At 36.1% G+C, this 461,373-nt stretch carries 363 protein-coding genes, 17 tRNA genes, 3 rRNA genes and 8 pseudogenes (1 of these 391 only partly in view); 161 read left to right on the forward strand and 230 right to left on the reverse strand.

The window, feature by feature from the left end:
* Window positions 1–267: 267 nt before the first annotated feature.
* From GQS55_RS13185 to GQS55_RS13220, 8 genes are all read left to right on the forward strand, one after another.
* Window positions 268–1,233 (forward strand): AAA family ATPase, encoded by a 966-nt coding sequence (locus GQS55_RS13185; RefSeq protein WP_159820957.1) that lies wholly within the window; start codon window positions 268–270, stop codon window positions 1,231–1,233.
* 27 nt (window positions 1,234–1,260) lie between these two features.
* Window positions 1,261–2,340, forward strand: a complete 1,080-nt coding sequence (locus GQS55_RS13190; protein ID WP_159820958.1) for a DUF58 domain-containing protein — start codon at window positions 1,261–1,263, stop codon at window positions 2,338–2,340.
* Window positions 2,337–2,909, forward strand: a complete 573-nt coding sequence (locus tag GQS55_RS13195; protein ID WP_236559855.1) for a DUF4381 domain-containing protein — start codon at window positions 2,337–2,339, stop codon at window positions 2,907–2,909. The genes GQS55_RS13190 and GQS55_RS13195 overlap by 4 nt, the downstream gene beginning before the upstream one ends.
* Entirely contained in the window at window positions 2,906–3,895 is a 990-nt protein-coding gene (locus GQS55_RS13200; RefSeq protein WP_159820960.1) for a vWA domain-containing protein, read from the forward strand. Before GQS55_RS13195 ends, GQS55_RS13200 begins: the two co-directional genes overlap by 4 nt.
* A 19-nt stretch (window positions 3,896–3,914) precedes the next feature.
* Window positions 3,915–5,930 (forward strand): vWA domain-containing protein, encoded by a 2,016-nt coding sequence (locus GQS55_RS13205; RefSeq protein WP_159820961.1) that lies wholly within the window; start codon window positions 3,915–3,917, stop codon window positions 5,928–5,930.
* Window positions 5,924–7,657 carry a BatD family protein gene (locus tag GQS55_RS13210; RefSeq protein WP_159820962.1) on the forward strand — a complete coding sequence of 578 codons (1,734 nt, stop codon included), beginning with the start codon at window positions 5,924–5,926 and terminating at the stop codon, window positions 7,655–7,657. The genes GQS55_RS13205 and GQS55_RS13210 overlap by 7 nt, the downstream gene beginning before the upstream one ends.
* Before the next feature lie 98 nt (window positions 7,658–7,755).
* On the forward strand, window positions 7,756–8,274 hold the full coding sequence (locus GQS55_RS13215) for a sigma-70 family RNA polymerase sigma factor (RefSeq protein WP_159820963.1): 519 nt from the start codon (window positions 7,756–7,758) through the stop codon (window positions 8,272–8,274).
* Window positions 8,264–9,028 carry a DUF3379 family protein gene (locus GQS55_RS13220; protein ID WP_236559640.1) on the forward strand — a complete coding sequence of 255 codons (765 nt, stop codon included), beginning with the start codon at window positions 8,264–8,266 and terminating at the stop codon, window positions 9,026–9,028. Before GQS55_RS13215 ends, GQS55_RS13220 begins: the two co-directional genes overlap by 11 nt.
* Window positions 9,029–9,049: 21 nt before the next feature.
* On the opposite strand, the gene GQS55_RS13225 is transcribed toward GQS55_RS13220, so the two are convergent.
* Window positions 9,050–10,639 carry a protein adenylyltransferase SelO gene (locus GQS55_RS13225; RefSeq protein ID WP_159820964.1) on the reverse strand — a complete coding sequence of 530 codons (1,590 nt, stop codon included), beginning with the start codon at window positions 10,637–10,639 and terminating at the stop codon, window positions 9,050–9,052.
* Window positions 10,640–10,751: 112 nt separating this feature from the next.
* The gene (putP, locus tag GQS55_RS13230; protein WP_159820965.1) at window positions 10,752–12,239 is read right to left on the reverse strand and encodes a sodium/proline symporter PutP; all 1,488 of its coding nucleotides are present in this window, start codon (window positions 12,237–12,239) and stop codon (window positions 10,752–10,754) included.
* Window positions 12,240–12,465: 226 nt separating this feature from the next.
* On the opposite strand from putP, the gene GQS55_RS13235 reads away from it, so the two are divergent.
* On the forward strand, window positions 12,466–13,686 hold the full coding sequence (locus tag GQS55_RS13235) for an EAL and HDOD domain-containing protein (RefSeq protein ID WP_159820966.1): 1,221 nt from the start codon (window positions 12,466–12,468) through the stop codon (window positions 13,684–13,686).
* A gap of 122 nt (window positions 13,687–13,808) precedes the next feature.
* Here the strand turns inward: GQS55_RS13235 and galE are convergent, their stop codons facing one another.
* The 7 genes from galE to GQS55_RS13270 all read right to left on the reverse strand — a co-directional run bounded on the left by galE (window position 13,809) and on the right by GQS55_RS13270 (window position 21,260).
* Window positions 13,809–14,831 carry a UDP-glucose 4-epimerase GalE gene (gene galE / locus GQS55_RS13240; protein WP_159820967.1) on the reverse strand — a complete coding sequence of 341 codons (1,023 nt, stop codon included), beginning with the start codon at window positions 14,829–14,831 and terminating at the stop codon, window positions 13,809–13,811.
* A gap of 29 nt (window positions 14,832–14,860) precedes the next feature.
* Window positions 14,861–15,844: a DHH family phosphoesterase gene (locus GQS55_RS13245; RefSeq protein ID WP_159820968.1), complete on the reverse strand. Its 984-nt coding sequence runs from the start codon at window positions 15,842–15,844 to the stop codon at window positions 14,861–14,863.
* A gap of 9 nt (window positions 15,845–15,853) precedes the next feature.
* Window positions 15,854–16,492 carry an adenylyl-sulfate kinase gene (gene cysC, locus GQS55_RS13250; RefSeq protein ID WP_159820969.1) on the reverse strand — a complete coding sequence of 213 codons (639 nt, stop codon included), beginning with the start codon at window positions 16,490–16,492 and terminating at the stop codon, window positions 15,854–15,856.
* Window positions 16,493–16,516: 24 nt separating this feature from the next.
* Entirely contained in the window at window positions 16,517–18,244 is a 1,728-nt protein-coding gene (locus GQS55_RS13255; protein WP_159820970.1) for an SLC13 family permease, read from the reverse strand.
* A 108-nt stretch (window positions 18,245–18,352) separates the two neighbouring features.
* On the reverse strand, window positions 18,353–19,753 hold the full coding sequence (cysN, locus tag GQS55_RS13260) for a sulfate adenylyltransferase subunit CysN (RefSeq protein WP_159820971.1): 1,401 nt from the start codon (window positions 19,751–19,753) through the stop codon (window positions 18,353–18,355).
* A 95-nt stretch (window positions 19,754–19,848) separates the two neighbouring features.
* On the reverse strand, window positions 19,849–20,748 hold the full coding sequence (gene cysD, locus GQS55_RS13265) for a sulfate adenylyltransferase subunit CysD (RefSeq protein ID WP_159820972.1): 900 nt from the start codon (window positions 20,746–20,748) through the stop codon (window positions 19,849–19,851).
* Window positions 20,749–20,951: 203 nt separating this feature from the next.
* A complete protein-coding gene (locus GQS55_RS13270; protein WP_159820973.1) occupies window positions 20,952–21,260 on the reverse strand; it encodes a ComEA family DNA-binding protein in 309 nt (102 codons plus the stop codon).
* Between the two features lie 170 nt (window positions 21,261–21,430).
* On the opposite strand from GQS55_RS13270, the gene mfd reads away from it, so the two are divergent.
* From mfd to GQS55_RS20220, 6 genes are all read left to right on the forward strand, one after another.
* The gene (gene mfd, locus GQS55_RS13275; protein ID WP_159820974.1) at window positions 21,431–25,099 is read left to right on the forward strand and encodes a transcription-repair coupling factor; all 3,669 of its coding nucleotides are present in this window, start codon (window positions 21,431–21,433) and stop codon (window positions 25,097–25,099) included.
* 27 nt (window positions 25,100–25,126) lie between these two features.
* A complete protein-coding gene (locus GQS55_RS13280) occupies window positions 25,127–26,548 on the forward strand; it encodes a CsiV family protein (protein WP_159820975.1) in 1,422 nt (473 codons plus the stop codon).
* A gap of 64 nt (window positions 26,549–26,612) precedes the next feature.
* Window positions 26,613–26,891, forward strand: a complete 279-nt coding sequence (locus tag GQS55_RS13285; protein ID WP_159820976.1) for a DUF1244 domain-containing protein — start codon at window positions 26,613–26,615, stop codon at window positions 26,889–26,891.
* Window positions 26,892–27,665: 774 nt separating this feature from the next.
* Window positions 27,666–30,599 (forward strand): TonB-dependent receptor plug domain-containing protein, encoded by a 2,934-nt coding sequence (locus GQS55_RS13290; protein WP_159820977.1) that lies wholly within the window; start codon window positions 27,666–27,668, stop codon window positions 30,597–30,599.
* A 160-nt stretch (window positions 30,600–30,759) separates the two neighbouring features.
* Window positions 30,760–32,427, forward strand: a complete 1,668-nt coding sequence (locus GQS55_RS13295; RefSeq protein ID WP_159820978.1) for a tetratricopeptide repeat-containing sulfotransferase family protein — start codon at window positions 30,760–30,762, stop codon at window positions 32,425–32,427.
* A 537-nt stretch (window positions 32,428–32,964) separates the two neighbouring features.
* On the forward strand, window positions 32,965–36,588 hold the full coding sequence (locus tag GQS55_RS20220; protein ID WP_328698847.1) for an EAL domain-containing protein: 3,624 nt from the start codon (window positions 32,965–32,967) through the stop codon (window positions 36,586–36,588).
* Between the two features lie 163 nt (window positions 36,589–36,751).
* Here the strand turns inward: GQS55_RS20220 and GQS55_RS13310 are convergent, their stop codons facing one another.
* The 4 genes from GQS55_RS13310 to GQS55_RS13325 form a co-directional block, all read right to left on the reverse strand.
* Window positions 36,752–37,471, reverse strand: coding sequence for a substrate-binding periplasmic protein (locus GQS55_RS13310; protein WP_159820979.1), 720 nt, complete (start codon window positions 37,469–37,471; stop codon window positions 36,752–36,754).
* A gap of 375 nt (window positions 37,472–37,846) precedes the next feature.
* Window positions 37,847–40,087: a heparinase II/III domain-containing protein gene (locus GQS55_RS13315; RefSeq protein WP_159820980.1), complete on the reverse strand. Its 2,241-nt coding sequence runs from the start codon at window positions 40,085–40,087 to the stop codon at window positions 37,847–37,849.
* A 300-nt stretch (window positions 40,088–40,387) separates the two neighbouring features.
* Entirely contained in the window at window positions 40,388–41,158 is a 771-nt protein-coding gene (locus GQS55_RS13320) for a pseudouridine synthase (protein WP_159820981.1), read from the reverse strand.
* 52 nt (window positions 41,159–41,210) lie between these two features.
* Window positions 41,211–42,362, reverse strand: a complete 1,152-nt coding sequence (locus GQS55_RS13325) for a ribosomal protein uL16 3-hydroxylase (RefSeq protein ID WP_159820982.1) — start codon at window positions 42,360–42,362, stop codon at window positions 41,211–41,213.
* Window positions 42,363–42,753: 391 nt separating this feature from the next.
* Here GQS55_RS13325 and GQS55_RS13330 point away from each other — a divergent pair, with 391 nt between their 5' ends.
* The 9 genes from GQS55_RS13330 to GQS55_RS13370 all read left to right on the forward strand — a co-directional run bounded on the left by GQS55_RS13330 (window position 42,754) and on the right by GQS55_RS13370 (window position 55,359).
* Window positions 42,754–43,386, forward strand: coding sequence for an ANTAR domain-containing response regulator (locus tag GQS55_RS13330; RefSeq protein WP_236559641.1), 633 nt, complete (start codon window positions 42,754–42,756; stop codon window positions 43,384–43,386).
* 9 nt (window positions 43,387–43,395) lie between these two features.
* Window positions 43,396–44,475, forward strand: a complete 1,080-nt coding sequence (locus tag GQS55_RS13335) for a CmpA/NrtA family ABC transporter substrate-binding protein (RefSeq protein ID WP_159820984.1) — start codon at window positions 43,396–43,398, stop codon at window positions 44,473–44,475.
* Between the two features lie 418 nt (window positions 44,476–44,893).
* Window positions 44,894–46,291 carry a CmpA/NrtA family ABC transporter substrate-binding protein gene (locus tag GQS55_RS13340; RefSeq protein ID WP_159820985.1) on the forward strand — a complete coding sequence of 466 codons (1,398 nt, stop codon included), beginning with the start codon at window positions 44,894–44,896 and terminating at the stop codon, window positions 46,289–46,291.
* Between the two features lie 122 nt (window positions 46,292–46,413).
* The gene (locus GQS55_RS13345) at window positions 46,414–47,349 is read left to right on the forward strand and encodes an ABC transporter permease (protein ID WP_236559858.1); all 936 of its coding nucleotides are present in this window, start codon (window positions 46,414–46,416) and stop codon (window positions 47,347–47,349) included.
* Between the two features lie 22 nt (window positions 47,350–47,371).
* Window positions 47,372–48,214, forward strand: coding sequence for an ABC transporter ATP-binding protein (locus GQS55_RS13350; RefSeq protein ID WP_159820987.1), 843 nt, complete (start codon window positions 47,372–47,374; stop codon window positions 48,212–48,214).
* A gap of 73 nt (window positions 48,215–48,287) precedes the next feature.
* Window positions 48,288–49,472 carry an alginate export family protein gene (locus tag GQS55_RS13355; RefSeq protein ID WP_159820988.1) on the forward strand — a complete coding sequence of 395 codons (1,185 nt, stop codon included), beginning with the start codon at window positions 48,288–48,290 and terminating at the stop codon, window positions 49,470–49,472.
* A gap of 141 nt (window positions 49,473–49,613) precedes the next feature.
* A complete protein-coding gene (gene nirB / locus GQS55_RS13360) occupies window positions 49,614–52,196 on the forward strand; it encodes a nitrite reductase large subunit NirB (protein ID WP_159820989.1) in 2,583 nt (860 codons plus the stop codon).
* 10 nt (window positions 52,197–52,206) lie between these two features.
* Window positions 52,207–52,572, forward strand: a complete 366-nt coding sequence (nirD, locus tag GQS55_RS13365) for a nitrite reductase small subunit NirD (protein WP_159820990.1) — start codon at window positions 52,207–52,209, stop codon at window positions 52,570–52,572.
* A gap of 102 nt (window positions 52,573–52,674) precedes the next feature.
* Entirely contained in the window at window positions 52,675–55,359 is a 2,685-nt protein-coding gene (locus GQS55_RS13370; protein ID WP_159820991.1) for a nitrate reductase, read from the forward strand.
* A 127-nt stretch (window positions 55,360–55,486) separates the two neighbouring features.
* Here the strand turns inward: GQS55_RS13370 and GQS55_RS13375 are convergent, their stop codons facing one another.
* The 4 genes from GQS55_RS13375 to GQS55_RS13390 form a co-directional block, all read right to left on the reverse strand.
* Entirely contained in the window at window positions 55,487–55,693 is a 207-nt protein-coding gene (locus GQS55_RS13375; RefSeq protein ID WP_159820992.1) for a Trm112 family protein, read from the reverse strand.
* Window positions 55,694–55,852: 159 nt separating this feature from the next.
* Window positions 55,853–56,908, reverse strand: coding sequence for a tetraacyldisaccharide 4'-kinase (gene lpxK, locus GQS55_RS13380; RefSeq protein WP_236559642.1), 1,056 nt, complete (start codon window positions 56,906–56,908; stop codon window positions 55,853–55,855).
* A 17-nt stretch (window positions 56,909–56,925) separates the two neighbouring features.
* Window positions 56,926–58,689 (reverse strand): lipid A export permease/ATP-binding protein MsbA, encoded by a 1,764-nt coding sequence (gene msbA, locus GQS55_RS13385; RefSeq protein ID WP_159820993.1) that lies wholly within the window; start codon window positions 58,687–58,689, stop codon window positions 56,926–56,928.
* Window positions 58,690–58,767: 78 nt separating this feature from the next.
* Window positions 58,768–61,182: a DNA internalization-related competence protein ComEC/Rec2 gene (locus tag GQS55_RS13390; RefSeq protein ID WP_159820994.1), complete on the reverse strand. Its 2,415-nt coding sequence runs from the start codon at window positions 61,180–61,182 to the stop codon at window positions 58,768–58,770.
* Window positions 61,183–61,272: 90 nt separating this feature from the next.
* On the opposite strand from GQS55_RS13390, the gene GQS55_RS13395 reads away from it, so the two are divergent.
* Complete coding sequence (locus GQS55_RS13395) at window positions 61,273–61,788, forward strand: DUF2062 domain-containing protein (RefSeq protein WP_159820995.1); 516 nt, start codon at window positions 61,273–61,275, stop codon at window positions 61,786–61,788.
* 83 nt (window positions 61,789–61,871) lie between these two features.
* On the opposite strand, the gene ruvB is transcribed toward GQS55_RS13395, so the two are convergent.
* Together ruvB and ruvA are read right to left on the reverse strand one after the other, a co-directional pair.
* On the reverse strand, window positions 61,872–62,882 hold the full coding sequence (gene ruvB, locus GQS55_RS13400) for a Holliday junction branch migration DNA helicase RuvB (RefSeq protein WP_159820996.1): 1,011 nt from the start codon (window positions 62,880–62,882) through the stop codon (window positions 61,872–61,874).
* 103 nt (window positions 62,883–62,985) lie between these two features.
* Window positions 62,986–63,615, reverse strand: coding sequence for a Holliday junction branch migration protein RuvA (gene ruvA, locus GQS55_RS13405; RefSeq protein ID WP_159820997.1), 630 nt, complete (start codon window positions 63,613–63,615; stop codon window positions 62,986–62,988).
* 255 nt (window positions 63,616–63,870) lie between these two features.
* Here ruvA and GQS55_RS13410 point away from each other — a divergent pair, with 255 nt between their 5' ends.
* Window positions 63,871–64,971 carry a Gfo/Idh/MocA family protein gene (locus tag GQS55_RS13410; protein WP_159822844.1) on the forward strand — a complete coding sequence of 367 codons (1,101 nt, stop codon included), beginning with the start codon at window positions 63,871–63,873 and terminating at the stop codon, window positions 64,969–64,971.
* 82 nt (window positions 64,972–65,053) lie between these two features.
* On the opposite strand, the gene ruvC is transcribed toward GQS55_RS13410, so the two are convergent.
* Both ruvC and aspS read right to left on the reverse strand, forming a co-directional pair.
* Window positions 65,054–65,581 (reverse strand): crossover junction endodeoxyribonuclease RuvC, encoded by a 528-nt coding sequence (gene ruvC / locus GQS55_RS13415; RefSeq protein ID WP_159820998.1) that lies wholly within the window; start codon window positions 65,579–65,581, stop codon window positions 65,054–65,056.
* A gap of 68 nt (window positions 65,582–65,649) precedes the next feature.
* On the reverse strand, window positions 65,650–67,434 hold the full coding sequence (gene aspS / locus GQS55_RS13420) for an aspartate--tRNA ligase (protein ID WP_159820999.1): 1,785 nt from the start codon (window positions 67,432–67,434) through the stop codon (window positions 65,650–65,652).
* 291 nt (window positions 67,435–67,725) lie between these two features.
* On the opposite strand from aspS, the gene cmoA reads away from it, so the two are divergent.
* Both cmoA and cmoB read left to right on the forward strand, forming a co-directional pair.
* Window positions 67,726–68,475 carry a carboxy-S-adenosyl-L-methionine synthase CmoA gene (cmoA, locus tag GQS55_RS13425; RefSeq protein WP_201294513.1) on the forward strand — a complete coding sequence of 250 codons (750 nt, stop codon included), beginning with the start codon at window positions 67,726–67,728 and terminating at the stop codon, window positions 68,473–68,475.
* 64 nt (window positions 68,476–68,539) lie between these two features.
* Window positions 68,540–69,505: a tRNA 5-methoxyuridine(34)/uridine 5-oxyacetic acid(34) synthase CmoB gene (gene cmoB / locus GQS55_RS13430; protein WP_159821001.1), complete on the forward strand. Its 966-nt coding sequence runs from the start codon at window positions 68,540–68,542 to the stop codon at window positions 69,503–69,505.
* A gap of 54 nt (window positions 69,506–69,559) precedes the next feature.
* Here the strand turns inward: cmoB and GQS55_RS13435 are convergent, their stop codons facing one another.
* Window positions 69,560–70,336, reverse strand: a complete 777-nt coding sequence (locus GQS55_RS13435) for a substrate-binding periplasmic protein (protein WP_159821002.1) — start codon at window positions 70,334–70,336, stop codon at window positions 69,560–69,562.
* Between the two features lie 168 nt (window positions 70,337–70,504).
* Between GQS55_RS13435 and GQS55_RS13440 the strand changes: the two are divergent.
* Window positions 70,505–70,831: pseudogene (locus GQS55_RS13440) on the forward strand (HD domain-containing protein); the annotation flags it as partial.
* A 153-nt stretch (window positions 70,832–70,984) separates the two neighbouring features.
* Here GQS55_RS13440 and yfbR read toward each other — a convergent pair.
* Window positions 70,985–71,575, reverse strand: coding sequence for a 5'-deoxynucleotidase (gene yfbR / locus GQS55_RS13445; protein WP_159821003.1), 591 nt, complete (start codon window positions 71,573–71,575; stop codon window positions 70,985–70,987).
* Between the two features lie 211 nt (window positions 71,576–71,786).
* Window positions 71,787–73,472 carry a M61 family metallopeptidase gene (locus GQS55_RS13450; RefSeq protein WP_159821004.1) on the reverse strand — a complete coding sequence of 562 codons (1,686 nt, stop codon included), beginning with the start codon at window positions 73,470–73,472 and terminating at the stop codon, window positions 71,787–71,789.
* 204 nt (window positions 73,473–73,676) lie between these two features.
* Between GQS55_RS13450 and dgt the strand changes: the two genes are divergently transcribed.
* Window positions 73,677–75,152 (forward strand): dGTPase, encoded by a 1,476-nt coding sequence (dgt, locus tag GQS55_RS13455; RefSeq protein WP_159821005.1) that lies wholly within the window; start codon window positions 73,677–73,679, stop codon window positions 75,150–75,152.
* Window positions 75,153–75,237: 85 nt separating this feature from the next.
* Here the strand turns inward: dgt and GQS55_RS13460 are convergent, their stop codons facing one another.
* The 4 genes and pseudogenes from GQS55_RS13460 to GQS55_RS13475 form a co-directional block, all read right to left on the reverse strand.
* The gene (locus GQS55_RS13460; protein ID WP_159818812.1) at window positions 75,238–76,119 is read right to left on the reverse strand and encodes an IS982 family transposase; all 882 of its coding nucleotides are present in this window, start codon (window positions 76,117–76,119) and stop codon (window positions 75,238–75,240) included.
* Between the two features lie 153 nt (window positions 76,120–76,272).
* Window positions 76,273–77,480: pseudogene (locus GQS55_RS13465) on the reverse strand (IS256 family transposase).
* 348 nt (window positions 77,481–77,828) lie between these two features.
* Entirely contained in the window at window positions 77,829–78,068 is a 240-nt protein-coding gene (locus GQS55_RS13470) for a hypothetical protein (protein WP_159821006.1), read from the reverse strand.
* 58 nt (window positions 78,069–78,126) lie between these two features.
* Entirely contained in the window at window positions 78,127–79,260 is a 1,134-nt protein-coding gene (locus tag GQS55_RS13475) for a PepSY-associated TM helix domain-containing protein (protein ID WP_159821007.1), read from the reverse strand.
* A gap of 245 nt (window positions 79,261–79,505) precedes the next feature.
* On the opposite strand from GQS55_RS13475, the gene GQS55_RS13480 reads away from it, so the two are divergent.
* The 3 genes from GQS55_RS13480 to GQS55_RS13490 all read left to right on the forward strand — a co-directional run bounded on the left by GQS55_RS13480 (window position 79,506) and on the right by GQS55_RS13490 (window position 84,588).
* A complete protein-coding gene (locus tag GQS55_RS13480) occupies window positions 79,506–81,614 on the forward strand; it encodes a TonB-dependent siderophore receptor (RefSeq protein ID WP_159821008.1) in 2,109 nt (702 codons plus the stop codon).
* A gap of 342 nt (window positions 81,615–81,956) precedes the next feature.
* Window positions 81,957–83,033, forward strand: a complete 1,077-nt coding sequence (locus GQS55_RS13485) for a patatin-like phospholipase family protein (protein ID WP_159821009.1) — start codon at window positions 81,957–81,959, stop codon at window positions 83,031–83,033.
* 268 nt (window positions 83,034–83,301) lie between these two features.
* Window positions 83,302–84,588, forward strand: a complete 1,287-nt coding sequence (locus tag GQS55_RS13490; RefSeq protein ID WP_159821010.1) for an NAD(P)/FAD-dependent oxidoreductase — start codon at window positions 83,302–83,304, stop codon at window positions 84,586–84,588.
* Window positions 84,589–84,708: 120 nt separating this feature from the next.
* Here the strand turns inward: GQS55_RS13490 and GQS55_RS13495 are convergent, their stop codons facing one another.
* The 8 genes from GQS55_RS13495 to GQS55_RS13530 form a co-directional block, all read right to left on the reverse strand.
* On the reverse strand, window positions 84,709–84,900 hold the full coding sequence (locus tag GQS55_RS13495) for a DUF3185 family protein (protein WP_159821011.1): 192 nt from the start codon (window positions 84,898–84,900) through the stop codon (window positions 84,709–84,711).
* A 49-nt stretch (window positions 84,901–84,949) separates the two neighbouring features.
* Window positions 84,950–85,111: a YqaE/Pmp3 family membrane protein gene (locus GQS55_RS13500; RefSeq protein ID WP_159821012.1), complete on the reverse strand. Its 162-nt coding sequence runs from the start codon at window positions 85,109–85,111 to the stop codon at window positions 84,950–84,952.
* A 116-nt stretch (window positions 85,112–85,227) separates the two neighbouring features.
* Entirely contained in the window at window positions 85,228–85,929 is a 702-nt protein-coding gene (gene aqpZ, locus GQS55_RS13505) for an aquaporin Z (protein WP_159821013.1), read from the reverse strand.
* Window positions 85,930–86,439: 510 nt separating this feature from the next.
* Entirely contained in the window at window positions 86,440–88,320 is a 1,881-nt protein-coding gene (locus tag GQS55_RS13510) for a protein kinase domain-containing protein (RefSeq protein WP_236559643.1), read from the reverse strand.
* A gap of 323 nt (window positions 88,321–88,643) precedes the next feature.
* A complete protein-coding gene (locus GQS55_RS13515) occupies window positions 88,644–89,918 on the reverse strand; it encodes a 2-oxo acid dehydrogenase subunit E2 (RefSeq protein WP_159821014.1) in 1,275 nt (424 codons plus the stop codon).
* 40 nt (window positions 89,919–89,958) lie between these two features.
* A complete protein-coding gene (locus GQS55_RS13520; protein WP_159821015.1) occupies window positions 89,959–90,936 on the reverse strand; it encodes an alpha-ketoacid dehydrogenase subunit beta in 978 nt (325 codons plus the stop codon).
* Window positions 90,937–90,938: 2 nt separating this feature from the next.
* The gene (locus tag GQS55_RS13525) at window positions 90,939–92,120 is read right to left on the reverse strand and encodes a thiamine pyrophosphate-dependent dehydrogenase E1 component subunit alpha (RefSeq protein ID WP_159821016.1); all 1,182 of its coding nucleotides are present in this window, start codon (window positions 92,118–92,120) and stop codon (window positions 90,939–90,941) included.
* Between the two features lie 392 nt (window positions 92,121–92,512).
* Window positions 92,513–93,565 (reverse strand): aldo/keto reductase, encoded by a 1,053-nt coding sequence (locus GQS55_RS13530; RefSeq protein WP_159821017.1) that lies wholly within the window; start codon window positions 93,563–93,565, stop codon window positions 92,513–92,515.
* A 274-nt stretch (window positions 93,566–93,839) separates the two neighbouring features.
* On the opposite strand from GQS55_RS13530, the gene GQS55_RS13535 reads away from it, so the two are divergent.
* A complete protein-coding gene (locus GQS55_RS13535; protein ID WP_159821018.1) occupies window positions 93,840–94,781 on the forward strand; it encodes a 2-hydroxyacid dehydrogenase in 942 nt (313 codons plus the stop codon).
* 213 nt (window positions 94,782–94,994) lie between these two features.
* On the opposite strand, the gene astE is transcribed toward GQS55_RS13535, so the two are convergent.
* The 3 genes from astE to seqA form a co-directional block, all read right to left on the reverse strand.
* Window positions 94,995–96,113, reverse strand: a complete 1,119-nt coding sequence (astE, locus tag GQS55_RS13540) for a succinylglutamate desuccinylase (RefSeq protein WP_159821019.1) — start codon at window positions 96,111–96,113, stop codon at window positions 94,995–94,997.
* 61 nt (window positions 96,114–96,174) lie between these two features.
* On the reverse strand, window positions 96,175–97,839 hold the full coding sequence (pgm, locus tag GQS55_RS13545; protein ID WP_159821020.1) for a phosphoglucomutase (alpha-D-glucose-1,6-bisphosphate-dependent): 1,665 nt from the start codon (window positions 97,837–97,839) through the stop codon (window positions 96,175–96,177).
* Window positions 97,840–97,938: 99 nt separating this feature from the next.
* A complete protein-coding gene (gene seqA / locus GQS55_RS13550) occupies window positions 97,939–98,520 on the reverse strand; it encodes a replication initiation negative regulator SeqA (RefSeq protein ID WP_159821021.1) in 582 nt (193 codons plus the stop codon).
* A 215-nt stretch (window positions 98,521–98,735) separates the two neighbouring features.
* On the opposite strand from seqA, the gene GQS55_RS13555 reads away from it, so the two are divergent.
* From GQS55_RS13555 to fur, 5 genes are all read left to right on the forward strand, one after another.
* Window positions 98,736–99,512 (forward strand): alpha/beta fold hydrolase, encoded by a 777-nt coding sequence (locus GQS55_RS13555; protein ID WP_159822848.1) that lies wholly within the window; start codon window positions 98,736–98,738, stop codon window positions 99,510–99,512.
* Between the two features lie 154 nt (window positions 99,513–99,666).
* Entirely contained in the window at window positions 99,667–99,888 is a 222-nt protein-coding gene (locus tag GQS55_RS13560) for a DUF2788 domain-containing protein (RefSeq protein WP_159821022.1), read from the forward strand.
* The gene (gene ybfE, locus GQS55_RS13565; protein ID WP_159821023.1) at window positions 99,888–100,169 is read left to right on the forward strand and encodes a LexA regulated protein; all 282 of its coding nucleotides are present in this window, start codon (window positions 99,888–99,890) and stop codon (window positions 100,167–100,169) included. Before GQS55_RS13560 ends, ybfE begins: the two co-directional genes overlap by 1 nt.
* 35 nt (window positions 100,170–100,204) lie before the next feature.
* Window positions 100,205–100,729 carry a flavodoxin FldA gene (gene fldA, locus GQS55_RS13570; RefSeq protein ID WP_159821024.1) on the forward strand — a complete coding sequence of 175 codons (525 nt, stop codon included), beginning with the start codon at window positions 100,205–100,207 and terminating at the stop codon, window positions 100,727–100,729.
* A 182-nt stretch (window positions 100,730–100,911) separates the two neighbouring features.
* Entirely contained in the window at window positions 100,912–101,355 is a 444-nt protein-coding gene (fur, locus tag GQS55_RS13575) for a ferric iron uptake transcriptional regulator (RefSeq protein ID WP_159821025.1), read from the forward strand.
* 169 nt (window positions 101,356–101,524) lie between these two features.
* Here fur and GQS55_RS13580 read toward each other — a convergent pair whose 3' ends face one another.
* The 3 genes from GQS55_RS13580 to GQS55_RS13590 form a co-directional block, all read right to left on the reverse strand.
* Window positions 101,525–102,076, reverse strand: coding sequence for a GNAT family N-acetyltransferase (locus GQS55_RS13580; RefSeq protein ID WP_159821026.1), 552 nt, complete (start codon window positions 102,074–102,076; stop codon window positions 101,525–101,527).
* A gap of 91 nt (window positions 102,077–102,167) precedes the next feature.
* A protein-coding gene (locus GQS55_RS13585; protein WP_159821027.1) for an IS3 family transposase occupies window positions 102,168–103,336 on the reverse strand; the annotation gives its coding sequence in 2 pieces (ribosomal slippage) (window positions 102,168–103,093 and window positions 103,093–103,336; 1,170 coding nt in all).
* A gap of 444 nt (window positions 103,337–103,780) precedes the next feature.
* Window positions 103,781–104,350, reverse strand: a complete 570-nt coding sequence (locus tag GQS55_RS13590) for a PhnA domain-containing protein (protein ID WP_159821028.1) — start codon at window positions 104,348–104,350, stop codon at window positions 103,781–103,783.
* Window positions 104,351–104,541: 191 nt separating this feature from the next.
* Here GQS55_RS13590 and sstT point away from each other — a divergent pair, with 191 nt between their 5' ends.
* A complete protein-coding gene (gene sstT, locus GQS55_RS13595) occupies window positions 104,542–105,768 on the forward strand; it encodes a serine/threonine transporter SstT (protein WP_159821029.1) in 1,227 nt (408 codons plus the stop codon).
* A 111-nt stretch (window positions 105,769–105,879) separates the two neighbouring features.
* On the opposite strand, the gene tilS is transcribed toward sstT, so the two are convergent.
* From tilS to rpsB, 18 genes are all read right to left on the reverse strand, one after another.
* On the reverse strand, window positions 105,880–107,268 hold the full coding sequence (gene tilS, locus GQS55_RS13600) for a tRNA lysidine(34) synthetase TilS (RefSeq protein WP_159821030.1): 1,389 nt from the start codon (window positions 107,266–107,268) through the stop codon (window positions 105,880–105,882).
* A gap of 182 nt (window positions 107,269–107,450) precedes the next feature.
* On the reverse strand, window positions 107,451–108,407 hold the full coding sequence (gene accA, locus GQS55_RS13605; RefSeq protein ID WP_159821031.1) for an acetyl-CoA carboxylase carboxyl transferase subunit alpha: 957 nt from the start codon (window positions 108,405–108,407) through the stop codon (window positions 107,451–107,453).
* Between the two features lie 134 nt (window positions 108,408–108,541).
* A complete protein-coding gene (gene dnaE / locus GQS55_RS13610; RefSeq protein ID WP_159821032.1) occupies window positions 108,542–112,114 on the reverse strand; it encodes a DNA polymerase III subunit alpha in 3,573 nt (1,190 codons plus the stop codon).
* Window positions 112,107–112,739, reverse strand: coding sequence for a ribonuclease HII (rnhB, locus tag GQS55_RS13615; RefSeq protein ID WP_159821033.1), 633 nt, complete (start codon window positions 112,737–112,739; stop codon window positions 112,107–112,109). Before rnhB ends, dnaE begins: the two co-directional genes overlap by 8 nt.
* 8 nt (window positions 112,740–112,747) lie before the next feature.
* The gene (gene lpxB, locus GQS55_RS13620; protein WP_159821034.1) at window positions 112,748–113,932 is read right to left on the reverse strand and encodes a lipid-A-disaccharide synthase; all 1,185 of its coding nucleotides are present in this window, start codon (window positions 113,930–113,932) and stop codon (window positions 112,748–112,750) included.
* Between the two features lie 420 nt (window positions 113,933–114,352).
* A complete protein-coding gene (lpxA, locus tag GQS55_RS13625) occupies window positions 114,353–115,123 on the reverse strand; it encodes an acyl-ACP--UDP-N-acetylglucosamine O-acyltransferase (RefSeq protein WP_159821035.1) in 771 nt (256 codons plus the stop codon).
* Between the two features lie 72 nt (window positions 115,124–115,195).
* Entirely contained in the window at window positions 115,196–115,681 is a 486-nt protein-coding gene (fabZ, locus tag GQS55_RS13630) for a 3-hydroxyacyl-ACP dehydratase FabZ (RefSeq protein ID WP_159821036.1), read from the reverse strand.
* A 102-nt stretch (window positions 115,682–115,783) separates the two neighbouring features.
* Window positions 115,784–116,827, reverse strand: a complete 1,044-nt coding sequence (gene lpxD, locus GQS55_RS13635) for a UDP-3-O-(3-hydroxymyristoyl)glucosamine N-acyltransferase (RefSeq protein ID WP_159821037.1) — start codon at window positions 116,825–116,827, stop codon at window positions 115,784–115,786.
* A 3-nt stretch (window positions 116,828–116,830) separates the two neighbouring features.
* Complete coding sequence (locus tag GQS55_RS13640; RefSeq protein WP_159821038.1) at window positions 116,831–117,349, reverse strand: OmpH family outer membrane protein; 519 nt, start codon at window positions 117,347–117,349, stop codon at window positions 116,831–116,833.
* 105 nt (window positions 117,350–117,454) lie between these two features.
* A complete protein-coding gene (gene bamA, locus GQS55_RS13645) occupies window positions 117,455–119,929 on the reverse strand; it encodes an outer membrane protein assembly factor BamA (RefSeq protein ID WP_159821039.1) in 2,475 nt (824 codons plus the stop codon).
* Window positions 119,930–120,248: 319 nt separating this feature from the next.
* Window positions 120,249–121,610: a sigma E protease regulator RseP gene (gene rseP, locus GQS55_RS13650; protein ID WP_159821040.1), complete on the reverse strand. Its 1,362-nt coding sequence runs from the start codon at window positions 121,608–121,610 to the stop codon at window positions 120,249–120,251.
* Between the two features lie 96 nt (window positions 121,611–121,706).
* On the reverse strand, window positions 121,707–122,930 hold the full coding sequence (gene ispC, locus GQS55_RS13655) for a 1-deoxy-D-xylulose-5-phosphate reductoisomerase (protein WP_159822850.1): 1,224 nt from the start codon (window positions 122,928–122,930) through the stop codon (window positions 121,707–121,709).
* A gap of 8 nt (window positions 122,931–122,938) precedes the next feature.
* Entirely contained in the window at window positions 122,939–123,805 is an 867-nt protein-coding gene (locus tag GQS55_RS13660; RefSeq protein ID WP_159821041.1) for a phosphatidate cytidylyltransferase, read from the reverse strand.
* A gap of 68 nt (window positions 123,806–123,873) precedes the next feature.
* Window positions 123,874–124,632, reverse strand: coding sequence for a polyprenyl diphosphate synthase (uppS, locus tag GQS55_RS13665; protein ID WP_159821042.1), 759 nt, complete (start codon window positions 124,630–124,632; stop codon window positions 123,874–123,876).
* Between the two features lie 87 nt (window positions 124,633–124,719).
* Window positions 124,720–125,277 (reverse strand): ribosome recycling factor, encoded by a 558-nt coding sequence (gene frr / locus GQS55_RS13670; RefSeq protein WP_159821043.1) that lies wholly within the window; start codon window positions 125,275–125,277, stop codon window positions 124,720–124,722.
* A gap of 92 nt (window positions 125,278–125,369) precedes the next feature.
* Window positions 125,370–126,104, reverse strand: coding sequence for a UMP kinase (pyrH, locus tag GQS55_RS13675; protein WP_159821044.1), 735 nt, complete (start codon window positions 126,102–126,104; stop codon window positions 125,370–125,372).
* A gap of 246 nt (window positions 126,105–126,350) precedes the next feature.
* Window positions 126,351–127,199: a translation elongation factor Ts gene (gene tsf, locus GQS55_RS13680; protein WP_159821045.1), complete on the reverse strand. Its 849-nt coding sequence runs from the start codon at window positions 127,197–127,199 to the stop codon at window positions 126,351–126,353.
* 213 nt (window positions 127,200–127,412) lie between these two features.
* Complete coding sequence (rpsB, locus tag GQS55_RS13685; protein ID WP_159821046.1) at window positions 127,413–128,141, reverse strand: 30S ribosomal protein S2; 729 nt, start codon at window positions 128,139–128,141, stop codon at window positions 127,413–127,415.
* A gap of 370 nt (window positions 128,142–128,511) precedes the next feature.
* On the opposite strand from rpsB, the gene GQS55_RS13690 reads away from it, so the two are divergent.
* Genes GQS55_RS13690 through dapD form a run of 4 tightly spaced genes read left to right on the forward strand, consistent with a single transcriptional unit; the run spans window position 128,512 to window position 133,536 of the window.
* Complete coding sequence (locus tag GQS55_RS13690) at window positions 128,512–129,150, forward strand: DsbA family protein (RefSeq protein WP_236559644.1); 639 nt, start codon at window positions 128,512–128,514, stop codon at window positions 129,148–129,150.
* Between the two features lie 59 nt (window positions 129,151–129,209).
* Window positions 129,210–129,998: a type I methionyl aminopeptidase gene (gene map, locus GQS55_RS13695; RefSeq protein WP_159821047.1), complete on the forward strand. Its 789-nt coding sequence runs from the start codon at window positions 129,210–129,212 to the stop codon at window positions 129,996–129,998.
* Window positions 129,999–130,034: 36 nt separating this feature from the next.
* On the forward strand, window positions 130,035–132,671 hold the full coding sequence (gene glnD / locus GQS55_RS13700) for a [protein-PII] uridylyltransferase (RefSeq protein ID WP_159821048.1): 2,637 nt from the start codon (window positions 130,035–130,037) through the stop codon (window positions 132,669–132,671).
* 31 nt (window positions 132,672–132,702) lie between these two features.
* On the forward strand, window positions 132,703–133,536 hold the full coding sequence (gene dapD, locus GQS55_RS13705) for a 2,3,4,5-tetrahydropyridine-2,6-dicarboxylate N-succinyltransferase (protein WP_159821049.1): 834 nt from the start codon (window positions 132,703–132,705) through the stop codon (window positions 133,534–133,536).
* 110 nt (window positions 133,537–133,646) lie between these two features.
* On the opposite strand, the gene GQS55_RS13710 is transcribed toward dapD, so the two are convergent.
* Window positions 133,647–135,176, reverse strand: coding sequence for a fumarate hydratase (locus GQS55_RS13710; protein WP_159821050.1), 1,530 nt, complete (start codon window positions 135,174–135,176; stop codon window positions 133,647–133,649).
* Window positions 135,177–135,609: 433 nt separating this feature from the next.
* Here GQS55_RS13710 and pabB point away from each other — a divergent pair, with 433 nt between their 5' ends.
* The 3 genes from pabB (at window position 135,610) to GQS55_RS13725 (ending at window position 139,175) form a co-directional block, all read left to right on the forward strand.
* Window positions 135,610–137,082 (forward strand): aminodeoxychorismate synthase component I, encoded by a 1,473-nt coding sequence (gene pabB / locus GQS55_RS13715; protein ID WP_159821051.1) that lies wholly within the window; start codon window positions 135,610–135,612, stop codon window positions 137,080–137,082.
* A gap of 13 nt (window positions 137,083–137,095) precedes the next feature.
* A complete protein-coding gene (locus GQS55_RS13720; protein ID WP_159821052.1) occupies window positions 137,096–137,704 on the forward strand; it encodes a CoA pyrophosphatase in 609 nt (202 codons plus the stop codon).
* A gap of 94 nt (window positions 137,705–137,798) precedes the next feature.
* Complete coding sequence (locus GQS55_RS13725; protein ID WP_159821053.1) at window positions 137,799–139,175, forward strand: L-serine ammonia-lyase; 1,377 nt, start codon at window positions 137,799–137,801, stop codon at window positions 139,173–139,175.
* A gap of 51 nt (window positions 139,176–139,226) precedes the next feature.
* On the opposite strand, the gene cysB is transcribed toward GQS55_RS13725, so the two are convergent.
* Window positions 139,227–140,201 (reverse strand): HTH-type transcriptional regulator CysB, encoded by a 975-nt coding sequence (gene cysB / locus GQS55_RS13730; RefSeq protein WP_159821054.1) that lies wholly within the window; start codon window positions 140,199–140,201, stop codon window positions 139,227–139,229.
* Between the two features lie 365 nt (window positions 140,202–140,566).
* Here cysB and GQS55_RS13735 point away from each other — a divergent pair, with 365 nt between their 5' ends.
* On the forward strand, window positions 140,567–141,334 hold the full coding sequence (locus GQS55_RS13735; protein WP_159821055.1) for a hypothetical protein: 768 nt from the start codon (window positions 140,567–140,569) through the stop codon (window positions 141,332–141,334).
* An 85-nt stretch (window positions 141,335–141,419) separates the two neighbouring features.
* On the forward strand, window positions 141,420–141,788 hold the full coding sequence (locus GQS55_RS13740) for a ribosome recycling factor family protein (RefSeq protein ID WP_159821056.1): 369 nt from the start codon (window positions 141,420–141,422) through the stop codon (window positions 141,786–141,788).
* A 105-nt stretch (window positions 141,789–141,893) separates the two neighbouring features.
* Here the strand turns inward: GQS55_RS13740 and topA are convergent, their stop codons facing one another.
* Window positions 141,894–144,584 carry a type I DNA topoisomerase gene (topA, locus tag GQS55_RS13745; protein WP_159821057.1) on the reverse strand — a complete coding sequence of 897 codons (2,691 nt, stop codon included), beginning with the start codon at window positions 144,582–144,584 and terminating at the stop codon, window positions 141,894–141,896.
* Window positions 144,585–145,012: 428 nt separating this feature from the next.
* On the opposite strand from topA, the gene GQS55_RS13750 reads away from it, so the two are divergent.
* Window positions 145,013–146,116 carry an arginase family protein gene (locus tag GQS55_RS13750; RefSeq protein ID WP_159821058.1) on the forward strand — a complete coding sequence of 368 codons (1,104 nt, stop codon included), beginning with the start codon at window positions 145,013–145,015 and terminating at the stop codon, window positions 146,114–146,116.
* A 168-nt stretch (window positions 146,117–146,284) separates the two neighbouring features.
* Here GQS55_RS13750 and GQS55_RS13755 read toward each other — a convergent pair whose 3' ends face one another.
* Window positions 146,285–148,261 (reverse strand): Ig-like domain-containing protein, encoded by a 1,977-nt coding sequence (locus GQS55_RS13755; RefSeq protein ID WP_159821059.1) that lies wholly within the window; start codon window positions 148,259–148,261, stop codon window positions 146,285–146,287.
* A 226-nt stretch (window positions 148,262–148,487) separates the two neighbouring features.
* On the opposite strand from GQS55_RS13755, the gene GQS55_RS13760 reads away from it, so the two are divergent.
* Window positions 148,488–149,825, forward strand: a complete 1,338-nt coding sequence (locus GQS55_RS13760) for a dicarboxylate/amino acid:cation symporter (protein ID WP_159821060.1) — start codon at window positions 148,488–148,490, stop codon at window positions 149,823–149,825.
* Window positions 149,826–150,036: 211 nt separating this feature from the next.
* Here the strand turns inward: GQS55_RS13760 and sohB are convergent, their stop codons facing one another.
* From sohB to GQS55_RS13775, 3 genes are all read right to left on the reverse strand, one after another.
* Entirely contained in the window at window positions 150,037–151,101 is a 1,065-nt protein-coding gene (sohB, locus tag GQS55_RS13765; protein ID WP_159821061.1) for a protease SohB, read from the reverse strand.
* A 120-nt stretch (window positions 151,102–151,221) separates the two neighbouring features.
* Window positions 151,222–153,777 (reverse strand): acylase, encoded by a 2,556-nt coding sequence (locus tag GQS55_RS13770; protein ID WP_159821062.1) that lies wholly within the window; start codon window positions 153,775–153,777, stop codon window positions 151,222–151,224.
* Between the two features lie 228 nt (window positions 153,778–154,005).
* On the reverse strand, window positions 154,006–156,456 hold the full coding sequence (locus GQS55_RS13775) for a VolA/Pla-1 family phospholipase (RefSeq protein WP_159821063.1): 2,451 nt from the start codon (window positions 156,454–156,456) through the stop codon (window positions 154,006–154,008).
* 257 nt (window positions 156,457–156,713) lie between these two features.
* Here GQS55_RS13775 and GQS55_RS13780 point away from each other — a divergent pair, with 257 nt between their 5' ends.
* On the forward strand, window positions 156,714–157,451 hold the full coding sequence (locus tag GQS55_RS13780) for a YciK family oxidoreductase (RefSeq protein ID WP_159821064.1): 738 nt from the start codon (window positions 156,714–156,716) through the stop codon (window positions 157,449–157,451).
* Window positions 157,452–157,524: 73 nt separating this feature from the next.
* Here GQS55_RS13780 and fadD read toward each other — a convergent pair whose 3' ends face one another.
* The 8 genes from fadD to GQS55_RS13820 all read right to left on the reverse strand — a co-directional run bounded on the left by fadD (window position 157,525) and on the right by GQS55_RS13820 (window position 165,664).
* Window positions 157,525–159,180 carry a long-chain-fatty-acid--CoA ligase FadD gene (gene fadD, locus GQS55_RS13785; protein WP_159821065.1) on the reverse strand — a complete coding sequence of 552 codons (1,656 nt, stop codon included), beginning with the start codon at window positions 159,178–159,180 and terminating at the stop codon, window positions 157,525–157,527.
* A gap of 167 nt (window positions 159,181–159,347) precedes the next feature.
* On the reverse strand, window positions 159,348–160,247 hold the full coding sequence (locus tag GQS55_RS13790; RefSeq protein ID WP_159821066.1) for an alpha/beta fold hydrolase: 900 nt from the start codon (window positions 160,245–160,247) through the stop codon (window positions 159,348–159,350).
* Between the two features lie 9 nt (window positions 160,248–160,256).
* On the reverse strand, window positions 160,257–160,937 hold the full coding sequence (locus tag GQS55_RS13795) for a M50 family metallopeptidase (protein WP_159821067.1): 681 nt from the start codon (window positions 160,935–160,937) through the stop codon (window positions 160,257–160,259).
* Between the two features lie 85 nt (window positions 160,938–161,022).
* Window positions 161,023–161,397, reverse strand: coding sequence for a hypothetical protein (locus GQS55_RS13800; RefSeq protein ID WP_159821068.1), 375 nt, complete (start codon window positions 161,395–161,397; stop codon window positions 161,023–161,025).
* Window positions 161,398–161,491: 94 nt separating this feature from the next.
* Window positions 161,492–162,202, reverse strand: coding sequence for a tRNA (adenosine(37)-N6)-threonylcarbamoyltransferase complex dimerization subunit type 1 TsaB (gene tsaB / locus GQS55_RS13805; protein ID WP_159821069.1), 711 nt, complete (start codon window positions 162,200–162,202; stop codon window positions 161,492–161,494).
* 22 nt (window positions 162,203–162,224) lie between these two features.
* The gene (locus GQS55_RS13810; protein WP_159821070.1) at window positions 162,225–164,168 is read right to left on the reverse strand and encodes an ATP-dependent DNA helicase; all 1,944 of its coding nucleotides are present in this window, start codon (window positions 164,166–164,168) and stop codon (window positions 162,225–162,227) included.
* Window positions 164,169–164,298: 130 nt separating this feature from the next.
* Complete coding sequence (locus GQS55_RS13815; protein ID WP_159821071.1) at window positions 164,299–164,655, reverse strand: hypothetical protein; 357 nt, start codon at window positions 164,653–164,655, stop codon at window positions 164,299–164,301.
* A 286-nt stretch (window positions 164,656–164,941) separates the two neighbouring features.
* On the reverse strand, window positions 164,942–165,664 hold the full coding sequence (locus GQS55_RS13820) for a sulfite exporter TauE/SafE family protein (protein ID WP_159821072.1): 723 nt from the start codon (window positions 165,662–165,664) through the stop codon (window positions 164,942–164,944).
* Between the two features lie 502 nt (window positions 165,665–166,166).
* Between GQS55_RS13820 and hisG the strand changes: the two genes are divergently transcribed.
* The 8 genes from hisG (at window position 166,167) to hisIE (ending at window position 173,500) form a co-directional block, all read left to right on the forward strand.
* Window positions 166,167–167,069, forward strand: a complete 903-nt coding sequence (gene hisG / locus GQS55_RS13825) for an ATP phosphoribosyltransferase (protein WP_159821073.1) — start codon at window positions 166,167–166,169, stop codon at window positions 167,067–167,069.
* Between the two features lie 147 nt (window positions 167,070–167,216).
* Entirely contained in the window at window positions 167,217–168,533 is a 1,317-nt protein-coding gene (gene hisD, locus GQS55_RS13830) for a histidinol dehydrogenase (RefSeq protein WP_159821074.1), read from the forward strand.
* A 1-nt stretch (window position 168,534) separates the two neighbouring features.
* On the forward strand, window positions 168,535–169,626 hold the full coding sequence (hisC, locus tag GQS55_RS13835) for a histidinol-phosphate transaminase (protein ID WP_159821075.1): 1,092 nt from the start codon (window positions 168,535–168,537) through the stop codon (window positions 169,624–169,626).
* The gene (gene hisB / locus GQS55_RS13840; protein ID WP_159821076.1) at window positions 169,623–170,708 is read left to right on the forward strand and encodes a bifunctional histidinol-phosphatase/imidazoleglycerol-phosphate dehydratase HisB; all 1,086 of its coding nucleotides are present in this window, start codon (window positions 169,623–169,625) and stop codon (window positions 170,706–170,708) included. Before hisC ends, hisB begins: the two co-directional genes overlap by 4 nt.
* Window positions 170,708–171,382: an imidazole glycerol phosphate synthase subunit HisH gene (gene hisH / locus GQS55_RS13845; protein ID WP_159821077.1), complete on the forward strand. Its 675-nt coding sequence runs from the start codon at window positions 170,708–170,710 to the stop codon at window positions 171,380–171,382. The genes hisB and hisH overlap by 1 nt, the downstream gene beginning before the upstream one ends.
* Window positions 171,379–172,116 (forward strand): 1-(5-phosphoribosyl)-5-[(5-phosphoribosylamino)methylideneamino]imidazole-4-carboxamide isomerase, encoded by a 738-nt coding sequence (gene hisA, locus GQS55_RS13850; RefSeq protein WP_159821078.1) that lies wholly within the window; start codon window positions 171,379–171,381, stop codon window positions 172,114–172,116. Before hisH ends, hisA begins: the two co-directional genes overlap by 4 nt.
* On the forward strand, window positions 172,098–172,886 hold the full coding sequence (gene hisF, locus GQS55_RS13855) for an imidazole glycerol phosphate synthase subunit HisF (RefSeq protein WP_159821079.1): 789 nt from the start codon (window positions 172,098–172,100) through the stop codon (window positions 172,884–172,886). The genes hisA and hisF overlap by 19 nt, the downstream gene beginning before the upstream one ends.
* A complete protein-coding gene (gene hisIE / locus GQS55_RS13860) occupies window positions 172,880–173,500 on the forward strand; it encodes a bifunctional phosphoribosyl-AMP cyclohydrolase/phosphoribosyl-ATP diphosphatase HisIE (RefSeq protein ID WP_159821080.1) in 621 nt (206 codons plus the stop codon). Before hisF ends, hisIE begins: the two co-directional genes overlap by 7 nt.
* A gap of 193 nt (window positions 173,501–173,693) precedes the next feature.
* Here hisIE and kdsB read toward each other — a convergent pair whose 3' ends face one another.
* The 3 genes from kdsB to GQS55_RS13875 form a co-directional block, all read right to left on the reverse strand.
* Window positions 173,694–174,476: a 3-deoxy-manno-octulosonate cytidylyltransferase gene (gene kdsB / locus GQS55_RS13865; RefSeq protein WP_201294515.1), complete on the reverse strand. Its 783-nt coding sequence runs from the start codon at window positions 174,474–174,476 to the stop codon at window positions 173,694–173,696.
* Between the two features lie 162 nt (window positions 174,477–174,638).
* A complete protein-coding gene (locus GQS55_RS13870) occupies window positions 174,639–175,631 on the reverse strand; it encodes a KpsF/GutQ family sugar-phosphate isomerase (protein WP_159821081.1) in 993 nt (330 codons plus the stop codon).
* A 231-nt stretch (window positions 175,632–175,862) separates the two neighbouring features.
* Window positions 175,863–177,065, reverse strand: a complete 1,203-nt coding sequence (locus GQS55_RS13875; RefSeq protein ID WP_159821082.1) for a capsule biosynthesis protein — start codon at window positions 177,063–177,065, stop codon at window positions 175,863–175,865.
* Between the two features lie 657 nt (window positions 177,066–177,722).
* Here GQS55_RS13875 and GQS55_RS13880 point away from each other — a divergent pair.
* Window positions 177,723–178,214, forward strand: coding sequence for a GNAT family N-acetyltransferase (locus tag GQS55_RS13880; protein ID WP_159821083.1), 492 nt, complete (start codon window positions 177,723–177,725; stop codon window positions 178,212–178,214).
* 14 nt (window positions 178,215–178,228) lie between these two features.
* Here the strand turns inward: GQS55_RS13880 and GQS55_RS13885 are convergent, their stop codons facing one another.
* The 12 genes from GQS55_RS13885 to GQS55_RS13940 form a co-directional block, all read right to left on the reverse strand.
* The gene (locus GQS55_RS13885) at window positions 178,229–178,624 is read right to left on the reverse strand and encodes an MAPEG family protein (protein WP_159821084.1); all 396 of its coding nucleotides are present in this window, start codon (window positions 178,622–178,624) and stop codon (window positions 178,229–178,231) included.
* A gap of 105 nt (window positions 178,625–178,729) precedes the next feature.
* Window positions 178,730–179,374, reverse strand: a complete 645-nt coding sequence (gene adk / locus GQS55_RS13890; RefSeq protein ID WP_159821085.1) for an adenylate kinase — start codon at window positions 179,372–179,374, stop codon at window positions 178,730–178,732.
* Between the two features lie 282 nt (window positions 179,375–179,656).
* A complete protein-coding gene (htpG, locus tag GQS55_RS13895) occupies window positions 179,657–181,618 on the reverse strand; it encodes a molecular chaperone HtpG (RefSeq protein WP_159821086.1) in 1,962 nt (653 codons plus the stop codon).
* 566 nt (window positions 181,619–182,184) lie between these two features.
* A complete protein-coding gene (gene recR / locus GQS55_RS13900) occupies window positions 182,185–182,790 on the reverse strand; it encodes a recombination mediator RecR (protein WP_159821087.1) in 606 nt (201 codons plus the stop codon).
* Between the two features lie 42 nt (window positions 182,791–182,832).
* On the reverse strand, window positions 182,833–184,035 hold the full coding sequence (locus GQS55_RS13905; protein WP_201294689.1) for an ATP-NAD kinase family protein: 1,203 nt from the start codon (window positions 184,033–184,035) through the stop codon (window positions 182,833–182,835).
* Window positions 184,032–184,574: an elongation factor P hydroxylase gene (locus tag GQS55_RS13910; RefSeq protein ID WP_159821089.1), complete on the reverse strand. Its 543-nt coding sequence runs from the start codon at window positions 184,572–184,574 to the stop codon at window positions 184,032–184,034. The genes GQS55_RS13905 and GQS55_RS13910 overlap by 4 nt, the downstream gene beginning before the upstream one ends.
* A 135-nt stretch (window positions 184,575–184,709) precedes the next feature.
* On the reverse strand, window positions 184,710–185,042 hold the full coding sequence (locus GQS55_RS13915; RefSeq protein WP_159821090.1) for a Na+/H+ antiporter subunit G: 333 nt from the start codon (window positions 185,040–185,042) through the stop codon (window positions 184,710–184,712).
* Window positions 185,043–185,052: 10 nt separating this feature from the next.
* On the reverse strand, window positions 185,053–185,322 hold the full coding sequence (locus GQS55_RS13920) for a K+/H+ antiporter subunit F (protein ID WP_159821091.1): 270 nt from the start codon (window positions 185,320–185,322) through the stop codon (window positions 185,053–185,055).
* Window positions 185,316–185,852, reverse strand: a complete 537-nt coding sequence (locus GQS55_RS13925; protein ID WP_159821092.1) for a Na+/H+ antiporter subunit E — start codon at window positions 185,850–185,852, stop codon at window positions 185,316–185,318. Before GQS55_RS13925 ends, GQS55_RS13920 begins: the two co-directional genes overlap by 7 nt.
* Complete coding sequence (locus GQS55_RS13930) at window positions 185,852–187,384, reverse strand: monovalent cation/H+ antiporter subunit D (RefSeq protein ID WP_159821093.1); 1,533 nt, start codon at window positions 187,382–187,384, stop codon at window positions 185,852–185,854. Before GQS55_RS13930 ends, GQS55_RS13925 begins: the two co-directional genes overlap by 1 nt.
* On the reverse strand, window positions 187,381–187,728 hold the full coding sequence (locus GQS55_RS13935; RefSeq protein WP_159821094.1) for a Na+/H+ antiporter subunit C: 348 nt from the start codon (window positions 187,726–187,728) through the stop codon (window positions 187,381–187,383). The genes GQS55_RS13930 and GQS55_RS13935 overlap by 4 nt, the downstream gene beginning before the upstream one ends.
* Window positions 187,728–190,520, reverse strand: coding sequence for a monovalent cation/H+ antiporter subunit A (locus GQS55_RS13940; protein WP_159821095.1), 2,793 nt, complete (start codon window positions 190,518–190,520; stop codon window positions 187,728–187,730). Before GQS55_RS13940 ends, GQS55_RS13935 begins: the two co-directional genes overlap by 1 nt.
* 464 nt (window positions 190,521–190,984) lie before the next feature.
* Between GQS55_RS13940 and GQS55_RS13945 the strand changes: the two genes are divergently transcribed.
* Window positions 190,985–191,455: an Lrp/AsnC family transcriptional regulator gene (locus tag GQS55_RS13945; protein WP_159821096.1), complete on the forward strand. Its 471-nt coding sequence runs from the start codon at window positions 190,985–190,987 to the stop codon at window positions 191,453–191,455.
* A gap of 71 nt (window positions 191,456–191,526) precedes the next feature.
* On the opposite strand, the gene GQS55_RS13950 is transcribed toward GQS55_RS13945, so the two are convergent.
* The 4 genes from GQS55_RS13950 to GQS55_RS13965 form a co-directional block, all read right to left on the reverse strand.
* A complete protein-coding gene (locus GQS55_RS13950; protein WP_159821097.1) occupies window positions 191,527–192,654 on the reverse strand; it encodes a DUF3300 domain-containing protein in 1,128 nt (375 codons plus the stop codon).
* Between the two features lie 73 nt (window positions 192,655–192,727).
* Entirely contained in the window at window positions 192,728–194,083 is a 1,356-nt protein-coding gene (locus tag GQS55_RS13955; RefSeq protein ID WP_159821098.1) for an ATP-binding protein, read from the reverse strand.
* Window positions 194,080–194,760: a response regulator transcription factor gene (locus GQS55_RS13960; protein WP_159821099.1), complete on the reverse strand. Its 681-nt coding sequence runs from the start codon at window positions 194,758–194,760 to the stop codon at window positions 194,080–194,082. The genes GQS55_RS13955 and GQS55_RS13960 overlap by 4 nt, the downstream gene beginning before the upstream one ends.
* Before the next feature lies 1 nt (window position 194,761).
* Window positions 194,762–195,064 carry a PepSY domain-containing protein gene (locus GQS55_RS13965; protein ID WP_236559645.1) on the reverse strand — a complete coding sequence of 101 codons (303 nt, stop codon included), beginning with the start codon at window positions 195,062–195,064 and terminating at the stop codon, window positions 194,762–194,764.
* 202 nt (window positions 195,065–195,266) lie between these two features.
* Here GQS55_RS13965 and GQS55_RS13970 point away from each other — a divergent pair, with 202 nt between their 5' ends.
* Window positions 195,267–196,097 (forward strand): choice-of-anchor H family protein, encoded by an 831-nt coding sequence (locus GQS55_RS13970; RefSeq protein ID WP_159821100.1) that lies wholly within the window; start codon window positions 195,267–195,269, stop codon window positions 196,095–196,097.
* 159 nt (window positions 196,098–196,256) lie between these two features.
* Here the strand turns inward: GQS55_RS13970 and dnaJ are convergent, their stop codons facing one another.
* The 3 genes from dnaJ to grpE all read right to left on the reverse strand — a co-directional run bounded on the left by dnaJ (window position 196,257) and on the right by grpE (window position 200,543).
* Entirely contained in the window at window positions 196,257–197,399 is a 1,143-nt protein-coding gene (dnaJ, locus tag GQS55_RS13975; protein WP_159821101.1) for a molecular chaperone DnaJ, read from the reverse strand.
* A gap of 105 nt (window positions 197,400–197,504) precedes the next feature.
* Window positions 197,505–199,427 (reverse strand): molecular chaperone DnaK, encoded by a 1,923-nt coding sequence (gene dnaK / locus GQS55_RS13980; protein ID WP_159821102.1) that lies wholly within the window; start codon window positions 199,425–199,427, stop codon window positions 197,505–197,507.
* Between the two features lie 459 nt (window positions 199,428–199,886).
* Window positions 199,887–200,543 (reverse strand): nucleotide exchange factor GrpE, encoded by a 657-nt coding sequence (gene grpE, locus GQS55_RS13985; RefSeq protein WP_159821103.1) that lies wholly within the window; start codon window positions 200,541–200,543, stop codon window positions 199,887–199,889.
* 189 nt (window positions 200,544–200,732) lie between these two features.
* On the opposite strand from grpE, the gene nadK reads away from it, so the two are divergent.
* The 3 genes from nadK to GQS55_RS14000 all read left to right on the forward strand — a co-directional run bounded on the left by nadK (window position 200,733) and on the right by GQS55_RS14000 (window position 204,018).
* Window positions 200,733–201,614, forward strand: a complete 882-nt coding sequence (gene nadK / locus GQS55_RS13990; RefSeq protein ID WP_159821104.1) for an NAD(+) kinase — start codon at window positions 200,733–200,735, stop codon at window positions 201,612–201,614.
* A 174-nt stretch (window positions 201,615–201,788) separates the two neighbouring features.
* The gene (gene recN / locus GQS55_RS13995) at window positions 201,789–203,465 is read left to right on the forward strand and encodes a DNA repair protein RecN (protein ID WP_159821105.1); all 1,677 of its coding nucleotides are present in this window, start codon (window positions 201,789–201,791) and stop codon (window positions 203,463–203,465) included.
* A gap of 154 nt (window positions 203,466–203,619) precedes the next feature.
* A complete protein-coding gene (locus tag GQS55_RS14000) occupies window positions 203,620–204,018 on the forward strand; it encodes an outer membrane protein assembly factor BamE (protein ID WP_159821106.1) in 399 nt (132 codons plus the stop codon).
* A gap of 208 nt (window positions 204,019–204,226) precedes the next feature.
* Here the strand turns inward: GQS55_RS14000 and fabA are convergent, their stop codons facing one another.
* Window positions 204,227–204,742 carry a bifunctional 3-hydroxydecanoyl-ACP dehydratase/trans-2-decenoyl-ACP isomerase gene (gene fabA, locus GQS55_RS14005; RefSeq protein WP_159822858.1) on the reverse strand — a complete coding sequence of 172 codons (516 nt, stop codon included), beginning with the start codon at window positions 204,740–204,742 and terminating at the stop codon, window positions 204,227–204,229.
* Between the two features lie 287 nt (window positions 204,743–205,029).
* Between fabA and GQS55_RS14010 the strand changes: the two genes are divergently transcribed.
* The 11 genes from GQS55_RS14010 to GQS55_RS14060 all read left to right on the forward strand — a co-directional run bounded on the left by GQS55_RS14010 (window position 205,030) and on the right by GQS55_RS14060 (window position 210,399).
* A complete protein-coding gene (locus GQS55_RS14010) occupies window positions 205,030–205,296 on the forward strand; it encodes a hypothetical protein (protein ID WP_159821107.1) in 267 nt (88 codons plus the stop codon).
* A gap of 12 nt (window positions 205,297–205,308) precedes the next feature.
* Window positions 205,309–205,953, forward strand: a complete 645-nt coding sequence (gene uvrY / locus GQS55_RS14015) for a UvrY/SirA/GacA family response regulator transcription factor (RefSeq protein ID WP_159821108.1) — start codon at window positions 205,309–205,311, stop codon at window positions 205,951–205,953.
* A 2-nt stretch (window positions 205,954–205,955) separates the two neighbouring features.
* Window positions 205,956–207,848, forward strand: a complete 1,893-nt coding sequence (gene uvrC, locus GQS55_RS14020) for an excinuclease ABC subunit UvrC (RefSeq protein WP_268892404.1) — start codon at window positions 205,956–205,958, stop codon at window positions 207,846–207,848.
* A 76-nt stretch (window positions 207,849–207,924) separates the two neighbouring features.
* Complete coding sequence (gene pgsA / locus GQS55_RS14025) at window positions 207,925–208,503, forward strand: CDP-diacylglycerol--glycerol-3-phosphate 3-phosphatidyltransferase (RefSeq protein WP_159821109.1); 579 nt, start codon at window positions 207,925–207,927, stop codon at window positions 208,501–208,503.
* A 148-nt stretch (window positions 208,504–208,651) separates the two neighbouring features.
* Window positions 208,652–208,727, forward strand: a tRNA-Gly gene (locus GQS55_RS14030).
* Between the two features lie 61 nt (window positions 208,728–208,788).
* Window positions 208,789–208,862 (forward strand) — tRNA-Cys (locus GQS55_RS14035).
* 4 nt (window positions 208,863–208,866) lie between these two features.
* Window positions 208,867–208,951: transfer RNA gene (locus tag GQS55_RS14040), tRNA-Leu, on the forward strand.
* 124 nt (window positions 208,952–209,075) lie between these two features.
* Window positions 209,076–209,151: transfer RNA gene (locus GQS55_RS14045), tRNA-Gly, on the forward strand.
* Window positions 209,152–209,202: 51 nt separating this feature from the next.
* Window positions 209,203–209,278, forward strand: a tRNA-Gly gene (locus GQS55_RS14050).
* A gap of 107 nt (window positions 209,279–209,385) precedes the next feature.
* Window positions 209,386–209,470: transfer RNA gene (locus GQS55_RS14055), tRNA-Leu, on the forward strand.
* Between the two features lie 455 nt (window positions 209,471–209,925).
* Window positions 209,926–210,399, forward strand: a complete 474-nt coding sequence (locus GQS55_RS14060; protein WP_159821110.1) for a c-type cytochrome — start codon at window positions 209,926–209,928, stop codon at window positions 210,397–210,399.
* A 90-nt stretch (window positions 210,400–210,489) separates the two neighbouring features.
* On the opposite strand, the gene GQS55_RS14065 is transcribed toward GQS55_RS14060, so the two are convergent.
* Together GQS55_RS14065 and GQS55_RS14070 are read right to left on the reverse strand one after the other, a co-directional pair.
* Window positions 210,490–211,182, reverse strand: a complete 693-nt coding sequence (locus GQS55_RS14065) for a cytochrome b/b6 domain-containing protein (RefSeq protein WP_159821111.1) — start codon at window positions 211,180–211,182, stop codon at window positions 210,490–210,492.
* Window positions 211,183–211,301: 119 nt separating this feature from the next.
* Window positions 211,302–211,475 carry a hypothetical protein gene (locus GQS55_RS14070; RefSeq protein WP_159821112.1) on the reverse strand — a complete coding sequence of 58 codons (174 nt, stop codon included), beginning with the start codon at window positions 211,473–211,475 and terminating at the stop codon, window positions 211,302–211,304.
* A gap of 128 nt (window positions 211,476–211,603) precedes the next feature.
* Between GQS55_RS14070 and GQS55_RS14075 the strand changes: the two genes are divergently transcribed.
* Window positions 211,604–212,584, forward strand: coding sequence for a transposase (locus GQS55_RS14075; protein WP_159821113.1), 981 nt, complete (start codon window positions 211,604–211,606; stop codon window positions 212,582–212,584).
* Window positions 212,585–212,856: 272 nt separating this feature from the next.
* On the opposite strand, the gene GQS55_RS14080 is transcribed toward GQS55_RS14075, so the two are convergent.
* The 19 genes and pseudogenes from GQS55_RS14080 to GQS55_RS14170 form a co-directional block, all read right to left on the reverse strand.
* Window positions 212,857–213,879, reverse strand: coding sequence for a Fic family protein (locus tag GQS55_RS14080; RefSeq protein WP_159821114.1), 1,023 nt, complete (start codon window positions 213,877–213,879; stop codon window positions 212,857–212,859).
* 527 nt (window positions 213,880–214,406) lie between these two features.
* Window positions 214,407–214,722: pseudogene (locus tag GQS55_RS14085) on the reverse strand (transposase); the annotation flags it as partial.
* Window positions 214,723–214,985: 263 nt separating this feature from the next.
* Window positions 214,986–215,073: transfer RNA gene (locus GQS55_RS14090), tRNA-Ser, on the reverse strand.
* Window positions 215,074–215,205: 132 nt separating this feature from the next.
* Window positions 215,206–216,264 (reverse strand): quinolinate synthase NadA, encoded by a 1,059-nt coding sequence (nadA, locus tag GQS55_RS14095; RefSeq protein ID WP_159821115.1) that lies wholly within the window; start codon window positions 216,262–216,264, stop codon window positions 215,206–215,208.
* Window positions 216,265–217,202: 938 nt separating this feature from the next.
* Window positions 217,203–217,278, reverse strand: a tRNA-Lys gene (locus tag GQS55_RS14100).
* Between the two features lie 181 nt (window positions 217,279–217,459).
* Window positions 217,460–217,535: transfer RNA gene (locus GQS55_RS14105), tRNA-Lys, on the reverse strand.
* Between the two features lie 88 nt (window positions 217,536–217,623).
* Window positions 217,624–217,699: transfer RNA gene (locus GQS55_RS14110), tRNA-Lys, on the reverse strand.
* Between the two features lie 174 nt (window positions 217,700–217,873).
* Window positions 217,874–217,949, reverse strand: a tRNA-Lys gene (locus GQS55_RS14115).
* A 174-nt stretch (window positions 217,950–218,123) separates the two neighbouring features.
* Window positions 218,124–218,199 (reverse strand) — tRNA-Lys (locus GQS55_RS14120).
* Between the two features lie 172 nt (window positions 218,200–218,371).
* Window positions 218,372–219,163 (reverse strand): tol-pal system protein YbgF, encoded by a 792-nt coding sequence (ybgF, locus tag GQS55_RS14125; protein WP_159821116.1) that lies wholly within the window; start codon window positions 219,161–219,163, stop codon window positions 218,372–218,374.
* A 69-nt stretch (window positions 219,164–219,232) separates the two neighbouring features.
* Complete coding sequence (pal, locus tag GQS55_RS14130; protein WP_159821117.1) at window positions 219,233–219,781, reverse strand: peptidoglycan-associated lipoprotein Pal; 549 nt, start codon at window positions 219,779–219,781, stop codon at window positions 219,233–219,235.
* 92 nt (window positions 219,782–219,873) lie between these two features.
* Window positions 219,874–221,217, reverse strand: a complete 1,344-nt coding sequence (gene tolB / locus GQS55_RS14135) for a Tol-Pal system beta propeller repeat protein TolB (RefSeq protein ID WP_159821118.1) — start codon at window positions 221,215–221,217, stop codon at window positions 219,874–219,876.
* An 85-nt stretch (window positions 221,218–221,302) separates the two neighbouring features.
* Window positions 221,303–222,235, reverse strand: a complete 933-nt coding sequence (gene tolA, locus GQS55_RS14140; RefSeq protein ID WP_159821119.1) for a cell envelope integrity protein TolA — start codon at window positions 222,233–222,235, stop codon at window positions 221,303–221,305.
* A gap of 1 nt (window position 222,236) precedes the next feature.
* Window positions 222,237–222,662, reverse strand: coding sequence for a protein TolR (tolR, locus tag GQS55_RS14145; protein ID WP_159821120.1), 426 nt, complete (start codon window positions 222,660–222,662; stop codon window positions 222,237–222,239).
* A gap of 15 nt (window positions 222,663–222,677) precedes the next feature.
* Window positions 222,678–223,361, reverse strand: a complete 684-nt coding sequence (gene tolQ, locus GQS55_RS14150; protein WP_159821121.1) for a protein TolQ — start codon at window positions 223,359–223,361, stop codon at window positions 222,678–222,680.
* The gene (gene ybgC / locus GQS55_RS14155) at window positions 223,351–223,788 is read right to left on the reverse strand and encodes a tol-pal system-associated acyl-CoA thioesterase (RefSeq protein ID WP_159821122.1); all 438 of its coding nucleotides are present in this window, start codon (window positions 223,786–223,788) and stop codon (window positions 223,351–223,353) included. The genes tolQ and ybgC overlap by 11 nt, the downstream gene beginning before the upstream one ends.
* Window positions 223,789–224,351: 563 nt before the next feature.
* Window positions 224,352–225,713, reverse strand: a complete 1,362-nt coding sequence (lolE, locus tag GQS55_RS14160) for a lipoprotein-releasing ABC transporter permease subunit LolE (RefSeq protein ID WP_236559646.1) — start codon at window positions 225,711–225,713, stop codon at window positions 224,352–224,354.
* Between the two features lie 13 nt (window positions 225,714–225,726).
* The gene (gene lolD, locus GQS55_RS14165; protein WP_159821123.1) at window positions 225,727–226,428 is read right to left on the reverse strand and encodes a lipoprotein-releasing ABC transporter ATP-binding protein LolD; all 702 of its coding nucleotides are present in this window, start codon (window positions 226,426–226,428) and stop codon (window positions 225,727–225,729) included.
* Window positions 226,421–227,683, reverse strand: a complete 1,263-nt coding sequence (locus GQS55_RS14170; RefSeq protein WP_159821124.1) for a lipoprotein-releasing ABC transporter permease subunit — start codon at window positions 227,681–227,683, stop codon at window positions 226,421–226,423. The genes lolD and GQS55_RS14170 overlap by 8 nt, the downstream gene beginning before the upstream one ends.
* 190 nt (window positions 227,684–227,873) lie before the next feature.
* Between GQS55_RS14170 and GQS55_RS14175 the strand changes: the two genes are divergently transcribed.
* The gene (locus GQS55_RS14175) at window positions 227,874–228,479 is read left to right on the forward strand and encodes a PilZ domain-containing protein (RefSeq protein ID WP_159821125.1); all 606 of its coding nucleotides are present in this window, start codon (window positions 227,874–227,876) and stop codon (window positions 228,477–228,479) included.
* A gap of 72 nt (window positions 228,480–228,551) precedes the next feature.
* Here GQS55_RS14175 and GQS55_RS14180 read toward each other — a convergent pair whose 3' ends face one another.
* The 8 genes from GQS55_RS14180 to GQS55_RS14215 all read right to left on the reverse strand — a co-directional run bounded on the left by GQS55_RS14180 (window position 228,552) and on the right by GQS55_RS14215 (window position 237,145).
* Entirely contained in the window at window positions 228,552–228,749 is a 198-nt protein-coding gene (locus GQS55_RS14180; protein ID WP_159821126.1) for a hypothetical protein, read from the reverse strand.
* A gap of 29 nt (window positions 228,750–228,778) precedes the next feature.
* Window positions 228,779–229,465: an SPFH domain-containing protein gene (locus GQS55_RS14185; protein ID WP_236559647.1), complete on the reverse strand. Its 687-nt coding sequence runs from the start codon at window positions 229,463–229,465 to the stop codon at window positions 228,779–228,781.
* A 453-nt stretch (window positions 229,466–229,918) separates the two neighbouring features.
* Window positions 229,919–230,395: a transcription elongation factor GreA gene (gene greA / locus GQS55_RS14190; RefSeq protein ID WP_159821128.1), complete on the reverse strand. Its 477-nt coding sequence runs from the start codon at window positions 230,393–230,395 to the stop codon at window positions 229,919–229,921.
* A 93-nt stretch (window positions 230,396–230,488) separates the two neighbouring features.
* Window positions 230,489–233,707 (reverse strand): carbamoyl-phosphate synthase large subunit, encoded by a 3,219-nt coding sequence (gene carB / locus GQS55_RS14195; RefSeq protein ID WP_159821129.1) that lies wholly within the window; start codon window positions 233,705–233,707, stop codon window positions 230,489–230,491.
* Window positions 233,708–233,742: 35 nt separating this feature from the next.
* Window positions 233,743–234,927 carry a glutamine-hydrolyzing carbamoyl-phosphate synthase small subunit gene (gene carA, locus GQS55_RS14200; RefSeq protein ID WP_159821130.1) on the reverse strand — a complete coding sequence of 395 codons (1,185 nt, stop codon included), beginning with the start codon at window positions 234,925–234,927 and terminating at the stop codon, window positions 233,743–233,745.
* 271 nt (window positions 234,928–235,198) lie between these two features.
* Window positions 235,199–236,002, reverse strand: a complete 804-nt coding sequence (gene dapB / locus GQS55_RS14205; RefSeq protein ID WP_159821131.1) for a 4-hydroxy-tetrahydrodipicolinate reductase — start codon at window positions 236,000–236,002, stop codon at window positions 235,199–235,201.
* Between the two features lie 15 nt (window positions 236,003–236,017).
* Window positions 236,018–236,440, reverse strand: coding sequence for a hypothetical protein (locus tag GQS55_RS14210; RefSeq protein WP_159821132.1), 423 nt, complete (start codon window positions 236,438–236,440; stop codon window positions 236,018–236,020).
* Between the two features lie 81 nt (window positions 236,441–236,521).
* Window positions 236,522–237,145, reverse strand: coding sequence for an FKBP-type peptidyl-prolyl cis-trans isomerase (locus GQS55_RS14215; protein ID WP_159821133.1), 624 nt, complete (start codon window positions 237,143–237,145; stop codon window positions 236,522–236,524).
* Between the two features lie 194 nt (window positions 237,146–237,339).
* On the opposite strand from GQS55_RS14215, the gene GQS55_RS14220 reads away from it, so the two are divergent.
* Window positions 237,340–238,683 carry a Na+/H+ antiporter NhaC family protein gene (locus GQS55_RS14220; protein ID WP_159821134.1) on the forward strand — a complete coding sequence of 448 codons (1,344 nt, stop codon included), beginning with the start codon at window positions 237,340–237,342 and terminating at the stop codon, window positions 238,681–238,683.
* 22 nt (window positions 238,684–238,705) lie between these two features.
* Here GQS55_RS14220 and GQS55_RS14225 read toward each other — a convergent pair whose 3' ends face one another.
* The 3 genes from GQS55_RS14225 to zipA form a co-directional block, all read right to left on the reverse strand.
* Window positions 238,706–239,338 carry a hypothetical protein gene (locus GQS55_RS14225; RefSeq protein ID WP_159821135.1) on the reverse strand — a complete coding sequence of 211 codons (633 nt, stop codon included), beginning with the start codon at window positions 239,336–239,338 and terminating at the stop codon, window positions 238,706–238,708.
* A 305-nt stretch (window positions 239,339–239,643) separates the two neighbouring features.
* Window positions 239,644–241,716: an NAD-dependent DNA ligase LigA gene (gene ligA, locus GQS55_RS14230; protein WP_159821136.1), complete on the reverse strand. Its 2,073-nt coding sequence runs from the start codon at window positions 241,714–241,716 to the stop codon at window positions 239,644–239,646.
* Between the two features lie 88 nt (window positions 241,717–241,804).
* Window positions 241,805–242,914, reverse strand: a complete 1,110-nt coding sequence (gene zipA, locus GQS55_RS14235; protein WP_159821137.1) for a cell division protein ZipA — start codon at window positions 242,912–242,914, stop codon at window positions 241,805–241,807.
* Window positions 242,915–243,154: 240 nt separating this feature from the next.
* Between zipA and cysZ the strand changes: the two genes are divergently transcribed.
* Together cysZ and GQS55_RS14245 are read left to right on the forward strand one after the other, a co-directional pair.
* On the forward strand, window positions 243,155–243,922 hold the full coding sequence (gene cysZ / locus GQS55_RS14240; protein ID WP_159821138.1) for a sulfate transporter CysZ: 768 nt from the start codon (window positions 243,155–243,157) through the stop codon (window positions 243,920–243,922).
* Window positions 243,923–244,034: 112 nt separating this feature from the next.
* Window positions 244,035–244,391 (forward strand): hypothetical protein, encoded by a 357-nt coding sequence (locus GQS55_RS14245; protein ID WP_159821139.1) that lies wholly within the window; start codon window positions 244,035–244,037, stop codon window positions 244,389–244,391.
* Between the two features lie 289 nt (window positions 244,392–244,680).
* Here GQS55_RS14245 and GQS55_RS14250 read toward each other — a convergent pair whose 3' ends face one another.
* Window positions 244,681–244,821 (reverse strand): hypothetical protein, encoded by a 141-nt coding sequence (locus GQS55_RS14250; protein WP_159821140.1) that lies wholly within the window; start codon window positions 244,819–244,821, stop codon window positions 244,681–244,683.
* A 449-nt stretch (window positions 244,822–245,270) separates the two neighbouring features.
* Here GQS55_RS14250 and tkt point away from each other — a divergent pair, with 449 nt between their 5' ends.
* Window positions 245,271–247,259 (forward strand): transketolase, encoded by a 1,989-nt coding sequence (gene tkt / locus GQS55_RS14255; RefSeq protein WP_159821141.1) that lies wholly within the window; start codon window positions 245,271–245,273, stop codon window positions 247,257–247,259.
* A 110-nt stretch (window positions 247,260–247,369) separates the two neighbouring features.
* On the forward strand, window positions 247,370–248,422 hold the full coding sequence (epd, locus tag GQS55_RS14260) for an erythrose-4-phosphate dehydrogenase (protein WP_159821142.1): 1,053 nt from the start codon (window positions 247,370–247,372) through the stop codon (window positions 248,420–248,422).
* A gap of 153 nt (window positions 248,423–248,575) precedes the next feature.
* Here epd and pgi (GQS55_RS14265) read toward each other — a convergent pair whose 3' ends face one another.
* On the reverse strand, window positions 248,576–250,216 hold the full coding sequence (gene pgi, locus GQS55_RS14265; protein ID WP_159821143.1) for a glucose-6-phosphate isomerase: 1,641 nt from the start codon (window positions 250,214–250,216) through the stop codon (window positions 248,576–248,578).
* Between the two features lie 271 nt (window positions 250,217–250,487).
* Between pgi (GQS55_RS14265) and GQS55_RS14270 the strand changes: the two genes are divergently transcribed.
* Window positions 250,488–251,519, forward strand: coding sequence for a LacI family DNA-binding transcriptional regulator (locus GQS55_RS14270; protein WP_159821144.1), 1,032 nt, complete (start codon window positions 250,488–250,490; stop codon window positions 251,517–251,519).
* A gap of 6 nt (window positions 251,520–251,525) precedes the next feature.
* Here the strand turns inward: GQS55_RS14270 and pspC are convergent, their stop codons facing one another.
* From pspC to pspA, 3 genes are all read right to left on the reverse strand, one after another.
* The gene (gene pspC / locus GQS55_RS14275; protein ID WP_159821145.1) at window positions 251,526–251,993 is read right to left on the reverse strand and encodes an envelope stress response membrane protein PspC; all 468 of its coding nucleotides are present in this window, start codon (window positions 251,991–251,993) and stop codon (window positions 251,526–251,528) included.
* Window positions 251,990–252,202: an envelope stress response membrane protein PspB gene (gene pspB / locus GQS55_RS14280; protein WP_159822864.1), complete on the reverse strand. Its 213-nt coding sequence runs from the start codon at window positions 252,200–252,202 to the stop codon at window positions 251,990–251,992. Before pspB ends, pspC begins: the two co-directional genes overlap by 4 nt.
* A gap of 165 nt (window positions 252,203–252,367) precedes the next feature.
* Window positions 252,368–253,033 carry a phage shock protein PspA gene (pspA, locus tag GQS55_RS14285; protein WP_159821146.1) on the reverse strand — a complete coding sequence of 222 codons (666 nt, stop codon included), beginning with the start codon at window positions 253,031–253,033 and terminating at the stop codon, window positions 252,368–252,370.
* Window positions 253,034–253,341: 308 nt separating this feature from the next.
* Between pspA and pspF the strand changes: the two genes are divergently transcribed.
* The 6 genes from pspF to GQS55_RS14315 are packed head-to-tail and all read left to right on the forward strand — an operon-like array spanning window position 253,342 to window position 259,881.
* Complete coding sequence (gene pspF, locus GQS55_RS14290; protein ID WP_159821147.1) at window positions 253,342–254,484, forward strand: phage shock protein operon transcriptional activator; 1,143 nt, start codon at window positions 253,342–253,344, stop codon at window positions 254,482–254,484.
* Window positions 254,477–256,156, forward strand: coding sequence for an ABC transporter substrate-binding protein (locus tag GQS55_RS14295; RefSeq protein ID WP_159821148.1), 1,680 nt, complete (start codon window positions 254,477–254,479; stop codon window positions 256,154–256,156). The genes pspF and GQS55_RS14295 overlap by 8 nt, the downstream gene beginning before the upstream one ends.
* A complete protein-coding gene (locus GQS55_RS14300; RefSeq protein ID WP_268892405.1) occupies window positions 256,146–257,186 on the forward strand; it encodes an ABC transporter permease in 1,041 nt (346 codons plus the stop codon). Before GQS55_RS14295 ends, GQS55_RS14300 begins: the two co-directional genes overlap by 11 nt.
* Window positions 257,176–258,069, forward strand: a complete 894-nt coding sequence (locus GQS55_RS14305; protein WP_159821150.1) for an ABC transporter permease subunit — start codon at window positions 257,176–257,178, stop codon at window positions 258,067–258,069. Before GQS55_RS14300 ends, GQS55_RS14305 begins: the two co-directional genes overlap by 11 nt.
* The gene (locus GQS55_RS14310) at window positions 258,069–259,088 is read left to right on the forward strand and encodes a peptide ABC transporter ATP-binding protein (protein ID WP_159821151.1); all 1,020 of its coding nucleotides are present in this window, start codon (window positions 258,069–258,071) and stop codon (window positions 259,086–259,088) included. Before GQS55_RS14305 ends, GQS55_RS14310 begins: the two co-directional genes overlap by 1 nt.
* A 1-nt stretch (window position 259,089) precedes the next feature.
* Window positions 259,090–259,881, forward strand: a complete 792-nt coding sequence (locus tag GQS55_RS14315) for a peptide ABC transporter ATP-binding protein (RefSeq protein ID WP_159821152.1) — start codon at window positions 259,090–259,092, stop codon at window positions 259,879–259,881.
* Between the two features lie 40 nt (window positions 259,882–259,921).
* Here GQS55_RS14315 and GQS55_RS14320 read toward each other — a convergent pair whose 3' ends face one another.
* From GQS55_RS14320 to GQS55_RS14365, 10 genes and pseudogenes are all read right to left on the reverse strand, one after another.
* A complete protein-coding gene (locus GQS55_RS14320) occupies window positions 259,922–261,841 on the reverse strand; it encodes a SurA N-terminal domain-containing protein (RefSeq protein WP_159821153.1) in 1,920 nt (639 codons plus the stop codon).
* Between the two features lie 270 nt (window positions 261,842–262,111).
* Window positions 262,112–262,387 (reverse strand): nucleoid-associated protein HU-beta, encoded by a 276-nt coding sequence (gene hupB, locus GQS55_RS14325; RefSeq protein WP_159821154.1) that lies wholly within the window; start codon window positions 262,385–262,387, stop codon window positions 262,112–262,114.
* Window positions 262,388–262,737: 350 nt separating this feature from the next.
* Window positions 262,738–265,085: pseudogene (gene lon, locus GQS55_RS14330) on the reverse strand (endopeptidase La).
* Window positions 265,086–265,337: 252 nt separating this feature from the next.
* Window positions 265,338–266,615, reverse strand: coding sequence for an ATP-dependent protease ATP-binding subunit ClpX (gene clpX, locus GQS55_RS14335; RefSeq protein WP_159821155.1), 1,278 nt, complete (start codon window positions 266,613–266,615; stop codon window positions 265,338–265,340).
* 123 nt (window positions 266,616–266,738) lie between these two features.
* A complete protein-coding gene (gene clpP, locus GQS55_RS14340; RefSeq protein ID WP_159821156.1) occupies window positions 266,739–267,386 on the reverse strand; it encodes an ATP-dependent Clp endopeptidase proteolytic subunit ClpP in 648 nt (215 codons plus the stop codon).
* Window positions 267,387–267,567: 181 nt separating this feature from the next.
* Complete coding sequence (tig, locus tag GQS55_RS14345) at window positions 267,568–268,875, reverse strand: trigger factor (protein ID WP_159821157.1); 1,308 nt, start codon at window positions 268,873–268,875, stop codon at window positions 267,568–267,570.
* Window positions 268,876–269,874: 999 nt separating this feature from the next.
* A tRNA-Pro gene (locus tag GQS55_RS14350) sits at window positions 269,875–269,951 on the reverse strand.
* Window positions 269,952–269,991: 40 nt separating this feature from the next.
* Window positions 269,992–270,067: transfer RNA gene (locus tag GQS55_RS14355), tRNA-His, on the reverse strand.
* Window positions 270,068–270,098: 31 nt separating this feature from the next.
* Window positions 270,099–270,175, reverse strand: a tRNA-Arg gene (locus GQS55_RS14360).
* 156 nt (window positions 270,176–270,331) lie between these two features.
* Window positions 270,332–270,408, reverse strand: a tRNA-Pro gene (locus tag GQS55_RS14365).
* A gap of 326 nt (window positions 270,409–270,734) precedes the next feature.
* On the opposite strand from GQS55_RS14365, the gene folD reads away from it, so the two are divergent.
* Window positions 270,735–271,589: a bifunctional methylenetetrahydrofolate dehydrogenase/methenyltetrahydrofolate cyclohydrolase FolD gene (gene folD / locus GQS55_RS14370; RefSeq protein WP_159821158.1), complete on the forward strand. Its 855-nt coding sequence runs from the start codon at window positions 270,735–270,737 to the stop codon at window positions 271,587–271,589.
* 121 nt (window positions 271,590–271,710) lie between these two features.
* Here folD and cysS read toward each other — a convergent pair whose 3' ends face one another.
* Window positions 271,711–273,132: a cysteine--tRNA ligase gene (gene cysS, locus GQS55_RS14375; protein ID WP_159821159.1), complete on the reverse strand. Its 1,422-nt coding sequence runs from the start codon at window positions 273,130–273,132 to the stop codon at window positions 271,711–271,713.
* A gap of 206 nt (window positions 273,133–273,338) precedes the next feature.
* On the opposite strand from cysS, the gene GQS55_RS14380 reads away from it, so the two are divergent.
* Window positions 273,339–273,830, forward strand: coding sequence for a peptidylprolyl isomerase (locus GQS55_RS14380; RefSeq protein WP_159821160.1), 492 nt, complete (start codon window positions 273,339–273,341; stop codon window positions 273,828–273,830).
* A 71-nt stretch (window positions 273,831–273,901) separates the two neighbouring features.
* Window positions 273,902–274,663 (forward strand): UDP-2,3-diacylglucosamine diphosphatase, encoded by a 762-nt coding sequence (lpxH, locus tag GQS55_RS14385; protein WP_159821161.1) that lies wholly within the window; start codon window positions 273,902–273,904, stop codon window positions 274,661–274,663.
* A 57-nt stretch (window positions 274,664–274,720) separates the two neighbouring features.
* Here lpxH and GQS55_RS14390 read toward each other — a convergent pair whose 3' ends face one another.
* From GQS55_RS14390 to miaE, 5 genes are all read right to left on the reverse strand, one after another.
* Complete coding sequence (locus GQS55_RS14390) at window positions 274,721–275,821, reverse strand: hypothetical protein (protein WP_159821162.1); 1,101 nt, start codon at window positions 275,819–275,821, stop codon at window positions 274,721–274,723.
* On the reverse strand, window positions 275,809–277,167 hold the full coding sequence (locus tag GQS55_RS14395; protein WP_236559649.1) for an MbnH family di-heme enzyme: 1,359 nt from the start codon (window positions 277,165–277,167) through the stop codon (window positions 275,809–275,811). Before GQS55_RS14395 ends, GQS55_RS14390 begins: the two co-directional genes overlap by 13 nt.
* Window positions 277,168–277,171: 4 nt before the next feature.
* Window positions 277,172–278,134: an MbnP family copper-binding protein gene (locus GQS55_RS14400; protein ID WP_159821163.1), complete on the reverse strand. Its 963-nt coding sequence runs from the start codon at window positions 278,132–278,134 to the stop codon at window positions 277,172–277,174.
* Between the two features lie 259 nt (window positions 278,135–278,393).
* Window positions 278,394–278,981 carry a CAP domain-containing protein gene (locus GQS55_RS14405; protein WP_236559650.1) on the reverse strand — a complete coding sequence of 196 codons (588 nt, stop codon included), beginning with the start codon at window positions 278,979–278,981 and terminating at the stop codon, window positions 278,394–278,396.
* A 204-nt stretch (window positions 278,982–279,185) separates the two neighbouring features.
* Window positions 279,186–279,941, reverse strand: coding sequence for a tRNA isopentenyl-2-thiomethyl-A-37 hydroxylase MiaE (miaE, locus tag GQS55_RS14410; protein ID WP_159821164.1), 756 nt, complete (start codon window positions 279,939–279,941; stop codon window positions 279,186–279,188).
* A gap of 187 nt (window positions 279,942–280,128) precedes the next feature.
* On the opposite strand from miaE, the gene GQS55_RS14415 reads away from it, so the two are divergent.
* Together GQS55_RS14415 and GQS55_RS14420 are read left to right on the forward strand one after the other, a co-directional pair.
* Window positions 280,129–280,434 (forward strand): hypothetical protein, encoded by a 306-nt coding sequence (locus GQS55_RS14415; RefSeq protein ID WP_159821165.1) that lies wholly within the window; start codon window positions 280,129–280,131, stop codon window positions 280,432–280,434.
* Between the two features lie 280 nt (window positions 280,435–280,714).
* Entirely contained in the window at window positions 280,715–281,314 is a 600-nt protein-coding gene (locus GQS55_RS14420) for a Yip1 family protein (protein WP_159821166.1), read from the forward strand.
* A 148-nt stretch (window positions 281,315–281,462) separates the two neighbouring features.
* On the opposite strand, the gene purF is transcribed toward GQS55_RS14420, so the two are convergent.
* The 10 genes from purF to fabB form a co-directional block, all read right to left on the reverse strand.
* The gene (purF, locus tag GQS55_RS14425; RefSeq protein ID WP_159821167.1) at window positions 281,463–282,980 is read right to left on the reverse strand and encodes an amidophosphoribosyltransferase; all 1,518 of its coding nucleotides are present in this window, start codon (window positions 282,978–282,980) and stop codon (window positions 281,463–281,465) included.
* Between the two features lie 47 nt (window positions 282,981–283,027).
* Window positions 283,028–283,510, reverse strand: coding sequence for a CvpA family protein (locus tag GQS55_RS14430; RefSeq protein ID WP_159821168.1), 483 nt, complete (start codon window positions 283,508–283,510; stop codon window positions 283,028–283,030).
* Between the two features lie 84 nt (window positions 283,511–283,594).
* Entirely contained in the window at window positions 283,595–284,218 is a 624-nt protein-coding gene (locus GQS55_RS14435) for an SPOR domain-containing protein (protein ID WP_159821169.1), read from the reverse strand.
* A gap of 29 nt (window positions 284,219–284,247) precedes the next feature.
* Window positions 284,248–285,732, reverse strand: coding sequence for a bifunctional folylpolyglutamate synthase/dihydrofolate synthase (locus tag GQS55_RS14440; RefSeq protein WP_159821170.1), 1,485 nt, complete (start codon window positions 285,730–285,732; stop codon window positions 284,248–284,250).
* A 33-nt stretch (window positions 285,733–285,765) separates the two neighbouring features.
* Window positions 285,766–286,620: an acetyl-CoA carboxylase, carboxyltransferase subunit beta gene (gene accD / locus GQS55_RS14445; RefSeq protein WP_159821171.1), complete on the reverse strand. Its 855-nt coding sequence runs from the start codon at window positions 286,618–286,620 to the stop codon at window positions 285,766–285,768.
* Window positions 286,621–286,794: 174 nt separating this feature from the next.
* Complete coding sequence (gene truA / locus GQS55_RS14450) at window positions 286,795–287,577, reverse strand: tRNA pseudouridine(38-40) synthase TruA (protein ID WP_159821172.1); 783 nt, start codon at window positions 287,575–287,577, stop codon at window positions 286,795–286,797.
* A 109-nt stretch (window positions 287,578–287,686) separates the two neighbouring features.
* Window positions 287,687–291,571: a FimV/HubP family polar landmark protein gene (locus GQS55_RS14455; RefSeq protein WP_159821173.1), complete on the reverse strand. Its 3,885-nt coding sequence runs from the start codon at window positions 291,569–291,571 to the stop codon at window positions 287,687–287,689.
* 319 nt (window positions 291,572–291,890) lie between these two features.
* Complete coding sequence (locus GQS55_RS14460; protein ID WP_159821174.1) at window positions 291,891–292,910, reverse strand: aspartate-semialdehyde dehydrogenase; 1,020 nt, start codon at window positions 292,908–292,910, stop codon at window positions 291,891–291,893.
* A gap of 45 nt (window positions 292,911–292,955) precedes the next feature.
* Window positions 292,956–294,104: a 4-phosphoerythronate dehydrogenase gene (locus tag GQS55_RS14465; protein WP_159821175.1), complete on the reverse strand. Its 1,149-nt coding sequence runs from the start codon at window positions 294,102–294,104 to the stop codon at window positions 292,956–292,958.
* A 140-nt stretch (window positions 294,105–294,244) separates the two neighbouring features.
* Window positions 294,245–295,456 carry a beta-ketoacyl-ACP synthase I gene (gene fabB / locus GQS55_RS14470; protein WP_159821176.1) on the reverse strand — a complete coding sequence of 404 codons (1,212 nt, stop codon included), beginning with the start codon at window positions 295,454–295,456 and terminating at the stop codon, window positions 294,245–294,247.
* 278 nt (window positions 295,457–295,734) lie between these two features.
* On the opposite strand from fabB, the gene mnmC reads away from it, so the two are divergent.
* On the forward strand, window positions 295,735–297,780 hold the full coding sequence (mnmC, locus tag GQS55_RS14475) for a bifunctional tRNA (5-methylaminomethyl-2-thiouridine)(34)-methyltransferase MnmD/FAD-dependent 5-carboxymethylaminomethyl-2-thiouridine(34) oxidoreductase MnmC (protein ID WP_159821177.1): 2,046 nt from the start codon (window positions 295,735–295,737) through the stop codon (window positions 297,778–297,780).
* A 42-nt stretch (window positions 297,781–297,822) separates the two neighbouring features.
* Here mnmC and GQS55_RS14480 read toward each other — a convergent pair whose 3' ends face one another.
* Window positions 297,823–298,095 (reverse strand): YfcL family protein, encoded by a 273-nt coding sequence (locus GQS55_RS14480; RefSeq protein ID WP_159821178.1) that lies wholly within the window; start codon window positions 298,093–298,095, stop codon window positions 297,823–297,825.
* Window positions 298,096–298,220: 125 nt separating this feature from the next.
* Here GQS55_RS14480 and GQS55_RS14485 point away from each other — a divergent pair, with 125 nt between their 5' ends.
* The gene (locus tag GQS55_RS14485) at window positions 298,221–298,760 is read left to right on the forward strand and encodes an isochorismatase family protein (protein ID WP_159821179.1); all 540 of its coding nucleotides are present in this window, start codon (window positions 298,221–298,223) and stop codon (window positions 298,758–298,760) included.
* A 156-nt stretch (window positions 298,761–298,916) separates the two neighbouring features.
* Here GQS55_RS14485 and GQS55_RS14490 read toward each other — a convergent pair whose 3' ends face one another.
* A complete protein-coding gene (locus tag GQS55_RS14490) occupies window positions 298,917–299,606 on the reverse strand; it encodes a 2OG-Fe(II) oxygenase (RefSeq protein WP_159821180.1) in 690 nt (229 codons plus the stop codon).
* Between the two features lie 324 nt (window positions 299,607–299,930).
* Between GQS55_RS14490 and GQS55_RS14495 the strand changes: the two genes are divergently transcribed.
* Window positions 299,931–300,656 (forward strand): hypothetical protein, encoded by a 726-nt coding sequence (locus tag GQS55_RS14495; RefSeq protein WP_159821181.1) that lies wholly within the window; start codon window positions 299,931–299,933, stop codon window positions 300,654–300,656.
* 20 nt (window positions 300,657–300,676) lie between these two features.
* Here GQS55_RS14495 and GQS55_RS14500 read toward each other — a convergent pair whose 3' ends face one another.
* From GQS55_RS14500 to GQS55_RS14510, 3 genes are read right to left on the reverse strand one after another with little or no spacing between them, the layout of a single operon-like run.
* Entirely contained in the window at window positions 300,677–302,059 is a 1,383-nt protein-coding gene (locus tag GQS55_RS14500; RefSeq protein ID WP_159821182.1) for a sigma 54-interacting transcriptional regulator, read from the reverse strand.
* A 3-nt stretch (window positions 302,060–302,062) separates the two neighbouring features.
* Window positions 302,063–302,698, reverse strand: coding sequence for a hypothetical protein (locus GQS55_RS14505; RefSeq protein WP_159821183.1), 636 nt, complete (start codon window positions 302,696–302,698; stop codon window positions 302,063–302,065).
* The gene (locus GQS55_RS14510; RefSeq protein WP_159821184.1) at window positions 302,695–304,224 is read right to left on the reverse strand and encodes a HAMP domain-containing sensor histidine kinase; all 1,530 of its coding nucleotides are present in this window, start codon (window positions 304,222–304,224) and stop codon (window positions 302,695–302,697) included. The genes GQS55_RS14505 and GQS55_RS14510 overlap by 4 nt, the downstream gene beginning before the upstream one ends.
* Before the next feature lie 406 nt (window positions 304,225–304,630).
* Here GQS55_RS14510 and GQS55_RS14515 point away from each other — a divergent pair, with 406 nt between their 5' ends.
* The 3 genes from GQS55_RS14515 to GQS55_RS14525 all read left to right on the forward strand — a co-directional run bounded on the left by GQS55_RS14515 (window position 304,631) and on the right by GQS55_RS14525 (window position 308,527).
* Window positions 304,631–304,972 (forward strand): hypothetical protein, encoded by a 342-nt coding sequence (locus tag GQS55_RS14515; protein WP_159821185.1) that lies wholly within the window; start codon window positions 304,631–304,633, stop codon window positions 304,970–304,972.
* Window positions 304,973–305,295: 323 nt separating this feature from the next.
* Complete coding sequence (locus tag GQS55_RS14520; protein WP_159821186.1) at window positions 305,296–308,037, forward strand: TonB-dependent receptor; 2,742 nt, start codon at window positions 305,296–305,298, stop codon at window positions 308,035–308,037.
* 190 nt (window positions 308,038–308,227) lie between these two features.
* Window positions 308,228–308,527 carry a hypothetical protein gene (locus tag GQS55_RS14525; RefSeq protein ID WP_159821187.1) on the forward strand — a complete coding sequence of 100 codons (300 nt, stop codon included), beginning with the start codon at window positions 308,228–308,230 and terminating at the stop codon, window positions 308,525–308,527.
* A 177-nt stretch (window positions 308,528–308,704) separates the two neighbouring features.
* Here GQS55_RS14525 and GQS55_RS14530 read toward each other — a convergent pair whose 3' ends face one another.
* The gene (locus GQS55_RS14530; RefSeq protein ID WP_159821188.1) at window positions 308,705–309,205 is read right to left on the reverse strand and encodes a DUF1353 domain-containing protein; all 501 of its coding nucleotides are present in this window, start codon (window positions 309,203–309,205) and stop codon (window positions 308,705–308,707) included.
* Between the two features lie 127 nt (window positions 309,206–309,332).
* Between GQS55_RS14530 and GQS55_RS14535 the strand changes: the two genes are divergently transcribed.
* From GQS55_RS14535 to GQS55_RS14545, 3 genes and pseudogenes are all read left to right on the forward strand, one after another.
* Window positions 309,333–310,679, forward strand: a complete 1,347-nt coding sequence (locus GQS55_RS14535; protein ID WP_159821189.1) for a magnesium transporter — start codon at window positions 309,333–309,335, stop codon at window positions 310,677–310,679.
* 52 nt (window positions 310,680–310,731) lie between these two features.
* Window positions 310,732–311,694: a zinc transporter ZntB gene (locus GQS55_RS14540; RefSeq protein WP_159821190.1), complete on the forward strand. Its 963-nt coding sequence runs from the start codon at window positions 310,732–310,734 to the stop codon at window positions 311,692–311,694.
* A gap of 327 nt (window positions 311,695–312,021) precedes the next feature.
* Window positions 312,022–312,348, forward strand: a pseudogene (locus GQS55_RS14545) (transposase); the annotation flags it as partial.
* Between the two features lie 31 nt (window positions 312,349–312,379).
* On the opposite strand, the gene GQS55_RS14550 reads toward GQS55_RS14545, so the two are convergent.
* A protein-coding gene (locus tag GQS55_RS14550; protein WP_159817992.1) for an IS3 family transposase occupies window positions 312,380–313,548 on the reverse strand; the annotation gives its coding sequence in 2 pieces (ribosomal slippage) (window positions 312,380–313,305 and window positions 313,305–313,548; 1,170 coding nt in all).
* A gap of 291 nt (window positions 313,549–313,839) precedes the next feature.
* On the opposite strand from GQS55_RS14550, the gene add reads away from it, so the two are divergent.
* Window positions 313,840–314,850 (forward strand): adenosine deaminase, encoded by a 1,011-nt coding sequence (gene add, locus GQS55_RS14555; RefSeq protein WP_159821191.1) that lies wholly within the window; start codon window positions 313,840–313,842, stop codon window positions 314,848–314,850.
* A gap of 298 nt (window positions 314,851–315,148) precedes the next feature.
* On the opposite strand, the gene GQS55_RS14560 is transcribed toward add, so the two are convergent.
* Entirely contained in the window at window positions 315,149–318,055 is a 2,907-nt protein-coding gene (locus GQS55_RS14560) for a TonB-dependent receptor (protein ID WP_159821192.1), read from the reverse strand.
* A 714-nt stretch (window positions 318,056–318,769) separates the two neighbouring features.
* Between GQS55_RS14560 and GQS55_RS14565 the strand changes: the two genes are divergently transcribed.
* The 5 genes from GQS55_RS14565 (at window position 318,770) to GQS55_RS14585 (ending at window position 328,146) form a co-directional block, all read left to right on the forward strand.
* Complete coding sequence (locus tag GQS55_RS14565; RefSeq protein ID WP_159821193.1) at window positions 318,770–319,693, forward strand: DMT family transporter; 924 nt, start codon at window positions 318,770–318,772, stop codon at window positions 319,691–319,693.
* Window positions 319,694–320,096: 403 nt separating this feature from the next.
* Entirely contained in the window at window positions 320,097–321,398 is a 1,302-nt protein-coding gene (locus tag GQS55_RS14570) for a D-tagatose-bisphosphate aldolase, class II, non-catalytic subunit (protein WP_159821194.1), read from the forward strand.
* The gene (locus GQS55_RS14575; protein ID WP_159821195.1) at window positions 321,398–322,513 is read left to right on the forward strand and encodes an SIS domain-containing protein; all 1,116 of its coding nucleotides are present in this window, start codon (window positions 321,398–321,400) and stop codon (window positions 322,511–322,513) included. Before GQS55_RS14570 ends, GQS55_RS14575 begins: the two co-directional genes overlap by 1 nt.
* 583 nt (window positions 322,514–323,096) lie before the next feature.
* Complete coding sequence (locus GQS55_RS14580; RefSeq protein WP_201294519.1) at window positions 323,097–324,653, forward strand: hypothetical protein; 1,557 nt, start codon at window positions 323,097–323,099, stop codon at window positions 324,651–324,653.
* Between the two features lie 742 nt (window positions 324,654–325,395).
* Window positions 325,396–328,146: a TonB-dependent receptor gene (locus GQS55_RS14585; protein WP_159821196.1), complete on the forward strand. Its 2,751-nt coding sequence runs from the start codon at window positions 325,396–325,398 to the stop codon at window positions 328,144–328,146.
* Window positions 328,147–329,657: 1,511 nt separating this feature from the next.
* Here GQS55_RS14585 and GQS55_RS14590 read toward each other — a convergent pair.
* From GQS55_RS14590 to GQS55_RS14600, 3 genes are read right to left on the reverse strand one after another with little or no spacing between them, the layout of a single operon-like run.
* Entirely contained in the window at window positions 329,658–330,152 is a 495-nt protein-coding gene (locus tag GQS55_RS14590) for a TlpA family protein disulfide reductase (RefSeq protein ID WP_159821197.1), read from the reverse strand.
* 2 nt (window positions 330,153–330,154) lie between these two features.
* Window positions 330,155–332,254 (reverse strand): glycoside hydrolase family 36 protein, encoded by a 2,100-nt coding sequence (locus GQS55_RS14595; protein WP_159821198.1) that lies wholly within the window; start codon window positions 332,252–332,254, stop codon window positions 330,155–330,157.
* A gap of 41 nt (window positions 332,255–332,295) precedes the next feature.
* Window positions 332,296–333,387, reverse strand: a complete 1,092-nt coding sequence (locus GQS55_RS14600; RefSeq protein ID WP_159821199.1) for an amidohydrolase family protein — start codon at window positions 333,385–333,387, stop codon at window positions 332,296–332,298.
* A 322-nt stretch (window positions 333,388–333,709) separates the two neighbouring features.
* Here GQS55_RS14600 and GQS55_RS14605 point away from each other — a divergent pair, with 322 nt between their 5' ends.
* The gene (locus tag GQS55_RS14605; RefSeq protein WP_201294520.1) at window positions 333,710–334,642 is read left to right on the forward strand and encodes an N-acetylglucosamine kinase; all 933 of its coding nucleotides are present in this window, start codon (window positions 333,710–333,712) and stop codon (window positions 334,640–334,642) included.
* Window positions 334,643–335,350: 708 nt separating this feature from the next.
* On the opposite strand, the gene GQS55_RS14610 is transcribed toward GQS55_RS14605, so the two are convergent.
* The 4 genes from GQS55_RS14610 to GQS55_RS14625 form a co-directional block, all read right to left on the reverse strand.
* Complete coding sequence (locus GQS55_RS14610) at window positions 335,351–336,607, reverse strand: hypothetical protein (RefSeq protein WP_159821200.1); 1,257 nt, start codon at window positions 336,605–336,607, stop codon at window positions 335,351–335,353.
* A 328-nt stretch (window positions 336,608–336,935) separates the two neighbouring features.
* A complete protein-coding gene (gene pgi / locus GQS55_RS14615; protein WP_159821201.1) occupies window positions 336,936–338,582 on the reverse strand; it encodes a glucose-6-phosphate isomerase in 1,647 nt (548 codons plus the stop codon).
* A 141-nt stretch (window positions 338,583–338,723) separates the two neighbouring features.
* Window positions 338,724–340,067 carry a hypothetical protein gene (locus tag GQS55_RS14620; RefSeq protein WP_201294521.1) on the reverse strand — a complete coding sequence of 448 codons (1,344 nt, stop codon included), beginning with the start codon at window positions 340,065–340,067 and terminating at the stop codon, window positions 338,724–338,726.
* A gap of 270 nt (window positions 340,068–340,337) precedes the next feature.
* The gene (locus GQS55_RS14625) at window positions 340,338–341,618 is read right to left on the reverse strand and encodes a glycoside hydrolase family 27 protein (RefSeq protein ID WP_159821202.1); all 1,281 of its coding nucleotides are present in this window, start codon (window positions 341,616–341,618) and stop codon (window positions 340,338–340,340) included.
* A gap of 451 nt (window positions 341,619–342,069) precedes the next feature.
* Between GQS55_RS14625 and agaR the strand changes: the two genes are divergently transcribed.
* From agaR to GQS55_RS14645, 4 genes are all read left to right on the forward strand, one after another.
* Window positions 342,070–342,843, forward strand: coding sequence for a transcriptional repressor AgaR (gene agaR / locus GQS55_RS14630; protein WP_159821203.1), 774 nt, complete (start codon window positions 342,070–342,072; stop codon window positions 342,841–342,843).
* 150 nt (window positions 342,844–342,993) lie between these two features.
* Window positions 342,994–344,162, forward strand: a protein-coding gene (locus GQS55_RS14635; protein ID WP_159821204.1) for an IS3 family transposase whose coding sequence is annotated in 2 segments (ribosomal slippage) — window positions 342,994–343,237 and window positions 343,237–344,162 — 1,170 coding nt in all. Because the reading frame shifts where the segments join, the coding sequence is not laid out codon by codon here.
* A 412-nt stretch (window positions 344,163–344,574) separates the two neighbouring features.
* Window positions 344,575–344,859 (forward strand): hypothetical protein, encoded by a 285-nt coding sequence (locus tag GQS55_RS14640; protein WP_159821205.1) that lies wholly within the window; start codon window positions 344,575–344,577, stop codon window positions 344,857–344,859.
* A gap of 25 nt (window positions 344,860–344,884) precedes the next feature.
* Entirely contained in the window at window positions 344,885–345,133 is a 249-nt protein-coding gene (locus GQS55_RS14645) for a hypothetical protein (RefSeq protein WP_159821206.1), read from the forward strand.
* Window positions 345,134–345,209: 76 nt separating this feature from the next.
* Here the strand turns inward: GQS55_RS14645 and GQS55_RS14650 are convergent, their stop codons facing one another.
* Complete coding sequence (locus tag GQS55_RS14650) at window positions 345,210–346,058, reverse strand: LysR family transcriptional regulator (RefSeq protein ID WP_159821207.1); 849 nt, start codon at window positions 346,056–346,058, stop codon at window positions 345,210–345,212.
* Window positions 346,059–346,205: 147 nt separating this feature from the next.
* On the opposite strand from GQS55_RS14650, the gene rimK reads away from it, so the two are divergent.
* The 4 genes from rimK to GQS55_RS14670 are packed head-to-tail and all read left to right on the forward strand — an operon-like array spanning window position 346,206 to window position 349,503.
* Window positions 346,206–347,111 carry a 30S ribosomal protein S6--L-glutamate ligase gene (rimK, locus tag GQS55_RS14655; RefSeq protein WP_159821208.1) on the forward strand — a complete coding sequence of 302 codons (906 nt, stop codon included), beginning with the start codon at window positions 346,206–346,208 and terminating at the stop codon, window positions 347,109–347,111.
* A gap of 11 nt (window positions 347,112–347,122) precedes the next feature.
* Complete coding sequence (locus tag GQS55_RS14660; RefSeq protein WP_159821209.1) at window positions 347,123–348,148, forward strand: succinylglutamate desuccinylase/aspartoacylase family protein; 1,026 nt, start codon at window positions 347,123–347,125, stop codon at window positions 348,146–348,148.
* Between the two features lie 8 nt (window positions 348,149–348,156).
* Window positions 348,157–348,585: an ATP-dependent zinc protease family protein gene (locus tag GQS55_RS14665; protein ID WP_159821210.1), complete on the forward strand. Its 429-nt coding sequence runs from the start codon at window positions 348,157–348,159 to the stop codon at window positions 348,583–348,585.
* A 48-nt stretch (window positions 348,586–348,633) separates the two neighbouring features.
* Window positions 348,634–349,503 carry a mechanosensitive ion channel family protein gene (locus GQS55_RS14670; protein ID WP_159821211.1) on the forward strand — a complete coding sequence of 290 codons (870 nt, stop codon included), beginning with the start codon at window positions 348,634–348,636 and terminating at the stop codon, window positions 349,501–349,503.
* A gap of 108 nt (window positions 349,504–349,611) precedes the next feature.
* Here GQS55_RS14670 and GQS55_RS14675 read toward each other — a convergent pair whose 3' ends face one another.
* Window positions 349,612–350,301, reverse strand: coding sequence for a mechanosensitive ion channel family protein (locus GQS55_RS14675; RefSeq protein WP_236559651.1), 690 nt, complete (start codon window positions 350,299–350,301; stop codon window positions 349,612–349,614).
* A 577-nt stretch (window positions 350,302–350,878) separates the two neighbouring features.
* Complete coding sequence (gene ffh, locus GQS55_RS14680; RefSeq protein ID WP_159821213.1) at window positions 350,879–352,270, reverse strand: signal recognition particle protein; 1,392 nt, start codon at window positions 352,268–352,270, stop codon at window positions 350,879–350,881.
* A gap of 197 nt (window positions 352,271–352,467) precedes the next feature.
* Here ffh and GQS55_RS14685 point away from each other — a divergent pair, with 197 nt between their 5' ends.
* From GQS55_RS14685 to GQS55_RS14695, 3 genes are all read left to right on the forward strand, one after another.
* Window positions 352,468–353,637 carry an SO_0444 family Cu/Zn efflux transporter gene (locus GQS55_RS14685; protein WP_159821214.1) on the forward strand — a complete coding sequence of 390 codons (1,170 nt, stop codon included), beginning with the start codon at window positions 352,468–352,470 and terminating at the stop codon, window positions 353,635–353,637.
* A 95-nt stretch (window positions 353,638–353,732) separates the two neighbouring features.
* Entirely contained in the window at window positions 353,733–354,533 is an 801-nt protein-coding gene (locus tag GQS55_RS14690) for a cytochrome C assembly family protein (RefSeq protein ID WP_159821215.1), read from the forward strand.
* Window positions 354,534–354,577: 44 nt separating this feature from the next.
* Window positions 354,578–355,882 (forward strand): HlyC/CorC family transporter, encoded by a 1,305-nt coding sequence (locus GQS55_RS14695; protein ID WP_159821216.1) that lies wholly within the window; start codon window positions 354,578–354,580, stop codon window positions 355,880–355,882.
* Between the two features lie 367 nt (window positions 355,883–356,249).
* Here the strand turns inward: GQS55_RS14695 and GQS55_RS14700 are convergent, their stop codons facing one another.
* Both GQS55_RS14700 and GQS55_RS14705 read right to left on the reverse strand, forming a co-directional pair.
* Entirely contained in the window at window positions 356,250–356,870 is a 621-nt protein-coding gene (locus GQS55_RS14700) for a transglycosylase SLT domain-containing protein (RefSeq protein WP_159821217.1), read from the reverse strand.
* 1,398 nt (window positions 356,871–358,268) lie between these two features.
* Window positions 358,269–359,426: pseudogene (locus tag GQS55_RS14705) on the reverse strand (IS3 family transposase).
* Window positions 359,427–359,450: 24 nt separating this feature from the next.
* Here GQS55_RS14705 and GQS55_RS14710 point away from each other — a divergent pair.
* The gene (locus GQS55_RS14710) at window positions 359,451–359,927 is read left to right on the forward strand and encodes an IS66 family transposase (protein ID WP_236559652.1); all 477 of its coding nucleotides are present in this window, start codon (window positions 359,451–359,453) and stop codon (window positions 359,925–359,927) included.
* A gap of 281 nt (window positions 359,928–360,208) precedes the next feature.
* Here GQS55_RS14710 and GQS55_RS14715 read toward each other — a convergent pair whose 3' ends face one another.
* Window positions 360,209–361,501: a type II toxin-antitoxin system HipA family toxin gene (locus GQS55_RS14715; protein ID WP_159821218.1), complete on the reverse strand. Its 1,293-nt coding sequence runs from the start codon at window positions 361,499–361,501 to the stop codon at window positions 360,209–360,211.
* Complete coding sequence (locus GQS55_RS14720; protein WP_159821219.1) at window positions 361,498–361,785, reverse strand: transcriptional regulator; 288 nt, start codon at window positions 361,783–361,785, stop codon at window positions 361,498–361,500. The genes GQS55_RS14715 and GQS55_RS14720 overlap by 4 nt, the downstream gene beginning before the upstream one ends.
* Window positions 361,786–362,380: 595 nt before the next feature.
* On the opposite strand from GQS55_RS14720, the gene GQS55_RS14725 reads away from it, so the two are divergent.
* Window positions 362,381–362,878: a hypothetical protein gene (locus GQS55_RS14725; RefSeq protein WP_159821220.1), complete on the forward strand. Its 498-nt coding sequence runs from the start codon at window positions 362,381–362,383 to the stop codon at window positions 362,876–362,878.
* Between the two features lie 3 nt (window positions 362,879–362,881).
* On the opposite strand, the pseudogene GQS55_RS14730 reads toward GQS55_RS14725, so the two are convergent.
* Both GQS55_RS14730 and GQS55_RS14735 read right to left on the reverse strand, forming a co-directional pair.
* Window positions 362,882–363,329: pseudogene (locus tag GQS55_RS14730) on the reverse strand (IS3 family transposase); the annotation flags it as partial.
* A gap of 383 nt (window positions 363,330–363,712) precedes the next feature.
* A complete protein-coding gene (locus GQS55_RS14735; protein WP_159821221.1) occupies window positions 363,713–364,234 on the reverse strand; it encodes an NADPH-dependent FMN reductase in 522 nt (173 codons plus the stop codon).
* 148 nt (window positions 364,235–364,382) lie between these two features.
* Here GQS55_RS14735 and GQS55_RS14740 point away from each other — a divergent pair, with 148 nt between their 5' ends.
* Window positions 364,383–365,285, forward strand: a complete 903-nt coding sequence (locus GQS55_RS14740) for a LysR family transcriptional regulator (protein WP_159821222.1) — start codon at window positions 364,383–364,385, stop codon at window positions 365,283–365,285.
* A 241-nt stretch (window positions 365,286–365,526) separates the two neighbouring features.
* Window positions 365,527–366,270 carry a DNA/RNA non-specific endonuclease gene (locus tag GQS55_RS14745; protein ID WP_236559653.1) on the forward strand — a complete coding sequence of 248 codons (744 nt, stop codon included), beginning with the start codon at window positions 365,527–365,529 and terminating at the stop codon, window positions 366,268–366,270.
* Between the two features lie 85 nt (window positions 366,271–366,355).
* On the opposite strand, the gene GQS55_RS14750 is transcribed toward GQS55_RS14745, so the two are convergent.
* On the reverse strand, window positions 366,356–366,685 hold the full coding sequence (locus GQS55_RS14750) for a DMT family transporter (protein ID WP_159821223.1): 330 nt from the start codon (window positions 366,683–366,685) through the stop codon (window positions 366,356–366,358).
* Window positions 366,686–367,067: 382 nt separating this feature from the next.
* Here GQS55_RS14750 and GQS55_RS14755 point away from each other — a divergent pair, with 382 nt between their 5' ends.
* Complete coding sequence (locus GQS55_RS14755; RefSeq protein WP_159821224.1) at window positions 367,068–369,410, forward strand: TonB-dependent receptor; 2,343 nt, start codon at window positions 367,068–367,070, stop codon at window positions 369,408–369,410.
* A gap of 192 nt (window positions 369,411–369,602) precedes the next feature.
* Here the strand turns inward: GQS55_RS14755 and GQS55_RS14760 are convergent, their stop codons facing one another.
* The 3 genes from GQS55_RS14760 to GQS55_RS14770 form a co-directional block, all read right to left on the reverse strand.
* Entirely contained in the window at window positions 369,603–370,616 is a 1,014-nt protein-coding gene (locus tag GQS55_RS14760) for an MBL fold metallo-hydrolase (protein ID WP_159821225.1), read from the reverse strand.
* Window positions 370,617–371,611: 995 nt separating this feature from the next.
* Window positions 371,612–373,201 (reverse strand): glutamate--cysteine ligase, encoded by a 1,590-nt coding sequence (gene gshA / locus GQS55_RS14765; protein WP_159821226.1) that lies wholly within the window; start codon window positions 373,199–373,201, stop codon window positions 371,612–371,614.
* A gap of 118 nt (window positions 373,202–373,319) precedes the next feature.
* Window positions 373,320–376,208: a M16 family metallopeptidase gene (locus tag GQS55_RS14770; protein ID WP_236559654.1), complete on the reverse strand. Its 2,889-nt coding sequence runs from the start codon at window positions 376,206–376,208 to the stop codon at window positions 373,320–373,322.
* Window positions 376,209–376,286: 78 nt separating this feature from the next.
* Between GQS55_RS14770 and GQS55_RS14775 the strand changes: the two genes are divergently transcribed.
* Complete coding sequence (locus GQS55_RS14775; protein WP_159821227.1) at window positions 376,287–376,997, forward strand: TIGR01621 family pseudouridine synthase; 711 nt, start codon at window positions 376,287–376,289, stop codon at window positions 376,995–376,997.
* 86 nt (window positions 376,998–377,083) lie between these two features.
* On the opposite strand, the gene GQS55_RS14780 is transcribed toward GQS55_RS14775, so the two are convergent.
* Complete coding sequence (locus GQS55_RS14780) at window positions 377,084–378,430, reverse strand: sodium-dependent transporter (protein ID WP_159821228.1); 1,347 nt, start codon at window positions 378,428–378,430, stop codon at window positions 377,084–377,086.
* Between the two features lie 309 nt (window positions 378,431–378,739).
* On the opposite strand from GQS55_RS14780, the gene GQS55_RS14785 reads away from it, so the two are divergent.
* Window positions 378,740–381,730: a ligand-binding sensor domain-containing protein gene (locus GQS55_RS14785; protein ID WP_159821229.1), complete on the forward strand. Its 2,991-nt coding sequence runs from the start codon at window positions 378,740–378,742 to the stop codon at window positions 381,728–381,730.
* Window positions 381,731–381,789: 59 nt separating this feature from the next.
* Here GQS55_RS14785 and lysS read toward each other — a convergent pair whose 3' ends face one another.
* From lysS to dsbC, 4 genes are all read right to left on the reverse strand, one after another.
* Complete coding sequence (gene lysS / locus GQS55_RS14790; protein ID WP_159821230.1) at window positions 381,790–383,385, reverse strand: lysine--tRNA ligase; 1,596 nt, start codon at window positions 383,383–383,385, stop codon at window positions 381,790–381,792.
* A 62-nt stretch (window positions 383,386–383,447) separates the two neighbouring features.
* A protein-coding gene (gene prfB, locus GQS55_RS14795) for a peptide chain release factor 2 (protein ID WP_201294523.1) occupies window positions 383,448–384,546 on the reverse strand; the annotation gives its coding sequence in 2 pieces (ribosomal slippage) (window positions 383,448–384,470 and window positions 384,472–384,546; 1,098 coding nt in all).
* 163 nt (window positions 384,547–384,709) lie between these two features.
* Window positions 384,710–386,479 (reverse strand): single-stranded-DNA-specific exonuclease RecJ, encoded by a 1,770-nt coding sequence (recJ, locus tag GQS55_RS14800; protein WP_159821232.1) that lies wholly within the window; start codon window positions 386,477–386,479, stop codon window positions 384,710–384,712.
* A 36-nt stretch (window positions 386,480–386,515) separates the two neighbouring features.
* Window positions 386,516–387,319, reverse strand: a complete 804-nt coding sequence (gene dsbC, locus GQS55_RS14805; RefSeq protein ID WP_236559655.1) for a bifunctional protein-disulfide isomerase/oxidoreductase DsbC — start codon at window positions 387,317–387,319, stop codon at window positions 386,516–386,518.
* 252 nt (window positions 387,320–387,571) lie between these two features.
* Here dsbC and fldB point away from each other — a divergent pair, with 252 nt between their 5' ends.
* The 5 genes from fldB to GQS55_RS14830 all read left to right on the forward strand — a co-directional run bounded on the left by fldB (window position 387,572) and on the right by GQS55_RS14830 (window position 394,382).
* Window positions 387,572–388,087, forward strand: a complete 516-nt coding sequence (gene fldB, locus GQS55_RS14810) for a flavodoxin FldB (RefSeq protein WP_159821233.1) — start codon at window positions 387,572–387,574, stop codon at window positions 388,085–388,087.
* 110 nt (window positions 388,088–388,197) lie between these two features.
* Window positions 388,198–389,445, forward strand: coding sequence for an ATP-dependent RNA helicase SrmB (srmB, locus tag GQS55_RS14815; protein WP_159821234.1), 1,248 nt, complete (start codon window positions 388,198–388,200; stop codon window positions 389,443–389,445).
* 142 nt (window positions 389,446–389,587) lie between these two features.
* On the forward strand, window positions 389,588–390,157 hold the full coding sequence (locus GQS55_RS14820; RefSeq protein ID WP_159821235.1) for an RNA polymerase sigma factor: 570 nt from the start codon (window positions 389,588–389,590) through the stop codon (window positions 390,155–390,157).
* A 53-nt stretch (window positions 390,158–390,210) separates the two neighbouring features.
* The gene (locus GQS55_RS14825; RefSeq protein ID WP_159821236.1) at window positions 390,211–391,281 is read left to right on the forward strand and encodes a FecR family protein; all 1,071 of its coding nucleotides are present in this window, start codon (window positions 390,211–390,213) and stop codon (window positions 391,279–391,281) included.
* A 527-nt stretch (window positions 391,282–391,808) separates the two neighbouring features.
* A complete protein-coding gene (locus GQS55_RS14830; protein ID WP_442872198.1) occupies window positions 391,809–394,382 on the forward strand; it encodes a TonB-dependent receptor plug domain-containing protein in 2,574 nt (857 codons plus the stop codon).
* Window positions 394,383–394,630: 248 nt separating this feature from the next.
* On the opposite strand, the gene GQS55_RS14835 is transcribed toward GQS55_RS14830, so the two are convergent.
* Window positions 394,631–395,857 carry a DEAD/DEAH box helicase gene (locus GQS55_RS14835; RefSeq protein ID WP_159821237.1) on the reverse strand — a complete coding sequence of 409 codons (1,227 nt, stop codon included), beginning with the start codon at window positions 395,855–395,857 and terminating at the stop codon, window positions 394,631–394,633.
* Window positions 395,858–396,163: 306 nt separating this feature from the next.
* Between GQS55_RS14835 and GQS55_RS14840 the strand changes: the two genes are divergently transcribed.
* From GQS55_RS14840 to GQS55_RS14850, 3 genes are read left to right on the forward strand one after another with little or no spacing between them, the layout of a single operon-like run.
* Window positions 396,164–396,628 carry a helix-turn-helix domain-containing protein gene (locus GQS55_RS14840; RefSeq protein WP_159821238.1) on the forward strand — a complete coding sequence of 155 codons (465 nt, stop codon included), beginning with the start codon at window positions 396,164–396,166 and terminating at the stop codon, window positions 396,626–396,628.
* A complete protein-coding gene (locus tag GQS55_RS14845) occupies window positions 396,591–397,166 on the forward strand; it encodes an IS630 family transposase (RefSeq protein ID WP_159821239.1) in 576 nt (191 codons plus the stop codon). Before GQS55_RS14840 ends, GQS55_RS14845 begins: the two co-directional genes overlap by 38 nt.
* Window positions 397,167–397,191: 25 nt before the next feature.
* Window positions 397,192–397,656 (forward strand): helix-turn-helix domain-containing protein, encoded by a 465-nt coding sequence (locus GQS55_RS14850; protein WP_159821240.1) that lies wholly within the window; start codon window positions 397,192–397,194, stop codon window positions 397,654–397,656.
* 459 nt (window positions 397,657–398,115) lie between these two features.
* Here the strand turns inward: GQS55_RS14850 and rrf are convergent.
* From rrf to GQS55_RS14875, 4 genes are all read right to left on the reverse strand, one after another.
* Window positions 398,116–398,230 (reverse strand): 5S ribosomal RNA (gene rrf / locus GQS55_RS14860).
* A gap of 142 nt (window positions 398,231–398,372) precedes the next feature.
* Window positions 398,373–401,267: ribosomal RNA gene (locus tag GQS55_RS14865) — 23S ribosomal RNA — on the reverse strand.
* Window positions 401,268–401,805: 538 nt separating this feature from the next.
* Window positions 401,806–401,882, reverse strand: a tRNA-Ile gene (locus tag GQS55_RS14870).
* Between the two features lie 115 nt (window positions 401,883–401,997).
* Window positions 401,998–403,533, reverse strand: a 16S ribosomal RNA gene (locus tag GQS55_RS14875).
* The 16S, 23S and 5S rRNA genes sit together here with 1 tRNA gene alongside, the layout of an rRNA operon.
* A gap of 782 nt (window positions 403,534–404,315) precedes the next feature.
* Between GQS55_RS14875 and GQS55_RS14880 the strand changes: the two genes are divergently transcribed.
* Complete coding sequence (locus tag GQS55_RS14880) at window positions 404,316–405,077, forward strand: hypothetical protein (protein WP_159821242.1); 762 nt, start codon at window positions 404,316–404,318, stop codon at window positions 405,075–405,077.
* 69 nt (window positions 405,078–405,146) lie between these two features.
* On the opposite strand, the gene yaaA is transcribed toward GQS55_RS14880, so the two are convergent.
* The gene (gene yaaA / locus GQS55_RS14885; protein ID WP_159821243.1) at window positions 405,147–405,920 is read right to left on the reverse strand and encodes a peroxide stress protein YaaA; all 774 of its coding nucleotides are present in this window, start codon (window positions 405,918–405,920) and stop codon (window positions 405,147–405,149) included.
* Window positions 405,921–406,151: 231 nt separating this feature from the next.
* On the opposite strand from yaaA, the gene tal reads away from it, so the two are divergent.
* The 4 genes from tal to GQS55_RS14905 all read left to right on the forward strand — a co-directional run bounded on the left by tal (window position 406,152) and on the right by GQS55_RS14905 (window position 409,089).
* Entirely contained in the window at window positions 406,152–407,111 is a 960-nt protein-coding gene (tal, locus tag GQS55_RS14890; protein WP_159822885.1) for a transaldolase, read from the forward strand.
* A 154-nt stretch (window positions 407,112–407,265) separates the two neighbouring features.
* The gene (locus GQS55_RS14895) at window positions 407,266–407,439 is read left to right on the forward strand and encodes a DUF3545 family protein (protein ID WP_159821244.1); all 174 of its coding nucleotides are present in this window, start codon (window positions 407,266–407,268) and stop codon (window positions 407,437–407,439) included.
* 165 nt (window positions 407,440–407,604) lie between these two features.
* Window positions 407,605–408,405: an alpha/beta fold hydrolase gene (locus GQS55_RS14900; RefSeq protein WP_159821245.1), complete on the forward strand. Its 801-nt coding sequence runs from the start codon at window positions 407,605–407,607 to the stop codon at window positions 408,403–408,405.
* Window positions 408,406–408,642: 237 nt separating this feature from the next.
* On the forward strand, window positions 408,643–409,089 hold the full coding sequence (locus GQS55_RS14905) for a hypothetical protein (protein ID WP_159821246.1): 447 nt from the start codon (window positions 408,643–408,645) through the stop codon (window positions 409,087–409,089).
* A gap of 79 nt (window positions 409,090–409,168) precedes the next feature.
* Here the strand turns inward: GQS55_RS14905 and GQS55_RS14910 are convergent, their stop codons facing one another.
* The gene (locus GQS55_RS14910; protein WP_159821247.1) at window positions 409,169–410,008 is read right to left on the reverse strand and encodes a pseudouridine synthase; all 840 of its coding nucleotides are present in this window, start codon (window positions 410,006–410,008) and stop codon (window positions 409,169–409,171) included.
* Between the two features lie 92 nt (window positions 410,009–410,100).
* Here GQS55_RS14910 and GQS55_RS14915 point away from each other — a divergent pair, with 92 nt between their 5' ends.
* The 3 genes from GQS55_RS14915 to GQS55_RS14925 are packed head-to-tail and all read left to right on the forward strand — an operon-like array spanning window position 410,101 to window position 412,690.
* Window positions 410,101–411,153 carry a DUF3549 family protein gene (locus tag GQS55_RS14915; protein WP_159821248.1) on the forward strand — a complete coding sequence of 351 codons (1,053 nt, stop codon included), beginning with the start codon at window positions 410,101–410,103 and terminating at the stop codon, window positions 411,151–411,153.
* 43 nt (window positions 411,154–411,196) lie between these two features.
* Window positions 411,197–411,496, forward strand: coding sequence for a DUF3301 domain-containing protein (locus tag GQS55_RS14920; RefSeq protein ID WP_159821249.1), 300 nt, complete (start codon window positions 411,197–411,199; stop codon window positions 411,494–411,496).
* A gap of 48 nt (window positions 411,497–411,544) precedes the next feature.
* Window positions 411,545–412,690 (forward strand): hypothetical protein, encoded by a 1,146-nt coding sequence (locus GQS55_RS14925; RefSeq protein ID WP_159821250.1) that lies wholly within the window; start codon window positions 411,545–411,547, stop codon window positions 412,688–412,690.
* 60 nt (window positions 412,691–412,750) lie between these two features.
* On the opposite strand, the gene GQS55_RS14930 is transcribed toward GQS55_RS14925, so the two are convergent.
* The 9 genes from GQS55_RS14930 to GQS55_RS14970 form a co-directional block, all read right to left on the reverse strand.
* Entirely contained in the window at window positions 412,751–413,158 is a 408-nt protein-coding gene (locus GQS55_RS14930; protein WP_159821251.1) for a putative zinc-binding protein, read from the reverse strand.
* 617 nt (window positions 413,159–413,775) lie between these two features.
* The gene (locus tag GQS55_RS20225; RefSeq protein WP_159821252.1) at window positions 413,776–414,534 is read right to left on the reverse strand and encodes a DUF1456 family protein; all 759 of its coding nucleotides are present in this window, start codon (window positions 414,532–414,534) and stop codon (window positions 413,776–413,778) included.
* A 204-nt stretch (window positions 414,535–414,738) separates the two neighbouring features.
* Window positions 414,739–416,028: a hypothetical protein gene (locus tag GQS55_RS14940; RefSeq protein ID WP_159821253.1), complete on the reverse strand. Its 1,290-nt coding sequence runs from the start codon at window positions 416,026–416,028 to the stop codon at window positions 414,739–414,741.
* Between the two features lie 2 nt (window positions 416,029–416,030).
* Window positions 416,031–416,648: an energy transducer TonB gene (locus GQS55_RS14945; protein ID WP_159821254.1), complete on the reverse strand. Its 618-nt coding sequence runs from the start codon at window positions 416,646–416,648 to the stop codon at window positions 416,031–416,033.
* 3 nt (window positions 416,649–416,651) lie between these two features.
* Window positions 416,652–417,056 (reverse strand): ExbD/TolR family protein, encoded by a 405-nt coding sequence (locus tag GQS55_RS14950; RefSeq protein ID WP_159821255.1) that lies wholly within the window; start codon window positions 417,054–417,056, stop codon window positions 416,652–416,654.
* Between the two features lie 12 nt (window positions 417,057–417,068).
* Entirely contained in the window at window positions 417,069–417,593 is a 525-nt protein-coding gene (locus tag GQS55_RS14955; protein WP_159821256.1) for a MotA/TolQ/ExbB proton channel family protein, read from the reverse strand.
* The gene (locus GQS55_RS14960; RefSeq protein ID WP_159821257.1) at window positions 417,593–418,942 is read right to left on the reverse strand and encodes a MotA/TolQ/ExbB proton channel family protein; all 1,350 of its coding nucleotides are present in this window, start codon (window positions 418,940–418,942) and stop codon (window positions 417,593–417,595) included. Before GQS55_RS14960 ends, GQS55_RS14955 begins: the two co-directional genes overlap by 1 nt.
* Entirely contained in the window at window positions 418,942–419,721 is a 780-nt protein-coding gene (locus GQS55_RS14965) for a DUF3450 domain-containing protein (RefSeq protein ID WP_159821258.1), read from the reverse strand. The genes GQS55_RS14960 and GQS55_RS14965 overlap by 1 nt, the downstream gene beginning before the upstream one ends.
* Before the next feature lie 462 nt (window positions 419,722–420,183).
* Window positions 420,184–420,552: an MGMT family protein gene (locus GQS55_RS14970; RefSeq protein WP_159822887.1), complete on the reverse strand. Its 369-nt coding sequence runs from the start codon at window positions 420,550–420,552 to the stop codon at window positions 420,184–420,186.
* A gap of 118 nt (window positions 420,553–420,670) precedes the next feature.
* Between GQS55_RS14970 and GQS55_RS14975 the strand changes: the two genes are divergently transcribed.
* Both GQS55_RS14975 and GQS55_RS14980 read left to right on the forward strand, forming a co-directional pair.
* Window positions 420,671–421,126, forward strand: a complete 456-nt coding sequence (locus GQS55_RS14975; protein WP_159821259.1) for a YaiI/YqxD family protein — start codon at window positions 420,671–420,673, stop codon at window positions 421,124–421,126.
* Between the two features lie 203 nt (window positions 421,127–421,329).
* Complete coding sequence (locus tag GQS55_RS14980; protein WP_159821260.1) at window positions 421,330–422,277, forward strand: hypothetical protein; 948 nt, start codon at window positions 421,330–421,332, stop codon at window positions 422,275–422,277.
* Here GQS55_RS14980 and GQS55_RS14985 read toward each other — a convergent pair.
* The gene (locus tag GQS55_RS14985) at window positions 422,274–422,822 is read right to left on the reverse strand and encodes a TrmH family RNA methyltransferase (RefSeq protein ID WP_159821261.1); all 549 of its coding nucleotides are present in this window, start codon (window positions 422,820–422,822) and stop codon (window positions 422,274–422,276) included. The two genes, GQS55_RS14980 and GQS55_RS14985, sit on opposite strands and share 4 nt — an antisense overlap.
* A 164-nt stretch (window positions 422,823–422,986) precedes the next feature.
* Here GQS55_RS14985 and GQS55_RS14990 point away from each other — a divergent pair, with 164 nt between their 5' ends.
* Complete coding sequence (locus tag GQS55_RS14990; RefSeq protein WP_159821262.1) at window positions 422,987–423,862, forward strand: MYG1 family protein; 876 nt, start codon at window positions 422,987–422,989, stop codon at window positions 423,860–423,862.
* Here GQS55_RS14990 and GQS55_RS14995 read toward each other — a convergent pair whose 3' ends face one another.
* Window positions 423,863–424,693 (reverse strand): ion transporter, encoded by an 831-nt coding sequence (locus GQS55_RS14995; RefSeq protein WP_159821263.1) that lies wholly within the window; start codon window positions 424,691–424,693, stop codon window positions 423,863–423,865. It abuts the gene before it with no gap.
* Window position 424,694: 1 nt separating this feature from the next.
* Complete coding sequence (locus tag GQS55_RS15000; RefSeq protein WP_159821264.1) at window positions 424,695–425,351, reverse strand: MBL fold metallo-hydrolase; 657 nt, start codon at window positions 425,349–425,351, stop codon at window positions 424,695–424,697.
* Between the two features lie 168 nt (window positions 425,352–425,519).
* Between GQS55_RS15000 and GQS55_RS15005 the strand changes: the two genes are divergently transcribed.
* Complete coding sequence (locus GQS55_RS15005; RefSeq protein WP_159821265.1) at window positions 425,520–426,860, forward strand: sodium-dependent transporter; 1,341 nt, start codon at window positions 425,520–425,522, stop codon at window positions 426,858–426,860.
* A gap of 71 nt (window positions 426,861–426,931) precedes the next feature.
* Here the strand turns inward: GQS55_RS15005 and GQS55_RS15010 are convergent, their stop codons facing one another.
* Window positions 426,932–428,245, reverse strand: coding sequence for a DNA recombination protein RmuC (locus GQS55_RS15010; protein WP_159821266.1), 1,314 nt, complete (start codon window positions 428,243–428,245; stop codon window positions 426,932–426,934).
* A gap of 305 nt (window positions 428,246–428,550) precedes the next feature.
* Between GQS55_RS15010 and ybeD the strand changes: the two genes are divergently transcribed.
* The 4 genes from ybeD (at window position 428,551) to GQS55_RS15030 (ending at window position 431,869) form a co-directional block, all read left to right on the forward strand.
* On the forward strand, window positions 428,551–428,814 hold the full coding sequence (gene ybeD, locus GQS55_RS15015) for a DUF493 family protein YbeD (RefSeq protein WP_159821267.1): 264 nt from the start codon (window positions 428,551–428,553) through the stop codon (window positions 428,812–428,814).
* 96 nt (window positions 428,815–428,910) lie between these two features.
* Entirely contained in the window at window positions 428,911–429,546 is a 636-nt protein-coding gene (gene lipB, locus GQS55_RS15020) for a lipoyl(octanoyl) transferase LipB (RefSeq protein ID WP_236559866.1), read from the forward strand.
* Window positions 429,547–429,595: 49 nt separating this feature from the next.
* Window positions 429,596–430,543 carry a lipoyl synthase gene (gene lipA / locus GQS55_RS15025; RefSeq protein ID WP_159822889.1) on the forward strand — a complete coding sequence of 316 codons (948 nt, stop codon included), beginning with the start codon at window positions 429,596–429,598 and terminating at the stop codon, window positions 430,541–430,543.
* A gap of 51 nt (window positions 430,544–430,594) precedes the next feature.
* Window positions 430,595–431,869, forward strand: a complete 1,275-nt coding sequence (locus tag GQS55_RS15030) for a cation:proton antiporter (RefSeq protein ID WP_159821269.1) — start codon at window positions 430,595–430,597, stop codon at window positions 431,867–431,869.
* A gap of 421 nt (window positions 431,870–432,290) precedes the next feature.
* Here the strand turns inward: GQS55_RS15030 and GQS55_RS15035 are convergent, their stop codons facing one another.
* Window positions 432,291–433,172, reverse strand: a complete 882-nt coding sequence (locus GQS55_RS15035; protein ID WP_159818812.1) for an IS982 family transposase — start codon at window positions 433,170–433,172, stop codon at window positions 432,291–432,293.
* 100 nt (window positions 433,173–433,272) lie between these two features.
* Window positions 433,273–433,401: a hypothetical protein gene (locus GQS55_RS20185; protein WP_268892407.1), complete on the reverse strand. Its 129-nt coding sequence runs from the start codon at window positions 433,399–433,401 to the stop codon at window positions 433,273–433,275.
* A gap of 100 nt (window positions 433,402–433,501) precedes the next feature.
* Here GQS55_RS20185 and GQS55_RS15045 point away from each other — a divergent pair.
* Window positions 433,502–434,669, forward strand: a pseudogene (locus GQS55_RS15045) (IS3 family transposase).
* A 332-nt stretch (window positions 434,670–435,001) separates the two neighbouring features.
* Here the strand turns inward: GQS55_RS15045 and GQS55_RS15050 are convergent.
* Window positions 435,002–436,441, reverse strand: a complete 1,440-nt coding sequence (locus GQS55_RS15050; protein WP_159821270.1) for an NCS2 family permease — start codon at window positions 436,439–436,441, stop codon at window positions 435,002–435,004.
* 581 nt (window positions 436,442–437,022) lie between these two features.
* Here GQS55_RS15050 and GQS55_RS15055 point away from each other — a divergent pair.
* The 6 genes from GQS55_RS15055 (at window position 437,023) to GQS55_RS15080 (ending at window position 445,920) form a co-directional block, all read left to right on the forward strand.
* Window positions 437,023–438,495 (forward strand): adenosine deaminase family protein, encoded by a 1,473-nt coding sequence (locus GQS55_RS15055; RefSeq protein ID WP_159821271.1) that lies wholly within the window; start codon window positions 437,023–437,025, stop codon window positions 438,493–438,495.
* A 10-nt stretch (window positions 438,496–438,505) separates the two neighbouring features.
* Window positions 438,506–439,477, forward strand: coding sequence for a hypothetical protein (locus GQS55_RS15060; RefSeq protein WP_159821272.1), 972 nt, complete (start codon window positions 438,506–438,508; stop codon window positions 439,475–439,477).
* A 294-nt stretch (window positions 439,478–439,771) separates the two neighbouring features.
* Complete coding sequence (locus tag GQS55_RS15065; RefSeq protein WP_159821273.1) at window positions 439,772–442,186, forward strand: TonB-dependent siderophore receptor; 2,415 nt, start codon at window positions 439,772–439,774, stop codon at window positions 442,184–442,186.
* A gap of 121 nt (window positions 442,187–442,307) precedes the next feature.
* Window positions 442,308–443,438 carry a purine-nucleoside phosphorylase gene (locus GQS55_RS15070; RefSeq protein ID WP_159821274.1) on the forward strand — a complete coding sequence of 377 codons (1,131 nt, stop codon included), beginning with the start codon at window positions 442,308–442,310 and terminating at the stop codon, window positions 443,436–443,438.
* A 252-nt stretch (window positions 443,439–443,690) separates the two neighbouring features.
* The gene (locus tag GQS55_RS15075; RefSeq protein ID WP_159821275.1) at window positions 443,691–444,566 is read left to right on the forward strand and encodes a 5'-methylthioadenosine/S-adenosylhomocysteine nucleosidase; all 876 of its coding nucleotides are present in this window, start codon (window positions 443,691–443,693) and stop codon (window positions 444,564–444,566) included.
* Between the two features lie 52 nt (window positions 444,567–444,618).
* Window positions 444,619–445,920: a nucleobase:cation symporter-2 family protein gene (locus GQS55_RS15080; RefSeq protein WP_159821276.1), complete on the forward strand. Its 1,302-nt coding sequence runs from the start codon at window positions 444,619–444,621 to the stop codon at window positions 445,918–445,920.
* A gap of 270 nt (window positions 445,921–446,190) precedes the next feature.
* Here the strand turns inward: GQS55_RS15080 and GQS55_RS15085 are convergent, their stop codons facing one another.
* From GQS55_RS15085 to GQS55_RS15145, 13 genes are all read right to left on the reverse strand, one after another.
* Window positions 446,191–446,817: a TetR/AcrR family transcriptional regulator gene (locus GQS55_RS15085; protein WP_159821277.1), complete on the reverse strand. Its 627-nt coding sequence runs from the start codon at window positions 446,815–446,817 to the stop codon at window positions 446,191–446,193.
* A gap of 302 nt (window positions 446,818–447,119) precedes the next feature.
* Window positions 447,120–448,307, reverse strand: a complete 1,188-nt coding sequence (locus tag GQS55_RS15090; protein WP_159821278.1) for a urate hydroxylase PuuD — start codon at window positions 448,305–448,307, stop codon at window positions 447,120–447,122.
* A gap of 104 nt (window positions 448,308–448,411) precedes the next feature.
* Window positions 448,412–449,710 (reverse strand): guanine deaminase, encoded by a 1,299-nt coding sequence (guaD, locus tag GQS55_RS15095; RefSeq protein ID WP_159821279.1) that lies wholly within the window; start codon window positions 449,708–449,710, stop codon window positions 448,412–448,414.
* Window positions 449,711–449,776: 66 nt separating this feature from the next.
* Entirely contained in the window at window positions 449,777–450,283 is a 507-nt protein-coding gene (locus GQS55_RS15100; RefSeq protein ID WP_159821280.1) for an ureidoglycolate lyase, read from the reverse strand.
* A 5-nt stretch (window positions 450,284–450,288) separates the two neighbouring features.
* Complete coding sequence (uraH, locus tag GQS55_RS15105) at window positions 450,289–450,630, reverse strand: hydroxyisourate hydrolase (protein ID WP_159821281.1); 342 nt, start codon at window positions 450,628–450,630, stop codon at window positions 450,289–450,291.
* Window positions 450,631–450,640: 10 nt separating this feature from the next.
* Entirely contained in the window at window positions 450,641–451,141 is a 501-nt protein-coding gene (uraD, locus tag GQS55_RS15110) for a 2-oxo-4-hydroxy-4-carboxy-5-ureidoimidazoline decarboxylase (protein ID WP_159821282.1), read from the reverse strand.
* A gap of 19 nt (window positions 451,142–451,160) precedes the next feature.
* A complete protein-coding gene (gene alc / locus GQS55_RS15115) occupies window positions 451,161–452,213 on the reverse strand; it encodes an allantoicase (RefSeq protein WP_236559658.1) in 1,053 nt (350 codons plus the stop codon).
* 85 nt (window positions 452,214–452,298) lie between these two features.
* The gene (gene allB / locus GQS55_RS15120; protein ID WP_159821283.1) at window positions 452,299–453,669 is read right to left on the reverse strand and encodes an allantoinase AllB; all 1,371 of its coding nucleotides are present in this window, start codon (window positions 453,667–453,669) and stop codon (window positions 452,299–452,301) included.
* A 70-nt stretch (window positions 453,670–453,739) separates the two neighbouring features.
* Window positions 453,740–454,630 carry a xanthine dehydrogenase accessory protein XdhC gene (xdhC, locus tag GQS55_RS15125; protein ID WP_159821284.1) on the reverse strand — a complete coding sequence of 297 codons (891 nt, stop codon included), beginning with the start codon at window positions 454,628–454,630 and terminating at the stop codon, window positions 453,740–453,742.
* A gap of 44 nt (window positions 454,631–454,674) precedes the next feature.
* Window positions 454,675–457,071, reverse strand: a complete 2,397-nt coding sequence (gene xdhB, locus GQS55_RS15130) for a xanthine dehydrogenase molybdopterin binding subunit (protein ID WP_159821285.1) — start codon at window positions 457,069–457,071, stop codon at window positions 454,675–454,677.
* Window positions 457,064–458,524, reverse strand: a complete 1,461-nt coding sequence (xdhA, locus tag GQS55_RS15135; protein ID WP_159821286.1) for a xanthine dehydrogenase small subunit — start codon at window positions 458,522–458,524, stop codon at window positions 457,064–457,066. Before xdhA ends, xdhB begins: the two co-directional genes overlap by 8 nt.
* Before the next feature lie 441 nt (window positions 458,525–458,965).
* Window positions 458,966–459,424 carry a TlpA family protein disulfide reductase gene (locus GQS55_RS15140; protein WP_159821287.1) on the reverse strand — a complete coding sequence of 153 codons (459 nt, stop codon included), beginning with the start codon at window positions 459,422–459,424 and terminating at the stop codon, window positions 458,966–458,968.
* A gap of 246 nt (window positions 459,425–459,670) precedes the next feature.
* Window positions 459,671–461,373, reverse strand: partial view of a Lon protease family protein gene (locus GQS55_RS15145; RefSeq protein ID WP_159821288.1) — the 3' portion only. It continues 691 nt past the right edge of the window; only the last 1,703 of its 2,394 coding nucleotides appear in the window; the start codon falls outside the window, past its right edge — the gene reads right to left on this strand; its stop codon occupies window positions 459,671–459,673.

Raw genomic sequence — 461,373 nt, forward strand, 5'->3', positions numbered from 1 at the left:
TCAGACCTCTCAATTGTTACCTTGATTTTAACTCACTATACGAAAATATCAATGCCTGATTTTTCTCTTAGTATAAAAGCATAGTTTATTAAAGCACCACCGTAAGAAAAAAATTGTTACAACTAAGTTAAAGAATGCTTGTTTTCTTTAACAATACCCTTATATATACTGATGTCACTTCAATATTCGGGCATAGTACGCCGAACTATTTAAATACCAGAATGTATTTCAATACATTCTTAAACAATTAATAAAGATAAAATAATTATGGCAATTGAACATTTTTCAGCATTAAAACAGCATTTATCACAACAAATCATTGGTCAACCTGCTTTCGTAGAAAATTTACTTATCGCTTTATTAGCAAATGGTCATTTAATTGTTGAAGGCCCTCCTGGGTTAGCAAAAACGCGTGCTATTAATGCATTAGCTGACGGCCTTGAAGCTGACTTTCACCGCATTCAATTTACGCCTGATTTATTACCTGCCGATTTAACTGGTACTGATATATATCGCCCAGAAGATGGTACTTTTGTTTTTCAAGCCGGTCCTTTGTTTCAAAACTTAGTGCTCGCAGATGAAATTAACCGAGCGCCAGCCAAAGTGCAATCAGCGTTATTAGAAGCAATGGCCGAAGGCCAAGTAACTGTAGGTAGAAAAACATATCAATTGCCTGATCTCTTTTTAGTTATGGCAACACAGAACCCTATTGAACAAGAAGGTACTTATCCATTACCTGAAGCGCAACTTGATCGCTTTTTAATGCATTTAGAAATAGATTATCCTGATGCGGCCAGTGAGTTAGAGATATTAAAACTTAATCGTGGTGAAGCGCGAACGAGTACCAACCAAGAAAAACCCAAATTAAGAGTATTAAGCCAAGCTGAAATATTTAATGCTCGTGAAGAGGTCCTTAATATTCATATGGCGCCTTCTCTAGAAACCTATATGGTTGATTTAATTATGGCGACACGTCAACCAGAAAAATATGATGACAAGCTTAAATCATGGCTAGCTTTTGGTGCTAGTCCACGTGCGACGATTGCCTTAGATAGATGTGCCCGTGCTCGAGCTTGGTTACACAACCGTGACTTTGTTAGCCCAGAAGATATTCAAGCAGTTTTACATAATGTGTTAAGACATAGAATAATACTTAGTTATCAAGCAGAAGCTGAAGGTATCTCGTCTAATCAATTACTTGATCATCTTTTAAGTTTAGTTGCTGTGGCTTAGCATTGAGTAATACGGTCGACAATAACTATGTGGTTTAAACAAAAAACAACCCGCAATAAACAGAATTTAGCAATAAATGACTGTCAAAGTCAGCTGGCAAGCATTTATAGCAATGGTGTTGAACTTGCCATGGCTGAGCTATTAAATTACCAAAATAAAACGGCACTTATTGACTTAGCTGCGCGTAAGAATATTCAAGGACAAATGTCCGGAAATTACTTATCCCGCAGTAAAGGTCGAGGTATGGAGTTTGATGAAGTTCGTCACTACCAAACTGGCGACGATATTAGAGCAATTGACTGGCGTGTTACGGCAAGAACAGGTAAAACTCATACAAAATTATTTCGTGAAGAATTAGAGCGTCCTGTTCTTATCGCCACTGATTTAAGTGCTAGTATGCATTTTGGTAGTCAATTATTATTTAAATCGGTGCAGGCAGCTCATATAGCCGCCTTAGTCGCTTGGCATGCAAAAAATCGTGGTGATCGTTTAGGTGGCATTGTTTTTAACCAACATGATCATCTAGAGCTAAAACCGAGAAGTCGCAAGGAAGGCGTGTTACATTACTTACACTCACTAACGGCTATTCATCTTGCTCAACATAAAGCGCAATACGACAATTCTCCTCAAGAAAACCAAGCTGATATCAATAAAAAACCAGATAGTAGCACTGCTAATAAAAATTATTTTAGTGATAATTGTGCTCGTATTAGACAAGTAGCTAAGCCTGGTTCATTAGTATATTTAATTACCGATGGCCAACAGTTAAAACAAGCGCCTAATCGTGCTCAACAAGATGCTTTACGACATTTAACACAAATAAGTAAGCATTGTGAGTTAGTTGTTTGTTTAATTGACGACCCTTTAGAGCAAGCGCTACCAAGCAGTACTTTAAAACTTAATGTGGTATTAACTGATGGAGAAAATCGTCAACAGTTAACCTTAGGTGATAGTAAAGCTGCTGATACTTATCAGAAGCAAGCCCAGCGTATCAACGAACAATGTTCAGAACTACTAGCTAAAGCGGGTGCTCGAGTAATTAATTTGAGTGCTGGCCAAACACTAGAGCAACAACTGAAAGAGGGAGCAAAATTTTGCAGTCGATGAACGCTCTACCAACTCAAGCCCCAATGCAAGCTAACGCAATAGAATTAAAAGATATTCATGTACCTGAGCAAATATCAAACTTTCCTATTGCTTATGGTTGGTGGCTATTAGCTACATTTCTTCTTATTATTGCTGTTATCAGCATTATTAAAATAAGAAAGAAAGCGCAACGTAATAAAGTGAAAAAACAAGCATTAATTCAGTTGAAGAACAGCCCTAACCTATCAATAAATGACACAGTAGCCCTATTAAAATGGGCAGCGATGCATTATTTTTCTCGAGCTGAATTAGCTAAACTTTTTGGTGATTCATTACAGTCGTTTTTAACCGCTCAATTACCAATAAAGTATCAAGAACGCTTCACTGATTTGAGTAAAGAAGCCTTTATTAACCAGTATCAATCTCAGAAAGATGAAAATTCTGTTCCGTTATCCGATACCAACTTTTATAACGCCGCTATTCTTTGGCTAACGCATGCGCTGCCACCTAAATTGTCAAAAAAGGCAGAGACTAATACTAACGCTAATGTAAGTTCACCTTTAAAGAAAAGCCAAGGAGTTAGCGCATGATAACGTTTGCTTGGCCTTGGTTATTACTATTATTACCACTTCCGCTATTAGTCTATTGGTTACCTAAAAAAAATACCGATCAAGTAAGTGCTGCATTGATCATGCCGCAATTAATTGAGAGTCATTCAGTTAGTGAAACTCGTCAAACAAGTAAAAAAGCACCGTTAATCGTTTTAACATTGTGTTGGCTATTAACGGTATTGGCATTAAGTCAACCGCAATGGCTTGGTGATGCTATTGATATCCCTACTGAAGGGAGAGAGATGATGATTGCCGTTGATCTATCTGGCAGTATGCAAATTGAAGATATGCAATTAAATGGTAATACAGTTAACCGTCTTAACATGCTAAAAGTAGTGTTAGGTGATTTTATACAACGCCGTGTAGGAGACAGGCTGGGTTTAATACTTTTTGCTGATGACGCCTACATGCAAACGCCAATGACGTTTGATAGAAAAACCGTTAAACAAATGCTTGATGAGAGTGTATTAGGTTTGGTTGGTCAAAAAACAGCTATCGGTGATGCTATCGGGCTTGCTGTAAAACGTTTTGATGCCAAGCAAAAGTCTAATAAAGTATTATTGTTATTGACCGATGGACAAAACACCGCAGGAAAAATATCGCCAGAACAAGCACTTGAACTTGCTATTGCTAAAGATATTACTATTTACTCTATTGGTATTGGTGCTGACGTAATGCTACAAAAATCATTATTTGGTACTCGCCGAGTTAATCCTTCAAGCGAATTAGATGAACAAACCTTAACTAAATTAGCCGAAGATACAGGTGGAAAGTATTTTCGTGCCCGAGATGGACAAGATATGAGTGAAATTTATCAATTACTTGACCAACTTGAGCCATTAGAGCAAGAGCAACAACAAATGAGGCCATTAACTGCGTTATTTTATTTTCCTGTGGCATTAGCCTTGTTAATCAGTATGTTCTATTTTTTAGCCACCAATTTTATCCGCTTCAACCGTAAATAACCTAGGTTTTAATATCACAATGACCTCTTTCAATTTATTTATAAGCAACTTTCATTTTGTCAGACCTTATTGGTTATTGGCATTATTTGCTTTATTCCTGGTACTTTGGTTATTAAAAAAGCATCGTTTTCATCAATCACCATGGCAGAAGTTTTTACCTAATCATTTAAGCCAAGTGCTAGTGGAAGGAAGTACAAATACGAGCACCAACAAAAACTCATTTAACAACAAAACTTTTTTGTTAAAACCCTTTATTATCGGTTTATTAAGTATCGTTGCCTTAGCAGGCCCTGTGTGGAAAAAGCTACCACAACCTGTGTATCAAACTGAACGCGGCTCCGTTCTTATTATGGATATGTCTTACTCCATGTATGCCACTGACGTTAAGCCTAATAGACTGACAAGATCTCGCTTTAAGGCTATTGATCTACTTAAGAAAATTAATGAAGGTGATACTGGATTAATTGCTTATGCTGGTGATGCTTTTATCATTAGCCCGTTAACCCAAGACGTAAAAAACATAACCCTATTATTGCCTTCGTTAACACCAGGAATTATGCCAGTACCTGGCTCTAATCCTTTAGCCGCATTAACACTTGCCCATGAAATGCTAATCAATGCTGGGCACCTTAATGGCGATATATATTGGTTTACCGACGATATTGATAATGAAGAAATAAACGATATTTATGACTGGTCGAATGAATTTGGCCATCAATTAAATATTTTAGGCGTTGGCACCGAAAGTGGCGCACCTATAACCTTACCTAGCGGTGAATTATTAAAAGATTCTTCGGGTGCTATTGTTGTGCCAAAGCTGCCAAGCCATAAACTCCAATCGCTGGCATCACGCGGGCAAGGCCATTATCAAACCATAAAAAATGATGATAGTGATATCAATAATTTAATCATAAAAGAAACAATGTCAGAAAAAAATAAAAGTGAAAAGCAGCAAAGCCAACAAACTGGCGACCAATGGCAAGAGCAAGGCGCATGGTTATTATTACTTGTCCTTCCTCTAATGCTAAGTTACTTTCGTCGTGGCAGTACACTACTTATGTTGCCTTTGGCGTGTATGCCTATGTTATTTTTACTGCCTCTTTCATTCCTAAGCTCTACTAGTTTTGCAGCAACGGAGCCAGCAGAAATTGAAACGAATAACGCTTTAGAAAATTCAAAACCGCCTTCATCTTCATTCGTAAGCTCCTCAAAAAAATTGTGGCAAAATTTATGGGAAACAAACGATCAACAAGCACAGAAACAATATAATCAAGAAAATTATCAAGAGGCTGCAGAGCAATTTAAAGATTCACAATGGCAAGGCAGCTCTCATTATAAAGCGGGTAACTACCAGGAAGCTTTAGATGCTTTTAAAAAAGGCGATGAAGCCAATAGTGCTGACTCTTTATATAACCAAGGCAATGCTTTAGCTAAAATGCAGCAATACGAGCAAGCAATTGAAAGCTATGAGGAAGCATTAAGTAAAAATCCTGATCTACAAGATGCTAAAGACAATATAGAAAAAATTAAACAACTACAAAAAGAACAAGAGCAGCAAGAGCAAGACCAACAAGGTGAACAATCAGAAAACGATGACTCACAAGAACAAGAGTCTGAAGAAAGTAAAAACGAAGAGCAACAAGATTCTCAATCAGAAAATGATCAATCTCCAGGTGAACAATCTCAAGATCAAGAAAACAAAGAAAGCCAACAAGACTCCCAAGGCGATGAAAATAGTGGAGAAGAACAAGATAGCAAACCTGAGGAATCTAACCCAGAGCAACAAGAATCTGAAGAAAAAGAACAGCAACCAGAAAGTGCAGAGCCAACTGAAGAGCAAGGTAAAGAAAATGAAGAAAAAACAGCCGCACAAATTGCCGCCGAACAGCAAGCTAAAGAAACAGATCAAAAACATCAACAGTTATTGAATAAAGTAACAGATGATCCCTATTTATTACTGCGCAACAAAATGCAATTAGAATATCAAAAACGCAAACAAGACAGCACTAGCCCAGGAGTTAAAAAACAGTGGTAAAAATTATTTTGAAACTATTAGCCTTATTAACCATTACTATATCCTTAGCAATAAGCCAAACAGCTTTTGCTCTTAGTAACGTTACTGCGAGCATAGATACAAACCCTGTAATGAAAAGTGACTCAATTATTTTAACGGTTACTGCTGATGATAGTGTTGAACGCGACGCACTTGATACCTCAATGCTTTTAAAAGACTTTGTTATTGCTCGTACAGAAGTCAGCTCACAAACGAGTATGATTAACTTTGAAACGACCAGAACCACGCGTTGGCAAATTATAATAATTCCAAAAGCAGTCGGTAATTTAACAATTCCCCCTTTAACAATTGATGGGCATAGCTCTGAAGCAATTAATGTAAGAGTGCTAGAACAAAGTAACGCAACGTCGACTCAACAAAAAGATGTGTTTATTTCAACAGAATTATCTTCAAAAGATGTTTATGTTCAACAATTACTCACACTTACGGTTAAATTACACGTTGGCGTGCAATTACAGCGAGGTAGTTTGACTGAGCCAAGTTTACAAGGGGCAACAATTGAACAAGTAGGTAAAGATCAAGAAAGCGATGGTATTGTTAATGGTAAGCGCTATAGAATTATAGAGCGCACTTATGCTGTTACACCAGAGCAAAGCGGTGATTTAATACTCGATACGCCGATGTTTTCTGGTGATGTTATGGTTCAATCACAACGTCGCTCTGGATTTTTAAGTTTTGGCGATACTAAACCTATTAATATTATAGGTGAAAAAATCCCCCTTAACGTTCGCCCTATTCCTGATAGTTTCCCGTTAGACAAGAATACTAGCTGGTTACCGAGTGAATTACTTACATTACATCAAGAATGGCAGCCTGATCCTCAAGAATTTAAAGTAGGCGAACCTATTACTCGTACTATTACGTTAACTGCTGCGGGCTTAGGTAAAGCTCAACTTCCTAATATCATGATGGCAGCACCAAAAGGGTTAAAGATATACCCAGATCAGCCAGAATTGCATTCAAATTTAACAAAAGATCGTTTAATCAGTCAAAAAAGACAGAATTTTGCCTTAGTTGCTAGCCAACCAGGTGATTATACTCTACCTAAAATAACAATTGCTTGGTGGAATACGATAACAAACAAATATCAACAAGCAACATTACCAGAACAAAAAATTAGTGTTAAGGCTAATCCTGATGCTCCTACACCAGTAATAAACAACGTAGTAAACGCACCTTTAGCACAAGCTGGCCAAACGTCTGCTCACCCAGTAACAGTGATGCAACCCAACATAGTTGAAAAAGCGAGCCCATTACAGTGGCTATTTTTAGGTTTATGGCTTTTCACTGCTTTTGCCTGGGCTTTACATGTTTGGTATTTGAAACGTGCTACCAATGAAAATGTGACGTCTAACAAGGTAAAAACCGTAAATAATCATTATCTAGCTTTAATGGCTGCTTGCAAAAAAAATAACGCCGAACAAGCTCTTAATTTAGTTTTACCTTGGTTAAATACCTTACCTTTAAATCAGGGAGGAAATGAAATATCGACCTTATCAGAGGCTTTGATAAAAATAGATAATGCAGAATTTACTTCTGCTATTGATGAAATTCAGCTATACCTATATGGTAAAGACGTAACTGAACAAGCATGGGTTGGTGATAAATTATTAAAAGCAATTCAACAAATTAATGCCTCTGGTATTAAAAATGAACAACAACCTAAGTTCACATTAAATCCGTCTTAATATTAAATAAAAATATAGTTAATAAAGTATTTTAATGAAAATTGAAATTAATATAATACATATCAGGTCTGATATAACGAGTCTATTAAGGCATTTGCATGGCGACAAAACAAGTTAGATATGAAGCTCTGGTTAAAGGACTTCATAGTGATTTATACCGATACGCATATTGGTTAACTCACGATAAGCAAGTTTCTGAAGACTTAGTACAAGAAACCTTTTTAAGAGCATGGCGAGCACTTGACTCGTTAAAGGATGAAAAAGCGGCTAAATCATGGTTAATAACCATTTTAAGACGCGAAAATGCAAGGCGGTTTGAGCGAAAGCGCTTTGATATGAGTGAATATGAAGAGGACAGTATTATGGATACACAATCCACCAGTACTGAACAAGAGATAGAAAACGAATGGTTAAGAGATAAAATAGCTCAATTACCACCGGAATATTCCGAGCCATTAGTATTACAAATACTTGGCGGCTATAGCGGTGAAGATATAGCTAAATTATTAAACTTAAACAAAAATACGGTAATGACTCGATTATTTAGAGCTCGAAACCAGTTAAAAGAAGCTTTAGAAAAAGAGCCTGCAAAGGCGAGATTTCTCCATGAAAGATAGTACAACGAGTGAACATATGACATCTGAAACTAAAATGGATGACTTACAATTTAGACGCAGCATATATGCAGACCCTAGCAGTTTGGATGCAGATATAATTGCGGCTCAAAATGACGATCCTGCGAAGAAGCAGTTAGCTCAAGAACTTTGTCAGCTTGATGAAAGGATCAAACAGGCAATGAGTATTCCTGTGCCTGACGATTTATGTAATAAATTACTTTTACGTCAAACACTCAAAAGTCACCAACAAAATAAACGTAAAACACGCATTCATTTAGCTTTAGCCGCTTCTGTCGCGATTATTGCAGGAATAGTGGTAAATTATTTACAATTCTCTAATAGTTATAACTATGACAATTTAGGTGATTATGCCCTTGCCCACGTGTACTACGAGCAAGATTCATTTTCCAATAATACTAATGCTAAAGTAAGCTTGGATTCATTAAATCAAAAAATGGTTACTTTTAATGGCAGTTTTAACGAGTCGATGGGCGAATTAATTGCTGCAGATTACTGTCGATTTGATGGCATGAAAAGTCTACACTTAGTATTTAAAGGAGTAACCGATACTGTTGCAGTATTTGTTATACCTAAAAAAGAACACCTTCAATTTGTTGATAAGTTTAACGATGAAAATTTACAAGGCGAATCTCTTAGTTATCAAGAAAATGATATTATTGTTGTAGCTAATAAAAACGAATCATTAAGCCAATGGCAACGTGCTATTAGCAACAATATTAACTGGTCTATTTAATTAGGACACTAATTAGAAAAACTAAGTACCACAAAAAGTTTGATAATATTGGTCTTTATCTTGTGGTGCTTCTTGGTAATATTTAGTATTCGTAAGTTCTTTATATGGTGAACAGATAACTTGAAGAAAGTCATTTACAATATCGCTAACTATCGGGTTATTCGATGTATTTGAATTCATGTTATCTGTTACTATTAGCTCACAGCGGTCAAGTAATTCCTCGATATGATGATTTCGAGGGATAACCAATGGATTACTTTTAGACATCAAAGCTTCGGCTTCTGGTTTAGTAATACTAAGTTGATTCAGTGTATCCATCCATGTTTTATACCAACGACCAAATTCAGCAACTAGCGCTTTTTCTTTAACACTATCTGATAATGATTTAGTTAATGAATCAAAAGTTTGCGTGTAATCCAATTTCTGAGTTTGCATTAAAGATAGAAGATCGTTAATTAAAGTAATATGATTTTCACCTATGTCACTAATACCTAGTTTTTTCGCATACATTGCATAATAGGCTTGATCAAATTTACTTGTATATTGCTGAATGATTGCTTCAATGCTTTCTAACGTTTTTTCTTGATTAACTTCGTCTTCAATATTATTATCCGCATCTTTTTCAGCTGTGTCATTCAATAAAACTAATAGACAATCGGCTAATTTAGCCATATTCCATTGACCAATTTTTCCTTGATTACCAAAAGCATAGCGGCCATATTCATCAATAGAGCTAAAAGAGGCTTTATTGTCATAAGTTCCCATCATTGCACAAGGACCAAAATCAATCGTTTCACCACTTATGGCAGTATTATCTGTGTTCATCACACCATGAATAAAACCGATTCGTAACCATTGTGTAATTAAGGTTATTTGCTTATCAATCGCTTTTTCTAAAAACTGTAAAATACGTTGTTCTTGCGAAGGCTTTTGATTACTAATCTTTGTACTATCAGCATCTGCATTGTTAAGACTAGAATCGTCAATTTCAGGAAAATGACGCTCAATAGTATAATCAAGCAAGGCTGTTAATGAATCGATATCACCACGTGCAGCAAAATATTGAAAGCTGCCAACACGAATATGGCTAGCAGCAACACGGGTCACCACAGCGCCAGGCTTCGCCAAACCCCGGTTAATCAACTCACCAGTACCTACTACAGATAAACAGCGAGATGTGGGTACACCAAGCGCATAGAGAGCTTCACTCATCATGTATTCACGTAAGGCTGGAGCTAATGCACACTTCCCATCGCCTCGCCTTGAAAAAACAGTTTGACCAGAGCCTTTTAACTGAATATCACGACGAATACCTTTTTTATCTAGCATCTCACCAAGTAAATGCGCTCGACCATCGCCTAAATTAGGATTGAAATGACCAAATTGATGACCAGAATAAGCTAATGCAATTGAATTAACACCATTAGGTAATTCATTACCTGAACCGTACTTAGCTAATAACTCGTGATCATTTTGTAATGCAGGAGTAATAGATAAATCATCCGCTAGTACATTATTCCATAGCAAAAGCTGTGGATTTGGCACTTTATCTGGGGATACACGCTGAAAAAACTGTGCACCTAATTCGATATAACTATTATAAAATTTCAATGGGTCATCCAATTTACTGAACTGTTAACCGTGCAGCTAACAATGATTAATTTGCAATGAACAAATGCTAAAATACACTTGTTCATTATTTTCATTATCCTTCCTTTATTTACTAAGGATGATGGGTCAACATTTCGTCATGCTTAGCTAAAATAGCGCTATCACTTTGAGGAGACATATTGCTAACAATATAAATAACCAAAGAACATAAGATAAAACCTGGTACTATTTCATACATAATTGAACTTAATGACTGCCCATTAATAGTGACGGGTAAATAAATCCAAAGTAATACCGTTACAGCCCCAGTAATCATACCGGCTAATGCACCATTTCTTGTCATTTTCTTCCAATACAAACTACCAATAATAACCGGTCCAAAAGCAGCACCAAAACCAGCCCAAGCATTACTCACTAGGGTTAGGATAGTACTATCACGATCGTAGGCCAAAGAAATTGAGACTAGCGCCACTAAAACAACCGAAATTCGTCCAACCATTACTTGTTGCTTATCAGAGGCCTCTTTATGTAAAAATGTTTTATAAAAATCTTCGGTTAAAGAACTTGATGTCACTAATAATTGAGACGAGATTGTGCTCATAATAGCGGCTAAGATGGCAGCTAATAAAAATCCTGCAATAAGTGGACTAAATAGAATTTGTGATAATAAAATGAAAATTGTTTCAGGATCGGTAAGCGTCATTCCTGTTTTAGCAACATAAGCAATACCCGCGAAACCTGTCCCCATTGCACCAATGATAGCCACTATCATCCAACTCATACCAATGCGTCGTGCTGCAGGCATATCTTTTACGCTTCGTATGGCCATAAACCTGACAATAATGTGTGGTTGGCCAAAATATCCCAAGCCCCACGCCATTGCAGAAATAATACTGACTAAGCCAACACCATTAAAGATATCTAATAATTCAGGATTAATATTACTTACGGCATGTTGTACTTCATTTATGCCACCCACTTCGTTAATAGCCACAACAGGTACTAAAACAAGCGCTACAAACATAATACAGCCCTGGACAAAATCAGTTAAACTAACGGCTAAGAAACCGCCAAAGAAAGTATAAGCAACAACAACACCAGCAGTTACATATAAACCAACTTCATAGTTTAGCCCAAAAGAACTTTCAAATAGTTTACCGCCAGCAACAATACCACTTGACGTATACAGTGTGAAAAAAACGACGATGACAACAGAAGAGACAACTCTCAATAGGCGAGATTTATCATTAAAGCGGTTTTCAAAAAAATCAGGTAAGGTAATAGAGTCATTCGCCACTTCGGTATAAGTTCTCAGACGAGGCGCTACAATAATATAATTTAAAAAAGCACCAATAACCAAACCAAACGCAATCCATAAGCTACTCATACCTGAAACATACATAGCTCCGGGAAGACCCATTAGCATCCAACCACTCATATCAGATGCACCCGCAGATAAGGCCGCGACACCAGGACTTAAATTTCGTCCTCCTAACATGAATCCTGAAACATCATCTGTGGATGTCTTGAAGGCGTAAATCCCGATACCTAACATGATGATAAAATATAGCGCTAACGAAACTATTGTTCCAAATTCCAAGTGTTACCCCTTAAATTGTTTTTATTTTGTGAAATACCCGCCTACGCTATCAAGAAAGCCACTAAAAATAAACCTTTAGTAGTATAATCTTCGTATTATAAGCGGTTTATAGGCGGTTATTAAAAGATTTACGATAAACAATAAAGCTCAGCTATCTTGCATCTTCAAACAGAACAGGTATATTGATTAGTAACTGCTTTTATTAAAAAAAGATATTGTTCAAACTATGTACTTTTATGCCGCTAGACAGCCGATTTTAGATATAAACAAAAAACTCTTTGGTTATGAGTTACTTTTTCGCGACAGTATAGATAATGTTTTTCCTGACATAGACGGTGATGAAGCAACCAGTAAAATGATTGAAGCAAGTAAATTCAACATGGGTATAAGTGAATTTACTAATAACAAACTCGCCTTCATAAACTTCACATTAGAAACCTTAATTCAGGGTTACCCTGAAATGCTGACCAATGAAGAAGTGGTTGTTGAGATTTTAGAAACAGTTAAACCGGGTAAGAAATTACTAGGGCTATGTAAAGATTTACACAGTAAGAACTACATAATTGCGTTAGATGACTACGAACACCAGAATGTGTGGATACATTTTTATCCTTACATTAAAATTATCAAAGTAGATATTCAAAAAACAGCATTAAGCGAAGTACATAAGGTAATTGAAGCTACTAAAGATTATCCTCATATCGAGTTATTAGCTGAAAAAGTAGAAACTTATGAAGAATATGAACAAGCTAAGCAGTTAGGCTTTACCTATTTTCAAGGCTTCTTTTTTGCTAGACCCGAAATGGTGAAAACTAAAAATTTATCACCTTCTCAAATTGCTATGGCAGATCTATTATATGAGACCTCAAAGCCAGAATTAGATCTGGCTGGTATTACACAAGTTTTTGAACGAGATGTATCTTTATCTTATAAGTTACTTCGTTATGCTAATTCAGCTGCATTTAAAAGACGAAGTGAAGTTTCAACTATAAAACAAGCGCTTATATTACTTGGCTCAAGTGAACTTAAGCGTTTTCTTGCCTTAATGTTTGCTGTAACAGTGAACCCTGAAAAGCCTAACGAGTTAATTAAATCAGCACTAGCTCGCGCTAAGTTTTGTGAGCTTATTGCTCGCGAAATGAGCTATAAAATTGATGTTTCTATTGCTTTTCTTACTGGGTTATTATCTATGATTGATGCGATTTTAGATGAAAAAATAGAAGTTATATTAGATAAACTACCATTAACAAGTGAAATAAAAGATCCTCTACTAACACGTAAAGGCTTAATGGCAGCTATAATAAAGTTAGCTGAATTGATCGAGCATGCTGAATGGGATAAAACTAATATTGTTATGGAAAACCTTATAATAGACAAGACTCAAACCCTAAAACATTATAATGAAGCATTAGCCTGGGCTGATGAACAAAGTCATTTATCAGAGTAAACTATCAAAAGAAATGAATAATGACAGGAAGTTATTATTATCGTGGATAATACATTACTTCCCGTCAAACTCATTTCAATTCTAAACGAAAAAAGTCTAAAACTTCCAATAATTAAAGTTAATTAAAAGCCTTGCGGGTTTTCTGACTGCCAACGCCAAGTATCTTCAATCATCGTATACAAATTACGAGTCGCTTGCCAACCCAGTAACTCATTAGCCAAATCGGCATTCGCATAAACTGTTGCTAAATCACCGGCTCGTCTAGGGGCTATTTTGTACGGAATATCTTGACCACTAATTTCTTTGAACGTATTAACTATTTCAAGTACTGAGGTACCATTGCCTGTGCCTAAATTAATAGCCTTGCAACCAGATATTTTGTCTAAATTTTGTAACGCTTTCACATGGCCTTGAGCTAAATCAACTACATGGATATAGTCACGTACACCGGTGCCATCGACCGTATCATAGTCATCACCAAACACTTGTAATTGTGCTAATCGGCCAACGGCAACTTGAGCAACATAAGGTAATAAGTTGTTTGGTATCCCATTAGGGTTTTCACCTATTAAACCAGAGCTATGCGCACCAATAGGATTAAAATAACGTAAACAAGCAATTGACCACTCACTATCACTTTTTGCGAGATCAAACAAAATATGTTCAACCATCAGTTTCGTTTGACCATAAGGGTTAGTCGCCGACGTTGGCATGCTTTCATTTAATGGCGAAACATTATCACCATAAACAGTAGCCGAAGAGCTAAATACTAATTTCTTAACATTATGCTCAGCCATCACTTGTAATAAAGTAACGGTACCTGAAACATTATTATGATAATAACTAAGGGGCTTTTCATTCGATTCCCCTACAGCTTTATGACCGGCAAAATGGATTACGGCATCAATATCGTACTGGTCAAAAATAGCGTTTATCGCGTTATAATCACAAACATCCGCTTTAATAAAAGTGACCGTTTTATTAGTGATTTGTTTAACTCTATCAAGAACTACCGTAGAAGAGTTTGATAAATCATCAACAATGATAATATCTTGGCTTGGTGTTTGCTCTGAGACTAACGTTTGCAGTTCAACAACTGTATGGCTACCTATATAACCTGTACCGCCTGTTATTAATAAGCTCATTATATTTCCTTGCTTCTATATGTTTAACTTTATTGGTAATATTTTGCCACGCTCGCAAAGAAATCACCAAGCATTTCTACTGGTAAGGCATTAATTCCCGCAGCAGCCGCTCGCCCGCCTCCACTTGGAAAGTTTGCACATAGCTCTCCCGCGCCTTGTTTATTGTTTAATGGCGCACGAAGACTAATAGTATAAGTGGCGGTCTCATTGGCGATGCTTTCATTTAAAGTGACAACAACATGCGCTTTGTTAGGAGATGCATTTGCAAGTTCATTACCAAAAACACCGCTTACCCGTCTAGCCCAGGGTTCATCGGCTAATTGTACAGCACTGAGTTGCTTATTATTAATTAGTACAGGAGATTTATGCGCTTTTTCCATGTCGGCTAAATAAGCTGTTTTAAGTTGATAAAATATTGAATCAGTTTCATTAATTAAATCAAATGGATCAGAGTAATCGGATAGCTTTTCTAAGAGTTGTGCGGGGTGAAAATGTAAATCATCAACACTGCGACCGTAGCCATTGTAGTTAATATAAATACCAAGCTCTTTTAACAATGCTTGTTGTGCACTTGATAAATCATGCTCTTTGGCCAGCGTTTGCGCTGATACTTGCATATTATCGCCAAAAGCAGCTGCAATAGCCCAATTAACAAATTCATTCTGCAAATACTTATTTACTATTAGGCTAGTACAAGTATTGGCATCTGTGTCGATTAAATTTGTTAGATATTTTGATTGTGGAACTTCGCCTGTTCTGTGGTGATCAACGTAAAAAACGTCAACGCCTTGTTCTAGTAAACTAGATAAAGCTTCAATGTTTTTTTCTAATGAGATATCCAAAACAGTTACTGATGTTGCAGATTCTGCATTAACATTTTTAAGTAAACTAATGTCACGTTTTACACCCGTTACTAAAATAGATTTTTTTGGGTGTGGCTTACGCTGAGATAAACGCAGTTGCAACAAAGCGATAATGCCGTCTGCATCACCATTAAAAACATCATAATGCATAAATTATCCTTATTCTAAATGACTAAAATTTTCACTAGCGCTTTTATCGATGGTAATAAAACCGCGCTCAACTAAATGATTAACAATTTGCTCTGCGCATTTTTGTATTGATAATTCAGCAGTTTTAACATGAATCTCCGGATTTTCAGGAACATCATAGGTAGAATCTATGCCAGTGAAGTCTTTAATTTCTCCTGCTCGTGCTTTTTTATAAAGCCCTTTAGGATCACGTTGCTCACAAACACTGATTGGCGTATCGATATAAACTTCGATAAATTCACCGTCTTCTAATTTCGACCTAGCTCTCGTTCTATCTTCTGTAAATGGTGAAATAAAGGCAGTTGATACAATTAGACCTGCATCTAAAAATAATTTTGATACTTCACTAATACGGCGGATATTTTCTATTCTATCTTCATCGGTAAAACCTAAGTCACCATTCAAACCATGGCGAACGTTATCACCATCAAGTAGATAGCTGTGACAACCCAACTTAAATAATAAAGCATCAACAGCATTTGCTACTGTCGACTTACCCGAGCCGCTTAAGCCAGTATACCAAAGCAAACAAGGCTTTTGGCTTTTAAGGCTAGCACGTTGCTCTTTAGAAATATGTTGTTCATGCCAAACAGTATTTTCTGTTTTCATTATGTACTCTTTAAAAAATTAAGATCAAAAAGGAAACACTAAAGGGATCATCAATAATACCGTAGCGCTGTATGTGATTGACACAGGTAAACCAAACTTAACAAAATCACCCAATTGATAGTTACCTGCGTTATAAACCATAATATTGGTTTGATAGCCATAAGGACTAATAAAGCTTCCACTTGCAGCAAAAGCAACCGCCATCACAAAAGGAATGGGATCGACACCTAAACCTAGCGCGATATTATAAGCAATAGGAAAAATTAATGCTGCGGCGGCACTATTAGTGATTAGCTCTGTTAATAATAAGGTTAAAACAAAAATAGCCACAAAAGCGATATAAGGGCTACTACCATTGAGTAATTGTTCGATGCTACTAGCAATAACTGCCGCAACCCCTGTATTTTCAACAGCACTCGCTAACGTTAATGCACCAAGTACTATCATCCAAATTTCTAATGGAAATCGACGTTTAATTTCATTTACCGTTAATGCACCACTAAAAATAAGTGCTGCAACATAAATAAATAAACAACTTAATAAAGAAACTGGCGTCAAGACTGACACTAAAATAGCAAGTACAAATCCCCAAATAGTGCCATGGTCACGCCAACCACTGAGCATATTGACAGCTTGGTGGCCTGAAAGAATGAAAAAGTTCTTCGACAAGTTAGTTCTGCTCGCAAAATCTTGCCCTACTGCTAGCACTAAAAAGTCACCTGACTGTAAAACAATATCGCCTAATTTTCCTGATAAAGCACAACCTTCACGGCGAACAGCAACAACAGCAGCGTCAAACCGTGCTCGAAACCCAGCTTTTTTTAATGTTTTACCAGCAATAGCTGAATCAGTTTTAATAAGTACTTCTGTTAAGTTATCGCGTAATAGATCATTGCGCTCTGCAAATAATGTTAACCCATCAAATTGCTGCAATGTTAACACTTTAGAAATATCACCACTGAAGATAAGCTTATCGCCTACTTGTAGTGTTTCTTCAGGTGTTACAGGTGATATCATTCGTCCATAACGAACAATTTCAACTAAAAATAAAGCATCTAAATTTCTTAAACCATTCTCTTCAATGCTTTTACCAATGAGCTTAGAGTCAATAGATACCTCGGCTTCAAGCAAGTAATCTAGGGTCGACAGCTCACCTTGCTCCATATTAGGTAAAGTTTTAGCACGTAAAACCACAATTAATAAGCATAAGGCAAGTGCAACTATACCAATAGCCGTAAAATCAAAAAAAGCTAAGCCTTGGCCACCTTGTTCAATAAGTAAACTATTAACAATAAGGTTTGTAGAAGTACCAACTAGCGTGAGAGTACCACCCAAAATGGCCGCATATGATAAAGGAAGCAGTAATTTACCTGCATTAATCAGCTTATTACTTTTGACACTATTGATAAGTGTCGCGACTACTGCAGTATTACTCATTAACGCTGACGCAAAAGCAGTACCAATAACAAGTCGTAACATCGACTTGATTTTTGAACCACTGAAAACACGATTACTTAAACGGCGTAAAATACTCGTTCGCTCAAATGAAAATGAGCAAAGTACTAATAAGATTAAGGTCACTAAACCAGGGTTTACCGCATTACTGAGGATATCATCAACACTTACAAAAGAAAGTGCTAAACAAACGAGTACTGTAATAGAGAAAACTCGTTCAGGTGTTTGTTGATATTTAAGAAGGCCGACAAAAGTGGCGATAAAAACTACTATAATCAACCACTGTTGTATTGTCATTTTTATCCTAGATGTAGATATTCATACTTAGCGTTGTTGATGAAAAAGAAAGAGTATGACGCCTAATTAACTAGATAAGGCGTCACAACAAGCTGAGTTATTACTAATTTACTTAGTTATGTCTCTAGCGCCCCAATGAGGGAACTGCTTACGAACTAGTGCGTTAAGCTCTAGTTCAAACGTTGAGTACTCTGTTGTGTTATCAGCAATAGCATGATTAATCATACCAGCACCAACCGTCAGATTACTTAATCTGTCGATAATGATAAAAGCACCACTACCACGGTTAACTTGATAATCATCAAAGTGTAATGTTTCACCCATGACAAAATCAACATTACCGATTTCATTCACAGCAAGCTGTGTTGAATCTAAAGTTTCCATGGTGTTCACGTCATACTTATTCACGATTTTGCTTGCATGACCAGTAGTCATTTTGCTGCCGTGTTTAATAAAGTATTCACGCCCAGCTTCTAGCTCATTTTCATGCATCCATACTACCGTTGCATTAAGCTCTTTAGCAGACGTTGGTAAACACCCTTTTTTAACGATAATTTCGCCGCGGCTAATATCAATTTCGTCTTCCAAGGTTAACGTAACCGCCATACCTTTATCAGCACGGTCAATGTTGCCGTCAAAGGTAACAATTTCTTTAACTACACTTTCTTTACCAGAAGGTAGGGCAACAATAGTATCGCCAACAAGTACATGACCTGAAGAAAGTGTACCGGCAAAACCTCGGAAATCTAGGTTAGGTCGGTTAACATATTGTACTTGGAAACGTAATTCAGAGAATTCGTTTTTCTCTTTCACATCAATGGTATTAAGCAACTTCATTAAAGTAGCGCCAGGGTACCAATCCATGTTTGTACTTTCTTCTACTACGTTGTCGCCATTAAGCGCTGACATAGGTACAAAGCGCACATCTTCAAAATTAAGTGATTCAGCAAATTCACGATAATCTTTTTTAATTGCTTGATACTTTTCTTGAGAATAATCAACCAAATCCATTTTATTCACGGCAACAACAATGTGTTTTATACCTAATAAAGAACAAATAAATGAATGACGACGTGTTTGTGTTTGTACGCCATAACGTGCATCAATTAAGATAATGGCAATATCACAAGTAGAAGCACCTGTTGCCATGTTACGCGTATATTGTTCGTGACCCGGAGTATCGGCAATAATAAACTTACGTTTATCGGTAGCAAAATAACGGTATGCCACATCAATGGTGATGCCTTGCTCACGTTCAGATTGTAAACCATCAACTAATAATGCTAAATCGATAGCTTCACCAGTTGTACCTGATTTTTTTGAATCTTTTTCAATAGCGGCTAATTGATCTTCAAAAATCATTTTAGAATCATGTAATAAACGACCAATTAAGGTACTTTTACCATCATCTACGCTACCACACGTTAAAAAACGTACTAATTCTTTGTTTTCATGCTGCTTCAAATAAGCTTGAATATCATCTGCAATTAAGTCTTGCTGGTTACTCATAATGTTTTCCTTCGAAAATTTTTAATCAAATAAAATGTTATGTCGAAAATAGAGGCCTTACCTTAAGTTTATACTTATAGGTTTGCATTTAAGGCTTAGAAGTACCCTTCCATCTTTTTCTTTTCCATAGAGCCAGCACTATCGTGATCTATTACACGGCCTTGGCGCTCTGAGGTTTTTGTTAATAACATTTCTTGAATAATTTCAGGTAACGTTGTTGCTGTTGACTCAACTGCACCTGTTAATGGGTAACAACCTAACGTTCTAAAACGAACACTCTTCATTTGAACTTCTTCATCATCAGCGATTGGCATACGGTCATCATCAACCATAATCAAAGTACCATCACGCTCAACAACTGGACGTTTTTCAGCTAAGTAAAGTGGAACAATTGGAATGCTTTCTAAATAAATGTACTGCCAAATATCAAGCTCAGTCCAGTTAGATAATGGGAATACACGGATACTTTCGCCTTTATGAACTTTACCGTTATAGATATTCCATAATTCAGGACGCTGGCTTTTTGGATCCCAGCGATGCTTATCATCACGGAATGAATAAACACGTTCTTTCGCGCGAGATTTTTCCTCATCTCGACGTGCACCACCAAAAGCGGCATCAAAGCCATATTGGTTTAATGCTTGTTTTAAGCCCTGAGTTTTCATTACATCAGTATGTGTTGCACTACCATGGGTAAATGGTCCCATACCCATTGCAATTCCTTCCGGGTTTTGATGAACAAGTAATTCAAAATCATACTCTTTCGCCATTTTGTCACGAAAGGCGATCATTTCTTTAAACTTCCAATTCGTATCAACGTGCAATAATGGAAAAGGGATTTTACCGGGAGCAAAAGCTTTGCGAGCAAGATGTAACAAAACTGCAGAGTCTTTACCGACAGAATAGAGCATTACAGGGTTATCAAACTCTGCTGCCACTTCACGAAAAATATGAATAGATTCCGATTCTAATTTTTTTAAATGAGTTAAATTCATTGCCAATACACAACTGTTGATAAAATTAATAACGTAAGAATGCCACACCTACTTTCATTTTTCCATAATAAGAAATAGCTTTATTATAACTAAAAGGAATAACAAGCGCTGACGTTAATACCTATAGTTCAACAATGATAATGTGAAGCAGCACGACCAATAAAAAAGTCAGCAATATGCTGACTTTTAGAAACAAACATTAATTATATTTGCAGTCGTTCCTTATTATCCTTTAAAACTTTTTCACCTATGCCTTTAACATTCATTAAATCGTCAATTGACTTAAAATCCCCCATTTTCTCGCGATACATTAATATTGCTTGCGCTTTTTTCTGACCTATTCCTTTTAAAGTCATTAAATCTTCGAGGGTAGATTTATTCAAATGAACAACTTGCTGTACTGCCTTAACATCCTTCGTAACCGTTGGAGCAGCAATAGCTAAATTTGAATTGAACAATAAAGTAGTAGTGAATAACGCACAGAACAGTGCTCTAATTATTAAAACTTTCATATTAATTCCTTGTAAATAGTCCTATTAAAAGTTCAAACATCGATGCAAAGTGTTAGATGTTCACTATTATGTTTAGGTCTAAAATATATTTTTGTCAAATGCATTTAAAATTGCACAGAAATAGTTAAACTATACAGTCATAATTTTTGAACTATCATTTAAAGCATTCCATGAGCAAAAAAAGCTATTTACTGGCCCCAATTCTCGCTAAAAATAAAATAACCAATACGACCACCACAGTTGACAAAAAAACTTGGCACAACTTGCAAGGCTCAAGTGCGAGTATTGCTTTGTATCAAGGAGCGTTAACAAGTGAAGTTCCAATATTATTACTCACGCATGACACCCCTTCTGCGCTTAAACTAGAACAGGAGTTACAAAGTTTATCGCAGGATGACGATGGTCTATCTATTTGCTTGTTTCCTGATTGGGAAACATTACCCTATGATACTTTTTCTCCTCATCAAGATATTATTTCTCAAAGGCTAGCGACTCTTTACCAATTGTCACGAATGAAAAAGGGCATAGTTATCGTGCCTGTAACAACATTAGCGCAAAGATTAGCTCCTAAAAAATATATAGAAGCTAATAGCTTAGTCATTAAAAAAGGTGATAAAAAAGACTTACATCAGCTTCGTCTAGATTTAGAAGCAAGTGGCTATCGCTGTGTTGATCAAGTAATGGAGCATGGCGAATTTTCTGCTCGTGGCGCTATTTTAGATCTGTTTCCTATGGGCAGTAATACACCCTTTCGTTTAGATTTCTTTGATGATGAAATTGATGAAATCCGTTTGTTTGATCCTGAAAATCAACGTTCAAATGAAAAAGTAGAGAATATTAATCTACTACCCGCTCATGAATTTCCAACAGATAAAGAAGCAATCAGCTTATTTCGCAGCCAATATCGTGAACTATTTAAAAGCTCTATTGATAAGGAGTCTATTTATCATCAAGTGAGTAATGGAATTCTTCCTCCTGGTATAGAGTATTACTTACCACTTTTTTTCAAAAATGAAAATACTGAAGAGCTAACAAGTGAGATAAAAAGTGAGATAAAAAGTGAGATAAAAAGTACCAGTACGCTATGTGATTATTTAATGCCTGATACGTTAATTGCTATTTCTGGCGATTTAGAAAAATCATTACAGAAACACTGGCAAGACATTGAATACCGATATGAAAATAGGCGCTACAACCCTACTCGACCTTTATTGCCACCAGAGCAATTATTCTTAAGTAAAGACGATTTATATAGTGCATTAAAACCTTTCGCTCGCATCACCATAAAAAATTGCGATGAAGAAACGCAACTAAACACTGATGAAGATGACAACACCAGTGAAAGTGCTACTGAACAAACTATTATTGAAAAAAATAATAAAACGAACAATGAAATAAAACACAAAGCGAGCGCTATTTATTTCGATGTAAATTCTCTACCCGATCTGACCATTGATCATAAGTTAAAACAGCCTTTTGAATTAATAAATAATTTTATTAATTCAAAAGAAACACCCAATAAAATTTTATTTATCGCGGAAAGCCAAGGACGACGAGAAAGTGTTTTAGAGTTACTAGCACGTAATAACGTTAAGCCCAGTGTATTTAATACTATTGAAGATTTTATCGAGTCCAATGAATTATTAGGTATTAGTGTTAATGCACTTAACCAAGGTTTCACCTTTCAAGCAAAAAGCAGTGCTAAAAAAAATGCGATTGCTTTAATAACTGAAGCTGAATTGTTAGGCGATCATGTTCGCCAATCAAGACGACGTAACAAGTCACAAGAAATTGAAACTGATGCTATATTTAAAAACTTAGCTGAGCTTTCTATAGGTCAAGCTGTTGTACACATAGAACACGGTATCGGTCGATATTTAGGTTTACAAACATTAGAAACAGGTGGCATAACCACTGAGTTTTTAATGCTTAGCTATGCTAATGACGCAAAACTCTACGTACCAGTTGCTTCTTTGCATTTGATTAGTCGTTATTCTGGTACTGATGCCGAGCATGCCCCTTTACATAAATTGGGTACAGATACGTGGAGCAAAGCTAAACAAAAAGCAGCTGAAAAAGTACGCGATGTTGCGGCTGAATTACTCGATATTTATGCCAACCGCGCGAACAATACCGGTTATGCTTTTAAGCGAGATAAAGATGATTATTTAGCCTTTAGCGACAGTTTTGGTTTTGAAGAAACATTTGACCAACAACAAGCGATAAATGCCGTTGTTAGTGATATGTTATCTTCAAAAGCAATGGACAGATTAGTCTGTGGTGATGTCGGCTTTGGTAAAACTGAAGTGGCTATGCGTGCCGCTTTTGTTGCGGTAAATGATGGCAAACAAGTCGCTATACTTGTACCAACTACGCTACTTGCTCAGCAACATTATGAAAGTTTTCGCGATCGTTTCGCTAATTGGCCAGTTTCAATCGAAGTATTATCTCGTTTTAAAACAGCAAAACAACAAACTGAAATTATAAAACAAGTTGAATCTGGACAAATAGATATATTAATAGGTACTCATAAACTACTACAAAACAGTATTAAATATAAAGATTTAGGCTTGTTGGTTGTAGATGAAGAGCATAGATTCGGCGTAAAACAAAAAGAAAAAATTAAACAGCTACGCAGTAATGTTGATATTCTGACATTAACTGCAACACCTATTCCTCGAACGTTGAATATGGCAATGGGCGGCATGCGTGATTTATCAATTATTGCGACACCGCCAGCAAAACGACTTGCCGTTAAAACCTTTGTTCGCCAGCATGATGATGCGTTAATCAGAGAAGCTATTTTACGAGAAACATTACGTGGTGGTCAGGTTTATTATTTACATAATCATGTTGATACCATAGAAAAAACCGCTGCAGATATTCAAGCACTAGTACCAGAAGCCCGCGTTATTACCGCTCATGGGCAAATGCAGGAGCGAGAGCTTGAACGTATTATGAGTGATTTTTATCACCAACGATTCAATGTTATTGTTTGTACTACCATTATCGAAACAGGTATTGATGTTCCTAGTGCTAACACTATAATAATGGATCGAGCAGATCATCTAGGTTTAGCGCAATTACATCAGCTACGTGGCCGTGTAGGACGTTCACATCATCAAGCTTATGCTTATCTATTAACACCTCATGAAAAGCGCATGACTAAAGATGCTAAAAAACGCCTTGAAGCTATCGCATCATTAGAAGACTTAGGTGCTGGATTTACATTAGCTACCCATGATTTAGAAATACGTGGCGCAGGTGAGTTACTTGGTGAAGGTCAATCTGGTTCCATGAGTCAAGTTGGCTTCAGTTTATATATGGAAATGCTTGATCACGCAGTAGAAGCCTTAAAAGATGGCAAGCAATTATCATTAACCCAAGTAACCGCAAAACAAACAGAGATAGAGCTTCGTTTGCCAGCCCTTATTCCTGAAAGTTATATTTTTGATGTAAGTATACGTTTAAGTTTATATAAACGTATCGCTAGCTGTAAGAATAAGAATCAGCTTGATGATATTCAAGTGGAGTTAATCGATCGCTTTGGATTATTACCACAAGCAACTAAAAATTTAATTCAAATTGCGAAAATACGCTTAAAAGCTCAAACTATTGGTATTTCACGTATTGAAGTAAATGAAAAAGGTGGATCAGTTGAATTCAACGACGGCACCAGTGTTGACCATATGTTGATCATTGGCTTAGTGCAAAAGCAACCAACAACGTATAAAATGGTACCTCCTAATAAGCTTAAGTTTAGTCGAGCTAGTGAAGGTGAACAGGCAAGGTTTAGCTTAATCACCACTTTATTAAATGATTTAACAACGGCTAAATAAAGATAAATTAAAATAAACGGACTATTAATGAAAGTAAATCCAGCTTTTCTCTATTCATTGCTTGCTCTTAGCATCTCAACGTTAACGATGAGTTCAGACGTGTACGCTAAAAATAAAGCAGCAGATGAACGTTGGTTTGAAGTTGAAGTGATACTATTCCAACAGTTAGGTAATAAAACAGAATTAAAAGAGCAATTCCCTGAAGATATTAATGTATCTAGTTTGCCTAATTACCAAAAATCGTTTGATTTATTGGGGCCTCACATCCAGCCAGATTTAACAAACATAAAACGATTTTTGCCACTTTGTGCTAAAGAGAGTGAAAATAATACTCAACCATTATTGTTACATTCTCTAAAGAGTACTAATGCTGATTTTGATAAAAAAATTAATGATATGGCACGAATAGCTGCCATCAATATAGCTGAATTAGATGAAATAATAGATACCTATACGTCAAATATACAACTAGAAAATTTAACTAAAAAGCTTCTTTCTACTGACATTATATGTGCTATTTCACAACAAGAGATGGAGATGTTATTCGATGAAGAGCAGCTCGCTAATATGAATATAAATTCAGTCGAGGTAGATGCACTTCCAAATAAGTTAAATGCTTTAGGTATACACAATGAATACAATCCTTACTTAATTTCTGATGAATCTTTGCTATTAAATGATATTAGTCAACGACTACGCTGGAGCAAAACATTTAAACCTCTTTTACATTTTGGCTGGCGACAAGTAGGTGTAACGCAAAAAGATGCTAGTCCACTTAAATTATTTGCGGGTCAACATATAGCGCATGAATACCAAAAAGCATTACAAGAATATCAACTTGAGATTCAGGAAGAAAAGTCATTAGAAGAGAATTTGGTTCATCAATTAGCTAAAACACAAATCACAGCACCTAGTACAGTATTGACTACCAACGAAAGATCTAATGATAATCAACAAGCATTAAACCAACTATTTAGTCGTTTTAATGCTTTAACTAGAGAGCCTATTGATACTAATACAATTAATAATGCAGTTAACCATATTAGCAAACAAAACTTAGAAACTATTATAGCAACTAGCGCTGCCGAATCAGTAATGCTCAAGCAGAGCTCAGATCTAGGAACCCCACCTAAAGCACCAATACAGCCTTGGTTTTTAGACGGTTTTATTAAAATACATTTAGATCATTACCTTTATATAACTGCAGATTTCAACGTATTTAATGAAAATAACATTGAAAAAATAATTAAAAATGAGCCTGCTAATATTGATGCTGCTGTTAGCAATGCAGACAGTGAAATAAAACTTATCAACTTTAGTCAAAATCGTCGGGTAATAACAGGTGAAATACACTATTTTGATCACCCTTACATTGGCATGATAGTGCAAATAAGACGCTTCGATCCAACAAAGCCAGAAGGTGAACAAGTAAGCCAATCGATTAAGTAACCTTCGCCAATAGAAAGTAATCTTTTAATAGAAATCACATAGTAATAAATTTAATAGGAATACCATGAACAAAGAAACTGAAATCCAAGCTGCAGTCTTTCGTCGTTTATTAGCTCACTTAGATAGTAGAAAAGATGTACAAAATATTGAACTGATGAATTTAGCAGGGTTTTGTCGTAATTGTTTTAGTAAATGGACCGTAGCTGAAGCTGAGAAACTTGGTGTCGCTGTCGATATCGATAGCGCTCGTGAGCAAGTATACGGTATGCCTTACGGTGAATGGAAAGAAAAGCATCAACTACCAGCAACCGAAGAGCAACTTGCTAAATTTAATAAAAGCTAACGAAATAAATTAAAATGACCAAGATTATAAAGTAGTCGCTAACGTAAATGAGCAAATAAATGATAATTCTCTAAAATTTAATATAGTAGAGAGTTATCATTTTTATAATTTATCTTGTTAAGAACATCTGACCAACTACCATACCCACTATAAAACGTGTGTTTTACTCTCTTCTGATTATCAACTATATCGACAATATTAAAACAAATTTCATTTCTGCTTTAAGAACTCATAATTATATTAAATCTTTAAATACTAAGAAATCATTATATTTAAGACGTAAAAAATTGTTACATCTAATAAGTTAAAAAAAATCAATTGTTCTTTTTTTGTACTTAAAATTGAAGATTAAATACAATATTTCATGTAAAAACAACCTAAATGATTGATTAAATTATACTTTACCCATAGTTCGATAATCAAGCAACTAGTAACGAAAACTTTACTAACACTAAAAAAGCATAAGTAATTGATTTGTATGCATTTAAAATCTAAATCCTGACTTTTTTTACTATGTGCAAATTTTTCAGTAAGAATAAACAACCTCATACCTAAGTATAAAAAAACCATAACTACTTGTTTTAAAATAAATTTATATCAAATCTATTGTTTTTTTTTATCGATAAATTAAAATATTACAATTGATGTTGCCTTATGAAGCGCTAAGTACTAGTATTTTAAAGGTTAATTTCTGCCGTTAGAGCAAAATAATATTAGGATTAACACTTTACTTAAACACTGCAAGTAACCACGATAGTGGTTCAGGGAGAAAATATGTATAACAATACTAAAATAGCAAAAGCTGTTCGTTTAGCCGTCATGTTCGGTGCCAGCGCAACAGCTGCAATGAGTTCAACCTCATTTGCTGCTTCTGAAGAAAGTGCAGAACAAATCGAAAAAATCGAAGTAACAGGTTCTCGTATCAAACGTGCAAACATTCATAGTACAAGCCCTATTACAACAATATCAGCTGAAGATATTAAAGTATCTGGTATTACTCGTATCGAAGATGTTTTAAATGAAATGCCAGCCATTTTTGCTGACCAAACGTCTGGTACAGCAAATGGTGCAACGGGTACAGCTACTGTTAACTTACGTAACTTAGGTGCTGTTCGTACCTTAACGTTAATGAATGGTCGTCGATTACCGTCTGGTTCACCTGCAGCAGGTGGTTCGGGTGCTGATATTAACCAAATACCAGCAGCGCTAGTAGAGCGTGTAGAAGTATTAACGGGTGGTGCTTCTGCAACATACGGCTCGGATGCTATTGCAGGTGTTGTTAACTTTATCATGAAAAAAGATTTTGAAGGCGTGCAGTTTGAATATCAAAACAGCTTTTATCAACACAATAACGACCATACTGATATGCAACGTGCGGTAAATGATGTTGGTTTTGCTTTACCTTCAAGTAATGTAACGGATGGTGATGCTAACGACTTTTCATTAATAATCGGTAGTAATACTGCTGATGGTAAAGGTAACGTTACCTTATATGCAACATATCGTGATATTAAAGCTGTTACTCAAGATAATCGTGACTATAGTGCTTGTGCTATAGATATTGATAGCTCTGGTCAGCGTGTATGTGGTGGTTCAAGTACTATAGCTGAAGGTCGCTTTACTGATTTTGGTGGTGCTAATGATGGTAATAGTTTCGATTACATGGTTCAGGGTGATCAGTTTGTAGATCGTGCAGGAACATTATATAACTACGGCCCATTAAACTATTTCCAACGTCCTGATAAACGTAAAACTTTTGGTGGTTTTGCGCATTATGAAATTAATGAGTTTGCTGAAGTTTATGCTGAAGCTAGCTACATGGATGACAGAAGTGTTGCGCAAATAGCACCTTCAGGCGCTTTCTTTGTTACAGATAGCTTAAATTGTGATAATCCACTTATGTCAGATCAACAGTTTGATGCAATTTGTGGTAGTCATGGTTTAACAGCAAGTGATAGCCAAACAGTATATGTTGGGCGTCGTAATGTTGAAGGTGGTCCACGTCAAGATGATTTAAGACATACGTCATCACGTTTTGTTCTTGGTGTTCGTGGGTATATTAACGATGACTGGTCTTATGATGCATCTGCGAACTTTGGTTCAGTTGCTTATTTAGAAACTTATCGTAACGAAATGTCAATCACTAACATTAAACGTGCGCTGAATGTTAAAGATGTTGATGGTGTTGCAACTTGTCAATCTGTCATTGATGGTTCAGATCCAAATTGTGTACCGTGGAATGTATTTGAAGAAGGTGGTGTTACTCAAGATTCTCTAGATTACCTAATTAAAAAACTATATTCTCGTGGTGATACCAAAAGTACACAACTTACTGGTTTCGTATCGGGTGATTTAACAGAGTCAGGCTTCGTTGTTCCAGGGACTTCTACCGGTGCAGGTGTTGTTTTTGGCTATGAATACCGTAAAGAATCATTAAACCTAGAACCTGATGATGGCTTTACATCTGGTGATGGTGCTGGTCAAGGTGGTCCAACGTCAGGTGTTAAAGGTGAATATTCAGTAACGGATCTATTTACTGAATTTAACTTACCACTTATCGAAGATGCTGCATTTGCCCAGGAATTAGGTTTAGAATTAGCCTATCGTTATTCAGATTATTCAGTAGAAGGTACTACTGATAAGTCTACCGATACTTATAAAGTAGCACTTAATTGGGCTGTTAACGACGACGTTCGTTTACGTGCTAGTTACCAACGCGCAGTTCGTACAGGTAATGTACGTGAGTTATTTGCAGCAAATACAATTGGTTTATTTAACTGGACAGATCCTTGTGGAACTGATCCTACGTTAACTCAGGAGCAATGTGCTCGTACTGGTGTTTCTGCTGAAAATTATGGTTCTGCTAACTTAATTAGCCCTGCAGGCCAATATAACTCTGTTTCTGGTGGTAACTTAGATATTAGACCTGAAAAGTCAGACACAATTTCATTAGGTTTGATTTTATCACCTAGCTTCCTTGATGGATTAGATATCACATTTGATTATTTTAATATTCAAATTGAAGATGCAATCCAAGCAAAAGGCGCTGCAATTGTTCATAACGAATGTGCGGTTGATAACCTTCAATCTTCATGTGACTTGATCAATCGTAATCCAAATAGTAGTGCATTATGGGTTGGACAAGATAGTATTATTGATACAAATAGTAATATTGGTTTCATCGAAACATCAGGTATCGATATTGATGCTTCTTATGAGCTTTCATTAAATGATATGGGCGATATTCGTTTCAATTTAGTTGGTACTTATTTGATGCAACTTGATACTCAAAACACTCCGGGTATTGCTATTGATTCTTGTGAAGGTTATTGGGATCGTTCAGTATGTGGTTCTTCTTCTCCTAAATGGCGTAGTAACTTACGTGCAGCTTGGATAACTCCATGGGATGCAACAGTTACAGCAACATGGCGCTACTTTGGTGAAGTTAATGAGTTCACACGTAACAGTACTACAAACGCGATTGAAAATGGTCCAACTACATTAGGTGCTCAAAGTTATTTAGATCTTGCTGCATCATTTAATACCTTTGAACATGTAACAGTACGTGTAGGTGTAAATAACATTCTTGATAGAAGTCCACCAATCGTACCAAATGCACCATCAGGTAGTGGTAATGGTAACACATTCCCTGGCGCATATGATGCACTAGGTCGTCTAATTCATGCAGGTGTAACAATTAGTTTCTAATTGCCATTTGTTTGTAATGTAAACCAAAAGAGCCAATATTGTATTGGCTCTTTTTTTATCTAGCTAATATCATATATACTTTATTATCGTTTGTGTTTAACAAGTATTTGGGCATAAATAGAGCAAAGTTATTTCCTCATTAAAATTTAATTATGACACTATGAAATCTGAAGTTACAATCGAAAATGCTTTACGACTACTAAACGCAAATAAATTAGACGAAGGTCAAACTGTACTTGAATGTTTATTGCTGCAAGACCCTACGAATATCCAAATACATCAGTTATTAGTTAAAATAGGCTTTGCAAATAAAAATTACACGTTAGCTGAAAAACATTTAATTAAACTGTTATCTTTTAAACCTTTATCTGAAGATTATTTTAATACATTAACTGAGTTGTATAGAGCCCAATCTCGTTGGCAGGATCTAGCAGCTTTGTATGAACAAAAATCCAAAAATAAAACTAATAGTTCGACAATTTTTTTCAACTGCGCCTATTATCAGAAACTTGCGGGTAATTTTGAGCAAGCCATTATTTTTTATAATAAAGCGCTCGCCATCGGTATTGATAAAGGTTATGAAGTATCTTTAAACGTAGCAACCATTTTTAGTGAACACTTATCTGAACCAGATAAAGCCATCGACATTCTCACTAAAGCGATTGTTAAATACCCTAAACAAGATTCTTTATTGTATAACTTAGCCAATTTATATGAACAGTTAGGTGATAAAGATAAGGCGCTACATTATTTTCAATCAGCTTACACAATCAATCCTACAAATTATACTGCGCTAGCTAGACAAGCTGATATTTGTAAAATTGAAAATGAAGATAATCCATTAATTGACCAATTGAAAAATGCTTTCTTAAACCCAGATATAACACAGTCAGATAAGATCAATGTTGGTTATGCTCTAGGAAAGGTTTTTGATGATATTGAAGCCTATGAGCTTGCTTTTCATTATTACCAACAGACTAATGAATTAGATAAAAAGATGCTACCACCATACGACCCTGTAAAGTTTGAACATACAATAGACAGTATTATAGCTACTTTCAATAAGCAGTGGTTTACTGCTTTAGATACCAAAAACGCTATCAGCACTTCACCTGTTTTTATCTGTGGCATGTTTAGATCAGGTTCGACACTTTGCGAACAAATATTAGCAGCGCATACAGATATCAGCATTGGAGGCGAACAGGAATTCTTTCATCGCTTAATGTTTAATAATTACCCTGAATTTCCATTGAATGTTGTTGATGAGATGCAATTAGAGCGACAAAAAGATAAATTACTTTCAGACTACCTAACTGAAATTAATCGCTTTAAAAACAGTGGCGAGCAGTTGACAGATAAACGGCCCGATAATTTTTTATATTTAGGCGTGATTAAATTACTTATGCCAAATGCTAAAGTTATATGGACTACACGTTCAATATTAGATAACTGTTTATCAATTTATTTTTTGCGTTTAGGCTCTTCTATGCCTTATGCGACAGAGCTCAAAAACATTATTCACTTTTACCAGCAACAAGAAAGGTTAATGGCGCATTGGCAATCATTGTTTCCGGAAGATATTTTAACATTTAATTATGATAATCTAATCCATTCACCTACAGAGCAGACCCAACGTTTACTTTCTTTTATAGGTTTGCCTTGGGAAGATAGCTGCCTTAATTTTCATCAATATGAAAACCAAGTTAAAACGGCCAGTGTTTGGCAGGTAAGAAGACCCCTATATAACAGCTCTTCAGGAAGATGGAATAATTACAAAAAAAATTTAAAGACTTTATTACCTTTAAGGTTACTCCATAACATTGAGTAACCAATTAGCTATTTATATCAACATTAATAATATCACCAATACTCAGTTCAAAACAAAAACAGCTTCTATCACTCTGTTCTAAATAAAATGAGAACTCTTTTAACATTGAATATACGAAAGAGTTCTTATACCAATCTCACTAGATATGTGATCATTTCTCCTTGCTAAAATCACCAACTACATCCTTATTTATTTAATAATTAGAACAACTAGTTATTGAAATAAATGCCTTGTATTTAGCAGTTTTTCTACGTATAAATTAGATTAGTAGAATTATGCAACAAGTTAATAATCTCGTAAAATTCTACAATAATAACAGTGCAATTATATCTTTACTTCGGTTAACAAACATACAACAAAAATATTTACTTGAATCATAATGATTGAGATAAATCTTTGCTATAATTGACAATATGATATGCATGCCAGTTTCAAGCGCTATTTTTTTATGAGAAATAACTGTGCTTTTAAGGTTAAAAAAAAGAGTTTTCGCTAATAGGAAAACTTAACTCCTATATTTAAGTGCGGATATTACTAATGAAAACTGGTTCTCATAAAATAATTTCATTTATTTTAATTTTAACATTGATAACTATTGCAACTGTTTACTATCCTTTTAATAAAGGACGTAACGTCGCCGAAAGACATTCTCCTCTACTTAACGCTGCCATAAAAATTAAACTTGAAGTAAGTACAGCACACTTGTGGTTTGAAGAAGTTATTAGTGGTGATAAAAATGTAAATATTGAAACTGTCTGGCTCCACCTTGATCAATCAGAATGGTACGCCAAAGCCATGCTTGATGGCGCCACTTACGAAGAAACCGTATTCATCCCCCTAAACGATCCTCACTTACGTACTCAAATTGAAGTAACAATAGAGAACATTCATCATTTTCGAGAGATAGTACAAAAACGATGGGCATCAAAGTCAACATCTGGAATAGGCTCTGATTTAGACCAAGCGCTAGATCTCGCCTTTTTTGAACTGACAACGTCTGCCGATAATGTTGAAATATCGTTAAAAAAATCTATCGCTGCTGACATTCAGAAATTCAAAGATATACAGCTAGCATTAACTGTTTTTATTATGATATTGAGCCTAATAATAATTGGCTTATTTCTTCGCTACAATAAAAAACAACTCAAAAATATTGATGTATTAAAGAAGAATAAAGATAGTGCTCAAAAATCTCAGCACCAACTACAAAATATAATTAATGGTGCAAAATTAGGATACTGGGACTGGAACTATAAAACAGGCGAAAATCTTGTTAATGATGAGTGGTTATCAATGCTTGGGCTCACTAGACAAGATATTACTAATCATATTAGTGATTGGGAAAAACTTATTCATCCAAATGATAAAGAGTATATAGAAAGCATTATTCAATCTCGTATTGCGTCTGGAAAAAACTACATGATTGAGTTCAGAATGAAGCATGCAGATGGCAGGTGGATATGGCTTAAAGGTTCAGGCTCTGTCATTAAATATGATGAAAACACTAACGAACCACTGCAAATTTGTGGAACACATCATGAAATAACAGCACGTAAACAAGCTGAATTACGCGAAAGATCACGCTCTTATGTATTAGAACTCATTACACAAAATGAGCAACTTACCGTAGTGTTAGAAGCTATTGTACGCGGTGTTGAAGAAGAAAACACCGGTATGTTATGTAGTGTTTTATTACTCGATGAGGCAAGTAAACACCTCTTAATTGGTGCTGCTCCCAGCCTACCTGACTTTTACAATAAAGCTATTCATGGAACTGAAATTGGCTTTGGTGTTGGCTCTTGTGGTACAGCAGTATTTACGAATGAACGAGTGGTCGTTGAAGATATTCAAAATCATCCTTATTGGACGTTATACAAAGATATAGCAAGCAAGGCAGAATTGAGCTCATGTTGGTCAGAGCCGATACGTACTACTCAAGGTAAGGTGCTGGGTACTTTTGCCATTTATCATCGTACAGTCAATACACCAACAGAAGATAATATTACATTAATTGAGCAGTCAGCTAATTTAGCAAGTATCGCTATTGAGAAAAGTAAATCTAACTTAGCTATAAAATCAAGAGATGAACAAATGCGCTTGGTATTGGCTGGAGCTGAATTAGGGTTTTGGGATTGGAATATAATAAAGAGCACAGTTGAAAGGAATGAACGCTGGGCTACGATGCTAGGCTACACCCACGAAGAAATAAAACAAACCACAAGTCAGTGGTCAGATTTCATACATCCTGATGATAGAGAAAAGGCATGGCAATCAATTAATGACGTATTAGAGAATCGTTCAAAATCTCATAGCCTTGAATATCGTATGTTAACAAAAGAAGGTGATGTTAGATGGATACATGACCAAGCAAATGTGATGCAGCGTGATATGGATGGTAAACCATTACGCATGAGCGGTATACATAATGATATTACTAACCGTAAGTTAGCAGAAGAGAAACTCAAGCTCGCCGCGAGCGTATTCACACATGCACGAGAAAGTATCATTATCACTGACACCTCAGGCATAATTATTGATGTTAATGATACATTCACAACAATGACAGGCTATAGCCGTGAAGAAGCCATTGGGCAGAACCCACGTATTCTTAAATCAAGTCGCCAGTCATCTGAGTTTTATAACAATATGTGGGCAACCTTAGACGAAGAAGGCCATTGGCAAGGTGAACTTTGGAATTATCGTAAAAATGGCGACTTATTTGTTGAAATGAAAACGATAAGTGCCGTTCAAGATGAACAAGGAATCACAACCCATTATGTCGCCCTAGGTAATGATATTACGGCAATAAAAGAGCATCAAGATCAGTTAGAGCACATAGCGCATTACGATGTACTCACACGTTTACCAAACCGTGTATTGCTTGCTGATCGATTATCTCAAGCAATGTTACATTGTAGTCGTCACGAAGAGTCTCTTGCGGTTGTCTTTCTAGATCTCGATGGGTTTAAAGCGGTAAATGATACTTATGGCCATGATATCGGTGATGAGTTATTGGTTACCCTTTCTGTTCGAATGCAAAAAGCATTACGAGAAGGAGATAGTTTAGCCCGCCTTGGCGGTGATGAATTTGTCGCTGTTTTAACGGATTTAGCACCATCAACTGCGGTTGATGATTGTGAGCCTGTCTTATCAAGACTATTACTAGCCGCGGCTGAGCCTATTACTATTCGCGATACCGTATTAAATATATCAGCCAGTATTGGCGTAACGCTTTACCCACAAGATAATGTGAATGCTGATCAACTTATGCGCCATGCAGATCAGGCCATGTATGTGGCTAAAGAGTCAGGAAAAAACCGTTATCATTTATTTGATACCGCACAAGATGTTGCCGTTAAAGTGCAACGAGAAAGTTTAGAAGCAATTCGTATTGCCTTAGAAAATGATCAGTTTGTGCTTTATTATCAGCCTAAAGTAAACATGAAAATAGGTACTGTGGTTGGAGTTGAAGCTCTTATTCGTTGGCAACATCCTGAGCGAGGCTTGCTAAATCCGATAGAATTTTTACCTGTTATTGAAAACAACCCCATGATGGTTGAATTAGGAGAATGGGTAATTGATACTGCCTTAACACAAATTGGTGAGTGGCAAGCCATGGGGCTGCAACAGCCCTTCACCACAAGTGTTAACATTGCGGCAGTACAATTACAGCAATCTGACTTTACACAGCGATTAACAACATTACTCGCTGAACACGAAAATGTAGACCCATCTTGTTTAGAGTTAGAAGTATTAGAAACAAGTGCTTTAGATGATGTTCATCATGTTTCCGCCATTATGTGTGCTTGTATGGCACTAGGGGTAAAATTTGCGCTAGATGATTTTGGTACTGGTTATTCATCATTGACTTATCTAAGACGATTACCGGCTAAAATAATTAAGATAGATCAGACTTTTGTACGTGATATGTTAATCGATACGGATGACTTAGCGATTATCGAAGGTGTGATTGCTTTAGCTAAATCATTTAAACGTGATGTGATTGCTGAAGGTGTTGAAACAATTGAACATGGTACTGCTTTATTACAGTTAGGCTGTGAGTTAGCTCAGGGATATGGTATTGCAAAACCAATGCCCGCTAGTGAAATTGAGACATGGATTAATAATTGGAAGCCAGATAAAAGTTGGAGATTTATTTAAAATTAATATGGCAATGGGCTGCGAGTTACACACGAGCCTGTAACAGATTTTGTGTAACTGCCAGTTTAACTTAACTATTTTCTAATTTAACTATATTTTAATTTAACCATATTTAATTTAACCATATTTAATTTAACCATATTTAATTTAACCATATTTTAGTTTAATTATTTTTTAGTTTAATTAATCCCTCATCAAGTAATATCATTGCTTTGTTGGTGTTTTTTAGCTTACTAAAAGCAACATAAATATTGCTTTTATGGTTAATGGCACCTTTTTTGATATCGTTAAGTTGAAGTCCCATTTCCTTTAACTTACATTTAGCCACTTCATCGAACATAATTGCCATATCTATACGTTTGTTTCTTAACATACCAATTAATTGTGATTGACTAGCTACTCTAACTTCTTCAAACCGGCTTTTATATATCTCATAATTATCACCATATTCGTAACCAATAATGACACCGATAGAAGTACCTTTGGGGATCTCATTTACTGAAGTAAAATTCAACGGTGATTCGTTATGATAATAAAATGATGCCGTAGCTTGTAAAATAGGAACATGACCAAAATTAAATATTTCAAAGGTACTTTTTTGTTTCGTGACATTAAAAGCGCCATCCACTTGACCTTGCTCGGTCATTTTAAGAGCTCTAGCATATGGAACAGAAATAAACTCAACGTTAACATTAACTGCGTTATACGCAGCTTTAATAATATTTTTAGAAAGCCCATTTCCATATTCATCCGAATAGGGAGGCCAACTATTTTCAGCCGCGAGTATTATTGGCGGTATTGCAAGTGACGGTATTGCAAGACAGTGTTGACTTATAATTAAAATAAAAACAGTAGAGGATCTTAGAAGAGAAAGCACAAACATTAAATCTTTTAAAAAAATTAATATTATTTATTATAAGGTAAAAATTGAGCAGTTGCTAAACAGTTAATCCGTATTTGTAATTCTAACGTTACCATTATTCTTTTAATCTACTCTTTAGTAAATTTTCTTAATATTTTAATACAAAGCTTTAAGTAATAAAGTAAACGAGATACGTTTCAATACTCCCGACGTAAATCGGGAGTATTGTACCAATCTCACTAGCTATGTGATCATTTCTACTTGCTAAAATCACCAACTACATCGTTGTTTATTTAATAATTAGAACAACTAGTTATTGGAATAAACGCCTTGTACTTGGCCATTTTCTACGTATAAAATTGTTCACTTAATTAATGAAACTGGTATTACGTTTAATTATTTATAATAATAAGGACCTGTCCATTGGTACTCTTTATTATTAATTAATAAGCTATGTTTGGCCGAAGCTAAGGCATTCTTATTCGATAAAATAAATAATTGTTTATTACCTTTAACATCAGTAATACTTACCGCAGTGTAATCATCGTCATCATTTACAATATCTAAATTTTTGATATGACTATTTGAATTTAATGAAGCTTCAGAAACAGGACTATAACTTCCGTGTGGTTCAATAACTGAAACAAACGTAGTGTTATCTGTATCTTTTCTGCGGATCATAAACCCAGCATCTCGACGTAAATTAAAATCTGGGTCATTTGCACCTAAACGAGTTAATAATAATTCATCCTTTTCATTGGCTACAGAAGTAAGGGTGTAGAATTTACCGTTACCTAACCATGAAAACTTAGCATTATTAGCTGCAGGCTTGCCCTTCCCTTCCAAATACAGATGCTGATAACCATTATTTTCACCTAATGGAACTAAGTGACTTGGTGAGTCCCATTTGAAATTCCCATTAATCACTTGTCCCATATAATAAAACGGGAAGTCATAATCATTTTTGGTGCTAGATTTCACTTTCATGATATCTAACATAAATGCTTTCTCAAAATTTTCGTCTTTTATTAATGCCATTGTTCGATGCATCTGTGTTCCAGGATAAGCATTAACCTCTGTAGCACTTACCACTTGAACATCAGCTTTAGATGCGTCGAAGAAATAAAGTTCAGAGTGTTTAGTGCTTGCTGTTTGATACTGACCATTAAAATGCATTTCACCGTTTTGAGAAAGCGTATTGTGTGCAATCGTTGTTTTGGCCCAGGTTTTATTTTCTTTTAAATAATTACCGCCACCTTTTTGTCCTATATTCACAAAACGAGAAAGACCATAATCTTGAAGAACTTCATCACCTTTTTCATAAAGTGAATAAGACAGTTTGTCATAATGACCGTGACTTAAACCTTGCGCTGCATATTTAAATACTAACGTTAAATCTTCATTACCATAGCGTAGTATTCCCACACCACCTTGTTTACCATTAATGCCATCACTTAAATTAATCGAATTTTTAGTAAACGGTTTTGCTTTTCCATCACGAATTGCAATAGCAACATCTAAACCCGATTCATCGAGCAATACTTCATTTTGTTTTTGTGAAATACTTAGTAATTGTGGGTTTTTATTACCATAGTGATAGGCAATATTAACCGCTGTTACTAATGAAGCCGTGTAGTAAGACATACCTTTTTGGCCATCATTTAATGGAAAAAATTCGCCCTCAGCATCAGATAAGTTAAGCAGAGCATTTACGCCTTTTAGTAAAACATTATCTTTGTGTTGTAATACTTTTAAGTCTGGACGTACGTTTTCCATTCCTAATGCAAAAATTAAGAAAGGATACATAGCATAACGTTGATAATACGGGCCTTCTGTATAATACCCATCAGGTGAAAATGGGTCATCTAGATTAGCAAAAAAACCTTTTTTCTGACCTTCAACTTTAATGGTACCGCCATCATTGTCTAAGCCGCCAATAGGTAAACCATCATCTTCTATACCATATAAGGCTCTTTGAATAAGTTCTTCATCTTCCATCACCAACCCAATCATACCAACAGCAGCATTGCCCCAGGTACTGTGGTTGTGTACTCGATTATAAAATTTAGGGTTCTCTAATGAGATATAGTCAGCGAATGGACGAAATAAATTATCTTCTAATTTAGTACGCTCTTCTTCTGACAAAAAGTTATAAATAGTGTCATAGGCTTGGCTCATATAAACTAACCAATTACTATCATTTAAGCATTGCCAAAAAAGCTTGCCACGCGCATAGGATCTTTCTTGTGGATGAATAGGTAAATTTTTATACATGGCTTCATACTGTAATAGCATGTCACGCACATATATAGCGTACTTTTCATCTTCTAAAATCTGATAAAGCACACCCGCTTTTTGCGCGATTATAAAGTTTTGTTTATGTCGATAATGAGTATAACCACCGGAAAAGTCTTTTGGGATCGGTGTATCAATACCTGCCAAAATTTCTTTATCAACGACTTTTTTAACCTTTTCTAAGGTTGCATCAAATAGGGGGGCATTACCTAAATTCGATCTGATTTTTTCAACGCCAGTCTTAGTTAAAATAAGACTGGGATGTTCTTGTGCTTTTATTGTTAAAGATGTTGCAAGTATACTTAGCATTACAAATAGGGTGTTGATTTTTTTCAGGTACATTATTATTTTTCCTTTTTTATTACATCAAGTGCCTTTTTTGAAATCGCCCACAAATGATACTCCCCAGTCTCAATAAGTGATTAATATTCAAAAATATAATAGCGAGATAAAAACACCAAGCTAAAATCTATCGTTGATAATACACATTTTATTGTTTTGTTAATACTCTTCGAGTTTTTATCGTGTCTGATTATATTCAATTTTCTATATTAATTTGGTTTAACATAGATAAAGAAAAGTTATTATCGAGACTATATTTACTAGAAACTTTGCTAAAAAATCACTAAAAAAATTCGCTTGCTAAAAAAGTGCTATTTCTTCTGCAGTTAATGAACGCCATTCACCCGGCGCTAACTCGCCTAATTCAACACCACCAATCTTTTCTCTGTGTAAACCAACAACTCTATTACCAACAGCAGCAAACATCCGTTTTACTTGGTGATATTTTCCTTCAGTAATCGTTAGTAGAACTTCATTCATTTGATTGTCAGAAATATTAAGTTCACCGTTAACTTCATCGTCATTTACGCTGATATTTTCACTTTCACTGTTATAGACTAATTCTAAAATAGCAGGACGAGTTAAAGAATCTTCTCCTTGTAGCTGAATACCTTGTTTAAATCGTTCAACCAATTCATCGGCCTGACTTTCATCAATAGCATTTCTAAGCCATACACGGTAAGTTTTTTGACAATCTTTTTTAGGTGAAATAACGTTGTGTGACCATCGACCATCATCAGTAATAAGCACTAAACCAGTAGTATCAGCATCTAACCGACCCGCAATATGTAGATCAAAAGCTTTATCAACGTCAATAAAATTTAATACCGAAGGATAAACTTCATCAACATTAGAACAAATAGAATCAACCATTTTATGCAGCATAAAATAGCGTGAAGTACGTGCAGTTAATACTTGATCATCTATGGTAATAGAATTATTTTCATGTACCTGCATCGCTGCATTTTTTGCTATTTCACCATTTACACGCACTTCACCACTTTTAAGCAGTTTTTTTGCTTCATTTCGTGTTAACTCAGTGCTTTTACAAATAAATTTATCTAAACGCATTTTTTTCTATCACCTCGCTTTCAAGCAATTAACAGCTTACCTAATAATTTAACTATTCTACTTCAGTCCAAAACCAATAACCTTGATCAAGTAAACCAACCATTAAAGTAACAAAGTATTCATTTGTGCTCCATGGCGCTAATTCACTTGGTGTAATCACTACCTGATTACATAACAGTTTAATTATCGGCGCTATTTCACTGTTAAAATGGATTTGCTCACCATTAAGATAAAAAATCCCTTCATCCACAGTATCTTCAAAGTATAAAGCACGTAACCCGCCTAAGCGTTTAATGGCATGCAATGAAAGTAATTCGCTAACTTCATCACTTTCAAAAGGTTCATCACTTGGCATTAAATCTAGTTCATGTTTAGCATTGGTTAAAAAATTACCCGCAAAGTTTTTGAATAATTTATCGTCATCAAGTAAATTTTGTAATTGTTGTTTAATACTAGCGTAATCACTATTAGTGATTTCCCCGCTGTTATTAACTGCTTGACGATTAGGATCTTCTAATAATTGACCACCTAATTCATTATCAATCAAATGATCAGCAAAACCACTTAACAAACTAATAGCAGAATTAGCACGGAAACCTATTGAGAAACTCATTGAAGGCTCTAAAGAAATACCTTCGTGTGGGAAGCCTGGTGGAATATATAAAATATCGCCAGCTTCTAATTCAACATCGATAATCGCGTCAAACGGCTCTACATGTAATAACGCTTCATGGGCAATAACTTCAGTATGTCGACCATTTCCCCCTACTCTCCAATGGCGCTTACCTGATCCTTGACAAATAAAAGTATCGTAGTTATCTACATGAGGACCAACACTTCCACCTTCAGTAGCAAAGCTTGCCATTAAATCATCTAAGCGCCAATGAGGTAAAAACCTAAAAGGCTCTATTAATTCCGCAGCTTCTTCAGAAAAGTTATCAAGGGCTTGAATAACCAAAGACCAATCACGTTCCCCTAAATGTTCATAACTTTCAAACGGGCCAAACTCAGCTTGCCATTCACCATTTTTTTTAGAAATCAAACGAGATTGCACTGCTTCTTCCATTGCAATGCCTGCAAATTCATCTGCAGCAATAGGGTCAACAAAATCTTTAAAGCCTTGGCGAATCACCACTGGTTTTTTCTGCCAGTAAGTCGTTAAAAATTCATTTTTGCTCATTTGGTTTAAATCTAAGTTATACATAATGCTCTCTAAGGTGTTTAAGTGCCGGTTTGTACTATTGGCTTATTCTTTATTGCTGAGATTATACGGGTAAGTGCGTCTAGTTTGAATGTTATTGGGTATAAAGTTTTTCTATTTTACAAAATTAACGTTTAATCTTGTCGATAAACTAATACAGAAATATATTGGTTACTCTTCAGCCAAAATAGTGAGTAAAAAGAAAAACAATACATTCGCTAACCTTATATTAAATTTGTTATTTTGGGGCACCACTGCATCATAAACTAACAAAACAAAATATATACAAATAAAACATAAAGACAACCACTTGATATTATTAACTTTATTAAATGGCACGAATACTGCTTCATCTTCCAAAATATACGTTATTTGTTAATTTAATTTGAATAAATTGAAAAAAAACACTTTATCATTATCTAAAAATAATCATGTAAAAGAACAAACTGCAAAGTTGAAAGTACTACTTGCAGAAAACAACCATGCAAAAGCGAAAGCCTTAATGAATGTGCTCACGAATACTGAGTATGACATCTACCATATCGCCAATTCAGGTGTTCCTTTACTAAAGGATGTTGAGCAACTAAATCCTGATGTCATCATTATAGATATAGAATCCCCTGATCGGGATATGCTTGAAAACCTGAATAAAATATCTCAATTCGCCCCTAAACCTATCGTTGTTTTTTCTGAACAAGAAAACGATAGCACAACAATTAGTCAAATAGTTAAATCAGGTGTCAGTGCTTATGTAGTGGGCGATATTGGCCAGGACAGAGTGAAGTCTATTATTGATGTCGCAATTGCTAGGTTTGGTCTTTTTCAAGGAATGAAACAAGAGCTTGCTGATACTAAACAAAAATTATCAAGTCAAAAGAATATCGATAAAGCTAAGCGCTGGCTAATGGAAACAAAACAGCTTTCTGAAAGCGACGCCTATAATTTCATCCGAAAAATCGCGATGGATAACAGCCAGAAAATGGACGATGTTGCCAAAAACATTCTATCTGTTGCAAGTATATTTTAGAGAAAAGTCATGTTTAAAATTGAAAAGAAAAATATTAGCTTGGGATTTATGCCTTTAACAGATAGCGCCCCTGTCGTCATTGCTTATGAAATGGGCATATTTAAAAAATGGGGATTAAATGTAACCTTAACCAAGCAAAATTCCTGGGCAACCTTAAGAGATAAACTACATTTAGGTGTAATTGATGCTGCGCAGATGTTGGCACCAATGCCCATTGCAAGTAATTTAGGTTTGTATGGTCAAGAGTCTCAAGTTATCTCTCCATTGATCTTAAGCCGCAATGGCAACGGTATCACCATATCAACAGCCTTATATCAAAAATTATTGTCATATCAAAATAACACTGAAATTAGCATGCCCTTTTCAGCAAGTATTTTTAGCCCGGAGATAGAGGAGCGTAAAAAAGAAGGAGAAAAACTCACCTTTGCTGTCGTATTTCCTTATAGCTGTCATTACTATGAACTTATTGAATGGTTAAAAGAAAGTAATATTTCGTTGTCAGACATTAACTTGTTATTTGTGCCGCCTTCGGGAATGGTACCGTCAATGCAATCAGGCGATCTTGATGGTTTTTGTGTTGGTGGTCCTTGGAATGCTAAAGCTGTCCGTGAAGGCGTTGGGGTAACCGGTGTGACGTCATCAGACTTATTGCAAGACTCTCCAGAAAAAGTACTCGGGGTAATGTCAGACTGGCAAAATAAACATCCTCAAACAACCTTGGCCTTAGTGGCTGCTTTATATGAGGCCTGTCAATGGCTTGAAGATGTCCCAAATCGTTTTGAAGCAGCAAGGTTACTCAGCCGAGCCCGTTACCTAGACACTAATATTGATGTGATAGCGCCTTCATTACTCGGTAGTTGTTTAACCTTTAATGATACAACACCAAGGAAAGTTCCAAGCTATAACCAATTTTCTACATTAGACGATCCAGAGTTTAACAAACCCGCCCAAAGCTGTGGTGAAACAATTGCTACTCTAATGCAAGAATGCGGACATATAAGCACTAAACAACGGTCTGAACTGAACATTGCCACTATCTATAGAGAAGATATATACCTGGCGGCTCTTGGCACTATAAATAAAAGTTAACTTCACATAATGACTGAGATTTTGTTATTACTTTCACTTATCAGCGAGAGAACACGGCTTAACGTTAACATTAATTAATATATATTATTAAACGCACCAAATTAAGGCGAGACTTTCCCAACATTGGATCAATTAAACATTTTTAACATAACAAAAAAAGCGTTAAAAACAATAAACCACTGATTTAATTGTAAAAAATTATAATGGCATTAAATATGCTTTATTACCGTTAATGTTATGTTTTCAAATTAATACAATCAACAGCGGTTGTATTAATATAAAAGTGAAAACCTACTAAAATTTATTCCGTTAAAACTAATCGCACTGCAACGACGTAGTCATTATTAGTTTGGCATTGTAGCCCACAGCACTTGGATTATATCCAAAGTGCTGTGGGCTTTTTTATTTGGAGAAAAGTATGTTGAAAATACGTTTAAAAAAGAAATGTAAGAAGTTATACCATGCTGCCATTGCCAGTATATGTATATCAGGTGCCTTGGTAACCTCTACTTTACAAGCCACTGAGTTAGGTTATCCAGAAAAAGAAGAATTAAAATTCGGTTTTATTAAGTTAACTGATATGGCTCCTATCGCTATTGCTTATGAAAAAGGTTTTTTCGAAGATGAAGGTTTATACGTCACGATTGAATCTCAAGCAAACTGGAAGGTTTTACTTGATGGCGTAATAGATGGTCGATTAGATGGCGCACATATGCTTGCTGGTCAGCCAATAGCTGCCACAATAGGCTATGGTACTAAAGCCGACATCATTACGCCTTTTTCAATGGATTTAAATGGCAATGCCATTACTGTTTCTAACGAAGTTTGGAAACAAATGAAGGTAAATATTCCTAAACAAGCTGATGGACGCCCTGTTCACCCAATTAAAGCAGACGCACTTAAGCCTGTAGTAAACAAATTCCTTAATGAAGGTAAGCCTTTTAAAATGGGAATGGTGTTTCCTGTTTCTACACATAACTATGAATTACGTTACTGGTTAGCTGCCGGTGGTATTCATCCAGGATTCTATGCACCTCATAAAGGTGATACATCAGGCCAGATTGACGCACAAGCCTTGCTATCAGTAACGCCTCCTCCACAAATGCCTTCTACCTTAGAAGCTGGCACTATTCATGGATATTGTGTAGGTGAACCTTGGAATCAACAAGCGGTATTCAAAGGTATTGGTGTACCCGTTGTTACTGATTATGAAATTTGGAAAAACAACCCTGAAAAAGTATTCGGTATTACCAAAGATTTCGCTGAAAAATACCCAAACACCACCATTCGCTTAACCAGAGCACTTATTCGCGCTGCAAAATGGTTAGACGATAATAATAATGCTAACCGTCCTGAAGCCGTTAAAATTTTATCTCAATCCAACTATGTGGGTGCTGATTATAAAGTTATCGCAAATAGTATGACCGGAACCTTTGAGTATGAAAAAGGAGACGTACGTTCATTACCTGATTTCAACGTATTCTTCCGTTACAACGCAACCTACCCTTACTACTCAGATGCAATTTGGTACTTAACACAAATGCGCCGCTGGGGACAAATTAGCGATGACAAACCAGATAGTTGGTACAAAGATATTGCCGCAAAAGTTTATCGTCCTGATATTTATATGGCTGCCGCGCAATCTTTGATTGATGAAAAAATAATGTCAAAGAGCGACTTCTCAGACTTAGTAGACGAAGACGGCTTCCGTGCTCCTCAAAAACACTTTATTGACAATATTGTATATGACGGCAAAACACCAAACGCTTACATCAATAAATTCAATATTGGTTTAAAAGACGGTGACAAACTTTAGTCCTTTATCAAACTTCAATGAGTATTAATGCGCTGTAGCTAGCGCATTAAGGAGAGAAAATGACTGCCTTAATAAATAAACAAAAGATAGGTATCGCACCTATAAATAGGAACAAAACGATCATGCCATTTTTGTTAAAACAAGCACAAACCTTTATTTTACCTATGGCCGGTATCTGCTGTTTCCTACTGCTATGGTCGTTAACCGCCAGTAATATCGAAACTTCACTAGGAAAATTCCCTGGTCCAAGTGCTGTTGCAACTCAAATGGTTAACTTAGTTAATGAACACAATGCAGAGCGCAAGAAAGAAGACGCATTTTATATTCGCCAAGATGAGCGAAATAAAGCTCGAATGATAAAAGATCCTACGTATCAACCTAAAGTACGTATGTACACAGGTAAAGAGACATTCCTAGATCAAATAATTACGAGTTTAATTACCGTATTAAGTGGTTTTTTAGTGGCTGCGATTATTGCGATTCCTTTAGGTATTGCTATCGGATTAAGTAAAAACTTGAATCGAGCGATTAATCCGATAATACAAATTTTTAAGCCGGTATCTCCTTTGGCTTGGTTACCCTTAGTTACCATGGTAGTAAGTGCTGTGTACGTATCTCCGGATCCAATGTTTGCAAAATCATTTGTTAACTCATTAATCACAGTAACCCTATGTAGCCTTTGGCCTATGGTAATTAACACTTCGTTTGGTGTGGTATCAATGAATCAAGACTGGGTTAATGTCAGTAAAGTATTAAGCCTACCAAAACTCGTACATATTCAAAAAATAGTTTTACCTGCCTCTGTTCCTGCCATTTTCACCGGTATGAGAATGTCATTAGGTATTGCTTGGATGGTACTTATTGCTGCAGAAATGTTGGCACAAAATCCAGGGTTAGGAAAATTCGTTTGGGATGAATTCCAAAACGGTAGTTCACAATCATTAAGCCGAATCATGACAGCAGTTATCGTTATTGGTCTTATCGGTTACATGCTTGACCGTACCATGCTGCAATTACAAAGAATGTTGTCTTGGGATAAATCAAGCGCGCAACTGTAGTCAATAACACAGAGGAAATCACATGAGTATTATTTTAGACATCAGCAAAGTAGATATGGTATTTCCAACCCCTAAAGGTGATTTCACCGCATTAAAGGGAGTTGATTTACAAATCAAAAAAGGGGAATTCATTTCACTTATTGGCCATTCAGGTTGTGGTAAATCAACCGTGTTGAATATTGTTGCCTGCATACACAAAGCAACTATTGGCGGTGTTTTACTTAACAATAAAGAAGTAACTGAACCAGGTCCTGAACGTGCAGTAGTTTTTCAAAATCATTCATTATTACCTTGGTTGACGGCTTATCAAAATATTGAATTAGCAGTAAAACGCGTATTCAAAAATAAAATGTCAAAGGCAGAAATGAAAGAATGGATTGAGCATAATTTACGTTTAGTTCATATGGATCATGCAAAAGATAAACGCCCTGATGAAATTTCTGGTGGTATGAAACAACGTATTGGTATTGCCAGAGCTCTTTCAATGAAACCAGAAGTTTTATTAATGGATGAGCCATTTGGTGCCCTTGATGCTCTAACACGTGCACACATGCAAGACTCTTTGATGGAAATTCAACAAAAGCTTAATAATACCGTAATTATGATCACCCATGACGTAGATGAAGCAGTTTTATTGTCTGATCGTATTGTCATGATGACCAATGGTCCAGCAGCAACAATAGGTGAAATATTAGATGTTAATTTACCTCATCCACGAAACCGCTTAGCCCTCGCAGAAGATCCTGAATATAACCGACTTCGCTCAGCTGTCTTAACTTTTTTATATGAAAAACAAAGAAAGGTAGAGCCAATATCAGCACCTGATACAGGCAAAGTAAAACAGAAATCATCGAGTGTAGCTTAATTAATTGAGCAAAATAAAAAATATAAAAATAAGAATATAAAATAAAAAACATCAAAAAATTTAAGGGATAACCATGCAAACAGAATATAAATTACACACACTTGCTGCCTTGACTTTATTAGCCACGGTAACTGTTTCAGCTAACGCAAATGCAGAAAATCAAGCTAAAACAACTATCGATTTGAACTTACGTTACGAAGCAGTAGACCAAGAAAACACGTTAAAAGATGCATCAGCATTAACATTAAGAACGCGATTGAATCACACAACTGCTAGCTACAATGGCTTCTCAGGTGTCCTTGAGTTTGAAGACTCACGTCAGATAGCAGGGGTTGACGACTATAACGATACCGTCGGTAATAACGCGGAGTATTCCGTAATCGCCGATCCTGAATCAACCGAACTTGATCAAGCTTTCGTGCAATACAAACAAGAAAAATTTACCGCCAAAGTTGGCCGCCAAGTAATCACGTTAGATAATCACCGTTATGTTGGTCATGTTGGATGGCGTCAAGATAGACAAACTTTCGATGCAGCAACATTCAGCTACAACGCCTTAGATAATCTTAATATCAGCTACAGCTTTCTTAATAAACGTAATCGTATTTTTGCACAAGCTAAAGATCTTCACTCAAAAGATCATTTAATTAATCTTGCATACAAAACCAAATACGGACAACTAACCACTTATGGCTACCTATTAGAGATTGATGAAGGCACAGCCAATAGTTTAGATACTTTTGGCCTGAGTTTTAAAGGACAAAAAGATAACTTTTCATATTTTGCTGAATTTTCTACTCAAAACTCTGAAAGTGGCACAACTGACTATTCTGCAACGTATATGGCACTTGAAGGTGGCTATAGCTTTGATGCCGTAAACTTAAAACTAGGCGCTGAAGTGCTAGGTAGCGATGAAGGAATGTATGGTTTTTCAACACCACTAGCGACACTTCATAAATTTAATGGTTGGTCAGATCAGTTTTTAACAACACCTAAAGAAGGCTTAGTCGATCTATATGCCTCACTTTCAGGTAAAGCATTCGGCGGTGGCTGGACAGTAGCCTTACATGATTTTTCTGCAGATGAATCAACTGAATCGGTTGACGATTTAGGTAACGAGATCAATGCCATTTATGCGAAAAAATTTGCGAAAAATTATACCGCAGGCATAAAGTATTCAGCTTATTCAGCAGGTGATGCCGCCTCAGGTAAAGTTGATACCGACAAGGTTTGGGTCTGGGTTAACGCTAAGTTTTAATATCAAGAAAACAACAGATTTTCTTGATATTAACAGTGACCCACTTGAACGAATAACACCATACAAGGTTAACTCATTGTTATTTATATGAGAGTTAACAAAATTTATAAAACCAATATCAATATTGAAGCAGGTATCAAAATGAGCTCAAATAATCAACAATCAATAAAAAAACAAAAAGTGGTCGTTGTCGGTAACGGCATGGTAGGTCATCATTTTGTTGAGCAATTAGCTCAATTGAGAACAGCTAACCAAGCAATAGAGATAACCGTTTTATCAGCCGAATCTCGACTAGCTTATGATCGTGTACACCTTTCAGAATACTTTAGCGGTAAAACTGCTGCAGATTTAGCGATGACTGACGAGAAAACATACCAAGATTGGGATGTAAATTTTCAAACTAATGCAAAAGTCGTTGATATTGATCGTACCAATAAAAATGTTGTAACAGAAAGTGGTCAAATAATCGATTATGACAAACTTATCTTAGCGACAGGCTCTTATCCATTTGTTCCACCTATTCCAGGAAAAGATCGCGACCATTGTTTAGTGTATCGAACTATCGATGATCTTGATGAAATTCAAGCCAGTGCTAATGTCAGTAAAGTGGGGGTTGTTATCGGTGGTGGTTTACTTGGTCTTGAAGCGGCAAATGCCCTAACCCACCTAGGTTTAAAAACACATGTTGTTGAGTTTGCGCCACAATTAATGGGCGTTCAAATTGATGCTGGTGGTGGTCGATTATTAAAAGAAAAAATTGAAGCATTAGGCGTAAAAGTTCATACCTCAAAGGCAACAAATGTTATCGAAGATGGCGATAAGTGTCGTTATAAGCTTTGTTTTAGCGATGATACTACCTTAGAAACTGACCTTATTTTATTCTCAGCAGGCATTCGTCCTTACGATAACCTTGCGCGAACTTTCGATTTAGAATTAGGTGAACGTGGCGGTATTGTTATTAATAACCAATGCCAAACGTCTGATAAAGATATATACGCTATTGGTGAGTGTGCACTTTGGAACAACTTTATCTTCGGATTAGTTGCCCCAGGTTACAGCATGGCCAAAGTGGCCGCAAAACATGTTATTGGTGAAAAAGAATCGTTTACTGGTGCTGATATGAGTACCAAATTAAAACTAATGGGCGTTGAAGTAGGCTCAATAGGTGATGCACATGCAAAAACATCAGGCGCATTAACTTATACTTATGAGAATCAGCCTGAAGGTGTTTACAAAAAAATAGTTGTTTCAAGTGATAAAAGTAAAATGCTTGGTGCCGTATTAATTGGTGATACTAGTGAATATGACTCGTTACTACAATACATGCTTAACGGTATTGATTTACCTGAATCACCAGAAGCATTAATACTCCCTTCTTCAGGTGAAAAACCAACATTGGGTGCAGATGCATTACCTGATACCGCGATGATTTGTTCATGCCATAACGTCACTAAAGGCGATATTATTGCCTCAATAGACCAAGGTGCATGTACTGTTGGTGATGTAAAAACCTGTACTAAAGCCAGTACTGGTTGTGGTGGTTGTGCTGTTTTATTAAAAAATGTTGCTGACGCAGAATTTGAAAATCGTGGTGTTGAAGTTAAAAAGGATATTTGTGAGCATTTTGCTTATTCACGTCGTGAAATTTTTGACATTATTACCGTCGAAGAAATAAAAACATTTGATGAACTTCTATCCTCGCATGGTAAAGGACATGGCTGCGAGGTTTGTAAACCTCTTACTGGCTCTATATTAGCCTCAGTATGGAATGACTATATTCTTAAAAAGCCACACTTATCACTACAAGACACTAACGATACTTACCTTGGTAACATGCAAAAAGATGGGACTTATTCCGTTGTACCACGAGTAGCTGGTGGTGAAATCACTCCAGATAAATTAATAGTTTTAGGCCAAGTAGCGAAGAAATATAACCTGTATACCAAAATAACCGGTGGCCAACGTGTTGATCTATTTGGCGCACGTGTTGAAGAGCTACCGCCTATTTGGCAAGAGCTTATCGACGCCGGTTTTGAAACAGGTCACGCCTACGGTAAGTCACTTCGAACTGTTAAATCTTGCGTTGGCTCTACCTGGTGTCGATTCGGTGTGCAAGATTCAACCGCAATGGCAATATATTTAGAGAATCGCTACAAAGGGTTACGAGCGCCACATAAAATAAAATTTGGTGTATCTGGTTGTACTCGCGAATGTGCAGAAGCACAAAGTAAAGATATAGGCATTATAGCGACAGACAAAGGATGGAACTTATACGTTTGTGGCAATGGTGGCATGAAACCTCGACATGGTGATCTCTTTGCTATCGACCTAGATGATGAAACCTTAGTTAAATACATAGACTGTATTTTGATGTTTTATGTTCGTACAGGAGATCGTTTACAAAGAACCTCTGTCTGGATGGACAATATGGAAGGCGGTTTAGATTATTTAAAACAAGTCATTATAGAAGATAGCCTTGAATTATCTGAAAGCTTAGAACAACAAATGGCATTAATTGTTGATACCTACCAATGTGAATGGAAAACAACGTTAGAAGACCCTGAAGCATTAAAACGTTTTAAACCTTTTGTTAATTCATCTAAACCCGATAGCAATATCATTTTTGTGCAAGAGCGCGACCAAATACGCCCAGCCACTAAAGATGAAAAAGCAACAAAAGTGTTAATTGAAGAGAAAATCAAGAAAATAGCTGAAGAAGCCTAAGGAATTAATCATGTCAGATCAAAACATATTAGTAAAAAATAAAGACTGGTTAACAGTGTGTAGAACAAGTGATTTAATTAAAGATTCTGGTGTTTGTGCTTTAGTAGAGCAAGGTTTAGAACAGAAGCAAATCGCTATTTTTCATTTACCAAATACAGATAAAAAAGTATACGCCGTAGATAATTATGACCCTATTGGCGACGCTAATGTGCTGTATAGAGGCATTGTTGGCAGTGTAGGTGACGATATTGTCGTCTCCTCCCCTTTGTATAAGCAGCACTATTGTTTAACCACAGGAAAATGTTTACAAGAAGATATAAGTATTGATGTATTTCCTGTAAGAATAATTGAAGACCAAGTACAGCTTTTTGTCTAGTGATACTAGCTAACTATTAAATACACGTAAACCAACTCAGTACACACGTTATAAATCTGGTGGTACTGAGCATTACTCTCTGTTGTTGAAAAGGTAAATTTTATGAGTTGTTCTCAATCATCACATATTGTTCAATCGACTTGTGCTTACTGTGGTGTGGGTTGCGGTATTGATATTACGGTTGAAAATAATGAGGCTAATGCTCTCGTTGGTACACTAGAGCATCCAGCTAACTTTGGTAAACTGTGTGTTAAAGGAACCAATTTATTAAAAACGACTGACTTAACTAATCGCTTACTTGAGCCACAAATAAATAACCAAACGGTTAATTGGTCCATAGCAACAAAGCATGTAGCCGATAAATTTTCACAAATTATCAAAGAGCATGGCCCTGACTCAGTTGCTTTTTATGTTTCAGGACAAATTCTGACTGAAGATTATTACCTCGCGAATAAGTTAATGAAAGGCTATATAGGCTCAGCCAACATTGATACTAATTCACGCCTTTGTATGTCGTCGGCGGTTGCCGCTTATAAACGCAGTTTTGGCGAAGATGTAGTACCTTGTAGTTATGATGATTTAGACACGACTGAACTTTTATTAATCACAGGTTCCAATGCTGCTTGGACACATCCAGTTTTATTTCAACGTATTGAAAGAGCTAAAAAACGTAACCCCAAAATGAAAGTTGTTGTTATTGACCCGCGTAAAACAGCGACTTGTCAAATAGCTGATTATTTTTTACCGATAAAACCCGGCAGTGATGCGGCATTTTTCAATGGTTTACTTAATTATTTAGCCCTCAATGAAGGACTCGATAACGATTATATCCATAATAATACTCAGGGTTTCGACGCAGCATTAGTAGAAGCAAGTTACTGGTCAATAGAGAAAGTCGCAACTTATTGCGATATTGATCAACAAGATGTTGAAAGTGTGTACCAACTATTTTTAACGACTGAAAAAGCAATTACCTTTTACTCAATGGGCATAAATCAATCAAGCTCAGGTGTTGATAAATGTCATAGTATTATAAATTGCCACTTAGCTACTGGTAAAATAGCTAAAGACGGCTGTGGGCCGTTTTCAATAACGGGGCAACCTAATGCCATGGGCGGCAGAGAAGTTGGCGGTCTATCTAATCAATTAGCGTCACATATGGACATCGAAAACCCCAAACATCGTTCTACGGTTCAGCGTTTTTGGCAGTCACCTACTATGGCAGATAAGGCAGGTTATAAAGCCGTTGAATTATTTGATGCCATCGATGAAGGTAAAATAAAAGCTGTCTGGATTATGGCGACGAATCCTTTAGTGAGCTTGCCCGATCGTAAAAAAATAACCCGAGCATTAACTAAATGTGAATTTGTTGTCGTTTCTGACTGTGTTGAAAACAATGATACTTTAGACTTTGCTGATGTGAAATTACCTGCAACACCGTGGTTAGAAAAAAATGGTACTGTCACCAACTCAGAACGTCGTATTTCACGTCAAACTAATGCGATAGCTCCTAATGGACAAGCAAAACACGACTGGGAAATTATTGCAGACGTAGCCACGGCAATGGGATACATAGGCTTTAAATACTCACATGTAAGTGAAGTTTTTCGAGAGTTTTCTCAGTTATCTGGTTTCGAAAATAATGGTGAGCGGATATTTGATATTTCTGCGTTTTCGACCATTACAACAGCACAGTATAATCGTTTAAAGCCAGTGCAATGGCCGGTTAATGATACTTACCCTGAAGGTAAAAAACGTGTTTTTGAAGATGGTAAGTTTTCTACGCCGTCTGGCAAAGCAGTATTTTTTCCTATTAAGCCTCAAGCACCAACACAGAAAAAATCGGCTAAATATCCTTTTAGATTAAATAGCGGACGCTTAAGAGATCAGTGGCATACTATGTCGCGTACAGGTAAGGCTGCACAACTTACCGCCCACACAGACAAATGTTACCTTTACATTAATCCAGAGGATGCCGCACAGTTGCACATAGTTGATGATGAAATAGTTAATGTTTTATCAAATACTGGCCAAGCGACTGTTCATGTGAAATTAGATAAAAATCAACGAAGCAAAGAATGCTTCATGCCTATTCATTGGAATGAACAGTTTGCTTCTAGCGCGAACGTCAGTAATTTATATGCAAGTATCGCCGACCCTATTTCTGGTCAACCTGAAAGTAAACATGGGGCAATTGCCTTAAGCAAAACATCCTTTAAGCAGTTTGGTCAACTACATATTAATGAAGATTTTATTGTTCAAACACAAGTAAATAACGAGTTTTGGACTAAAGCACGAACGAGTTATGGCATGAGCTTTGAATTTGCCAATACGCACGTGGAAACAGATATGTTAAATTGGTGTCAAACCACTAGTTGCATCTCAGGTGAATGGATGCAATTCACAACAGAAAACACCCATTATGTCATTTGTTTACAAGCAGGAAAGTTAGTCTTTTTATGTTACTGTGCAGCAACAACCCCAACAATAGAAAGCGCATGGCTTGAGCATGCTTTTAGTCAAAACAATCTGCCTGAAACCGATATACAATCATTATTGTCTGGTACATCAAATGAGAGCTTTGCTAAAGGTAGACAAATCTGTAGTTGTTTTAATATTGGAGAAAAAGAAGTTATTAACGCAATAAAATCGGGGTGTAATTCAATTAGCCAGTTAGGCGATACGTTAAAGTGCGGTACTAACTGTGGCTCTTGTAAGTCGGAATTAGGTGTATTACTTAGTGAACATAAGGAAAATAAAGAAGAAATAATGTTAACCATGCTTTAATCAGGTTTCAATCACGCGCCATATAACTAATTGTTTTTAAAAACAATATGTCAACATGGGGTTAAAGCTGGTTAGATATATTACTTCTATTATGGTTACTACTACGATTCACTCTTAATTTAACTGGCTACTCAGTGGCTTCTAACGGGCTAGTCGAATCATCTAAACTAATTCGGCGCGCTTCACTTTCCAGCAAAACAGGAATATCTTGTTCAATGACATAAGCTAATTTATCAAATTTACAAATAAGCTCTTGCTGCTCTTTATTATAATCAAGCTTACCTTTACACACAGGGCACGCTAATATTTCCATTAACTTTACATCAAAAGCCATAATTTCACTCTCTTCATTGGTTTTATCTTTAAGTAGAATCAGTTCACTTCTACCTTGGTAATTAAATTGACTAATTAGTTACTAGCTAAGTTTATAACTAAACTAATAATTAGCTTAATAGTTTAACTCGTCACTATTGTCACTTTACTTAAATAAACTTTATACTTTAAAGCTATTTATAGATTGAATTAATACGTCTTTATCTTGCTCTGAAAATTGGGCACTAACAGGTAAATACCACCAGTTCTTTTGCGCGAAGCCTCGACATTTTACCGCATCTTTCTCTGTCATTAATAGCGGTAAATCTGCTTTAAATTCAACAAAGTCATTAACAGTGAAGTTTTTATGGTCAATAAAGCCTTGTTGTGTTGCTAAATCAAAGCCTAGTGTTTGTAACGTATCAAAAAAACGTTGCGGCTCGCCAATACCGGCAATAGCGTTAACGATTTGCCATTGTTGAATAAAATCCGGTAACAACATTTTTTCACCCGTTGTTACTTGGATTAATTCACAGCCTGCTAACGTCATGAATAAAGGCTTACTCACTAGCTGTTTGGTATGGTCTGAGTTGTTACCATTATAAATAATCAAGTCAGCTTCTTTTAAACGCCAAGTCCCTTCTCGTAAAGGACCTGCCGGCAACAGTAAGCCATTACCAAAAAGTCGTTTGGCATCAATAATCACCAACTCTAAATCACGTTGTAATCGATAATGCTGTAAACCATCATCACTAATAACAATATTACATCCATGCTCAATTAACTTTTCTGCATTAGCAACGCGATCAGCGCCTATCACGACCGGAATGTTACAACGTTGATAAATTAAAAGCGGCTCGTCACCTGCTTGATAGCTAGTACTCTTTTCATCCAATAAATAAGGATAAATATCAGCCTGACTGCCATAACCACGAGAGATAACCCCTGGCTTTAATCCTAATGTTTTGGCGAGTTCAACTAAGTGTATAACTACAGGAGTTTTACCATTACCGCCAACACTAATATTACCAACAACAATAACAGGCGCTGCAACTTTATACGATTTTAATAAGCCCAAACGAAAAGCGAGCCTTCTTACTAAGCTTATTAAATAAAACAATCCGGTTATCGGCAATAATAGCGGTACAAGCCAATATTTTGCCTGGTGATTTTTAAACCAAACCTTTTCAATTAATCGCACACTAACTCCATCTTTTGCATTGAGTGCTGGTGTCAAAAAATAATACCATCATGTTACGATTCAAATTGAAAACGATGCAATTGTGCGTACGCACCGTCTTTATCAAGTAAGGTTTGATGATTACCTTGCTCAACTATTTTTCCTTGCTCCATCACAATAATTTTATCCGCATTCTCAATGGTAGATAATCGATGAGCAATAACAATAGACGTTCTATTTTTTTGTAGTGTTTGTAAAGCATCCTGAATATGACGTTCAGATTCAGTATCTAAAGCGCTAGTTGCTTCATCTAAAATTAAAAATGGTGCATCACATAATAAAGCGCGCGCAATAGCCACACGTTGTCTTTGACCTCCTGATAACAAAGCACCATTCTCACCAATATTCGTTTCTAACCCCCGATCCATCTTCTCGGCAAATTCCATCACGTGAGCACTTTTAGCTGCAGCAATAATCTCATCCATGCTCGCATCTGGTTTCCCATAGGCAATATTGTTAGCTAAGCTGTCATTAAATAACACAACATCTTGTGAAACATAGGCAAATTGTTGTCGTAAATCGTTTAGATAATATTCTTCAATATTAATGCCATCGATGAGTATTTCACCTTCGCTAGCATCATAAAAACGCAATAACAGCGCACTGGCTGTTGATTTGCCACTGCCTGAACGACCGACTAAAGCGAGAGTTTCACCTGTATTTAGTTCAAAAGAGACATTTTCAAGCGCCCACTTAGTATTAGTTAACCCATTTTTATCAAAATTATAAGCAAAGTTAACCGCCTTAAAAGCGATATTACCCTGTGCTTTAACGAGGTGTTTGTCGCCGGTGTCCTTTTCTTTTTCTTGATCTAAGACAGAGAAAATACTCACGCAGGCGGCCATGCCTCGTTGAAATTCACTATTCACATTGGTTAGCATTTTTAATGGTCTTAACAACATAACCATGTAAGTAATAATACTGACAAAGCTACCAGCCGAAATACTATCGCGTAAAGTTTCAGAGTTAACAGCATAAAAAACAAAAGCTAAAGCAAATGACGCTATAATTTGAATAATCGGCACACTGGCTGATTTTGCAGCGACAAGCTTCATTCGCTGATATCTATTTTGATTATTTATTTGCTGAAAACGGCCAAATTCTTTTGCTTGGCCGCCAAAGGTTAATACAACCTTATGGCCATTAAAAGTTTGCTCTGCCGCCGTAGTAACTTCTCCCATCGCACCTTGGATATTTTTACTTATTTTACGAAAACGTTTTGAAACTACATTAACAATAATAGTAATAATTGGCGTGATCAGTATAAAAATAGCAGAAAGTTGCCAGCTGATATAAAACATTAATCCCAACAAACCCAAAACAAAGGCGCTTTGCTGCACGATAACTAAAATAGATTTACTCACTGAATTTAAAACTTGTTCGGTGTCATAAGTTAATTTAGAAATTAGCCCACCGGTTGACTCTTTATCATGAAAAGCCACAGGCATTCCCATAATATGTTCAAATAAATTTTGCTTTAAATCGGTAACCACATTGTTTCCCACCCAAGCTAAACAGTAGTTAGCAATAAAATGGAAAATACCACGGAAAACAAAGGCGGCCACTACAAACACAGGCGCCCATTTCATAAAGTTAGGATTACTTCCTACAAGCCCCTCATCAATTAACGCTTGTAACTTTGATAGAAAGTAAACATCAATAGCTGCGTAACCTAACATACCTATAATAGATACAATAAAACCAAGTTTATAAGGTTTAGCATAACCAAAAAGACGCTTGAAGTTTTGCCCTGTAGTGGCGTTTGTTGAATTTTCCATGGGAGAAGTTATTTCACTGCATCTGAAGGATATTATAATGAGCTGATTTTAACGCAGTTTAAGTAAACAACCAACTAATCAAAGCGAATTTGCAAACCAAAACGGCCATAAATCCTCATGATAAGTATATTGAGTAATACCTTTTTCAGATAAATCTAAAACTATTTGGCCTGAAGTAGCACTATTGAGCATTGTAATATTGTTTAACTGATAACGTTTTACAACCTCAGCAACAGGCATACGCCAACGATTTAAATACCCAGCACTCACAATGGCAAGCTGAGGACTAACATGAGTAATAAAAGCGTCACTTGATGAGGTTTTAGAGCCATGATGGGGTACAACGAGCACATCAACTTGTAATTGTGGATACTGATTAATGAGCGTACGCTCAACTTTTTTAGATATGTCGCCTGTTAATAAAACTTTATTATTTTCATCTGAAATAAGTACTACACAGGAATCATCGTTGTTCTCTCCAACAAGTGTCTCTGGCCATAAAAATTCAAACGTTATAGTTTGCCAATTAAATGAATTACCTTGCAAACAACGACCCGTAACTTTCTGGCTATTACTTTCTTGATCAAGATTATAAATGAGTTCTTTAATTTCAATTGACTGCTGCAAAGTTGCTAGTCCGCCAGCATGATCATTATCGCTGTGACTGATAATTACTTTATCTAACCGGGATATCCCTGCATATTGCAGATACGGTAAAACAACCGCATCAACCATATTAAAACCGCTTTTATATGCTGCACCTGTATCATATAAAATAGCATTATTATCACGTTTCACTAATATTGATAAACCCTGCCCTACATCAAAAACAATTACCTGCCAATCGGTAAGGTTTTCGTTCGATTTTCCAACCATTTTTAATACAAGTAATAACAAGGTAGAGCAAATAAAAGTGACACTAATAATTTTATAATTAACATTTACTTTTGCTTGAAAAAATATGAAAAACACACTTAATACCCCCAGCAAAACGGTCAACTGAACTTGGAAACTTGACAGCGTTATTATCGCCCATGGGATGTTTGCTAAATAACTCAAATAATGCCAAAGAAGTTCGATTGATTCTACACATAGCGCTATAACAACCTGGGATAATGTTGAGGATATAGGCATTAAAAGCACTGATAATAAGCACAAAGGAATAACGATAAAACTCATCCACGGTACTGCAATAATATTCGCAAATAAGGCAACAAGTGATATTTGTTGAAAGAATATGGCACTAATAGGCAATAGCATTAACGTAAGACTTAACTGAATAACAACCAGTCCTTTGATAAATATCCATAATTTACTCCCTGATGAAAGCGAACTTTTAAACCGCCATAAAGTCATAAAAATAATAATAACGGCATAAACTGATAACCAAAAGCTTGCGGTAAATAAACTAAACGGTGTCGTTAACGTTATAATAAACAAAGTAAATAATAACCAACGTTTAATTGAAACTTTTATACCTAAGAAGCGTGTGCACCAATACAGACTTAACATGACTAACGCACGGACTGTCGGTAATGAAAAGCCAGCTAAATAACCATAACTGAGTGCTGCCATCATGCTTAAACCAATGGCAAAATAACGACTATTAACTGTCTGAATCTTGTGACTATTCGCAAAAAAACTCAATGGTATATTTTGCATTACAAACATAAATAAGAAGAATGTTCCCGTTGCAACTAAACCAATATGTAAGCCTGAAATGGCAATAAGGTGACCTGTACCTGTAGCTTGTAGAACCTGCCACAGCGTTTGACTTAACTCGGTACGCGAGCCAAAACCTAACGCTAATAATAAAGAAGATAAATCGTGTTTTGGCAGTAATTGTTGATAATGACTAAAATTTTGTTGTCGTAGAGTAGCTTCATCTATAAGTAGCTTGTTGTTTTCATCATTCACAACATAACCTGTCGCGCTTATTTTTTTACTATTAAGCCATGTTTGATAACTAAAACTTCCTAAATTGGCTAATCCATGAGCAGGCTTAAATTTCACCTTTAAGCTAACTACTTGCCCTTGTTGCAAGGATAGCGTTGCATTACTCCAACTTAATCGTAGTATTAATGCTTTCGTCAATTGGTTATTATTGATGTGAGTTACATTAATATTGAAACGTAAGCGATTTTCAGACAACGACTTGTTACTTAATGGATCAGACAATTCCATTAAAGGTGAATGTAAAGTTAGGATTTCGCCTTGTATCCACTGTGTTTTACTTGATAAATCTAAAACGTCTAGGTTATTTTCTTGCCATAATTGTTGAAAATTAACAGCATTAAATAACATCCAGCTTGCACCAAAGAGTAAACCAGAGCTTAATCGCAAGGGCTTAAATGACCGATTAATACGCGAAGGGTAATAAAAAAATAAAATAGATGTAAATATAAGTGAAAATAGCACAAAAATATCTGGCACTATTGGTGAGAATAATGAGAATATAGCACCCAGAAAAAAACACGCTAGCCACCAGTCCATAGTGAATAAAATACTTCCTGTATCAATTGCTGTGTAATCAATGTATTAACGAATAATCGACGATAAAAACTTGAATATAATAGTAAGTATATGCCAAAAAAACTAATTAAGCGCATAATGCCAGATAATCAGCGTATCAAAGATAATAAACACTTAAAAATCTTTGGTGCTTTATTGCACAATCCTAATTTATGGCATATGAACCGTCATTCAGTAGCAAAGGCTTTTGCTGTTGGGCTGTTTTTCGCTTTTATTCCAGTACCTTTTCAGATGGTGTTAGCCGCAGGTACTGCCATTATGGTGCATTCAAATTTACCACTTTCAGTTGCTTTAGTTTGGCTAACAAACCCGTTTACCATGCCCGCAATATTTTATTTCTGCTATTCTGTCGGCGCATGGTTAATAAACGCCCCTGTTCATGATTTTAAGTTTGAAGCAAACTGGCAATGGATAGCGGATAGCTTATCGTCAATAGGCCCTGCATTTTTATTGGGCTGTGGCGTATTAGCAATAATTTTTTCAATGTTGGGCTATTTTGGTATGCAACTTTTATGGCGTTACAGTGCGGTGAAAGCATGGAAGAAACGTAACAAAAATGACAAATAACTCAAAAACATCGTAATCCTAAATCAATTCAGGGTTACGATGCCGCTAGGTAAAATCAAATTATTGACGAGGTAACGAACAATTTACTTCGGCTCTGGGCGCGTAATTGAAAAATGCTGATACGCTCTATCGGTAGCTATTCTGCCTCGTGGAGTGCGCTGTAAAAAGCCTTGTTGAATTAAAAATGGCTCAAGCACATCCTCTATAGTTTCTCGCTCTTCACCAATAGCTGCTGCCACATTATCAAGCCCGACAGGCCCACCCATAAATTTGTCAATAATTGCGTGCAGTAGCTTTCTGTCCATAATATCAAACCCTTCATTATCGACTTCTAACATATCAAGAGCTGCCGCGGCTGTTTCTTGGTTCACTAAACCATGGGTTTTAATATCTGCATAGTCTCGTACACGACGTAATAGTCGATTAGCAATACGAGGAGTACCACGAGAGCGACGAGCCACTTCAAAGGCTCCTAATGCATCTATCTCTAAATTTAAGAAGTGTGCGGATCGTTTAACAATGGTGGTTAAATCTTCCACATTATAAAACTCTAAGCGTTGAACAATACCAAATCTATCTCTGAGCGGGGATGTTAGCGCACCAGCCCTAGTAGTAGCACCAATTAAAGTAAAAGGCGGTAAATCTAACTTAATTGAACGGGCTGCGGGCCCTTCTCCAATCATGATATCAAGCTGATAATCCTCCATTGCGGGATAAAGTATTTCCTCAACTACTGGGCTTAATCGATGAATTTCATCAATAAAGAGAATATCGTTTTCTTCTAAATTAGTTAACAGTGCAGCTAAATCACCGGCTTTTTCTAACACAGGTCCAGAAGTAGTTCGAATGCTTACGCCCATTTCATTGGCAACAATATTAGCCAATGTTGTTTTACCTAGACCTGGTGGTCCGAAAATAAGTAAATGGTCAAGGGGCTCTTCGCGTTTTTTGGCCGCTGGAATAAAAATTTCCATTTGTGCTTTAACATGAGCTTGCCCAGTGTAATCAGTAAGCATTTTAGGACGAATGGCACGATCGACACCTTCATCTTCAATACTTGCGACAGGCTCAATTAAACGATCTGCTTCTATCATTTTTATTTCCTATTATTACCAGCAAGGTTTTTATTGCAGTAATTAATATTATTCATTTTAGTAACGGCTCTACTCTAGGAGAGTACTTTGGCAGTATGAGTATTTATAACATTGATTTCAAAGAAAGGCGTATAATATCCTCGCTTGACATACCTTCATTATAAACAGCTTTAACCGCTTTATCGGCTTGTACTTGTTTATATCCTAATGAAATAAGTGCATTAATCGCATCACCTTTATTATTACGGAAAGGATCATTCACAAAAGTATTTTCGGTAGTTAACTGTACTGGCATTGCATCTGTTGCCGGAGTTAATGAAGTTATTTGCCAATCTTTTAAACGATCTCGCATTTCTATTAACAAGCGCTCTGCTGTTTTTTTACCAACACCTGGAATTTTTACAATACCAGAAACATCATCATGAGCAACATAACTCACAAATTGATCCGCCGACATTGCCGATAATACCGCTAAGGCTAATTTAGGGCCAACACCATTCACTTTAATTAATAAACGAAACAGCTTTCGTTCAGTAGTATTAGCAAAGCCATATAATAATTGTGCGTCTTCACGTACTACAAAATGGGTATAAATAATCGCTTGTTCATTCAACTCAGGCAGCGCATAAATACTGGTCATTGGCATAGTCACTTCGTAACCAACACCTGCACACTCGATGAGAATTTCGGGTGGGAATTTTTCAGCTAAAGTACCAGATAAACGACCAATCACAAGATAAACCTAAAGAAAATAATTAATGTGATAAAATCATACCACTAGATATTTATACAGTAAACCATTTTAATCCTGATAATATTTCAGTTAGTTTATATTTTCTGATAATTTAGACTGTGAATAAAGAAAATCGCGTTAACGCTAATTTTACTTATCATTTAATTAAGCTGGACGTTACTCGAAAAATTCAATCAACGATAAATACTGAGCATACAAAAAATTATGGAAGATATTTCTTTAACAAGTAAAAAAATAAATATTGCAATTATTGGTAGTAATTTTATCGTGGATACATTCTTAACTGCCGCAGTAGAAGTTGAGGAATTTAACTTTTACGCTATATATTCTCGTCAACAAGCGACAGGTGAAGCTAAGGCGTTACAGTATGATTATATAAATGATGGTAAAAAAGTAAAAGTATTTACTGATTTAGCTGTAATGCTTGATGATGACAATATTGACGCCGTATATATTGCGTCTCCAAATAGCTTTCATGCTAAACAAGCTATTCAATGTTTGAACGCGGGAAAACATGTATTAGGCGAAAAACCGAGTGCATCAAATAGTAAAGAGTTAAGCGAAATATTATCTGCTGCAATAGAAAATAATTGTTGTTTCATGGAAGCATTAATGAGCTTACACCTGCCAAATTTTTCACTGGTAAAACAACAGATTTATCGTATTGGTAAGCCGCGTAAATATTTTGGTCAATATTGCCAATACAGTTCAAGATACCGCCTCGCTCTCGAGTCTTTCGCAAAAAATAAATTAACGCCAAATAAGCCAAACCAAGTACCGAATACGTTTTTACCCGAATTTGCCAACGGCGCATTAATTGATATTGGTATTTACCCACTTTATCCTGTTGTCGCTTTGTGGGGAGAGCCTGACGCTATTTCGGCACAAGCCGTAATACTAGACACAGGTGTTGATGGTGCTGGTGATTTACAGCTAGATTACGGTGATAAGGTTGCAAGCATCAGTTTTTCAAAAATAAGCAATGGTGAAAACTTTGTTGAGTTTCAAGGCGAATTAGGTCGGCTTAGAATTGAGTTTGTTTCGTTAATGAGTAAAGTTGAATTATTCTTAAATGATGGCAGTTATGAGTTACTCAGTGCTACTGAAAGTAAGAGCGCAGATGAAGGTGAGATAGGGAATTATCAACCGATGTGCTATGAAATATCACACTTTGTAGCATTAGTTCAAGCGCATAAAGCACTAAATCAACCAGTAAAAATAGTAAATGTTGAAGCTTTGCAATCAACAGTAACCACATGGGAATTAAGTCGGCAGGTAATATCGATTATTGACCAAGCGCGGAAAGAAATAGGCGTTGTTTACCCTAATGATTAATTCCATTAGTTTTATTTAAACTAATGGAATTAATTTAAATAAACTAAACTTAACTAAATTTGGCATTGGTATTAGCTAAGTATTATCTCAATCTTCTTCTAACAGTCTTTTGTGCTTGCCCTGTCAGTTTTGCTAAACTTTCATGACTATTAGCATGGCATAGTGCCACGGCTAATGCATCGGCAGCATCGGCTTGTGGTGTACCAGGTAACCTAAGAATAGTTTTAACCATATGTTGTACTTGGCTCTTATCTGCAGCGCCAGTACCAACAACAGCCTGTTTAATTTGCCTTGCTGAATATTCAGCAATCAATAAGTCATTATTAGTTGCCGCAACAATAGCTGCGCCGCGAGCTTGTCCTAATTTAAGTGCAGAGTCAGGGTTTTTTGCCATAAAGACTTGTTCAATAGCGAACATATCTGGTTGAAATTGAAGAATTATTTCAGAAACGCCAGCAAAAATGGTTTGTAAGCGTGAGCCAAGATCTTCACCTTGGCTAAGCGCTTTAATACAACCACTACCAAGATAGGTAAAAGTACGACCTTCGTATTTAATAACCCCGTAGCCTGTGAAGCGCGAACCGGGATCAATACCGAGAATTATCGACATAATAAATAACAAATAATTAGTTAGGAGAGCGATGCCAGTAAAAACTGACCATCGCCACTCTATACTATTTATTCGTCATCAGTACTCTTTTCAAGCTTTTGTATACCTAATTCAGCTAACTGATCAGGATTAGCATTACCTGGCGCATTTGTTAATGGACAAGCTGCTGTATTGGTTTTAGGGAATGCCATCACTTCACGAATAGAGCTAGCACCGGTCATTAACATCACTAAACGATCAAGACCAAACGCTAAACCAGCATGTGGTGGCGCACCATATTGTAGTGCTTCAAGTAAGAAACCAAATTTCTCTTGTGCTTCTTCTTCACCAATACCTAAAATTCTAAACGCTGCAGACTGCATATCTTGTTTATGAATACGGACTGAACCACCACCTAATTCACAACCGTTTAAAACCATATCGTAAGCATCAGACAAAGCACCTAGTGGATCGGCTTCAAGTTGCTCAGGAGTTAAATCTGTTGGTGCTGTAAATGGGTGATGAAGTGCGTGCATGCGACCATCAATTTCCTCAAACATAGGGAAATCAACAACCCACAATGGTTTCCAATCACCTTCAAGTAAATCTAAATCTTCACCAATTTTAAGACGTAATGCACCAAGTGATTCACTTACTACACTGTAAGTATCAGCGCCAAAGAAAATAATATCGCCCGTTTTAGCGTTAGTGCGTTCAAGTAATGCTTTTGCTGCATCAGCTGATAAGAATTTTAAAATCGGCGATTGTAAACCTTCAACACCAGTAGATAATGCAGCATCAATATCATTTACTTTCATCCATGGCATACCTTTAGCGCCATAAATTCCAACAAACTTAGTTAAATCATCAATGCCTTTTCTTGAGAATTTTGAAGCACCATCAGGTACACAAATAACTGCTACACGGCCATTTGCATCGTTTGCTGGACCTGAGAAAACTTTGAATTCAACATCTTTTAATATATCAGCAACATCCACTAACTCTAATGGATTACGTAAATCTGGCTTATCTGAGCCAAAACGAGCCATTGCTTCAGAAAATGGCATACGAGGGAAGTCACCTAGATCAACATCAAGCATTTCTTGGAAAAGCTCGCGAATCATAGTTTCAGTAACGTCCATCACCTGATCGCTAGATAGGAATGACGTTTCAATATCTATTTGTGTAAATTCAGGTTGTCTATCGGCACGTAAATCTTCATCACGGAAACATTTAACAATTTGGTAGTAACGTTCCATACCAGACATCATTAGCAATTGTTTAAACAACTGTGGTGATTGTGGCAAAGCAAAAAATTTGCCTTGATGCGTACGACTTGGCACTAAATAATCACGTGCACCTTCAGGTGTCGCAGCTGTTAACATAGGTGTTTCAATATCTAAAAAGCCTAGGTTTTCTAGAGAGCTACGTACTTTTGATGTAACTTTTGCACGAAAACGCATACGTTCAGTCATTTCAACACGACGTAAATCAAGATAACGATATTTTAAACGCTGCTCTTCTGAGTTAGTTTGATTTGAATCTAATGGTAATGGTGCAGATTTATTTAAAATAGTTAGCTCTAACCCTAACACTTCAATAGCACCCGTTTTCATGTCTTTGTTTACTTGACCTTCAGGGCGTGCACGTACTTTACCTTTTAACTGAACACAAAATTCATTACGTAAAGTGTTTGCCGTGGCAAGTACTTCAGGTAAATCAGGATCGTAAACTACTTGTACTAAGCCTTCACGATCACGAAGATCTAAAAAGATAACAGCACCTAAGTCACGACGACGGTTTACCCAGCCACAAAGAGTGACTTCTTGACCAATATGAGATTCATTAACCTCACCACAATAAAGACTACGCATAGTTTTTGCCTTGATAATAATAGAAACTACTACTTACACGTACATCATGAACAACCCATGAATAACTTAATGCAAGCATATAAATGCCGGATATTATAAAGCAATGAATAGTAAAGTCACCCTAACTCAGAGTGATTATTTGATTAACTTAGCTTGAGAGACATTCAAAAAGGATAGTTATGGCTTTCTCGTATGTAAATCGATATTAAAATGCAACTTTGCGGGTTCATTTGCTTATATATCGAATAAATATCAGTTAAAATAGCCCAAACTGTTACAACAATGAAAGCCATGGACACTTCAGACACTAATTTAACCAATACTGATTTAATTTATTCAAATCCACACGCACAAGTAAAAGACTTTGCATTTGATGCACAAGTTGTGGAAGTTTTCCCCGATATGATTTCACGTTCCGTACCGGGCTATAACACGATTATTGACACTATTGGTCGTCTGAGCCAACGTTTTGTGCAACAAGACACCTTAATATATGATTTAGGTTGTTCTTTAGGTGCCGCAACATTAGCTATGCGAAAACGTATAAAAAATACAAAATGTAAAATTATAGCTGTAGATAATTCGCCAGCAATGATTGAACGCTGCACAATGCACATCAATGCTTTTAAAGGTGAAACGCCCGTTGAAGTCGTTGAAGCTAATATTCAAGATGTAAAAGTAGACAATGCTTCAATGGTTGTACTAAATTTTACACTACAATTTGTTGATAAAGCTGAGCGTCAAACCTTAATCAATAATATAGCCAATGGTATTAATGATGGTGGAATTCTTGTTATTTCAGAAAAAATATCTCATGGTGATTCTGTTATTGATGAGCACTTAATCGACTTACATCATGATTTTAAACGTTCAAATGGTTATAGTGAATTAGAAGTAGCACAAAAGCGGACTGCATTAGAAAACGTAATGCGTACTGACTCTGTTGAACAACATATTCAACGTTTAAAAGATGCCGGGTTTAGCCATGTTGCTCCTTGGTTTCAATGTTTCAATTTTATTTCTTTTATTGCTATAAAATAGTTAATTTAACAAATACTTTACCTAATATTCACTCCTAAATAGAAGTAACCTACAGACTAACGCTATGACAAATTTTAGTAACTTTTATCAACAAATTGCCACTAACCGTTTAAGCCATTGGTTAAACACTTTACCTGCACAGCTTGACCATTGGCAAAAAAATGAACTACATGGTGAATTTAAGCATTGGCAAAAAACATTAGAAGCCTTGCCTAACGCGCAAAATACCGACGTAGATTTAACCAAAAGTGTTACTGTAGGCAGTAAAGGTGATTTCAATAGCGGTGAAGAAAAACGCTTAGAAAATTTAATGAAAAAGTTTAAACCTTGGCGTAAAGGTCCATACCATATTCATGGCCTGCACATAGATACAGAGTGGCGTAGCGACTTTAAATGGGATCGATTAGCGGAACATATTGGCGATTTATCAGGTAAGTATGTTTTAGATATAGGTTGTGGCAGCGGCTATCATTTATGGCGAATGCGCGGTGCCGGAGCTAAATTTGTTGTTGGCGTAGATCCGACACAACTCTTTTTAATGCAATTTAATGCTGTACAACATTTCATTCAAGATAAAGCCGTTAACTTATTACCTTTAGGTGTTGAACAATTACCTGAATTAAAATCTTTTGACACTGTTTTTGCCATGGGCGTTTTATATCATCGCCGCTCTCCTATCGACTTTCTCTACCAATTAAAATCACAATTAGTCAAAGGTGGTGAGCTAGTACTAGAAACCTTGATTGTAGATGGCGATGAAAATACAGTATTAGTACCCGGCGAACGCTATGCAAAAATGCGTAATGTTTGGTTCTTACCAAGCGCTAAGGCAATGTGTGCATGGTTAGAACGCTGCGGGTTTAGTAATATTAGAGTCGTAAATACAGATATTACCGCCTTAGATGAGCAACGAAAAACAGAGTGGATAGATACAGAGTCATTGTCTGACTTTTTAGACCCAGAAGATAATAGCAAAACAATAGAAGGCTACCCTGCTCCACAACGAGCCATTTTTATTGCTAATGCTTAATGAACCTAAGATCAGGTTCATTATTCTTTCCTACTAAATGCTAGGCTTTCTAGGCTAGTTTTGAGTTTGAGGTTTTAGGTAACTATCAATAATTTTTTGATAGTTACCGTTCGCCTTAATCTCGCTGATGCCATTATCAAAATCTTTTTGCAGTTGCTCATTACTAAAGCCAGCAACATAATCAATTTTTCCGAATAATGGGTGAACGACAAATTCTGCATTATAAATATTTGTACTTAAGCCTTCTTTTTTCATTCGCGTGAGTAAATACTTAAAAATATCTATATCCATCACCAGTGCATCAACTCGTTGGGTAAATAATAATGCCACCTGGCTTTTCTGATCGGCTAATTCAACGTAGCTATTTGAGTCTTTAAAAGTATCACTATATTCCTTACCTAAGAACTTGATAGCATTTTGAAATCCAGCAACACGCATGCCCGATAAGTCTGAAGTTTTTGTTATATTAAGGTTCTTATTTGCTAGCGTAATCACAACATTTCGGTAACTTATATAAGGTTTTGAAAGGTATAGCCCCAATTCATTTTCTGTTGTTGATAACGTTATTAAGCCTTCAATATTTCGTTTTTTATACACCTCGATTTGCCGAGTCATTGGTAAATAAAAAAAGCTTATTTGATAATGATATTTACTAAGTGCCGCCTGTATAATTTCAATTTGCATACCTTTATCATCATCAACAAAAATAAAGGGCGGCTTTGATAAACCAGCAAGTAAAATAATATTATTGTCTTGAGCACACAATACTTTAGGCTGAATATAGGCAAAAAATAGCATTATAAAAACACTTGTTTTAACTAAAAATTTCAAAAACAATTCACTCCTAAATTCATACTTAAATTAATACCCAAATTAATACTTAGCTCACGTCTAAATAAAGACTGATTGATACTATTCATTATTCGCTATAGTATCAATCAGTGTAACATCAATTAATATATTATTATTCATGAAAAATCAACACAGTATGAGATAGATATGAATGAAGTTTGGTTGGAAAGACGCTTAAAGAAAGTATCAAAAAGACAACATGATCATCGTGATCCTTTTCAACGAGATCGGGCTAGAATTCTTCATTCTGCCGCTTTTAGACGATTACAATCAAAAACTCAGGTCATGGGTAGCGGTCAAAGTGATTTTTATCGAACACGATTAACTCATTCACTTGAAGCAGCACAAATTGGCTCAGGCATTACCGCACAGCTTCGTTGTAAATACCCTCAATTATGCCAAACATTATTTCCTGTTACCGACAGCTTAGTTGAAGCCATTTGTTTAGCGCATGATATTGGTCACCCCCCATTCGAAAAAATTCACCCTATTTAGTACTTAAAATGTATGTTTGAGTAAAGTTACTTGAAAAACATCAATATTTTTCATTATTAATCACAATTTCACATACGATTTTTAACATACGTTTTTTGAAAGTTAAAAATAACTCATAAATGGCATTTCAAATTATGAAAGATCATCTATATTGGCTAAGCAACCTTCTTCAAACATATCCATGAATATTTTTACTTCTTCCATTTCAATTTTATAAGCTTCTACTTTATCACCCAATCTCTTTTTAACAGAAATAAACTCAGGGTTATGAAACTTAAGCTCATCACATGCTTTAAAGTATGCAGCAATAACATCAGCAGCCTTTACTAGTTTTTTATATTCTGCATCGACATCTTTTTGAACTAGCAACTCTTTAAATAATGGTTGAAGTTTAACTGGCAGTGAATCTAAACATTCTAATTCAGCCATATCTTCAATTTTCTTAAACTCTGCTGTCAGGGCTGGGGTACTATATTTTGTTGCATGGTTAATATCTTGTAGCTTAGTTTCTGACACTTCATGATAAAGCGCTACCGTAGCAGCTCTTTCAGGATTAATATCGCCACCACAGTATACATTCCTGACGGTTGCCAATAAATGTGCAATAACAGCTACCTGATGACTATGCTCAGCTACATCTTCCTCTTTGACTAAATGCATTGGTGACCAACGCTTAATCAAATTCATTCGTAATATCCATGCTAAAAAAGAGCTTTTTTTCAATTTAATATCCTCTGTTTATACAGATAAAAGACCCCTGTTAATGCTCGTATCTTCTACAATTGTAAAATCTTTCTATCCATTAACAACATAAAACATAACAATATTTGCAATCAATATTACATCTTTCTGTTACTTTTAAAACGACTTCTACACATTTAATATGATTAACTTCCTTATTAATTTTTAATTTTTAATTTTTAATTTTTAATTTTTAATTTTTAATTTTTAATGGGATTATTGAGTGATCATCAATTAAAAAACTTTTAACTTTTCCAAGAGGAAAATATCTATATATTGCTCCATCATCTAGTATTACTTCTATTTCATGGTCATGATGGCCATATCTAAAAGATATTTCCTTTAATATGTCTCCATTACGTAAACCTGAACGAAAAGCATTACTCTCCTTTGTTAAGCCGCTTATAGTATTAAATTGTTTCTCTGTTAATAGATAGTCAAAGCCAAGTTCAAAATTAACTAAAGAAATAGGTTCAATTAACTCAGAATACCTATCTAAGGTATTATTTACTCCCTTATTTCCAAAAATAAATTCATTAATATCTTTGCCTGCATGCTCAAGCCCTATTTCGTCCAGCGCTGAAATTATGCTCTCTTCATTAAGTTTAGGGTGCTCTTCCAAGAAGTTTGGGGAAGAAAGCTTATCAAAAAGATTAAATATAGTTAGCTTTCTATTCTGTGATCTTAGCTTTTCATCCCAATATAAAGCCAAAAGTACCCCTTTCCAATAAGGGACTCTGTAAAAGCTGTCAGAGCCACCCAACCAAATAGGTGAGCTATTATAAAGTGTTGTATATTCAACACTTGTCAATTTTGAAAAATCTGAAGTAACTAACCCAACAAGTGCTTCATTAATTTTTGAATTAAATTCCTTTCTAGAGATTATATTGCTATCTAACGAGAGTTGTAATGCAGCGTATTCTGTAAAACCTTCTACAAACCATTGTAAATTTAAGTTATTTAATTCGATTTCACCCATGGAGTTTGGGTTCCAAGAGTGAATAAATTCATGCATCATTGAATTAACTAAGTTACTCTCAGGTTCAGTTTCAGTTGCTTGAATCCAATATGTGTTGGTTAATGCTACACCACTCAAAGAGTGACTATTATCATCATTATTTAATGTGGTAAATGCAAGTACGAAGTTAGATGAAAAACTTGAAAATTGATTAGAAACAACAGTAATAGCTTTGTTAATTTTATCAATAAGCACTGGATCTAATTGCTTTAACTCTTTATCAGAAACTAATTCAATATTATTATTCACATTGAATGAATTCACTTTAGAATCATCTGTAATATATAAAAAAGACAACATGAATTCATTGGGATTTCCATTAAAAATTAAATCATTACCGTCCCGAATCATATTTGAAGAATAAATCTTTTTATGAAAAGCGTCACTGAATGATAGCTTTACATTGATTTCCTCATTTGATAACCAAGGAACAATTAAAGCTAACCCATTTATCCATCTAACTTTGTTTTCATCTACAGATGGTAAAAATTGGTCAATGTTTGAAGTTGTATTTGTACGTTCTTTAATTTGAGTTAAAAAGTAGGTAACCTTGACTGGTCTTTCACTACACGGTGAAATAGAAATGAAGCTTTCCAGCTTATTAAAATCATTTGAAAAAGTGCACCCTTCTTGGTGAATATTTAATTCTTTAATTCCTTTTCCAGCTCCTTTAGTTGAGCCAAATCTGTCTGGAATTATAAGCTGAACTTTAGAGGTCGATGCTTCGAATTCCAACTCAATTGATAAAGTATTACTTGAAACTTGTGAAATGGAATATTTAATTAACGACTCAGACTCACTCGCTTTAAGAGTATTACTAACTAATAAAATATAAAGGATAAGTATTATTATTTTTTTCATTTATTACTCAATATAAACAGCCTTAAATTTAAGACTGTTTATTATTACATTAAATTATCCATTTAGTAATATGAAAAAAAGTTAACTTTATATAACTCCTTTGAATACCAGAAACAGTTAGTGGAAGAACCGATAGTAAACAGTTAAAGTATTGTAATCGTGGATTTTACTTCCCTATTTAAACACGGAAAATGGATTTTTATTATGAATTACAACAATAAATTAAAAACAACTCGCTCACGTCAATCATCAATTGAAGGAAGATGCTTCAATGAGGAGATGGAAAGTGATCGTGGCCGCGCTGTTAATTCTGCTGCTGTTAGACGTTTACAACAAAAGACCCAAGTTTTTCCATTGGAAACTAATGCCGCAGTGAGAAGTAGGTTGACACACTCGCTTGAAGTACAGCAGGTTGGTCGATATATCAGCAAATTAGTAATAAAAGAGCTTTCGAGTAAGGGATTATTGGAAAAACTTGAAATAGCAGGCAATATTGATGGTTTCGTTAGTGCAATTGAAGTTGCCTGTTTACTTCATGATGTTGGTAACCCAGCATTCGGGCATTTTGGTGAAGAAGCAATAAAGCTCTGGGGGAAGAAAACACTTACAAATATATTTAATGAAAAATTTTCAAACGAAGTCAATTGCAGCATACTTATAAAGGATCTCTCCAGTTTTGAAGGGAATGCACAAGCGATAAGATTACTCCATAGCCTCCAATCATTGAACTTAACGTACACTCAACTAGCTTGCCTTATAAAATATACACGTGGCGCATATGAAGACAAACCAATAAAAACTGATACTTATGCATACAGAAAGAAAAAGCCTGGTTTTTATTTTTCTGAAAAAAATCTATTCGAAGATATAAAAAAAGAACTATCTATTGCTGACGGATGCCGCTTTCCCTTAACTTATATAATGGAAGCTGCTGACGATATTTCTTATTGCATCGCTGATGTAGATGACGCTATTGATAAAGGTATTTTAACTGTCGAACAACTCCACATTGAGATAAAAAAAACGTGGAACAATTTCAAAGATGATCCTGATATCAAAGATGAAATAGTAGAAAACGGCTATCTACTCAAAATAGCAGACCGTGCGTATAAAAAGTATCAAGAAGAAGAACACAACAAAGACCACGCTTATATACTTACACTACGCACTACACTGGTAAATGAGCTATCAACATATGCAGCAAAAAGATTCATAGATAATCACGAACTGGTATTTAACGGTGAACTCGATGAATCACTTCTAGATGGCCATGATGAGTTTAATCTAGCTACCGAAACGTTTAGAAATCTTGCTATCAATAACATATTTAATAGTAAAGAAATCGAAAACTTAGAACTTAAAGGGTATGCAGTAATTTCTGGTTTACTGAACATCTATACCCCATTAATTGAATTATCCTTTGATGAATTTAAAGAATTAGTAAGTAATAACTTTTTAAAATCACACCCAATTGAAACAAGGCTTTTTCACAAACTATCAGGCAAACATAAAGGTAGATATAAAGAAGACGTAAAAGGTATATATGCTAATGAATTACCACTTAACAAAGATAAAATGATGGAATTATATGCTAGAACAAGGCTGCTCATAGATTATATTAGTGGTATGACAGATCAATTTGCTCTTGAAGAGTTTCAAAATCTATCTGCAATTAAATAATTTTTTGCCAGATAATTTCGTTGGTTTAAATGTAAATACAGCAAACAAAGCTACTTAACCTGAGATCTGGATAAGGTGCGGCATTTTAAGCACTCATAATGGACTGTTCCCTATCCGATAACTTAATACACGGCTTTTGTCTTTTTAAACAATAAGCAACTATTCCTGAAATTACATTAAGCATAAAACCTGTTTCACTACGATGGCGGCTGTGCTCTATTTGAGATATGTTTTTAAGTTGATCATTCACTGTCTCTATTATGTATCTCTTTGATAGCATTGCCCGATCAAAGGCTGATATTACTTTAGCTTTCATATTTTTTCGCACGGTCGTCACTAAGTCAATATCTGATTCCTTTAATGTCTGGCTCAAGTTTTTTCCAATGTATCCCTTATCTGCATATAGCTTACCAGTAAGATTTTTACATAAGTCAGGTATTGGAGTTCGGTCATTTGTATTGCCCGGCGTAATATTCAAAGCAAGGATTTCACCTTTATGATTAATCAATAGATGAAGCTTAAAGCCGAAAAACCAGCCCATTGTTCCTTTTCCTCGCTTAGCCGTATCTGCAAATACACGGTTACGTGGAATACGGATATTGTGACATACCTTTAGGCTTGTAGAATCTACAAATGCAATTCCTGTTGGCTCACCTTTCACCGTTTGAAAGTAAGCACACATTGGTACAATAAGATCTGACATTGTATTGATGAAACGAGTGTAGCTGAGCAGCTCTGGGAAATCATCAGTCCAGTATCGTTGGACTAAACCAATATAGAAGTTTTTGAAATCTCTATGATTTGACTGATGAAATGCAATCATAATGCTCATTCGCTCGCTGGTAGACATTTTCGAACTACGTCTACGCTTGCGAGTACCGTCTGATAGCAATTGTGCTTCCCATTTAGGTGAAAATTGATGACAAAAATCATCGACATCACAAAATATTTCCACTAAATTATCCATCTGCCCACCTTATTTGCTTTCAAATCGTTTCTTGGTCGAAAGATCTGATCGCTAGGTGGGTATTTAGTTCAATTTTTTATCTTCTTATCCAGAATTGAGGTTACTTACTTTAAACCAAGGGACCCTGTAACAATATCTGTGTAAGTACCATTTTTAAATATAGTCTGAAATACGGTCTTCGAATTCAATCATAAAACGATTCAAGGCCGATTTCCAATTCCTTATTGGCATAGTCCATTTTTTCGATGCTTGAGTAATGGCTAAGTAAATAACTTTCTTAGCTGAGTCATCGTTGGGAAATACCTTTCTGTTTTTAACCGCTTTGCGTATAACGCTGTTTAACGATTCTATCGCATTCGTTGTGTATATAGCCTTGCGGATATCATTCGGGTAAATGAATAAGGTATTGAGATTATCCCAATGACGTCGCCAGGAAGCTGATATGCTTGGGTATTTATCGTCCCAGCGTGCTGAGAATGCATCTAATGCCTTCAATGCTTGCTCTTCGTTTATGGCTTGGTAAATCGTTTTTAGGTCTTTGGTTACCGCTTTATAATCATATAAGGCACAAATTTCAGCGAATTCCTTACCATATGTACAATACATAACTGTATTTGAGTATTTTCAAAGGCGGTATTAATGGCATCAGGAAAGCCTTTTAAACCATCAACACAGGCAATAAGGATATCTTGAACGCCTCGGTTTTTGAGCTCGGTCAACACATTAAGCCAGAATTTAGCCCCTTCATTTTCAGAGAACCACATACCCAGTAAGTCCTTTTGCCCTGTGACATCAACGCCTAGCGCTAAATAAACCGCTTTGTTGATAACCTTATTATCTTCTCTGATTTTTAGACGGATACAGTCCATATAAACGATAGGATAAACAGGCTCTAACGGCCTTGTTTGCCATTCATCGACTTTTTCAATTACCGCATTGGTCACACGAGAAATTAAGGTGGGAGAGACTTCTGCGCCATAAAATTCATCAAACGAGTCGACGATATCGCGCGTCGTCATACCTTTGCCGTAAAGGTATAAAATCTTGTCGTCCATAGAGGTGAATCGTGTTTGATTTTTCTTTACGAGGAGCGGCTCGAAGCTACCATCACGGTCACGTGGTGTATTTAGCTCAAACTCTCCGTCCTCGGTTTTAACTTTTTTAGCGCTAAACCCGTTACGGTTGTTGGGCGTACTCGTTTTTTCATGTTTAGCGTAACCAAGGTGGTCGTCTAATTCGGCATTTAGTGCCGCTTCAACAGTAACCTTGGTTAGCATAGCTCTGAATTTATCTAAATCTTCGCCTGTTTTAATACTTTTTGCGGCTTCTTTTGCAAAAGCTTCAAGTTCTTTATGGTTCATGTGTTGTACCTTTCTTTGATACCACTAGGGTAACTGATGAAAAGTACTTACACAAAATCTGTTACAGGCTCAACCAAGGTTTTCTTTATATCTAAAGGCATATTACTTAAGAGTCGTGCGTATAATTCTTCACAATTATTCTTCTGAAATTTTACTAAATCCTTTTCTTGTTTTTGGGCTTTCTTTTTAATTTCATCTTTTGATAAGTGCTGTAGCCCATATTTAGGTTTATTTATTTTTAATTATTTTTAATTATTTTTTCTTTTCTAATATATCATTAACGTCATCATAGCAATCTGAAAGTTTCACCGAATAACTAACACTTCTGAAAATTGGCTGCGGTTTTTTTCACATTTCTTCAGCTACTTCTGCTTTTGATATCTTATAACTGAACTTGTTTTTAAAGTCCTTCTCATCTGAATGTCCATTGATATATCGCAATTTAGCTTTCTTAAATTTAATAATTGCATCGTAAGCCTTCCCTGATGTTTCAACATCAACTGCCCAACTAGGACGTTTTTCATCCTCTACTGGTTTAATTAAAGAGCGGTCTTCACCCAAAAATTCTTTAAGATAATCATCTGCCATTATTTTATTTCCTGTTCAATGAATGCGTCTTTACCATCGTAACTATTCTTTGTGTTAGTTATGACAATGGCCTCTTTATTTTTTTTCTTGCCTTTACTGTACGACTCCCCCACATTAAAAAGCCTGTAATTGACATGCCAGTTAACAAAGCACCAAAAATAAACCAAATAATTTTAGTCCATATTCCACCAATCGTTCCATAATGCAACGGATTAGCAATATGCGATAATGTTTGTACCACTGTCATCTTATCGGGATCCCTCTCACCTGCCACATCGCCCGTCCAAGGATTAACAATGACACCATAAGAATATTTGTCATAGAAAATAAAATCGCCACTACCATATAATTTATAGGTATCTCGATTATGTTCAGGCAGCATTAAATACGTCCCTTCAAAATCTGGGAATTTTTTATGGGCTATGTCTAACGCACGAGTCAATGAGGTTTTTTCGAAGGTATCAATTTTATTGCTTAATGGGAGTTGTTCTACAGTCGCAATAGGTGAATGTGGCTCTATGTCATAATCAGCATGCCACAAGACGGCTTGAACTAAATACCATAACCCAGTGAGACTCATCAGCAGTAAGAACCAAAGAGACCAAACGCCAGCTAAACGGTGTAAGTCGCCATATAGCGTTTTTTTACCCTGTCTTAGACGAAGCTTAGGTTGTGTAAAAGCGTGCCAAAAATTCTTATAAATAACTAATCCGGTAATCAAAGCGCCAAGCATGAAAAAAGCCATAGCGCATACAATGTAATAACCAATACTGTAATTACTCTCCCAAGGAAATAATAACCAACCATGCAAAGAGCGCATAAAACCATTGAACGTTATATCCTGATACACACCTTGTATGTCGCCAGTGTATTGATTGATGTAAGCAATAGCTTGCGGTTTATCTATATCTGTAAAAACAATCGCATGGATAAGATAAGGCTCAAATGTCATCACAGTTGTTATTTTTGCTGTAGGGTGAGTTTTTTGCACAATAGAAATTAATTCTGGCGCACTTTTCATTTCATAATTTTCAGGATTGTTTGCCCGTGAATTAGGATTACTTAACCAAATCAACTCTTGGCTAATAACGGCAATGATAACGGTAAGACAAACAAAACAAAATAACAGCCATACGGGCAATGAAAACCAGCCATGAAGTTGAAGCCAGAACCGATTGCTGAGCTTTGCCATAAATTTACCGTATTGATAATTATAAAAACTGAATAAGTGCCTATAATAATATTTTCTACAACCGACTCAATTAATAATCATTGTTATTATTATTTGTAAAAAGTAAATATTCTCGGAACTATATTAATTTACATTAACATCTACTTAACACGCAAATAGCAACGATTATCATTTGTATTATTGTTTTCGGTATGTATAATAGCGAAAAAATTTCTCCAAATAGAATAAATTCACTAGGAATAAACATGAAACTCAAACGTACTTTTGCATTTTCAGCATTGATATTAGCGATGGGACTGCCTGCTTATGCGCAAGAAGCCCAGTCAGAAAAAACTGCTGAAATAGAGAACGACAACGTTGAAAAAATACTTATTGTTGGCGTTCGTCAAGACCGAGTTAGCCAAGGTGCTACTGGCTTAAGTATGGAGCTTAATGAAACGCCACAATCAATTAGTGTTATAAGCGCTGAACAAATTGAAAACTTTGCTGCTAATAGTATTAATGACGTTATGAAAATGGCGACAGGTATTACCGTAGAACAGGGTGAAACTAATCGTACTCGATATACCGCACGTGGTTTTGATATTAAAAACACACAAGTTGATGGTATCGGCCTGCCTAATGGCTGGGGTCTAGTTACCGGTGCAATGGAAAGTTACGGTTATGAAAAAATAGAAATTATTCGTGGTGCCAATGGTCAACTAACTGGTGTTGGTAACTCTGCAGGAACAGTTAACTATGTACGTAAGCGACCAACCAATGAAAATGAGGGCGAAGTAGGTGTAACTTTAGGCTCGTACGATCTTAAACGTTTACAAGCCGATTATTCGTTCTTTTTAACTGACAGTGGTAGCTGGGCTGCACGCGTTGTTGCTGTTGCAGAAGATTCAGGTTCATACCTTGATGGCTTAGAAGATGATCGTACCTACCTTTCTTTTGTCGTTGATGGCCAATTAACTGATAATTCAACATTGGCGTTCGGTGCATCACATCAAGATGCTAATAGTGATGGTGTTATGTGGGGCGGGCTACCATTGGTTTATGCTAATGGCACACAAGCAGATTTTGATGTGGGTACTAGCCCAACGCAAGAGTGGACCATGTGGGATGCCGTCAACACTAACTTTTTTGCTGAATATACTTATACCTTTGATAATGATTGGGAAATTAAAACTACCTACAATAGACAAGAATCTGATGACCAAAGTAAATTACTATACGTTACTGACGCATATGGTATTTTTGATAGTGAAACTAATTTAGGTTTGGCAAGTCAACCAGGTTTATATGATTCAGAATTTAGTGCTAATTTATTTGATCTAACCGTTAAAGGTGAATTTAACTTGTTTGGTAAGGTACATGAACTCATGTTCGGCGCAAGTAACTCTAAAAGTACGGATGTTTCACTCACTAGCACTTATGATAAAGAAACAACACCCGCTTACGGCTTTACGCCTGCTTTTCCTTACGCGCTAAATGCTATTCCAGAGCCTGAATGGTCTGATAAATTCATTTATGCAGATCTTGATGTAACACTTACACGCGTATTTGGTTCAACCAAGTTAAATGTAACGGATAACTTATTTGTAATCGCTGGCTTTAATGCTATTGATTATACTCGTAAAGGTTACAACTCAGGCGGTGAAGTTGACAATGAAGAGAATGAAATTAGCCCTTATCTTGGCGTAACGTATTCTATTACTGATGATATTAACCTTTATGTAAGTTATTCAGACATTTATCAACCTTTAGAGCAATATGATATCGAGGGACAATTTTTAGATCCTAGCAAAGGCGTTAATTACGAAATAGGCGTAAAAACGCAATGGTTTGACGATAACCTACTGACTACTTTCTCAATATTTAGTGCTGAACAAGAGAATATCGCTGTTTTTGCAGGACGTGACGAGCTAGGAAATAGTTACTATGAAGGTGCAACAATGGACTCTAAAGGTTTCGAGTTAGAAGTTGCGGGTAATATCACTGAGAACTTAAATGCTACTTTTGCTTACACCTTTTTAGATATAGAAGATGAGCTTGGTGATAACACCAGTGCATGGGAGCCTAAAGATACCGTTAAATTTACCTTAGCTTATAATTTACCGCAGCTGCCAGAATTAAAACTTGGTTTAGGTGGTAGATGGCAATCGGAAGTAGAGAATGCGACAGGCTCTGTTAAGCAAGACTCTTACTTATTGGTTAATGCCTTTGCTCGCTGGAATGTATCTAACGATCTCGCTATACAAGCAAATATTGATAATATCACCGATGAAAAATATATTACTAGCCTGAAAAACGTAGGCTTTTATGGTGCTCCTATCACAGCAAGTGTTGGCTTAACTTATAGCTTTTAATCTTTAGCTTTAAGGTAAAATTAACGTTAAAAACATTCATTTTAACGCATTAAATATAATTCATCCTGAACACGATTAACTCCTGTTTGGTCATGTTAAATAGTTAATGCGTTTATTTTTTATAATCTGTATTATTGAAGCCTATGCTACGAAGCTCCTTATAAGCTGTTACATAAGCTGTTCTCATCTTCTAATTCCCTCGCTATACTGTAAAAATTAACAAGAACACCATTATTATTCAAAGCATTAGAAAGAATTATGATTAATACTTTATTTAAATGTAATATCAATCATCTATCGCGCCAAAATAATACTCAATTAAACGATACCATTTAATAACTTATGCTAGACATTTACGCAGGCGAAAACGCCTTAACAACTATTCAAGAAAATGGCTTTAAACAAGAACTGTTTACTAACTTTTTAGGGGCTAGCGGTGGTCCTAAATGGTTTACGCTTTTCGGCTTAGATAAATACCTATTCGGTGACTTCTTTCAAGAACGCACTACAGAATTAAACCTTATCGGCTCTAGTGCTGGAGCATTTCGTGCGGCTTGCTTCGCGCAAAAAGATCCTGTAGCGGCTATTTCTCGTTTAGCCGATAAGTACGCGCGTACTGTGTATGACGATAAGCCGACCACTGCTGATATATCAGATTCAGCTGTTGATATGCTGTCCCATATTTTTGGCACATCCGGTGTAAATGAAGTATTAAGTAATAACATTTTCAAAGCACATTTTATTGTCGCTAAGTGTAACGGGCTGACAAGCTATGAAAATAAAGCGGTTCAATGCGCTGGCTTACTTGGTAGTATTTTATTAAATAAAATAGATAGACGTTTATTAAGTTACCAATATGAACGATTCATCTATCGTCCTAAATCAAGCAATTTGATCGTAAATGATCCATACAACTTTACTAGTCACTACATAGACTTTACCCAAGACAATATTCCTGATGCCCTTCTCGCTTCAGGCTCAATTCCCATGGTAATGTCTGGCATTAAAAATATTGCTAATTCTCCCCAAGGTACCTATAGAGATGGTGGCATTATTGATTATCATTTTGACTTTGCACTTCACAATGAACAAATGATTGGTACCAAGCAAAAACAACTCGATAACCTTACGCTATACCCTCATTTTAGTGATAAACCTAAAGCGGGTTGGTTTGATAAAAGCTCGTCTCGTCAAGTGCTAAATAAACATTATGAAAACACCGTATTACTAGTGCCTTCAGAAAGATTTATCCAATCATTACCTTATAATAAAATTCCAGATAGAAATGACTTTAAAACATTAGACGCCCCTACTCGTATTAAATATTGGCTTAAAGTATTGAGCGAAACAGACCGATTAGCAGATGCATTTAATGAGTTTATTGTTAAACAAGATACCAATAAAATTCAGCGTTTTTAATTTACTCTCTTAACCTATTATCTTTAGCTTAATCAGCAGACTGATTGATATTATGTATGGTAGTTGGTGATTTTATTTTTAATTGCTTACATACACTTTGCTAAAATGCCCTAGACATGCGAAATAGCTATGCTAACTATACTAACGGATGAGTTTTATCCATAGTTTAAACGATGGCTAATCCGCAATAAATAAGCGAAAATAATTAACTAACAGTATGTTGTGCTTGCATATTAATGAATAATCTAAAAATATGAGAGGAAATACCATGTATAAAATTGTTATCGTTGGCGGCGGAGCCGGAGGGTTAGAGCTTGCCACTAAACTTGGCAATAAACTAGGTAGGAAAGGTAAGGCTCATATAACTTTAGTAGACAAAAACCACACGCATTTATGGAAACCTTTATTACATGAGGTTGCAGCAGGGTCACTTGATGATGGTATTGATGCGTTAAGTTATCGCGTGCATGCAAAGAGTCATGGTTTTAATTTCAAACTAGCTGCATTAAAAGATATTGATCGCGCAGAAAAAATTATCCAATTAGATAAAATCATTGATCCTGATGGCACTGAAATATTACCAGAAAGCACACTAGATTATGACATATTAGTGATGGCATTAGGCAGTGTCACTAATGACTTTAATACAAAGGGTGTTAGTGATAACTGTATATTTTTAGATAACCCTCAACAAGCAAAAAGATTTCATCATTTAATGCTTAATAAGTATTTGCAATTAGGCGTTAAAGAAACCAATAAGGTCAGTATTGCTATTGTGGGCGCAGGAGCTACAGGTGTTGAACTTTCGGCTGAGCTGTATAACTCATTAGAGCAAGTCTCAAGTTATGGTTTTGAGCATATTAATAACACTGACTTAAAGGTTAGCCTAGTAGAAGCTGGCGAAAAAATATTACCCGCCTTGCCAGAGCGTATTTCTAGCTCTGCACACCAAGAATTACTTAAACTAGGTGTTGATGTTCGTACTAAAACAATGGTGACTGAAGCAACAAAAGCAGGCTTAATAACGAAAGATGGCGAACTTATTGAGGCTGACTTAATTGTATGGGCTGCAGGTATTAAAGCACCCAATTTCTTAAAAGATATTGGGGGATTAGAAACGAATCGTATTAATCAACTAGTCGTTAAGCAAACATTACAAACAACGTTCGATGATAACATTTATGCCATTGGTGATTGTGCAAGTTGCCCGCTACCGCAAGGTGGTTTTGTTCCTCCTCGCGCTCAATCAGCTCATCAAATGGCTTCGTTGGTAGCAAAAAATATTTTTGCCACACTTAAACAAAAGCCACTTAGAGAGTACAAATACACCGACTATGGATCATTAGTTTCCCTTAGTAATTACAGTACTGTGGGTAGCTTAATGGGAAGCCTTACTAAAGGTTCAATGAAAGTTGAAGGAAGCTTAGCACGCTTAGTTTACGCCTCTTTATATCGCATGCATAAGGTTGCACTGCACGGTTATATTAAAACTGCCTTGATGATGCTAGTTGAACGAATTAATCGTATTTTACGCCCTAGGCTAAAATTACATTAAGATTGAATAGTTATCCCTACTTCAAAGGATAGAAGGTAGGTCGAGATTTATCTCAACCTACCTAACAATCAGCAAGCTGTCTGCTAATCGATTCTCACTACCTAAATAAAGCTAAAGATTTTACTTTATTTTTATAATACCGGCTAAAACTGCAATTGCTCCACCAGCCATTCCAGCCCAAGCTTCAATAGGCGTATCACCATTTAAAGTACGACTTAGCTGAGAACTAGCTGAATCATAAATATCGTAGCCCCATAAACCGAGAGCCGCACCTGCGATGATAAGGATCACACCAATAGTTCTGTTATTCATTTTTTACTCCTAATTAACCTTGTTGCTTATATGCAAGAAACATATAGCACTAATCTTTTGTTATCAACCAAAGGGCATGTAAAATACCTGGGACATAAAAACATAAACATAAGATAATGTTTATTAATAAATCTTTACCTACACCACTTTTCAAAAATACTGCTACAGGTGGTAATAGCAAAGCTAAAATAATATGTATTAGTTTGTTCATAAAATATATTTCCTTGTCATCATTTGAATAAAAATTTTCCTGATCATATTGGCATACAAGTGCTTTTTTTAAGTTAAAAAATAAAGCAACTTACTTACCAGTGAGCATAGTTGTATTTAAGCGTTGTCGCCAGCTTCAAACCATTTATAAACTATCCCAGCCAATACAGCCCCTACAATAGGTGCAACCCAAAAAAGCCATAACTGAGATACTGCCCAGTCTCCCTGAAAAATTGCAACACCTGTACTTCTTGCCGGATTAACCGATGTATTTGTGACAGGAATACTAATAAGGTGAATCAATGTAAGACCAAGGCCAATAGCTAAAGGAGCAAACCCTTGTGGGGCACGTTTATCTGTAGCACCTAAGATAATGATAAGAAACATAAAAGTCATCACGATCTCACTAACTAATGCAGCAGTTAAACTATAGCCCCCTGGTGAGTGTTCCGCATAACCATTCGATGCAAAACCGGCCGTAACATCAAAACCCGCTTGTCCACTAGCAATAATGTACAACACTGCAGCTCCTGCAAGACCACCGGCAACCTGTGCAACAATGTATGGACCCAGTTCGGCAGCTGAAAATCGACCACCTGACCAAAGACCAATTGAAACAGCAGGGTTAAGATGACAACCAGAGATATGCCCAATAGCGAATGCCATTGTTAATACAGTTAAACCAAATGCTAAAGCAACGCCTAATAATCCAATACCAACATCTGGAAATGCTGCTGCAAGCACGGCACTACCACAGCCACCAAGTACTAACCAAAAAGTCCCTATAAACTCAGCACCCAATTTTTTTGTTAATGTCATTTTTATCCCTTTTTATAATTATAGAAAATAGTTTTCTGTTGTGTCTTGTTGTATATCATGTCGATGATTGAGCCATTCCTATCTACAAAATTAACTACATAGCTGTCCTACTAGTTTTTGATGCTTTAATTTCTGGCATATGACATATTTTAAGATGCCAACAGTAATGTTTTTATTTTTAGGCACTATTTTAGTGCTAGCTATATAACGGATGATAAATTCAAAAGTCACAATTTTTTATCAATTAAAAAAAACTTATACCAGTTTCATTAATTAGGTGAACAATTTTATACGTAGAAAAAATTGACAAATATAAGGCATTTATTTCAATAACTAGTTGTTCTAATTATTAAATAAATAACGATGTAGTTGGTGATTTTAGCAAGTAGAAATGATCACATAGCTAGTGAGATTGGTATGATATGAAAATTGAGAAAAATAGTTGGATAATCAAGTTTATGAAGGTCTAAAAAGTTAAGAAATATGATTTAAAACTTAAGTAAACTTAACTCAGTTTAGCTTAGGGTTTTTAGGATAAAAGCGTTCTGGTAGGCTATTAATATGTTCAAAAAAGCGAGTGTCTTTATAAGGCAGTTTCATAAAACCTGAAATGCCAATGCCGTCAATAGTTGGTAGTAGTGCCATTAATTCTGCTAAGCATTGACTAAATTCTTCAGCTTTATCGTGATTAAGTAACATCAAGTAACTGTGTATTTTTAAATGCTTGGGTAATACCTCAAAAATGATACAACCAGTGTGGTGTATCAAGTTAATACGCGCCAATACTGCCATCATTTGTTCAGGTAAATATAGATACTCATCAGGATCTTTACCATCTTCAAAATAAGAATGAAGACGGGTGACATCGTCAATATCAGCAACATCACTCACTTCAAACGGTATATATTGCTTAGGGTCGGCGATAAAAGGCTTGTTTGGATTATTACGTTCAATATGAAGGGTATTTCTAGCATTAAATAAGCAACTCTTAAACACACCAATACGAAAAATCCCTTGCGCTAAGTGAATCATATTACTCACTGCACTTTCAAAAGAGTATTTTAAGCTGGGATCAAACAAGGTTAAGTTTGAATCAACATAAACACCCTCTTTGGCCCAACGAATAGCTAAACCGCCAACAACAGGGAAATTACCTAATCGACTAAGTGCAGCAATAAAGGCTTTTTCATTATCACCCATGCCCATTAAATAGTTTTTATAATATTTTTCTAGCTGCACATCATCAATATCACTTAAGCTATCGCCATTAGCTTCTTCTCTTAAGAATGATTTACGTGAGCCATAAACAACGGTGTCAATTTCTCCCGTTTTACTCGCTGATTTTGATTTAATCCACACAGGTATAAGCACATCAGACTTAATAACCGTAGGTTTGTCTGACAACACTATTTGCTTCAAATAAGATAAGTTTTTGAAAAAATAATCGCCTGCTTCACAACGTTTTTTTTCATCATCACTCAACATAGCCGTTAGCACATTTGCTAACATCTTAGGTAAACCTAACGAATTTGGTTCGATGATTTTAGTGCCATATCGACACGATTGCCCCGATGCTATGGCATACAATGTTGCAGCTAAACCTTGCTCATCAAAACGTGGCGAAGACAAGCCACCGCTAATTTGCTCTGGCCCGATAAAGTAAACATCACCTAACCTAGCATTGCTGTGTTGTAAATCACTGCTCATTAAGTCCATGACATTATTACTGGTGCTTTGTCCTTTTACATCAAGCTGCGCAATAACAGACGATCCCCAATCAATCAATTGCACTAACCCTGTATTTTTATCAAAAACAATGTTTGAAGGCTTTATATCGCCATGCACATAGGGTTTACCTTTAGACTGGCTGTATTGATGTGTCTTTTCGTCGCGTAAATAAAGCAGAATTTCAGCTAGCTGAATGGCAATGCTAACGACTAACTCAGGGGCAAGAGGACCTTGTTGATGGGATAGTTTATCTAAATCAATGCCTTTTGCTCGCGTCATTTGTAGAATTGATTGACGTTTTATTTTCTGATAATCAATCACTTTAGGGATTTTAGGATGATTAAGTTGGCCTTGAATATCGGCTTCTTCACTCAATCTATCTTGAACATGCTGAGGTAAATTAGCACGAGAGAATTTGAAAACAACCTCTTCATCTGCAATATTTACTGCAGAAAAAACAAAGCCATAAGCACCTTTACCCAACAGCGCAATATTATGATAACCAAGAAACTTCAGTTGTTGTTGGCACAGATCAACCCACTTCTTTAGTTTTGTCGCATCTTTGTGATTTAACAGGTAAATAGATTGCTCTTCAGCAATATAGAAATGCTGGAGCTTTTTTTCTTCATTTTTTGTATTATTTTTAATTAAGATCTCGGTCACAAAAATATAGCCTACCCTGCATTATTCTCTAAAACTATCTATAAGAACTGTCTATAAAAACTATCTATAAAAACTATCTATAACAATTAGTCTATAACAACTGCCTTCAGTTCAGTATACATACTCTAGCAAGTTTTATTATCTGATATTTATACTAAAGCTCATCTTCAGATACAAAAATACGCTCAGTTTGAGCGTATTTTAATGTATAACTTACCTATGAATTATTATCTACGAGCGATGCTCTATAAATTAAAAATAAAAATAAAAATAAAACTTAAATCAATAATCTATCATTACTTAATAAAATTAACACATATGAATTAACTCATATGAATTAACATATTACTTGGTTTTTCTAAAAATGATTTCCACAAATTGCAAAAACGGGCAATACTGCCGCCATCAATAACACGATGATCACCAGACCAGCTAACTTGCATAATACTGCGTGCTTCAACTTCACCTTTATCATTGAACCTTGGTAGCACTTGTACTTTACCCAAGGCAACAATAGCCGATTCAGGCTTATTGATAATAGGTGTTGCAACAGTACCACCAATAGCACCAATATTGGAGATTGTTATAGTGCCGAATTTTAAGTCACTACTTTGCACTCTGCCACTTCGTGCATCATTAGTTAAGCGTGTAATATCAATCGCTAAATCTAAAATTGATTTAGTTTGTACTTGTTTAACATTAGGGACTAACAAACCAACTTTTGAATCTACCGCCATACCAATATTATGATCATTAAAGTAAGTTAATTCGGTACAGTCATCATTTACTTGGCTATTAATCACAGGAAACTCTTTCAGCGCTAACGAAATAGCTTTCATGAAAAATGGCATCATCGTCAATTTACTATCAGCTTCTTCCAAGACAGCCTTAACAGTAGGATCTTCTTTGAAGGCTAAACGTAACTTTATCAGCTCCGTCATGTCAATTTCTTCACAATAAGTAAAATGAGGAATAGTACTAACGGATTCAACCATGGCTTTTGCCATTAACGCTTTAACACCTCTTATTTTTTCAACGTAATTAGGCTCTACCTGTGGAGATAATGTTCGAGCAGAAGTAAAGTTATTATTGCCACCTTGTTCAAAAGCAACCACATCATCTTTGTATACACGACCTTTTTTACCCGATCCTGTCACTTCACTAATATTAATCTCTAATTCACGTGCAACACGGCGCACTGCCGGGCTAGCGATAGCCTTACCTTTACTTAATTTATGGTTATTTTCTAGAGCTGACTCAGTAATACTTTCACTTAACGCTTCATTGCTTGATTCAACAACCGGCTTAATATTATTAGCTTGAGCCGGTTGTTGAATCAACGTTTCATCTGATTGTAAATCATCAGGCTTCATAGAATAAAGCGGTGCGTGAACCTTCGCTATTTCACCTTGTTTATAGAATAACTTTTCTATTACGCCGGAATACATTGCAGGTATTTGTACTAATGCTTTATCTGTCATTACATCCGCAATAGGTTGATCTTCAGCTACTTGATCACCCTCTTCAACAAGCCATTCAACAAGCTCACATTCAACAATTCCTTCACCTATATCAGGTAAAATAAAATCAATACTCATATTCTTTTCCTATTTTCTTAATCAGAAATTATTTCGTAAATTAATAGTTTACGCTGCGTTTAATGGCTTCATAAATTTTCAGATGATCGGCAACGTACTCTTTTTCAAGTGCTAATGGATAAGGTGTATCTAATCCACACACTCGCTCTACAGGCGACTCCAAATGTAAAAAACATTCTTGTTGAATAGTTGCTGTTATTTCACTAGCAAAGCCTGCCGTTAATGGCGCTTCTTGGGTAACCAGCAAACGACCTGTTTTAATAACAGAATTGGCAATTGTTTCCACATCCCAAGGTAAGATGCTACGTAAATCAATTACTTCACAAGAAATTCCATCATTAGCAGCTAAATCAGCCGCTTTTTGTAAAATTTCCATTTGAGCGCCCCAAGCAAGTAAGGTGATGTCACTCCCTGTTTGTACTATTTCAGCTTTGCCTATTGGTAATTGATAATCTTCTGTTGGTACTTCCCCCACCGAGGCACGATAAAGACGTTTAGGCTCAAAAAATAAAACAGGATTATCATCACGTATCGAGGCTAATAGTAGACCTTTAGCTTGATAAGGATTACGAGGTATAACAATTTTTAGCCCAGGCGTATGCGCAAAATAAGCTTCAGGTGATTGGCTATGATATAATCCACCAGCGATTCCACCTCCATAAGGTGAGCGAATGGTTAGTTTACCTACATCAAATTCATTACCACTTCTATAACGAAATTTAGCTGCTTCATTCACTATTTGATCAAACGCTGGAAAAATATAATCAGCAAATTGAATTTCAGCTATCGGACGTGATCCTTGAGCTGCTAACCCATTAGCAAAACCGATAATACCTTGCTCAACTAACGGCGTATTAAAACAACGCGTTTTGCCATATTTATCTTGTAAACCAGAAGTCGCTCGAAATACACCACCAAAATGGCCGACATCTTCACCAAAACATAATGTGCTTTCATCTTCGTCCATCGCAATATCAAGGGCATTATTAATCGCGTGTAACATATTCATTTGTGCCATAACTAAAATTTCCCTGCAGTAAATGGATAGGCTTCTGGGTATTTATTTATATGTGTTTTAACTTGCTCTAACTGCGCTTTTAACTGCGTTGATGGCACATCGTAAACATCTGTAATTAGGGTATCGATATGAGGTTTTTCTATTTTTTCAGCGACCTTCACTGCGGCTAATACTTTTTCTCTTAGTTTTTCATACAGTGCTGTTTCTTTTGCTTCGTCCCACCAATTTTGTGCTAGCATCCAATTTTTCATACGCAAAATAGGATCATTAGCCTGCCATTTTTGTTCTTCTTCGCGAGTACGATAACCGGAAGGATCATCAGAAGTAGAATGAGCACCTAAGCGATATGACATGGCTTCAATTAACACTGGCGCATTTTCTTTTAACGCATACGCTCGCGCGATTTGGGTCGCTTTAACTACAGCTAAAATATCATTACCATCAACACGTAGTGTTTTAATACCATAACCAACACCGCGAGAAGCGATACCGTTACCTTTAAATTGTTCATCTGATGGTGTTGAGATTGCGTAACCATTATTACGACAGAAAAATATAACAGGTGCTCCATGTACTGCAGCCATATTTAAACCTGCATGAAAATCACCTTCTGATGCTGCACCTTCGCCAAAATAACATAGCGTTACTGCATCTAAGCCTTGCAGCTTTTGTCCATATGCATAACCTGTTGCCTGTGGAATTTGAGTGCCTAAAGGAGAAGAAATAGTCATATAGTTCAATTCTTTTGAACCATAATGAATGGGCATTTGACGGCCTTTACCTAAATCTTTATCGTTAGAAAACATTTGATTCATAAAGTTTTCAAGACTAAAACCACGAAACATTAATGCGCCTTGCTCACGGTATTGGCTCATAATCATATCTTGTGGCTTCAAACCTGCAGCACCACCAATACTTGCAGCTTCTTCACCTAACGCCGCCATATAAAAGCTTAAACGACCTTGGCGCTGTGATGCCACCATACGTTCATCTAAGACTCGATGAAAAGCAAAGGTTTTATATACTTTGACAGCTAATGCTTCATCCATATCTGGCATATCACTGCCTTCATAAACAGTGCCGTCTTGTTGTAAAATTTTTAATTCAGGAATTTCAACACTTGTACCGTCGATAAAGGTAGGTTTGTGTACTACCGGTCCCTCATTATAAAGTTCATTGCTCATAACATTCTCTTATTGTGTTGTGCTTTTTTTAATCATAATTTAACAAGCATTTATTAAACGATAATTAAAAATAATTTATATTTTTTTATTTGCACATTTTATTTATCGCTATAGAAGTATAGTCAATAATGTTTGACTTTCGAACAAAACTTTACCTTTACGTAAACTGATTAACAAGATTCTATGGTAATGAGGTTGGTCTATTTTTGTAAGAAGTGAGCAAAAATGTTTACAGTAGGAAGGGAGTTGTAATTATTTGTCAATAAAATGAGCCACTTTAATAAAAGCAGCTCATGTTTAATATGTTTCAAAGTCAGTATGGCTTGTGATACATACTTGTATTTTCGACTTTAACAGGAAGATAAAGACGTTTGCAATTATAGGATCGTTTATTAAAAAGGAGCAGGGTATTTTTTTAAAATATTATTAATTTCAATTAGTAACAGCTCAGGTAATTCAGTGCTAAATGCGGCTATATTGTCTTCTAACTGTTGCAAGGTTGTTGCACCGATAATAGTAGAAGTAACGCCTCTAATTTGATCGCACCAAGCCAAGGCTAATTCTGCCGGAGTTATATCAAACTTATTCGCTAAATTAACATACGCTTGAGCAGCAGCATTGCTATTTTCTGTATCTCTAAATAAGCCATTTCTTTGCATATAAGTCCATCTACTGCCCTCTGGACGAGCTCCATTTAGATATTTACCCGTTAATATCCCTGTCGCTAACGGCGACCAAGGTAAGTAAGCAATGTTTTCACGAACACAGCTTTCAATTAAATAAGGCCAGTCTTTTGTATGTAATAAGTTGAACTCATTTTGAATTGACACCATACGTGGTAGATCATGTTTTTCACTTAAACGTAAATATTGGCTTATTCCCCAAGGTGTATCGTCTGACAGACCGCAATACCGGATTTTTCCTGCTTTAACGCTATCCGTTAACCCTTGCAATATATCTAACATTTTCTCGGTTTCTTCAGCAGTATCTTCTGCTAGGAAACCACCGCTATTTGGCCAATGTTTACCAAAATGCGGCGAAGTACGGTTAGGCCAATGTAACTGGTATAAATCAATATAATCGGTTTGTAAGCGCGCTAACGAAGTATCAATCGCTTCAATAACTGTTTTACCTGAAATTTGGCTTCCTTCACGTATATATGAAAAACCTGGTCCAGCTATTTTTGATGCAAGTACAATATCTTTACGTTTAGTTGGATTAGCTGCTAACCAGTTGCCAATAATCGCTTCTGTTTTACCATAGGTTTGCTCTGATGGCGGCACTGCATACATTTCCGCGGTATCAATAAAGTTAACATTCTTCGCTAATGCATAGTCAATTTGAGCATTAGCATCTTGCTGATTATTTTGTACTCCCCAAGTCATACTACCTAAACAAACGCGAGAAACATTTAACGAACTACTGCCTAACGGAACATACTTCATAAATTTTTTATAACCTGATAATAAGTGTATATAAAAACTAACAAAACAATTCTAAATTACATATAACGTTGCAACATTTAATAAACTATTTTGATCGTTTCTTTGATAAAAGTATATTCGCATAATGGGATAGATAATACAGCTTTAAATGTTATTATTAATAAGATATTCACAATAGATAGTCGTTGAGAATAGAAGCTAGCATGTACTTTTATTTCTTTTGGTTAGTACTATTTAATTAACGTTACTTCTACTATAAAAAGGTATTTCTTACATGAAAAAAATTGTTTTTATAAGTCGGTTAGACAATAAGGCCCAATTACAATGGTTATCATGTTTAAGCCAGCAATTACCTGAGGAAACCATTCTACTGCCTGAACACATGAGTGAGGATGAATTTCAATATGTTGATATTGCCATTGTTGCAAATCCTGATCCAAGTGTTATTGCTAAGTTTCCAAATTTAATTTGGATACAAAGTCTATGGGCTGGTGTAGAAAAGTTAATGAGTGAAAAATCCCTTCAATACATTAAAATTGTAAGATTAATTGATCCTGAATTGGCAAAAACTATGGCAGAAGCGGTTGTTGCCTGGACCTTATATTTACATAGAAACATGCCGGAATATGCTCTACAGCAACGTAATAAACAATGGCAACAATTACCTTACATAGCAGCTAAAGATATACGTGTTGGTGTATTAGGAGCAGGTAATTTAGGGTTAACGTCTTTAAAAAGCCTACAACAATTACAATACCCAGTAAGTTGTTGGAGCCGAACACCAAAACAGCTTGAAGGAATAAAGAGTTATTCCGGTAATAGTGGTTTACAGTCTATTGTTAAAAATAGTGATATTTTGATCAGTTTATTACCACTTACCGCTGAAACACATCACTTACTAAACGCACCTTTATTAACGTTACTTCCTTGGGGAGCCAAAATAATAAACTTCTCTCGCGGTGCTATTATCGACACTAAGGCAATGCTTGAGTTATTAGAAAGTAGACATATTTCACATGCCGTGCTTGATGTATTTGAACATGAGCCATTACCTGTCACAGATCCTATATGGAGCAATCCAAATATAACCGTGCTTCCGCATATTTCAGCGCCAACAGATATGAGTTCATCAATAAAAGTTGCGGCTGACAATATAAAGAATTATCGTGAATTTTTGATCATTCCAGAGACGGTAAATACTCAATTAGGCTATTAAGCGGTCAGCCTAAGCTAATCAAGATAAAGTAACGAATATATATTTAGCTTGAATATACTTAACCTGAGTATATTTAACCTGAATATACTTGAATCTGAGTATACGCATATAACTAAGAAGTGAGTACACAGCAATAAAAAATGAGACCTTAGCCTCATTTTTTATTAGTTATTCTATGCTTATTTTTATGTTAACTTTTATTAAAACAAGCATTTATTCTGGATTAACAACCACAGGAATTACCGTTAACAAAGCACGTTGGCCAATAGCAACATTAGTATTTGGGAAAATAATTGCTTCCCCCTGCTTCTTAGTTTTTATTGCTTTATCGCCATCAGTGGCAATAACAGTACCAATAGGAAAATCAGTAAAGTTTTCAACATCATCAGCAAAGTGCAGTTTAAAGTTCTCATATTGTCGATCAATAATTTGATCAATTTCAAAAAAACTAAAATCATCGTCATTATACTCAGGTAACGTTAACGATTTTTCTGAAATGAGTGCCGACAAACTCGCTTTCACCTTTAAGAATTTTGTCATGTCGTTTTCGCCAAAAGGCATCACTTTACCTAATTCAACAGTAAAAGCATGCGCATCAAATTCATTCGACGAAAAGTAACTAAACGTTGTAGTAGGTGAATTAGAAAACAAAATAGTATTGATGCCACAAGCAAGCATAAATTGCAGCTGAGCTTTCACCCAAGGTTTATTTTGTCTAAACGGATATACAGCAAACTTATCATTTTTAGAGCCACGAATAGCAGTATGTAAGTCGTAATGAAAACGTTCAATTGCTTTACTAGTAGTTAAGCTAGCTTGTTCAGAGCCAGCAATAAAAAAATCTCGAACCGTGTTTTCTAATAATAAAGCACGATGACGTTCTTTGTTTATTAAACCTGCCCCCTGCCCTTGGTCAATAGAATGTCCGTTAGAAAAGAGGCGATTTAAATTTTCTTCAACAAAACGTTTACTAATATTAATAGACGCCGGATTACCAAAAATAAATAAGGTTCTATGCTCTAAATGTAATTCACCTAAGATAACTTGCTTAATAAGTTCATTACAAATTTCAATTGGTGCGGTTTCATTCCCGTGAACAGCGCTTGATAAAACAATATCTTTGCTTGAACTATGGCTTAATGGCTCAAAAACCAAAATTCCTGTATCAAGTACTGAGACCTTTGTTTTCGCTGAGCTGTGACGACAAACAACCTCAAAATTAACAGCAGCCATTGAAAATTCATGGCTGCGAGTGAGGTGTAAAAAATCACCACTTGTTAATAATGCTTTCTTTAATTCCTCTGCCGACAATTGTGCTTGCGGGTATGCCATGGTTAACCTTTTATGATTTTTTGTATTTTACACCGAAAGAAAATTGAATTTGTAACAATGATCACAAACCTGCAGCTTTAAAAGCAGCACTTACAATGTCTTGTGCTTCTTTAATAATTGTTTGCAAGTGTGCTTCATCAATAAAGCTTTCAGCATATATTTTATAGATTTCTTCGGTACCCGACGGACGAGCAGCAAACCAGCCATTTTCGGTAACTACTTTAATACCACCAATAGCAGCATTATTGCCTGGCGCATGTGAAAGAATTTCAGTTATTTTCTCACCGGCTAATACGTCTGCCGTAATATCACTACTTGATAATGCCGTTAGCACTTTCTTTTGTTCAAAAGTAGCGACTGCTTCAACTCTACCATAACAAGGCTCGCCTAGCTCTTTAGCTAACGCAAGATAATGCTGATAAGGGTCTTTCCCTGTTACCGCTAAAATCTCTGCCGCTAACAAGGCCATAATAAAACCGTCTTTATCGGTAGTCCATGTACTGCCGTCACGGGCTAGAAATGTTGCCCCGGCACTTTCTTCACCACCAAAGGCATAGCTTGAATCGTGTAAACCATCAACGAACCATTTAAAGCCAACAGGTACTTCTGATAAAGGACGCGCTATTTTTTTAGCAACACGGTTTATTAACGAGCTTGAAACTAACGTTTTACCTATTTTACAATCTGCTGGCCAATCTCTGTGAGTCATTAAATAATTAATCGCGACCGCTAAATAATGGTTAGGATTCATTAAACCACCAGACTTAGTCACTATACCGTGTCGGTCAAAGTCAGGGTCATTACCAACACTAATGTCGAAATCATCTTTCATGGCAATTAAACCAGCCATCGCATAAGGCGACGAACAATCCATACGAATTTTGCCGTCTTTATCTAAAGGCATAAACGCAAAGCTTGCATCAACTACCGGGTTAACTACTTCAATATTAAGACCGTATTTTTGGGCAATAACTGGCCAATAAGCAATACCTGAGCCACCTAAAGGATCAACACCTATACGAACACCTGCTTTTGCAATGGCCGTCATATCAATAACTTGATCAAGTTGACTTACATAATGTTCAATAAAGTCTTGCTGATCTAGCAATGGCGATTGTATAGCATCAGCGAAAGGTATTTGTTTAACATCAACCAAACCCGCTTTAATTAACGCATTTGCTCTTTGTTCTATCTGTTTCGTTATTTCACCTTCTGCAGGACCACCATGAGGTGGGTTATATTTAATGCCACCATCTGTAGGAGGATTATGTGAAGGCGTTATAATTAAACCATCAGCTAAATCACTTTGGTTCTCAATCTTATTATGACTAATAATTAAACGTGAGATAACAGGGGTCGGTGTAAAACCACCACCAGACAGTGAATCATTTTGAATAACAACATTAACGCCATTGGCAATAAGTACAGCGATAGTGCTAGCAAAAGCCGGCTCTGACAAAGCGTGGGTGTCTTTACCTAAAAAAAGCGGCCCGGTAATTTTTTGTTCATGACGATATTCAACCACCGCTTGACATATTGCAAGAATATGAGCTTCATTAAAACTAATTTTAGCAGACGAACCTCTATGTCCCGAAGTACCAAAACTGACTCGCTGAGCAGTAATCGCTACATCAGGTACTTTTAAAAAATAGTCGCTAACTAACTGACCAATATTAATTCTATCTTCAGGGCGAGCGGGCTTACCTGCGTGTGGATGAACTGACATATTATTCCTTTTGTTAATCGGCTTATGATTTATATTAATCTACTTGTATGTGCTCTATTTGAATTAGCGTATGCATAACTTAAGACGTTACTTTAGACGTTAAAGTAATTCTCTAATTTTTTCTACGTCTACATTATTATAACCAAGAGATGTTGCAGCTTTCGTTAGCATCATTTTTTTACGCGTTGTATTTGAATTGGTTAATACCCAAAATGGACTGTCAGGTATTTGCTTTGGTTTAGTACTGCTGCCACTAGCGGCTAATTCCGCTTCTGAATTAGCAAAATACAAACGATCGCGACCACAAATTTCTGTTACAACCCTAAAGCGGTTTGGATGAGCTCGATAGAGTGCAGCTAAAATAAGTAAAAATCGTCCAACAGCGCCTCGCTGCATTGCAAGTTCTTCTTTATTAATAAAGTTAAAAACACTTTCAGAGTTATTATCAAGCGCTTCAATATCACTTGTTTCACCAGTATCAGATTCATTATCAACCAGATTATCTGATAAAGGCTTCTCTATAATGTCTTTGTCTGCACTTTCTTCTAACAAAACTGTTTGCTGAGTTGTCTCATTAAGCTTAAGTAAACGACGCAAAATACTTGAAGCATTCTCACCAATAAACTGTGTATTGGCAACAATGTGAAGATATAGGTCATCGTCTATTTCAATATTTTTCATTTATCATTAACTTCTATAATTTTTTAATTGCCCCAAGATTATACCAATTAAATTAATTAAGGGTACTGAATTCAACGAGAAAAACACACAGAAATAAGATAGTTACTTGGTATAAAATAAAAATTATTTTATATTTCATGATAAAATTGTCATAAATTAAACGTTAACGGCCTAAAAATAAAATGACATCACAGAACTTGTCACCACTAAATGATCTGCACTTAAATTACCAACAGCTTGGCCAAGGTGAAAATATTGTACTGATTCATGGTTTATTTGGCAGCTTAGAAAACTTAAACATGGTTGCTAAGAGTTTAAGCCAACACTATTGTGTCACTAGTATTGATGTGAGGAATCACGGTAATTCATTTCACCGCGAAGGTATGTGTTACAAAGATCTTGCGCAAGATGTTATAAGCCTACTAGATGATTTATCCATTGAATCTTGCCATATTTTAGGCCATTCAATGGGGGGGAAAATTGCAATGCAGGTTGCGCTATCATTCTCTAAAAGAGTGAAAAAACTTATCGTAGCAGATATTGCTCCTGTTAAATATCCAGCTCACCATCTAACTATTATTCAAGGTTTACAAGCGATAGATTTAGTTAACATAAAAAAACGTAAAGATGCTGATGATCAATTAGCTATATATGTAGAAAATGTAGGCGTAAGACAGTTTTTACTTCGTAATCTATCTCTCAATGCACAAGGCCAATTTGCTTTTAAGTGTAACCTAACTAATATTGAGCAAGGATATCAGGAAATAATGCAAGGCATTGAGATTAATGTAAATAATAATGAAAAACCCTTTGTTGGAGAAACGTTATTTATTAAAGGTGGAAGTTCTGATTATATTTTACCCGCACATCAAAGCATTATTAATACTATTTTTCCTAATGCGAAAGCCAAAATAATACAAGGGGCTGGTCATTGGTTACATGCTGAAAAAACAGTTGCCTTTAATAAATTAGTATTAGATTTCTTAAATTAGTAAACCTTAAACAATACTCTTTGGACAAGTTAAACAATTTTTCTTACAAAAAAGCTTGAAATTGTGCCCTAATATCAATGAAAATAAATGAGTTTATGTCAACTCTATGCTATAGTTCCGCCAATTTTTATGCTTACTATACTAACTGATTAAAATGCTAGCTGAACATTTCGAACTAATAGAAACTATCGGTCTTAATTTATTTTTTCTTTTCATTTTTGGTTTTATTGGTTTGTCCATCCATGATGTGATGAATAAAAATGACGTACCCAAATTAGGCAGATTAGTTGTTTATTTTGTATTATTTTTAGGCTGCGCTGGTTTTATTGCCAAAGGTATTATTCAATTCATCTGGGAAAGTCAGGGAGTTGGCTAGTGGCAAAAGAGTTAACAGACTTAACCACCATTGATTTATTTAGTGATGAAAAACGTCCTGGGCGACCTAAAACTAGTCCACACCCACGTAATGTTCAAATAAGAATAAATAAACGAAACCAGGTTAAGCGAGACAAAAATAACGGCTTAAAAAGGGTTGAATTTAAAATTCACCACAGCTTATTTGAGCAATTAGAAGAATTAGCTAAAAGTAAAAATATTAATCGCAGTGAATTAATCGAAACACTCTTGATTAGATCATTAGCAAAAGAAAACAATTAAATTAATACTAAATTGAAGTTATAAGGTAAATTTCCATGGCAATCGTAGGTTTATTTTTTGGTAGTGATACTGGTAATACTGAAGCAATAAGTAAAATGATCCAGAAGAAACTAGGCAAAAAAATGATCGATGTTAAAGACATCGCTAAAAGTACAAAAGAAGAGATAGCTGAATTTGATTTAATCATTTTAGGTATTCCAACCTGGTATTATGGTGAAAACCAATGTGATTGGGATGATTTTTTACCTGAACTAGAAGAAGTTGATTTTACTGATAAACTGGTTGCGATATTTGGTTTAGGTGATCAAGAAGACTATGCTGAATACTTTTGTGATGCAATGGAGCCATTACGTGACATTGTAGAAAGTAAAGGCGCTATCGTTGTAGGTAACTGGCCAACTGAAGGTTATGAGTTTGAAGCATCTAAAGCTTTAATCGATGAAAATACATTTATCGGTTTATGCATTGATGAAGACAGACAGTCAGAGTTAACTGAAGAACGTGTTAATAAATGGGTAAACCAACTAAATGATGAGATGTGTTTATCTGAGCTATCTTAGTTATTACCTAGTACAGAGATAAATCTAGTCTATTCTCCTTAATAAAATATAAAAAGCTCATTTCTTGTGCTTTTTATATTTTAAAACGAAAAAAACAACATTAAACCAAACTATCACTTTCACCAAGCTTGATAACAACCTATACTTTCACTTTTATCATTATATATAGAGAAATTAATTCCATGGCAGATCAAAATGAAGAACTAAAAAGAGCTGGATTAAAAATTACCCTGCCGCGTATTAAAATTCTTACTATTCTACAAAATCCAAAAAATCAGCATATTAGTGCTGAAGATGTTTACAAACTATTACTTGAACAACAAGAAGAGATTGGCTTAGCAACAGTGTATCGTGTATTGAACCAATTCGATGATGCAGGAATTGTTAGCCGCCATCATTTCGAAGGTGGTAAATCTGTTTTTGAATTGTCACATAAAAAACATCATGATCACTTAGTTTGTTTAAAATGCGGTAAAGTAGTTGAATTTGAAGATGATGTCATAGAGCAAAGACAAAAAGATATTGCGGAGTCTCATAAAATCACATTAACTAATCATAGTTTATATCTATATGGCGAATGTGAAGATCAAGATGCGTGTGAAACCTATAGAAAAGAAAATCTTTAATAAACGTTATTAAAGTATTGATACTAAGTAATTATTTAGTATCAATATAGTGTTCCTAACTAGAGTTAAAGGTAACTGTTAGTTACATTAAGTAATTAAGGGGCAAAAAAATTATTTTTTGTTCCTTGTTAATTAACTTATTATCGCGTGCTATAACAACTATATCGCTTCAAATCTTTAGTACTTTAGGTCGTATAAAAAAACTAATAATAGAACCAAAAAGATCATCATATAATGATTCTATTTCCTCTTTACTAATACTTCCCTCGCGTATTAACATCTCATACTTTTGATCAGGCTCTTTCACCATATACCCAGTAGAAATAAACCCGTTCTTTTCATAAAATGCTTTGCGCTTCACTCGCTGTTCATAGTTTGTTGCTTTTTTATCAAGTTCTTCAATATTTAATATTATTCTTTTCCCAATATGTCTATCTTTTAATGATGCCATCACCTTACTTCCATACCCTTGAGAGCGTGATGATTCTGATATAGCCAAAAACTGTACAAAAACAATGTCCTTATACTCAGCAGAATAAATAAGCCCAATCCACTCATCATTTTCATAGAGTACATTAAAACCTTCCTTACCATTTCTAAGTTTATAACGAAGTAAAAATGTTGGTATGCGCTTAGCACCAGGGAACGCCTCTTTATAAAGTTCTATAACCTCAGTGTAATTAGCATCATGCTTATTAAGTGCTTTAAAATTTATATTCATATATTGTACTCATAATAATGCTGTAGAACTTATCTTTTAGAAACTTATCTTTTAGGAAATTGACCTGGTCAAGTAAATTCAGACACCCTAGTTAAGCTACTTTTTCTAACTCATTAATTTTCAATTCAAAATCATTAGGGCTTTGATACCCTAAGTAAGAGTGTAGTCGGTTACTGTTGTACCACATGGTTATGTAATTCATTATATCTTGTTGAGCTTCATAGCGTGTTTCATAATTTTTCCAGTGAACACGCTCTTGCTTTAGGCTGCCAAAGAAGCTTTCGGCAACGGCATTATCCCAACAGCAACCCTTTTTACTCATACTACCAATAAAGCCATTGTTATTGAGTAATTGTCTATACTGGTGACTTGCGTATTGAACACCTTGATCGGAATGAACAATAAGTCCTTTCTCAGGGCTTCTTTGCCAAATAGCCATTGTTAGTGCATCACAGACAAGTTGAGCTTTCATTCTTGAATCCATGCTCCAACCAACAACTTTACGAGAGTACAAGTCAATAACAACGGCTAAATAGAGCCAACCTTCTGCTGTCCAAATGTAAGTAATATCACCGACAAATGCTTGATTTGCTTGCTCTGTGGTAAAGTTTTGTTCAAGTTCATTTTTATAAAGTGGCTTATTGTGAGCACTATTAGTAGTGACTTTATATTTCTTTTTATAGCGAACCCAAACATTTGCCTCTTTCATTAATTTGGCTACTTTCCATCGACTGATAGGAAAACTCAAAGCATTCAGTACCGCTTTAATACGCCTTTCGCCATAAGTATTGTCACTGAATTTGGCAATATCCTTTACTAACTCAATCATTTCTTGATGTGTTGCATCATTTGTTTTATTTGTATTACGTTTCTGATAACTATAATAATTATTAGTTTTCACACCCAATACGCGGCACATTAATACCACTGACCAGATCTTCTTATGATGGGTAATAAACGAATATTTTACTTCGTTTCTTTTGCAAAGAAGACCGTCGCTTTTTTTAATATATCGCGCTCCATTTCTAGGCGTTTGACTTGCGCTTTTAATTGACGATTTTCTTCTTGATCGGGTGTCAGTTTTCCATTACCTCGAAAATCTTGACCATCTTCATTTTCAGCTTCTTTGATCCAGCGGCCGAGCATTTGATTTCCAATCCCTAGATTCCTGCTAGCTTCAGAAATACTAATGTTTTGATCTCTGACTAAAGAGATAGCATCAAGTTTAAATTCCTTGGAATATTTTTTACGTGTTGTCATTTTCATTCTCCGGTTAAGTTCATTATTCCTTAACTGGGGTAGTCGAATCAATTAAACCACGTCAAATTATACCTTAAGAACGAGTTGATAAAATCCTGAAAAATACATTATGTGAAACCTGAATCAATATCTCACGATAAACTAACTTTTGCATGCTCTACTAATACAAATATCCTCAGTTATTCTTAATTTAGAGTCAATAAGACAATACTGAAGCCTGCTAAGACACCAAGAATAACCAGTGAAAATATTAAACAGAGTCACCAAAAACCAACAGTTATTTCCCCCTGATTAAGCGCTTAACGGCAGGCTTATTATAGATTTTAATTTCTGGGGGTTACATATAGAGTTAAGGGGATTTGAAATAAGTTACGTTGAGCAACTATAAAAAGGCATAGTCGCCCTTTTATAGTCAATACGAGAAGACTAACCAGTAAGGTTAACTTAAGCTTTCTTTAAATAGGCTGAAACAAGTACTATGCGCGTACCATTTACTTTGCCTTCAATATGTTCTGGATTATCTGTTAACGTGATACCACGTACTAGAGTACCTTGTTTTGCCGTAAAGTTGGCGCCTTTAACTTTTAAGTCTTTGATCAAAGTAACATCATCACCGTCATTTAACTCAGCACCATTGCTATCACGTGTCGGACCTTCACGTTGCTCCGCTGCAATACCTTGTTCTGCCCAAGTTTTTACATCATCTTCCATATAAATCATGTCTAATGCATCTTGCGCCCAACTTTCAGCTGATAACTTATGCAACATACGATAAGATATTACTTGTACAGCAGGCTCTTGGTTCCACATGCTGTCATTTAAACAACGCCAGTGATTCATATCTAATTCAGCTTCACCGTCAATTTGCTTTTGACAAGTATCGCAAATATAAACACATTGTTGTGCGCTTAAATCACTCGTTGGTGGTACAGGGTATACCGAAAGATTGTTTGTTGATGTACAAAGTTCACAGCTATTATTACTACGTTGTTTTAATGCATTTTCGCTAGGCATAATGGTTCCTAATATTAACCTTAATGATATAAGATAAACTTAATTTTCAGTAACATAATTATACATTATTTTTTTATATCTTTTGTAAGAAAATCTATACTCACGGGGTAATTAAATATTACCGCTAATGATAGACAAAGCTTCTCTTCAATGTTAAAAACTCGGCAATAGAAATATAATAAGGCGCAAGCATGACAACCCATTCCACTATAGAAAAAAAATCAGCTTTTACCAAACTAAACGCATTAGGTTTAGTACCTCAAATAATAGTAGCTATTATATTAGGTATAACACTTGCTGTACTAGCACCAGAAGTAGCAATTTCCTTTTCAATTCTTGGTAGCTTATTTGTTAATGCACTTAAAGCAGTAGCGCCAATTTTAGTATTAGTACTGGTAGCCTCAAGTATTGCTAATCAAAAAATAAACAGTGATGCTAAATTAAAGCCAATTGTCGGTTTATATCTACTCGGTACTCTTTGTGCCGCTTTTGTTGCAGTAGTACTAAGCTTTATATTTCCTACCACTTTAACTTTAGATATAGCGAGCGCGAGTGCTAACCCACCACAGGGCTTAGGTGAAGTATTATCAACCTTAGCTTTTAAAGTGGTAGAAAATCCAATTAGCGCCATTGTGAATGGAAATTTTATTGCTTTATTAGCCTGGGGACTTGGCTTAGGATTCTCACTTAAACAGGCGAATGAACAAACAAAAACAATGGTGCATGATTTCAGTGAAGCAATATCAAGCATTGTGCGCATTGTTATTCGTTTTGCTCCTATCGGTATTTTTGGCTTGGTTGCTAATACAATTGCTACCACCGGATTTTCAGCACTTGCTGAATATAGCCACCTCGTTGTAATTTTACTTGCTGCAATGTTGATTATTGCCTTAGTGGTGAATCCATTAATTGTATTTATTATTATGGGGAAAAACCCATATCCATTAATATTTACTTGTCTTCGTGAATCTGGCATCACCGCATTTTTTACTCGCAGCTCTGCTGCAAATATTCCGGTAAATATGGCGTTGTGTAAAAAGTTAGATTTACACGAAGATACTTATTCTGTATCAATCCCTTTAGGCGCAACCATCAATATGGCAGGTGCAGCCATAACTATTACAGTATTAACCTTAGCTGCAGCTAATAGCTTAAATATTGATGTAGATTTTGGCACGGCTATCTTATTATCAATAGTGGCTTCTATTTCAGCCTGCGGTGCATCAGGTGTTGCTGGTGGCTCATTATTACTAATACCATTAGCCTGTAATTTATTTGGTATTAATAATGACATTGCTATGCAAGTTGTTGCGATTGGCTTTATTATTGGTGTTATTCAAGATTCAGCTGAAACAGCGCTTAATAGCTCTACTGATGTGGTATTTTCTGCGGCCGCTTCTCACAACATCACAAAATAGAGTCTGTGTTTTTATACTGGGATTCTGACGGTATAAGAATTATCTAACGGAGTTACTGTAGTATGTTTAAATTGTCTTTGAACATACTTCTGGTTTTTAATGATGTCTAACTTAACTAATCCAAGCAATTGTTAAGTTAGACTTGTCTTCTTGAAACTCAGTATCATTTGGTGTTAATGCCTTAGGAACATAGTTCTGACAAACAAAATAACCAATCGCGACAACTAATACATCATCATAATATAAAAAAGGGATCCTTTTCCGTTGCCAAACTGGAATATCTAACTCTTGAAGTATTTTTTTTACACTGCGCGAATGGTTTCTATAATCAGGTAAGCAATTAGGATTATTATGGTTAAAGCGAACTGTCACTTTTTGTCCATTTTTTGGCATAATAATTCGTTGTGATCCTTGAGTAGCATCTTCAAAAGTTGTTTTAAAAAAATGTAATTTACCTAAATTATCGGGTAGGAAAACTTCTGTTTTAGAATCGTTAAAAACTATATCAGTATGCCAATCGCTAATATCCGTAAAATCAGCGGTTAAATATAAAATTCCTTTATAACGACGAATCACATTATCCCCAACTTTCACTACAGGGTTTTTATCTGTTTCTGCATTAAGCTGTTGATATAACTGAGCTAGCTGTTCAGTACTTGGCATTAAACATTTATTTTGAGCTAAAAAATAACGAATTAAGTTATTAAAGCGTTTTTGAGATAATAGCGTTAACGACGCAACAATTAAGCTTTTACTATCATTTAGAGAAACGCTAAGATCATCCGCCGCTAATTCATCAAGTAATAATTGCCCTTCTCGACAATGCTCACTACTTCGGTTAATGGTACTCGTAATACTAGGCCAACGCTTCGTTAAAAGTGGCATAATATCATTGCGAATAAAATTTCGATCAAAACGAGTATCTGCATTTGACTCGTCTTCAACCCAGATTAAATCATTAATATTCGCATAATCGACAATGTCGGCTCGAGATATTGATAACAATGGGCGTAATAATAAATCTTTCCCCTGTTTACTCTCCCTGCCCATAGCAGATAATCCTTTTAAACCAGAGCCACGTTTAAGGGCAAGTAAAAAGGTTTCTGCTTGATCGTCACTATGGTGACCGGTAATGATCAATGAAGGTACTTGATAAATGGAACGTAAAGCTTGATACCTTGCATCACGCGCTAAAGATTCTAACGATTTTTGTGCTTGTGACTGCACATTAACCTGACATATTTTTAATGGTAAATTAAGTGATAAACACGATTGTTCAGCAAAAGCTTGCCAAGATAATGCATTGTCGCTTAAACCATGGTTAACATGACATACCATTACGGGATTAGAGATAGATTGTGCTGAAGATGATGTTTTTGTTAACGATGCTATTGCATGTAATAAAACTTGCGAGTCAACGCCACCACTGTAAGCAATTACCAATGGCATTTCTGGGTGTTTACTGATGGTATTTAACAGTGCGGACTCTATCGGATGCATAGTTAATCTAAACTTGTCTTAATAAAGATGTTTTAAACTCATTAAACATTATAAAACCAAATAGAGGCTCGCTAAAATCACAAATTAATAGAGGGATAAATAGTGACAAAAGCATAGCTGTAGATGACGTGTTTCAAATATATAAACATGTCATCCACAACTTATTTTATTAACAATAAATGTTAGCAGTAACCAAATGACATTAACTTGTCATATCGACTTTCAACTAGCTGATCTTTATCTAACAGATCTAATTCAGCTAGGTTGCTTTTCAATGATTCTTTTAGCATTGCTGCCATATAATCCATGTCGCGATGCGCGCCACCTAATGGCTCTTCCACGATATTATCAATTAATCCTAATTCTTTAATACGTTGGGCGGTAATACCCATAGCTTCTGCTGCTGTTGATGCTTTAGCTGCAGTTTTCCAAAGAATAGATGCACAACCTTCTGGTGAAATTACAGCATAAGTCGAATATTGCAACATATTAACTCTATCACCAACACCAATAGCTAACGCGCCACCAGAGCCACCTTCACCGATAACAGTACAAATAATTGGAACAGATAAACGCGCCATTACTTTTAAGTTAGTCGCAATTGCTTCACTTTGACCGCGCTCTTCTGCACCAATGCCAGGATAAGCACCGGGAGTATCAATAAAAGTAATAATTGGCATATTGAAACGTTCTGCCATTTTCATTAAACGTAATGCTTTTCTATATCCTTCAGGACGAGGCATACCAAAGTTACGCTTAACTTTTTCGGTTGTTGAACGACCTTTTTGATGACCAATAATCATCACAGCTCTGCCATCTAAACGCGCAGTACCACCAACAATGGCACTATCATCAGCATAAGCTCTATCGCCAGCTAATTCATCAAACTCAGTAAATACACGTGGTAAATAGTCTAACGTATAAGGACGTTGTGGATGACGAGCAACTCGTGCCGTTTGCCAAGGGTCTAAGTTGGCAAAAATCTTTTTGGTTTGTTCTCTATTCTTTTCGCGCAACTGGGAAATTTGATCTTCTAAATCAAGATCTAGCTCTTGGCCTGAATTAACGAGCTGAAGCTCTTCTATTTTTGCATCAAGTTCAGCAATAGGTTGTTCGAAATCTAAAAAATTTAATGACATATGCTATTTTGCACCTAAAAAATGGTCTTAATTTTCTTTCATTACCGATTTTATCATCGATAACACTTAATTATTAATTTTAACGGATAGCGTTAAAAGCTTAGCTCTGAAATATATATTATAAAACTATTTAGCTATTTAAACTGTAAGATGACATTTTCTTCACCTAATAGTTCTTTTAAATCATATAATAACATATCTGCTGGCGATACCCGCCATTGTACTCCAAGTTCTAACATGCCGCGAGCTTCTTCTCTTTGATAATACACCCTCACAGGGCAAGTACCTTCTTTATGTGGCGTTAAAACTTGTGTAAATTGTTCGATAAAACAATCACCTAATTTACCTTTATTCACTTGAATATCTAAAGAGGTGACATAGTTTTCTCTAGCATTAGCTACCGTCATAATATCTCTGGCGGTCATTGTATTACCTCCAGAGTAATCATCAAAGCTGACCTGTCCACTACACACTAAAATTGCATCAATTTCGAGCAATTCTGCAAATCTATCATAATCATCTGGAAATAATCTTATATCCATACGTGCACTTTTATCATCAAGTGTCACTAACGCCCAGCGACGGCCACGTTTATTAACCATTACACGCACGCCAATCACTAAACCTACAGCTACGGCTTGTTTATCGCGACCTGTTGGCTGCATCCCCACTAAGCGACTAGTAGAGTATTTTTTAATTTCAGCTAAGTAACGATTAATAGGGTGACCTGTTAAATATAAGCCTAATGTTTCTTTTTCACCATTAAGCCAGACTTCTTCAGGCCACTTTTTTACTTCTTTAAATGATTGTCTTGAATCAGTTTGTTCATCATTTATCAAACCAAAAAGATCATTTTGTCCTAATAACTCTGCTTTAGCATGTTGCTCTGCTGCTTTTATTGCTTCTGGCAATGTTTCAAATAAAGCAGCTCGATGCGGTAAGTCTTTACCATCAGTTGTTAATTTATAAGTCGGTCCAAGTGCATCCATAGCACCTGATTTTATTAATTTCTCTAATACACGTTTATTCGTTTTCTTTAAATCTAAACGCGCACAGAAATCAAAAAGATCAATAAAGGGGCCACCTAATTGACGAGCCGCAATAATTGCTTCGATAGGCCCTTCACCAACGCCTTTTACCGCGCCAATACCATAGACAATTTGATTATCTTCATTAACAGTAAATTTGTACTGGCCAGCATTAACATCTGGCGGTAATAAATCAATATTCATATTGCTACATTCATCAACTAACGTAACAATTTTTTCAGTATTATCCATATCAGCGGACATAACCGCTGCCATAAATGGCGCAGGAAAATGAGTTTTCATCCAGAGCGTTTGATAAGACACCAACGCATAGGCAGCAGAATGTGATTTGTTAAAACCATAACCCGCAAATTTTTCAACTAAATCGAAGATTTTAATGGCAAGTTCACCATCAATACCCCGATCAAGTGCACCTTGCTCAAAACCTGCACGCTGCTTGGCCATTTCTTCAGGCTTTTTCTTACCCATAGCACGACGAAGCATATCTGCTCCACCTAGCGAATAACCTGCCAGTACTTGCGCAATTTGCATTACTTGTTCTTGGTATAAGATAATACCGTAGGTTGGCTCTAATACAGGTTTTAAATCTTCATGCTGCCAAGTTGCATCAGGATAACTAACTTCTTCACGACCATGTTTACGCTCGATAAAGTTATCAACCATGCCTGATTGCAATGGCCCTGGGCGAAATAACGCCACCAAAGCGATAATATCTTCAAAACAATCTGGCTTTAATTTATCAATTAACGACTTCATGCCGCTAGATTCTAATTGGAAAACTGCCGTTGTTTTAGATTGTAGTAATAAGTTAAAGCTCGCTTTATCTTCAAGATCGATAGTGGTGATGTCAATAGGCGCTTTACCGGCTTTTAGCAATTGTGCATCAGCCATTTCAATTGCCCACTGCAAAATGGTTAAGGTTCTTAATCCTAAGAAATCAAACTTAACTAAACCAGCATCTTCAACATCATTTTTATCAAACTGTGTGACTGGGTTTTTACCTTCATCATCACAATATAATGGTGCAAAGTCAGTGATAGTGGTGGGAGAGATAACAACACCACCAGCATGTTTACCCGCATTACGTGTGGTACCTTCAAGAATACGACACATATCAATGAGATCTTTTACGTCTGGATCTTGCGCGTAAATTTCAGGTAGTTTTGGCTCTTCTTCAAATGCTTTAGCTAAGGTCATGCCCGGTGTAGGAGGGATAAGTTTTGAAATTCTATCAACAAACCCGTAGGGATGACCAAGTACACGGCCCACATCACGAATTACCGCTTTCGCCGCCATAGTACCAAAAGTGATGATCTGAGAAACTGCATCACGTCCATAAAGTTCCGCAACGTGATCAATAACTTCATCACGTCGATCCATACAAAAATCGATATCGAAATCGGGCATGGAAACACGTTCAGGGTTTAGAAAGCGTTCAAAGAGTAAATCGTATTCTAATGGGTCTAAATCGGTGATATCAAGGGCATAAGCTATCAGTGAACCGGCACCTGAACCACGACCGGGACCAACAGGAATATTATTATCTTTACTCCATTGAATAAATTCCATAACGATAAGGAAGTAACCGGGAAAACCCATGTTATTAACAACTTCAAGCTCAATTGCTAAACGTTCATCGTAAGGTTTTCTTATTTCACTAAAGTTATCAGCACTCGTATCAAATAATTTATTAAGGCGTTTTTCTAAACCTTCTTCAGAAACCTTGATAAAATAATCATTAATTTCCAATCCATCCGTAGGGAAGTCAGGTAATACATATTCACCTAAGGTGACTGTTACATTACAACGTTTGGCTATTTCTACAGTGTTAGCTAACGCTTCTGGAATATCACTAAATAACTCACACATTTCTTCTTCTGAGCGTAAGTATTGTTGTTCGCTATAACGTTTAGGGCGTCGTTTATCATCTAATGTATAACCATCATGGATGGCAACACGGATTTCATGCGCATCAAAATCGTCAGGAGAAAGGAACATCACCTCATTGGTTGCAACAACAGGCAGTTCAAAATGTGTAGCTAAGTCAACAACAAGATGTAGGTAGTTTTCTTCATCAACCCTTCCAGTTCGAATCAATTCAAGATAAAAGCAATCATGAAAGTGTTGCTGATAAAAGCTAACCATTTGTTCAATAAGCTCATTATTGCCTTTTAATAATGCTTTACCTATATCGCCTTCTCTACCACCAGATAGTAATATTAAGCCTTCTTTATACTCAATTAACCAGTCTTTATCAATTACAGCTTTATCTTGAACATGGCCACGCATATAGGCTTTAGAGATTAATTCAGTTAGGTTTTTATAACCAACATTATTTGTGGCAAGTACAACAATACGAAAAAGCTCGCTGCCTAATTCTTCGCTTTTCACCCAAAAGTCACAACCTATTATAGGTTTTAGACCAGCGCCGTGAGCTGCGTGATAATACTTTACCAAGCCACAAAGGTTTGTTTGATCGGTTAAGGCTATTGCCGGCATATTTAATGAGGCGGCTTTAGCAACAATGGGCTTAACTTTTTTCAAGCCATCACACATTGAATAATCACTGTGGACGCGCAAATGAATAAACTTAGGATCGTTTATTAATGCTTGGGTTGGCTCAGTTTCTGATATTTCACCGCTCACTGTTTCACTCATTTATAAGGCCTAATACTCTAGCAACAGGCTTAAAGCTTTGGCGATAACAATCCAAGACTCCAAGTTCAATTATTTTTTCTAAATGCGCTTTAGTAGGATAACCTTTATGTTTAGCAAAACCGTATTCAGGGTGTAGTTTATCAAGGGCAATCATTTCATTATCACGGGCAACCTTGGCAAGTATTGATGCCGCGCTTATTTCGCTAACACGCGCATCTCCTTTTACTACGGCTAGACTAGCAATAGGGCCTTGATCGGTATTAAAGGTTGGTGTGCGATTACCATCAACCAAAACATAGTCGGGGGTAACAGATAAACCTTGAACAGCTCGTTGCATAGCAAGCATCGTGGCATGTAAAATATTTAATGTATCAATTTCTTCTGGACTAGCTCGTCCGATAGACCATGCGATAGCTTTTTCTTTAATTTCTTCACTTAATAAAGCGCGTTTTTTTTCAGTAAGCTTTTTTGAGTCCTTAAGTCCTACAATAGCGTTATCAGGATCTAAAATTACTGCAGCAGTAACGACATCGCCAACTAATGGGCCGCGCCCCACTTCATCTACGCCAGCAATACAATAAGCAACGGGATATTCAAAATCAGGAAAAATTATTTTTGGAGCCATGGGAATGATTACTTATTTAAAAGAGGTGTATTTGAAGTATTAAGCAAGTCAATGACAGCATTTGCTGCCTGCTTGCTTGCGTCACATTTTAACTGTTGGTGAATAAGTTTAAAGGTATCGTTTAATTGAGATTGATCCTGATACAAGCGCTCTTTGATCAACGGAATAATTTTTTCTGGGCACACTTCCTCTTGCAATAACTCAGGTACCAATGTTTGATTGGCTAATAAATTAGGCAAAGAGAACCATTGTAGTTTTACTAACCACTTAGCTAACAGATGCGTAATCATATTAAACTTATAGCAAATAACCATAGGCCTTTTGATTAAAGCGGCTTCTAAAGTTACAGTGCCTGAAGCGGTTAATAAACAATCACTTGCCGCCATTACCGTTTGAGTATTATCAATAACAAGTTGTACCTTTAAATTAGGTGCTAATTCCGATTTCAACGTATTAAATTGTTGTGCTCTTTTCTCACTAACCATTGGAGCAATAAAGAGTAAATTTTCATCTTCTTGCTGTAATTGCATCGCACTTTGAAAAAATGGTGCTAATAAACGAGATAATTCACCACCTCTGCTGCCTGGCATTAACGCAAGAATTTTATTTTCAAGGGGAAGATTAAGCATAGCTCTTGCTTGTTTTTTATCACTCTCCATGGGAATATCATCAGCTAAAGGATGACCCACAAAAGTACAAGGCACTTGGTGCTTATCGTAAAAAGCTTTTTCAAAAGGTAATAAAGAAAGCACCATATCGGTCGCTTTCGCTATTTTAAATATTCTTTTTTCACGCCATGCCCAAACAGAAGGGCTAACATAATGAACAGTTTTTATTGCTTGTTCTTTTAAACGTAGCTCTAAACCAATATTAAAGTCTGGCGCATCAATACCAATAAACACATCGGGTTTATTGGCAGTAAAATAATCAACTAATGATTTTCTCACGGCAAATAATCGTCGAATGCGTCCCAATACTTCAACAATCCCCATGACCGCTAACTCTTCCATGGAAAATAAGCTTTCAAAGCCAAGTTTATCCATTTTAGCGCCACCAATCCCAATAAACTTAGCATTCGGGTATTGATCTTTTAATGCGGTAATTAAGCCGGCACCGAGTGTGTCACCAGAATGCTCACCAACTACAATGGCGAAAACAGGGGAAGAAGTATGAGTGGTTAAAATTGATGACACTGGTTGGCTCCTAGGTTTATTTTTCTAAGTAACCTGAACTTGGTTTAAGGGGTTTTTAATTAGTTGGAAGACTTAATCATATGACTTCAATTAATATACTAGCTTGATAGTTTACTTATACCAATCTCACTAACTATGTGATCATTTCTACTTGCTAAAATCACCAACTACATCGTTATTTATTTAATAATTAGTTGTTCACTTAATTAATGAAACTGGTATTACTTAAATTGAGAAGAAATCAAGTGAGATTTCACCTCAATAACTAACCTATCGCAAATAAATTTAACAATAAATTCGAACAAGTCAGTTGCTAGTGCAGCATTATTTAATAACGAATTCAGGTTGGTACTTATTATTACTAAGTACCAATCCCTATGTGCTAAACCTATTAATAATGTAATATTCAATCACAACGTATTAACGAATAATACCACGAGTAGAATTTTTAATTGATTGAGTAAAAAGTTCCAATTCTGAAGAAGGACTGCCTAGTTCTGCTATAGCATTTAAAGCATCATCAACCGATTGTTTTTTACGATAAATTTCTTTATAAGATCGCTTAATCGATAAAATAGTCTCACTCTTAAAACCTCGACGTTTTAAACCTTCACTGTTTAAACCAAAAGGCTTCGCTGGATGGCCTGATGCCATAACATAAGCGGGTACATCTTTTAATACAATTGCATTTGCGGCAATAAAACTATGTGCACCAACATGACAAAACTGGTGAACACCTGACATACCGCCAAGAATAACATGATCACCTATATGAACATGACCAGCAATAGAAGCATTATTAGCCATTATACAATGATTACCTACCATGCAGTCATGTGCGACATGGGTATAAGCCATGAATAAATTATTACTGCCAATTTGAGTTAAGCTATTGTCTTGAGGAGTACCACGATGAATAGTACAACATTCTCTGAAAATATTATTATCGCCAATAATTAATTCTGTTGGCTCGCCAGCATATTTTAAATCTTGGCAATCTTCACCTATACTCGCAAACTGAAAGATGCGATTGCCTTGACCTATTTTAGTTGGTCCATTAATAACTACATGAGAGCTAATATGACAATTATCACCAATAATGACATTGCTTGCTATATGAGTCCAAGGACCAATAGTAACATTTTTTCCGATAATTGCGCCTGGCTCAATTATCGCTTGTGGATGAATCATAATATCTCTGTTATCTATTTCAATTAAAATATAGTGTTTTAAATATAAAACTTAGTAATAGTTATATGGCGTTTAAAGTTTTCTTTTAGCGCACATAAGATCAGCAGAACAAACGACTTTACCGTCAACTTTCGCTTCACCATAAAACTTCCACATGCCACGTCGTTCTTTAATAAATTCGACATGAAGATGCATAGTGTCACCAGGTAAAACAGGTTGTTTAAAACGTGCTTTGTCAATGGATGCAAAAAGATACATTTCATTCTCTTCACGCCCTTCACTGCTTTTAAAGCCCAGTATACCGGTTGCTTGTGCAAGTGCTTCCAAAATTAACACACCAGGGAAAATGGCGGCATCTGGAAAATGTCCGGTAAAAACAGGCTCATTAATAGTTACATTCTTTATAGCATGTAAACTTTTAAGAGGTTCATGATCAAGAACTTTGTCAACAAGTAACATAGGGTAACGATGAGGAATTAGTTCTTTAATTTCATTCAGTGATATTGGTTTTGCTATTCTATTTAAATCAAGAGTGTCCAATTGATTTTTTCCTTTCATTGGCTTGTGCTGATTCATTATATAAGATCAACGCACAAGTTTACATTAGATAATGTTGCCTTTGCAGCTATTATTATTTCTTATATTGTTCAGTTGGTAATTTTATTTGGTTTCGAGTAGTTTTTCTAACGCTTTGACACGTTGAGTTAAACTATCTAACCGTTTAACTCGTGCGTTCGTTTTATGCCACTCGTGATTTGGTGATACAGGCATACCAGAAGAATACACACCGGGTTTTTGGATAGCTTTAGTTACCATTGACATACCAGTAAAAACACAGTTATCTGTAATATTAATATGACCGTTAATACCAACAAGCCCTGCTATAGTGCAATTTTTTCCAATTACCGTGCTACCCGCAATAACACTACAAGCAGCCATTGCTGTATTCTCACCAATAACAACGTTATGAGCAATTTGAATTTGGTTATCGAGAATAACACCATCTTTAATCACAGTGTCTTCAAGTGCTCCACGGTCTATTGTGGTACTAGCACCTATTTCAACCTTGTTACCAATAATAACTCGGCCTAATTGAGGGATTTTATGCCATTTATATTTTGCATTAACAGGAGCATAACCAAACCCATCAGAGCCAATAACCGTATTTGCCTGAATTAAGCAATCTTCACCAATAATAACATTATGATAAATACTAGTATTTGCCCAAAGACGTGTTCCTTTACCTATTGAGCTATTCTTACCAACAAAACAACCGGCACCAATACTTACATTATCATTCAAATAAACATCTGATTCGATAACAGCATTAGCACCAATGCTGACATTTTCACCTAGGTGGGCACTCTCATCGATTACTGCACTAGCATGAATACCATCGGCTACCTTTGGTGTAGTATCAAGTAAATTAGCTAGCAATGCATACCCCATATAAGGATTATCCATAACTAAAGCATTTACAGGACATTGCGCTAACATATCAGGAGAAATGATAACGGCACTAGCCTTTGTATTATTAAGCTGCGTTATATATTTTTTATTTGCTAGAAAAGCGACTTGCCCTATTTTAGCATTAGCCAGTGTTGCCAAACTTTGTATGACGCTATCTGCTGAAAATTTTCCTTCATCAGAAATCACTAGCTTAGCTTGAATATGTTTCGCTATTTCATCAAGAGTGTAAGCCATCTCTTATTTAATTTTACTTACTTGCTCAACTACAGAAGCAGTGATATCAGTTGATTCTTTTGAAAAAACAACTGTCTGTTGAGAAAGTACTAAGTCGTATTTTTCTTTAGCCGCAATGTTATCTACCGCTTGAGTTACCAAAGCTAACAATTTATTTGTTTCTTCGTTTCTACGTTGAGCAACTTTTTGTTGAAATTCTTTCACTTTTACTTGGTATTGTTGGTATAAACCAGCCATTTTAGTTTGTAATTCAGTTTTTTCTTTTTCATTCATTAATGAACCATTACGCTTTAAGTTTTCATCTTCAAAAGATAAATCTTTTTGTAATTTTTCAATAACAGCTTTTTCATCTTTAAATTCTGTTTCTAGCGTTTGCATTAAAGCCGCGGCTTGAGGGATTTGGCTTATCGCTTCTTGTACGTTTACCACAGCAATTCTTTGTTCAAAAGCCATTGCGCTACTTGCTAATAACATGGTTGAAGCTGTAGCTGTAATAGCCATAGATTTAATAAATTTTTTCAAGGTATTTTCCTCTTCTTTTCTATATTTGGATTTAGAGTATTATTCGCTTAACTTAATTTAACAGCTAGACGGTCTTCTTTACTAGATTATACTATCGAGCGAATCTTAAAATGTTTTACCAATATTAAAACTAAAGAAAGCTGTATCATCATCTTCCTCTTGCTTAATTGTTTTAGCAAAGTTAAAAACCATAGGGCCCATTGGAGATAACCACTGAATCGATAAACCTCCAGAAGCTCGATAATGGCTAGGGTCAGAATAGTCACCAAGTTTTTCTAATTCTACAGCCGCTAAATCTTGATAATCAGCTATATCAAACTCAGTATCCCAAACATTACCAACATCAACAAAAAAGCTTGTTCTGACACTATTAGAATAACTCTCGTCTAAAAATGGTGTAGGAACAATTAATTCAATACCACCTAAAGCAATGGCGTTACCACCAACACTTCGTGGAGTAGCATAGATAAAGTCATGATCAGGACCTAAACAACAAGCAGTTCCACCTATTGAACTAGGCGTGCCACTAACAGCTGTTGGGTAACGATATATTGCCCTAGGACCTACAGTATTGTTTTCAAAACCACGTAAAGTATCTGAGCCACCTGCTCTAAAGTTTTCCCAAAATGGTAATAACTGATCATTACCACGTACATCGCCATAACCATTACCATAACCTAGCTGTAAACGAGTTAACACTGTCCAGCGTTGGTTTCTAGTAAGTGGGAAGTAAAATTTACTATCAAAATTAAGTTTAAAATATTGTACATCAGAAGAACTAGGTGTCGTCACTTTAAAAGATAAAAGTTGTGATGAACCAGCTGTTGGAAATGTACCTCGGTTCAAGGTCGAGCGAGAAATATTAGCATTAACATCATAGTTTTTAAATGCTAACGCTGCATCAGGATCACTAGGATCAGAATGCAAATCATAAAACGTTTGAATTTGTTCATATGTTTCTAATGAAGTGATTTCGTTATTTTTGAAACCGACACCAAAACCAACTCGAACGTATTCATTAATTGGGAAACCCCAGTTAAGACCAATACCGTAAGTTCTATTATTGTACTCAACTAAGTTAGCTTGTCCTGCATCAAACGCTTGATAGAATATTTGTCCACCAAGTGAAATAGCATCAACAGTAAAATAAGGGTCAGTGTACGAAAGGCTAGCACTTTTAGAATATCTATTCGTATTAATGTTAAAACCTACACGATTACCTGTACCTAAGAAGTTATTTTGTTGTATACCAGCATTTAAGCTTAAACTGGTTGAATCACCATAACCGATACCTGCAGTAAATGACCCTGAAGCTTGCTCTTTTACTGCGAAGTCTACATTAACTAAATCATCTTCACCGGCAATTTGATTCGTCTCAAATTCAACAGTTTCCATATAAGGCAATCGAGACAAACGTGATTTCGAGTGTTCAACCAGACTATTTGAAAGCCAAGCACCTTCCATTTGTCTTAATTCACGACGTAATACTTTATCGGCAGTAACATGGTTGCCAGCAAAATTTACCTTGTTAACATAAATACGTTTGCCAGGGTCAATAGATATCGACAGTTTCACTGTATTGTCTTCATCATTAATATCTGGAATAGTCGTAACTTTAGGGTAAGCATACCCGAAGCGACCTAGAAATTTGCTAATAACTTCTTCAGTGTAAGTAACTTCTGCACCATTATAAAGGTTACCCGCTTGTAATGGGTTTATCGATCTTATGGTTTTTTCGAAGCCCGCTAAATCACCAATAAAATCAACATCACTAATGGTATACGTTTCACCTTCAGATACATTTAAAGCAATATATACAGACTCTTTATCTGGGGTCATCGATACTTGAGTCGAATCGACATTAAAGCGAAGGTAACCACGATCTAAATAGTAGCTATTGATCGTTTCCATATCACCTTGTAGTGTTTGCTTTTGATACCGATCTTGCGCCATAAAATTCCACCATGGCGAATCAAAAGTAAGCTCTGTTCTTTCAAGAACTTCAGTATCGCTAAAAACTTCATTACCAATAAGGTTAATTTGTTTAATAGCAGCCGCATCGCCTTCGATAAATTTAAACTCTAAATTCACTCTATTACGAGGTAAATGAGTAATGCTCGCGGTTACGTCAGCATTATATTTTCCAACACTATGATAAAAATCTTCTAGCCCTGTTTCAATACCTGAAATAACAGTTCTATCTAGTGTTTCACCAACACGTATATTACTGCCATCAAGGCTTTCTGTTAGCTGCTCATCTTTTAAATCACTATTACCGTCAAAAGTGATATCACTTATCGTTTCACGTTCTCGCACGCGATAGATAATACGGTTACCATCACGATAAACACGGATATCATTAAAATGACCTGATTTATATAAAGACTTAATTGACTGAGAAATTCTAAATGGATTAAGATTATCACCGACATTAAAAGGAATATGTGTTAACGCAGCGCCTAAAGCAACACGTTGCAAGCCTTTCACTTCGATATCTTCAACCTGAAATTCTTCGGCTGCTTGAGCTGTTGTACCTAGAGCGCCTAATAAAACGGCAAAGGCTAATTTTTTAATTATCATAAATGCTTACTTTTATTACTTCTTTTAATTTTTAAACCTAGGTATTAAATTAACATCTAAAACCTACAATTAACCATTATTCTTCTTTATCCTAATACCCGACTAAAGTCATTAAATAGAGCTACACTCATTAATGCTAATAAAGCCAACGCACCAAACTTAAATCCTGCTTCTTATATTTTTTCTAGAACAGGCTTTCCTGTTAAAAGCTCTATAAGCTCATATTAAAGGTAATAGAGTAAGCACCGCCATCAAGTACTGGCTCACTTAGGTAAAGCGTAAAAGGTTAATTATACCTTCTCACTCCCTTCTCACCTATTTATCCTAATACCCGACTAAAGTCATTAAATAAAGCAACACTCATTAATGCTAATAAAGCCAACGCACCAAACTTAAATCCTGCTTCTTGTATTTTTTCTGGAACAGGCTTTCCTGTTAAAAGCTCTATAAGATAATAGAGTAAGTGCCCGCCATCAAGTACTGGTAACGGTAAAAGGTTAATTATTCCTAAATTAATGCTAATTAATGCTAAAAAGCCTAAAAAATAGACGAAACCATATCCTGCACTATCACCTGCCCCTTGAGCAATCGCAATTGGACCACTTAAATTCTTTACTGAGACATCGCCTGTAATTAATTTACCAATCATATTAAAGCTTAAGGTAATTAAGTCCCAAGTCCGATGAACACTCTCACCTATTGCGGGAAACAATCCATAACTAATTTCAATACGGTATTCATCTGGCCAGTTATCAGATTTAGGAGAAACGCCCAAATATCCAACAAGCTTACCATTTTGTTCAATACCTTGCGGTGTTACCGCTATTACTTGTTTATTACCTGCTCGTTCAATAGTTAACTCTACTGTCTCATTTGGATAACGTTTAATTTTATTAGAAAAATCAAGCCAACCTTCAACAATAGGTTCATCATTAATAGCTACAAGCTTATCACCCACTTGTAAGCCACTTTTCTCAGCCGGACTATCTTTACCAATTGCCGCTAACTCGTTATAAACGGTTGGTCGATATGGCGTTATCCCCAGGCTTGTTAGCGCTGATGTTTTTTCTGGTGAAAACTGCCAATCCTTCGTTGATAGATTATGGCTGCTCACATATTGACTATCACTACTTTTAGTTTTGATTATAATATTATTAGCACCAATTTCACCAATCAAGGCTAAATTAACATCTTGCCAATCTTGTGTTGCTTTACCCGCAACCTCCACAACCTCTACATTAATGGGTACTTGTGCTTGAGCGGCGATTGAGTCAGCGTTAATACTACCAATAATGGGCTTAATACTAGGTACGCCAATTAGAAACATTAAATAAAATGCGAATATTGCAAAAGCAAAGTTAGCAAAAGGGCCAGCAGCAATAATTGCTATTCTTTGATAAACCGACTTTGAATTGAACGTTTTGTCTTTGTCTTCCTCAGCAACATCATCGACACGCTCATCAAGCATTTTCACATAGCCGCCAAGAGGAATCATAGCGATAACATATTCTGTGCCATCCTTTCCTGTTTTACGCCAAAGTGCTTTACCAAAGCCCACTGAAAAACGCTCAACTTTTACACCATTTTTACGTGCCACCCAAAAATGACCATACTCGTGTACAGTAACTAAAATACCTAGGGCGACAACAAAAGAGGCTGCATTCCAAATAAAATCAAACATTATTCTTTTTGTTCCTTAACATACGGGATAAAACTCACTAATACTTAACTTACTAGTATTTAATATACTTATACTGTCTTATTTAAGCTTCATTTATTAATACTGTGTTAATAATTGTTGAGCAAATTCTCGGGTTCGTGTATCTAAGGAAATAACCTCATTAATATTACTTACCTGTTCTGAGACAAATTTTTTCACAGAAGTTTCATTTATTTTGTAAATATCGTTAAATTTAATTTTTTTATCTAAGAATGCAGTGACGGCAATTTCATTTGCAGCATTAAGAGCAGTGCAAGCTGCTTGACCACTTCTACAAGCCTCAATAGCTAATTTCAAATTAGGATATCTTTTAAAATCAACAGATTGAAAATCAAATGATGCAGTATTAAAAAAATCTAACGGAGCAACGCCAGAGTCTATTCGTTCAGGATAAGCTAACGCATGAGCAATAGGTGTGCGCATATCAGGGTTTCCCATTTGCGCAATAACTGATCCGTCGATATATTGCACCATTGAATGAATAGTGCTTTGTGGGTGTAATACGACTTCAATATCGTCTGCAGTAACATTGAACAGCCATTTAGCTTCAATAAACTCTAAACCTTTATTCATCATGGTGGCAGAGTCAACTGATATTTTTCTGCCCATTTCCCAATTAGGATGTGCACAGGCCTGGTCCGGTGTTGCCATTTCAATATCATCTAACGACCAGGTCCTAAAGGGTCCACCTGATCCCGTTAATAATATTTTACTAATACCATTTTGGCCTAATTTACAGTGACCTACTCGCCCTTGTTCTTGCCAAGGTAAACTTTGAAATATTGCATTGTGTTCGCTGTCTATTGGCAATAATTCTGCCCCAGATCTCTTAACAGCCTCAATAAAAATAGCGCCAGAAGTAACTAATGCTTCTTTATTAGCTAATAACACTCTTTTACCCGCTTCTACTGCTGCTAATGTTGCCATTAAACCTGCAGCGCCTACAATCGCAGCCATGACAGTGTCAGAGTCACTTGAAGAGGCAATATCTAACAAAGCTTCTCTCCCATATTTTACAGTTATGCTATGAAGACCTTTTTCTGCCAAACGCAATGTTAATAATTCAGCATGATGCACCGACCCCATAACAACAGTTTTAGGTGAAAACTCAATACATTGCTCAAGCAGTTTATCAACACTTTCATTTGCTGATAAACTCACTATATTAAATTTTTCAGGGTGTAAACGAATAACCTCTAACGTACTTTGACCAATAGAGCCTGTTGAACCTAAAATACATAGTTCACGTACAGTTACTTGTGTGCCTGATTTTTCTTTTATCACAAATCTCACCAACCAAATAATACGTAGCAAAGTGCAAAAACAGGCGCGGTAGCAGTTAAGCTATCAATTCTATCTAAAATTCCGCCATGCCCGGGTAATATAGAGCCGCTATCTTTAACACCTGCTTGGCGTTTAAACATACTCTCATTTAAATCACCTAGTACCGATACAGTAGTAATTAGCACGGTCACTAATAATACAGTGATTACCTGTTCCTGATTCCATGCGAGTATATAGGCGGTAATTGCAACTAAAATGCAAGCTGAGGCAATACCACCTAGAAAGCCTTCAAAGGTCTTTCCTGGACTAACGTTTGGCATCAACTTAGTTTTACCAAAGGCTTTACCGACAAAGTATGCACCTATGTCTGCACTCCAAACCATTAACAATAAAAACATTAATAATTGTGCGCCATGATAGGTATCGACTTGATAATCATTCGTGCGAATAACCATAAACGCGAGCCAAGTTGGCACAAGTGTTAACCAGCCAAAAACGCCACGGACTGAACGGTGTTTTGACCAAAAGCTACTCGCATTAGGATATGAGAACATTAAAAAAGCAGAGAATATCCACCAAGCGATAGCTAACCATAATACTGCTAATGCATAACTGTGCAGTTGCCCTGAATTAAGCCATAAATCATTAAGTGAAACACTAGTCCATATACCTGCTATCAAAAAAAGCGTCGTTCCAACGAAGCCGACTCTTCGAGTTGTAGTGTCGAATCCCATGAAAGGACCCCACTCCCAAGCACCAATGCCAATAATAACTAGCAATAAAATTGCGAAGTATATTAATGGTAAATAAAAGATTGCAGCAATTGCCGCAGGTGCCAAAATTAAAGCAGTAATAATACGTTGTTTAAGCAAGTTATATCCTTTTTGTTTTAGTAAGTATTAAGTCATCTTTGTTATAGTTTTTCTGACTTAGTTACTTTTTATTCTTCTATTTGTTTAACTTGTTCACCTGTTTTACCAAAACGGCGCTCTCTTTGATTAAAAGCATTAAGTGCCATATCAAATTGTGCTTCATTAAAGTCTGGCCATAATGTTTCAGTAAAATAAAATTCGGCATAAGCAGCTTGCCATAATAAAAAGTTGCTAATACGATAATCTCCACCAGTACGAATCAGTAGATCAAGTTCGGGTAAATCAGCTAAACAAGTTTCTTTGTGCAGTGAATTTTCATCGATATCTTCAAGTGACATCTCATTTTTCTGGACTTTACTTGCAAGCATTTTCGCTGCATTAGCAATATCCCAACGGCCACCATAATTTGCGGCAATAGATAAGACTAGACCATCATTTAATATCGTTAATTCTTCTGATTTTTTAATACTTTTTTGTAATTTATCAGAAAAACGACTTAAATCACCAATTACCCGAAAACGAATGTTATGTTTGTGCAAGCGTTTAACTTCTTTAGTGAGCACGAACATAAATAAATCCATCAGCACACTAACTTCTTTTTCTGGTCGTTGCCAATTCTCACTACTAAAAGCAAATAAAGTTAATGCTTTAACACCTAATTGACGTGCACCTTTAACTACAGCTCGCACTGATGAAACACCAGCTTTATGGCCAGCCACACGTCCTTTACCCTGAGCTTGCGCCCAACGACCATTACCATCCATTATAATAGCAATATGATCTGGAATTATTTTTCCTTCATCTAGTGATGCTATATCAGTAGCCACTGATTATCCTTTCATGACAAGTAAATTTACTATACAAAAACGCCAGTCAGTAATTACTACTCTCTGGCGTTATTTACCAAAAACGAACTAAATTTCCATTAATTCGGCTTCTTTCTTCTCTAACATTTCATCAACTTGTTTCACAAAAACATCAGTAACTTTTTGAATACTGTCTTCAGCTTGATGATGCTCATCTTCACTGATCTCTTTGTCTTTTAATAAACTTTTAAAATCAGAGTTTGAATCACGACGGATATTACGAATTGCTATTTTACCGCCTTCAGCTTCACCACGTACAACTTTAACTAAGTCTTTACGACGCTCTTCAGTTAACGGTGGTAATGGAATACGTATAAGCGTTCCATTAGATTGTGGATTTAAACCAAGATCAGATTTCATAATGGCTTTCTCTACTGCGGCAATCATACCTTTATCAAAAACAGTAATTGAAAGATTACGTGCATCAGGTACTGATATATTACCTACTTGGTTTAAAGGGCTTTCCATTCCATAATAATCAACCGTAATATTATCTAGTAATGAAGCGTGCGCACGCCCAGTTCTAATCTTATTCAGACTACCCTTAAGAGATTCAATGCTTTTTGCCATACGCTCTTGCGCATCTTCGATAATTTCGTCTATCACAATGTTTCTTCCTACAATTATTTAAATAATGTTAAATTCACAACTTATACTAATTTTGTAAAACTTAATTGATTCGTTTTCTGAGAAATCAATTACGCTTTCTTGTTCTTAATTACAGTGCCTTCTGCTTGTCCCATGATGACAGCTTTAAGAGCACCTGGCTTATTCATATTAAAAACACGAATAGGCATATTATGGTCACGCGCTAAAGTAAAAGCAGCTAAATCCATAACTTTTAATTCTTTATCTAATACTTCATCAAACGTCAATTCGCTGTAAAGTTCAGCCGCTGGATTTTTCATTGGATCTTCTGAATAAATCCCATCAACTTTAGTTGCTTTTAAAACAACATCAGCCTCGATTTCTATGCCTCGTAAACAAGCGGCAGAGTCTGTCGTGAAAAATGGGTTACCTGTACCGGCAGAAAAAATAACAACACGGCCTGATTTAAGTAAACTAATCGCATTAGCCCAGTTATAACGTTCACAAACACCAGCTAAATCAATCGCTGACATTAAACGAGTGTTCACAAAGGCACGGTGTAGCGCATCACGCATAGCCAGTCCATTCATCACGGTTGCTAGCATCCCCATTTGATCACCCACAACGCGATTCATGCCCGCTTGCGCAAGGCCTGCACCGCGAAATAGATTGCCACCGCCAATAACTAAGCCAACTTGAATATCCATTTCAACTAACTCTTTAATTTCTTGAGCCATACGGTCAAGAATTTTTGGATCTATACCAAATCCTTCTTCTCCCATAAGAGCTTCACCACTAAGTTTAAGAAGAATACGTCGATAAGATGATTTGGGGTTAGTACTCATATGTGAAAATTCCTATTTGGCTCGCTGAAAAAAGGCTAGGGTCAAAAAAGACCGCAAACATTTTAATACGTTTAGCTTAACCAAGAAAGCCTTAACTGAAAAAACCAGTGTTATTATTCCAATTTTATGAAAAACCTGAAAAAATGTATAAAAAAACGCCTACCTGCTAATGCAAGGTAGACGTTTTTTTTATAATTCAGATTATTTAGTCTGGTTATTAATCTAACAACCGACTAAATAAAAGAATTAGCCTTTTGCAGCGGCAAGTTGAGCTTCAACTTCAGCAGCAAAATCTTCAACTTTCTTCTCGATACCTTCACCAACTTCTAAACGAACGAAGTTAGCTACAGTGATACCTTTTTCTTTCAATATTTCACCTACAGTTTTCTTAGGCTCCATGATGAAAGCTTGGCCAGTTAGAGAAACTTCGCCAGTGAATTTCTTCATACGACCAGTAACCATTTTCTCAGCGATTTCTTCAGGCTTACCTTCGTTCATCGCCATTTCGATTTGGATACGTTTTTCATTGGCAACAACATCAGCAGGAACGTCATCCGGCGTTAAGAATTCTGGCTTGCTTGCTGCAACGTGCATTGCAATGTGCTTAAGTGATTCTGTATCACCTTCACCAGCAACAACAACACCGATAGAAGCACCATGGCTGTATGATGCTAAAGTAGCACCTTCAACATACTCTACGCGACGTACATTGATGTTTTCACCAATTTTTGTCACAAGTGTAATACGCTTTTCTTCAAATTGTGCTTGAAGCTCAGCAATAGTTACTTTAGAAGCAAGAGCAGCTTCAGCTACTTCGTTAGCAAAAGCTAAGAAGTTATCATCTTTTGCTACGAAGTCAGTTTGACAGTTAACTTCAACTAGTGCAGCAACGCCGTCAGCAGTTTTAATTAAAATAGCGCCTTCAGCAGCAATGTTGCCTGCTTTTTTAGCCGCTTTCGCTTGACCATTCTTACGCATATTTTCAATCGCAAGTTCCATATCTCCGTCAGCTTCTTGTAATGCTTTTTTACAATCCATCATGCCCGCAGCTGTGCGTTCACGTAGTTCTTTAACCATTGCAGCAGTAATTGCCATGAGTTAATTCCTCTGTTTTCAGTTATCCCCATTATTAACGTTTAAACATAAAAAATGACAAACAATAATAGAGTGGGAATAAATAGTAAATTAGGTGTCATAAAAGCAAAGTTATAAATATAAATTTTATAACAATGCTTTTATGATTAAACGAATTATTGTACTTAATTATTTTTTATTACGCTTAGTTAATAACAAAGCGCAATAAAATAATTATTCAGTTTCAACAAAACCGTCTTTTTCTGCTTGAACAACAATGTTTTGCTCACGGCCAGAAATTACAGCATTAGCAACAGCGTCACAGTATAAAGTTACTGCACGGATTGCATCATCGTTACCAGGAACAATGTAATCAATGTTATCTGGGTTTGAGTTAGTATCAACAACAGAAACTACTGGGATACCAAGGTTGTTTGCTTCTTTAATAGCAATATGCTCGTGATCGGCATCGATGATAAAGATAGCATCAGGTAAACCACCCATGTTCTTAATACCACCTAAGCTTTTATCAAGCTTTTCCATTTCACGAGTACGCATTAACGCTTCTTTTTTAGTTAAAGCTTCAAAAGTACCGTCAGTGCTTTGCGACTCAAGATCTTTTAAACGTTTGATTGATTGACGAACTGTTTTCCAGTTAGTCAACATACCACCTAACCAACGGTGATTAACGAAGAATTGGTCTGATTTTATTGCTGCATCTTTGATAGCATCACTTGCAGCACGTTTAGTACCAACAAATAAAACTTTACCTTTCTTAGATGAAACATTGTTAATGAAAGCAAGTGCTTCATTAAACATAGGAACTGTTTGCTCAAGGTTGATGATATGAACTTTATCACGAGAACCGAAAATAAACGGCTTCATTTTTGGATTCCAGTAACGAGTTTTGTGACCGAAATGAACACCAGCTTTAAGCATATCGCGCATTGAAACGTTTGACATTGTATTTTCCTTTAATGGGGTTAAGCGTTCATACATCCAATACACACGACCCTTTTGCTGTAAGCTTGAGTTACTTTATTAAGTAGAATACAAAACTTTTTCAGCGGGGCACCCCGGTATATCTTTGATAGATGTATGTGAGTTTATAATATAATCAAGCTACTTTTAGCAGACATTGACCTGTTTAATTGACGCTAAAATAAGGATTGCCTCATATGAAAGCAAACACTAAGATTTCAGCGCGGCATTTTATACCATAAAAACACTTATTTAACCAGAAAAAAATTCACTGGGATAATTGCTATTATCACGGTAAAATTACCCTAAGTAAGATAACCCATACGTTCAAACAATCAATTTTAGGTAATCCATGACAACACAGAACATACCTGCACAACTGTTTTTTCTATATGACAGCCATTGCCCTTGGAGTTATGTAACTACCAAGCTTGTAAATGAAATTAATCAAGCATTTCCTGATATCACTATAAATTTATGGCATGCTGCTTTTTTTGATGGCAAAAATGATGATTCAAAAAGCAGTAAGCTTAACGAAATCAAAGCCGTTGAAAACTTAGCCAATATAAAATTTTCAACCGCTTATCAAAAGCTACTCGAAGAAAATAAAAGCTCTATCTTAGCTGCTAATTTAATGACATGGGCTCAACATAAAACGCCGCACTTAGCATTACCACTATTAAATGCACTACAAAAGGCTCATTTTGAGCAAGGTAATAGGTTGTCTAGTCAAGCAGATTTAGATGATATTATCGATGTTCTGAAATTATCGCCACCATCAAAAGTGTTTAAAAATGATAAACTCAGTAAAGATGTTTTCATGCAGCTAGAAGAAATATATTCACTGCAAGAAATGATGAACACCGAAGCAATTCCAGCTTTATTATTAGCTGTTGATGACCAATTAATATTATTGAACCATAACTTTTATTTAACCCAACCTAACGCAATTGTTGAAGCGGTTGAATTAGAGCTAAATAAACATCAATAAAAATAATGTATTTCACTTGTTATAAACACACTCAAATTTAAGAAAGTAAAGAGAATTCAATGACCATACCAATTAAAAGCCAAGATGAAATTGCTAAAATGCGTATTGCAGGGCAACTTGCTTGTGATGTATTAGAAATGATTGCTCCGCATGTAAAAGCTGGAGTTACAACTAATGAGCTAGACGCCTTATGTGCTGAATATACTGAAAAAGTGCAACAAGCTATTTCAGCTCCCCTAAATTACCACAACTTCCCTAAGTCTATTTGTACTTCTATCAATCATGTTGTTTGTCACGGTATTCCAGACAATACAGTATTAAAAGATGGAGATATCATCAACCTTGATATTACTGTTATTAAAGACGGGTATCATGGTGATACTAGTAAAATGTTTTTAATTGGAGAAGTATCTCCTGAAGATAGTCGCCTGTGTCGCTTGGCTCAAGAATCATTATATATTGGTCTAAAAAAAGTAAAGCCTGGTGCTACTTTTGGCGAAATAGGTACTGCTATTCAAAAGTTTATTAAAAGCAAAGGTCGCTATTCTATTATTAAAGATTATTGTGGTCATGGCATTGGTACTGAATTTCATGAAGAACCACAAATTGTTCATTATAAAAACAATGATAAAACCAAAATGGTAGAAGGTATGTGTTTCACCATTGAGCCAATGATTAACTTAGGTAAAGCGACAACTATTCTAGACAAAGATGATAAATGGACTGTTTATACTAGCGACGGTAAAAATTCTGCTCAGTGGGAACATACTTTGGTGGTTACTAAAACTGGTTGTGAAATATTAACGTTAAGAAAAGAAGAAACACTCAGCCGTATTTTACATAACTAAAAAGTATCAGTCATTTTCTGAATCATAGGTAAGCATGTGAATAATCATCCAATAGAAAGCCATATAATCCCTTCAGATTTTATAGAGCGCTTAGCCATAACTGCTGACACTTTATCTAGCAAAGATATTTGCCAATTAACGCTTAACTTCAATGAGTGGCTAAAGGCAGCATTTTCTGAACATGATGTTCAAGACTTATTAACAGCAAGAGCGATGTTTGTTGATAACATACTTGCTAAACTTTGGTGTCAACATCATCTTGATGAATCTCAAATAAGTTTAATTGCCGTAGGCGGTTATGGACGAGGTGAACTGCACCCTTTTTCAGATATTGATATTTTATTATTAACTCAACCTGATATTGATTTAGCTTTAGAAGAAAGAATTTCCAGTTTTATTACCCAACTTTGGGATATAAAACTGGATATCGGGCACAGTGTTCGTTCAATTAAAGAGTGCATTAAGCAAGCTATTAATGATGTCACTATAGCAACAAACTTAATGGAAATGAGACAAATAGCGGGTAATGAAGCACTAACACAACAGTTATTACCTTTATTAAATGACGATGCTTTTTGGACCTCTGAAAACTTCTTTATTGCTAAACGAAAAGAGCAAAAACAAAGACACTTACAGTATCATGGCGCTGCTTATACCCTTGAACCCAACTTAAAAGCGAATCCGGGTGGATTACGTGATATTCAAACAATTGCTTGGGTTGCAAAACGTCATTTTCTTGCTGATTCACTAGAAGAGCTTGTAGAACACCAGTATCTTTACCCTAATGAATTATCTGAGCTTATAGAAGCCCAAGACTATTTATGGCGTCTTCGTTTTGCATTGCATTTTGTTGCTAAGCGCAGTGAAAATCGGTTATTGTTTGATTATCAAGCTGACGTAGCGAAAATGATGGGCTTTGGTGATGAAGGTAAGGCACCTGTTGAGCGAATGATGAAGCGTTTTTATCGCATCATTTCTCGTGTTTCAGAGCTAAACACTATTTTATTACATCGATTTCAACAAGAAATAATTCAAGATCCTAAAGAAGCTAATATTAAAGTGATTAATCAAGATTTTGAATCAGTTGACACCTTGATTAATGCTACAAACAATAGAGTGTTTATGCGTTCGGCAAAAATGCTCGAAATGTTTTTAATTATTGCACAAGAGCCTAATATTAAAGGTATTCATTCTAATACGCTACGATTAATGCGAAATGCAAGACGACGATTAGTTTCTGGTTTAGTTGATTATGCTCAATGTCGTCAAATTTTTATGGCTATCATTAAGCACCCAAGAGGACTTGGTTTAGCGTTTAATTTAATGCATCGTCATGGGATTATTGGCTCTTACCTACCTTTATGGCGAAATATTGCGGGTCAAATGCAATTCGACTTATTTCATGCTTATTCAGTTGATGAGCATAGCTATCGTGTTGTAAAAAACTTGTATCAATTTAGCCAAAAAGAACACAATCATAAATTTCCTTTATGTAGCAAAATAATGCAAAAAATACGTAAACCAGAGGTTTTGTATTTAGCAGGGATTTTTCATGATATTGCAAAAGGCCGAGGTGGTGATCATGCCAAGTTAGGCGCTGTTGATGCGTTAATATTCTGTCAATCTCACCAAATGAGTAAACATGATAGCAGAATGGTTTCTTGGTTAGTCGAGCAACATCTAGTTATGTCGGTAACGGCTCAGCGTCGTGATATTAATGATGAAAATGTTATTCGCGCTTTTGCTGACATAGTTCGTGATGAAGCGCATTTAGATTATTTATACTGCTTAACAGTTGCTGATATGCGTGCCACTAACGAAAGCTTATGGAATAGTTGGAAAGCAAATTTATTACATGATTTATATTTTAATACATTAAGAGCACTGCGTCGTGGTTTATCAAAGCCAGTTGAAACACGCTCTAAGATCCGTGAAAATCAACAACAAGCTAGAGATATTTTAGCTGCAACTCATATTGATAAAAGCCAACTTGATTCCTTATGGCGAGAGTTCAGAGCTGACTACTTTTTACGATACTCGCCTGAACAAATAGCCAGACACTGTCAACGTATAATAGGCCATGATAGAACAGAGCCACTTGTTATTATTAGTACTAAACCTTATCGAGGTGGAACAGAGGTTTTTGTTTTTGCAAAAGAAAAAGTTAATACCTTTGCTAGCATAGTGCAAGTATTGGGCGCTAAAAAGCTGTCTATTCATGATGCAAAAATCATTACAACAAAAACGGGTTATACCGTTAATACCTTCATTATTTTGGATTCACGAGGTAAAGCGTTAAAAGAAAGTTACCAAACAGCTGAAATAACGAAAGCACTCAGTGAAAAACTTAAGCAAGATGATTGCAGGGATATTCCATTACAGCCAGCAAGAAGAGAAGTAAAACAATTTAAGTTTCCATTAAAAGTGAGTTTTATTAAAATTAAGGCTAAGAGTAAAACAATGATTGAAATCATTGCACTAGATAGAGCTGGTTTGTTAGGTAATATCGCACAAGTTTTTCAACAATTACATATTAATATTCATTCCGCTAAAATCACCACTTTTGGCGAGAAGGCTGACGATGTTTTCACTATATCAACCAATGAAAACATGGCCTTAACAGAAGAAGAAAAACAAAAGCTTTCTGATAAATTAACTCAGGAAATAGATTAAAATAAATTAAAATAAGTGATAGGAATTTTAAATGACCGACTTAACAGCTTTAGCGAGCACGATAGAGCAAGCTTTTGAAGATAGAGCAAACATAAGCCCTGCAACTGTTTCTAAGGAAGTAAAAGCAGCTGTATTAGCATCATTGTCAGCACTAAATAATGGTTCAGCACGTGTTGCTGAGAAAATAGATGGCCAGTGGCATGTACATCAATGGTTGAAAAAGGCAGTGTTACTTTCTTTTCGTATATGGGACAACCAAGTTATAGACGGTGCTGAAAGTACGTTTTTTGATAAAGTACCAATGAAGTATAGTGATTATACACAAGAAATGTTTGAAGCTGATGGTGTACGCGTTGTGCCTGGCGCGTCTGTACGTACAGGTAGCTTTATCGGCAAAAATGTTGTTGTTATGCCAAGCTTTGTTAATATTGGTGCTTTTGTTGATGAGGGTTGTATGGTTGACGGTTGGGCAACCGTTGGTTCATGTGCTCAAATAGGTAAAAACGTTCACTTATCTGGCGGCGTTGGTATTGGCGGTGTATTAGAGCCCCTACAAGCAGGTCCAACAATTATAGAAGATAATTGTTTTATCGGCGCACGTTCTGAAATAGTTGAAGGTGTTATTGTCGAGGAAGGTGCCGTTATTTCAATGGGCGTTTATATTGGCCAAAGTACACGTATCTATGACCGTGAAACAGGTGAAATACATTATGGTCGTGTTCCAGCAGGCTCTGTTGTTGTCCCTGGAAACCTCCCGTCTAAGTGTGGAAAGTATAGTTTATATGCCGCAATAATTGTGAAAAAAGTGGATGCGAAAACACGTAAAAAAACAGGTATTAATGAACTATTACGTTTAGCTGATTAGTAAACCACCTGATTCACAGCTTGACTGAACAATAGTTTTATATACAAAAAAAGCAGTAAGTTAAACTAACTCACTGCTTTTTTTTAGCTTATTAAGTTACTAAGTGCTAACTATTTTTTAACTTGCTTATCCATATCTTCAATTTTTACTTTCCAGATTTCTGGACCTGTCACGTGAGCAGATTCACCTGTGCTATCAACCGCAACAGTTACTGGCATATCTTCTACTTCAAATTCATAAATAGCTTCCATGCCCATGTCTTCAAAGGCTACCACTTTCGCTTTTTTGATTGCTTTAGAAACTAGGTAAGCAGCGCCACCAACGGCCATTAAGTACACTGACTTATGGTTTTTAATGCTTTCACACGTAGCTGCGCCACGCTCTGCTTTACCGATAGAGCCTAACAAACCTGTTTCCGCTAACATCATTTCGTTGAATTTATCCATACGTGTTGCTGTTGTAGGGCCTGCAGGACCTACTGCTTCATTACCGATAGCATCAACAGGACCTACGTAGTAAATAAACTTGTCAGTGAAATCTACGGGTAACTCTTCACCTTTAGCTAACATGTCTTGAATACGTTTATGTGCTGCATCACGACCAGTCAAAATAGTACCGCTAAGTAATACGGTTTCGCCAGTTTTCCATTCGGCGATGTCAGCTTTTGTTAAACCATCAACATTGACACGACGGACATTTTCGCCAACTTCCCACGTAATTTCTGGCCATTCCTCAAGTTTAGGTGGCGTTAAATCGGCAGGACCTGAACCATCAAGGTGGAAATGTACATGACGGGTAGCAGCACAGTTCGGGATCATAAACACAGGCTTAGACGCTGCATGTGTAGGTACAGACATGATTTTCACGTCAACCACAGTAGTTAAACCACCTAGGCCTTGTGCACCAATACCTAATTTATTAACACGTTCAAAAATTTCTAAACGTAATTCCTCTTCAGCATTTTGAGGACCACGTTCAATTAAGTCTTGAATGTTTACCGGATCCATTAAACTTTCTTTAGCAAGTACGCCCGCTTTTTCAGCCGTACCACCAATACCTATGCCTAACATACCAGGTGGGCACCAACCTGCCCCCATTGTTGGTAAGGTTTTAACAACCCAATCAGCAACAGAGTCAGAAGGATTTAACATCACCATTTTAGATTTGTTTTCACTGCCGCCGCCCTTAGCGGCAATCATCACTTCAATATGATCGCCAGGCACTAATTCAATATGTACAACAGAAGGCGTATTGTCTTTAGTGTTAGTACGTTTGCCCGCAGGATCGCCAACAATAGAAGCACGTAATGGATTATCTGGATTTAAGTAAGCACGACGAGTACCTTCATCAACCATTTGCTGCACTGTCATATCAGTTTTATCCCACTGAACAGCCATACCCACTTTAACAAAACAAGTAACAATACCTGTATCTTGGCAAATAGGACGTTTGCCTGTAGCCGACATACGTGAGTTAATAAGAATTTGTGCAATTGCGTCTTTTGCCGCTGTGCTTTGCTCTTTATGATAGGCTTTTTCTAGCGCTTGAATAAAATCGAGCGGATGATAATAAGAAATATATTGAAGCGCATCTTCAATACTATCGATTAAGTCTTGTTGCTTGATAATTTTATGGGACATGTTGCTCTCAGCTTTCGTTAAAAATGTAAATTCATTTGGGTATATAAAATGTTTCCATTATAATACCTTTCTATTGAAACTGCTGCTAGTAGCCAATAGCAAAATATGTAGATTTATACCAAGTCCATTAAGTTAGTTGCCACTCAGAGCTTGCCAGCGGTTTGAGAATAAATAGAATTTTTTACCTATAGTTATTCTATATGAAAGAAATTCTGTGCGGTTATCATATCACTGGAAAGCTCCCAAAGGGCGAGTTTAAAAGGTCTATATGCGGCGTTATTGATTTTGATAAGGGAATAATCATTATCTTCAATCAATGCCTAGCCTCTAAACCTTTTAACTCTCGCTGAGTGAGAAGAAACCTATTGGAATTGGTATTATACTCAACATAAACCTAACAAATACCTAATAAATTAATAGGTCAATTAGTAGAGTGACTATCACCTTGCATTCCAATACCTTGCCTTCATTTAATCCATTGACTCTTTCAGTTGAAAAATTCACATTAGAAAATGGAGTTACTCCATTAGACTTATTTACGCCGTTATCAAATAAACCTTGGTCTATTTGGTTAGATTCAGGGCAAAGCCAACATATTGATGTTTGTTTTGATATTCTAGTATGGCAGCCCGAAGTTACTCTATGTACGCACGGGGATAAAACAACGGTGTGTTATATAAAGACAAATAACACTTATATCAGTGAAGAAGATCCATTATATTTATTAGAAAAAGTTCAACAACAAGTTTTATCACCGCTTTCTACCTCACAGCAAAACCTTCCATTTTTAGGCGGTTCTTTAGGCTATTTTTCTTATGACTTAGGTCGACGGTTCGAGAAATTACCAACACAAGCAGAGCAAGATATAACACTGCCTGAAATGGCTGTTGGTATATATAGCCAAGCAATAATATTTGATCATAAACAACAAGAGTTTTATTTAATTTGCCCTCCTGAAAAACGTTCAGAAATAGAATGTTTTATTCAAACTTTATTGGTAAATAAAAAAAGTCGACCATCTGAAACTAAAGAACAAAATTTCACCTTAACATCCAGTTGGCAAAGTAATATGGATAAAGCCACCTACACAGAAAAATTTGAACAAGTTCAAAACTATTTACTGTCAGGCGATTGTTATCAAATTAATTTAGCACAACGTTTTAAAGCACAGTATCAAGGTAATGAATTTGAAGCTTACTGTGCACTAAGAACTGAAAACAAGGCCCCCTTCTCAGCTTTTATTCAATTAGAAAATGCGAGTATATTAAGTGTTTCACCTGAGCGTTTTTTACAAAAAAAACAAAACAAGATTCAAAGTAAACCTATCAAAGGTACTATGCCTAGAAGTACTAATGAAAAAATAGACAAACACAACGCATACATATTAGCTAACTCAATAAAAGATCGTGCTGAAAACTTGATGATTGTTGATTTACTTCGCAATGATATATCTAAAGTGTGTAAACCTGGTACAGTTGTTGTACCTAAACTATTTGATATTGAAAGCTTTCCAGCAGTACACCATTTAGTGAGTACAGTAGAAGGTGAAATTGCCGAACAAAATAGTGCGAGTGATTTATTACGAGGTGCATTTCCAGGTGGTTCAATTACAGGCGCCCCAAAAATTCGCGCTATGCAAATTATTGAACAACTTGAACCACACAGACGCAGCGTATACTGTGGTAGTATTGGTTACATTTCAAGCTGTGGTACTATGGATACTAATATTACTATTCGTACATTAATTTGCGAAAAAAACCAAGAATCCACAGCAACTGCATCTAATAATATATATTGTTGGGCTGGCGGTGGTTTAGTTGCTGATTCTATTGCATCAAGTGAATATCAAGAAACGTTTGATAAAGTAAACTGTATTTTGCCTGTGCTACAAAAGCTGGGGAAATAGAAGGAAGGTAGTAATGGATAAAAATGAATTTCTCTTTAGGTTTCATCTGAAACAACACTTTGATTCTTGTCATACATACCAACATCAAGCACCATTAAAGTCGGCTGCTGTATTGATTGCTTTATTTGATGGCAGTAACAGTAATAATAACAACACCGACGACCCTTTCTCACCTGATGGTTTACAAGTATTATTAACTAAAAGAGCAAGTCACTTAAAACATCACCCTTCACAAATTAGTTTTCCTGGCGGTAAAGTAGAATTAACCGATACAGATTTAGTTCATACCGCATTAAGAGAGGCACAAGAAGAAGTGGGATTAGATCCTAAAGCGGTTAGTGTTATTGGACAACTATCTAATTATGAAATTATCAGTGGTTATCAAATTACACCAATTGTTGCCATGATTAACTCTATTCAAACGTACCAAAAAGATGAAAACGAAGTAGATGAAATATTTCATGTGCCGCTGAAATACTTTTTACAAGATGAAAACCACCATATCGTCGAATCCTATCGGAATGGCCGTCATCACAATGTCCATTTTTATCCTTACCGACACTATAATATATGGGGAGCAACAGCTTCCATGATAAAAGACTTAGTCACGCGAATAAAATAATATAGGTTGTAACAAGTAACAAATTTCAGCTATCATCATGTAAATTAATAACAACAAAATATAAGATTATTCAAATTTTATTCGGTATTTACTTATGATTAGTGTATTTGATATGTTTTCAATTGGCATTGGGCCATCTAGCTCCCATACAGTTGGTCCGATGAAAGCGGCCAAGCTTTTTGTGGATTCACTTAAAAGTGAGGCATTACTTACTAAAACAACTCGGGTTAAATGTGAATTATTTGGTTCGCTCGGTCAAACAGGAATTGGTCACGGCACAGGTAAAGCTGTGATTTTAGGATTATCAGGTGAAGCTCCAGAAAGTATTCTAGTAGACTCCATTGATAAAATTCTTGCACAAGTAGTAGAAACTAAAAAGATTAAACTTGATGGTAGTCATATCGTCAACTTCCCTAAAGATAATGCCATTATTTATCATCATAGAAAAACATTACCTGCGCACGCAAATGCGATGACTCTTTTTGCCTATCAAGACGAAACCCTTCTTTTAGAACAAACATATTACTCTATTGGTGGCGGATTTATTGTACAAGACATTGACTTTGAAAGAGAAAAAGATAAAGCATTATCATTACATGAAAACATTGATAAACCACATAAGTTTACTAATGCCGCACAGTTACTAGCAATAGCCCAAGAAAAAGGCCTTAGTATCAGTACAATCATGATGGATAATGAAAAATGTTTAAATGATGAAGCATTTATTCGTACTAAATTGATAACAATTTGGCAAGCAATGCGCAGCAGCGTAGATCGTGGTATAGCCACTGAAGGCATCTTACCTGGTGGTTTAAAAGTGACTCGCCGTGCACCTGCTTTATATCGCTCTTTAATGGTAGAAAGATCGAATGATCCATTAACAGCGATGGATTGGGTCAACTTATTTGCGCTTGCTGTTAATGAGGAGAATGCGGCAGGAAGTCGTGTTGTTACAGCACCAACAAATGGAGCTGCAGGTATTATTCCTGCGGTATTATGTTATTACGACAAATTTGTAAAACCTGTTTCTGATGATGATTGTAGTCGATACCTTCTTACGGCAGCAGCTATTGGTATTTTGTATAAAACGAATGCTTCTATTTCTGGCGCAGAAGTAGGTTGTCAAGGCGAAGTAGGTGTTGCTTGTTCCATGGCTGCTGGTGCATTAACTGAAATTATGGGTGGTACACCAATCCAAGTAGAAAACGCAGCAGAAATAGGTATGGAACATAATTTAGGCCTAACCTGCGATCCTGTTGGTGGTTTAGTTCAAGTACCCTGCATTGAGCGAAATGCAATGGGTTCAGTAAAAGCCATTAATGCTTCTAGGTTAGCACTTCGCGGTACAGGTACATCAAAGGTATCTTTAGATAAAGTAATCAAAACTATGTGGGAAACAGGTAATGATATGAAAACTAAGTATAAAGAAACTTCTCGCGGTGGCTTGGCGGTAAATATTACAGAGTGCTAATACACCGCCAGTATAAAGTTTAATTAATTAATAATTTAGCTAGTCGATGGCTTATTTAGTTGGTAATTTTATATCAGCAAACATTTCATCGACTTCTGTATTATTTTTTAACAACATAGCCTGAGTAACAACATGTTTATTTAGGTGTGGAGCAAAACGTTCAATAAAATCAAACATGTAACCACGTAAGAAACTACCACGTCTAAAGCCTATTTTAGTCGTACTGGCAGTAAATAAATGACTCGCATCAATAGTAACAAGATCATGATCAATTTTAGGATCAATTGCCATAGTAGCAATGACACCAATACCAATACCTAAGCGAACATAAGTTTTAATTACATCAGCATCTGTCGCTGTAAAAGCAATTTTAGGTACAGCACCCGCTTTTTCAAAAGCAGAATCTAATTCAGAGCGTCCTGTAAAACCAAACACGTAAGTAACTAAAGCATATTTAGCAATATCTTGAATTGTTATATCTGTTTTTCGTGCTAAAGGATGGTCTTTGCAAACAATGATACTGCGATTCCAATGATAGCAAGGCAGCATGACTAAATCGTTATACAGATGAAGTGATTCTGTCGCAATAGCAAAGTCAGCATCGCCTTTTGCTGCTGCATCACTAATTTGTGCTGGCGTACCTTGAGACATTTGTAGTGATACTTTGGAATATTTTTTAATAAAGCCTTGTATCACTTCAGGTAAAGCATATCGTGCTTGTGTATGCGTAGTCGCGATACGTAACTTTCCTTCATCAGGTTGAGTATGCTCACGAGCAACAGCTTTTATGCCTTCAACTTTTGATAGGATTTGTTGAGAAATGTTAATGACTTCTTGGCCTGCAGGCGTAACATGGGTTAAATGTTTTCCACTACGTCCAAAAATTTGAATTCCTAATTCGTCTTCAAGCATTCTAACTTGTTTAGAAATACCTGGTTGAGAGGTGAAAAGCACTTCTGCCGTAGCTGAAACATTCAGGTTATTATTCAGCACTTCAACGATGTAGCGCAATTGTTGCAATTTCATATATATACCAAAGCCAAGATTTTTAGGAACACTCTTAGACCAAAAGGATATACTTAATTGAACATTTATTCCATGTTAAATTGCACTTTTTGTAAATAAAATTCAACATTAACGGCAAAACTCTCTAAAGATTATTTTATTATAAAATATAACTTACAATAAAATAATACAAAAGCGATTAATTTTCATCCTAACTAACAGATTAATTTTCCATCTTAGTTTTTAAATTTTAGTTTCAAGATTAAGTAGCTGAATTAAATCTCATAATTAAATGTAAGTTAGGCTTTGCTAAACATGACATTTTTTGTAGACTGACTGCTATCAAAGTGGATAATTGTTCACATTATTAAAACAAGAGCTTTAACATGATTACTATTATCATAGGTTTACTCGTCACCCTCGTTGTATTTGTTGTGGTTATCAGTGGCTTTCAACAACATAAAGAAAAACAAGATGCAGAAAAAAGAGTTAAAGTAGCAAAACAAAAAGCCATTATGGATGAAAGCGAAGAGCTTATCCTTAATTTAGTGAACCTTCCTTCTAGTCCTAAAATAGCCCAAATATTAGCGAATAGAAGCCTAAGTGCGGCAAAAATAATGCATGAATTAAGACCTGACGTAAAAGGCCTTGAAAGTAGAATGGCCGACCTGACAGCTCAAATCAAAGCAGCAGAAGAATTAGCTGCTAATCAAGGCAGCGAAGAAAATTTTGTATTGCCGGATAATGAACAACAAGTATTAGCGGTTCTACAGTGCATCAAAAAACTGCGTGTGATAATAAAATCAGAACAAAAAAAAGGTGCTCTTGCTCCTCAAACCTTTACACAAGAAGATCAACGCCTAGATGCGATGCAATTAAAAATTAATATAGAAAGTTTAATGAAACGAGGTGTTCAAGCACAAAATAAAGAAATGTTTGGCTCTGCTCGTCAATACTTTGAAAAAGCATTACAAACAATGGCAACTCACCCAATAAAAACCGAGTATATCAATACCAAAAATAGTGAAATTGCACAAAAACTAGAAGATATAACAGACTCATTAAAAGTAACAAATGCTTCTGATGCCGCAAAAAAGGCTAAAGAAGAAGAAAATGAATTAGATATTTTATTTCAACCTAAAAAGAAATGGTAACAGTGCTAAGCTACCTGCCTATAGATTAAAACTAAGCCAGCTTTTGCTGGCTTTTTATTACCGCTTTACCCAGTGAGACTATAACGTGGAAAAATACAATTCCATTACACTAAACTCCTTCTTACGTAGAACGGTGAAGGCATATGCTTTAAAATCTCATATAAGAGAACAAGGCTGCGAGCTAAAACGTATTGGTCGATCACGCCACTGGCTTCTTACCGCAAGCTTTGACCAGCTACAGGCAATAATTACCTATATAGAGTCATCAAATGAACCTAGTTGGTCATGGTTAACCAAATTATTAAGAAATGAGTATCAACACTTAAGTCATGATGAACTACTTAGGATTGCATCAACAATAGAGAAAGTCACAATTAGTGCTCTTATTGCTAGAACTGACTGTACCATTGCTCAAGCAAGGCAAGTTATTGATGAATTAGAAGGGTTAGATTAGAGCTGTTACTTGAAGTAAGCGGTGAGCCTTGAGTTAATGATGACGAAAAATTTATTAATAAAAATAACGTCAACTTTTAACACTCATGGCCCACCACTATAAAAATCAATCTTCTTTAGCTACTGATTTTTTCTTTGTCGCTACTTTCTTTTTAGCTACTTTTTTCTTAGGCTTAGGAATATCTTCAACCCATTTACCGTCGATGTACTTTGCGGTCCAACCTGTTGCTTTTGGCTTATCATCAGTCAAAATTTCAGTCATAACATATTGTTCTTTTGTTTTACGACTGTAACGTACTACCGATAAGTTACCTTCATGGTCTTCAGCAGGCGCATCGGCTAAGTAGTAAAATTTAGAAGATATTCTATCTCTAAAACGTTTTAACTCAGCAACTTTTGGCGCTCTTGTTTCACGCGAGCGAGGGAAAGTGTTGGCCGCTAAGAAAATTCCAGCAGCACCATCTCGTAATACAAAATGAGCATCAGATTTTTCACACTCAAGCTCAGGCAATTGAACAGGATCTTCTTTTGGCGGCGCAGCTTCACCGCTTGCTAACAACTTACGCGTATTTTTACATTCATCATTAGTACAATCAAAATACTTACCAAAACGACCTGACTTTAACTCCATATCAGCTTCACAACGATCACACTCTAATACAGGACCATCATAGCCCTTAATTTTAAATGTGCCCTGCTCCACTTCAATGCCATCACAGATAGGGTTATTACCACAAACATGTAATTTACGTGTTTCATCAATAAGGTAACTATCCATTGCTGTATTACACTTTTGACAACGATGCATTGCTCGTAGAGCTTCAGTTTCTTGATCTTCAGCCAAAACACTAACGGCTTCTTCACCTGGTGTTAAGTTCATGGTGGTTGTACAACGCTCTTTAGGCGGCAAGGCATAACCTGAACAACCTAAAAACACACCTGTAGACGCCGTTCGAATACCCATTTTACGACCACAGGTAGGACAGTCAATATCCGTTAATACCGGATTATTATTTGGCATTCCACCTTCTTCAGAGTCCATATTAGCCAGCGCTAATTTTTCACTAAAGTTTTTATAGAATTCATCTAAAACACTTTTCCAGTCAAGTTCACCTATGGCTATAGCATCAAGCTCTTGTTCCATATTCGCAGTAAAGTCATAACTCATTAATTTTTCAAAACTAATAGAAAGACTATCGGTAATTATTTCACCCATTTTTTCAGCATAAAAGCGTTTTTTATCTAAACGTACATAGCCACGATCTTGAATGGTTGAAATAATAGATGCATAGGTTGATGGTCGACCAATAGAACGCTTTTCTAACTCTTTAACGAGTGACGCTTCACCAAAACGAGCTGGTGGCTTAGTAAAGTGTTGAGTTGGTTCTAAATGATCAAGTGTTAATACTTCACCTACCGCTAAGTCAGGTAAATGTTTATCATCACCTTTAGCAAGTTGTGGATGAACACGCGTCCAACCATCAAATTGCATTACACGACCTTTAGCTTTTAAATCAAAATCCGCAGCACTAATGGTTAGCGTGCTAACAGTATAACGGGCAGCAGTCATTTGACAGGCAACAAACTGGCGCCAAATTAAATCGTAAAGCTTTTTAGCATCAGCATCTATACCTTCCATAAATGCTGATTCAACTTTCACATTAGATGGACGAATCGCCTCATGCGCCTCTTGAGCACCTGCTTTTGAACCATATACTTTCGGTTTTTCAGGAAGATAGTTCTCCCCAAAACTCTTACCAATAAAAGTACGACACATTTCAACCGCATCTTTACTTAAATTAGTTGAATCGGTACGCATATAAGTAATGTGACCAGCTTCATATAAGCGTTGAGCTAACCCCATTGTACGTTTAACACCGTAACCTAATTTAGTACTTGCTGCTTGTTGTAACGTAGAAGTAATAAATGGCGCAGAAGGCATACTTTTTGAAGGTTTGTCTTCACGTTTACTAACTACATAATTTGCAGGTTTTAAAACGGCTAATGCTTTGTCTGCATCTGCTTTATTAGTCGGTTTAAACGCTTTACCATTTTCATGAGTAACATCTAAGGTTAATGCTTCTCCAGAAGTAGCATGCGTATCGGCAATAATATCCCAAAATTCTTTAGGATCGAATGCTTTAATTTCTCTTTCTTTTTCAACAACTAATTTAACAGCAACTGATTGAACACGCCCAGCCGATAATCCTCTAGCCACTTTTTTCCACAACAAAGGGCTAACCATAAAGCCAACAACACGGTCAAGAAAACGACGTGCTTGTTGAGCATTAACACCAGGCATACTTAATTCACCTGGTGTTGCAAACGCTTGTTGAATAGAACTTTCAGTTATTTCATTAAAAACAACTCGGCGAAATTTATCGTCATCGCCACCAATCAGCTCTTTTAAATGCCATGCTATCGCTTCTCCCTCGCGATCCAAATCGGTTGCGAGATAGATGGTGTCAGCTTTTTCAGCAAGTTTTTGAAGTTCAGATACAACTTTTTCTTTACCGGGAAGTATTTGATAATTAGCGGCCCAATTTTTCTCTGGGTCTATTCCCATACGATTGACCAACGCTAATTTATCGCGCTTCGCTTTATATTTAGCTTTTGCTTCAGGTGCCATTTTACGCACTTCTGCTGGTGATTTAGCGGCGACTTTTTTACCCGTACTGCTGTGAGGTAAATCGCGAACATGACCAACACTCGACTTTACAATAAAGTCTTTACCTAAATATTTATTAATTGTCTTCGCTTTGGCTGGCGACTCGACAATAACAAGTGATTTTGCCATAAAAATTTGTAATCCTGCTTATTCGACAGTTTATCTACACATGAAGATAAATTAATTTTTGTTTTATTATTCATTTATTGTTTGAGCTAAAAAGTGCGAGCATGCCCTTTAACCTCACTCAAACAAAGATAAAAATAGTTTCATTTAAAAAATATGGGTTGCATACCTATTTATACATATATCTATAAATATGCAAATTAACAAGTATTTATTTTTTGAGCTTACTTACTCGCCTATTACTAAAGACTGCTTTTGGCTATAATAACCAAAGACTCATACCAAGTATTAACATCAAGCTTAATTACACTACTTAATACCCATTTGTGCGCAATCATAATCGACTTTGCCAGAAAAAATAAGGGTTAAATTCTAAAAAACTAATTTAAGCTTGTAATTTTTAATAATTAAAACCGCTTATAGAGATAAATATGTCGCAATTATCCGAACAACTAAAAAATAAATTAACACAATGTTTATGCCCCCCTGGTAATGGTGTTTTTACCGTAAATACGGCCAAAGAGCGTAAAGAGCAGCTACACCAAACAATCTTTGGTCAAGCCACCGGTATTGACGATTTATGGAAAAGTTCGTTAGACGGGCTTTCTGATGCATCTAACGCCGTTATTTTAGGCGTAGCATCAGATTGCGGCGGTGGAATATTACGTGGTGCTAATTGGGGCCCTTTATTTATTCGCAGTACATTGCTTGAAAACTACCCTGAGCTGAACACTTTTGATCTAGGAGATGTTCGTGTTATTCCACATTTGCTTTCAGATAAATATTTAAACGAAGCCACCATCGCTAATTGTCGTAAAGCTTTGTATCAAAATGTTCAGAGTGACTATTATGTTAGCCCTTTAAGCATTACTGAAGACGTTCTACATGATTTTTATGCTACATTTCCTGAAAAGGGTATTTTTGGTTTAGGAGGCGATCATAGTGTCAGCTATCCTTTAACAAAAACATATTTACAAGCTAAAAAACAACAAGGTAAGCGTGTCAGCATTATTCACTTTGATGCACACACAGACTTATTAATAGAACGTTTAGGTATCGATTTATGTTTTGGATCTTGGTGTACTCATATTTTAAATGACTTACCTGCACCTGAACATTTAATTCAAGTGGGCATTCGTTCAAGTGGTAAACCTAAATCTCATTGGGAAAGCACTTTTGGCGTAAAACAACATTGGGCACATGAAATTAAAGATTTAGGTATAGAAACAGTTATTAGTAATATTCTTGCCCAATTAGCACAACAAAATATTGATGAACTTTATGTTAGTTTTGATATTGATGCTATTGACGACAGTTATGCTTCAGCTACTGGAACGCCAGAGCCTGACGGATTAATGCCACAAGAGGCCATGCAAATATTGCAAGCCATTGCAGCGAAATACCCTATAACAGGTGCAGATATGATGGAGATAGCACCGTTTACAGACAGCTCTGGCTTAGGGATTATTAGTCAAGAAAAAACATTAAAAGTAGCAGGTGAAATTTCTGCATTTTTATTGAAAGCGATGGCGTAATAAAAAATGGTTAAATAATGATTACAGAAGGCAAATATTTTTTCCCAATTTAGATAATTATTTTTTATTGCCTTACTATTTAGCATCTTTAACTTTTTATTGAGTAACAAACATAAAATGGCTCCTAATGGAGCCATTTCTTTAACTATAACTATTTATGTTAAGTCGTTAATTTGCATCTGAACATGAACTTGAACTACCAAAAGGGCCAGTGGGAAAGATAAAGGCCGCTGGAGGTACATTTTCGTTGAGTACATCTTCAGAAAGAACACTTAAATTAAAAAGAGCATTAGCAAAGCTTTCTGTACCTTTAACTCGCGTAGAAACAATTAATTCTATTTTAACCCAGCCACCATAAACTTCGGCATACTCTATATCAATTAACGCTCGACCTTGTTCATCAGTTGTAACAGTACCTTTAGCATTCACAATATTGCCCGGCGTTAACTGTCCATCACCATTAATATCTTCCTCATAAAGAATATCATCTAAAATACCATTTATATTAATATCTTCATTAGCACAGGTTGCAAAAGGTTGGACTACGTAAGAGATAAACTCACCACTTTCATCAAGCTCTTTCTGCCAAAGGCCTTTGGTGTATTCTTTAGGAATGGCCGAAACAGTTAAGTCAATATTTGGAATAGGATTTGAATCTATATCAGTTACAAACACGGAATACTGCTTATTATACGTATTAATATCTGACTGCAAAATAGTATTACCTGTGCCTAAAGCAATAAATACTTCACGATCTGCAACCGTTATATTAACCGCATCAGAAATTTCAGGTGACGCACCTCTAACTTTTGCTTTAATCGTTATACCATCATGGGCAGAAGTACTATTAGAAGTATAAACTGTTGAAGCACCACCATTACTATCAGTTACTGCAGAAGCAGGATAAATACTACCATTAGTAACATCATCCAAATCAAAATCAACGGCTTGATTTTTAACTAAATTACCAACCGAATCTCTAACAATGACAGAAATCGTTGATGTTTGTTGATTAGGCCCAATTGAAATAGGAAACGCTTGTGCTATTAATCGATGTGGTTCATCAGCAACAAATTCAAATTCGAGTTGGTTATGTAATTCAATTACTTTGCCATTGTCATTCGTTGTACCGATAAAAGTTAATATTACTTTACCTGCATTGTTGGATGTTAATGTTGCTACTGCTTGACCTGCTTCAGTTACAACCGAAGCTTCTTCTAAAGAGCCTCGGGTTGCAGTAAAGCTTACAGTACCATCAACAGGAACACCTGCTCTTAACCAAGTTAAAGTAATACTTGCTGTTTCTGATAATGGCACATCTGGCACTGTGGTAACTGACGGGTCAATAGCATTACTCCCGTTAGAAAAGCCAGTAATTAGAAAAGTATCGGCTTGAACACTAACCTCTTCTTCAACGGTAGCACCAAAAGCGCTAGCAATAAGACTATTTGTACCTTCGCTAGTACCGGCAACTGTTAATTGAACTTGGCCATTAGCATCTGTTCTGATTTCTCCAGTCGGTAAGGTAATGTTTGCAACATTACCTCCAACCTCAGTTGGTATACCAGATAATGACAAGTCAACTAAAGCTCCCGCCAAACCATTCCCATCAGAATCTAATAACTTAACCGTGTAGTTATTAACATCATCTACGGCTAAAACCGAAGAGCCTGTCAGCGAGATTGTAGTACCGACAACAAGTATATCTAAATTATCACTAACACTATCGCTTTTGACACTGACCGAAATAACACGATTTTTACTATCTGTTTCTGTAGCTAAGTTTCTAACAACCTTACCGTCGGTACCAGTGACATCTGAAGTGATACTATTACCTTCATCATCTATGACAAAACCGATATCTCCTGATGTTGAGCTAAAATTGATACTAACACCTTCAAGTAAATTATTATCAGCATCTTTTGCTATAGCAGTTAAAAGAATCACTTCTGCTCCACTTGAAGCAAGTTGTTGGGAGCTAGCTAATAATGTAATGCTGCTAGCTGCGACGGTAGTTGAATCAGGATCTGTTGTGTCAACTGCTTCACCACCTACTGAAAACCCCTCACCACCGCCACCACATGCAACTAGTGTAGTTAACGTCATTAATAACAGTGTGAAACTAAAGCGTCGAAGTAACTCCATAAAAGGTATTCCTATTGTCTTTTGATTAATTTACATAAATCATATTAACTGATAAATAACAAAAAAGTACAATTTAATCCCTTAAATTCTCCAAAAAAGCTTAAGCTTCAAGCAAGTTAAGAGAAAAATCAAATAATCCAAACGCTAAATTTGCAAAACAGTTTTTAATCCCTCTATTTATTGTTAATCTATTAAGCTAATAATATTAATAATGTATTTACACACTATGACAACTCTCCAAAAAAGCAGTTTAACTACCCGAATAGTTATCGGCATGATTTCAGGTATAGCCCTAGGTTCTTTTTTACAATGGCTAATGCCTAATGGTGACGACTTAGTTTTCAACTTATATTTATTCGAGTTATCACTTCAGAATTTTCTTGTTGATGGCGTACTTGAAATTATTGGTCAAATATTTATGGCTAGTTTACGTATGCTAGTAGTGCCATTAGTTTTTGTATCCCTTGTGTGCGGTGTTTGCTCACTTCAAGATACAACAAAACTCGGCAGAATAGGCGGTAAGGCGATAGGTTTATATCTAATAACAACAGCAATAGCGATAAGCTTTGCTATTTTCGTTGCCATTATTGTTGGTCCAGGTGAAGGCGTAGGTATGACGGCTAATACAAGCTTTAGTAGTCGAGAAGCGCCGTCATTAGCTCAAGTAATTATTCAAATGTTTCCAACCAACCCATTTGAAGCGTTTGCACAAGGAAAAATGCTACAAATTATCATTTTTGCCTTACTTTTTGGTATTGCCATTGCTTTATCTGGTAAGGCTGGTGAACGAATAGCGAGTTTATTTGAAGACTTAAGCGAAGTTATCATGCGCTTAGTAGCGATACTAATGAACCTTGCGCCTTACGGTGTCTTTGCATTATTGGCGACGTTATTTACTACCGTTTCACTTGAAACCTTTGGTAATTTAATCGTTTATTTCTTAGTTGTATTGTTTGTATTAATTGGACATGCAGTCATTACTTACCCCGTCATACTAAAACTAATGACTGGTTTAAACCCGATTATTTTCTTAAAGAAAATGCGTGATGCTTCTATTTTTGCTTTTTCTACAGCAAGTTCTAATGCCACTATTCCAGTTACTCTAGAAACAGCGACAAAAAAAATGGGAGTAAAGAACTCAATTGCTTCATTTACAGTGCCTTTAGGAGCAACCATTAATATGGACGGAACAGCAATTATGCAAGGTGTTGCTACTGTATTTATTGCACAAGTGTTTAGTCAAGATTTAACCTTAGCTGATTATGTAACTGTAGTATTAACAGCAACGCTTGCCTCTATTGGTACTGCTGGTGTTCCTGGTGTAGGGTTGATTATGTTGGCTATGGTGCTGGATCAAGTCGGTCTACCGGTTGAAGGCATTGCTTTAATTATTGGTGTTGATCGCCTATTAGATATGACGAGAACGGCGGTTAATGTCACTGGTGATAGCATGGTAAGTATTATTGTCGCAAAATCGGAAGGACAATTTGATAATGATATGTACTTAGATGAAAAGGCTGGAAGCAAGATTGAAGATATCGATTTTCATCATTTAAAAGATTAAGTCTTAGTCATGATGAAATAGGTTATAAGCTTGTCAAACTGTAAAGACCTTCTATATGCTTTTACAAAAATAATATATAGAAGGTTACTAAGCTGAGTATTTTAAAAGCTTAATACTATGACTTAAATAAGCGTATTTTAAGTAAACATAATTTAAGTAAGCATAAGTTAAATAAACCTTAGAAAGCCTTTCTAAGGTTTATCGTTTATTTTTAACCAGGAAATATACGGTTTTTCTGCATTAACTTACCTAATATACCGTCAACAGAAAGTGACGCCGCTTTAGAAAACTTCTCTGCTAAACCTTTCTTAACTTCATATTTAATTGCGACAACTTTATGACTTTTACTTAGTTTTTGTAAATAATCATCACTTGTTTGAATGCTATCAACTAAGCCAAGCTCTAATGCTGTTGTACCAAACCAATGTTCACCCGTTGCAACTTTAGCTAAATCTAAACTTGGTCTGTGTGCGCTAACAAAATCTTTAAACAACACATGAGTTTCTTCAAGCTCTTCAATAAATTTTTCTTTACCTTTTTCGGTGTTTTCACCAAACATTGTAACAGTACGCTTAAACTCGCCAGCAGTGAATTGCTCAAAATCAATATCATTTTTCTTTAATAACTTATTAAAGTTAGGTAACTGAGCAATAACTCCGATAGAGCCGAGAATAGCAAAAGGTGCTGCAATTATGTTGTTTGCAACACAAGCCATCATATAGCCTCCTGACGCAGCAACTTTATCGACAGAAACTGTTAAAGGTATTTCATGTTGACGAATTCGATCCAATTGTGATGAGGCTAAACCATAACCATGCACCATACCGCCACCACTTTCTAATCGTACAAAAACTTCATCATCTTTTGTAGCCACAGACAAAATAGCAGAAACTTCTTCACGAAGAGAGCTTACTTCTTTAGCATCGATGCTCCCTTTAAAATCAAGCACAAACACTTTTGATTTGCTTTTAACTTCAATGTCATCGTCTGATTTTTCTTTTTTCTTAGCCAATACTTTATCGGCCTTAGCTTTTTCTTTTGCTAATTTTTTATCCTTTTTTTCTTTCTGTTTTAACTCTTCGTCATTTAATAAAGCATGAACAATTTCTTGTTCAACTTCTTCAAACTGTTCAGACAAGTCAGTGATTTCTAACTCACCTTTTTTATGTTTATGCTTAATAGCTGAGGCTGTAGCTACGACAACAATAGCAACAACGGCAATGACAAAAGTTATTGTTTTGGCTAAAAACAATCCATATTCGTATAAAAATTCCAAGCTTATCTCCTGAGCGTTTAACGCTATTTTAAATTTTCAAATCAAGGTGTTATATGGGGGTAAAAAAAACAAAAAAAAGCCCTTAGTTTTTACTAAGGGCTTATATGTTAGATCGCACGCCTAATTAGAACTAATATTTATTTCACTAATAATATTAGCACTAATATCTTCCTCGCTAAACAATAACGGCCTTAAAGCAGTAGTTTCTGAGTATAATCTATTTTGATCATCGACATGCACAGAGTTAGTATCTGATGACTGAGAATAGCTAAGTATCCCGCGAGCACTTGGTCCATTATCGGTAAAGTTAACAACAAACATCCAGCTTGAACCATAATTTATATGGTACCCTTCTGTAGTTAAACCTGATGATACCGGCTGTGCGGTTTCTACATCAATAACAGGTGGGTATTGGTGTATTGGCATTAAGGTGTCATCGGATTGTGCCGAAGAAAACACATTAAACCCACCTTCCTGGTGCATACTCCCCGCCCATGGAAATTTAGTACCACTAGCGCTGCCACTTGCCATCGTTTTCTCAGTAAATTGAATATCACCTATCATCGCATCCAACGCTAAACCTGAAGATTCCACGTTTTTAATTGCTCCAGCCAGTGATTTTAAGGCAGAGCCGTCATTAACTAAGGTATTCGGTGTTGTGCTTGCTAAATCAGGATCAAACGGAACAGATAATTGATTTTCACTATTAAATTTAAATGAAAACTCTCTAAACAAATGCGCTCCACTGCTCTCTTTATTGAAGCGTTTATCCCAATTAGCCAGTACAGAACAACCAGCAGAAACATCAACAGCAATACCGTTGTCTAACATAACTAATGTATTACCTTGTGCCTGGCATTGCGCAATTAAATCATCAACCACTGCTTCCGCTAAATAAGTTCGATTATTTAATAAAGCTTCCTCAACCTCTTGTGCGGAAAACTTGTTATCTTCACCTGAACTATCTCCTAACATTTTTAAGCCCATACGCGTTCTTAACGACAAAGGACTAAAGTCGTCTCCATATAGAATTGAAAACCCTGACAACGGCGTTGTTGGATTGGTAAACCAATAAGGATCATTTGAATTTTGAACATAGTCGGTGTTTAGCAGCTTAGGCGCTTGCTCATAGTTATTTAATCTATTAGGTTCAAACAAAGCTGTATTTCCTGGAAGAATATCAAAGCCAACTGATTGACGTGTTGCTACTAATACCGGATCTGTCCTCATTAAACCAAGAGCTGTATCATTTAGATTTAATACACGGGATTTATCTATATAAAAAGCATTACCCTGATCATCTGCATACATAGTATTTACCCAAGGAATCCCATCAAAATCCTTAAAGGCTTGTTGAAATTCGTCAAGGTTAGTCGCTAAGTTCATCGCTAACCAGTGATCAATCATATGGATATTTTCTTTAGCTGCATCACGTAACGTAAATGCATGACTTGCTGTCCACTCCATACCATTACTGGGCGGTGTTTCAATAATTAAGCCGTGATGTGAATAATAATAATCTTTCGATAGAATAACCGATTGCCCACCGCCAGCTGCCACTTCAACATAGTAAGTTTTTTTCTCTATATCACGACTCTCACCGTCCACATTGTATTGCTGATTGTTCTCATCTTCTAAACTTAATTGATAAACAACAAATCGACGTGACTTAGAAACAGTATGCGTCCAACCTAAGTTTTGGTTAAAACCAATATTTTGTACTGGGAAACCTTGTAAAGCGCCGCCCATTACATCCATAACATCAGGAATAGTAATATGTGATTGATAGAATCGTAAATGTCCTGTGTGTGGAAAATGTGGATTAGCCAGAAGTATACCTTTGCCATTTTCTGTTTTGTCTTTACCGATTCCCCAGCCATTAGAGCCTAAATCACCTAAATCTATATTCGTATCACCAAATGTAGAAGATATTGATGCAACATTGGCAATAATGTCGTTTGTATAACCTACTTGGGATTGCTCAGAAGCTCCTTTTGCACGAGCACCAACATAAGGTAAATATTCAGTTGCACTACTTGGGTTAGCTAAAAAAGCAAGTTGCATAAATGTAGAATTAGCACCACTCGCATATTGGGAAGTAGCAAATAGATAAGCTGTTAGATCTACTGCCGTAATAACGTTTACCCAAGGTGAACCTGCACAAAAAGGTGCCAAGTTTTCAATACCCGTTTCTTGGATATATTTATTATAACCAGCGACATAGCCTTCAATTGTTGCACGAGTATTTTCTGACAAACTTGGGTATAATTTTTTTGCTGAGTTCATCACACCTAATGCATGGTAACCAAAATCAGAAATAATATTACCTGAATCGCCTGAGCCTAAAACCTTATCAGGACCAAAATATTTAGAACGCTCACTACGTACTTTAAGTATTTGATCTGCCAGAATACAAGCATTGTCTTGCGCATAAGCGTAGCCCGAGCCAAAAGCAACACTTTGTAAATTATCACCTGTTATATGAGGTACGCCATAACGAGTACGTCGTATATTGGCACTCAGTGTTCCGTCTTCATCAAAGGCAACCAAGCTTGGAGACTCTACAGGTGGAACTACCGGCTGTGGCAGCTCCGTATTTTTATCATTATCACTTCCACAGCCGGTTAAACCAAAGAGTATAGCCAAACCTAAGAAACATCCGTTTTTATTAATCATTTTCTATCCCCGATTATTTATTATTGTCACATTAAGACTAACATTAATAAAAATAAAAACATCAGAGCAGTTAAGGTTAAATAACTATCAAACTAGGCACTTTAATTACTATTTAGCATATAGCTCGCTAACCTAAATACATGCTAGTTTTAAGCAAAAAAAAAGCCTTTAGTTTTATAACTAAAGGCTTTTGATTATTTAATGTCCCGTCCTGATATGGATTATCAGCTATTTCACAACGGCATCATTTTGCACTGAAATAAGATGTCCGTTACTACTGAAGAAATTAGCGACTTGGCTTTGCATTTCTGTTGTTGCTGCGCTAGTCATAACAGCATCAGGCGCTTCACCTCTTGATCCTGGCGTTGGATCTAAGATCGAACCATGATGACCAAATAAGTAACGTACAGCGCCAGATATTGGCGAATCTGCATCCTGAGTAGTTTCCGAAACACCTGGTAAGCCTAATAATGCAATAGCACCTTCTGTACCACCAAACGGTGCTGTTGACACAGTATTAGGAATTACTTGGTCACTAAGATTATCACTACCATTACCCACAACTTCAATTAAATGAGTTGGTGTATTGGTTGCTACCATCATCGCCGCATAATTAGCAGGGTCACCAGCATCAGTTACCGTTTGTGCTGCAAAAGCAAATTGGGTAAAGGTTGCACCTAATTCAGCTTGTTGTGCAGACGTAAGTAAGGCATAAAACGCTCTAAAATAGCCAACCAATTCAGCTTCTGTAGGTGTTGTTTCACTCAAGTGAATTTGTGCTACATAGCCTTGGAATTCTTCTGAAGCAGCATAAGCTAAGTTTGATTTAATAACATCACCAAAAGCTCCTGACTCCATTAAGAAATTAGCCACCATCACACCTGGCATCGCAAGACTATTTGTCTTAACGGCGAATAAAGGATCAACTTGCGGATCAAGAGAATTATTCGCTAATGCGATAAAGTTCATACCCGTAATCGCGCCTAATGAATGACCTAAGAAATGAACATTGGAACTATCAATGTTAATTGAATTACCTTCTGTATCCGCCCCTCCTAAGAAATTCAAACCTAATCGTAACCCCATTAAATCAGACGTTGATTGGCGTAAGTTATCGCGGGTAGTCAATAAGCTAGCTAAGTTCATATAATGTGTAGCAGATACCGTTGAAGCATTAATATCATCTACACCATCAGGAGTGCCTGCAGGTCCTGTTATATCAAAGCCTCGGCTACCATGTAATGGATGATCAATAGCTACAGTTGAAAAACCATAAACTGAAAGAAGACCAGTAAGTGCTAGCATATCTTCTTTTTTAGACGTTATGCCATGCTGTAATATTACTACTGGCCAGCCACTTTCAGGCTCCACTAAATTAGCCGGTAAACCTAACCCTTCTCGAACAGCATTAGCAACATTTACATCTGGCGTTGTCATTTGTACAACAAGCGACATATCTGCATTAGCTTTAGGTACTGGACTATATTTAGTTAGATTACGTTCGGTATCAATGCCTAAATCACGAAGCCCTGGCGCTGCTAGCCCCTGAGCTTGAGAAATAGCCATACATGTTCCGTCAGATACGCTCGTCGCATCAGCAGGAATAGCGTCAGGATTACTAACTGCAAGACCTGCTAACATAGCACCAGAATCACATAATGATTTCCACCAATCATTAATAGGTGCCATTGGGTTTTCAGCTGAAGGGATACCTAAATAATAAGGTAAAGTAATACTACCCTGCATAAAGTTAGCAGCTGAATATAACGGTATTAAGGTTTCAGGTATTCTTCCTGTTAAAATATCAGCAACTGACATGCCGGTATCTTGCATACCAATGGTTGGTATACCTTGCATGGCATTAGCGACCATCACAGGAACATTATTAGCGCTTAACGCTTTAACCGTTGAAAGTACATCCACAGTCGATTGCGTAGTAAATGCCATTGTATAGATAAGTGAGTCTTTATCAGCTCCTGCCGCTACAATTGCATTTTCATAACTATTAATTACACCTTGTAAGCCTTTTTGTGCATCACTGGCTAATGGGTGAGTAGTAATATCTTGACGAACTGATTCATAGGCTGTTGAGCCTGAAATAGCTTTACCATTATTATCTTGTAGGTTATTTGTTAATGCCAATACATAGCCTGTTTTAGCTTTAAGAGGCTTCAACGGTATCACGGCAACACTATTACCTGATGCCTGGCTAATAAAATCAACACCAAAAGTTAATTCACCAACAACGGTACAAGCAGCACCACGTGGAACTTCTTCACAACCAGGGTCACCACCCATTAAGGTTTCATATATTTTTACGGATGCAGAGCTAAAAGCAGAGTTACTATCAAGTGATGTCCCCTCAGGGAAGTCAATATTAAGTACAAATGGGTTTGTTGTAGACCAGCCATCTAAAGCGCTTAAAGCAAAAAATGGATCCGATGAGTCGGTAGGGTCACTAACAGGAAGATTTAATGAGCCATCTTGACTACCTTGAAAGAGTAAATCATTAGGTACTGATAAAATACCACTCGCTGGGTCAAATATAATCCTTGCAGGAGCAACGATAGGCGTACCATTTTCAACAGCATCTTGTTTTACGTCTTCAACGGTTTCACTATCACAGCCACTCAAACCGAGTGCGCTAACTATAGCTAAACTAAGAACTAATTTTTTCATTTTTATCTCCCCTATGCTTATTTTATTTCTATTATTTTTTAATAAGTGCATGCTATTTGTTATAGTCGTTTACTTCAGATTACACAGTAAACATCAAATTAACTAATTAGACCAGTTAATAAACTTAACGCAAGCGATAACAATGTGCCAGTTGTTTTTCAATTTTAATTGATTTATTTCTCGTTATTAGAAATAAATCTAAGTAAAATGCTTATTATACAAATGAAAAATCATTAATACCTAAACTCGGATAAGAAATGTTTGAATATACTATTATAGATAAAAGTTTAGAAAATAAAATAATACTCATCACCGGCGCAGGCGCAGGTATAGGCAAAGAGGCGGCAATAACTTACGCTAAACTTGGCGCCACAGTTATTTTACTTGGAAAAACAGTAAGTAAACTTGAAGCTGTTTATGATGAAATAATAGCATTGGGTTTAGCCGAACCAGCGATTATCCCATTAGATTTAAAAGGTGCAACTAAGCAAAACTATATTGATATGTCAGCAACAATTGCTAGTCAATTTGGTCGATTAGATGGTGCGTTGCTTAATGCCTCTATATTGGGAGAATTAACACCATTTACTCAAATACATGAACAGATATTTAACGATGTTATGAAAGTAAATGTGAATGCTCAATACCTGTTAGCACAAGCATTAATTCCAACATTACAGTTAGCGCCAAATGCCTCGTTAATATTTACCTCTTCTGGTGTTGGTAATCAAGGCCGCGCTTACTGGGGAGCATACAGCATATCTAAATTTGCGACTGAAGGTATGATGCAAGTTATTGCTGACGAATATGAAAATTCTACTTTACGCACCAATGCAATTAACCCTGGAGCGACTAATACAGGTATGCGCACCAGCGCTTACCCAGCAGAAGATAAAGATAAATTAGCCACCGCTACTGATATAATGCCGCTTTATGTTTACTTGATGTCTGATGACAGTATAGCTGTGAATGGCAAAACCATAAAAGCACAATAGAATAGCTAAAGCCTGTTTATTGTATAGGAAAGTATTCTTATGAATACTTTCCTTAAAACAAACCCGTTACAAATTACCTTAATTCTCTTCTTAATATTTTACCAACATTAGTTTTAGGTAATTCATCCCTAAATTCAACTAGCTTAGGTACTTTATAGTTCGTTAAGTTTTCACGACAATGCTTAATGATTGTCGCCTCGTCTAAACCTTTTTGCTTGGCCACAACAAATATTTTTACCATTTCCCCACTAGCTTCATTAGGTATTCCTATAGCAGCAGCTTCAGCAACGCCCTCGAGCATCATAACTACTTCTTCAATTTCATTAGGGAATACATTAAAACCAGAAACAATAATCATATCTTTCTTACGATCAACAATTTTGAAATAACCGTGCTCATCCATATAAGCAATATCACCTGTTGCTAACCAACCATCTTTTAAAATTTCTGCCGTTGCTTCATCACGGTTGTAATACCCTTTCATGACTTGTGGCCCTTTTACCCACATTTCACCGGCTTCTCCGAGCGCAGCTTCACAACCATCATCCAACATAATTTTAATATCGGTTGATGGTGCAGGCAAGCCAATAGTTCCATTATAATGTTCTTGGTTATAAGGACTTAAAGACACCATCGGCGCGCACTCTGTTAAACCATAACCTTCCAATAACCGAGACCCTGTGACTTTTTCCCAGCGCTCAGCAACTGGCCTTTGAACTGCCATACCGCCACCCAAAGACATTTTAAGGGTTGAAAAGTCTATATCTTTAAAGCCTGGTGTATTTAATAAGCCATTAAATAATGTATTAACGCCAGTTATAGCAGAGAATGGGTACTTCCCTAACTCTTTAATAAACGCTGGCATATCACGTGGATTTGTAATAAGTAGATTAGTACCACCTAAGGTAATAAAAGTTAAGCAATTAGCTGTTAATGCAAAAATATGGTAAAGCGGTAAAGCGGTTACAACTAATTCTTTTCCTTCTTCAAGCAGCGGTTTTATTGCAGCTTTAGCCTGCTCTAAATTAGCAACCATATTCCGATGCGTTAACATTGCACCTTTTGATAAACCAGTTGTTCCACCGGTATATTGCAAAAAAGCCAAATCATCACCGCATAACTCTATAGGGGTAAAATCTAATTTTCGTCCTTTAGTTAAGGTGCTATTAAAAGGTACAGCATCAGGTAAATTAAATGCTGGCACCATTTTTTTAACATACTTTACAACAGCATTAACAACTTTACCTTTTACAAAACCAAGACGGTCACCTAGTGATGTCATAATGATATGCTTAACAGGCGTTTTATCAATGATATTTTCAAGCGTGTGGGAAAAATTCTCAATAATTAACATAGCTTTAGAGTCAGAATCTTTAAGTTGATGCTCTAATTCACGCGCTGTGTATAAAGGATTAACATTAACAACGGTTAAACCCGCTAGAAGTGCCCCAAATAAGGCAATAGGATATTGCAAAGTATTCGGTACCATAATGGCAAATTTATCGCCCTTAACTAGTCCGAGATCTTTTTGTAAATAAGCAGCAAAAGCAGTTGCTTGCTCTGCTAATTCTGCATACGTTATTTCTACTCCCATATTAATGAAAGCAGCTTTATCACTATATTGAGTAGTGTACTTATTAAACATTGCCACTAATGAAGGATATTTATCTGGATTTATTTCAAATGGGACTCCAGGGGGATAACTTTTTTCTAGCCAGATTTTTTCCACAATATCTTCCTCATATATTTTTTAGCAACTACTTAATAGTGTAGCTTATTGTTTGTATATATCACTTCATCAATACTGAAGCTTTAATTAGCAAACAGTTTTATCAAATTTCAACTGATACTACCAGTTAAATTTAAACACTTGTTTGAATTATTAACAAATTAAGACTAATTAACTATAAAACACTTAATTAATTCAGCAGTTTCCTCTGGTTTCTCCATATGAAAATGATGTCCACCGATAAGTTCTACACTCGAAAAATTCTCAAATAAAGTACCAAAGTTTTTCATTCCTGAGTTCACCATATCTAAGCCATTACTTCCATAAATTAGTTTTACTGGACATTTTATATCACGGATAAGTTGCTGTGCTTGTTGAAGTGTTAGTCGATAGGGAGAGGTATTACGTAAGCGAACATCACTTCGCCAGCGATAACCTTCTGCTTCTTTAATAATGCCACGTTCAACGATTAGTTTAGCATCTTCGTATTTAAGATCAGACACATTAGCGCGCGCTTGAACGGCTGACCCAATACTTTCATGATATTTTTTTTTCTTAGCATCGGCTTTTCTTGTATTTAATTGACTACTCCTTAGCCTACTTAACATCCCTTTACGTAACTGTTTAGTTGTTTCATCAGCTTCTGAGCTAATAAAACCAATAGAGTCTATTAATGTCAATGATTTAACTTTTTCAGGAAAAGCGGCTGCAAAAGCACTGGCTATCATCCCCCCCATTGAGTGGGCGACAATATCGATTTGTTGCCAAGAATTGGTTTCAAATAGCTGTAATAAGTCATAAGTCCAATCGATAAAGTGATAGTGAGCATCAGCGCTTTTATGGCTTGAGTTGCCATGGCCAGCCCAATCGATAGCAACTATATGTTTATCTGGTAGTTTTTCTTGAAGATAAGGCATGAGCGGCAAAAAACTAGCGGCGTTATCAAGCCAGCCATGCAAACAAAGCACGATATTATTTTCATTCTCTTCCTTACCACACACTAGTCCCTGTATAGACATAGTTTCAAGTGTATAGTTGACTTCTTTAACAGCGTTGACTGCAAGCATAAAGTTCCCTTATTTTTTTGCTGTTTTATATAAGGAATATAAAGCAAGCAATGCGATTGAAAACCAAATTAATACCCAGATCAATTCAGGAATATAAGTAATAGACGCTAAGGTTGCACCATCTCCTAAATGTCGACCGTCGAGAAGATATGATGGGCTAGACAGGCTATTCAATAAAATTAATAGTCCAAATAATTGCATTAAGCGTTGAAGATAATGAGTTTTATGTAACTTAATTGTCAATAAAAATAAAAAGGCTAACACACCTAAAATAAACCAAGTTAATAAATCTCGTCCCCAAAAAACAATAGAGCTAAGCAGTAATAAAAATATTAAAACAGAAAAAATTTGCGCTATTTTTTTATGCGCACTTGCTAACTTATAAATTCCCCAGCCCCAAAGCGTTGCGCCTGCATAACCAGCAAAACTAATAACAAAACTAATGCCTCCTTGGGTAGTACATAGCCCTGCGCCATTAGTAAATAATTGTATACGAAGAACTTTACCACCTGTTAGCATTGCAGCTATTCCATGACTAATTTCATGAAAGTAACTCTCTAGCCAGTTAAATGGGATAGAAACTAGCGGTAATTGCTTAATAACAATTGCCGCTAAGAGAAGAATGAAAAAATGGTATTTATTCCACAAGCTTGATGAACTGAACTTGTTATTAGGTGAACGAGAAGACATCGATGCTCGACTTATAAAAGGGTGAAATAGAAAATATGTTAATGTATTTGCTTGTCGCTAAACTAGAGCAAATTAAGTAATGCTGTTAGGCAAATAAGTCAACGCCAAAAATTTTTTGTACAGATTCTCGTTTAGCTAAATTACTTACCGACTGATAACTTGCAACAGCGGTTTCATTTTTTGATGAAAATTGATCTTGATTAGTAAAAGAATGTTCATCATCATTTTTCTGTGCCAGTGATGATTGTGCGGTTTGGCTTTCTTTAAGTAGTGCAATAGCTTGTTCATCAATAACAAAATTAGGTGTCGTTTGCTTATTTGATGATTGCTCCTGCTCTACTTTACTCGCATCAGCAGAATGCACCGACTCTTTAATCGGTGTATTGAGTTTGTCACTAATATTAGCAGTAGATAGTTTCCCATACGCAGAAGTAGGGCCAACAGAATTAGGTATATTCATAAAGATAATTTAACAAAATATTTATTCATAGGCAATTTATTCATCTATCCTTATTTATAAATGTTTATTATTAAACACTTATAAATGATAACTTTTACTTTCCTGGTAATTTTTTCCAAGATACAGTATCACGAACATAGACAGGCTGAGCATCTTCAGCATTTACGCCCTCGCCTCGTTCAAGTGAAACTTTACCAATAACAAGCATTGCTTCTGCACTAGGAAATAGCACATCAGGTGTGCCCTCATTACTTTTCAATGCGGTTAATTCTTCCTTATAAGCATCCCAACCGGTACCAACACCATAAATAGGTTCAGTAACAATATTAGCTAAACGCTCATGAACTCTTCCTGGAGCTGTGACAGCTTCGCATTTTTTATCCGCAAGCACTTGTTCTTGCATTATATTATTTTCATCAACTGCAAAGTATCCGTTATAAACTTCGCCCATACGGGCATCAATAGCGGATATCACTTTAGTTTGTTGATACTTCATAAAAGCTAATTGTGCCATAGCTTGTAAACTTGACACACCAATAACAGGTAGATCCGCAGAGAAAGCCAAGCCCTGCGCAACCCCAACGCCAATGCGTACACCAGTAAAACTACCAGGACCACGACCAAAAATTAAGCCATCACATTGTGATATTGTTATCCCTGCTTCTTTGAGTAATTTATCTACCATAGGTAATAATTGTAAACTATGGGATTGTGGGCATAACTCATAACAGCTATAAAGTTTATCATCTACTTGTAAAGCAACTGAGCAAGCTTCCGTTGAAGCATCAATGGCTAAATAATTCACTATTCTCTTACCTTTTAAATTTCTAATTAATACCTTCAAGAAAGGCTATTGCTTTGGTTAAATCTCGACTTCGCTTCATTTCGGGTAAACTCTTTAAAAAAGTTTGCCCATAAGGTCGATTAACTAAGCGGTTATCACAAATCACCATAATACCACGGTCACTTACATCACGAATAAGTCGACCAACCCCCTGCTTTAGCGCAATAACAGCTTGTGGTAACTGTATTTGCGCAAATGCATCTCCGCCTTGACGTCTAACATCTTCGCAACGCGCTTGTAGTAAAGGGTCGTCAGGCGAAGCAAAGGGTAATTTATCAATAATAACACAAGTGAGTTTATCACCGCGTACATCAATACCTTCCCAAAAGCTCGCTGTGGCAAGTAATACTGCGTTATCGTTTTCTACAAATTGTTCTAATAAAATTCGTTTTGCCATTTGCCCCTGAACTAATAAAGGGTTATCAATATCATCAGCTAAAAGCTCAGCAACTTGGTTCATAACTCGATAACTAGTAAACAGCATAAAACAAGCACCTTTACTTGCAATAATTAACGGTTTAGCTAATTCAGCTAAATGTTGAGCACGGTTTTTGTCATTTGCTTCGGGTAAGTAGCGCGGTACAATTAATTGCGATTGCTGCTGATAATTAAACGGACTTTCTAATAATAACTGACTAGCGCCATGCAACCCTAAATGTTTAGCAAAATGCTCAAAACTATTATCAACAGCTAATGTTGCCGACGTAAATATCCAGCCAGCTCCAGACTCTTTAACATAAATACTAAATTTATCTGCAACACTTAGCGGCGTTAAATGAAGTACCACATGTCGCGGCGTAGTTTCATACCAAAAGCTCATGCCATTGATATCAACATTAGCCATAACATCATATTGCGATAACAAATTAACGGCACGGTCAAAGCAATTATCAATAGCTTCATTGCGTGAAACACATAACTTTATTACTTGATATAAAAAGTCCAAATCAACTTTTAGTCGTTCAAATTTTTGTATAAAAGATTGTAACTGATATTTTTCTCGCCAATTACCACGCTCAGGGTCGTAATTAAATAACAGCCTAAATTCTTGGCAGGTTTTTTCTAATTTATCTGCCGCTAATCCCAACTGCTTCACATCGGTTAATTTACTGCGATAAATTTGTGATACATCAGTGCATAAATCAACAAGCTGGCGCGTAGAGAATGATTCGCCAAAGTAATCACTCGCAATATCACCTATTTGATGGGCTTCATCAAAAATAACTACTTGTGCCTTAGGAATTAACTCACCAAAGCCAGTGTCTTTAAGTGCCATATCGGCAAAGAACAAATGATGATTAACCACAATTAAATCGGCATCAATAGCCTTCTGTCTCGCTCTAACTAAATAACACTGCTCATAGTCAGGACAATCTTTCGCTAAACAATTATCTAACGTACTGGTAATAAAAGGGAATACACCTGAATCTTCGGTGACATTAATTAATTCACCAATATCACCTGTTTGTGTGCCATTTGCCCATGTTTTCACCTTAACTAAATCATTTAACGTGTTAGCATCTAGCTGACCTCGTGTTTCTTGATATTGTGCTAAACGATAACGACATAAATAGTTAGAGCGGCCTTTTAATAAAGCGACTTGAACATTACTAGCTAACGCTTTCTTAACTAAAGGAATATCTTTATGAAACAACTGTTCTTGCAGGTTTTTCGTGCCCGTTGATACAATAATTTTAGTGTTGAGTTCATCGCCACTTGAAGAAGAATTAACACTAAGAAAAGCAGGAATTAAATAGGCAAAGGTTTTACCTGTCCCTGTTCCAGCCTCAACAATAAGTGATGACTGTTTTTCAATCGCCTTTGCGACTTCTAAAGCCATATCTGTTTGCGCTTGACGAGGAGAAAAACCGTCAATCGCTTTGGCTAAAGCGCCATTTTGGGAAAATGCTTGAGCAACTAGTGTCATTAGAAGGATGAGTGTAAACAGTATAATTGGCAGAGTTGTTAATTATACTGTTTTATTATTAAACTTAAAGACTAAACATTTAGCGGTAATATTTAATCTACACGAAAAAATAAATGCTAAATATGAAAAGTTAAATATAAATATCTAAGTGCTTGGTGCCATCTTTAGATTCAGTGATCACTTCATTAGCATTATTTGGCTGCTTTTCATCTTGGTATTTATTTTCAGATTCACTAGGCTCTACGTCTGCTCCTTCTGAATCATCTTTAATATCTTTCTCATTTTTTTGTTCATTATCTTGTTTTTTATTTGATGATTCTTTTTCAGCATTTTTTTTAACAAAATAATTATCATGATTTTCAAGATGATCTAAATCTTCTTTTAATTTGCCTAAATCAGCCGACTTCAATAACGCCTTTACTTTTAAGTTAGCCGGTTTAATAGGAACAGGTACAACGCGCGTTAACACGGTAGTAAAAATATCCATTATTCCTCCAATATTATTTATTGAAAAATTAAGCGATTACTCATTTAAACTAATATCGACCTAAGCTGATAGTACCTAAACTGATAATACCTAAACTAGTACTATCCAAATTAGTATCATATAAATCAATAAGACCTAAAAGATATATTCAAGTTCCACTATAACACGACAACCATACCTATTTATCGGCAGTTAAGGCGATAACTTTACATAACACCTATTTTGCACTTTACTCGCCAAAGTAAAGCCGCTCTATTTGTTTTCAGTGCAAACAAGAAACACCCTATTAATTAAATGATTTTATAATAGCGATGATTGCCGTAACTGCCGAAAGAGCTAAAATCCAACGTCTTATTAAATGAGGTTTAACAATATGATGAGCCTTTGTAGATATATATAAGCCTATCAATATCCCCGGTACCGTTGTAAGCACTGTAATTAAGGTGTTCACTGTGATCTGCCCTATTGATGCCAAAGTAATTATTGCGACTATATTTAAAAACAAGAAAAAAGCCGTCAAATTAGCTTTGATATTTTTTATGTCACCATGTTGGTAAAGTAATGCCATTGGTGGGCCACCAACAGCAGTAATGGTACCCATAAGACCCGAAGTAAAGCCTGCGATAACATTTGTTATTTTATTTACTTTAGGCGTTAACCCTAACAAAGATATGAATACCGCAATAAGTATCAACACACCAAACGTTAACTCAAATTGTTCTTTTGATGTAACATTAAGTATTAGTCCCGCTAAGACAATCCCAAAAAAACCACCTATTATTGCCCATGACACTTGTGAAAACTGCAAGTGACCTTTATCCCTGAACATCATAATTAACGTAATAATAGTTGAGATTAATATTAATGGTGCAGGAACTAAACCAGGACTTATTAAAAACAGTAACGGAGCACAAAACATACCCACACCATAACCAATTAAACCTTGTAGTAAGCTACCAAAGAGTACAATAATATTTATTAAAATGATCGTTAGTAATGTAAATTCCACGCTTAAATGCTCAGTTTTTTGTTAATGGCTAATCTTCTAACATTTTACCACTGAATTAATTATTGCCAAAGGATAGTGACATTAACTAACAACATTTATTAAATAGTAATAAAATAACAAGAGTAATAGAGATACATATGTCATAGAACAAATAATCATAAAAAATAGTCATTTATTCCTTGAAGGTAGATTCGTTTATCAGTATTCTACTTGCATAGTTAAATCAAACACACATTAACCTTAAGTTTCAAGAATTATGACTACTAACCTGAACAACCGACATCACCATCATATGGAACTGCCCGTTCAGGTATTTTATTATTTATTTTAAATAAAAAAAACCGCGATGGGCAATGGCCTTTTCGCGGATTAAAACTTAAGTATTATATTTATGAACCCCCGAAAAGCCTTAAATCTTTCGGGGGTTTTTCGCATTTTATGCCCCTGAAAATTGTATATACAAATTTTTAGCATCAAAAACTTATAATTAGGAATCGAACAAATGACATCATCAGAACCACGTTTACGTATAGCAATGCAAAAATCAGGACGACTTAGTGACGATACTCAAGCACTTTTAAAACGTTGTGGATTAAAACTTAATGTGAGCGACCGTCGTTTATTAGCCCATGTTAGTAACCTACCTATCGATATTATGCGTGTGCGTAGTAGTGATATTCCAGGTCTTGTTATGGATGGCGTTTGTGACTTAGGCATAGTTGGCGATAATACGCTTGAAGAAGAAGAGCTATCACGTGCGTTAATTGGCAGCAAAAATAATTACATTAAAACAACACCATTAAACTTTGGCGGCTGTCGTTTTTCTATTGCGATGCCAGAAGAGTTTAACTATACAGGTTTACAGTGTTTAGACGGTTTACGCTTCGCCACAACTTACCCACAACTATTAACACGTTTTGCTAAAGAAAACGGCATTAACGTTGAATTTTGTTTATTAAAAGGCTCGGTTGAAGTCGCCCCAAGAGTTGGTTTGGCCGACGGTATTTGTGATCTAGTGTCAACCGGTGCAACACTTGAAGCAAATGGCTTAAAAGAAGTGGCCGAAGTATTTCGTTCTAAAGCATCATTAATCCAACGTGCTGACTCGTTAGGCGATGAAAAACAAGCTATTTTAGATACTCTACTACCTCGTATTCAAGGCGTGATGAAAGCAAAAGAAAGCAAATACATTATGCTACACGCACCTAAAGACAAAGTAGCTGAAGTCAGTGCATTAATGCCAGGTAAAGAAACACCGACTATTTTACCACTAGCAGGACGTGATGACTTAGTCGCTGTGCATGTTGTAGCCACTGAAACCTTCTTCTGGGAAACCATGGAAGAATTGAAAGCGTTAGGTTGTAACTCGATACTCGTTATGCCGATTGAGAAAATGATGGGCTAAGTCATTAACACGGGTTAATCTGCCCAAGCTAGGCATCGAAAATACGCATTGACTGGTGTCAATTGCATACTTTTCTTTCCCCTTGAACGACGGACCTCGTGTTAACAGAACGAATATAAATGTCATAGTGTAAAAATAGAGAAATGTATGAATACCCAAATAATCGATTGGCAAACAATATCAACCCAGCAAAAAAAAGACGCGCTTGCTCGTCCCGCGATTGCTGACAATGCGCTTTTATCTACCCAAGTTGCTAATATTTTATCTAGAGTACAAAAACAAGGTGATAAAGCGCTATTTTCTTTAACTGAGCAATTTGATGGGATCGCATTATCGACCTTATCAGTAACTCCTGAGCAAGTAGCACAAGCAAAATTAGCCTTAACTGAAAAACGCCTGAAAGCAATTAATACCGCTTATGATCAAATAAAACGTTTTCACAGTGCGCAAACCCCGCAAGATATTTTTGTTGAAACGTGTCCAGGTGTTCGTTGTACGTTAAAAACAGAGTCAATTGAAAGTGTTGGTTTATATATTCCTGCAGGCAGTGCGCCATTACCATCAACGGTATTGATGTTAGGCGTACCCGCTCAATTAGCTGGCTGTAAACGTACTGCATTGGTATGTCCACCAGATAAAAATGGTAAATTAGCGAATGAAGTATTAGTAGCCGCAGGTCTTTGTGGTATTACTGAAATTTATACGGTTGGTGGCGCGCAAGCCATAGCCGCTTTAGCATATGGCACAGAGAGCATCCCAGCAGTTAACAAAGTGTTCGGCCCTGGAAACCGCTATGTTACTGAAGCGAAAAAGCAGTTATCTCAACAAGTAGCTGGTTTTGCAATTGACATGCCTGCGGGCCCTTCTGAGGTATTAGTGATTGGCGACGCACAAGCGAACCCTGCTTTCATTGCGGCTGATTTACTTTCTCAAGCTGAACATGGCGCAGATAGCCAAGTTATTTTATTAACCGACAGTAAACAACTCATCAAAGATGTAGCGAATGAACTTGATAAACAAGTAGAATTGTTAACAAGAAAAGACATCGCGTTACAAGCGTTAAAACAGTCAAGATTAATTTTAACGAAAGATTTAGCACAAGCAGTTGAAGTATCAAACCTTTATGGCCCTGAACATTTAATTGTTCAAACTGAAAACCCACAACCTTTATTAACAAATTTACGTAACGCGGGTTCTATTTTTGTCGGTGCTTATACACCAGAATCTGCTGGTGATTATGCCAGTGGAACTAACCATGTTTTACCAACGTATGGTTATTCAAAAGTTATTTCAAGTTTATCATTAGCTGACTTTTCTCGTCGTTATACCATACAAGAAATCAGCAAGGTTGGTTTAACAAATCTGGCTGAATGTATTATTGAACTAACCGATGCAGAAGGATTAGATGCCCACCAAAGAGCGGTTACTATTCGTCTAGAAGAAGCTAATATGGAAGGTAAGTAACATGACAATAGCTAACAAGTTAGCACGGGCAGAGCTCGTTGACATGGTGCCATATCAATCTGCTCGTCGACTTTTTGCCAGTGGTGACTCATCAAATAAAACGAATAGCACGGCTAACAAAAAAGTATGGTTAAATGCCAATGAAGCACCAGGAAATGGTGACTATCAAGTCATTAGCGAAAACATTAATCGCTACCCTGACTTTCAGCCCGATAATCTACTGAATGCTTATAGCAACTATTGTGGTCTTGAACGTTCACAAATATTAGCAACACGTGGTGCCGATGAAGGTATTGAACTGATTATTCGCACGTTTTGTCGTGCTTATCAAGACAGCATATTAATTTGTCCGCCAACTTATGGCATGTACGCGATTAGTGCAGAAAATCACGGTGCTAGCACCGTTAAAGTTCAGCTAAAAAATAATACACTTGACCTTGAAAGTATGAAACAGCATGTCGGCAAAGTAAAAGTCGTCTTTTTATGCTCACCGGGCAATCCTACGGGTAATTTATTACCAAAAGAGCAAATAATTCAAGCGATTGAATTATTTAAAGATACCGCGATTGTTGTGGTAGATGAAGCTTATATTGAATTTTCGCCAGAGCAAACAAGCATATCGCTGCTTAGTCAGTACGAGAATGTTATTGTACTGAGAACCTTATCAAAAGCTTTTGCGCTGGCAGGTCTTCGCTGTGGTTTTACGTTAGCGAGTAGCGATATTATTACCTTATTGAGTAAAATTATTGCCCCTTACCCAATTTCAGCACCCGTTGCAGAAATTGCCAGTATAGCCCTTAGTGCTGATTTAGAAAAAATGACTCAAAGGGTACAAGACTGTAATACAACTAAAGCAGCCTTGACCACTTGGCTTAACGAACAGTCTTGGTGTAGCGAAGTATTTGCAAGTGACGCTAATTTTGTTTTATTTCGCTGTAAAGACAACAACGAAAAAACACGTATTTTTGACTTATTAGTCAGTAAAAATATTTTAATCCGCGATCAATCTAAACAGCTGCAATTAGACAATTGTTTACGTATCAGTATTGGTAGCGAACAAGAAATAACTCAACTTAAAGAAGTATTATCATGAGTAGCACACAAGAAAAAATATTATTTATCGACCGTGATGGCACCTTAGTTGAAGAACCAGCTATCGATAAACAACTCGACACACTAGAAAAACTGGTATTTGAACCAAACGTTATTCCTGAATTGTTAAAGTTACAAGCGAAGGGATTCAAACTCGTGATGGTATCAAACCAAGATGGTTTAGGTACGAAAAGCTTCCCGCAAGCTGATTTTGACCTACCTCACAATAAAATGATGGCAATTTTTTCATCACAAGGTGTTGAATTTGAAGATACCTTATTATGTCCTCATTTTGAAGAAGACAACTGTAACTGTCGTAAACCAAAACTTGGCTTAGTAAGTGAGTACTTACAACAAGGTCGCGTTGATTTCACAAGCTCTTATGTTATTGGTGACCGAGAAACAGATATGGGCCTAGCCGCTAATATGGGCATTGTTGGTATAAAATATGATCGTGAAAACCTTAACTGGTCACAGGTAAGTGAGCAGATACTATCGTCATTAGAAAAGCCTCGTACGGCAACCGTTGTCAGAACAACAAAAGAAACAGACATTACCGTTACCGTGAACTTAGACAAAAAAGGTGGTAATAAAATTGATACTGGCTTGGGATTTTTCGATCACATGCTAGATCAAATCTGTACTCACGGTGGCTTTAATTTGCAATGTAGCGTAACAGGTGATTATCACATAGACGATCACCACAGTGTGGAAGACACTGCATTGGCATTAGGGCAGGCATTAAGAGCAGCCTTAGGAGACAAACGTGGTATTGCTCGCTTTGGTTTTGTATTACCAATGGATGAATGTCGCGCTGAATGCTCAATAGATTTATCTGGCCGACCTTGGCTTGAATTTGACGCTAAGTTTACTGCTGACAATGTTGGCACTATGTCGACCCAAATGGTGTCACATTTTTTCAGGTCGCTGGCTGACTCCATGCTAATTACGTTGCACTTATCTACCACTAAAGGTAATTGTCACCACCAAGTTGAAAGCTTATTCAAAGTATTCGGTCGCGCATTAGGCCAAGCAATTAAAGTTGAAGGTGATGAATTACCCAGTTCAAAAGGAACATTATAATGACCACCCTAACCGCAAACAAAGGGAGTGCTGATAAAACAAATAATGTAATTGTTGATACGGGCTGTGCTAACTTATCTTCAGTAAAGTTTGCTATTGAACGCCTTGGCTTTACCGCGACAATTACGGATGATATTGAGCAAATAAAAGCGGCTGATAAAGTAATATTCCCTGGTGTTGGCAGTGCTAAGCACGCCATGAATAATATCATTGAAAAAAACTTAGTGACGACCTTACAAAACTTAACTCAGCCTGTGCTGGGGTTTTGTTTAGGTATGCAATTAATGACAGAATCATCTCCTGAAGGCTTAAAAGACGACCTTGTTGAATGCTTAGGTATTATCCCAACTAAGGTTACTCCACTAGATGCCAAAGGTAATCGTTTACCACATATGGGTTGGAATACATTAACGAAAGTCGCTGAACATCCTGTATTAAAAGGGATTAACGTTGGCGATTACTTTTATTTTGTCCATAGTTTTGCCGCGCCTATAAGTGAATACACCCTAGCAAGCTGTGAGTATGGTACTGAGTTCTCAGCTATCATTGGTAAAGATAACTTTATTGGTTGCCAATTTCACCCTGAACGTTCAAGTGAGTTAGGCAGTAAAATCATCCAAAACTTTTTAGAGCTTGACTCTACACAAATGCAATCGGAGTTAAGTTCATTATGATGATCCCTGCAATTGATTTAATAAATGGCGAAGTAGTACGTTTATATCAAGGCGATTATAGCCAAAAAACCAATTACAAAACTACCGTACAAGAACGTCAACAGGCTTATGCAGCGTCAGGCGCTACCGTTATGCACTTTGTTGATTTAGATGGTGCAAAAGACAGCACAAAACGTCAATTATCCACACTTAAAACCGTGGTAGACCATGAAACTATGATCACCCAAGTGGGTGGTGGCATTCGCTGTGAAGATGACGTAAAACAGTTACTTGCTTTAGGCGCAACGCGTGTTGTTATTGGTTCACTTGCGATCAAACAACCTGAGTTAGTAATTGACTGGGTAAAAAACTACGGCGGTGAAAAAATTGTTTTAGCACTCGACATAAAAATTGACGAGCAAGGCAATAAAACCTTACCGACCCATGGCTGGATTGAAGACAGTGGTGTTAACTTAGAAGATTTACTCGATGCCTATATTGAAGCAGGCATAAAGCACATTTTATGCACAGATATTTCAAAAGACGGTACGTTATCAGGCTCTAATGTTGACCTTTACATTGAACTTTGCAAAAAATATCCGGCTATTCAATGGCAAGCGTCTGGTGGCATTGGTTGCTTAGACGATATAAAAGCACTTATTGGCACAGGCGTTAGCGGCGTAATATTAGGCCGCTCTCTGTTAGAAGGTAAGTTTACACTTGAGGAGGCTATCGCATGTTGGCCAAAAGGATAATACCCTGTTTAGACGTTCGCGATGGTAAAGTCGTGAAAGGCGTACAATTTAGAAACCATGAAATTATTGGTGACATTGTTCCCCTTGCTCAAAAATATGCTGAAGCAGGCGCAGATGAACTGGTTTTTTATGATATTACCGCCAGCTCTGATGGTCGCGTAGTGGATAAAAGCTGGGTTAGCCGCATTGCACAAGTCATTGATATTCCTTTTTGTGTGGCTGGTGGCATTAAAAGCGAAGCGGATGCGCAAGAAATACTAATGATGGGTGCTGATAAAATTAGTATCAACTCTCCTGCCCTGCGTGATCCCACTTTAATATCACGCCTTGCGGATCATTTTGGTCAGCAATGTGTGGTGGTCGGTATTGATAGTTTCTACAATAAAGACGCTAATGATGGACAAGGTGAATACCAAGTTTATCAATTTACCGGTGATGAAAATCGCACACAAAAAACAAACTGGACAACGTTTGACTGGATCAAAAAAGTAGTGAGTTTAGGCGCCGGTGAAATCGTACTTAATTGCATGAACCAAGACGGTGTTCGCCAAGGTTATGATATTGAGCAATTAAAACAAGCACGTGCGGCTTGTAACGTACCACTAATTGCATCAGGTGGCGCGGGTACTATGGAGCATTTTTCTGATGTTTATCAACAAGCAGATGTTGATGGCGCATTAGCAGCGTCTGTATTCCATAAAGGTGTCATTCCAATTCACGAATTAAAAGCATATTTGAAGTCACAAAAAATTGAGGTAAGACCGTGTTAGTAACTATCGATAATATAAATGAATTAGCATGGGATAAAATGGATAACCTTATTCCAGCTATTATTCAACATGCCGCAACAGGTGCAGTGTTAATGCAAGGCTTCATGTGCCAAGAAGCATTAACCGCTACGTTAACATCAGGTAAGGCAACCTTTTTCAGTCGTTCAAAACAAGCGCTTTGGGTAAAAGGTGAAACGTCAGGTAACTTCTTAAATGTTGAGCAAGTACTTACCGATTGTGATCAAGACAGCTTATTAATTGCCTGTAATCCTATTGGCCCAACTTGTCACTTAGGTACGGAATCGTGTTTTCCTGAGCAAAAGTTAACAACACAAAACTTTTTAAGCCAGCTTGAACAAGTGATTGAAAGCCGAAAAGATGACGATCCCAAAGAAAGCTACACTGCTCACCTATTCTCTCGTGGCACTACAAAAATGGCGCAAAAAGTAGGTGAAGAAGGCGTAGAAGTTGCGCTTGCTGCGGTTGCTGAAACGAAAGAAGATTTGTTAGGTGAATGTGCTGATTTATTTTATCACACACTAGTTTTACTGGCAGATCAAAAAATTGAGTTAAGTGAAGTCATGAAGGTATTACAAGACCGACATAATAAGTAACGCTAACTCAACGTTTCTAAAAAAATTTACTACAATGCCCTAAATATAGAACAACTCTATTTAGGGCATTTTTTATGGCTGCTAAGATCCAAGCCATCCTACTAAGTGCTTCCATCAAATTAACGACTAAACAAGCAGATAGTTTTGGCTAGCAAAGTGTGGGAAATCCAGAATGTATTAAGCCGAATTCAGCTTACTTAGTTGTTAACGCCTTAAAAGCAACTCTAACCCGATCAAGATCGGCTTGCGTATCAACACCATGCACAGGCGCTTCAGATACAACACCAACACTAATATTAATACCATTATACAACGCACGTAATTGTTCAAGTTTTTCAATTTTTTCTATCGACGCCATCGGTAAAAGCGTTAACTTCTTTAAAGTATCAACTCTATAACCATACATGCCGATATGTCTTAAATACGGGGAATTACGCTTACCTAAATGGTCTTGCGTTAACTCAACCTCGCCATCTCGATCAAATGGAATAGCCGCCCGTGAAAAATACATCGCCTGCATCTTGTGATTACACACTATTTTCACAACATTTTGATTAAGTGCATCGGGTAAACTAGTGATTGGCGAGCCCAGTGTACTAATACCTGCCGTTAAATCTTTTTCTAATAGCTCGGCTGTTTGAATAATTAACGCTGGTGGAATCATAGGCTCATCACCTTGTACGTTAACAACAATCTCTGAATCGTCCCAATTAAGCTTAGTGACAACTTCTGCTAAACGATCTGTACCTGACTCATGACTAACGTCAGTCATAATAACTTGTGCACCAAAATCTTGAGCTACACGATAAATTTCATCATTGTCGGTTGCAATAACAATACTATTAGCATCTACACCTGTTAACAAAGCTTGTTGATAAACATGCCAAATCATGGGTTTATCATTAATAGTCAGTAGTGGTTTTCCTGGTAAACGAGAAGACCCAAAACGGGCAGGTATAACGATTTTAAACAACATCTGGGTTTCCTTAAAGAACATCTAAAAAATGGCGTATTTTTAGTTATTGCAGTTATTTTAACTAAAACATCTGAAAATAAATATCTCAACTAAACATCATTATTTTGAATAATATTGCAATATAATCTACTTGTTACCGAATTTAAGAGAATAGACTATTTATCACGATTGGAAATACTCTAAAACACCAACAACAGCATTGCTATCATTATTATCAACTACCAACACATTTTTGATGTGGTTTTCTCTCATTATTTCTTCAGCTTCAGCTAACATATGATCTTGAGAAATAGTAATTGGAATGATTGTCATCATATCTGTAGCAGTAAGTACTTTATAATCACTATATTGCATTAAGGAACGTCTTAAGTCGCCATCCGTAATAATGCCCTCTAACAAGCCATTATGTTGAACGATTGCCAAACCTAGTGTCGAATTAGTCATGGTTAAGATAACATCGTGCATAGTATCATCTGGCATTACAAACGGTAGATTTTTAGTATGCATAACATCAGCAACGCTAGTCAGCAACTTTTTGCCCAAACTGCCGCCGGGGTGATATAAGGCAAATTGATGTGGCTGAAAATCTCGTAAATAAATTAATGCAATAGCGAGTGCATCCCCCATCACCAAGGTCGCTGTTGTTGAAGTAGTTGGCGCTAAATTATTCGGACAGACTTCTTTTTCAATTTTAACATTAATCGTTATATCGGCATTTTTAGCTAAAGTACTTTGCGGCGCTCCTGTCATGGCAATTATTTTATTGCCAAACTGTTTAAGTGATGGAATTAGCTTTAACACTTCGTCTGTTTCACCGCTATTGGCGATTAATAGAATAACGTCTTCCGGTTGAATCATGCCTAAGTCGCCATGAAAGGCTTCGCCAGGGTGGATAAAAAAAGAGGATGTACCGGTAGATGCCATCGTTGCTGCTATTTTTTTACCTATTATTCCTGACTTTCCCATTCCTGAAATAATTAAGCGTCCCGAACAGCCAATAATTAATTCAACGGCTTTCGAAAAATTATCATCAACATATTTAGCTACCAGCTGTATTTGACGACCTTGTTCAACAATTGACTTGTATGCTTTTTTGACCGCGTATTCTGTCGTTAAAGTATTATCTGATTCGATTATTGTATTGCTCTCTTTCATTACTATTTTCTCTTGAGTATTGGAAGTTCAGGACAGAAAATCCAATTTCTTTTTGTTTAATTATTAGCTATATGACTAACACTTTGAGATGATTAATTACTTATTATAATACCTAAAAGACCGTTTAATAACGGTCTTTTTATTTTGGATACTTTCAAATTCATATCTTAATTGGCTAAGTAAGAGCTACCAAGTAAACACTAACTTTAACACTAAATTAGTCAATATTACTTACACTAAAATTTTATCTGTAACCGCTTTCAATGTCAGTTCAGGTTTTTGATAGAAACTCCCCGGTATTTGGTTAGTCACTAATAGAGATTCTTTAAATTTATTAAATTTGACTTGGCAAGGTTTACAACATGACATCCAAAAGTCATTCAAGCTTTTTTGACTTGTGATACCATCAATATTGTAAACAGCACGTCCAAGGGTTTTAGTTGGAACATTGTGATGTAGTGACGATATACCCACTGTACTATTAATAGTTATAGTACCTTTTGCATGTTTTAATAGGGATGGTAGGTTTAAATCATGTACGTACAAAACTCTGCTGTTTACATTGTAAGCATAACAAAGTTTTTTTATATACCCTGCATAGTGGTTAAAACCACGATCCATTGGGTGATGCTTAAATACTAAAAAATCTTTTTTATCTGCATTTTGTGCAAATGATTTAATAACATCACCAATAAACTCTTCCACTGACCGGTAAGACGAATGATATAAGATTTGGCTATCAACACTCACTTGTAAAGGAGCTAAAAAATATTTTCCTGATAGTTCACCTTCAAGTAGCTTTTGGACAGCAGACTCTTGGGTATTATATTTCATTTTACGAATACCTGATTTCACCCAATTATACGCCTCTTCAAATAGGTGCCAAGGTCGGTGATGTATATAGCCCTTATAACGGTTAAAATAAAATAACTTAAAAAAGTAGTACATACTTGCTTGATAGCCCATATGAAGAAATGAGCGTTTCAATACCAGCATATTATCTTGGTTAGTTTCCACTTCATTTTCTAGAGGATTGATTTCGGATTGATACTGTTCAAAATCGAAGAGTGAATTACCGTTAACACCATTTTTTTCTAAGGTAATAAATGACGGACGTAAGTACCCTTCTTCGAAGGCCCAAAAAGATATAGATAATTTATCTGCAACTTTCTTAGCTTCACGATGATAATAACGGCAATCACCGAAAACAATAATATCAGTAATATTTTTATCCTTGGCGTAAGTTGATAAATAGTTAGCCCAATCATTGAAATCACCAGTATAAGCAGTTGAATTCTGTTTATCACTAAAATGATGATCTCCACCATTAAAGGTAATTTGTTTAACACTTAAATTTTCTTTCAATTGTAAGTATTTAGACAGGATTTTGAAAAATGGGCCAACAGGACCTTGAAGAAGCAACACATTTCTCATAAATAACCAAAACCCATTAACTTGTATAATATAAAAAAGCCTATAGAGCAGAGACTCTAACCAAGCGCAATTTTAGTTGACTCCCTTACCTATATCAAGCACTTAACACACTATTATTAAACTAATGTGAAAGTAACATTAAACAACAATTTAAATATTGTTATGCTATCGTGACTAAGATATAAAGGTAGGTTGAGCAATGTTTTTATGGGAAATAAAAGTATTATCCTATTTTATCGATTGTAGAATACCCTCATTTAAAAAAACATAATAACTTGATTTATAAGGGATAAAAAAACCGTTTAATATTCGTTCATTAAAAACAGATAATATGATTCAAGTAATAATAATGAAAATACTAAAAATAATTTTTTTATAATTTATAAAAGAAATGTTTCTAATTGTAACTTTACCTGAATTGTTATGAGCTTTGATATTTATGCTTAATAATACAACTTAAATAATTCAAGTTTTCACTTTTATATGCGCCTATTGATATTTAGCATTAGTATCAACCCTGAGGCACTTACTTGACTTATACTAAATATCTCACCTGAAATTAAAAGCATACTAACCAAGTAATTAATCAAAGAAATACGTGACTATCTAGAACTGCTTCCATATTATATTGACATTCCTAGCGACTCTCTGACTAAAATGAACAAAAATAATATAAAAACCACTTGGCAAATTAAACATTTTAACGAACTATCCCTTGATCAATTATACGATCTGTTAAAGTTGCGTATTGATGTATTTGTTGTAGAACAAACTTGTGATTATCCTGACTTAGATAGTGATAAAGATCAATTAGACAGACACCAAGAAACAGTTCATGTATTAGGGTATCAAGATAACAAACTTGTCGCCTACCTACGTATATTAGCGAAAGGCCAAAGCTATGAAAACTATATTAGTATTGGTCGAGTTGCTATAGCTGAACAAGCAAGAGGAAAGGGGTTAGGACATGAACTTATTCAAGAAGCTCTAGACCTATGCCAACAATACTTCCCAAAGCAAAATATTAAAATATCAGCGCAAGAACATTTAGTTGGTTATTACCAGCAGCATGGATTTAAACAAGTATCACCAATGTACCTTGAAGATAATATCCCGCACGTAGCAATGGTTAAAAATATAGATATTTAACCATTGCTTTAAACTCAACTAACAAAAGCATAAATATTTGCTATTGCTAACATAAGCAATACCAAAAACATGCTAATAACGCCAAAAACTCGAGGTTTTGAAGTACCTATAGATAAGCTTAAGCCGATAGCATGTGAAATTCGACCAAGAAATAAAATACTACCAAATATATGTACCCATAAACTATCGACGCCATTAAGCTCAAGCCCGGCTAATAAAATTAAGGCTAAAGGCATATATTCAGAAAAATTACCGTGTATTCTAATCGCTTTAATTAATGATGGATCTCCACCATCACCCAGTCCTATTTTTAGCTGGAAACGCAATCGTATAATATTAAACGATAGTCCGATAAAAAGAAGCGCAAGTAAGCTTGCATAAAATGCAGTGATGGTGATATTTATATCCATTTGATAACCTTTGTTATTATTATATGATTAATGAGCTTTCATTTATAAAGCAAAAAACTCGCCGAAGCGAGTTTTATTTATACCGAATACTTAACTCAATTATAATTAAGCTAATTGCTCATTTAGTAAAGTATTAACAGCTTCAACAGCTTGAGTACCATCTACCGTTAAGTACTGACAATTACCTGATTTGGCTTCAGCCTGGTAAAAATCTACAAGCGGTTTAGTTTGATCATGATAAATAGCTAAACGCTTACGTACTGTTGACTCTTCATCATCTGGACGAATTGATAAGTCATCACCAGTAACATCATCTTTACCTTCTACTTTTGGCGGGTTATAGACAAGGTGATAAACACGACCTGAGCCAGAATGTACTCGACGGCCAGCCATACGTTCAACAATAACTTCATCAGGTACATCAAATTCAAGAACATGATCAACATCAATACCATTCTCTTTCATCGCATCAGCTTGAGGAATAGTACGAGGGAAGCCATCAAGTAAGAAGCCTGATTTACAGTCATCTTGTGTGATACGTTCTTTTACTAAACCAATAATTAACTCATCAGACACTAGTTGGCCAGCATCCATAACAGCTTTAGCTTGTTTGCCTAACTCAGTACCCGCTGAAATTGCAGCACGTAACATGTCACCAGTTGATATTTGAGGAATACCAAATTTAGTCATCAAAAACTGTGCCTGTGTGCCTTTGCCCGCACCAGGAGCACCAAGAAGTACAATACGCATATAAACTAACCTTTAAGTGATAATGTTTAAAACAAGTAAAAATAATTACATTAAAACGACATATTGACCTAATTTAAGGCCATTTGATCATACTAATGTAATAATTCTCAGTTATTCTATTTAATGCGGCAAACACTATACAAGTAAGCCTATAAGCAAACAACCCTAGCATACAAAAAAGGAGCATTCATTCATAGCGAATTGCTCCTTTTTCAGACTAAAGTATACTGTTTTCGATGCTTATATCCAAGCCGACACAAAGTTCAGCTTGGATAGATAACATTACTTAGTTAAGCTCAACATTAGCTTATTCAAGCGACCAACAAAGCTTGCAGGGTCTTTTAAGCTACCACGTTCAGCTAACATAGCCTGTTCAAATAAAACATCCACCCACTGAGCAAACTTCTCATCATCTTGTTCATCAGCAACATATTTTACTAAATCATGTTCACCATTGATTTCAAAAATAGGTAATGATTCTGGCACTTCTTGTCCAACAGAAGCCATTAATTTCGCCATTTGGCTACTCATATCGTTTTCATCTGCAACAATACAGGCTGGTGAATCAGTTAAACGTTGAGATAGTTTAACTTCTTTAACTTTGCCATTAAGCGCTTCTTTGATACGAGCCACAACGCCATCAAACTCTTTTTCAAGCTTTTCTTGCGCTTCTTTAGTTTCGGCATCATCCATATCACCTAAATCTAAACCGCCACGTGTAACCGATTGTAGCTGTTTGCCATCAAACTCATTTAAGTGACTTACTAACCATTCATCAATACGATCAGACATCAACAATACTTCAATGCCCTTTTTGCGGAAAACTTCTAAATGAGGGCTATTTTTAGCCGCTTCAAAGCTATCAGCAACAACATAATAAATTTTATCTTGGCCTTCTTTCATACGCTCAATGTAAGAAGCTAAAGAAACATTCTGAATTGCACTATCTTCATTCGTTGAAGCGAAGCGTAATAAACCAGCAATTTGCTCTTTATTAGCCATGTCTTCAGCTGGACCTTCTTTTAATACTTGTCCAAACTCATCCCAAAAACCCTGATATTGCTCAGCATCTTTTTTACCTAGCTTTTCAAGCATTTTTAGCACACGTTTAGTACAACCCTTACGGATCGCTTGTGTAACTTTATTATCTTGTAAAATTTCACGAGATACATTTAATGGTAAATCATTTGAATCAAGTAAACCTTTCACAAAACGTAAGTAGGTTGGCATAAACTGTTCAGCGTCATCCATAATGAACACACGTTGTACATATAATTTCAAACCATGTTGTTTTTCACGGTTATACATATCAAATGGTGCTTTAGTAGGTACGTATAACAATGACGTGTATTCAGTTTTACCTTCTACTCTATTATGCTCCCATAATAACGGGTCACCAAAGTCATGTGATACATGCTTATAAAATTCTTTATATTCATCGTCTGATATGTCAGATTTTTCTCGTGTCCATAATGCAGTCGCTTTGTTGATAGCTTCCCATTTAGCCGGTACCGCATCACGCGCTTCAACACCAGGACTTGTTACATTACCTTCATCATCTTTCTCTTCAGCTACCGCTTCAACAGCTGGTACTTCAGATGTTAACATTTCAACTGATACTGAGATATGATCTGAATATTTGGTGACTATAGATTTTAAACGCCAATCATCCGCAAATTCACTTTCATCTTCTTTTAAGTGAAGGATAATGTCTGTTCCACGGTTTGACTTTTCGATTTTAGCGGTAGTAAAGTCACCTTCACCAGCACTTATCCACTCAACACCTTCTGACGCATCATCACCTGCACGACGAGTACGAACCGTTACTTTATCAGCAACAATAAATGCTGAATAAAAACCAACACCAAATTGACCTATCAATTGAGAATCAGACGCTTGATCGCCCGAAAGTTGAGAGAAGAAATCTGCAGTACCTGATTTTGCAATAGTACCTAAATGCTCAATAACTTCTTCAAGGTTCATTCCAATACCGTTATCAGAAATCGTTACCGTGTTATTTTCTTTATCACAACTTACTCGAACCCTTAACTCACCGTCACTTTCATATAGATCTGCATTTGATAATGCTTTGAAACGTAGTTTATCTGAGGCATCTGCAGCATTAGATACTAATTCACGTAAGAAAATTTCTTTATTAGAATATAGGCTGTGGATCATCAGTTGAAGAATTTTTGCATTGTCTGATGCAAACTCATGCTTTTGTGTTGTGTTTTCTGTTGTCATTATTTTTACTCTGCTTATATTTCAATTAGGTAAATAATTAAGTGACTTAAAACGAGCTGAATTAACAGCAACGTCTCCTATCTAAATTATCAAAAATCGTTAAAATTAACGTTAGAAAAGATGTGGGGGTTGAGGAAAATAATTCAAGGGATAAAAGTATAAAATTGAGAGTTAATTATTATAAACAATTTAAAAACAATAATTTAAATTAGCAATTAACCTTCCAATAAAACACTAAGTAAGCTAGATATTCGTTGTGTTATTTACTTTATTTCAATGATTTTCTTCATAGTGATGCATTGAAAAATAAAGAGTTTAGGTTGAGAATAACAGCGTTAATGGTCACTCTGTATTTAGTAGTTATATGGAAATTGATATAAGTGCTTTTTTTATATCTCAGTTTCAATTAACTGAATCCATTATTAACAGTTAGCTGCTAACTGTTAGCTGATAACTGATAACAATGGGGGGAGGAAGGCTACTTTAATCCTTGGTATTATAAATTCTGACATTGAAAATTTTGATATTAAAAAGAATAAAATTAAATAAATCAGCTGCAATCTTATTTAAAAGCTATAGCTTTTTCGCCCTGACAGTGCGTGAGATAGTGTATTACCATCAACATATTCAAGTTCACCACCAACAGGAACACCATGAGCAATACGAGAAATATTTACTTGATATTTCTGCGCTAACTCCGCAATAAAGTGCGCAGTTGCTTCCCCTTCAACAGTAGGATTAGTGGCTAGAATTACTTCTTCGAACTGCCCCGAAGCAAATTGATTTTCTAAAATATCTAAGCCTAAATCATCAGGTCCTATGCCATCAATTGGAGATAAATGTCCCATTAGCACAAAGTATTTCCCCGTGAACTCACCTGTTTGTTCTATCGCAATAACATCACCAGGGCTTTCAACAACACATAAACTAGTGGCTATTTTTCGTTTCGGGCTTTGGCAAATCTCACATAAATCTTGCTCCGTAAAATTCCGGCAGGATTGACAATGACCAATATCTGTCATCGCTTTCGCTAACGTTGTCGCAAGCTTACTGCCCCCATGACGATTTCGTTCTAATAATTGAAAAGCCATGCGCTGAGCTGACTTAGCCCCAACACCAGGTAAACATTTTAAGGCATCAATAAGTTCTTGTACTAATGGACTAAATTTCATAAAACATTCTTAAGGTTGTCAATAATAGTAAATTGAAAATAATTATACCGGACTTGATACAAGGTAAAGTACCTGATCTTTATATCCAGTAGTTATTGGCATAAAGCCAGACAATAACTGATCTAAGTCATTATCACCAGTATCACTAATTAGCGGCTTATTATTTAAGGCTGCTAATTTTTTTTTCGTAGCAATAATCATAATATTGTCTTTGCCACCACGTTGTTCAAGAATAAGACGAATTATACGTGGACTTAATTGCTGATTACCACGACCAAAAATATGGCCCTGCCCTCCAATTAAAGTAATAACTAACGTTATATTTTGTTGAGCTAGAGTGAGGTTGCTTGATTCAGAACTCTTTGTTGAGATAAGTTGTTGCCATAACTGCTGTTCAGTTACATCATTAGCAATGAGCATTTGATTTTTCACTAAATCAACGCCTAGTAAAGTACTCTCTAAACCAAGCTCGCCCATTAGAAAATCAGTTGTTGAGCCTGAGCCAATAATAAATAAACCTTCATCATCATCTCTCATGTGCGAAATAACATCTTCACTAATATCCTGCAGTACTAGTTCATCTAACTCTTTACCGCCCGACTTTACCGCTTGTACGTATCTAAGTTCACTCGGAATTTGCATTTCACCAAAACGTTTAGCTTTAACAATCCCTTGACGAAATAATGATTCATCAATATCCATAACATCACCCTCAGTTAATGTTACTAATTGTTTAGTGACCATTAACTCTACTACTCGCCCTGCAGCCCTAGGTGTAATAGCATAAACACCTGAGTGAATTTTACATCCTGCTGGAATACCTAATACAGGTACTTGAGATGAATCTTTTTCTTGTGTATTTAAGGCTACTACTTTCGCTATATTACGCGCAGTACCATCACCACCAGCAAATAAAATAATATCAACTTGCTTAGCGAGTAAAGCAGATATAGTGCTTTCGGTATCAATTGCTTGTGTTTTATCTGTTGAGGTTTGATAAACCAGTTCAACAGTAAAACCTAGTGATTTTGCGGCTTGCTCACCCATTTGGTTATTAGCAGTATATACAGTTATTTCATCTTGATAAGGTAATAATACTTTTAGCGCTGTTTGTGTTCGCTCATTGGCTTTAAGATCAGCTCCTAATGCTAAGGCGTGATTTACCATATCATCACTCCCCTTTAACGCGACACTTCCACCAACACCTGCTATCGGGTTAATAACCAAGCCTAATTTGAACATTATTTGCCTTCTTTATTTTTTATAAAACCATCAGTATTTAAAGGTAAAGGTGTATTATAAAAGTGAGCCAAAGCTTCAATGAACTGATTTGCTCTTACCGGAAACCCTTGCTGTAAAAACACTTCAACCTGTTGAAAAACTTTGTCTTTAAAATCAATACTATCGGATTGAAATCCATCTAAATTATCAGAAGAAACATGGAAATCTTTTTTAACGGCGACATTAAAAGCCCACTCAATAGCTTGTGGAATAACTTCAACCTGCTCAAATTGAGCTTGTTGCTGCTCATTTCGCCCATCAGGAGCATACCAGTAGCCATAATCTTCTAGTAAACGTCTTTTTTCGCCGGCATGACACCAATGCGCTATTTCATGAAAAGCACTTGCATAATAGCCATGGGCAAAGACTATTTGATTATAACTACATTCGCTATTTTGAGGTAAATAGATGGGTTCATCGTCCCCCCTAATCAATCGCGTGTTATAAGATTGACTAAAAGTTTTATCAAAGAGCTCAATTAAATCTTGATAATGGTATGACATGACATTTATAACTAGGAATATAGTAGCAGAAAAATAATAGCGCTATTGTAACGAAAAATGACGCCTGTGACAGCGTCATTTTAATTGAGATAGTGTTTAATATAATTTTAAGCTTATTAAGCTTACATTGTTAATTTAAACATCATCTTCGATATTATCCTTACCTTTAGTGCGCTCTATGCTATTTAACTTATGGTGGATAGCTGATTTAATCATCATATAAGCACTAACCGGTGCCGTCAGCAAAAGAAATATAGAGATAAGAATCTCTTTTAAACTTAACCCATCTTGCGTAGTACTAAAGAAAATCATTGCAGCGGTTAATAATGACGCCATACCCAATGTGGTTGCTTTAGTAGGCCCATGAAGTCGCATAAAAAAGTCTGGCATTTTCACTAAACCGATAGACCCGATAAGTACAAAAGTTCCGCCAATTAATAATAATATTGAAATAATCCATTCAGTCATAACTTACCTCCTACTCTATAATGTCGCCACGTAATAAGTATTTACATACTGCCACAGTACTTACAAAACCTAACATAGCAATTAGCAATGCAGCCTCAAAATACAGTCCAGTTCCCATATTCATGCCATATAAGATGATCAACGCAATACTATTGATATACATTGTATCGAGCGCCAGTATTCTATCGGGAACTGAAGGACCCATTAATAAACGCCATAAGTTTAATATTAACGACAGACCTATCATCGCAAACACAATCAAAATAACAGTTTCTAGCATTGAAATATCTCCTTAAGAGGCGCTTCATAACGTTGTTTAATTGTATTGATTAAAGCCTCTTCATCAGTAAGATTTAAAACGTGTATCAATAAATAACGTTGTTCCGGCTTTTGACCTTCGATAAAACACTCACGCCATGGATACACTTCAGCACTAACAGTTCCAGGTGTTAATGACACTGTACTGGCCAATATAGTAATAGGCATACTGTGTGTTAAATCTAGTGGTACCTTAACAAAGCCTGGCGTTAATTTTTTAGTCGGTCCTAATATTAATATAGCAACCTCAACATTTGCCGTAATAATGTCATATAAAACCAACATTAAATGACGTAACGCTAGCATAGGCCTTAGTACTAATGGCTGCTTAGTTCTAAATGGGTTAGTCGCAAGCGGAATAACAATAGCAAGAATAATAGCTAAGACAATATGCCCGGTTGATACGCTATTATTTAATAATAACCATACAACAAATAACAAAATACTCCGAATAGGAGTTGGCAGCCATTTAAATCGAGTTTCTAAACGCATTACTCGCCTCCAGGAAGAATAATATTAATATTGTTGCTAAAATCATGTAATTGAGTCGCAGCTCCAATTGCATACTCACTTAACGGTCCTGCAAAAATACTCATTAACGGTGCACTAGCCACCAGAATAATTAATGCAGCTAACTGTGCAGGATGTACACGTTCTTGCTTAGCTCTTTCTGCCACTCTTTGTTCTGAAATCTTAGCTTGATGATGCCAAAAAACCGTACTACCTGCTTTAGCGACTGCAAATAACACCGCTAAACTCGCGAGTAAATAAAGCGGCCAAAATACAACGTTATATTCAATATTAAGTGTCGCTTGAAGTAACCATACTTTCGCTATAAATCCAGACAAAGGCGGCATACCTATTACCGCTACCGCAGCAATAACAAAGCAAGACCCCAACAACATGGGTTGAGAAACCGGAGTTCCGGCGGTAATACGGTCTGCAACCTTACCTCGTTGACGGCCAATTAAGTCAGCTAAAATATATAACGCAGCAGTAACAAGCGTTGAATGAACAAGATAATAAATAGCCGCTGAACTTGCTTCAACTGTCTGCACAGCTATTAAGGCCACTAAAGTACCTATCGAAACAATCACCAAATTAGAGACGAGTTTTCTTAAATCTTGGCTTGCTAGTACACCAATGGCACCCATAGTAATTGTCGCCAATGCTAACCACCATAACCAACTTTGCGCCATATGAGTTAACTCACCCGCTTCTTCACCAAAGATAAGCGTATAAACACGCATCATTGAATAAACGCCAACTTTAGTCATTATCGCAAACAACGCAGCAACAACAGGCATCGCGGTAGCGTAAGTATTAGGTAGCCATAAATGTAACGGTAATAAAGCACCTTTTAAAGCAAAAACCACAAGCAATAACAAGCCACCTATTTTAGCCAGATAAACATCATCACCTTGTAAGTAAGTTACTTTTTGTGCCATATCAGTCATATTCAGCGTGCCCAATACGCCATATAGAATACCTAAAGCAACTAAGAAAACAGCCGAGCCAACAAGATTCATAATGACATATTGCAAAGCCGCTCGTGTATTTTTCTTATCTCCACCGTGCATCAATAATGCATAAGAAGCGATAAGCAATACTTCGAAAAATACAAATAGGTTAAAAGCATCCCCTGTTAAAAAAGCGCCATTTACACCTAAAATTAAAAACTGTACTAATGGATGAAAAAAGCTACCTTTCTCATCGTCTCCGGCACTAGCATACAAAGTACACACAGCACCAAGTAAAGAACTCAAACACACTAATAAGGTAGATAAAGGATCAGCAACTAGCACAATACCAAAAGGCGCGCTCCAATCACCAATCGCATAAACTTGAGTACCGTCTGCTTGAACTTTCAATAATAAAGCTAATGAAATGAAAAAAGTGATAAAACTTAACGCTACAGAAGAAAACCGTCTTATCGCCTTGTTTTTCCCACATGGCGGCATTAGTAAGATCACCCCTGCCAACATAGGTAGTAATATAGGTAAAGAAGTCAAATGCTGGCTCATACTTTGCCCTTTTTATTATTTTCTGGAACTTGCCCATTCACATGATCATTACCTAAGTCTGCTCGCCCTCTTATTGCCAAAATAACGACAAAAGCCGTCATTGCAAACCCAATTACAATCGCCGTTAATACAAAAGCTTGTGGTAATGGATCAGCATAAACTTCACTGTAACCTAGAACCGCAGCACTATTTAAACTAAGTCGTCCTGAAGAAAACAAAAATAAATTAACGCCATAAGACAGCATTGTTAAACCTAAAACCACCGGGAAAGTTCGCGATCTTAATATTAAGAACACACCACAAAACACTAAAACTCCAACACAAGATGCGTAAAGTAATTCCATTAAATATTTACCTCTTCTTTAGGTGCATTAGCCGTTAACTTACCAAGACTACCTAAAATCATTAATGTCGCACCAACAACCGTAATATAAACACCTAAATCAAATACCAAGGCACTGGCAAGTTCAATTTCGCCAATAAAAGGTATATTGAAATAATCAAACCAGGTTGTCATGAACGGCTTATCAAAGAACCAACTACCAACACCGGTAAATAATGCAATCGCAATACCTGAGGCAATAATTTTACGATAATTAATCGTTAAGCGTTCAGCAATCCAATTTGAACCATGAGCGATATATTGCAAAATAAAAGCAATAGCAGTTATTAACCCTGCAATAAATCCGCCACCGGGTAGGTTATGACCGCGTAAGAAAATATAAAACGACACGAGTAACGCTAACGGTAATAGTGACTGAGAAATACTCGCCAATAAAATAGGATAACGTTCTTTTGCCCAAGGACGGCCTTCACTATCACTACCAGGCATAAATAAAGGCAAGTTTACTAACAGCTTATAAATGCCTAAAGCAGCAATTCCTAATACACAAATTTCTCCTAGCGTATCAAAACCACGAAAATCGACTAAAATAACATTTACAACATTCGTGCCGCCACCACCTGTTTTAGCATTTGCTAAGAAAAAGTCTGATATAGACTCAAATGGACGGGTAATTAAGGCATAACAAATGCTACCAATAACAACACCTAATGTTCCAGATATACCTATATCACGCAGTATGCGCATAGAGCTAGATTCTCTAGGCGAGTACTGTGGTAAAAAGAATAAAGCCAACATCAGTAATATAATAGTCACTACTTCAACGGTTAGCTGAGTCAATGCTAAATCTGGCGCTGAGAATCGAGTAAAGGCGACAGATACCATCAAGCCCACAACAGAGACCATCAACAAGGAGATCATTCGTGTGCGATACCAAATGACTGTACTAATAGCGCCAATAATTAATAACGCTGCTCCAACAGCATTATGAACATCGATAGGAGTTAGTGGTTTTTGCCCTACTAATTGGTTCATTTCAAGTAATGGCCAACCAGAAAAAAGTAAAACTACTAGGAACATTAACGTTAAATAACGCTGTAACGAACCATTTTCTATCGTATTTATTTTATGCTGGCACCACTTTATCATCCGATAAACTGTACCATCGAACACTTTTTTAGCGTTTAAAGTGGGTAGAGAATCTTGAAATTTATAAAGATGGCGGCGTTGTGTATACATAAATAAACCACCACTAACGGCAATAGCACTCATTAATAATGGCAAATTAAAACCATGCCACAGCGCTACTTTAAACTCTGGCACATAACCACCAAGTACAGCAAAAGACGCAGACTTTAAAATGTCATCAACAATAAAGTTTGGAAATATTCCCACAAGTAAACATAAAGCCACTAATATCTCGATTGGCACCCGCATATATCGAGGAGGTTCACTTGGTTGTCTAGGTAAGTCAATCGGATCACCATTAAAGAAAACATCATGGATAAATCGTGCGGAATAAGCTACCGCTAAAGCACCTGCAACGGTCGCAAGTACAGGAATAAGCCATGACATAGATCCCAATAATTGTTGGTGTAATGTTTCAGCAAAAAACATTTCTTTAGACAAGAATCCATTTAATAGTGGAACCCCTGCCATAGCCGCTGCAGCAACCATTGCCAATGTTGCTGTATAAGGCATAAATCGCCACATACCGTTGAGCTTACGCATATCACGCGTACCGGTTTCATGGTCAATAATACCTGTTGCCATAAACAAAGAAGCTTTAAAGGTTGCATGGTTGATAATATGGAAAATAGCAGCGACTGTCGCAAGTTCCGTACTCAAGCCTAATAATAAAGTAATTAAACCTAAGTGACTAATAGTTGAATAAGCTAATAACCCTTTTAAATCATGCTTAAATAAAGCGATGTAAGCGCCAAATAATAATGTAGTTAAGCCAGTGATACTAACAATAATAAACCAAGTATCAGTTCCCGCTAATACAGGGTAAAAACGTGCTAATAAAAAAATACCTGCCTTTACCATAGTGGCAGAATGAAGATAAGCACTTACTGGTGTTGGTGCCGCCATTGCATGGGGTAACCAAAAATGAAAAGGAAATTGTGCCGACTTAGTGAAGGCGCCAAGTAATACTAAAATTAGTGCAACTTCGTACCAATCATGTGCTTGAATAATTTCTCTGCTAGCTAAAATAACATCTAAATTAAAACTACCAACGATATTACCCAATAAAAGCAAACCCGCTAATAAAGCTAAACCACCACCACCGGTTATAGTTAAAGCCATTATCGCACCTTTACGTGCTTCGGATTTCTGCCACCAGTAACTAATTAATAAGAAAGAACTAATACTAGTAAGTTCCCAAAAAAACCAGAGTTGAATGACATTATTCGACATGACAATACCAAGCATTGCTGTCATAAATAACATCAAGTAGGCATAAAGCTTAGGCATAGAGTCTTTACTACTTAAGTAATAACGAGTATAAAAAATAACTAATATACCAATGCCTAATATCATAAAAATGAATAATAGTGAGAGACCGTCTAAACGAAAGGCTATATCAATACCCAGTAGCGGTATCCACGAAATTGTTTGTCGAATTTCCTCACCAGAAAAAACAGCAGGAGTAAGGCTAATGGTCATTAATAATGCGATAACAGGCATTAATAAGGATAACCCAGTCGATTGATTACGGGTTAATTTGCCCGTCATTGAAGAAATAATACTGCCAAGTAAGGATAGCAAGGGTATCCAAAGCAAAGTCATAAAGTAAACCTTTTTGATAGCGTCGTATTATTACGACAGTACACTATATTATTAGTGTGATGATTCATGTGTTGAATAGTGTAAATATACAATGTTAATGATGATTTTACTGTATTAGTCTTTGAGTTGTCTATAGTTTGTAATTATAGTTTTATCTATTTTATTTAGTACTCGCTAGCCAATTCAAATAGAATTGAAGTTGTGGACAACGAGGATAACTTTTTTCGTTAGGATTAAGTCCGCACCGCACGACTCTATAACTATTAATTACAGTAAATCAACTAACTAAGATTACAATCACTACTGAGTTTAACTATATATTCACACCTAAAATACCAAAATCATTTGGATTATGTAAAATTTTATGTCAAAAATTAAAATAAGCTTCTTCTAGCACTAGTCGCACTGCCTATATAAAGTGTAGTATTTACCTTAATTAAGAAGTATGAGTTTGCAGGTGATAAATGAAGAAGCTGGACAACATCGATTTACAAGTATTAACTATTTTATATAATGATGCAGATATTACTAATAAAGAATTAGCTGAAAAAATAGGAATTGCACCTTCAACGTGTTTAGAGCGTGTAAAACGTTTAAGGCAAAATGGCGTTATAAAAGGTGCTTATATTGATGTCAACTTAAATACTATTGGTGGTAATATTGAAGCAATTGCAGCTATTCGTCTACAGCCTTATTCAGAGCAAATTGTAAATCAGTTTAGAGATGACTTATTAAAATATCCTGAAATATTGAATCTTTACCATATGGGTGGTAGTTATGATTACTACATTCATATGTCAGTTCAAGATAGTGAACATTTACGCCAATTTGTCTTTAAAAATATAACCTCAAGAGACGAAGTTACTACGGTAGAAACTTCACTTGTTTTTGAGCATAGTCGTAGTGGTGTACTACCAAATTTTCAAACAAACTAAAGCATTATAGTAATTAGTTATAATGCTTTAATATTTCAATAATGAAAGTAATACTACATTAGTTCACTATATTACTTGTTAGCTTTTGACTCTTTGCCACGATGTGCTTTTGAAGGTGCATTGTGCTGCACCCTACTCTTCACAGAATGATTATTTTTTTTCACCGTTTTTGTTGTACTACGCTCTTTATGATGGCTAGTTTGACGTTGCTTAGTTGTCACTTTTTGGATGTTTTTATTAGATGGATTAACATTACGTTGCACAACTTTCTTTTGCTTAAGTTGACTTTGAACATGTCGCTCTGATTTTTTCGTGTTATGCACTCTCACTTTATTACTATAATATTTTTTACCCGTAGCCTTACTTCTGTAAGCAACGCCTTTTCGATGTATTGGTTGATGAACCCAACGTTTAGCGTTACCTCCTCTTGAAATGGCACTAGGCTTACGATAATGATGAGACTTATATGGGTTTACAACAAGTACATGACGTTTATTCCACTGAAAAGTACTAAAGAAATAATTAAACGAAATATGAACACCCGAATGCCAATAAAAAGGATTATGGCGATTCACAGAAACATGAAAAGAAGGACGCCAGTAGACAGGTGGATATGACGACCAATGCCAAGTACCATAAACCATACGTGTGTCATAATAAGGAACATACACAACTTCTTTTTTTATAGGTTCAATTATAATATTACTGTCTTCATAACTGACTTCCATATTATTCATTTTACTGAGATTGCCAGCAAGTTTAGCTTTTTCCCTAAGCGTTTGAATACTTTCTAAGACCCTTGTTTCATCTTCTAAGAAAGTATCACCTAATAGCTGCATCCATGTTAAGTCTTCACTTAAATGATTCAGTATTTGTTCAAAAGGCACTAATGCTTTAACACTAGGATCCCAATCAAAACTTTCAATTACTTGAGCAATTTGAGCAGCATTTAAGCCTGCATTATTTTCTAACCACCGCTGTGCTTTGATAACTTCAATTGGATATGTTGACGATATCAATATATGAGTTAACAAGCTGTCAGGATATAGAGCTATCGGCGCTAACATTTGCGCTAACTCAGCTTCACTTATTTGTGATTGTTCTTGCTCATCTAATTGATAATTTTGCTGTGAAAATGCGCTTAAACTCACTGGCGCACTTAATATAAAACTTAATAACAAAATAAAGGTTTTCATCATTTTTATCCTTTTTACTGATCTTAAGTAGTAAGCATACCTTGACCAAACTGAACGCAAGCTGAATAAATAAATACTAGGTCGATATATCAAACACCAGTGTAAAAGTAGCACCACCAAGTGTAGGTGATTTACTGATAAACAATTGACCTCGATAGCTACTCACAAGATCATTAACAATTGCTAAACCAATACCATGTCCTGCTTGATAGGTATCAGCTCGACCTCCTCGCGATAAAATAATAGCCTGCTGTGATTGATTGATACCTTCACCATCATCAGAAACTTCTATGGTTAATTTTTCATTTTCGTTTAAAACCTTAATTGCTATCTTACTTTTAGCGGCTTTACAGGCGTTGTCTAATATATTACCTAAAATCTCCATTAAATCACCTTCATCGCCTTTAAAGATGGCCGACTCATTAACATCAAGCGTGAAAGATAAATGGTTGTCTCTATATAATTTACTTAAAGTTTTCACCAGTTTTTCAGCGACTTGTTTCACTCCAATCCCTAAATGCCATGAAGACTGTCCCGCACTTTGCGCTCTTTTCAGCTGATATTCAATAATTTGGTTAATTTTCTGTAGTTGAACATTTGTATTAGCTGAGATTTCTTTTTCACTTTGCATGACTGCAAGCGGGGTTTTCAGGCTATGGGCTAAATCAGATAAAGCATTACGATAACGCGTCCGTTGATTTTCTTCTGTTACTAATAAAGTGTTTAATTGTTTCACCACCTTCTGTAATTCAAGTGGGTAATAACCGCTTAATGATTTCTGCTGGCCTTTTTCAATACGCTCAAGCTCATAGGTTAATTGTCTCAATGGTTTCAGAGTCCACAATAAGCCAATGATTTGAACAGAGACAAACACGACGATTAGTAATAATAGCCATCCCCAAAGTTTATGCCTAAAATCATTGAGTGCAATCAGCATATTTTCTTGATCTTTAATAATATGAAGAGTTACAGGAAACTCTTGTCCGTTATTAAAAAAACTAACACTAAAACTAAAAAGTAAATGACTACTACCTTCTAAATTGATGGTAGAAAACAACGTTTCTCCAACAATAGGCGATGGTAATAATGCGGGTAAGGATAAGGTTAGCAAAGATTGTGACTGCCATAATGGCATATTATCTGTTGTGTTTTCTGCTAACGTAGTTAAATCATTGCTAGATGTTACTATTGCATACAAGCCTGATTGGCTCACATTAAATTGGTTTTCCAATAAGAGTTCTGGCATGACTAATTGATTATTTTCTACCTCAGCTACAGTCAAAATAGAATAACTATAAGCTTTTAATTCGTTTTGACTCCCCGACATTAATTGTCGCTCAAAGGCATTACTTAATGTAAAACCAATAATAGGTAGCATGATCACTGTCATTACTAATGTACTTAATAATAACCGAACCTTTAAAGAATTCATTTAACGTCTAATCGCTTTAATTTATAACCGTGGCCTCGAAGCGTTTCGATAAAGCCATATTCGCCTGTAGGGTCGAGTTTTTTTCTTAAACGTCTGATAAAAACTTCAATAACGTTAGAATCAAGATCGAAGTCTTGATCATAAATATGCTCAGTGAGTTTTGCTTTCGAAGTCACTTCATCAAGGTGCAACATCATATATTCTAATAGTTTATATTCTGAACTACTCAGTTTTATCGCTTGATTATTCACTTCAACTTGTAAGCTTTTTGTATTTAATGTTAGTTCACCATTCGTGATTAGTGGGCTTGCCTGACCAGCTGAACGTCGAATTAACGCATTTAAACGTGCAAATAATTCTTCTGTTTGAAAAGGCTTAGTTAAATAATCATCTGCACCCGCATCTAACCCTGATACTTTATCTTGCCAACTGTCTCTTGCTGTTAATACTAAAATAGGAAAGCTAATATCGTTTTCTCGCAATGCTTTAATGACACTAATACCATCTATAATTGGTAAGCCAATATCTATAATTGCAGCATCGTAAGGGTATTCTTGGCCTTGAAATAAGCCAGTTTGCCCATCGCTGGCAACATCAACTAAATAATTAGCATCAATCAAATGCTTATATAAATTTTGTTGTAAGGCTAAATCGTCTTCAATTAGTAATAATCGCATATTAATTACCACCACTTACATTGCCAGTTTTAGCATCAACAGAAACTGAGATTATATGACCATTGTTTTTAATTAATTTAATGCGATAAGACGATTTTTGTTTTTGTACTTTAAGCACTTTACCACCAAATCGACTTTTAGCCATTTGCGCTGCTTGCTGACTACTCGTTACTCTTAACTGTTGCTTATGTGCTTGCTGATTAGCTTTAATCGCATAGTTGTTAGCAGTAAAACTTCCATGTGCAAATGTACTCATGGATAGAGTTATAGAAAGAAGAAAAAAACAGGGTAAAGCAAATTTCATTATTGTTCCAAGTACTAGTGTATTTCAGTATTAACCATAGCTTATTTAAAATAATACTCCTTAGCAACTGAATATAAGCTGAACGTACTCACCTGATATCAAAATATAAAATAAAGCTTCTAAAACGTGATAAATCATTCAGCTTACATTCATCTTGATTGCGCTTTAATAACAACATAAACAAATATCGCAAGGATAAATTATGCTTCATAAAATACATAAAACTAAATCGGGCTACGCAATCAAGCTATTACTATTAACCTTTACGAGTATATTATTGTCCACACAAGCTAATGCTAATGATTTAGAGGATTCTGCATTGCCAAGCCATTCTGTTTCTCAAGGATCATTTAAAAACAATTTTAATGATGAACTACGCCAGCAAATAATTGACGTTAATAGATTTACTAACACGCCAGATCAACTTAATAACAAAGCAACATCGAAAACAAGAGAAGAAATTCAAAATAACAATAGTGTTTTAATGAACAAATCGAGTAAAAATAAAATGCTACAAAATCGTAGCTCTTATTACGACGCCGACTTTACAATTTATGCTGCAACAAGCTTTTTACTTGATGATTTTGATAATGACGGCTTCTATCAAACTTTTAGTGTGGTTTTTGACGCTGATATATATAGCTATACACAGCACCAGCTAGGTGAAGTTTATGCTTTGTTATACCTAAGTAAAAATGGTAAACCATGGAAGCACTACTATACTACTGATACTTTTCTTATTGAAGGAGAGTCTGATCTAGACGAATATGAAGTTATAACCACTTTTTTATCTGGTTACTCAACTGACTATTATGATGTGTTAATTGATTTATATCAGGTTGGTTATCCCGATATTGTTGCTACCTATAGTTCAGACGACACCAACGCCTTATATGCTTTACCATTAGAAAGTAATAACTATGACGACACTTATATTGAAGTGGTAGAAGTTTACGGTGGTGGTAGTTTCTCTTTTATCACTTTATTGATGATTATAACGTTAAGCTTTTTTCGTTTACGAGCTAAACACTAATAAAGATAACAGCAAGCAATAAATCTTAGCTAAAAAAAACCACAAGAAGAAGCTTCTTGTGGTTTTTATTTTAATGATTCGAAGTTATCTGATCACTATATTATGAGTAGGAAAAGGCTACTTTCAAAAAAATAGCGCTCTCCCTTTCAAATACTTACTTTAGCTTTTTAAGTCATCAAAGAATTTTTTTACACCATCAAAGAAGCCTGTTTCTTTTGGGCTATGCTTTTTACTGCTTTTACCCATTTTTTCTTCTAATTGACGTAATAAATCTGATTGATCACCTGATAAATTTACCGGTGTTTCTAGTACCACTTTACACATTAAATCGCCCGTTGTTGAACTACGAACAGACTTAACACCTTTACCGCGTAAACGGAACATTTTGCCCGTTTGTGTTTCTTTTGGTACTTTTAATTTAACCTTGCCACCTAGTGTTGGTACTTCAATTTCACCACCAAGCGCCGCAGTAACAAAACTAATAGGTACTTCACAATATAAATGGTTTTCATCACGCACGAATATCTCATGATCACGTACATTAACTTGTACATAAAGATCACCTGCGGGTGCGCCATGTTCACCAGCTTCACCTTCACCAGATAAACGAATTCTATCTCCGGTATCAACACCTGGTGGTATTTTAACAGAAAGCGTTTTAGTTTTTTCAACTCGGCCTTGACCGCGACATGAAGTACAAGGATCAGAAATAACTTTACCTTTACCACTACACGTTGGACAAGTTTGTTGTACGGCAAACAACCCTTGACGCATTTGTACTTGTCCATGACCATGACAAGTTGTACACGTTTTAGCTGAAGTCCCTTTTTTAGCACCTGAACCATCACAAGGTTCACAAGCAACAAAAGTAGGTACTTTAATTTCTAAATCTTTACCTTTAACTGCATCTTCAAGGTTTAACTCTACGTTGTAGCGTAAATCAGAACCTCGTTGTGCACGAGATTGACGACCGCCTCGACCGCGACCACCACCGAAGATATCACCAAAAATATCACCAAATGCATCACCAAAGTCACCTTGACCACCGCCGTGATGACCACCACCATGTCCACCTTGTTCAAAAGCAGCATGGCCATATTGATCATAAGCAGCACGTTTTTGATCATCTTTTATCACTTCGTACGCTTCTTGGATTTCTTTAAAGGTTTCTTCTTTTTCTTTATCACCCTTATTTCTATCAGGATGATATTTCATCGCTAATTTTTTATAGGATTTTTTGATATCGCGCTCACTAGCATCTTTTGATACTTCAAGCACTGCATAATAATCACGTTTTGACATAAATAACTTCTTTTGTTTGCACTTAAATTAACATACGCTTTAACGTAAGAAGCGCTGGGGATAGGCCAGCGCTTTAATTTTACTTCAATCTGAGTAAGCTAACGACTACTTGTCGTCCTTCACTTCTTCAAACTCTGCATCAACAACATCGTCTGCAGAATCAGAGCCTTCAGCATCTGAAGCAGCGCCTTCAGGCGAACCTTGTGCTTGTTGTTTCGCTTGTGCAATTTCCATTAATTTAGCTGAAGCTTCCATAAGCGCTTGAGATTTAGCATCAATTGCTTCTTTATCTTCACCTTTAAGAACTCCTTCAAGTTCAGAAATTGCTGTTTCAATTTTCTCTTTATCTTCAGCAGGTAACTCATCGCCAGCTTCTTCAACTTGCTTGCGAGTAGCGTGAACCATACCATCAGCTTGATTACGAGTTTGAACTAATTCTTCAAATTTAGCATCGGCATCAGCATTTGCTTCTGCGTCATTTACCATTTGTTCAACTTCTTCATCAGATAAACCACTTGATGCTTTAATCGTAATCTTTTGCTCTTTACCTGTGTTCTTATCTTTAGCTGTAACATGTAAAATACCATCAGCATCGATATCGAAAGTTACTTCGATTTGTGGCGTACCACGTGGTGCTGCATCAATACCTTCAAGGTTAAATTGACCAAGTGATTTGTTAGCAGAAGCTTGCTTACGCTCACCTTGAACAACATGTACAGTTACCGCAGCTTGGTTATCATCAGCTGTTGAGAATGTTTGAGATTGTTTAGTTGGGATAGTTGTGTTTTTGTCGATAACTTTAGTCATCACACCACCCATAGTCTCAATACCTAATGATAATGGCGTAACGTCTAATAAAAGAACGTCAGTTACATCACCTGAAAGAACACCCGCTTGAATTGCTGCACCAGAAGCTACTGCTTCATCAGGGTTAACATCTTTACGTGGCTCTTTACCAAAGAAATCAGTTACTGCTTTTTGAACCATAGGCATACGAGACTGACCACCAACTAAGATAACGTCGTTTACGTCACTTACTGATAAGTCTGCATCTTTAAGTGCTTGTTTAAGCGGCTCTAAAGTAGCTTTAACCATATCTTCAACTAATGATTCTAATTTAGCACGAGTCACTTTAATGTTCATGTGCTTAGGACCTGAACCATCAGCAGTGATGTAAGGTAAGTTAACATCAGTTTGTTGTGCTGAAGAAAGTTCACATTTAGCTTTTTCTGCCGCTTCTTTTAAACGTTGCATTGCTAAAGGATCAGTGGTTAAGTCCATACCTTGGTCTTTTTTGAATTCAGCAACAAGATAGTTAATTAAACGGTTATCGAAATCTTCACCACCTAAATGCGTATCACCGTTAGTCGCTAATACTTCAAAAGTGTGCTCGCCATCAACTTCATCAATTTCAATAATTGAGATATCGAATGTACCACCACCTAAATCGTATACAGCAACAACTTTGTCGCCTTCTTTTTTGTCCATGCCGTAAGCAAGTGCAGCAGCAGTAGGTTCATTGATAATACGTTTAACATCAAGTCCTGCAATACGGCCAGCATCTTTCGTTGCTTGACGTTGTGAATCATTAAAGTAAGCAGGAACAGTAATTACTGCTTCAGTTACTTCTTCACCTAAATAGTCTTCAGCTGTTTTCTTCATTTTCTTAAGAACTTCAGCAGATACTTGTGGAGGAGCAACGTTTTTATCACGTGCTGTAACCCAAGCATCACCATTGTCAGCTTTAACAATACCAAATGGCATTATTTTAATATCACGTTGTACTTCTTCGTCTTCAAAACGACGACCGATTAAACGTTTAATTGCAAACAATGTGTTTTTTGGATTAGTCACTGATTGACGCTTAGCAGGTTGACCTACTAATGTTTCGCCTTCTTCAGTGTATGCAATAATTGAAGGCGTTGTACGATCACCTTCTGCATTTTCAATTACACGAACTTTATCGCCGTCTAAAACAGCAACACAAGAGTTAGTTGTACCTAAGTCAATACCAATGATTTTACCCATGAGGGAAGCTCCTATCTATTATGTTTTGCTCTCCTGTGAGAACAAAATCTTAATTAATCTGTTGTTGAAATATTAAATGGGGGTAGGAAAATACTTTTCAATAGAAATTTTGTAAATAAATGCATTTTATTTAAAATAATGATTTATGTGTTGTCTTATGCCAGTCTCATTAATTAGGTGAACAATTTTATACGTAGAAAAAATTGCCAAATACAAAGCATTTATTTCAATAACTAGTTGCTCTAATTATTAAATAAATAACGATGTAGTTGGTGATTTTATCAAGTAGAAATGATCACATAGTTTGTGAGATTGGTATTATACTGTATCAACTAATATAGAACTAAGATTAAAGTAGCACTAAGACGAGAATAGTATTAAGACAAAAAAACCAGACAAATTGCCTGGTTTTTATAAACGCATAAAATATTTAATTTAAAAATAGATGTATTTTAGTAATTAAACAGATTCATCAACGCTAGGTGCGGCTTTAGAAACCATAACCATCGCAGGACGAATTAAACGGCCATTAAGTTCATAGCCTTTTTGCATTACTGCAATAACCGTATTAGGCGCTACGCCAGGTACTTCTTGCATAGACATTGCTTGATGTAATTCAGGATTAAAAGGTTGATCTTGTGGATCAACTGATTTCACACCAAATTTTTCTAATGAAGACGTTAAACCTTGAAGAGTTAGTTCAACACCTTCAATAACGGCCGCTTTACTTTCATCTTCTTTATCGATGTTTTGTAAAGCACGTTCTAAATTATCAACAGTGACAAGCATCTCACTAGCAAACTTCTCTAAAGCAAACTTTTTCGCTTTATCAACATCTTGTGCGGATCTACGACGAATATTATCAACTTCTGCTTTCGCTCGAATTACTGAATCTTTCTGATCGATAACCGTTCCTTGAGCTGCAGCTAAGGCAAGCTCTAATTCATTAATACGTTCTTGTTCAGCACTTATTACCTCGTGAGTATGTTCATGCTGTTCTTCAACTTGTGCTTCTGCTTGCTGAACAATCTCTTCAGCTAACTGCTCTGGCGATAACTCTTCTATAGAAGACTCAGCAGACTGCTGTGCTTCTGACTTTGTAGACTCTGTAGTCATAAAAAACTCCAATTAAATCTTAGTAATTTTACAATAATGAAAATGCAATAATGCTAATTATGGGGTCAAGCTTTCGCTATTCAAGCCTTTATAGCAACTAATTAAGGGCATTTTATCAAATACAAACTTTACAAGCTATGCAAATAAAGGGAAACTTCTTCTAAAGATATTAAATACGAAATAATTGTTATGGCTCAACTATATAAAACAATTGGGCTTATTGGTAAGCCCAATCATCAAGGTGCAAGCTCTACAATAGCTGTATTACACGACTATTTACTTGAAAATAAATACGAAGTTTTAGTAGAAACATCGGTTGCCAATTCTGTCGAAATTGCTGATATGCATGAATGTTCTCTCACCGAAATTGGCAATAAGGCAGATCTTGCTATTGTTGTGGGTGGTGATGGCTACATGTTAGGCGCCGCTAGAGTTTTAGCATGCTTTGACATAGGCGTAATTGGCGTAAACCGAGGGAATTTAGGTTTTTTAACTGATTTATCGCCTGATGACATAATCCCTCCATTAGAAGAGATTCTAAATGGTAAATCCCGCTATGAACAACGTTTTATAATTGAAGCTGAAGTTTACCGACATGGTAAACTTAAAAGTTCAAACAGTGCAGTAAATGAAGCTGTTTTACATGCTGGCAAAGTTGCTAGCATGATTGAATTTGAAGTTCATATTGATAATTCATTTATGTTTAGTCAACGCTCTGATGGTTTAATTATTTCTACACCTACAGGTTCAACAGCTTACTCTATGTCTGCTGGTGGCCCTATATTAACACCAAATTTAAATGCTTTATCTTTAGTGCCTATGTTTCCTCATACCCTTACTAGTCGACCGATTGTGGTCGATGGTGATAGTGAAATAAAGCTTATACTTGCAAATGAAAATCAAGAAAGTTTACAAGTCAGTTGCGATGGCCACGTGATTTTAGCTGTTATGCCCGGTGACGAGGTTATTATTAAAAAAAGCCCTCAAACCATACGTTTAGTACACCCTCTCAACCACGATTACTTCAACGTATTACGAAATAAACTAGGCTGGGGTAATAAGCTTTATTAAAGCTAATTAGCATGCATACAAGTAATTACTCGTTAGTGATTACTTATTCATTGTTCTATAGCGTGAATTATTTTATAAAAAACCTACTAAATTTTTCTAAGTTACTTGCAAAACCATAAATTACTGTATAAATTAACAACTATACATTTATACAGTAAAGTGAGAGTTCACATTATGCTTTTACAACTAAACATTCAAAACTTCGCCATTGTTAAATCACTCGATATCGATTGGCAATCTGGCATGACAACTATTACAGGTGAAACAGGCGCAGGTAAATCTATCGCAATAGATGCCTTAGGTTTATGTTTAGGTGACAGAGCCACCAGTAATGTTGTTCGTCCTAATTGCAAAAAAGCGGAACTTGCTGCAACCTTTGACATACAAAAGAATAAAAGTGCACAGCAATGGCTGACTATTCATGATCTGTTATTGGAATCAAGTAACGAGTGTATTCTTCGCCGTGTAATTTCTGCTGAAGGCCGTTCTAAAGCTTATATTAATGGTAGCCAAGTCCCGTTAGTGCAGCTTAAAGAAGTGGGTCAATTACTGATAAATATTCATGGACAACATGATCACCAATTAATAGTGAAATCAAGCCAACAATGTAAGTTACTCGACGAATATGCCGATCATCAACCAGCACTAGACGAAGTAAAACATTATTATCAACAATGGCATAAATTAAATAAAGAATTAAATGTATTACAGCAAAGTAAGCAACAACGTGAAGCTCAACAGCAACTTCTTCAATATCAAGTAAATGAACTAAATGAGTTTTCCTTACAAGATGGTGAATTTGAAACATTAGAAAGCGATTATAAACGCCATGCTAATGCCCAAGACTTACTTGATACAACCCTACAATCACTACAAACACTTGCCGACGACGAAAGTTTTAACGTACTTGACTCCTTACGTCATTGTAGTGATAGCATAGCCGCACTAGCCCGCTTAGATAATAGGCTGAAAAATATTGCAACTATTCTTAACGACTCTTTTCTTCAAGTCGAAGAGGCTTCTGCAGATCTTAAACATTATTATCAAGAGCTTGAATTAGATCCACAAGCATACGCGATAATTGAAGATCGATACTCTACAGCTTTACAACTAGCCAAAAAACATAGTTTATCCCCTGAACATCTAGTTAGTTTTCATCAGTCACTCACCCAAGAATTAACTGATATCTCTAATGATGAAACAAGAATTAATGCTGTGATTGAAGAGCTAGTCAAAACAGAGCAAAACTACCAAGACTGTGCCTTAGTGTTAACCTCGTCAAGAAAAAAAGCGGCTAAAAAATTAAGTAAAGATATTAGCAAAAGCATGCAAGAGCTGAACATGCCACATGGTAAATTTCATATTGCTATTGAGTCACATAGTAACAATGTCACCAATATATCCGCCAATGGTATAGACAAAATTGATTTTCAAGTCAGTATAAACCCTGGCCAGGCATTAGAAGCAATGAGTAAAGTAGCTTCTGGTGGCGAGTTATCTCGTATCAGTTTAGCCATGCAAGTTATATTAGCCGATAAAGTGATTACCCCTACCCTAATTTTTGATGAGGTAGATGTTGGTATAAGTGGCCCTACAGCAGCAATGGTAGGTAGCAAATTACAGCAACTCGCGAATAATACCCAAGTAATATGTGTAACCCACCTTCCACAAGTGGCATGTAAAGGACATCAACAGTACTTTGTTAGTAAACTAACCGATGGCGAGCACACTGAAACAAAAATAACGGAACTAAGTGAGCAAAGTCGCATCCAAGAAATAGCGCGATTACTTGCAGGTAATAAAATAACTGAGCACAGTTTAGCTAACGCACAAGAGTTATTAGCAAGTTAATTAGCGATACAGAAGCAAGTTAATTAGCGATACAGATAGCAAATTTATGAAAAATAGCTTTGTATCTCAGGCCTTGCTTCGTTATTATCACTGCTTGCACTTAATGCATTAATTTTTAATTGTATTGATTTATATTTAAGGAAAGTAAAATTTCATGTTGTTTCGCACCTCAATTATTGCCATAGCCCTATCACTTTCTGCTTGTTCAAGTTGGGTATATCGTATTGATATCCCTCAAGGTAACTACCTTGAGCAAAAAAGCATAGACAAAATACAAGTCGGTATGACTAAGGAACAGGTTAAATTTGTTTTAGGAAGTCCTGTTTTAGTTGATTCTTTTGATAAAGATACTTGGAACTATGTTTACCGCTTTAAATCAGGCCGTAGTGAAAAATTAGATACGCAAAAGAATTTCACTATGAAATTCGAAAACGACAAACTCGTTTCAGCCGATGGCGATTTTGAATTATCTGAAAACTTCCACATTCCATTTAATGCTCCGGTCATACAAGATGATGAACAAGCGAATGTAGGAAACAAAGGTAGTTATTGATTATTGATTATTGATTATTGATTATTGATTATTGATTATTGAGGTAGTTGAATTTAATTCAGTAGATAATTAAATATAAAACTAAATTAAGAAGAGAATTTTGTCTAATATGACAGAATTGTTATTACTTTTTATGCTTAACTCAAGTCAAAGAAAGTTAAATTTGGTTAACTCGTTATACAACGTGCTAACCAAACTTAATAAATAATTAGAACTTACTTGTATCAGTAAATAAGCCTACTTTTAAATCTTTAGCGAAATATATTTCACGACCATCAACACTAACAGTACCGTCAGCTAAGCCCATATATAATTTACGTTTGATAACACGCTTAAAATCAATTCTAAATGTTACTTTTTTTGCCGTTGGTAAGATTTGTCCGGTAAATTTAACTTCACCTACACCTAACGCTCTCCCTTTACCTGGACCACCAGTCCACGCTAAGAAAAAGCCAACTAATTGCCACATTGCATCTAAACCTAAACATCCTGGCATAACGGGATCACCTTTAAAATGGCAATCAAAAAACCATAAGTCAGGTGAAATATCTAATTCGGCTTCAATAAAACCTTTACCAAACTCACCACCTTCTTCAGTAATATTGATAACACGATCCATCATAAGCATATTGTCTGAAGGAAGTTGTGAATTACCTTCACCGAACATTTCACCAGTACCTGCTTTAACTAAATCTGCTTTGTTGTACGAACTTTGTTGTGCCATTGCCATAAGTATTTTGACCTATATGAAGTTGTTTACTAGGGATGTAATATTTCTTGAGCGTTACTTTAGCGAACACTTGTACACTAAACAACTCCGAACAGTGAAAAAAGTAGCTTTAATGATGATAATATCGTTATTTCACATACTAATTACCCCGATACAAGTTGATATTCCAAAATTTTACAAGTATTTAGACATATTAGCTTTCACTATCGTATTGCAAAATATAACGGTCAGGGTAACATAGCAGCTAGTTGTAAAAATTTTATAAACGCATCGAGATAAATATGAACGATACCGTTAAAAATAAGAAAAAGGCTATGACTAATGCCGAAAAACAAAAACGCTACCGAGAAAGACAGAAAGAACGTGGTAAGCAAGAGATGCGTGGATACTTATCTCCCGAAGCTAGAGTATGTTACCAGTTAATTGCTGAGCAAACTAACTGGTCTGATAGCATCATTTTAAGCAACGCAGTTCGCTTAACTTATGCCGCCTATAAAAATGGGCAAATTGGCTTACTGAATAGTTGGCTAAAAAATAACGAGTTATAAAGGCAGATTCCATTGATAAATATATTATTAGTTGACGACCATGAACTAGTACGTACTGGTATTAACAAAATACTAAACGAAGTTAAAGGTTTTAAGGTTATTGATGAATGTGAAACAGGTGAAGACGCGATAAAATTTTGTCGTATGACTGAACCTGACGTTATTTTAATGGATATGGACATGCCGGGCATGGGTGGATTAGAAGCGACGAAAAAGATTCTACGTCTCGCACCAGAAGTTAAAATAATAATTCTTACCGCTCACACTGAAGATCCCTTTCCAACCAAGGTTATGAAAATTGGTGCTGCTGGTTATTTAACTAAAGGTGCAGGACCAAATGAAATGATTAAAGCTATTCGAGCGGTAAATAGTGGTCAACGTTATTTACCCCCTGAAATAGCCCAACAAATGGCTTTAAGTCCATTTAAAACAAAAGACGAAAATCCTTTTAGCGAACTATCTGATCGCGAATTACAGATAATGTTAATGATAACTCGTGGTGAAAAAGTACCTGATATATCTGAACATTTGCACTTAAGCCCTAAAACAATTAATAGTTACCGCTATAGAATGTTTGACAAATTAAATGTCGGTAATGATGTTGAATTAACACATTTAGCTATTCGTCACGGCATGATAAATACAGAAAAATTATAATTTTGCCAAACATAGATACCACAAAACCAACTCAAAATTTCGATAGTGAAGCCTTTTTAAACTCAGTTACAGAGCAAGCTGGTGTTTATCGGATGTATAACGCTGCGCAAACAGTTATTTATGTTGGCAAAGCAAAGCATCTTAAAAAACGTTTGAGCAGTTATTTTCGTAAAGATGTAGGTTCGGTAAAAACAAAAGCATTAGTTAATCAAATTTGCGCCATAGACGTCACTGTTACTCATACAGAAGGCGAAGCATTAATTCTTGAAAATAATTATATTAAAAAATATCAGCCTAAATATAATATTTTACTTAGAGATGATAAGTCTTACCCATATCTATTAATTACTCACCATAAACACCCTAAACTTGGCCTACATCGCGGAGGAAAACGTACTAAGGGTGATTATTTTGGTCCCTACCCTACGGTAGGTGCCGTTTGGGAGAGTCTACGCTTAATGCAAAAGATCTTTCCTATTCGACAATGTGAAGATAGTTATTATAGAGCAAGATCACGACCTTGTTTGCAATATCAATTGGGACGTTGTTTAGCTCCTTGTGTTGACAAAATATCTGAAGAAAACTACCAACAGCAAGTTGACTTAGCCAAACTATTTTTAAAAGGAAAAAGCTCATTGGTTATTGAGCAGCTTGTTGAAAAAATGGAGTTATCTAGCAGTCAGTTAGATTTCGAACAAGCGGCTAAATATAGAGATCAAATAACTACATTACGTAAAGTACAACAACAACAATATGTTAGTGGTATAGCAGCAGAAATGGATGTTATTGGTTTATTTCGGCTTAAAACCCAAGTTTGTATTCATTTACTTTGTATTCGAGACCATAAAATATTGGGCAGTAAAAGCTACTTCCCTGCTGTGCCTAATGACACGAGTGACGAAGAAGTTATACAAGCATTTATTGGTCAACATTATTTAGGAAATGAACTCGGTAGTGGAACAAACGAAGGGATGATCCCGAAAGAAATTATAGCTCCTTGTGATTTTGAGCAACTTACAGAAATAGCAGTATTATTATCAAAACAATCTGAACATGAAGTTAAAATATCAACAAAAATCAGATCAGAGCGCAGACAATACTTAAAACTAGCCGCGACCAATGCACAAACGGCTTTGATTACAAGAAACAGCCACAAAGAATCGATGCAAGCTAGATTTGCCGCTTTAAATGAAGTTTTTGAATTACCAAATGGTATTAACCGAATAGAATGTTTTGATATTAGCCACACCATGGGGCAGCAAACAGTAGCATCCAACGTTGTTTTTAACCAAGAAGGTCCACTTAAATCTGATTATCGTCGATATAATGTCTATGGTATTACACCGGGTGATGATTACGCTGCAATGGCTTTTGCCTTAAATAAACGTTATGGAAAAATAAAATCAACCGATATTGAAGCATTAAAGAAGTTACCCGACATCGTTTTTATTGATGGCGGTAAGGGTCAATTAGCAAAAGCTGAAGAATTTTTTGCACAATTAAGTTCAGAACAATCGCTTGAAAGAATTCCTTTGCTTGTTGGCGTAGCTAAAGGTGAATCTAGAAAACCAGGCTTAGAAACATTAATACTAGCAGGCTCTCACCAATTAATATCATTACCTGGTACCTCACCTGCTTTACACCTGGTACAACATATACGTGATGAATCACACCGCTTTGCAATTACAGGCCATAGAGCCAAAAGACAGAAAGCGGCTAAGAAGTCAGTATTAGAAACTATTGAAGGAATTGGCGCGAAGAAACGCCAAGCACTTCTTGCCCACTTAGGTGGAATTCAGGAAGTAAATAAAGCTGATGTGAGTGAATTAGAAAAAGTTCCGGGTATTAGTATCGTACTTGCCCAAAATATTTATGATGCTTTACACAATAAGTGACTATATCTAACTACGGATACTGTGTAGAATAAAACTCAGAACTTTTGCTGTTAAATCTTTAACTAAAATAAAAACTATGTGGACATTACCCAACCAAATAACCTTATTTCGGATCATTTTGATTCCCGTTTTCCTTATTATTTTCTATTTACCTTTATCTTGGAGCCACTTTGGTGCCTTTGTAGTGTTTTGGACGGCTTCAGTTAGCGACGCATTAGATGGGTATTTAGCACGAAAATTAAATCAATCCTCAGCTTTTGGTGCTTTTATTGACCCCGTAGCCGATAAATTGATGGTAGTAGCAGCTTTAGTCATGATAGTACAAGACTATCAGAATTGGTTAATCGCTATTCCAGCAATAATTATGATTGCGCGTGAAATTTTTATTAGTGCTTTAAGAGAATTCATGTCATCTCGTGGCAAACGCGACGTTATTGCCGTGTCTGATATGGGGAAATATAAAACTGCAGCTCAAATGTTGGGGATTATGGGGTTAATATGGCGACCAGATTACGACATTCCGTTAATTTTATTTTATTTACCGCATGAAGTTATCAATTATGCCGCATACTTTTTCTATGCGATTGCCACTATTTTAACTATTTCAACCTTAGTAAGTTACTTTAAAGCAGCTTGGCCTGAGCTAAAAAGATAATAGTTTGGTTGCTTTTGATTACTTTTGATTGCTATAGCATCAAATTAGCTGCTTTTTGAGCAGTCGAATTAAAAAAGTTATTTATTAGTTGACTGTAACTTAATACGCTGTAGAATGCGTTTTCGTTGACAGGGAGTCAACAGATGAAGCGGCTGTAGCTCAGCTGGTAGAGCATCACGTTGCCAACGTGAATGTCACGAGTTCGAGTCTCGTTAGCCGCTCCAATCTTTAACTTGATAAAAGTTAAGTTCCAAAGGATTACACCTCGACTCGTGTTGATAAAATGGCGGGTTGGCAGAATGGCTATGCAGCGGATTGCAAATCCGTGGACCTCGGTTCGACTCCGGGACCCGCCTCCATTGTGCCCGGGTGGTGGAATTGGTAGACACAAGGGATTTAAAATCCCTCGCCGAAAAGCGTGCCGGTTCAAGTCCGGCTCCGGGTACCATTTCATCAACAGATGTTGAGAGTAAAAAAAAGTAAAAAAAGTGTGTTTTATACTTGGCAAAGTAAATTAGATACGCTAGAATGCGCGCTCATTTTTAACGAAATGAATGTGAAAACAAAGTGAAGCGGCTGTAGCTCAGCTGGTAGAGCATCACGTTGCCAACGTGAATGTCACGAGTTCGAGTCTCGTTAGCCGCTCCAATTTTTGTTTTAAAAGTAAGTTTTAAAAGTAAAATGTAATAGTTTAATGAAGCGGCTGTAGCTCAGCTGGTAGAGCATCACGTTGCCAACGTGAATGTCACGAGTTCGAGTCTCGTTAGCCGCTCCAAACTTTTATAATATTATGGTAAGTTACCTGTCAGCAATGACAAATAATATTATAAAGAGTAGGTACCAACCTACTATAAAAATACTCCCCTTATCGAAAGATATAATGCCCGGGTGGTGGAATTGGTAGACACAAGGGATTTAAAATCCCTCGCCGAAAAGCGTGCCGGTTCAAGTCCGGCTCCGGGTACCATCTTTAAGATAGTGATATACTATTTATATCACTCTAATACTCTTTTATTATAATACTGAGTATAATAATCACTCCCCTTATTTATCAATTAATAGTTTCAGCTAATAATTAATATTATCTTATTAAATAAAAATATACTTTTATAAAATATAACTTCTTAAATTTTCAATTTTTCAATTTTAATTTCCATTATTCTTACTCCATTATTTTACCTTATTTTCACTTATATTATAGTTATACCAATCTCACTAACTATGTGCTCATTCCTACTTGCTAAAATCATCAACAACATCGTTATTTATTTAATAATTAGAACAACTAGTTATTGAAATAAATGCCTTCTATTTGGCCATTTTTTCTACTTATAAAATTGTTCGCTTAATTAATGAAACTGGTATTAACTCCTGGTGACTTTAATGGTAAAGTTTATTCTTAATTCATAGAGAGGATAAACCATGAAATTAGCTTCAACAAAAATCATCACTGTATGCGCACTTGTTTTTGCAACCAATAGTGCTATTGCCACACCAGCAACGTCTGAAAAGCACGCTAACAAAGCTAACGACTTACGCCATGCCGTATTCACTATGCTTGGAGCAAATATGGGCGCATTAGGTGCTATGGCTAAGGGAAAAATCCCATTTGATGCAAAAATTGTGGAAAAAAACTCAATTCGTATTAATCAGTTATCATTCATGATCGCTGATTACACAAGTACTGATACAAGCGCTTATAAAGTCGACACTACAGCTTTACCAGACGTTTGGACTAAACGTGAAGCCTTTGAAAAAAGAATTAATGATTTAACAGTAGCATCTGAAAAGCTTGTTAAAGTATCTACATCAGGTGATGAGTCTGCAATTAAAGCAGCTATTGGCGGTGTAGGAAAGACATGCGGCGGATGTCACGATAACTTTAGAGAAGAATAACATCAAGCCTGTCCTGTAAAGATATAGGCTAATATAGCTATATGAGGCCTGAGTAACATTTATTTTGTTATTCAGGCCTTTTTGTTTGTACTAATAATAAAATTCTTCTTCCACTGGTACATTCAAGACTAACAACCAATACAAAAATACGGCTACACCTAGAATAATAACTAGCGCTAAAAATAATCTAGAAGATTTAATACCTTTGGTATTTTCAGTACCATCACTTTGTTTATACCCAGTGATCATTGGCACAATCAAGTTTGCTTTTTTCACAAGTAAGTAATAAAAAGCAGCCGCTATATGTAATACAGATACAGCAATAATAATATCAAAAACATTATGATGTATTAATGACATAATACTTTGAATCGAACTACTCGCACTTGAATAGTAAGGTCCTGAGGTAAAAATATCGTCATTCATGAATAATCCACTAACCGCTTGTGATAAAACTGACGTCAACATAAACACGACCATTAGTCCGCCAAGTGGATTATGGCCAACAGTAGTATAATTTTTTTCTTGTTTGAAGTTTTTTAAATAGTATAAAAGCGATTTTTTATTGGGAATAAATTGAGCGAACTTTGCATAGCGAGTGCCAAATATCCCCCATATTATGCGAAATATGATCAAACCTAAAATAAAATAGCCAATTTTTAAATGCCAATCTATTAAGTTTCGTTCGCCATCTGATGTATACCAAGCAGCAAAAAGTGAAGTAACAAGAGACCAATGAAATAGCCTAACAGGAAGATCCCAAACTAATAATTTATTTTTCATTATTTAATTCATGTTGAACAACGATAATAATATTATAAATAATGAACAACTATTGTGAAACCTCTTATTTGTTAAAAGTACTTAGTCATAAGTAGTTATCTCGCTATCAACTTATTATTCTACTTTTTAATTATTGTTGTATCTGGATGAATAGTATTCTCAATAACTTTGAGCGTTTCTCCATTATCCCCACAATCTTTTATAATAAGCCCTAAAGGGCCTTTTATAGATGAATTTTCGTTATCAAAGTCAATATATAAATCATTAACTTGGGTAAAATCCATAGCTAACAATGACTGAAAAGCTATTCCTTCACTTCTCTTACCTCTAGAGCCAACTTATCAAGCCACCCATTTTAACGTGGATGAAATTCAAACCATAAACTACACTTGATTTACCTTGATTAAATCTGGTGATTATTATGCCTAAGCCACGTTCGCAACAAATTAGTTTATCCGATACGCCGTATTATCATATTTGCAGTCGCACGGTACGAAAGGCTTTTTTGTGTGGGATAGACAAGGAAACAGGTGTTAGTTACGAGCATAGGCGAGCCTGGATTGAGAAACGAACATTTCAATTAGCGAACGTGTTTGCCATCGACATTTGCGCACATGCCGTGATGCATAATCATTTACACCTCGTATTACATGTAGATAGTGAACAAGCTAAAGGCTGGACAACAGCTGAGGTACTACAACGTTGGCACAAGTTATTTAAAGGCACACTACTAACTCAACAATATCAAATGAAACAATCGCTTGATAAATTTCAACTGACCATGGTCAAAAGCACGGAAGATATCTATAGGAGCCGCCTTATTGATATCAGTTGGTTTATGCGCTCGCTTAATGAGCCAATTGCTCGAAAAGCAAATCAAGAAGATAAGTGTACAGGTCACTTCTGGGAAGGGCGTTTTAAATCGCAAGCATTGTTAGATGAAGGTGCAATATTGTCATGCATGGCGTATGTTGATTTAAACCCTGTGCGCGCTGGTATTGCAGCCACACCAGAGCAATCTAACTTCACCAGTATTAAACTACGGATAAAAGCGGCGATAAAAGGTCAACAACCAGCCTCGTTATTGCCCTTTACAGACAATGAACACAAAGACAAAAGAACAGGCTTATGCTTTAACTTAAAAGACTATCTCACCTTAGTGGATGAAACAGGGCGTGTACTTCGTGATGATAAACCTGGTGCTATTAACAGTAAAACCGCAAGCATTCTAACAAGGCTGCATATCAGTGATGAAAGTTGGTTAAAACTGACCACTAATTTTGAAGGTATCTTTACGGGTGCAGTAGGTACCGTTGAGCATTTATGCGAGTTTAGCGAGCATGTCGGTTTGCAACGTACACATGGAATAAGCAATGCACGAGCCTGTTTGGATAGCGCATAACACCACACCATAAGACGTTAGTTATTTAATTTTATGTTATGTCGACATAACGACTTTAACTCGGCTTAAATCCAACCATTTCACCAACATTCATAATATGTCAGCGAATAATCTTAATTTCCTCGAATTAATAGATATTTAAGTAACTAAAAAAATATCGATAGGCTTTTCATTCTCGCCTGTCGTTATTATGGGTGGCATGATTATTACATGATTATTATGATTATTTTCTGAGCTCTCACCCTTTGCATGGTAACGGGGACAGATGTACATTAAATTAACCGGTACTTTTGTAGCTTGCTATTCGGTTTTTCAGGAATAGTCATTTCAATTAAAGCGGCATCCATCGCTGGTTTAAGGTAGCGCTCTCTAAAGTGCTTGCGATCTTTAAGTTTCAACTTTTCTTGTAATTGCTTTCTATTTAAAGATATATCAGATTGACTTAATACATTTATCAAAGCTTTAACTTGTGGTGTTTCTTGTGGGGTTGTGTTTTTTTCTATTGGCGTCTGTGATCGTGCAGGTTCTTTATTTAAAAATAAGCTATTGCCTACTTTTAAAATAGTACTTAAGGTATTTTCGAGAATGTACTCGATGAAAACTGAAGAATCACCCGTGTCGGTACTTTCATTTATTGCACTATTATACTGCTGTTTAGTTGCCTCTATAAATTTTTCTACAGGAAATAATATAAATAACGGATTCCATTGCTTAAGTATTTTAGATTGCCATAAAGAGGCGATGCGACTATTACCTTCAACAAAAGGGTGGATAAATTTAAGTTCGTAGTGAAATACTGAGCTTTTTATTAGCGGGTGTTCAGTCGATGTAGACAACCAGCTAAAAAGATCTTCCATCATCTGTGGAATATGTAAAGCTTGCGGGGCCACTTTCAATTTATTGCTATTGATAGTGTTACTCGTCCGATAGTTATCAGTTGTATTTTCTTGAGACAATATAAGCATTTTATGTGCTGTCAAAAAATCATCGCATAAATTAATATCCCAATTATTCATCTGTTCATAGACTTCAATTGAATTATTTACTTTTTTGATTATTTCATCAGATAAATCAATGTCGTCTTTATGATGAATTGTGTTTATCTGCGCCTTTGTCAAGGTAACATTGTCAGTAAGTAACGCATTTTTAACGTGTTTTACCATAGCATCTTGCTTACTTTGCAAGATATCTTTTTCGTTGTACATTATAGAGAATTTGCCGATAGCTTCTGCAATATCTGAAATATAATGAATGATTTTTGATGTGACTGTAAACGGAGGTTGAAATTGACTCATGACATAATAAATTTTAAGCTTTGATTCTACCTACAAGATACGCTAATCAAGAGGGTTAGTATAATTAAAATTCTTAATTAACCTTAACTTTAGATAATGTTAGAACTATTTATTCATCGAGTAAATAGGTTTTTTGACTGAAAACGATTGAAAGTAAACAAGATGGGTCACTGTGTCATGCTTATTGTGCTTGTAACCTTTCGTTGGAATTACTTAATATGAGTCTAAAACTTTCGTTATCATCGAAGACAAGCTGTAATCAAAATGTTAAATAGGAGGCTAAGATTACTGATTTATTCGGTATTAGCACATTACCTCTAGGCATTGATAAATGGTACATATAGATGGGGGGCCTTAAGATATATTTGATTGTGGTAGTTAGGTGTTTTGATAAGTTGTGTGTATCTAAATCCTTTTATTCGACGACCATATTAAGCATTAACATCGAACGATAACCAACTAATTAACACCGTTTCGAGCAAAGAAGTCATCAGGTAGTCAGAGATTTCTCCTCCTCGACAATATTACTGTGTTAAGAGTGTGCTTTTAAATAACTGATACCAACGCTCAAGTACTGCTTTTGTTGACCATCTTTTTGCAGTTTCTTCATCGATAAATAATACCGTGTATGTATGGTTACTCATAATAGCGTAAACGCAAACATCAATAACAAACACCTGCGTTAGGCTAAGTAATTTATCTTCTACCCAACCTCGCCTGTGGTCAAAATTTTTTCCTGTGTTTTTATCTTCACCGCACAAAAAAGGCACGACGAACACAACGAGAAATACAGTGATAATAAGGGGAATCAGCTAAGCTAATGAGTTTTCTGGCGGTTGTCATGAAAGACCTTTCACTTACAGGTTGTTTATTAACCTTAGTTGATAAGTCTGTGTTGTTCAAATTTAACCCACTGCCCTGCTTCATATTTTTAATTAATCAACTAGATTATTTGATTTATTAGCCTTTGTTTGTCTTGCTTGAGTATATTCAAGTGGCTCTATTCTTCTCATCAGTTAATAAATGAGCACAAAAAAACCCGACAACCTTAAATTAAAGGTTATCGGGTTTTATTGTTTGCAATTATATTCAATTGTACTTTTATATGGCGGTGAGGGAGGGATTCGAACCCTCGAAGGCTTGCGCCTTACACACTTTCCAGGCGTGCTCCTTCGGCCACTCGGACACCTCACCAGTAACAAGCTGCGCTATAGTAGATAAAAACTATCTAACACGCAAGCGGAACTCCGTAGTAATCGAACAAAACTGCACGACTGTCTATAATTCACTCGGTTATGCTAATTACGCTAACTTAACCTAACGAAGCTAAGCATTCCCCTTCACTGTTAGTTTATTTTCTGCAGCAAAATTTAACATTCTATGTAATGGAATCAAGGCCTTTTTCGCAAGTTCAGTATCAACAGTGATTTCTTTACCTACAGGGCTCTCTAATGCTTCAGCAATAGACTTTAATCCATTCATTGCCATCCATGGGCAACTTGCGCAACTACGGCATGTAGCGCCATTACCCCCCGTTGGTGCAGCAACAAAAGTTTTGTTTGGGTTAGCCTGCTCCATTTTGTAAAAAATACCTTTATCTGTAGCAACAATAAAGTGCTGATTTGGCATTTCTTGACTTGCTTTTATCAACTGACTAGTTGAACCAACAGCATCCGCTAGCGCGACTACATTAGCCGGTGATTCCGGATGTACTAATACCGCAGCATCAGGGTATTGAATTTTTAGATCACGTAATGCTTTCGCTTTAAATTCATCATGAACAATACAAGCGCCCTGCCACATTAGCATTTTGGCACCTGTCTCTTTTTCAATATATGCACCTAAATGGCGATCTGGTCCCCATAGAATGGGCTTTCCTTCACTTTCCAGCATTTCAACAATTTCTAACGCAATACTTGAGGTTACTACCCAATCGGCACGTGCTTTAACTGCAGCAGAGGTATTAGCATATACAACAACAGTATGGTCAGGATGTTGATCACAAAATGCTGAGAATTCTTCAATTGGACAACCTAGATCTAATGAACAAGTTGCTTCTAGCTCAGGCATTAACACTGTTTTTTCTGGGGTTAAAATCTTTGCAGTTTCCCCCATAAACTTAACACCCGCTACAATTAAAGTTTCTGCTAGATGTTGATTACCAAAACGTGCCATTTCTAAAGAGTCTGCAACACACCCCCCAGTTTCCTCTGCAAGTGCTTGGATTTCGGGATCAGTGTAATAATGAGCAACCAGAACTGCATTTTTTTCAATTAGCAGCGCTTTGATTTTTGCAATATATTGTGCTTTTTCATCATTATTTAATAATTCAGGTTTCGCTGGAAATTGATAATCAAAATCAACAGCTGCATTAATTTGGCTCATTTTAGCTCTCTATATATAACAAGTATAAATGTCTTTAAACGGCGTAATTATAAGGGAACGGCTAAGTAATGTGTAGTACTTTGAAGTATTAGCCCTTAGTTTAAAAGCTTGTTAAAAGTATTAGTAAGATATAAAGAAGTTGTCTGTTGCGCAGAATTTAAAACGTTAATTAACTTGTGTGAACGAGCTGAGCTGATCAGGAGCCTTAAAATCTACTTATTCATAGGAGGGAAAGAATATTTACAGGATTAAGTGCTCACTTGTAAAGGATTTGAACCTTCGATTAACGTAGATTAACTGGTTAAAAGCCTGGCTTAGTTTTTTGATATTTAAAAAGGATATAAAGAAAGTGGTCGGCCGTGAAGGATTTAATCTTCGACTAACGTAGATTAACTGGTTAAAAGCCTAGGCTTAGTTTTTTGCTATTTAGCAAGGTATAAAGAAAGTGCTCGGCCGTGAAGGATTTAATCTTCGACTAACGTAGATTAGCTGGTTAAAAGCCTAGGCTTAGTTTTTTGATATTTAAAAATGATATAAAGAAAGTGATGGGCCGTGAAGGATTTAATCTTCGACTAACGTAGATTAGCTGGTTAAAAGCCTAGGCTTAGTTTTTTGATATTTTAAAAAGGATATAAAGAAAGTGGTCGGCCGTGAAGGATTTGAACCTTCGATTAACGTAGATTAACTGGTTAAAAGCCTAGGCTTAGTTTTTTGATATTTTAAAAAGGATACAAAGAAAGTGGTCGGCCGTGAAGGATTTGAACCTTCGATTAACGTAGATTAACTGGTTAAAAGCCTAGGCTTAGTTTTTTGATATTTTAAAAAGGATACAAAGAAAGTGGTCGGCCGTGAAGGATTTGAACCTTCGATTAACGTAGATTAACTGGTTAAAAGCCTAGGCTTAGTTTTTTGATATTTTAAAAAGGATACAAAGAAAGTGGTCGGCCGTGAAGGATTTGAACCTTCGACAAATTGGTTAAAAGCCAACTGCTCTACCAACTGAGCTAACGGCCGACATATTGTGATTTTAGAATAAATCCCAATCTACTTTTTTAACTCAGTAGTAGAGTGTTTTTCTTTTAAAACTTACATTTAAAAAATGCTTTGTCGCGAATATTTTTAACTTTCGACTAACGTAAATTAATTGATTAAAAGCCAGGTTTAATTTTTGATATTTAAAAAGGTATAAAGAAATTGGTCGGCCGTGAAGGATTTGAACCTTCGACAAATTGGTTAAAAGCCAACTGCTCTACCAACTGAGCTAACGGCCGACATATTGTGATATTAGAATAAATTCCAATCTACTTTTTAAACTCAGTAGCAGAGTGTTCCTCTTTTAAAACTTACATCTTAAAAAAGTGGTCGGCCGTGAAGGATTTGAACCTTCGACAAATTGGTTAAAAGCCAACTGCTCTACCAACTGAGCTAACGGCCGACATATTGTATTATTGGAATAAATTCCAGCCTATCTTTTAAACTCGATAGAAGAGTGTTTTATTTAGAAATTTAATTCTAAATAAAAGGTCAGTACTGAAGGATTTAAAGCTTCATCTAACTTAGATAAACAGAGTAAAGCTTTTGCTTTATAATTGCTAATCTAAAATCAAAGTGGTCGGCCGTGAAGGATTTGAACCTTCGACAAATTGGTTAAAAGCCAACTGCTCTACCAACTGAGCTAACGGCCGACATATTGTGATATTGGAATAAATTCCAACCTATCTTTTAAACTCGATAGTAGAGTATTTACTTTTAAAACCTAAGTTTTAAGAACTATTCAATCCAGAAGGTTACAAATCCTCGATTGATTTTGATTAATTAATTTAAAGTGTTAGCTTTATTCTAATTAATCAAAAGTAAAGTGGTCGGCCGTGAAGGATTTGAACCTTCGACAAATTGGTTAAAAGCCAACTGCTCTACCAACTGAGCTAACGGCCGACATCGCGTTTAGGTTGGTGCCTCAACGCGCCGCATATAATACTGATATATAAATTTAGTGCAAGAATAAATTCATTTTTTTTCACTATTACGCCTCGTTTGATTAAAAACAAAGCACATTGCTAGTTTTGTCAACAACAGAAATAGTGAATATAATTAAATTAGAATTCCATTACTTTAATTTATCTAACCGCGGTTTTGCTAATTGTGCTGAAGTTGAGTCAGGATATTCACTTAACAGTTGAAAATATAGCTGCTTCGCTTTCTTTTCATTTTTCTGTTGTTGTGCAACCATCGCTAATTTTAACAAAGCATCAGGTCTTTTACTTGAGTCTTGAAACTGTTCAACAACGATAGTAAATTCTTGGTCTGCTTCAGCTAACTTACCTTTATTAAACAGTAATTGCCCTAACCAATAATGTGAATTAGGCGCATAAGTTGACTGAGGATAAGCTTTATTAAAACTTCGAAATTCAGGAATGGCTTCTTCATATCGCTTATCTTTGAGCACCAAATTCAATGCTTTATCATAAGCCTCATTTTCAGTTAAATCGTCACTATAATTCTTTGTCACTGCAGGAGCATGAGCCACTGTAGTATTAGAAACCTGTGAAGCTGGTTGCAATGCTTCTCTTACACGTTTATCAAGCTCTTGATATAGCTCTCGCTGCCTTTCAAGTACTTGAGATAGTTGATGTGTATGTAATTCAGTAACACCACGTAATTCATTAACCTGGGTTTGTAGATCATCAAGCTGACTTTGAATGTTTACTTGAGCTCGGTTACGAGAATCAAGTTTTCGTTCAACATTAGCCAATTGTTCGGTCAACGAACCTGAGTTTTGGTTCTTATTCGATGCAGAGCTTACGTCGATAACTGGCGCTTGAGCCGCTAGCACAACTGAGGTGCTAGCGGTCCAAATAAGACCAAATAAAACTGCTCTATTAGAAAGGGTTAGTTTCATTTTTTTTCCGATTCTCTTTATTTACAGTTCGCTATGTATAATTAATACATAGCGATTAGTAAATAGTTTTTAGTATACAATTACCGCACGGCGATTTTTAGAGAAAGCTTCTTCTGATCTATCTTTGATCATTGGCTTTTCTTCACCATAGCTTACAATTGATAATTGACTCGCTGATACACCCATATTTTCTAAATAGGTAACAACAGCTTTAGCACGACGCTCACTTAATGCGATATTATATTCAGGCGTACCACGTTCATCTGCATGACCTTCAATTAAAACTTTCACATCAGAATTAGCATTTAAAAATTCAGCATGTGCGTTCAATATTTTTGAAAACTCACTACTAACACTTGAAACATCAAAACCGAAATAAATAATATGTTCAGAACGTAACATAGCTAGTTGTTGGCGTTCTTGCTCTTCAATTTCAGCAGCTCGTTTAGCAGCCTGAACTTTAACAGCTTCTTCAGCTGCTGCTTGCTGTTCTTGTACCATTTCAACATTACTATCAACGCTTACTTGCTCATCTGATGAATCGTTAGAGCTACAAGCAGCTAAAGCTAACATTGGTAAAGCTATAGCTACATTTTTAAGTGTTTTATTTAAAATCATATTATTTTTTTCCTTATTTTACAAAAGTGTAATTTTAATTTTTTCGTTCTTTTTTTATATAATAAATAGTTTTTTATTTAATAACTATCACTTTACAAAAACGGTGACCAAGCAGGTGACTTAACTTGACCATCAAGTGCAGGTAAACGTGCTTTAAAGCGACCATCAACTGACACTAACCCAAGTACCTGCCTATTATTATGTAAAGTACTATATATTATCATTCCACCATTAGGTGACACACTTGGTGACTCATCTAACCTGGTTTTCGTTAGCACTTGAAATAAACCTGAGTCTAATTCTTGTTTGGCTAAACGATATTGACCACGCGTTCTATTCACCATAATTAATTGTTTATTATCTGGCGTAATAGAACCACCTAGATTCATTTCACCATTAAAAGTGAGTCGTCTAACTTTCCCATCGATTAAATTTACGCGATATAGTTGCGGTTTACCACCCCGTTCTGAACTAAATATTAAAGAATTTCCATTTGGTGCCCAACTTGGCTCTGTATCTATCGCTCTATTGCGAGTTACGCGACGTAATGTTTTAGTAGCTAAGGTCATTACATATAAGTCAGGGTTACCATCTTTTGATAAAACCATCGCCATTTTTTTACCATCAGGAGAAAAGCGTGGCGCACTATTAATACCGTCATATGAACTTACAAGTTGACGTTGCCCGGTATAAATATTAATTGTGTGTATTTGTGCTTGTCTGTTCTCAAAAGACACATAAGCTAACTGCTCGCCATCAGGATGCCATGATGGTGACATCAGTGGTTCATTAGAGCTTAATAATACTTGTTCATTAAAGCCGTCATAATCAGAAAAAGCTAATTGATAAGGAAAACTGCCTTCATCTCGTACAATAACGTAAGCAATTTGCGTTAAAAAAGCGCCTTTAGTACCGGTGAGTGATTCGTATACTGCATTACTAATAGTATGAGCATAGCGACGAAACTGCTCGCTGCCAATTTGCGCACTACTTTGACTTAAAATGTGGTCTTCTGTTTGTACCAATTCACCATTACTTAGCATAGAAGTTTGTCCGCCAGTAATTTGTCCGCGAATAACATCAACCAACTGATAACTAACTCGATATTGCCCTAAACTAACTTCTTCTATTGTCCCTGTGACAATAGCTTCAACACCAATACTTGCCCAAGCACTATAGTCAATATTCATTGCTGACGTTGGCAATTGAGGGTATTGACTTTGACTGATCGGATTAAACTTACCACTACGTAATAAATCGTCACTAATAACTTTAGATACTTGCTCAGGAAGTTCGCCTACGCCCTTCCACTTAAATGGCACTACAGCAATAGGTCTTGCGCTATCAACACCTCCAGTAATCACTATTTCAAGTGTTGCCATCGCGGAAGTAGAGAGTAGGGTTATAAAAATTCCAAGTAATAATTTAATTTTCATATTTTTCTATTTAATCCAGTTCTGTTAATTTTTGAGAGTTTTTTTAAACAATCTATTTTCGAATCGATTCTGCTTTCATTCAACATTAAAATTCAGGCACAACAGTAACACCAATATTACGCATTTCTTTAAATATTTCAGGATCTTTAGAAACGGGTAATGTACCTGCTTTAAATACAGCTCTTTTAGCTGCTTCACAAACAACACTATCACCGCTAACGTTTCTAACTTGCGTAACAAAGCCTGAAGATGCAAGGCTTATCATTAGTTTACAAGACTTACCTTCCATTGTTGAACGATCATTAATCATATTTTGATCAATGACATTGGTAATAAGCGCTGCATAACGTTGTATTTCAGACATCATTTGTTGCTGACGAGCTTTATTACGTGTAGCCATTTCCGCCGCCATTTGTTCCGCTAGTAATTTTTCTTGTGCGGCTCTTTGTGCTGCTTCTTGCTCTTTACGTTTGCGTTCCGCTATTTGCTTTTTACGAAGATCTTCCGCTTTTTTTGCTTCAGCTTCAGCAGCTAACCTTTTAGAACGAGCTTTTGCCGCTGCATCTTCTGCTTTTTTCTGCTCTTGTTCTTTTTGTTTTCTTACTTTTTCAGCATTTTTAGCTTTAGTATTCGCTTCTTGCGCTGCTTTATCCGCTTGTTTTTTCTCTTGTTCTTTAATCTTACGCTGCTTTTCTAATTTTTTGATTCGTGCTTCTTCTTGTGCCCTACGCTTTTTAGCATCATTTGCACGTTTTTCTATATCTTCAATTCGTTTTTTCTCTGCCGACTGTTCATCTGCTTTTTGCTTTTTAATCTCATTTATCGCTTTTTGTAGTTTTGCTCCATCGACTACTGTTGCTTCTATCGGCTTAACTTCTTGCGCAATTGAAGCACTTGCTTTCGGTTTTATTTCGCTGTTAAAGTCACCCATAAAAAGAACAGCAATCAAACCTACATGTAAGAAAACACTTAGTCCAATAGCTTTGATAAAGGTGCTCTTGTTATATTCTTCCGTCACTTTAGTTCTCCAACGGTTCTGTCATTAAGCCCACCGATGGTACACCAGCAACATTTTGTAGTAATACCATTAACTGTATAACTGCATCATATGAAACAGCACCGTCACCATTGACAACAACCGGTGTGTCAGGATTTACCAATAAATGGGCCTTCACTAATGTAGCGACTTCTTCAGCTGATAGTGGTTCTTTATCGTTCGCACCTAAAGTAATATAGTATCGCCCTTGAGCATCAACTGAAGCAACCAAAGGTGGTTTAGTATCTTTATCTAATGGCTCTGCATCTGCTTGAGGTAAATCAACTTTAACCCCTTGCGTAATAAGTGGCGCAGTCACCATAAAAATAATCAACAATACCAACATAACATCAATATAAGGGACAACGTTAATTTCAGCGACTTTTCGGCGTCTAACTCTGTTATACATAAAATACGCCCTTATTTATTCTGGCTTACCAGCGACTGTTTGTCGTTGTAGAATACTAGAAAACTCTTCCATAAAATTACCGTAGCTATTTTCAAGCTTTTCTACTTTATGACTAAATCTGTTAAAAGCCATAACCGCAGGGATGGCGGCAAAAAGCCCCATAGCCGTTGCAATAAGTGCTTCAGCAATACCTGGTGCTACCATTGCTAATGTAGCTTGTTGTACAGAGCCTAATCCAATAAATGAATTCATAATCCCCCATACCGTACCGAACAACCCGATATAAGGACTAATAGAGCCAACAGTTGCCATAAAAGGTAAATGCATCTCTAAATTATCGACTTCGCGTGATAATGCAACTCGCATAGCGCGCTGAGTACCATCAATAATCATGGTTGGATTATCAATATGACTTTTACGTAAGCGTGCAAATTCTTTAAAGCCGGCAACAAATAAGTTTTCAACACCTTGAATTTCAGCTTTAGTTGAAATTTCATTATAGAGTTTACTTAAATCAGCACCACTCCAAAATTTATCTTCGAAGCTTTTCAGTTGTTGCTTAGCTAAACTAAGTGCTTGTCGACGTTGAAAGATCATCCCCCAGCAAGCCACAGAAAAACCCAATAACACCAACATAACAAACTTAACCAATAAACTGGCTTCTAAGATGAGTTCTACAATTGAAAGTTCAGCAGACACGTTTTAACGCTCCTAATATAGATTCTGGAATAGCCATAGGTTTTACTTTTTGAGAGTTATGACTTTGAAAATTAACACAAGCAACACGAACTGTTGCAGTGCATATTAATTGTTTTGCTTGATTCGTGATTTGTTGGTTAAACACTAAACTAGCACGTTTTAACGTTACTATAGTAGAGTTAACATTAAGTACATCGTCCAGTTTAGCTGAAGCAATATTGTCCATTTCAACCTTTCTGACAACAAAACCAATATTTTGTTCTAAAAAATTAGCTTGGTTGATACCAAGTTCTCTTAGCCACTCGGTACGAGCACGCTCAAAAAACTTTAAATAATTGGCATAATAAACAATTCCACCCGCATCAGTGTCTTCGTAATAAACTCTTAACGAGTAATCTTGGCTTGTATTTAATTTTATATTTGACATTTACAACAAGGTTTCTAAGCAATCGACACAAGTGAACATATACTAATAGATAACCTAGTAGACAAACAAGGTGAAGTTAATGAATAGTTACATTTTATAGCAAAAAAGTGACTTTTTATGTTACCGCTCATTTACGATTAACACTTACTAATCCAAATTAAGCGTAATATTGATTAAAAAGTACATCTGTTTTCTATAAAACATCGAGCATTCATTAGTTTTTCTAATGCGAGAAGCTAATTTTATTAGTTTGTCACACTACATAAACAAACCTATAATAAACTTGTTTTCTGATATAGCGCTTTCGCAATGATAATTTACTCTTCCCCTGTAAAATTATCATTTACTAGAAAACGATGAATTGATATTTTTTTGTTTTATCTTTTCTCGACATGTTTAATGTAATTTCATATAGACTTCCTTCTATCAACTTGATATTTAAGTTGGCCCGCAATAATTTGTGGGCTTTTTTTTGCCTAAAATTTAAAGAATTAAACATAAACTGAGTTTAATGAGAACAGTATCAAAGCAATGCTATTGAACTAGAGTACTAGTAGAACAACTTATAGTTGACCTAATACTTGTGCTGGTTCAATTTTTGTTGCTCGCCAAGCTGGATATATAGTGGCGACTAAAGACATTAGTAATGCGGTAACAATAGTAATATATACATCAGACATATTTAATTGGCTAGGAATATGATCAATAAAATATACATCTGCAGATAACACTTTTAGTGTAAATATGTTTTCAATAAAAACTACAATATCAGAAAGGTTAAGCGCTAATAACACGCCAAGAAATCCACCAATAGCCGTGCCTAGTAAGCCATTCACTAAACCTTGATATATAAAGGTCAACATAATTAACTTATGACTAGCCCCCATTGTTTTTAGGATAGCAATATCACCTTTCTTATCATTAACCGCCATAATTAATGTCGATACAATATTAAAACTTGCAACAGCAATAACCAGGACTAACACTATAAACATAACCATACGTACCATTTGTATATCGTTAAACAAATGCCCTTGCGTACGTGTCCAGTCCATAATATAAACATAATGATTGAAATTAGCCGCAATAGAGCGAGCTACACTCGGCGCAGAAAAAACATTCTCTATTTTAATTCTAATCCCTTGTGCTTCATTGTTTTGATAACCTTTAATTTCAGCTGCTTGTGTTAATGATATATAGGCAAGTGTTTCATCAACAGTACCGCCAAACTTAAATATACCAACAATTTCAACCTGTCTTTTCACTGGTGCAGAAAATAAGTTTTGATTATTCAGGTCATTTATTTCAGACTTATGGCTACTTGGTGGTAATAATATCTGTACTTTATCACCTAGCTTTACTGCTAATTTTTTAGCAACTCCCGCGCCAATAACTATTCCATTCCCTACCTGCTCTGTTGCTATTGTGTCATTAATTTTTTTACTAACACTTGAGCCCGATAAAGCATGCCAACTACCTTCGACCATATAACTTTCAATATCTGATACAAGCGTTTCTAGCTGAACATCAACCCCCCTGATCTCTAATGCTTTTAATTGACTTTTATGTTGCATCATACCTGTTAGGTTTATCACTGGTGCGGCTGCAATAACTTCAGGATTACTCGCTATGCGCTTAACATTCAAAGGCCAATTTGATATAGGCTCATCAACCGATATTAGTTCCGCATGAGGCACTATTGATAACAGTTTATTTGCTAACTCTCGTTCAAAACCATTCATAGCACTTAATGCGACAATTAACACCATGGTACCCAAGGCAATGCCAAGAGTAGAAGAAGCTGATATAAAAGTAGAAAAGCCATGACCATGGCGACTACGAACATAACGAAAAGCTAAAAAAACACTTAACGGTTTGAATATTGAAGTGTTAATTTTTTTATTAGAACCAGTAAAATTCGACATAGTTTATGCTCGGTTAATTGCTCACATTGTTATGTTCTGCAAAGTTCGATAACTTGCCATGGTCTAATTTTAATTGTCGATCCATCCGCATTGCTAAAGCAATATCATGCGTAACAACAACAAAACTGGTTTGTACACTTTTATTAAGACTACGAATAAGTTGGTATATTTGCTCTGCTGTATCGCGGTCTAAATTACCTGTTGGTTCATCGGCTAAAATTAATGAAGGTTTAGTCACTAATGCTCTAGCAATAGCTGTACGTTGTCTTTCACCACCAGATAATTCACTGGGTCTGTGATTAAGACGATGAGCTAACCCCACTTGCGATAATACTTCTGAAGCAGCAGCAATCGCTTGTTTAGGCTTATCACCTCTAATCAATAAAGGCATAGCTACGTTTTCAAGGGCGGTAAACTCCATCATTAGATGATGAAATTGATAAATAAAGCCTATATGTTGATTACGAAAAGTCGCTCTTTCTTTATCCGATAAACTTAAAATATTAACATCATTAATAAAAACTTCACCTGAACTAGGTAAATCTAAAGCGCCTGCAAGGTGTAAAAAAGTACTCTTGCCACAACCCGAGCTACCCACAATGGCAAGTAGCTCGCCTTTTTCAACTGTTAGCTCTAGTTTATCCAAAATCTTAGTTTCTATATCGCCCTGCTTATATGATTTAGATAATTGACTACAATGTAATACTTTACTCATTACGTAAAACCTCTGCTGGTTGGGTTTTTGATGCTTGGAAAGCTGGATATAACGTAGCGATGAAGCTCATCCCTAAAGCTGATAGAACAATAACAACAACATTTACTAGCTCAAGCTGAACAGGTAAAGCTTGCATAGCATAGCCACTACCTAATATGTTCAACCCTAACGTTGACAATATTTCATTTAAATTTAACGCAATTAATACACCTAAAATACTACCGATCATCGCTCCCCATAAACCATTTACCATGCCTTGAGTAATAAATATTTTAACTATCCCAGCTCTAGACAAACCTAATGTTTGCAATATACCTATTTCACCTTGTTTTTCAACAACTACCATAACTAGTGCTGAGACAATATTAAAAGCAGCAACAGCAACAATTAAACTAAGCATTAGCCACATCATCTTTTTCTCCATATTAACAGCAGAGAAAAGTGCTCCTTGAGTTTCACTCCATGTGGTATAAGTTAATTTATTCAATGAGGTTGTCTGCAGGTTAGTCGCTGTTAATGTATTTACAACTTGTTGCGCATTAAAAGCATCATCTAAATAGAGTCGTAATTGATCAATGCCATCACCAGTTCTACGCAATAATTTGGCACCTGATTCGCTATGAATATAAACCATTGAGCCATCAACTTGAGAGCCAACATCGAAAATTCCACGAATAATAAATTTACGCTGTACAGGAATTCTCCCCATCGGAGTAAAAATAGTTTTATTGGGTAAAACAAGACGAACCGTATCATTTATTGTTACTTTTAATTTTCTTGCCAGGGATTGGCCAATAACAATGCTATAGGGATGTTCGGATAAGCTATTTAAAGAGCCACTTATCATATGAGTACTTATAATGTTTTTTTGCTCAAATTCAGGGATAATCCCTTGCAATAAAACACCTTGTAAGTTTTTTGACGATTGAATAAGTGCTTCGCTACTTAAAAAAGGAGTTACCTGTTCAACATGCTTTTGTTGCAACAACTCTTCTCTTAAGGCAGGCCATGACTTAAAGTCTTCACTTTTTGAATCATTTAAGGATTGAGCAACAATAACATGCGGCACAATACCTAGAATACGCTTCTTTAACTCCCCTTCAAAACCATTCATCACAGACACTACGGTAATGAGCGAGGCTACACCAAGCAAAATGCCAACGGTTGAAAAAAAAGTAATGAATGAGATAAAGCCAGTGCGCTTTTTACTACGGCTATAACGTAGTCCAATAAATAGGCTAACAGGTTGAAACATTTAATTATTGTTACTGGAATTAGAAAATAAAAAAGATAATTAAGCATAACACAGCCTGCAATTATTTAACGCTTTACTTGTTAGAAAGTATGTCTAAATTTTTGTATATCTGCTATAACCTTATAATTAAATAAGATTTTTAAACGCTTGAACTAAGTAGTATAAAATTCATGTAATCAAAGTGACGATAATGAATAAAGAAATAACAGAACAAAAGCTAGTAAAATATAATGAATTTTTTTCAATTGAACATGACTTTTCAATTAATATATTAGCGCTTGATAAAAACAAAAACCCTACTTATGACGAGTTTATTAACAACATGCCAACGCCATTTAAAATGGCCAGTGACATGTCAAGTTTAGATCAAGCCGCATTACGCCCATTGCAAGCTCTATCTGGCGTTGCGAGTAAACTGGTTGAATTTTTAAATCATCAATCAAGTAAAATTGACTTACTGATTGGCTACATATTAAAACAAGAAGATGATGAAGAACATAGATACCAAGGTATAAAATTTGGTGGTGGTGGCTTATTGTTTACTAGCAAAAAAGCTTTTGAACCATCACAACTTCTTGAATTAAAGATTTTTTTACAAAGCGAAAATTATGCCGTGTATTGTTATGGTGAAGTTATCGAAATAGAAGAAATTGATAGTAACTATTTACACAAGGTTATTTTTCATTTTATACGTGAAGACGACAGAGAAATATTAGTGCGTACAAGTTTACATGAACAATCTAAACAGCTTCAAGCACTTGCTCAGCAAAGAAACCAAGAAGATAAAAATAATTAAGCACCATAATATCCTTATTATGAAGTGCTTTTAATTAATATAAATAACATAAAAAAACAGTATAAAACTTAGCTAATTCTTATCTTTATTCTCTTCAACAATAGTTATCGTTTTTTGAATTAGCTTCACTCGTCCTGAGTCAACTAATGCTTTTCGTAAAACATATTCAATTTGTGCATTAACACTGCGAAGTTCATCGTCAGACCAACGCTGTATTGCTGCTAATACATCAGGGTTTATTCTTAATGGAAAGCTTTTTTTAGCCGCCATAATAACTCCTATAGTAATTTTTATTGTGGCTAATAAAGACTGCCAGTATTCACAACAGGCTGTGTGCTTTTATCACTGCATAGCACTACCAATAAGTTACTTACCATGGCAGCTTTTCGTTCATCATCAAGCTCAACAATTGATTTTTCAGAAAGTTGCGTTAGTGCCATTTCAACCATACCGACAGCGCCATCAACAATTAATCTTCTCGCAGCAATAATGGCAGATGCTTGTTGGCGTTGTAACATTGCATTAGCAATTTCTGGCGCGTAAGCTAAATGACTAATACGTGCTTCATGTACTCTTACACCGGCTTTTTCTAACCTTTCTTGTATCTCGATCTTTAATGCTTCTGAGACCTCTTTAGGATGACTTCTTAAAGCAATTTCATCGCCATCATGTTGATCATACGGATAACTAGTCGCCATATTACGCAAGGCTGATTCACTTTGAATATTGACAAAACTAATATAATCGTCAACTTCAAACATCGCTTCTGCAGTATCATCGACCGACCAAACAACTACAGTTGCTATTTCAATAGGATTACCGTGATTATCATTCACTTTCATTTGGTTTGATTCAAAATTTCGTACTCTAAGTGAAATATTTTTACGTTTAAAAAAAGGAATACTCCAACGTAAACCATTAGACTTTGCTGTACCAACATAACTACCGAAAAAGGTCATCACTTTTCCCTGATTCGGCTGTACCATAAAAAAACCAGGTAATATAAAAATTATAAACGCGATGCCAATGAAGAATAAAATCCCTACATTATAATTAACAACTTGATTAATAACCATCGCGATAATTAGCAATAGGCAAGAAAAATACCATAGCCATTGATCGAAAAACCTTTTTTCTCTTTCATGCTCAACCCTTAAAACAAATAATTATGATATCAAAACGATATCACTAGAATATATATTAATATCTGAAGTTGTCAACTAAATAATACCAGTTTCATCAATTAGGTGAATAATTTTATACGTAGAAAAAATTGCCAATACAAGGCATTTATTTCAATAACTAGTTGTTCTAATTATTAAATAAAAAGCATAAAAAAACCCAACATTAATAATAATGTTGGGTTTTAAATGAATCTATTTAATGTGACTTTAATTAGTACTTACGCCCAAATTAAGTCAACCGATTTAGATTATTAGCTAAATATGCTCTACAGCCATAATTTCGTATTCTATTACGCCACCTGGCGTGCTAATTTCAATTTCACTATCAACCACTTTCCCAATCAAACCGCGAGCAATAGGTGAGTTTACTGAAATTTGTCCTAGCTTAATATCTGCTTCATCATTACCAACAATCTGATACTTAACTGTTTCTTCTGTATCAATATTTAGTAAGGTAACCGTCACACCAAATATAACTTTGCCATGATTAGGTATTTTAGTTACATCAATAACTTGAGCATTACATAAACGACCTTCAATATCTTGAATTCGTCCTTCGCAGAAACCTTGCTCTTCTTTTGCCGCATGGTATTCAGCATTTTCTTTTAAATCACCATGTTCTCGTGCATCAGCAATGTCTTTCACAATGCGAGGACGTTTTTCTGTTTTCAAAAATTTTAGTTCTTCTTTTAACTGTTCGGCACCAAGAAGTGTCATTGGATATTTTGTCATTTTACTCTTCTTTTTATAACAAGAAAGGTGGTTATCCATTCTATGAATAGACAGTAACCACCTTTATTAAAATAATGTTTTGTAAATTAAATACTATTTACAACGCTTATGTAACTCTTGAATAGACGTAACAGTATTTCTGTCATCTGCAGCATGTGCTTGACAGGCTGCAAATGCAGCATTTAATGTTGTCGTATAAGCAACTTTGTAGCGAAGTGCGCCACCACGTAATACTTTAGAATCTTCAATAGCTTTACGCCCTTCAGTAGTATTAATAATGTAACTATACTCACTGTTTTTAATTCTATCAAGAATATGTGGACGACCTTCATGTACTTTATTAACTAAACGTACTGGAACATTCGCTTCACCTAAGATAATTGCGGTTCCGTGTGTTGCATCAAGTTCATAACCTAAAGCAACCATTTGTTTAGCGAGTTCAACTACACGCACTTTATCAGAGTTACGAACTGAAATTAATGCTCTACCCGACTTAGGTACAGATACACCAGCACCTAAATTAGCTTTAGCATAGGCTTCTTCAAAAGTGTCACCGACGCCCATAACTTCACCTGTTGAGCGCATTTCTGGGCCAACTAAAGGATCACTACCATGGAACTTGTTGAAAGGAATAACCACTTCTTTTACCGAATAAAACGGTGGAATAACTTCTTCAGTAATACCTTGCTCGGTAAGTGACTTTCCAGCCATAACTCGGGCACCAACTTTCGCTAATGGTACAGATGTCGCTTTTGATACAAACGGTACAGTACGTGCTGCACGAGGGTTTACTTCAATTAAATAAACCTTATCACCTTTAACAGCCATTTGTGTATTCATTAAACCGATAACACCTAACTCAAACGCTAGGTCTGTTACTTGCTTACGCATTACATCTTGAATCTCTTGGCTTAAACTATAAGCAGGTAATGAACAAGCACTGTCACCAGAGTGAACACCGGCTTGTTCAATGTGTTGCATAATGCCGCCAATAACCACTTTTTCGCCATCACAGATAAGATCAATATCCACTTCAATCGCATCGTCTAAGAAGTGATCTAACAATACTGGTGAATCATTCGATACACTTACTGCCTCTGTCATATAACGACGTAAATCATCTAAATCGTAAACGATTTCCATTGCACGACCACCTAATACATAAGATGGGCGAACAACTAATGGGAAGCCAATTGCTTCAGCTTTTGCCATTGCTTCATCTATTGATGTAACAGTCGCATTTTCAGGCTGTAGTAAACCTAAACGATCTACCGCTTGTTGGAAGCGCTCTCTATCTTCAGCACGGTCAATAGCGTCAGGAGAAGTACCTATAATTGGCACACCTGCAGCTTCTAAAGCACGAGCAAGTTTAAGTGGAGTTTGACCACCATATTGTACAATAACGCCTTTTGGCTTCTCAATTCGAACAATTTCAAGTACATCTTCAAAGGTAATTGACTCAAAATATAGTCGGTCTGAAGTATCATAATCCGTTGAAACTGTTTCAGGGTTACAGTTAACCATGATTGTTTCATAGCCATCTTCGCGTAGCGCTAATGCAGCATGAACACAACAGTAATCAAATTCGATACCTTGCCCGATACGATTTGGCCCACCACCTAAAATCATAATCGATTCTTTGTCTGTAGGATTAGCTTCACATTCTTCATCGTAAGTTGAATACATGTAAGCAGTATCTGAGCTAAATTCTGCAGCACAAGTATCTACACGTTTGTAAACTGGATAAATGTTAGCATTATGACGTTTTTTACGAATTTCAGCTTCTGAAACGCCAATAACATCAGCAAGACGAGCATCAGCAAAACCTTTACGTTTAAGTTTACGTAAATAGTCAGCATTAAGAATTTTCAATCCGCCTTCGGCTACTTTGGCTTCTTCTAAAACGATGTCTTCAATTTGTACTAGGAACCAACGATCTATTTTAGTTAAACGGAAAATATCATCAACCGTTAAACCTAAACGAAATGCATCAGCGATATACCAAATACGATCAGAACCCGCTTCTTGTAATTCATGCATGATTTTGGTTTTAGCACCTGGCTGTGTTACATCAACCATAGAATCAAAACCATTAACGCCCACTTCTAAACCACGTAATGCTTTTTGCATTGACTCTTGTTGATTACGGCCAATAGCCATAACTTCACCAACTGATTTCATTTGCGTCGTTAATCTATCTTCACAACCCGCAAATTTTTCAAAGTTAAAACGTGGTATTTTAGTTACTACGTAATCAATTGTTGGTTCAAATGATGCTGGTGTTTTACCACCAGTAATATCATTTGTTAATTCATCAAGGGTATAACCTACCGCTAATTTTGCTGCTATTTTGGCAATAGGGAAGCCTGTTGCTTTAGACGCTAGCGCTGATGAACGTGATACACGAGGGTTCATTTCAATAATAACCATACGACCAGTATCAGGGCAAACACCAAATTGTACGTTTGAACCACCTGTTTCAACACCAATTTCACGTAATACAGCTAGTGAAGCATTACGCATAATTTGGTATTCTTTGTCTGTTAACGTTTGCGCTGGCGCAACGGTAATAGAGTCACCGGTGTGAATTCCCATTGGATCTAAGTTTTCAATTGAACAAATAATGATACAGTTATCATTTTTGTCACGAACAACTTCCATTTCGTACTCTTTCCAACCAATTAATGATTCATCAATTAATAATTCTGATGTTGGTGAAAGGTCTAAACCACGAGTACAAATTTCATTAAATTCTTCGATGTTATAAGCAATACCACCACCTGAACCACCCATGGTGAATGAAGGTCGAATAATACAAGGAAAACCTAAGTTTTTACTTGCAGCATGAGCTTCTTCAATTGTGTGAACAATTTCAGCACGTGGTGTATCTAAGCCAATAGCTTTCATCGCTTTGTCGAAACGGCTACGATCTTCTGCTTTGTCAATTGCATCAGCAGTTGCGCCAATCATTTCAACATTAAATTCTTTTAAAACGCCTTTAGCTTCAAGTTCAAGCGCACAGTTTAATGCTGTTTGGCCACCCATAGTAGGTAGCACGGCACAAGGACGTTCTTTTTCAATGATTTTTCTAACGACTTCCCAGTGAATAGGCTCGATATAAGTTGCATCGGCCATATCAGGGTCAGTCATAATTGTTGCAGGGTTAGAGTTTACCAAAATAACTCGGTAACCTTCTTCACGTAATGCTTTACATGCTTGCGCACCTGAGTAATCGAATTCACAAGCCTGACCAATAACAATTGGGCCTGCACCTAAGATCAAGATACTTTTTAAATCTGTTCTTTTTGCCATGTCTGTATTCTCTCTTCTCTTGTCAAGGGTGTGGGTTAAGCCTGTTTTGCTTTGGCGTCGGTTTTATATTCGTTAATCAAGTCAATGAAATGATCAAACAATGGTGCTGCATCGTGTGGACCTGGACTTGCTTCTGGGTGACCTTGGAAACTAAAGGCTGGTTTGTCTGTGCGATGAATACCTTGTAAAGAACCATCAAATAACGATTTGTGTGTTGTTCTTAAGTTATCAGGTAAATTGTTTTCATCAACAGCAAAACCATGGTTTTGTGAAGTAATCATTACTACATCGCGGTCAATATCTTTCACCGGGTGGTTAGCACCATGATGACCAAATTTCATTTTGACCGTTTTAGCGCCACTGGCTAAACCAAGTAACTGATGACCTAAACAAATACCAAACACAGGGATATCTGTTGTTAAGAATTCTTTAATTGCAGTAATAGCATAATCACATGGTTCAGGGTCACCTGGGCCATTTGATAAAAATATACCGTCAGGGTTCATGGCTAATACATCACTTGCTGGTGTTTGTGCTGGTACTACCGTTAATTTACAACCGCGGTCTACTAACATACGTAAAATATTACTTTTCGCACCAAAATCATAAGCAACTACATGAAAGTCGAAACTTTCTGGTTCAGAGAAACCTTCGCCCATGGCACTACCTAGCGCCCAACTACCTGAAGTCCATTGGTATTGCTCTTTAGTTGAAACAACTTTAGCTAAATCCATTCCTTTAAGGCCAGGAAATGCTTTAGCTTGTGTTAAGCCATTACTTTCTGCGGCTTGTAAACTACCTTCATTAGCGTCATCAATAGTTAGAATACAACCATTTTGTGCGCCTTTTTCTCGTAAAATACGTGTGAGTTTACGTGTGTCAATATCAGCTATACCTAATATATTATTGGCAATAAGATATTCACTTAAGCTTTGTTCACTTCTAAAGTTACTTGCTAGTAATGGTAAATCACGAATCACCAAACCTTTAGCAAAAATAGAATCTGATTCTTTATCTTCACAGTTAGTACCTGTATTTCCAATATGCGGGTAAGTTAGCGTGATAATTTGCTCTGCATATGAAGGATCGGTGAGGATTTCCTGATAACCTGTCATTGAAGTATTAAATACTACTTCACCAACAGCCGTTCCCTTTGCACCAATTGCGGTGCCTTTAAATACAGTACCGTCTTCCAGTACTAAAATCGCAGATATAGCCAATGTAACCTCCAAAAAAGAAGAAAAGAATGCAGTACCTTTACTATTAAAGAAAATTTAAACAATGTTTAAGTTCTCTTCAGAAGCAAGATAAAACAATCACAAAATTTGCACATAAAAAATGCCAAAAAACGGCTTAAAGCTAAATTTTTGACAAAATCCACTTATTTTACGCTTGTAGACTACTTTCGTCTAGTGAAATTTTCAAAAACCTATTCTTTTATGTGATTTAGCCACTTTTAACCGTCAAGTAGTTAAAAGTAGTAGTTATCTATTATTTTAAGCCTAAAACATCCTGCATATCGTAAAAGCCATTATCAGCTTCACTCAACCAGAATGCGGCTCTCATAGCACCTAAAGCGAAAGTCATTCGAGAACTTGCCTTGTGTGTAATTTCTATACGTTCACCTAAATCGGCGAAATAAGCCGTGTGCTCACCGACAATATCTCCAGCTCGAACAGTGGCAAAACCAATGGTTTCCCTGCTACGTTCCTCTGTAATTCCTTCTCGGCCATACACTGCACATTCATTAAGATCTCGGCCTAAAGTATCAGCAATTACCTGCCCCATTTTAACAGCGGTTCCAGAAGGAGCATCTTTCTTAAATCGATGATGAGCTTCAAAAATTTCGATGTCAGTATAATCACCAATGGCTTTGGCAGTAATTTCAAGTAGTTTAAACATTAAATTAACACCAACTGAGGTATTAGGTGCTAGCACGATAGGCATTGACTTTCCGGCCTCTTTAATAATGCTAACTTGTTCGTCGTTAAACCCTGTTGTGCCAATAACTAACGCCTTATTATTTTCTTTACACCAGTTAATATTTTCAAGCGAAGTTTCTATCGATGTAAAATCAATAAAGACTTCTGCGTCGTTCAACTGGCTTAACTCAGTCACGGTAGTTAAACCCATTGCGCCAATACCGGCTAATTCACCCAGGTCAAATCCTGCAAATGAAGAACTAGCACGAACGCTGCCGCCAATAAGTTCAATACTTTCATGTTCATGGGCTGCTTGAATAAGATTACGACCCATTCGGCCACTACAGCCTAATATTGCTACTTTTACTTTCATTTCTATTCTCTACTGTTAACCTGTCAGCATAACAGGATAGTCTAATGTTTGTGAGTTGGATAAATCATGGGAAACAACATTAACAATTTTCAGTGCATTATCAATTAAAATCAAATGATATATTGCACAGAAATCAGCAAATATTTCCCCTTTATCATTAAGAAACTCCCAATCAACACTCACTAACAATAAATGCTCAGTGACTAAAGAGTAACTTGCTTTTTTGATAAGTATATCACTGGTTTTTTCTTGCTGTAATTGGTTAAAAATCGTAGTAAGCTCTTGCTGACATGCTTTAATGTTTTTCACTAAAACAATTTGATTTGGTGTATGCAAAGTACAAGGTAAATGATAATTAGCAGCAGCCTTATTAAGATCATAATGGACGAATGCTGATAAATATTCTTTTAAAAATAACGTTACTTTTTTAGTCTGCACTTTATTTTACACCTGCGAGATAAATTAGATTAATTTTCACTTAAAAAAAAGCCCTCAATTGAGGGCTTTAAAATAATTGAATTAGCTAACAATGCTAATTAATTCCACATCAAATACTAAAGTAGCATAAGGTGGGATAGCACCTTGTGAGCCTTGTTCACCATACGCTAAATTATAAGGAACAGTTAGCTTCCACTTGCTGCCTTCAGTCATTAACTGTAATGCTTCTGTCCAACCAGCGATTACGCCGCCAACTGGAAACTCTGCTGGCTGACCACGTTCAACTGAGCTGTCAAATACATCACCATTTGAGAATGTACCATGATAATGAACACGAACAGTGCTAGCAGCTGTTGGTTTATCACCGTCACCAGTTTCAATTACTTCGTATTGTAAACCAGACTCTGTAACAGTAACTTCATCGCGTTTAGCATTTTCAGCTAAAAAGGCTTCGCCTTCAGCTGCTTTTTCTTTAGCGATGGCTTGCTCTTGTTCTTGTAACTTTTTAGAAACTACAGTGAAAGCTTCATTTAAGTCTTCATCTGATACTTGGCTTGCAGCATTAGTTAATGCATCAGCAATACCTGCTTGTACTGCAGTAATATCAAATTCTTTAAAAGGGTTGTTACGTAATTGATCACCTAATTGACGACCTACACCGTAGCTTACACGTTGCTCAATTGTTTCGTATTTGTTTTCAGACATATTTTTTCACTTACTTTTTTAAAAATTTGCGAGAGTTTATCATAAAGCTTTACTAGTATGTAGGGGACGAGTATCGCAATTTGTTATTTTTTATAAGCGGTTTAAATATAAATACAAATCACTACTTCACACCACGTTGATTTAACGAATATAATAAGCAACGCATGTACCATCCATAGTAAGAATAAATATTTATGACTACTTCTATAGCAGAAGACAAACCAACAACGAAGAAAAAAAGTTTAATTGCATTATTACCTTTTGCTGTATTTCTTGGCATTTTTTTAGGTACAGGTATTATTTTAACGCTACAAGGCGTTGAATTCGCTTTTTATCAGCTCCCTGCTAGCATCGCTATAATTCCTGCTATTTTTGTTGCTATATACTTAGGCAAGGTATTAGGTAAAGAGCCTATTGATAAACAAATAGGGCAATTTATTAGTGGCGCAGGCCACGCCAACATAATGACTATGTGTATTATTTATCTACTCGCAGGTGCTTTTGCAACAGTAGCTAAAGCAACAGGTAGTGTTGATGCTAGTGTGCAGTTAGGTCTAGCATTTTTTCCAACTTACCTATTATTACCAGGTTTATTCTTAGTTGCTGCATTTTTATCAACGGCCATGGGTACTTCAATGGGAACCATTGCCGCTATTGCTCCTATTGCTTTAGGTTTTATAGAGTCTGCCGGTATAGACTCAGCATTAGTTGCTGGTTGTTTAATTTCAGGTGCAATTTTTGGTGATAACTTATCTATAATTTCTGATACGACTATTGCGTCAACACGTAGTCAAGGTGCTCACATGAAGGATAAATTTAGAGTTAACTTTAAATTTGCGGTACCTGCAGCCATTGTTTGTTTAGTTATATTCTCAATTTCAGGACAAGATATTGATTATCAACTGGTTAGTGACCCTGCCGTTTTCGGTCTTATTCCTTATATTGTTATTCTCATACTTGCTCTCTCGGGTGTTAATGTTTTTGTCGTATTAGCGTTAGGTATAGTATTGGCAGCAGCAATTGGCATGTTAACCAACGACTATCAATTATCAGCGTTAATAACTGATATCAATGCTGGCTTTTCTAGCATGCAAGATATCTTTATTCTGTCATTATTTATTGGTGGTTTAAGTGAATTAATTCGCCATCAAGGTGGATTATTCGCTCTCACAAAAACTATTGAGTCGTTCGCAAAGAAATTAAGCCCACATAATAAGAAGCGTGCCGCTGGTTTAGGTATTGCAGGATTAACTTTTGGTTGTAACTTTTTTACAGCCAACAATACAGTATCAATTATTATAACAGGCGAAACAGCAAAGGATTTAGCCAATGACGGGGAATTAACACCGGCACAATCGGCCAGTTTACTCGATGTGTTTGCCTGTATTAACCAAGGTTTATTACCCTATGGAGCACAAGCGTTATTATTAGGTTCAACGTTAGGTATTTCGCCAATAGCAGTCATATCTCATGCATTTTATCCGATGATATTGTTCTTTACTGCTGGTATTGCGTTCTGGCGAATGACAAAAAATTAAGGATTCAGTATAGGCTTTAAACTTAATTAATTAATGTGGTGCTGTCTTTTGTAACGCTATAAATATCACTTGGTTTAAAGCCTAAAGTTATGTGAAAACCTTTACTTTTTAATAAAAAACGTTGACGAATTAATTGTCCATCAGCGCTTTGTGCAACAACAAAGTAGGTTTTATTATCATCGCGTTCAACTGTGCCTAAACCAAGTAAATTAATATTAACTTGGTTCGCTAAATCACCTGTAATATCTGAGGCAAGGAATTTTTCAATTAATGCTTTATCTGCTAGTTGGTATTCTGGTGGACTAATTAATGTCATATGAAATAGTTGATGATCTCGTGCTGCTTGAAATGCCCTATATTGTTGAAAATCTTCCCCTAATAATTCTTCTAACTGAATTAAATACACTGATAGCTCTGCACGACTAACAATTGCACCTAAATAAGTTTGCCCTTGATTATCTTTCAACGTTGAAACTTTCAAACGAATAGTTTTGATATTTTCTCTATCGTTAGATGGCTTATTTTCATTTAAGTTTAACGATTGAAGCACCCTAACCTGCTTTTCTGTCAGTTCGACTTTATTATTGCCCATACCATGAGCTGAAACATTAAACAGCACGAAAAGGATAAATACGGTTATCAAAATTTTAGTCATGAAATTCTCTTTTTATTATAAATAAATTATTAAGATCTGTTGATCTTTCGAGATTGCTTTTGCAGCTATTTATTGGCTTTTTATGAAAAACAGAGCCTTTGTCATGTGGATGTTCCGCATTAAAAGGCGATAACACCATAAAAATGGCCAATAAACGCTGTCCGAAGGGTTCGGCTAAAGGCCCTTTCCTCTTTGTTAAGTAATCTTTGCTTAGAGTGACTAAGCTACACACTACTCGCCTCGATTAAAACGCTTTTGTCTCGAACAAAATTTAACCACGAAAGATCAACAGATCCTAGTTAAGATTAATTATACTTTGCTAATAAAGCGACTAAATCATCTTCGGTTAACACAGCCAAACCTAAATCTTGTGCTTTGATTAATTTTGAACCTGACTTTTCACCTGCCACTAAAAAGTGAGTTTTTGCTGAGATACTACCTGAGACTTTAGCACCTAAAAGCTGTAAAGCAGCTTTCGCTTCACTTCGCCCCATTTGGCTTAAAGTGCCGGTCAAAACAAACGTTTGGTCTGCTAATGGTAATTCATCAGCACTTTTAACAACAATATCAGGCCAAGTCATGATAGCATCTAATGCTAATACAACCGCTAAATTGTGCTCTTCTTTAAAAAAGTTAACAATGTTTTTAGCAACAATAGCCCCTACATCATCAACAGCTTGTAGAGCCTCGAAACTTGCAGTTCGAATTGCTGTTAATGTGTAAAAGTAATTGGCTAAGTTAGCTGCTGTCGCTTCACCGACTTCTCGAATACCAAGGCCATAAATGAATTTAGCCAATGTAGTATGTTTTGCTTTATCTATCGAGGTAATTAAATTCTTAGCCGATTTTAGCCCCATACGATCCATAGTGCTAATATCAATTTCAGTTAAGCTAAATAAATCAGCCGGTGTCGAAATAAGGCCTTCATCGACCAATTGCTCTACTAATTTATCGCCTAAACCATCAACATCATGCGCTTTACGCGAGGCAAAGTGCTTAATAGCTTCTTTTCTTTGTGCTTGGCAGAATAGTCCTGCTGTACATCTAAGAACAGCTTCACCTTCTACTTTACTCACCTTAGAGTCACAAACAGGACAAGTTTGTGGAAATATGACGTCTTTAGCGTCTTCTGTACGTTTTTCAAGTACAACCGAAACAATTTGAGGTATCACATCGCCAGCTCGACGTATAATAACCGTATCACCGATTTTCAAACCCAAACGTTCTATTTCACTTTGATTATGCAACGTTGCGTTTGAAACAGTAACGCCACCTACAAATACTGGTTTTAAACGCGCTACTGGAGTAATAGCACCAGTACGTCCTACCTGAAATTCAACGTCTTCAATAACGGTTAATTCCTCTTGGGCAGGGAATTTATAGGCCATCGCCCATCGTGGTGCTCGTGCAACAAAACCAAGCCTTTCTTGCAATAAAATATTATCAACTTTTAATACAGTGCCATCTATTTCATAACTAAGCTGATCTCGTTTACTTAAAATATCTTGATAAAAGTGTTGAACTTGCTGTTGATCATCGAGTAAGCGAACTTCAGGGCACATAGGTAAACCTAAAGACTTAATTTGACATAAGCGTTGATAATGTGAGTTTTTCAAAAAAACTTGCTCATTTGCAAGTGTATTATTTACTGTAAGCTCCCCCACAAAGCCGAGACCATAGGCATAGAAATCTAAATTGCGCTTAGCGGTAACCTTTGAATCTAATTGTCGTAAACTGCCGGCGGCGGCATTACGAGGGTTTGCAAATGATTTTTCACCTTTCTTTATTGCCATTTCATTTAGGCGTTCAAAACTCGCTTTAGGCATAAAAACTTCGCCTCGAACTTCAATAACATCAGGGTAGTCAATACCACTTTCACCAATAAGCTTTAAAGGAATTGATTTAATCGTACGAATATTTTCAGTAATGTTTTCACCAATACTGCCATCGCCTCTTGTGGCCGCTTGCACCAAAAAACCTTTTTCATAACGTAAGCTCACCGCTAACCCATCAAGTTTTGGTTCGGCACAAATAACGAGTTTCTTATCGCTATTTAATCGATCTTGAATACGCTTAATAAAAGCTGCCCATTCTTCACTTGAAAAAACATTATCAAGCGATAACATCGGTATTTGATGAGTTACTTGGCTAAATGCTTTTAGCGCTTGACCACCAACTTTTTGGCTAGGTGAATCCAGGAATTTCAGTTCAGGATATTCTTGTTCTATTGATAATAACTCACGCATTAGCCTGTCATATTCAGCATCAGGAACACTGGGTTGATCAAGTACATAATATTGATGGTTATACTGATTAATTTCTTTATGAAGTTGTTTTACTTTTTCAAATAACGCTTGCGGAAGGTCAGCTGTAGACATGGGGTATTAACTCAAAAAAAGGCAGAAAATGCTTTAATGGAGTCACTGATTAACCTTAGTTAATTAAACAGTGACTAAAGATTTATTATTAAAATCGAGCAAGGCGATGTTGTCTATCAAACTCACGAATTTTGCTCACATAATGCTGCTCTGTTTGTTTAGTCATTACATTACGCTTGTCATCAAGTAATTGTGCATTGAATTGAGCAGCTAATTGCTTAGCGGCTAATAACATTTGTTCGAACGCAGCAAAAGGGTCACCGGCATTCGGAAGGGTCATAAATAAACTTACCCCTTGTGTCACAAATGTTTCCATTGTATCTAACTCGAAAGATCCTGGGTTGAGCATGTTAGCTAAACTAAAGGTTACAGCACCATTACCAGCACTGTCTTGATGACGATGGAAAATATTCATTTCACCATATTTCATGCCTAACGTTAATAAGCTAGGTAAAAGTGCAGCACCTGACATTTGATGATTATCCGGCATTACTACACTTAAAATAATTACTTGTGTCTCAAGATTTTTTACTTCAACTTCTTTCTCTTGAGTACTATTTGTAGAATTATTTTGAGAGTTATTCTCAATATCATCAATAGTAAAATTTTTCATAGACTCATCTTCAGCAGATAAACCTTCACCAAAATTAATTTCAATTTGGTTTCTTTTTATTTCTTCTTCAGACAGCGACTCAGTAGGTTTTGTTGGCGTATAGTTTTTGCTAGCAGTTCCACTCGTATTTACCCTTACTGGTTTTGCTTTAGTTACAGGTTGCTGATACATAGGTTGTTCTAAAGTGATTTCTTTTTTTATTTCTACTTTAGTACCTTGCTCTTTAGCGCCTATATTATGAGCAGAAAATTTTTCATTCGTTACAAAATCATTGTAAAGGTCATTATGCTGACCACTTTCTAAATGGCGAATTTCTTCTAGACTAATATCCTGTTCAAAATCTTTTTCACTTTCGACCCTAGGTTCATTAGCCTGTCTTAATACTTTTACTTGGCCGACACCGTCTTGATCGAAGCCGCTACCATCAAAATCTCTGGATACTGGTTCAACTTCAACCTTTGTCTTATTGGTTTTTAGTTTATAAGGATTTTTTTGCTTTCGAATGGTCCATAAACCATGAATAAATATAGCAGCAATGATAACACCGCTAAGAATAATTAATGCGTTTCTGAAATTATCTTCCATTGTTATGCCTGTCTTGTAATTCTTTTTTAAGGAAAATTGTGATTATTATAGCCTTTCTTATCATAGCTATATTACCTCAAGATATATAATTCAGCGAGAAAAAAAGTATGATGAATAAAAATAAAATACCATATAAACTCTAACAGAAATAGTACCACTTTGTAACAAGTTAGTACTGTAATTACATGCAATCAGACTTTATAATCAGTCTATTAATATTAAAGGTGTCATTATTTATACATGTCTAGATCTACAAACAAACAATTTACTACAGAAAATACCCCTTTAGCACAAAGTGGTGCCGGTTATTTATTCAAGGGTTTCGAACTTATTCGTTTAAAAGGTATTCGTCGATTTGTTTTTATACCGTTATTAGTTAATTTAGTGCTTTTTAGTTGTGCATTCTATTATATATATAGAGAGTTAGAACTTTATATGCAGATAATTATGGGGTGGTTACCAAGTTGGCTCGATTGGCTTAGCACTGTTTTATGGCCCTTAGCTGTTGTTTCAGTATTAATAATTTTCTCTTTTTTATTTAGTACTGCTGCGAATTGGCTAGCGGCCCCATTTAATGGTTTATTATCTGAAAAAGTAGAAAACCTTTTAGTCGGCGAAACTAGTTCAAATGATAGTATGTTAACCATTGTAAAAGATACCCCAAGGGCTTTAGGCCGAGAATGGACAAAACTAGCTTATTACATTCCTAGAGCTATCGGCTTCTTTGTTTTAATGTGGATATTGCCAGTTATAGGACAGGTTATTTGGTTTTTATTTGTAGCTTGGATGATGGCAATTCAATATAAAGATTACCCTTTTGACAATCATAAAATTTCTTTTTTCGATATGAAACAGGCATTAAAAAAACAACAAGGATTAAGTTATAGTTTTGGCATTACGGTAACAATATTCGCCATGATACCTATTGTTAATCTAATTATTATGCCGGTTGCAATTTGTGGTGCAACGGCTCTTTGGGTTGATCATTATCGTAAAGACTTCTTATAAACTAGAAAGTAATCTATCGCTCAATAAGCGTTTTATTGGGCGTAAACTCGAACTTTATTGAAGAATCATCTATATTGAGGATAGCTGAATTGAAGTAATAGGAATTTAGTAAATGAAAGTGAAAGGTATAAGTAAATACACAATATTAATAGCAGCTATTATATTAAATTTAAGTATGGTATCTGTTGCAAATGAGACGGTTAAAAACACTCTCTTTACACTACCTCAGTTAGAAGATGCGCAAGTATTTGCCGACTTTACAAATGATACTCCTTCAGTATTAAACTACTTTACTTTATCGACTAAAAAACAAGTGACTGCTTTCTATTCATTGCAATTTGGTCAACCTGTTACTCAAGAAAAACATCAAAATTACTTAACTTTAATTTATCAGCAAGAGCAATATATGATTCGAATTGTTATTTCTGAACAAAGCAATAAACGTCAAGTTGATATTATTCTAGAATAATATCAAGTCCATTGAGTTATACCAATCTCACTAACTATGTGATCATTCCTACTTGCTAAAATCACCAACTACATCGTTATTTATTTAATAATTAGAATAACTAGTTATTGAAATAAATGCCTTGTATTTGGCAATTTTTTCTACGTATATAATTGTTCACTTAATTAATGAAACTGGTATTAGCTTATATTCGCGAGCTTATTGTTAATAATGAAAAGCCCTGTATTCATACTGAGTACAGGGCTTAATTAATTATTATTGATAAAATTCAATTTCATTCAATAAGTTTTTATTCTGATTCTGTTTGTGCTGCTTTTACTTCCATGTCATCAGCTACTGAGTTATTACTCAATATTGCTGAAACGGTCATTACAAATACTGCAAAAATAACCGTTGTCAACTTTAACCCCTTCGAGGATGACTTTCGCATTTTAACTACCTAATTTTTATTTTTATTTTAATTTATTTCTTACATTAGTTGTCTTTTCTTATTATTTTTTTGTACTTCCAATCAATATATTTATAGTAAAAATATATTGATATAAACAACCTGATTAAAAACTAAACTATTTGATTTGATAATTCAAGGCAATTATTGATTTTTCTATTATTTATTATGTTTTTATAAAAAATTTAGTCTATCTGTTCTTATTGCTAGGTTTTAAATAGTGATCATAAAAATACGAAAGATCCCTAACATTTCTATTTTCGATAAAGATCAATATATTTGATTTTTCATCCTAAAATTGGACTTTTGCAGTTAAGTAGCAGAAAAAAGTATAAAAAATTATGCAATATCATTTGCGATATACCTGATGGTAAGAGAAAATACGCGCAATTCAATTATACCCTTTTAATAAAAAGTAGATCGGAGCTAATATGTCATCGCGTCAAGAACTAGCCAATGCCATTCGTGTTTTAAGCATGGATAGCGTACAAAAAGCAAAATCAGGACACCCAGGTGCCCCTATGGGCATGGCAGATATTGCTGAAGTCTTATGGCGTGATTATTTAAACCATAACCCAACTGACCCTAATTGGGCAGACCGTGATAGATTTATTCTTTCGAACGGCCATGGTTCAATGTTAATTTATTCTTTATTACATTTATCTGGTTATGATTTATCTATTGATGATTTAAAGAACTTCCGTCAATTACACTCTAAAACTCCTGGTCATCCTGAATATGGTTATACTCCTGGTGTTGAAACAACAACAGGTCCATTAGGCGCAGGTATTTCTAATGCCGTAGGTATGGCTATTGCTGAGAAGACTTTAGCTGCTCAATTTAACCGCGAAAATCATGACATAGTTGATCATTTTACTTATTGTTTCTTAGGTGATGGTTGTTTAATGGAAGGTATTTCTCACGAAGTTTGTTCATTAGCAGGCACATTAGGATTAGGCAAATTAATCACTTTTTGGGATGACAATGGTATTTCTATTGATGGTCATGTTGAAGGTTGGTTTACAGATAACACTCCACAACGTTTTGAAGCTTATGGTTGGCACGTAATTAGTGTTGATGGCCATGATAGCGAAGCGATTGCAGCAGCAATTGTTGAAGCAAAATCAGTGACTGACAAACCAAGTATGATTTGTTGTAAAACTATTATAGGTTTTGGCTCTCCAAATAAATCAGGCACACATGATTGTCATGGCGCACCATTAGGTGATGATGAGATAGCAGCCACACGCGAATTTTTAAACTGGCCACACGCACCATTTGAAGTACCAGAAAATGTATATTCACAATGGGATCAAAAAGCAAAAGGCGCAGCTAAGCAAGTAAGCTGGAATGAAAAATTCTCGGCTTACCAAGCGGCTTACCCAGAACTAGCAAGTGAGTTTGAACGTCGTGTAATTAAAGGTGAATTACCACAAGATTTTGAAGAAAAAGCCAATGAGTTTATTCAACAATGTCATGAAAATGGTGAGAATATCGCTTCACGTAAAGCTTCACAAAATGCTATTGAAGCTTTTGGTCCTGTATTACCAGAAATGTTAGGCGGCTCTGCCGATTTAGCCGGTTCAAATTTAACATTGTGGTCTGGCTCAAAAGGTATTGAAACTGATCCAGCTGGCAATTACATATTCTACGGTGTACGTGAATTTGGTATGAGCGGCATAATGAACGGTGTTTCATTACATGGCGGTTTCATCAACTACGGCGCTACTTTCATGATGTTTATGGAATATGCACGTAATGCTGTACGTATGTCCGCCTTAATGGGTATTCAAAATATCTTTGTTTACACGCATGATTCAATTGGTCAAGGTGAAGATGGTCCAACTCATCAGCCAATAGAGCAATTAACAAATTTACGTACTACGCCAAACTTAACTACATGGAGACCATGCGATGCAACTGAATCAGCTGTTGCATGGAAAGCTGCTGTACAAAGCCAAAAAGCACCTTCTGCTTTAATTTTTTCACGCCAAGGCTTACCAGCAATGGTACGTAGTCAAACACAAGTAAGTGATATTGCTAAAGGTGGCTATATTTTACAGAACTGTGAAGGAACTCCTGACGTAATTCTTATCGCTACAGGCTCTGAAGTAGCATTAGCGATTGATTCTGCTAAATCACTGACAGAACAAGGTACAAAGGTTCGTGTTGTGTCTATGCCATCAACCAATGTTTTTGACGCACAAACAAGTGATTATAAAGAATCTGTATTACCTGCTAACGTTACTAAACGTGTTGCTATTGAAGCTGCTCATGTTGATTTTTGGGCTAAATATGTTGGTTTAAACGGCGCGGTAGTAGGTATGACTACTTTTGGTGAATCTGCACCAGGTAATGTATTACTTGAACACTTTGGCTTTACCGTTGATAACGTTATCAAAACAGTCAACGCGCTTTAAGCTTACAGTTTAGCTTTATACTTTAGTAATAAGCAAGTAGAAAACGGTGGGCAAGAAATTGCCCACCTTACACATCTAGGTACAGTGAATAACATCACTTCAAGTAATTTATGATAAATATTGCTATTAACGGCTTTGGTCGTATTGGTCGAAGTATTGTTCGCTCGCTTTATGAAAGCGGTAGAAACGAAGACTTCAGAATAGTTGCGATAAACGACTTAGCACCCGCAACCGGTATTGCTCATTTATTGAAATACGATACAACACATGGACGGTTTGCTTTTTCTGTTGAACAAGAAGACGAAAAGCTATTTATTTCCAATAAAAGTACCTCACAAAATAACCAGTTTAGAAATGAAATAGCATTACTTCATTTTGACAAAATTGAACAAATCCCTTGGCGTGAACACAAAATTGATATCGTTCTCGACTGTACAGGAAAATTTGGCAGTAAAGCCGATGGTTTAGCGCACATTAAACAAGGTGCTAAAAAAGTATTATTTTCTCACCCTTGCACCCAAGATATTGATGCAACAATTATTTATGGTATTAATCATCATGAGCTTACCAGTGGTGACACGGTTGTTTCAAATGGCTCATGTACAACTAACTGTATAGTGCCTGTAATAAAAGTGCTTGATGATGCTTTTGGTATTGAAAGCGGCACTATAACAACTATTCATTCTTCTATGCATGATCAACAAGTCATTGATGCTTATCACCCAGATCTACGTCGTAGTCGTGCAGCTAGCCAATCTATTATTCCGGTAGATACAAAATTAGCGGTAGGCATTGAACGAATTTTACCTAAATTTAAAGGTAGGTTTGAAGCAATTGCTGTTCGGGTACCAACACTGAATGTTACAGCAATGGATTTAAGTGTTACGGTTAATGAAGATGTCAGTATTCATGCTATTAACCAAGTAATACAGCAAGCTGAAGCGACACCATTAGATCAACAAGGTTTACAAGGAATATTAGCTTATACCGAAGAAGCGCTAGTCTCCGTTGATTTTAATCACGATACGCATTCTTGTATCGTCGATGGTAACCAAACACGTGTTAGCCATAAACGTTTAGTTAAAATGCTGATATGGAGTGACAATGAATGGGGATTTGCAAATAGAATGTTAGACACTGCACAAGCAATGGCCTCTATTTAGTCTTCATAACTGAGTTAACTAATCAGTTAAACAAAATATTACAGTAAAACAAAAAGCAGCCATAAAACTTATGACTGCTTTTTTTATGCTATCAGCCCTACTCTATAGGCTACTCATGCGTAGAAATAAAATACTCATTAAATACAATGTTTGTTACTTAGCTTTTTGATAGAACTTCATTAAACTGGCTGTTGAGCAATCATGCTTAGATGATATTGTATTGTTCTCTAATTCTTGCTGTATTTCAGCTGCTAAGCCCTTACCTAATTCAACTCCCCACTGATCGAAAGAACATATTTGCAAAATAATTCCTTGAACAAATATTTTATGTTCATAGGCTGAAATTAAACTACCTAATGTTTTGGGATCAATACGTTTTAATAAAATAGTATTGGTTGGTCTGTTACCTTTATGTACTTTATGAGGAGCAACTTTATCAATATAGTCGGCCGTACGACCTTTTGCTTTAAGATCCGCCCTTACTTGTTCTTCATTTACGCCAGCCATTAATGCTTGGGTTTGAGCAAAGAAGTTTGCCATTAACGTTTCATGATGACCTTTTACCGGTGTCACACTTTCTACAGAGCCGATAAAGTCAGCAGGTACAACATTATTACTTTGATGCAGATATTGATAAAACGCATGTTGACCATTAATACCCAGCTCGCCCCAAATAGAAGGGACTGTCGCATAGTTAACTTCATCACCATCCCAAGTAACCGATTTTCCATTACTTTCCATTTCCGCTTGTTGTAAATAAGCTGAAAGCATATGCAAAGTTTGATCATAAGGTAGAATAGCTTGCGAACGTGCTCCCAAAAAGGTGGTATTCCACACACTAATTAACGCCATTATAGCTGGCATATTATTGCGTAATGGTGCGTTAATAAAATGTTGATCCATATCATTAGCGCCATCAAGTAACTCTTTAAATTTATCGAAGCCTAAATCGAGCGCAATCGCTAAGCCAATCGCTGACCATAATGAAAAGCGTCCTCCAACCCAATCCCACATATCAAAAATGTTATCAGCCTCAATACCTAGGCTCATCGCGTTCTCTTTATGCGCAGTAACAGCAACAAAGTGTTTCGCAACAGACTTTTCATCAAAGGATGCACTTGTTAACCACTTCATCGCCGTTTTTGCATTGGTCATAGTTTCAGTCGTTGTAAACGTTTTACTTGAGACAATAAACAATACATTTTGAGGATCTAGCGGTCGTAAAACTTCAACGATTTGAGCGCCATCAACATTTGAAACGTAATGAACATTCACTGCACCATCACTATAATGCTTTAGTGCTTCCGTCACCATTTGAGGGCCTAGATTAGAGCCGCCAACCCCAATATTTACAATGTCAGTAATACGTTTACCTGAATACCCCAACCAATGCCCTTGGCGAACTTTATTCACAAACGCTTCCATTTTAATTAGTTGCTTTTCTACCTGCTCGGTAATATTTTCACCGTCTAGGATTAATGGTTCATCATTTTTGCGGCGTAAGGCAGTATGTAAAACGGCTCGTTCTTCTGTTTTATTTATTTTCTCGCCAGAAAACATTTTAGTGCGCCACTGGCAGACTTCAGTTTCTTCAGCTAAATCTAATAAACTATCCATGGTTTCACAATCAATTAAATTTTTAGAGTAATCAAGTAACAAATTAGGCAACTCGATAGAGAATTTTTCGAAACGCTCTCCATCATTAGCAAATAAAGTATTCATATGTTGAGTTTTTTTATCTAACGCTAATTGTTGTAGTTTTTTCCAGCTGGATAATATTTGGCGATCTGACATAGTTGTTCCTGTAAATGACTCAAATGATGAGTAAAGTATTATGCTCATATATAGTAAGGCTAACACATGACGACATTATGTTTTTATAAACAATTATGGTACCCTACCCAAGAATGACAACGCTGTCAATTATTGGTTTCTAGCTTATTATGCTTTCATTGTGTATTTAATTAGATAAAAATAATATTAGTTATTGCTGCGTAGATAAAGAAGCACTACTCTACTGCTGTAGTAATGGCTGCTTTAAAAATAATAAAGGTTAAATGGATAGATGAAAGCAACAATTAATGATGTCGCCAAACTTTCGGGTGTTTCAATAAAAACTGTTTCGCGAGTGATGAACAATGAACCTTCTGTTCGTCAAGTTACTCGAGAAAAAGTACAAGAAGCGGTAAAAGAACTGAATTATCAGCCAAATTTAGCTGCCCGTAACTTAGCAGGTACAAAATCTTTCACTATTGCCTATGTATATGACAACCCAAATGCTTATTATATTATTGATATGCAAGAAGGTATTTTATCTGCCTGCCGTCAACAAGGCTTTGAATTATTAATTAACCCTTGTGACTCTCAAAAAGAAAACATTACTGAAGATATAATTAATACGATAAGACATGCACGTGTTGCCGGTTTAGTGCTAACGCCGCCATTTTCAGAGCAACCTGAATTTGTTAAACGTATTACTGCGCTTGATATAAAAGTGGTTCGTATTATGTCAGGTGACGTTGCTCCTGACGAATTAAGCCCATGTGTTATGGTAAATGATAGGGAAGCCGCGCAAACGATAACTCAGCACTTAATTGATTTAGGACATAAAAAAATCGCGTTTATTGCGGGTGATGCAGAACATATGTCAACAATTGAGCGTTATAAAGGTTACAGACACGCATTAAAAATTAATGATATCAAATTCAACAACAACTTAGTGATTGAAGGTGAATATTCATTTGAATCAGGTGTGAATGGTGCTCAAAAATTAATGGCTAAAGAAGTTAGCCCAAGCGATACACCAACAGCAATATTTTCGTGTAACGATGAAATTGCCGCCGGTGCTTTATTTGCAGCTCGGTTGATGAATATAAAAATACCTGAACAGCTATCAATTACAGGCTTCGAGAATAGCCCTTTTTCTCGTCAAACATGGCCAAAACTGACCACAGCAGATCAACCTAATAAGCAAATAGCACACGATGCAGCAAGCTTATTAATCAGTCAGGTACGTAAACAAAAAGGAAAAAATGCAATAAGTCAGTACATTCCGCAACTAATTGTTAGAGATTCTACGGGAAGCGCTAGTAACTAAGTAAAATTACAGTTTATTAATTTCTCTAGCAACACTAAATTCTGACGACGTTACATATTGTTCAATATTCTGTAATTGCTTTTCTAATGAACCAAATTTTTTACGAATATCATGGAAGGCTTGTTTAGGTGGCTCCCCTGATTGCCAAACTCTTGTTTTCACTTTAATTGATTCGTTTTCATATTCACCATCGGACTCTGATTGAGTATTGCCTGCTGAATTAGTTTTTGACGATTCTGTTTGATGAAACTTATTGTTTGACATTTTAGCTTGTGCTTTAGGATCTTTATCAAGAATAAACCAAGCGGCGATATACCCTAAAATTAAAAAAGGTATACCAAAGAGAACTCCCGATACTACTAAGATTCGTACTAACCAGGTTTCCCAGCCAAAGTAGTCTGCAATACCCGCACAAACACCCGCTATTTTTCCGCGTGATGTATTTCGGTATAGGTCTCCTCGCTTAATCTTCATAATTTACTTCTCCATTCAGGCGTTTCTGCATCTAAAATCGCTTCTAACGTTTTAATACGATCAGCCATTTTATCTGCTGTCTCGGATAAGTCAGATAACTGAATATACTCTTCTTCGCTCAATCCTTGATTTACTTGTCCTTTACTGCGGTAATGTAATATTAGCCAAATAGGGGCAACAATGACCATAAAAATAATGACCGGTGCCATAATGATCTCTTCCACGATTATCTCCTTAACTTTTTCTTTAACTTATCAAGCAACTATTTTAGCCATTTGCAGAAATGAATAAACTTCATTACTTAAGGTTTAGCCACTCTAAACCTTACACTTTAGCAATAATAACGAACTAAATAATGACCAGTAATTAATAGCTTAATCTTGTTGTTTTTTCATTTTAGCTTTTAACGAAGCAAGTTCGTCATCAACTTTTTCATTCGACTCAAGCTCTGCGATTTCATCAGCTAAAGACTTACTGCCCAAATCATATGATTCAACTTGTGCTTCAATCCCATCAATCTTACTTTCATAACGGTCAAAGCGACTTAATGCATCGTTTACTTTATTACTGTCAATGTTCTGCTTCACTTTTAAACGAGAGTTTACTGTTTTTTCTCGCATAATAATCGCTTTTTGACGAGTTTTTGCATCCGCTAACTTATCTTGCAGTTGTGATATTTCATCTTGCAATTTAGTAATATGATCTTCAACATTGGCAAGTTCTTGCAGTAAAGATTGAGAGTTTTCAGTACTCTTTTTCTTTTCCATCAAAGCTGCCCTAGCTAAGTCTTCACGATCTTTACTTAAGGCTAATTCCGCTTTTTCTTGCCATTGTTGTGCTTCATTATCAAAACGAGTTACTTGGCGAGTTAATTCTTTTTTATCTGCCAATGTTTTAGCTGAACTAGAGCGTACTTCAACTAAAGTATCTTCCATTTCTTGAATAATTAACCTTACCATTTTAGCCGGGTCTTCAGCTTTATCTAATAAATTGTTGATATTAGAATTAATAATATCGGTAAACCTTGAAAAAATACCCATAACAACCTCTCTCTAGAATTAATAACTTCATTTAAACGTAAACCATCTATATTATACGCTTGGCGAAATTAGTATAAATTCGAATTTAAATTTATACTAAGTTATATTCATATTTTACGCCAATATGACATAAAACATTAATCTTTTGTTTTAAAAGGTTTTTTTATAACGTTAAAAATTTCTTTTCTATAACGAATTAATGAAATACACTATTTGTTAGTTAAATTAACTAATACCAAGTCTTTCCTGTTATTTCTTACCCAACAAGAATAAACTAAGTGATATTGGTATCAATATTAGGTCAAGTCATGGGACGCTTTAATAAACAAGATAACCTTCTGGGACAGTCAAATAGCTTTTTAGAAGTATTAGAGCAAATATCTCAAATTGCACCACTTAGTAAACCCGTATTAATTATTGGCGAACGCGGTACAGGTAAAGAGTTAGTCGCTGCTCGCTTACATTACTTATCAAAACGTTGGGAACAAAGTTATCTAAAACTAAATTGTGCCGCTTTAAATGAAAACCTACTTGAAACCGAGCTATTTGGCTATGATTCTGGTGCCTTCACTGGCGCAAGCAAACGTCATGAAGGTCGTTTTGAGCGCGCCGACAATGGCACATTATTTTTAGACGAAATTGCGAATACCTCAGGTTTAATACAAGAAAAGTTATTACGCGTTGTTGAGTATGGTGAATTTGAGCGTGTAGGTGGCTCTCGTACAATAACAACTGATGTGCGATTAGTGGCAGCGACTAACGAAGATCTCCCTTCATTAGCTGCTTCAGGACAGTTTAGAGCTGATTTACTTGACCGCTTAGCATTCGATGTTATAACACTCCCACCATTACGTGAACGACTTGATGACATTTTAATGTTAGCAGAGCATTTTGCTATGACAATGGCACGTGAATTAGAGTTTGAATTATTTAGTGGCTTCACCGAGAAAGCGAAAAGAGCCATGCTTGAATATTCATGGCCAGGAAATATCCGCGAGTTAAAAAATGTTATTGAACGCAGTGTTTACCGATGTAATAACCCTCACCTGCCAGTTCATGATTTAATTATTGATCCTTTCGAATCACCTTTTAGACCTAATCAACGCATTAAAACCCTTGATAGAGTTCATACAACGCAGAATGAGACAATAAGCGATAGTGCCTCAGATTCGGTTAATAATAAGACTGAAAATAATACAAGTGATAATAATGCGAGCAATGATGTAATTCAGCCCGAATTTACCGCGACCACTGCACTAATGAATACCCAATTTCCTCAATCATTGAAGTCTTTGTCACAAAATTATGAAATAGAATTAATCAAGTCAGCTTTAGCGCACTGTCAGTATAATCAAAAGAAAACCGCACAAGCGCTAGAATTAACCTATCATCAACTAAGAGGTTATTTAAAAAAATACAATTTACTTGATGGTAATGATACAGATGAATAAAATTAAGGTTAATTTAATAGCTTGCCTAAGTTTCTTCGCATTATCTGGCTGTAATGATGAAAGTACAGTTTCGTTAGATGAACATAGTGTTATATATTGCGCAGAAGGATCACCTGAAACATTTAATCCGCAATTAGTAACATCTGGCACTACCATTGATGCGACATCGAACCAATTATATGATCGATTGTTAAGCTATAAAGGAGAAGAGAATACACTAACCCCTGCATTAGCGAAATCTTGGCATGTAACCAAAAATGGCAAAAAAATCACTTTTTATTTGCGTAAAGATGTTGCTTTTCACCAAACAGATTATTTTACACCAAGCAGGACTCTTAACGCTGATGACATTATCTTCAGTTTCAATCGTATTTTAAATAAAAAACATCCATTCCACTTTGTATCAGGTGGTGATTATCCTTTTTTTCAAAACATTGAACTTAATACATTAATTGAAAAGATAGAAAAAATAAATGAGCACACTGTTCGATTTCATTTAACTCATCCTGATAATTCATTTCTTGCAAACTTAGCAACCGATTACGCTGTTATTTTATCTGCTGAATATGCTGAACAACTAGTTAAACAGCAAAGAAAAAGTAATATAGATACCTACCCAATAGGGACAGGTCCATTTAAGCTAAAAGAATATCGCATTGGATCTTTTATTCGCTATTACCGCCACGAGCAATATTGGCGTGATCCGGTAAAAATTGAGCAATTAGTTTTTGATATCACCCCCAGTAATACTGGTAGGTTAACTAAGTTGCTTGCCAAAGAGTGTGACATTTCAGCGTACCCTATTGCACATAATAAAATAGGTGAAAATAAAAGCTTAACCTTAGAATCGATTACGGCCTTAAATGTCGGCTACTTTGGATTCAATGTTAAAAAGCCTCCTTTTGATAATAAACTCGTTCGCCAAGCAGTGAGTTATGCTATTAATAAACAAGTATTACTCGATACCGTTTATAAAGGTAAGGCTGTATTAGCAAAATCGATACTACCGAATACTTCTTGGGCGTTTGATGACTCTATTCCCGCACATGAATTTAATCCCGTTCTAGCGAAAAGCCTGTTAGACACAGCTGGCTTTCCGCAAGGATTTACTATGGATTTGTGGGCAATGCCAGTTCAAAGGCCTTATAATCCTAATGCAATAACGATGGCTAAACTTATTCAAGCTGATCTAAATGATATTGGAATTAAAGTTAACATTGTTTCTTATGAATGGAATACTTTTTTAAATCGTTTAAGTCTTGGTGAACATCAAAGTTTTTTATTAGGTTGGTCGGCTGATCATCCTGACCCAGATAACTTTTTCTCTCCCATGTTAAGCTGCTCTGCCAGTAATACCGGGAGTAATACCACTTTTTGGTGTAATAAAAAATTTGATAGTATTCTGCAAAGTGCCTTACAAACCACAGACTTAAACCAAAGAAAAGAATACTATTCTCAAGCGATGAGAATTATAGAAGAAGAAATACCTTTGATTCCTATTGCGCACTCAAAACGTTATCAAGCACGTAATAAAGAAATTACGGGCGATATCCTTGCCGCATTTGGTGGTATCAATTTTTATCATATAGATAAAAATAAAAAGTCAGCGCTGAGCGCAAAAAAAATAAAAGATACTACGATAGTTAATCAAATTAATGTAGGTGAAAATTAATCATGTTGGTTTTACATTACGAAGATTAAGCTTATTTATTTTTACAATGTTAGTACTAACATTGTTATCTTTTAGTTTAAGCTTTTTATTTCCAGGTGATTCAATCATCAATATATCAGGCGCTATTAACGCTACCCCAACTCAATTAATAGAAATAGAAAAACATTACCACACAGATAGTAATATATTTTGGCAGTACCTAACCTACCTCCATCACATAATAAATGGTGAGCTAGGTATTTCAATGGCGAGTCAGTCTAACATAGCAACTGAAGTACTTAATTTATTACCTGCAACTATTGAACTGAGTTTAGTAGCGCTATTTATTGCAATGTTTGTTGGTATTCCACTTGGTTTTATTGCAGCAATAAAACAAAACAAAACAACCGATAATATTATTGTGTCTGTTTCAATGCTAGGCTATTCAATCCCCGTATTTTGGTTGGGTATATTGGCTATTTTAACCTTTTCGATAAACTTAGGCTGGTTGCCATCAGCCGGACAGATTAGTTTGCTGTTTGAAATTGAGTTAATAACCGGTATTCAATTTATTGATATATTACTCAGTGATAGCCCTTATAAATGGCAAGCTTTTAGTGATGCCACCGCGCATATTATACTACCTGCTTGTGTCATAGCTGTAGCTCCCGCCACTATATTCATTCGCTTAGCTAGAACATCAATGATAGAAGTTTTAGAAACAAGCTATATTCGAGCAGCAAATGCAAAAGGTTTAACCTTTCGACAAATGATATTTCGTCATGCGATCAGAAATGCGTTAATTCAAATAATTCGTCACGTTGGTTTGCAGTTTGCAAACCTAGTAACTATTGCAATGGTCACTGAAGTTATTTTTAGCTGGCCAGGCATAGGTCGCTGGCTCATTGAGAGTATTTACCAACGAGATTATACCGCCATACAAAGTGGTTTATTGGTGCTGTCGTGTTTTATTTTTATCGTGCACATTTTAACTGACTTTATCTATGCTGCGTTAAACCCACTAGCCCGAGGTAATAAGTATGGCTCGTGATAAAATATATTTAGAAGAAATATTCCCGTCACCTTTTATGCAGCTATGGCAAGTTTTTCGTAAAACACCTTCTGCAATGGCGGGATTAAGCTGTTTTATATTCTTGATAATTCTAGCTGTTTTTGCCCCAATACTAGCCCCCTATTCACCAATTGATGGTCAACTAGATATGCTATTGTTACCTCCTGCTTGGCATCCAGATGGGAATATAAGCTATTTACTTGGTACCGATGAGTTAGGACGAGATATGCTTTCTCGCCTAATGTATGGTACTTCGTTAACCTTTGGCCTGAGCTTTATCGTTGTTATTACTTCACTTATTATTGGTGTTGTCATTGGCTCCTTATCAGCATTAACCACAGGGATAAAATCAAGCTTTCTCAATCACTGTCTAGATGTGATCTTATCTATCCCTTCATTGTTATTGGCTATCATTATTGTTGCCATTTTAGGGCCTGGAATTGGCAATACAGTATGGGCTGTAGTGATAGTACTCATTCCTCAGTTTATACATATTACGCGTTACGCCGTAAAAGAAGAATCACGTAAAGATTATGTACTTGCATCACGATTGGATGGCGCAAGTCCGTTTAGAATATTGTATTACTCTATTTTTCCAAATATTGTTGATAGACTAATGAGCCAAGCGACCTTAGCACAATCAGCGGCTATTTTAGATATAGCTACGTTAGGCTTTTTAGGCTTAGGCGCTCAAATTCCACTTCCTGAATGGGGAGCAACCCTAGCTAACGGTTTAGATTTATTTTACATAGCCCCCTGGACAGTATATTTGCCAGGTTTAGCAATTTTGTTTGCTGTTATAGTTACCAACCTTGTTGGTGAAGGTATTCGCCACGCGCTTAAGTTACGCAAGGACAAGTAATGAATTTACTCGACATTAGAAACTTATCCATTGAACTTGTCAGTGAAAATAAAAACATTTTAGCTGTTGATAAAGTTAGTTTGATAATGAAAGAAGGCGAAGTTCGAGGGTTAGTTGGGGAATCTGGATCGGGCAAGTCGCTTTTAGCGCAAGCAATTGTTGGTGTGCTAAATGACAAATGGAAGGTACATGCTGACAGGTTTCATTGGCGTGGTGTAGATTTATTACGATTATCTATTGCTGAGCGTAAAGCGCTAATATCTCGAGATATCGCAATGATATTTCAAGAGCCGATGGCATGCTTAGATCCAACGACTACAATTAAAAATCAATTAGCTGAAGCAATTGATACGAGCTCCCTCACCGGATTTTTCTGGCAGAAACAACGACAGCGCCACGAGGCAGCAATTAAGCTATTACATAAAGTTGGTATAAAAAGGCATAACGCATGTCTTAATAGCTATCCACATCAGTTAACCGATGCTTTATGTCAACGCGTTATGATCGCTATAGCGTTGGCTAGAAGACCAATATTACTGATTGCAGATGAACCCACTGCTGCAATGGAAAATACAAATCAAGGTCAAATATTTAGACTCTTAGCCAGTTTAAACCAATTAAAAAACATGTCGATATTGTTAATTAGTCATGATTTAGAAAACATAACACACTGGACACATAAGATAACAGTGATGTACAGCGGACAATTTGTTGAGGCTGGAACTACTGATCAAATATTCAAAACGCCATTACACCCTTATACTAAAGCTTTAGTTGATAGTAGCCCAAGTGCAAATATAGATTTACCCGCTAAATCAAGACTTATGGCATTACCTGGTACTATACCTATTTTACAGCATCTCCCTATAGGTTGTCGTTTAGGACCACGCTGCCCAAGAGCACAACAAGCTTGTGTACAAGCACCTACAATCACTAGCTTCCATGATCATAAAGTAAGTTGTCATTACCCTTTAATACCGACAAAAGCTAAACGTAAAGCTATTAAAGAGGTATGCTAACATGACTGAATTACTTAAGGTTGAAGAGTTAAGTAAGTCTTATCAACAAAAAGGCTTTTGGTTTAAAAAGAAAGTAACTATTGCATTAGAGCCTATTTCTTTCAGTATTGAAGCCCATAAAACATTAGCAATTATTGGTGAAACAGGATCAGGTAAATCGACACTTGCTAAGTTATTAGTAGGAGCTGAGCCCGCCAGTGGCGGCCATATTTATTTGAATGGCAAAAAGCTACACGATAGTAGTTACAAAGAACGATGTCAGCATATACGTATGATTTTTCAAGACTCAGGGACGACTCTCAATCCTAGTTTAACTATTTTACAACTATTAGATGAACCCCTTAAACTTAATACAACGTTTAATGAAAAAAAACGCCAAGAGCTGATTAGAGTTACTCTGCAACAAGTAGGTTTACTAGGCGACCATATGAATTTTTATCCTCATATGTTTTCTGGTGGGCAAAAACAGCGTATATCACTTGCTAGAGCAATTATTTTACAACCACAAGTGATCATACTTGACGAGGCATTAGCGGCACTTGATCCTTCATTACGTTCTCAAATGATTAATCTATTATTAGATCTACAACAACAGATGGGATTAGCCTATATACTCATTTCCCATAATTTGGGTATTATTCGTCACTTTAGTGATGATGTGATGGTGTTATCACATGGGAAGGTCGTTGAATCTGGAAACACGATGGAGGTTATGAATAAACCTCAACATAAAGTGACTCAAAAATTATTAATGAATCAAAACTTTCAGTTGAGATCTAGAAAAGTAAAATAATATAAAGTAGCGAGTGATCTTACTCGCTACTTACTACCAACTAAAAGTTTGTTTGCTCTGTCACCGTATTTACAGTTATCTTTGCATCTAATTTCAATGCATCAACATAGTTTGCATAAGCAGACTGTGCTAATTGAGACGTTTGTTGCTGAGAAAGCTGAGGATTATCAATAATCACTTTTGGTACATGAACCGCCTTTAATTCTACTAGGGCTAAATCACCATTACTTAATGCAACCGATGATGCAGAAATACTACCATCAACAGGATGTGGTAAAACAAATGCTTCACGAGTAATACTTTGATCAATATCTGTACCGTAGCGTGTCATGTTTTCTTTATTAGTAAAACTTGAGTAATTTTCAATTAACTGCTCAGTGATATCTTCACCTGCTTTAAACTTAGCAAGTAAATCATTGACCGTTGTTTGAGCTTTTTCTGTCGCTTTTTGAGAAACTAAAATAGCTTTTATTTGCTCTTCAACTTCAGCAATAGGTTTTACATTCGCTTCTTGGTATTCATTCAAACGTAAGACTAAAGAAACACTATCACTCACTTCAATCACATCAGAGTTCATATTATCTTGTAAAACTAAGTCTGAAAAAGCAGCTTCAATAACTTTAGCATTATCAAAAGGAGCCGCGTTGCCTGTAGAAGACAACCATGCTGAAGTTTCTACTGTAGCATTAACTTCACTGGCAGCATCTTCTAAGCTGTCAGGGAATTCAAAACTAATACGCGCCATTTCTTGCGTTAAAGTATAAAACTGTCCTTGAGCTTCGTCGCTACTAATTTTGATGAATAACTCATCTTTAACATCAGCTAAACTCTGTACTTCCTCTGGTTTAAGGTCGGTTAATTTTATTACATGGTAGCCAAAACTCGTTTTAACAAGTTCCGTTGTATCACCAACAGCTGTTAAAGCAAAAGCGGCTTCATCAAAAGCATCGCCCATTACGCCACGTTCTATATAATCTAAATCACCACCGTTTTCACCACTAAAAGTATCGCTAGATAGCTCTTTAGCTAATTCAGCAAAATCTTCACCTGCACCTAAACGAGTTAATACAGTTTCAGCTTGTACTTTAGCTGCTGCTTCACTGTCATCATCGCCTTCAGTAAATCCAAGAAGAATATGCGAAACACGACGTTGTTCTGCTTCAGTAAAGCTAGCAAGATTCTCTTGATAGTATGCTTCAACATCACTGTCAGACACTTCAATATTTTTAGCAATATCATCAACACTTAAACGAATAAAGTTAACTTTTACTTTTTCTTTATTTTCGAAACGTACTTGATTCGTTTGATAGTAAGTTTTAATTTCTTCTTCACTTACCTCAACATCGGCTTCAAACTGCTTAGCTGATAGCGTCGCATAACGAATATCACGAGTTTGATTTTGTAAGTTTTGTTGTAGCTTTTCTTGATAAGGTAAATTAAATTCAGTAGCAACTAACGCTTGCGATAATTGACTACGTGTCATTTCTACACGTAGGTAATCACGAAAGCTAGATGATTGATAAAAACCAGCTTGGTTAATAACAGCTAAATAACGATTGTTATCAAAAACACCATCCACTTGGAATTCAGGCATCACTCGAATAGTTTCTTTAATACGAGCATCTGAAACGCGTATCGAAAGATCTTGTGCACTTTGATCTATCAATTCTTGGTTAATTAAATTATCTAATACACCCTTACGAAAATTAGCCATATAGTTAGCGTCATTTGATAATGTATCAAACATTTCACCAAACTGTTGAGCCATACGGTTACGCTGTGCTTGATATGCTCTATCAAACTCTTGCTGACTAATCTTTTCACCATTAACCGTTGCAACAGAAGTATCTACAGAATTAGTGTAGCTACCCAAACCAGCAACAGCGAAGGTTAGTATAATAAGACCAAGGATTATTTTGGCTGTTAAGCCCTGCGAGCTTTCTCTAATATCTTCTAGCATTTTTTTCTCTTATCTCCAAAGCCGATTTTTTAAAATCGATAAATATTAAACCGATAAACAATATCGATACTTAAGCTATAGTTTTTGTTGCTCGCGATTTTAGCAGATGCAGTCCACCGCTTGAAGTGCAAGATGTGTTTTATTTGATTAAATTACTTATAAATTACTTATAAATAATTTAATCAAATAAGTTAAAAGCAAAAGACCACCTAAAGGTGGTCTTTAAATATATCTTTAATATAAAATCACGAAACGTAATTAATTATATTATTAGCTATTACAAGCATCTTTTAATGCTTTACCCGCTTTGAAAGATGGGATTTTAGCTGCAGCGATTTGAATAGTTGCGCCAGTTTGTGGGTTACGACCTGTACGTGCCGCACGGTCACGTACTGAGAAAGTACCAAAACCAACTAAAGCAACTTGCTCACCACTTTGTAATTCTTCAGTTACAGCGCCAATAAATGAATCTAATGCGCGACCTGCAGCAGCTTTTGAAATGTCAGCGCCTTCAGAAATTTTCTCGATAAGTTGAGATTTATTCACAGTGTATACCCCTTCAATTGTTATTATTACAACGCTATTTACTTTTCTTTAATAAAAGTTTTAATAAAAGTTCGTCCTAAAAAATAAAGATTCGTTATGTTATTTTATTTTGTTGAACATCAAGCGCCGAGTTGAAAAAAAATTATTATGTCTAATCCTTTATTAATTTATACCTAATGAGCAGCAGCCTCTTAGGTATACTAAACAAGGGGTCTAGCGACATAAGCGTTGTTAACTTACCATAGTTTCAGCGTTTGAAAAGCCTTTATTTCACTTTTTTACTGTTTTTACACGTTTTTTTGCTTTTTTTGGTTATTTACATCAAAAATGCAACTTTTTACGCATAAAAATTACTCTGCCTTCCACTGTTCTACTGGGTGTTCAAGCGCGATTGAAAGCACTTCATCAATCCATTTTACTGGGTGGATAGCGAGATCAGCTTTAACATTTTCAGGTATTTCTTTTAAATCACGTTCATTTTCATGAGGTATAATAACTGTTTTTATACCACCACGATGAGCGGCTAAAAGCTTCTCTTTTAATCCACCAATAGCAAGAACTTCACCACGTAATGTAATCTCACCAGTCATAGCCACATCCGCTTTCACCGGGTTACCTGTTAAACTAGAAACAAGTGCTGTACACATACCAATACCGGCACTAGGACCATCTTTTGGTGTTGCTCCTTCAGGAACATGAACATGTATATCTCGTTTTTCATAAAAGTCTTCATTGATACGTAATTTCTCTGTTCTACTACGTACAACAGTCATTGCTGCTTGAATAGACTCCTGCATAACATCACCTAATGAACCGGTGTAAGTTAACTTACCTTTGCCTGGTACAGAAGCGGTTTCAATCGTCAGTAACTCTCCACCAACTTGTGTCCATGCTAAACCAGTAACTAAGCCCACTCTGTTTTTGTCATCGGCCTTGCCGTAATCAAAACGTTGAACACCTAAATATTCGTTTAAGTTCTCTTGGTTGATGACCACTTTTTTCAGCTTTTTATCTAATAAAATAGCTTTAACTGCTTTACGACATAACTTAGAGATTTCACGCTCTAGGTTTCGAACACCAGCCTCACGCGTGTAATAGCGAATAATACCAACAATAGCACTATCTTCTATTTTAATTTCATTCGCTTTTAAGCCATTACGCTGTATTTGCTTATCAACTAAATGACTACGGGCAATATTAAGCTTTTCATCTTCTGTATAACCAGACAAACGAATAACTTCCATTCTATCAAGCAATGGGCCTGGAATATCCATACTATTTGACGTTGCAACGAACATCACATCAGATAAATCATAATCCACTTCTAAATAATGGTCATTGAAGCTTGAGTTTTGCTCAGGATCTAATACTTCTAACAATGCCGATGCTGGATCACCACGCATATCCGATGCCATTTTATCTATTTCATCTAATAAAAATAGCGGATTTTTAACGCCCACTTTTGACATTTTTTGAATCAGCTTACCTGGTAATGAACCAATATAAGTTCGACGATGCCCTCTAATTTCAGCTTCATCACGTACACCACCTAAAGCCATGCGAATATACTTTCGGCCCGTCGATTTTGCAATAGATTGCCCTAATGAGGTTTTACCTACACCAGGAGGTCCTACTAAACATAGAATAGGTCCTTTAAGCTGACTAACCCGTTGCTGTACGGCCAAATACTCTAATATGCGCTCTTTAACTTTATCTAAGCCATAATGATCTTTGTCTAATACTTCTTGTGCTAGTGCTAAATTACGTTTAAGTTTGCTACGTTTTTTCCACGGCACATTAATCATGCATTCGATATAACTACGAACGACAGTTGCTTCAGCAGACATCGGTGACATCATTTTTAATTTTTGCAATTCAGCTAACGTTTTATCTTTTGCTTCTGTCGGCATTTGTGCTTCATCAATACGCTTTGACATTTGCTCAAGCTCATCAGGCGTTTCATCACCTTCATTAAGCTCTTTTTGAATCGCTTTCATTTGCTCATTTAAATAATATTCACGCTGACTTTTTTCCATTTGCTTTTTAACGCGAGTACGAATTTTTTTCTCAACTTGTAGTAAGTCAATCTCACCTTCCATTAATGCCATTAAATGCTCTAAGCGTTTAACAATATCAATTATTTCTAGTACTTTCTGCTTCTCTTCTAACTTCAGTGGCATATGAGCTGCCATAGTGTCAGCTAATTGTTCAGCATCATCAATACCAGAAACAGAAGTCAGTACTTCCGGCGGAATTTTTTTATTCAGTTTTACATAGCCTTCAAACTGAGAAATAGCGGAACGAATTAATACTTCATTATCATCCTCGGCACTATTTTCAACAGTTAAATATTCAATATTCGCACTAAAGTATTCTTCTGTTTCAATAAACTCAGTGACCTTGGCGCGTTGTACACCTTCCACTAATACTTTAACGGTACCATCAGGGAGTTTTAACATTTGTAAAAATAGTTGCAACAGTGCCAGTTTCATAAACATCCGCAGCTTGAGGATCATCCACAGCAGCATCTTTCTGTGCGACTAAAAATACTTGCTTATCATTTTCCATCGCAAGATCTAAACAACGGATAGATTTTTTCTCGACCTACAAATAATGGGATAACCATTTGTGGATAAACGACAACATCTCTTAAGGCAAGAACGGGGATTTCAACTACACTAGTTAATTCTTCGGTCATGTGTGTCTCTTTGGGAAGTTTAAATTACTGATAAAATCTATATGGGGATAAATAGAAAACTTACAAGCAATAATAACAATTTGATTATATTTATTACTAACTAAAGGGGAGTACTCATAAACATTAGAACACCCAGCGTTTGTTAGACAACCCTCAGATTCACTATTCTCTATGTCATTATTGTCGCTTTTAAAACAAAAAAAAGAGCCCATAAGGCTCTTTATATTTCAATATTGATTTTTCGGCAGTAACTTACTCTGAAGCAGCTTGCTCTTGTTGACTAGCATAAATAACTAATGGCTTAGATTCACCTTTAATTGTAGTCTCATCAACAACAATTTTACTTACGTTCTCCATTGACGGAAGCTCGTACATGGTATCAAGTAAAACAGCTTCAACAATAGAACGTAAACCACGTGCACCGGTTTTTCTGTCCATTGCTTTTCTAGCAATAGCATGAAGCGCATCTTCTCTGAATTCTAATTCAACATCTTCCATATCAAACAATGCTATAAACTGCTTAGTTAATGCATTTTTAGGCTCTTGTAAGATTTGAATTAATGCCGACTCATCTAATTCACGTAAAGTAGCGACTACCGGTAAACGACCAATAAATTCAGGAATCAATCCGTATTTTACTAAATCTTGCGGCTCAACATCTTCTAATCGTTGAGTTAACGTTATTTCTTCATCTTTACCACGTACCTCTGCACCAAATCCAATGCCAGTACCGGTATGACAACGTTGCTCAATAACTTTATCTAGGCCTGCAAACGCACCGCCACAAATAAATAAAATTTTAGAAGTATCTACTTGTAAAAATTCTTGCTGAGGATGCTTACGACCACCTTGTGGCGGCACTGAAGCAATAGTACCTTCAATAAGCTTTAATAATGCTTGTTGAACACCTTCGCCAGAAACATCACGCGTAATAGATGGATTATCTGATTTACGCGAAATTTTATCAATTTCATCAATGTAAACTATACCACGCTGAGCTTTTTCAACATCGTAATCACATTTTTGTAAAAGCTTTTGAATTATATTCTCAACATCTTCGCCAACATAACCAGCTTCAGTCAACGTTGTTGCATCAGCCATAGTAAATGGTACATCAAGTAAGCGCGCTAACGTTTGCGCTAATAATGTTTTACCTGAACCAGTAGGACCAATAAGTAAAATATTACTTTTTCCTAATTCAACACCATTATGTGAATCACCATTACGTAAACGTTTATAGTGATTATAAACCGCTACTGCGAGTACTTTTTTCGCATGGTCTTGACCTATAACATAATCATCTAGACTTTCACGTATTTCAACAGGAGAAGGTAAAGCTTCCTTTTCTTCTTTAGGAGAAATTTCTTTTATTTCTTCACGAATAATGTCATTACATAATTCTACACATTCGTCACATACAAATACTGATGGGCCAGCAATTAGTTTACGTACTTCATGTTGGCTTTTGCCACAAAATGAACAGTAAAGTAATTTACCATTGTCACCGTCACCACTTTTAATATCGGTCATGCCCTACCTCAAATCTTTAATTCCGTTAATGATTACTACATCTTTTCATAAGTTGTAATATAGCAATTATTAAATCATCTTTTAAGTTGAATTTGATAAATCAAACTCAACTTACAACTAATATTAGCTATTTCTTTGTTCTAATATGGAGTCAACTAAACCATATTCAACTGCGCTTTCTGCACTTAAGAAATTATCACGGTCTGTATCATGAGAAACTTTCTCAAGAGGTTGTCCTGTATGCTCCGACATTAAACGATTCAACTTATCTTTAATAAATAATATTTCTTTCGCATGAATTTCGAAGTCTGATGCTTGCCCTTGGAAGCCACCTAAAGGCTGATGAATCATTACACGTGCATTAGGTAAACAATAACGCTTACCTTTTTCACCACCTGAAAGCAAAAATGCTCCCATGCTTGCCGCTTGGCCAATACATACCGTAGAAATATTAGGTTTAATAAATTTCATCGTATCATAAATAGCCATACCCGCCGTTACAGACCCACCTGGAGAGTTGATATAAAGAAAAATATCTTTATCCGGACTTTCAGATTCTAAGAATAGTAATTGCGCTATGATTAAATTTGCCATGTGGTCTTCAACTTGGCCACATAAAAATATAACACGCTCTTTAAGTAATCTTGAGTAAATATCATAAGAACGTTCACCCTTAGCAGTCTGTTCGACTACCATTGGTACTAATGCACTCTCAGGGCTAGTCGCTGAATTTTGAGAGTTTGTCTGGGAATTGAATTGAGAATTAAACAAGTGTGTTCCGTCCTTAAATATAAAATACATGGTTACTTTAACTAAGCAGCTTAAATTAAGCTACATTCTTTAAGTAATCATTAAAAATAATACGCTAAATAAAAATGGCTTGTATGAAAATATCCATACAAGCCATTAAATTTAAGCGATTGCTAAGCTTTTTGTCAATAAAAAAGCGATATTACTTCCCTTCTGGGTTCATAATCTCTTTAAAAGTTGCTTTTTTATTTTCTACTTTTGCTTTTTCAACTAAAAATTCAACTGCCTGCTCTTCTAAAGCGACATTTTGCATTTGCTGCATTAATTCTTTGTTGTTTGCGTAGTATTCAATAACTTCTTGTGGATCTTCATAAGCAGATGCTGCTGTTGCAATTAGCTCATCAACTTTAGTAGTATCAACTTTAAGTTCATTAACCTTAATCACTTCACCTAGTAACAAACCAATTTTAACGCGACGTTCAGCTTGCTCTTTAAACATGTCGTTAGGTAGTTCAGGTAAGTTATTAGGATCCATTTGACCTTGGAAACGCTGCATAGCTTGTTGACGTAATACGTCAATTTCTTGTGCAACTAAAGCTGATGGTAAGCTAACGTCATGACTTGATAGTAAACCTTCAAGCACTTGTTCTTTAACTTTAGCTTTAACAGCTTGAGTTAATTCACGTGTCATGTTTTTACTAACTTCTTCACGTAAAGCTTCAACGCCACCTTCTTCAACACCGAAAAGTTTAGCAAATTCTTCATCAACAGGAGGTAAAACAGCACCTTCAGTTGTATGAACAACAATGTCAAACTCTGCTTCTTTACCTTTTAGGTTTTCAGCATGGTAATCATCAGGGAAAGTTACTTTAATTGTTTTTTCATCGCCAGCTTTCATACCAGTGATTTCTTTTTCGAAACCAGGAATCATACGGCCAGCGCCAAGCTCTAGTTCAAAACCTTCAGCTTTACCACCTTCAAACTCTTCACCGTCAATACGGCCAGTGAAATCAAGTACTAACTTGTCACCTTTCTTAGTTTTACGCTTATTTTCTTTCCACGTTTGGTGTTGCTTTTGTAATGTTTCAAACATTTCATCTAGATCGTCAGCTGATACTTCAACATCAGGACGCTCTATCGTTATATTTTCTAAACCTTTTAATTCAACTACTGGGTAAATTTCAAAAGTTGCTTCAAATTTTAATTCTTTACCATCTTCATTGCTTTTTGCAACAAACGAAGGACGACCCGCAGGATTAATTTTTTCAGCAACAATAGCATCAACAAAGCTACGTTGCATGATTTCACCAGCAACTTCTTGACGTACAGATTTACCGTAACGTTTTTGAATAACTGATGGTGGAACTTTACCCGGACGGAAACCGTTGATACGTTGGGTTTTACTTACTTGACGAAGACGATTTTTAACTTCAACATCTACTGTTTCGGCTGGAACAGAAATAGTCAAACGACGTTCCAAACCTTGTGTAGTCTCAACTGAAACTTGCATTTATATACCTCAAAACTTAGCGTGTTACGCTTTCTTATATAGCATCAATTTTACTTGCTAATGATAGTAAAAAAAGTGCCTTGCTCATACGAACGGTTAAAATTTATGACGCGGAATTATAGCTAGACACAAAAGAAGTTGCAAGGGCAAGTTTCTAGCGTAAATTACAGCTTAAATAAAGCCTTACATATAGTGGGTTAAGCTAATGAGTAACCTCGGTAATATACACGCGTCACAATTATAAAATACAATTAAATTACAACAACTTACAAACAAAACAAGATAACTGAAAATTTAGACATAATCATTATATACAGTGAAATTAATTAAATCACACCTAACCTTACCTTGTAATCAATCCGATAGACTTACAAATCATTACTAACTATTAGTAGGATCACCACAAAATCACTCTGCTCTATTTAGCTAATAAGTCTATTCATATAAGCTAATATAAATAAATGCGTATTAATAATGCAATATTTCACCGAATAAAGTACTGATACCAATCTCACTAACTATGTGATCATTTCTACTTGTTAAAATCACCAACTTTTTCTACGTATAAAATTGTTCACCTAATTAATGAAACTGGTATAAATTGAATAAACAGTTAAATAAGTTGTTTATAGATGATGAAAGCATTGAGCTTGCGACTTAATTTGGAAATACATAAACCGAATAATAGTTAATTGTTACGACTGAACTTGATGACACCCAAACCAAAATTTGGTTAATGATGGACTACATAGAGTTTAACAATAGAATATATAGCAAGATTTTAAATCAAGAAGTATTGATTTACATAAATTGAGAAGTGGTCAGTAATGAAGATTAAAACTTGCGACTGAACTTGATGAAACCCAAACCAATTTTGGTTAGATATGGAAAATAATATTTTTGAGAAGTGGTCGGTGATGCAAGATTCGAACTTACGACTGAACTTGATGACACCCAAACCAATTTTGGTTAGATATGGAAAATAATATTTTTGAGAAGTGGTCGGTGATGCAAGATTCGAACTTGCGACCCCTTGGACCCAAACCAAGTGCGCTACCAAGCTGCGCTAATCACCGATTTTTTCAAATTCTTTGAGTAAGGAACTCAAAGTAAAGATGGGGTGGCTAAAGGGACTTGAACCCTCGACAACCGGAATCACAATCCGGGGCTCTACCAACTGAGCTATAGCCACCATTATATCTTTTATTCATACTTTTTAAGTATGGCGCGCCCTGCAGGATTCGAACCTGCGACCCACGCCTTAGAAGGGCGTTGCTCTATCCAGCTGAGCTAAGGGCGCACATTAACCTACAAAAGCATTATAACCTATTTAATAAATAGATTATCTTCAGTGATATATAATCAAAGTTATTACTAAATTTGATAGCACCAAAGCTAACACTTTATCTTTTAAATATTTCTTTAAAATTTCTTTAAAGAAATGAGTAAGAAAAAGTGGTCGGTGATGCAAGATTCGAACTTGCGACCCCTTGGACCCAAACCAAGTGCGCTACCAAGCTGCGCTAATCACCGACATTCGTTTAAAACTAACTAAAAGATTAGCTGTCTTCAACGGGTGCGGATATTACCGATTTGCGCGTGCTCAGTCAAACTATTTTTATAAATAAATACTCGTTCGTTCACTTTTAATGCAACTTGCTTAATTAGTATCAAAAACCTTGTATATATAAGACAGAAGTAAGAATTAAGCTTTTGCTGTTCAATATATAGCTATTCAAACTTTTCGTGATAAATAATTCTAACTCTTAACTATAACTAGCGTAGGGTTTATGGCAAAATAACCTCAATTTTACAGACCATTTATCTCACCAATTTATTTAAGGTTACAGTTAAGTATTATGACGGCATCATTAATTGACGGCAAAGCTATTGCCAAAAAAGTTCGCGACTCTATTAAAGAAAAAGTTAGCCTACGCATAAATAAAGGTCAAAGAGCTCCTGGACTAGCAGTTATATTAGTAGGTTGCGATGCAGCTTCTCAGGTTTATGTAGGTAGTAAACGTAAAGCCTGTGAGGAAGTTGGTTTTGTTTCTCGCTCTTATGATTTAGCTGCCACCACTTCACAGGATGAATTATATCAATTAATTAATGAGCTAAATAACGACAATACTATTGATGGTATTTTAGTTCAGCTACCGCTCCCAAAAGGATTAGATGCTAATTTAATTATTGAACACATTCACCCTGAAAAAGATGTTGATGGTTTTCACCCTTCTAACGTTGGTAAGCTTGCTTTACGCCAACCTGGTCTTCGCCCTTGTACACCAAAGGGAATAATGAAGTTAATTGAATCAACGGGTATTCAGCCTCATGGTTTAGATGCTTTAGTTGTCGGGGCTTCAAATATTGTAGGTCGACCAATGATGTTAGAATTATTACTCGCAGGATGTACCGTTACAACTACCCATAGATTTACTAAAGATCTTGAAGGAAAAGTTAGAAACGCTGATTTAATTGTAGTCGCCGTTGGTAAGCCAGCCTTTATTCCAGGTGAATGGATTAAAGATGGTGCTATCGTTATTGATGTTGGTATTAACCGTTTAGAATCTGGTAAGCTTGTTGGCGATGTTGAATTTGATGTAGCAAAAGAAAAAGCCAGTTTTATTACACCTGTACCTGGTGGCGTTGGCCCGATGACAGTTGCTTGCTTAATTGAAAATACATACATTGCTTGTGAGCAATTCGGTAAATAATACGTATTTTTTATTTTTGAAGTCTAGCTAAAAGAGTGTACAAATTTGTTGCACACTCTCGTTCATAGTTAATGATACTGCTTGCTAATTAACGAGCACTAGACTTAATAAAAATTATTATCTAACTATTTTTGCGCCATGTTGTTTTACCAGCACTATCTTCCAGTATAATATTCATCGCATTCAACTTATCTCGAGCTTCATCAGCAAGCGCCCAATCTTTATCAATACGGGCTTGATTACGTTGAACAATAAGCGCTTCAATAACAGCTACTTCTTCATTCGCATTTTGCCCTTGCAAGAAACTTTCTGGCGCCAGTTGTAATAAACCAATAACACCACCTAACGCTTTTAATGTTGCCGCTAATTTTTCAGCTTGTTCAATATTGTTACTTTTTACGACATTTAATTCTTTAGCAATTTCAAATAGCACTGCTAGTGCCTGTGGCGTATTAAAATCATCGTCCATAGCCTGACAAAATTGTTTAACATAAGTAGATGACTTATCTAAAGTAAAGTCTGCCTTAATATCAACATCCCTTAATGCAGTATAAATACGCTCTAATGAAGCTCTTGCTTGATTTAAGTTATCTGTCGAGTAGTTTAATTGGCTACGATAATGCCCTGTCGTTAAGAAAAATCTGACAGTTTCTGCATCATACTGCGCAAGTACATCACGAATAGTAAAGAAGTTACCTAAAGATTTAGACATTTTCTCCTGATCTATTTGTACCATCCCTGTATGCATCCAATAATTTACATAGGGAGTTTCAAGTGCACAACAACTTTGGGCAATTTCATTTTCATGATGAGGAAATTGTAAGTCTGAGCCACCACCATGAATATCAAAATGATGACCTAACTCTTTTGCATTCATCGCTGAACATTCAATATGCCAACCAGGTCTGCCCTCACCCCACGGTGATGACCAACTTGGCTCGCCAGGTTTAGCTGATTTCCATAAAACAAAATCTAATGGATTATTTTTTGATTGATCAACATCAACTCTTGAACCTGATTGTAACTGATCTAAATCCTGACCACTTAGCTTGCCATAATCAACATAGCTAGAAACGTCAAATAACACATCACCCTTACCTGTATTATTAGCATCACTACTGTCTTTTTCGCCCGCGATATAAGCATGCTTTTTCGCGACCAACGTTTCGATCATAGCAATAATTTCATCCATATGAGTCGTTACACGCGGCTCAATATCTGGACGAGCTATATTTAATGCATCAAAATCTTCATGCATATAAGCAATGGTACGTTCAGTAAGTTGCTCAGTTGTTTCATTATTTTGTGCAGCACGATTAATTATTTTATCTTCAACATCAGTAATGTTGCGTACATAATTCACATCATAGCCAGAAAATCGCATATAACGCGCAATATTGTCGAAACTGATGTAAGTGCGTCCATGGCCGATGTGGCATAAATCATAAACAGTACAACCACAAACATACAATCCCACTTTACCAGGGTTAATCGGGGTAAAAGCTTCCTTTTTACGAGTTAAAGTATTGTATATCTGTAACATGAGGGTTTACGACTCCAGTAAATAAAAAATAATAATGTACTACATTGAAATGGATTGTACCCCAAGCGTGTTATCGAATCACCATACCAGATGCACTTTATATCAATTAATACCCAAGTAAATTAAATATATTAAAACCTCTATTTTTAATTCAGCTAATGATCGCGTACAATTCCGTTAAATTTTACCCTGTAGATGAGATCCCTATGATTATTTTCAAAACAACCCTTGGCGATATTAAAATTGAATTAGATTTTGATAAAGCACCAATTACTGCCAAAAACTTCCAACAATATGTTGAAGAAGGTCATTACGATGGCACTATCTTTCATCGTGTAATTAAAGGTTTTATGGCACAAGGTGGTGGTTTTGCACCAGGCTTAGAAGAAAAAGAAACACGCGCTAGTATTCAAAATGAAGCCAGTAATGGTGTAAGTAACAAACGTGGTACATTAGCAATGGCACGTACTCAAGAGCCTCATTCAGCTTCTGCACAATTTTTTATTAACTTAACTGACAATGACTTTTTAGATTTTAAAAATGAATCTGTACAAGGTTGGGGTTATTGTGTGTTTGGTGAAGTTGTTGAAGGTATGGACATAGTAGACAAAATGACTTTAGTACCAACAGGAAGTTTACACGGTCATGGCGATGTACCAAAAGAAGATATTGTTGTTGAATCAGCAATTGTTGAGTAAGCGTTAGCTGTAAATATTAACACTCAAAATTAGCACTACATAATAGAAAGAAGCACTAGAAGCAACAGCCAATGCCAAGCACCAATAACCCCGTAACATATTTTATTGCTGATTTACATTTAGCACAAAACAGGCCTGATATTACCGCCTGTTTTTTACGCTTTTTGAAACATGATGCAATACAAGCACAAACGCTTTATATTCTCGGTGATTTATTTGAGGCTTGGGTTGGTGATGATGATGATAGTGCTTATTTAGCTACAATAGCCAAAGCATTAAAAACATTGTCTAACCTTGGTACCACTATTTATTATATTCATGGCAACCGAGACTTTTTATTAGGCGAACGTTTTGCAAAAAAATCAGCCATGATTTTATTACCAGAAGTTGATTTAATCGATTTATACGGACAAAGTGTGGTAATTATGCACGGCGATACCTTATGTACACGTGATGTTGCTTATCAACAGTTCCGTAAAAAATCTCGTTCTTGGTGGTGGCAAACCATGGTAAAAAGCTTACCGTTATTTGTACGTAAAAAAATAGCTGCTGATTACCGGAAAAAAAGCGCTGCTGCTACATCAGTAAAACCTCAAGAAATTATGGATGTAACGCCAGCAGAAGTTGTCAATTGCTTGGAAGCTCATCAAAGCCAGTTATTGATTCATGGTCATACGCACAGACCTGCAGTACATGAATTAACCGCCAATAATAAACCAGCAAAACGAATTGTATTAGGCGACTGGTATGAACAAGGAGCTTGGTTAAAAGTAACTCCTACTAAGATGGAATTACTCAACTACGCATTCAATCAAACAGATACGCCAGCATAAATTTATACCGACATACCTAATTAATCTGAGTTCATTTAAGATATCTTTAATCAATGCTTATAAAAGGTTATAGCGCCATTGTATACCTAAGCTAACGATAGAATTAACCTGTGATGACTCATTACTTTCATCTCTCATCCATTCAGTACGTAGTATAAAGTCAGGGTGAAAAGCATAATGCCAGCCAACACTTAGTCTGTTTGGCTCAAACCCATTATTACTTAAACCAACTTGCTCAATAAATGTCTCTGTTGTTTGAGAGAATTGGTTATCAGCACTTAATATTTCATATTCGAGATGAAGGCTGTGCTTTTTTCTTTCGACAAAAGCGGCTAAACGATATGAGTTTTGAACTGCATCCATATACGCACTTTGTGTAGTTGTAAAAATTTGACCATCTACTTGTGCTTGAATCCATTCAAATTCACCATGAAAACGCCATTGGTCATATGCCCATGTACCATCTAAATACATACCTGAACTTAAGGTATCACCCGTAAAAAAAGATTCAACTACATTATCTACCGATACGCCATGGCTGTGCTCTTCACTATAACGTACATCTTCTCTTTGCTCTGCTTTACCATACATTACCCAAAGTTTAGCTACCGATTGAAAAGATTGTGATTGAAAAGTAAAATGACTAAACGCCGATATGCTGCCATCACCAGAAGTAGCAGGAAAATTATCACCACTAAATAGCTCAACACCTAACTTATAACTTGAATTTAACTCATCAATTGAATTCATTAAAGCAAGCCGCGCGCCGACATCAGTAAAATGGCGTCCAAATAACATATCTGCAGATAATGGAGCTTGACTAAAAATATCGGTAGCCGAATGATAATTAACAGTATCGGTTACCTCGGTTGAAATCTTGCCTACTTCAATTTGAAACATTTGCTGTGCAAATTGAAATTCTGTGCCAAACCAAAGACTTTCTAATTCAAGGCTATTTTCACCACTGTGGCTATGCGCACTTAATTTGGCGGCAACATAGTATTCTTTATTTAGGTTCATGTACCCCTGCAGTTGTGCATCATCTAAGCTTGCACCTTCTTCTGCAGGTACTGCTTCACCACCAACTAAAAAACCTTGCGGTTGCCATACTTCACCGCTCTCTACTATTTGGTTGTTACGATAAGTTATAGCAGCCAAAACTTTAATTGAGTCCTTCTCAGACAAAGAAACTTTTTGGTGAGCCATTGCTGGTTGATAAACAATAGAAAGTAAAGATAATAGCCATATTGGCTTAATACGCTTAAGCATTGATTTTCCTCATGCGGATTCGAAAATTTTTCGTTATTAATAAAATCATAATCAGAAAGTGACTCTAAAAAAGAGACTACAGCGTCAATTTCTTCATCTGTAGCTGAAAAGCCAAGTATCAGGGCTGATTTATAAGGGCTATTTTTTCCATCCCCCGCGTTAACACCATATTCTGTCAATGTTCCACCTCTGGCATAATGCTCAACAACCTCGCGTAAAGTACCGATACTGCCATCGTGCATATAAGGTGCTGTAAACTCTATATTTCGTAATGACGGTGGCCTAAATTTACCTTTGTCTGTCGGATCAGACGATAAATCAAAGATTCCCTGATCTTCTACGGGATAGCTCCCATCAGAATTTACGTTGTACAAACCGTTATTAAAAAATGGAAATAAAAGTGCATCATTCAACGTATTCGCATCTCTATATGACACAGTAAAGTTAATACCTGTATGACAGTGAAAACACTCAAATTTTTCACCATTAAATAAACTAAAACCTTGTTTTTGCTGGGCGGTTAATGCTTCTTTATCACCTAATAAATATTCATCGTAAGGACTCTTAGCACTGATCATCGTTCGCACAAAGCTTGCCAATGAAAAAATAACTTTATTCATGGTTGCGCCTGAATCACTATCAGGAAAAGCAGCTTCAAACATCTCTTGATACTTCTCATCGTTATTAAAACGGCTTAATACGGTATCAAGTTCAGCATCAGTAACCCCTAACTCAATAGGATCATCGGCACGAATTGGTACATTTAATTGATCTTCTAACTCAAAAAAAGTGTCATTACTCCAAGTAAATGTTGCGTTATATGCCGCGTTACTTAACCCTTGACTGTTACGCACTAAAGCATGCCCAGTTGATCCTATTGGCGTACTAATGCCATCGGCAAAGGCGTTAGATTGGAAGTGACAAGAACCACAAGACTGAGTTTGGTTAGCGGATAACTGCTTGTCGTAGAATAAAAAACGACCCAGAGTGATTTTTTCTTTGGTGAGAGCATTAAACTCAGGAATAGCCGGTAACGGCATATGCTCAGGCAAGTCTAATAGCGTACGTAAGTCTTGTTCTGTTTCAGTTGAATTAACTGTTGTAGTAGAAGATACATTACAACCAGAGACAAAAAATAGCACGAATAATGAAAACGGTAAGAACATGAAACTCAATGAAGAATCAACTTCACTGAGTTTATGCAACGTTAACCGACGCAGATGTCTAAATAGCATTTACTTATTCTTTAATAAAAACAAGATTTGCATCAGCATCAGCACTACCATCAGTAATGTCTAACCCAAAATTTTCAAAAAGAGCAGCACAATCTGTTTGCATAGGGTTAGAATGACAAGATACTGTCGGCGTTACTTCATCACCTTTTGCAGCAAATTTAACATTATTTAACATTGCATCAATATCAAGTACAACAACGTCGTTAACAGGATTAAAGTTATCAAGAGTCACTTTAGGCGTATTCACAAAATCACAGGTATCTTTCTCTTCTAAAGCAAGTAAACCATCACCGCCGCAATCTCGACTACCTAAATGTATAAGACCATTGCCTTGAACTTCTTCAGTATTTTCAATAGTAAAATTCATCACAAAATGACGGTAACCACTTGCCCAAGACCAATATAATTCATTTAATGGTGTTGGCGCATCCTCTTGCGTGTTGGTCGCAATAACATCTTTCATAACAGCTTGTGGTACACCCACATCAAAACTAACGCTATTGACAGTACCAGTGCCACCAATAATAGTTCCACTAATACCCGTATTAGTACGCTCTGTACCACCTAAAGCATCATCTGTACATGCACCAGCGGTATTGCTAGTTAGATCAATTAAACCAACAAACCCTTGTTCGCTATGACGTTGAAAGTCATTAGCGTCTAATTCAACACTAACCTCTTCGTTATTTTCATTATAGAATTTAAGATTACTTACATAAAACCGTAAATCGCTTACTGAAATAGCATGTAATTCTTCAGTACCAAATTGGTTGTGGTTAGTATCACAGGCCACCGTTTCACCAGCACTTTTGGCTGTAAAATCAAGAGTAAAGGACGTATTTTCTTCAGTTGGCGTACCTGCATCAATAGTACTTTCACTACTAGACCCACAACCTGCTAATAGCACTACTGCTGCAAAGGTTAATGAGAAAGGAGATTTAATACCAGAAATAAAGCGTGTAAACATTATCGTAAGTTCCATGAATAATAAGAATTACGTCATTATAGATACACAACCTTTAATAAAAGAGTGACAAATTGTCGCACTTCTGAAGAAAGTTCTATTTTGCAATAATGTAAGTTAAGTTATTGGCAGGTTTAATTATTAAATTACTCAAAGCAGGCGCTAAGAGAAAAATCTTCCAAGGCAAAAACTCGATAAAATGATTGGTGTCAATCACTCAACGCAATTGACACCTTGAACTATTGTTACGCTTTCATACCCACTATTTTAATTTATCATGTTGTATTATAAATAGGCTTTTGTTGGGTATTTCAGTGAATTCAACAAGCTTAGTTTGGTTTTTTTCGTAACCTTTCGTTAAATAAACGACCCAATATTCAACATGAGGTGACTCCCACTTTTTTATAAAAGCGACCCCTATTTCATCTTGTTCTTTATAAAAATCAATATCACCTAATAAATGAGTTCGATGAAGTTCAGATCTTTTAAAGGCATCCCATACATCTTCAGCATCAGAGTACCCTCCGGCAATAGCCTCAACTTGATTGCTATTAAAATCATAACCATAATAGTTTGGGAGTTTATAGCCTACGTTTCGTAAACGTGAGTTTGGTCCTCCTTCAAGATTATGTACAACCAAACCTAACTCAGACATTTTTTTAGCTTTAGCCTCAGCCGCTACAGTAAGCAACCTATTACAACGGATAGATATTCGCTTTTGCTCATTATCACTTTTAATTAATTTAACTAAAGCCCTTGCTTCTTTATTGTTGCCGCATTTATCAGGTTCAATAGCTGAAACGAATACAGGAAAAAAAAGAAATATGATTATAAAATGCAATTTTGACATAAAACCCTAACAGTTTCTTATAGAGTCTTTTTAGTACTGTCAGCCCTATAAATTTTGTTTATTGTCATTTAATATTGCACAATTTCAAAAACTTAGATAGTTTAAATTTTTATAAAACTGCAGTAGTTAAAGGCTACTGAGACTTATAGGCCATATCTACTTATTATTCCTCTCTAAAAAACGCTTAAATTTAGAACAAACGCGTTAAATTGGCACACCACTATGGAATTTAAAATCCGTATCCGCTGATTGAATAAGTTCAGCTTCAATATTTCTAAAAAAAGTAACTCTTTCAGTTATATCTACTTTAGAAATATGTTCCGCAAGCGCTAAATAATCTTGATAATGACGTGCTTCAGAGCGAAGTAACGATAAATAAAACTTACCTATTTTCGAGTCTAAATGAGGTGCTATTTTAGCAAACCGTTCACAAGACCTTGCTTCAATGTATGCACCAATAATTAATTTATCAATCAGTGCTTCAGGTTCATAGGTGCGAACATTCTTAAGCATTCCTTTCGCGTAGCGTGCTGCTGGAATGGGGTCATAGGGGATATTGTTTTCTTCAATAATTTCTAATACTTGATAAAAGTGATGTAACTCTTCTCTTATCAATAAAACCATTTTATCAACCATATCTTGCCCGTATGAACAATCAGACTTAGCTTTAATCGACTTAGATAAAACATTCTTCCCTTTGAGCGTTTCAGTGTTACCAATACGTTTATAGGCAAACTGCTCATAAGGTTTCATCAGATCAGTTAATTGCTCTACACCTTCAGGTGTTAGTGCATAACGTTTAAGTAAAAATAATGCACTTTGAGCGGCTTTTAATTCACAAATTAAATGATCCCGAAGAAGTATTGGTAAGTTTTCTGTTTTTTTTGCTTCTTCAACCCAAGACTCAGGAGTCTCACACTTTAAGAAAGCGTTAATTGGCGCTAATAATTCTTCGTACATTGTTTTTATAAGTTCAATATTATTGATAATTTAGAATAATTTTAACATGAAGTTTACTAAATATATTACTTTATTCTGTCGTCCTTAAATGAATATAGATAAACGTTATAATTAATTTAACAATGATACTATTTAAAAAAACAATAAATTGAGATACTAGTAACACCTATACTCCCAGGTTTTGACCATGACCCATAACTTTAAAGATACCCCCCCTGACAATAAAGAAGCAAAAAAGTTAATTGAGCAGCATAAAAAACTTGTTCATACCGATAATATTAAGGTTATTTCACATGTACAACGTGAGTCCGATGATTGGGTTATTAATACGCTTATGCTGGAAGACATAAGTGTTGCTTTTAAATATAAACGAAAAAAATTATATAAAAGTTTAAAAGGGCAACGCGTAAATATTACTTACTACCCAGACAATGAAAATATCGCAGGATTTGATATTGAAGTAATGAGAATAGTTAGAATAAAGGTCTCCTAATCTACATAAATGGGATCTAATTACGTACTTAAAAATAAAGCTTACTTATATCTAGATGCGATAAGTAAAATAGTTTTTACTTATATTCAATATAAAAAGAACTTATTTTCACCTTTTATTGCCTATTTACCGATCAAACCTTGACGAATGAGCTGGTATCTTACATAAATAGGTTATCGACTATTATAATTTTTTAATGTCGAATGTTTATTTAGTGAACAATAATAAATTTATATAAAATAGCTAAATAATTAATCGGGGACTGCAAGAGGAAGTTGTTATGATATTAAATCATATTTGGGGTTTATATACTCACCCAAAAGACGAATGGCAAACAATTGAAAAGCGCCATGAAAGTTTAACCTATAGCATGATACATATTTTAGTCGTTGCACTCATTCCTACTATTTGTGGATATTATGCTGCTGCACATATAGGTTGGACAATAGGTGTTGGTGACCCAATAAAAATAAACCAAAGTAGCGCTCAATTAATGGCAGTGGCACTATATTGCGCTTTAATTGTTGGTGTATTAGCACTCGCCTACTTAATTCAATGGATGGCAAAAACCTTTGATGCAAAACCAAGTTTCGTACAATCATTAGAGCTTGCCGCATATACTTCAACACCTATGTTAATGGTTGGTATTGCTGCATTGTACCCAGTACTTTGGTTTGTCGCGTTAGCTGGGGTTGCCGCTGTATGTTATTCCATTTATTTATTATATTCAGGTGTACCTATTATGATGAATATTCCTGAAGAAAAAGGCTTTATATATTCAAGTTCAGTAGTAACCTGTGGTTTGGTTCTGTTGGTAGGAATGATGGCATTTAGTGCGATAATGTGGTCTATGGGGTTTGGACCAGAATACATTTCTTAACAAATTATTTAGCTAGTTACGTACCTTAACTAGTAGTTTAAGAATTGCTAATAACATCAGAGTAACGAGTAGCTAATTGAAAATTAATCGCTACTCGTTATCTTTTTACTCTACAGCTTAGCTAGAAGTATCTCTATATAACGTAAAGTTATTCTGCACCTTCATTGTACATATCAATAACAGTATCAGCATTTTTATCAGATTCTTCTTTACTGCTATTATTTCTTTGTGCATCAAGTTTTTCTAAATAGGCATTGTCTATATCGTTAGTCACATAGATACCATCGAATACAGAGGTATCAAAGCTTTTGATTTCAGGGTTCCCTGCTCCCACAGCAATAACTAAGTCTTCAATAGATTGATAAATAAGTTTATCAGCACCAATTAATTCACAAACGTCATCAACGTCACGACCATGTGCAATCAATTCGTTAGCGCTTGGCATATCTATACCGTAAACATTCGGGAAACGTACTTCAGGAGCAGCAGAAGCAAAATAAACTTTATTAGCACCTGATGCACGAGCCATTTCAATAATTTGCTCAGAGGTTGTGCCACGTACAACAGAATCATCTACGAGTAAAACATTCTTACCTTTAAATTCTGCTCCAATTGCATTCAGCTTTTGACGCACAGACTTTTTACGCTGCTCTTGCCCTGGCATGATAAAAGTACGGCCAATATAGCGGTTTTTAACAAAGCCTTGACGATAAGGTAAGTTTAATTGTTTGGCGATTTGCAACGCAATATCACATGATGTTTCAGGAATTGGAATAACAACATCTATTTCAACATCATCCCATTCTTTGGCTATTTTCTCACCAAGCTTAGTACCCATTTCAACGCGAGAGGCATAAACAGAAATTTTATCAATTGTTGAATCTGGTCGAGCAAAATAAACAAACTCAAAAATACATGGGCTATAGTTGGGCTTATCAAAACATTGTTGGCTATGGATTTGACCATTTTCTGAGAAGAATATGGCTTCACCAGGAGCTACATCACGAACGAATTCAAATGAACAAGCATCAAGAGCTACAGACTCCGATGCTATCATGTATTCAATACCATGCTCAGTTTCACGCTTACCAAAAACTAATGGTCTGATTCCATTTGGATCACGAAAAGCAACCATGCCATAACCAATGATTAAAGCTACAGTAGCATAAGCACCACGAACTCGTTTATGCACATTAGAAATAGCAGTAAAGATATCATCTGGTGTTAACGAAACACTTTCACTTTGCTGTAATTCGTGCCCTAGAATATTTAATAATAATTCTGAATCAGATGTAGTATTTACATGGCGGCGAGCTTTAGTGTTAAGCCAGGTTTTTAACTCATCCGCATTGGTTAAGTTACCATTATGCGCTAAAGATATACCATAAGGTGAGTTGGCATAGAAAGGTTGAGCTTCTGACGAACTAGAGGTGCCTGCGGTCGGATAACGAACATGGCCAATCCCTATATTGCCTTGTAATCTAAGCATATGACGTGTATGAAAAACGTCTTTAACTAAACCATTACCTTTTCTTAGACGAAATGTATTGTCATGGATAGTAACAATACCGGCAGCATCTTGTCCTCGATGCTGTAACACTGTTAATCCGTCATACAAATATTGATTAACCGGGGTTTTACCGACAATACCAACAATACCACACATGAATTTTTCTCCGCTGGGAAATTAGCTAATAGTTTTATAAATTAACGTTATGTTAGAAAACTTGATGATTGTTTGAGATACTCAAAAAACCATTCAACAACCAACCTGAATTCAGGTATTAATTGTGAACTTTTCCACCACTCAGTTGTTGCTGCACCAGTGAAAGCATCCATAAAGAATAACACTGCACTGATAATTAATACGCCACGCAATGCACCAAATACAAGTCCTAGAACGCGATCGGTGCCAGATAACCCTGTTTTCCTTACTAACTGTCCAATAAGATAGTTAATTAAAGCACCCAAGATTAAAGTAGTTATAAATAAAATTGCGATTGCGGCTGCATTTCGCAAAAATTGATCAGAGATATTAGTAAGAAGGTTAGCTAGATTTGCATAAAAGGTACTTGCAATAAAAAAAGCACCTATCCAGATAATTAACGATACAGCTTCTTTTGCAAAGCCACGTACCAAGCTAATTAGTGTTGACATGCCTATTACGGCTAAAATGGCGTAATCTATCCAAACCATGGTTTAAGTTTCTCATTCGTTAGAGGCGCGCATTCTATCAGAATCAAAAAACAAATGCCCAACCTTTTGGCTGTAATACTGTTATTAATTTGGGTAAAATCGAGAAACTTTACCCTGTACATTTGTTAGTTTTTTTAATGCTGGAATTTTTTTAGTTAAGGATGCTTCAATGAGTTCAGGTCCAACAAAAACTTTTGTTAAAGTACCTTTTTTAGTTTGAATAGGCTTAGTAAAAACAGTATACCCATTACTTTTTAATTTGTTCACTAGCTCTTCAACATTACTTTTATTTCTAAAGCTGCCAAGTTGAATAACCCAAGCTTCTTTGTTAACTGCTTTGGCTGGTTTTTGTCCTAAGACAGGTTTACTAATTGCTGAATCATTTTCTATTTTTTCAGGCTTATTTGCCGGCGTCACTTTAGTTATTTGATCATCAAGAATAGTATTTTCACTATTGCTATTATCCGCCTGTAATTGATCATCTATTGCTTGTTCATTTGAAACACTAGGGGCTTCTTGCTTTACTAAGGCTTCATTTGGGAATGGTTCTTGGGTTGTTTTTCCCGTAAAAGCAGGAGCTTGTGGAATTGCATCGAAGTCTGCTTGATTAGACTGTTTTTTGCCATCAAGTATATCAGGTAAGAAAATAACGATTGCTGCAGCAACAATAATGGTACCAACAAGACGATTTTGAAACGGTGTAGACAAACGATACTCCAAATAACTTAAGCTATAGTCTAAATTAAAAGCTGCCTAATTTCGGCAACCGTGTAAAAAGAGCCAAAAACAAGAATCAAGTCGTTCGATTCACTTTTAAGATTAGCCATTTTAAATGCCTGAGTAATATTGTCAAAGCAATTGATAGAATTAGTAAAATGAGACAGCTCTTTCACCATCAATTCAGACGTTGCAGCCCTTGGAACCATTAATGGTGCTACATACCATTCATCCACAGCGCTATTAAAGGGACTTAACGTATTTGCGATATCTTTATCTGCTAACATAGCAACAACGGCAATAATTCGTTGATATTGGTTTTGAGCTTTAAACTGAGCTATTTTTTCTGCTAAATATCGACCAGCATGAGGATTATGACCAACATCGAGCATAACATCACATTGTTGTGTAAAAGTAGTATCGAGCAAATCATTATGTTCAAGCTTATCTGCTTGATGATCTTTACCTTTAAATAACTCTGTTCTACCTGCAACTTGGGTATTTGAAATTAATCTATTAACTTTTTGGGTAGTTAACTGCACACCAAGTTGTTTTAAGACCATTAATGCTGTAACAACATTATCTTGAGGAATATGTGTCGCAATAAGATTATTCAAATAACATTGTGTTTTTTGATTATTTTTGTCGACTTCAATAAATTGAAGCTGCCAACTTGGTTCTGCTGGGTTATTAGATTTATTATCATTCGCAATGAAAAAGTCTTTATTACGTACTTTGACTTTACCTAATGCTAGTTGAAGACTGACTTCGTTAGTCGTTTCATTTATTCGCTTAGCGTAATCTAGTACAGATTGAGGTACATTAGGGTCACCAATAATAATATGCTGATCACCACGCATAATACCTGCTTTTTCAAAGCCAATCGTTTCTCTATCATTACCAAGGAAAGCTTGATGATCAAGATCAATCGTTGTTATAACAGCCACATCAGCGTCAATAATATTCGTTGCATCAAGACGTCCACCTAAGCCAACTTCTAAAATAATAACGTCTGGTTTAACCTTCATAAGCACAAGAAATGCGGCTAAGGTTGTATACTCGTAATAGCTTAGAGATATTTCATCTCTTGCTAGCTCTATTTCTTCAAAAGCAGTAATAAGTGATTGATCATCGATATCACTTTTATTAATACGTAACCTTTCATTAAATTTTTCAATATGTGGAGATGAGTATACGGCTACAGTTTGTAAACGAGTATTTTCTTTTGAATTATCGCTTTCACTAGCCGTATCATCTACTTTTTGGGACGTGACTTCTTCACCAAGTAACGCATTTTCTAAAAATGCGCACGTAGTTCCTTTACCATTAGTACCTGCAACAGTGATTACACAAGCAAAGCTAAAATCAATATTTAACTTTCTAGCAACTTGGCTAATACGAGCTAGCCCAAGATCAATTTCAGTGCTATGGATGGTTTCTAAATAACAAAGCCACTCATTAAGACTCGTAAAGTCTTTTGAGTGGCTTTCATTTTGTTTTAACATAAATTAATAGACTTTAGCTAATTTGAGATAATATTATAAAGGGCTAACTTGTCCCGTAAACTTCGCTAACATGCGAGCTAACGTTTCACGCATATTTCGGCGGTCAACAATCATATCAATTGCGCCTTTTTCTAATAAAAACTCACTGCGTTGAAAGCCTTCTGGTAGTTTTTCACGAACAGTTTGTTCAATAACACGCGGACCAGCAAAGCCGATTAATGCTTTTGGCTCGGCAACATTGATATCACCTAACATCGCTAAACTTGCTGAAACACCACCCATAGTAGGGTCGGTTAATACAGAAACATAAGGTAAACCTTTTTCACTCATTTTAGCTAATGCCGCACTTGTTTTGGCCATTTGCATTAATGAAAATAATGCTTCTTGCATACGGGCACCGCCACTCGCAGAAAAACATATAAAAGGAATGTTATGCTCTAAACAGTATTCAACACCTTTAACGAAACGCGCACCAACAACGGAGGCCATAGAGCCACCTAAAAATGCAAATTCAAATGCAGCTACAACAACAGGCATACCGTGAAGCTCACCTTTCATTACAACTAAAGCATCTTTTTCGCCGGTATTTTTACGCGCGGCACTTAATCTGTCTTTATATCGTTTCGAGTCTTTGAACTTTAAAATATCTTGTGCTTCAAATTCTTCACCTAGCTCTTGACGATTATCTTGATCAAGAAAACTGTCAATGCGTTTACGCGCACTAATACGCATATGATGATCACATTTTGGACAAACAGATATTTGCCTATCTAGCTCAACTTTATACAGTACTGCATTACATGAAGAGCACTTACTCCAAACGCCTTCAGGAATATTGCTTTTTTGGGTAGATTTTGCTTTTGGGAGAATTTTTTCAATCCAGCTCATAATTTTATTTTTGCCTATTGCAACGAATATAAATCAACTTTTTTACTGATAAACCTTCATAAAAAAGTTAAGTAGAATGTGATAACAAATATAACCAATAATTAAAACATACTTTAGCCTATATTTTATATAAAAAACTGGTCTGTTTTGTTACTTAATAACGATAATTATAGTTTAATTTAAAAATAATGGTCCAAACGGTCTTTTCGGCAGGTCAAATTGTCCTGGGTAATCGACTTCAACAAAGTATAAACCTTCTGGTGGCGCAGTTACACCCGCCATACATCGATTTTTAAGTTCGAGTACTTCTTTAATCCAAATTGGCTCTTCTTGTGATTGCCCAACACGCATTAAACTACCGACAACATTTCGTACCATGTGATGTAAAAAAGCGTTCGCTTTTATATCAACAATTATATACTCACCTTGGCGAGTTATTTCACAATGCTTAATAGTACGAACTGGTGAGTGAGATTGACAATGCACTGTTCGAAATGAAGTGAAATCATGTTTACCAACAAGGTATTGTGCACCTTCTTGCATGAGTTTTTCATCTAACAAGTAATGACAATGGCTAATACCATAACTTAAAATAGCGGAACGTAATTTATTATTATAAATAATGTAACGGTAGCGCCTTGCGGTAGCACTAAAGCGAGCATGGAAGTCATCACTAACAGCTTTAACCCAAGTCACAGCGATATCACTAGGTAAGTGAGTATTTACACCTAAAGTCCATGCGATATCTTTACGCTTTTTAGTCGTATCGAAATGAATAACCTGATTAGTTGCATTAACACCAGTGTCAGTTCGGCCAGCACAAATAACTTCAATAGGCTCATCTGCAATTTTAGATAATGCTTGTTCAACTTTTTGCTGTACGCTAATTACGCTTTTTTGCCTCTGCCAACCACAATATTTTTTCCCGTCGTATTCGATACCTAGTGCGTAACGCATGTAAACCTCTTAAGCCAACTTTGTATAACTCAAATTGGCGCATTATCTATTATTTCACTGCGCTATGCCAATACTGTTTAATACCAACTCAGCCAATATTTCTATCGGCTTAAGACTCTTCCAATAGCTTTTTAGCTTCTTCTTGCTGCTGCGTTGTGCCCAACTTGATAACTTCGTTCAAAATGACTTGAGCATTATCCTCGTCACCTATTTCAAGATAGACTTTAGCTAAATCAAGTTTAGCCGCCATACCACTCTCATCAATATCAACATCAATTAAATTAACATCACGAGTAAATTCAGGGAATTCATTCAATCCAACATCTATATTGGCTTTTTCATAAGGTTCGTCAAAGCTAACTTCTCCTTGGCTATCTGAGAGTAATGAGTCAACAGAAACAAAGTTATCTTCTTTATTATCATTACTAGCAAGGCTCTCTGACCCTGTACTATCTTTCTGTGTACTATCATGAGAGTTGAAGTTGTCAAAATCTTCTAATGTAATTTTATCGCTATCATCAGAGTTTTGATTAAAATTAGCACTCTGATTAGCAACACTAGACTCTTCTTCAATATTAGCTAGAAGCTCATCAAAATTTAAATTATTTAACTCTTTAATATCATTTATTTCAGTGGCTTCTGTTACTTTAGTATCACTATCTTTGTCATTATCATTTAATAAATCAGCTAATACATTCTGATCTGAAAAGTCTGGGGATAATTCAATAGCATGTTCACTATCTTCCAATAGCTCTTTCAGTGCTTGCTCATCAAAAGCTTCTGAAACTAAGTCATCACCAATATCAAGTTCTTCATCAACTGGGATTTCACTTGAGCGCTCCATGTCGGCAATTAGGTCATCAATATCAAAGCCGTCATCATCGATTAACTCATCATCGATTTCATCGTCCGTGCTTTCGCTTAATTGTTCCATGTCAGCAATTAAATCATCAATGCCAAGTTCTTCATCATCAATTAATTCAGATTCATCGACAAGACCTTCACTTGACTGTTCCATGTCAGCAATTAAATCATCAATATCAAGTTCTTCATCATCAATTAATTCAGATTCATCAACAGGACCTTCACTTGACTGTTCCGTGTTAGCAATTAAATCATCAATACCAAGTTTTTCATCATCAATTAATTCAGATTCATCAACAGAGCCTTCACTTAACTGTTCCGTGTTAGCAATTAAATCATCAATACCAAGTTTTTCATCATCAATTAATTCAGATTCATCAACAGGGCCTTCACTTGACTGTTCCGTGTCAGCAATTAAATCATCAATACCAAGTTTTTCATCATCAATTAATTCAGATTCATCAACAGGACCTTCACTTGACTGTTCCGTGTCAGCAATTAAATCATCAATACCAAGTTTTTCATCATCAATGACATCACTATCTGATTGTGTCGGTTCAGATTCATTTAATTCCGGTTCACTCAAATCAGAGTCGTCTTCTGATGATTTATCCAAAATGTCACTAAAATCAGTAGATAATAACGGCGAAATATATTCTTCAGTTAAACTTTCAATTTTAGCCTTATTTTCATTGATATCAGATTCATCAATAGCCGCTTGGTCATTACTTTCGTCTGCTGGCACTTCTTTATCATTTAAAGCGGACGTTTCATCATTAGTATTCCCACCGATAGAATCTAACAAAGCATCAATATCATCTGGATCGGTTACTTCAGACTCTGATGGCTCTTCGGTAACAGTATCATCACTAGTATCCGCACCAATAGAATCTAACAAGGCATCAATATCATCTGGATCGGTTACTTCAGACTCTGACGCCTCTTCGGTAACAGTATCATCACTAGTATCCGCACCAATAGAATCTAACAAGGCATCAATATCATCTGGATCGGTTACTTCAGATTCTGATGCCTCTTCTGTCACAGCATCATCATTAGTATCCACACCAATAGAATCTAACAAGGCATCAATATCGTCTGGATCGGTTATTTCAGATTCTGATGCCTCTTCTGTCACAGCATCATCATTAGTATCCACACCAATAGAATCTAACAAGGCATCAATATCGTCTGGATCGGTTATTTCAGATTCTGATACCTCTTCTGTCACAGCATCATCATTAGTATCCACACCAATAGAATCTAACAAGGCATCAATATCGTCTGGATCGGTTATTTCAGATTCTGATGCCTCTTCTGTCACAGCATCATCATTAGTATCCACACCAATAGAATCTAACAGGGCATCAATATCGTCTGGATCCGTTACTTCAGACTCTGACGGCTCTTCTGTAACACTATCATCACTAGTATCCGAACCAATAGAATCTAACAAGGCATCAATATCATCAGGATCCGTTACTTCAGACTCTGACGGCTCTTCTGTAACAATATCATCACTAGTATCCGCGCCAATCGAATCTAACAAGGCATCAATATCGTCTGGATCGGTTACTGCAGACTCTGATGCTTCTTCAGAAGTGACTGACGTTTCTTTATCTAATACTAAGTCATCTTCTTCCAGATCATTTGACTCAAGAGCAAGTCCACCTAAAAGATCATCTAAATCACTTTGATCCAATTCATTATTTACTAAGACATCATCTTCTTGGGCGTCTTCTTTATCGTCTTCGTTCGTCTCCAACAAAGAATCAAGAGCAGATTGATCTAATTCTCCGCCTTCAAGTAAAGCTGAGTCATCAACTTCTTGGTCAAGTATGATGTCATCTAAATCGTCCAAATCATCTAAGTCGTCTAAATCATTTAATTCATCATCATCCAGATGTATAACATCACTCTCATCAGCCTCGAGGAGATCTATAGACAAATCGTCATCTAGTAATAGTTCATCATCTAATGATGAACTATCATCTGATGACAATTCATCATCTAGTAATAATTCATCATCTAGTGATAATTCGTCATCTAGTGATAATTCGTCATCTAATGATAATTCGTCATCTAATGATAATTCATCATCTAGTGATAATTCTTCAGGTGCTGAAACTTCTTCAGTTACCTTTTCAGGTTTAGTTTTTTCTTTTAAAGAAGCTTTTGGAGAAGCTTTTATAGTCGCCGGTTCTTTTTTCCTACGTTTAAGAATAAACGCTGCCACAATTAAGATTAAAATGGCCGGTAATGTCGCCATTAATACTACAAACCATTGACTAGTAAATATATTATCATCTAATTTAGCTTGTTCTTTTTCTAGCAGTAACTCTTCTTCTCTCGCTTGTGCTTTTGCAAGTAACGCCTGCTGCAATTGAATCATATCATCCATTTGTAGCTTAATTTCTTTACTTTTAGCGACCTCTGCTTGCATTGTGTCTAGTTGATCATTAAAAGATGATAAACGTTGACGTAAAGCTTCGTTCTCTTTTAACAATGCCTGTAAGCCACCAATAGAATCCAAAATATCATTTTGAATATTTTCTAAACGTACTTGTTGTTCATTATCTATTTTTTCTAATTGATCATTTAGCTCAACTTTGACTGTGTCTAAATCTTGTTTATTAACATTTTGAGTGGCTAATTTTGACGCTGAGGTCGATTTTCTAGGTGAGTTACTTTTCCAAGCTTGCTCGTCTTCACTAGATTTTTTCTTTGCCGCACGAGTATCGACTAACATCATATATTCAAAAGAGGGTATTTTTAAATATTCACCATTAACTAAAAGGTTAAGATTACCATCAACAAAGGCATTAGGATTAGCTTGATATAAGGCTTGCATCACTTGATAAACACTTAAGCGATTATCAGGTCGAACGGTTAACGCTATATTCCATAGCGTATCACTTTTATTTATCGGGCCATAACGCTCAAAACGCAAAACATCCGAGCCTTTGGGGCCTAACATACGAACGCCAGGTCTTTCTGATAAGGCTTCTTGAGCAAAAGTAGGGAAACCAATAACGGATACACTAGTAATGATAATGCTAGCGCTTAATATACTAGCTATTGATATGCTAAGAACAACCTGCCGTAGGCACAGGTGTAATAATTTTGGCATCGAAGTTTTCCTAGTTATTGTTTTTCAAAAAATTAGCTATCAGTCAGTTATTTGACAATATTTCGATATAGTTAACCTTTAAAATATAAGCAAAAATCATTCCATTTAAAGTAAAGGTGTAGCTTTAATACAACGATTAGATTGTTATGAGGAATAATAGCAAACTCAACGTAAATATCTCAATATTTTAGTCATATAAAACAAAAAACTCGCGATTAACATGTTTTATACAATGTTAACGGCGAGTTTCTTATTTTCTGAAGAGTAACGAGTAACTATAATAAATAAGCTTAACTTGCTACTTTTCTATCATACGTTACTAGCTTAAATAATCTTTCACTAATAATTCAGCTATTTGAACGCTATTGGTGGCAGCGCCTTTACGAATGTTGTCTGCAACAATCCATAAGTTAATACCATTTGGATGGGTGATATCTTCACGCACACGACCAACATAAGTATCATCTTGACCACTTGCTTCACCAATTTGTGTAGGAAAATCTTCATCATTTTCACATAACACAATACCTGGTGCATTACTTAGTAATGCTTTAACTTCATCAACAGAAATTTGGCTGCGTGTTTCAATGTGCAATGCTTCAGCATGGCCAAAAAATACCGGAACACGAACTGCTGTAGGGTTAACTAAAACATTATCGTCACCAAATATTTTTTTCGTTTCCCAAACCATTTTCATTTCTTCTTTGGTATAGCCATTTTCAAGAAATACATCTATTTGAGGAATTACATTGAAAGCAATTTGACGAGAGAAATTTTTAGATTCAACTGGCTTGCCTTGTAATAAATCAGCCGTTTGCTTTGCAAGCTCATCCATTGACTCTTTACCACCACCAGAAACTGATTGGTAAGTACAAACGTTAATTCTATCAATGCCTACAGCATCCTGAATTGGCTTTAACGCCACTAACATTTGAATAGTTGAGCAGTTAGGATTAGCAATGATGTTACGGTTTCTATATTCAGCTAATGCTTCTGGATTTACTTCTGGTACAACTAATGGAATATCGTCGTCGTAACGAAATTCTGAGGTGTTATCAATAACGATACAGCCAGCATCACCAGCTAAAGGGGCAAATTTTGCTGACGTTGCGCCACCAGCAGAGAAAAAGCCTATTTGCGCTAAGCTCCAGTCAAACTTATCTGCATCAAGCACTTCAATGCTTTCGCCATTAAATTCAATAAATTCTCCAGCAGAGCGAGCACTTGCTAATGGGTATAATTTATTAATTGGGAAGTTTCTTTGTTCTAAGATTTCCATAATGGTTTTGCCAACTAGCCCTGTTGCGCCAAGTATGCATACATCAAATTTCTGTGCCATGATCCTCTCTCTTTTTTCGTTAAATTTAGCTAAACTAATGCTAGTTTATGTTTTATTAAAACCTAAGCGATGTGGCACATCACTTGAGGTACTAGATGACAATGTAACTTGTACTGCTGAAAACTCCCGTCTTACCGGATAGTTCTTTCTTAAGCTATCAAAACCTTTAATTGATAATTGCTGACGGAAAATAGCATCGTCACGTCTTACATCGTAAACCATTTTTACCAGTTGGTTTAGCAATTCTTCATTAAATTCTTGATTTAATTTTACTTCTGAAATATTTGCTGGAGGTAAAAAATTAATTAATTTACGTTTTGGCTCAAGACTAATATTCTGACGTTTTTCTATATGGCGACATAATGCCTGATAAAGCATTTCTGTTCCACCTGCTTTTCCTTCTAAGCTATAACCCGCAATATGTGCTGTCGCTATTTCTGTATGTTCAATAAGTGGCGTTAATACTTCCGGCTCACCTTCCCATACATCCAGCACAACTCTTAATCCATGGCCTTGTAGTTTTAATGCTAATAAAGCACGATTATCAATGACTTCACCACGACAAGCATTAATTAATATTTGATTGTCTTTTAATTTAACTAAGCGTTCTTCATTTAATAAATGATAGGTTGGATAATCACCATCAGTAATTTTGGGCACATGTAATGAAATAACATCACACGCTAACACCTCTTCTAACGATGAAAATTCTCTTGTATCTTCTTTATTATGCTCAAGTAAAGGGTCACAAATTTTATATGGAATACCTAACGCTGTTAGCTTTTCACTCAACCGTGTTCCAGTATTACCACCACCAACAATACCAACCGTTAATTGGCTTAAATTTAATAAATAGCGTTCCGCTAACACCACCAAACTACTGATAACATATTCCGCAACAGAAATAGCATTGCAGCCAGGTGCGGAATGAAAATCTATATTGCGTTGAGCTAGGTAGGTTTGATCAATATGATCTAATCCAATAGTTGCGGTACCAACAAAGCTAAGCTTTTTATTCTTTTTTAAAAGCGCTTCATTAACTTTAGTGATTGAGCGAACCAATAATACATCAGCATCTATTATTTGTTCTGCTGTTAAGTTTCGCCCAGAGAAAGGTATCAAGTCCCCTTCCTTACAAAAATCGTTAAAAAACTCTTTAGCGTAAGGCATATTTTCATCGAAGAATATTTTCATTAATTTTTCATTTATTTATTTAGCGGGAGTGTTCAAAAACTAAGTTATAGAGTAACTGCACTTGCAGAGGCAAGCAATAAAAAAGCCATAATAAGTAAATACTTAATATGGCTTTATTTAAGTCCCCTTGCTAAAGGCTATTATTTATATTTTTTCATCACTAACGTTGCATTAGTTCCGCCAAAGCCAAAACTATTAGACATTACTAGGTTAAGTTCTTTATCAAGCTTTTCCGTTACAATATCTAAGCCTTTTGCTTGCTCATCTAAGTTATCAATATTAATAGATGGCGCAACAAAACTATTTTCCATCATTAAAATAGAATAGATAGCTTCATGAACACCAGCAGCGCCTAATGCATGACCAGTCATTGCTTTTGTTGCGCTGATTGATGGTGAATTTTCACCAAATAATTCTTGAATTGCACCTAACTCTTTAACATCGCCAACAGGTGTAGAGGTACCATGAGTATTTAAATAATCAATTTCGCCTTCAACACCTTCCATTGCTTGTTGCATACAACGTACAGCGCCTTCACCGCTTGGTGCTACCATGTCATAGCCATCAGATGTTGCGCCATAACCAACAATTTCAGCATAAATATGTGCGCCACGAGCCAATGCATGCTCTAATTCTTCAACAACAACCATACCGCCACCACCAGAAATAACAAAACCATCTCTGTCTGCATCATAAGTACGTGATGCTAACTCAGGTGTATCGTTACGACCTGCAGATAATGCGCCCATGCCGTCAAACATCATAGCTAAAGACCAATCAACTTCTTCACCACCACCAGCAAAAACAACATCTTGCTTACCTAGTTGGATAAGCTCCATTGCATGACCAATACAGTGAGCACTCGTTGCACAAGCAGAGCTGATAGAGTAGTTAACGCCTTTAATTTTAAATGGTGTAGCTAAACAAGCAGAAACAGTACTACCCATTGTTTTAGGTACTGCATAAGGGCCAACACGACGAATACCACGGTTACGTAAAGTATCACAAGAAGCAACAATATTTGCTGACGATGCACCACCGCTACCAGCAACAATACCCGTTCTAAAATCGGATACTTGTTCTTCTGTTAGCTTCGCATCACTAATGGCTTGCTCCATAGCTATGTAGGCATAACCGGCTGCATCACCCATAAAGCGCAATGCTTTACGATCAATATGATCTTTAATGTCAATATTCGGTTTACCCCAAACATTACTTTTTAATCCTTGTTCAGCAAAACTCTCTGAGTATGTAATTCCTGATTTTCCTGACTTTAGAGAGGCTAAAACCTCATCAGCATTATTACCAATGCTAGACACAATACCGATACCGGTGATTACTACACGTTTCATTTAAATAACCATTGTTTAATAAAAAATTAAGTACGAATTTGGAAAGTTCAGACTTTTATACACAAAAACATACTGAGCATTATACTGAACTTAATCTAATAACTGGTACAACAAGTAAACTAAAAACATATCAACCAGCGTACACTTGTACACCATAATATAATGTTACTGATAGAATATCTACGTTATCACAGCAATAAAAATATAATAACGCTGATCTAAAGCTAAAATTAACGTAAAATCTCAGACATTATTAACTGTATATAGTTGAGTTTCTTTTGAAAAAACCTGTTATATCATCCCCTGAATTAAGCTTTCAACAAGATGGTGCGCCTTATTCTAAACAATTTACCGATATCTATTTTGATAGTGAATCAGGATATCAACAAAGCGAACAAGTTTTTTTATTAGGGAACAATATCAGTAATAGAATAAAACACAAAGATGACCGTTTTGTTATTATGGAAACAGGGTTTGGTACGGGTCTTAATTTTCTATTGACCTTACAGGCGTACCATAAATTACAGCAAGAAGTCACACACAAAGAACTGCCTGAATTATCTTTTATTAGCGTTGAAAAATTTCCGCTTACTAAGCAACAGTTAACTAAATCATTACAAGCATTGCCGCAATTAACTTATTTTTCCGATTTACTATTAGCGCAATACCCAGAGTTATCTTGTGACGCCGATAAAATTGAAGAATTTTCACTTAGTTTTTTTAATCATAAAGTCACACTCAAAGTTATTATTAATGATGCCACCGAAGGCTTATCAAACATTAATGCAAAAAAAAATGACTTAGCTGACGCTTGGTATCTCGATGGTTTTTCTCCTGCTAAAAATCCAGAAATGTGGAGTAAGGCATTATTCGAACAAATAGGTCGTTTATCGAAACCTGAAGCTAGCATAGCCACCTTTACTGTCGCTGGTTTTGTAAAAAGACAAATGCAAGACGTTGGATTTAGAACACAAAAAACAGCCTGTATCGGTAATAAGCACGAAATGTTAACTGGCGTTTTTCAACAAAACCCTCATTCAAAAAAAGGGTATCAACTTCGCTCTATTATCACTAAACCGCAACATGTCAGCATTATCGGCGGTGGTATTGCTTCAGCTTGTGCCGCATTAGCTTTAACTAAACAAGGCATTAAAGTAACTATCTACTGTAAAGATAACTCGCTTGCTCAAGGCGCATCAAGTAACGCGATTGGTGCTTTATATCCTTTATTACACCAACAAGCCGATGATATTAGCTTGTTTTATCAACAAGCATTTTGGCGAGCTAAAACACTTTATAATACGATTATTGAAGATGGTTTTAGTTTTCCTCATCAATGGTGTGGCTTATTAGAAATAGCCTATAAAGAGGCACTTGAAAAACGTCAACAGAAGTTTAATGAGTTAGCCACTTGGCCAACAAAACTAATTCATAGGGTTGATGCTAACAAGGCAAGTGAGTTAGCTAATATAGAGTTAACTCATGGTGGTTTATTTATGCCACATGCAGGCTGGATATCACCTCAAGATGCGGTTAAACAAATAATCAATGCAGCAAAAGCCACTGGTCGATTAAAAGTTGAAAATAATATATTGGTAAATAAAATAAAAAAAATAGAAACAGGAAAACCTAACAATAGTCATCAGAAAAACTGGACGTTACTCACCAATAAAGGTGAATTCGATGCTTGTGTTGTTGTCTTTTGTGGAGGTGCAGAAATAATTGATTTTGACTGGGTAAAACAATTACCTTTTAGCTCAGTTCAAGGCCAAGTAACCAACATGAATACCAATGAAAGTATCAGTGACCTTTCAACAGTGATATGTCATAAAGGTTATTTAACCCCTCAACATAACAATATGCATGCTATTGGCGCAACATTTAATAAAGACTGTACAAGAACCACAGCAACACCTGAAGAAGATCAATTCAATCTAAATATGTTATCAACTTGCCTACCTGAATTAACTCAAAAAATAGGTTGGGATACAAGTGACATTGTTAGAAGTAAATCAAGGTTACGCTGCATGACCCCCGATCATATGCCAATAGTGGGTGCTATACCTGATATAGAAAAACACATTGAAATATATCCACATTTAGCCAAAGATAAAAACTGGAAGTATGATCAAATTGCACCGGTTATTGATAATTTATATGTCATGATGGGATTTGGTGCTAGAGGGCTATGTTCAGCACCATTGGCTGCCGATATTCTAGCAGCTGACTTGTGTGGTACGCCTTACCCTGTTGATAACGATATGCTTTTCAATTTAAGTCCAAATCGTTTTGTCATTCGAGATATTATTAGACGAAAAATTTAACAATACCTCGGATACATTAACAGAGTATAAACTTAATCCGTATTACATTAAACCTTGCACAACAGACCAGAAATTTTGGACTATCGCATTATCTTGTGGACTAAGTTCAGATTTTGCATTCGCTAATCTTTGTGAAACATTATCCACTAAGGCTACCGACATAGTTTGTTGTTCATCACCACTTTCAGTTGCTGCCAACGAAACAAAACCGCGAAGGTAACCACCAGCAAAGAGCGTATCACTATCAACATCTTGATCAAAAAGATTGTCTAAATATTGGTAAAGATCATTTAACGTATTTATTTTTTGTATCATGGTTTTCTATTCTTTATTGTCGTAATTGTTCGCATTATACCGATTCTATTAAATTAATTAAGCTTGATTCAAACATTGTTATTGATATATTGAACACACACTAAATTTAAACTTAGGATATAGCTATGCTAAAGCGAGAAAAAACGGGCCTTATTGTCGTTGACATACAAGGAAAACTTGCACGCTTAGTTCATGATAGTCATACGTTAATTTCAAATTGTGAAAAACTCATTAAAGGAGCAAAAGCGCTTGATTTGCCGGTTATCTTACTTGAGCAAAATCCTGATAAACTTGGTTCTACAACGGAAGAATTAAGCACTTTATTAGCAACAACGCCTCCTATTACTAAATTTACCTTTGACGGATGTGAAGAGCCTTCCTTTATAGAACAGCTTAAGGCCACGGATGTTGATACTTGGCTTATTTCTGGTATTGAAGCACATATTTGTGTTTATCAAACTGCATTGCATTTACACTTATTAGGCTTAAAAGTACAGTTGGTGACAGACTGTATATCTTCTCGTACCCTTGCAAATAAAGAGTTAGCAATAAAAAAACTCGTTAATAGAGGCGTTGATATTTCTGGACTAGAAATGTGTTTATATGAACTTGTTAAAGATTGTAGAGCTAGCGAATTTAAAGAGATACTTAACTTAGTTAAATAACCTTGTACTACTTGATTAATAAATCAAACAGTACATTATAAAATTCGACTTGGCGCTAGTTTTAGGCCAAGTTAGGTATTTGATATTTAAGTATTTAGGTATTTAGGTATTTAATAAAAACAAGCATAAGTTAGTTAAAAACCAAAGGCCGTAATATTAGCTTGGAGGATCAATATTATTAGCAATACTATTGTTTAAACGAAACCAACCCGCTATAGAATAACGGTCACGCTTCGCAGGTAAAACCTCATGAACAAATTCTTCACTTAAAAATACCACTATAGTGCCAAAACTTGGGATAACGGTTACTTTTTTGTTATCAATAACAGCGGAAGCTGGTAAATTTTTATCATAGATCACTAACTCGCCAGCATCATCTGCAGACCAATGTTGATTAAGGTATACCACTACAGATAACACTCGATTTCCCTCACCTTTAAAAGCGTCTTTATGTTTTTTATAAAAATCACCTTTTGTATAACGAGCAAAATGACTCTCAAAAGAAAATAAACCAAGAAATAAGCGTCGATTCAAATAGGCTTGTAATGCTGCAGTCCATGATATCCAAGCACTGCCTGCTTCACTGTTACCAGTTATCCAACTAATTTCATCTGTTCTAATAAAATCGTTAATAATATGATCTTTAGCACGACCAATACCTGCTCGCTTAAAGTTTGACTCAGGTAACTCAGTAATATGGTTTAATAATAAATTCGTTAAATTTTCAGGCAATGCATAAGGTCGAATACTGTAACCTTTTTCAATAATATCATTAGCGATAAATTCAAATAGTGATTCAAACAATGATGAATCATCGTCAAGAAAACTAGCGTTAGGTAAGGTCATTATTTGTTCTATGATGTGATTGGGCAAGTATTAGCCACATTAAAAGGATAAATCTAAGCGTGAGCATATGCGACGAGTAACTTTTAATGCACAATATCAGCTATTCAGTTCAACGTCTGTTTTATATACCAATACAATACCTATATCTATCTTTTATTTTCATTGAGATATACATATTTACTTTTCAGCAGAGTACAGTGTATTTAAACTTATTTATTATTAATTGAATCATTTTATCCACTTAATATTTTCATAGAATAACTACCATTAAAAGTGAATGCCGTTCAAAAAAACATACATAAGATATCCCTAACAGAGTGCAGCATGGCTAAAAATAAAATAGTGCAATTACAAACAACCTCTTCTGAATTAAGTAAAGAGCCGATAGAGAACGAGATAAAGTTATTAAAACTATCACCACAAAACAAATGCTCTAAAAGTTATTATGAAAATAGATCACTAGGGCTATATGTTGGTATTCAAGCTAGTAATAACAGCGTGAATATAACTACGTCTCATGGCAGTGATGAGTTCGTCACTATCGTAGAAGGCACTGTTAGTATAAAAAATAATATTAATGGTAAAGCTGAAACGGCAAATAAGGGTGAAAGCTTTGTTATTCCAAAAGGTTATGACTACCAATGGCAACAAAGTACTGATTTAATAACTTTTCAGCTCACCTACCAAGCACCAATAGAATCGTTATCCAGATCAGAAAAATATGAAAATGTTTTTTTCATTGATGAAAAAAACGAAACACCTTGGCAAAACACCTCTGACGGTTACAAAAAAAAGGTTGAATATCAAAGCCAGAATAAAAATTTTACCGCTGGAGTATGGCAAGGTGGACACTTTAAAACGGGGCTTATTGCCTTCCCTTATAATGAATTCATTTTAGTCAAATCTGGGTGTCTTATTTGTACCGATGCACAAGAAAGTAAAATAGTAGTTAACATAGGTGAAGCACTATTTGTTCCCCAAGGAGCTAACTGTTCTTGGGAATCGCAAGGGGAAATCAGCCTCCACTTTGTTCAAGTAAAAGCTGATTAAGCAACCTTGTTCTATCTATATTATTCTGCCGTTCTAAACGCTTCAGCAGAAAGGTGATGACGATTCAAGAGCTTGTAAAATTCAGTACGATTACGCTGGGCAATTTTAGCGGCTTGAGAAACATTACCTGCAGTTAATTTTAATAATTTAGCAAGGTAATCCCGTTCAAATTCATCTTTGGCTTGCTGAAAGGATGGTAACGAACTGCTTTCATCACGCAAAGCATTTTTAACTAAACTCGCAACAATAATACTTTCTCTAGACAAAGCGACACTCTGTTCAACAACATTTTGTAACTGTCTAATGTTTCCTGGCCACGGAGCAGCAATCAGTATTTCCATCGCTTCTTGTGAAAAACCATTAATATCAAGACTCGTTTGTTGACTACTATAATTAAGAAAGTGTTGAGCAAGTAAAGGGATATCTTCACGGCGCTCTATTAACGGCGGTAATTCTAGCTCAACAACATTTAAACGATAGTATAAATCTTCTCTAAACGTTTTTTCTTTTATCGCTTCCTGTAAATTTTTATGAGTCGCTGAAATTATTCTAACATCCACTTTAACCGCTTGCGTGCTACCAACAGGACGCACTTCTTTTTCTTGTAAGGCTCTTAGTAGCTTAACCTGAAACCCCATTGGCATATCACCAATTTCATCTAAAAATAATGTACCGCCATCGCTAGCTTGAAAGAGTCCTTGGTAACTTTTATCTGCACCGGTAAAAGCTCCTTTTACATGACCAAATAACTCTGACTCTAATAATTGTTCTGGAATTGCTGCACAGTTAATCGCGGTAAATGGCTTGTCCGAACGATGACTTGCTTGATGTATCGCTTGTGCTAATAACTCTTTACCCGTACCACTTTCACTATGGATAAGTAAGCTAAAATCACTTGTAGCAACCTGCTTGGTTTGCTGTAATAACGACTCCATAATAGCACTACGACTAATTATTTTTTCACGCCATATTGCTTCTTTGTCTTTACTACTAGAGTTTGAGGGTTGTAAACGAATGGCTTGTGCCACTGTTTCAAGTAACTGTTGGCTTTCAAAAGGTTTAGTTAAAAAACTAAAGACCCCTTGTTTTGTTGCATTAATAGCATCTGGAATTGTACCGTGCGCTGTCATAATAATAACGGGAACATTAGGTGATTGTTGACGTATTTGTTCAAATAACGCCATACCATCCATTCCTTCCATACGTAAGTCGCTAATAACTAACTGAGGATGGAAGCTTTTTAACATGCCTAATGCCATTTTTGCATTGGCCGCTGATTCAACTAAATACCCTGCCGCCGACAAACGAATACCTAACAAACGTAATAGACTAGGATCATCGTCAACAATTAAAATTTTATCTTGATCGACATTAGTGACGGGCTGATGATCTAATGATTTCATAATTTATTGTCCATGCTCACTAATATTTTGTTCTATTTTTTTCAATTGAGTAATTTGTTCCGTTAACTGTGTAACCGTTAATTCAAGCGCGGCTATTTTATTAAATTGCTTTTTCTCACTGATGCGATTCCTAGTCACTTGCGTATCATAAGCAAGCTCTTGGTTAATTAACTTCTGAAATAAGAATAACTGCTGATTTAATTGATCTTTTAGTAAACGAATAAAGGCTTGGTCTGCGGTACTTAAAGGATAATTTTGATACGTTTTTAATTGCTCATTCAGTTGTGATTTGGCCGAATAAACATTATGAATAGAAGTGTTGGGTAAGCTGTATAATAAAATTAAGTGAATGCCAGCTTCAATGTTGCCTTCACGTTTTTTAGCTTGTTGCTCTTCTATCTCTTTTTGCAACTCACTGTCTGATAAAGTTTTAAGCTTTAGATAATACTGGCCAAAACTTGTTGTGTTAGTAGCAATCGCTTTATTAGGATCTTCTTCAATGCTTTGGACATTTAATGGTTTCTGAATTGGCGTGGTACTTTGGCATGCAGCAATCCCAAAACTAACAAACACAATGAAAAACATTTTATAAAACATAAAGCCTCGTTTTATATTTTGTGTATTTATAACTAAATTCATTGCTTATCTCCAATACCAACACTCTTAAGTATAATTTTCATTGTTGTGCCACTAGGCGGCTCTGTTTGACTAATAAGCGTAATATCACCATTTAATCTCATCAGCAGCTCTTTAACAATAGTTAAACCAAGGCCGCTACTCTTAATATTATATTCTTTGGCTGGTGTTCCTTGATAGAAAGCATCAAAAACTTTAGCTTGCTGATAATCTTCAATACCATCGCCTTGATCACTGACTGAAAATACCAACTGATAATCACTCATAATAGCGGCTATTTTTACAACGCCATTTTCAGGTGAATATTTTATAGCGTTAGATAATAAATTATCAATAATAACATTAAGTTGCTTCACATTACTTTCAATTGTGATATTGATATAATCTTTTTCTATCCTAATGTTTTTTCGTTTAATATCTAATATTCTATCGTTTAAGACTTGCTCAATAAGTTCTGATAAATTAATTGTTTCCTTATCTTGTAAACTTGTTGAGTCTAAAACAATGTTAAAATCAAGCAACTCTTCAATTAAACGCTGTAATCTAGTCGTACTGTTACGAATAATTTTGGTGATCTCTTGTTGATCAGTATTAAGCGGGCCAACGCTGTTATCATAAATTAACTCTGTACCCTCTCGTATTGCTGCTAAAGGGGTTTTTAATTCATGAGAAATATGTCGGATAAAACTCGATTTTTGTAACTCTAACGCATGTAAACGACTTCTCATGCGATTTAAAGCATCATTTATTTCTTTAATTTCAAGAAAACCAGCAACATAGTCTGCGGGTAAATTAGTATCTTGTTCAAAATTACCTTGTTGAAGTCTTCCTATTTTTAGAATTAATCGCTTAAGGGGCTGAGTAATTAAAATAATAAATATACCCGCAATTAATAACGAAATAGGAATAATAAATAAGCTTTGTAATAAGGTATGGCTTACACGCTCTGTGGCATCTTTGATACCTTGAGCTTGTTGGCTTATAAACTCGCGACTACGCGTATCTATTTCCTCATTAATATTAATTAATCGTTTGAATTGATTTTGTAATTCTTCTAAAGACGTTACTGCTGCTACGCTATCGATATTTGATGTAGTAATGCTGGGGATCATTATACTCTGGTGTACTTGAAGTATTGATATTGAGAATTGCTCACTTAATTGCTTTATTGCGCTATCGTCGAATTGGTGTAGCTTCTCGTTTGTTGCCTGTAATATTTGTTGCTCAATAATATAATTATCTTTTAACTCATTATCTTGTAGCACTAAATACTGACTGGCATACCTTTCCATTTTTTTTAACGTATTATTTATTTTCTGATTAGTATTAATTAACTCTGCCACTGTAAAAATAGAGCTAGCTCCCTGCTTAGAGAGTTCATTTACTTGCTTAGCACTATATAAAAGCGCCAACACTAAAGGTAGCGCCACTAGCGTAAATCCCAAAAAAGTTAATGTCTTTATTGATAACGACTTTATTCGATTTAATTTACTACCAATATCAATCTTTAATTTATTCAGCCAAAGCACTCGGAAAAACCTCTCATCATTAATTCAACGCCTTTTTATGACATTTTCATAGTAAATACAATGATGTCTCAAATAAGAGACAACTCTTTTAAAAAAAACATTTGTCGTTAACTATTGATTTATATCGACTTATTTAAAAACCAGTTGTTTTATTTTCATAAAACTTTATCAAACAAATAAACCTGTCTCCAAATAGAGACAACAAAACGTAAAAACAAACCTTAAAATACAATTAAAAACTTAAAAAACAGCAACTTAAAAAACTGGTACAGAGTATGCATACACCATATTCGAACACATAACCGAGAGTAAATAGTGCATATAAACTGATTTATTTAACTAGTTATGGATTTTATCGTAAATACGCATCGAGCGTTGCTCAACTACAATTAAAAAGGATATCAAAATGAAAAACATTAATTTATTCAAAGTTACTATGATGGTAATTACTGCTGCTCTTGCTTCTAATTTTGTAAATGCTGAAGATAAACTAAGTGCAACGATAGAAAATGCTCAACCTAAAATAGAACAACAGCTTAGCTTTCCTGCATTAATTGCTGAATTAGACGGCGATGCTAATGGCATGTTAAGTCAAGATGAAGTTGCTGTTTCTCACCTTACCTTCTTGCAAGAAGAATTTAATAATATCGATGCCAACCAAGATAGCCAAATTGAAGAAACTGAATTCAATAGTTTTATTGCTCAGTTGAAAAAGAAAGTATCAGATATGGCCAATGCTGAAGACTAGTATTTACTCGGCTGTTAATCACTAGTTTGATCTCTTAAGCCGGCTGTCCCCCTTTACAGCCGGCTTTTTTGATCATTTAGTGCGCTCTAACTAAAGCTAAATAATTGAACCAAATCTAAAAGTTACTCCACACTACACAAATGTAACGTTAATAGGCAAAACATTGATTGAATTTATCCCTAAGAGAATAGCAGCTCAATTATCCAATGGCACAATCTATGTAGCATCCTTTTTAAAACCAATAACTCAGCATTTAAAGCTTTATTTTATATTCGTCATTCGCCCCTTGCGAGCTCATTAGTAAATTATAAACGGAGATTCACATGAAAAAGCACTTCGCCAAAAAGACGCTAGCTTTAGCTATTATTGGCGCTCTCAGCTCTGTATCAATAACAACCTTAGCGCAAACTGATACAAATGAAGATGAAATAGAAACAATTGAAATTAAAGGCTTTCGCGGTAGCTTACTTCAAGCAAAAGACTTAAAACGAAATGCATTGGGTACGCAAGATTCAATTGTAGCTGAAGATATAGCCGACTTTCCAGATCTTAACCTTGCTGATGCATTGCAGCGTATTCCTGGTGTTGCCATTACTCGTGAAGGTGGTGAAGGCCGACAAATATCATTACGTGGCTTAGGCCCAGATTTTACCCAAGTACAGCTTAATGGAATGGAAGCATTAGGCACTTCATCTTCGGCTATGGATAGTCGTGGCTCAATCAGTCGCTCACGCGCTTTTGATTTTAACATTTTTGCTTCTGAATTATTCAACCGTGTTGATGTGAACAAGTCTTTCTCAGCCGATATGGATGAAGGTGGCATCGGTGGAACAGTTAATTTAGTAACCGCTAAACCTTTTGATTATGACGGCTTTAAAGGGGCGATTAGTGGTCAAATAGGACAAAATACTTTAGCCGATGGTACAAGCCCTAGAGTAGCAGCATTAATTTCGAATACGTGGGGAGATTTTGGTGCTTTAGCATCGGTCGCCTACAGCAAACGTAATACCAATGAACAAGGCTTTAATACCTACCGTTGGCGATTACAAAATGCAGATGGGTCAGATATTTCGGCTCTATCTCAGGAAGACCAAGATGCCGTTAACAGTGGTGACCTAAGATTTTCACGCGGTAGCCGTTACTCTTCATTTGAAAATGAACAAACCCGTATTGGTGCAACCGTTGCTTTACAGTATCGCCCTAGTAGTAACTTTAAAATAGGGTTTGATGGCTTATACGGTGTTTTGGATAACGACCGTAATGAATTTCACCTGCAAAGCAGAGGCTCAAGCTCTACTGCATTAGGCTGCACAGGTCCAAGTTATAGTAGTATCCAAGCGGAAGCTAACGCGCCTACTTGCTCAAGTTTGGTCGATATACAATATAATGCGGGTAACGAAGTAATTTATTCACGTTTTGAAAACGCAGCGATTCACTCAGAAAGTCGTCAACAAAATGCTGATACTACATTAACCCAAATGGTGTTAAATAGTGAATGGAACATCACCAATAGCTTCACTTTAAAAGCTTTAATTGGTCACTCTAATAGTGATTTTGATACTGGTAGCACTAAAGTCTACTTAGAATCATTTGGCGACCAAACAATTGATTATACCAAAGATAAATTCTATGGCGTTAACACCTATGGTTACGATGTAACTGACGTTAATGAATATCGTTATCACGAAATTGATCTAGAAGAAGATCAAATATCGAATAGTTTTGATCTTGCCAAGTTAGACACAGTTTATATGCTAGACACTGCAGGTACTATTACTGCAGGTATTTCTTTAAAAAACTTTAAAAATGAAGCATGGGAAAATAAAACTGAGAATATCTTGCGTACCGACTGGGAACAAGGAAATGTAAGCGATATTATTGATCCTAGTTTAACTTATACCTATACAGGCCATAACGAACAACAATGGTTAGCCGTTGACATACCAGGTGTATTAAATGCCTATGGCATAAATAGCAACTTACCTCAGGCCGACTACTCTAACCAAGTAGAAGAAGAAACGTTAGGTGCTTATCTACAATACGAATTTGGTGCTGATTTTTTTAATGGTTTTTTACGAGGCAATATAGGGGCACGATATTACAGTACAAATATTAGCTCGATAGGTTTAGTAAATAATGAACTTACTGAAGTAACTCAAGAATACTCTGGTGTATTGCCAACATTAAACCTTGCTTGGGAAGCCACTGATAATTTAGTGATACGAGCAAGTCTTGGAAAGAATGTCACACGTCCTTCGTTATCGGCATTAAATGCAACAGGAACGGTACAAAATGATCCTAACTCAACAAATGGCCTTAGCATTTCATCAGGTAATCCAGGACTAAAACCATTTGAATCAACCAATTTCGAAACCGCAATAGAATATTACTTTGATGAAGTTGGTTATGTATCTGTCGCCTACTTCACTAAATCAATTGATAATTTCATTGTTACCAATACAGCATCATTAGCGTATGGGAATACTGGTTATTCATTATCATTTTTAGGTGACGTTGACGCCAATGGCAATCCACAAACAGCAGATACTATGTATACCGTTATTCAGCCAATTAATACCGATAAAAGCGACATTAGCGGTTATGAAATGGCGTTTCAGCGAGATTTAGACTTCTTACCTGAGCCACTAAATAATATTGGTTTAATTGTTAATTACACTTATGCCGACGGCGAAGCCTTGTATCGAAACGTAGGTAACACTGGGATTGATGAATATAAACCATTTCCGGGACTATCTGAGCATTCAGGTAACTTTACCCTTTATTTTGAACAAGAGAGTTGGGGAGCACGTATTTCGGCTGCTTACCGCAGTGATTACATTTCAGATGTTTCTTCAAACAGTGATGAAGATGAGCGTGGTTTTCATGCAACCACCTATGTTGATTTCTCAGCCTTTTACAATATAACTGAACAACTAAAAGTAACCATTGAAGGCACTAACTTAACTGATGTAAAAGAAGAACAGTACAGTGATTCAGCTGATAGATTATACAACGCGACTGAAAACGGTCGTACTTTCTATTTAGGCGCCACCTACATATTTTAACAAAGAACAACGACAAACCAAGAGCAATGATGAAATGACTACTTTGTAAAATATTTTATAAAATACTTTGTAAAGTTAACCTAAGTAATCATTAGTTTGATTACGTTAGCTGACAGTATATGCTGTCAGCTAATGTTGGTTATCAATCAATAAAATTATAACTGCACACATATCAATAAGGGGTACAAAGATGAATGAGAGAATAAGTCGTCATATTAAAATCAACGATTGGATCTTCGAAGTGAAAATGGTTAAAGCTTTACGTGTTAAAAACTACGGCGACCCTTATAGTGCAGTAGCTAATATTAACTTAAATGGCAGTAGTGCATACGTCGATGGCATGATGCAAAAGAATTTACTACAAATAAGTACTAAAGATATCGCTGCTATTGAAAAATATTGTGACAAAATGTCAATTAACGACATAAAGTTTGATACAAATGAGAGAGATTTAAATACCGCTCAATTATTCACTTTACCTACAGGATAAGATTAAGCATGGTAAATCTAAACAAAGGTTAGTCGATAAAATTTCCTCTCAACGTTGGCTTTTGTCATATTGAGCCGTTTATAATAAATGGATAATTGCCGTCGTCCTAATTTTAACGTTAGGGGCAACCTCGATAATATCAAAGCTATTTCCAACTACTTTATATCTAGTTTATAACTATAAATTTAAATTTTTGTTTGCATTAACAGGAAATAATTCCTCTGACATCTTTCTTTGAAAAGTGAACCAATTTATCCAGCCAAAGCTAATACAAACAAGCCACATAAAATAATCAATCAATAATAATTCATTCCTTTCTATTCCAACATTACGTATTAATGCGGACCATTTATAAAAACCATTACCCGTTTTAAATTTATAAACACGATCACCCTGCTTTGCCCATAAATAATCATACGTAAAGCAAAAGTCATGCAATATAACCGGAATTAATAACAGTCCTGTTGGTGAAAAAAAGATCCATACGAGTGAAGGATATGAACTACCATCAAATACAAAGCCTTTAGGAATAATAATGACTCTTTTGTTTGGTAATACATAATGCCAATCTTCAACAAGCTGCCATTGTCTTTTTCTAAAAAGTAAACGCCACAGCTTAGAATAAAACGAAAAACGTTGTGTCTTTATTGCAAAGGGCTGTAATTTTGGCATTTCCATAAAATTTATCACATTATTAATAGTTAATAATGTAATTCTATAGTTAAATGTGTAATAGATTAAAACGTAAAATTTCACTTAGTTTAATTAAAAAAATTTGTTGAACAACGGCCTATTAGGAAAAGTAATGTCTTTAGAGTTATTACCTGAATATATTGAAAAAGTAGATGAGCTTTTTACTCATGAATTACCACTCAATGCACTTACCGTAGAAATTGAACGTGAATTGTTACCTGAAAATACTGCCATTTTACTCGAAGCGTTTCCAATAAAGCCTCGTTTAATGCTTTGGAAAGAACTTAGTAGTGAGTACCAGCAAAATATTTTCCTAGAAATGAAAAATGAATCTAGGCAAATGCTGTTAAATGCAATGGATGATGATGCCTGTCTGCCATTATTTGATAAGTTAGATGCAAATAGTTTACTTGAGCTTACCGAAGATTTGAGTGCGCGCTTTATTGAATACGCGATCTCTAAAATGACAGCAAAACAACGCGATCACTTCAAAAAAGCCCAAGATTATTCAGAAGAAGAAGTTGGCCATTGGCAAAGTTTCGATGAAAACAAAATATTCGCCAAACTAAAAGTATCAGCTGCTAAGAAAATCTGCTCAAAAAAACAAGTGGCTTGCAGTGAAGTTATTTATATTATTGATAATCAATCTGTTTTACTCGGTGAAGTAGCAATTAATAAATTACTGCTCTTAAATGATGAACAACCATTAGCCGAATTGATCGATGAAGAGTTTATTTTCTTAGATAGCACTAAGAATATGGATGAAGCAGCTGAAGCCGTTATTCTTTCAGGTAAATTAGCATTACCAGTTGTAGATGAAAATGGCTGTTTAACCGGTCGTTTAGACTTACATTCAGCATATAAATACAAAGAACAACAAACTGATAACCAGTTAATTCAGTCAGCCGGTTTAAGCGAAGAAGAAGATTTATTCTCTAGTGTTTGGTTAAGTAGTAAAAACCGTGCTATTTGGTTAGGGATTAATTTAGTAACCGCCTTTTTAGCTTCTTGGTTTATCGGATTATTTGAAGCCACCTTACAGCAAGTGGTTGCTTTAGCAGTACTTATGCCAGTAGTTGCGTCAATGGGAGGAATATCAGGTAGTCAAACATTAACGCTAATTATTAGGGGTTTAGCATTAGGACAAATAAGTGATGCAAATAGACAAGCAATCATCAATAAAGAGCTAAAAGTCGGTGCAATCAATGGCATACTCTGGGCAACAGTCATAGGTATAATTACTTTTTATTGGTTTTCAAATCCTATGTTGTCGGTCACCATTTGTCTCGCTATCTTAGGTAATATTCTGGTTGCTTCCCTATCTGGTGTTTGGATACCTTGGATATTAACTAAATTTAAAATTGATCCTGCTTTGTCTGGGGCTGTAATCTTAACTACCGTCACTGATATTTTTGGTTTTATCGCATTCTTAGGCTGCGGTACATTGTTATTGTTATAGAAATTCTATAGCAAATTATATTTTTGTTAGAGATAACAATTTTGAGGTAATTATGAGTCAAGCAGACTTTATTTATGGTTATTATTTTGATCAACGTAACCAAGACGACACTATTTCATCACTCGATACGTTAGAAAGTAATCGCCCTTACTGGTTGCATTTTGATTATACGAAAGACGAAACTAAACAATGGCTAGAACAGCAAGAGGATTTAAATCCTGTTGTTATTAGTGCTTTACTAAATGATGAAACACGCCCTAGAGCGACCATGCTTAATGACGGAGTATTACTATCATTAAGAGGCGTAAACCTAGCGCCAAATAGTGATCCTCAAGATATGGTATCTATCCGTATATGGTTTACTAAAAATAATATTATCAGTACACGTGCTCGTACTTTACTATCAACCAAAGATATAGCGACAAATTTTGATAACAATTGCGGCCCTAAAAGTGCGTCAGAATTTATCACTTTAATGACCGAAAATTTGATTGTAAGAATGAGTCAAACTCTTTATGAAATAGAAGATAATGTATCAGAAATAGAAGAGAACACTTTAGCAGCAAATAGTTATGATCTGCGAAATGAGCTCTCTGATTTACGAAGACAGATTATTTCCCTTAGACGTTATTTATCTCCTCAACGAGAAGCAATGACTCAATTAGTAAGCGATAAAATCACACTTTTTTCAAACGAAGAAAAAATACAATTACGAGAAACCTCTGATCATTTGACGCGCTACATTGAAGATTTAGACTCAATTAAAGACCGAGCAATTGTATGCCAAGAAGAGTTAAATAATAAATTGACCGAACAAATGAATAATAGAATGTTTGTGCTATCGGTTGTTGCCGCAATATTTCTTCCTTTAGGGTTTTTAACTGGTTTGTTAGGTATTAACGTTGGCGGTATACCTGGCTCTGAAAATACTTACGCATTTAGTATTTTTATTTTAATACTCATTGCTGTAGTTATTTTACAAGTATGGGTTTTCAAAAAGAAAAAATGGTTTTAGTTTATTTACCGGGGTTTGTATTCACAAACCTCTTGAATACCCCAGTAAAAAAACATGTAGCTATTATCACGCTTTAACCCCTAACATGTATTTATAAATTCAGTTGTTTCGAGTGACCGCTGTGGTGGCTCAGAAGCCAGTCACGTTGATATTCAATCAGGTTTGAGTGTATGACTCCTGCAAGCTCAGACTGTGTGAAAACTCAGTTTTGATCACCTTTTGGACTAAGTACACAATTGATATGATCAATCGGTCTTAGTAGGGGATCCAAGTCAACGATAAGATTTAGTATAATAAAGCGGTAAACCAACGCAGGAGATTACCGTAATGTCTCATCACATAAAAGGCCAATCAAGAACCCAAGCGACCCTGTTCCCTGAAGCGTTAGATGACTTTGTTACCGATGAAAATCCTGTAAGAGTCATTGATGCTTTTGTTGATAGTATAGACTTAGCTTCATTAGGATTTGAAAAAGTTAAAACCAAAGCAACTGGCCGCCCATGTTACCATCCAGCTATGATGCTCAAACTCTATATTTATGGTTATTTGAATCGTATCCAATCATCTCGACGATTAGAAAAAGAAACTCACCGCAATGTTGAATTAATGTGGCTTCTTGAGCGTTTAACCCCTGACTTTAAAACCATCGCAGACTGACCTGGTCAAGTAAATTCAGACACCCTAGTTAAGCTAATTTTTCTAACTCATTAATTTTCAATTCAAAATCATTAGGGCTTTGATACCCTAAGTAAGAGTGTAGTCGGTTACTGTTGTACCACATGGTTATGTAATTCATTATATCTTGTTGAGCTTCATAGCGTGTTTCATAATTTTTCCAGTGAACACGCTCTTGCTTTAGGCTGCCAAAGAAGCTTTCAGCAACGGCATTATCCCAACAGCAACCCTTTTTACTCATACTACCAATAAAGCCATTGTTATTGAGTAATTGTCTATACTGGTGACTTGCGTATTGAACACCTTGATCGGAATGAACAATAAGTCCTTTCTCAGGGCTTCTTTGCCAAATAGCCATTGTTAGTGCATCACAGACAAGTTGAGCTTTCATTCTCGACCCCATGCTCCAACCAACAACTTTACGAGAGTACAAGTCAATAACAACGGCTAAATAGAGCCAACCTTCTGCTGTCCAAATGTAAGTAATATCACCGACAAATGCTTGATTTGCTTGCTCTATGGTAAAGTTTTGTTCAAGTTCATTTTTATAAAGTGGCTTATTGTGAGCACTATTAGTAGTGACTTTATATTTCTTTTTATAGCGAACCCAAACATTTGCCTCTTTCATTAATTTGGCTACTTTCCATCGACTGATAGGAAAACTCAAAGCATTCAGTACCGCTTTAATACGCCTTTCGCCATAAGTATTGTCACTGAATTTGGCAATATCCTTTATTAACTCAATCATTTCTTGATGTGTTGCATTATTTGTTTTACTTGTATTACGTTTCTGATAACTATAATAATTATTAGTTTTCACGCCCAATACGCGGCACATTAATACCACTGACCAGATCTTCTTATGATGGGTAATAAACGAATATTTTACTTCGTTTCTTTTGCAAAGAAGACCGTCGCTTTTTTTAATATATCGCGCTCCATTTCTAGGCGTTTGACTTGCGCTTTTAATTGACGATTTTCTTCTTGATCGGGTGTCAGTTTTCCATTACCTCGAAAAGCTTGACCATCTTCATTTTCAGCTTCTTTGATCCAGCGGCCGAGCATTTGATTTCCAATCCCTAGATTCCTGCTAGCTTCAGAAATACTAATGTTTTGATCTCTGACTAAAGAGATAGCATCAAGTTTAAATTCCTTGGAATATTTTTTACGTGTTGTCATTTTCATTCTCCGGTTAAGTTCATTATTCCTTAACTGGGGTAGTCGAATCAATTAAACCACGTCACACTGTATGGTTATATTTTATGTCATCTTATGGTTTCAGCGACAACCATTTCACTTAAACATTAGTCCTAAATATCGCACTAACACTGTGCGCATAACCTTTTTAGTGCATTTATTCTCACACTAAACACCAATATAAACTAGCCGTACTCGCAACTAAAGCCTTGCGCTGTTGGTATCAAGTTTGCTTATTCATTACTAATTAAATCAATAGAGAGTAATGATTATATGCAACGTTTTATCGAAAACATGCCCAAAGCAGAATTACATGTACATATTGAAGGTACCCTAGAACCAGAATTGAGCTTTGCTTTGGCGAAGAAGAACAAAGTTGAATTAAGTTATGAAACACCTGAAGCATTAATTTCTGCTTACGATTTTAATGATTTACCTTCTTTTTTAACTATTTATTATGCTGGCATGAATGTATTGATAGAAGAAGATGATTTCTATCAATTAACATACGATTATTTAAATAAGGCTAGAAGCCAAGAAATTTTATATGTAGAAATATTCTTTGATCCTCAGGCGCATACAGTAAGAGGTGTCAGCTTTGATACGGTTATTACTGGTATACATAAAGCGCAAATTGATGCTGAAAGAGAGTTAGGTATTAAAAGTCAGCTAATTATGTGCTTTTTACGCGATATGAGCGCAGAATCTGCTATGCAGCATTTACTATTAGCAACACCTCACCTTGATTGGTTAATTGGTGTAGGGTTAGATTCTGATGAAAGGAATAACCCACCCAGTAAATTTTATGATGTGTTTTCTGAAGCTAAAAAGCTGGGTTTAAAACTCACGATGCATTGCGATGTAAATCAAAAAAATACTTTAGTGCATATCAAACAGTGTATTAATGAAGTAAAAGTTGACCGTATAGATCACGGCATTAATGCTCTAGAAAGTGAAGCGTTATGCAAACTCATTAAAGAAAATAAATTAGGCCTCACTGTCTGCCCCGTATCTAATCAATTTGTTGTGCAATCGCTCACGTCTGATGAAATTCATCAGATGCTTGAAAAGGATATCTTAGTAACAATTAATTCAGACGATCCGGCTTACTTTAGAGCCTATTTAAATGAGAACCTCATTAAACTTCAAAAGGAAGGAAGCTTTTCTCAAGATCAAATTGTTACCATGGTAGAAAATTCATTTAAAGTTGCCTGGTTAGATGACGAAATTAAAGGTAATTACTTAAATAAATTAAAACGTTACGTTAGTGAATACAAACAATAAACGGTACTTACGGTGAGTTTAAATAGTGAGAAATAAGAGTAGTATTACAACTAATTGGCAAATATTACTTGACCACTTCAGTCGAATAAAAATCTACAACAGCTTGATTGAAAAATTATTCTAGGTGGTTAAATAATGGCAAATCTTGATAATGTTTTTGCCATTATTACATATCATTTAATAAATTTGTGCTCTAACGCTGTGTATTCATACATTTAAAGTTATGCTGTAGTTGCATAGTGAAGTTGGATGGAACATTAGCAAGAAGCTCCATAACTTCTTGCTTATGTTATAGCTATTAGAATTTATATCTAACCCCCGCAGAATATTTTCTACCCCATTCAGCATAACCGCCTGAGCCTGGCATATTTGATAAGCCATTATAACCATGCCAATCTTCGTTTAAAATGTTATCTGCTTGTATAAAAGTTTCTAACCCTTCTGCCAAGTAAAACGTTGCAGAAGCTGAAGACCAAGTAGAAGAAGTAGCAGTACTTTTATACACACTTGGAGTACTACCCTCTTCATTTGTTATATTCAACGGGGACCAATGGCTCGAAATATAAGATTCTGTATGATATGCAGAGATACTTAGGCTCATAAAATCATCGTTATACATTAAATTAAGAGAATAGGTGGTATCAGGAATCCCTTCTAAAACACCTTCATTAAAACCATCAACAATTGATTCAGTATCAATATAAGTATAGTTAGATACGATACCAAAACCTGAGTCAAAAAAGTGTTGTAGTGAAAATTCATAACCAAGTACTTTTGCTTGGTCTAAGTTTTCAGGTTGATTAACACTGAATGAAACATCTTCAAAACCTTGTGGATCCCAAGGTTGAGGATTTAAAACACTATAGACAGGTTGATTTTCTCTATCGTTCAAATAAATATCTTGTCCTGATTGCACAAAGCCAGCAATGTCTTTTTGAAAGATAGCTGCTGAGACAGAAGAGCCTTCTTTGTAATACCACTCAACTGATATATCAGCTTGTTGCGCTGTTACAGGCGTTAAACCTGGGTTACCAAGCTTGTTAATTCTATAATCTCCCCACGTTGACGGCGAAGTATCTATTTGAGTAGACAACTGGTCAATCGAAGCTCTTGCCATTACTTCAGCATATGACAAGCGAACCACTAACTCTTCAGAAAGCTCAAACTGAAAGTTAACTGAAGGTAAAAGTTCATTGTATGTTTTGCTAATTGAAATAGGCGTTCTTTCGCCATGCACCACAATATGTGTCCATATATCAGCAGGTGCTTGATCGATGTAAGCAATAGGCCAATCCCAACCAGATGATGTTGTTTCAGTTTCAACATACCTAAGACCCACATTACCTGAAACAATGATTGAGTTGAATTCAGTTCTAAAATTACCTTGTAAATAAAGAGAAATAGTTTCTTCTTCAACAGCACCAGATAAATCAGAATTCCATGTAGGAAATAATCCGTCTGAATAACCTTCTTCATAAGGTAAACCTGTAACAGGGTTGATAATATTAGGATTACCATCAGCTGCCTTTACAGCTTCAAATGCTTTTTCTACATTGAAAGTAGCGAATTCACGAGGAAAATTGCCAACTGCATTATTTAAAAAATTGTCAAAAGGGAATGGTTCAACAACATCAGCACCAACATCAGCAAAGGAAAAAGGTGCACCACTGTATAATGACATTGTCGCTGCATTATCAAGTTGTGTTCGAGTTTTAGTACGTTTATTATAAACAGCTCCGTACTCAATACCTTCTAATACAGCCATATCTAAAAAGATTTCATGCCTTAGAGATGCACCAATCACTTCATCTTCTATATCGACACCTTCAAGTCGGGTAAAATGAGGACCAAATTGACCATTACCAACAAAGTCACTTACCTCTGAGATACCCGCCTCATTATCGTGAAAATCTATATCAATGCTTGGGATACCCGCGTCATTCAAAGTCATTCTTGCGGTAGTCGAATCGGCTATTCCAGGTATGGGTACTGCAACAACAAATCTATCTTTACCACCCGCTTCCCTTTTTGCATTAGACATATAAATATCACCAGACAAAATAGAATTATCGGTGATCGTATAAGTGGCATTTAAACCGACGTTGAATGTATCAACAACGCGATGCTCCTCTAACGTAACTAATTGAGGAACTAAATTATCAACAGTAACACCAACTACTTGTATACCATCAGGATTCAAGTCGGTTGTTGGCCCACCAAACTCAACATCTCTCCAATTAGAAGAATCTGGGAAATAATAAGATGCTGTATATCCTTTGACAGGCGTATCTAAACGTGTCCAAAGAGCATCAAAAACAACATCTAATTTATCACTAGGGCGGTATTGAAAAACACCAGACAAGGCGGTACGTTCTTTATTTTCTTCATACGCTGTATAAGCAATGGTTGAAGGGAAAACTAATTGTCTATCTGCAGGATCGTTTGTTTCTCCATCGCCGTTACGATCCCAGTTCCAATTATCAGCTGATGCCGCTCTGAAATTATTATCTGATAATGAATCGGTGCGAGTAGGGGTTCTACTATAAAGGCCAGAGAATAATACACCCATAGTATCATTAGCAAAAGTGTGTGTACCAACACCTGTCATTTTATAACCGTATTTTTCCGCCTGCTCACCATACTGTCCTGTCAGTGACGCCGATCCGTGGGTACCTTTATTATCGAAGGGTCTCGCTGTTTTCAAATTTATTGTGCCACCGATACTGCCTTCTAATTGGGACGCTGTAGCCGATTTAAAAACCCAAGCCTCTGAAATAACTTCTGAAGGTAATACATCAAAAGCAAATTCACGGCCACTTGAATCTGTTGCCATGATACGATCATTAATTGTAACGATACTGAATTCAGCACCTAAACCACGAATGTTGACGCCTTTACCCTCACCACCACTTGTTCTGTCAATAGAAACACCGGTGATATGTGATAATGAATCTGCAACATTAGCATCAGGAAAAGCGCCAAGCTCACTTGCTGTAATTCCGTCCATTATGGAATCGGCTTCGCGTTTATAGTCTAACGCTCTTATGAGTCCTGTTTTTGAGGATGTTACGGTAATAACTTCTACCTCACTTTCAGATAATTCTTCATTTTCAGCGGCATAGCTATTACTTGCAAAAAAAGCAACGCCGATAGCGATAGCTAATGTACTTTTTTTAAATCTATTTCTATTAAATGTATTATTCATAGTGCTCTCTTCCTTAAATATGCATGTTAATTTCAATATTTTTATATTTATAATCACTTTTATTTTATTTGTCTTGTGACACAAAAACATTAGCAAAAGCTTTTGAATCTTTCAAGATCTTTCGCATAAAAATTGTACAGTTTAAATTTTCATACCGATTAACCTCTATAAAAGTTTTCCAGAAAATGGGTAACTATCAGGTAAATTATGCCTAGTTAGCTTTTAACAATAATGTACTTACACCCAGCATAATTTAATTTTCCATAAGAAATAAAAAACACATAAACGATTGATAATAATAACATATACAAGATAATCAATAATGAATGAGTTGTTCTTCCTGAAGGCCCTAGATTTAAAATAACAAGGATTAACTTTGTTATAATAAAGAACATGAATAATTTTTATATAAGAATGCACTTTTTAACTTTCATTAATCGTTAAAAAAGGTCAATACAATGTGAAGCTTTCGTTTGTTGTCACATCTCTTCATATGATGTAGTATGAAAATCAGTAAGATCAAAATACTAGTATTGGCGTGTTCAGGATTGATTGAGCTTGATAAGAAACGCCCTTGTTAGTGCATAACTAATCCTTATAACGTAGATCAGCAATAAACAACCAGGTTGCATAGGTTAAGAACATAGCTTTATCAGTTTTTAATAAACAAAAGCATATTAAAAGTGAAACCAAAATTAAAATAAGAGGTGAATAATGAACGCAAGTGATATTGATAAAGAAAAAACAGTCGGAATATCAAAAACACAGCCTAGTAAATACAACTGGTTGATGTTTTCAATACTAACCATAATTTTATGGGGTACATGGGGTGCATTAATTTCTATACCTGAAAGTAACAACTTTCCTGCAGAGCTTGGTTTCATAATGTGGGCTTTATCAATGATAGTCCCTGCATTTTTTGCATTAAAAAATGTTAATTGGAAATTAAATACAAGTAAATTTTCGATAGTATTTGGCTGTGTTATTGGCTTACTTGGTGGTGTAGGACAATTAATTTTATACTCGGGTGCAATCGCAAATGGTCCTGCTTATTTAATTTTTCCAATTATTGCTTTAGCGCCTGTTGTAACCATTATTATGTCACTTATTTTTCTAAAAGAAAGAGCAGGAACAAAAGGTTGGATAGGGATTACACTCGCCATCATTGCAGTGCCATTCTTAAACTACTCTGAACCTGGAGCCGCGGCGGAATACTCAGGATGGTTAATCTTTGCTTTATTAGTTTTTCTTGCTTGGGGTGTTCAAGGTTACTTTATAAAATACGCTAATGAAAGAATAGAAGCTGAAAGTATTTTCTTCTATATGGCATTAACTAGCTTGATCCTTTGTCCTATTGCATGGTTTATGGTTGATACACCGACAGCAGCTAATTGGAATTGGGATGGCGCTGGCTTAGCCTTTTCTATTGGATTATTAAACTCTTTTGGTGCCTTATTCTTAGTTTTTGCCTTTCGTTATGGCAAAGCGATTGTTGTAAGCCCTCTCGTTAATTGTTTACCCCCTATTATTACGAGTATACTTTCATTGGTAATGTTATCAGTATTACCTACTTTGGTTGTTGGCATTGGCATGATGATCGCTTTAGTTTCGGCCTATTATTTAGCTTTTGACGAGTAGTATCATTGGCATATAAAACCGGTATTGCATTATTTATTAAGAGTTTATTTTAATAATATCATCATATTAATAAATAGTGGTTAGTCAAATTAATAATTAACTAATCAGACATGCGCTCCAATAACTTGGAGACGATATGTAAAATATAACGCTACATATTTTCAGGTTAATAATATGTACTAATAAAGGTTGCAATATCCTTTTGTTTTCTTTCGATTTATTGATTAACAAAGCCACTGCAAATTAAAAAAGACATTGTAGCCCACAAAAAACGCCAAAACAAAGAGCGTAACGATAAAACAGTAGAAATAAAAACGAAAGCATTTGAAAACACCTGTAAAGAATGTTAGATTTCATTTTAAGAAGTGATTGTTGAATAACTAGTTCAAATTAAGGTTTTTTTATGAATGATATAACACAGATAATGAAAGACAATAAGAATGGAATCCCTCGTGGTATTTATTCTGTTTGTTGCGCTCATCCAACGGTAATAGAAGCAGCGCTACTACAAGGCGTTGAGGATAAGTCACCCGTTCTTATAGAAGCTACGGCAAACCAAGTTAATCAGTTTGGCGGTTATACGAATATGAAGCCTGCTGATTTCACTGTTTTTGTAAAAGAAATAGCTGAAAGAGTTAATTTTCCTCTAGATAAAATAATTTTCGGTGGCGATCATCTAGGACCAACTTGTTGGACGAGTGATACTGCAACTGAAGCAATGGAAAAATCAAAAAAACTAATTGAAAGTTATGTTGCTGCCGGTTTTAAAAAAATTCATCTCGATACAAGTATGCAATGCGCGGATGATGTTGAACCACTTTCAGATGAAACAGTAGCCAAACGCGCAGCAATACTGTGCCAAGTAGCAGAAGAAACAGCGATACGTGAATTTGGCGAGTCAGATATTTTATATATCGTAGGTACTGAAGTTCCTCCACCAGGTGGTGCTAAAGAAGAAATAGATACACTAGAAGTTACGCCTGTCAGTAATGTTAAAGAAACGATTAATGTTCATGAAGCAGAATTTTTAGCAAAAGGCCTAAGTGATGCCTGGACCCGAGTAATAGGACTAGTTGTTCAACCTGGTGTCGAATTTGATAATTTCACTGTATTCAAGTACGACGCTGAGAAAGCTAAACCACTGAAAAGCTTTGGTGCAACTATGCCAAGACTTGTATTTGAAGCTCATTCTACTGATTATCAACCCCCAGAGGCTTATAAAGCATTAGTGCAAGACCATTTTGCTATCTTAAAGGTTGGTCCTCAACTAACGTTTGCTTTAAGAGAGTCGCTTTTTGCCCTCAGTTTTATTGAGCAAGAGTTAGTAGATTTAGCTTCACAATCAAAATTACGTGATGTTTGTGAAGAAGTCATGTTAGAAAATCCAGGTGGATGGGATAAATTTTATCCAAATGATAAAAACAACTTAGCTACCTATAGACGTTACAGTTTCAGTGATCGTATTCGCTATTATTGGAATAATGAAGTTATTGATAAATCAGTAGTTAAGTTATTTGATAATCTTAAAGACATTGAGATCCCATTACCTCTATTAAGTCAATTTATGCCGAAGCAATATGATGCGGTAATCGCAGGTACACTTGAAAACTCACCAAAAGCTTTAGTATTAAATAATATTATGCAAGTGACCACAATATATGCAGATGCATGTCACTTTCAAACAACACCAAGAGTAAACAAATAATGAATGAGTATTTATCAATAACTACTGAGGCCTTAAAGGAAAACAATGCTTTTTGGACTGCAAAAGAAATCACTCAACAGCCAGAGTGTTGGGCAATAGCTAATGAATTAGTGGTTAAAAATTCAGAATTAAAAGTATGGTTAAAAGACATTTTAGCACAAGATAATTTACGAATTATATTAACGGGCGCAGGGACTTCAGCTTATGTTGGCGATGCATTAGCACCACACTTAACTAAAGTAACAGGCCGCTTAGTTGAGTCTATAAGCACAACAGATATTGTATCAAGTCCAGATCAATACCTGATTAGTAATATTCCGACACTATTAATTTCATACGGCCGCTCAGGTGATAGTCCTGAGAGTGTTGCAGCTGTTAAGCTTGCTGATCAAGTGCTTGATAATTGTTTTCACTTAGTTATGACATGTAATCCTGATGGCAGCCTTGCTAAATATGGTGAAGAATCAGAAAAAGCATTTAGCGTATTAATGCCAACGCAATCTCTCGATCAAAGTTTTGCAATGACGAGCAGCTTTACTTCAATGTATGTTGCGACCTTGTCTGTTTTTGAGCAAGACGACAAGCAATTACAGTTTGCTATTAAATCGGCTAAAAATATTATCGACACCATGTGCGATAACATAAGAGATATTAGTAATCTTAATAATACAAAACAAATATTCTTAGGCTCTGCGGCATTATCAGGCATGGCACAAGAAGCATCGTTAAAGTATTTAGAATTAACTGCAGGTAAAATTGGTTGTTTTTGTGAAAGTTCTTTAGGCTTTAGACATGGACCAAAATCAAACGTTGATGAAACTACTATTATCATTATGCTTAACTCGAACGATGAGTATATTAGCCATTATGATAATGACATGGTGACAGAATTAAACGCGAATGATATCGCGATGAAAGTTATTACATTAAAAGACTTTTTACCTGATACGCCTAAAGAGATTAATGATGCTTGGCTTGGACTACCTTATATTGTTTTCTGTCAAATATTGTCATTCTACAAGTCACTTGCTTTAAACTTTACACCTGATAACCCTTGTCCTACTGGCGAAGTCAATCGTGTAGTAAAAGGCGTTAACCTTTATCCTTTCGCATAAAAGTTAACACAATGTTATTCAAAATGGCTGTATCCCATTAAATACAGCCATTTTACCTGACGATTCCAAAATGATTATTGCTGACGCGTTTACTTATGGTACTTACCACTTATAAATCTTTGATGGTAACGTTATTAGCGGGTCCCTAAAACTAAAAACAGCTAATTAGCTAATAGTACATTAACACTTAAAAACCTGTTGTTAACTTAATTAATCTAACAAATACCCCACCGTTAGAAGCCACTTATAGGGCATGTTAATCCCCGCAGAATTCGTTAATGTACAAGAACATTTAGGCCGTTTTGTGGTAGAAAACGTGCTTGTTTAACTAATGTAAAGCATATCAAGTTCACGCGACATTTATTAACGGCGCTCTAGTTTATTATCGTGATTATTTAACAAAAAACCTTAATGGTTTAATAGAAAGGTGAATTGAATTAATGACACAGAAATTCTAATTCGTATCTCTAGAAACTGGATGTAGTCATTTCATTTATTAATAAGTCATGAGATGAGTCATTGTAAAGGTAAATAAGGCAGCAGAAATATAGGCAATTAACTTCATTATACAGAGGAAAAAAATATGAACCGTAGAGATTTCATGCAAAAAAGTATGTTAGCAGCGGGTATTGCTAGCGTTACGGGTGTAAAGAGCGCTAAAGCAAGATCGTTCGTTCCCGCTCATAATTGGGATGGATATAATTTTGGTAGTGGCCCTACTGTGACTAATCGCTTAAACCAAGGGCCTTTTCCTACTTACAAACCCGAGCAAGTTGTACCCGGTTCATATGTCATTATGGCAACAACGCCCTCTAAAGTGAAAGTAAGAAACTATGGTATGGGTCTTACTACGTATTTATGTGATGAAGCGGGTCCTGCTTATAAAAAAAATGAATCACTCGAAAAATCACTTGAAAACCTAGTTAAATTACCACTAAGTGATGTACTTTATATTCGGTTGGATTGGCGTGATATTCAAAGTAAGTCAGGAAAATTAGATTTATGTGACCATTGGAAAATAGCTTTTGATTTAGCAGAACAATACAATAAGCGTATTAGTTTTCGTGTGCAACTGATGAGTCCTGTCATAGAACCCCAGTCTATGCCTGACTTTTTATTAGATAAAGTACCTATGTATAAATTAGGAACAACGAATGAAATAGGCAGAAATTTACCGGGTAAAGTTCATTATGCGCCTCAATATAATCACCCTGCATTCATGGATGCTTTACAAGAAATGGATGGGTTACTTTCAGATAAATATAACGGTCATCCCCAGGTAGAATCTGTTGATACTTATATGTATGGTTTTTGGGGAGAAGGACACACCTGGCCATTTACCGACAAAAATCCATTTCCTGACTATACAACGGCTTCAGATACCTTTAATGCTATATTCGATATGCAGGCCAAAAATTGGAATAAGACCCCTTTAGTAACGAATACTCAACCTGATTATAGTCGTGTAGGTAACGCCGAACTTATTGATAAAACTATTCGGACTCATAACTGGCTACGTACCGATACCATATTTATTGAAAATATGCAGATTGAAAGCTTAAGCAATCGCCCACCTTGGATTTCTGGTTTTGTCGAGAATGGTATTTCAGATGGCTCTCCAGAAAGTCTAAAATTATCCGAAGGTGTTACCCGAACTGATAATATAATTGCACACGCTAAAGATGTAGGCGCACATTATTTTTCTTTATGGAACTGGCATAAAATTCAGGCGGAACGCTTAATGAGTTATTATGAACAATATCCTGATGCAATAGACGACTTGTCTATAAATATTGGCTATCGTGTTCGCCCTTCTTGGGTTTGGGCATTTGAAAAACAAGGCCATCCTGGTTTAGTACTGGGACTAGTAAATGACGGTATTGCCGGTATACCTGGAGTATTACGGATATCGATTAGAAATAATCATGGCATTATATTAGATGAAGGAAGTTTGGATCCTGGATACCCACTCCCAGGAAAAGTACGCCAAGCGATGTTTATCTTACCAAAAGGAACGCCAATAGAGGGGTTAAGGATGTATGCTGAAATAGAAGTTAAGGGCTTACGCCATAAAGTAAACTGGGCTTGTCATCAAAAAATAGAACTCGATGGCGCGCTTGTCGTTCGTAAAAATATCTAAAAACATTAATAGTCAAGAAAGGGGGTACTTTGAGAAAAGGTCTGTCTATTTTTATACCAAATGGATTAAGTTCTTTCTAACTTAATGAGAATTAAGAGGCTTATAGGCACAGGTTATACGTTCCAAACATAACCTAAGTACCTACGCCCATGTAGGCACAGGTTATACGTTCCAAACATAACCTAAGTACCTACGTCCATGTAGGCACAGGTTATACGTTCCAAACATAACCTAAGTACCTACGTCCATGTAGGCAAAGTATTGGTTGGAGAGGATTGTTATTCTCGGTAACTGCTCCTGCGTTACCCTAATATCCCACATCCATGTGGGAACCTTGTAAAAATCAATATTGCCGCATGTAAGCCTTTTAAACTCCCCCTTTAGGGCTTACTCAATGCACACTAATATCGTTAAATTTATTTGGTTTAAAATGACTAGATCGAAAATAAATCGCTTTGATATTGAACATCGAGCATAACGCTGAATTGAGAAGAAATATAATAAAATCAGTATTACCACTGAACCAAAAACAAATAATTCCCCTTTAAAACATTAAACCTCCTTCACTTTAGCTATACCTACTTTCATTTACTTTCATTAACCTTTCTTTGGTGCGTTTTTATACTTGACAGGGATTTCGTTTTACTTCAGTATGTTTTTAGAGGCTTCTTTGTTGTTTTCGTTTATCTTCAATAGTAGCCCTTTAAAAACATAAAAATAAGACATAAAGAAGGAACCCATCATGAAAAGACGAATAGAGAATAAATTTACTAAAACAGTGTTATCAATTGCTGTCGCAGCAGCGTTTGGTACTACAAGTGTTAACGCACAAGAAGAAGCAGTAGCTGAAACCGAAGTTATTACAGTAACAGGCGTAAGAAGCAGCTTAGCTGAATCATTAGCGAACAAAAAAGATGCGAGATCATTAGTTGATTCAATCGCTGCAGAAGAGTTAGGTCGCTTTCCTGATGATAACGTAGCTGATTCTCTATCACACATTCCAGGTCTAACAGTAAGTAGAACAAGGGGTGGTGAAGCTCAGCATGTTAATGTTAGAGGATTAGGCCCAGAATTTACGATTGTTACTTTAAATAATCGTATTCTTGCAACTGATGATGGCGGCAGAAATTTTGCTTTTGATGTTATCCCATCAGAAATGATCAGTGGCGCTGATGTTTGGAAAACGGTTCAAGCAAAGAATATTGAAGGAAGTATAGGTGGGGCGGTTAACCTTAAGTCCGCTCGCCCATTTGCTAACCCTGGTATGCAAGGTGCTGCGTCTGTTACCGCTGATTACAATGACTATTCAGAAGAGATGGGTACTAAATTTAATGGTGTATTTAGCAACACATTTGCTGATGATACTTTAGGTTTTATCATTGGCCTAAGTACATCAGAAGGTACAGAAAGAGCTGATGATATGTTTGATAATAATGTATCAGGCGTTGATGATGAAGTAAATTACGATATCAACAAAGACGGTGTAATTACCGATAATGAAAAAAACTTAGTGATACCACGTTCATATGCATTAGGGTCTTATGCGACAGAATTTAAACGTACGGGTATTACTTCTGCATTACAATGGCAACCCACTGAACGTCTAGTATTAACTGCAGACTTTTTAATGACTAAATTAGAAGCTGATTCCTCAGGTTTTGCCCAATCGTTTTATATGGCTGATGATAGCACCGGACAAAATCGACTTTCTAATTTCATTATGGATGGTAATGTAGTAACAAGTATGGATGTTGCTGATGTGTCCATGGAAGTTCTGACGTTAGATGAACACCGTACTGTAGATACCAGTATGTTTGGTTTTGAAGCTGAGTTTATGGTAAGTGATGACTTGGTTATCAAGGCTGATATTTATCAATCAAATTCATCTCGAGATTCTGGCGGTAAAGATACTTTTGTTGTCGCTGGTAGCCCTGGTGCTCACACAGGAAGCTATAAACTAAACGAAGGCGGTTTACCTGATTATATTCCGACATGGACGGAAGGTCGTAATTCAAATGATTTTGGTAATGATGACTTCTCTCCTCATTGGGCTGCTCGTGAAGGTAGTGATATAGAAGATGAAGTACTAGGTTATACTGTTGATGCTGAATGGGAAGTTGATTACAAGAGCTTGCTTAGTGTCGATTTTGGCCTTTCTTATACTAGTCGAAATAAGACTAACACTGCATTTGATAACTATTCAGGTGCTGATGGCGCCTGTAACTACTGTGATTATCCATATACTTTTGGCCAAGTTGGCGCTGATGTAGTCATTCCGTTTCCATATGAAAACTTTTTCTCAGGAGATGGTGCCAATATACCGCGCTCTTTCCCTATTTTTAGTATTCCAGGGTATAAAGATGGCTTAGCAGCGTCTGATGGTAAAACGTTAACTGATTATTTGGGTAATGAGAGAACCTTTGGTGAAAATGAATCTGATCTATGGGAGCCTCGATACAACCCGGTAAATTCGTTCGACATAACTGAAGATACTACAGCTCTATACTTTCAAGCTAATCTTGAAGGTGACGGATGGTTTGGTAATGTTGGTGCTCGATACATAAGTACAGATGTTACTGCTGGTTATGCTTATAATGAAATATTATCAATTACCATAGAAGGCCAAGACACTTCTAACCCGAGTTGGGATGTAGTGTATTCAGACGGTTCAAGCCAAGAAGCAACAGGTGATTATAGTAAGTTCCTACCAGCTGTAAACTTCGGGTTTTACCTTCAAGAAGACTTATTGTTAAGGTTAGCAGCTGGTCGTTCATTATCTCGCCCTACCCTTGAACAGATGGCACCTTTAACGACTGATGACGCTCAATCGGGTTTCTTTACCATGGAAATTAGTGGTAACCCAAACATCAAACCTGTTTTTGCTGATCAACTTGATATGGCGCTAGAGTGGTATTTTGATGAAAATAGTTTATTGAGTACTTCAATATTTTGGAAAGAATTAGACGGTTTTATTACGTCTAATACAACAAATACTATTATTGCGGGTGAATCATTTAAGGTTATTCAGCCAATTAACGGTGATTCTGCTGAAGTCCAAGGTATAGAAGTGGCAGTACAAAAATTCTTTGAAAATGGATTTGGTGTTACTGCGAGCTATGCTTACACAGATTCAAGTACTGTTGTTGATGGCGAAAGCGCAGGTTCTCTGATTGGTGTAGCTGATACCTCTTACTCTTTATCATTAATTTATGAAAAAGACAGAATTAGTACACAAATAGCATTAGATTACACTGGGGATTATGTTGTCGATTCCTATAGTCCTCTTGGTGAAGATTATGAAACTACCGCAGAAGCTGTTTCTATGGTGTCAGCGTCTTTTAGTTATAACTTAACGGATAACGCACAGTTATTCCTTGAAGGTAATAATCTATTAAACGAACAAAATCGCACCTTCCAAGGTCGTAGCGATTTACCAGGTTCGCTTCAAATTTATGGTCGTACTATTAAATTTGGTGCTCGTTACACTTTCTAGTGATGATAGCTTCAAGGCGAACATTCGCCTTGAAGCTAAACAAAACCTATTAAGTAGATTCAACTTAATAGGTTTTATATTATTTCAATTCCATTAAATTATTGCCTACTGTGCTGGTTAAAATAAGCCACTGTTACGTTGCTTTCTATCACAATATCCAGCTATCACTCAATTAAGCGCCTTACCTCGATCTATTTTTCCTTCGCACAACAAGATCACAAAATTAATGAGAATAGTATTACCCTCCTGAGGCCCTCTTTTTTAAGATAAATTAGTACTTTTACTTAGCGTTTTGTTCATTGTCAGATAATAACAAAAGGACTATACCAACTAAGATTAGCGGCCAAAAATCACAACGAAAGCATTTTTATTACCGTGAATTTCTATGGTTGAATACCAGTGGAGAATCCATAACGGTCATCATATTGATCCCCATTAATGCTGTACTTTATTCACATTAAAATTTCGCACTGTTTAATACCAATTCTATTAAATTATTACCCACTTGTGCTAGTTAAAAGAAGCCAAGATCACTTAATTAATGAAACTGGTATAAGAGTGTCGTACAAGGAAAAATGGGGCATATTAATAGCTGAACACGCATAATAGTATAGCGCTATCAAACAGTAGTTAAGAGGCTGTAGGGAGGCGTATATTATACCAAACGGATTATTAAATTGACCAACTTAGAGCTACATTAGCGAGCTTAGAACAAACACAATGAGTTAATTATAGTCATTCTATATTTCATTCATTTTGTGCGGTTATCAGTTTGCTAATGAGCTCCCGAAGGGCGAGTTTATAAGGCTTATATGCCGCGTTATTGATTTTGACAAGGTTCCCACATGGATGTGGGATATTAGGGTAACGCAGGAGCAGTTACCGAGAATAACCATTCTCTACAATCAATCCCTTGCCGACATGGATGTCGGTACTTAAGTTATGTTTGGAACGTATAACTTGTGCCTCTAAGCCTTTTAATTCTCGCTAAGTGATCAATTAATTAGTCCGATTGGTATTACACATTAATAATAACGTATAAGTACCTAAATTTTGTATGTAAGTTTGCCCTCGTTAAAATAAAGAATACTGGCTAAAATGGCTATAAACTAGCCCTAAGGATGGCATTAGATAAGACCATACCATTGCTTAATCTATTGTTAACAAAGTAACCATAATTAATACAATATAAATATGCCTTGAGCATAGCTACTCAGACGGCTTGGACCTAACACCTTGAAGTGGTTTTCATATAGCTATTGATTACCAAAAGTATACGATTTTAATTTTGCAGGAAAATAGAGTGGGTTACTCAATGATATTATCAAACTTGAATTGGCTAAAGAGTTACTGATTATTCACAAGATAGGAGTAGCGACAAGCGCATTGGTGGTCTTGTGCAGCAATGAAGGCTCTAGGTAAACGAATATTTTTTAAGTCGTTAAGAATTAGATAATAGAATAGATACAAAGAATGTATTTACGCTATTATCTAAGATTATTTTTGACTCGCTAAAACTCAGAAACAAGCTTATCAACCATAGCATCAAGGTAACTCTCTTGCGCTGCGTCGAAACCTAAATGTTTAGCTCTAATCTTCCCATTTTTTCCTATTAAGTAACCTGTTGGCATGGCAAAAATATGATAAATTTGACCAATACTGCTGTTATCCCCTTTTAACACGGGATATGAGACAGGGTGTTGGACTAAAAATTTCTTTGCATCAATAGGGTTTTGTTCAAGATTAATGGCTAATACTTCAAAGCCCTTATCGGCATACTTCGCTTGAAGTTTACTGAGAAAAGGAAATGAACGGCGGCATGGAACACACCATGACGCCCAAAAATCAACATAAACGACTCTTCCTTTGTAATCAGACAATGCAACACTTTCAGTACCTTCTAATAAGGGTAAAGAAAACTCAGGAGCCTTATCGTTGATCTCTAATGATTCAGCCACACAAAATGAAGACATTAGGTAAAGTAGTATATATATCGATAGTTTCATTTTTATTTACTCATCACTGGTGATACTTCGATAAGTAAGTAACCTTTAAATTCAGTATTCAGTTTAGCTGTTGGACCGTCAACTGTGCCCAGCACTTCATTATTTACATAGTCTTTTATCTGGTATTTACCAGAAGATAATCCACGTAATTCAAGCTCACCTTTCCAGTCATCAGCATAGAATGCATAATACATATTCGCATCTTTTTTGATTGCATGCGTTTCAGGAATATCAAACCCTATATCATACAGCTCACCTAAATAAATACCTTTAGGAAGCATTTTTTCTTTGTATAAATTAATCCATTTTGTCCATGTTGCTTCAGTTTCTTCATCTAAAGCATAAGCCGCGCCTACACCTTTAGAATCTGGCATAGTGAATTTAGTCCCGACGATGCCACCTATTCCAACAGAAGAGGCAAAATCATTGGCATTATCACTTAGTTCAACATGGTCACCATAGTATGGGGATGAATCACCCATTAAGCCCTTTAACGTTTTACCTTTATGACGTACCTGCCAAGAAGTTAACGGATCAGAGCTAACAGTTTGGTTCATATAAGGTAAGTTATGGAAAGCATATGAGGTACCACAAGGACAAATTTCAATAATGGCTTCTGGATTTATTTCTTGGGCAGTTTTAAATATTTCTTCCCAATACTCACTTAGTTTCTCTACTGACTCTTCAGGGTATGCATGGTTATGTGCGGGATTGTAACAAGGAGCAACACCATTAAGGTGCTGTCCATCAATTTTTAAACCTTCATAACCCCATTCACCCAACATTTTTTTCACAAGTTCTTTACTATGTTCAATCGTACCTTCATAAGCAGGGCAAAGATAAAAACTATTCCACCAAGTAACATCATGTACCGCACCGTTTTCATCTAACAGTAACATGTCTGAATGTTCATGTAATAAGTCTGTTCCTGGATCAACCGCTAAAGGTGCCCACCATAACTTGGCTTTAAGACCTGCTTCATTAATTTTACTAACGAAACTTTTCATATCTTTATCGCCATTTGGAAATTTTTTGCGATCTAGATACCAATCCCCTTCAGCAGTTTGCCAACCATCATCTAAAACGGCCCATTCTAATCCCATGTTTTTAGCTTTCTCTAATGTACCAAGTACTTCATCAACATTAAAGTTACGTTCATAACCCCAAGCACACCAAATTGGATCGTATGCAGAATCAGGTATGTCAGCCATTTTTAAGCCTTTATCGGCCATAACATTGCGGTAATTTTTAAGCGTCGCGTAATAATCTTTATGATGCACATTGACGAATGTTTGAATGGTATTAAGAGTTTGGTCTTTCTTTAGTTCATTACCTTTTTCTAATTCTATATGGATGGTTGCACCAAGTTCATCCTTTTTATAGATCAAGGGTAACGAAACTAATTTTGGTGTGATCTCTGTATGTCCTACAGCGATACCAATATCTTGACGCCATAAATCAACTACGGCAGTGCCTCCACCATAATCTGACGAGTTCATCCCCATATAGTTTTGTTGGCTGTGTCCAGGCGTTATCGCTGTCACCCAATCGCGACGATCGGCATAAGAAGCGCCTTGATAGGACCAAAAATCTGGTTGCGTCGTTTGCTTGGCTTCAGGGGCCGATAATGAGTAATGGTTATTTACCCATTTAGTAATTTTAATGCTGTTTTCACCTGTATTGGTATAACTCACATCAAAAAAAACCATGGTTGGATAACGCTCATAAATACTGACGAGTGTTTTCTTTAAAAGGCCTTCACTTGATAACCCACTTAACTCTATTTGAGTGCCATCACCTAATTCATTATTTACTTTTTGTACTTTCTTTTCGATAAAGTCAAAGTCACTGATTACGCCACTATCAAAAGTGACGACATATTCACTGGGTTGCATATCACCTAAGGTTACTGTTTTTCCGTTGACTTTTCCTTTTACATTACTGTGCAATTGATTATTAAATGACACTGTAATTTCTTCAGTTTTTACTGTGTATACAATATCTTCTTTTTTATTGGCGTTATTAGATTGCTTAGCGCAACCCGCAATTGAAAAAATGCTAATTGCACAAATAAATAAGCTATAGGCATAATTTTTTTTCATTTTAACCTCTAATATATTATGAATGTTGAAAGTTTTTATGTTTATGGCACTAGATTGAAAAATTGGATCGTATTATGAAAATAGATATTATCAATAACGTTTTTGGGTAACCCTAAGCCTATGATCTCGCCATCGACTTCAGGGACCGATACCGTGTGTTCGCTCGTTAAGTATTTCCAATCATCTAACCATTTTTTATGGGTATCAGATTTTATCTGAACATCACTTGCTTCAGGAGAATGCGTTAAGTCGGTTGCGTACAAAATACGTTCTTGATATTTAATAAAGAAATTGCGTACTTTTTGTCTATCAAGTTTAGATTGATATTGCACTTGTCCCATTCTAGCCGCTAAATCAACAACTGCATCTGGATAAGTATCTAAAAATAGGGCAACTTTATCGACACTCCACTCTAAACTTGCTAAATGAGCGCCCATAAAATGCATTTCAGGGTGTTTATCAAGCATATTGTTACGTACTTGCATTTGATCTTCGTAACTAGGCATCTCAGGATGAAGGTACATATGATATTGTGGATGATTCGCAAAGTATTGTTTATCATTATTTACAGTCATTTGACTAACAGGTAACCAGCAGTTTTTTGGCTCCCCCTGGTGGCCAATGAGTGGGATATTAATATCAGTTAAATGCGCAAAAATAGGATCAAACATAACATCGTCAATCATAACTAAGTTTTGATCAGTATTTTTTTCAGCCATGCCAATATTTTTCCACACTTTTACGGCAACAGCACCTTCTTCTACGGCAGAGTCTATACGTTTGATAACGTTATTTTCCCACTCTTTAGTGTTAGCCCCTTCCATAGAAAATGTCGTTGCAAAGTAAAAAGTATCTGAGTGTTGCTTAGCAAAAGCCTGGGCAATAGTTGCTTGCTTATCAATGTGTGGAAAGTCAGGGTAATCTACATTGATAGAAAGTAATTTTATATTGTCATTATTTGCCTGCTCAATAAAAGCAGTCGATGCATTATTCGCATGTACATGTGCATCTATTTTGTTTACAGAATAATAATCAGCCATAGAGTACTGTTGATTATTTAAGTTATCACTAGAGCCAGAGCAACCGCTTAAGGCAAGTGTAATAAGAGAAATTGCAGTTAAGTGTTTGTTCAAAATAGCCTCTCGCAGTTAAAGTGATGTATTTTTTACTACGGATTTGATCACGATGAACTGGATCACTTATCGTAGTAAAAACATTTGTATGAAAAATCATACTGAAGGATATCGAAAGACATGTCAACAAAAAGAAAACATATGAAAATATAAATATGGATATTATTTCCTAATAGTTTTTGATAACACCAAAATGAAAGCTAATGAAGGGTTAAATTAATTTACTTTCAAAAAAAATTGTTTCATACTTGAGCCAAAATCTCCAAAAAGTATAAAGATCCAAGCACTAATAAAGCTTGGAAAATAAAAGAGGATATATATTGTGTATTATTTAGGCGTTGATGGTGGTGGAACCAAAACGGCATTCGCATTACTTGATCAAAAACGTAATGTGGTTGCAACATACGAGCTTGGGACCTGCTACCATGTTGAAGTTGGTTTAGAAGGTGCGCAAGAAGTCCTTAAGTCAGGTGTTTTAGCTTTGTTAGAACAAGTTTCGGGATCAATAGATGACATTGCCTTTGCTTTTTTTGGCTTACCTGCATACGGTGAAGATAGTGATTTAATTAATCAAATAGACGCTTTACCTTCAAGCTTTATGAGCCCAGAGAAGTATCAATGTGATAATGATATGGTGAATGGTTGGGCAGCAGCATTTGACTGCGCTGATGGTATTAATATCGTCGCGGGTACGGGTTCGATAGCTTATGGCGTAAACCAAATGAATACTGCTCGATGCGGTGGTTGGGGAGAGGTTTTCAGTGATGAAGGCTCTGCTTATTGGGTAGGACGTAAAGGGTTACAAGTATTCACAAAAATGAGTGATGGACGCCTTAGTAAAGGTCCTCTTTATGATCTATTGAAGTCAACGTTAGACTTTAAGCATGACCTAGATATTACCGCACTTGTGTTATGTCACTGGAATTCTGAGCGGAGTAAAATTGCCTCTGTTTCAGCTCTGGTATATAAAGCTGCTTCAGAAGGTGATAAACACGCTATTGCAATTTTAGAAGAAGCCGCTAATGAGCTTGCAGAAATAGTTGAAGGTGCCACTAAGTCATTAGGATTTTCAAAAGGTGAGTTAGTGAAGGTTTCATACTCGGGTGGTATATTTAATGCTGGAAAATTTGTATTAACACCTTTTATCAAGGCATTAGAAAACTTATCGAATAACTATAAAGTTTATGAGCCATTGCACAGTCCTGTTGTAGGCGCGGCACTATATGCAGAAAAACTGGCTAAGCTAAATTCATAATAGCCTATCATATAATTAAATTGTGTAGTTTTCTTAATAAGGTTTGCATAAAAAAACTTTACGCATTTTGCGTGTACATCAGGCAATCGCTGTATTTGAAAATCAATGATACTACTTATGCTAGCATAACAGTGTCAGCGATTTTCTAATCGTCTATATTGGCACGCAGCTAACAAACACCAACAAACCTCTCATTAACAACACACCGACCACTCAAAAATGCTCTTTTCAGAAGACCTGAACGTATCTCCATCCCATGATATTTCCTTAAGATAGACTTGAATTAAAGGTGAACTTAACTCAACAGGTATTCATTTGCTTATAATACCAAATTGATTAAGTTCTTTCCCACTCAGCGAGAATTAAAAGGCTTAGAGGCAGGCGTTAATTGAAGAGAATGGTTACTCTCGGTAACTGCTCCTGCGTTACCCTAATATCCCACATCCATGTGGGAACCTTGTCAAAATTAATAACGCAGCATGTAAGTCTTTTAAACTCGTCCTCTGGGAGCTTAATCGATGTACATTAATATCGTTAAATTCATGTTATTTAGAATGACTAAACCGAAACAAATTTTTCTTGTGATTGAACATCGAGTAGAGGTCTGAGTTGGGAATAACTTTAATCAAATTGGTATAAGCCGTGATTTGAGTTAAAACCACGGCCCTAGTTGTTCTATTTCTATCTATATTATCGGTCTTATCTAACTTACTTATCTAACTTACTTATTGCGTTCACCGATTGACGCGCAAGTTTAGTTGCATTAACAGCAGCTTCCATAACAAACTTTTTTCTAGATGCTGGAGGTGTTGTTGCTCTACCGTCTGCTCCTTCAGAAAGCATCAATTGGTATTCTGCCTGCGTTAATATAGCTTGTGCGTTTATGACATTCAGCCCTAATTTTTCAGCAAGAATGATGGCATAGCGAGCATTATTCACTTCTGTTCTAGCTTCATCGGTCAAAATGTTCATTCGTTCTACGCCATTATTTCTAATCCAATTGGTAAAATCAGCAGCCATTGATATTTCTTCATTAGGTATAGAAACTTCCGTAGGGTGTTTTTCTAACCACGCTTCCATTGTTATAAACTTAGCATAAGGTAAGTTTTCAACCATTGTTAATCGTTCATTCCAGTTTTTTATAGCGGGAAGGTTAGGCAGCATATCACCCGAGGCATGTAAATCACCATTCTTGTTATTCAACATCTCTAATGACTCAAAATATATATCTTCCGCATCGCCCTTAAATACAACAAAGTGTTCTTTAATTCCTTTATCTTTAAGTATTTTATATAACGCATCTAATTTTGTTTTTAATGCTGTCGTACTGCCACTTGTTAACAATGGTGCAGTTAAAACCGCGGGCATTTTTGTACCATTAATACCATCTAGCATGACAGTCGGCGGATAATAAAGTTGATTTTCATAAGCAGGAATAATGTCTTTATAAATTGAAATCCAGTGAAGGCCCACATCTTCAAAAACTTGCGGTAATATTACATCCCAAGAATTCTCAGGAAGAAATACGCTGGTTGGCTTAAACCCCCAAGTTTTTTGGTCTTGCTTGATACTTTCATTAAGTTGAAGAATAAGATTGTTATAGGGGGTTAAATTCAAGATAGGGTGACTGAGTGTATAAGTGCCAATACCATAGCGCTCTTTTTTAATACCACTTTTAAGCCTTTCAATTGTTTTGGGGTAATTATTTTGTAGATAATCGGTAGTGTAAGCCGATAAGTAAAATTGAGTTGTCCACTTTGGGTGCTCTTCAAAAACATCCAAAAGAGAATTCTGTCCCTGCTCCACTAGAGTTGGCATACCACTGACAGGAGCGCCAGCGTGATTTAAATTCCAGTTAAATAAATAAGTAAAGTAGATTATCGGTTCTTGAGCTTTTAATGGGCTAGTTAAACCGATGGCAAACATAATTGACAGTAGTAATGTTTTAGCTATTTTTTTCTTCATTTTATTATCCTTATTTTTGTATAATTAATCCTCTACAATAAAAACAATACCCTTTTTTGAAATCAAATGAAAGTTTTGATTTGTTATTATTAGGGTTTTAATATTGAGTAAGAATGCATCGAAGGTAAACGAAGATCGTTTATTGTAAAGATAAGGGTATCATTAAAAATGGGAGGCTATACTCGCGGCACTTGAAACGCAGGGTACAGCTAATAGCAAGTATATTAAGTGCTACAAGTAACTTAGTTCGAACTAAAAATAGATACCTGCCACCTAGGCAGGTAATTGAAAACCAAAGTTAATTGTTGTTGGTAATTAACACATCAACTTAGTGCTGTCGTTCATCCCTATAATATTCTATTAATCCTTGCGTAGAGCTATCATGATTTTTATTAACGGTATTATTTTGCAGTTCCAGCTGTATTTTATTTGCCAGCCCCTTCCCTAATTCAACGCCCCATTGGTCAAATGAACATATTTTAAGGATAATACCTTGTACAAAAATCTTATGCTCATACAAAGCTATTAAGCTACCTAGCGTTTTTGGTGATAACTGTTTCATTAAAATAGAGTTCGTAGGTCGGTTACCTCGATGTACTTTATGAGGTGCTACTTTATTGATATATTCCTGTGTTCTTCCTTTAGCTTTCAAATCTTCTCGTACTTGCTCTTCATTTACACCTTTCATCAGCGCTTGTGTTTGAGCAAAGAAATTAGCCATTAATGTTTCATGATGACCGGCGACAGGGGTGACACTTTCAATAGAACCAATAAAGTCTGCAGGTACAACATTATTACTTTGGTGTAAATATTGATAAAATGCATGCTGACCATTAATGCCTAACTCACCCCAAATTGTTGGTACCGTTGGGTAGTCAATTTGTTCGCCGTCCCATGAAACGGATTTGCCATTACTTTCCATTTCAGCTTGTTGCATATAAGCAGAAAACATATGTAAATTTTGATCGTAGGGTAAAATCGCTTGGGACTGAGCCCCCAAAAACGTACAGTTCCAAACACTCAACAACGCTAAAATTATCGGTGCATTTTCTTTTAACGGAGCAGTATAAAAGTGATTGTCTATTTCGTGAGCCCCGGCAAGCAATTCTGTGAATTTTTCAAACCCTAAGTCAATGGCTATTGGTAATCCAATAGCTGACCATAAAGAGAAGCGACCACCAACCCAGTCCCACATATCAAAAATATTCTCTTCGAGGATACCAAACTCAATCGCATTAACCTTATTAGAAGAAACGGCAATAAAATGCTTCTCTACAGCGTTAGAGTCAAATGATGATGATACTAACCATTTCATTGCAGTTTGCGCATTAGTGATAGTTTCAGTCGTTGTAAACGTTTTACTTGAAACAATAAATAATACCTGTTCAGGATTTAATGGCTTTAAAATATTCGCTATTTGTGTGCCATCTACATTAGAAACATAGTGGGTATTCACACTATTATCACTGTAACCTTTAAGTGCTTCAGTGACCATTTGAGGCCCTAAGTTAGAGCCGCCTACACCAATATTTACAACATCAGTTATCCGTTTTCCCGAGTAACCTAACCATTCACCCTTTCGGACTTTATCACTAAACTTTTTCATCTTACTTAGTGATTGTTCCACATTTGAGGTTATATTTTCGTCAAATATATTCGTGTTTTTTTTCACTGAACCACGTAATGCTGTGTGTAATACCGCTCGTTCTTCTGTTTTATTAATGGAAACACCGTCAAACATTTTTTCACGCCATTGTTCCACATCGCAATCTTTTGCTAATTGCATTAATAAATACATCGTTTCTTCGGTGATAATATTTTTAGAATAGTCGAGTACAAAAGGATTTAATTTGATAGAAAATTCATTGAACCGATTTGAGTCTTTGGTAAACAAATCATTCATATGTTGATTTTTCATTATTTTGGCATGTTCAACTAAGTTTTTCCAACTGGTTAAATCTGTTCTTGAGTTCATTCTTGACCTTTAAAATAGTTATATATTTAACCTGAGCTTACATTCAGGTTAAATAATGATTTTTATTACACTAGGCTTCAGCACGGGTAATAAATATATTCAACCAAAGCGAAGCCGTTAACTTGTTCATTCATTGTAAAATTATAAATTAGCATCGAATTGGATAACTTGGCCTGTTACCAATCGATCACTTTCAATGGTAAGGATGGGGTTATCTCCGCCTGTCGCTATAGTAAAGTTTTTGCTTTGATCAGGTAATAACCCTTTAAGCGATTCACTTGAGCGAACACCATTGACGGTTGGGTAGGCATCGTAATAGATTGGCGCTATACCTGTATTTTTAATCACAATTTTACTCGCAGTAACAGAAGACTCAAACGCTTCTATTTTGAATTTATAACCCGTAGCCATAGCCGCCTCTTTAATACGCTCTGGGCTTTGGTATGAAGATTGATTATTTCCTATAATATAAGTTATATGATAAAGCTCAGCGAAATACTCAAAACTCTTGCCATAAGGGCCGACACTAGGATTCAATACATTCATTTGATCATAGTCAGAATAGTAACTAAATTCACCACCTGCCGGGTTGGTTTTAAACCTATCTTTGCCAAAAAATAACCAATTAGAGCGATTATATTCCTCGTCATTATCCGAGTGAGTTTCATGCATAAATGAGTCGTCAAATACGCCAAAGCTCAGCGCTTTTAAGTCAGGCTCTGCCGATATAGGAGTGTAACTGGAGTCGGCGGCATCAATTGAAAATGACCAAAGTAATTCATTAAATTCATTATCTAAATGTTTTAAAAATTTAGCTTGAAAGGGCTTAGATGGAAAGTTATTACCTAAACTTACAGCACCATCATATAAGTGATATTCTGCATAAGAGCCAAAACCCACCTGTAAAAACGCAATACGAGGATCATTATCGTAACGAGCAGCAAAAGCACTAAAGAACTCTAACGTAAATTGCTCTAATCCCACAAAGCTCCAATCAGGCAAGTAAGTATTACGACCTTCCACTAATTCAATTGTTGAATTAAAACCTGTTGCAGTCTCAATATACTGAGGTACAGACACCGCTGTTTTTCCTGGATAAGTATAACGAAAACGTAATATTGCTTGGTGGCTTCGACTTGCTACATCAGCTAATAAATTATCAATAATCGTCCAATCATATACACCTTCCTCGCTGACAACATCGGCGTAAACAACATAGGAATATTCAAGCTGTACTGTATCTCCTAAGTTAGCCAATTGGGTTGCATTGTTAGCCCAATATACTATCCCTGTCATCGGTTGTACGCGATCGATAGATGATTGCAAGGTGACTGGCGTTAAAGAAGATGTTGTTGTATCAATATGATTATCTAGAGTCTCTGTCGATAGCCCTCCGCATGCACTAATTAACACGGCCAAAGAAAAAACTAAAAAATACTGCATGAAATGGACTTGCTTGTTTTGAATATTACTCGTAATTTTCATAAATAATCTCATCATAGGTCAATTTAATAAAATTAGGTGTCGTCTTTGTTTTTTATAGGCTTATACCAGTCCCAGTAAATTATTGCTCACTTATACTGGTTCAAATAAGCCAATAGTTTCTTTATTTTAATCACATAAGCCAGCTATTACTCAATCAAGCGCCTTACCTTGACCTATTTATCCTTCGCAAAGCCAAATCACAAACTTAATAGAAGTGTTATTAGCTAAGGCGATCATGAGAGTACACTCATGATCTATCGTGTGAAAATTTTATTTAGTTGGGTATATTCTTAACATAACGGCTTCGTGTGAAATAACTTCGTCAGTATAGCTTTCTGGAAAGTTACCCATATTTTTATGTTGCCATAAATCTCTCACATGAACTTCTTCCCATGCTAAACCTAGCTCTTTTTTCCAGTTAATAGAGATGTTTTCTGTTTCACTACCACGGTTAAGCATTGCAATCGCCCAGCTACCATCTGCCATTGGTTTTGCTAATATATGAATTTTACCTTCCTTTTTAACCGTTTTTGCTTGTTTACCTAACGAGTCTTGATTTAACGCTATCACTTCTTTATTAGTCAGCGTTTCTAAAGTATAAGTATCAAGGTTACGTACATCAGTACCGGTTAATAGAGGAGTAGATAAGATTGACCATAAGCTAAAATGTGCACGATATTCAATATTAGAGGCACCTGCCCCCACAAGCTCTTTACTCTCACCATTAAGACCAACGACTAGCATATCAAAATCATTCCATTGCCCTGGTTTATTGAATCCTTCTAAACCATTACCTCTATCTAACATATCGAGGACATCAAAATAATAGCCTTCTCTGTTGTCTGGATAGTCGAAATCATCAGAAATATCTTGTCCTATTCTCCAATGGTTTGCGCCTATGTCGCCAGCCCATTCCCAAATATCTTGCCAACCACAATGACATGCATGTAAAACAACATCTTTAGGGTTTTCCGCTAAAGGCTTAGACATTTTATAAAAAGCTTCTTTTAATTCTTCTTTGCCTGCATCTTTATGTGAGCAACAACTATCATATTTTAAATGGTCAACATCCCATGAGGCGAACATATCAGCATCTTGCTTTTCATACCCTTCACTACCAGAGTAACCTGCACAGGTTGTTTTTCCAGGACCAGAGTAAATGCCGAGTTTCATCCCTTTTTCATGAGCATAATCGGCTAAATACTTAATGCCACGCGGAAACTTTTCTTTGTCATAATCAAGCGGTTTATTCTGACGATTTCCCTTATCTTGCTGCCAGCCGTCGTCAAGGTTAACGTAAATATATCCAGCATCTTTCATACCGTTATTTACCATTGCATCAATAGTTTCGATAATTAGCTGTTCATCTATTTCAACGCCAAATTGATTCCAACTACTCCAGCCCATAGGGGGTGTTTTGGCCAACCCATTATTAATTTTTTCAAAAACGTGCTCCCCGTCTTTTGCCTGAGCATTCATGGTTAACGTTGTTAGCGAGAATAATATAAATACAGATATTATAAAAATACGAGATGTCATTATAAGTTTCATATACTTTCCAAAAAATCATCAATGTTAATTTATTTAAGATAAACCATACTAAACGAAAACAAATGAAAGGTAAAGGAGTGCATAATAATATGTAAAAACTTATAAGTAACAAAATGTTTATTTAAATATTCTATATTTATTTCATTTAAATAAAGCTCAGTGGAAACAATAAAACATCCCTGAGGCTAGTTAAATCAAGCAAGTAGACTTACTATTAACTGAGTTGAGCCTTTGCTTTTTGTCGAAGTGCGGACTATTAATTAAGGAATGAAATTAAAGTTGAGTGAAAGCAGCTAAAAGGTATGATTAACATTTACATCATAAAAATTATAATAATAATACAACTATCCCTTTCTTATACGAAATAAAATCTTCATTATCTTTCGTTGATGCGCTAATAGATTACTGTTAAAATGCCAAATATTAAATAAATACTATAATAATTTAAAATATGCTTAATACTATTGAAAGACGCCAAAAAATTATTGATAAAGTAAATGAACTAAGTCGTGTCGATGTAGCACAACTTGCTAGTGAGTTTAACGTTTCAACCGTAACGATAAGAACTGATTTAAATGATCTAAGTAAAAGACGATTATTAATCAGATCTAGAGGCGGAGCTGTTGCTATCAGTAAAATAACGAAGGAACTATCAGTAAAAGAAAAGCATTGTGAAAACTCTCATATTAAAGAAAAACTGGCTGAAGCTGCTGTACAGCTAATTAATAATGATGAGTTAATAATACTTGATTCCGGCACCACTACTGAAGAAATAGCAAAGCTATTACAAAACCATGAAAATTTAGTGGTAATGACGAATGGTTTGAATATCGCAACAGAACTTTCACATTTACAAAATTCAGAAGTATTAATGACGGGCGGAACGTTACGACAAAAGTCACTATCATTTTATGGTCGTCAGGCTGAAGCGAGTCTTAACAACCTTAGATTTGATAAAGTAATTTTAGGTGTGGATGGTGTTGAAATATCGTCGGGTTTCACAACTCACTTTGAACATGAAGCAACCTTAAATCGTTTAATGTGTAATATTTCAAAAGAAGTTATTGTTGTGACTGACTCATCAAAATTTGGTAGAAGCGGGTTATATATAATCGACTCCCTTGATTCAATTGATACGCTGATAACTGATAATAAAATACCTTCTCAGTATATTGATTATTTCCAATCAAAAAACGTTAAATTAATCATAATTGATGTAGATTAATCTTTTGTAATTGTTAGTAAATATAACGAGGTCGATTATGTTTCAATTAGCGATAAATCGACCGGTTGAGAAGTACCGATTCATAGTGACGTGGTTTAATTGATTCGACTACCCCAGTTAAGGAATAATGAACTTAACCGGAGAATGAAAATGACAACACGTAAAAAATATTCCAAGGAATTTAAACTTGATGCTATCTCTTTAGTCAGAGATCAAAACATTAGTATTTCTGAAGCTAGCAGGAATCTAGGGATTGGAAATCAAATGCTCGGCCGCTGGATCAAAGAAGCTGAAAATGAAGATGGTCAAGCTTTTCGAGGTAATGGAAAACTGACACCCGATCAAGAAGAAAATCGTCAATTAAAAGCGCAAGTCAAACGCCTAGAAATGGAGCGCGATATATTAAAAAAAGCGACGGTCTTCTTTGCAAAAGAAACGAAGTAAAATATTCGTTTATTACCCATCATAAGAAGATCTGGTCAGTGGTATTAATGTGCCGCGTATTGGGTGTGAAAACTAATAATTATTATAGTTATCAGAAACGTAATACAAATAAAACAAATGATGCAACACATCAAGAAATGATTGAGTTAGTAAAGGATATTGCCAAATTCAGTGACAATACTTATGGCGAAAGGCGTATTAAAGCGGTACTGAATGCTTTGAGTTTTCCTATCAGTCGATGGAAAGTAGCCAAATTAATGAAAGAGGCAAATGTTTGGGTTCGCTATAAAAAGAAATATAAAGTCACTACTAATAGTGCTCACAATAAGCCACTTTATAAAAATGAACTTGAACAAAACTTTACCACAGAGCAAGCAAATCAAGCATTTGTCGGTGATATTACTTACATTTGGACAGCAGAAGGTTGGCTCTATTTAGCCGTTGTTATTGACTTGTACTCTCGTAAAGTTGTTGGTTGGAGCATGGGGTCGAGAATGAAAGCTCAACTTGTCTGTGATGCACTAACAATGGCTATTTGGCAAAGAAGCCCTGAGAAAGGACTTATTGTTCATTCCGATCAAGGTGTTCAATACGCAAGTCACCAGTATAGACAATTACTCAATAACAATGGCTTTATTGGTAGTATGAGTAAAAAGGGTTGCTGTTGGGATAATGCCGTTGCCGAAAGCTTCTTTGGCAGCCTAAAGCAAGAGCGTGTTCACTGGAAAAATTATGAAACACGCTATGAAGCTCAACAAGATATAATGAATTACATAACCATGTGGTACAACAGTAACCGACTACACTCTTACTTAGGGTATCAAAGCCCTAATGATTTTGAATTGAAAATTAATGAGTTAGAAAAAGTAGCTTAACTAGGGTGTCTGAATTTACTTGACCAGGTCACCCAAGCACAAAATGAACTTAATTTTATTAATGATAAACCAGATGTAATTAAGTGCTTATACTAAATGTTCTCAGATGGTAGCTTTAGACTATAATAACTGACATCTTCAATGTAATTAGATGGCTAAATTTATATAACAGGCCACACTATATAACATTACATATAAATCATTAAGTTAATAGCGCCCTTCCCCTTTTATAAATGCCCCTATCTTCTAAATTGTCCTTAATTCATCTGCACTTATCATTTTAAAATTTATTTATACTCTTCATTCAATCAAATATTTTGATTGAAAACACCAAAATATTTCGCTTTTCAATTAATAAATATAGGTACATTATTTTATAAAAATTCAACTTTGGTTTTTATAGGGTAAATCAATGAACATTAATACATATGAAGAAGCTGCCACGGGTTTAGATATGGATATAGATCTTGATCTGGATGAAGATACAGAAACAGATACAGACACGGATTTAGTTTTTGACACGGGTATCGCAGGTTTCGAAATTGCTTATGGTTCAAAGAACAAAGAAATGATTAAGAAAAACCTTAAGAAGTCAGCAAGACAACAATATCAAACTAGACAAAAATTAGATTCTATACGTGAAAAAAGAACATTCGAAAAAGAAAATAATTCGTTTAGCGATTATTGGGATAGCTAACAAATACCACCTAAGAGAGAACAACATGAAAAAAATATTAGCTTTTACATTGTTAGCTTTGTTCACAAACATAGCTTGCAGCCAAGATAACGACAATGAATTAGAAGACGCACCAAAAAGTTACATACAAAACTTGTTTAGTGAATGTAAGGAATATGCTGAGCTAGAAGAAGTAGCGTCAGAAAACTTAAATACATATTTATTACATTGTATTAATGAAGAGTTAGAAACTAGCTTTTATAAGCGTATAAGCTCTCTTCCTACTGAAGAATAGCCTAGGTAATTAGAAGATTTTGGACTCAAATTACTTAGCTCATTTACAAAAGTGAGCTATTTAATTTGAGTCTTTTTTAAATTTTTACATAAGGAAATAATTGAATAGTTTGCTCGATAATATCTTTTTTCTGACTTTTAGCTAAATAAGCAGCAAATATTTCTCGTGAATATACCGGTGCCTTTTCAACAACAAATAACTGATTTTTTTCAATGTACTCAAATGCCATTTGTCTTGGTAAATATGCACTACCACCAGCATCAAGTAAAAAGTTTAGCGCAATTCTAGGTTGACTCATATAATGTTTTGCCGGTGTCACATCTTGAAAGTCTCGTCGATATTGCGCATTAATAGCATCACCATAATCCACCATAATAAAATTATCTAATGAAGTAAGATTACCTAAGTCATGGGGCTCTGTTGTCACTAAATGCAAAGGCACACTTGCTACTTTTTCAGTAATAAGATCTTCAACAAAAGGTGGCTCAAACAAAAAAGCAATATCAATAACACGACTCAGCACGCTTTTGCGTAATTCAATTGGTGAGTAGGTATTCGTTAATAAGCTAACATCATCCATATTACGGTGTATTTTTTTCAACCAATCTTGTAATACTATATCCCAAATTGACATCATAGAGCCGATCACAAGCTGATGAGAGTCATTTTCAGACATACCAACATCTTGTTTCGCTTTTTGCCACATAAACAAAAGTTCATTGGCATGTTTAATTAACCGATGTCCTTCTGACGTTATTTTTAAATGTTTCTGGCTACGATCAAACAACAGCACCCCTAAGTCATCTTCCAGTAATTTTATTCGCGCACTTACCGCTGACTGCGTAATAAATAAGTTTTCAGACGCAATTCTAAAATGTAGGGTTCGACTCACTTCAAGGAACGTTCTTAACAATTCAATTTTCATTATATTTCCAAAACCGCCTGTAATCACTTTTTTTAATTGAACACATCAAAATATAGCATTTTATTATTTAACAGTCTGACTATACACTGCACTACACTTATTACATCACTTTTTAATAGGAAAGAGTGATAAACAAAGGTTTAAATTATGAAAATTGCTATCTTATCAAGAAACCCAAAATTATATTCTACTCGACGCTTAAAAGAAGCCGGTGAAGCAATGGGGCATGAAGTTGATATCATTGATACTCTACACTGTTATATGGATATTACCAGTAGCCGGTCAACAGTGCGCTATCATGGTAAAGAGTTACCAATGTATGATGCAATTATTCCTCGTATTGGCGCTTCAGTAACCTTTTACGGCACCGCTGTTGCAAGACAATTTGAAATGATGGGCACTTTTAATATCAATGAATCGGTCGCTATTAGCCGTTCACGCGATAAATTACGTTCGTTACAACTATTATCTCGTAAAGGCATTGGCTTACCGCGTACAGGATTTGCAAGCAAACCTGATAACATTAAAGATTTAATTAAAAATGTAGGTGGCGCACCTGTTGTTATTAAATTATTAGAAGGCACACAAGGTATTGGTGTTGTTCTTGCTGATACAGCCAAAGCAGCTGAAGCCATTATAGAAGCCTTTATGGGTTTAAAAGCGAATATTCTAGTACAAGAATTTGTTAAAGAAGCTGGTGGTGCTGACATTCGTTGCTTAGTTATTGGCGGTAAAGTCGTTGCTGCAATGAAACGACAAGGTGCTGAAGGTGAATTTCGCTCTAACCTACATCGTGGTGGTAGCGCAGAAGTTGTTAAATTATCAAAAGCAGAACGTGAAACAGCCGTTAATGCTGCCAAAGCAATGGGATTAAACCTGTGTGGTGTTGATTTATTACGCTCTCAAAGTGGCCCAATGGTAATGGAAGTTAACTCATCTCCAGGCTTAGAAGGGATAGAAACTGCAACAGGCAAAAACATTGCAGGTATGGTTTTTGAGTTTTTAGAAAAAAATGCAAAACCAAATAAAACTCAAACACGTGGAAAAGGTTAAAAGAGGCAACCATGGAAAAACTAAAAATAGGTGAGTTTGAAATATTACCTGGTGAGCAAAGAAAAATTGAATTACCCGTTGCTAAATTATATACCGATGCCAATGTATCTTTGCCTGTACATATTATACGTTCGAAAAAGCCGGGACCTACTATTTTTGTTAGTGCTGCAGTTCATGGCGACGAGCTTAACGGTATTGAAATTATTCGACGCTTAATTAAACAGAAAAAGTTTAAGATAATAAAAGGTACCGTTATCGCTGTACCAATGGTTAATGTTTATGGCGTGGTAAACCAAAGTCGCTATATGCCTGATCGCCGCGATCTTAATCGCTGCTTTCCTGGCTCAGCGAAAGGCTCCTTAGCCGGTAGAGTTGCCTATATTTTTCTTAATGAAATTGTTAAGCATTGTGATTATGGTATTGATTTGCATACAGGTGCTATTCACCGTTCAAATTTACCACAAATTAGAGCCGATATGTCTGATGCTGAAACCAAAGAATTAGCGGAAGTATTTGGCGTGCCGGTAATACTTAACTCTAATTTGGTTGATGGCTCACTGCGTGAATCAGCTGTTAAAAATAAAACTAAGATTTTATTATATGAAGCGGGTGAAGCATTACGCTTTGATGAATTTTCAATTAGAGCCGGTATGAAAGGCATTCTAAATGTTTTACAACACCTAGGAATGACAAGAAAGTCTCTTTCTAAAAAGAAAAAGCCAGCGCCTTTTATTGCCAACGGCAGTCAATGGGTTAGAGCCAATGCCAGTGGTATTGTGCACAACATTGTGAATTTGGGTGACCAAATTACTAAAGGACAAGTATTAGCTGAAATTGGTAGCCCTTATGGCGAAGTTATTGACGCGGTTAAGGCAACGCGTTCAGGAATACTCATTGGAAAACAAAACATTCCTCTTGTACAAGAAGGTGAAGCCATGTTCCATATTGCTTACTTTAGTGAAGATGATGAAGATATTGCTGAACAAATTGAAAATGTTCAAGAAGCACTGTTACCAGAAAACCATGGAAATAATTGAGGCTAAAAATGAAGATAAACAAAACAATAATTGGCCGCTTAGAGTCAATAGCATTGCCAGAACTCGCGATTAATGATTTACAAGTTAGGGTCGATACAGGAGCTAAAACGTCTTCACTACATGTGGATAATATAACTAAAATAGTTAAAGACGGGCAAAAATGTGTCACCTTTGATATTCATCCAGATGCGCATAATGTTAATAGTATTGTTAATTGTACTGCACCAATCAGTGATATTAGAAATGTAAAATCATCTAACGGCACAGCTGAGCAGCGATATGTAATAGAGACTAACGTAACGCTTGGAACAGAGACATGGCCAATAGAAATTACATTAACCGATCGTTCTGATATGAGTTATTTAATGCTTTTTGGCAGAGAAGCTATCGGTAAACGATTCTTGGTCGACCCGTCTAAAGTTTTTATACACTCATAACTAAACCAGCATTAGTTATGCTGGTTTTACAACAAAGAGTAACAAATAATGACATTTGACAAAATTGTAGCATTTCTCAATATCACCATTGTTTCTATTGAGAACCAACCTATTACTACGGGAGATATTCTTTTAATCCCAGTATTGCTAATAATAGGCGTATATTTAACAAAGTGGTTTGTGAGGAGAATAACAACACAATTAACAACACAGCACACTGACCCTAATATTATCCATTTATTACGGCGCATATTTTATATTATTGCGATAACAATATTAATTATTACTATTTTAGACCTTATCAATGTACCTATCACTGCGTTTGCCTTCTTATCAGGTGCTATTGCGATAGGCTTTGGTTTTGGTGCCCAAAATATTATTAATAATTTTATCAGTGGCTGGATTCTAATGTGGGAGCGACCAATTCGCATTGGTGATTTTTTAGAAATTGAAGATGCAAAAGGAGTCGTGGAAGAAATTAACACCCGCTCAACCCGTATTAAGCGAGTTGATGGTGTTCACATGCTAATTCCAAACAGTAAATTAATTGAAAATACGGTTGTTAACTGGACTCTTGTCGATAGATTAGTTCGAACAACGGTTAAAGTAGGTGTGTCATATGGTTCACCAGTAAAGCTAGTAGCTGAACTGATATTACAAGCAGCAGTTGAACAAGAAGAAATATTATCAACCCCAAAACCCTCAGTAACATTTGAAGACTTTGGTGATAATGCGCTAATTTTTGATATTAACTTTTGGATTAATTCTAATGTTGAAGGAGGCTTAAGAAAAGCTAGAAGTAATGTTCGCTTTCGCTTAGCAGAATTATTCGAAGAACATAATATTGTAGTGGCCTACCCACAAAGAGATGTCCACTTAGACGGTTCAATAACGTTACTTCCTTCTGAAAGCAAGTAATCTAAATCTAGTAAATAGTTAAGATATACTCCTTGTTATTGTGTTATTTCTAAAGCTGAACTAACACAATGACAAGGCTTAAGTTATGATTTAAGTTAAGGACTAAGTTTAATCCTTAGAGACTAAAGCCAAACTTTTTTGCTCAAACCACAAATACATAAAATCTTGCGTTAGCTTTTGTTCTATATCAAGTGCTTGCTCAGTCGGACAAAATATGGTGAAAAGAATCTCAGTATCGCCAATCTCTGATGTTGCTATTTGAATATGAGGCTCAGGACCAGCAATGTTAATCTCAAGACGATTTTCAATCAGTTGATTATAGCGAATAGCTACATCCTTAAAGTCATCACAATATAAATTAGCTTTCTCATTTAGCTGCTCAATAAATTCAAAAGGATTTACACTGTCATCTCTTACAATAGTAAAATGATGCATCGCATAACGTTTCAAAAAGTTAAGATTCTTTATTACCGAGGTAACCATAAGACTATTAGGTAAATACAAGGTTTTACCTGTGTATTGGTAATCATCTTTATTAACTTCCAATAACGTCAATTTAGCCCAATCAGTCGAATGCACTTCTCCGAAATAATTACCTACTTGTATCCAATCGCCAATTCGAAATGGTCGGCTAGAAATAAGGTAAAGAAAACCGATGAAACATTGAATAAATTCTCTTGTTGCTAACACTATAGCAACAACAAAGGCCGCAATAGAAAAAGCGAACTTTTGAATTTCATGTGACCAAATATTAAAAAGAGCAACAATAATCAATAAGGTAAATATATTATTAACCATATTGATCTTTATTTTTTTATCACTTTTATCACTTTTAGATTTATGCTTAATAGTTTTAATCAGTAATTTCTTTAACAGAAAGAACATCAAAAATAACACGATTGTAAAAACAAATTTATTGTCAAAAATTAACGCATGAAATGTAGATAAATTAAATGTAGAAAGAAACTCATTCATAGTGATATATAGGGTACCTTAACGGGTCGAGGAATAGCAATATTAGATAAAATAATACCTAATATTAGCTTAATACTAAGCTGTCTTATTCTACATCATTGCGAGTGATGAAATAAACAGGCATAACAGTAAAAATAAAATAACAATCCCATCAACACTTCTTTTTTTTTGTTTCATTTTTTGAATAAATTAAGGTTCAGATGAGGCGCATTGTAATCAGTTATCGGCAAGAAGCAAACGCAATAATTTATTGGTTCTAATCAATTTTTTTATAAACCAGCATAAAATGCTAAATAATTTTATGCTGGCCAATAACGATAGCTTTGGAGGGTTTACGGTAAATATTAAACGGATTAATTCAGTTCAATATTTTCAAACAACTCAGAGGCATCAATATTAATTAACGGCCAAACATTCCACCGCCACCGCCCATACCGCCGCCACCTGGTGGCATCATACCTTGCATAGAACGCATCATCTTTTTCATGCCGCCTTTACCTGATACTTTTTTCATCATTTTTTGCATTTGCGTAAACTGTTTAAGCAACTTATTCACGTCTTGAATTTGTGTTCCTGAACCCGCTGCAATACGACGCTTACGAGAGCCTTTAATAATATCAGGACGTTCACGTTCGCCAGGTGTCATTGAATTGATAATAGCTTCCATGCGAACCGTTAATTTATCATCCATTTGATCTTTGATTTTATCAGACATATTACCCATGCCAGGTAATTTATCCATCATACCCATCATGCCACCCATGCTTTTCATTTGCACAAGTTGATCACGGAAGTCTTCTAAACTAAAGCCTTTACCACTTTTAACTTTTTTGGCTAATTGTTCAGCTTTCTTTTTATCAACCTTTTGTTCAACTTCTTCTATTAGTGATAGAACATCGCCCATTCCTAATATACGAGAAGCTATTCGGTCTGGATGAAATGGCTCTAACGCTTCAATTTTCTCACCAACACCCATAAATTTAATAGGTTTGCCAGTAATATGACGAATAGACAAAGCCGCGCCGCCGCGAGCATCACCATCAGTTTTAGTTAAAATAACACCCGTTAATGGCAAAGCATCATTAAACGCTTTAGCAGTATTCGCTGCATCTTGCCCTGTCATTGCATCAACAGTAAATAATGTTTCAATTGGATTAATCGCAGCATGTAATGCTTTGATTTCATCCATCATGCTTTCATCTACATGTAAACGACCGGCAGTATCAACAATTACCACATCGAAAAAGTTTTTCTTAGCGTGATCAATAGCTGCATTGGCGATACTAATAGGCTTTTGTGAAATATCACTTGGAAAGAAACCAACATTAATTTCAGCGGCTAAAGTTTCAAGCTGCTTAATAGCTGCCGGACGATAAACATCGGCACTTACTACAAGTACTTTTTTCTTTTCTCGTTCTGTTAAAAATTTTGCTAATTTAGCAACAGAAGTCGTTTTACCCGCACCTTGTAAACCAGCCATTAACACAATAGCAGGAGGAGCAGCTTTTAAATTCAGGTTTTCATTAATGCCACCCATGGCAAGTTCAAGTTCTTTTTGAACAATTTTAACGAATACTTGCCCAGGAGTAAGGCTTTTAGAAACATCAACACCTACAGCTTGCTCTTTAACTTTAGCAACAAACTCTTTAATAACTGGCAACGCAACGTCGGCTTCAAGTAAAGCCATACGAACTTCGCGTAACGTATCTTTTATATTATCTTCGGTTAAGCGACCACGGCCACTAATATTTTTAAGGGTTTTACCCAATCGATCGGAAAGATTTTCAAACATGAATGACTCTAGTAGCGCTCTATATAGCGAAAAATGTGAAAATTAATACGGCTATTATACCCGTGAATAAATCATTGTCGAGATCAGCATTGCTTCACCATTTTATAACCTTGCTAAGTTATTGAAAACTTCTCCATCGAGAAAACCGTGATATAATAAAATTTGTCAATTTCATCTTAATTTTCATGGTTATAATTATGGAACACCTATCGCTTTTTGTTGATAATTTTATTGCTCTGAGTGCGGAAGCAAGCCCTTGGTTATTACTGGGCTTATTAATAGCAGGTTTAATGAAAGCTTGGGTGCCAAGTGAAATATTAAGTAAACATTTAGGTAAAGGAAAATCGGCAATTGTCAAAGCCGCCTTAATCGGTGCGCCATTACCCTTATGCTCTTGTGGTGTTATTCCTGTAGCAGCAGAGCTAAGACGAAGTGGTGCTTCAGCGCCTGCAACAGCCTCTTTTTTAGTTGCGACACCAGAAACAGGTATTGATTCTGTTTCAGTCTCTTATGCCTTACTCGGTCCAGTTTTTGCTATATATCGACCGTTTGCAGCGATAATGTCAGCGATTATCACTGGCTTACTTGTCTCAACCATTAAAGATAAAGATATAAAGAGTCCAACGACGGGGCATCAAAAAATCACTAGTTGCTGTGCTAGTTCAACGAAAAAAACACCACAAAAAGCAACAAGCAGTTGTTGCAGCACTAAACAAGCTGCTCCAATCGCCACGCCTAAAAAAAGTTCTTGTTGCTCAACGCCCTCTTCTGCTGCCATAACATTAGATACTATGACTGAACCAGCACAGCCTCTTTTATCAAAAAACTTTGTTGAAAAAACAAAACAAGGTGTTTATTACGCATCAACACAATTAATTGACGATATTATTATTTGGTTAGTTGTCGGTCTTGTTTTTGCCACTATTGTTCGTACTTTTTTACCCGAAGACTTTTTACTTAGTTATGGTAGTGGTTTGCCTGCAATGTTATTAATGATTGCGATATCCATTCCAATGTATATTTGTGCAACAGCCTCTACCCCTATTGCTGCTGGATTCATTATGGCTGGGTTATCACCCGGTACGGCCTTGGTATTTATGATGGCGGGCCCTGCAACCAATATATCCACTTTAGGCGTGATTAAAAATGAAATGGGTAGTGCTGTACTTATACGATATTTATTAGGTGTTGCATTATCGGCTCTTGGTTTTGCACTTTTACTTGATTATAGTTTGAATTTTTTTGATGTTAATATTACTGACCAAATGGCGCACTCGCATGAAATGCTACCTCTATGGTTTGGTTTAACTTGTGCTGCATTAATCACTTTCCTAGCAATTAAGCCACTAAGAAAGTTAGTATTTTAATCTAAATCAAGCAAAGTAATAATTGTCATGGTAGTTAACGCGTTATCTGATAGAATTAATGAAGTTATATTCAGTGTATTTAGGAGTTTAAGTTAGTGGATCTTCAGGTTATTGGTTCGAGCATGGCGTTTATCGCCTACATGCTAGCCACTATGGCAATTATATCTCGCTTATTTCACCCTAACGGCCCTAACATTGAGCAAGTGTTAATATTAGCAACAACCGCTATAACTATTCACTTGTTTAATGATGCTCGATTATTTTTTACTCAAGATGGTATTAACTTTAGTCTTCCTAATGTTATCTCTTTAGTTAGTTTAATTATTACTATCACAATATCAGTTGTGGCATTGCGAATAAAAGTAAATTTATTACTCCCTGTGATTTACGGTTTTGCTGGTATCTGGCAGCTAGCCAAAACATTTATCCCTACCACCGAATCAATTCCATTAGTTGCTAATAAAGTGATTTTAATTAGTCATATAAGTATCGCATTAATTGCTTATTGCATCTTAATTATCGCTACCTTATATGCTTTTCAAGTGACTTATATTAACTTTAAATTAAAAAGAAAAAACCTCACTGCAGTGGCGCATTTGCCTCCTTTAATGCAAGTTGAAAAACAACTTTTTACTATTTTAATTGTTGGTGCAATCTGTTTATTTACTAGTGAACTCATTGGTTTGATTTTTTTAGAAGGATTTTTCGCGAAAGCAAACATACATAAAACCGTTCTATCTCTTTTAGCGTTACTACTATACTCCGTGATATTAGTTGGTCATCATATACAAGGCTGGCGTGGCCACCGTATATTAGTACTTATGGTTACAGCTAGTACGTTATTAACTTTGTCATACTTCGGTAGTCGATTCGTTAAAGAGTTTCTGCTATCTTAATTTCATATTAAATATTCTTATTATATTATTGAAGGACTTCCTTTTTGGATAACATATCAACTCAGATGCTATTTATTATTCTTGGCATACTGATACTTATATCTGCTTATTTTTCTAGTTCAGAAACAGGCATGATGTCGCTTAACCGTTATAGACTTAGACACCTTGAAAAAGAGAAGCACAAAGGTGCTAAACGGGTGAGCGATTTGCTAAAACGTCCTGACCGACTAATTGGTTTGATATTAATTGGAAATAACTTAGTCAATATCGCCGCGTCTGCTATAGCAACAATTATAGCGTTAAGGTTGTCACACGAATTAGGCATATCTGAAGATATAAGTGTTTTAATAGCCACAATTATATTAACTTTAGTGGTATTAATTTTTGCTGAGGTAACCCCAAAAACACTGGCGGCTTTATACCCAGAACAAATTGCTTTTCCTAGCTCAATTGTTTTAACGCTATTATTAAAATTATTATTGCCACTGGTTGTCAGCGTTAATTGGATAACTAACGGCATACTAATGTTATTAGGTATTAGTTCAGAGCAACGTGAACAACATAGCCTAAGCAGTGAAGAATTACGTACTGTGGTAAACGAATCTGGCGCATTATTGCATGAGCGTGATCAAAGCATGCTAATGAGTATACTAGACCTTGAAAAAGTTAGCGTTGACGACATTATGATCCCACGAAGCGAGTTAGTAGGTATTGATGTTAATGACGACTGGAAAAGAATTCAAAAACAATTAACTCAAGCAAATCACACGCGCGTATTATTATATCGTGACAATATTGATGATGTTGTTGGTTATATTCACGCCCGCGATGCATTAAAGTTATTATCAAAAAGCCAATATACTAAAGCAACCTTATTACGTGCCGTACGTGAACTCTATTTTATTCCTGAGGGAACACCTCTTAATATCCAACTACTAAAGTTTCAACATGCTAAAGAACGTTTAGGCTTGGTTGTTGACGAATATGGTGATATTCAAGGCTTAGTAACCTTAGAAGATATTCTAGAAGAAATTGTTGGCGACTTTACTACAACACAAACACCAACGCCAAGTGATGTAGTAACTTTGCAACCTGACGGTAGTTACTTGGTAAAAGGTAATGCCAGCATACGTGACGTAAATAAAGAAATGTCATGGCAATTACCAACAGATGGCCCTAAAACACTTAACGGCATGATAATAGAGCATTTGGAAGACATTCCTCAAAGCAATATTAGTGTTCGTATCGCCGGCTATCCTATTGAAATAGTAGACGCTTCAGAAAATAGAATTAAAACAGTTAGGGTAATGCCTGAATATTTTATTGATGAAGAAATAAATGAAGAATAATTAATCAGATATTTACTGCAAATTAGGTTCATTCTTTTAAAGTAGAATGAATCTATCAACATTAAAAAGTTAATCACAATGTTATCCACAAGCAACATAATGGAAATAGCTTTCCACAATTTCTGTGGATAACAAGGTCAAAGCCTACTTGCTACAGCTTTTAGCTATTTCAACAAATTTTTAACAAAAAAACACACTTTTTTTATTAAAATAAAAACGCCTAGCTTTAAGCCATATTAAGTACTGGTTTGGCTAAAAATATTCATAAAAATAATAAAATGGCAAGGTTTTAGGCAATATATTTTATTATTATTTTCCTATCTAATAAACTCCCCACCAGAAAATCCAATCGATGAATTCTTGTTCTTTAGCCAAAAAACAATCGCCATAGCCAACCATGATTTAACTCTTCTTCACAGCTTTTCAATTGAGAAGAATAACGACGAGAGCGGTTATCTACTTTACGAGCAACGCCCACTAACCACAATTTCTTTTTATAACTTTTACGTTTAAACCCTCCCCAGCCTTCATGGTAATTTAAGTATTGATTATAAGCATCCCACTTTGAAACACCGTTAATTTTCTGGGTTTTAAAAATAAACCATCCCATAAAATCAATCGCATCTTCAAAATCATCACGGTCGGCCCCTGAATTATCAGTTTCCCGAGTATAATCATTCCATGTCATTGTTTTAGCTTGTGAGTAGCCATAAGCAGTACTAACTCTTCCCCAAGGAATAAAGCCAAGTAAATAGTCTCTAGGAGGCAAAGCATTATGTTTAAAAGAGCTTTCTTGATACATCATACTCATAGGCACATGAATAGGAACGCCCCAACGCTCTCTAGCGTCTTTAGCAGCAAAATACCAATCACGATGCTCACGAAAAATTTCGCAAATATTTTCAGGGTTTTGAGGAGGAGGTGTCGCACAACTTGACAACAACAATATACTGGCCAAGGTAACGCAAGAAAGTTTAGCGGTAAGCATAAAATATATAGTGACACTTAAACGTAAAAATAATGGACACAATAGTGACAGATTTTTAATGCTTTCGCATTATTAACCCACCCTTTTCAATATTTAAAAAATAAACTGAACTTTATGGTAATAACAGGCTCTTACTTAACAGTAATGTTATTCCCTTAATGTTTTATTAGTGTTTCATGTTTTTATGCATCTATTCTTATAGATGCATTTTTTTTGCCTGCAGTTCAGTGAATATATTCAAAGATGACTAGTGATTAATCTGATTTCTGATCTTTTTAAATAGACTTGATATTTCTACAAAATAAAATGAACTATATCGCAAGAACATACTCTTACTTAACAGTAATGTTATTCCCTTAATGTTATTCCCTTAATGTTTTATAGTGTTTCATGTTTTTATGCATCTATTCTTATAGATGCATTTTTTTTGCCTACAGATCAGTGACTATATTCAAAGATGACTAGTGATTAATGTTATTTCTGCCCTTTTTAAATAAACTTCATCTTTCTACAAAATAAAATGAACTATATCGTAATAACAGGCTCTTACTTAACAGTAATGTTATTCCCTTAATGTTTTATTAGTGTTTCATGTTTTTATGCATCTATTCTTATAGATGCATTTTTTTGCCTGCAGATCTATCAACAATAAGCTCCAACTTAACACTAATGTTATTTCCCACTCCCTATTAGATAAGTTTCATTTTTTTATACATCTATTCTTATCGGTGCACTTTTTTTGCCTGCAGATCAGTGATGGTATTCAGAGATGAATAGTGATTCATGTTATTTCTGATTTTTTAAATAAACTTCATCTTTCTACAAAATAAAATGAACTATATCGCAAGAACATACTCTTACTTAACAGTAATGTTATTCCCTTAATGTTTTATAGTGTTTCATGTTTTTATGCATCTATTCTTATAGATGCATTTTTTTTACCTGCAGATCAGTGATGGTATTCAGAGATGAATAGTGATTCATGTTATTTCTGATTTTTTAAATAAACTTCATCTTTCTACAAAATAAAATGAACTATATCGCAAGAAGCGACTCTTATTTAACAGTAATGTTATTTCCCTTAGTGTTTCATGTTTTTATGCATCTATTCTTATAGATGCATTTTTTTTGCCTGCAGATCTATCAACAATAAGCTCCAACTTAACACTAATGTTATTTCCCACTCCCTATTAGATGAGTTTCATTTTTTTATACATCTATTCTTATCGGTGCACTTTTTTTGCCTGCAGATCAGTGATGGTATTCAGAGATGAATAGTGATTCATGTTATTTCTGATTTTTTAAATAAACTTCATCTTTCTACAAAATAAAATGAACTATATCGCAAGAACATACTCTTACTTAACTGACCTGGTCAAGTAAATTCAGTCACCCTAATTAAGCTACTTTTTCTAACTCATTAATTTTCAATTCAAAATTATTTGGGCTTTGATACCTTAAGTAGGAATGCAATCGGTTACTGTTGTACCACATGGTTATGTAATTCATTACGTCCTGCTGTGCTTCATAGCGTGTTTCATAGTTTCTCCAATGAACACGCTCTTGCTTTAAACTACCAAAAAAGCTTTCTGCAACGGCATTATCCCAGCAACAGCCTTTTTTACTCATACTGCCAATAAAACCATTATCTTTTAGTAAGTTTCTGTACTGGTGGCTTGCGTATTGAACACCTTGATCTGAATGAACAATAAGCCCTTTATCGGGTTTTCGTTGCCAAATAGCCATTGTTAACGCATCACAGACAAGTTGAGCTTTCATTCTTGACCCCATATTCCAACCAACAACCTTACGGGAATACAGGTCAATAACAACAGCTAAATAAAGCCAACCTTCTGCTGTCCAAATATAAGTGATATCACCGACAAATGCTTGGTTCGGTTGCTCTGTGGTAAAGTTTTGTTCAAGCTCATTTTTATAGAGCGGTTTATTGTGATCGCTATTGGTTGTTGATTTATATTTCTTTTTGTAACGAACCCAAACATTAGCCTCTTTCATTAATTTGGCTACTTTCCATCGGCTTACAGGGAAACTCAACGCATTCAGTACCGCTTTAATACGTCTTTCGCCATAGGTATTGTCACTAAATTTGGCAATATCTTTTACTAACTCAAGCATTTCTTGGTGCGTTGTATCATTTACTTTATCTGTATTACGCTTTTGATAACTATAATAATTATTACTTTTTACGCCCAATACCTGACATATTAATGTAACAGGCCAGATCTTCTTATGTTGGGTAACAAACGAATATTTTATTTCGTTTCTTTTGCAAAGAAGACCGTCGCTTTTTTTAATATCTCACGCTCCATCTCCAGGCGCTTTACTTGGCCTTTTAATTTACGTATTTCTTCTTGATCGGGTGTTAGCTTACCATTACCTCGAAAAGCCTGACCATCTTCATTTAATCCAGCGACCAAGCATTTGAGGGCTGACACCTAAGTTTCTACTAGCCTCAGCAACACTAATATTTTGATCTCTGACTAAAGAAATTGCATCAAGTTTAAATTCTTTGGTATATTTTTTACGTTTTGTCATTTCTGTTCTCCAGTTAAGCTTATTATGTCTTTGAGTTTAATCGGCAAGCTCTATGGTATTGAAGCGCATATTAAAGCAAAAAGTAGTGATGAGAAATATCAAACTCGACAAGAGAAATCGAAACCAATTATAGATAAAATCAATCAATGGATAATTGATAATCGAGAAAAAACACCACCAAAAATCAAACTCGGTGAAGCGATAACTTACTGGCACAACCAAGCACATAAACTCGAAACCTATCTCCAAGATGGCCGAATCAACATTGATAATAATCGTGCAGAGCTAGCAGTGAAGCCGTTTGTTATTGGTCGAAAGAATTGGTTGTTCGCCAATACAGCTAATGGCGCAAAAGCCAGTGCCATGCTCTACAGTTTTGTTGAAACAGCTAAAGCCAATGGCTTGCTGGTCGATAGCTATTTGCAAACCTGTTTAAATGAACTGGCTAAAAAGCCAGAGAGCCTAGAACACCTACTGCCTTGGAATATCAAGCAAGGCTAGACGTCTTTCTCCATACGCTTACGTTCAAACTATTCCAATGTTGGTGTTGATACAAATGGCATAAGAATGCAATAACGGTTATTGGCTTCAATCGCAATAACCGTATATTAAACGTGTTTATAAAAATTTTGGATGACATGGCACTGCCAACTCACTTGAAGTTCGTTAGTGAGAAGTGGCTGCATCCCTATGCGTTTTCCATTTGGCGAAGGGATCCGTGGTAGATCTAGTTTTAGCCATTTTGAAAAGCATTCGTTGCGCTTATCATTACTGTATACATATTAACGAACCAGTAAGTGTTTATTGTCATGGTAAACACTATTCAGTTGTTTATTCATTAATTGACTTGTTTCTGACTTTATATTTAGCTGCTTAGAAACATTGGAAAAGTGGCTTAATGCCTCCACGACTTCTTGAATAACCTCTTGGGCGTTTTTCCAAGATGAGAAGTTTGCCTGCATTGCAAGCTTTTGCATTACCTTTAAATTTGGCTGTTTTCCGTACCCTGAAAATGCCGTGGCATGCTCATTGTAAGGGGATGGACTAAAGGTAATATCGTAAAAGGGGGCAAGTTCCCATTTACCGTTATCTACTTGTAAAAATGCCCAGTTTTTACTGTGGTCATCTTGATTTAATGAGAATAAATTAAAGATCATTCGCCTAAACATGTCTTGCCCTTTAGCAGGGCTTTTACACAGTATACTAGTCGCTTTTATCAAGTCTTCATAATCTAAACTTGGCACCCGAAAATCAGCATCTAACAAACCACTTGCGCTATGAAGGTGATGTCGGCCTTCAACACCATGATTATTTTTAATTACATCAAATCGCTTTAACGCTAACCACTTTGTTGCTCCTGATTTTTCTGGAGCATCGAGTAACTTCCATGCAGGCACATCAATATTTGCCATATCAGCGAGTGTCAGATAAGCTGCTTCACAAATACCTTCTTCATGCCCCAATGCAAGTTGAGAAGAGGTGAATTTAACAAGGTAAGCTTCGTTGTTATCAGCTGCTTTGGTGCTGCAATAAGCAGGATCATCGTCATTTAAATAGAGTTGTGCTTTAGGTCTTGCTCCTCCAGAGCTTCCAGTATTGACCAATGCTTGCAGTACTTCTTCGGTTTGACCATCGAAGATAGCTTGTGCTTGAATACCAAGTTCAGCGAGTGAAAAACTATCAGTATCATTATCTTTTAAACCTGAAGTGGGTGAAAAAGATAATGCGCCCATTGCACTATCGCCAATAAAAGAGAGTCGATCCATGGATGTTATCTGTGAAGGCAGAATATCAGACTGTCTGAATATACGATCCATCAGTAATAAACCCCAACCATCGGGTAAAGAATCTGAAAATGCACCATGAAGGTTATTGTGAGGGCTTAGTGGCGCGACTTGAAGTGATGAGTCAAAGCTAAGATTAAAAGGGGATAAATTCGAATAATGGTTTAGGTAATTATCATTATATTGAAAATAAACTCCTCTTCGGTTTTGAGCCAATTCGCCTACAACTATTTGGCTGCCATCGGAAAGCTTTCTTTTTACATCTAACTTCTGTATCTGTTGGAAGCTCATCCTTTTAACACCTCTTTAATTGATCTTGGGTGATATTCACTCTGCCGAGATCGTTCCGTTAATACTTGTAATCGTTCTAAGTCATCTAAGCTTTGCCAAAGTAATAAAAATTGTCGCAATGATATCTGACCTGTTAATTCAAACTTCTTGATTGTTGATGGGGGAACAGTGCTGATCTCTGACACTTGATTCCTAGATAGCTTTTGACTCTTTCGTTGTTCAATTAGCCATTCTTGCATTGAAGCCTGAACATCTGTCGATGATAATAAAGATAGTTTATTCATAATCACATTACATTAAGACACTATAGTGCCCATAATAGCACTATTTTTATTATTTTGGCTACTATTGTGTCCACCTTGCACAGTATGATTCTGTAAGATAAAAAATGGTTAAGCCGCTGGCTTATTGTTCGTTAGAGATCATTCGACATAGCTCCTGCCTTCTAGTTATTTTCATCTGTTACTCCAAAGAATTGTTTAGATGCACTTTGCCGAACGTTTACGTTTGAATCAACGCGTTAATTCCTAAATATATACGAAAATAACAACTTAAAAGAGTGTAATCACATTTATATGTGATTACGCTCTTTAATTCGTATTTATCTGACATTTCACAGTATAAAAACATAAAAATAACATATTATTACGAATCCCCCCTTGGTCTGTTAAGTATTCATGGATTTTATGATAGTAAATGATGGGTATATAGGTTTTTGGGATAAATGAAGCAAGTAGATCTCTTATTTACGGGCCCACAAAAAATAAAAAATAAAAAATAAAAACCGCATAAAATCACACACCTACATTACTTAATCGAATTTTTGCGATAATTGTTAATGAATGATACTCACAACATAATAGAAATGGATTACTTCTTATGAGAAATATTACACACAAAAGTTTGATTTTAATTGCCGTTGCTGGATTGGCTGCTTGTAGCTCAACACCTTATATGCCGCCAACTGAATACCCACTGGTAACCGTGCATTCAGAAGATATGTATGATTGGGATAGCGATTATAGCTATGCTAAGAACATTTCTATGATGGTACGCCCATCAGGTATCGGTTATGGCGTTGATGATGTTAGTAATCCGTCTGACGCTGTTTTAATAACTAAAGATGGTGTATCCGATTCTTTCGCATTAGGTGGAAGCTATTTAGAAGGTGGTATAGGCGGTGCATTACTTTTTGGTGTACTTAACAACACTGTCGAAAAGCAAAATAATTGGGCTCCTATTTTAGTGGATTTCATCCCTGTTGCTGATTTATCGAACCCGCATGATAAAGGCGCGTATTTAAAGCTGCGTAACATTGTATCTAATAACATACGTGCAGCATTAGAAAGCCAGTACAAGGACATGGAATGGATGTAGTGGTCAACTAATTTTGGCCACGGATTTGTATTCAAGCCAGTATCTTTTCTCTGACTCATTTGGTGTTAATCCTCCGTTATAACTGTGAGGCCTAACTTTGCTGTAATATCCAATGATGTAGTTAATAATTGACTTTTCAGCTTCAATAAATGAGCGATAACCTGTTGTTGGTACCCATTCTGTTTTTAAACTTCTAAAAAATCGCTCCATCGGACTATTATCCCAACAGTTACCACGACGGCTCATGCTTTGCTTAATCTGATATCGCCACAATAACTGACGGTAGTTCCTGCTTGTGTAAGTACTTCCCTGGTCTGAATGAAACATCACATTGCTTGGTCGACCTCTTGATTCAAATGCCATTGATAATGGCTTTCGCTGCTAACTTAGTATCGGGCGAATACGACATTGCCCAACCCACTAGTTTTCGGGCAAATAAGTCCATCACAACAAGTTTCATATTTTTATGCATCTATTCTTATCGGTGCACTTTTTTTACCTGTAGATCTATCAACAATAAACTACAACTTAACACTAATGTTATTTCCCATTCTCTATTAGATAAGTTTCATTTTTATACATTTATTCTTATAGGTGTATTTTTTATCTGAAGATCTACCTGTATGCTCTAAATAATTATACTTTGGAGTGTTATGTTAGAAATAAAGAAGAAGTGAATGTTTACTTGCGTGAAGAAAGGAGATTATTGATATGTTCAAGCGCATTCTAATGAGAAATACAAAGTATTAACTCGTGTTTAAATGCGCCTAAATGGTTAACTTTACTGAGTGACTAAAGTTAATTTACTAAAATGAAGTGATTAACGTTAATTGATTAAAGTTTCGCAATTACCGTCTTTATATTATCAATCAACGCTTTATTAATTAATTGGCCGCTATCCACATCAAAATTATCATAAAAATTTGGTACTGAAATAGCCCCCTTTAGATCAGCAGAAAAGTGAGGCGCAGAGCCCTGGGCTACCGACAATACGGTTGCAGCTCCGCCAGGTCCTGGTGATGTTGCCAACATAATAACAGGCTTGTTTTGAAATACTTGTCTATTAATGCGAGACGTCCAATCAAAAAGGTTTTTATAAGCTGCGGCATAAGAGCCGTTATGTTCAGCAAAAGACATTACAATAACATCTGCCTCTCCAAGCTTTTGATAAAAAGCTTTTGCAAGCGCTGGTTGCCCTAACTCTTTTTCTCTATCTTCACTAAACAGAGGAATTTCATAATCATTTATATCAAGTAGTTCTACTTGCGCTCCCTCAATTTGTTTAGCGACATAATTGGCTAACTGCTTATTAATAGAGTTTTTACTAGTTGTTGCTGCGAATGCGAGTACTTTCATTATCATTTCCTATCTTTTATCTTATTGGATGGTTACACTTTAAATTATGATCATTTGATTATTAATCACCTTGCTGTGGATTCATTATTTCCAAATGACTTGCAATGTTTTCATTATTGAAGCGATTTTTAATTTAACAGGTAACATCATGGCAATTAAAAATAGATTATTTGACGGTATGGTTGTTTTTTTTCATGTAGTAAAGTCGGGCAGTTTTACTTCAGCAGCAGATATTACCGGTCACTCTACTTCTTATATCAGCAAAGAAGTTAATAAACTAGAAGCACGTTTAGGTATTCGTCTGTTACATAGAACAACTCGATCACTGAGCTTAACGCAAGAAGGTGAATTATATTTTCAACTCTGCCAACAAATTATTGAAGATGCAGAACAAGCAGAAAATGCCATCGTCGGTAATCAGTTAGAGCCTAGTGGGAAACTTAGAATTAGCTGTCCAATTTCTTACGGCTTATCTAATCTCAGCCCAGTATTAAGCCAATTCACTGAAAAACACCAAAAAGTGCAACTAGAATTAGAGCTTAATGATAGAAAAGTCGACCTCATTTCTGATGGCTTCGATCTAGTCATTAGAGCCACGGTACAACTGGAAGACTCTAGCTTAATTAGCCGCAGAATTACTCAATCAGAAGCCTTAGTTTTAGCTTCCCCCAGTTACCTAGCTAAACATGGTATGCCTGAACATCCATATGATTTAACACGACATAAGATAATTACTTACAGTAATTCAAAACAACCCAATGTTTGGTTATTTCGCGATAATAATGGAGCAGCTGTTCAAGTAAATGTTGAAAGCCACGTACTTACCAATAATGCTTCATTAGAAATAGCTTTAGGCGTTGCTGGCCAAGGTATAATTCGTGTGCCGCGTTTCGCATTAAAAGATGAAATTGAAACTGGCGCATTAGTTGAAGTTTTCTCTGATTGGCCTAAGCCCGCAATAGGCGTTTATATGGTTTACCCGAGTAGAAAACATATGTCAGCAAAAGTGCGAAGTTTTATCGACTTTATTATAGAAACTTTAGGCGATTAAAATAAACGTTACGTAAACTTGAAAAAAGTAGATTTGCTCCAAGCTCATGCTCTGCTAAACATGCACTATTTTATCACATGCTTACCTTCTTACTTATTTTATTACTTACCCTCTGATTTCCCCATAAAGTATCATAACTAAAAAAGCGTTTGTCTTTCTCGGCAAACAAAATAGAACAAAGGGTTGCTATAAATGAAGCGCTATATTAAATTTCAGCAATAAAATACTGTGAGTAGAATAAATGTTAAAAATTAAAAAATTCATGCTGTTACCGCTTATCGCTTTTAGCGCCATGAGCAATGCTGAAATTAGAAGCGTACATTGCCCTTTAGGCTGCCCTAGTTTAGAGATAGTAAATAACGATGTTGTCTTTAATCATACTTACGCATTAAGCAATAACCCAAAAACAAAGTTTGCCGATTGGGTTGCCTATGAAGTCGATGTAGCTAACTTTGGTGATAGCCCAGGTCGAAATTGGGGAAATGACAAGCTAGTAGACGATGATGAATCATTAGAAGAGCCAGACTATAAAGGTGCATTTAAGTTATTAAAAACAGACCGTGGTCATCAAGCACCTCTCGCTAGCTTTGCAGGACATAAAAACTGGACAGAGCTAAACTACCTATCCAATATCACTCCTCAAAAGTCAGCGTTAAACCAAGGAGCATGGGTTGCATTAGAAATTGCTGTTCGTAATGCCGTAAGTTTTAGAAACTCGCTTTATGTGATCACAGGTACTTTATATTCAAAAGAAGAACAGCCATTACCCGGAGCAAATGAATTACACGTCATTCCATCTTCATACTTTAAAATAATCTACGACTTAAAAGGTAATGCCGCGAGTTTCATCTTTGATCAAGACTTGCCAAGAAAAGCGGATTATTGCCAGCAAAAAACGAATAATAAGGCGCTAAAAGCAGAAATACCATTTGCTATCCCAAGCTTTACTGACTCAATAGAAATATTGAAAAGACTCGGTTGCTAGGTTTATCCGAAGCTATATAGAAGTTAATTAGTTTCGAATATTAACGGGAGAAACAGCAAGCTGTAACTCTCCCGCTTAACATATGTTAATGACTGACCGTTTTTGAAAGCACATTAATAATAACAACACCGGCTAAAATAAAAAGCATACCTATAATGGCAGGTAAATCTGGCACTTGCTTGTATAGTACGGCACTTATTACTGCAATTAAAACAATCCCCATACCAGCCCAAATAGCATAAGCGATACCTACAGGAACCGTTTTGAGCACTAAAGATAAAAAATAGAAGGCAACGACATACCCAATAACACATAGAGTACTGGACGTTGCATGAGTAAAATTATCTGACGCTTTAAGTGCTAATGTTGCGACTACTTCGGCACAAATCGCTATTGCCAAATACCAATATCCCATACTAACCCCTTCTATAAACATATTAAGCCTACTTCAATAGCAAGCTATTAAACTACAATTATCAAAATAAAGTTAGCAAAGTAAGCGAAGTATCTGCATTAACCTCATAGCCTTAATCAATATGGCGACAAAAACGTTACTTGTTACTTTATGAAGCAGCAACTTGAGTAACCGCTTCAATAACAACTAATTATACCCACTGTCACGCCCCTAACATATTGTTATCACGAAAAATAAGGGACGCTATGCCCTTTAATCTAATAATTGTAATAATCGTTAGGTAAACTGCAAGAAATCTATATTTTTTATCTATATTACATTTACTTAAGCTATATAATTAGCGGTAGAAAACTCTACCAACCCCCTTTATACAGGACCGACCATGGCAAACCATAAAATACCAAGTGAAATTTTCATGAAAAAAACGATTGCGTTAGCAGTTAGTGGAGCATTTATTGCGACTTCAGGTTTAACAAGTGTATCTGCTTTTGCACAAAATGAAACAGCTGAAAATTTAGAAGTTATTACGGTAACCGCACGTAAGAAAACAGAGTCTATTCAAGATATTCCAGGCGTTGTCAATGTACTAAATAGAAAACAACTTAGAGCGAATGGTACTGGTGATGCAGAATCTTTAGCCCTCAATACACCGGGCGTAGTTTACAGTGAAACTTACGCCGGCGCTTCATCACCTAGAATTACTATTCGAGGCGTTGGTGACGATGATTTCAATCCTAATGGCTCAGCCTCTGCCGCTATTCACGTCAATGGTATTTATCAGGGCACAAACGGATTATTAAATGGTCAGTACTTTGATATTGACAGAGTTGAAGTATTAAAAGGACCACAAGGTACCTTATATGGTCGTAATGCAACCGCAGGTGCGGTGAACATTATCAGTAAACGTCCAGGCGTTGATTTTGGTGGTTACCTTGATTTAGATATAGGTAACTTTGGTAGCTATCGTGGTGAAGGCGCTGTTGATATTCCAATTTCAGATGTGCTACTTGTTAGAGTCGCAGGTATGTTTGAAACATCGGATGGTTTTTACGAACATTTAGGTACTGGCCCAGGAACTGATTTTTCTTATGCGCCAGGTACTATTGCCGCCCAAGAAAATGTAGCTGCTCAAGGAAGTTGGGGCGGAGCCGATAAGCAATCTGCTCGTATTACGGTAGAGTGGGAAGCATCGGTTGAAACCATAGTCACAACAAGACTTACTTTTGGTCAAGATAAAAGTGAGTTAGCTATTCCTGATGTTACTGCTGATAATTGGGCTGAGTATAGTCTATCAGACGCTTTTTTCCTTAACCCACAAGATCCTGCCTTAATCGAATTTGCTAACGCACTTGATAACGACCCTTTCACTGTTTATTCAAATGTGTTGCCTGAATTAGATTCTGAGCAAGTAGGTCTAAATATACAAGTTGACCATAATTTTGACTCTGGCACTACAGGAACGGTTATTTTAGGTTACGAAACGCTTGATCGTAACTATGAAACCGCTGACAACTTACCATTTTCGGTTGCTGATTATTTATTTAAAAATGAGTTTACGCAGTTTACTGTTGAAACCAGACTTGCCGGTACATACGACAACAACATTGGTTGGTTGGTCGGTGCTTTCGCGCTACAAGATGAAATTGATTTTGGCACTAACTTACGTTTCTTGAATTCTGGTTTATGGCAAACTGATGTGCAAACCGATTATATACAAGAGCGTGAGTCTTTAGGTATTTTTGCTTCCTCAGATTGGTCACCAGTAAATTGGTTTACCTTAGAAGCGGGTATACGTTATTCGTCAGACGACGTTACTTTTAAAGGACAAACTCAAAACCTTGACCCTTATGGTGTTTATGGCACAGCATCAACATTCTTCCCAGCGGGTGATGTTTATATTGGCGTTCCTATTGATCCTAACTCGCCGTTATTATTTGATCAATCACTTGATGATAGTAAAGTAACATGGAAGCTAAGCAGTATATTCTCACCAACGAAAGAGTTGCGACTTTATGCTACCGTTAGCACGGGTTATAAAGCCGGTGGTTTTGATGGCTCAACGATATTAACGCCTGAAGAAGCGCTACCAATTGATTCAGAAACCTTAGTTGCATATGAAGTTGGGTCTAAATACCGCACGAAAGACGGACTTTTTTCTGCTGAAGCAAACTTGTTTTATTATGATTTTGAAGACTATCAATCAACAGCTCAGTTAGTGGTTGCTGGCGCAAGCACTAATGTGCGTGCAAACGTGTCTGATGCAACGATTAAAGGTGCCGAAATCGCCTTTACCTTAACACCTTTTGAAGGATTAGATCTTAGAGCTGCAGGCTCTTTTATTTCATCTGAAATTAATAACTTCCAAGGTGAAGATTCTGCAATAGAAGGGAATGATTTACCTTTCTCTCCTGATGTTTCATGGAACGTAGCAGCGATCTATGCCTTAGTACTAAACGAGCAATTTACCTTACGTACTCAACTTGATGCAAGTAGCACAGGTGAACACTTCCAGACAATTGCTAACAATGACTTAGTTGAATCTTATGTGGTAACTAATGCACGTATGGCTTTAGAAACTGAAGATTGGGAAGTAGCATTATGGGTTAGAAACTTAGCGGATAAAGACTACAACGTAGGCTATTTTCCAACATCAGGTTTAACACCAGACACGTTATTAAAAGGGTCACCACGTACGTTTGGCGTAAACTTTTTAATGAACTTCTAAAGTACGTTTGCAAGGAATTAATTAAGTAATGAATCAAGGAATGATTCATTACTTTGTTCATGAAAGCGAGATGGAATACCGTTTCGCTTTATCAATAACTTCCTCATGTTAGCAACGCTAGCGATTAGTACCTGCCGTTAAGTTTAGGTTTAGGTTTAGGTTTAGGTTTAGACTTATTAGAATACACTTTGCTTACAGCAAAACCTTATGCCCTTGCTTTGCCATTACAAAATGTAAACCTAATTTATTATGTTGCTGTAATTGGCTTTGAACCACTGCACTCGCATCGACACCTTTTAATGTACTACTCTTTACATGACTAACAATCACTTTTGTACATTTTAATATTGCAAGCTCATCAAGTAAAGAAGACAAGCTCATTAACTCTTTCGTTAACCATTTAGGGGTTAAATGTCCATAAAGGTATTTGTCAGGGTGGTTATCAGGAAAAGATGCTTCTATTACAATTCCACGCAAATTTTTAGACTTAACTTGCTCTGCAAGATACTGCCATACTTTTTCTATTTTATTTTCTTTTTCTAGCTCGTCTGGCCCAGTATCGCCAAAATACACCATAATATCTTTGTCATTTTCGATAACGAATGCAGTAGACTCAACTGGATGACTTAAGCTAAAGGCGCTAACTTTTAATGATGTACCTGCTATCTCAACGTTTGTTGTTAGAGGTAAGTCGACCATTTGATATTTGTTTAAGCTAGGTGGGTTACCTCGATTAGAAAAATTAGGCCACGCTTGCCAATTAAAGTAAGAGCTAATGATTGCTTTGTTAACCGACGGTAATGCGTATATAGGCTTAGCATTATCATCGGGAGAGACTACCAACAAGCCTGCAATATGATCTAAATGTCCATGACTTATCAAATATCCTGCAATATGATTGCGTAAAATATTAATACTCGGTGTTAATTTTTTTTCAGTATCAATTTTAAGAGCGCTAAAGGCGTTTTGTTGTAGCGACTCCTCAATACCGTTTAATAAAGTCCCTGCATCAAGCGCAACATATTTATCGTCGGTTAAATCTCGAAGTAAAAAAGCACTTAAATTACCATCTCGTCCACCACCGGAATCCCCCAGTACAACAAGCTCAAAAACGGGTGCCCTTTCGGTATCAAGCTCTGTAGCGAATAAATGAAAAGAACAACAGGTGATAAATAGTAAAACGAATGATTTTATAATGTTATACATAAAGGTTTTTGAACCGAATGACTTTGCAAGAATTTTATTATTTCAAACATTTGATATTATGCAAGTTATTCTATTGCTCTTCGTTATATTCCATCATCATTAAGCTGAACGACAGAGAAACAGAAAATTAACTTTACGATTACTTTTTCTGAAAAAATAGAGCTAATCAATGCAAGTATACTATTAATATATGAGAGGTTATTTCCCTGATCTCTATTAGATAAGTTTCATGTCTTTATACATCTATTCTTATAAATATATTTTTTTCCTGCAGAGCAGTGACAATATTTAGGTCAAAATAGCCGTGAAGTTTATTTATGTCCTTTTTAAATAAACACCATCTTTTCACAAAATAAATTGAACTATATCGCAAGAATCGACTCTTATTTAACAGTAATGTTATTTCCCTTAATGTTTTATTAGTGTTTCATGTTTTTATGCATCTATTTTTATAGATGCATTTTTTTTGCCTGCAGATCAGTGACTATATTCATAGATGAATAGTGATTAATGTTATTTCTGATCTTTTTAAATAAACTTCATCTTTCTACAAAATAAAATGAACTATATCGCAAAAATTGACTCTTATTTAATAGTAATGTTATTCCCTTAGTGTTTCATGTTTTTATGCATCTATTCTTATAGATGCATTTTTTTACCTGCAGATCAGTGACAATATTTAGGTAAAAATAACACTAATGTTATTTCCCTCTCTCTATTAGATAAGTTTCATATTTTTATGCATCTATTCTTATAGATGCATTTTTTTTGCCTGCAGATCAGTGACAATATTTAGGTAAAAATAACACTAATGTTATTTCCCTCTCTCTATTAGATAAGTTTCATATTTTTATGCATCTATTCTTATAGATGCATTTTTTTCGCCTGCAGATCAGAGATTGATATTTAGGTAAGAAAAAAGCGTACTATTGCTAGTACGCTTTTGTTAGATAATTGACTTATGAGTATTAAGTGACGTTACTTATTCAAAGCGCTTATTTAAAGTAATTAACGAGAAAGTCATCGAAATTTAAAGTATCACTTTCTTCAATAGCGCGTTGTTTCTTGTGAGATTCAGTTGCGCCATCAATAAAATACTGTTGTGAATAGAATTGATAATCGCGAGCAATTGTTTCCTCACGGTATTTAGCAGCCAATGTTAATGAATATTCAGTAAGACATTGCTCCCCCTCTACCATGATAGATAAAATTTTGGCTGAAGGCGTTAATGTCGCATCATTGATTTTTGCTCTCTCTCTGGCGATAGACTCTGAATATTGCGTTGTTTGATAAGCGTTGTCTAGCAACAATGCCACCTTAGCCATATCGTCAAAGAGTTCATTACCCCACGTTGCAATAGATTTTAAGTGTACTTCGCCAGCACAATCTTGATCTGATAGCATTAATGTTGGATCACGACCTTTCAATACCACATCATTCATATTATTTTCATAATGCTTCTGAGAATCACAATCAAATTTATTATTTTCAATAAAAGCACAATAAGTAATAAAAATGTCTAAAAAGTGTATTTGCTCAAGACTAATCCCTGTATCAACAAATGGGTTTACATCAAGCGCTCTAACTTCAATATACTCTACTCCGCGTTCGCGAAGTGCTTGGGAAGGTTTCTCTCCTGGAGCTATTATTTGTTTAGGACGAATTGGCGCATATAATTCGTTTTCAATTTGTAATATATTACTATTAAGCTGCTGATATTCGCCATTAATTTTTACGCCAATTTTGGCAAACTCTTCTGACTTTAATCCAATAGCATTTTGTACGCCATCAACATAATCATGTAGATCGTTATAACAAATTTGCAAACTAGATTGTTCACTGCTTGTGTACCCTAAATCACTCATTCGCAACGATGTTGCATGTTCTAAATACAGAGCACCACTTGACGTTTTTTTAAAGGGTAGCTGTGGCGTTTTTCCTTGTAAAAAAGATTCACAAATGGCTGGTGAAGAACCGTACAAATAAGGAATTAACCAACAATAACGTTTATAGTTTCTTAAAATAGAAAAGTATTGCTCTGAAATAAAATCTTTCATTGGTATATTTTCATTTCTATCTTGAGCAGTACGAATAACTTTCCAGAACCCCTCTGAAAATGACACGTTAAAATGAATACCGGCAATCACTTGCATCATAGAGCCGTATCGGTTTTTTAAACCTTGACGATAAACCGTTTTCATTTTGCCAATATTAGAATCACCATATCGTGCCAATGGCACTTTATTAGCGTCATCAACAAAACAAGGCATGCTCATTGGCCACAATAATTCACCATCAATATTAGCAAAGGTGTATTTTTGAATATCTTGTAATTGGGCAATAGCCATTTCTGGCGAGTGACTTACTGGCGTAATAAACTCTAACAAGGTTTCTGAATAATCAGTGGTTATTTCACCATGTGTTAATGCAGATCCTAGCTCACTATAGTGACCATGTTCAGACAATTTTCCTTCAGGCAATACTCTTAATGCTTCACGTTCAATACCACGCCCGATATCGGCAAGTGTTTTAAAGTTTCCGTTTTGATTGAAAACGTTAATATAGTCGTTCAAAGATAATGTCAAAATAATTCCTAACGATGGTAAATAAATTCACCTTATTTAATGTTATATAAATAAGGTGTTTTTATTGTTTTTCAAGTTAATAATAGATTTTAGCTAATCTATTAAACCTTTAAAGGTTTTAGTTAGCCAATTGTAGTTCTACAATGTCTAAATTCATTTTTTCTAATTGCGATCTAATGACTTGACCGTCCCCAACAACAATCCATTGCATCGGTTGACTCAATTCTTTTGCAGCAATCTCGTTCAACTCTTTAAGTGTAATAGTATTAATAATTTTATTTTGCTGTTCGCTATAGTTCTCAGGTAAGTTAAATTGTAGTAATTGTCTTAAAAAGCCACTTTTCTTTCCTGGTGTTTCGTAGCTTAACGCTTCATTTTGTGAGATAGCTTGGCGCATGAAGTTAACTTCTTCACTTGTTAACCCATTCTCTTGATAATCAGCTAATTCTTTCTCAATTTCAACCATAGCATCAAAGGTATGTTCTTTTTTAACACTAGCGCCTGCACTAAATAACCCTAACGTTTTTCCTGCCGTAAAGTAACTTGATGCACCGTAGGTATAGCCTTTGTCTTCACGTAAGTTTAAATTAATACGACTATTAAATGCGTTGCCTAAAGGGTAATTCATTAACGTCGCTTTAAAGTGATCTCCTGTCGCATCATAAGTCATTGCTCTACGGCTATAGCTGATAACTGACTGACTAGCGCCAGGTAAGTCAACAAAGTAAATTTTACTCGGCGTTATTGTTGGGAATGATTCGTATGAAGGAATAGTATAATCAGCCCCCTTCCATGATTTTAAATAACCCAGTTTAGGAAGTATTTCTTTTTTACTTATATCACCAACAATAACCAAACTCGCCTGCTTAGGTGAAAAATATTGTTGGTAGAAACCTTTAACATCAGCCAAAGTAATACCAGAAACTGTGCTTATGATACCTTCATTTGATAAGCCTATACGGTTATTTTCGCCATAAGTTACCAACTTAGATGCTTTGCTTGCTAAGTTGCGAGCATCTTTATTACCTTGTTCTAACCCTTGAATTAATTGATTTTTAACTCGGTCAAAATCACTCTCTTCAAAGGCAGGATTTCTCATCATATCAACCATTAATAGTATGGTTGCATCAAGATTTTTTACCAAAGAATTAACTCTAATCGTCGTATTTCTTCCCGATGCACTGACTGAAATATCGCTACCTAGTTTAGCGAGTTCGTTAGAAAGCTCTTCTTTACTATAATTAGTAGTGCCTTCATTCATTAAGCCCGCAGTTAGTGAAGCAAGACCTGCTTTTTCTATAGGGTCAAGCAAAGGTCCGCCTTCTATGCTTAGTAGCAAACTTACCGTTGGCGTTTCGTTATTCTCTGTTGCGATAATTTGTATGCCATTATCAAAACTATCACGCCACAATGTCGGTACTTCAATTTGTGGATTAGTGCCCGACTTAGGCATAACGGTACGGTCAAAGGTGCTGTTATTGCTCATGATAGGTGTATCAATTGGTGCAAGTTCTGGCGGCGTATTGATATCAGGTAAAACAAAGTTATCAGCTTTAGCAATTAACTCTTTTTGTTCGTTAGGGTAAATAGATAATATTGCTGCGCCTTTATCCTTAATATAGGTTTGATAAACACGCATAACATCAGCTTTAGTGACTTTATTATAACGGGCAACTTGCTGTTCAGAATAATCAGCATTACCTAAAACTGTTTCATAATGCGCTAAAGTTGACACTTTGCCTGAAACACTTTGTAAGCCATAAATAGTGCTAGTTTCAATACTTACTTTCGTTTTAAGTAAGTCTTCATCGTTAACACCACGTTCTTCAAACTCAAGTAACGTGTCGTTAATTACTTGCTCAATGTTAGCCAATGCCATGCCTTGCTGAGGATTTGGCAAAGCAAAGAAGCTCATTTGACAAGATAATTCCTTACAAGGATGATTTGCGCCCGCTTGTACTGCAATACCTGATTTAACTAAATTCTTATAAAGTAACGAGGTTGGTCCATTACCTATAATATTTGCAAAAACATCTAAGGCTGCTTCATCTTTATGCATGCCATAAACTGTTGGGAAACTGATGTATAGTAATGGTAGAGAGACATTATCACTGAATGAGTAATAACGGTCTTCAGCTAAAGTAGTTAGCTCTTTAGGCATATTATCTACTTGTGGACCAGTTTTTAAGTCACCAAAGTATTTGTTAATCCAAGCAAGAGTTTGCGTTTCATCTATATCACCACCAATAGTTAACACGGCATTGTTTGGACCATACCAGCGACTAAAGAATTCTTTTAAGTCAGTAACCGTTCCTCTATCAAGATCAGGTAAATAACCAATTACCGGCCAAGAATACGGATGCTCTCTTGGGTACATCATTTGATTTACTGTTTCATTCAATCGACCATAAGGACGGTTATCTACATTTTGTCCACGTTCATTTTTAACGGTTGCACGTTGAATTTCAAACTTCTCTTCGGTAATAGTTTCTAATAAAAACCCCATACGGTCTGATTCAAGCCAAAGCATTTTTTCTAATTGGTTTTTTGGCACTGTTTCGTAATAATTTGTTCTATCAGAATTGGTTGTTCCGTTTAAGCTACCACCACTTTGCGTAACAATTTTAAAATGCTGCTCATCAGCAACATTTTTTGAGCCTTGGAACATCATATGTTCAAAAAAGTGAGCAAAGCCTGATTTTCCAAGCTGTTCTCTTGCTGAACCAACATGATATGTAACATCAACGTGAACCAAAGGATCTGAGTCATCTTGGTGTAAAATAACGGTTAAGCCATTATCTAACTTATACTTTTTAAAAGGTATAACTAAACGTTCATCGGTAGCTACAACATTCTCAACTAACTTAACACCTACAGGCAAGCTGACTTCTGCACTGATATTAGATGAATTTTGCTGGGAACTTCCTTGATTCGTACAAGCAAAGAGTAAAGCACTAGCAACGGCAACAGCACTAATTTTAGAGATAAAATAAAACGTATTTTTCAAAATAACATCCGATATTGAGAGTAAAAATAGATTGATTGAATTATCATAGCAAATAATACCAACAAGTAGACTGATAAAATGTTTAAAGTTATTTCACAAACCAATGATTTTGTTGTTATAGCAAAAAATGCAGACGTGAATTTTCATGATGAAGGCACACCTGGTTCCGGACTATTCTCAAAAGTAAAAGAATATATCCTCAGCGAAGGTAACTGCCAAGAGCTCTACCCTGTCCATCGGTTAGATAAGATGACTTCGGGTTTACTGGTGTTTGCAAAGAATAGTATCAGTGCAAAAATCTTTGGCGAGTTATTTGAAAAACATCAAGTAGAAAAGTATTACCTTGCTATTAGCGATACGAAACCAACTAAAAAACAGGGGCTGATAAAAGGAGATATGGCAAAAAGTCGCAGAGGCATGTTTAAGCTTATGCGAACGATGGAAAACCCTGCGATTACACAGTTTTTTTCTTATAGTATGGAAAACAAGCAGCGGCTGTATTTACTAAAACCTCATTCAGGTAAAACACATCAGCTACGAGTCGCGTTAAGTAGCATTGGTGCTCCAATTATTGGTGATCCGTTATACGCTTCAAACTCAAACATTACTTCAAAGCCACTTGTTGATAGAGGTTATCTTCACGCTTATGCTTTACGGTTTGAATTTTTAGGTGAATCTTATGAGTTTATTTTGCCACCTGATGAAGGAGCTTTTTTTCAATCAGACTGTTTTACTGACAGAATAGAGCAGCTAAATAAGCCATGGTTATTAAATTGGCCGAAGCTGTAACCTAGAAAACATAATTTACGCCATACCTAATCTAGCAACAATATGCAGTAACAAGGTATGGCGGGAGTTGCCTATAATATATCTATTTATAAAGAGTGAAAAAATACGATAGCAATAGCACTTGGACAAACAAATTTAGTATACCACGGCCAAATTTTCCAAAAGAAGCTATGCTCAACCATGTCGTCCCCCTGCTTTAGTTCTTTCAGTATTTGACTACGTTGCCAAATCCAACCAACAAAAACACAACACAACATAGCAATTAATGGCTGCCCGTAAACGGTTGAAAGAGAAATAACTAAGCCAAAAAGCTCATCAAAATTTAATATGATGATTGTACTTAGTATAAATATGCCTAACCCTACTAATACTGTTGCTTTTTTACGTTCAACATTGTGACGTTCAACAGCAAAAGATACTGGTCCTTCTAGCATTGAAATAGAAGATGTTAACGCTGCAATAGTCATTAACACAAAAAAGCCAAGAGCAACAAATAAACCAATACTGCCCATACTATTGAATAATGTAGGCAACACATCGAACACTAAATTAGGACCCGAAATTAAACTTCCGTCGTCACTAAAAATAGCCACACCTTGATATTGTGCGACATACATAGAAGGAATAATTAACAGACCCGCAAGAAAGGCGATGGAAACATCAATTAACGTTACTTGCGCTCCAAGCGAGACTAGGTTCTCTGTTTTAGAAATATAAGAGCCATAAATAATCATGACACTCGTTCCTAGCGATAAAGAGAAGAAAGCTTGGCCAAGTGCGCTAATTAGCAAGTCAGGCTCAAAAACTCGCGAAATATCAGGCTTTAAATAAGCAGCAAAGCCCTCTTCTGCGCCTTCTAAAGTAAAAACATAAATAATTAATAGAATAAGTAATCCAATAAGCATCGGCATTAATCTTTTTGACCACTTTTCGATGCCATCTTCAACACCGCGGCTGATAATGGCCACCGTAAGTAGCATAAACAAACCAGTAAATATTAAATTACGCATCATTGATTGTGATGTTAGCCAACTTGATGTTTCGTTAAAACCTAACACTGATGTAATTGGCTCTATCGCATACGACATCATCCAACCGGCAAGAATGCCATAAAAACTAAGAATAAGCGCAGCACAGATAATACCGCCAAAACCAACAATAAACGCAAAACGTTTTTGCCATAGAGTACGAGACATTTTTTGCATAGACGTAACAGCATTAGCTTGACCATAGCGGCCAATTAATAACTCGGCCATAAATGCAGGATAGGCTAAGCAAAAGGCTAAAACTAAATACACTAAAACGAAAGCTGCGCCGCCATTACTTGCTGTTTGTGTTGGAAATCCCCAGATGTTACCTAGTCCTACAGCAGATCCTGCAGCAGCTAAGATAAAGCCTAGTCGTGAGCTAAAACCACCTCTTAATTTATCCATTACTAACTCTCATTTTTTATTATTCTCATTTATTAACTCTCATTTATATTTTTCTGCAATTTATTTTCTTCTACAAAGACATTTATTTCATATTTTGGTACTAATTGTACGTAATTACATAATCTACTTAAAAGCGACCAATAAAGGTAGTCTTATAATATATAGTTTTTTTCATCAATGTAACTATGAAGTTATATCAATGACTCAACAACCAACTAATTTATCAACCGTTAAATAAATCACCAAAATGTCTAGAACATTGCTAGAATATTAATTAAGCAAATTATTTACTATGGCAGGACTCCTGTTTTGAAATATTTCTCAACCGTGATTAAGTTTTTCCTTTTTATATTCTGTATTTCAGCTACATCTATTCATTTATCAGCGACTGAGAACCATACCTTTGAAAAAACACTTCCTTTAGCCGATTATTTTACCCAAACATGGAACACACATGATGGACTCCCTCACAATGGAGTTAACGCAATATCTCAAACTACTGATGGCTATCTATGGATAGCAACTTGGGAAGGTTTAGCTCGATTTAATGGTAGAGAATTTAAAGTATTTACCCGTGGTTCAAAAATAGGATTGCCTGACTCTTCGGTTAAAAGCTTAACGTCTACCACAGAAGGTAAGTTATTAGTTGCAGGCGCACGCGGTGGTTTATCAGAGCGTTATAATAACGAATGGACATCAGGCTCTTTAGCAAGCACGATGATTAACCATGCCATTTACGATAAAGATGACAATATCTGGTTAGCCTTAGAAGGAAAAGGCGTTATTTACCGGAATAAAAATTCTCAGCAAGATATGGTTATTATTAACAATATACGTGCTTATAAATTAGTAGAAGATAAGGAAGGCACTATTTGGGTAGCAACGAATAAAGGCTTATTTTCAGTAAAAAATAAAACTATCGTTCGTTCTTTTGATAAAGAATATGGTTTACCAAACTCTCCTATCGAAGATCTTATTTTAACCCATGACAATATATTAATCGTTGGTACCAAACAAGGTGCTTATAAAAAAGTAGATGGTATGTTTGAGCTATTACACCCACAGCTCGCTAATGAAAGAATTAGTAGTTTACTACAAGACAATGCAAATAATATTTGGCTTGGTACCGATAATCACGGAATTTTTAGGCTCCATAAAAATAAATTAGAGCAATTAAATGATCAAAGTGGTTTACCTAATAATAGGATATCCGCACTCTACCAAGATAAAGAACAAAGCATTTGGGTTGGTACAAGTAGTGGTTTATTTCGCTTAAGAGAAGCACCTTTTATTACATTAACCACTAAGCAAGGCTTATCTGGTAACTATATACGTGCTGTTTTATCTCATTCTGATGGCAGTATATGGGTTGGCAACAGCAAGGGCTTAAATAAGATTGTTAATAATAACGTTACGTCCATTGAAGTAACTAACTCCCACAAGAACCTTTCAGTATTGAGTTTAGCAGAAACACCAAAACAACAAGTGTTAGTGGGAACCTATAATCAAGGAGTATTCACCACAACCAGTAATGGACTTGAAAAGTTATTTACAGTCGAAGATGGCCTACCAAGCAATGAGGTTAGGAGTATTTTAGTTGATTCAGCTAATAACCTTTGGGTAGGAACAGCTTCTGGCTTAGCAAAAATATCACCTGATAATACATTAGAAATTTTTAACAAACAAAGTGGTCTACCTGCGAGTTTCATTATGACCCTTGCCGAAGATGAATTTGGCAAAGTATGGATTGGCACCGGTGACGGTATTGCTTCATATAATAAAGGAGCAATACAAACCTACAGGCTAAATGATAAGTTTGATGCGGAATATGCTTTTGGCTTTTATATTGAAAAGAATACCCTGTGGATGGCGACAGATAGAGGCCTTATTAATATTAATTTAACAACTAATGAGATGAAGGCCATAAATAAAGAAAATGGTTTACCTGTAGATAAAATATTTCAGATCGTTATCGATGATATCAATATGTTTTGGTTAACCAGTAACCGCGGTATTATTAGTATTACCAGAGAAGAAATTGATAACGTTATTCAAGGAAAGAGTAAGACTGTCGATTTTAAATTATTTTCGGAGGGTGTTGGTCTACTGAGTTCGCAAGCTAATGGGGGCTCTACACCTGCAGCCACGCTTCATAAAGATGGCAGTATTTGGGTTGCTACCTCTAAAGGCGTTAGTAACATTAACCATGAAAGATTAAAGCGTTCGGCTGAAAAAATAATTCCAGTGGTTATAGAGCAATTTGAAGCAGACGGAAAGTCTTATCCGATGCAATCCACCGTAATATTGCCTAAAGGCGCATCTCGCATCACAATTCACTATGTTGGTTTAGGCTATTTAATGTCTAAACACATTGAATATCAAACACAGTTGGTTGGCTTTGATAAAGCATGGCAGAATAAAAATAATAAAACATTCATCGAATTTACTAATTTAGAGCCAGGTGACTATACCTTTAAAATGCGAGCAAAGTATCCGAGTGGTCAATGGCAAGAGAATTTAGCGACTATTAATTTCACTGTTACACCGCTTTACTGGCAAACAACCTCTTTTAGATTATTTATCATCATCCTTATTTGCTTTGCCTTATATATGCTTTATCGATATCGTATTATCACGATCAAACGAAGCCAAGTACAATTAACAAAACTTATTGCGCAGCAAACACTTGAAATACAAAAGCAGGCAGAGTTATTTTCTTATCAAGCCAATCATGATCAACTCACGGGTTTATTCAACCGTCGCGCCTTTGATGAATGGTGTAATAATGACTTTGAAAAAGCAAAGTTAAAGCAGCAACCATTAACAGTAGCAATATTAGACATTGATCATTTCAAAAATGTTAATGATGAGTACTCACATCTTATTGGCGACCAAGTAATTAAGAAAATTGCTGATATTTTACAAGATGTTATTCAAAGTAGTATAACCCAAGTAAAATTAGCACGCTGGGGAGGTGAAGAATTCACATTACTGATTAACAGTGATGTGGAAAAATCTTATGATTTTTGTGACTTGCTTAGAGTATCAATAAAGAATTATGACTTTTCAAGTATCGCAGATAACCTTAAGATAACAATAAGTGTCGGTTTAACTGATAATAATGAAGTCATCGAATACGATAAAATGCTTAATCATGCAGATCAGGCGTTATATTTTGCTAAACATAATGGTCGTAACCAAGTAAGAATTTACCAACGTGAAGACAGCGATAATAATAAAAAGGTAAATAAACGGATTACTAAGGTGATTAGGGCAAAATCAAGAGGAAGTGATAGCTAGTTGGAAGTAAAGTGACGATATTAAAAATTTTAATATCGTCACTGATTACATAAAGGCGATTACGATTCTGTTTCTGGGCGCATGTGCGGGAACAAAATCACGTCTTTAATCGTTGGAGAGTCAGTAAATAACATCACTAAACGATCAATACCAATACCTTCACCTGCTGTTGGCGGTAAACCGTATTCTAAAGCATTGATATAGTCAGCATCGTAATGCATCGCTTCATCATCACCCGCATCTTTTTCTGTTACTTGTTTTTGGAAACGTTCAGCTTGATCTTCAGCATCATTAAGCTCTGAGAAACCATTCGCTAGTTCACGTCCACCAACAAAGAACTCAAAACGATCAGTGATGAATGGGTTTTCATCATTACGACGAGCAAGTGGTGAAACTTCCCATGGGTATTCTGTGATAAATGTTGGTTGATCTAATAAATGCTCAGCCACTTCTTCAAAAATTTCACAGATGTATTTACCTGGACCCCACACTTTCGATGCGCTACTTTCTTTAACACCAACTGCTTTCGCCATGGCTTTAATTGCATCAAAATTGTTTTCTGGATCGCGTAACACCGCTTCATCAAGTGCTTCAGCACCACGATGATCTTTGCCATATTGTAAAATAGCATCAACCATTGATAAACGTGCAAACGGCTTACCTAGGTCATAGAATTTTTCTTCTACTACTTCGCCATCATTGTTTTTAACCGTATTACGAATAGTGGTAGTACCTAATACATCTTGTGCAATAGTACGTAACATTTCTTCAGTTGTGTTCATTAAATCATGGTAATCAGCATACGCTTGGTAGAATTCAATCATGGTGAATTCTGGATTATGACGCGTTGAAATACCTTCATTGCGGAAACTACGATTGATTTCGAATACACGGTCAAAACCACCAACGACTAGACGCTTTAAGTTAAGCTCTGGCGCTATACGTAAGTACATATCCAAATCAAAGGTATTATGATGTGTCATAAATGGTTTAGCTGTTGCGCCGCCGGGGATAATTTGTAACATTGGCGTTTCAACTTCCATAAAATCACGTTGCGTTAAAAAGTTACGGATACCGGCAACAATTTTTGAACGAATTTTAAAAGTATTACGCGTATCTTCATTGATAATTAAATCAACGTAACGCTGACGATATTTCATTTCTTGATCAGATAAACCGTGGAATTTTTCTGGCAATGGGCGTAGTGATTTAGTTAACAATGAATATTCGTCCATATTCACGTAAAGATCACCTTTACCTGACTTATGTAAAATACCTTTAATACCAACGATATCGCCAATATCTAACGAACCCCATTTTTCTCTAATTTCTTTTTGTACTGTTTTTTCAGAGTAACCTTGAATACGACCTGACGAATCTTGTATTACTAGAAATGGTCCGCGTTTTGCCATTACTCGACCAGCAATAGCATAAGTAACCTGTAGTGCTTCAAGTTCTTCTTTCGTTTTTTCACCGTGTTCAGCTTGAATATCTGCAGCTAAATGCTCACGATTAAAATCGTTAGGAAAACCATTTGCTGAACAATTAGAGCGAATTTTTTCAAGCTTAACACGACGCTCAGCAATGAGTTTATTTTCGTCTTGTGCTGCGGGTGCATTATTTGCTTGGCTGGCTTTAGTAGCTTTATCTGTCATTTTGTTTCTCAAAGTTATCTTTAGTTTTTCAATGTGTTGAATGGATTATTTTAAGCTTAATTCTACAAACCAGACTTCAAACTGGCTTCTAAGAATTTGTCTAAATCACCATCTAAAACGGCCTGGGTGTTTCTATTCTCAACACCCGTTCTTAAATCTTTAATACGGCTATCATCTAATACGTAAGAGCGAATTTGACTACCCCAACCTATATCTGACTTACCATCTTCTAACTCTTGTTTGCCTTCATTTTGCTTTTGCATTTCCATTTCATACAACTTAGCTTTAAGCAGCTTCATCGCAGTGGCACGGTTCTTATGTTGAGAACGATCGGCCTGACACGCAACCACAGCACCTGTTGGTTCATGAGTAATACGAATAGCTGAATCTGTTTTGTTTACATGCTGACCACCTGCGCCAGAAGCACGAAAGGTATCAATACGTAAGTCGGCAGGGTTAATATCAATTTCAATATTGTCATCTATTTCAGGATAAATAAACGCTGAAGCAAATGAAGTATGACGTCGCCCTGATGAATCAAATGGTGATTTTCGAACTAAGCGATGTACACCCGTTTCTGTGCGCAACCAACCAAAAGCGTATTCACCGGTGTATTTAATAGTACAACCTTTAATACCAGCAACATCACCACCAGTCACTTCAATCGCTTCGGTTTTATAACCATGCGCTTCGCCCCAACGCAAATACATTCGCATTAGCATTTCAGCCCAATCTTGCGCTTCTGTACCGCCAGAGCCAGATTGAATATCTAAGTAGCAGTTATTAGCATCTTGTTCGCCACAAAACATACGGCGGAACTCTAGCTTTTGTAAAATAGTATCTAGCGTATCAGCTTCGTCTTGAGCATCATCAAAAGTTTCTTGATCTTCTTCTTCAATAGCGAGTTCAAGTAAACCCTCTATATCATCACAACCCGTTTCTAATTCAACAATGGTATTAACCACCTCTTCTAGAGAGCTACGTTCTTTACCTAACGCTTGTGCCCGCTCAGGCTCATTCCAAACATCAGGTAATTCTAATTCTCGTGAAACTTCAACTAGGCGCTCAGCTTTAACATCGTAGTCAAAGGTACCCCCGAAGTAGGTCAGCACGTTCACGGATTTCTTTTAATTTATTTATTATTGGGTTAACTTCAAACATAAGTCTTCGAACAGAATCCTTCAAGCTAAAATCAGCATTAACATACAGCTGGTAATAACGAGCTAAACAGCAAAAAATAGTGGCGTATTATAGCGCAAAAATATGAGTAAATAAACGACTAAGAAGCAGTGATTTCTCGACTTTACGTTAGAGCAATTAATGACTAGGTCTTGGCAACTGTGAGGTTTTCTATCATCAACTGTACTGTTCGTTTACCGCGAAACTCATTAACATCTAATCGATAAGCTAAATGCACTTGCTTTGCTTGGTTATTTGGCCACGCTTTAATATCAACATTAAAGGCGATCCCATCAATGATTATGCCGGCTTTTTCTAGCACTAATTTAAGGTGCTTTTCACCGACAATACGCTGTTGTACTAAAGTAAATATACCGTCGAACAAAGGCTCAGGAAAGTTCTGTCCCCATGGACCTGCTTCTCTGAGCTGTTCAGCAAAGGTTAACGTGATGTGATTAGTGTCTAACTCACCATCAGATAAAATGATACTTTGTAGATCTTCAGCTTTGAGCCACTGACTTGCTAACTCGTTAAAAACGTTTTGAAATTTATCAAAGTTTTGCAAGGTAATTGACAATCCGGCTGCCATCGCATGGCCACCAAACTTTATAATTAATCCCGGATTTTGACTATCTATATGCTCTAATAAATCACGTATATGCAAGCCAGGGATAGAACGAGCTGAGCCCTTAATCTCTTGGAGGCTTGGTTGGAGTTGTTCATCTTCTCTGCCTGTTGCAAAGACAATACAAGGACGGTGATATTTTTCTTTTAAGCGTCCAGCAACAATACCAATAACACCTTGATGCCAGTCTTGTTGATACAGTGCTATCGCACTGGGTAAGTTATGTTCGTCAAAGCTTAATGATTTAAAAACGCTTTCAGCTTCTAACTGCATACCTTGTTCTATTTCTCTTCGTGCTTTATTTAGGTCATCTAACTCTACAGCCATTGCTCTAGCACTGATTAAATCAGGAGCGAGTAAGCAATTAATCCCATAAGACATATCATCTAAGCGACCCGCTGCGTTTATTCTTGGCCCTAGCGCAAAACCAAAATCTGACGCAACTAAACGCTGTTGGTTTTTATTGGCAATTTCAATTAATGCTTGAATACCAGGACGTGTTTGCCCTGCGCGTATACGTTTTAGGCCTTGTTCTACTAAAATTCTATTATTTCCATCAAGTGAAACAACATCAGCGACAGTACCTAAAGCAACTAAATCGAGTAATTGAGCAATATTGGGTTCATTAATATTTTGATTTGCAAAATAGTTTTTTTCACGCAGATAACTGCGTAATGCCAGCATTACGTAGAAAGCGACACCTACGCCAGCAAGTGATTTACTTGGGAATGGGCAATGGGGTTGATTGGGATTAACAATAGCATCGGCATTTGGTAGTTCATGTCCAGGTAAATGGTGATCCGTAACAATCACTTGTAAGCCAAGCTCTTTTGCACGATTAACACCGGCAACACAGCTGATGCCATTATCAACGGTCACTAACATTTCTGCCCCCTGATTAGCAGCTATATCAACTATTTCAGGCGTTAATCCATAACCATATTCAAATCGATTAGGCACTAAAAATGAATGATTACTGCTCCCCATGGAAGATAACGCAACCATCATTAACGCTGTACTCGTTGCTCCATCGGCATCAAAATCACCAACAATAACAATATTAGTTTTATCAAGTAATGCCTGATAGAGCAGCTCACTAGCATCGTCTAACCCTTTTAGGGCGTAGCTAGTCCCTTCAACAACACTCAACCCTTGTAAATTAGCTACTTTTAAATCTAATTGTTTTGCTGTTTGAACACCTCGACAAGCATATATTTGTTTAATAATAGGCGGCAAGCTATTAGGAAGGTGATCGTCACTAAAGTGCTCGCGGCGAATTATTTTTTTCATACTTTATATGTCTTAATTGTTTATCTAAAATTTAAATTATATACTTTCCAATAATTTTAATAATTGTTTTGGCTCTTGGTAACCTGGTACTAGCATACCATTTGATAAAACTAATGCTGGTGTACCATTAACGCCAATTTGACGACCAAAGTTCAACTGTTCTTCAATAGGTTTTTCACAAACGCGATAAGCGACACTACCGGTATTTTTCCCACGAGTCATTGCCGCTTTTGGATCTTCATTACACCATACCGAACGTAAGTCTTTAAACCCTTGAGAATAGTTTCCAGCTTGATCTTTAATTCCCGCGCGAGGAAAAGCTAAATAACGAAAAGTGATACCAAGATCGTTATATTCAGCCATTTGTTTGTGCATTTTACGACAATAACCACAGCTAATATCAGTAAAGGCCGATACAACATACTTTTCATCTTTTGCTTTAAAAACAATCATGTCATCTTTAAATTGTTCAACGCCATCAAGGCGAACTTTAGCTAAACTCGCTTCAGATAAGTCCGTTACTTTAGAAACTAAACTGTAAACTTTACCTTGAATAAAGTAATTACCATCGTAACTAGAATAAAATACACCTTGATCACTCATAAGCAAAGCGATACCTGGTACAGGCGTTTTTTCAACTTTATTAATAGTTAAACCCAACTTTGCTTTGATTTTTGCTTTAAGCATGTCGACATTTAATTCTGCTTGGGTTGATTCAATATTTTTTACTGCAACATTTGATTCTGATGCATTATTTGCTACGGCCATTTGATTGACCGAAAAAAAACTAACTGCAACTGCAGTAACTACACCACCAATAATGAATAACTTTTTAAACATACTTTATTTCCTAAATTTACTTCGATTAATAATGAAACTAAGTGACGTAACTCATTACTCACTTAATACTATGCAGATAAGCAGACCGCGTTGTTGCCAAAGAAATTACAGCTGATAATGTAACTTTGCAAACAATAAATTGAATTGTACTAAATGCTTTTGTTAAGATCATGGCAATTTATACCAAATGAAATAATTAATAAACTACTTCATTTAGTATTACATCTATTCTTACACTTTAGGCAAACTAATATGAAAATTGGCTTATTCTATGGCTCAAGTACATGTTATACCGAAATAGCAGCTGAAAAAATTCAAGAAACCATAGGCGCTGATTTAGTTGAGTTACATAACATTAAAGATATTCCACTAGCAAACTGTCTTGATTACAACTTTATTATATTGGGTATTTCCACATGGGATTACGGTGAACTTCAAGAAGACTGGGAATCTATTTGGTTAGATATTAATGATATTGACTTAACAGGCAAAGTCGTTGCTTTGTATGGTATGGGTGATCAAATTGGCTATACTGATTGGTTTCAAGATGCCCTTGGAATGTTACATGAGCAAGTATTAGCACAAGGTGCGATATTAATAGGTTATTGGCCCAATCAAGGGTATGAATTTTCAGCGTCAAAGGCACTCACAGAAGATAATCAACACTTTGTTGGTTTAGCACTTGATGAAGATAATCAATATGAACTCAGTGAAAACAGAATTCAACAATGGTGCGAACAAGTTTTAGAAGAATATAGCGAAAGCTGATTTTTAAAATAGATGGTTATTGCTATCAAGATAAAGTAGTTACAGGCAACACGAAAAGCACTATAATAACGCAATAGTAATATCCATCTAAAATTAGTGAAAAATCATTTATGTTTGAGCAATTTGATCTCGATTCAGAATTATTAGCCAATGTGAAAGCATTAGGTTACAAAAAGCCTACTTCTATTCAGGAATTAGTAATTCCAAAAGCAATGACAGGTAAAGATATACTTGCCTCTGCACCAACAGGAACAGGTAAAACCGCTGCATTTTTGCTTCCTATTGCTCAACATCTACTTGATTACCCTCGCACTAAACCGGGTTTCCCTCGTGTATTAATATTAACACCTACACGCGAATTAGCGATTCAAATAGGTGAAGATAGTGAAAACCTTACTAAGTTATCTAAAATAAAAACGGGTGTAATTACCGGTGGTGTAAATTATGGCAGCCATAATGATATTTTAAACAGCACTACGGATATTTTAGTTGCGACACCAGGACGGTTATTAGAATACATAGAAAACGAGCAGTTTGATGCTCGAGAAATAGAAATATTAGTACTTGATGAAGCTGATCGCATGCTAGATCTAGGCTTTAGTGAAGCGATTAATCGTATAGTAGGTGAAGCTCGTTGGCGTAAACAAACCATGCTTTTCTCAGCAACATTGGAAAGTACGGGTGTTATTCGTTTTGCGAAAGAAGTATTAACAGAGCCTGAATTTTTAGAAGCGACACCTTCACGTAAAGAAAAAGCTAAAATACACCAGTGGTTACATCTGGCGGATAGTGCAACCCATAAATTAGATTTATTGGTTAATACCTTGAAACAAGAAGGCGTGAATCGCACCGTTGTTTTTGCTAATAAACGAGAAACGGTTCAGTATCTTTCAGGCAAATTATATGCTGAAGAATTACCTTGTGTTTGGCTTGAAGGCAAAATGCCACAAGATAAACGCAACCAAGCAATTGAACGCTTTAAAAATGGTGAAGTTAAAGTACTAGTAGCAACAGACGTTGCAGCTCGTGGATTAGATATTGATGATATAACTCATGTCATTAATTTTGATATGCCACGCCAGGTCGATATTTATGTCCATCGCATTGGTCGTACAGGTAGAGCGGGTTCAAAAGGTACTGCTATTTCATTGATAGAGGCCCATGATATGGGCGTTATTGGAAAAATTGAGCGTTATCAAAATGAACGTCTTCAACGAAGAGTTATTAGTGAACTTCGCCCTAAAAATAAAGAGGCTAAGGTTGCTAGCAAAAAAGCAAAAGTGAAACGCACTACTTCTCAGAAAAAAGCTAAAGCTAAAAAACAGATCAAGACAAAAGTCAAAAAAAGTAAATCATAAACTTATGCGCTAATAAATGTTAAGCCTTTTGTAACGTAACCTATGCGTGATTCATTTTAATATAAACAATAACTAGATGAAATGAATCACATAAACACATTACGAGCAGTCTAAAAAGTAATTGCCTTTATCGGGATTGAAAATGAACCCAAAAGATAATAAAAATAAACTTACCGACACTTTTATCAGTTATCGCAGAACGATCAAGGCCTTTATTAGTCGCATTGTTAAGCCTGACGATATTGATGACATCGTACAAGAAACCTTTGTACGCAGCTACGAAGCAAATATGAAACAAGAAATAAAATATGCTCGTAGTTATATGCTTAAAACAGCTAAAAATATTGCCTATAATCATAATGCTAAATGGGACAATAAATATAATGACTCGATAGAGAGCTTTGTTGAGCTACCTCTAGAATTAAGTAGTAATCACTTTGAAGACGACTACGAGTCTAAAGAACGATTTTTATCTTTTTGTCGAGCCACTGAACAGCTATCTGGATCTATACGTAAGTGTTTTATTTTAAAGAAAGTATACGGACTTAGCCAAAAAGAAATAGCACAATATCTACAGTTAAGTGAAAGCACCGTTGAAAAGCATGTAGCTAAAGGCTTATTAAAAAGTTTTCAATATATGGAACAAATTCATCATAAAGACGGTCAAACTTTAGTAATCAAAAATATTAAAAAAGCAAAAGTACGAATGTAGCCACTATCACTAGTCAATAAACTAAAAATATCGAAGAATAATCGAGTAACGTAATGAGCAATGTAAGTCAATTTCACACTAAAGAAGACATTCAGGCACAAGCTTGCCTTTGGATTAGTCGTATGGATCGTGGCTTATCGCTATTTGAACAACAAGAATTAGTTGTTTGGTGCGAGCAGAATACTGCACACCTTAATGCGTTATTAGATATGGCCTCATATTGGGATGACGTTTCTGTTCTTAATGAGTTAAGTGATTTATTTCCATTAGATAAGCTTAAAACAATTCGTCATCACTTCTCTGCTATCGTATTAGCGGCCAGCGTTGCTATTGTGTCTATACTTTCAGTCAATGCCTTTATTGATAAATCATTTTTACCTTTCATTCCTTCGTTAAACGAGCAATCGTTAACACAAACACAAATCTTAAAAACCAATGTAGGTGAGCAGAATAGCTTTACTATGAATGATGGTACTCACATTCAATTAAATACAAATACGATTGTTCATGTGTCTTACACACCATCATCACGCCAATTAACATTAATGCAAGGGGAAGCAAGATTTGATATAGCTAAAGATAAATCACGTCCCTTCACTGTAACCTCGGGTGATAAATCATTCACAGCATTAGGGACTATATTTAATGTACAAAAAAATGGTCATAGTGATATTGAATTGATGGTAACTGAAGGTAGAGTTTTAATTACTAAAGCAACAGAAACACTTGAAGTGATAAAGCATACTTTACTAACAACAGATGAAAACACAAATAAAACAGAGTTACCTGGAATACTTGTCAATTCAGGTGAAAAAGCGACAATAACAAAACAGTCTGAAATGCCTATTGAACAAGTATCACTTGATCAAATACAGCGTGATTTAGCTTGGCAACAAGGTATGCTAATTTTTAATGGTGAGCCGTTATCCAATGCACTAACTGAAGTAAGTAGGTACACTGAAACTCATTTTAAAATAACTGACCCTAAAATTGCCAACATTAAAGTATCAGGGTACTTTAAAGCTAACGATGTAGAAGGTTTATTAGCCTCACTAAAAAGTAATTTTAACATTAGTTATTCAAAAACAGCTAATAGTACAATTTTACTTGCCTTAAATGAATAATCCATCCGCTTAATATTTAAATATCAACCTCCCTGTCATTTTATCAAAACATGCCCTTATTGTTTACTAGCTATTTCTCATCATTTAGCTTAATTTAAATAATTCAAATTAATTTAAAAAACTATAGAGGATTTCTTCTGCTCACTTGTTTATTAATACTGCACCGTTGGCGAGATAAATTTCGTCTGTTCCAACTGTCAGCCAAACTTAAATCGTTACTAAAGTATTTCATTAGCCTGAATATAGTTTTAGTAACCTTCAATGCAGATGCTGCTAGTTTGAAGCGCTATGATATTAACAAACAACGAGCTGATAAAGCCTTAATCTCATTTGCACAAAAGGCAAATCAAACCATTATATTCTCGTTTGATTTAACTAAGCAGTATCAAGCAAATGAATTAAAAGGCTACTTTTCAGTAAGCTCTGGTCTCAAAAAATTATTACAAGACTCTGGCTTAATTGCTGTTGTTAATAACTCTGGTCAACTTAGCATTCAAGTTGATAAACACTATAGAGGAATTACAACAATGAAAAATAACAAAGTAAAATTAGCACTAATACCAATGATATTAGGTGCAGCTAGTCAAACAGCCCTAGCCCAAGAAACAGCACAGGCAGATGAAAGTAGTGTAGAAAAAATATCTATTATTGGTAGTCGTGTTGCTGGACGTTCAGCTGATGACCTACCCGTACCGGTTGATATCCTTTCAGCTGAGGCCCTTGCCAATACAGGGCAAACTGAAGTAGGTAGAATGCTACAAGCTATAGCGCCTTCTTTTAACTTCTCTAGCTCTGCTATTAGTGATGGTACCGATGCACTACGTCCCGCTACTTTACGTGGCTTAGGACCCGATCAAACGCTAGTACTTGTAAATGGAAAGCGACGTCATCAAGCAAGTTTAATACACATAAATACCTCCGTTGGTCGTGGTACTGCGGGTACAGATATGAATGCGATTCCAGCTTCATCAATTAAGCGTATAGAAGTGCTTCGAGATGGTGCTGCAGCACAATATGGCTCTGACGCAATAGCAGGTGTTATTAATATTGTTTTAAATGATGCTAGTGAAGGCGGTAAAGCAGCAATTTCTTATGGTGAATACTCAGAAGGTGATGGTGAAACTACGAATGTAGATATTTCTAAAGGCTTTGCTTTAGGAGATAACGGATATTTAAATACTACCTTAAATTTCCGTGACCGCGGTTATACTAACAGAGCGGGTTTACATGGTTCATGTCAATTCACTGGCTGTACTGATTTAGGTGATGGTAGCATGCTACTAGGTGATCCTCGTGAAGCAACAGCGACACGTAATACTTTTAGAATTGGCGATGCAGACTCAAATCAATTTGGTTTAACCGTTAACACAGGTTACGACCTAGCTGGTGGTGAATTATATGGCTTTATCACTTATTCAAAGCGTGAAAATGAATCAGCCGCTTTCTTTCGACATAATGCAAATACTGATGGTAATGCACCATTATTAGATGGTGACGCCACTGTACCAATGGGCTTCTTACCTAAAATAAATTCAGATATTAAAGATATTTCCTATAACTTTGGTTATCAAACTGACTTTGATAATGGAGCAACGTTAGATTTATCTTATACCTATGGTCAAAATAATATCGACTATACAACAAGTGATTCTATTAATTCATCTTTTGCCAATGCATTACAATATAACGCAGACGGTTCTTACGCTGATATTACACCTGATGAAATACGAAACTCAGTACCTAAAGAAGCGTTTGCCTATGGTTTAGAACTAGCTTTATCAACAATAAATATTGATTATACTCAAGACTTCGACTTATTTTCATTAGCAATGGGCGCTGAGATTCGTACTGACACCTATAAAATAACACCAGGTGATGAATACTCCTATAGAGATTACGATACTGTGTTAGGCCAAAGTTTATTTGCTACAGACACTGGCGCTGGTATTCAAGGTTTTGGCGGTATAGGGGCAATATCAGCCGTAGATGAAACGCGTAATGTGATTTCGTTTTATGCAGATGCTGAAATGGAAGTTACAGAAGATTTAATTGTAAGTGGTGCAGTACGCTACGATGACTACGATGGTTTTGGTGACAGCAGCAACTTCAAACTTGCTGCTAATTGGTCTTTAACTGAAGACGTTGCTATCCGTGGTGCTATGAGTACAGGCTTCCGCGCTCCATCAATGCAACAATTATATTTTAATAATATCAGTACACAATTTAAAACTAACCCAGATGATCCTACTGGTGATCAAATTGCGGTACAAGTTGGTACATTCCGTAACGACTCAACATTAGCACAAGCTATTGGTATTCCTGAGTTAAAAGAAGAAGAATCAACGAACTTTAGCCTTGGTACTGTTATTCGACTTGCTGACAGTATTAACTTAACTATCGATTGGTATTCAATTGATATTGATGATCGTATTGTATTAAGTAATTCTCTTGGTCAAGGTTTATCTTCAGCATTAGACTCAGCATTATTAGCTGCTGGCGCTGGTGGCGGACAATTTTTCTTAAATGGTGCCGATACTGAAACAACAGGTATAGATATAATAGCGACTTGGAATGGTGAGATGTTGGGTGGTGATTTAGATTTGACCTTCGCGGCTAACTTTACTGAAACTGATGTTGTTAATTTATTTACCCCTGCTAATAGTGGCCTAGGTGATGTTTCACCTGATAAGATATTTTCTGAGCAAGACATATCAATTATTGAAGAGTGGCAACCGCAGGATCGTATTAGTTTGAGTGGTTTATATAGAGTGGGTGACTTCACTGTAAACCTAGCTTTTAATCGTTATGGTGAATACACAGTTACAGATGGTGGACAACAAACCTATGGTGCTGAAATATTAACTGATCTACGTGTAAATTATCAAATGAATGAGAATATTTCATTTAATATTGGTGGTAATAATTTATTTGATGTTTACCCTGATAAGAATGAAATTGGCAACTCACGTACAGGTACTATTGTTGATGCTAGTGGTAATGTCATCGTTAATAGCCCTGGTGTATTCACATACTCTAGACGCTCTGCACCATTTGGATTTAATGGCGCGTTCTATTATGCTGGTGTTGAATATAAATTTTAAGACAAAAACTTAAAGTATATAAATAAAAAAACCTGAATTAATTCAGGTTTTTTTTATTTCTAACATTAATCAAAGTTATTTATAATGCCAGTTTCATTAATTAGGTGAACAATTTTATACGTAGAAAAAACTGCCAAATATAAGGCATTTATTTCAATAACTATTTGTTCTAATTATTAAATAAATAACGATGTAGTTGGTGATTTTAGCAAGTAGAAATGATCACATAGCTAGTGAGATTAGTATAATTATTTTCTGCGTCTATTATTACTGTTACGACCTCTTAACGCCTTATCTCTTGCTTTCTTTTTATTTTCTGGTCTCTTAGGAGCACTAACTTTTGTTAAATCAGGTTCATAACCTGGTAACCACTGTTGTAATAATCGTTCATCAATCACTTTTTCAATCGCCGTTAATAACCACTCTTCACTTGGTGAAAGTAAAGAAAGCGCTAAACCACTTTTACCAGCACGACCTGTACGGCCAATACGATGTACATAATCTTCAGCAACATAAGGTAACTCATAATTAACAACATAACCTAAATCAACTATATCGATACCACGAGCAGCTACATCAGTAGCGACCAGAGCTCGTGTTTTTCCTTCTTTAAATTCTAATAATGCTTTATCTCGAGCACCTTGTGACTTATCGCCATGAAGTGACTGAGCTTTAATACCATCTTTACAAAGTTCTTTGGCAAGATCGTCTGCTGTTTGTTTAGTTCGAGTAAAAATAAGCACTTGCTTCCAATTTTTAGAACCAATTAAATAGGACAGTAATTCACGCTTTCGATCTGCATCAACGGTATACACAAGCTGCTCAACACTATCGGCTATTTCAGTTTTTTCATCAATAGTAATCACTTGAGGATCTTGCAATAGTAATTTACTAAATTTATATAATGAATCGTCAAATGTGGCGGAAAATAATAACGTCTGCCTTTTTTCTGGTACTTGCTGCATGATACGATCAATTTCGGCTTTAAAGCCAAGATCTAATATTCGGTCAGCTTCATCAAACACTAAAACAGATAACTCATCCAAACTTAAGTGCTTATTAAATAATAAATCTAATAATCGCCCAGGTGTCGCGATCAACACATCAACACCTTCAGCGATATTACTCACTTGCGGCTTGATACTTACGCCACCAAAAACAGCGGCTACTTTAAGGTCAGTATTAATGCTATATTGATTAAAATTTGTATAAATCTGTTGAACTAACTCTCTAGTTGGCGCAAGCACTAAAACAGATAATGCCGTAGCTCTATTCGGAGTAACAAGAAGATTATTAAGTATCGGTAACGCAAAAGCAGCAGTTTTACCTGTCCCTGTTTTTGCCCTAGCCATAACATCATTACCCGCTAGAATAAGAGGTATAGCTTTTTCTTGAATATCAGTTGCCTGAGTATACTCAAGTGTTTTGAGGTTTTCTTGTAAAGAACTTATTAGTGGAAGACTAGAGAATTTCATATCAATTTAAATAACAAAATAGTGTGATAAGTTTACCAGATTTTCATATTAATATACTGAGAATAAATAAAGATATATGAAAACTCATACACAGCAATCGCTAGCTGAGAGTATTGCATACTAGCCACACGACCTTGGAAGTGATATCGATGCATATATGTACTTTTTTCTGTGTATTTATTAAAACCCATACAGCAAAAAGCCCGACTCTTTCGAATCGGGCTTCCCCTTATATAATAAGGAGTGAAGTTTATACCAATTCCGATAATTTTGTGATCTAATGTAAGCTTAAATATAAGGCTTAAAATGACTCATAACTTATCACAGCTTATTTCATCAACGACTAATGCAAGAATGCGATTACGATTGCTTGCTGTATCTCACTTTATCGATGGAAAAAATCGCACACAAATAGCTACTTTCTTGAAAGTTAGCCGCACTAGCGTTAATAAATGGATCCATACTTATTTACATGATGGCTTAGAGGGACTTAAAGAAAAAAAACATACAGGTCGCCCAAAATCTTTGGATGATAAGCAGCTATCACAACTGAAAAGTTTTGTTATCAATTCTGCTATAAAACCGAGTGGTGGTAGGCTTCAAGGAAAAGATATACAAGAATATATTGCGACAGAGTTTGGTGTTGTCTACCAAAAATCTAATGTATACGACACACTACACCAGCTTGAACTAAGCTGGGTAACAACACGTTCAAAGCACCCTAAGCAATCCATTGAGACACAAGAAACCTTTAAAAAAATTCCAATTTGAAACGATCGCCAAGATCCCGTTATCGATATCGCTTGATCAAGTCGATGTGTGGTTTCAGGATGAAGCGCGGTTTGGTCAGCAAAACACAACGACCAGAGTGTGGGCAGAAAAAGGAACGCGCCCTAGGGCAATCAAACAGCAGCAGTTTACCTACGCTTATTTGTTTGGCGCAGTCTGCATCACCAATGGAAAAACAGAAGCTATCGTAGCCCCATTAAGTAATATGGATGTGATGGCGTCACACTTAGCACTCATTTCAAAGGCGACAGAAGAGGGACGACATGCTGTAGTCTTGATGGATGGTGCCAGTTGGCATCAAAAGTATCTTGATGACGAATACAACAATTTGACGATCATCCATATTCCTCCCTATTCACCCGAGTTAAATCCAATTGAGCAAGTGTGGTCATGGATGAGGCAGAATGAAATAGCTAACCGTTGTTTCAAGGATTATGAGGATATTGTTGAGAAGTGCTCAGAAGCTTGGAACAGCTTCAGAAGTAATACTAATACCAATTCCGATAATTTTGTGATCTAATGTAAGCTTAAATATAAGGCTTAAAATGACTCATAACTTATCACAGCTTATTTCATCAACGAGTAATGCAAGAATGCGATTACGATTGCTTGCTGTATCTCACTTTATCGATGGAAAAAATCGCACACAAATAGCTACTTTCTTGAAAGTTAGCCGCACTAGCGTTAATAAATGGATCCATACTTATTTACATGATGGCTTAGAGGGACTTAAAGAAAAAAAACATACAGGTCGCCCAAAATCTTTGGATGATAAGCAGCTGTCACAACTGAAAAGTTTTGTTATCAATTCTGCTATAAAACCGAGTGGTGGTAGGCTTCAAGGAAAAGATGTACAAGAATATATTGCGACAGAGTTTGGTGTTGTCTACCAAAAATCTAATGTATACGACACACTACACCAGCTTGAACTAAGCTGGGTAACAACACGTTCAAAGCACCCTAAGCAATCCATTGAGACACAAGAAACCTTTAAAAAAATTCCAATTTGAAACGATCGCCAAGATCCCGTTATCGATATCGCTTGATCAAGTCGATGTGTGGTTTCAGGATGAAGCGCGGTTTGGTCAGCAAAACACAACGACCAGAGTGTGGGCAGAAAAAGGAACGCGCCCTAGGGCAATCTCACCGAGACTGGGCCATGATGACCAGTTAATTATCGGAATTGGTATAACAGCAAAAAGCCCGTCACTTTCGTAACGGGCTCTTCGGGTGTACCTTGCGGTACGAATAGAAGTTTAGCAATGTCCTACTCTCACATAAAGAGAAGAACACCCACACGCTATCATCATCCGGCGCTACGGCGTTTCACTTCTGTGCGCCGCGGCTGTATTAGCGAATGGGTTCAGGTGGGGCCACAGCACTATTGTTGTATTTTTTAATAGCTAACAGCAAAAAGCCCGTCACTTTCGTAACGGGCTCTTCGGGTGTACCTTGCGGTACGAATAGAAGTTTAGCAATGTCCTACTCTCACATGGGAACTCCCACACTACCATCGGCGCTACTGCGTTTCACTTCTGAGTTCGGAATGGAGTCAGGTGGTACCACAGCGCTATTGTCGCTAAACAAAAAAAGGCAATCTTAGAAAGCTGTAAATATCGTTTTGTTCTTTATTCTTATTCAAGTAACACGTAAGTACGTGTGTTTTCTAATGTCAGTCTTCATACAATTCACTTCATAGTCTCTCTCAAAACTACTTGGGTGTTGTATGGTTAAGCCTCACGGGCAATTAGTATCAGTTAGCTCAAGACCTCACAGCCCTTACACACCTGACCTATCAACGTTGTAGTCTCCAACGACCCTTTAGGGAGCTTAAAGCTCCAGTGAGAACTCATCTCAAAGCCTGCTTCCCGCTTAGATGCTTTCAGCGGTTATCAGTTCCGAACGTAGCTACCGGGCAATGCTATTGGCATAACAACCCGAACACCAGCGGTTCGTCCACTCCGGTCCTCTCGTACTAGGAGCAGCCCTCTTCAATTCTCAAACGCCCACGGCAGATAGGGACCGAACTGTCTCACGACGTTCTAAACCCAGCTCGCGTACCACTTTAAATGGCGAACAGCCATACCCTTGGGACCGACTTCAGCCCCAGGATGTGATGAGCCGACATCGAGGTGCCAAACACCGCCGTCGATATGAACTCTTGGGCGGTATCAGCCTGTTATCCCCGGAGTACCTTTTATCCGTTGAGCGATGGCCCTTCCATACAGAACCACCGGATCACTATGACCTACTTTCGTACCTGCTCGACGTGTCTGTCTCGCAGTTAAGCTGGCTTATGCCATTGCACTAACCGTATGATGTCCGACCATACTTAGCCAACCTTCGTGCTCCTCCGTTACTCTTTGGGAGGAGACCGCCCCAGTCAAACTACCCACCAGACAGTGTCCCCAAGCCCGATTAGGGCCCTAGGTTAGAACATCACGCATACAAGGGTGGTATTTCAAGATTGGCTCCACAAAATCTAGCGACTCTGTTTCAACGCCTCCCACCTATCCTACACATGTAGGAGCAATGTTCACTGTCAAGCTATAGTAAAGGTTCACGGGGTCTTTCCGTCTAGCCGCGGGTATACGGCATCTTAACCGCAAATTCAATTTCACTGAGTCTCGGGTGGAGACAGTGTGGCCATGATTACGCCATTCGTGCAGGTCGGAACTTACCCGACAAGGAATTTCGCTACCTTAGGACCGTTATAGTTACGGCCGCCGTTTACCGGGGCTTCGATCATCAGCTTCGACCTAAGTCTAACCGAATCAATTAACCTTCCGGCACCGGGCAGGCGTCACACCGTATACGTCATCTTTCGATTTTGCACAGTGCTGTGTTTTTAATAAACAGTTCCAGCCACCTGGTTACTTCGACTGCTCTGAGCTTAGGAAGCAAGTTCCATCACCCTGAGCAGCGTACCTTCTCCCGAAGTTACGGTACTATTTTGCCTAGTTCCTTCACCCGAGTTCTCTCAAGCGCCTTAGTATTCTCTACCTAACCACCTGTGTCGGTTTGGGGTACGGTTCCTATATATCTGAAGCTTAGAAGCTTTTCCTGGAAGCATGGCATCAATGACTTCATGTCCGTAGACACTCGTCTCGAGTCTCAGTGTTAACAGCAACCCGGATTTACCTAAGTCGCCCACCTACATTCTTTCACACGGACTACCAACGCCGTGCTCATCTAGCCTACTCCGTCCCTCCTTCGCAATATATAGAAGTACAGAAATATTAATCTGTTTCCCATCGACTACGCGTTTCCGCCTCGCCTTAGGGGCCGACTTACCCTGCCCTGATTAACATGGGACAGGAAACCTTGGTCTTTCGGCGGGGGAGTTTTTCACTCCCCTTATCGTTACTCATGTCAGCATTCGCACTTGTGATACCTCCAGCAAACTTCTCAATTCACCTTCAACGGCTTACACAACGCTCCCCTACCACTTAATCCTAAGATTAAATCCGCAGCTTCGGTGACTAGTTTAGCCCCGTTACATCTTCCGCGCAGACCGACTCGACTAGTGAGCTATTACGCTTTCTTTAAAGGATGGCTGCTTCTAAGCCAACCTCCTAGCTGTCTATGCCTTTCCACATCGTTTCCCACTTAACTAGTACTTTGGGACCTTAGCTGGCGGTCTGGGTTGTTTCCCTCTTCACAACGGACGTTAGCACCCGCAGTGTGTCTCCCGCATATCACTCATTGGTATTCGGAGTTTGCAAAGGGTTGGTAAGTCGGGATGACCCCCTAGCCTTAACAGTGCTCTACCCCCAATGGTGTTCGTGCGAGGCTCTACCTAAATAGATTTCGGGGAGAACCAGCTATCTCCCGGCTTGATTAGCCTTTCACTCCGACCCACAAGTCATCACCGCATTTTTCAACATACGTGTGTTCGGTCCTCCAGTTGATGTTACTCAACCTTCAACCTGCCCATGGGTAGATCGCCGGGTTTCGGGTCTATACCCTGCAACTAAACGCGCAGTTAACACTCGCTTTCGCTACGGCTCCCCTAATCGGTTAACCTTGCTACAGAATATAAGTCGCTGACCCATTATACAAAAGGTACGCAGTCACCCGACTAAATCGGGCTCCCACTGCTTGTACGTATGCGGTTTCAGGTTCTATTTCACTCCCCTCACAGGGGTTCTTTTCGCCTTTCCCTCACGGTACTGGTTCACTATCGGTCAGTTAGTAGTATTTAGCCTTGGAGGATGGTCCCCCCATATTCAGACAAAGTTTCACGTGCTCCGTCCTACTCGATTTCACTTAAAGGTTGCTTTAGTGTACGGGACTATCACCCTGTATCGTCTTACTTTCCAGTAAGTTCCACTAGCGCCCAATAAGCTTAAGGGCTGATTCGCGTTCGCTCGCCGCTACTAACGAAATCTCGGTTGATTTCTTTTCCTCGGGGTACTTAGATGTTTCAGTTCTCCCGGTTCGCTTCATTATCCTATGTATTCAGATAATGATACCTAGCTTATGCTAAGTGGGTTTCCCCATTCGGACATCTTTGGCTATAACGGTTTTTATCACCTCACCAAAGCTTTTCGCAGATTAACACGTCCTTCATCGCCTCTAACTGCCAAGGCATCCACCACATACGCTTAGTCACTTAACCATACAACCCTAAGTAGTCTTTTCTAATAAAAGAAGAAAACAAAGTACACCGTGGAGACTAATCCACAGTAATTGTAAAGTCTGACATTTTCACGTACTCAATATATCCGAAGATATAAGATGAGTTACTTGATAAGACATCTTTGCTCTAAGAGCAAGTATGAATTCGATAATACATCCTTGGGGGATGCATTATCACCATTACAGCATTCACGATAAGAGAATGTTGTAACAGCTTGGTATTTATACTGTAACAAACAACAGCGCGACACCGTGTTTGTCATATAAATACCGATATTTATATCAGCTTTCCAGATTGTTAAAGAACTAATTTTTAACTCACATTCGGTTAAAAACTTGATTATCCCTCCTAATGGAGAGTAAAAACCAAATTTAAAATCACTTAACAAGCGTATTTAAATTTGGCTTCTTTCTTTTATGAAGAATTAATACCATTTCGTTTTATCTCAAGGTGGTTTGTAGCGACGTGTAGTCTTTTCTACACGAGACTGCGAACTTACGCAGATATAACACGAAATTGGTAGGTCTGGGCAGACTTGAACTGCCGACCTCACCCTTATCAGGGGTGCGCTCTAACCAGCTGAGCTACAGACCTATTTTATAAACAAGCCCTACTGAGCTTTTTTCTTCATTTCATTATCATACAATTTGTGTGAATACTCTGAACATCTCTTAAAAGGGATATTCCATTATTCGTTTTTACTTCAAGATAAGGAGGTGATCCAACCCCAGGTTCCCCTAGGGTTACCTTGTTACGACTTCACCCCAGTCATGAAACACAAAGTGGTGACCGTCCTCCCGAAGGTTAAACTAGCCACTTCTTTTGCATCCCACTCCCATGGTGTGACGGGCGGTGTGTACAAGGCCCGGGAACGTATTCACCGTAGCATTCTGATCTACGATTACTAGCGATTCCGACTTCACGGAGTCGAGTTGCAGACTCCGATCCGGACTACGACAAGCTTTGTGGGATTCGCTCAACCTCGCGGTATTGCTGCCCTCTGTACCTGCCATTGTAGCACGTGTGTAGCCCATCCCGTAAGGGCCATGATGACTTGACGTCGTCCCCACCTTCCTCCGGTTTATCACCGGCAGTCTCCTTAGAGTTCCCGCCATAACGCGCTGGCAAATAAGGATAGGGGTTGCGCTCGTTGCGGGACTTAACCCAACATTTCACAACACGAGCTGACGACAGCCATGCAGCACCTGTCACAGAGTTCCCGAAGGCACAAGTCTATCTCTAGTCTCTTCTCTGGATGTCAAGGGATGGTAAGGTTCTTCGCGTTGCATCGAATTAAACCACATGCTCCACCGCTTGTGCGGGCCCCCGTCAATTCATTTGAGTTTTAACCTTGCGGCCGTACTCCCCAGGCGGTCAACTTAGTGCGTTAGCTGCGCCACTCACGCCTCAAGGGCACAAACGGCTAGTTGACATCGTTTACGGCGTGGACTACCAGGGTATCTAATCCTGTTCGCTCCCCACGCTTTCGTTCCTCAGCGTCAGTATCTGTCCAGGTGGCCGCCTTCGCCACTGATGTTCCTTCCAATCTCTACGCATTTCACCGCTACACTGGAAATTCCACCACCCTCTACAGTACTCTAGTCTACCAGTTCAAAATGCAGTTCCAAGGTTGAGCCCTGGGCTTTCACATCTTGCTTACTATACGCCTACGAACGCTTTACGCCCATTCCGATTAACGCTTGCACCCCTCGTATTACCGCGGCTGCTGGCACGAAGTTAGCCGGTGCTTCTTCTGTTGTTAACGTCACAGAATGCAGCTATTAACTACATCCCTTTCCTCACAACTGAAAGTGCTTTACAACCCGAAGGCCTTCTTCACACACGCGGCATGGCTGCATCAGGCTTTCGCCCATTGTGCAATATTCCCCACTGCTGCCTCCCGTAGGAGTCTGGGCCGTGTCTCAGTCCCAGTGTGGCTGATCATCCTCTCAAACCAGCTAGAGATCGTCGCCTTGGTGAGCCATTACCTCACCAACTAGCTAATCTCACTTGGGCTAATCAAATGGCGAGAGGTCCGAAGATCCCCCCCTTTGGTCCGTAGACGTTATGCGGTATTAGCAGTCGTTTCCAACTGTTGTCCCCCACCATAAGGCATATTCCCAAGCATTACTCACCCGTCCGCCGCTCGTCAGCAGATAGCAAGCTATCTCTGTTACCGCTCGACTTGCATGTGTTAAGCCTGCCGCCAGCGTTCAATCTGAGCCATGATCAAACTCTTCAATTAAAAATCGTTTGTGTAACCTCACCATTCCTACCTAAGTAAGTAAAAGTGATGTGTTACTGCTCAATGAATTCTGTCGTGATATCCTCTCAACCTAATAAAAGGCGAAGCTGATATCGCATTACATAGTCGCTACCTATCTCGCTAGAAATAAGTAACTATATTTATTTGCATGAACATCATTCATTAAGCGTTTTTTTGTTTCTTGCTACAAGAGCGAAAAACTATGTAAAAACAAGTTAATGTGAGTATTCACACAAATTGCATGATAACTAATTGTTAAAGAAACTTACCCTATAAAGGTAAGGAGTAAATAATCTCATTCGTTATTTACTTGACTTCGTTGCTGTTGCCCCGAAGCAGGATGCGTATCATACGCTTCCGAGTTTTAATGTCAACGTTTTATTTTGATTTATTTAAAAGTTTTTGCAAACTCTCAAACCCTTCATTCTAAAACGCTAAGTTAACTATTTATCATTAAAATGAGAGTAGATAACTTATTAAAACAGCCCGTTGATGATTCGTTTTGCCTGAACCCCTTGGAACTGGAGCGCATTCTAGAGATTTCTGAAAAATGGTCAAGGCTTTTCTTTAAATCTTTATTCGTTCGAAGATATATTGAACTAAATGCATTTTTATTAGACTAAAGTATGGACTTCCTGCTACTTTTGGTCTTTTATAGGTACCAATAACACTGTTTTTACTTGTGTCATTGGAGTTTATTTTCGCTTATCAAGTTGATGGATCAATATAATAAGTTTTTATTAATCAATTGGAACCCCACTATGAAGTTACTACCTCTGTTATGTTTAATTGGTTTTCTTTTTTCATTTACTGCTAATAGTAATCCACATAGCTTGAAGCAAACTCGACAAATAGCAGTCCTATCAACAATGTTTGATCAACTTATGTATCGTCAGATTAATTCTGAAATGGCAGTTGAAAGAAGTGTTAATGCTTTACTAAGGAGTTATCCAGAACAAATAACTTCGGTACTGAAAATAGCGGTCGCTAAGTATCCTCAGGAATACGAACAGATTATATGTGGTGCGATAAGAGCAGAGCCCGCACTCACGAGTGATGTTGTTCATATTATATTAAAGTCTAATATTGCTAGTATTGAAGATATTATTAGTTTTGCAGTATCCGAAGAACCAGCTTACGCTGTAGAAATAGTAAATGCCGCTGTTTCACATACACCTTCTAATATAGAAAACATTGTTCGCGTTGCTATAATGACAGAACCACTCATGGCTAAGCAAATTGTAGACTCCACCATGCAAAGTTATCCTGAAAAAATATTAGATATTCTAGCGGTGGCGATTAAAGCCCTACCTGAACAAGTAAGTAGTATTGTGAGAAATACCTTAAGAATTTCACCAGATAATACTGAAGTTGTTAGTATTGCTGTCAATTCATCTAGTGGTAATAAAGCACGTGAGATTATATCGACAGCGGTAAAGTCAGGTATTTCTCAAGAATCAGCAACCGCTGCGGCAATTGCTGGTGGCGCATTAAAATCGGATATAGCTAAGGTAAATGAATAATTAAGACTATATTTACTATTAGTATTAGTATTAGTATTAGTATTAGTATTAGTATTAGTATTTATGAGTTTAAATTGACTTTCTTGTAAACACTAAATCATTACCTTGAGTCAAATCACGACTGTATTGATATCCTGCTAAATCAAAGTCCTTTAGCTGCTCAACATCAGTGATTTGGTTTTGAATAATATAACGAGCCATTAAACCTCGCGCCCTTTTCGCATAAAAACTAATAATTTTATATTGGTCATTCTTCCAGTCTTTAAACTGTGGAGTGATGATCTTTGCATTCAATAACTTTTTATTAACGACTTTAAAATATTCATTAGAAGCTAAATTAATTAAAATATCGCTTTGTTGCTCGGCTAATACTTCATTTAATTGCTCTGTGATTATATTTCCCCAAAACTGATACAAGTTACTACCACGACAGTTATCAAGTTTGGTTCCCATCTCTAATCTATATGCTTGCATTAAATCTAACGGTTTTAATAAACCGTATAGACCCGATAGAATACGCAAATGTTTTTGTGAAAAGTCAAAGTCAGCGTTATTAAATGAAGGAGCATCTAAACCACTATAGACATCGCCATTAAAAGCTAAGATAGCTTGACGTGCATTTTCGGTAGTAAATGGTTGGGACCATTCACCAAATCTTGCTGCGTTCAACCCTGCCAATTTATCACTTAACTTCATCAATGAGGCAATTTGATCTGAAGACAATTTAACACAACGTTCAATTAATAGTTCGCTATGCTCTAGTAAGTTTGGTTGACTGATTTTCGTTGTTGCTAAAGGCGATTCGAAATCTAGTTTTTTTGCAGGAGAAACAATAAGTAACATAACATTTCCGTTTCAATTATTTTATAAACATATTAAAGCAAACTATAACATAGCTTTAATTCAAGTAAGAAGTGGCATTTACACTAAATAATAGTATCAGTATTAAAATGAGTAACAATTAAAGTATTTGGTATGTAAAAGGGGTACATTAACCGAATTTATGTAGTAATATTTAATTATACAAATCCATTAATTAATTTTAGCAACCTATAGGTCGTATTCATGACAAACATATCTTCTCAACTTGAACAATTAAAGCAAATGACCACTGTCGTTGCCGATACCGGTGATATTGAAGCTATAGCTAAATTTCAGCCACAAGATGCTACTACAAACCCATCTTTATTATTAAAAGCTGCGGCATTACCATTGTATAAAAATTTATTGTCAGACTCTGTTACTTGGGCAAAAAAACAATCAAATGATAAGAGTCAGCAAGTTATCGATGCTGCAGATAGATTATCTGTGTTAATTGGGTTAGAAATTTTAAAAACAGTCCCTGGCCGTATTTCTACAGAAGTAGATGCGCGACTATCGTTTGATACAAACGCATCAATTGCCAAAGCTCATAAATTAATAGCCATGTATAATGAAGCAGGTATTAGTAATGATCGTATTCTAATTAAACTAGCGTCGACTTGGGAAGGAATTAAAGCAGCCGAGCAGCTTGAAAAAGAAGGCATTAATTGTAACTTAACGTTGCTCTTTAGCTTTGCACAAGCAAGAGCTTGTGCTGAAGCTGGTGTTTACCTTATATCTCCATTTGTGGGTCGTATTCTTGATTGGTTCAAAAAAGATACTGGTCGTACTGAATACCCTAGTGATGAAGATCCTGGTGTTATTTCTGTTACCGATATTTATAATTATTATAAGAGTAAAGGTTATAGCACCGTTGTTATGGGTGCTAGCTTTAGAAATATAGGTGAGATTTTAGCACTGGCTGGTTGTGATAGATTAACTATTAGCCCTCAATTAATGGATGAATTAGCTAATAGCAATACTCATATTGAACAGAAGCTAAGTAGCAAAAATATCGACAAGACCCTTTCAGCTGAAGCACCATTGACTGAACAAGAGTGGCGCTGGGAAATGAATGACGATGCGATGGCAACTGAAAAGTTGAGCGAAGGTATTCGCAATTTTGCTATTGATCAAATTAAGCTTGAAAAACAATTAGCGCAAATGCTATAAAAAACTAATGGTTTAAACCAACAAATACGACTATTTTAAACGCATATTTTTATTAAAAAATGTGCGTTTTTTATTTTAAGCACTGAAAAAGTATGATATTAAAAAGATGCAATTGATCTATGTTTTTAAAGAAAATCTATTAAGGGATACTTTTATGGATAATTTAAACCAAGTTTTAGCATCAGTTAGTCAACCTGCAAAAGGAAAAAGTGTAGCGACAAATAAAAGGAAGTGGCGTGAAATCGAACAATTAAGAGATAAATTTCAACTCGAAAAAGAATTACTAATATACGAGGGCTCTCTAGAGTATATGTTAGAGGAGTTTTAACCTAAGTTTCTATTAAAATTGTTGAATATAAAAACCTGACCTAGTCAGGTTTTTAATATTTAATTTCGCGACAAGTAGTTTCCTATCAAAATGATGATTGACAAAATTCAAACGAGCGTTTAACTTCTTAATAGTTTATTATTAAAAACGGCTAGTTACACTAATATGTCAAAAACACTTATTAACTTTGTTCACGCGAATGGTTTTCCTGCCGGCAGCTACCAAACACTATTTGATTACTTACCAGCACAATATCAGATCGTATCACATGAGAAATATGGCCATGATGAACGATACCCTGTTGAAAACAACTGGCAACCCCTAGTGGATGAACTTATTAACTTTGTTAAGCAGCAACTAGTCATACATAATCAAGAACAGGTGTTCAATGTAGGCCACTCATTTGGAGGAGTAATTGCTTTTATTGCCGCTTGCCAACAACCGGCATTATTCAAAGGTCTCATTATGTTAGATCCACCTGTAATAACTGGCGCTACTGCCTTTGGAATGAAACTTGTTAAGAACACTCGATTTATTGATAAATATAGTCCTTCGGGCAAATCAAAAATAAGAAGAACACATTGGCCGTTAGGCACCGATGTTGCAAAGTTGTTCTCGAGTAAAAGGTTATTTAAAAATTTTGATGAACGCTGTTTAAACGATTATGTAAAACATGGCATTGTTGAGAGAAATGATCAATTAGAATTAGCTTTTTCGGCACAAGTAGAAACTGATATTTTCAGAAATTTGGCAGACAACTTATCAAGCTATAAAGATAAGCTGAAAATACCCGCAACATTACTATATGCGGAGCAAACAGATGTATGTCCTCATCTATTTTTTAAGAAGTTTGCTAAATTAAATAAAAGTATTAATGTAACCACAACCCCAGGGAGCCATATGTTCCCCTTAGAGCAGCCTGAAAACACCGCAAAGCTAATAACAAGTATTATAGAGAACTCATAAAGTAGAATAGTTTAATAAAGCAATTAACATATCAAAAAATTGACACTAGTAATTCAACCCTATTGCAGAAAGTTATTTTATTTAAAATAACTTTTCCATCAAAAAAAATAACTTTTTTTATTATTTCATTTCAATGCTTTAAAATAAAACAACTTCAAATTCACGTGTCAAAAATTCAGTTGGCATAACATTTGCCTTTACATAGTTATAAAGATTATTTTGCTATGAAGGTTTGTTATGTACTATTTAAGTATACCCTATTTTAATTTACGCACTATTAAAAGTAGCGTCAGTGTAATGTTCTGCTTATTTCTATTTGCTTGTAGCACGACAGAAAGTATAAACAATAGTAGCTTTGTAGATAAACGTTATGACAATAGCCGAATGAATAAACACTTTTCTCATACTCAATTTACACCTATCAATAAAAGTACAATCAAAAAAGCAATGAGTTCAGATCACGAGTTGATGATGTCAGTTTTGAATAGACCAATTACAGCAGACCAAGCAATGATATTAGCCTTAAAACAAGAAAGAGCTAATTATGGTCCATATTTTTCTAATTATACCGTTAGAATAAGAGGTGATAGAAATTCAGATACAACGAATGTTAGAACTGAAAATATATATACTCAACTTATATCACAAGATATCAATGCTATTGATATTAGTGCGCCTAACTAAATCTACAACTGATCACAATTTTGGCATCCAGTAAAATCAATTAAACAATCTTTAATGTACACAATAATATCAAGGGTTTTTAACTTATATCTCCTGACCAATCGAGTATATTAAAAATGTACTGCCATTGCTCATCAAATGCCGCATCAATGCTTACTTGTTCACGCGTAATAGGATGAATAAAACTTAATGATTTGGCGATAAGCATTAAACGCTTAAAACCAAAGTGATCAATAAAAAATGGATTTTGTTTATTATCTCCATAATTTATGTCTCCAATTATTGGATGACGTAAATGTGCAAGGTGACGCCTAATTTGATGTCTTCGCCCAGTAATAGGCATTAGCTTCACTAGAGAATACCGAACACTATCAAACTTCCCTAATGAAATAGGTAAGCTTGCTTTTTTTATTACACGATAATTAGTTTTTGCCAATTGAGCTGGTTTGTCACGACTGACATTTTTGTCACCAAGTTTATCAAGTTTTTCCTTGAGTGCATGATCTATCAAGATATCATGGTCTGTCATTAGTAAATGCCCACGTACTAAAGCAAAATAAGTTTTTGTTAACTCTGTATTCGTATACGCTTCTTCTTGCTCATTTATATCAGTGCTCATCTCATTTGATTTATTAGCAAAAGCTGTATTCATTTTTTGCGCAACCTCTTTTGTTAAAGCAAATAACAAAACACCTGATGTTGGCCTATCTAACCTGTGTACAGGATAAACGTACTTACCTATTTGATCTCGAACTAACTGTAAAGCAAAATAGATTTCATTTTTGTCCATAAAACTACGATGAACAAATAAGCCTGCTGGTTTATCAACAGCAACGAGGTATTCATCTTGGTAGAGAATAGTTAATATAGGTTTTTCATCGTTTATTTCAGAAACTGGATTATTAAGTTGGAAAGACATAGTCACATTTAAAATTTTGCTAGATAACTCCATTATCTCTATAATGGCGAGCAGACTCAATCCTTCTTTACTTTGGTTTACTAATTCTCCTTATGAATACTATAGACACTATTTCACAGCTTTTGCATTCATCAAACTCTCAATTTCGTCTTTATGATATTGGCCGAAAAATAGAAAAAATCTCAAAAGAACAATTTGAAAAAATTGAACGTAATCAAATACCATACCCAACACCTTCTCAAGGTCACGCATGTATTGCCATTGCTTTCTGGCAAAAGAAATCACCTCAGCCTTTTTTATGGTTATTAAAATTCCCTCTTGATGAACGTGGATTACTGAATCAAGGAGCTAGAAATCACTTTATTGCAATAATCATTGAAGCACTTGGTAGTGATCTAATGCAAGATGCAAATGAAAAACAAGAAGAGTTACTAAAGAGTAACCCTTACCTTTTCACACCTGCACAGTACAAGTTAGCCACATTAAACAGTAAAATTAACTTTGAACTAAAGCAGAAACCTAGTGAATATTTATCACCATTTTTAACATATCTTTCTGATGAAGGTGACTGGGATAATTGGCAGATAGTTGGCGTACAGGGTATTACTGACTTTTCAGTTCGCATCAAAGAGAAAGAAAACAGTAGAAAATTAATTAATGCGCTACCTCACCTTCCTAATGAAGTATTGTTTCCGCTATGTGGTGCATTAGAGAATGAAGATTTACCTGTAGAATTAATTGATACTTTACTAGATTTACTAGAAAAAAACCTGGAGTTAATGAGGGGACATAACGAAAATAATGATAACCTTCTTCAAACCCAACAATATTTACTTCGTAGTTTAGCTAGTAATTGTCATCATATTCACGTTGAAAAATTTATTAACACACTGCTAGCACAAGATAATATCGCTGCTGAGTTATTAATTACACTTTCTGGTCGATGTTGGACTGCGCTTAGTGGCCCTAAAAAATTAATTGCATATTTTGAGCATCTCATCGCGTGTGAAGATCAGGCTCTATTTAATAGTATATTTAAAGACTTGGTAGCAATACCATCAATTCGCCCAATAGTTTTTGAGTGTATGCGCTCACCTAATCGAAGCAATGCTCTATCGCAGGCTATTGGCCAACTATTTAACTAAAGCCTTTTGTTAGGCTTTACTATTCAAGGTATATCTACACACTATGGAAAATATTTACTATTTATTAGTTGTCTGTTTGGTTTTTTGGTATTTTATTTACTTGAGAAAAGTATCTGAAGCGGCGCTTATTCATGCAAATCGATATTGTGAACAAAGCCAGTTACAATTTATTGCTATTGCAAGACGTTCAAGCCGGTTAACATTCAACAAGAAACATGGTCTTGTGTGGTTCAGCTTGTTTGATATAGAGTTTAGCGGCGACGGAGAGTCCAGTAATCATGCTACATTGAGTTTATATGGATTAAAATTGGATAATGTTGATGTTCCTCCTTATCGAGTTTAATAAAATTAATAATTTTCAATGCCAGATTTAATTATATAGGAAGTTATAGTGCAGTTTTTAAAGTCACTTTTTTGTTTACACGGTTTTGATAATAGAACACGTTTTTTTGCGATATCTAGTGGAGTTTATGTTTTATTTAGCATGCTAGCTTCAGCTTTAACCAATAGTATCTTTATCTCTTTAATGCTTTTGGTAGTTTTTTCGATAATACTTGGGTTAACAAGCTTACGTCGCTTACATGATGCGAAGTTCAATAAAAAATGGTTCTTTGCACCAAGCTTAACTTTTACCTTAACAGGTATTATTATTATTTTATCAGAGCAAAGTAGTAGTTATTATTTACTCATTATTCCTACGCTTTGCACTGCGATTTTGCTAACTTACCAAAGCCATACCAAAAAAAAATATATCCTAGGTTATTATGGCCCTGTTGATATGAGCGAATATCAGCAAGATAATAACCAGAGTAAACAATCACAATATCGTATTGAACCTACGCTGGTTAGTAAGAATACAACCAATTATTATTACTCGGAAGATGATGATATTCAGACTTTCAATCAGACAAGTAAAACTGAAAATAATGATCATTCACAAAACCAGAATAGATCTGACAAAGAAACAGATATTGGTGAGTTGATTCGATTAAATCTATTGAATAATAGAAAAGCGCAATTAATTATTGTGGCTGTAATTGGAATAACATTAATTGGTGTTACTACCTCATGGCTAATAAATTACTTAGACTCTTCAGATGACGCCGTAATAAAAGAAGATGATAATAAGCCAAAAAACAGTACTTTTTCTTCTATTTTAAGAAATCATCCTCTCCCTATGCCGGATAATTATACGTTATATTTATCAGACCACTCAGGAATTAGCATCAATTGGCAAGCTGATGAGGTTGAAACATCGCTTTTATGGTCGCAACAAACTGCCCAAGGTGACACAAGCTGTAAAGAAATTAGTTTTAATAAAGGGACACCAATACGAACCTTGTCGGTTCAAGTGGAAAAAAGTGATGGTATTAATACTAGCTATTTTGCTAATTTCTCCCCTCTTGATAGTCAAGAGCTTATTCAAGCTTTAGCATTTCGTGGTGATTTTACTTTATGTGGTTATAATTTTTCTTTGAAAGGTAGTCAAGCTGCATTAGCAACAAATAAACAGTATGCCCAATGGGTTGAATACTAAAGCTAATACAATATAAAAGTATCTTATTAGGTCGATTTTTTGATTACTTATAGCGCTTGATTAAAACTGAAAGCCTATTCCTTTATCAAATAGTTGTTCATAGATACTTTTTATTGCGATAGCATTATCAGTTAATGAATCATCTAATTTACTGCGTTTTTCAAATCCTAAATCACTAATTTGATAATAATAATCTGCATGTAAACCACTTACTTCAAGACATGCTTTAGTGCAAGATAAGTCACAACCATCAATAGCAATAATTGGCCGTCCAGAATTGGCCAACGCCATAATGGGGATAACTTTCCCTGCCACACCTGAAACACACGACATTTCAGCGATACCATCATCATCAAGATTTAATGATATATTATGAGCCATTTCAGCTAAATTAGAACAACCAGAGCAGGCATATACTATAGGTTTACCCTGTTTAGTAATTTTGCTATTTTTTATATTATCTGACACGGAACTAATCTCCTTGCTTAGAAATGATAGCGGCTATTATATGATTGGTCTATACATCATATAAAACGTAACTTCCTGATTCTAACAAGGCCAAAAAAGTTGGTTTTGATTTATATCAACCTTTAGACCAATCAATTAAGAATTAATCTATTTAACCTGATTTTGGCAAAGATAATTTTGATTAATTGGAATACGGAATAATATTATTACAACGGATGTTCTAGTTTGAGAGCTTTCTTTGGTTCAAGATAAATTAAACACTTAAGTAAGGAAGAAAAACGTTACTATGCAGATAAACGTACGAACCGAACGTTCTCCGTAAGTAGCCTTTTTTTGATGAGGCTTTCTTCATTGTTATTAATATTTGTATTTATACCAAATTGACTAAGTTATTGCTCAGTCAATTAAGAACAGAAGGTATAAGTAGGCATTAGAACAAGCCTTAAAGCATTTATTAAGCTTAACCACTTTACTTATACCTGAATGAGTACTTAAAAGCTTAGAGCTTAGTTACAAGCTTTTATTAAAGCTCTAACTTATTATTCTCAAAATATCATCTTGCGTCATAGATCTAATCTTAATCAATGAGATCTATGAAAAAATGTTTACTTTTTAGGTTACTTATAAATATCTTCTGGTTTTAGCTTTAGAACCTGGCGAGATGACTTCTCTGAATTACCTTTACTATTAGGGTTTTCATATATAGCACTAGCATTCGGTCTTGCGCCATCAACCCATGTCTCATTGCTTTTATCTTTAGCTTTAAGGTTATTACTTGAGGTATTGTTATTTTGTGGTCTTCCCTTTTGAGGTTTATTAGCTGAAGAGGTATTGTTATTTTGTGGTCTGCCCTTTTGAGGCTTATTACCTGAAGAGGTATTATTATCTGGATTATGCTTTTCAATTTTTCCAGTTCTAGCAACATGATGTTTTTTATCAATTGCTTGTAATAAATTACGTAAAACTTGATCTTTACATTCTCTATAATGTTGATGATCTGTTCTTCTTGAAAAAGCACTTAATTCAGGTTTGTTTAGACGAAAATCAACACTTGCTAGTAATTCAATTAATTCTTCAGCTTTCAAATTAAGCGCAATTTTTAATTTAGTAAGTACAACATTATTAGTTAAACGTTTTTCAGGGGTTGCCGGAGGCCCTTCTTTTTTACCACGTTTTTCATTGATAAAACCATTTAAAAATGAAGCTAACTCTACATCTTGGCAGCTTACAAAGTCTGCATCATTATCTTTTTTTAACCATTGACTAACTTGCTCTCTTGTAACGATCAGCCCTGCTGATGAAAAAATCGCAATCATCTGTTTATCATTATAATTAAAGGTGTAGCGTAAGCGACGTAGAACATCATTATTGTTCAAAGCATTTCCTAATAAAAAAGTGTGAATACACGGTACGAGATAAATCTATTTTAGCAGTTTTTACTGTTTATTAAAATCTAGATCTATTAGTAGTTAAACTAAAAAATATACCTATTAAAATAAACCAAATAATAGTCATAAAAAAACCAGTACCCTTTTAAAAGAGTACTGGTTTTTTTGACTAAAAAGTTAAAATGTTTTTAATTAAATTGAAACATTTTTACGTCTAGCCGTATCAGTAATAAAGCCTTTCCAACCGTTAGCCGCTTTACGCGATTTAGGGTCTTTTATTGCTTTATTTATAGCGACATAAGCTTGCTTATATTTTTCAAGATAAAAATATGATTCAGCTATACTCATGTATAAACGCCCTTCATTTTTAGCACCTAACTCTATTGCTTTATTTAAAGCCGGAATTGCTTTAGCGAATTGTTCATCCTGCTTCAACAACATACCTTGCTTACTATAATGCCTTGCGTCACCAGTCATCTTAGCTAACTCACCATAATATTTGGCGGCAGTACTAACATGTTGTGCAGCATGCCAAGCGTTAGCTAAAGTTGAAATGTTCTTATCATCTCTTTTAACTAATCCTGAAGCAATATGCTTTTCTAATAATAGAGCAGCTTTATAAGGTGATTCATTAGAAGAGTATAAACTTGCTAATGTTTTAATCTGAGATTCTTTATCAAGAAACCCCTGCTTATAAGCTAGATCAAGTGTTTGTAATGCTTTAGGGTAATCTTCAATAAGTAAATAAAACATTGGTAATTGTGTCCACCAAGTTTTATTTTCAGGGAAGATTAGAATAACCGTTTCCAATACCTTAATTGCTTCTTTATATTTTTTACGTTCATAATAAGAAGTTAATTTCAATATATAAGGATTTTGGTTAGGTTTATTAGCAAAAGCGGCTATCGCATTATCAGCAGGAACAATCATTTTATCTAATTGTTTAAGCTCATAATTTGCTTGGGCGATTTTAACCCAAGTGTCACCATCATTTTTACCAGTAAAATCCATCCAAGTATAATAGTTACTCAATGCACCTTTATAGTCTTTGGTTTGCATTTGCAAATCACCCAATAACTTTAAAGCTTCACCATGATCACCTTCGTTTAAAATATCAGGCGCTATAGCTATCTTAAGGTATTTTATTGCATCTTCTTCATGATCGCCTTTAGTAGCGTACATAACAGCAATAAAACGAGATACATAAGCTTTATCATAATCTTGCTTAGCTTCTATCTCTTTCAAGATAACTAAAGCACCATCAATATCATCGGCTGTATAAGCCTCAAAAGCTTTTTGTACCTTTTTACCAACAGATTGACCAACAAGCTGCGTAGGACGTTTCTTTTTCTCTTCTTGAGCAGCTGCGGCATTAGCATTTTCAGCAAATGGCACTTGTACAATCAATAAAGAAGCAATAACAACTAGAGAAGTTGATACCTTCTTAAAAGACATACTTTCAAGGGTAAATTGTTTCGACATAATTAACTCCCTCCGTCCATTTTAAAGTCTAATTGAACAGTTAAACCTTCTTGTCTTAATGGTTTACCATCAACAACTTTTGGCTTGTACTTCCACTTTCTAAGTGCACGTTTAGCTTCCCTGTCAAATACACGCTTAGGTTCAGCTTCAATCACTGTAACATCTTCAACACCACCAATTTCATTGATAGTAAATGAAAGTTTAACCCAACCTTCTTTACCATCACGAGCTGCTTGAATAGGGTATTTAGGCTCTATTCGTACAATTGGTGTTGCATCACCGTCACGGCCAAAACCTGCACCTGGTGCAGACAAACCTGTTGATGCGCCAGATAATTGTAGTCCTGGCATATTAAACTGCAAACCACCGGTGTCGTTACTTGCTTCAGGCTCAGGAGTCTGTTGCTTTGGCGGCGCCTTAGGTGGAGGCGGCGGTGGAGGCGGAACACGGCGACGTGTTTCTGCTGAAGACTCTGGCGGCGTAGTATTAACTTCTACAATTATACTCTCTTTTGCCTCATCTTTGCTTCTATCACCGCTAGAAACAAGGAAAGCCATAAAAGCAAATAGACCAAAGGTAACTACAGCGCCTAGTAGTATTGATACTAAAAAGCGTCCCATTCTCTACCCCTTCGCTGCAGCAATAGAGATTCTAAGACCACTTCCTGCTTCTTTAATTGCATCCATCACTTTAACAACAACACCATGTTTAGCGTCTTTATCAGCTTGGATAATAATTACATCGGTTGGTTGCTCAGCAAGTAATTTTTCAATCCTTGCGCCAACACGTTCGATGTCAACACGGCCTTTATCTAACCAGATTTCACCGTTATCTTTAATTGCAATAAAGATGTTGGCATTTTTCTGTTTAGTTTGCTGTGCTGCTTTAGGTTTGTTTACTTCAATACCTGCTTCTTTAACAAAAGAAGTAGTTACAATGAAGAAGATCAGCATGATAAATACGATGTCGAGCATCGGTGTCATATCAATTACCGCTTCTTCGTCCTCACGAATTTTTTTACGTGCCATGAAAATATCTCTCTAGTGATGAGGTAAACTGTCAACCAGTTTAGCCTTTGCTAGTTTAACTTGAGCGTCTAGTCTTGAACTAAAAAACACACCAGATAATGCAGCTACCATACCGGCCATAGTCGGAATAGTTGCTTGCGATATACCTGCGGCCATTAATCGCGGATTACCTGTACCTTGTTGTGCCATTGTTTCAAACACGCCAATCATACCGGTTACAGTTCCTAACAAACCAATTAATGGGCACATTGCCACTAATGTTCTGATAGTTACCATGCGTTGTTCAAGCAGTTCGTTTGCTTCGGAAATCCAAGTCTCTCTAATACGATGTGCATACCAAGACGTTGTGTCTGAGCGTGCATCCCAACGAGAAACGATATCGTTTTTCATTGCTGGGTAGACTGCTGATAAGAACCAATAGCGCTCTATCATCATAATCCACATCAATAAGAGTGCAAAGGCAACAACGTAAAGTACGTTACCGCCAGTTGCAATAAAACCCCTGACAGATTCCCAAAGCTCTATCAGGAATAACATTATTTAGACTCCTTCTCAGCAATCGCAGCAATTAAGCCTGCACTTTGCTCGTCTAGTTTTTGTAAAACGCTTTTCGCTTTACCTGCAACAATTGAGTGGATAAGAATAAGTGGCAATGCACAAATCAAACCTAATGCTGTTGTAACTAATGCTAGAGAGATGTTACCCGCCATAATTTTCGGGTCACCAGTACCAAACAATGTAATTGTTTGGAATGTCATAATCATACCGATTACTGTACCTAATAGACCCATTAGAGGAGCTATAGCAGCAAACATTTTGATTAGATTAACACCGCGATCAATCTTAGGTGTTTCACGTAAGATACCTTCATCAAGTTTAAGCTCTAATGTTTCAGCATCAACTGATTTGTTATCATGATAAATTTGAAGTAAACGACCTAATGGGTTGTTACTATTTGGTGTATCAAGGTTTTTCTCTTGAGATTTAATCTTAGAAGTAATGCTACTTAAAACGATAATACGTTCAAGGGCAATCAATAAACCAATAATTAAAAGAACCGTGATAGCGTAACCAACTTCTTTACCTTCATGGAAGAATTCTTCAAGTGTTTTCTTACGTGTTTCTAGTGATAAAATACCACCACGTGAAGGATCCACATATACACCAGCATAACCTGAAGATGTATTAAAGAAACCAGATGCTGCGTTAGCAATATAACCTGCAGGTTGTTTAGCTAATGGCTGAACTTGACCAACTTCATCATTATAAGTTAAGTAACCATTGTCAGATACTAGGTTAAACGTACCAATACGAGTAATAGTTTCTGTAGACTTAGAACCATCTAAGTTTGTTACTTCTGTAGTAAACTTAGATACTTTACCTGATTCAGTCATTTCAGTTTGTAAAGCAAACCATAACTCTTCAAGATCTTCTAAAGCAGGAATCTCTTTTGCGTTTGCGATACGGTTTAATGTCTCACCACGGCCAGGAAATTCTGCACTTACAATAGAAGTAGCGATTTGGCCGTAAGCACCAGCAGCCGCTGCACGAGAAACACCAAACATTTCACCTAATGTGCCTGTAGCATTATCAAGTTCAACTTCTTTTTGTGCTAAAGCAATTTCGTTGTCTGCATATTCTTTTGTTAAACGCGCATTACGAGCATTTTGATTTGCAAGCTCTTTAGTTGCTTTGTTTAAAAGTGCTTGTTTGTCTGCACGTGCTGAAGTGAATTCAGCTTCACGTTTTTTATCAAGTTTAGCTTCTGAAACACGCTCAGACTTAACTTGTTTTAGTAAATCATCTAACTGATTCGCTTGTGTTGTTGCAACTAAACCAGCTGACATTACTACTGCTAGCGTTACAAAATTAATAACTTTTCTCATTATTCTGCCCCTGCTGCAAATACTGGTAATTTAGCTAAATCCATTGGAAGTTGCTTACGCGCCATAGCGATAGCATCTTTAACAGGTTTTAAATATTCATCACCTAACTCTTCCCATGCACGACTTTGGTTATTCCATAACCAAGAACGTTTACCGTCTAGAGATTGTGCAACAAAAGCGATTCTGCCCATATGAACGAAATCAGCTGTTAAGGTAGTACCACCAAAATCCATTTCTGCTTGATAAGCATCAAAGATTGTGCCGTAACCTGCTTCAATTTCATATGCTTCAAGTACTAAGCGAAACTGCTCAGAAGTAGTAACATTTGAATTTGACATTACGTTATGTAAATTAGCAACACGTTCTTGGCGACGTTCAATGTTCATAGGAACATCTAGTTCGATATATTTTTCCAAGGTATCGATCATTTTGTACATCAATGGCACAACACCTTGTTTAATTTTATCAATACCATTAATTTGCTTTTGTAATGATGCAATGTTTGCTTTTTGATCATCAACCATACGTTGAACATGGTCGTTATAGCCACGTAAAACATCAGCTTCATCAACGGTATTACGGTATTCAGCAAGAAGCTCTTGCGTTTGTTCGTAAATAGTGTTGATTTTGGCTTGTGATTTAGCTGACTGCTTGAATATTGTAGCTTCAGCTTTTTGAAGATCTGTTAATGCATCAGCAGCAGCGATATTACTACCTGTTAATGCTAGTGCGCCTACCATTGCCGTAGCGATGAGGCTTTTCTTACTTACTTTGGACATAGTTCCCAACCAATTGCTATTTAAATTTTGATAACAAAGATTTTTGTTACCGCAAATATAAAAATCTGTCGTTTTATTATTTGTAACTTTTTTTTATACAACCTATCAATAATCCCAAATGACAAACAAACTGTCAAGGTGGTAGTTATAAAGTTATTTTATTTATTCGAGTAATAAATAAAAAATATCACAAAATCATCGTTAAATATCTGGATTAATAGATGCTTCAGATTCATATATGGTCTTTTTTGATTATTACTTGAGCAAAAAGGCCCAAAATAGGCACATTTATTTTTGCTATATATGTTTTACTAATTCATTCGTACTAAGTCAACTTTATTTACACTATTTGACTATTAAAAACACGTTACCCTTGGCCAAATTTTGTAATTAAACCTCTAAATGAGTCTTTTTTGTGTGTTATTTAAGCAAATAAGTATATATTTACCATGTTTGAATGTTTTAAAATTTCAGAGAAAATAGTAGTTCATTGAAATCAGGCTGCCATTGAAAATCTTTTAATTTAATTTTTCCGCCAATCACAACGATATCTTCATCTTGTAGCAGCTCCTTTTGTGTTAAAAAAAAAGGACTATTTATTGGAAAAGAAATTTTACCTTGTGAATTAATAACTCTATGCCAAGGCACTAACTTTCCTTGCCAACCACTGTTAGGTATTTGCCCTAACGATTTACCAACTAACCTGGCTCTTCCCGGTAACCCAGCAAGATCTGCGATTTGACCATAGCAAGCAACTTTTCCTGTGGGTATTAGCTGCACCGTTTGCCAAATTTGATCATAATGCGGTTTAATTAACTTGGTATTAGACATTTGCTTCGTTATTGTTGACAATAAAATGACCTATATACTCATATTCAAAGAATACGTTATCATATCAATATAAATAATTATTTCTACAGTACACACACAGTAAGGTTTTAGAACATTTATGAAAATTTGGGTCGATGCAGATGCCTGTCCAGTTGTAATAAAAGAGATACTATTTAAAGCCGCTGAACGAACAGGAATTGAAACCACACTAGTCGCTAATCATCATATTCGTATACCACCGTCACGTGTCATTAGTTTTATGCAAGTCAACTCAGGCTTTGATGTAGCTGATGATGAAATTGTAAAAAGAATAAATACAAGTGACTTAGTTATAACTTCCGATATACCGTTAGCTGACGAAGTAATTAGTAAATCAGCAATCGCTTTAAGCCCAAGAGGTGAGCTTTTTACTAAAGACAACATAAAGTCTAGGCTCAACATTCGTGATTTTATGGATACTATGCGAGCTAGTGGCGTACAAACGGGTGGCCCTCCCCCTTTAAGTCAGAGCGATAGACAGACGTTTGCCAATCATTTGGATAAAATATTAATGCGCCATCAAAAGTCACAATGAATATTACAACCTCTTAATAATAAGCATATTAAAGTGTCATATATATGATTTATGTACTACTTTTAAAATATATTAATGAGTTAAAATAAAACCAACAACAAGAACCAATGATATTTTATCTAGGAGCTTTAAAAATTAAATTATGTTAAAAACCATTTTTATTTCACTCATCATTAAACGTAATAATATTATTAGAAGAAATAATGCATAAATTCACTCCATGTTTAATATTTTCTCTGCTGCTTATTTTTTCTACCTTTATGAGTTATGGACAAGAGATTGCCATAAGTAGTTTACCCCATGAGATAAATAATTATAAAAAGTGGCTTGGAAATAAAAAATGTTCTGATATTCAAAGTTATCAAAATAATTATGCAACAAAAGCGTCAATACAAATAATGATCATTTGTAAGGCTCTTCATCTTGGAGGAATGACGGTAAAACTATCATTTAATTCAATACCAAACTACACAAGAGGCTTATACGAGGCGCACAAAGGGACAATATCAATACCTGGAGATTCAATTTGGCAGCCAGAAATATCTCCAACACACTTTTACATGGCTCCTCCTTTATTCCGGCAAGGAGAATTTCAAAAAGGTTTTTTTGCGCTACCAAAAAAACGCAAAGAAATCGAAGAAAGTATCAAGTTCAATATATTGAAAGGAATATCGCCATTAGAAACTCTAAGAGATCACATCCTTTTAACATCTAAAAATTGGACATTTGATCAAGCAGCAATAAAGGAACTAGGACTAACCTACCTATCAACTACAAAAACAGAACATATGTGTAACATGATTAAATATGGACGAGGTGATATGTATTTTGGTGAGTTAATCATGATTGGCAATAAAAAAATTATTTTTAACTGTAATGGTTTAATTTTAGAACCTATTAAAGGAATAAAAGTCGCATTTAAAGAGTCTCGGCACTTTGTCGTATCAAAAAATATCCCTAACAACAAAGAAATCTATAACGCTCTTCATAAAGGATTAAGTATATTACGAAAATCGGGTGAAATTGAAGACGCTTTTTATCCTTATCCCCACAATAAAGTCATCATTGATAGTTGGATAGATTTATTATCTCGTTCAACCGAGAATAAGCAGATAAAAATGGTTAATTTTCATAAATCATCACTCTTTTAATCTTGCATTTTATGGCGAACTTGGCTGGTACATTCGGCTAAAATAATAGCCCCGGCGGTAGAAACATTCAAAGAGTTACCCATACCAAACATTGAAATATGAATTTGGTGATGACTTAACTTTAACGCTGCTTCGCTAACACCTTTCCGTTCATTTCCCAACACTAATGCACAAGCAGATGGATAAAAAACATCTTTATAATCAACTGACTCATGGCATAGTTCTACACCAAAAATAGTGTAACCAGTATCAATTAACGTTTGTATGCTAGAGCTTGTATTATCGCTGTATTCAATAGATACCCATTTTGCTTCATTTCTAGAGGCTTTTCTTAATTTTTTATCTGAAATAGTTAGCTCACCGCAAACAATTATTTTTTCAATTGCAAAGGCATCAGCCAAACGAATAAATGAACCTATATTATAGCTATTAGTAACATTATCGAGTACCAGTACAACGGGTGTTTTAGGCTTATTTAAATATTCATCACGCGTAGGTTTCGTTTTTCTCAGATCTTCTTTACTAAGTTGTATTTCTAAGGACATACTACTGACTCTTATAATAGACTGAGGCGAATTTTAACTTATCTAGGCTATTTTTGTTAGTTATCTTCGTATAGAATTCGCCAATAACTTAACTTATCAATAGTTAAAATTAAGCCACGAACATGTAGCTGCTTCTTATTCCTTTCTAAAATGATACCAAACAAATGAATGATAAAACGATAGTAACCCACAACGGTAATTTTCATGCTGATGATGTTTTCAGTGTTGCATCCCTTAAAAATATTTTTTCTTCTTTTAATCTTATACGAACGCGTGATTTAGCCGTAATTAGTAAAGCAGATATTGTGATTGATGTGGGTGGTGAATATAACCCTGACACAAATCGTTTTGACCACCATCAACGTGGCGGAGCAGGTGAACGTGAAAATGGCATACCATATTCTTCATTTGGACTAATTTGGCAAAAGTATGGTTTAGAAATATGCCAAGGTAACCAAGAAATTGCCGACTCAGTTGATGCTGGACTTGTATCTACTATTGACGCTATAGATTGTGGACATGTTGAAGGCGTATCTAAAGGTATTAGTCTCAGCCAAACTATTTCAATGTTTAATCCAACTTGGCAAGAAGATAGTCATTTTGATGACTGTTTTAATGAAGCCGTTGATTTTGCATCACGGGTTTTAACACGTTTTATCGCATCTGCAAGTGGTGGCATTAATGCAAAAGAAATTGTCGCTCATGCTATTGAAAATGCAGCAGATCCAAGAGTTATTGTTTTAGAAAAATATACACCATGGAAAAGAACTGTGCACGCACTTTCTGATACAGCACTATATATGGTTTACCCTTCTGAAACTGGCCAATGGCGAATTCAAACCGTACCGGCTGAACTTGGATCATTTGAAGATAGAAAACCTTTGCCCACAGCATGGGCCGGTTTATCAGATGCAGAACTTCAGGCAGTCACCGGCATTGATGACGCTATGTTTTGCCATAATGGCTTGTTCATCGCAGGTACAAAGTCTTTTGAAGGCACTATGAAAATGGCAGCAATGGCGCTACAAGAAGCACCATAATCATTTTGATTGTGACTGTAACAATAAACTTTTAATTTCTGCTAGTTCTTGCTCAAGTTTTTCAATTTGAGCTCGACTTGCAGGCTCACCACCGTCGCCTGTTTCACCATGCAGTTCTGCTCGGTGATTTTCATGCTCTTGACTCATTACTTCAAGCACAGTACCAACCATCATATTTAAGAAGATAAAAGCAGTTAAAAAGATAAAAGTTAAATAGTAGATCCAACTAAAAGGATAAACGATCATTGTTTCATACATGACGTCAGTCCAATCTTCAAAGGTAGCAATCCGGAATAAAGTCAACATAGAAATAGAAACATCCCCCCATAATGTTTCATTAATTTGATGGAAGTACATACTTCCCACTGCAGCATAAATATAAAATATAACAAACATTAATAAAGCAATATAACCCATACGAGGAATTGCTTTAAGTAGCGAATTAATAAGTAACCTTAACTCTGGCACCATAGAAACTAAACGTAAGACCCTAAAAACTCTTAACAACCTAGCTAGTAATACTCCCGAACCGCCCAAAGGAACTAAGCTGCCAATGACGATAAAAGTGTCAAATATATTCCAACCACTACGAAAAAATTGTTTTTTGTTTTGATGCGCAAAAAAACGAATGGTTATTTCAATAACAAAAAAGATAGTAATACATAAATCTAATAACGTGAGTACAGCTATCGCACTCGCGGATAAATTATGAGTTTTTGCACCAATTAATAACGCTGATAACAAAATTACAGCAATAACCACACCCTGGAATAATTTACTTGAATCAATTATTTTTAAGCGTCGCTGAGCTCGAAAAACAAAATTGTCCATATTATCCATTTACTCCTACAGCTTGATCACTTACATAAGGGTTAGTTTTTCGCTCTTGCCCAAAAGTCCCCATGGGGCCATGACCAGGAATAAATCGCACATCATCTCCTAATAGAAAAATATTATTTCTAATAGAATTTATTAAAGTAGCTTTATCTCCTCGAGGAAAATCTGTTCTACCAATAGAGCCCTGAAACAATACATCACCTACTTGCGCTAATTTAGATTCTCGATGAAAAAAAACAACATGCCCTGGTGTATGCCCAGGACAGAAATATACGTCCAAAATGATGTTACCAAAACTCACTTTATCACCTTGTTCTAAAAATCGGTTAGGGGTGAAAGATTCTGCATATGAAAAACCAAAATGTTGCTTTTGCTCTTCAATCAAGTCAATCCAAAACTGATCTTCTTTATGCGGCCCTTCAATTTCAACACCATAGTGAGTGGCTAATGCATGAGTTGCGCCGGCATGATCAATATGAGCATGAGTTAATAATACTTTATTTAAGGTTAATTGATGTTCATCAATGGCATCAATAACTTTATCAATGTCTCCCCCAGGATCGACAACAGCGGCCTGCTTTGTTTCATCACACCAAAATAGGGTACAATTTTGTTGAAAAGGTGTTACGGGAATGATTTGATACTGAAGCATGTTTGTTGGATCTCAACACTAATTCTAAATTTTGCAAATGATAGCATAAATTATTTTGTTGGAAAGTAGCATTAATCGTCTACAAGGATGATTATCCCTTCCCCTTAGCGCTCATACTAGGTAAGCTCACAAACTAATATATGTATTACTAAAAACAATTTATATTCTATGTCGACTTCTAACACTTCTCGTGATTCATTCCATTCTCGTATTGGCTTTGTATTAGCTGCTGCTGGCTCTGCCATCGGATTAGGCAATATATGGGGATTTCCTACTCAAGCAGCTAATAATGGTGGTGGTGCATTTTTATTTGTTTACCTCATTGTGACCTTATTATTAGCCTTACCAGCACTATACGCCGAAGTATATATTGGTAACCAAGCACAAAAAAACCCAGTTAGTGCCCTTGCTGAAGCTTGCGGTAAGCGTTTTAATAAACTAGGTAAAAACGCCGGTATTATTGGCTTAGTTGGTGCAATGATGATGCTTAGTTTTTATAGCATTGTTGCCGGCTGGATGCTTGCCCATGCCTTAAGCGCCTTATTTGAATTAGTCGGCTTCTCTGATTTATCTGCATGGTTATCAACGTCCAGCACATTGCGTAATATATTATTCACACCGGTTTTTATTTTATTAGGAGCTGCAATAATTCATCAGGGTGTTCATGCCGGTATAGAAAGATGGTCAAGCCGTTTAATGCCTTTATTGCTCGTGATGCTAATTGGCCTTATTGTTTATATTCTACAACAAGACGGTGCTGCAGAAGGTGTTGCTTTATACCTAATACCTGATTTTTCACAAGTTACTGATCCTAAATTAATTATATCAGCCATGGGGCAAGCATTTTTCTCATTGTCAATTGGCGTAGGCGGTATGATGGTTTATGGCTCTTATATGAAAAAAGGTGAGAATATTGGCAAGTTAGTTATCTCTATTGCCGCACTTGATACTTTTATCGCTTTTTTAGCGGGATTACTTATTATTCCGGCCTTATTCGTTGCTCAACATGTAGGGCAAGATGTTTTTAACAATGGTCACTTAATTGGCGAAGGTCAGCTTATATTTCAAATTTTACCTTCGTTGTTCTCTTCCATGGGTACTACAGGCTTAATTGTCGCGTTTAGTTTCTTTATTTTATTATCCATTGCTGCACTGACCTCTACTATTTCAACAACAGAAGTACCTGTGTCTTATTTAGTTGAAGATAAAAACTTCAATCGTAATCATGCTACTTGGATAGTTTCTGGTGCTGTATTAATTGCTAGCATGACATTGGTCGCATTTTTTGACGTGCTATTCGGTTTGGTTGTGCAAGCATTAACAACCATTTTACAACCATTAATGTCACTGTTTTATTTCATTGTCATCGGTTGGATTTGGAATAGAGGTAATAAAATCACTGATATTGCTGTGTTGAACAATAATATCAATTTAAAACTATTCGGTTTTTACTTACGCTATATTTGCCCTATTCTACTATTAGTTGTTTTTGTTAATGTTGCATTTTAATACAAAAAACACACATTAGAGTAAACAGTTATAGCTATTTTATATTAAGAAAGTAGTAACAGTAGTAAGCGCTAACTTTTTTCGATCAGGTTGTTTTCTGAATCTTGCAATTCAACCTGTTCAATTTTTTCAAATCGATTGGTAATTTTATCTGCTGAGGTGTGAATTTGTCTAACATCTACAGCAGCCTGATCAATATGTTTTGCTAAATTAGCAAACCGACCTTTAAAACGGTCAAAATCTTTGGCTAAATCAGATAAATGCGCTTGAATAATATGAACCTGCTTTCGTGTTGCTTCATCTTTTAATACTGACCGTGCTGTGGTGAGTATTGCCATTAGTGTTGTAGGAGAAGCTAACCATACGCGCTTTTTATTAGCGTAATCAACTAAATCACTTTGATGCCCATGAATTTCAGCAAAAATGGCTTCTGCTGGAATAAACATGATTGCACCGTCGGCGGTTTCTTTATCAATTAAATATTTATCACTAATATCGTTAATATGCTTTTTAATATCAACTTTAAATTGTCGTTGCGCTGTTTTACGATCTGACTCTGCTAATTCAAAGTCCATCATTTTGCGATAACTTTCTAGTGGAAACTTAGCATCTACGACTACGTTTCCTGTAGGCTCGGGTAAAAACAACACGCAATCGGCAATTTTACCATTTGATAAAGTGTGTTGAAGTTTAAAACTTTGCTCGGGTAGCACGTTACGAATTAAACCACTTAATTGTACTTCCCCAAAGGCTCCTCTAGAGCGCTTATCATTCAACACTTCTTGCAAGCTAACAACATTCGTTGATAATTCGGTAATTTTCTTCTGCGCATCATCAATCAATGCTAGTCGTTGTAAAATATCACTAAAGGTTTTAGTTGTTTTTTCAAAACCTTCTGCAAGTCGCTTTTCTACTTGACCACTAATTTCTTGCAAACGTTTATCTGTCGCATTAGTTAACACATCAATACGTTTAGTCATTTGTTCACTACTTTGTATTAATGATTTACTCAACTCTTCTCTGTTCGCCTGCGTCGTTTTATTTAAATGACTAATTAACTGATCTAATGTTTGATTTTGATTTTGACTTAACGTTTGATTAAGTTGATCTTTTTGACTTCCTAACTCTCTTAGTAACTTCAAGCGAAGATCAGCCATCTGTTGGTCAAAAGCGCTAGACAACTGTAATTGTTGTTTGTCGAAAAGTTGTATAAGCGCACTGTTTTGTGAAGATGAAGCTAATTCAAGCATGGCACTTATTTGGGAAATTTGATGATTTTGTTTTAAATTTTGTCTAAAAACAAACAGTAACGATAAAAGCAAAACAATAAGTGTGAGATAAATAGCAAGCTCTGCAATTTCTGCTTGTTGCAAGAATAATAACATTAAAAACCTTTAACACTGTAAGTATAAACAGTTATTTAAACATAAGTTTTACTTAGCTGCTAGTTATTTATATTGATCCTTTTTGGTATATCTTAAGTATTGAATAAAGCACTCAGAATGTAGTAACTAAAGTAGTAATGAAAATAGTAAACAAGTTATTACACATCGCTATAATAAAGCATAAACGCTAATAGCACTTTTGCATCAATTAATGATAAAATATCGGAATTATTATTAAGCAGTAAAGTAACGACGAATACAACTCAAGTTACTAATTGATCCTATTACCTTTTGTAGAGAAAAACATGAAAACCCATTTCGACGAATTATTAGATTTCCCAACAGTATTAAATTTTAAAGTAATGGGTGTTGCCTGTGACGAACTACCCGATTTAATTATTGCAGAATTACAGAAACATACTCCGGGTGATTATACGACTAGAATAACCCCTAGTTCTAAAGGTAATTACCACGCAGTTTCACTTCCTGTAAGAGTTACGAGTAAAGAGCATATTGAAAAAATTTACGAAACTTTAAATGCAATAGAACAAGTGCGTTACGTTTTATAAAAGTACAAAGTACTTTAACTTTCTGTGAGATTTGTCGTGTCCGACTCTGCCGTAACAGTAAACAAAAATAACTTAATTGTTCGACAATTAAATACTATGGATTACAGTAAAGTTTGGCATGCTATGCAAAATTTTACTGATAATCGTGATGACCAAACAAGTGATGAACTTTGGCTGGTCGAGCATCCCCCTGTTTTCACACAAGGACAGGCAGGAAAAGCAGAACATTTGCTAATGCCTGGCGATATCGAAGTTGTCAAAGTTGACCGAGGTGGCCAAGTGACTTACCACGGCCCAGGACAGCAAGTTATTTATTTTATGATAAATTTACGCCGTAGAAAAATAGGCGTTAGACAATTAGTCACGCTAATTGAGAACGGGATCGTTGCTTCACTTAACGACTTTGATATAAAAGCTTATCCAAAGCCTGACGCACCTGGTGTTTACGTAAACGATAAAAAAATTGCTTCTCTTGGATTAAGGGTCAGAAAAGGTTGCTCTTTTCATGGCTTAGCACTCAATGTGAATATGGACCTATCACCTTTTTTACGTATAAACCCATGCGGTTATGCTGGCCTTGAAATGATTCAAACATCTGACATTCAGGGTCCACAAAACATGACTGATGCTTGTGACGCATTAGTTAAACATTTAATCACTCTGTTAGAAACCGACGAAGTGAGTTACCAAACAGGATTACCGAGCAATTATGAGCAACAACATGCCAACTAGCGACAGCAAAATAATAGAAGTTAACACTGCGGTAAAAAAATCATCAAGAATGGCACCGGGTACAAAGCTACGTGATGCTGATAAGTTAGCGCATATCCCTATTCAAGTTGTTAGTTCAACTAAAGAAACCATGCTGCGTAAGCCGAGTTGGTTACGTATTAAGTTACCACGTTCAAGTGAACGTATTGATAGCATTAAAGCTAATTTACGTAAAAACAATCTTCATTCAGTCTGTGAAGAAGCCTCGTGCCCTAACTTGTCGGAATGTTTTAACCACGGCACAGCAACCTTCATGATTTTAGGTGATATTTGCACACGTCGTTGTCCATTTTGCGATGTTGGTCATGGCCGTCCATTAGCGCCTAATAGTGATGAACCTAAAAAGCTAGCGAATAGCCTTAAAGATATGGGCTTAAAATATGTCGTTATCACATCCGTTGATAGAGATGACTTACGTGATGGTGGTGCACAACAATTCGCTGATTGTGTGAAAGAAATCGGTGAGCAAGCACCAGAGACTAAAGTTGAAATATTAGTACCTGACTTTCGCGGCAGAATGGACAAAGCGCTTGAAATTTTAAATCAACACCCTCCTCATGTATTTAACCATAACATGGAAAATGTGCCACGCCTTTATACTAAAGTTCGCCCTGGTGCTAACTACCAATGGTCTTTAGACTTACTAAAACGCTTTGGTGAAGCTAATCCTACTGTTCCGACTAAGTCAGGCTTAATGGTCGGTTTAGGTGAAAGCAACGACGAAATTTTAGCAGTTATGCAAGATTTGCGTGATCACGGTGTAACCATGTTAACCATTGGGCAATATCTACAACCAAGTAAAGACCATTTAGCCGTTGAACGCTATGTGCATCCTGATGATTTCGCGATGTTTGAACGTGAAGCGAAAAAAATGGGTTTTGTTCATGCTGCATGTGGCCCACTTGTTCGCTCTTCATATCATGCTGATAAACAAGCAGCCGGTGAAGAAGTTAAATAAATATCAATTAACTTAAACGTTTTTACTTTATAGCACCATAACGAGAATACTATGTCAGTCTACTATACGCTGTGCTTTCTTGCAGCGGCAGCGATGCTCATAGCCTTTATCAATAGTAAAATTGGTAAAATGCAAACGACTATCGCTATTACGGCAGGATCAATGATTCTGTCTTTGTTGATTCTATTTTTTGGCCAAAATGAATGGTTCAATCTAAAGCAAGTAGCAACTGAAACAATGACAAGTATCAACTTTGAAGATTTTTTACTTAAAGGGATACTCGGATTTCTATTGTTTGCTGGCGGATTAGGCATTAAGTTGCCTAACCTTAAAGATCAAAAGTGGGAAATTACCGTATTAGCGTTAGCTGCAACACTTTTTTCTACCTTTTTCATTGGCTTTTCCCTCTATGCTATTTGCCAATTAATCGGCATTAATTTAGATTTGGTGTACTGTCTATTATTTGGTTCACTAATTTCACCTACTGACCCTATTGCGGTTTTGGCTATTGTTAAAAAGTTAGATGCCCCTAAACGTATTTCCACCCAAATTGAAGGTGAGTCACTCTTTAATGATGGTTTTGGGCTAGTCATTTTTGTCACCCTATTTACCATAGCTTTTGGGCAAGAAACACCTACATTAGGCAGTGTTTCTCTATTGTTTGCTCAAGAAGCGCTTGGTGGCATTGTTTACGGATTTTTATTAGGTCTACTTTTTCATTATTTAATCAGCGCGACTAATGATCATTCTATGGAATTGTTATTAACGATTGGCATTCCTACGGCAGGCTATGTATTTGCCGATATTATTCATGTATCAGGACCGTTAGCAATGGTTGTGTCGGGAATTATGATAGGAAACTGGACACGATTTGTTGGCTTTTCAAAAGAAAGTGAGGAGCATCTGGATCATTTCTGGGAACTAGTAGATGAGTTTTTAAACGGTGTACTATTCTTATTAATTGGTCTGTCTATGCTGCTGTTTAAATTTCATGCCGAAGATTGGATCTTAATGACTATTGCTATTCCTTTAGTGCTACTCGCACGCTACCTTAGCATTTTCACTTCTTATATTGGTTTTAAATGTTACCGTAGCTATAACCCTTGGTCAGTAAGAATACTCACTTGGGGTGGATTAAGAGGTGGTTTAGCATTAGCTATGGCACTTTCTATTCCTCCGGGTGTATTAGTCATTCCTGATAAACAAATAGATGTCAGAGAACTTATTATGGTGATGACTTACTCTGTTGTTGTATTTTCGATTCTTATTCAAGGTTCAACCATTACTGCCTTGATTGATAGAGCAAAGAAAGCTGAGAAAGAATAAAACACGAAGATGCAGATAGCACATAGAAAGAACTTTACTTTAAAAATATCTTTGTTGATAACGCAGCACATATTTAAACAGAGGCTTTTAGATAAAACTAGCGCTGAGCCTAGTATAGAACAGTATAAAACTTAGCGGCGTGCTGATAAGCAAACGATTAACGAAAAAGTAAATGAATATTACTAACGGTAGCGACTACTTAATATATCGCTACCGTCTTTCACACTTCTCATTATGTAAACAGTAAAACTCTCAAATAAAACATCAACTAGAAAACGGTTTTTTTAGTGTTGTAAAAACATAAACTTCGCTACAAAAAATGCTGTTAGCGCCCATACCCCACCCGATATTTCATTAGACTTACCTGCCCTTAGTTTAAGCACTGTATAAGTAACCTGAGATCTGGATAAGGTGCGGCATTTTAAGCACTCATAATGGACTGTTCCCTATCCGATAACTTAATACACGGCTTTTGTCTTTTTAAACAATAAGCAACTATTCCTGAAATTACATTAAGCATAAAACCTGTTTCACTACGATGGCGGCTGTGCTCTATTTGAGATATGTTTTTAAGTTGATCATTCACTGTCTCTATTATGTATCTCTTTGATAGCATTGCCCGATCAAAGGCTGATATTACTTTAGCTTTCATATTTTTTCGCACGGTCGTCACTAAGTCAATATCTGATTCCTTTAATGTCTGGCTCAAGTTTTTTCCAATGTATCCCTTATCTGCATATAGCTTACCAGTAAGATTTTTACATAAGTCAGGTATTGGAGTTCGGTCATTTGTATTGCCCGGCGTAATATTCAAAGCAAGGATTTCACCTTTATGATTAATCAATAGATGAAGCTTAAAGCCGAAAAACCAGCCCATTGTTCCTTTTCCTCGCTTAGCCGTATCTGCAAATACACGGTTACGTGGAATACGGATATTGTGACATACCTTTAGGCTTGTAGAATCTACAAATGCAATTCCTGTTGGCTCACCTTTCACCGTTTGAAAGTAAGCACACATTGGTACAATAAGATCTGACATTGTATTGATGAAACGAGTGTAGCTGAGCAGCTCTGGGAAATCATCAGTCCAGTATCGTTGGACTAAACCAATATAGAAGTTTTTGAAATCTCTATGATTTGACTGATGAAATGCAATCATAATGCTCATTCGCTCGCTGGTAGACATTTTCGAACTACGTCTACGCTTGCGAGTACCGTCTGATAGCAATTGTGCTTCCCATTTAGGTGAAAATTGATGACAAAAATCATCGACATCACAAAATATTTCCACTAAATTATCCATCTGCCCACCTTATTTGCTTTCAAATCGTTTCTTGGTCGAAAGATCTGATCGCTAGGTGGGTATTTAGTTCAATTTTTTATCTTCTTATCCAGAATTGAGGTTAAGTAATAAAACCAAAGGCAATACCGTTTGAAATAGAGCAGGTAAACGCCATCATCACTGTTGTACACACGGCTGGTGCATTTTCTGTTAAGTTATCCCAATATAGACCTCTTAAAGAGCTCATCATCAACATAGCGACATAGATAAGTGCACCATCAACAATTGACGTGGTTTAATTGATTCGACTACCCCAGTTAAGGAATAATGAACTTAACCGGAGAATGAAAATGACAACACGTAAAAAATATTCCAAGGAATTTAAACTTGATGCTATCTCTTTAGTCAGAGATCAAAACATTAGTATTTCTGAAGCTAGCAGGAATCTAGGGATTGGAAATCAAATGCTCGGCCGCTGGATCAAAGAAGCTGAAAATGAAGATGGTCAAGCTTTTCGAGGTAATGGAAAACTGACACCCGATCAAGAAGAAAATCGTCAATTAAAAGCGCAAGTCAAACGCCTAGAAATGGAGCGCGATATATTAAAAAAAGCGACGGTCTTCTTTGCAAAAGAAACGAAGTAAAATATTCGTTTATTACCCATCATAAGAAGATCTGGTCAGTGGTATTAATGTGCCGCGTATTGGGCGTGAAAACTAATAATTATTATAGTTATCAGAAACGTAATACAAGTAAAAAAAATAATGCAACACATCAAGAAATGATTGAGTTAATAAAGGATATTGCCAAATTCAGTGACAATACTTATGGCGAAAGGCGTATTAAAGCGGTACTGAATGCTTTGAGTTTTCCTATCAGTCGATGGAAAGTAGCCAAATTAATGAAAGAGGCAAATGTTTGGGTTCGCTATAAAAAGAAATATAAAGTCACTACTAATAGTGATCATAATAAGCCACTTTATAAAAATGAACTTGAACAAAACTTTACCACAGAGCAAGCAAATCAAGCATTTGTCGGTGATATTACTTACATTTGGACAGCAGAAGGTTGGCTCTATTTAGCCGTTGTTATTGACTTGTACTCTCGTAAAGTTGTTGGTTGGAGCATGGGTCGAGAATGAAAGCTCAACTTGTCTGTGATGCACTAACAATGGCTATTTGGCAAAGAAGCCCTGAGAAAGGACTTATTGTTCATTCCGATCAAGGTGTTCAATACGCAAGCCACCAGTATAGACAATTACTCAATAACAATGGCTTTATTGGTAGTATGAGTAAGAAGGGTTGCTGTTGGGATAATGCCGTTGCCGAAAGCTTCTTTGGCAGCCTAAAGCAAGAGCGTGTCCACTGGAAAAATTATGAAACACGCTATGAAGCTCAACAAGATATAATGAATTACATAACCATGTGGTACAACAGTAACCGACTACACTCTTACTTAGGGTATCAAAGCCCTAATGATTTTGAATTGAAAATTAATGAGTTAGAAAAAGTAGCTTAACTAGGGTGTCTGAATTTACTTGACCAGGTCAGGGATATATCTATTGATAATATTACGCTAACGAAAAATCCTTCTTATTACTTGAATTCAAGAGAACAAAGTCTTTAGCTTTCATTCTTTATTATAATGCCACGAAATATTGTAGTGATAAACTTATTCCCCATTCCCACAAAAAACCAAAGGGTAAGAGTATTGCTGCTATTACCCTTTTTAGTCGATATTAATGTTAGCCCGAGTCACATTATCCTACCCCTATTTATATTAAACATACGTAAGCTGAGACATTTAAACAGTAAACTTACAGCCTAAATGTCGATTAGAAGTGAATATATTTAGTGTTGTAAAAACATAAACTTCGCTACAAACAATGCTGTTAGCGCCCATACCCCACCCGATATTTCATTAGACTTACCTGCGCCTAGTTTAAGCACTGTATAAGTAATAAAACCAAAGGCGATACCGTTTGAAATAGAGAAGGTAAATGCCATCATCACTGTTGTACACACGGCAGGAGCATATTCTGTTAAGTCATCCCAATCTAGACCTCTTAAAGAGCTCATCATCAACATAGCGACATAGATAAGTGCACCATCGACAGCAAATCCAGGTAGCATTTGTGCAAGTGGTAAGAAAAACATGCCGGCAAAAAATAACAAACCAATGGTTACTGCGGTAAGTCCTGTACGACCACCAACAGAAACGCCTGCAGCCGATTCAACATAAGAAGTAACAGGCGAACAACCAAACGCAGTACCAATAACTGATGAGATAGAATCAGCCTTTAAGGATTTATTCAATCCTTGGATTTTACCGTTTTCATCTTGTAAATTTGCACGTTCAGCAACCCCCATAAGAGTTCCTGCAGTATCAAAAATATTAACAAATAAGAAGGTAACAATCACAGGGATTAAGGCAACTTGAAAAGCGCCAGCAATATCAGCTTTCCACAAAATAGGTTCAAGTGCAGCAAAATCAGGTACAGCCAATAAGCCTTTATAACTCATAAACCCTGAAGCAGGTGCAAATGACTTAGCGGCTTCAGCAACAACAAAAAAGTCTGTAGGTAATACCCAAGTCATAATAAATGCTACCAATGTAGTCACGGCAATACCAATTAATACAGCACCAAAAACGTTACGATAACTAAGAACAGAAATAAGTAAAAAACTAAGAAAACCTAAAGCAGGTGCTTCGGGACCAAAAGCACCAAAGCCAAAATGAGTTAAATCAGCAATAGCCACAATATTATCAGGATCAGCAACAACAAGGCCGGTAAAACGTAAACCAATAAAACCAAGAAAGAGCCCAACACCAGCTGTCATCGCCAGCCGTAAACTCATCGGGATACTCTCTAGCATCCATTCTCTAAGCCGAGTAACACTCATTAACACAAAGAGTACACCTGAAAGGAACACTGCTCCTAATGCAATTTCCCAGCTATATCCCATACTGCCAACAACAGTAAAGGTAAAAAATGCATTTAATCCCATACCTGGTGCAAGGCCTACTGGCCAATTTGCGTACATGCCCATTAAAATCGTTGCTATAGCAGCGCCAAGACATGTTGCTAAAAATAAACCATCAAAGGGCATGCCCGATTTAGACATAATTATTGGGTTTAAAAACATAATATAAGACATAGTTACGAAGGTAGTAAAACCGGCCATAACTTCTATTTTAACTGTAGTTTTATGGGAAGATAATTTAAACCACCGTTCTAAAAACCCAACACTTTTTACTTGTTTTTCATTAGTGTTACTAACTTTTTCCATAACTACAGTTCTCTTATTTATTTGTAAATAATATTTTATTTTTAAAGTGTGATTTTTTGCTGTAGGGATAATTATAAAAGAATAAGTTTAGTTTAGGGTCATTATATTAATGAGTCTGAGTGTAACTATCTTCTTAGTAACCGAATTAAAAATCAATAACTTATAAATACTTGTTAAAATTCCACAGAGTAAAACAGCACAAATTACATTAAATAATCAAACCTGATACGGCAATGAATACTTATTCATAACTTTTTATGCCTTATGTAACGTTTGCTGATGAAGTATTTACTTGTGAGGGTAATAATCGACATTATTCGACACACTACCATTTTTTATGCCACTAAGTAACTATAACAAAATCACAAAATCTGACACACATGTCAATATTTTTATCTTGTTTAATAGATGAGAATTATTGACCTATTGAGTGAAATAAAATCATTTATAAACATTTATACACGTGATAACTTATCGAATACTATCCGGTGCTCGCAAATTAAAAACTATGCTGTAAACGATATAAGTAAGTAAGTAAGTAATCAACGTATAGTGCCTTAAAAAATAATTAAAGGAAAAATATGCCTCCATCATTAAAAGCTTTAGTCAGTGTAATATTACTCGCTGCTCAATTAGTACTTTGTCAAGAAAGCTCAGCTAAGTCATTACCCAAAATAGACCACACTAACGAAAAATGGTTTAATGACTTCAAAAGTAAAGCAACAGATAAGCAGCTTTATCAGTTTTTATATAATATGCCTAAAGGTGCTGATTTACATCAACATTCTAGTGGTAGTAACTTTCCTAGCTGGTGGTACGAAATCGCGACGAATAGCGAACTTAATGGCGGTTATAGTTATTATACCAAAGTGGCATTAAATTTATGTAATGGCTATGGTCAGAATGCATTTGGCTTTAGCTCTCCTATGTTAACCTTTGTTAATATAAGTGCTCATACTTATCATCAGCTAAATGCATGTGAACAAAAAAATTATAAAGCACTGTCATCTTTAACAACTACCGAGAAAGAAGCGTGGCAGCAAAGTTTATGGTTAGATAAAGATTTTGAAGGACGTGATGAGTTTTTCCAAGCTCACTGGCAACGCTTAAATGAACTAACCAGTAACCCATATATAGCCGCTGAATTATTTGTTCGCAATATGAAATCGTTTTCTGCCGAAGGCGTTATCTATCTTGAAAGTCAATTCAATGTATCTGCCTTTATGACGCCTGACGGTAAGCCACAAACACAAGAAAAAGCCTTAATAATTCTTAAACAACGATTGGCTCAAAAAGATGCAATGGAAACAGGTGTAACAGTAAAATTGATCTATCAACTTTTACGATTTTCACCTATTGCAGAACAACAACTAACCGATATTTATAAGTTTGTTGATAAACATAGAGACATTTATGTTGGCATTAACATGGTCGGCAGAGAAGATAATGGAAAAGGCCACCCACTAAGGTTTTTATCGACTTTACGCGAATTAAGACAACAATATCCAGCCATTGCATTAACCATTCATGCAGGCGAAATTGATGAACCAAATTTCCATATTAGAGATACCTTACTATTGGGCGCAGATAGAATTGGCCATGGTGTTAATTTATTAGGTGATCCACAAACGCTACTGTTAATGCGTCATAACCATTACTTAATTGAAATTAATTTGATTAGTAATTTATTATTAGAATACATTGACGATTTTAAAAATCATCCCTTCCCTGAGTACTTGCGCACTGGAATACCTGTTGCTTTATCAACAGATGATAGAGGGATGTTTCATTCAAACTTAACTGATGAATTTTTTGTTGCAGTTAAATCATTTAATTTATCTTGGCAAGAAGTTCTAAAGTTGAGTAAAAACTCGCTTGAATATAGTTTTTTGAACATTGAAGACAAGCAAATGGTTAGTGATAAGTTTGACCAGAATATAAAATCATTTGAGCAAAGCTTTAAAAATAATGGTGTTGATAGCTTAACTAAGTCAGCAGTTTTAAATGAATTTATTCGTCGTCAATACCCACAGCTAAACCAGTCTATCAATTAGGATATTTTTTATGTACAAAAAATTGCACTACAATAAGTTAATTGTTAGCTTATGCTTTACATTGCTTTCATTTACGACTGTACAAGCCAAACAACCATATTCACAGGTAGTGGCTGATGCAAAATTAATTGAAGTATCTGATACCATTGTTCTTAAAAAAGGTGAAGCATCACAAAAAATAACAACTGAGACTGAATATAATAGCGAAGAAGAAAAGTCAGCTATATTATTATCTAAACTAGGTTGTCTCCCCCAAAAAGAGGTTAATCAATTACAACAAAGCACTGCATTAGAAAATTGTGCTGCTCTTAAGCCGTTAACAATTGATTACCCAACAGTACCTACGTCACTGACATCATTATTGAATCAGCTATTAGATGAAAATATAGTTGAAGGCTACAATATTAAAGCCCAAACAATGGCGTCATCAAGTGAATCTGGTGACAATGTTATCCTTTATGGTCATAGCTCTTTGGTACATGCAAAGCAACTCATTAGCCTATTAACAATTAACAACGTTGACTTCACTTGGCAATTAATCGCAAAAAGTTCAGCCTTCAATATTCGTGAAAATTGGCAAGATACTAAAACCGAGGAAAAAACATCAAGCATTAGAACAGCCCAAGAGTATGATCTTCGATTCAACTTCGCTAATCAGACTGAACAAAATACTTTTATGCCGTTAATTAATCGATTTGCAAAAAAAGATAATGAAGGTCAAACGGGTTTAATTATTGATGCCTGGTGGCAACCGTTTTATCGCACTTTTCATCCACAAGATTCTTTTGTTGCGGTAAAAAGAATATCGCTACAGGCCGATGGTTTCATCGCCTCAACACTTGTATTAATACCTAATCTAAATAGCGTACTTAAGAAAATTAATAACACCTTATCTCAAACAAACATGAACCTATCGCTTTCAAGCGAAGATGTTTGGGTAAACCCTGCCTTTTATCGCTACCTCAATGGCGACTATAAATAAGACCTCCTTTTTATAAGTTAACGGTTATCAACATAGTTGCACCAGTTATAAGTTGGTGCAATTGCTCCAATCTAGTGCTGTATAAATTTCCTTCAATAATTAATGAAATAAACAAAAATTCAGAACTAAAATAAAATCCAATAAAAACATAATCTTAAATAAAAATAAAAAACTGACACTTAAGTCAACTACTTGGCATTAATTCTGCTTTATTAGTTCATATAATAATAAAAAATAAATACTGCTAATAATTTATTTAGCGTTCTGAAAAAATTTTAAGGGAAACACTCTGACATGACACTACGTAACTACAAAACCACTTATCTTGCTTCTGCAATTGCATTAAGCCTTAGCTTAACTTCAAATGTATTTGCAGCAGATGAAGAAACCAAAGAAATTGATGAAAACATTGAAAAAATTGAAGTAAGGGGTTCCCTAGGAAGTTTACCTGGTCAAGCGGTTGAGTCAGTTTTTGGTTTTGGTGAGTCAATTCTAGAAACACCGCGCTCTGTCTCAACAATTAGTAATCAACAAATGGAACGTTTTGCCATCACTGATCTTGATGAGTTAGTTGCGTTTTCACCCGGTACTTTTACGCAATCATTCTTTGGTGTCGCTGGTTCTTTAGATGTACGTGGTACACCCGGTGAAAACTACTTTAGAGGTGTTAAGCGTCTTGATAACCCGGGTAATTTCCCTACCCCTATTGGTGCCTCAAGCAGTGTTGATATTGTTAGAGGTCCAGCATCTCCTATTCATGGCCCCTCTAAAATTGGTGGCTATTTAAACTTTACCCCTAAGTCTTCTCGTGCGACTGGTGGACAATACCTAGATGAAAATAAAGGTGAGTTCTCAGTAACTACCGGCAGCTGGGATAAAAGCGTAATAACAGCTGAAGTTGGCGGCCCTGCAGAAATAGCTGGTAAGGAAATGGGTTTCTACCTTTATGGTGAAGTTGAAAATTCAGGTAGCTTCTATGATAACTCAGGAACAGATCAAACTATATTTCAAGCTTCTTTTAATGGCGACATTACCGATAATTTCCGTTTTGAAGTTGGTGGTATGTACCATCTGTATGATGGTAATCAAGTTGCAGGTTGGAACCGTTTATCACAAGACCTTATCGATAATGGTACCTACACTACGGGCACATCGAAGCCTTTAGATACTAATGGTGATGGCTCTATTTCACATCAAGAATACGGTGCTGTTAACTTAGCAGGTAATAGCTTCTTTTATGTTCCTGCATCCTCTTTTAATGACGCTGAAGTAACTGAAGCGATGATGCTAGAGAACGCTGGTACAAGTACACTATCACATAATCAAGTACTAACCGCTGCTGACGATCAGCTTAAAAACACCGCTGTTACGCTATATTTTGATATGTTTTATTACACTGATAATGGGTGGGAAATTAAAAACCAATTATTTTATGATGCCTATGACAATATCAATGAAAACGCATACGGCTTTGCTCAAAAGCACGATAGCTATGTTGTGGAAAATAAACTCGTATTTTCAAATGAATATGAGTTCGATTCATTGATTGCACAAGTGCAAATATCACCGTCAATTAGATACACTAATTTCGAACATGCGGATGATTTTACCAATGAATACTTCAATCGTCGTGATCTAACAATGCCTTCAACTGCATTAGATCGTCGTTTACTGGCAACAAGAATTGATAAAGATTACGACAATTATGATGTAGGTAGTTATACCGATTACGGTATTGCCGCTATGTCAAATTTAAGCTGGGATTGGGGTTTAAATGTCTTATTAGGTCTTCGTTACGACACTATAGATATTGAAACAACCAGACTTGATTATAAATTATTAGGCTCTGCTGACTCATACGATACATCTAATACTACTGACGCGAGTAAAACAGAAGATGGCGTATCTTGGAATACCAGTATTTCATACAAATCAGACTTTGGCTTAGTTCCCTATATTACTTTAGCTGAGCAAGGAACACTTGTTGCAGGTCAAGGGGCAGAAATTGGTGTTGCTCAGTTAGAAAGTGGTGCTTTTGATGTTTCAAAATTAACCGAATACGGTGTAAAAGGTAGCTTTTTAGATGAAAGCTTATACTTTGCATTATCATTTTATGAGCAAGAACGTACTGATTACAATGCACAATCAATTACTACTAACGCCACTACGCGTAATGAAGGTACAGAATTTGAATTACGCTGGGTCTTCAGCGAGCAACTTGTTTTAAGTGCTGGTTACACAAATCTTAAGGTTTATAACTTAACAGCAATACAAGATGGCAGTCAGTTTGGCTTCTTAGGTGCTGAAGATCTAGTGAACTTAAGTGACCCTGCACTCATCTATGGCGGTAATGTTATTGGTTTAACATTAGTTGGCGATGAAGAAGGAGGACGTAAAGCAGGTATGCCTGAAGATATATACAGCCTTACTGCCACTTATGATTTCCAAAATGGTTTTGCTGCAAATGCCAGTGTTGTGAATGCAAGTTCAACCTACTCAGGTTTCTCACAAGCAGTTGAACTTCCTTCATATACATTAATTAATGCTGGTGTGTTTTATGATGCAGAAACTTGGACAGCAAGCTTTACCGTTAAAAACTTAACCGATGAAAAATACTACCGTGCTAACTTCCCAGATTTATTTGGTGGACAAGTAGTATTACCTGAACTTCCACGACATGTTCAAGCGAAATTTAGTTATAAATTCTAACGTTAATTAATTAACGTTAGTGTCGTCAAAGACTCATACTCAATATACGAATATGAGTCTTTTTTTAAGCTGCATAAAGAAAATATATCCCTATTTTTTATCTTTACTATAGAGAGACCCAATGAAATATTTATTACTTCCAATAACCTTACTCGGTTTGATGTTCACCCTATCTAGCTGTGGAGCAGTAAAAACTGCCACGCAAGACTCTACAGTGAAAGTTATAGAAGAAACTAAGCCAATTCAGGTAAAAGTTGTTGTGGTTAACATGTTTGAAATTGGTGAAGACGATGACGACAAAGCTGGCGAATTTCAATTATGGAAAGAAGGACAAGCCTTAAATAAACGCTTTGCCTTTCCACAGTCTCACCATGATTTATATTACAACGAAGAAACTGGCGTTTTAGGCATGGTAACTGGAATGGGAACTGCTCGTGCTGCTTCTTCAATTATGGCTTTAGGTCTTGATCCTCGCTTTGATCTCACCAAAACATATTGGTTAGTCGCGGGGATTGCTGGTGTTGATCCACAAGATGCATCAATAGGATCGGCGGTATGGGCAACGTGGTTGGTTGATGGTGATTTAGCGCATCAAATAGATGCACGTGAAATACCAGCAGATTGGGATTCTGGTTACTTCCCACTTTTCTCACACGCCCCATACAAAGGTAAAACGGCAAAAGATACTAACCATCAATCAGCAGGTGAAGTGTATAAAATAAATGGCGAATTAGCTGAGTGGGCATATCAATTAACTAAAGATACTCCATTAACTGATTATCCTCGTATGCAAACGTTAAGAGCTAAATACGTTAATTATCCAAATGCCCAACGTCCTCCCTTTGTATTAAAAGGCGACCACATGGCAGCGGCTACTTTTTGGCATGGAAAATTAATGAATAATTGGGCAAATTCATGGTCAAAATTCTGGAGCGATGGTCAGGCAAATTTTGTGACTTCTGGCATGGAAGACACTGGAACTTATCAATCTTTAACCTATTTAGATAAAGCGGGTAAAGCAGATAAAAATCGCTTTATGGTACTTAGAACAGCCAGTAATTACAGTATGCAACCCGATAGTTTAACGGCTGCAGAGAATTTAAAATTGGAAAGTGGTGAAAATGGGTATGCTGGGATGCAATCATCTTTAGAGTCTGCTTACGCTGTCGGCAGTATTGTTGTTGACAATATAGTTGTTAATTGGTCGGTGTATCAAGAGACCCCTCCTTATCAAGCTAAAGAAACTAAATGAGCTCAAACTAAAGAGTAATGAGTAAAATTCTATAATTAACAAGTTTTATCATTAAATAGAGCAATAAATAAGTCTATCTATTGCTCTATTTATATTACTCACCAACGCAGCGATTCAGCACTACAGTAATAGCAGTTGAACATAAATTGGCTACGCCATTTCGTTCAATTTGCTCGATATAAATTAAAAGTTGAACATTTCATCTATATTTATTTTTAAGCACTATTCCGTCGCCTCTTTAAGGACTGCCCTATGAACAAACTAATTACTCAATTTATTTTACTTTTTACGGCTCTACTTATTCAACTGAATGCTAACGCAACAACAATGAAAAGAATTGTTACGGAAAGTGCTGTGTTAGCACCTCAGCCAATTTTAATTGAAGCACCAATGCCAATTGAAGCTGAGTATTTAGCTAAAAGGCTGTCTAATGTTCGAATTGAATACTCAGGCTACTTTACCTTTTATATTGGCACACTAGATAACTACCCTGTCATCGTCGCAGAAACAGGCAAAGGGCTAGAAAATACCGCAGCAGCAACAGCTATTGCTATAGAGAGATACCGACCTTTAGCCATCATTAACCAAGGAACATCAGGTGGACATGATCCTGCTCTAATGGTTGGAGATATAGTGTTAGGTAAAAGAACCGTAAATATTGGTAACTTTAAAACATCACATAAAAACACCGGCCAAGGCTCAGATCCATTTTCGTGGATACCCATGGATATTATGGCGTCAAAAGGTAGTGCTGGAGAGGACTCTGGTGCCAAGGATGCTGAAAAAATACGTTTTTATGCAGGTAGCCCAACACTATTAAATTCAGCTATCGCCGTTAAAAACTTATATAAAAGAGGACGCGTTGTCGAAGGTACAATCGGCTCAGCTAACTTTTGGAATAATGAAATTGATAGAATTCTATGGTTCCATAAAAATTTCGGTACCAGCGCGGAAGAAATGGAAGGCGCTGCCGCTGCAATGATTGCCAGTGAATATAACATTCCAATGCTAAGTATTCGTGTGTTATCAAATAATCTAACTAATGGCGGAGAATATGATCCTTCAACCGCGCAAGATTGTCAGCAATACGTTCTAAATACAGTAAAGCATTATATAGCAACACTATAAAACGGAAATCCTATAAAAAAACATTCACTTTATAACAATTCAAGTAGGCATTATGGACATTATATATAACGTTGAAGATAAACCGCCACTAGGGACATCCATCTTACTCGCAGCACAACATTTACTTGCTGCACTAAGTGCAATTATTACAGTCCCACTAGTTATTGGCGGAGTGTTAAAGCTTCCTGTAGCGGATATTGTTGTCCTAGTTAACGCAGCAATGCTAATTTCTGGCGTGGTAACTATTATTCAATGTAAAGGGCTTGGTCCTGTTGGTATTCGATTACCTTGTGTTATGGGAACGAGTTTTACCTTTGTTGGTGTCTCTATCGCTATTGGTTTTGAATATGGTGTGGAAGGCATTTTAGGCTCAGCTTTGGTTGCGTCACTTGTAATGATCATTGGCAGCTTTTTTATGCCAATAATCAGAAAGTTTTTCCCACCTATTGTTACTGGCACAGTGGTGACTTTAATTGGTCTATCATTAGTCCCCGTAGCAATTGATTGGTTTGCTGGTGGTCAAGTAGGCCAGGATGACTATGCTTCGCTGTCTAATTTAGCCATAGGTTTGCTAGTTTTAGCAACCGTGGTTACATTATCTATCTTTGGTAAAGGCATTCTATCTGCTGCTGCTGTCGTCATAGGTATGCTCGTCGGTTACCTTGTTTGTTTGGCCTTGGGAGTAATCGATTTTAAACCGGTGCAAAGTTCGCCATTATTTGCCTTACCAAGCCCTTTTCATTTTGGTTTAAGCTTTCCAATTAGCGGTATTGTCGGTATGTCGATCGCCTATCTAGTAACAATAGTGGAATCTACCGGTGATTTTCTTGCGCTGTCTAATGTTACAAAAACTAAGTTAACTGGAAAAAAACTATCAAGTGGTATTTTATGTGATGGATTAGGTTCGGCCTTAGCATCGGTATTTTCAACGACGCCCTTTTCTTCCTTCTCACAAAATGTTGGCATCGTCGGGATGACAGGCGTTGCCAGTAGATATGTGGTTGCTATTACAGGCGCAATGTTAGTACTTGCAGGTTTATTCCCAGTTTTAGGGGCTATGATTGTCTCTATACCTCTACCTGTATTAGGTGGCGCAGGCTTAGTTATGTTTGCCATGATTATTACTGCTGGGGTGAATATCTTATCCACAACTCAACATACTAAACGAAATGGTATGATTATCGCTGTTAGTATTGCTACCGGTATGGCCGTCACTGTTCGCCCAGAATTATTAAGTCACTTACCTGAATTTCTCAAAGTTATTTTAGCTTCGGGGATAACCACAGGTTCAATTATTGCTTTACTGTTGAATGTAATACTACCAAATGCCGATATCATTACGGATACTGAATAGTGAGTTAATACCAGTTTCATTAATTAAGTGAACAAATTTATACGTAGAAAAAATTGCAAAATACAAGGCATTTATTTCAATAACTAGTTGTTCTAATTATTAAATAAATAACGATGTAGTTGGTGATTTTAGCAAGTAGAAATGATCACATAGTTAGTGAGATTGGTATAAAAACGACTGTTTAATGGAAACTCAGCGGTTAAGTATCGCTGAGTTTTATCAAACAAGGACATGAAAAGTTAGCAGTTAAGTAGCTTAAAAAAAACAACATTAACTGATGCCACAACCTTTAAGAATAACATGCGTTAATGTAGCAACAATCGCTTCAAAATCATCGTCATCCATAACGCTCTTGTCGAGTGCAGCAACAACTTGCACATTAAAGTCAGCATAATGTTGCGTAGAACTCCAAATTAAGAATAGCAAATGATGTGGATTAACATCATCAATCAAACCTTCTTTTATCCAAGCCTCAATAACGACAACTTTACTTTGCAACCATACTTTAAAATCATTATTTAGGTAATAATGCAGAACAGGTGCACCATGAATTAATTCACTAGCAAATATTCGAGAGGCATCGGGATCATTTTTAGAATGCATTACCTTAGATCTAATGTATGCACTAAGCGCGGCTTTTGGCTCACTACTCGCATTTAACGTATCATAATCTCTATTCCAAACTTCAATAATATTACTTAAAATTTGCTGATATAAATCGGTTTTATCTTTAAAGTAGTAATGGATATTAGCACGAGCTATCCCTGCCCGCTCTGCTATACGTTTGATTGATGCACCTTTAAAGCCATGAGTAACAAACTCTTTTTTGGCCGCTTTAAATATAAGAGCTTTATTCTTTTGTCGAATAGCCCCTTCTGTTTCTTTCACTTTTTTCACAAAAATCCCTATTTAAAAATCGCGAGTAAACAAATGTTAAAAAACGTGTCTTAACTAACTGCCTTAATTAACTGTATTAAAAACAAACAACAGTAAGTAAATTGTATTTATAAGTAATTATTTATAAGCAAGCAGTTATAAACGATCACGGATAAAAAACTAACAGAATTTAAGTCGTTTTAATTAACCTGTTGAAACCAACAATTATTAGATAATAAATATTGGTACTTTTCAACCAAGATCAACAACTTCATATATTATTTTACTTTTTAACTATTCAAACTTACCTAGCTTAACTGCCTTTATTTTTGAGTTAACCAAATAGCTAAATGAGTCCGCTCTTCTTTTGTCATGTTAGTTTTATTCATAAAAGGCATATCTTGAGCATCAATAACTCGGGCTTTTATACGTGGAGCCCATTGTTTAATTGAATTGATATCATTAAACACAATTCCTGCTTGTGCCGTTTTAAACATATCATCTGTGTTGTTATTTGAATGACAAGCGCTACAACGTTGTTCAATAATTTGCATTGCTTGTGTATCACTTACGGTTAATTGTTTTTGCGCTTCGTTTAACTCAACTGATTTAGGCGCGATTAGAAAAGCTAAAACAATCGTTGCGACCACAGAGCCAACCAAAACTAAGGGCTTCTGCTTACCAAAATGACGTAATACGAAATATTGTCGCACTGAGGCAGTAATTAAAATAATCGCGATTAATACCAGCCAATTAGCACTATGGTTATAAGTCATCGGATAATGATTTGAGATCATAATAAAAATGATAGGCAGTGTTGTATAAGTATTATGTGTTGAACGTACTTTGGCATTTAAACCGTAGCTAGGATCTGGCGCTCTTCCCTCTTCAACCGCTTTAACCAGTGCTCGCTGTGAAGGCATTATGCCAAAAGCCACATTACCCGCCATAATAGTGCCGATAATAGCGCCCATGTGCATGTATGCACCGCGTGCACTGAATATTTGTGTTAAGCCATAAGATAAAGCGGTTGCGACAGCAATTAAAATCAAGCCTAAAATAATGCCATGATTTCTTAATTTAGTTCGTACTAAAAATTCGTAAATACCAACGCCAACAACAATAGAACCAATGCCTAATACAATCGCTTGTAATTGTGTTAAATCAGCCACTCGACGATCAATCAAATATGATTCAGCCCCAACATAAAACATCAGTGATAATAATAAAAATCCTGTAAGCCATGTGGTATATGCTTCCCATTTAAACCAGTGTAACGTAGTTGGTATTTTAGGTGGGGCAAGCTTATATTTGGCTACTTCATAGAAACCACCGCCATGAATGGCCCATAAATCACCGCCAATACCTTTATCTATTTTTTCTTGTGGTGGTGTTTCTAAATGATTGTCTAACCACACAAAGTAGAAAGAAGCCCCTATCCAAGCAATACCTGTAATAAGATGGGCAAATCGAATAATGAGATTCAACCATTCGTTAATATACGGATCCATAACTTTCCTTTATTTTTATTAATAAGCTTCTTACTTAATAAAGCTTTTTCAACTGAAAAAATTTTACAATGAGAATGTAAACACATTCCTTAAATTTAAGCACGTTACGCTTTATTATCGACTTTTTCACCCATAATATAAGTTGATTTAACATGTCGTTCATCGCCTAACATACTTAAAATAAATAGTTTTTCAGATAAGTTTTTACAATGGCTCATTCGTCTAGCCATTAAGGGTGTTGCATGACAATCAAGCACAACAAAGTCAGCTTCAGCTCCTTGAGTAAAGTTACCGATAGTGCCTTCAAGATCTAAGGCAATCGCGCCACCTAATGTTGCTAAATAAAACGATTGAAATGGGCCAAGTTTATCGCCACGTAATTGCTGTGTTTTATACCCTTCATTTATTGTACTTAGCATAGAAAAGGTTGTTCCTGCACCGATATCAGAGCCCAGTCCAACATTCACATTATGCGCTTGTGCCTGCTTAAGATTAAATAAACCACTGCCTAAAAATAGGTTCGAGCTAGGACAAAAAGCAATTGCTGAATCTGTTTCACTTAAGCGCTGACATTCACTGTCATGTAAATGAACACCATGAGCAAAAATACTGCGACGGCCTAATAATTTACTTTGATCATAGACATCTAAATAACCGTCACTGTCAGGAAAAAGATCTTTTACCCACGAAATTTCAGCTTTATTTTCACTTAAATGAGTGTGTAAATAAACACTCGGATTTTCAGCCAACAATTGCCCAGCTTTATTTAATTGCTCTGTTGAGCAAGTAGGAGCAAAACGCGGAGTGATGGCATACTGTAAGCGGTCAGTATTATGCCATTTTTCGATTAATGCCTTACTGTCATCATAGCCACTTTGTGCGGTATCTGATAAATAATCAGGGCAATTTTGATCCATTAATACCTTACCACAAATCATGCGCAGCTTTTTCTGCTGAGCAATGGTAAAAAAGGCTTCAACCGACTCTTTATGCACAGTACCAAATACTAAAGCTGTTGTTGTTCCTGCATCAAGCAGCTGATCTAAAAAGAACTCCGCAACTTTCTTACCATGCTCAAGATCTGAAAATTGACGTTCAAATGGAAAAGTATAACTTTCTAGCCACTCAAGTAATTGTTCACCATAAGACGCAATCATTTCGGTTTGCGGATAATGCACATGTGTATCAATAAAGCCCGGTATGATTAACCCTTTTTGGTAATGAGTAATCTCAATATCAGCAGGCAAGGTCGAAAACAATTCGGCGAATTCACCTATTTTTGCCACCAAGCCATTTTCAATAACTAGCAATCCGTCTTCTATATATTGATAGCTCTCTTGTAGCGGTACTTTGGCCGGATCAGCCAAAAAGTGCAGTAATTCTCCACGAAATACTTTTAACATTTATTCTCACCTTGATTCATAACGTTTTACTTGTTTGTGTTCACACTATTCATGTATGCCATTCATTTATGAATTGGCAATAACTAACGAACCGTCGAGTTCAAGTACATCGCAGTTATCGCCTTCGCCGCCTCTATCAACCACTAAAAAGTCACTTTCACCGCCTAATGCTAAACAAAAATGGTGCCAAGTTCCTTTATGGTAATTAACGCCTTGATGAGATTTAGCAATAAAAACTTTAATGCTATTTACATCAAACTCTCCTGCAGGAGCAACAACCACTAAATAATTATTGGTGCCCATAGGAATAAATGCCTGACTCCCTTTTGGGTGACGTTCCATCATTTTGATAGCAATTGGTTGCACCAAGGGAGTTGAACGAAAAATATTAATTAGTGGATGTCCGTTATTATCATTTACATCAATTTTTGCTAGATCATGATAACGCTGGGTAAAGCCATCATTAATAGCAAAGTTATTTGCCTCTGAATTAGCTTCAATTACATCACCAAACACTGTAAAAGCATCTTTTGTTAATGGTTGTGGCGTTAGTATTTTTATATTGTCAGTCATCTGTTTTAGCTGCCACGGTATGTTGAATAACCAAACGCAGTTAATAGCAATGGAATATGATAATGCGTGTTGCTACCATCAAGCTCAAAAACGATATCAACAAAAGGATAAAAACCTTGTTCGTTGTTCATGTCAAAATAAGTTTTGGTTGCAAAGTGCATGCGATAAACGCCCGCTGAAAGCACAACATCATTAGCTAATAAACCGGCGATGCGTCCATCGGTATTCGTTATTCCCTTAGCAAGTTCTTGCCAACCATCTGGTGTTTGAGCAAAAAGGGTAATAGGTAATTTTTGTGCTGGTAGTCCACGGGTAGTGTCTAAAACATGCGTTGTTATTTGGCTCATAATTTTTGACTCATAGTAGTTTCTCAATTCTAAGGTGGAAAATTTTACGCTGCTCTTCCGCTGCATTTGTTAATTCAGTTGCTCTGTTATTGGGTAAGCGCTCAAGTAACAAAGCTAGCATTTCTGCAGCACTTTTACCTGTAGCACAGACAATAAAAATAAAGCCAAACTTGTCTAAGTAATCAGCATTACCCTTAGCTAGATTTACTAACACTTGCTCACTTGCTTGATTTACTGAACTTTGTTCACCACTGGCTAATTCTTTCGTATTCGCGTATTTCGCTCGCAAAGTTGCCACATTGCCGATTTGAGGATGGCCTTCAAAGGCTTCTAAATAATCTTTTTCTTCTAACGTTTGCCATACTAAATCTGCTTGCGTAGCAATTGCTCTACTATTGCTAAAAGGCCTTGCCTTCACCATAGCTTCAACCCAAGCAGAGGCTGTGCAACACTGCATAAAGGCATGCGTTGCTTGCTCAACAGACAAGGTATTTAATTCTTCTATATTCATATTTTACCCTATCGCTAAGTTAGACTTTCCCAAACACTCTCATACGAGAAATCCCACCGTCAGGAAATATATTTAAACGTACATGGGTAAACTTTTTAGTGTTTTCCGGTATGATTTCATTTAAAAACAGATGTTCGCGATGTGCGTATAATTTAGTTTTAGCAATAATAGGTTGCCATTTTTCTGCTTGTTTACCATCAGTAAAATCATCACTGTCAGTTACCATACCCTCTAAAGTGAAGGTATCTGGAAAGTTACCTTTAAAGTGACAGGTATCTACGATGACTTTTTCAATACTGCCCTTAGTCGCAAGTTTTACAATTGACCAATCTGGTCCAGGATCACGGCGTCGTTTAGTTTCCCAACCATCACCCATGTCTTTGCCACGCCCCGGCATAATGAGATTATTTTTATCACTAAAAAACATGTCACTAACAAGTAGCGCTTTGCCGCCATTTTTAATGTAGGCTAAATCAATTAACTCTCCATCAACAAAATCTTTCCAGTTAACGTCGGCTTCACCATAAACACGAAAACGTGCAATACCACCATCAGGAAACATATTTAAACGCACATGTGTCCAAGCGGTATTATTATTAATCTCAAAAATATTCTGACTGTGAGCATTTACCGCCACTTCAGTTAAAATAGTCTGCCAAACCGTATCTTCATTAGGTTGAACATCACTAACACAAGCTTCTACTGACACTGTTTGAGGCGCGTTACCACGAAAATAATTAGTGTCGATATCAAAACCACGAATAACCCCCTTAATACCAAGACGAATAATGCACCAGTCGAATTCTCTGCCATTGTCACGGCCATAGCTACGTCGAGATTCCCAACCGTCCATCCACTTACCACGATCAGTAAACTTACCATCGATAAAAATACCTCGACCCGGTTTAAGCAAGTTTTCCATGCCGGCAAAAAAATCATCACTACACGATAATGTTTCACCACCAACCCGTTCGCTGGCTAAGTCAACACAGTTAGTTTTCAACTGAGTAACTAATGCTAACGAAGCACCCGTTAATTTATTCTGCTCTTGTGTATCTATATCTAGCATCATTGCTTGTTGTTCCTACTTAAAATTTTTAATCGTTAACACGTATCGTCAAGGTTCATTGCTGACGTTAGTATAGTTAGCTACCAGCTTAAAGCTTCTCTTTAAGTAACGGACGGCCTTTGGGTGTGTTGATAAATTGATCTTGTTGATAAACATGGTGACCACGTACAAAGGTATGCTGTACCTGACCTGTCACTTTTCTACCCGCGTATGGTGTTATATTATGACGATGCTTAATCATTTCGTTAGTAATAGTGAATTCAGCATTGGGATCAAATACTAAAAAATCGGCATGATTACCTACTTTTATTGCCCCTTTCACTGAGTCTAAACCAGCAAATTTTGCCGTTTCGGTCGACATCAAACGAGTAATATCAATTAAACTAAAACCACGGTCTTTGGCTTCAGTCCAAATTAATGAAATACCGAATTGTAGCGCTGAAATACCGCCCCATGCTTTTTCGATATCACCGGTATCAATATGCTTTAATTCAGGTGTGCAAGGTGAGTGATCAGAAACAATAAAACTTAAACGACCATCACTAATTGCTTGCCATAAATGTTCGCGGTTTTGGTTTTCACGAATAGGAGGACAACATTTAAATAAGGTTTTACCATCAGGAATATTTTCAGACGCAATGGTTAAATAATGTGGGCAGGTTTCCGCTGTAAAACGTAAGCCCTCACTTTTAGCTTGCGCGATAGTATCTAACGCTTCATCCGAAGATAAATGCACAATATGTACCTTACAATTATCTCCTTTCTGCTTAGATTCACGCGCCATATCTACCATTAGTGATATCGCATCGTTTTCCCATTTTTTAGGGCGCGACTCAAGAAAACTATTATATTTCTTGGTGATTTCGACGTCATTATAACCACCACAGTCTAACTCTGCATGAATTAAGTAAGGTACATCATGTTTCGCTAAAATAGGCATTGCAGCACGAATATCTGTTGTTGATACATTAGGGAATTCTTCAATACCAGAGTCAATCAAAAACGATTTCACACCCAGTACACCAGCATTAAGCAATTCGTCTAAATCAGCAATATTTTGTGGAATAACACCGCCCCAAAAACCACAATCAACCCATAATTTATCTTCAACAGCATCGAGTTTTTCTTGAAAGGCAGCCTTAGTAGTAGTAACAGGTATACAGTTTAATGGCATATCAACCAGCGCGGTAATTCCGCCGGCGGCAGCCGCTTGTGTTGCCGTATTAAAGCCTTCCCATTCTGTACGGCCGGGTTCATTAATATGTACATGAGAGTCAACTAACCCCGGCATAATAACGTATTCAGCATAATCTAAAACTTCACACGGTAACGTTTGTCCATACGGATGGATAGCATAAATATGCTCATTTTTAATTTCTACACAAGCAGGAATCATTGAAGATTCACCATTGTTAGTGCTTACTATTACGTTTTCACTTTGTAAGGCAAAATGAGACACTTTGCTACTCCTATTTAAACTGATCATATTGCTAATAAAAAATTACTGCTTGTTATGTAAATCTAAGTAACTATTGCGCAGTAAGTAACTGCTTAATTTCTTGCCAATGAACACCTTGCTGTGTTGATGGCGACTTACTACTTTTTGATGTATTTTCATTTAATTGATGCGCTTTTTGAGCTTGATAAATATTGATAATTTCGCCTGCGATAGAAACAGCAACTTCTATTGGTAACTTTCCACTGACTGCTTTCAATCCTATTGGGCAATTCATTCGCGCCACTTGTGTTGGATCAATGTCACGGTGTTTATAACGTTGCTGAAAACGACGCCACTTAGTATCAGAAGCAATTAGCCCTAAATAGGTAAAATCCGCTCGCTTTAAAATAGCTTGCGATATGTCAAAGTCCATTTGATGATTATGGGTCATCACAATGTAATAACTATTCTCTGGCATATTGGCCACTTCACGTTTAGGCTCTTCACTTACCACTTGCCTTACATTCTGAAAAGTATCAATATTATTTGGAAACTGTTCATTGCGGCTATCAACCCAGGTGATATGACACGGCAATTGCGTCAGTATTGGCATTAACGCTTTTCCAACGTGACCAGCACCAAACAGCATGATATTAACGCCGACAGCGGCAAAGCACTCGAACAATACACTGGCATTACCACCACAGCATTGTCCTAAATTACTACCTAATTGAAAGTGTTCTAAATGTTGACCACTTTTACCCACAGCTAGCATTTTTTGTGCATACTTAATTGTTTTGTGCTCAAGATGCCCACCACCAATAGTGTCGTAAATGTCATCTTTGCTAATCACCATTTTAGTGCCACTATTTCTCGGTGTTGAGCCTGATACGCCGACAAGCGTTACTAAAACATAAGCTTGGCCTTGTTTACTCAATTGATATACTGCACTGTTCCAGTTATTACTGGTAGAAATAGTCATACTACGTCTCTCGTACTTCGCTAATCATCAAGCTTATCAACACGTTAAGCTATTGCTGACGACTGTGATTTTACTGCTTCAACAGCCCAAAGCACGCGTTCTGGAGTTGCTGGCGTATCAAGTTCAGGACTAATTTTATAATCAGCAATACTTGAGATAGCATCTTTCAATGCACACCAAACCGACATGCCCAACATAAACGGCGGCTCTCCTACGGCTTTAGAGTTATAAATAGTATGCTCGCGATTAGGCGCGTCAGGCATCAAGGTCACACGGAAATCTTGCGGAGTGTCATTAATCGCAGGTATTTTGTAAGTAGCCGGATTATTTGACAGCAAACGGCCTTGCTCATTCCACATCAACTCTTCAGTGGTTAACCACCCCATACCTTGAATAAACGCTCCTTCTATTTGTCCAATATCAATAGCCGGGTTAATTGAATGCCCTACATCTTGCAATATATCGGTACGTAACGTTTTATATTCACCTGTTAACGTATCGATTATCACTTCAGATACTGCCGCACCGGTTGCATAATAAAAAAACGGACGACCTTTACCTGTAGCACGATCAAAATGAATTTTAGGCGTTTTATAGAATCCAGTAGAAGATAAAGATACTCGGCCCATATAAGCAATCTGACAGAATTCTGCAAAACTAAACGTTTGCTCACCCACCACAATATTATTGTTTTCAAATATGACTTGCGATGCTGTAACTTGATATTTTTCACAGGCAAAATCAATTAAACGTTGTTTAATAATTTTAGATGCGGCTTCTGCGGCTTTACCATTTAAGTCGGTTCCCGAAGATGCTGCCGTTGGAGAGGTATTAGGTACTTTGTCAGTGCGGGCAGAAGAAACAGCCACAGTATCCACATTTACTTTAAACTCTTCGGCAACAATTTGTGCCACTTTGGTATTAAGACCCTGCCCCATTTCACTACCACCATGATTTAAGTGGATAGTACCATCAGTGTAAATATGTACGAGTGCGCCAGCCTGATTTAAATGCTGTACTGTAAATGAGATACCAAACTTTACCGGTGTTAAGGCTATGCCTTTTTTCAAAATAGGACTATTAACATTGAAATCTGTAATGGCTTGACGACGTAATTGATAGTCTGAGCTTTCTTCAAGTGTCTCAATTATTTCAGGTAAATTATTATGCTCTACCTTTTGATGATAATGAGTAATGTTACGCTCAGTATCACCGTACAAATTTACTTTTCTAATCTCTAGCGGGTCTTTACCTAGATGACGAGCAATATCATCCATAACCATTTCAATGGTCATCATACCTTGAGGCCCGCCAAAACCACGGTAAGCGGTATGAGACACCGTGTTTAATTTACATCGATTACCTGTAACGGTTGCTTGATCTAAAAAGTAAGCGTTGTCTGAATGAAACATTGCTCTATCAACAATTGCATCAGATAAATCAGGTGAATAGCCACAATTACCATTCACTTCAATATTAATTCCCTTAATTTGGCCATTGTTGTCAAAGCCAACGCGGTAGTTATTTTCAAAGGGATGACGCTTGCCCGTCATGGTCATGTCATCCATACGACCTAACTTGAATTTAACAGGTCGTTTGGTTTCATTGGCAAGTAAGGCGGCAAGACATGCCCAAGGTGCAGCTTGCGTTTCTTTGCCACCAAAACCACCACCCATGCGGCGCATATCCACTAAAACTTTATTTAATGGAATAGCTAACACTTCAGCGACTAATTTTTGTACTTCGCTAGGGTGCTGTGATGAAGTGAATATTTCCATGCCTCCATCTTCTGTTGGTACCGCAGTAGACACTTGACCTTCAAGGTACATATGCTCCTGTCCACCAACAACGATCTCGCCTGATAATTGATGTTCCGCGTCAGCAATGGCAACATCAGAGTCGCCCCGCTTCATCGTAAATGGCGGGCGAACAAAGTTCTGTTTTGCTAAAGCATCTTTTACAGTTAATACGGCTTCAAGCGCTTGGTATTCAATTTTTGCTAACTTGACCGCTTTACGCGCTAAGTCATAACTAGTGGCCGCCACCGCAAAAATGGGTTGACCAACAAACTCTACTTTACCAATAGCTAAAACAGGATCACCAGGAAATACCGGACCAATATCTGTATGACCAGGAACGTCGTCAACAGTGATTACCGCAACCACACCTTCGGCTTTTTTTACGGCAGATAAGTCTATCGAAAGAATATTCGCATGAGCGTGAGTAGATTGACCAACCGCGGCATGTAATTCACCGCGTAATGAAGGTCGATCATCGACATAAATAGCTTCACCAGCAACGTGCTTCTCTGCACTTTCATGCTTTTTAGACCGACCAACACCACCTAAACCAACATTTTCTTGTCCATTAACAAGGTTTGCATCAGTATTTTTATGTACTTTGTTTGTATTCGCTTTTGCTACATCAATAAGACTACGCATAATTCACCACCCGTGTTTCTATCACATGACTTTGCAGCTCTAGATAGCACTTTTCAATCAGGTTTTGTGCAACTTTCATGCGATATTTATCTGATGCGCGTACATCAGACATTGGATTAAAATCAGTTAATAATGCGGCTTTTGCTTGTTCAACAGATTCCTTAGTGAAGCTGTTACCCAACAGTGCTTTTTCAGCCAAAGATGCTCGTTTAGGTGTGGCAGCCATGCCACCAAAAGCTAAACGAACAGTAGTGATTTTTTTCGCTGACTTTTCAATAAAAAAAGCTGCTAGTACCGCTGAAATATCATCATCGATACGTTTAGATATTTTATAAAGCTTCAAAGTTTGACCTAAAGTGGGCTTAGGAATTTGTATTGATTTGATAAATTCTGATGGTTTAAGCACTGTTTTTTTGTAGTCAACAAAATAGTCTTCCACCAGTATTGTGCGTTCAACACCGTTAAGATGTAATGTCATGGAGGCACCAAGCGCAATTAATGCTGGCGGCATGTCACCAATAGGTGACGCATTACCAATATTGCCACCTAATGTACCTGTGTTACGTATTTGCTTAGACCCAATACGCTCAATCATATCACCTAAGTCAGGATAATAATGGTGTAATGTGTCGATGAATTGACTGTATGGCAGTGCTGAGCCAATCACTATTTCAGACTCTGTTTCTTCTATTTTCATCAATTCATCAACATTACCGACATAAACCAGCTTATTAATTGTTGCTAAATTTTGAGTCACTGAAAGCGCTAAATCTGTACCACCAGCCACTAATGTTGATTCGGGCTCTTTAGTTAACTCATATGCTAACTCATCGATAGTTGAAGGAGAAGTATACTGATGACCATTACCCACTAAGCTAGGTGCCGGTAACTGTTGTAGCTCAGTGAGCGTTGCAACAGTTTCTTGATAATGTTTAGCGAAAGAGTCTTCATCACTACCAACACTTGAGGTAATAGCAGCTTCAATAATTGAACGATAGCCGGTACAACGGCATAAATTACCCGCTAACGCCTCTAGTACTTCCCCACGACTTGGTGTTTGATTATGTTTATGCAAAGCAAAAGAAGACATAACAAAACCGGGCGTACAAAAGCCACATTGAGAGCCATGATTATCAACCAGTGTTTGTTGTGCATGATGTAAGTTATTTTTCTCTTTTAAATCTTCCACCGTAATCAATTGCTTTCCATGTAAATTACCGACAAAAGTAATACATGAATTAATTGATTTATAATGAAGTTGCCCCGTGTTGTCACTATCTAACTCAGCAACAACGACAGTACAAGCACCACAGTCTCCAGAAGCACAACCTTCTTTGCTACCAGTACTAAACTGTATTTCACGTAAATATTGTAAAACAGTTATATTAGGGTCTATATTCTCTATACTGACAACGTTATTTTTAAATAAAAAACGAACGGTATTATTTATCATAATCTTTTCCGTAATTCCTTGTTACTTTTCGAGACAAGCGGTAATGGTCTAAATATACCAGAGTAAAAAACTGACACAAGTGTCAATTTTTCACTCGTACTCTCTAAATTAGATAAACATTATTATTATTGTTATTCAAATCAAAACTAACGTAATGAAAAATATATAAATAATATGAATCATATTATTTATAACGTCTATCTTCATTGTTATTTATAAAATAAGATTATGTTAATGTAGTGACACTATAATAAAAATATAGTCGGTATTAAGGTTGTTTTAAAGTTTAGGGTGAACAAAAAAGTCGTCATTCCGTAAGTCGTTTAATACGGAATCTCATGAAGTTGGCACAGAATAATTAAGATCCTGAATCAAGTTCAGATGACAACTTAGAGTTCTGGGTGACGAGAAAGTTACAGGAGTGATATGAGCAAGTAGCATTTACAAGCTCAAAGTTAAGTCTTGCGCCAATGACCCCGTTGGCTTTTCAATTACACGAACTAACTCTTTACCATTTTGCTTAACAATAAACGTAGGGGTGTATTGTAAATCGTTCGCCTCTGCTATACCGCCAGCATCACGTTTATCGTAATCCACAGCTACATAGTTAATACTTGCAAGCTTTACTTTAGACTCTTCAAGTAACTTAATTAGTTTTGGCACTTCTCGCTCACTGTCGTGGCACCATGTTCCAAATAATACAATAAGCTCTTTGCCTTTTAACTTTTGCATTAATGCTATATCTTGCGCTGTTGGCGTAAACGCTTTGTATTGCTCGCTAAATTTATCATAATCGTTCAACAGTACATCAGTTGTAATACCGCCCGAAAACGGTGCATTAGCTACACAACCTACCAATGGCATACTTAAAGCACACAATAAAATTAATTTTTTAAACATAAGGCTACTTTTAAAATGAGTAATTTAACGACTATACCCAATATTTAGTACGGTGTGAATAAAGAAAGGATACTCGCTTATAAAAAATTAGTTGTAAAGTATGTGTTGTTCAAGTTTTAAGATAACAATAATATTCGTCATTCCGTAGATCACTTAATACAGAATCTCATAGAGTATACACACCGTAATTAAGACCCTGAATCAAGTTCAAGATGACGACTTTAAGGGTTTAAAATAACGAAAAAGTTACTCTTCTTCACCTTCTAACAGTTGAGCAAAATGAGATAGCTTATCTAAAGCTAATCCATGAATTGATTGTCGAGGATAACGACCTGTACTATTCATTACGCCTGCCGTGTTTTTCATTAATAACTCTAATGCTTGATCAATCGTTTCTACTGCATAAATTGAAAACTCACCACGCTCCACCGCTTGTATAACTTCGTTATTTAACATTAAGTTAATAACATTTGTTTTGGGGATAATAACGCCTTGATTTCCAGTTAATCCTTTATCTTTACAAAGTTGAAAGAAACCTTCTATTTTTTCGTTAGCACCGCCAATAGATTGCACTTCGCCATGCTGATTAATCGAACCTGTAATAGCTAAGCTTTGATCTATTGGTAATAAAGTAACCGCTGAAATTAGTGCACACAGCTCGGCCATTGAGGCACTATCTCCGTCGATATGACCGTAAGATTGTTCAATAGCGATATTAGCCGAAATAGCAACAGGGAAACTTTGACCATACTTATGCCCTAAGTACCCTGTTAGCAACAAAACACCTTTTGAGTGAATAGATTTACCTAAATCAACCTCACGCTCAATATCAGTTACGCCTTGGCTACCAGCATAAACGGTTGCCGTGATACGTGCAGGTGTACCAAAAACACTATCACCAATTTCTAATACCGTTAAGCCATTCACTTTTCCAATGAACTCACCTTCAGTATTTATTAATACTTGCTGCTCTTTAATTTCGTCAAGCCAAGTTTCACTCAACCTACCTGTACGACGCTTTTTAGCTGCTAATGCCATAGCAACATGCTCTGATTTTAAAGTGCCGTTAGCACCACTTTTACTCCACCAATAATTTGCTTCATCTAATAAATCATTTACTTGCACAATATTGGCTGAAATTTTATGTTGGTGCTCTGCTCGTCTTAGCGAATAGCGAACAAGTTCCAGTACTGCTTCATCATCAATTTCAGGGTAGTTATGCTGAAATGCTCGTTGACGAATCAAATTACCGAAAGCGATTAAGTTATGATCTGTTTTCTCTAAATGACGATCAAAATCAGCCAATACTCGGAATAACTCGGTAAACTCTTGATCATAATCTTGCAGAGTGTAATAGATTTCAGCATCACCTAATAAAATAACCTTCACACTTAACGGTATTTTTTCAGGTTGTAAGCTATAAGAACCAGGTTGGCTTAACTCTGAATAAGGATTCTCTATTGTTATTTGCCCAGTTTTCAACGCCAGCTTAAGACGAGACCATACTAAAGGTTGTGTTAACAACTTATCTGCATCAAGCAATAGATAACCACCATTCGCTTTATGTAATGCGCCTGGACGAATTAATCGATAACTCGTATAACTACTGCCTTGAAAGCTAGAATAATCTACATGACCAAATAAATTTTGATATGTTGGGTTTTGCTCATATACAACAGGTGCGCCATCAGTTTCATTTCGAGGCACTAATAAATTGGGCAAAAAGCGTTCAACCATGAGTTTACGCAGTTCTTTATCATTAGGCGCATCATCTTCATTATTGACCAGAATTTCTAACGATACATCAACAACATGATTACTAACTTTACTAAGGTATTTTAATATCCCTGCATTTTCACTAAACTCTTGCTCTAGTTCTTGTAAATAGGGTTTTATTGCTTGCTCTGCCGTTTCAAGTTTCAGTTTACGTAATAAATCTGACGACTCAC

The organism is Colwellia sp. 20A7, from assembly GCF_009832865.1.
In the GTDB taxonomy this organism is placed as follows: Bacteria; Pseudomonadota; Gammaproteobacteria; order Enterobacterales; family Alteromonadaceae; genus Colwellia.

Bases quoted from the DNA above. Each gene is read 5' to 3' on its own strand.
- GQS55_RS15000 (WP_159821264.1), bottom strand. From the start codon at position 425,351: ATGCTTCAGTATCAAATCATTCCCGTAACACCTTTTCAACAAAATTGT.
- htpG (WP_159821086.1), bottom strand. From the start codon at position 181,618: ATGACAACAGAAAACACAACACAAAAGCATGAGTTTGCATCAGACAAT.
- GQS55_RS14740 (WP_159821222.1), top strand. From the start codon at position 364,383: ATGGCAATTAAAAATAGATTATTTGACGGTATGGTTGTTTTTTTTCAT.
- purF (WP_159821167.1), bottom strand. From the start codon at position 282,980: ATGTGTGGTATTGTTGGTATTGTCGGTAAAACCCCGGTTAATCAATAT.
- lpxA (WP_159821035.1), bottom strand. From the start codon at position 115,123: ATGATTCATCCACAAGCGATAATTGAGCCAGGCGCAATTATCGGAAAA.
- rimK (WP_159821208.1), top strand. From the start codon at position 346,206: ATGAAAATTGCTATCTTATCAAGAAACCCAAAATTATATTCTACTCGA.
- GQS55_RS14610 (WP_159821200.1), bottom strand. From the start codon at position 336,607: ATGAAGAAAAAAATAGCTAAAACATTACTACTGTCAATTATGTTTGCC.
- GQS55_RS13220 (WP_236559640.1), top strand. From the start codon at position 8,264: ATGAAAGATAGTACAACGAGTGAACATATGACATCTGAAACTAAAATG.
- GQS55_RS14910 (WP_159821247.1), bottom strand. From the start codon at position 410,008: ATGTCTTTCCAACTTAATAATCCAGTTTCTGAAATAAACGATGAAAAA.
- truA (WP_159821172.1), bottom strand. From the start codon at position 287,577: ATGCGTTACGCACTAGGTATCGAATACGACGGGAAAAAATATTGTGGT.
- GQS55_RS14850 (WP_159821240.1), top strand. From the start codon at position 397,192: ATGACTCATAACTTATCACAGCTTATTTCATCAACGAGTAATGCAAGA.
- GQS55_RS14440 (WP_159821170.1), bottom strand. From the start codon at position 285,732: ATGTTAAAACAAAATGAAAGCCACTCAAAAGACTTTACGAGTCTTAAT.
- GQS55_RS14720 (WP_159821219.1), bottom strand. From the start codon at position 361,785: ATGAATAAACTATCTTTATTATCATCGACAGATGTTCAGGCTTCAATG.
- dapB (WP_159821131.1), bottom strand. From the start codon at position 236,002: ATGAAAGTAAAAGTAGCAATATTAGGCTGTAGTGGCCGAATGGGTCGT.
- GQS55_RS13450 (WP_159821004.1), bottom strand. From the start codon at position 73,472: ATGAAAAAAATAATAATACTTATCCTTTATATTTTATTAGTTAGTAAT.
- GQS55_RS13970 (WP_159821100.1), top strand. From the start codon at position 195,267: ATGCTTCATAAAATACATAAAACTAAATCGGGCTACGCAATCAAGCTA.
- GQS55_RS14420 (WP_159821166.1), top strand. From the start codon at position 280,715: ATGATATTAAATCATATTTGGGGTTTATATACTCACCCAAAAGACGAA.
- GQS55_RS13335 (WP_159820984.1), top strand. From the start codon at position 43,396: ATGTTTAAAATTGAAAAGAAAAATATTAGCTTGGGATTTATGCCTTTA.
- GQS55_RS14315 (WP_159821152.1), top strand. From the start codon at position 259,090: ATGACTGAATTACTTAAGGTTGAAGAGTTAAGTAAGTCTTATCAACAA.
- GQS55_RS14540 (WP_159821190.1), top strand. From the start codon at position 310,732: ATGAGTCAAGCAGACTTTATTTATGGTTATTATTTTGATCAACGTAAC.
- dapD (WP_159821049.1), top strand. From the start codon at position 132,703: ATGACCGACTTAACAGCTTTAGCGAGCACGATAGAGCAAGCTTTTGAA.
- GQS55_RS14645 (WP_159821206.1), top strand. From the start codon at position 344,885: ATGAAAAAAATATTAGCTTTTACATTGTTAGCTTTGTTCACAAACATA.
- GQS55_RS14570 (WP_159821194.1), top strand. From the start codon at position 320,097: ATGAATGATATAACACAGATAATGAAAGACAATAAGAATGGAATCCCT.
- GQS55_RS15065 (WP_159821273.1), top strand. From the start codon at position 439,772: ATGACACTACGTAACTACAAAACCACTTATCTTGCTTCTGCAATTGCA.
- guaD (WP_159821279.1), bottom strand. From the start codon at position 449,710: ATGTTAAAAGTATTTCGTGGAGAATTACTGCACTTTTTGGCTGATCCG.
- GQS55_RS14250 (WP_159821140.1), bottom strand. From the start codon at position 244,821: ATGCGAAAGTCATCCTCGAAGGGGTTAAAGTTGACAACGGTTATTTTT.
- accD (WP_159821171.1), bottom strand. From the start codon at position 286,620: ATGAGCTGGATTGAAAAAATTCTCCCAAAAGCAAAATCTACCCAAAAA.
- GQS55_RS13370 (WP_159820991.1), top strand. From the start codon at position 52,675: ATGAGTTGTTCTCAATCATCACATATTGTTCAATCGACTTGTGCTTAC.
- GQS55_RS14560 (WP_159821192.1), bottom strand. From the start codon at position 318,055: ATGAATAATACATTTAATAGAAATAGATTTAAAAAAAGTACATTAGCT.
- GQS55_RS13490 (WP_159821010.1), top strand. From the start codon at position 83,302: ATGTATAAAATTGTTATCGTTGGCGGCGGAGCCGGAGGGTTAGAGCTT.
- GQS55_RS14080 (WP_159821114.1), bottom strand. From the start codon at position 213,879: ATGAGTCAATTTCAACCTCCGTTTACAGTCACATCAAAAATCATTCAT.
- folD (WP_159821158.1), top strand. From the start codon at position 270,735: ATGACGGCATCATTAATTGACGGCAAAGCTATTGCCAAAAAAGTTCGC.
- tig (WP_159821157.1), bottom strand. From the start codon at position 268,875: ATGCAAGTTTCAGTTGAGACTACACAAGGTTTGGAACGTCGTTTGACT.
- GQS55_RS14700 (WP_159821217.1), bottom strand. From the start codon at position 356,870: ATGCTTACCGCTAAACTTTCTTGCGTTACCTTGGCCAGTATATTGTTG.
- GQS55_RS20185 (WP_268892407.1), bottom strand. From the start codon at position 433,401: ATGATGAGCTCTTTAAGAGGTCTATATTGGGATAACTTAACAGAAAAT.
- ybgC (WP_159821122.1), bottom strand. From the start codon at position 223,788: ATGTCAAATATAAAATTAAATACAAGCCAAGATTACTCGTTAAGAGTT.
- GQS55_RS14750 (WP_159821223.1), bottom strand. From the start codon at position 366,685: ATGGGATATTGGTATTTGGCAATAGCGATTTGTGCCGAAGTAGTCGCA.
- rpsB (WP_159821046.1), bottom strand. From the start codon at position 128,141: ATGTCAAACGTTTCAATGCGCGATATGCTTAAAGCTGGTGTTCATTTC.
- recN (WP_159821105.1), top strand. From the start codon at position 201,789: ATGCTTTTACAACTAAACATTCAAAACTTCGCCATTGTTAAATCACTC.
- nirD (WP_159820990.1), top strand. From the start codon at position 52,207: ATGTCAGATCAAAACATATTAGTAAAAAATAAAGACTGGTTAACAGTG.
- GQS55_RS13310 (WP_159820979.1), bottom strand. From the start codon at position 37,471: ATGTTTGTGCTTTCTCTTCTAAGATCCTCTACTGTTTTTATTTTAATT.
- GQS55_RS13190 (WP_159820958.1), top strand. From the start codon at position 1,261: ATGTGGTTTAAACAAAAAACAACCCGCAATAAACAGAATTTAGCAATA.
- tkt (WP_159821141.1), top strand. From the start codon at position 245,271: ATGTCATCGCGTCAAGAACTAGCCAATGCCATTCGTGTTTTAAGCATG.
- GQS55_RS13460 (WP_159818812.1), bottom strand. From the start codon at position 76,119: ATGGATAATTTAGTGGAAATATTTTGTGATGTCGATGATTTTTGTCAT.
- GQS55_RS14895 (WP_159821244.1), top strand. From the start codon at position 407,266: ATGGATAATTTAAACCAAGTTTTAGCATCAGTTAGTCAACCTGCAAAA.
- GQS55_RS13930 (WP_159821093.1), bottom strand. From the start codon at position 187,384: ATGAGCCAGCATTTGACTTCTTTACCTATATTACTACCTATGTTGGCA.
- GQS55_RS13725 (WP_159821053.1), top strand. From the start codon at position 137,799: ATGATTAGTGTATTTGATATGTTTTCAATTGGCATTGGGCCATCTAGC.
- tolB (WP_159821118.1), bottom strand. From the start codon at position 221,217: ATGAAAATTAAATTATTACTTGGAATTTTTATAACCCTACTCTCTACT.
- GQS55_RS13485 (WP_159821009.1), top strand. From the start codon at position 81,957: ATGCTAGACATTTACGCAGGCGAAAACGCCTTAACAACTATTCAAGAA.
- yaaA (WP_159821243.1), bottom strand. From the start codon at position 405,920: ATGTTACTTATTGTTTCTCCTGCAAAAAAACTAGATTTCGAATCGCCT.
- GQS55_RS13290 (WP_159820977.1), top strand. From the start codon at position 27,666: ATGTATAACAATACTAAAATAGCAAAAGCTGTTCGTTTAGCCGTCATG.
- GQS55_RS14710 (WP_236559652.1), top strand. From the start codon at position 359,451: ATGTCTTTGAGTTTAATCGGCAAGCTCTATGGTATTGAAGCGCATATT.
- GQS55_RS14985 (WP_159821261.1), bottom strand. From the start codon at position 422,822: ATGTCCTTAGAAATACAACTTAGTAAAGAAGATCTGAGAAAAACGAAA.
- GQS55_RS15055 (WP_159821271.1), top strand. From the start codon at position 437,023: ATGCCTCCATCATTAAAAGCTTTAGTCAGTGTAATATTACTCGCTGCT.
- GQS55_RS13750 (WP_159821058.1), top strand. From the start codon at position 145,013: ATGTCGCAATTATCCGAACAACTAAAAAATAAATTAACACAATGTTTA.
- GQS55_RS13795 (WP_159821067.1), bottom strand. From the start codon at position 160,937: ATGTCTTCTCGTTCACCTAATAACAAGTTCAGTTCATCAAGCTTGTGG.
- ruvB (WP_159820996.1), bottom strand. From the start codon at position 62,882: ATGATAGAAGCAGATCGTTTAATTGAGCCTGTCGCAAGTATTGAAGAT.
- GQS55_RS15060 (WP_159821272.1), top strand. From the start codon at position 438,506: ATGTACAAAAAATTGCACTACAATAAGTTAATTGTTAGCTTATGCTTT.
- miaE (WP_159821164.1), bottom strand. From the start codon at position 279,941: ATGTACGAAGAATTATTAGCGCCAATTAACGCTTTCTTAAAGTGTGAG.
- GQS55_RS13915 (WP_159821090.1), bottom strand. From the start codon at position 185,042: ATGACTGAATGGATTATTTCAATATTATTATTAATTGGCGGAACTTTT.
- GQS55_RS14905 (WP_159821246.1), top strand. From the start codon at position 408,643: ATGTACTATTTAAGTATACCCTATTTTAATTTACGCACTATTAAAAGT.
- GQS55_RS14405 (WP_236559650.1), bottom strand. From the start codon at position 278,981: ATGTCAAAATTGCATTTTATAATCATATTTCTTTTTTTTCCTGTATTC.
- GQS55_RS14775 (WP_159821227.1), top strand. From the start codon at position 376,287: ATGTTTAAAGTTATTTCACAAACCAATGATTTTGTTGTTATAGCAAAA.
- ligA (WP_159821136.1), bottom strand. From the start codon at position 241,716: ATGTCTACAGCTGACCTTCCGCAAGCGTTATTTGAAAAAGTAAAACAA.
- GQS55_RS14245 (WP_159821139.1), top strand. From the start codon at position 244,035: ATGAAAGTGAAAGGTATAAGTAAATACACAATATTAATAGCAGCTATT.
- GQS55_RS14595 (WP_159821198.1), bottom strand. From the start codon at position 332,254: ATGAAAAAAAATTATGCCTATAGCTTATTTATTTGTGCAATTAGCATT.
- GQS55_RS13560 (WP_159821022.1), top strand. From the start codon at position 99,667: ATGCTAGCTGAACATTTCGAACTAATAGAAACTATCGGTCTTAATTTA.
- GQS55_RS14065 (WP_159821111.1), bottom strand. From the start codon at position 211,182: ATGAAAAATAAATTATTAGTTTGGGATCTTCCTGTTAGGCTATTTCAT.
- hisA (WP_159821078.1), top strand. From the start codon at position 171,379: ATGATGATCCCTGCAATTGATTTAATAAATGGCGAAGTAGTACGTTTA.
- GQS55_RS14580 (WP_201294519.1), top strand. From the start codon at position 323,097: ATGAACCGTAGAGATTTCATGCAAAAAAGTATGTTAGCAGCGGGTATT.
- clpX (WP_159821155.1), bottom strand. From the start codon at position 266,615: ATGACCGATATTAAAAGTGGTGACGGTGACAATGGTAAATTACTTTAC.
- agaR (WP_159821203.1), top strand. From the start codon at position 342,070: ATGCTTAATACTATTGAAAGACGCCAAAAAATTATTGATAAAGTAAAT.
- fabA (WP_159822858.1), bottom strand. From the start codon at position 204,742: ATGGCACAACAAAGTTCGTACAACAAAGCAGATTTAGTTAAAGCAGGT.
- accA (WP_159821031.1), bottom strand. From the start codon at position 108,407: ATGTCATTAAATTTTTTAGATTTCGAACAACCTATTGCTGAACTTGAT.
- GQS55_RS14945 (WP_159821254.1), bottom strand. From the start codon at position 416,648: ATGGGACGCTTTTTAGTATCAATACTACTAGGCGCTGTAGTTACCTTT.
- add (WP_159821191.1), top strand. From the start codon at position 313,840: ATGCAACGTTTTATCGAAAACATGCCCAAAGCAGAATTACATGTACAT.
- GQS55_RS14835 (WP_159821237.1), bottom strand. From the start codon at position 395,857: ATGAAATTCTCTAGTCTTCCACTAATAAGTTCTTTACAAGAAAACCTC.
- GQS55_RS13800 (WP_159821068.1), bottom strand. From the start codon at position 161,397: ATGAATATACCTAATTCTGTTGGCCCTACTTCTGCGTATGGGAAACTA.
- ruvC (WP_159820998.1), bottom strand. From the start codon at position 65,581: ATGTCGATAATTCTCGGTATTGATCCCGGTTCGCGCTTCACAGGCTAC.
- GQS55_RS15080 (WP_159821276.1), top strand. From the start codon at position 444,619: ATGGACATTATATATAACGTTGAAGATAAACCGCCACTAGGGACATCC.
- GQS55_RS14780 (WP_159821228.1), bottom strand. From the start codon at position 378,430: ATGGATAAATTAAGAGGTGGTTTTAGCTCACGACTAGGCTTTATCTTA.
- hisD (WP_159821074.1), top strand. From the start codon at position 167,217: ATGAATACCCAAATAATCGATTGGCAAACAATATCAACCCAGCAAAAA.
- GQS55_RS14490 (WP_159821180.1), bottom strand. From the start codon at position 299,606: ATGACCTTACCTAACGCTAGTTTTCTTGACGATGATTCATCATTGTTT.
- cmoA (WP_201294513.1), top strand. From the start codon at position 67,726: ATGGACACTTCAGACACTAATTTAACCAATACTGATTTAATTTATTCA.
- epd (WP_159821142.1), top strand. From the start codon at position 247,370: ATGATAAATATTGCTATTAACGGCTTTGGTCGTATTGGTCGAAGTATT.
- GQS55_RS13245 (WP_159820968.1), bottom strand. From the start codon at position 15,844: ATGCATTATGATGTTTTTAATGGTGATGCAGACGGCATTATCGCTTTG.
- GQS55_RS13470 (WP_159821006.1), bottom strand. From the start codon at position 78,068: ATGGCAGATGATTATCTTAAAGAATTTTTGGGTGAAGACCGCTCTTTA.
- aqpZ (WP_159821013.1), bottom strand. From the start codon at position 85,929: ATGACATTAACAAAAAAATTGGGTGCTGAGTTTATAGGGACTTTTTGG.
- nirB (WP_159820989.1), top strand. From the start codon at position 49,614: ATGAGCTCAAATAATCAACAATCAATAAAAAAACAAAAAGTGGTCGTT.
- GQS55_RS14525 (WP_159821187.1), top strand. From the start codon at position 308,228: ATGAATGAGAGAATAAGTCGTCATATTAAAATCAACGATTGGATCTTC.
- GQS55_RS13325 (WP_159820982.1), bottom strand. From the start codon at position 42,362: ATGTATAACTTAGATTTAAACCAAATGAGCAAAAATGAATTTTTAACG.
- GQS55_RS14505 (WP_159821183.1), bottom strand. From the start codon at position 302,698: ATGAATTTAGTTATAAATACACAAAATATAAAACGAGGCTTTATGTTT.
- pal (WP_159821117.1), bottom strand. From the start codon at position 219,781: ATGATTTTAAATAAAACACTTAAAAATGTAGCTATAGCTTTACCAATG.
- GQS55_RS15005 (WP_159821265.1), top strand. From the start codon at position 425,520: ATGTCGACTTCTAACACTTCTCGTGATTCATTCCATTCTCGTATTGGC.
- GQS55_RS14575 (WP_159821195.1), top strand. From the start codon at position 321,398: ATGAATGAGTATTTATCAATAACTACTGAGGCCTTAAAGGAAAACAAT.
- uraH (WP_159821281.1), bottom strand. From the start codon at position 450,630: ATGAGCCAAATAACAACGCATGTTTTAGACACTACCCGTGGACTACCA.
- fur (WP_159821025.1), top strand. From the start codon at position 100,912: ATGGCAGATCAAAATGAAGAACTAAAAAGAGCTGGATTAAAAATTACC.
- GQS55_RS14270 (WP_159821144.1), top strand. From the start codon at position 250,488: ATGAAAGCAACAATTAATGATGTCGCCAAACTTTCGGGTGTTTCAATA.
- nadA (WP_159821115.1), bottom strand. From the start codon at position 216,264: ATGAGCCAAATTAATGCAGCTGTTGATTTTGATTATCAATTTCCAGCG.
- GQS55_RS14225 (WP_159821135.1), bottom strand. From the start codon at position 239,338: ATGACTAAAATTTTGATAACCGTATTTATCCTTTTCGTGCTGTTTAAT.
- GQS55_RS13965 (WP_236559645.1), bottom strand. From the start codon at position 195,064: ATGAAATTTGCTTTACCCTGTTTTTTTCTTCTTTCTATAACTCTATCC.
- GQS55_RS14590 (WP_159821197.1), bottom strand. From the start codon at position 330,152: ATGAAACTATCGATATATATACTACTTTACCTAATGTCTTCATTTTGT.
- GQS55_RS13755 (WP_159821059.1), bottom strand. From the start codon at position 148,261: ATGGAGTTACTTCGACGCTTTAGTTTCACACTGTTATTAATGACGTTA.
- rseP (WP_159821040.1), bottom strand. From the start codon at position 121,610: ATGTTTGATTTTATTTGGAATGCAGCCTCTTTTGTTGTCGCCCTAGGT.
- lipA (WP_159822889.1), top strand. From the start codon at position 429,596: ATGGCACCGGGTACAAAGCTACGTGATGCTGATAAGTTAGCGCATATC.
- GQS55_RS13535 (WP_159821018.1), top strand. From the start codon at position 93,840: ATGAAAAAAATTGTTTTTATAAGTCGGTTAGACAATAAGGCCCAATTA.
- GQS55_RS14495 (WP_159821181.1), top strand. From the start codon at position 299,931: ATGGCTAAAAATAAAATAGTGCAATTACAAACAACCTCTTCTGAATTA.
- GQS55_RS14310 (WP_159821151.1), top strand. From the start codon at position 258,069: ATGAATTTACTCGACATTAGAAACTTATCCATTGAACTTGTCAGTGAA.
- tolR (WP_159821120.1), bottom strand. From the start codon at position 222,662: ATGTATAACAGAGTTAGACGCCGAAAAGTCGCTGAAATTAACGTTGTC.
- alc (WP_236559658.1), bottom strand. From the start codon at position 452,213: ATGATGCTAGATATAGATACACAAGAGCAGAATAAATTAACGGGTGCT.
- GQS55_RS13925 (WP_159821092.1), bottom strand. From the start codon at position 185,852: ATGCGTTTAGAAACTCGATTTAAATGGCTGCCAACTCCTATTCGGAGT.
- GQS55_RS13720 (WP_159821052.1), top strand. From the start codon at position 137,096: ATGGATAAAAATGAATTTCTCTTTAGGTTTCATCTGAAACAACACTTT.
- GQS55_RS15010 (WP_159821266.1), bottom strand. From the start codon at position 428,245: ATGTTATTATTCTTGCAACAAGCAGAAATTGCAGAGCTTGCTATTTAT.
- GQS55_RS13285 (WP_159820976.1), top strand. From the start codon at position 26,613: ATGAACAAAGAAACTGAAATCCAAGCTGCAGTCTTTCGTCGTTTATTA.
- GQS55_RS14670 (WP_159821211.1), top strand. From the start codon at position 348,634: ATGACATTTGACAAAATTGTAGCATTTCTCAATATCACCATTGTTTCT.
- GQS55_RS14320 (WP_159821153.1), bottom strand. From the start codon at position 261,841: ATGCTAGAAGATATTAGAGAAAGCTCGCAGGGCTTAACAGCCAAAATA.
- GQS55_RS13475 (WP_159821007.1), bottom strand. From the start codon at position 79,260: ATGGCAAAGCTCAGCAATCGGTTCTGGCTTCAACTTCATGGCTGGTTT.
- pgm (WP_159821020.1), bottom strand. From the start codon at position 97,839: ATGTCAGTTCATCCACACGCAGGTAAGCCCGCTCGCCCTGAAGATAGA.
- GQS55_RS15050 (WP_159821270.1), bottom strand. From the start codon at position 436,441: ATGGAAAAAGTTAGTAACACTAATGAAAAACAAGTAAAAAGTGTTGGG.
- GQS55_RS13530 (WP_159821017.1), bottom strand. From the start codon at position 93,565: ATGAAGTATGTTCCGTTAGGCAGTAGTTCGTTAAATGTTTCTCGCGTT.
- ybeD (WP_159821267.1), top strand. From the start codon at position 428,551: ATGAAAACCCATTTCGACGAATTATTAGATTTCCCAACAGTATTAAAT.
- GQS55_RS13885 (WP_159821084.1), bottom strand. From the start codon at position 178,624: ATGGATATAAATATCACCATCACTGCATTTTATGCAAGCTTACTTGCG.
- GQS55_RS14060 (WP_159821110.1), top strand. From the start codon at position 209,926: ATGAAATTAGCTTCAACAAAAATCATCACTGTATGCGCACTTGTTTTT.
- pgi (WP_159821201.1), bottom strand. From the start codon at position 338,582: ATGAACTCAAGAACAGATTTAACCAGTTGGAAAAACTTAGTTGAACAT.
- cysN (WP_159820971.1), bottom strand. From the start codon at position 19,753: ATGAGTAACCAGCAAGACTTAATTGCAGATGATATTCAAGCTTATTTG.
- srmB (WP_159821234.1), top strand. From the start codon at position 388,198: ATGTTTGAGCAATTTGATCTCGATTCAGAATTATTAGCCAATGTGAAA.
- GQS55_RS14965 (WP_159821258.1), bottom strand. From the start codon at position 419,721: ATGTCCAAAGTAAGTAAGAAAAGCCTCATCGCTACGGCAATGGTAGGC.
- rnhB (WP_159821033.1), bottom strand. From the start codon at position 112,739: ATGGCTCCAAAAATAATTTTTCCTGATTTTGAATATCCCGTTGCTTAT.
- xdhA (WP_159821286.1), bottom strand. From the start codon at position 458,524: ATGATAAATAATACCGTTCGTTTTTTATTTAAAAATAACGTTGTCAGT.
- GQS55_RS14665 (WP_159821210.1), top strand. From the start codon at position 348,157: ATGAAGATAAACAAAACAATAATTGGCCGCTTAGAGTCAATAGCATTG.
- GQS55_RS14530 (WP_159821188.1), bottom strand. From the start codon at position 309,205: ATGGAAATGCCAAAATTACAGCCCTTTGCAATAAAGACACAACGTTTT.
- GQS55_RS13770 (WP_159821062.1), bottom strand. From the start codon at position 153,777: ATGATTAATAAAAACGGATGTTTCTTAGGTTTGGCTATACTCTTTGGT.
- recJ (WP_159821232.1), bottom strand. From the start codon at position 386,479: ATGAAAAAAATAATTCGCCGCGAGCACTTTAGTGACGATCACCTTCCT.
- GQS55_RS14175 (WP_159821125.1), top strand. From the start codon at position 227,874: ATGAATAAAGAAATAACAGAACAAAAGCTAGTAAAATATAATGAATTT.
- GQS55_RS14585 (WP_159821196.1), top strand. From the start codon at position 325,396: ATGAAAAGACGAATAGAGAATAAATTTACTAAAACAGTGTTATCAATT.
- GQS55_RS14520 (WP_159821186.1), top strand. From the start codon at position 305,296: ATGAAAAAGCACTTCGCCAAAAAGACGCTAGCTTTAGCTATTATTGGC.
- GQS55_RS13185 (WP_159820957.1), top strand. From the start codon at position 268: ATGGCAATTGAACATTTTTCAGCATTAAAACAGCATTTATCACAACAA.
- GQS55_RS14820 (WP_159821235.1), top strand. From the start codon at position 389,588: ATGAACCCAAAAGATAATAAAAATAAACTTACCGACACTTTTATCAGT.
- GQS55_RS13235 (WP_159820966.1), top strand. From the start codon at position 12,466: ATGTACTTTTATGCCGCTAGACAGCCGATTTTAGATATAAACAAAAAA.
- GQS55_RS14430 (WP_159821168.1), bottom strand. From the start codon at position 283,510: ATGGTTTGGATAGATTACGCCATTTTAGCCGTAATAGGCATGTCAACA.
- GQS55_RS13870 (WP_159821081.1), bottom strand. From the start codon at position 175,631: ATGAAAGAGAGCAATACAATAATCGAATCAGATAATACTTTAACGACA.
- GQS55_RS15075 (WP_159821275.1), top strand. From the start codon at position 443,691: ATGAACAAACTAATTACTCAATTTATTTTACTTTTTACGGCTCTACTT.
- GQS55_RS13875 (WP_159821082.1), bottom strand. From the start codon at position 177,065: ATGAGAAATGTGTTGCTTCTTCAAGGTCCTGTTGGCCCATTTTTCAAA.
- GQS55_RS13945 (WP_159821096.1), top strand. From the start codon at position 190,985: ATGAAGAAGCTGGACAACATCGATTTACAAGTATTAACTATTTTATAT.
- GQS55_RS14825 (WP_159821236.1), top strand. From the start codon at position 390,211: ATGAGCAATGTAAGTCAATTTCACACTAAAGAAGACATTCAGGCACAA.
- GQS55_RS14950 (WP_159821255.1), bottom strand. From the start codon at position 417,056: ATGGCACGTAAAAAAATTCGTGAGGACGAAGAAGCGGTAATTGATATG.
- lolD (WP_159821123.1), bottom strand. From the start codon at position 226,428: ATGAGTAAAGTATTACATTGTAGTCAATTATCTAAATCATATAAGCAG.
- pgi (WP_159821143.1), bottom strand. From the start codon at position 250,216: ATGTCAGATCGCCAAATATTATCCAGCTGGAAAAAACTACAACAATTA.
- GQS55_RS15035 (WP_159818812.1), bottom strand. From the start codon at position 433,172: ATGGATAATTTAGTGGAAATATTTTGTGATGTCGATGATTTTTGTCAT.
- dnaK (WP_159821102.1), bottom strand. From the start codon at position 199,427: ATGGGTAAAATCATTGGTATTGACTTAGGTACAACTAACTCTTGTGTT.
- GQS55_RS14840 (WP_159821238.1), top strand. From the start codon at position 396,164: ATGACTCATAACTTATCACAGCTTATTTCATCAACGACTAATGCAAGA.
- GQS55_RS13205 (WP_159820961.1), top strand. From the start codon at position 3,915: ATGACCTCTTTCAATTTATTTATAAGCAACTTTCATTTTGTCAGACCT.
- GQS55_RS14725 (WP_159821220.1), top strand. From the start codon at position 362,381: ATGAGAAATATTACACACAAAAGTTTGATTTTAATTGCCGTTGCTGGA.
- GQS55_RS14415 (WP_159821165.1), top strand. From the start codon at position 280,129: ATGACCCATAACTTTAAAGATACCCCCCCTGACAATAAAGAAGCAAAA.
- GQS55_RS14010 (WP_159821107.1), top strand. From the start codon at position 205,030: ATGAACGATACCGTTAAAAATAAGAAAAAGGCTATGACTAATGCCGAA.
- nadK (WP_159821104.1), top strand. From the start codon at position 200,733: ATGGCTCAACTATATAAAACAATTGGGCTTATTGGTAAGCCCAATCAT.
- GQS55_RS14915 (WP_159821248.1), top strand. From the start codon at position 410,101: ATGAATACTATAGACACTATTTCACAGCTTTTGCATTCATCAAACTCT.
- lysS (WP_159821230.1), bottom strand. From the start codon at position 383,385: ATGACAGATAAAGCTACTAAAGCCAGCCAAGCAAATAATGCACCCGCA.
- GQS55_RS14745 (WP_236559653.1), top strand. From the start codon at position 365,527: ATGTTAAAAATTAAAAAATTCATGCTGTTACCGCTTATCGCTTTTAGC.
- sstT (WP_159821029.1), top strand. From the start codon at position 104,542: ATGACAACCCATTCCACTATAGAAAAAAAATCAGCTTTTACCAAACTA.
- pspA (WP_159821146.1), bottom strand. From the start codon at position 253,033: ATGGGTATTTTTTCAAGGTTTACCGATATTATTAATTCTAATATCAAC.
- dsbC (WP_236559655.1), bottom strand. From the start codon at position 387,319: ATGTTTAAAAAGTTATTCATTATTGGTGGTGTAGTTACTGCAGTTGCA.
- GQS55_RS14900 (WP_159821245.1), top strand. From the start codon at position 407,605: ATGTCAAAAACACTTATTAACTTTGTTCACGCGAATGGTTTTCCTGCC.
- hisB (WP_159821076.1), top strand. From the start codon at position 169,623: ATGAGTAGCACACAAGAAAAAATATTATTTATCGACCGTGATGGCACC.
- GQS55_RS13935 (WP_159821094.1), bottom strand. From the start codon at position 187,728: ATGGAATTACTTTACGCATCTTGTGTTGGAGTTTTAGTGTTTTGTGGT.
- pspC (WP_159821145.1), bottom strand. From the start codon at position 251,993: ATGAAGATTAAGCGAGGAGACCTATACCGAAATACATCACGCGGAAAA.
- GQS55_RS14305 (WP_159821150.1), top strand. From the start codon at position 257,176: ATGGCTCGTGATAAAATATATTTAGAAGAAATATTCCCGTCACCTTTT.
- GQS55_RS14960 (WP_159821257.1), bottom strand. From the start codon at position 418,942: ATGAGAAAAGTTATTAATTTTGTAACGCTAGCAGTAGTAATGTCAGCT.
- GQS55_RS13320 (WP_159820981.1), bottom strand. From the start codon at position 41,158: ATGCGTTTAGATAAATTTATTTGTAAAAGCACTGAGTTAACACGAAAT.
- hisG (WP_159821073.1), top strand. From the start codon at position 166,167: ATGACATCATCAGAACCACGTTTACGTATAGCAATGCAAAAATCAGGA.
- xdhC (WP_159821284.1), bottom strand. From the start codon at position 454,630: ATGACTATTTCTACCAGTAATAACTGGAACAGTGCAGTATATCAATTG.
- dnaJ (WP_159821101.1), bottom strand. From the start codon at position 197,399: ATGTCAAAACGTGATTATTATGCAGTGCTTGAAGTATCAAAAGATGCT.
- GQS55_RS14500 (WP_159821182.1), bottom strand. From the start codon at position 302,059: ATGAAATCATTAGATCATCAGCCCGTCACTAATGTCGATCAAGATAAA.
- GQS55_RS14455 (WP_159821173.1), bottom strand. From the start codon at position 291,571: ATGCCAAAATTATTACACCTGTGCCTACGGCAGGTTGTTCTTAGCATA.
- dgt (WP_159821005.1), top strand. From the start codon at position 73,677: ATGAATTACAACAATAAATTAAAAACAACTCGCTCACGTCAATCATCA.
- cmoB (WP_159821001.1), top strand. From the start codon at position 68,540: ATGACAAATTTTAGTAACTTTTATCAACAAATTGCCACTAACCGTTTA.
- lolE (WP_236559646.1), bottom strand. From the start codon at position 225,713: ATGTCGAATTTTACTGGTTCTAATAAAAAAATTAACACTTCAATATTC.
- fabZ (WP_159821036.1), bottom strand. From the start codon at position 115,681: ATGAAAGGAAAAAATCAATTGGACACTCTTGATTTAAATAGAATAGCA.
- GQS55_RS13480 (WP_159821008.1), top strand. From the start codon at position 79,506: ATGAAACTCAAACGTACTTTTGCATTTTCAGCATTGATATTAGCGATG.
- GQS55_RS14395 (WP_236559649.1), bottom strand. From the start codon at position 277,167: ATGCTATTTAGACATCTGCGTCGGTTAACGTTGCATAAACTCAGTGAA.
- GQS55_RS15030 (WP_159821269.1), top strand. From the start codon at position 430,595: ATGTCAGTCTACTATACGCTGTGCTTTCTTGCAGCGGCAGCGATGCTC.
- GQS55_RS14940 (WP_159821253.1), bottom strand. From the start codon at position 416,028: ATGTCGAAACAATTTACCCTTGAAAGTATGTCTTTTAAGAAGGTATCA.
- fldB (WP_159821233.1), top strand. From the start codon at position 387,572: ATGAAAATTGGCTTATTCTATGGCTCAAGTACATGTTATACCGAAATA.
- GQS55_RS13815 (WP_159821071.1), bottom strand. From the start codon at position 164,655: ATGGATATTTTTACTACCGTGTTAACGCGCGTTGTACCTGTTCCTATT.
- tilS (WP_159821030.1), bottom strand. From the start codon at position 107,268: ATGCATCCGATAGAGTCCGCACTGTTAAATACCATCAGTAAACACCCA.
- GQS55_RS14625 (WP_159821202.1), bottom strand. From the start codon at position 341,618: ATGAAACTTATAATGACATCTCGTATTTTTATAATATCTGTATTTATA.
- GQS55_RS14715 (WP_159821218.1), bottom strand. From the start codon at position 361,501: ATGAGCTTCCAACAGATACAGAAGTTAGATGTAAAAAGAAAGCTTTCC.
- GQS55_RS13295 (WP_159820978.1), top strand. From the start codon at position 30,760: ATGAAATCTGAAGTTACAATCGAAAATGCTTTACGACTACTAAACGCA.
- seqA (WP_159821021.1), bottom strand. From the start codon at position 98,520: ATGAAAAATATTGAAATAGACGATGACCTATATCTTCACATTGTTGCC.
- GQS55_RS13345 (WP_236559858.1), top strand. From the start codon at position 46,414: ATGCCATTTTTGTTAAAACAAGCACAAACCTTTATTTTACCTATGGCC.
- GQS55_RS14975 (WP_159821259.1), top strand. From the start codon at position 420,671: ATGAAAATTTGGGTCGATGCAGATGCCTGTCCAGTTGTAATAAAAGAG.
- cysD (WP_159820972.1), bottom strand. From the start codon at position 20,748: ATGAATTTAACTCATTTAAAAAAATTAGAATCGGAATCTATTCATATT.
- GQS55_RS13580 (WP_159821026.1), bottom strand. From the start codon at position 102,076: ATGAATATAAATTTTAAAGCACTTAATAAGCATGATGCTAATTACACT.
- GQS55_RS13395 (WP_159820995.1), top strand. From the start codon at position 61,273: ATGCCAAAAAAACTAATTAAGCGCATAATGCCAGATAATCAGCGTATC.
- GQS55_RS14295 (WP_159821148.1), top strand. From the start codon at position 254,477: ATGAATAAAATTAAGGTTAATTTAATAGCTTGCCTAAGTTTCTTCGCA.
- GQS55_RS13955 (WP_159821098.1), bottom strand. From the start codon at position 194,083: ATGAATTCTTTAAAGGTTCGGTTATTATTAAGTACATTAGTAATGACA.
- greA (WP_159821128.1), bottom strand. From the start codon at position 230,395: ATGACAAAATATCCAATGACACTTCTTGGTGCCGAACAGTTAAAAGAA.
- GQS55_RS13950 (WP_159821097.1), bottom strand. From the start codon at position 192,654: ATGATGAAAACCTTTATTTTGTTATTAAGTTTTATATTAAGTGCGCCA.
- GQS55_RS13910 (WP_159821089.1), bottom strand. From the start codon at position 184,574: ATGTCATACCATTATCAAGATTTAATTGAGCTCTTTGATAAAACTTTT.
- GQS55_RS13760 (WP_159821060.1), top strand. From the start codon at position 148,488: ATGACAACTCTCCAAAAAAGCAGTTTAACTACCCGAATAGTTATCGGC.
- GQS55_RS13200 (WP_159820960.1), top strand. From the start codon at position 2,906: ATGATAACGTTTGCTTGGCCTTGGTTATTACTATTATTACCACTTCCG.
- GQS55_RS13270 (WP_159820973.1), bottom strand. From the start codon at position 21,260: ATGAAAGTTTTAATAATTAGAGCACTGTTCTGTGCGTTATTCACTACT.
- GQS55_RS14650 (WP_159821207.1), bottom strand. From the start codon at position 346,058: ATGAAAATTGAATTGTTAAGAACGTTCCTTGAAGTGAGTCGAACCCTA.
- pyrH (WP_159821044.1), bottom strand. From the start codon at position 126,104: ATGAGTACTAACCCCAAATCATCTTATCGACGTATTCTTCTTAAACTT.
- GQS55_RS14400 (WP_159821163.1), bottom strand. From the start codon at position 278,134: ATGTTTACACGCTTTATTTCTGGTATTAAATCTCCTTTCTCATTAACC.
- GQS55_RS14180 (WP_159821126.1), bottom strand. From the start codon at position 228,749: ATGGCGGCTAAAAAAAGCTTTCCATTAAGAATAAACCCTGATGTATTA.
- carB (WP_159821129.1), bottom strand. From the start codon at position 233,707: ATGGCAAAAAGAACAGATTTAAAAAGTATCTTGATCTTAGGTGCAGGC.
- GQS55_RS13195 (WP_236559855.1), top strand. From the start codon at position 2,337: ATGAACGCTCTACCAACTCAAGCCCCAATGCAAGCTAACGCAATAGAA.
- hisF (WP_159821079.1), top strand. From the start codon at position 172,098: ATGTTGGCCAAAAGGATAATACCCTGTTTAGACGTTCGCGATGGTAAA.
- GQS55_RS14480 (WP_159821178.1), bottom strand. From the start codon at position 298,095: ATGATACAAAAAATAAATACGTTAAATGATCTTTACCAATATTTAGAC.
- lpxD (WP_159821037.1), bottom strand. From the start codon at position 116,827: ATGGCTTACACTCTTGATGAAATAGCGAAACATATTCAAGCTAAGCTA.
- ybgF (WP_159821116.1), bottom strand. From the start codon at position 219,163: ATGAAACTAACCCTTTCTAATAGAGCAGTTTTATTTGGTCTTATTTGG.
- pspB (WP_159822864.1), bottom strand. From the start codon at position 252,202: ATGGCACCGGTCATTATTTTTATGGTCATTGTTGCCCCTATTTGGCTA.
- GQS55_RS14995 (WP_159821263.1), bottom strand. From the start codon at position 424,693: ATGGACAATTTTGTTTTTCGAGCTCAGCGACGCTTAAAAATAATTGAT.
- GQS55_RS14920 (WP_159821249.1), top strand. From the start codon at position 411,197: ATGGAAAATATTTACTATTTATTAGTTGTCTGTTTGGTTTTTTGGTAT.
- GQS55_RS15140 (WP_159821287.1), bottom strand. From the start codon at position 459,424: ATGTTTAAAAAATTAATTTTATTGTGTGCTTTAAGTATGCCATTGGTA.
- GQS55_RS15090 (WP_159821278.1), bottom strand. From the start codon at position 448,307: ATGGATCCGTATATTAACGAATGGTTGAATCTCATTATTCGATTTGCC.
- GQS55_RS13515 (WP_159821014.1), bottom strand. From the start codon at position 89,918: ATGAGTATTGATTTTATTTTACCTGATATAGGTGAAGGAATTGTTGAA.
- pgsA (WP_159821109.1), top strand. From the start codon at position 207,925: ATGTGGACATTACCCAACCAAATAACCTTATTTCGGATCATTTTGATT.
- cysZ (WP_159821138.1), top strand. From the start codon at position 243,155: ATGTCTAGATCTACAAACAAACAATTTACTACAGAAAATACCCCTTTA.
- kdsB (WP_201294515.1), bottom strand. From the start codon at position 174,476: ATGTTGTTTAAAATCGTTATACCTGCCCGTTTTGGGTCTTCTCGTTTA.
- mfd (WP_159820974.1), top strand. From the start codon at position 21,431: ATGAGCAAAAAAAGCTATTTACTGGCCCCAATTCTCGCTAAAAATAAA.
- fabB (WP_159821176.1), bottom strand. From the start codon at position 295,456: ATGAAACGTGTAGTAATCACCGGTATCGGTATTGTGTCTAGCATTGGT.
- GQS55_RS14970 (WP_159822887.1), bottom strand. From the start codon at position 420,552: ATGTCTAATACCAAGTTAATTAAACCGCATTATGATCAAATTTGGCAA.
- GQS55_RS13940 (WP_159821095.1), bottom strand. From the start codon at position 190,520: ATGACTTTGCTTTGGATACCCTTGCTATCCTTACTTGGCAGTATTATT.
- GQS55_RS13215 (WP_159820963.1), top strand. From the start codon at position 7,756: ATGGCGACAAAACAAGTTAGATATGAAGCTCTGGTTAAAGGACTTCAT.
- GQS55_RS14485 (WP_159821179.1), top strand. From the start codon at position 298,221: ATGCTAAAGCGAGAAAAAACGGGCCTTATTGTCGTTGACATACAAGGA.
- GQS55_RS13590 (WP_159821028.1), bottom strand. From the start codon at position 104,350: ATGCCTAGCGAAAATGCATTAAAACAACGTAGTAATAATAGCTGTGAA.
- fldA (WP_159821024.1), top strand. From the start codon at position 100,205: ATGGCAATCGTAGGTTTATTTTTTGGTAGTGATACTGGTAATACTGAA.
- GQS55_RS14660 (WP_159821209.1), top strand. From the start codon at position 347,123: ATGGAAAAACTAAAAATAGGTGAGTTTGAAATATTACCTGGTGAGCAA.
- GQS55_RS14215 (WP_159821133.1), bottom strand. From the start codon at position 237,145: ATGTCTGAAAACAAATACGAAACAATTGAGCAACGTGTAAGCTACGGT.
- GQS55_RS15070 (WP_159821274.1), top strand. From the start codon at position 442,308: ATGAAATATTTATTACTTCCAATAACCTTACTCGGTTTGATGTTCACC.
- topA (WP_159821057.1), bottom strand. From the start codon at position 144,584: ATGGCAAAATCACTTGTTATTGTCGAGTCGCCAGCCAAAGCGAAGACA.
- GQS55_RS14380 (WP_159821160.1), top strand. From the start codon at position 273,339: ATGATTATTTTCAAAACAACCCTTGGCGATATTAAAATTGAATTAGAT.
- bamA (WP_159821039.1), bottom strand. From the start codon at position 119,929: ATGATAATTAAAAAATTAGCCTTTGCCGTTTTATTAGGCGCTCTAGGT.
- GQS55_RS13500 (WP_159821012.1), bottom strand. From the start codon at position 85,111: ATGAACAAACTAATACATATTATTTTAGCTTTGCTATTACCACCTGTA.
- GQS55_RS14880 (WP_159821242.1), top strand. From the start codon at position 404,316: ATGAAGTTACTACCTCTGTTATGTTTAATTGGTTTTCTTTTTTCATTT.
- GQS55_RS14565 (WP_159821193.1), top strand. From the start codon at position 318,770: ATGAACGCAAGTGATATTGATAAAGAAAAAACAGTCGGAATATCAAAA.
- lipB (WP_236559866.1), top strand. From the start codon at position 428,911: ATGGATTACAGTAAAGTTTGGCATGCTATGCAAAATTTTACTGATAAT.
- GQS55_RS13375 (WP_159820992.1), bottom strand. From the start codon at position 55,693: ATGGCTTTTGATGTAAAGTTAATGGAAATATTAGCGTGCCCTGTGTGT.
- GQS55_RS13350 (WP_159820987.1), top strand. From the start codon at position 47,372: ATGAGTATTATTTTAGACATCAGCAAAGTAGATATGGTATTTCCAACC.
- aspS (WP_159820999.1), bottom strand. From the start codon at position 67,434: ATGCGTAGTCTTTATTGTGGTGAGGTTAATGAATCTCATATTGGTCAA.
- adk (WP_159821085.1), bottom strand. From the start codon at position 179,374: ATGCGTATTGTACTTCTTGGTGCTCCTGGTGCGGGCAAAGGCACACAG.
- hisH (WP_159821077.1), top strand. From the start codon at position 170,708: ATGACCACCCTAACCGCAAACAAAGGGAGTGCTGATAAAACAAATAAT.
- GQS55_RS14955 (WP_159821256.1), bottom strand. From the start codon at position 417,593: ATGTTATTCCTGATAGAGCTTTGGGAATCTGTCAGGGGTTTTATTGCA.
- recR (WP_159821087.1), bottom strand. From the start codon at position 182,790: ATGAAATTTAGTCCATTAGTACAAGAACTTATTGATGCCTTAAAATGT.
- GQS55_RS14640 (WP_159821205.1), top strand. From the start codon at position 344,575: ATGAACATTAATACATATGAAGAAGCTGCCACGGGTTTAGATATGGAT.
- GQS55_RS14620 (WP_201294521.1), bottom strand. From the start codon at position 340,067: ATGAAAATTACGAGTAATATTCAAAACAAGCAAGTCCATTTCATGCAG.
- hisC (WP_159821075.1), top strand. From the start codon at position 168,535: ATGACAATAGCTAACAAGTTAGCACGGGCAGAGCTCGTTGACATGGTG.
- GQS55_RS14980 (WP_159821260.1), top strand. From the start codon at position 421,330: ATGCATAAATTCACTCCATGTTTAATATTTTCTCTGCTGCTTATTTTT.
- GQS55_RS14220 (WP_159821134.1), top strand. From the start codon at position 237,340: ATGACTACTTCTATAGCAGAAGACAAACCAACAACGAAGAAAAAAAGT.
- GQS55_RS13390 (WP_159820994.1), bottom strand. From the start codon at position 61,182: ATGGACTGGTGGCTAGCGTGTTTTTTTCTGGGTGCTATATTCTCATTA.
- GQS55_RS13340 (WP_159820985.1), top strand. From the start codon at position 44,894: ATGTTGAAAATACGTTTAAAAAAGAAATGTAAGAAGTTATACCATGCT.
- GQS55_RS13780 (WP_159821064.1), top strand. From the start codon at position 156,714: ATGTTTGAATATACTATTATAGATAAAAGTTTAGAAAATAAAATAATA.
- astE (WP_159821019.1), bottom strand. From the start codon at position 96,113: ATGGCATACCCGCAAGCACAATTGTCGGCAGAGGAATTAAAGAAAGCA.
- cysC (WP_159820969.1), bottom strand. From the start codon at position 16,492: ATGAAAACAGAAAATACTGTTTGGCATGAACAACATATTTCTAAAGAG.
- galE (WP_159820967.1), bottom strand. From the start codon at position 14,831: ATGAGCTTATTAATAACAGGCGGTACAGGTTATATAGGTAGCCATACA.
- GQS55_RS20220 (WP_328698847.1), top strand. From the start codon at position 32,965: ATGAAAACTGGTTCTCATAAAATAATTTCATTTATTTTAATTTTAACA.
- GQS55_RS13280 (WP_159820975.1), top strand. From the start codon at position 25,127: ATGAAAGTAAATCCAGCTTTTCTCTATTCATTGCTTGCTCTTAGCATC.
- GQS55_RS14535 (WP_159821189.1), top strand. From the start codon at position 309,333: ATGTCTTTAGAGTTATTACCTGAATATATTGAAAAAGTAGATGAGCTT.
- dnaE (WP_159821032.1), bottom strand. From the start codon at position 112,114: ATGAGTGAAACAGTGAGCGGTGAAATATCAGAAACTGAGCCAACCCAA.
- GQS55_RS14000 (WP_159821106.1), top strand. From the start codon at position 203,620: ATGTTGTTTCGCACCTCAATTATTGCCATAGCCCTATCACTTTCTGCT.
- GQS55_RS13790 (WP_159821066.1), bottom strand. From the start codon at position 160,247: ATGCTTGCAGTCAACGCTGTTAAAGAAGTCAACTATACACTTGAAACT.
- GQS55_RS15100 (WP_159821280.1), bottom strand. From the start codon at position 450,283: ATGACTGACAATATAAAAATACTAACGCCACAACCATTAACAAAAGAT.
- tsf (WP_159821045.1), bottom strand. From the start codon at position 127,199: ATGGCAATTACTGCTGCAATGGTTAAAGAACTACGTGAACGCACAGCT.
- GQS55_RS13960 (WP_159821099.1), bottom strand. From the start codon at position 194,760: ATGCGATTATTACTAATTGAAGACGATTTAGCCTTACAACAAAATTTA.
- cysS (WP_159821159.1), bottom strand. From the start codon at position 273,132: ATGTTACAGATATACAATACTTTAACTCGTAAAAAGGAAGCTTTTACC.
- GQS55_RS14755 (WP_159821224.1), top strand. From the start codon at position 367,068: ATGGCAAACCATAAAATACCAAGTGAAATTTTCATGAAAAAAACGATT.
- GQS55_RS14515 (WP_159821185.1), top strand. From the start codon at position 304,631: ATGAAAAACATTAATTTATTCAAAGTTACTATGATGGTAATTACTGCT.
- GQS55_RS13920 (WP_159821091.1), bottom strand. From the start codon at position 185,322: ATGCTAGAAACTGTTATTTTGATTGTGTTTGCGATGATAGGTCTGTCG.
- GQS55_RS14465 (WP_159821175.1), bottom strand. From the start codon at position 294,104: ATGAAAATATTCTTCGATGAAAATATGCCTTACGCTAAAGAGTTTTTT.
- ffh (WP_159821213.1), bottom strand. From the start codon at position 352,270: ATGTTTGAAAATCTTTCCGATCGATTGGGTAAAACCCTTAAAAATATT.
- GQS55_RS13775 (WP_159821063.1), bottom strand. From the start codon at position 156,456: ATGAAAAAATTAGTTCTTAGTTTAGCTATAGTTAGCGCACTCGGTTTG.
- GQS55_RS14185 (WP_236559647.1), bottom strand. From the start codon at position 229,465: ATGGTACAGCCGAATCAGGGAAAAGTGATGACCTTTTTCGGTAGTTAT.
- GQS55_RS13255 (WP_159820970.1), bottom strand. From the start codon at position 18,244: ATGACAATACAACAGTGGTTGATTATAGTAGTTTTTATCGCCACTTTT.
- GQS55_RS13495 (WP_159821011.1), bottom strand. From the start codon at position 84,900: ATGAATAACAGAACTATTGGTGTGATCCTTATCATCGCAGGTGCGGCT.
- GQS55_RS14990 (WP_159821262.1), top strand. From the start codon at position 422,987: ATGAATGATAAAACGATAGTAACCCACAACGGTAATTTTCATGCTGAT.
- grpE (WP_159821103.1), bottom strand. From the start codon at position 200,543: ATGACTACAGAGTCTACAAAGTCAGAAGCACAGCAGTCTGCTGAGTCT.
- GQS55_RS13810 (WP_159821070.1), bottom strand. From the start codon at position 164,168: ATGACACTAGTTGCTCAAGCATTTTCCCAAAATGGCGCTTTAGCCAAA.
- GQS55_RS13710 (WP_159821050.1), bottom strand. From the start codon at position 135,176: ATGTCCCATAAAATTATCAAGCAACAAGACTTAATCGATAGTATTGAA.
- xdhB (WP_159821285.1), bottom strand. From the start codon at position 457,071: ATGCGTAGTCTTATTGATGTAGCAAAAGCGAATACAAACAAAGTACAT.
- GQS55_RS14685 (WP_159821214.1), top strand. From the start codon at position 352,468: ATGGAACACCTATCGCTTTTTGTTGATAATTTTATTGCTCTGAGTGCG.
- GQS55_RS13525 (WP_159821016.1), bottom strand. From the start codon at position 92,120: ATGAGCAATGAACTTTATAATGAGGGACCGGTAGTACACAAACCTACC.
- GQS55_RS14170 (WP_159821124.1), bottom strand. From the start codon at position 227,683: ATGTTTCAACCTGTTAGCCTATTTATTGGACTACGTTATAGCCGTAGT.
- GQS55_RS14675 (WP_236559651.1), bottom strand. From the start codon at position 350,301: ATGGTTAATAATATATTTACCTTATTGATTATTGTTGCTCTTTTTAAT.
- pspF (WP_159821147.1), top strand. From the start codon at position 253,342: ATGGGACGCTTTAATAAACAAGATAACCTTCTGGGACAGTCAAATAGC.
- GQS55_RS14830 (WP_442872198.1), top strand. From the start codon at position 391,809: ATGAAAAATAACAAAGTAAAATTAGCACTAATACCAATGATATTAGGT.
- GQS55_RS13315 (WP_159820980.1), bottom strand. From the start codon at position 40,087: ATGTACCTGAAAAAAATCAACACCCTATTTGTAATGCTAAGTATACTT.
- GQS55_RS14075 (WP_159821113.1), top strand. From the start codon at position 211,604: ATGCCTAAGCCACGTTCGCAACAAATTAGTTTATCCGATACGCCGTAT.
- GQS55_RS13880 (WP_159821083.1), top strand. From the start codon at position 177,723: ATGAACAAAAATAATATAAAAACCACTTGGCAAATTAAACATTTTAAC.
- uraD (WP_159821282.1), bottom strand. From the start codon at position 451,141: ATGAATATAGAAGAATTAAATACCTTGTCTGTTGAGCAAGCAACGCAT.
- GQS55_RS14760 (WP_159821225.1), bottom strand. From the start codon at position 370,616: ATGTATAACATTATAAAATCATTCGTTTTACTATTTATCACCTGTTGT.
- GQS55_RS13355 (WP_159820988.1), top strand. From the start codon at position 48,288: ATGCAAACAGAATATAAATTACACACACTTGCTGCCTTGACTTTATTA.
- map (WP_159821047.1), top strand. From the start codon at position 129,210: ATGACCATACCAATTAAAAGCCAAGATGAAATTGCTAAAATGCGTATT.
- GQS55_RS14735 (WP_159821221.1), bottom strand. From the start codon at position 364,234: ATGAAAGTACTCGCATTCGCAGCAACAACTAGTAAAAACTCTATTAAT.
- GQS55_RS13520 (WP_159821015.1), bottom strand. From the start codon at position 90,936: ATGGCACAAATGAATATGTTACACGCGATTAATAATGCCCTTGATATT.
- msbA (WP_159820993.1), bottom strand. From the start codon at position 58,689: ATGGAAAATTCAACAAACGCCACTACAGGGCAAAACTTCAAGCGTCTT.
- GQS55_RS13735 (WP_159821055.1), top strand. From the start codon at position 140,567: ATGATTACTATTATCATAGGTTTACTCGTCACCCTCGTTGTATTTGTT.
- zipA (WP_159821137.1), bottom strand. From the start codon at position 242,914: ATGGAAGATAATTTCAGAAACGCATTAATTATTCTTAGCGGTGTTATC.
- cysB (WP_159821054.1), bottom strand. From the start codon at position 140,201: ATGAAATTGCAACAATTGCGCTACATCGTTGAAGTGCTGAATAATAAC.
- lpxH (WP_159821161.1), top strand. From the start codon at position 273,902: ATGCCAAGCACCAATAACCCCGTAACATATTTTATTGCTGATTTACAT.
- GQS55_RS14460 (WP_159821174.1), bottom strand. From the start codon at position 292,910: ATGGCACAGAAATTTGATGTATGCATACTTGGCGCAACAGGGCTAGTT.
- GQS55_RS13690 (WP_236559644.1), top strand. From the start codon at position 128,512: ATGACAACACAGAACATACCTGCACAACTGTTTTTTCTATATGACAGC.